This window comes from Streptomyces apocyni (assembly GCF_009739465.1).
Classification (GTDB): Bacteria; Actinomycetota; Actinomycetes; order Streptomycetales; family Streptomycetaceae; genus Streptomyces; species Streptomyces apocyni.
The window spans coordinates 228,133-662,149 of record NZ_WHOM01000078.1; the positions used below are offsets into that span (position 1 = coordinate 228,133).

At 69.4% G+C, this 434,017-nt stretch carries 399 protein-coding genes, 8 tRNA genes, 1 other RNA gene and 2 pseudogenes; 175 read left to right on the forward strand and 235 right to left on the reverse strand.

All coding sequences use genetic code 11. From position 1 onward, the window contains the following. Window positions 1–56 precede the first annotated feature (56 nt). From GCN81_RS29635 to GCN81_RS29655, 5 genes are read left to right on the forward strand one after another with little or no spacing between them, the layout of a single operon-like run. Entirely contained in the window at window positions 57–638 is a 582-nt protein-coding gene (locus GCN81_RS29635) for an NADPH-dependent FMN reductase (protein ID WP_156727625.1), read from the forward strand. A 37-nt stretch (window positions 639–675) separates the two neighbouring features. Continuing rightward, a complete protein-coding gene (locus tag GCN81_RS29640; protein ID WP_156727626.1) occupies window positions 676–1,692 on the forward strand; it encodes an ATP-binding cassette domain-containing protein in 1,017 nt (338 codons plus the stop codon). Next, complete coding sequence (locus tag GCN81_RS29645) at window positions 1,689–2,552, forward strand: ABC transporter permease (protein WP_156727627.1); 864 nt, start codon at window positions 1,689–1,691, stop codon at window positions 2,550–2,552. The genes GCN81_RS29640 and GCN81_RS29645 overlap by 4 nt, the downstream gene beginning before the upstream one ends. Before the next feature lie 55 nt (window positions 2,553–2,607). Continuing rightward, window positions 2,608–3,543 (forward strand): hypothetical protein, encoded by a 936-nt coding sequence (locus GCN81_RS29650; RefSeq protein ID WP_156727628.1) that lies wholly within the window; start codon window positions 2,608–2,610, stop codon window positions 3,541–3,543. Beyond that, the gene (locus GCN81_RS29655) at window positions 3,536–4,315 is read left to right on the forward strand and encodes an alpha/beta fold hydrolase (RefSeq protein WP_156727629.1); all 780 of its coding nucleotides are present in this window, start codon (window positions 3,536–3,538) and stop codon (window positions 4,313–4,315) included. Before GCN81_RS29650 ends, GCN81_RS29655 begins: the two co-directional genes overlap by 8 nt. Window positions 4,316–4,393: 78 nt before the next feature. Here the strand turns inward: GCN81_RS29655 and GCN81_RS29660 are convergent, their stop codons facing one another. Further along, on the reverse strand, window positions 4,394–5,059 hold the full coding sequence (locus GCN81_RS29660) for an alpha/beta fold hydrolase (RefSeq protein WP_156727630.1): 666 nt from the start codon (window positions 5,057–5,059) through the stop codon (window positions 4,394–4,396). 229 nt (window positions 5,060–5,288) lie between these two features. Here GCN81_RS29660 and GCN81_RS29665 point away from each other — a divergent pair, with 229 nt between their 5' ends. The 4 genes from GCN81_RS29665 to GCN81_RS29680 all read left to right on the forward strand — a co-directional run bounded on the left by GCN81_RS29665 (window position 5,289) and on the right by GCN81_RS29680 (window position 9,939). Then, window positions 5,289–5,822, forward strand: a complete 534-nt coding sequence (locus GCN81_RS29665; protein WP_156727631.1) for a hypothetical protein — start codon at window positions 5,289–5,291, stop codon at window positions 5,820–5,822. A 324-nt stretch (window positions 5,823–6,146) separates the two neighbouring features. After that, window positions 6,147–6,680 carry a lipoprotein gene (locus GCN81_RS29670; protein WP_231627066.1) on the forward strand — a complete coding sequence of 178 codons (534 nt, stop codon included), beginning with the start codon at window positions 6,147–6,149 and terminating at the stop codon, window positions 6,678–6,680. 119 nt (window positions 6,681–6,799) lie between these two features. Beyond that, entirely contained in the window at window positions 6,800–7,813 is a 1,014-nt protein-coding gene (locus GCN81_RS29675) for an endonuclease/exonuclease/phosphatase family protein (protein WP_407698032.1), read from the forward strand. Between the two features lie 89 nt (window positions 7,814–7,902). Beyond that, window positions 7,903–9,939, forward strand: coding sequence for an FUSC family protein (locus GCN81_RS29680; RefSeq protein WP_156727633.1), 2,037 nt, complete (start codon window positions 7,903–7,905; stop codon window positions 9,937–9,939). A 72-nt stretch (window positions 9,940–10,011) separates the two neighbouring features. Here GCN81_RS29680 and metG read toward each other — a convergent pair whose 3' ends face one another. Both metG and GCN81_RS29690 read right to left on the reverse strand, forming a co-directional pair. Continuing rightward, window positions 10,012–11,730 carry a methionine--tRNA ligase gene (gene metG, locus GCN81_RS29685; RefSeq protein ID WP_156727634.1) on the reverse strand — a complete coding sequence of 573 codons (1,719 nt, stop codon included), beginning with the start codon at window positions 11,728–11,730 and terminating at the stop codon, window positions 10,012–10,014. A gap of 162 nt (window positions 11,731–11,892) precedes the next feature. Beyond that, window positions 11,893–13,080: a VWA domain-containing protein gene (locus tag GCN81_RS29690; protein WP_325065139.1), complete on the reverse strand. Its 1,188-nt coding sequence runs from the start codon at window positions 13,078–13,080 to the stop codon at window positions 11,893–11,895. Between the two features lie 647 nt (window positions 13,081–13,727). Between GCN81_RS29690 and GCN81_RS29695 the strand changes: the two genes are divergently transcribed. Beyond that, the gene (locus tag GCN81_RS29695; RefSeq protein WP_156727636.1) at window positions 13,728–15,827 is read left to right on the forward strand and encodes a PhoX family protein; all 2,100 of its coding nucleotides are present in this window, start codon (window positions 13,728–13,730) and stop codon (window positions 15,825–15,827) included. Between the two features lie 100 nt (window positions 15,828–15,927). Here the strand turns inward: GCN81_RS29695 and GCN81_RS29700 are convergent, their stop codons facing one another. Both GCN81_RS29700 and GCN81_RS29705 read right to left on the reverse strand, forming a co-directional pair. Then, window positions 15,928–16,209 carry a hypothetical protein gene (locus GCN81_RS29700; RefSeq protein WP_197287838.1) on the reverse strand — a complete coding sequence of 94 codons (282 nt, stop codon included), beginning with the start codon at window positions 16,207–16,209 and terminating at the stop codon, window positions 15,928–15,930. 107 nt (window positions 16,210–16,316) lie between these two features. Next, window positions 16,317–17,258: a LysR family transcriptional regulator gene (locus tag GCN81_RS29705; protein ID WP_156727638.1), complete on the reverse strand. Its 942-nt coding sequence runs from the start codon at window positions 17,256–17,258 to the stop codon at window positions 16,317–16,319. A 178-nt stretch (window positions 17,259–17,436) separates the two neighbouring features. Here GCN81_RS29705 and snpA point away from each other — a divergent pair, with 178 nt between their 5' ends. Continuing rightward, on the forward strand, window positions 17,437–18,102 hold the full coding sequence (snpA, locus tag GCN81_RS29710; RefSeq protein ID WP_156727639.1) for a snapalysin: 666 nt from the start codon (window positions 17,437–17,439) through the stop codon (window positions 18,100–18,102). 79 nt (window positions 18,103–18,181) lie between these two features. Here snpA and GCN81_RS29715 read toward each other — a convergent pair whose 3' ends face one another. Next, window positions 18,182–18,784 carry a hypothetical protein gene (locus tag GCN81_RS29715; RefSeq protein WP_197287839.1) on the reverse strand — a complete coding sequence of 201 codons (603 nt, stop codon included), beginning with the start codon at window positions 18,782–18,784 and terminating at the stop codon, window positions 18,182–18,184. Between the two features lie 320 nt (window positions 18,785–19,104). On the opposite strand from GCN81_RS29715, the gene GCN81_RS29720 reads away from it, so the two are divergent. Continuing rightward, complete coding sequence (locus GCN81_RS29720) at window positions 19,105–19,749, forward strand: hypothetical protein (protein ID WP_156727640.1); 645 nt, start codon at window positions 19,105–19,107, stop codon at window positions 19,747–19,749. A 252-nt stretch (window positions 19,750–20,001) separates the two neighbouring features. Here GCN81_RS29720 and GCN81_RS29730 read toward each other — a convergent pair whose 3' ends face one another. Together GCN81_RS29730 and GCN81_RS29735 are read right to left on the reverse strand one after the other, a co-directional pair. Then, window positions 20,002–20,175 (reverse strand): DUF397 domain-containing protein, encoded by a 174-nt coding sequence (locus GCN81_RS29730; protein ID WP_156727641.1) that lies wholly within the window; start codon window positions 20,173–20,175, stop codon window positions 20,002–20,004. A 3-nt stretch (window positions 20,176–20,178) separates the two neighbouring features. After that, the gene (locus tag GCN81_RS29735; RefSeq protein ID WP_156727642.1) at window positions 20,179–21,030 is read right to left on the reverse strand and encodes a helix-turn-helix domain-containing protein; all 852 of its coding nucleotides are present in this window, start codon (window positions 21,028–21,030) and stop codon (window positions 20,179–20,181) included. Between the two features lie 259 nt (window positions 21,031–21,289). On the opposite strand from GCN81_RS29735, the gene GCN81_RS29740 reads away from it, so the two are divergent. From GCN81_RS29740 to GCN81_RS29750, 3 genes are all read left to right on the forward strand, one after another. Beyond that, entirely contained in the window at window positions 21,290–21,727 is a 438-nt protein-coding gene (locus tag GCN81_RS29740) for an ATP-binding protein (protein WP_407698041.1), read from the forward strand. Window positions 21,728–21,806: 79 nt separating this feature from the next. Beyond that, window positions 21,807–22,724 (forward strand): hypothetical protein, encoded by a 918-nt coding sequence (locus GCN81_RS29745; RefSeq protein ID WP_156727644.1) that lies wholly within the window; start codon window positions 21,807–21,809, stop codon window positions 22,722–22,724. A gap of 74 nt (window positions 22,725–22,798) precedes the next feature. Further along, window positions 22,799–23,191 (forward strand): hypothetical protein, encoded by a 393-nt coding sequence (locus tag GCN81_RS29750; protein ID WP_156727645.1) that lies wholly within the window; start codon window positions 22,799–22,801, stop codon window positions 23,189–23,191. 90 nt (window positions 23,192–23,281) lie between these two features. On the opposite strand, the gene aspS is transcribed toward GCN81_RS29750, so the two are convergent. Next, on the reverse strand, window positions 23,282–25,069 hold the full coding sequence (aspS, locus tag GCN81_RS29755) for an aspartate--tRNA ligase (protein ID WP_156727981.1): 1,788 nt from the start codon (window positions 25,067–25,069) through the stop codon (window positions 23,282–23,284). A gap of 199 nt (window positions 25,070–25,268) precedes the next feature. Between aspS and GCN81_RS29760 the strand changes: the two genes are divergently transcribed. Beyond that, window positions 25,269–27,503: an ATP-binding SpoIIE family protein phosphatase gene (locus tag GCN81_RS29760; protein ID WP_156727646.1), complete on the forward strand. Its 2,235-nt coding sequence runs from the start codon at window positions 25,269–25,271 to the stop codon at window positions 27,501–27,503. Window positions 27,504–27,560: 57 nt separating this feature from the next. On the opposite strand, the gene GCN81_RS29765 is transcribed toward GCN81_RS29760, so the two are convergent. Then, window positions 27,561–28,649 carry an AI-2E family transporter gene (locus GCN81_RS29765; protein ID WP_156727647.1) on the reverse strand — a complete coding sequence of 363 codons (1,089 nt, stop codon included), beginning with the start codon at window positions 28,647–28,649 and terminating at the stop codon, window positions 27,561–27,563. A 196-nt stretch (window positions 28,650–28,845) separates the two neighbouring features. Here GCN81_RS29765 and GCN81_RS29770 point away from each other — a divergent pair, with 196 nt between their 5' ends. The 4 genes from GCN81_RS29770 to GCN81_RS29785 all read left to right on the forward strand — a co-directional run bounded on the left by GCN81_RS29770 (window position 28,846) and on the right by GCN81_RS29785 (window position 34,049). Next, complete coding sequence (locus tag GCN81_RS29770) at window positions 28,846–29,331, forward strand: SseB family protein (protein WP_156727648.1); 486 nt, start codon at window positions 28,846–28,848, stop codon at window positions 29,329–29,331. Window positions 29,332–29,475: 144 nt separating this feature from the next. Further along, window positions 29,476–30,435: a pirin family protein gene (locus GCN81_RS29775; RefSeq protein WP_156727649.1), complete on the forward strand. Its 960-nt coding sequence runs from the start codon at window positions 29,476–29,478 to the stop codon at window positions 30,433–30,435. A 303-nt stretch (window positions 30,436–30,738) separates the two neighbouring features. Beyond that, a complete protein-coding gene (locus GCN81_RS29780) occupies window positions 30,739–32,565 on the forward strand; it encodes an acyl-CoA dehydrogenase (RefSeq protein WP_156727650.1) in 1,827 nt (608 codons plus the stop codon). A 173-nt stretch (window positions 32,566–32,738) separates the two neighbouring features. Then, window positions 32,739–34,049, forward strand: a complete 1,311-nt coding sequence (locus GCN81_RS29785) for a M18 family aminopeptidase (protein ID WP_156727651.1) — start codon at window positions 32,739–32,741, stop codon at window positions 34,047–34,049. 42 nt (window positions 34,050–34,091) lie between these two features. On the opposite strand, the gene GCN81_RS29790 is transcribed toward GCN81_RS29785, so the two are convergent. Then, window positions 34,092–35,009: a hypothetical protein gene (locus GCN81_RS29790; protein WP_156727652.1), complete on the reverse strand. Its 918-nt coding sequence runs from the start codon at window positions 35,007–35,009 to the stop codon at window positions 34,092–34,094. A gap of 33 nt (window positions 35,010–35,042) precedes the next feature. Beyond that, window positions 35,043–35,486 (reverse strand): ATP-binding protein, encoded by a 444-nt coding sequence (locus GCN81_RS29795; RefSeq protein WP_156727653.1) that lies wholly within the window; start codon window positions 35,484–35,486, stop codon window positions 35,043–35,045. Between the two features lie 233 nt (window positions 35,487–35,719). On the opposite strand from GCN81_RS29795, the gene GCN81_RS29800 reads away from it, so the two are divergent. Genes GCN81_RS29800 through GCN81_RS29810 form a run of 3 tightly spaced genes read left to right on the forward strand, consistent with a single transcriptional unit; the run spans window position 35,720 to window position 37,420 of the window. Further along, window positions 35,720–36,571: a helix-turn-helix domain-containing protein gene (locus GCN81_RS29800; protein WP_156727654.1), complete on the forward strand. Its 852-nt coding sequence runs from the start codon at window positions 35,720–35,722 to the stop codon at window positions 36,569–36,571. A 9-nt stretch (window positions 36,572–36,580) separates the two neighbouring features. After that, window positions 36,581–36,793, forward strand: a complete 213-nt coding sequence (locus tag GCN81_RS29805; protein ID WP_156727655.1) for a DUF397 domain-containing protein — start codon at window positions 36,581–36,583, stop codon at window positions 36,791–36,793. A gap of 54 nt (window positions 36,794–36,847) precedes the next feature. Beyond that, the gene (locus GCN81_RS29810) at window positions 36,848–37,420 is read left to right on the forward strand and encodes a GNAT family N-acetyltransferase (RefSeq protein ID WP_156727656.1); all 573 of its coding nucleotides are present in this window, start codon (window positions 36,848–36,850) and stop codon (window positions 37,418–37,420) included. Between the two features lie 798 nt (window positions 37,421–38,218). Here the strand turns inward: GCN81_RS29810 and GCN81_RS29815 are convergent. Continuing rightward, window positions 38,219–38,617 carry a YunG family protein gene (locus GCN81_RS29815; protein ID WP_156727657.1) on the reverse strand — a complete coding sequence of 133 codons (399 nt, stop codon included), beginning with the start codon at window positions 38,615–38,617 and terminating at the stop codon, window positions 38,219–38,221. Between the two features lie 1,083 nt (window positions 38,618–39,700). On the opposite strand from GCN81_RS29815, the gene GCN81_RS29820 reads away from it, so the two are divergent. Further along, on the forward strand, window positions 39,701–40,912 hold the full coding sequence (locus GCN81_RS29820; RefSeq protein ID WP_156727658.1) for a serine hydrolase domain-containing protein: 1,212 nt from the start codon (window positions 39,701–39,703) through the stop codon (window positions 40,910–40,912). Between the two features lie 42 nt (window positions 40,913–40,954). Here the strand turns inward: GCN81_RS29820 and GCN81_RS29825 are convergent, their stop codons facing one another. Then, on the reverse strand, window positions 40,955–42,754 hold the full coding sequence (locus GCN81_RS29825) for an NHL domain-containing thioredoxin family protein (protein ID WP_156727659.1): 1,800 nt from the start codon (window positions 42,752–42,754) through the stop codon (window positions 40,955–40,957). Window positions 42,755–42,795: 41 nt separating this feature from the next. Continuing rightward, window positions 42,796–43,731: a carbon-nitrogen family hydrolase gene (locus GCN81_RS29830; protein ID WP_156727660.1), complete on the reverse strand. Its 936-nt coding sequence runs from the start codon at window positions 43,729–43,731 to the stop codon at window positions 42,796–42,798. Between the two features lie 197 nt (window positions 43,732–43,928). Here GCN81_RS29830 and GCN81_RS29835 point away from each other — a divergent pair, with 197 nt between their 5' ends. Next, window positions 43,929–44,753 carry a maleylpyruvate isomerase family mycothiol-dependent enzyme gene (locus tag GCN81_RS29835; RefSeq protein ID WP_156727661.1) on the forward strand — a complete coding sequence of 275 codons (825 nt, stop codon included), beginning with the start codon at window positions 43,929–43,931 and terminating at the stop codon, window positions 44,751–44,753. A 115-nt stretch (window positions 44,754–44,868) separates the two neighbouring features. On the opposite strand, the gene GCN81_RS29840 is transcribed toward GCN81_RS29835, so the two are convergent. The 3 genes from GCN81_RS29840 to GCN81_RS29850 all read right to left on the reverse strand — a co-directional run bounded on the left by GCN81_RS29840 (window position 44,869) and on the right by GCN81_RS29850 (window position 48,682). Beyond that, a complete protein-coding gene (locus GCN81_RS29840) occupies window positions 44,869–46,203 on the reverse strand; it encodes an MFS transporter (RefSeq protein WP_156727662.1) in 1,335 nt (444 codons plus the stop codon). Then, entirely contained in the window at window positions 46,200–46,862 is a 663-nt protein-coding gene (locus GCN81_RS29845) for a GntR family transcriptional regulator (protein WP_197287840.1), read from the reverse strand. Before GCN81_RS29845 ends, GCN81_RS29840 begins: the two co-directional genes overlap by 4 nt. Window positions 46,863–46,987: 125 nt before the next feature. Next, entirely contained in the window at window positions 46,988–48,682 is a 1,695-nt protein-coding gene (locus GCN81_RS29850; RefSeq protein ID WP_156727664.1) for a protein kinase domain-containing protein, read from the reverse strand. Between the two features lie 380 nt (window positions 48,683–49,062). On the opposite strand from GCN81_RS29850, the gene GCN81_RS29855 reads away from it, so the two are divergent. Next, window positions 49,063–50,730, forward strand: coding sequence for a protein kinase domain-containing protein (locus GCN81_RS29855; RefSeq protein WP_231627067.1), 1,668 nt, complete (start codon window positions 49,063–49,065; stop codon window positions 50,728–50,730). A gap of 46 nt (window positions 50,731–50,776) precedes the next feature. On the opposite strand, the gene GCN81_RS29860 is transcribed toward GCN81_RS29855, so the two are convergent. Together GCN81_RS29860 and GCN81_RS29865 are read right to left on the reverse strand one after the other, a co-directional pair. Next, window positions 50,777–51,277, reverse strand: a complete 501-nt coding sequence (locus GCN81_RS29860; RefSeq protein WP_156727665.1) for a pyridoxamine 5'-phosphate oxidase family protein — start codon at window positions 51,275–51,277, stop codon at window positions 50,777–50,779. Between the two features lie 153 nt (window positions 51,278–51,430). Continuing rightward, window positions 51,431–52,090 carry a response regulator gene (locus tag GCN81_RS29865; RefSeq protein ID WP_156727666.1) on the reverse strand — a complete coding sequence of 220 codons (660 nt, stop codon included), beginning with the start codon at window positions 52,088–52,090 and terminating at the stop codon, window positions 51,431–51,433. A 325-nt stretch (window positions 52,091–52,415) separates the two neighbouring features. On the opposite strand from GCN81_RS29865, the gene pdhA (GCN81_RS29870) reads away from it, so the two are divergent. From pdhA (GCN81_RS29870) to GCN81_RS29880, 3 genes are read left to right on the forward strand one after another with little or no spacing between them, the layout of a single operon-like run. Next, window positions 52,416–53,594: a pyruvate dehydrogenase (acetyl-transferring) E1 component subunit alpha gene (pdhA, locus tag GCN81_RS29870; RefSeq protein WP_156727667.1), complete on the forward strand. Its 1,179-nt coding sequence runs from the start codon at window positions 52,416–52,418 to the stop codon at window positions 53,592–53,594. Window positions 53,595–53,596: 2 nt separating this feature from the next. Continuing rightward, the gene (locus GCN81_RS29875; RefSeq protein WP_156727668.1) at window positions 53,597–54,589 is read left to right on the forward strand and encodes an alpha-ketoacid dehydrogenase subunit beta; all 993 of its coding nucleotides are present in this window, start codon (window positions 53,597–53,599) and stop codon (window positions 54,587–54,589) included. Between the two features lie 14 nt (window positions 54,590–54,603). Continuing rightward, window positions 54,604–56,076, forward strand: coding sequence for a dihydrolipoamide acetyltransferase family protein (locus GCN81_RS29880; protein WP_156727669.1), 1,473 nt, complete (start codon window positions 54,604–54,606; stop codon window positions 56,074–56,076). 33 nt (window positions 56,077–56,109) lie between these two features. On the opposite strand, the gene GCN81_RS29885 is transcribed toward GCN81_RS29880, so the two are convergent. Continuing rightward, window positions 56,110–56,583: an ATP-binding protein gene (locus GCN81_RS29885; protein WP_231627069.1), complete on the reverse strand. Its 474-nt coding sequence runs from the start codon at window positions 56,581–56,583 to the stop codon at window positions 56,110–56,112. Window positions 56,584–56,816: 233 nt separating this feature from the next. Here GCN81_RS29885 and GCN81_RS29890 point away from each other — a divergent pair, with 233 nt between their 5' ends. Continuing rightward, complete coding sequence (locus GCN81_RS29890; protein WP_156727984.1) at window positions 56,817–57,695, forward strand: helix-turn-helix domain-containing protein; 879 nt, start codon at window positions 56,817–56,819, stop codon at window positions 57,693–57,695. Window positions 57,696–57,698: 3 nt separating this feature from the next. Continuing rightward, the gene (locus GCN81_RS29895; protein WP_156727670.1) at window positions 57,699–57,890 is read left to right on the forward strand and encodes a DUF397 domain-containing protein; all 192 of its coding nucleotides are present in this window, start codon (window positions 57,699–57,701) and stop codon (window positions 57,888–57,890) included. A gap of 49 nt (window positions 57,891–57,939) precedes the next feature. On the opposite strand, the gene GCN81_RS29900 is transcribed toward GCN81_RS29895, so the two are convergent. From GCN81_RS29900 to GCN81_RS29915, 4 genes are all read right to left on the reverse strand, one after another. Beyond that, a complete protein-coding gene (locus GCN81_RS29900) occupies window positions 57,940–58,503 on the reverse strand; it encodes a hypothetical protein (RefSeq protein ID WP_156727671.1) in 564 nt (187 codons plus the stop codon). Then, window positions 58,503–59,009 carry an RNA polymerase sigma factor gene (locus GCN81_RS29905; RefSeq protein ID WP_156727672.1) on the reverse strand — a complete coding sequence of 169 codons (507 nt, stop codon included), beginning with the start codon at window positions 59,007–59,009 and terminating at the stop codon, window positions 58,503–58,505. Before GCN81_RS29905 ends, GCN81_RS29900 begins: the two co-directional genes overlap by 1 nt. A gap of 80 nt (window positions 59,010–59,089) precedes the next feature. Then, window positions 59,090–59,872, reverse strand: a complete 783-nt coding sequence (locus GCN81_RS29910) for a hypothetical protein (protein WP_231627071.1) — start codon at window positions 59,870–59,872, stop codon at window positions 59,090–59,092. Beyond that, window positions 59,872–60,561: a hypothetical protein gene (locus GCN81_RS29915; protein ID WP_156727673.1), complete on the reverse strand. Its 690-nt coding sequence runs from the start codon at window positions 60,559–60,561 to the stop codon at window positions 59,872–59,874. The genes GCN81_RS29910 and GCN81_RS29915 overlap by 1 nt, the downstream gene beginning before the upstream one ends. A gap of 293 nt (window positions 60,562–60,854) precedes the next feature. Between GCN81_RS29915 and GCN81_RS29920 the strand changes: the two genes are divergently transcribed. Continuing rightward, complete coding sequence (locus tag GCN81_RS29920) at window positions 60,855–61,541, forward strand: class I SAM-dependent methyltransferase (protein ID WP_156727674.1); 687 nt, start codon at window positions 60,855–60,857, stop codon at window positions 61,539–61,541. Here the strand turns inward: GCN81_RS29920 and GCN81_RS29925 are convergent. Then, window positions 61,518–62,099 carry a TetR/AcrR family transcriptional regulator gene (locus tag GCN81_RS29925; RefSeq protein WP_156727675.1) on the reverse strand — a complete coding sequence of 194 codons (582 nt, stop codon included), beginning with the start codon at window positions 62,097–62,099 and terminating at the stop codon, window positions 61,518–61,520. The two genes, GCN81_RS29920 and GCN81_RS29925, sit on opposite strands and share 24 nt — an antisense overlap. A 114-nt stretch (window positions 62,100–62,213) precedes the next feature. On the opposite strand from GCN81_RS29925, the gene GCN81_RS29930 reads away from it, so the two are divergent. Beyond that, window positions 62,214–63,149, forward strand: coding sequence for an alpha/beta hydrolase family protein (locus GCN81_RS29930; RefSeq protein WP_156727676.1), 936 nt, complete (start codon window positions 62,214–62,216; stop codon window positions 63,147–63,149). A 97-nt stretch (window positions 63,150–63,246) separates the two neighbouring features. On the opposite strand, the gene GCN81_RS29935 is transcribed toward GCN81_RS29930, so the two are convergent. The 9 genes from GCN81_RS29935 to pdhA (GCN81_RS29975) form a co-directional block, all read right to left on the reverse strand. After that, the gene (locus GCN81_RS29935; protein ID WP_156727677.1) at window positions 63,247–63,804 is read right to left on the reverse strand and encodes a bacterial proteasome activator family protein; all 558 of its coding nucleotides are present in this window, start codon (window positions 63,802–63,804) and stop codon (window positions 63,247–63,249) included. A 132-nt stretch (window positions 63,805–63,936) separates the two neighbouring features. After that, the gene (locus GCN81_RS29940) at window positions 63,937–64,698 is read right to left on the reverse strand and encodes a hypothetical protein (RefSeq protein WP_156727678.1); all 762 of its coding nucleotides are present in this window, start codon (window positions 64,696–64,698) and stop codon (window positions 63,937–63,939) included. Between the two features lie 136 nt (window positions 64,699–64,834). Next, entirely contained in the window at window positions 64,835–65,812 is a 978-nt protein-coding gene (locus GCN81_RS29945) for an NAD(P)H-quinone oxidoreductase (RefSeq protein WP_156727679.1), read from the reverse strand. Window positions 65,813–65,866: 54 nt separating this feature from the next. Continuing rightward, on the reverse strand, window positions 65,867–66,967 hold the full coding sequence (locus tag GCN81_RS29950) for a potassium channel family protein (protein ID WP_156727680.1): 1,101 nt from the start codon (window positions 66,965–66,967) through the stop codon (window positions 65,867–65,869). Between the two features lie 64 nt (window positions 66,968–67,031). Further along, window positions 67,032–68,534 (reverse strand): molybdopterin molybdotransferase MoeA, encoded by a 1,503-nt coding sequence (locus GCN81_RS29955; protein WP_156727681.1) that lies wholly within the window; start codon window positions 68,532–68,534, stop codon window positions 67,032–67,034. Beyond that, window positions 68,531–69,454 carry an NTP transferase domain-containing protein gene (locus tag GCN81_RS29960; protein WP_156727682.1) on the reverse strand — a complete coding sequence of 308 codons (924 nt, stop codon included), beginning with the start codon at window positions 69,452–69,454 and terminating at the stop codon, window positions 68,531–68,533. The genes GCN81_RS29955 and GCN81_RS29960 overlap by 4 nt, the downstream gene beginning before the upstream one ends. Before the next feature lie 48 nt (window positions 69,455–69,502). Continuing rightward, complete coding sequence (locus GCN81_RS29965; RefSeq protein ID WP_156727683.1) at window positions 69,503–70,951, reverse strand: dihydrolipoamide acetyltransferase family protein; 1,449 nt, start codon at window positions 70,949–70,951, stop codon at window positions 69,503–69,505. Next, window positions 70,951–71,976, reverse strand: coding sequence for an alpha-ketoacid dehydrogenase subunit beta (locus tag GCN81_RS29970; RefSeq protein WP_156727684.1), 1,026 nt, complete (start codon window positions 71,974–71,976; stop codon window positions 70,951–70,953). The genes GCN81_RS29965 and GCN81_RS29970 overlap by 1 nt, the downstream gene beginning before the upstream one ends. Then, window positions 71,973–73,115, reverse strand: coding sequence for a pyruvate dehydrogenase (acetyl-transferring) E1 component subunit alpha (pdhA, locus tag GCN81_RS29975; RefSeq protein ID WP_231627072.1), 1,143 nt, complete (start codon window positions 73,113–73,115; stop codon window positions 71,973–71,975). Before pdhA (GCN81_RS29975) ends, GCN81_RS29970 begins: the two co-directional genes overlap by 4 nt. A gap of 175 nt (window positions 73,116–73,290) precedes the next feature. Between pdhA (GCN81_RS29975) and GCN81_RS29980 the strand changes: the two genes are divergently transcribed. Then, window positions 73,291–73,854 (forward strand): Lrp/AsnC family transcriptional regulator, encoded by a 564-nt coding sequence (locus GCN81_RS29980; RefSeq protein ID WP_156727685.1) that lies wholly within the window; start codon window positions 73,291–73,293, stop codon window positions 73,852–73,854. A 14-nt stretch (window positions 73,855–73,868) separates the two neighbouring features. Here GCN81_RS29980 and GCN81_RS29985 read toward each other — a convergent pair whose 3' ends face one another. Both GCN81_RS29985 and GCN81_RS29990 read right to left on the reverse strand, forming a co-directional pair. Further along, window positions 73,869–74,459 (reverse strand): TetR/AcrR family transcriptional regulator, encoded by a 591-nt coding sequence (locus GCN81_RS29985; protein ID WP_156727686.1) that lies wholly within the window; start codon window positions 74,457–74,459, stop codon window positions 73,869–73,871. Next, entirely contained in the window at window positions 74,456–76,009 is a 1,554-nt protein-coding gene (locus tag GCN81_RS29990) for a 3-hydroxyacyl-CoA dehydrogenase (protein ID WP_156727687.1), read from the reverse strand. Before GCN81_RS29990 ends, GCN81_RS29985 begins: the two co-directional genes overlap by 4 nt. A 147-nt stretch (window positions 76,010–76,156) precedes the next feature. Here GCN81_RS29990 and paaN point away from each other — a divergent pair, with 147 nt between their 5' ends. Beyond that, window positions 76,157–77,863, forward strand: a complete 1,707-nt coding sequence (gene paaN, locus GCN81_RS29995; protein ID WP_156727688.1) for a phenylacetic acid degradation protein PaaN — start codon at window positions 76,157–76,159, stop codon at window positions 77,861–77,863. A 61-nt stretch (window positions 77,864–77,924) separates the two neighbouring features. Here paaN and GCN81_RS30000 read toward each other — a convergent pair whose 3' ends face one another. From GCN81_RS30000 to GCN81_RS30010, 3 genes are read right to left on the reverse strand one after another with little or no spacing between them, the layout of a single operon-like run. Beyond that, on the reverse strand, window positions 77,925–78,731 hold the full coding sequence (locus GCN81_RS30000) for a TrmH family RNA methyltransferase (RefSeq protein WP_156727689.1): 807 nt from the start codon (window positions 78,729–78,731) through the stop codon (window positions 77,925–77,927). Continuing rightward, on the reverse strand, window positions 78,728–79,966 hold the full coding sequence (locus tag GCN81_RS30005) for an HTTM domain-containing protein (protein ID WP_156727690.1): 1,239 nt from the start codon (window positions 79,964–79,966) through the stop codon (window positions 78,728–78,730). The genes GCN81_RS30000 and GCN81_RS30005 overlap by 4 nt, the downstream gene beginning before the upstream one ends. Continuing rightward, entirely contained in the window at window positions 79,963–80,694 is a 732-nt protein-coding gene (locus GCN81_RS30010) for a DUF5819 family protein (protein WP_156727691.1), read from the reverse strand. Before GCN81_RS30010 ends, GCN81_RS30005 begins: the two co-directional genes overlap by 4 nt. 196 nt (window positions 80,695–80,890) lie before the next feature. Here GCN81_RS30010 and paaA point away from each other — a divergent pair, with 196 nt between their 5' ends. The 6 genes from paaA to GCN81_RS30040 all read left to right on the forward strand — a co-directional run bounded on the left by paaA (window position 80,891) and on the right by GCN81_RS30040 (window position 85,718). After that, the gene (gene paaA / locus GCN81_RS30015; protein WP_156727692.1) at window positions 80,891–81,874 is read left to right on the forward strand and encodes a 1,2-phenylacetyl-CoA epoxidase subunit PaaA; all 984 of its coding nucleotides are present in this window, start codon (window positions 80,891–80,893) and stop codon (window positions 81,872–81,874) included. Then, the gene (gene paaB, locus GCN81_RS30020) at window positions 81,871–82,161 is read left to right on the forward strand and encodes a 1,2-phenylacetyl-CoA epoxidase subunit PaaB (protein ID WP_156727693.1); all 291 of its coding nucleotides are present in this window, start codon (window positions 81,871–81,873) and stop codon (window positions 82,159–82,161) included. Before paaA ends, paaB begins: the two co-directional genes overlap by 4 nt. Further along, window positions 82,158–82,883, forward strand: a complete 726-nt coding sequence (gene paaC, locus GCN81_RS30025) for a 1,2-phenylacetyl-CoA epoxidase subunit PaaC (RefSeq protein WP_156727694.1) — start codon at window positions 82,158–82,160, stop codon at window positions 82,881–82,883. The genes paaB and paaC overlap by 4 nt, the downstream gene beginning before the upstream one ends. Continuing rightward, window positions 82,877–83,398, forward strand: coding sequence for a 1,2-phenylacetyl-CoA epoxidase subunit PaaD (gene paaD, locus GCN81_RS30030; protein ID WP_156727695.1), 522 nt, complete (start codon window positions 82,877–82,879; stop codon window positions 83,396–83,398). Before paaC ends, paaD begins: the two co-directional genes overlap by 7 nt. Beyond that, complete coding sequence (gene paaE, locus GCN81_RS30035; protein ID WP_156727696.1) at window positions 83,398–84,495, forward strand: 1,2-phenylacetyl-CoA epoxidase subunit PaaE; 1,098 nt, start codon at window positions 83,398–83,400, stop codon at window positions 84,493–84,495. Before paaD ends, paaE begins: the two co-directional genes overlap by 1 nt. Window positions 84,496–84,584: 89 nt before the next feature. Further along, the gene (locus GCN81_RS30040; protein ID WP_156727697.1) at window positions 84,585–85,718 is read left to right on the forward strand and encodes an acyl-CoA dehydrogenase family protein; all 1,134 of its coding nucleotides are present in this window, start codon (window positions 84,585–84,587) and stop codon (window positions 85,716–85,718) included. Window positions 85,719–85,750: 32 nt separating this feature from the next. Here the strand turns inward: GCN81_RS30040 and GCN81_RS30045 are convergent, their stop codons facing one another. Both GCN81_RS30045 and GCN81_RS30050 read right to left on the reverse strand, forming a co-directional pair. Continuing rightward, window positions 85,751–86,101 carry a rhodanese-like domain-containing protein gene (locus GCN81_RS30045; protein WP_197287843.1) on the reverse strand — a complete coding sequence of 117 codons (351 nt, stop codon included), beginning with the start codon at window positions 86,099–86,101 and terminating at the stop codon, window positions 85,751–85,753. A gap of 9 nt (window positions 86,102–86,110) precedes the next feature. Next, window positions 86,111–87,004: a hypothetical protein gene (locus tag GCN81_RS30050; RefSeq protein ID WP_156727698.1), complete on the reverse strand. Its 894-nt coding sequence runs from the start codon at window positions 87,002–87,004 to the stop codon at window positions 86,111–86,113. Between the two features lie 235 nt (window positions 87,005–87,239). On the opposite strand from GCN81_RS30050, the gene GCN81_RS30055 reads away from it, so the two are divergent. Both GCN81_RS30055 and GCN81_RS30060 read left to right on the forward strand, forming a co-directional pair. Further along, entirely contained in the window at window positions 87,240–89,009 is a 1,770-nt protein-coding gene (locus GCN81_RS30055) for a histidinol-phosphate aminotransferase family protein (RefSeq protein ID WP_156727699.1), read from the forward strand. After that, on the forward strand, window positions 89,006–89,809 hold the full coding sequence (locus GCN81_RS30060) for a phosphatidate cytidylyltransferase (protein ID WP_197287844.1): 804 nt from the start codon (window positions 89,006–89,008) through the stop codon (window positions 89,807–89,809). The genes GCN81_RS30055 and GCN81_RS30060 overlap by 4 nt, the downstream gene beginning before the upstream one ends. A 199-nt stretch (window positions 89,810–90,008) precedes the next feature. Here GCN81_RS30060 and GCN81_RS30065 read toward each other — a convergent pair whose 3' ends face one another. From GCN81_RS30065 to GCN81_RS30215, 31 genes are all read right to left on the reverse strand, one after another. After that, window positions 90,009–91,445 (reverse strand): MFS transporter, encoded by a 1,437-nt coding sequence (locus tag GCN81_RS30065; RefSeq protein WP_156727700.1) that lies wholly within the window; start codon window positions 91,443–91,445, stop codon window positions 90,009–90,011. Next, entirely contained in the window at window positions 91,435–92,655 is a 1,221-nt protein-coding gene (locus tag GCN81_RS30070) for an AMP-binding protein (protein WP_156727701.1), read from the reverse strand. The genes GCN81_RS30065 and GCN81_RS30070 overlap by 11 nt, the downstream gene beginning before the upstream one ends. Beyond that, window positions 92,652–93,683: an ATP-grasp domain-containing protein gene (locus GCN81_RS30075; protein ID WP_156727702.1), complete on the reverse strand. Its 1,032-nt coding sequence runs from the start codon at window positions 93,681–93,683 to the stop codon at window positions 92,652–92,654. The genes GCN81_RS30070 and GCN81_RS30075 overlap by 4 nt, the downstream gene beginning before the upstream one ends. Window positions 93,684–93,713: 30 nt before the next feature. Further along, window positions 93,714–94,523, reverse strand: a complete 810-nt coding sequence (locus tag GCN81_RS30080; protein ID WP_156727703.1) for an alpha/beta fold hydrolase — start codon at window positions 94,521–94,523, stop codon at window positions 93,714–93,716. Further along, window positions 94,520–96,013, reverse strand: a complete 1,494-nt coding sequence (locus tag GCN81_RS30085; RefSeq protein ID WP_156727704.1) for a class I adenylate-forming enzyme family protein — start codon at window positions 96,011–96,013, stop codon at window positions 94,520–94,522. Before GCN81_RS30085 ends, GCN81_RS30080 begins: the two co-directional genes overlap by 4 nt. Beyond that, on the reverse strand, window positions 96,010–96,675 hold the full coding sequence (locus GCN81_RS30090; RefSeq protein ID WP_197287846.1) for a class I SAM-dependent methyltransferase: 666 nt from the start codon (window positions 96,673–96,675) through the stop codon (window positions 96,010–96,012). The genes GCN81_RS30085 and GCN81_RS30090 overlap by 4 nt, the downstream gene beginning before the upstream one ends. Before the next feature lie 60 nt (window positions 96,676–96,735). Next, on the reverse strand, window positions 96,736–97,602 hold the full coding sequence (gene ddaH / locus GCN81_RS30095; protein ID WP_156727705.1) for a dimethylargininase: 867 nt from the start codon (window positions 97,600–97,602) through the stop codon (window positions 96,736–96,738). A gap of 11 nt (window positions 97,603–97,613) precedes the next feature. Next, window positions 97,614–98,357, reverse strand: coding sequence for a 4'-phosphopantetheinyl transferase family protein (locus GCN81_RS30100; RefSeq protein ID WP_231627073.1), 744 nt, complete (start codon window positions 98,355–98,357; stop codon window positions 97,614–97,616). Then, a complete protein-coding gene (asnB, locus tag GCN81_RS30105; RefSeq protein WP_156727706.1) occupies window positions 98,354–100,183 on the reverse strand; it encodes an asparagine synthase (glutamine-hydrolyzing) in 1,830 nt (609 codons plus the stop codon). Before asnB ends, GCN81_RS30100 begins: the two co-directional genes overlap by 4 nt. A gap of 2 nt (window positions 100,184–100,185) precedes the next feature. Next, on the reverse strand, window positions 100,186–101,013 hold the full coding sequence (locus tag GCN81_RS30110) for an alpha/beta hydrolase (protein WP_231627074.1): 828 nt from the start codon (window positions 101,011–101,013) through the stop codon (window positions 100,186–100,188). Between the two features lie 65 nt (window positions 101,014–101,078). Next, window positions 101,079–102,719, reverse strand: coding sequence for an amino acid adenylation domain-containing protein (locus GCN81_RS30115; RefSeq protein ID WP_197287847.1), 1,641 nt, complete (start codon window positions 102,717–102,719; stop codon window positions 101,079–101,081). A 37-nt stretch (window positions 102,720–102,756) separates the two neighbouring features. After that, complete coding sequence (locus tag GCN81_RS30120) at window positions 102,757–103,896, reverse strand: acyl-CoA dehydrogenase family protein (RefSeq protein ID WP_197287848.1); 1,140 nt, start codon at window positions 103,894–103,896, stop codon at window positions 102,757–102,759. Window positions 103,897–103,906: 10 nt separating this feature from the next. Further along, a complete protein-coding gene (locus tag GCN81_RS30125) occupies window positions 103,907–105,280 on the reverse strand; it encodes a TrpB-like pyridoxal phosphate-dependent enzyme (protein ID WP_231627075.1) in 1,374 nt (457 codons plus the stop codon). Beyond that, window positions 105,277–105,585: an acyl carrier protein gene (locus GCN81_RS30130; protein WP_156727709.1), complete on the reverse strand. Its 309-nt coding sequence runs from the start codon at window positions 105,583–105,585 to the stop codon at window positions 105,277–105,279. Before GCN81_RS30130 ends, GCN81_RS30125 begins: the two co-directional genes overlap by 4 nt. 71 nt (window positions 105,586–105,656) lie before the next feature. Continuing rightward, the gene (locus GCN81_RS30135; RefSeq protein ID WP_197287849.1) at window positions 105,657–107,102 is read right to left on the reverse strand and encodes an amino acid adenylation domain-containing protein; all 1,446 of its coding nucleotides are present in this window, start codon (window positions 107,100–107,102) and stop codon (window positions 105,657–105,659) included. Then, window positions 107,099–107,287 (reverse strand): MbtH family protein, encoded by a 189-nt coding sequence (locus GCN81_RS30140; RefSeq protein WP_156727711.1) that lies wholly within the window; start codon window positions 107,285–107,287, stop codon window positions 107,099–107,101. Before GCN81_RS30140 ends, GCN81_RS30135 begins: the two co-directional genes overlap by 4 nt. An 85-nt stretch (window positions 107,288–107,372) precedes the next feature. Continuing rightward, window positions 107,373–108,212 (reverse strand): methyltransferase domain-containing protein, encoded by an 840-nt coding sequence (locus GCN81_RS30145; protein WP_156727712.1) that lies wholly within the window; start codon window positions 108,210–108,212, stop codon window positions 107,373–107,375. Between the two features lie 55 nt (window positions 108,213–108,267). Continuing rightward, window positions 108,268–109,581 (reverse strand): MFS transporter, encoded by a 1,314-nt coding sequence (locus GCN81_RS30150; RefSeq protein WP_197287850.1) that lies wholly within the window; start codon window positions 109,579–109,581, stop codon window positions 108,268–108,270. Window positions 109,582–109,699: 118 nt separating this feature from the next. Continuing rightward, window positions 109,700–110,530: a pyrroline-5-carboxylate reductase family protein gene (locus GCN81_RS30155; protein ID WP_156727713.1), complete on the reverse strand. Its 831-nt coding sequence runs from the start codon at window positions 110,528–110,530 to the stop codon at window positions 109,700–109,702. Then, window positions 110,527–111,690 carry a pyridoxal phosphate-dependent aminotransferase gene (locus tag GCN81_RS30160; RefSeq protein WP_197287851.1) on the reverse strand — a complete coding sequence of 388 codons (1,164 nt, stop codon included), beginning with the start codon at window positions 111,688–111,690 and terminating at the stop codon, window positions 110,527–110,529. The genes GCN81_RS30155 and GCN81_RS30160 overlap by 4 nt, the downstream gene beginning before the upstream one ends. 52 nt (window positions 111,691–111,742) lie before the next feature. Next, window positions 111,743–112,993: a glutamate-5-semialdehyde dehydrogenase gene (locus tag GCN81_RS30165; RefSeq protein ID WP_156727715.1), complete on the reverse strand. Its 1,251-nt coding sequence runs from the start codon at window positions 112,991–112,993 to the stop codon at window positions 111,743–111,745. After that, the gene (proB, locus tag GCN81_RS30170; RefSeq protein ID WP_156727716.1) at window positions 112,993–114,081 is read right to left on the reverse strand and encodes a glutamate 5-kinase; all 1,089 of its coding nucleotides are present in this window, start codon (window positions 114,079–114,081) and stop codon (window positions 112,993–112,995) included. The genes GCN81_RS30165 and proB overlap by 1 nt, the downstream gene beginning before the upstream one ends. 38 nt (window positions 114,082–114,119) lie before the next feature. Next, window positions 114,120–120,155: a non-ribosomal peptide synthetase gene (locus GCN81_RS30175; RefSeq protein WP_156727717.1), complete on the reverse strand. Its 6,036-nt coding sequence runs from the start codon at window positions 120,153–120,155 to the stop codon at window positions 114,120–114,122. 126 nt (window positions 120,156–120,281) lie between these two features. Then, a complete protein-coding gene (locus GCN81_RS30180) occupies window positions 120,282–124,016 on the reverse strand; it encodes a non-ribosomal peptide synthetase (protein ID WP_197287852.1) in 3,735 nt (1,244 codons plus the stop codon). 84 nt (window positions 124,017–124,100) lie between these two features. Beyond that, window positions 124,101–125,378 carry a cytochrome P450 gene (locus GCN81_RS30185; RefSeq protein WP_156727719.1) on the reverse strand — a complete coding sequence of 426 codons (1,278 nt, stop codon included), beginning with the start codon at window positions 125,376–125,378 and terminating at the stop codon, window positions 124,101–124,103. Next, window positions 125,375–127,213: a non-ribosomal peptide synthetase gene (locus tag GCN81_RS30190; RefSeq protein WP_156727720.1), complete on the reverse strand. Its 1,839-nt coding sequence runs from the start codon at window positions 127,211–127,213 to the stop codon at window positions 125,375–125,377. The genes GCN81_RS30185 and GCN81_RS30190 overlap by 4 nt, the downstream gene beginning before the upstream one ends. Then, window positions 127,210–128,046, reverse strand: a complete 837-nt coding sequence (locus GCN81_RS30195) for a hypothetical protein (RefSeq protein WP_156727721.1) — start codon at window positions 128,044–128,046, stop codon at window positions 127,210–127,212. The genes GCN81_RS30190 and GCN81_RS30195 overlap by 4 nt, the downstream gene beginning before the upstream one ends. After that, window positions 128,043–128,810: a thioesterase II family protein gene (locus GCN81_RS30200; RefSeq protein WP_267904610.1), complete on the reverse strand. Its 768-nt coding sequence runs from the start codon at window positions 128,808–128,810 to the stop codon at window positions 128,043–128,045. The genes GCN81_RS30195 and GCN81_RS30200 overlap by 4 nt, the downstream gene beginning before the upstream one ends. Before the next feature lie 2 nt (window positions 128,811–128,812). Continuing rightward, entirely contained in the window at window positions 128,813–129,106 is a 294-nt protein-coding gene (locus GCN81_RS30205; protein ID WP_156727723.1) for a phosphopantetheine-binding protein, read from the reverse strand. Window positions 129,107–129,305: 199 nt separating this feature from the next. Continuing rightward, entirely contained in the window at window positions 129,306–130,301 is a 996-nt protein-coding gene (locus GCN81_RS30210) for a ParB/RepB/Spo0J family partition protein (protein ID WP_197287853.1), read from the reverse strand. 429 nt (window positions 130,302–130,730) lie between these two features. Further along, the gene (locus GCN81_RS30215; protein ID WP_156727725.1) at window positions 130,731–130,958 is read right to left on the reverse strand and encodes a hypothetical protein; all 228 of its coding nucleotides are present in this window, start codon (window positions 130,956–130,958) and stop codon (window positions 130,731–130,733) included. A gap of 273 nt (window positions 130,959–131,231) precedes the next feature. Here GCN81_RS30215 and GCN81_RS30220 point away from each other — a divergent pair, with 273 nt between their 5' ends. Beyond that, window positions 131,232–132,218: a helix-turn-helix transcriptional regulator gene (locus tag GCN81_RS30220; RefSeq protein ID WP_156727726.1), complete on the forward strand. Its 987-nt coding sequence runs from the start codon at window positions 131,232–131,234 to the stop codon at window positions 132,216–132,218. 671 nt (window positions 132,219–132,889) lie between these two features. Here the strand turns inward: GCN81_RS30220 and GCN81_RS32805 are convergent. Together GCN81_RS32805 and GCN81_RS30230 are read right to left on the reverse strand one after the other, a co-directional pair. Beyond that, window positions 132,890–133,012 (reverse strand): hypothetical protein, encoded by a 123-nt coding sequence (locus tag GCN81_RS32805; RefSeq protein WP_267904611.1) that lies wholly within the window; start codon window positions 133,010–133,012, stop codon window positions 132,890–132,892. Window positions 133,013–133,558: 546 nt separating this feature from the next. Continuing rightward, window positions 133,559–133,645: transfer RNA gene (locus GCN81_RS30230), tRNA-Leu, on the reverse strand. Between the two features lie 358 nt (window positions 133,646–134,003). Here GCN81_RS30230 and GCN81_RS30235 point away from each other — a divergent pair. The 6 genes from GCN81_RS30235 to pknB all read left to right on the forward strand — a co-directional run bounded on the left by GCN81_RS30235 (window position 134,004) and on the right by pknB (window position 142,178). After that, on the forward strand, window positions 134,004–134,852 hold the full coding sequence (locus tag GCN81_RS30235; RefSeq protein ID WP_156727727.1) for an FhaA domain-containing protein: 849 nt from the start codon (window positions 134,004–134,006) through the stop codon (window positions 134,850–134,852). A gap of 10 nt (window positions 134,853–134,862) precedes the next feature. Continuing rightward, a complete protein-coding gene (locus GCN81_RS30240) occupies window positions 134,863–135,381 on the forward strand; it encodes an FHA domain-containing protein FhaB/FipA (RefSeq protein WP_156727728.1) in 519 nt (172 codons plus the stop codon). A gap of 90 nt (window positions 135,382–135,471) precedes the next feature. Further along, on the forward strand, window positions 135,472–137,022 hold the full coding sequence (locus GCN81_RS30245) for a Stp1/IreP family PP2C-type Ser/Thr phosphatase (RefSeq protein ID WP_156727993.1): 1,551 nt from the start codon (window positions 135,472–135,474) through the stop codon (window positions 137,020–137,022). Between the two features lie 23 nt (window positions 137,023–137,045). After that, window positions 137,046–138,452 carry an FtsW/RodA/SpoVE family cell cycle protein gene (locus GCN81_RS30250; protein ID WP_156727729.1) on the forward strand — a complete coding sequence of 469 codons (1,407 nt, stop codon included), beginning with the start codon at window positions 137,046–137,048 and terminating at the stop codon, window positions 138,450–138,452. Continuing rightward, window positions 138,449–139,906: a peptidoglycan D,D-transpeptidase FtsI family protein gene (locus GCN81_RS30255; protein WP_156727730.1), complete on the forward strand. Its 1,458-nt coding sequence runs from the start codon at window positions 138,449–138,451 to the stop codon at window positions 139,904–139,906. Before GCN81_RS30250 ends, GCN81_RS30255 begins: the two co-directional genes overlap by 4 nt. Window positions 139,907–140,090: 184 nt before the next feature. Continuing rightward, window positions 140,091–142,178, forward strand: a complete 2,088-nt coding sequence (gene pknB, locus GCN81_RS30260; RefSeq protein ID WP_156727731.1) for a Stk1 family PASTA domain-containing Ser/Thr kinase — start codon at window positions 140,091–140,093, stop codon at window positions 142,176–142,178. Window positions 142,179–142,273: 95 nt separating this feature from the next. Here the strand turns inward: pknB and GCN81_RS30265 are convergent, their stop codons facing one another. The 6 genes from GCN81_RS30265 to GCN81_RS30290 all read right to left on the reverse strand — a co-directional run bounded on the left by GCN81_RS30265 (window position 142,274) and on the right by GCN81_RS30290 (window position 146,681). Continuing rightward, a complete protein-coding gene (locus GCN81_RS30265) occupies window positions 142,274–143,017 on the reverse strand; it encodes a class E sortase (protein WP_156727732.1) in 744 nt (247 codons plus the stop codon). A 61-nt stretch (window positions 143,018–143,078) separates the two neighbouring features. After that, on the reverse strand, window positions 143,079–144,260 hold the full coding sequence (locus GCN81_RS30270; protein WP_156727733.1) for a class E sortase: 1,182 nt from the start codon (window positions 144,258–144,260) through the stop codon (window positions 143,079–143,081). Continuing rightward, window positions 144,257–144,895 (reverse strand): aminodeoxychorismate/anthranilate synthase component II, encoded by a 639-nt coding sequence (locus GCN81_RS30275; RefSeq protein ID WP_156727734.1) that lies wholly within the window; start codon window positions 144,893–144,895, stop codon window positions 144,257–144,259. Before GCN81_RS30275 ends, GCN81_RS30270 begins: the two co-directional genes overlap by 4 nt. Then, complete coding sequence (locus tag GCN81_RS30280; RefSeq protein ID WP_156727735.1) at window positions 144,892–145,050, reverse strand: hypothetical protein; 159 nt, start codon at window positions 145,048–145,050, stop codon at window positions 144,892–144,894. The genes GCN81_RS30275 and GCN81_RS30280 overlap by 4 nt, the downstream gene beginning before the upstream one ends. Before the next feature lie 89 nt (window positions 145,051–145,139). Then, window positions 145,140–145,847, reverse strand: coding sequence for a class E sortase (locus GCN81_RS30285; RefSeq protein WP_156727994.1), 708 nt, complete (start codon window positions 145,845–145,847; stop codon window positions 145,140–145,142). A gap of 54 nt (window positions 145,848–145,901) precedes the next feature. Then, window positions 145,902–146,681 (reverse strand): DUF881 domain-containing protein, encoded by a 780-nt coding sequence (locus GCN81_RS30290; protein ID WP_156727736.1) that lies wholly within the window; start codon window positions 146,679–146,681, stop codon window positions 145,902–145,904. A 145-nt stretch (window positions 146,682–146,826) separates the two neighbouring features. Between GCN81_RS30290 and crgA the strand changes: the two genes are divergently transcribed. Further along, window positions 146,827–147,081 carry a cell division protein CrgA gene (crgA, locus tag GCN81_RS30295; RefSeq protein WP_156727737.1) on the forward strand — a complete coding sequence of 85 codons (255 nt, stop codon included), beginning with the start codon at window positions 146,827–146,829 and terminating at the stop codon, window positions 147,079–147,081. 224 nt (window positions 147,082–147,305) lie between these two features. On the opposite strand, the gene GCN81_RS30300 is transcribed toward crgA, so the two are convergent. Continuing rightward, entirely contained in the window at window positions 147,306–148,184 is an 879-nt protein-coding gene (locus GCN81_RS30300; RefSeq protein ID WP_156727738.1) for a rhomboid family intramembrane serine protease, read from the reverse strand. Window positions 148,185–148,303: 119 nt separating this feature from the next. Beyond that, window positions 148,304–148,837, reverse strand: coding sequence for a peptidylprolyl isomerase (locus tag GCN81_RS30305; protein WP_156727739.1), 534 nt, complete (start codon window positions 148,835–148,837; stop codon window positions 148,304–148,306). A 297-nt stretch (window positions 148,838–149,134) separates the two neighbouring features. Between GCN81_RS30305 and GCN81_RS30310 the strand changes: the two genes are divergently transcribed. Both GCN81_RS30310 and GCN81_RS30315 read left to right on the forward strand, forming a co-directional pair. Then, window positions 149,135–149,842, forward strand: coding sequence for a DUF5324 family protein (locus GCN81_RS30310; protein WP_156727740.1), 708 nt, complete (start codon window positions 149,135–149,137; stop codon window positions 149,840–149,842). A 169-nt stretch (window positions 149,843–150,011) separates the two neighbouring features. Beyond that, on the forward strand, window positions 150,012–150,290 hold the full coding sequence (locus tag GCN81_RS30315) for a chaplin (RefSeq protein ID WP_156727741.1): 279 nt from the start codon (window positions 150,012–150,014) through the stop codon (window positions 150,288–150,290). 76 nt (window positions 150,291–150,366) lie between these two features. On the opposite strand, the gene GCN81_RS30320 is transcribed toward GCN81_RS30315, so the two are convergent. From GCN81_RS30320 to GCN81_RS30355, 8 genes are all read right to left on the reverse strand, one after another. Next, window positions 150,367–151,236: a tyrosinase family protein gene (locus tag GCN81_RS30320; protein ID WP_156727742.1), complete on the reverse strand. Its 870-nt coding sequence runs from the start codon at window positions 151,234–151,236 to the stop codon at window positions 150,367–150,369. Between the two features lie 48 nt (window positions 151,237–151,284). Continuing rightward, window positions 151,285–151,704: a tyrosinase family oxidase copper chaperone gene (locus GCN81_RS30325; RefSeq protein WP_407698033.1), complete on the reverse strand. Its 420-nt coding sequence runs from the start codon at window positions 151,702–151,704 to the stop codon at window positions 151,285–151,287. A 101-nt stretch (window positions 151,705–151,805) separates the two neighbouring features. Next, entirely contained in the window at window positions 151,806–152,309 is a 504-nt protein-coding gene (locus GCN81_RS30330) for a hypothetical protein (RefSeq protein ID WP_156727744.1), read from the reverse strand. Between the two features lie 130 nt (window positions 152,310–152,439). After that, entirely contained in the window at window positions 152,440–152,943 is a 504-nt protein-coding gene (locus tag GCN81_RS30335) for a DUF5949 family protein (protein WP_156727745.1), read from the reverse strand. 146 nt (window positions 152,944–153,089) lie between these two features. Next, window positions 153,090–153,329, reverse strand: coding sequence for a chaplin (locus tag GCN81_RS30340; RefSeq protein ID WP_156727746.1), 240 nt, complete (start codon window positions 153,327–153,329; stop codon window positions 153,090–153,092). Between the two features lie 146 nt (window positions 153,330–153,475). Beyond that, window positions 153,476–153,763, reverse strand: a complete 288-nt coding sequence (locus GCN81_RS30345; protein ID WP_156727995.1) for a hypothetical protein — start codon at window positions 153,761–153,763, stop codon at window positions 153,476–153,478. Window positions 153,764–153,998: 235 nt separating this feature from the next. Further along, complete coding sequence (locus GCN81_RS30350) at window positions 153,999–154,688, reverse strand: hypothetical protein (protein ID WP_231627077.1); 690 nt, start codon at window positions 154,686–154,688, stop codon at window positions 153,999–154,001. Between the two features lie 148 nt (window positions 154,689–154,836). Further along, complete coding sequence (locus tag GCN81_RS30355; protein ID WP_156727747.1) at window positions 154,837–155,076, reverse strand: chaplin; 240 nt, start codon at window positions 155,074–155,076, stop codon at window positions 154,837–154,839. 299 nt (window positions 155,077–155,375) lie between these two features. On the opposite strand from GCN81_RS30355, the gene GCN81_RS30360 reads away from it, so the two are divergent. From GCN81_RS30360 to GCN81_RS30395, 8 genes are read left to right on the forward strand one after another with little or no spacing between them, the layout of a single operon-like run. Beyond that, entirely contained in the window at window positions 155,376–156,506 is a 1,131-nt protein-coding gene (locus tag GCN81_RS30360; RefSeq protein WP_156727748.1) for a glycosyltransferase, read from the forward strand. Then, entirely contained in the window at window positions 156,503–157,999 is a 1,497-nt protein-coding gene (locus GCN81_RS30365; RefSeq protein ID WP_156727749.1) for an exopolysaccharide biosynthesis polyprenyl glycosylphosphotransferase, read from the forward strand. Before GCN81_RS30360 ends, GCN81_RS30365 begins: the two co-directional genes overlap by 4 nt. A 5-nt stretch (window positions 158,000–158,004) precedes the next feature. Next, the gene (locus tag GCN81_RS30370) at window positions 158,005–159,408 is read left to right on the forward strand and encodes an O-antigen ligase family protein (protein ID WP_407698034.1); all 1,404 of its coding nucleotides are present in this window, start codon (window positions 158,005–158,007) and stop codon (window positions 159,406–159,408) included. Continuing rightward, window positions 159,405–161,216 carry a murein biosynthesis integral membrane protein MurJ gene (murJ, locus tag GCN81_RS30375; RefSeq protein WP_156727750.1) on the forward strand — a complete coding sequence of 604 codons (1,812 nt, stop codon included), beginning with the start codon at window positions 159,405–159,407 and terminating at the stop codon, window positions 161,214–161,216. The genes GCN81_RS30370 and murJ (GCN81_RS30375) overlap by 4 nt, the downstream gene beginning before the upstream one ends. After that, window positions 161,206–162,066, forward strand: coding sequence for a polysaccharide deacetylase family protein (locus tag GCN81_RS30380; RefSeq protein WP_407698035.1), 861 nt, complete (start codon window positions 161,206–161,208; stop codon window positions 162,064–162,066). The genes murJ (GCN81_RS30375) and GCN81_RS30380 overlap by 11 nt, the downstream gene beginning before the upstream one ends. A 17-nt stretch (window positions 162,067–162,083) precedes the next feature. Next, window positions 162,084–163,265, forward strand: coding sequence for a glycosyltransferase (locus GCN81_RS30385; RefSeq protein WP_156727999.1), 1,182 nt, complete (start codon window positions 162,084–162,086; stop codon window positions 163,263–163,265). Beyond that, on the forward strand, window positions 163,265–164,008 hold the full coding sequence (locus tag GCN81_RS30390; RefSeq protein ID WP_231627078.1) for a YveK family protein: 744 nt from the start codon (window positions 163,265–163,267) through the stop codon (window positions 164,006–164,008). Before GCN81_RS30385 ends, GCN81_RS30390 begins: the two co-directional genes overlap by 1 nt. Further along, window positions 164,008–165,177, forward strand: a complete 1,170-nt coding sequence (locus GCN81_RS30395) for a GNAT family N-acetyltransferase (protein WP_156727751.1) — start codon at window positions 164,008–164,010, stop codon at window positions 165,175–165,177. Before GCN81_RS30390 ends, GCN81_RS30395 begins: the two co-directional genes overlap by 1 nt. Before the next feature lie 53 nt (window positions 165,178–165,230). On the opposite strand, the gene GCN81_RS30400 is transcribed toward GCN81_RS30395, so the two are convergent. The 3 genes from GCN81_RS30400 to GCN81_RS30410 all read right to left on the reverse strand — a co-directional run bounded on the left by GCN81_RS30400 (window position 165,231) and on the right by GCN81_RS30410 (window position 167,708). Further along, window positions 165,231–166,574 carry a glycoside hydrolase family 26 protein gene (locus GCN81_RS30400; protein ID WP_156727752.1) on the reverse strand — a complete coding sequence of 448 codons (1,344 nt, stop codon included), beginning with the start codon at window positions 166,572–166,574 and terminating at the stop codon, window positions 165,231–165,233. 119 nt (window positions 166,575–166,693) lie between these two features. Continuing rightward, window positions 166,694–167,191, reverse strand: a complete 498-nt coding sequence (locus GCN81_RS32930) for a chaplin (protein WP_231627079.1) — start codon at window positions 167,189–167,191, stop codon at window positions 166,694–166,696. Window positions 167,192–167,297: 106 nt separating this feature from the next. Further along, window positions 167,298–167,708: a rodlin gene (locus GCN81_RS30410; protein WP_156727753.1), complete on the reverse strand. Its 411-nt coding sequence runs from the start codon at window positions 167,706–167,708 to the stop codon at window positions 167,298–167,300. A 197-nt stretch (window positions 167,709–167,905) separates the two neighbouring features. Between GCN81_RS30410 and GCN81_RS30415 the strand changes: the two genes are divergently transcribed. The 3 genes from GCN81_RS30415 (at window position 167,906) to GCN81_RS30425 (ending at window position 170,137) form a co-directional block, all read left to right on the forward strand. Beyond that, entirely contained in the window at window positions 167,906–168,316 is a 411-nt protein-coding gene (locus tag GCN81_RS30415; RefSeq protein ID WP_156727754.1) for a rodlin, read from the forward strand. Between the two features lie 271 nt (window positions 168,317–168,587). Next, window positions 168,588–169,625 (forward strand): LCP family protein, encoded by a 1,038-nt coding sequence (locus GCN81_RS30420; RefSeq protein WP_231627080.1) that lies wholly within the window; start codon window positions 168,588–168,590, stop codon window positions 169,623–169,625. A gap of 101 nt (window positions 169,626–169,726) precedes the next feature. Then, complete coding sequence (locus GCN81_RS30425) at window positions 169,727–170,137, forward strand: rodlin (protein WP_156727756.1); 411 nt, start codon at window positions 169,727–169,729, stop codon at window positions 170,135–170,137. A gap of 72 nt (window positions 170,138–170,209) precedes the next feature. Here the strand turns inward: GCN81_RS30425 and GCN81_RS30430 are convergent, their stop codons facing one another. The 3 genes from GCN81_RS30430 to GCN81_RS30440 all read right to left on the reverse strand — a co-directional run bounded on the left by GCN81_RS30430 (window position 170,210) and on the right by GCN81_RS30440 (window position 172,968). Then, entirely contained in the window at window positions 170,210–170,494 is a 285-nt protein-coding gene (locus GCN81_RS30430; RefSeq protein ID WP_156727757.1) for a hypothetical protein, read from the reverse strand. 72 nt (window positions 170,495–170,566) lie between these two features. Beyond that, on the reverse strand, window positions 170,567–171,781 hold the full coding sequence (locus tag GCN81_RS30435) for an FAD-dependent monooxygenase (protein ID WP_197287880.1): 1,215 nt from the start codon (window positions 171,779–171,781) through the stop codon (window positions 170,567–170,569). A gap of 143 nt (window positions 171,782–171,924) precedes the next feature. Further along, entirely contained in the window at window positions 171,925–172,968 is a 1,044-nt protein-coding gene (locus GCN81_RS30440; protein ID WP_197287855.1) for a polyprenyl synthetase family protein, read from the reverse strand. A gap of 231 nt (window positions 172,969–173,199) precedes the next feature. On the opposite strand from GCN81_RS30440, the gene GCN81_RS30445 reads away from it, so the two are divergent. Together GCN81_RS30445 and GCN81_RS30450 are read left to right on the forward strand one after the other, a co-directional pair. Then, a complete protein-coding gene (locus GCN81_RS30445) occupies window positions 173,200–174,507 on the forward strand; it encodes a cytochrome P450 (RefSeq protein ID WP_197287856.1) in 1,308 nt (435 codons plus the stop codon). Window positions 174,508–174,518: 11 nt separating this feature from the next. Beyond that, on the forward strand, window positions 174,519–175,490 hold the full coding sequence (locus GCN81_RS30450; protein WP_197287857.1) for a UbiA family prenyltransferase: 972 nt from the start codon (window positions 174,519–174,521) through the stop codon (window positions 175,488–175,490). Here GCN81_RS30450 and GCN81_RS30455 read toward each other — a convergent pair whose 3' ends face one another. The 4 genes from GCN81_RS30455 to GCN81_RS30470 form a co-directional block, all read right to left on the reverse strand. Beyond that, window positions 175,491–176,933, reverse strand: a complete 1,443-nt coding sequence (locus tag GCN81_RS30455) for a pyridoxal-dependent decarboxylase (RefSeq protein ID WP_197287858.1) — start codon at window positions 176,931–176,933, stop codon at window positions 175,491–175,493. It lies immediately after the preceding gene. Continuing rightward, window positions 176,930–178,273: a tryptophan 2,3-dioxygenase family protein gene (locus GCN81_RS30460; protein ID WP_156727762.1), complete on the reverse strand. Its 1,344-nt coding sequence runs from the start codon at window positions 178,271–178,273 to the stop codon at window positions 176,930–176,932. Before GCN81_RS30460 ends, GCN81_RS30455 begins: the two co-directional genes overlap by 4 nt. Before the next feature lie 75 nt (window positions 178,274–178,348). Continuing rightward, window positions 178,349–179,077 (reverse strand): tryptophan 2,3-dioxygenase family protein, encoded by a 729-nt coding sequence (locus tag GCN81_RS30465; protein WP_156727763.1) that lies wholly within the window; start codon window positions 179,075–179,077, stop codon window positions 178,349–178,351. A 408-nt stretch (window positions 179,078–179,485) separates the two neighbouring features. Next, a complete protein-coding gene (locus GCN81_RS30470) occupies window positions 179,486–179,743 on the reverse strand; it encodes a hypothetical protein (RefSeq protein ID WP_156727764.1) in 258 nt (85 codons plus the stop codon). Between the two features lie 177 nt (window positions 179,744–179,920). Here GCN81_RS30470 and GCN81_RS30475 point away from each other — a divergent pair, with 177 nt between their 5' ends. The 3 genes from GCN81_RS30475 to GCN81_RS30485 all read left to right on the forward strand — a co-directional run bounded on the left by GCN81_RS30475 (window position 179,921) and on the right by GCN81_RS30485 (window position 184,429). After that, window positions 179,921–182,023 carry an AAA family ATPase gene (locus GCN81_RS30475; RefSeq protein ID WP_156727765.1) on the forward strand — a complete coding sequence of 701 codons (2,103 nt, stop codon included), beginning with the start codon at window positions 179,921–179,923 and terminating at the stop codon, window positions 182,021–182,023. Continuing rightward, on the forward strand, window positions 182,016–183,272 hold the full coding sequence (locus GCN81_RS30480) for an McrC family protein (RefSeq protein WP_156727766.1): 1,257 nt from the start codon (window positions 182,016–182,018) through the stop codon (window positions 183,270–183,272). The genes GCN81_RS30475 and GCN81_RS30480 overlap by 8 nt, the downstream gene beginning before the upstream one ends. 572 nt (window positions 183,273–183,844) lie before the next feature. Further along, window positions 183,845–184,429, forward strand: coding sequence for a DUF4352 domain-containing protein (locus tag GCN81_RS30485; protein WP_156727767.1), 585 nt, complete (start codon window positions 183,845–183,847; stop codon window positions 184,427–184,429). A gap of 429 nt (window positions 184,430–184,858) precedes the next feature. Here GCN81_RS30485 and GCN81_RS30490 read toward each other — a convergent pair whose 3' ends face one another. Beyond that, complete coding sequence (locus GCN81_RS30490) at window positions 184,859–185,767, reverse strand: ScbA/BarX family gamma-butyrolactone biosynthesis protein (RefSeq protein ID WP_197287859.1); 909 nt, start codon at window positions 185,765–185,767, stop codon at window positions 184,859–184,861. A gap of 159 nt (window positions 185,768–185,926) precedes the next feature. Between GCN81_RS30490 and GCN81_RS30495 the strand changes: the two genes are divergently transcribed. From GCN81_RS30495 to GCN81_RS30525, 7 genes are all read left to right on the forward strand, one after another. Then, on the forward strand, window positions 185,927–186,565 hold the full coding sequence (locus tag GCN81_RS30495; protein ID WP_156727769.1) for a ScbR family autoregulator-binding transcription factor: 639 nt from the start codon (window positions 185,927–185,929) through the stop codon (window positions 186,563–186,565). Between the two features lie 59 nt (window positions 186,566–186,624). Continuing rightward, on the forward strand, window positions 186,625–187,347 hold the full coding sequence (locus GCN81_RS30500) for an HAD family phosphatase (protein WP_156727770.1): 723 nt from the start codon (window positions 186,625–186,627) through the stop codon (window positions 187,345–187,347). After that, on the forward strand, window positions 187,344–188,117 hold the full coding sequence (locus GCN81_RS30505) for an SDR family NAD(P)-dependent oxidoreductase (protein WP_156727771.1): 774 nt from the start codon (window positions 187,344–187,346) through the stop codon (window positions 188,115–188,117). Before GCN81_RS30500 ends, GCN81_RS30505 begins: the two co-directional genes overlap by 4 nt. 294 nt (window positions 188,118–188,411) lie before the next feature. Further along, the gene (gene gap / locus GCN81_RS30510; RefSeq protein WP_156727772.1) at window positions 188,412–189,425 is read left to right on the forward strand and encodes a type I glyceraldehyde-3-phosphate dehydrogenase; all 1,014 of its coding nucleotides are present in this window, start codon (window positions 188,412–188,414) and stop codon (window positions 189,423–189,425) included. 280 nt (window positions 189,426–189,705) lie between these two features. After that, a complete protein-coding gene (locus tag GCN81_RS30515; protein ID WP_156727773.1) occupies window positions 189,706–190,719 on the forward strand; it encodes a Fe(II)-2OG oxygenase family protein in 1,014 nt (337 codons plus the stop codon). 133 nt (window positions 190,720–190,852) lie between these two features. Next, entirely contained in the window at window positions 190,853–191,242 is a 390-nt protein-coding gene (locus GCN81_RS30520) for a cupin domain-containing protein (RefSeq protein ID WP_156727774.1), read from the forward strand. 101 nt (window positions 191,243–191,343) lie between these two features. Further along, on the forward strand, window positions 191,344–192,633 hold the full coding sequence (locus GCN81_RS30525; protein ID WP_197287860.1) for an MFS transporter: 1,290 nt from the start codon (window positions 191,344–191,346) through the stop codon (window positions 192,631–192,633). A 62-nt stretch (window positions 192,634–192,695) separates the two neighbouring features. On the opposite strand, the gene GCN81_RS30530 is transcribed toward GCN81_RS30525, so the two are convergent. From GCN81_RS30530 to GCN81_RS30550, 5 genes are all read right to left on the reverse strand, one after another. After that, the gene (locus GCN81_RS30530) at window positions 192,696–193,472 is read right to left on the reverse strand and encodes a response regulator transcription factor (RefSeq protein WP_197287861.1); all 777 of its coding nucleotides are present in this window, start codon (window positions 193,470–193,472) and stop codon (window positions 192,696–192,698) included. An 85-nt stretch (window positions 193,473–193,557) separates the two neighbouring features. Further along, window positions 193,558–194,226: an L-threonylcarbamoyladenylate synthase gene (locus GCN81_RS32110; RefSeq protein WP_197287862.1), complete on the reverse strand. Its 669-nt coding sequence runs from the start codon at window positions 194,224–194,226 to the stop codon at window positions 193,558–193,560. Window positions 194,227–194,643: 417 nt separating this feature from the next. Continuing rightward, window positions 194,644–195,825: a LeuA family protein gene (locus GCN81_RS30540; RefSeq protein WP_156727777.1), complete on the reverse strand. Its 1,182-nt coding sequence runs from the start codon at window positions 195,823–195,825 to the stop codon at window positions 194,644–194,646. A gap of 139 nt (window positions 195,826–195,964) precedes the next feature. Then, window positions 195,965–197,167 (reverse strand): pyridoxal phosphate-dependent aminotransferase, encoded by a 1,203-nt coding sequence (locus GCN81_RS30545; RefSeq protein ID WP_156727778.1) that lies wholly within the window; start codon window positions 197,165–197,167, stop codon window positions 195,965–195,967. Between the two features lie 37 nt (window positions 197,168–197,204). After that, a complete protein-coding gene (locus GCN81_RS30550; protein ID WP_156727779.1) occupies window positions 197,205–197,798 on the reverse strand; it encodes a cysteine hydrolase family protein in 594 nt (197 codons plus the stop codon). 358 nt (window positions 197,799–198,156) lie between these two features. On the opposite strand from GCN81_RS30550, the gene GCN81_RS30555 reads away from it, so the two are divergent. The 4 genes from GCN81_RS30555 to GCN81_RS30570 all read left to right on the forward strand — a co-directional run bounded on the left by GCN81_RS30555 (window position 198,157) and on the right by GCN81_RS30570 (window position 203,168). After that, complete coding sequence (locus GCN81_RS30555) at window positions 198,157–200,136, forward strand: FAD/NAD(P)-binding protein (RefSeq protein WP_156727780.1); 1,980 nt, start codon at window positions 198,157–198,159, stop codon at window positions 200,134–200,136. A gap of 2 nt (window positions 200,137–200,138) precedes the next feature. Beyond that, complete coding sequence (gene leuC, locus GCN81_RS30560) at window positions 200,139–201,539, forward strand: 3-isopropylmalate dehydratase large subunit (protein ID WP_156727781.1); 1,401 nt, start codon at window positions 200,139–200,141, stop codon at window positions 201,537–201,539. Window positions 201,540–201,593: 54 nt separating this feature from the next. Then, entirely contained in the window at window positions 201,594–202,181 is a 588-nt protein-coding gene (gene leuD / locus GCN81_RS30565; RefSeq protein ID WP_156727782.1) for a 3-isopropylmalate dehydratase small subunit, read from the forward strand. Between the two features lie 84 nt (window positions 202,182–202,265). Beyond that, on the forward strand, window positions 202,266–203,168 hold the full coding sequence (locus GCN81_RS30570) for a LysR family transcriptional regulator (RefSeq protein ID WP_156727783.1): 903 nt from the start codon (window positions 202,266–202,268) through the stop codon (window positions 203,166–203,168). 39 nt (window positions 203,169–203,207) lie between these two features. Here GCN81_RS30570 and GCN81_RS30575 read toward each other — a convergent pair whose 3' ends face one another. The 6 genes from GCN81_RS30575 to GCN81_RS30600 form a co-directional block, all read right to left on the reverse strand. Continuing rightward, window positions 203,208–204,185, reverse strand: coding sequence for an alpha-ketoacid dehydrogenase subunit beta (locus GCN81_RS30575; RefSeq protein ID WP_156728004.1), 978 nt, complete (start codon window positions 204,183–204,185; stop codon window positions 203,208–203,210). A gap of 14 nt (window positions 204,186–204,199) precedes the next feature. Continuing rightward, window positions 204,200–205,312: a pyruvate dehydrogenase (acetyl-transferring) E1 component subunit alpha gene (pdhA, locus tag GCN81_RS30580; protein ID WP_156727784.1), complete on the reverse strand. Its 1,113-nt coding sequence runs from the start codon at window positions 205,310–205,312 to the stop codon at window positions 204,200–204,202. After that, window positions 205,290–206,456, reverse strand: coding sequence for an IS701 family transposase (locus tag GCN81_RS30585; protein WP_197287863.1), 1,167 nt, complete (start codon window positions 206,454–206,456; stop codon window positions 205,290–205,292). Before GCN81_RS30585 ends, pdhA (GCN81_RS30580) begins: the two co-directional genes overlap by 23 nt. A gap of 2,423 nt (window positions 206,457–208,879) precedes the next feature. Continuing rightward, entirely contained in the window at window positions 208,880–209,293 is a 414-nt protein-coding gene (locus tag GCN81_RS30590; RefSeq protein WP_156727786.1) for a DNA-binding protein, read from the reverse strand. Next, complete coding sequence (locus GCN81_RS30595; RefSeq protein ID WP_156727787.1) at window positions 209,275–209,559, reverse strand: hypothetical protein; 285 nt, start codon at window positions 209,557–209,559, stop codon at window positions 209,275–209,277. Before GCN81_RS30595 ends, GCN81_RS30590 begins: the two co-directional genes overlap by 19 nt. Window positions 209,560–209,768: 209 nt before the next feature. After that, a tRNA-Ala gene (locus GCN81_RS30600) sits at window positions 209,769–209,841 on the reverse strand. Between the two features lie 160 nt (window positions 209,842–210,001). Between GCN81_RS30600 and GCN81_RS30605 the strand changes: the two genes are divergently transcribed. Together GCN81_RS30605 and GCN81_RS30610 are read left to right on the forward strand one after the other, a co-directional pair. Continuing rightward, window positions 210,002–210,550: a helix-turn-helix domain-containing protein gene (locus tag GCN81_RS30605; protein WP_156727788.1), complete on the forward strand. Its 549-nt coding sequence runs from the start codon at window positions 210,002–210,004 to the stop codon at window positions 210,548–210,550. Window positions 210,551–210,570: 20 nt separating this feature from the next. Next, window positions 210,571–212,046: a serine/threonine-protein kinase gene (locus GCN81_RS30610; RefSeq protein ID WP_156727789.1), complete on the forward strand. Its 1,476-nt coding sequence runs from the start codon at window positions 210,571–210,573 to the stop codon at window positions 212,044–212,046. Between the two features lie 63 nt (window positions 212,047–212,109). Here the strand turns inward: GCN81_RS30610 and GCN81_RS30615 are convergent, their stop codons facing one another. Continuing rightward, window positions 212,110–213,480 (reverse strand): hypothetical protein, encoded by a 1,371-nt coding sequence (locus tag GCN81_RS30615; protein WP_156727790.1) that lies wholly within the window; start codon window positions 213,478–213,480, stop codon window positions 212,110–212,112. A gap of 134 nt (window positions 213,481–213,614) precedes the next feature. After that, complete coding sequence (locus GCN81_RS32635) at window positions 213,615–213,743, reverse strand: DLW-39 family protein (protein ID WP_003999697.1); 129 nt, start codon at window positions 213,741–213,743, stop codon at window positions 213,615–213,617. A 525-nt stretch (window positions 213,744–214,268) separates the two neighbouring features. Here GCN81_RS32635 and GCN81_RS32935 point away from each other — a divergent pair. Continuing rightward, window positions 214,269–214,466 (forward strand): DUF6344 domain-containing protein, encoded by a 198-nt coding sequence (locus tag GCN81_RS32935; protein ID WP_325065143.1) that lies wholly within the window; start codon window positions 214,269–214,271, stop codon window positions 214,464–214,466. Here GCN81_RS32935 and GCN81_RS30625 read toward each other — a convergent pair. The 6 genes and pseudogenes from GCN81_RS30625 to GCN81_RS30650 form a co-directional block, all read right to left on the reverse strand. Then, window positions 214,375–215,166, reverse strand: coding sequence for a hypothetical protein (locus tag GCN81_RS30625; protein WP_156727791.1), 792 nt, complete (start codon window positions 215,164–215,166; stop codon window positions 214,375–214,377). The genes GCN81_RS32935 and GCN81_RS30625 overlap by 92 nt on opposite strands. A 38-nt stretch (window positions 215,167–215,204) precedes the next feature. Continuing rightward, window positions 215,205–215,828 carry a TOPRIM nucleotidyl transferase/hydrolase domain-containing protein gene (locus GCN81_RS30630; protein WP_156728005.1) on the reverse strand — a complete coding sequence of 208 codons (624 nt, stop codon included), beginning with the start codon at window positions 215,826–215,828 and terminating at the stop codon, window positions 215,205–215,207. 68 nt (window positions 215,829–215,896) lie between these two features. Then, window positions 215,897–216,442 (reverse strand): hypothetical protein, encoded by a 546-nt coding sequence (locus tag GCN81_RS30635; protein ID WP_231627084.1) that lies wholly within the window; start codon window positions 216,440–216,442, stop codon window positions 215,897–215,899. A 155-nt stretch (window positions 216,443–216,597) separates the two neighbouring features. Beyond that, complete coding sequence (locus GCN81_RS32115) at window positions 216,598–216,777, reverse strand: hypothetical protein (protein WP_197287864.1); 180 nt, start codon at window positions 216,775–216,777, stop codon at window positions 216,598–216,600. Window positions 216,778–217,151: 374 nt separating this feature from the next. Further along, window positions 217,152–217,469, reverse strand: a pseudogene (locus GCN81_RS32645) (transposase); the annotation flags it as partial. 418 nt (window positions 217,470–217,887) lie between these two features. After that, entirely contained in the window at window positions 217,888–218,817 is a 930-nt protein-coding gene (locus tag GCN81_RS30650) for a helix-turn-helix domain-containing protein (protein WP_231627085.1), read from the reverse strand. Window positions 218,818–219,045: 228 nt separating this feature from the next. On the opposite strand from GCN81_RS30650, the gene GCN81_RS30655 reads away from it, so the two are divergent. The 4 genes from GCN81_RS30655 (at window position 219,046) to GCN81_RS33045 (ending at window position 223,055) form a co-directional block, all read left to right on the forward strand. After that, window positions 219,046–221,262: a glycoside hydrolase domain-containing protein gene (locus tag GCN81_RS30655; RefSeq protein ID WP_156727794.1), complete on the forward strand. Its 2,217-nt coding sequence runs from the start codon at window positions 219,046–219,048 to the stop codon at window positions 221,260–221,262. A 25-nt stretch (window positions 221,263–221,287) separates the two neighbouring features. Beyond that, a complete protein-coding gene (locus GCN81_RS30660; RefSeq protein WP_231627086.1) occupies window positions 221,288–222,031 on the forward strand; it encodes a hypothetical protein in 744 nt (247 codons plus the stop codon). Window positions 222,032–222,198: 167 nt separating this feature from the next. Next, window positions 222,199–222,633, forward strand: coding sequence for a peptidoglycan-binding domain-containing protein (locus tag GCN81_RS30665; RefSeq protein WP_156727795.1), 435 nt, complete (start codon window positions 222,199–222,201; stop codon window positions 222,631–222,633). 230 nt (window positions 222,634–222,863) lie between these two features. After that, entirely contained in the window at window positions 222,864–223,055 is a 192-nt protein-coding gene (locus GCN81_RS33045) for a hypothetical protein (protein ID WP_407698037.1), read from the forward strand. A gap of 740 nt (window positions 223,056–223,795) precedes the next feature. Here the strand turns inward: GCN81_RS33045 and GCN81_RS30675 are convergent. The 9 genes from GCN81_RS30675 to dnaA all read right to left on the reverse strand — a co-directional run bounded on the left by GCN81_RS30675 (window position 223,796) and on the right by dnaA (window position 236,817). Next, window positions 223,796–223,869: transfer RNA gene (locus GCN81_RS30675), tRNA-Ile, on the reverse strand. A 70-nt stretch (window positions 223,870–223,939) separates the two neighbouring features. Next, window positions 223,940–224,698 carry a DUF3566 domain-containing protein gene (locus GCN81_RS30680; RefSeq protein WP_156727796.1) on the reverse strand — a complete coding sequence of 253 codons (759 nt, stop codon included), beginning with the start codon at window positions 224,696–224,698 and terminating at the stop codon, window positions 223,940–223,942. Window positions 224,699–224,716: 18 nt separating this feature from the next. After that, entirely contained in the window at window positions 224,717–227,374 is a 2,658-nt protein-coding gene (gene gyrA / locus GCN81_RS30685) for a DNA gyrase subunit A (RefSeq protein ID WP_156727797.1), read from the reverse strand. Window positions 227,375–227,416: 42 nt separating this feature from the next. After that, complete coding sequence (gene gyrB / locus GCN81_RS30690; protein ID WP_156727798.1) at window positions 227,417–229,480, reverse strand: DNA topoisomerase (ATP-hydrolyzing) subunit B; 2,064 nt, start codon at window positions 229,478–229,480, stop codon at window positions 227,417–227,419. Window positions 229,481–229,845: 365 nt separating this feature from the next. Beyond that, the gene (locus tag GCN81_RS30695) at window positions 229,846–230,484 is read right to left on the reverse strand and encodes a DUF721 domain-containing protein (protein ID WP_156727799.1); all 639 of its coding nucleotides are present in this window, start codon (window positions 230,482–230,484) and stop codon (window positions 229,846–229,848) included. Further along, on the reverse strand, window positions 230,481–231,602 hold the full coding sequence (gene recF / locus GCN81_RS30700; RefSeq protein WP_156727800.1) for a DNA replication/repair protein RecF: 1,122 nt from the start codon (window positions 231,600–231,602) through the stop codon (window positions 230,481–230,483). Before recF ends, GCN81_RS30695 begins: the two co-directional genes overlap by 4 nt. Before the next feature lie 70 nt (window positions 231,603–231,672). Further along, complete coding sequence (gene gnd / locus GCN81_RS30705; RefSeq protein ID WP_325065140.1) at window positions 231,673–232,686, reverse strand: phosphogluconate dehydrogenase (NAD(+)-dependent, decarboxylating); 1,014 nt, start codon at window positions 232,684–232,686, stop codon at window positions 231,673–231,675. A 58-nt stretch (window positions 232,687–232,744) separates the two neighbouring features. Beyond that, window positions 232,745–233,875, reverse strand: a complete 1,131-nt coding sequence (gene dnaN, locus GCN81_RS30710) for a DNA polymerase III subunit beta (RefSeq protein ID WP_156727802.1) — start codon at window positions 233,873–233,875, stop codon at window positions 232,745–232,747. A gap of 953 nt (window positions 233,876–234,828) precedes the next feature. Beyond that, on the reverse strand, window positions 234,829–236,817 hold the full coding sequence (gene dnaA / locus GCN81_RS30715; protein WP_156727803.1) for a chromosomal replication initiator protein DnaA: 1,989 nt from the start codon (window positions 236,815–236,817) through the stop codon (window positions 234,829–234,831). Between the two features lie 380 nt (window positions 236,818–237,197). Between dnaA and rpmH the strand changes: the two genes are divergently transcribed. The 9 genes from rpmH to GCN81_RS30760 all read left to right on the forward strand — a co-directional run bounded on the left by rpmH (window position 237,198) and on the right by GCN81_RS30760 (window position 244,116). Then, window positions 237,198–237,335, forward strand: a complete 138-nt coding sequence (rpmH, locus tag GCN81_RS30720; protein ID WP_010985740.1) for a 50S ribosomal protein L34 — start codon at window positions 237,198–237,200, stop codon at window positions 237,333–237,335. A 21-nt stretch (window positions 237,336–237,356) separates the two neighbouring features. Continuing rightward, entirely contained in the window at window positions 237,357–237,728 is a 372-nt protein-coding gene (gene rnpA / locus GCN81_RS30725; RefSeq protein WP_156727804.1) for a ribonuclease P protein component, read from the forward strand. Continuing rightward, on the forward strand, window positions 237,725–238,060 hold the full coding sequence (gene yidD / locus GCN81_RS30730; protein ID WP_156727805.1) for a membrane protein insertion efficiency factor YidD: 336 nt from the start codon (window positions 237,725–237,727) through the stop codon (window positions 238,058–238,060). Before rnpA ends, yidD begins: the two co-directional genes overlap by 4 nt. Before the next feature lie 3 nt (window positions 238,061–238,063). Beyond that, window positions 238,064–239,398, forward strand: coding sequence for a membrane protein insertase YidC (gene yidC / locus GCN81_RS30735; protein WP_156727806.1), 1,335 nt, complete (start codon window positions 238,064–238,066; stop codon window positions 239,396–239,398). A 15-nt stretch (window positions 239,399–239,413) separates the two neighbouring features. Continuing rightward, a complete protein-coding gene (locus tag GCN81_RS30740; RefSeq protein WP_156727807.1) occupies window positions 239,414–239,929 on the forward strand; it encodes a Jag family protein in 516 nt (171 codons plus the stop codon). 98 nt (window positions 239,930–240,027) lie between these two features. Further along, window positions 240,028–240,744, forward strand: coding sequence for a 16S rRNA (guanine(527)-N(7))-methyltransferase RsmG (gene rsmG, locus GCN81_RS30745; protein ID WP_156727808.1), 717 nt, complete (start codon window positions 240,028–240,030; stop codon window positions 240,742–240,744). A gap of 270 nt (window positions 240,745–241,014) precedes the next feature. Next, window positions 241,015–242,091, forward strand: coding sequence for a ParA family protein (locus GCN81_RS30750; RefSeq protein ID WP_156728008.1), 1,077 nt, complete (start codon window positions 241,015–241,017; stop codon window positions 242,089–242,091). Then, complete coding sequence (locus GCN81_RS30755) at window positions 242,088–243,194, forward strand: ParB/RepB/Spo0J family partition protein (protein ID WP_156727809.1); 1,107 nt, start codon at window positions 242,088–242,090, stop codon at window positions 243,192–243,194. The genes GCN81_RS30750 and GCN81_RS30755 overlap by 4 nt, the downstream gene beginning before the upstream one ends. A 304-nt stretch (window positions 243,195–243,498) precedes the next feature. After that, window positions 243,499–244,116, forward strand: a complete 618-nt coding sequence (locus GCN81_RS30760) for a GNAT family N-acetyltransferase (protein ID WP_156727810.1) — start codon at window positions 243,499–243,501, stop codon at window positions 244,114–244,116. Between the two features lie 79 nt (window positions 244,117–244,195). Here GCN81_RS30760 and trxA read toward each other — a convergent pair whose 3' ends face one another. From trxA to GCN81_RS30795, 7 genes are all read right to left on the reverse strand, one after another. Next, on the reverse strand, window positions 244,196–244,528 hold the full coding sequence (trxA, locus tag GCN81_RS30765) for a thioredoxin (protein ID WP_156727811.1): 333 nt from the start codon (window positions 244,526–244,528) through the stop codon (window positions 244,196–244,198). Window positions 244,529–244,588: 60 nt separating this feature from the next. Beyond that, window positions 244,589–245,551 (reverse strand): thioredoxin-disulfide reductase, encoded by a 963-nt coding sequence (gene trxB, locus GCN81_RS30770; RefSeq protein ID WP_156727812.1) that lies wholly within the window; start codon window positions 245,549–245,551, stop codon window positions 244,589–244,591. 106 nt (window positions 245,552–245,657) lie between these two features. Continuing rightward, the gene (locus tag GCN81_RS30775) at window positions 245,658–246,641 is read right to left on the reverse strand and encodes a hypothetical protein (protein ID WP_156727813.1); all 984 of its coding nucleotides are present in this window, start codon (window positions 246,639–246,641) and stop codon (window positions 245,658–245,660) included. Beyond that, window positions 246,638–247,378: an RNA polymerase sigma factor SigM gene (gene sigM, locus GCN81_RS30780; RefSeq protein WP_156727814.1), complete on the reverse strand. Its 741-nt coding sequence runs from the start codon at window positions 247,376–247,378 to the stop codon at window positions 246,638–246,640. Before sigM ends, GCN81_RS30775 begins: the two co-directional genes overlap by 4 nt. Window positions 247,379–247,405: 27 nt before the next feature. Beyond that, window positions 247,406–249,148: a protein kinase family protein gene (locus GCN81_RS30785; protein ID WP_156727815.1), complete on the reverse strand. Its 1,743-nt coding sequence runs from the start codon at window positions 249,146–249,148 to the stop codon at window positions 247,406–247,408. Between the two features lie 130 nt (window positions 249,149–249,278). Continuing rightward, entirely contained in the window at window positions 249,279–251,444 is a 2,166-nt protein-coding gene (gene murJ / locus GCN81_RS30790; protein WP_156727816.1) for a murein biosynthesis integral membrane protein MurJ, read from the reverse strand. A 48-nt stretch (window positions 251,445–251,492) separates the two neighbouring features. Continuing rightward, window positions 251,493–253,787, reverse strand: coding sequence for a DUF6049 family protein (locus GCN81_RS30795; protein ID WP_156727817.1), 2,295 nt, complete (start codon window positions 253,785–253,787; stop codon window positions 251,493–251,495). Between the two features lie 164 nt (window positions 253,788–253,951). Here GCN81_RS30795 and GCN81_RS30800 point away from each other — a divergent pair, with 164 nt between their 5' ends. Further along, a complete protein-coding gene (locus GCN81_RS30800) occupies window positions 253,952–255,394 on the forward strand; it encodes a CCA tRNA nucleotidyltransferase (protein WP_156727818.1) in 1,443 nt (480 codons plus the stop codon). 103 nt (window positions 255,395–255,497) lie between these two features. Here GCN81_RS30800 and GCN81_RS30805 read toward each other — a convergent pair whose 3' ends face one another. The 4 genes from GCN81_RS30805 to GCN81_RS30820 form a co-directional block, all read right to left on the reverse strand. Beyond that, window positions 255,498–255,917 carry an LppU/SCO3897 family protein gene (locus GCN81_RS30805; protein ID WP_156727819.1) on the reverse strand — a complete coding sequence of 140 codons (420 nt, stop codon included), beginning with the start codon at window positions 255,915–255,917 and terminating at the stop codon, window positions 255,498–255,500. Window positions 255,918–256,029: 112 nt separating this feature from the next. Beyond that, window positions 256,030–257,286, reverse strand: a complete 1,257-nt coding sequence (locus GCN81_RS30810; protein ID WP_156727820.1) for an MFS transporter — start codon at window positions 257,284–257,286, stop codon at window positions 256,030–256,032. A 75-nt stretch (window positions 257,287–257,361) separates the two neighbouring features. Beyond that, the gene (locus GCN81_RS30815) at window positions 257,362–258,444 is read right to left on the reverse strand and encodes an inositol-3-phosphate synthase (protein WP_156727821.1); all 1,083 of its coding nucleotides are present in this window, start codon (window positions 258,442–258,444) and stop codon (window positions 257,362–257,364) included. Between the two features lie 52 nt (window positions 258,445–258,496). Further along, on the reverse strand, window positions 258,497–259,177 hold the full coding sequence (locus tag GCN81_RS30820; RefSeq protein WP_156727822.1) for a PadR family transcriptional regulator: 681 nt from the start codon (window positions 259,175–259,177) through the stop codon (window positions 258,497–258,499). Between the two features lie 381 nt (window positions 259,178–259,558). Here GCN81_RS30820 and GCN81_RS30825 point away from each other — a divergent pair, with 381 nt between their 5' ends. Continuing rightward, window positions 259,559–262,354, forward strand: coding sequence for a transglycosylase domain-containing protein (locus GCN81_RS30825; RefSeq protein ID WP_156727823.1), 2,796 nt, complete (start codon window positions 259,559–259,561; stop codon window positions 262,352–262,354). 91 nt (window positions 262,355–262,445) lie between these two features. Next, on the forward strand, window positions 262,446–263,975 hold the full coding sequence (locus tag GCN81_RS30830; protein ID WP_156727824.1) for a glycosyltransferase family 87 protein: 1,530 nt from the start codon (window positions 262,446–262,448) through the stop codon (window positions 263,973–263,975). A 28-nt stretch (window positions 263,976–264,003) separates the two neighbouring features. Here GCN81_RS30830 and GCN81_RS30835 read toward each other — a convergent pair whose 3' ends face one another. The 3 genes from GCN81_RS30835 to GCN81_RS30845 form a co-directional block, all read right to left on the reverse strand. Then, entirely contained in the window at window positions 264,004–265,035 is a 1,032-nt protein-coding gene (locus tag GCN81_RS30835) for an alanine racemase (RefSeq protein WP_156727825.1), read from the reverse strand. Between the two features lie 62 nt (window positions 265,036–265,097). Then, window positions 265,098–266,216: a lipid II:glycine glycyltransferase FemX gene (locus tag GCN81_RS30840; protein ID WP_156727826.1), complete on the reverse strand. Its 1,119-nt coding sequence runs from the start codon at window positions 266,214–266,216 to the stop codon at window positions 265,098–265,100. 123 nt (window positions 266,217–266,339) lie between these two features. Beyond that, a complete protein-coding gene (locus tag GCN81_RS30845; protein ID WP_156727827.1) occupies window positions 266,340–266,657 on the reverse strand; it encodes a hypothetical protein in 318 nt (105 codons plus the stop codon). 263 nt (window positions 266,658–266,920) lie between these two features. Here GCN81_RS30845 and rpsF point away from each other — a divergent pair, with 263 nt between their 5' ends. From rpsF to rplI, 4 genes are all read left to right on the forward strand, one after another. Then, entirely contained in the window at window positions 266,921–267,211 is a 291-nt protein-coding gene (gene rpsF / locus GCN81_RS30850) for a 30S ribosomal protein S6 (protein WP_006604399.1), read from the forward strand. A gap of 74 nt (window positions 267,212–267,285) precedes the next feature. After that, window positions 267,286–267,882, forward strand: coding sequence for a single-stranded DNA-binding protein (locus GCN81_RS30855; protein WP_156727828.1), 597 nt, complete (start codon window positions 267,286–267,288; stop codon window positions 267,880–267,882). 61 nt (window positions 267,883–267,943) lie between these two features. After that, the gene (rpsR, locus tag GCN81_RS30860; RefSeq protein WP_003956534.1) at window positions 267,944–268,180 is read left to right on the forward strand and encodes a 30S ribosomal protein S18; all 237 of its coding nucleotides are present in this window, start codon (window positions 267,944–267,946) and stop codon (window positions 268,178–268,180) included. An 18-nt stretch (window positions 268,181–268,198) separates the two neighbouring features. Then, window positions 268,199–268,645 (forward strand): 50S ribosomal protein L9, encoded by a 447-nt coding sequence (gene rplI / locus GCN81_RS30865; RefSeq protein ID WP_156727829.1) that lies wholly within the window; start codon window positions 268,199–268,201, stop codon window positions 268,643–268,645. A 143-nt stretch (window positions 268,646–268,788) separates the two neighbouring features. Here rplI and GCN81_RS30870 read toward each other — a convergent pair whose 3' ends face one another. After that, on the reverse strand, window positions 268,789–270,126 hold the full coding sequence (locus tag GCN81_RS30870; protein WP_156727830.1) for an MATE family efflux transporter: 1,338 nt from the start codon (window positions 270,124–270,126) through the stop codon (window positions 268,789–268,791). A 461-nt stretch (window positions 270,127–270,587) separates the two neighbouring features. Between GCN81_RS30870 and dnaB the strand changes: the two genes are divergently transcribed. Further along, window positions 270,588–272,063 (forward strand): replicative DNA helicase, encoded by a 1,476-nt coding sequence (gene dnaB, locus GCN81_RS30875; protein ID WP_156727831.1) that lies wholly within the window; start codon window positions 270,588–270,590, stop codon window positions 272,061–272,063. A gap of 448 nt (window positions 272,064–272,511) precedes the next feature. On the opposite strand, the gene GCN81_RS30880 is transcribed toward dnaB, so the two are convergent. The 3 genes from GCN81_RS30880 to GCN81_RS30890 are packed head-to-tail and all read right to left on the reverse strand — an operon-like array spanning window position 272,512 to window position 275,967. Next, entirely contained in the window at window positions 272,512–272,712 is a 201-nt protein-coding gene (locus GCN81_RS30880) for a hypothetical protein (RefSeq protein ID WP_156727832.1), read from the reverse strand. Window positions 272,713–272,749: 37 nt separating this feature from the next. Continuing rightward, complete coding sequence (locus GCN81_RS30885) at window positions 272,750–274,390, reverse strand: thiamine pyrophosphate-binding protein (protein ID WP_156727833.1); 1,641 nt, start codon at window positions 274,388–274,390, stop codon at window positions 272,750–272,752. Further along, the gene (locus tag GCN81_RS30890; protein WP_197287865.1) at window positions 274,387–275,967 is read right to left on the reverse strand and encodes an AMP-binding protein; all 1,581 of its coding nucleotides are present in this window, start codon (window positions 275,965–275,967) and stop codon (window positions 274,387–274,389) included. The genes GCN81_RS30885 and GCN81_RS30890 overlap by 4 nt, the downstream gene beginning before the upstream one ends. 222 nt (window positions 275,968–276,189) lie before the next feature. Here GCN81_RS30890 and GCN81_RS32120 point away from each other — a divergent pair, with 222 nt between their 5' ends. Both GCN81_RS32120 and GCN81_RS32125 read left to right on the forward strand, forming a co-directional pair. Then, complete coding sequence (locus GCN81_RS32120) at window positions 276,190–276,450, forward strand: EF-hand domain-containing protein (protein ID WP_197287866.1); 261 nt, start codon at window positions 276,190–276,192, stop codon at window positions 276,448–276,450. A gap of 6 nt (window positions 276,451–276,456) precedes the next feature. Continuing rightward, a complete protein-coding gene (locus GCN81_RS32125) occupies window positions 276,457–276,702 on the forward strand; it encodes an EF-hand domain-containing protein (RefSeq protein ID WP_197287867.1) in 246 nt (81 codons plus the stop codon). A 240-nt stretch (window positions 276,703–276,942) separates the two neighbouring features. Here the strand turns inward: GCN81_RS32125 and GCN81_RS30895 are convergent, their stop codons facing one another. Continuing rightward, window positions 276,943–277,311: a DoxX family protein gene (locus GCN81_RS30895; RefSeq protein ID WP_156727835.1), complete on the reverse strand. Its 369-nt coding sequence runs from the start codon at window positions 277,309–277,311 to the stop codon at window positions 276,943–276,945. 84 nt (window positions 277,312–277,395) lie between these two features. Between GCN81_RS30895 and GCN81_RS30900 the strand changes: the two genes are divergently transcribed. Further along, complete coding sequence (locus GCN81_RS30900; RefSeq protein ID WP_231627087.1) at window positions 277,396–278,037, forward strand: helix-turn-helix domain-containing protein; 642 nt, start codon at window positions 277,396–277,398, stop codon at window positions 278,035–278,037. Window positions 278,038–278,054: 17 nt separating this feature from the next. Here GCN81_RS30900 and GCN81_RS30905 read toward each other — a convergent pair whose 3' ends face one another. The 6 genes from GCN81_RS30905 to GCN81_RS30930 all read right to left on the reverse strand — a co-directional run bounded on the left by GCN81_RS30905 (window position 278,055) and on the right by GCN81_RS30930 (window position 282,784). Further along, window positions 278,055–278,507 carry a GNAT family N-acetyltransferase gene (locus tag GCN81_RS30905; protein WP_156727836.1) on the reverse strand — a complete coding sequence of 151 codons (453 nt, stop codon included), beginning with the start codon at window positions 278,505–278,507 and terminating at the stop codon, window positions 278,055–278,057. Window positions 278,508–278,556: 49 nt separating this feature from the next. After that, a complete protein-coding gene (locus GCN81_RS30910) occupies window positions 278,557–279,426 on the reverse strand; it encodes a GNAT family N-acetyltransferase (RefSeq protein ID WP_197287868.1) in 870 nt (289 codons plus the stop codon). 149 nt (window positions 279,427–279,575) lie between these two features. Next, a complete protein-coding gene (locus GCN81_RS30915; RefSeq protein ID WP_156727837.1) occupies window positions 279,576–280,058 on the reverse strand; it encodes an NUDIX domain-containing protein in 483 nt (160 codons plus the stop codon). A gap of 58 nt (window positions 280,059–280,116) precedes the next feature. Next, window positions 280,117–281,040 (reverse strand): LysR family transcriptional regulator, encoded by a 924-nt coding sequence (locus GCN81_RS30920; protein ID WP_156727838.1) that lies wholly within the window; start codon window positions 281,038–281,040, stop codon window positions 280,117–280,119. 227 nt (window positions 281,041–281,267) lie between these two features. Continuing rightward, window positions 281,268–282,404 (reverse strand): cystathionine gamma-lyase, encoded by a 1,137-nt coding sequence (locus tag GCN81_RS30925; RefSeq protein ID WP_156727839.1) that lies wholly within the window; start codon window positions 282,402–282,404, stop codon window positions 281,268–281,270. Further along, window positions 282,404–282,784, reverse strand: a complete 381-nt coding sequence (locus GCN81_RS30930; protein ID WP_156727840.1) for a phage holin family protein — start codon at window positions 282,782–282,784, stop codon at window positions 282,404–282,406. The genes GCN81_RS30925 and GCN81_RS30930 overlap by 1 nt, the downstream gene beginning before the upstream one ends. 95 nt (window positions 282,785–282,879) lie before the next feature. On the opposite strand from GCN81_RS30930, the gene GCN81_RS30935 reads away from it, so the two are divergent. The 4 genes from GCN81_RS30935 (at window position 282,880) to GCN81_RS30950 (ending at window position 285,148) form a co-directional block, all read left to right on the forward strand. Continuing rightward, window positions 282,880–283,197: a cupin domain-containing protein gene (locus tag GCN81_RS30935; RefSeq protein ID WP_156727841.1), complete on the forward strand. Its 318-nt coding sequence runs from the start codon at window positions 282,880–282,882 to the stop codon at window positions 283,195–283,197. A 221-nt stretch (window positions 283,198–283,418) separates the two neighbouring features. Then, window positions 283,419–283,631, forward strand: coding sequence for a DUF5326 family protein (locus GCN81_RS30940; protein WP_156728011.1), 213 nt, complete (start codon window positions 283,419–283,421; stop codon window positions 283,629–283,631). Window positions 283,632–283,834: 203 nt separating this feature from the next. Beyond that, on the forward strand, window positions 283,835–284,605 hold the full coding sequence (locus GCN81_RS30945; protein ID WP_197287881.1) for an IclR family transcriptional regulator: 771 nt from the start codon (window positions 283,835–283,837) through the stop codon (window positions 284,603–284,605). Window positions 284,606–284,710: 105 nt separating this feature from the next. Next, window positions 284,711–285,148, forward strand: coding sequence for an SsgA family sporulation/cell division regulator (locus tag GCN81_RS30950; RefSeq protein ID WP_156727842.1), 438 nt, complete (start codon window positions 284,711–284,713; stop codon window positions 285,146–285,148). Window positions 285,149–285,169: 21 nt separating this feature from the next. On the opposite strand, the gene GCN81_RS30955 is transcribed toward GCN81_RS30950, so the two are convergent. Beyond that, complete coding sequence (locus GCN81_RS30955) at window positions 285,170–286,555, reverse strand: YibE/F family protein (RefSeq protein ID WP_156727843.1); 1,386 nt, start codon at window positions 286,553–286,555, stop codon at window positions 285,170–285,172. A gap of 200 nt (window positions 286,556–286,755) precedes the next feature. Here GCN81_RS30955 and thiC point away from each other — a divergent pair, with 200 nt between their 5' ends. After that, window positions 286,756–288,576 (forward strand): phosphomethylpyrimidine synthase ThiC, encoded by a 1,821-nt coding sequence (thiC, locus tag GCN81_RS30960; RefSeq protein ID WP_156727844.1) that lies wholly within the window; start codon window positions 286,756–286,758, stop codon window positions 288,574–288,576. Between the two features lie 117 nt (window positions 288,577–288,693). Here thiC and GCN81_RS30965 read toward each other — a convergent pair whose 3' ends face one another. From GCN81_RS30965 to GCN81_RS30975, 3 genes are all read right to left on the reverse strand, one after another. Further along, window positions 288,694–289,536 carry a hypothetical protein gene (locus tag GCN81_RS30965; protein ID WP_156727845.1) on the reverse strand — a complete coding sequence of 281 codons (843 nt, stop codon included), beginning with the start codon at window positions 289,534–289,536 and terminating at the stop codon, window positions 288,694–288,696. A gap of 194 nt (window positions 289,537–289,730) precedes the next feature. Continuing rightward, a complete protein-coding gene (locus GCN81_RS30970) occupies window positions 289,731–290,777 on the reverse strand; it encodes a metallophosphoesterase (protein WP_156727846.1) in 1,047 nt (348 codons plus the stop codon). A 214-nt stretch (window positions 290,778–290,991) separates the two neighbouring features. Continuing rightward, on the reverse strand, window positions 290,992–292,107 hold the full coding sequence (locus GCN81_RS30975; protein ID WP_156727847.1) for a LacI family DNA-binding transcriptional regulator: 1,116 nt from the start codon (window positions 292,105–292,107) through the stop codon (window positions 290,992–290,994). Window positions 292,108–292,562: 455 nt separating this feature from the next. Between GCN81_RS30975 and hisC the strand changes: the two genes are divergently transcribed. After that, window positions 292,563–293,642, forward strand: coding sequence for a histidinol-phosphate transaminase (gene hisC / locus GCN81_RS30980; protein WP_156727848.1), 1,080 nt, complete (start codon window positions 292,563–292,565; stop codon window positions 293,640–293,642). Window positions 293,643–293,690: 48 nt separating this feature from the next. On the opposite strand, the gene GCN81_RS30985 is transcribed toward hisC, so the two are convergent. Then, window positions 293,691–294,065 (reverse strand): cyclophilin-like fold protein, encoded by a 375-nt coding sequence (locus GCN81_RS30985; protein ID WP_156727849.1) that lies wholly within the window; start codon window positions 294,063–294,065, stop codon window positions 293,691–293,693. Window positions 294,066–294,296: 231 nt separating this feature from the next. On the opposite strand from GCN81_RS30985, the gene GCN81_RS30990 reads away from it, so the two are divergent. The 5 genes from GCN81_RS30990 (at window position 294,297) to GCN81_RS31010 (ending at window position 303,421) form a co-directional block, all read left to right on the forward strand. Beyond that, window positions 294,297–295,805, forward strand: a complete 1,509-nt coding sequence (locus GCN81_RS30990; protein ID WP_156727850.1) for a cytochrome ubiquinol oxidase subunit I — start codon at window positions 294,297–294,299, stop codon at window positions 295,803–295,805. Window positions 295,806–295,833: 28 nt separating this feature from the next. After that, window positions 295,834–296,838, forward strand: coding sequence for a cytochrome d ubiquinol oxidase subunit II (cydB, locus tag GCN81_RS30995; RefSeq protein ID WP_156727851.1), 1,005 nt, complete (start codon window positions 295,834–295,836; stop codon window positions 296,836–296,838). A 58-nt stretch (window positions 296,839–296,896) separates the two neighbouring features. Next, window positions 296,897–300,439 carry a thiol reductant ABC exporter subunit CydD gene (gene cydD / locus GCN81_RS31000; RefSeq protein ID WP_156727852.1) on the forward strand — a complete coding sequence of 1,181 codons (3,543 nt, stop codon included), beginning with the start codon at window positions 296,897–296,899 and terminating at the stop codon, window positions 300,437–300,439. A 136-nt stretch (window positions 300,440–300,575) separates the two neighbouring features. Beyond that, complete coding sequence (locus GCN81_RS31005) at window positions 300,576–302,195, forward strand: GAF domain-containing protein (protein WP_156728013.1); 1,620 nt, start codon at window positions 300,576–300,578, stop codon at window positions 302,193–302,195. A gap of 152 nt (window positions 302,196–302,347) precedes the next feature. After that, a complete protein-coding gene (locus GCN81_RS31010) occupies window positions 302,348–303,421 on the forward strand; it encodes a M23 family metallopeptidase (protein WP_156727853.1) in 1,074 nt (357 codons plus the stop codon). Between the two features lie 36 nt (window positions 303,422–303,457). Here the strand turns inward: GCN81_RS31010 and GCN81_RS31015 are convergent, their stop codons facing one another. Beyond that, window positions 303,458–304,363, reverse strand: coding sequence for a Cof-type HAD-IIB family hydrolase (locus GCN81_RS31015; RefSeq protein WP_156727854.1), 906 nt, complete (start codon window positions 304,361–304,363; stop codon window positions 303,458–303,460). Between the two features lie 58 nt (window positions 304,364–304,421). Continuing rightward, the gene (locus GCN81_RS31020) at window positions 304,422–305,957 is read right to left on the reverse strand and encodes a helix-turn-helix domain-containing protein (RefSeq protein ID WP_156727855.1); all 1,536 of its coding nucleotides are present in this window, start codon (window positions 305,955–305,957) and stop codon (window positions 304,422–304,424) included. 201 nt (window positions 305,958–306,158) lie between these two features. Between GCN81_RS31020 and GCN81_RS31025 the strand changes: the two genes are divergently transcribed. Next, the gene (locus GCN81_RS31025; RefSeq protein WP_156728014.1) at window positions 306,159–306,797 is read left to right on the forward strand and encodes a hypothetical protein; all 639 of its coding nucleotides are present in this window, start codon (window positions 306,159–306,161) and stop codon (window positions 306,795–306,797) included. Window positions 306,798–306,922: 125 nt separating this feature from the next. Then, window positions 306,923–307,357: a VOC family protein gene (locus GCN81_RS31030; RefSeq protein WP_156727856.1), complete on the forward strand. Its 435-nt coding sequence runs from the start codon at window positions 306,923–306,925 to the stop codon at window positions 307,355–307,357. A 25-nt stretch (window positions 307,358–307,382) separates the two neighbouring features. On the opposite strand, the gene GCN81_RS31035 is transcribed toward GCN81_RS31030, so the two are convergent. From GCN81_RS31035 to GCN81_RS31045, 3 genes are read right to left on the reverse strand one after another with little or no spacing between them, the layout of a single operon-like run. Beyond that, the gene (locus GCN81_RS31035; protein ID WP_156727857.1) at window positions 307,383–308,237 is read right to left on the reverse strand and encodes a helix-turn-helix domain-containing protein; all 855 of its coding nucleotides are present in this window, start codon (window positions 308,235–308,237) and stop codon (window positions 307,383–307,385) included. A gap of 24 nt (window positions 308,238–308,261) precedes the next feature. Continuing rightward, on the reverse strand, window positions 308,262–308,789 hold the full coding sequence (locus tag GCN81_RS31040; RefSeq protein ID WP_156727858.1) for a DUF6879 family protein: 528 nt from the start codon (window positions 308,787–308,789) through the stop codon (window positions 308,262–308,264). Further along, window positions 308,761–309,021 (reverse strand): hypothetical protein, encoded by a 261-nt coding sequence (locus GCN81_RS31045; protein WP_156727859.1) that lies wholly within the window; start codon window positions 309,019–309,021, stop codon window positions 308,761–308,763. Before GCN81_RS31045 ends, GCN81_RS31040 begins: the two co-directional genes overlap by 29 nt. A 243-nt stretch (window positions 309,022–309,264) precedes the next feature. Between GCN81_RS31045 and GCN81_RS31050 the strand changes: the two genes are divergently transcribed. Together GCN81_RS31050 and GCN81_RS31055 are read left to right on the forward strand one after the other, a co-directional pair. Then, a complete protein-coding gene (locus GCN81_RS31050) occupies window positions 309,265–309,456 on the forward strand; it encodes a hypothetical protein (protein WP_156727860.1) in 192 nt (63 codons plus the stop codon). Continuing rightward, window positions 309,453–309,647 carry a hypothetical protein gene (locus GCN81_RS31055; RefSeq protein ID WP_156727861.1) on the forward strand — a complete coding sequence of 65 codons (195 nt, stop codon included), beginning with the start codon at window positions 309,453–309,455 and terminating at the stop codon, window positions 309,645–309,647. The genes GCN81_RS31050 and GCN81_RS31055 overlap by 4 nt, the downstream gene beginning before the upstream one ends. A gap of 68 nt (window positions 309,648–309,715) precedes the next feature. Here the strand turns inward: GCN81_RS31055 and GCN81_RS31060 are convergent, their stop codons facing one another. Beyond that, entirely contained in the window at window positions 309,716–310,609 is an 894-nt protein-coding gene (locus GCN81_RS31060) for a helix-turn-helix domain-containing protein (RefSeq protein WP_156727862.1), read from the reverse strand. 618 nt (window positions 310,610–311,227) lie between these two features. On the opposite strand from GCN81_RS31060, the gene GCN81_RS31065 reads away from it, so the two are divergent. Then, window positions 311,228–311,698, forward strand: a complete 471-nt coding sequence (locus tag GCN81_RS31065; RefSeq protein WP_156727863.1) for an LLM class flavin-dependent oxidoreductase — start codon at window positions 311,228–311,230, stop codon at window positions 311,696–311,698. A 162-nt stretch (window positions 311,699–311,860) separates the two neighbouring features. Here the strand turns inward: GCN81_RS31065 and GCN81_RS31070 are convergent, their stop codons facing one another. The 4 genes from GCN81_RS31070 to GCN81_RS31085 all read right to left on the reverse strand — a co-directional run bounded on the left by GCN81_RS31070 (window position 311,861) and on the right by GCN81_RS31085 (window position 318,887). Continuing rightward, on the reverse strand, window positions 311,861–313,486 hold the full coding sequence (locus tag GCN81_RS31070) for a serine/threonine-protein kinase (protein WP_231627089.1): 1,626 nt from the start codon (window positions 313,484–313,486) through the stop codon (window positions 311,861–311,863). A gap of 183 nt (window positions 313,487–313,669) precedes the next feature. Then, window positions 313,670–314,071, reverse strand: a complete 402-nt coding sequence (locus tag GCN81_RS31075) for a hypothetical protein (protein WP_156727864.1) — start codon at window positions 314,069–314,071, stop codon at window positions 313,670–313,672. A gap of 719 nt (window positions 314,072–314,790) precedes the next feature. Further along, window positions 314,791–316,026: an SWIM zinc finger family protein gene (locus GCN81_RS31080; protein WP_156727865.1), complete on the reverse strand. Its 1,236-nt coding sequence runs from the start codon at window positions 316,024–316,026 to the stop codon at window positions 314,791–314,793. Then, entirely contained in the window at window positions 316,023–318,887 is a 2,865-nt protein-coding gene (locus GCN81_RS31085; RefSeq protein ID WP_156727866.1) for a DEAD/DEAH box helicase, read from the reverse strand. The genes GCN81_RS31080 and GCN81_RS31085 overlap by 4 nt, the downstream gene beginning before the upstream one ends. A gap of 452 nt (window positions 318,888–319,339) precedes the next feature. Here GCN81_RS31085 and GCN81_RS31090 point away from each other — a divergent pair, with 452 nt between their 5' ends. The 3 genes from GCN81_RS31090 (at window position 319,340) to GCN81_RS31100 (ending at window position 321,040) form a co-directional block, all read left to right on the forward strand. Beyond that, a complete protein-coding gene (locus GCN81_RS31090) occupies window positions 319,340–319,588 on the forward strand; it encodes a hypothetical protein (protein WP_156727867.1) in 249 nt (82 codons plus the stop codon). Next, window positions 319,585–319,986 carry a DNA-binding protein gene (locus GCN81_RS31095; protein WP_156727868.1) on the forward strand — a complete coding sequence of 134 codons (402 nt, stop codon included), beginning with the start codon at window positions 319,585–319,587 and terminating at the stop codon, window positions 319,984–319,986. Before GCN81_RS31090 ends, GCN81_RS31095 begins: the two co-directional genes overlap by 4 nt. Window positions 319,987–320,128: 142 nt before the next feature. After that, complete coding sequence (locus tag GCN81_RS31100) at window positions 320,129–321,040, forward strand: LLM class flavin-dependent oxidoreductase (protein WP_156727869.1); 912 nt, start codon at window positions 320,129–320,131, stop codon at window positions 321,038–321,040. Between the two features lie 43 nt (window positions 321,041–321,083). Here the strand turns inward: GCN81_RS31100 and GCN81_RS31105 are convergent, their stop codons facing one another. The 5 genes from GCN81_RS31105 to GCN81_RS31125 all read right to left on the reverse strand — a co-directional run bounded on the left by GCN81_RS31105 (window position 321,084) and on the right by GCN81_RS31125 (window position 326,024). Further along, window positions 321,084–321,530 carry a hypothetical protein gene (locus tag GCN81_RS31105; protein WP_156727870.1) on the reverse strand — a complete coding sequence of 149 codons (447 nt, stop codon included), beginning with the start codon at window positions 321,528–321,530 and terminating at the stop codon, window positions 321,084–321,086. A 31-nt stretch (window positions 321,531–321,561) separates the two neighbouring features. After that, on the reverse strand, window positions 321,562–322,131 hold the full coding sequence (locus GCN81_RS31110; protein ID WP_156727871.1) for an RNA 2'-phosphotransferase: 570 nt from the start codon (window positions 322,129–322,131) through the stop codon (window positions 321,562–321,564). Window positions 322,132–322,256: 125 nt separating this feature from the next. After that, entirely contained in the window at window positions 322,257–323,234 is a 978-nt protein-coding gene (locus GCN81_RS31115; RefSeq protein WP_156727872.1) for a MerR family transcriptional regulator, read from the reverse strand. 73 nt (window positions 323,235–323,307) lie between these two features. Then, window positions 323,308–325,182: an SDR family oxidoreductase gene (locus GCN81_RS31120; RefSeq protein ID WP_156727873.1), complete on the reverse strand. Its 1,875-nt coding sequence runs from the start codon at window positions 325,180–325,182 to the stop codon at window positions 323,308–323,310. Next, window positions 325,179–326,024, reverse strand: coding sequence for a M24 family metallopeptidase (locus tag GCN81_RS31125; protein WP_156727874.1), 846 nt, complete (start codon window positions 326,022–326,024; stop codon window positions 325,179–325,181). The genes GCN81_RS31120 and GCN81_RS31125 overlap by 4 nt, the downstream gene beginning before the upstream one ends. A gap of 283 nt (window positions 326,025–326,307) precedes the next feature. Between GCN81_RS31125 and GCN81_RS31130 the strand changes: the two genes are divergently transcribed. The 4 genes from GCN81_RS31130 to GCN81_RS31145 are packed head-to-tail and all read left to right on the forward strand — an operon-like array spanning window position 326,308 to window position 329,852. After that, entirely contained in the window at window positions 326,308–327,321 is a 1,014-nt protein-coding gene (locus GCN81_RS31130; RefSeq protein ID WP_156728016.1) for an ABC transporter ATP-binding protein, read from the forward strand. Beyond that, window positions 327,318–328,199: an ABC transporter permease gene (locus GCN81_RS31135; RefSeq protein WP_156727875.1), complete on the forward strand. Its 882-nt coding sequence runs from the start codon at window positions 327,318–327,320 to the stop codon at window positions 328,197–328,199. Before GCN81_RS31130 ends, GCN81_RS31135 begins: the two co-directional genes overlap by 4 nt. Further along, on the forward strand, window positions 328,196–329,107 hold the full coding sequence (locus GCN81_RS31140; protein ID WP_156727876.1) for an ABC transporter ATP-binding protein: 912 nt from the start codon (window positions 328,196–328,198) through the stop codon (window positions 329,105–329,107). The genes GCN81_RS31135 and GCN81_RS31140 overlap by 4 nt, the downstream gene beginning before the upstream one ends. 16 nt (window positions 329,108–329,123) lie before the next feature. Next, a complete protein-coding gene (locus GCN81_RS31145; protein WP_156727877.1) occupies window positions 329,124–329,852 on the forward strand; it encodes an ABC transporter permease in 729 nt (242 codons plus the stop codon). 99 nt (window positions 329,853–329,951) lie between these two features. Here the strand turns inward: GCN81_RS31145 and GCN81_RS31150 are convergent, their stop codons facing one another. From GCN81_RS31150 to GCN81_RS31190, 9 genes are all read right to left on the reverse strand, one after another. Beyond that, window positions 329,952–330,785 (reverse strand): HAD family hydrolase, encoded by an 834-nt coding sequence (locus tag GCN81_RS31150; protein ID WP_156727878.1) that lies wholly within the window; start codon window positions 330,783–330,785, stop codon window positions 329,952–329,954. Further along, entirely contained in the window at window positions 330,782–332,059 is a 1,278-nt protein-coding gene (gene serS / locus GCN81_RS31155; RefSeq protein ID WP_156727879.1) for a serine--tRNA ligase, read from the reverse strand. The genes GCN81_RS31150 and serS overlap by 4 nt, the downstream gene beginning before the upstream one ends. Before the next feature lie 627 nt (window positions 332,060–332,686). After that, window positions 332,687–333,622: a prephenate dehydratase gene (gene pheA, locus GCN81_RS31160; protein WP_156727880.1), complete on the reverse strand. Its 936-nt coding sequence runs from the start codon at window positions 333,620–333,622 to the stop codon at window positions 332,687–332,689. A 74-nt stretch (window positions 333,623–333,696) separates the two neighbouring features. Further along, window positions 333,697–335,046, reverse strand: coding sequence for an iron uptake transporter deferrochelatase/peroxidase subunit (efeB, locus tag GCN81_RS31165; RefSeq protein ID WP_156727881.1), 1,350 nt, complete (start codon window positions 335,044–335,046; stop codon window positions 333,697–333,699). A gap of 6 nt (window positions 335,047–335,052) precedes the next feature. Continuing rightward, window positions 335,053–337,011 (reverse strand): copper resistance CopC/CopD family protein, encoded by a 1,959-nt coding sequence (locus tag GCN81_RS31170; RefSeq protein ID WP_156727882.1) that lies wholly within the window; start codon window positions 337,009–337,011, stop codon window positions 335,053–335,055. A 14-nt stretch (window positions 337,012–337,025) separates the two neighbouring features. Further along, window positions 337,026–337,544, reverse strand: coding sequence for a copper chaperone PCu(A)C (locus GCN81_RS31175; protein WP_156727883.1), 519 nt, complete (start codon window positions 337,542–337,544; stop codon window positions 337,026–337,028). Further along, on the reverse strand, window positions 337,541–338,206 hold the full coding sequence (locus GCN81_RS31180; RefSeq protein WP_156727884.1) for an SCO family protein: 666 nt from the start codon (window positions 338,204–338,206) through the stop codon (window positions 337,541–337,543). Before GCN81_RS31180 ends, GCN81_RS31175 begins: the two co-directional genes overlap by 4 nt. 85 nt (window positions 338,207–338,291) lie before the next feature. Continuing rightward, on the reverse strand, window positions 338,292–339,116 hold the full coding sequence (locus GCN81_RS31185; protein WP_156727885.1) for a YcnI family copper-binding membrane protein: 825 nt from the start codon (window positions 339,114–339,116) through the stop codon (window positions 338,292–338,294). A 177-nt stretch (window positions 339,117–339,293) separates the two neighbouring features. Continuing rightward, a complete protein-coding gene (locus GCN81_RS31190) occupies window positions 339,294–340,130 on the reverse strand; it encodes a hypothetical protein (protein WP_156727886.1) in 837 nt (278 codons plus the stop codon). Between the two features lie 312 nt (window positions 340,131–340,442). On the opposite strand from GCN81_RS31190, the gene GCN81_RS31195 reads away from it, so the two are divergent. Further along, window positions 340,443–340,925: an ATP-binding protein gene (locus GCN81_RS31195; RefSeq protein ID WP_156727887.1), complete on the forward strand. Its 483-nt coding sequence runs from the start codon at window positions 340,443–340,445 to the stop codon at window positions 340,923–340,925. Here GCN81_RS31195 and GCN81_RS31200 read toward each other — a convergent pair. The 4 genes from GCN81_RS31200 to GCN81_RS31215 form a co-directional block, all read right to left on the reverse strand. Then, entirely contained in the window at window positions 340,888–341,682 is a 795-nt protein-coding gene (locus tag GCN81_RS31200; RefSeq protein WP_231627090.1) for a lysophospholipid acyltransferase family protein, read from the reverse strand. The genes GCN81_RS31195 and GCN81_RS31200 overlap by 38 nt on opposite strands. A 38-nt stretch (window positions 341,683–341,720) precedes the next feature. After that, complete coding sequence (locus GCN81_RS31205; RefSeq protein ID WP_156727889.1) at window positions 341,721–342,569, reverse strand: GNAT family N-acetyltransferase; 849 nt, start codon at window positions 342,567–342,569, stop codon at window positions 341,721–341,723. Window positions 342,570–342,788: 219 nt separating this feature from the next. Then, entirely contained in the window at window positions 342,789–344,258 is a 1,470-nt protein-coding gene (locus tag GCN81_RS31210) for an aminopeptidase P family protein (protein WP_156727890.1), read from the reverse strand. A gap of 115 nt (window positions 344,259–344,373) precedes the next feature. Continuing rightward, on the reverse strand, window positions 344,374–345,786 hold the full coding sequence (locus GCN81_RS31215) for a PP2C family protein-serine/threonine phosphatase (protein ID WP_407698038.1): 1,413 nt from the start codon (window positions 345,784–345,786) through the stop codon (window positions 344,374–344,376). A gap of 725 nt (window positions 345,787–346,511) precedes the next feature. Here GCN81_RS31215 and GCN81_RS31220 point away from each other — a divergent pair. Both GCN81_RS31220 and GCN81_RS31225 read left to right on the forward strand, forming a co-directional pair. Beyond that, window positions 346,512–347,177 (forward strand): bifunctional DNA primase/polymerase, encoded by a 666-nt coding sequence (locus GCN81_RS31220; RefSeq protein WP_156727892.1) that lies wholly within the window; start codon window positions 346,512–346,514, stop codon window positions 347,175–347,177. A gap of 111 nt (window positions 347,178–347,288) precedes the next feature. Further along, window positions 347,289–347,891 (forward strand): hypothetical protein, encoded by a 603-nt coding sequence (locus GCN81_RS31225; RefSeq protein WP_156727893.1) that lies wholly within the window; start codon window positions 347,289–347,291, stop codon window positions 347,889–347,891. A 326-nt stretch (window positions 347,892–348,217) separates the two neighbouring features. On the opposite strand, the gene GCN81_RS31230 is transcribed toward GCN81_RS31225, so the two are convergent. From GCN81_RS31230 to GCN81_RS31240, 3 genes are all read right to left on the reverse strand, one after another. Continuing rightward, window positions 348,218–349,198 carry a DUF5926 family protein gene (locus GCN81_RS31230; protein WP_156727894.1) on the reverse strand — a complete coding sequence of 327 codons (981 nt, stop codon included), beginning with the start codon at window positions 349,196–349,198 and terminating at the stop codon, window positions 348,218–348,220. 198 nt (window positions 349,199–349,396) lie between these two features. After that, window positions 349,397–350,089 (reverse strand): ATP-binding protein, encoded by a 693-nt coding sequence (locus tag GCN81_RS31235; RefSeq protein ID WP_156727895.1) that lies wholly within the window; start codon window positions 350,087–350,089, stop codon window positions 349,397–349,399. Between the two features lie 106 nt (window positions 350,090–350,195). After that, a complete protein-coding gene (locus tag GCN81_RS31240) occupies window positions 350,196–350,984 on the reverse strand; it encodes a glycerophosphodiester phosphodiesterase (RefSeq protein WP_156727896.1) in 789 nt (262 codons plus the stop codon). Between the two features lie 154 nt (window positions 350,985–351,138). Here GCN81_RS31240 and GCN81_RS31245 point away from each other — a divergent pair, with 154 nt between their 5' ends. From GCN81_RS31245 to GCN81_RS31260, 4 genes are all read left to right on the forward strand, one after another. After that, window positions 351,139–352,650 (forward strand): S1C family serine protease, encoded by a 1,512-nt coding sequence (locus GCN81_RS31245; RefSeq protein ID WP_156727897.1) that lies wholly within the window; start codon window positions 351,139–351,141, stop codon window positions 352,648–352,650. A 111-nt stretch (window positions 352,651–352,761) separates the two neighbouring features. After that, a complete protein-coding gene (locus GCN81_RS31250) occupies window positions 352,762–353,154 on the forward strand; it encodes a carboxymuconolactone decarboxylase family protein (RefSeq protein WP_156727898.1) in 393 nt (130 codons plus the stop codon). A 3-nt stretch (window positions 353,155–353,157) separates the two neighbouring features. Then, window positions 353,158–353,364: a hypothetical protein gene (locus GCN81_RS31255; protein ID WP_156727899.1), complete on the forward strand. Its 207-nt coding sequence runs from the start codon at window positions 353,158–353,160 to the stop codon at window positions 353,362–353,364. A 64-nt stretch (window positions 353,365–353,428) separates the two neighbouring features. Beyond that, a tRNA-Ser gene (locus GCN81_RS31260) sits at window positions 353,429–353,513 on the forward strand. A 136-nt stretch (window positions 353,514–353,649) separates the two neighbouring features. On the opposite strand, the gene GCN81_RS31265 is transcribed toward GCN81_RS31260, so the two are convergent. The 11 genes from GCN81_RS31265 to GCN81_RS31315 all read right to left on the reverse strand — a co-directional run bounded on the left by GCN81_RS31265 (window position 353,650) and on the right by GCN81_RS31315 (window position 363,555). Beyond that, window positions 353,650–355,065 carry a tyrosine-type recombinase/integrase gene (locus GCN81_RS31265; RefSeq protein WP_156727900.1) on the reverse strand — a complete coding sequence of 472 codons (1,416 nt, stop codon included), beginning with the start codon at window positions 355,063–355,065 and terminating at the stop codon, window positions 353,650–353,652. A gap of 60 nt (window positions 355,066–355,125) precedes the next feature. Next, window positions 355,126–355,314: a helix-turn-helix transcriptional regulator gene (locus GCN81_RS31270; protein WP_156728017.1), complete on the reverse strand. Its 189-nt coding sequence runs from the start codon at window positions 355,312–355,314 to the stop codon at window positions 355,126–355,128. Between the two features lie 477 nt (window positions 355,315–355,791). Beyond that, a complete protein-coding gene (locus GCN81_RS31275; protein WP_156727901.1) occupies window positions 355,792–357,267 on the reverse strand; it encodes an ATP-binding protein in 1,476 nt (491 codons plus the stop codon). A gap of 1 nt (window position 357,268) precedes the next feature. Further along, window positions 357,269–358,162, reverse strand: coding sequence for a bifunctional DNA primase/polymerase (locus GCN81_RS31280; protein WP_156727902.1), 894 nt, complete (start codon window positions 358,160–358,162; stop codon window positions 357,269–357,271). Window positions 358,163–358,248: 86 nt separating this feature from the next. After that, entirely contained in the window at window positions 358,249–358,704 is a 456-nt protein-coding gene (locus GCN81_RS31285) for a hypothetical protein (RefSeq protein ID WP_156727903.1), read from the reverse strand. Between the two features lie 14 nt (window positions 358,705–358,718). Continuing rightward, window positions 358,719–359,186, reverse strand: a complete 468-nt coding sequence (locus GCN81_RS31290; protein WP_156727904.1) for a hypothetical protein — start codon at window positions 359,184–359,186, stop codon at window positions 358,719–358,721. A 204-nt stretch (window positions 359,187–359,390) separates the two neighbouring features. Next, window positions 359,391–361,505 (reverse strand): FtsK/SpoIIIE domain-containing protein, encoded by a 2,115-nt coding sequence (locus tag GCN81_RS31295; RefSeq protein ID WP_156727905.1) that lies wholly within the window; start codon window positions 361,503–361,505, stop codon window positions 359,391–359,393. Window positions 361,506–361,648: 143 nt separating this feature from the next. Next, window positions 361,649–361,966: a hypothetical protein gene (locus GCN81_RS31300; protein WP_156728018.1), complete on the reverse strand. Its 318-nt coding sequence runs from the start codon at window positions 361,964–361,966 to the stop codon at window positions 361,649–361,651. Next, window positions 361,953–362,390, reverse strand: coding sequence for an RRQRL motif-containing zinc-binding protein (locus GCN81_RS31305; protein WP_231627091.1), 438 nt, complete (start codon window positions 362,388–362,390; stop codon window positions 361,953–361,955). The genes GCN81_RS31300 and GCN81_RS31305 overlap by 14 nt, the downstream gene beginning before the upstream one ends. Next, window positions 362,390–363,289 carry a DUF2637 domain-containing protein gene (locus GCN81_RS31310; RefSeq protein ID WP_156727906.1) on the reverse strand — a complete coding sequence of 300 codons (900 nt, stop codon included), beginning with the start codon at window positions 363,287–363,289 and terminating at the stop codon, window positions 362,390–362,392. Before GCN81_RS31310 ends, GCN81_RS31305 begins: the two co-directional genes overlap by 1 nt. Next, window positions 363,286–363,555, reverse strand: coding sequence for a DUF6284 family protein (locus GCN81_RS31315; protein ID WP_156727907.1), 270 nt, complete (start codon window positions 363,553–363,555; stop codon window positions 363,286–363,288). The genes GCN81_RS31310 and GCN81_RS31315 overlap by 4 nt, the downstream gene beginning before the upstream one ends. Window positions 363,556–364,167: 612 nt before the next feature. On the opposite strand from GCN81_RS31315, the gene GCN81_RS31320 reads away from it, so the two are divergent. The 4 genes from GCN81_RS31320 (at window position 364,168) to GCN81_RS31335 (ending at window position 369,526) form a co-directional block, all read left to right on the forward strand. Continuing rightward, a complete protein-coding gene (locus tag GCN81_RS31320; RefSeq protein ID WP_156727908.1) occupies window positions 364,168–364,974 on the forward strand; it encodes a GntR family transcriptional regulator in 807 nt (268 codons plus the stop codon). Then, entirely contained in the window at window positions 364,971–365,642 is a 672-nt protein-coding gene (locus GCN81_RS31325; RefSeq protein WP_156727909.1) for a YdcF family protein, read from the forward strand. The genes GCN81_RS31320 and GCN81_RS31325 overlap by 4 nt, the downstream gene beginning before the upstream one ends. Window positions 365,643–367,882: 2,240 nt before the next feature. Next, entirely contained in the window at window positions 367,883–368,647 is a 765-nt protein-coding gene (locus tag GCN81_RS31330) for a hypothetical protein (RefSeq protein WP_156727910.1), read from the forward strand. Window positions 368,648–369,331: 684 nt separating this feature from the next. Next, window positions 369,332–369,526 (forward strand): antitoxin, encoded by a 195-nt coding sequence (locus tag GCN81_RS31335; protein ID WP_156727911.1) that lies wholly within the window; start codon window positions 369,332–369,334, stop codon window positions 369,524–369,526. Window positions 369,527–369,638: 112 nt separating this feature from the next. Here GCN81_RS31335 and GCN81_RS31340 read toward each other — a convergent pair whose 3' ends face one another. Then, the gene (locus GCN81_RS31340) at window positions 369,639–370,559 is read right to left on the reverse strand and encodes a bifunctional DNA primase/polymerase (RefSeq protein ID WP_156727912.1); all 921 of its coding nucleotides are present in this window, start codon (window positions 370,557–370,559) and stop codon (window positions 369,639–369,641) included. A gap of 367 nt (window positions 370,560–370,926) precedes the next feature. On the opposite strand from GCN81_RS31340, the gene GCN81_RS31345 reads away from it, so the two are divergent. The 8 genes from GCN81_RS31345 (at window position 370,927) to GCN81_RS31380 (ending at window position 378,910) form a co-directional block, all read left to right on the forward strand. Continuing rightward, window positions 370,927–371,238: a hypothetical protein gene (locus GCN81_RS31345; protein ID WP_156727913.1), complete on the forward strand. Its 312-nt coding sequence runs from the start codon at window positions 370,927–370,929 to the stop codon at window positions 371,236–371,238. A 224-nt stretch (window positions 371,239–371,462) separates the two neighbouring features. Continuing rightward, window positions 371,463–372,632, forward strand: coding sequence for an acyl-CoA dehydrogenase family protein (locus tag GCN81_RS31350; RefSeq protein WP_156728019.1), 1,170 nt, complete (start codon window positions 371,463–371,465; stop codon window positions 372,630–372,632). After that, window positions 372,629–373,636, forward strand: coding sequence for a bifunctional MaoC family dehydratase N-terminal/OB-fold nucleic acid binding domain-containing protein (locus tag GCN81_RS31355; protein WP_156727914.1), 1,008 nt, complete (start codon window positions 372,629–372,631; stop codon window positions 373,634–373,636). Before GCN81_RS31350 ends, GCN81_RS31355 begins: the two co-directional genes overlap by 4 nt. A gap of 1 nt (window position 373,637) precedes the next feature. Further along, window positions 373,638–374,753 (forward strand): acyl-CoA dehydrogenase family protein, encoded by a 1,116-nt coding sequence (locus tag GCN81_RS31360; RefSeq protein ID WP_156727915.1) that lies wholly within the window; start codon window positions 373,638–373,640, stop codon window positions 374,751–374,753. Then, window positions 374,750–375,193 carry a MaoC family dehydratase gene (locus GCN81_RS31365; protein WP_156727916.1) on the forward strand — a complete coding sequence of 148 codons (444 nt, stop codon included), beginning with the start codon at window positions 374,750–374,752 and terminating at the stop codon, window positions 375,191–375,193. The genes GCN81_RS31360 and GCN81_RS31365 overlap by 4 nt, the downstream gene beginning before the upstream one ends. Beyond that, window positions 375,190–376,356 (forward strand): lipid-transfer protein, encoded by a 1,167-nt coding sequence (locus tag GCN81_RS31370; RefSeq protein WP_156727917.1) that lies wholly within the window; start codon window positions 375,190–375,192, stop codon window positions 376,354–376,356. Before GCN81_RS31365 ends, GCN81_RS31370 begins: the two co-directional genes overlap by 4 nt. Window positions 376,357–376,559: 203 nt before the next feature. Continuing rightward, complete coding sequence (locus tag GCN81_RS31375; RefSeq protein WP_156727918.1) at window positions 376,560–377,102, forward strand: SigE family RNA polymerase sigma factor; 543 nt, start codon at window positions 376,560–376,562, stop codon at window positions 377,100–377,102. A 143-nt stretch (window positions 377,103–377,245) separates the two neighbouring features. After that, the gene (locus GCN81_RS31380) at window positions 377,246–378,910 is read left to right on the forward strand and encodes a long-chain fatty acid--CoA ligase (RefSeq protein ID WP_156727919.1); all 1,665 of its coding nucleotides are present in this window, start codon (window positions 377,246–377,248) and stop codon (window positions 378,908–378,910) included. On the opposite strand, the gene GCN81_RS31385 is transcribed toward GCN81_RS31380, so the two are convergent. The 3 genes from GCN81_RS31385 to GCN81_RS31395 form a co-directional block, all read right to left on the reverse strand. Next, a complete protein-coding gene (locus tag GCN81_RS31385) occupies window positions 378,894–379,481 on the reverse strand; it encodes an antibiotic biosynthesis monooxygenase (protein ID WP_231627092.1) in 588 nt (195 codons plus the stop codon). The genes GCN81_RS31380 and GCN81_RS31385 overlap by 17 nt on opposite strands. A 63-nt stretch (window positions 379,482–379,544) precedes the next feature. Further along, the gene (locus GCN81_RS31390) at window positions 379,545–383,744 is read right to left on the reverse strand and encodes a hybrid sensor histidine kinase/response regulator (protein ID WP_156727920.1); all 4,200 of its coding nucleotides are present in this window, start codon (window positions 383,742–383,744) and stop codon (window positions 379,545–379,547) included. A 152-nt stretch (window positions 383,745–383,896) separates the two neighbouring features. Continuing rightward, window positions 383,897–384,343: an SSI family serine proteinase inhibitor gene (locus GCN81_RS31395; protein WP_156727921.1), complete on the reverse strand. Its 447-nt coding sequence runs from the start codon at window positions 384,341–384,343 to the stop codon at window positions 383,897–383,899. Window positions 384,344–384,544: 201 nt separating this feature from the next. Between GCN81_RS31395 and GCN81_RS31400 the strand changes: the two genes are divergently transcribed. Next, window positions 384,545–384,635 (forward strand) — tRNA-Ser (locus tag GCN81_RS31400). A gap of 151 nt (window positions 384,636–384,786) precedes the next feature. Beyond that, window positions 384,787–384,859: transfer RNA gene (locus GCN81_RS31405), tRNA-Arg, on the forward strand. A gap of 89 nt (window positions 384,860–384,948) precedes the next feature. Here GCN81_RS31405 and GCN81_RS33065 read toward each other — a convergent pair. The 4 genes and pseudogenes from GCN81_RS33065 to GCN81_RS31425 form a co-directional block, all read right to left on the reverse strand. Then, window positions 384,949–385,207 (reverse strand): annotated as a pseudogene (locus tag GCN81_RS33065) (site-specific integrase); the annotation flags it as partial. Window positions 385,208–385,583: 376 nt separating this feature from the next. After that, on the reverse strand, window positions 385,584–386,258 hold the full coding sequence (locus GCN81_RS31415; protein WP_231627093.1) for a hypothetical protein: 675 nt from the start codon (window positions 386,256–386,258) through the stop codon (window positions 385,584–385,586). 283 nt (window positions 386,259–386,541) lie between these two features. Then, entirely contained in the window at window positions 386,542–387,225 is a 684-nt protein-coding gene (locus GCN81_RS31420; RefSeq protein WP_156727922.1) for a response regulator, read from the reverse strand. Beyond that, complete coding sequence (locus GCN81_RS31425; protein WP_231627094.1) at window positions 387,222–388,445, reverse strand: sensor histidine kinase; 1,224 nt, start codon at window positions 388,443–388,445, stop codon at window positions 387,222–387,224. The genes GCN81_RS31420 and GCN81_RS31425 overlap by 4 nt, the downstream gene beginning before the upstream one ends. Before the next feature lie 267 nt (window positions 388,446–388,712). Here GCN81_RS31425 and GCN81_RS31430 point away from each other — a divergent pair, with 267 nt between their 5' ends. Further along, complete coding sequence (locus GCN81_RS31430; RefSeq protein ID WP_407698042.1) at window positions 388,713–389,258, forward strand: hypothetical protein; 546 nt, start codon at window positions 388,713–388,715, stop codon at window positions 389,256–389,258. A 32-nt stretch (window positions 389,259–389,290) separates the two neighbouring features. Here the strand turns inward: GCN81_RS31430 and GCN81_RS31435 are convergent, their stop codons facing one another. After that, the gene (locus GCN81_RS31435; protein WP_156727923.1) at window positions 389,291–390,088 is read right to left on the reverse strand and encodes a GNAT family N-acetyltransferase; all 798 of its coding nucleotides are present in this window, start codon (window positions 390,086–390,088) and stop codon (window positions 389,291–389,293) included. A 33-nt stretch (window positions 390,089–390,121) separates the two neighbouring features. Continuing rightward, window positions 390,122–390,745: a putative glycolipid-binding domain-containing protein gene (locus GCN81_RS31440; protein WP_156727924.1), complete on the reverse strand. Its 624-nt coding sequence runs from the start codon at window positions 390,743–390,745 to the stop codon at window positions 390,122–390,124. 159 nt (window positions 390,746–390,904) lie between these two features. Here GCN81_RS31440 and GCN81_RS31445 point away from each other — a divergent pair, with 159 nt between their 5' ends. Further along, window positions 390,905–391,666 (forward strand): response regulator transcription factor, encoded by a 762-nt coding sequence (locus tag GCN81_RS31445; RefSeq protein ID WP_156727925.1) that lies wholly within the window; start codon window positions 390,905–390,907, stop codon window positions 391,664–391,666. 51 nt (window positions 391,667–391,717) lie between these two features. Here the strand turns inward: GCN81_RS31445 and GCN81_RS31450 are convergent, their stop codons facing one another. Both GCN81_RS31450 and GCN81_RS31455 read right to left on the reverse strand, forming a co-directional pair. Then, window positions 391,718–393,403, reverse strand: a complete 1,686-nt coding sequence (locus tag GCN81_RS31450) for an MDR family MFS transporter (protein ID WP_156727926.1) — start codon at window positions 393,401–393,403, stop codon at window positions 391,718–391,720. 29 nt (window positions 393,404–393,432) lie between these two features. Beyond that, entirely contained in the window at window positions 393,433–393,888 is a 456-nt protein-coding gene (locus GCN81_RS31455) for a MarR family winged helix-turn-helix transcriptional regulator (protein ID WP_156727927.1), read from the reverse strand. Window positions 393,889–394,075: 187 nt separating this feature from the next. On the opposite strand from GCN81_RS31455, the gene GCN81_RS31460 reads away from it, so the two are divergent. Next, window positions 394,076–394,285: a hypothetical protein gene (locus tag GCN81_RS31460; RefSeq protein ID WP_156727928.1), complete on the forward strand. Its 210-nt coding sequence runs from the start codon at window positions 394,076–394,078 to the stop codon at window positions 394,283–394,285. 7 nt (window positions 394,286–394,292) lie between these two features. Here GCN81_RS31460 and GCN81_RS31465 read toward each other — a convergent pair whose 3' ends face one another. From GCN81_RS31465 to GCN81_RS31495, 8 genes are all read right to left on the reverse strand, one after another. Then, window positions 394,293–395,150, reverse strand: a complete 858-nt coding sequence (locus GCN81_RS31465; RefSeq protein ID WP_325065142.1) for a hypothetical protein — start codon at window positions 395,148–395,150, stop codon at window positions 394,293–394,295. A gap of 145 nt (window positions 395,151–395,295) precedes the next feature. Then, window positions 395,296–396,135, reverse strand: a complete 840-nt coding sequence (locus GCN81_RS31470; RefSeq protein ID WP_156727929.1) for an RNA polymerase sigma factor SigF — start codon at window positions 396,133–396,135, stop codon at window positions 395,296–395,298. Window positions 396,136–396,368: 233 nt separating this feature from the next. Continuing rightward, the gene (locus GCN81_RS31475; protein ID WP_407698040.1) at window positions 396,369–397,184 is read right to left on the reverse strand and encodes an RNA polymerase sigma factor SigF; all 816 of its coding nucleotides are present in this window, start codon (window positions 397,182–397,184) and stop codon (window positions 396,369–396,371) included. A gap of 183 nt (window positions 397,185–397,367) precedes the next feature. Further along, window positions 397,368–397,523, reverse strand: a complete 156-nt coding sequence (locus GCN81_RS32135) for a hypothetical protein (RefSeq protein WP_197287884.1) — start codon at window positions 397,521–397,523, stop codon at window positions 397,368–397,370. A gap of 128 nt (window positions 397,524–397,651) precedes the next feature. Beyond that, window positions 397,652–397,736: transfer RNA gene (locus tag GCN81_RS31480), tRNA-Ser, on the reverse strand. A 119-nt stretch (window positions 397,737–397,855) separates the two neighbouring features. Beyond that, window positions 397,856–398,284, reverse strand: coding sequence for a tRNA adenosine(34) deaminase TadA (tadA, locus tag GCN81_RS31485; protein WP_156727931.1), 429 nt, complete (start codon window positions 398,282–398,284; stop codon window positions 397,856–397,858). Window positions 398,285–398,358: 74 nt separating this feature from the next. Then, a complete protein-coding gene (locus tag GCN81_RS31490; RefSeq protein ID WP_156727932.1) occupies window positions 398,359–398,910 on the reverse strand; it encodes a tRNA adenosine deaminase-associated protein in 552 nt (183 codons plus the stop codon). 205 nt (window positions 398,911–399,115) lie between these two features. Further along, a complete protein-coding gene (locus GCN81_RS31495; protein ID WP_156727933.1) occupies window positions 399,116–399,352 on the reverse strand; it encodes a hypothetical protein in 237 nt (78 codons plus the stop codon). A 131-nt stretch (window positions 399,353–399,483) separates the two neighbouring features. On the opposite strand from GCN81_RS31495, the gene upp reads away from it, so the two are divergent. Then, window positions 399,484–400,119, forward strand: a complete 636-nt coding sequence (gene upp, locus GCN81_RS31500; RefSeq protein WP_156727934.1) for a uracil phosphoribosyltransferase — start codon at window positions 399,484–399,486, stop codon at window positions 400,117–400,119. Between the two features lie 40 nt (window positions 400,120–400,159). Here the strand turns inward: upp and GCN81_RS31505 are convergent, their stop codons facing one another. The 4 genes from GCN81_RS31505 to GCN81_RS31520 form a co-directional block, all read right to left on the reverse strand. Beyond that, window positions 400,160–400,807, reverse strand: coding sequence for a LytR C-terminal domain-containing protein (locus tag GCN81_RS31505; RefSeq protein WP_156727935.1), 648 nt, complete (start codon window positions 400,805–400,807; stop codon window positions 400,160–400,162). A 185-nt stretch (window positions 400,808–400,992) separates the two neighbouring features. Continuing rightward, entirely contained in the window at window positions 400,993–401,289 is a 297-nt protein-coding gene (locus GCN81_RS31510; RefSeq protein WP_156727936.1) for a type II toxin-antitoxin system VapB family antitoxin, read from the reverse strand. A 272-nt stretch (window positions 401,290–401,561) separates the two neighbouring features. Continuing rightward, a complete protein-coding gene (locus GCN81_RS31515) occupies window positions 401,562–403,157 on the reverse strand; it encodes a M28 family metallopeptidase (protein ID WP_156728025.1) in 1,596 nt (531 codons plus the stop codon). 251 nt (window positions 403,158–403,408) lie between these two features. Beyond that, a complete protein-coding gene (locus tag GCN81_RS31520) occupies window positions 403,409–403,993 on the reverse strand; it encodes a TetR/AcrR family transcriptional regulator (protein WP_156727937.1) in 585 nt (194 codons plus the stop codon). A gap of 99 nt (window positions 403,994–404,092) precedes the next feature. Between GCN81_RS31520 and GCN81_RS31525 the strand changes: the two genes are divergently transcribed. Further along, window positions 404,093–404,812: an NADPH-dependent F420 reductase gene (locus GCN81_RS31525; RefSeq protein WP_156727938.1), complete on the forward strand. Its 720-nt coding sequence runs from the start codon at window positions 404,093–404,095 to the stop codon at window positions 404,810–404,812. On the opposite strand, the gene GCN81_RS31530 is transcribed toward GCN81_RS31525, so the two are convergent. Further along, a complete protein-coding gene (locus tag GCN81_RS31530) occupies window positions 404,793–405,041 on the reverse strand; it encodes a DUF397 domain-containing protein (protein WP_156727939.1) in 249 nt (82 codons plus the stop codon). The two genes, GCN81_RS31525 and GCN81_RS31530, sit on opposite strands and share 20 nt — an antisense overlap. Then, window positions 405,038–405,862 (reverse strand): helix-turn-helix domain-containing protein, encoded by an 825-nt coding sequence (locus tag GCN81_RS31535; protein WP_156727940.1) that lies wholly within the window; start codon window positions 405,860–405,862, stop codon window positions 405,038–405,040. The genes GCN81_RS31530 and GCN81_RS31535 overlap by 4 nt, the downstream gene beginning before the upstream one ends. Before the next feature lie 158 nt (window positions 405,863–406,020). Here GCN81_RS31535 and GCN81_RS31540 point away from each other — a divergent pair, with 158 nt between their 5' ends. After that, window positions 406,021–406,482: an ATP-binding protein gene (locus GCN81_RS31540; protein WP_156727941.1), complete on the forward strand. Its 462-nt coding sequence runs from the start codon at window positions 406,021–406,023 to the stop codon at window positions 406,480–406,482. On the opposite strand, the gene GCN81_RS31545 is transcribed toward GCN81_RS31540, so the two are convergent. Then, window positions 406,483–407,091, reverse strand: coding sequence for an HhH-GPD-type base excision DNA repair protein (locus GCN81_RS31545; RefSeq protein WP_156727942.1), 609 nt, complete (start codon window positions 407,089–407,091; stop codon window positions 406,483–406,485). Window positions 407,092–407,249: 158 nt separating this feature from the next. Between GCN81_RS31545 and GCN81_RS31550 the strand changes: the two genes are divergently transcribed. From GCN81_RS31550 to GCN81_RS31560, 3 genes are all read left to right on the forward strand, one after another. Next, a complete protein-coding gene (locus GCN81_RS31550; RefSeq protein ID WP_156727943.1) occupies window positions 407,250–408,545 on the forward strand; it encodes a sensor histidine kinase in 1,296 nt (431 codons plus the stop codon). Continuing rightward, window positions 408,517–409,203, forward strand: a complete 687-nt coding sequence (locus GCN81_RS31555; protein WP_156727944.1) for a response regulator — start codon at window positions 408,517–408,519, stop codon at window positions 409,201–409,203. Before GCN81_RS31550 ends, GCN81_RS31555 begins: the two co-directional genes overlap by 29 nt. Before the next feature lie 144 nt (window positions 409,204–409,347). Further along, entirely contained in the window at window positions 409,348–411,468 is a 2,121-nt protein-coding gene (locus tag GCN81_RS31560) for an MMPL family transporter (protein WP_156727945.1), read from the forward strand. Between the two features lie 29 nt (window positions 411,469–411,497). On the opposite strand, the gene GCN81_RS31565 is transcribed toward GCN81_RS31560, so the two are convergent. Continuing rightward, window positions 411,498–412,463: a CHRD domain-containing protein gene (locus GCN81_RS31565; RefSeq protein WP_156727946.1), complete on the reverse strand. Its 966-nt coding sequence runs from the start codon at window positions 412,461–412,463 to the stop codon at window positions 411,498–411,500. Between the two features lie 229 nt (window positions 412,464–412,692). Between GCN81_RS31565 and GCN81_RS31570 the strand changes: the two genes are divergently transcribed. After that, window positions 412,693–413,331 (forward strand): COG4315 family predicted lipoprotein, encoded by a 639-nt coding sequence (locus GCN81_RS31570; protein WP_156727947.1) that lies wholly within the window; start codon window positions 412,693–412,695, stop codon window positions 413,329–413,331. Here GCN81_RS31570 and GCN81_RS31575 read toward each other — a convergent pair. Together GCN81_RS31575 and GCN81_RS31580 are read right to left on the reverse strand one after the other, a co-directional pair. After that, complete coding sequence (locus GCN81_RS31575) at window positions 413,324–413,917, reverse strand: phosphotransferase-like protein (protein ID WP_156727948.1); 594 nt, start codon at window positions 413,915–413,917, stop codon at window positions 413,324–413,326. The two genes, GCN81_RS31570 and GCN81_RS31575, sit on opposite strands and share 8 nt — an antisense overlap. A gap of 53 nt (window positions 413,918–413,970) precedes the next feature. Then, complete coding sequence (locus GCN81_RS31580) at window positions 413,971–414,729, reverse strand: PE-PGRS family protein (RefSeq protein WP_231627096.1); 759 nt, start codon at window positions 414,727–414,729, stop codon at window positions 413,971–413,973. 84 nt (window positions 414,730–414,813) lie between these two features. Between GCN81_RS31580 and GCN81_RS31585 the strand changes: the two genes are divergently transcribed. Beyond that, on the forward strand, window positions 414,814–416,373 hold the full coding sequence (locus GCN81_RS31585) for a fused MFS/spermidine synthase (protein WP_156727949.1): 1,560 nt from the start codon (window positions 414,814–414,816) through the stop codon (window positions 416,371–416,373). Between the two features lie 30 nt (window positions 416,374–416,403). Here GCN81_RS31585 and GCN81_RS31590 read toward each other — a convergent pair whose 3' ends face one another. Then, the gene (locus tag GCN81_RS31590) at window positions 416,404–417,030 is read right to left on the reverse strand and encodes a VOC family protein (RefSeq protein ID WP_156727950.1); all 627 of its coding nucleotides are present in this window, start codon (window positions 417,028–417,030) and stop codon (window positions 416,404–416,406) included. 176 nt (window positions 417,031–417,206) lie between these two features. On the opposite strand from GCN81_RS31590, the gene GCN81_RS31595 reads away from it, so the two are divergent. Beyond that, complete coding sequence (locus GCN81_RS31595; RefSeq protein WP_156727951.1) at window positions 417,207–417,506, forward strand: hypothetical protein; 300 nt, start codon at window positions 417,207–417,209, stop codon at window positions 417,504–417,506. 37 nt (window positions 417,507–417,543) lie between these two features. Here the strand turns inward: GCN81_RS31595 and GCN81_RS31600 are convergent, their stop codons facing one another. Further along, window positions 417,544–418,674 (reverse strand): HD domain-containing protein, encoded by a 1,131-nt coding sequence (locus GCN81_RS31600; RefSeq protein WP_197287871.1) that lies wholly within the window; start codon window positions 418,672–418,674, stop codon window positions 417,544–417,546. 127 nt (window positions 418,675–418,801) lie between these two features. Here GCN81_RS31600 and GCN81_RS31605 point away from each other — a divergent pair, with 127 nt between their 5' ends. From GCN81_RS31605 to GCN81_RS31650, 10 genes are all read left to right on the forward strand, one after another. Continuing rightward, entirely contained in the window at window positions 418,802–419,782 is a 981-nt protein-coding gene (locus tag GCN81_RS31605; protein ID WP_156727952.1) for a GlxA family transcriptional regulator, read from the forward strand. 27 nt (window positions 419,783–419,809) lie between these two features. Continuing rightward, on the forward strand, window positions 419,810–420,517 hold the full coding sequence (locus GCN81_RS31610; protein WP_156727953.1) for a Crp/Fnr family transcriptional regulator: 708 nt from the start codon (window positions 419,810–419,812) through the stop codon (window positions 420,515–420,517). A 31-nt stretch (window positions 420,518–420,548) separates the two neighbouring features. Continuing rightward, on the forward strand, window positions 420,549–421,946 hold the full coding sequence (locus tag GCN81_RS31615; protein WP_156727954.1) for an FAD-binding oxidoreductase: 1,398 nt from the start codon (window positions 420,549–420,551) through the stop codon (window positions 421,944–421,946). Between the two features lie 968 nt (window positions 421,947–422,914). After that, window positions 422,915–423,280, forward strand: a complete 366-nt coding sequence (locus tag GCN81_RS31620) for a response regulator transcription factor (RefSeq protein WP_156727955.1) — start codon at window positions 422,915–422,917, stop codon at window positions 423,278–423,280. A 55-nt stretch (window positions 423,281–423,335) separates the two neighbouring features. Next, a complete protein-coding gene (locus tag GCN81_RS31625) occupies window positions 423,336–423,518 on the forward strand; it encodes an FDLD family class I lanthipeptide (protein ID WP_156727956.1) in 183 nt (60 codons plus the stop codon). Window positions 423,519–423,647: 129 nt separating this feature from the next. After that, on the forward strand, window positions 423,648–424,985 hold the full coding sequence (locus tag GCN81_RS31630; protein WP_156727957.1) for a lanthionine synthetase C family protein: 1,338 nt from the start codon (window positions 423,648–423,650) through the stop codon (window positions 424,983–424,985). Between the two features lie 3 nt (window positions 424,986–424,988). After that, complete coding sequence (locus tag GCN81_RS31635) at window positions 424,989–428,030, forward strand: lantibiotic dehydratase (RefSeq protein WP_156727958.1); 3,042 nt, start codon at window positions 424,989–424,991, stop codon at window positions 428,028–428,030. Further along, window positions 428,027–429,874 carry an ABC transporter ATP-binding protein gene (locus GCN81_RS31640; RefSeq protein WP_156727959.1) on the forward strand — a complete coding sequence of 616 codons (1,848 nt, stop codon included), beginning with the start codon at window positions 428,027–428,029 and terminating at the stop codon, window positions 429,872–429,874. Before GCN81_RS31635 ends, GCN81_RS31640 begins: the two co-directional genes overlap by 4 nt. 4 nt (window positions 429,875–429,878) lie before the next feature. Next, the gene (locus tag GCN81_RS31645) at window positions 429,879–430,847 is read left to right on the forward strand and encodes an LLM class flavin-dependent oxidoreductase (RefSeq protein ID WP_156727960.1); all 969 of its coding nucleotides are present in this window, start codon (window positions 429,879–429,881) and stop codon (window positions 430,845–430,847) included. A 59-nt stretch (window positions 430,848–430,906) separates the two neighbouring features. Continuing rightward, window positions 430,907–432,151 carry an erythromycin esterase family protein gene (locus tag GCN81_RS31650; protein ID WP_231627097.1) on the forward strand — a complete coding sequence of 415 codons (1,245 nt, stop codon included), beginning with the start codon at window positions 430,907–430,909 and terminating at the stop codon, window positions 432,149–432,151. 97 nt (window positions 432,152–432,248) lie between these two features. Here the strand turns inward: GCN81_RS31650 and GCN81_RS31655 are convergent. After that, window positions 432,249–432,336 (reverse strand) — tRNA-Ser (locus GCN81_RS31655). A 72-nt stretch (window positions 432,337–432,408) separates the two neighbouring features. Between GCN81_RS31655 and ffs the strand changes: the two genes are divergently transcribed. Both ffs and GCN81_RS31665 read left to right on the forward strand, forming a co-directional pair. After that, window positions 432,409–432,507, forward strand: an RNA gene (gene ffs / locus GCN81_RS31660) — signal recognition particle sRNA small type. 100 nt (window positions 432,508–432,607) lie between these two features. Continuing rightward, window positions 432,608–434,017, forward strand: a 1,410-nt coding sequence (locus GCN81_RS31665) for a DNA polymerase III subunit gamma and tau (RefSeq protein WP_156727962.1), incomplete at its 3' end; no start/stop codon positions are given.

The following is a 434,017-nucleotide window of genomic DNA, read 5'->3' on the forward strand; positions in this document are numbered from 1 at the left end:
CCGATCTGGCGGCCGCGCACCGCGTTCTGGCGCCCAAGGAGTGAGAGGAGGCACCGATGACGAACGCAAGCGGCCCCCCGCTCCAGGTCGCCGTGATCGTCGGCTCCACCCGCGAGGGCAGGGTCGGTGACGCCATAGCGCACTGGTTCACCGAGCGCGCGGCCAAGCGCGGCGACCTGGACGTGGAGGTGATCGACCTCATCGACTACACCGACTTCCCGGCGCGCTACCCGCACCTGGCGACCACCGCGATGACCCGCTTCACCCACCGCGTCGACCGCGCGGAGGCCTTCGTCGTCGTCACGCCCGAGTACAACCGCAGCTTCCCGGCCTCCCTCAAACAGGCCATCGACTACGCCTACGACGAGTGGCACGCCAAGCCCGTCGGCTTCGTCAGCTACGGCCACGGCAGCCGCGGACTGTACGCGGTCGAGGCACTGCGCTGCGTGTTCACCGAGCTGCACGCGATGAGTTTGCGTGACGTCGTCGGTCTCAACCTCGCCGAGGAGTTCACAGCCGCGCCCGAAGCGGTCCCCGGCAGCGCGGCCGACCAGGCGGCCGACACCCTGCTCGATCAGCTCCTGTGGTGGGGCCTGGCCCTCCGCGAGGCCCGCGCCACCCGCCCGTACACCTCCTGACCACCCAAGCGAACACCCCGGAAGGGACCGGACCACGATGAGTAAGCAGACGACCGGCCTGGCGATCGAGACCGCAGGCCTGGTGAAGACCTTCGGCGCCACCCGCGCCGTGGACGGCGTGGACCTGTCCGTCCCCGCGGGCACGGTCTACGGCGTACTGGGCCCGAACGGCGCGGGCAAGACGACCGCCGTGAAGATGCTGGCGACCCTGCTCCGCCCGGACGCGGGCGAGGCGCACATCTTCGGCCACGACGTCGTACGGGAGGCGGACGCCGTACGCGGCATGGTCAGCCTCACCGGCCAGTACGCCTCGGTCGACGAGGACCTCACCGGCATCGAGAACCTGATCCTGCTGGGCCGACTGACGGGCCACTCCAAGCAGGCGGCACGCATCCGGTCCGAGCAGCTGCTGGAGGCCTTCGGCCTCTCCGAGGCCGCAGGCCGCCAGGTGAAGAACTACTCCGGCGGTATGCGCCGCCGTATCGACATCGCCGCGTCCATCCTGAACACCCCGGACCTGCTCTTCCTGGACGAGCCGACGACCGGCCTCGACCCGCGCAGCCGTAACCAGGTCTGGGACATCGTGCGGGCCGTGGTCGCCCAGGGCACCACCGTGCTGCTCACCACCCAGTATCTGGACGAGGCCGACCAGCTGGCCGCCCGGATCGCCGTCATCGACAAGGGCCGGGTCATCGCCGAGGGCACCAAGGGCGAGCTGAAGGCCTCCGTCGGCGCCGGGTCCGTACATCTGCGGCTGCGCGACGCCCATCAGCGGGCCGAGGCGGAGAAGTTGCTGAGCGCGGTGATGGGCGCGCAGGTCCAGCTGGAGCCCGACCCGGTGGCACTCACCGCACGGGTGGGCACCGGCGACAACGGCCAGGGCGCTGCCGAGCAGGCCGCCCGCGCGCTGTCGGAGCTCGCCCGCGCCGGCATTACCGTCGACAACTTCTCGCTGGGCCAGCCCAGCCTGGACGAGGTCTTCCTGGCCCTGACCGACCGCACCACCGACACCGCCAACACCACTGACACCACTGACCAGGGGGCAGCAGCATGAGCACCGCGACAACCACCACCGGCGCTACCACCACGGAGTCCGAAGAACTGGCCCCGGTCAAGGGCGAGTCGCTGGCCGCGTTGCTGATCGCCAAGGACCGGCCGCCGCGTCCGAGTGCGTGGTCCGCCTCCGTGACCTTCGGCTGGCGGACCATACTCAAGATCAAGCACGTCCCTGAGCAGCTCTTCGACGTGACGATGTTCCCGATCATGATGGTCGTGATGTACACGTACCTCTTCGGAGGCGCGATCGAGGGCTCACCTCGGGAGTACATCCAGTACCTGCTGCCCGGCATCCTCGTCATGAGCGTCACGATGATCACGATGTACACGGGCGTCGCCGTCAACACGGACATCGAGAAGGGCGTCTTCGACCGCTTCCGTACCCTGCCGATCTGGCGCCCGGCGCCGATGGTCGGCTATCTCCTCGGCGACGTCATGCGCTACACGGTCGCCTCGGCCGTGATGCTGACCGTCGGGATCATCATCGGCTACCGCCCGGACAGCGCCCTGGGCGTACTCGCCGGAGTCGCCCTGCTGCTGGTCTTCGCCTTCGCCTTCTCCTGGGTGTGGACGATGTTCGGCCTGCTGCTGCGCAGCGAGAAGTCGGTGATGGGCGTCAGCATGATGGTGCTCTTCCCCCTGACGTTCCTGAGCGACATCTTCGTCAAGCCGGAGACGATGCCGGGCTGGCTGCAGGCCTTCGTGAACAACAGCCCGGTCACCCACGTCTCCAGGGCGGTGCGCGAGCTGATGCAGGGCGGCTGGCCGACGGCGGACATAGCGTGGGCGCTGGGGTGGGCGGGCCTGCTCGTCCTGATCTTCGGCCCGATCACCATGCGGCTCTACAACCGCAAGTAGCCCGTCCGGGGCACCAGCGCTGGCGGGGGGCCGCCCGGGGGCCTTGGCTGAGAGCGTGCGAGGTGTCAGGGGAGTGGCGGCGGCGGTGCTTCTGCTGCTGGCCTGTGTCCTGACACCACTCGGCGCGCTGTCCAGCTGGGCGAAGTACGAGATCGGCGACACCGACGCCTACGTCGCCACCACGGCGCCCCTCGCCTCGGACCCGGCGGTACGGGACGCCGTGACCGAGGCCGTCAGCGCCGAGATCCTGAAGGTGATCGACCTGGGCCCGCTACAGCCCGCCGTCGAGACGTTCGTCCCCAGCGCCGTGGCGTCCTTCACCGAGACCCGGGCCTACCGGTCCGCCTGGACCACGGCGGTCCTCGCCACCCACGAGGCCCTCCAGAACTCCCTGGACAACGGCGGCGACGGCGCCATCACCATCGACCTCGCGCCGATCACCGAGCGGGTCCGCCAGGTACTCGTCGACGACGGCGTACCGTTCGCTCACCGCATCCCGGTCCAGCACACCGAGGTCACCCTGATGGAGACCACGGACCTCGGCGCCCCTCGCAAGGCGCTCCACACTCTCCAGGTCGCGGGCCTCTGGCTGCCGATCGCCGCCGTGCTCTGCGCGACGGTCGGCGTCCTGCTGGCCCGGCACCGCCGCCGCGCCGTCACCGTCACCGCGCTCGGCACGGCCCTGGCGGCGGGCCTGCTCGCCGCGGGCATAGCCCTCGCCCGCCGCGTCGCCCTCGCCGACCTGCCGCCCGAGGTCCCCCGGGACGCGGCGGCCACGGTGTACGACGCGCTCACGGCGTCGCTGCGAACGGCGGCTTGGGCGATCTTCGCGACGGGTCTCGCCGTGGCCCTCGTGGTGGCCCTCACCGCCTGGCTCACTGGCCGCCGCCTCGGTCACCGTCTCGGTCGCCGCCTCGATCACCGCCCTCGCCGCGGAACTCCGACTCAGGAGAGTGTCAGTGCGGGACGTTCGCCTCCTGGGTATGGCTGAGGCACGGGTTAACGGGATCACGATCAGTTACGGCGACCAGGGCACGGGGAGTGCGCTGGTTCTGGTGCACGGGCATCCCTTTGACCGGAGCATGTGGGAGCCGCAAGTCGCGGAGTTCGCCGCCGACTTCCGGGTCATCACGCCCGATCTGCGGGGATACGGCGGCTCCGATGTGGTGCCCGGCAGCACCGACCTCTCGGTCTTCGCCGAGGACATCGCGGCGCTCCTGGACCACTTGGGGATCGAGACCTTCGCGCTCGGCGGGCTCTCCATGGGCGGGCAGATCGTCATGGAGTGCTATCGGCTGTTCGGGGAGCGGATACGTGGGCTGGTGCTGGCTGACACCTTTCCCGCCGCCGAGACCGACGCGGGCAAGCGGGGGCGGCGGGAGCTGGCCGAGAGGCTGGTACGGGAGGGGATGAAGCCGTACGCCGACGAGGTGCTGTACAAGATGGTGGCCCCGTACGCCGACGCCGAGGTCGCCGCCCATGTGCGGCACATGATGACCTCCACCTCACCCGAGGGGGCCGCGGCGGCACTGCGAGGGCGCGCGGAGCGGCCCGACTACCGGGAGATGCTGACCCAGGTCTCGGTTCCGGCGCTGGTCGTGGTCGGCCGGGACGACGCGTACACGCCGGTCGCCGATGCCGAGGCGATGCATGCCGCGCTGCCCGACTCCACGCTGTGTGTGATCGAGCGGGCGGCCCATATGCCGGGGCTGGAACGGCCGGTGGAGTTCAACGCCGCGCTCCGGGCCTTCCTGGCGTCGTGATGGCCGTGACGCCGTGTTGGCTGTCCCGTCTCCGATGATCTGGTCCCACGTTCGAACGTCTCCCGCATCGCGCGGCGGTCACCCCTGGAGGTATCTCACCAGCAGGTCCGCCAACTCCTTCGGCCTGCTGAGCGCGACACAGTGACTGCCGCCGATCTCGTCGGGCACGATACCGAGGCGCGCTCGCGCAAGGCCGCGGAAGAACTCGGGCGGGAAGAAGCGGTCGTCCTCGCACACGATGAACTTCGTGGGCACGTCCGGCCAAACCGTCAGCGGCCAGGGCTCGCTGCCGGCCCGGGAGGATTCCTCCCGCTCCCTGCGCATCGCTTCCTCGGCCAAGTCGCGTGGAACATCATGGTAGAAGCTCTCGAAGGGGTCCTCAACGGCGGACAGGCCAGCGGCGTCCCTGGCCCGGTTGCAGCCGGTCGTCTCCCACCAGTCGTCCGGCCGCTCGCCCGGGGCCGGGATCATCCCGGCCAGCAGAACGAGCACACTGGCCGGGAGCCGATCGGCCACCAGCGGTGCGGTAAAGGCACCATAGGAGTGACCGACGACCACGAGATGCCGCCGATCGCCGATGGCCTCGACGACGGCATCGGCGTAATCGCCGAGCCCCGCGGAAGGCTGGTCCGACGGCAAGTCCGGGGCGACGGTCTCGTGCCCCCTCGAGCGCAACTCGGCTGCCAGAAGATGCCAGGCCCAGCCGCTGTCGCCGCCGCCGTGGATCAGTACGAAGGTTGCCATTCCCCATGTATATCTGGGAGGTGATGCCCTCACGCGAGGTTTCTGCCAGGTTCGAAGCAGCGGAGCAGGACGGGGACGGAATCAACTTCGCGCCGAACGGCCGACTGATCATGAGCTGCCGGATAGAGGCTCCGCTCCCAGAGTCGGTGAAGCCGAGTGACCAGTCTCAGCCCACCTGTTGCGTCTACGGAAGCGGCCGGTGGCGGACACCCCTCGTAGCCTGGCAGCCATGCACGATGACCAGCGCATACTTGAACTTCTTCACACCCTGGACCGCCTGCCCGGACCAGATCATCTTGAGTTCCCCGAGGGGTTCGACTACACGCTTGCCAAGTCGCGTGCCACGCAGCTGGAGGGCCGGCTGAGCGAGGATTTCGGGCAGCCGTGCTTCTTGAACGACGGGGTGCAGGACGCCAGCTACTACTTCAGTGTGGGTATCCCGCAGACGGCAACAGAAGCGTGTGTGGCGGTTGGGGTGCGGCTGAGCAACTACGGGAACCTTGCCGTGATCACCACGCCGATGCCGGACAGCTATGGGGACTTGGATCAAGCGGTGGCGGACGGCGCACTCTCCGAGGGAGACCGCCTGCGGATCGAGGCCACGCTGTCCGACCTGGGCTACGAACTTGTCCCCTTGCGACTGCTCCACCGCGTTTACGACGGGGTGACCTGGCTCGCGAACGATGTTCCTGGTGCGGTAGTGGCGAGCTACGGTCACCCGGGGCAGGCAACTTGGTGGACCAGGTTCTTTGAGTACCTGTGATCAGGGCGCCATTGCCACTGGTCACCGCAGATCGCAGCTCCAGCCTCGGACCAGATCATCAGAGACGGGACACTGGCGTGATGCCGTGACGTAGTGACGTCATGATCGGATGCTCGGCTCGTATACCGTTCGGTCGAGCAAGGCATCAGGGCATCAGACATACGGCGACTCAGGGTGGGCTTAGCGATGCGAGCAGTGCGGAGGCGGAGACGGAGCAGGGTCTCGGCGGGCGTGGTCGCGCTGGCGGTGGCGGGGCTGCTGGCCGGCTGTTCCTCGGATTCGGGTGACTCCGGGTCGGGTGCGAAGGCGTCACCAGGGAGCTCCGTGAGCACGGACGGTACGGGGGACTCCGCCCCGGCCACCGTCGTCAAGGGCGGCACGGTCGGCGCCGCGGACTCCGCCTGCCCGCTGCCGGTCACCTTCGACTTCGCGGAGAAGTGGAAGCCGAAGGCCGTCGACCTCGACGGGAGTGCGCCCGACGCGCTGGGTAAGCAGGGGACCGTAAAGCTGGCCTGTGAGATCGACGCGAAGCCCGCGGGGAACATCGGCTTCCTCAGGGTCTGGACGTCGGACGCCACTGACGACACCCCGCGCGAGGTGCTGGACGCGTTCGTGGCGGACAAGAGCAGCACCAAGCAGGTCAAGTACCGCGACACCAAGGCGGGCGAGATCCCGGCGGTCGAGGTCACGTACCTCTACACCAGCAAGGCCCTGGACGAGACGAAGAAGGAACGCGCCCTCGCCGTCTCCACACCGTCCGGCCCGGTCGTCCTCGACCTCGGCGGTCTGGACACCCAGGAACACGACGAGATGCTCCCGGCGTACCGGCTGGCCAAGGAGACCATGCGCCTCAGCTGACCCTCCCGCCCCGCCGTGCGCACGGAGGCCCGTGCCCACCGACACCGTGGGCACCGACACCGTGCCCACAGGCACTGGGCACCCGTGACCGGCCGCGACCGACCAACGAAGGGGGCGCCTTGGAGGCCACCACCATCGAGCGGCCCGACCGCGCGGTCGCCCAGCCCGCCAAGCGCCCAGCCGCCCCGTCCAGGCTCTGGCGGCGCGGCGCGGCCTGGCTCGCCGCGATCGCCCTGGCAGGCGTCAGCGTCGTACTCGGCTGCCGCGCGCTGGACATGGACGGCGTCACGCCCGTGCCGCAGCTCCTGGCCTTCCTGCCCTGGCTGCTGGTCCCCGCGGGCACCGGCCTGCTGCTCGCCGCGCTGGCCCGCTGGCGGATCGGGCTGGCCTGGGGCGCGGTGGCGGTGGCGGTCACCGCCTGGTTCACCCAGCCGTACGGCGGCGCCGCCGCGCCGTCCGGTCCCCCCGTCGCCCACCTCCGCGTGCTGACCTCCAACGTCGAATTCGGCCAGGCCACCGAGGAGTTGCTGGCGGCCATCAGCCGCGAGCGGCCCGACCTCGTCTTCGTCCAGGAGTGCGACCTGAGCTGCGGCCAGGCGCTCAGGGACCGTACCGACTACCCCCATCACCGCATCGCCGCGGCCACCGGCGCCGAGGGTTCGGCCATCCTCAGCCGCTATCCGTTGAAGGACGCCGAAGGCGTCCCCGGCACCCTGTCGATGCCGGGCGCCGTGGCCGAGGTCGAGGGCCACCGGGTGCGGCTGCTGTCCGCGCACCCGATGCCGCCGATGCCCGGTGAGCTGGGCGTCTGGCGCTCCGAGCTGGGGGCGCTGCGGGACTACGCGGCGCGCGACGGCCGTACGCCGACCATCGTCGCGGGTGACTTCAACGCCACCCAGGACCACGCCGCGTTCCGCCGCATCCTGGACACGGGTCTGCGCGACAGCACCCGGCTGGCGGGCGGGTCCCGTACCCCGAGCTGGCCGTCGGACACCGCGCCGCCGCTCGGGGCGCAGATCGACCATGTGCTGGTGAGCGCGGACTTCTCGGCGCGCTCCACCCGCTTCATCGACCTGGCCAACACCGACCACCGGTCGCTGCTGGCCGACCTCACGCTGCACGCGAAGAACTGACAGCGCGACAAGGCGGTGAGGTGGTAAGGCGGTAAGGCGGTAGGAGGCAGGCGGTAAGGCAAAGCGCGCAACCTGCCCATAATGGGCGCATGTCCCGAGCGTTCTCCTCCCCCATCGCGCCGCCCGAGTGGCTGGTCAGAACCCTCAAACCGGCACCGGCGACCGGCATCCCCTGGCCCGCCGTCACCCGCGCGGCCATCGCCATGTCGCTGCCGCTGGCCGTGGGACTGGCCACCGGCTATCCGAGTTACGGGGCGATCGCCTCGATGGGCGCGCTCTCCGGCGTCATCGGCGACACCGCGACCGCGTACCGGATGCGGGTCTACAACATCGCCGTACCGCAGCTCTTCGGCGCCATCGGGATCACGCTCGGGTCGCTGGTGTACGGGCACGGGTGGCTGGCCGTCGTCGTGGTGACCGCCGTCGCGCTCGCCTCCGGGATGATCTCGACGGTCGGGGCGGTGGCATCGGTCTCCGGGCTGCTGCTCCTGCTGAACTCGGTGATCGGCGCGGGGCTGCCGATGCCCGGGGCGTGGTGGGCGCCCCCACTGCTGATCAGCGGTGGCGGGCTGCTCGTTCTGGCCCTGGCGCTGCTCGCCTGGCCGATACGGTCCGGGGTGCCGGAACGCCTCGCGGTCGCGGACACCTACCGCGCGGTGGCCGCGCTCCTGGAGGCCGCGGGCAAGGACGCGGCGACGTACGCGACCGCGCGCCAGACCGTCACCCAGTCACTCAACCAGGCATACGACCTGACGCTCGCGCGGCGGGCCCGCGACCACGGCCGCAACCAGGAACTGGCCCGGCTCGTCGGCCAGCTCAACGCGCTGATCCCGCTCGTCGAGGCGGCCCCCGCCGCCCAGCTGGCCGGGCGCCCACTGCCGGACGCGCTGCCCGCCGCCGTACGGGCACTCGCGCACGCCGTCGAGACGGGCTCGACCGGCCCCGTCGACCCACGCCTACCCGACCCCGAGCCCTCAGGGCCCGCCGCACCCGCCACACTCGCCGATTCCGCAGAACCCGCCGATCCCGCCACCCGCGCCGTCACCCAAGCCATCCGCTGCGCCGCCGAAGCCCTGACCGACACCGACCCCGCCACCATCGACGACCGCCTCGGCCGCCCCGCCGCACTCCGCGAACGCGCCCGCCGCGTCGCCCGTACCGTTCTCCTCTCGGCGGCCTCCTGGCGCTACGGCCTGCGCCTCGCCCTGTGCATCGGCCTGGCCCAGTCCCTGGTGTCACTCGTCGAGGTGGAGCGCTCGTACTGGGTGGCGCTGACCATCACCTTCGTCATGAAGCCCGACTTCGGCTCGGTGTTCTCACGGGCCGTCCTCCGCGCGCTCGGCACGGCGGCCGGTCTGGTGCTGGCGGCGGCGCTGCTGGCGGAGGTGCCGCGCGGCTGGTGGGACGTACTCGTGCTGTTCGTCCTCGCCCCGCTGATCCCGGCGCTCACCCCACGCGGCTACGGCTACCAGACGGCCGCCATCACTCCCGTCATCCTGATCCTGTCCGACGTACTCAACAAGGCAGGCGTCGGCCTGGTCCTGCCCCGCCTGTACGACAGCCTCATCGGCTGCGCCATCGCCCTGGTCGCGGGCTACCTGCTCTGGCCGGAAAGCTGGCACACCCGCATCGGCGACCGGCTCGCCGACGCCGTCACCGACACCGCGCGCTACGTCGAGTGCGCCTTCCTGGACCCGGCCGCCCCCGGCACCCCGGACGTCGCCGCGCGGGCAAGAATGCGACGCCGCCTCTACCGAGACCTCTCGGACCTGCGTACGGAGTTCCAGCGCGCCCTCACCGAGCCGCCCCCGACCGGGACCCGGGCCGCGGCCTGGTGGCCCCTGGTGATCGCCGTCGAACGGGTCGTGGACGCCACCACCGCGGCCCGCATCCAGATCCGCCACGGCGCCCCACGCCCAACCCCCGCCGAATCAGCGGAAATCTGCCGCACCCTGGAGCAACTGGCGTCCGCCCTACGCGAGTCAGCCTCCCCGACCCACCACACCACCACCGACGCCCCACCTGTCCCAGCCGACGCCATCCCGAACAGCGTCCTCGCCCCCCTCCGCCACGAGGTACGCGCCGCCCACGCCATCGCCAGCCCTCAGCCGGACCTGGGCTCCTAGAAGCTCAGGGTGCAAAAACGCATCGTCCCCCGTAGCCCGAAGGCCACGGGGGACGACGACATCAAGCGGACGTCACTCCTCGCCGCCGAAGCGCTCCTTGTACGACTCCAGGTCCTCATCCGTGATCTTCGCGAAGAGCACCGGGGGAACCGTGAAGGCGGTACCCGCGGGAACCGCGGACAGGGACCTGGCCTCGGCGGGCGTGATCCAGGTCGCCGTGTCGTCGGTGAGGGCGAAGGCCGAGCGCATCGCGGCGGCCGAGGCAGGGATGAAGGGCTCGGAGACCACCGCGTACAGGTGGATGAGGTTCATCGCCGTGCGCAGCGTGAGGGCCGCGGCCTCGGGGTCGGTCTTGATCTCCAGCCAGGGTGCCTTCTCCTCCAGGTACGAGTTGCCCGCGGACCACAGCGCGCGCAGCGCCGCCGCGGCCTTGCGGAACTGGAGGGCGTCCATGTGGGACTCGTACTCGGCGAGGAGCGTGGCGATGTCCTCGCCCAGCTTCTGCTCGGCCTCTCCGGCCTCCTTGCCCGCGGGCACGTCATCACCGAAGCGCTTGCGCGAGAAGGACAGGACGCGGTTGACGAAATTGCCGAGGGTGTCGGCGAGGTCCTTGTTGACGGTGGCGGAGAAGTGCTCCCAGGAGAAGGACGAGTCGTCCGACTCGGGGGCGTTGGCCACCAGGAAGTAGCGCCAGTAGTCGGCGGGCAGCAGCTCCAGGGCCGCGTCCGTGAAGACACCGCGCTTCTGGGACGTGGAGAACTTACCGCCGTAGTACGTCAGCCAGTTGAAGGCCTTGAGGTAGTCGACCTTCTTCCACGGCTCACGGGTGCCGAGCTGGGTGGCCGGGAACATCACCGAGTGGAACGGGACGTTGTCCTTGGCCATGAACTCGGTGTACCGGACGTTCTCGGCGCCCTCGCCCTCGTACCACCAGGACTTCCAGTCGCGGCTGGCCGGGTCCAGGTCGGACCATTCCTTGGTCGCGCCGATGTACTCGATCGGGGCGTCGAACCAGACGTAGAAGACCTTGCCGTCGGCGGCCAGGTCCGGCCATACGTCGGACGGGACGGGCACGCCCCAGTCCAGGTCACGGGTGATCGCGCGGTCGTGCAGGCCCTCGGTCAGCCACTTGCGGGCGATCGAGGACGCGAGCTGCGGCCACTCGTCGCCAGTCGCGTCGATGAACGCCTCGACCTCGTGCTGGAGCTTGGACTGGAGGAGGAAGAGGTGCTTGGTCTCGCGGACCTCCAGGTCACTGCTGCCGCTGATCGCCGAGCGGGCGTCGATCAGGTCGGTCGGGTCCAGGACCCGCGTGCAGTTCTCGCACTGGTCGCCGCGGGCCTTGTCGTAGCCGCAGTGCGGACACGTACCGACGATGTAGCGGTCCGGCAGGAAGCGGCCGTCGGCGTTCGAGTAGACCTGGCGGATCGCCCGCTCCTCGATGAAGCCGTTCTCGTGCAGCTTGCGGGCGAAGTGCTGGGTCAGCTCCACGTTCTGCGGGGACGAGCTGCGGCCGAAATAGTCGAAGCGCAGTCCGAAGCCGTCGTAGACCGCCTTCTGCGCGTCGTGCTGCTCGGCGCAGAACGCGTCGACCGGCAGGCCGGACTCCTTGGCGGCCAGCTCGGCGGGGGTGCCATGCTCGTCCGTCGCGCAGATGTAGAGCACGTCGTGGTCGCGCTGGCGGAGGTACCTGGCGTACACATCCGCAGGGAGCATGGACCCCACCATGTTGCCCAGGTGCTTGATTCCGTTGATGTACGGAAGGGCGCTGGTGATGAGGTGTCGAGCCATTGCAGGCTGCTCCCAAGTCGCTACGTGGAGTGATCATTTGGTCTACGGAACGTCAATATCGTATCCGACTGACCGGGGGAGCCTGTTCGGCATTTCGGTGGGCGGACGGTGGACGGTGGGCGGACGGTGGGCGGCGCGAAGGGCGCCGCCCACCGGAAGGTCCTACGGGCGCCAGGTCGCGAGCAGGCCCTCGTACAGCTCGGCGTCGGTGAGCTCACCGGGCACCGGGCCCGCGTGGAAGAACGCGGCGTTGGTGACCTTGTCGTCCGCGTCCAGCTTGCGGAGGTAGTCGAAGGCCTTCGCGTCGTGCTCGCCGAAGGCCACGAACTGCCAGAAGATCTTGCTGTGCTTGGCCGCGGCGGTCAGAGCCTGTGTCGCGGCGGTCTTGGACTCCGGGGCGCCGTCCGTCTGGAAGACGACCAGGGCGGGGCGCTTCGGGTCGGCCGACTTCTTGTGCAGCGCGATGACCTCGGTGACGGCGCGGTCGTAGTTGGTCCGGCCCATCCGGCCGAGCCCGGCGTGCAGCTTGTCGATACGGCCCTCGTGCTCGACGAGCGTGAGGGTGCCGGTGCCGTCGATCTCCGTGGAGAAGAAGACGACGTTGACGGTCGCGTCCTCGTCCGTGTGCGCGGCGAGCGCGAGTACCTGCTCGCCCAGGTTCTGCGCACTGCCGTCCTTGTAGTACGGGCGCATCGACCCGGAGCGGTCGAGCACCAGGTAGACGGCGGCACGGGTACCGGCCAGGCCGTGCTTCTCGAGTGCGGCCCCGGCCGCGTTGTACGCGGAGACCAGTCCGGGAGCACCGCTCTGGAGGCTGTCGAGGGAGTGCGCGGGGGTGGCGCCGAGGGCGGGCTCCGGCTCGGATACGGCGACGGGCTCGGGCTGCGGCTCCGGCTGGGGCTCCGGCTCAGCGGCGGGCTCTGTGGCGGCTGCCACCGGCTCCGGCTCGGGCTCGGGCTCCGTGGCCGTCGGCGTCGGCGTCGGCGTCGGGGCCGTGGGCTCGGAGGCCGGGGCCGACCCTGGCTCCGATACGGCGACGGGCTCGGGCTCCGGCGCGGCTGCGACCGGCTCGGGCTTCGGCTCGGGCTCGGGGGAGACCTCCGGCTCAGCTACGGCAACCGGCTCCGGCTCGGACACGGGAGCGACGGGCTCGGGGGTCGGCTCGGGCTCCGGCTCGGTTACGGCGACGGGCTCGGGCGTCGGCTCGGAGGCGGCAGCGACCGGCTCCGGCTCGGGCTCCGGGTCGACCGGTGTGGCCGGACGCGGGACCGTGGAGGAGGAGCTCGACGAGGTACTCAGCGACGGGTTGTCGAACGCGGCGGAGACCAGCTCGTCGACCGGGTTCGACACGGACCCGGACGCTGGCGTCAGCTCCGACGACGGACCCGGCACACTCGCGGCACCCGTCACAGCGGCGTCGCCCCGTGACTCCTTGGCGGGCCCCGGTACGGAGACGGACTCCGCAGGTACGGAAGCCGACTCGGACGCAGACCCAGAGACAGACCCAGACGCAGACGCAGACTGCGACGCCGTCGCCTCCTCCTGCCGAGCCTCCGGCACGGCCCCGGCCGAGGTCGCTTCGTCGCGCCCCTTGCGGGACCGCCCAAACGCGTTCCGCAGGAGATCCAGAATGCCCATGTGCGCAACCCTTCGCGTGAGTTGATTCCGTAATCCCTGGCCAGGGCGGACACGTAAGGTTAGCCGCAGCTCTTTGCGATCTTGGGGAGGGTCGGCCCGTCACGCCGACCCGTCACCCCAGCGGCCCGCCCCGAACGTCAACCCAGCGTGGACCCGACGTGGACCCGGCGCACACCGCGCACGCCCCCAGCGCCAACTTACCTCCGTGCGCCTGTGGTTCACCTGCCGTTCAACCACCCGCCGCCAACCGGCTCTCGTACACCCCTAACGTCACCGCCGGAACATTCCGACACGGTGTCGGCGCAGGGTGCGCCGAAGAATGCTCAACAGGGCCCAAAAAGGCCCATATGGGGAGAATCATGCGCAAACTGCTGCCGCTCATCGGCTCGCACCCGGGTGGACGCTCCGCCCTCACCTGCCGCTACCGCTGTGGAGACGCCTGCTTCCAGGAAGTGCCGAACACCAGCGACAACGAATACGTCGGCGATGTCATGGCCGGTGCCCTGTCCCGCAGGTCGATGATGCGTGCCGCCGCCGTGGTGACCGTAGCCACCGCCGCTGGCACCGCCGCACTCGCCTCCCCCGGCATGGCCACCCAGGCCGCCGCGGCCACAGCGGACCGCCACTACCCCGGCCACCCCGGTCGCCCTGGCCACCCCGGCCACCCTGGTCGCCCCACCCACAAGGCCGCCCGCGGCCTGCGCTTCGACGCCGTCGCCCCCAACACCGCCGACCAGGTCACCATCCCCACCGGCTACGAGCAGAACGTCGTGATCCGCTGGGGCGAACCGATCCTGCGCGGCGCCCCCGCCTTCGACCCGGACAACCAGACCGCCAAGGCCCAGGCCGGTCAGTTCGGCTACAACAACGACTTCCTGGCGCTGCTGCCGTACGGCCACGGCCGCCAGCTGCTCGTGGCCAACCACGAGTACACGGACGAGCAGCTGATGTTCGCCGGGTACGACTCGGACAACCCGACCCGCGAGCAGGTCGAGATCGCCTGGGCCGCGCACGGCCTGTCGGTCGTCGCCGTCCAGGAGGAGCGCAGGTCCGGCAAGCTCACGCCCGTACAGCGCCACCACGTCAACCGCCGCCTCACCGTCACCAGCGAGTTCCGCCTCGCGGGCCCGGCCGCGGGCAGCGATCTGCTGAAGACCTCCGCCGACCCGACCGGCACCAAGGTGCTGGGCACCCTCAACAACTGCGCGGGCGGCACCACGCCGTGGGGCACCACGCTGCACGGCGAGGAGAACTTCAACCAGTACTTCGCCAATGGCTCCAGCGCCACGGACAAGCGCTACGGCCTGCCCACCGGCTCCTCCGGCCGTAAGTGGGAGCGGTTCGACGACCGCTTCGACGTCTCCAAGGAGCCGAACGAGCCGCACCGCCACGGCTACGTCGTCGAGCTCGACCCGTACGACCCCGATTCCACCCCCGTCAAGCACACCGCGCTCGGCCGCTTCAAGCACGAGGGCGCGACCGCGACCCTCACCCGCGACGGCCGCCCGGTCCTCTACAGCGGCGACGACGAACGCTTTGACTACTTCTACAAGTTCGTCTCCTCGAAGCGGATGAAGCGCGGCCGGAGCCGTCACGCCCGCGCGCACAACCTCACGCTCCTCGAAGAGGGCACGCTCTACGTCGCCAAGTTGACCGGCGACTCCCCCGCCGGGCAGATCGACGGCTCCGGCGCGCTGCCCAGCGACGGCGAGTTCGACGGCAGCGGCGTCTGGATTCCGCTGGCCACCGCGGGCCCGAGGGGTGCCGTGTCGCACGTCGAGGGCATGACCGCCGAGGAGGTGTTCGTCTTCACCCGGCTCGCCGGTGACAAGGCGGGCGCCACCAAGATGGACCGCCCCGAGGACGTCGAGCCCTCGCCGCGCACCGGCAAGGTGTACGTCGCGCTGACCAACAACACCAAGCGTGGCCTGGAGGGCCAGGCGCCCGCCGACGAGGCCAACCCGCGCAACGCGAACAAGCACGGCCACGTCCTGGAGCTCACCGAGCACTGGCACAACCCGGCCAGCACCAGGTTCGCCTGGTCGCTGTTCCTGGTCGCGGGCGACCCGGAGGACCCGTCGTCGTACTTCGCGGGCTTCCCGAAGGACAAGGTCAGCCCGATCTCCTGCCCGGACAACGTGGCGTTCGACCCGTACGGCAACCTGTGGATCTCCACGGACGGCAACAAGCTCGGCAGCCACGACGGCCTGTTCGGTGTCGCCACGCACGGGCCACGGCGCGGTGAGCTGAAGCAGTTCCTGACCGTACCGACCGGTGCCGAGACCTGCGGCCCGATCATCCAGGACCGTCGCGTGCTGGTCGCGGTGCAGCACCCGGGCGAGGTCAGCGGCGCGTCGGTGGAGAACCCGGCGTCGCAGTGGCCGGACGGACCCGGGAAGATCGTCCGCCCGTCGGTGGTCGCGGTCTGGCGCGAGGACGGCCGGAACATCGGCTGCTGAGCGCGGCATGACTGAGGGCGGCACCCCGGGACTGGGGTGCCGCCCACTCGTCGTCCCACGCCCAAGCCCACGCCCGCGGGTGCGTCAGCCCGTGAGCCCGTCAGCCCTCGCCATCCGTACGACGGCGGCGCAGCATCGCGAAGCCAAGGCCCGCCGCACCGGCAGCCGCCATGCCTCCGCCAGCGGCCATCATCACGGTGTCGGGCTGCTTGCCGCCCTCGGCACCGGCCTTGACGCCGACCGGCAGAGCGAGCGTGGCGGCTATGACGCCGGTCGCGATGGCGGCGGAGCGGACGGTACGGCGAATGGCACGCATGGTGATGACCTTCTCGTAGCGGGTCTTTCCCTGTCTGCGCCCCTTTGCGGCGGCGACGTCCATCAAGCTACGAGGGTCGTGTTGGCGTCATACGTAGGCGAGGTAACGGCTCCCGGACGACTCCAGCACAGCCACGTAAAGGGATAAAGAGGGGCTAAATCCCTCTCCCCCGGTCAGGCAGCCCTATCGCCCCGCGTTCGCAGCAGCCAATCTCCGTACGCCGTCGACTGCCGGGCCGCCTCCCAGTAAGCCGCCTCCAGATCCGCGTACACCCCGTCCAGCTCCACGTCCGTACGCGCCGCCAGCAGCAGCCGTACGCCCAGCGGGTCCCCCTCCAGCGGCCGGACCGCCATATCAGGGCGCTCGCGCGAGGTCGGCTGGCAGACGGTGACCACCTCGCCGGTGGCGACCAGCGTCGCCGCGGTGAGGTAATCCCCGTGCAGCAAACGGGGGTTGAGCCCAGCGGCGCGCAGCACCCGCAGCAGCCCGTCCCGCTCCCCGTCCACCGTCGGGTCGACCATCCACTGCTCGCCCGCCAGCTCCGGGAGCCGTACGGCAGGCCGCCGGGCGGCCGGATGGTCCACGGGCAGCGAGACGAACTGCGGCTCCCGGTCCAGCAGGACCCGTAGCCGTAGCCCCTCCGGCATCCGCAGCGGACAGCCCTCCACCTGGTGAACGAAGGCGACGTCCAGCTGTCCTTCGGCGACCTGCCTAAGCAGGACGTTCGCCGACACGTTCATCTGGAGGGACACCCCGGCGTCCGCCAGCCGGATACGCAGCCGCCGCAGCCACCCCGGCAGCGCCCGGCTGGCCGTCGAGCCGACCCGCAGCTGCGGCCCACCGGCCCTGGCGGCCACCGCCCTGGCCTCGGTCACCAGCTCCCGCATCTCCGCGACAAGCGGCCGGGCCCGGCTCAGCAGCACCAGGCCGAGCGGCGTCGGTCGGCACCCCGTGCGCTCACGGGCGAACAGACTGCCGCCGATGGCGCCCTCGATACGACGGAGCTGGGTCGTCAACGCGGGCTGGCTCACACCCAGTTGACGCGCGGCACGGTGCAGGCTACCGGTGTCGGCGATCGCGCACACCGCGCGGAGGTGTCTCACCTCAAGCTCCATGAACCTTGAGCGTAGAACGACCCCCGCGATCACACCAGACGCCTAATTCCCGCCACACACACGGAAGTTAGGGCGGTGATAACCCACCGCTATCGGCACTTGCCATCATCCGTACGGGCTCCCGCTCCCCGACACTCTCGGATAACCACTCGCCCCCCACCGAGTAGGAGCCCCCCACATGCGACACATGAAACTTCCGAGACTTCCCCGAGCGCTGCTCTCGACCACGCTCGGCCTCGGCCTGGCCATCGGCGCACTGAGCGCGGCCCCAGCCGCCGCGGCGTCGTCACCCTCAGGAACCGGCGGCGCGTACGCGCAGTACGCGGGGTCCGCCGAGGACGCCGCCGCCAACAAGGCCTTCTTCGAAGCCGTAGTGAAGTCCGTGGCTGAGAAGCGCGCCGCGAACCCCGGCGCCCAGCAGATCACGGTCACCTACAGCGCGGCCAACGCGCCGACCTTCCGGCAGCAGATAGCCGCCAGCACCCAGATCTGGAACAGCTCCGTCTCCAACGTCAGGCTCCAGGAGGGCTCGAACCCGGACTTCCGCTACTACGAGGGCAATGACCGGCGCGGCTCCTACGCCTACACGGACGGACGCGGCCGCGGATACATCTTCCTGGACTACCGCCAGAACCAGATCTACAACTCGACCCGGGTCACCTCGCACGAGACCGGCCACGTCCTCGGCCTGCCCGACCGCTACCAGGGCCCGTGCAGCGAGCTGATGTCCGGCGGCGGCCCCGGCCCGTCCTGCACGAACGCCTATCCGAACTCCACCGAGCGCGCCCGCGTCAACCAGATCTGGGCCAGGGGTCTGGCGACAGCGATGAAGAACGCGGCCTAGAAGGCTAGAAGGCTGCCCAGTTGGGGCCCGGGGACGGCGGTCCCCGGGCCCCTGCTCCGTCATCCGTCTTCCGTCTCCGTCAGAGGGCGCGGAGCGTGTACAGGTTGCTGCGGTGCCCGTTGATGTTGCAGCTGTACGTGGCACGCGTACTGGTGTACGTGAAGCCAGCCGGAACGGTGCACGCCCGCAGCCCGTCCCTGGGCGTCGCCAACGCGTACTCCGTACCGCGATACCCGTTGATATTGCAGCTGTACGTCGTACGCGTACCCGTGTACGTGAAACCGGCCGGGACCGTACACGTCCGCAGACCGTCCCTCGGCGTCGCCAACGCGTACTCCGTACCGCGATACCCGTTGATATTGCAGCTGTACGTCGTACGCGTACCCGTGTACGTGAAGCCAGCCGGAACCGTACACGCCCGCATACCGTCCGCGGGCGGCTGAACGTAGTAGTGGGTGCTGCGGTAGCCGCTGGAGTTGCAGCTGTACGTGGCACGCGTGCCGGTGTACGTGTACCCAGCCGGGACGGTGCAGGACCAGAAGCCCGCCGAGGCGGACGCCGTACGGCTGTCGGCTGCCGGGGCGGCGGTCGCGGCCGTCGCGGTGGGCGCGAGCGCGGTGGCCGTCATGAGGGCGGCGGTACCGGCGCCGAGCAGCAGGGCACGCAGCTTCGATCGCAGCATGGGTGAGGCACTCCTTGGGTCGGTCGTTCCTCAGGCGTCGGCCAGAACCAACGGGTGGAGGGACCGGCCGGAGGTCTGACCCGTACTTCGGCCGCCGCAGAGCGCGCCCGAATCCTGGCAGCGGCCCGCCACACCCGACAAGACGCCCCGCGCCACCACCGGCCCACTTTCGGCCAACTCCTCTTGCGGGTCTCGAAGTCAACCCCCGCGGACTTGTTGAGAGCTTCGCGCCCGTGCGCTGTTCGTAGCATTCTGTAACAGTTGCGGCATACGCGGCCCTGCCTGCAGCCGGAAATCGGGGCGATCGGCACCATCACCACATGCGCAGCCATGCCATCACAGCACTCCTCAGCACCCTGACTCTTCTCTCGCTCACCGCGTGCGGGGACGGCGGTTCCGAGGGCGTCCCGCCGAGGAGTGAAACCACGGTGCCAACGACGCCAGCCACCACCGAGGGAGCGACGCCAGCGACCACCGAGGAGGCGAAGACGGCGGAGCTTCCCAACCTTGTCGGCAAGGGGTTGCAAAGCGCCCAGGATGCCGCGCAAGCCGCTGGCTTCTATGGACTCACGTCGCATGACTCCCTCGGCCGCGGCCGGAATCAGGTACTCGACCGCAATTGGAAGGTCTGCTTCCAGACCCCGAAGCCAGGCCGACACTCGACAGACACCGAAGTTGATCTCGGCGCTGTCAAGCTTGAGGAGAGTTGCCCGGAGAAGGACCGAAAGGAGCCAGCTAAGGCAGGCGAAAGAATGCCGGATCTTCGGGGCAAGTCGGTGAAGGTTGCGCGGGACGTCCTGGACCCCTCTACGAGTATCGACGTCACAGACGTCTCTGGCCAGGATCGTGCAGTCTTGGTGGACTCGAACTGGAAGGTGTGCAGCCAGGATCCCCAGGTAGGAGCCGAACTGACGGGGCAGCCGGTGTTCTTGAGGGCTGTGAAGTTCGAGGAGTCCTGCCCGTAGCGACGAACTCCAGGTAGTCGTCCACCAAGGTGTGTCCGAGCGATGCCGCGGGGTTGCCCGCGGCATCGACGCGTCGTATCAACTGTGGCTGCCAGGCCATGCGAGCTCCTCGACGGGAGCGACCATCCTGGCCGGGAACACGCGATCGTGGAGGAGTCGTCACCCACATAACCGCCACACGCATCGGAGATGCCTGCGTGACCCACCGAAGCGCGCGTCGCCCTTGGCGCATGCGCCAAGAAGATACCTACCTCACGCCGCTCGTACGTACCGCATGAGCGCGACCAGCCCGGACCGGGTGGGTGCGAGGACCTGGTCCGGGTTCTCACTTTCACGGAGGAGCAACACACTGCATTTTTGGGCGACTTCAACGCATTCGTTGCCGTCGCCACCGCCAGAGAATGAGGACTTCTGCCACTGAGTCACGTGTTAGAGCTCCTTCACCAGACGGTGGATGTAATCCCGCGACTTGGCGGGCTCCAGTGATGCTGACTCCACCTTACGGAAGAGTGTTCGCATGGCCAGGAGCTCAGCAGATGCATCTAGAAGGGCCGTGCCATAGGGAGCGTCCCGCTGGACCGTGTCCAGGGCCGCCACCTGTCCGCCCGCGTAGAGCATCATGGCCCAGGCCCCGGCGAACCCATCGACATCGAACGGGATCACTCTCACCGTGACGTTCGACCGTTCCGACTGGACGAGCAGCTCCACGAGTTGCTCTCTGGCCACACGCCGATCGGCAACGCGGGTGCGTAGCACGGACTCGTGCACCACCGCCTCGTATGGGACGGCGTCAGGCCGGGAGAGTTCCGCCTTGCGACGCATACGGTGCGTCACCCTTGGCTCCAGTTCACTCTCCGGAAGTTCCGGGACCCGGTACGCGAACACTGCGCGCGAGTAGTCCTCGGTCTGGAGCAACCCCGGTATGTGCGCGGTACCGACGACGCGCATGAAGGTCGCGTAATGCTCCAGCTCGGCCAGATCCAGGAACGCGGACGGCAGTACGCCTCGGTACTCCTCCCACCACCCACGCGCACGATCCGTCGCCATCGCGACCAGGGCATCAATCAACTCCACGTCCGCGCACTGGTAGTGCACAGCGATACGCCGAATTCGCTCCTCACTGAGCCCCGCGCGCCCCGACTCGATCTGGCTCACTTGGATCGCGTTGACGCCGAGCAGTTCGGCAGTCTCGCGGCCTGTCATCCCGGCAGCCTCACGCATCTTGCGCAGCTCGGCACCCAACCTCCTCTGGCGAGCGGTTGGCTGACTCCTTGGCGGCATGCGACATCCTTTCCGATCACCCAAAGCCTGCCTTGCAACGGCGAGTTGGCGCATTCGAACTTACGTCGAATGCGCGGCTTAGGGTTGCGACGGATTAACCATATCCCCTACCTTCGGTGACGCGACGCACACGCTGCGGAACACCGGGGTACCGGAAGCGCACCGCCCCGCCCTGCCACGGCGGCGGCGACATGCCACCACCCGACGACACCGCAGCTCACCCCAACTCCCCCTCCCTGACCAGGAGTCACGCATGCTCATGTCCGAAACCGGAGACCCCACCGAACCCTGGACGTACACCCTCTCCATCCCCAACGACCCCCGCGCGGTCACGATCGCCCGCCGCACCCTCCGCCTGACCCTCGCCCTCCACGGCTTGCCGCAGCTCACAGAAGCCGCCGAGCTCGTCGCAACAGAGCTGGTCACGAACGCCGTGCGGCACACCAAGGGCCCGGCGACCCTCGCCCTCCGTTGGTCCGCGCCGATTCTGCGCATCGCGGTCTGGGACAACGACCCCAGACCCCCGACCCCGGCGCCACCCCTGGCCGCCGCCGCGCCGATCCCCACCCCCACCACGGGCCGAGGCCTCGCCCTCGTAGAGGAGTGCACGGACAACTGGGGCTGGTACGCCCCGGGCAGTCAACTCAAGCCCAGCGTCGGCAAGTTCGTCTGGTGCGAGCTGACCCAGGTCGCCTGAACGGTTCTTCGCCCCTCGAACGGGTGATCCCACTCGAACATCCGGGCTTTCAGCCCGCCGACCTGCATAGGTTCCCCACATGGTCACATCAGCCCACGAGGGCTCGCACCGCATCTTTCAGGAGCGGCCCGAGATCCTCGCGCCTGTCTTCGCGACGCTCAACATCCCGTTCCCCGGGAAAGCAACCGTGGACGCGCTCACCCCCGACGTGACGGAGACCAGGCCACTGGAGCGTCGCATCGACACGCTATTACTCGTCGGCCCATCCGATGGGAACGACTTCCTCCTCGCCGTCGAGGCACAGGGGCGGCGGGACACGAAGAAGGAGCTGAGCTGGGCGTACTACGTCGCCTATCTCCAGTCCAAGTACACCCTGCCGGTGCTCCTCCTGGTGGTCTGCCAGAACCGAGCTACAGCCAAGTGGGCGACCGGGCCCTTCAGCTGCGGAACCCAGGACTGGACCACCCAGCGCACGTATCCCCTCGTCGTCGGCCCGGACAATCTGCCAGTGATCACCGACGAGCGGACCGCGAGGGCCAAGCCCGCGCTGGCCGCGATCGCTGCCCTGGCACACGCCAATCACGCGCAAATCGGCGCCATACTGGAGGCGCTGGGCCGCGCCCTCCAGTCGATGGACAGGGAAGCGGCCACCTACTTCTACGAGTTCCTGGACATCAACCTGGGAGACACCCCAGCCAGAGCCACATGGAGGCAAGTCATGAGCGTCGCCAGCTACTTTCCCGGCAGGGGCACGGACCGCGAGACGGCCTACCTCGAAGGCGAGGCCAAGGGCGAGGCCAAGTTCGTCCTCCTCGCCCTGGAAGAGCGGGGCATCTCTGTCACCGACGCTGTCCGGGAACGCATCCTGGCCTGCACCGAACCGGACGTCCTCACACGCTGGTTCCGTCGGTCTCTCACGGCCACCGCTGCCGAGGATCTGTTCGCCGAAGCCACCGAAGCCACCGAAGCCCCGGTGGCCCACCCGGACCGGACGTAATGGCGCCTCACCGGTCGGACACCAAGCAGGCTGACAGCGTGTTTGCGTACATGGGCGAAGACCTGGAGAGGGAAGTGTCAGCGCGGATACAGCTCACGGCGCTGAGTCTGGGGCTGGGGGTGCCGCCTGCCAAGTGCCTGGCGGTCTTCGTCGCTGGTCTGAAGCAACTGGGCCATGACAGCGGGCTGTCGCCTCGCGACCTCAGTCGCGTGCGCGCCAAGTTGGAGTGCTGGTCCGACAACTATGCGGACGGCTGGGCCAAGGGATACACCGAAGGCTGGGCAGAGGCTGTGCTGCGGGCCCTGGACGAGCGCGACATCTCCTGCTCCGACGAGATCGCGGCGTACATCACCGCCTGCTCCGACCTGCGCACTCTCGCGCGCTGGCTAGATCTCGCGGCGACCGTCACCGATGTACGGGACCTGTTCGCCAAGCCTCCCGAAGGCGTACCACCCTCCGGGGCATAACGGACCCATCGCCTCCCAGCACGACAACGTCGGCCCCCAGGACCACCAGGTCCCAAGGGCCGACGTCACACGCCGCGCGGTGCGTACCGCCTACTTCTCGGACTTGTCCTTGTCCTTGTCCGCCACCGGCTTGCGCAGCGCGATGTTCAGCTCGCGCAGTCGCGACTCGTCCAGCTGCGTCGGCGCGCCCATCATCAGGTCCTGCGCGTTCTGGTTGAGCGGGAAGGCGATCGTCTCGCGGATGTTCGGCTCGTCGGCCAGCAGCATCACGATGCGGTCCACGCCCGGGGCGATCCCGCCGTGCGGCGGGGCACCGAAGCGGAAGGCGCGGAGCATGCCCGCGAACTCGTGCTCGACGGTGTCCCGGTCGTAGCCCGCGATCTCGAAGGCCTTGAGCATGACCTCGGGCTCGTGGTTCCGGATCGCGCCGGACGACAGCTCGATGCCGTTGCAGACGATGTCGTACTGCCAGGCCAGGATGTCGAGTGGGTCCTTCTCCTCCAGGTCGGCCATGCCGCCCTGGGGCATCGAGAAGGGGTTGTGCGAGAAGTCGATCTTGCCGGTCTCCTCGTCCCGCTCGTACATCGGGAAGTCCACGATCCAGCAGAAGCGGAAGACGCCTTCCTCGAAGTGCCCAGAGCGCTTGGCGGCCTCGACGCGAACCGCGCCCATGATCTTGGAGACCTCGTCGAAGTCGCCCGCGCCGAAGAAGACGGCGTGACCGGCGGCGAGGCCGAGGCGCTTGGTGAGGACCTTGACGTTCTCATCCGTCAGGAACTTGGCGATCGGGCCGGTCAGCGAACCGTCCTCGGCGACGCGCACCCAGGCCAGACCCTTCGCGCCCTGCTCGACCGCGTAGTCGCCGAGCCCGTCGAAGAACTTCCGGGACTGCCCAGCCACATCCGGCACCGGCAGCGCACGCACGTGCTTGCCCGCGAACGCCTTGAACTCCGAGCCCTCGAAGACGTCGGTGATGTCGACCAGTTCGAGCTGCGCGCGCAGGTCCGGCTTGTCGTTGCCGTACTTCAGCATCGACTCGCGGAACGGGATGCGCGGGAAGGGTGACGTGACGTGGCGGCCGCCGCCGAACTCCTCGAAGAGCTCGGTCATCAGCTGCTCGATGGGCTGGAAGACGTCCTCCTGCTCGACGAAGCTCATCTCGACGTCAAGCTGGTAGAACTCGCCGGGCGAGCGGTCCGCGCGGGCGTCCTCGTCGCGGAAGCAGGGCGCGATCTGGAAGTACCGGTCGAAGCCCGAGATCATCAGCAGCTGCTTGAACTGCTGCGGGGCCTGCGGCAGGGCGTAGAACTTGCCCGGGTTCAGGCGGGACGGCACCACGAAGTCGCGGGCGCCCTCGGGGGACGTCGCGGTCAGGATCGGGGTCGCCATCTCGTTGAAGCCGAGTGCGGTCATCTTGTGCCGGATGGCCGAGATCACGGCCGTACGCAGCATGATGTTGCGGTGCATGCGCTCGCGGCGCAGGTCCAGGAAGCGGTACTCCAGGCGGCGCTCCTCGCCGACCCCGTCGTCCTGGTTGATCTGGAACGGCAGCTGCTGGGCCGCGCCGAGCACCTCGACCTCCGAGACCTCGACCTCGATCTCGCCGGTGGCGAGCTCGGCGTTGACGTTCTCGGCGCCGCGGGAGATCACCTTGCCGTCGACGCGGACGACGGTCTCCTTGGAGAGCTTGTCGAGGGCGTCGAACGCGGCGGTGTCCGGGCGGGCGACCAGCTGGACCAGACCATGGTGGTCACGGAGATCGATGAAGAGGATGCCGCCCAGGTCTCGGCGATTGTGCAGCCAACCGCTCAGCCGGACCTCGGCGCCGACGGCGGAGGCGCGGAGTTCGCCGCAGGTATGGGACCTGTACCGGTGCATCATTCATCCAATTCTTCGCGTCATTCATCGCGAGACAGGCGGGAATCAACCACCCCAGGCTACCGGCAGCCCCCCACCCCTCCCTTGACATAAACATGTCACCACGGTGTCGTGGTCGCCGTCGCCGCTGACATCCTCGCTGGCACCTCGCCGACAACCTCAGTGGCGCTAATCCGACGAATCTTCCTAAAGTGAAGCAATGCGCACCGACGATCAGGGTCCCCTGCCCCCCGTGGGCGAGATCCTGGCCGCCATCGCGACGGGCCTGTGGCGCTGGGACAGCGACACCGGGATCGCCACCCTCGACGCGGAGGCGGCCAGGCTGCTGGGCATCCCCCAGGCCCCGGGCGCCCCGCCCGACGCCCTCGTCATCACCACCGAGGCGGCCGTCCGCGCCCGCTTCCACGCCGTCGACTGGAACGAGGTCTACCCCGTCGTCCAGCTGGCCCTGGCCGAAGGCACCCTCGCCGAGGCGCGGCTGCGCGTGATGGACGAGCGGGGCCGCGTGGTGCGTACCGTCCGCAGCCGCACCAAGCCGGTCCTCCACGGCGACCGCCACTACGAGCTGATCGGCACGCTGCAAGAGGTCAGCGAGATCCCCGGCAGCGCGGCCCGCACCCCGGTCACCGGCGACTGGCGGCGCTCCCGCGAGGCGTTCCTGCTCGACGCGGGGCGGGCGCTCGCCGAGGCGCGGTCGACGGCCGAGGTGCTGCGCGTCGCCAGCGGCCTGTCGATGCCGGGCTTCTCACCCGACGGGCTGGGCGTCTTCGGGGTCGCGGGCGACCGGCTCACCGTCATCGGGCACCACGGCCACTCGCCGGGCGACGAGGAACCGTTCTCGGACATGCCGCTGGACACGGACTATCCGGCGGCCGACGTGGTCCGCACCGGACGCGCCGTCTATCTGAGCACCCCCGAGGCGTACAAGGAGCGCTACCCCACCATCTGGCCGCTCGTCGAGCGGTTCGGCCGCCAGTCCTGGGCCTTTCTGCCACTGATCGTCGCGGGCCGCACCATCGGCGCCTGGATGGCGGCGTTCACCTATCCGGTCTCCTTCACCCCGGACGAGCGCTCGGTGCTGTCCACGGTGGCCCGGATGCTGGCACAGGCCCTGTCACGGGCCGGGGTCGCCGAGTCCGAGCGCGAGCTGACCGAGGGGCTCCAGCGCGCGATGATGCCCGCACTCGGCCCCGAGATCCCGGGGATGGCGGTTGCCGCGCGGTACGTACCGACCGGTGGCGGGCTCCAGGTCGGCGGCGACTGGTACGACATGATCCCGCTGCCCTTCGGCCGGTACGCCTTCGTCATCGGCGACGTCCAGGGGCATGACGTACGGGCCGCCGGGCTGATGGGCCAGCTGCGGATAGCCCTGCGCGCGTACGCCTCCGAAGGCCACCGCCCCGACGCCGTACTCTCCCGCGCCACCCGCTTCCTCACCGGCATCACCGACTCCGTCACCTACGGCTCCACCGGCGGCCCCGCCGCATCCGCTGACACCGCCGACCCGCGCTTCGCGACCTGCCTGTACGTGGAGGCCGACCCGGAGTCCGGCGTCCTGGAGATCGCCCGCGCGGGCCACCCGGACCCGGTGATCCGGCTCGGCGACGGCACGGTGGTGACCCCGTCCACGGCGGGCGGGCTGCCGCTGGGCATCGACCCGGACGCGGACTACCCGACGACGCGGCTGGTCCTGGCCCCCGGCGAGACGATGATGATCTGCACCGACGGCCTGATCGAGACCGGCGGCCACGACCTGGACACCGGATGGACCAGACTCCGCGAGATTCTTGAGACGCACGGGCAGGGGGACGAGCAGGGGTACGAGTTCGGACAGGAGTACGAGTACGGGCATGAGTACGGCGATGACCTGGAGCAGCTCGCCGACGAACTGGTCCAGGCGGTGCACGGCCCGACCTCGCACTACTCGACCGGCCCCCTGGCCGACCGCCGCGAGGACGACATCGCGCTGCTCCTGCTGCACCGGAACCCCGTCGGCCCTGGCCCACGCGGCACCGTCCCGGTCGCCCCACCCCGGCGCACCGTACTGACCGTGGCGCAGGCCGAGCCGGAGCGGATCGCGGGCGCCCGGCAGCATCTGCGGGAGCTACTGCACGACTGGGCCGACCCGGACCAGGTCGACGCGGCGGTCCTGATGGTCTCCGAGATGGCCACCAACGTCCTGGTGCACACCGACGGCGACGCCCTGATCGTGGCCACGGCGCGCGGCGAGCGGGGCTCCCGGCGCCTGCGCGTGGAGGTCTCCGACGCCAGCGACGAGCTCCCGCACAAGCGGCACCCCGGTGAGCTGGCCTCGTCCGGGCGGGGACTGGTCCTGATGGAACTACTGGCGGACACGTGGGGCGTCGACCCGCGCGGCGGCCAGGGCAAGTCGATCTGGTTCGAGCTGTACGAGTCAGGTCCGGGGGACGCGTAGGGACGAACGCCTTACGGAGGCCTTACGGACGTCTTACAGCGTCTTACGGACGTGTCGTCATACGTCCCCCTCCGGGGGCGGCGGCTCCCCCGCCCCGCCCACCCCGTACCGCGCCCGAAGCTCAAAGAACACCCCGAACGCCGCCGCGGTGACCGGGACCGCGAGCAGCATCCCCAGCACCCCCGCGACCGAGGCACCCGCCGTGATCGCCAGCAGCACGACGGCCGGGTGCATCTGCACCGTACGGCTCTGGATCATGGGCTGGAGCAGATTGCCCTCCAGCATCTGTACGGCGAGCACCACCCCAAGCGCCCACAGCGCGATCACGAACCCACGGTCCGCGAGCGCCACCAGGACCGCGACCGCCCCCGAGATGAACGCACCGAGGTACGGGATGTAGGCGCCGACGAACACCAGCGCGCCGAGCCCGAACGCGCCGGGCACCCCCAGGATCAGCAGGCCGATGGTGATGCAGACCGCGTCGATCAGGGCGATGAAGGTCGTCCCGCGCATAAAGCCCGCGACCGCCTCGAAGGCGCGCCGCGCCATCGCTTCCAGGATGTCGCCGGTGTCCCCCGGGGCGAGGGACCGCAGGGACGCGACGGCGCGGTCGGAGTCGCGGAGGAAGAAGAAGATCAGCAGCAGCGCGAGCACGGCCGCCGCGATCATCTGACCGACCACGCTGATCCCGCTGATCACCCCGGAGGCCGCGGTGCCGCCGAACTCGGCGAGCAGGTCCCTGGCGTTCGAGGCCAGATCGTCGAGCGAGGTCCCGGCGGCGCCGAAGTGGTCGGCGAGGGTGAGCGCCGCCTCCTGTAGTGAGGCGATGATCTCGTCGCCGGTGTCGATCAGCGCGCTGACCACGATGTAGACGGCGCCGCCGACGAAGACGAGCACGGCGGTGCAGGTCAGCCCGGCGGCGACCGAGGGGTTCACGTGGAGGGCGAGGAGCCTGCGGTAGAGCGGCCCGAGCAGCCCGGCTCCGAGGACCGCGATCAGTACGGGCGTGACCACCGCGCGGAGCTCGACGCACAGCCAGATCCCGACCGCGGCCACCCCCGTGACCAGCAGGGCGACCGCGCACCATGCGGCGACGCGGCGAGCGCCGCGCGGAAGGAGCGGCGGCTGGGTCAGGGGCGAGGCCATAGCCCCACCCGACCACGCCCCCCGCGCCACGTCCCTCCCATCGCGCCCGCCCGGGTGATCACGGGACCACCGGGTGATCACGGCGGTGGCCGCCCGTACGCGAGCATCCGTATACGAGCATCCGTATACGAGCATCCGTACGCGATCACCGGGGGATCGCCCACGAGGGGGCGCCACACTCAGTACTCTTGCGGTCATGTACGGATACGGCCAGCACGCGACTGGCGGTGACGCCTCGCAGCAGTACGCGCCACCACAGCCACCGCCGCAGCAGCAGATGCCCGGCGGCTACGGCCATCAGGCACCCGCCTACCCCGAACCGTCACCTCCCTCACTCGCCGACGCCGTACGCGCCTTCACCACCGGGTCGCTGGCGCCCGAGGACTTCCAGCAGACCTTCGCCACCTCGAAGGTCTACTGCCCACGCGGCGACAACCCGGGCTTCCTCGCGCTGCACAACACCCAGCAGCCGGTGATCCCGATGTTCACCTCACTCAAGGAGCTGCGCCGGTACGCGGGCAAGGACTCCAAGTATTTCGTGATCACCGGCGCCGAGGTGATCGACCTGCTGCCCACCGGGTACGGCTTCGTCCTGGACATGGAGGGCGAGCACCGGATGGTCTTCGACGCGAAGGCCGTGGAGCAGATGGTCGACTTCGCGATGCGCCGTATGTACGGGTAGCGGCTAGCCGCAAGCAGCCGAGACTCAGCCAGTCGCGAGAACTCAGCCCCTGAAGCCCGGGAGGGAATGCCTCCCGGGCTTTTCGCGTTCCCTTGGCAAGAAGTTCGAGATTCAACTAACCTCTAGCCAGAAGGAGGTCCGACCATGCCTGCAGTGACCGTCGAGAACCCGCTGAGCCTGCCCCGAGTGGCCGCGCCCGCTGACCCCGCCGTCGCGCGCCCCGTACTCGCCGTGACCACGGCCCCGAGCGGTTTCGAGGGCGAGGGCTTTCCGGTGCGCCGCGCGTTCGCGGGCATCAACTACCAGTACCTCGACCCGTTCATCATGATGGACCAGATGGGCGAGGTGGATTACGCGCCCGGCGAGCCGAAGGGGACCCCCTGGCACCCGCACCGCGGCTTCGAGACCGTCACATACCTGATCGACGGCACCTTCGTGCACCAGGACTCCAACGGCGGCGGCGGCACCATCCAGAACGGCGACACCCAGTGGATGACCGCGGGCTCGGGCCTGCTGCACATCGAGGCGCCGCCCGAGGCGCTCGTGACGTCCGGCGGGCGCTTCCACGGACTCCAGCTCTGGGTGAACCTGCCCGCGTCGGACAAGATGATGGCCCCCCGCTACCAGGACATCCGCGGCGGCCAGGTGCAGCTGCTGACCTCGCCTGACGGCGGCGCGCTGCTGCGGGTGATCGCGGGCGAGCTGGACGGCCACGAAGGCCCCGGCATCACCCACACCCCGATCACGATGGTGCACGCCACGCTCCGTCCCGGCGCCGAGGTCACGCTGCCCTGGCGCGAGGACTTCAACGGCCTGGCGTACGTGCTGGCGGGTCGCGGCGCGGTAGGCACCGACCGCCGCCCGCTGCACTCCGGCCAGACGGCGGTCTTCGGCACCGGCTCCTCACTGACCGTACGGGCGGATGAGAAGCAGGACTCGCACACCCCGGACCTGGAGGTCATCCTCCTCGGCGGCCGCCCGATCCGGGAGCCGATGGCGCACTACGGGCCGTTCGTGATGAACACGCGCGAGGAGCTACAGAAGGCGATGGACGACTTCCAGGCGGGCCGCCTGGGCCGCATCCCCGCGGTCCACGGCATGTGAAGCGCCGCACGCGCCCCCACCGGGCGCCCCACCCACCGGGCGCCCCACCCCGCCACTCGACCGGCATTCAACCGCCCCTAGCCAGCCTCATCGAAAGCCCCGTCTCGCCCCCGCGCCGGACCCCGCCCGGCCCCTGCCCGACCCCGCCCGACCCCGGCCGAGGGCGAGACTGGTCACAGATGGCCGGTTAGGGGTTGATTCTTATTACCGACGGGTAGCATCATCGTAGCTACTTGCTGGTAAGCATGGGCAAGCAGCATTGACGAGGACCCTGCCTCCCGATACTCATACGGAGCCGTTGCCATGGGGCACTACAAGTCGAATCTCCGGGACATCGAGTTCAACCTCTTCGAGGTGCTCGGGCGCGACAAGCTGTACGGCACCGGCCCGTTCGCGGAGATGGACGTCGAGACCGCCAAGACCATTCTCGAAGAACTCTGCAAGCTGGCTGAGAACGACCTTGCCGAGTCCTTCGCCGACGCCGACCGCAACCCGCCGGTGTTCGACCCCGAGACCAACACCGCGCCCGTACCGGCGTCCTTCAAGAAGAGCTACAAGGCCTTCATGGACTCCGAGTACTGGCGCCTGGGCCTGCCCGAGGAGATCGGCGGCACCACCGCCCCGCCGTCCCTCATCTGGTCCTACGCCGAGCTGATCCTGGGTGCCAACCCGGCGGTCTGGATGTACTCCTCCGGCCCCGCGTTCGCGGGCATCCTCTTCGAAGAGGGCAACGAGCAGCAGAAGCACATCGCGAAGATCGCGGTCGACAAGCAGTGGGGCTCCACCATGGTCCTCACCGAGCCCGACGCGGGCTCGGACGTCGGCGCGGGCCGCGCGAAGGCCGTACAGCAGGACGACGGCTCCTGGCACATCGAGGGCGTGAAGCGCTTCATCACCTCCGGTGAGCACGACATGGAGGAGAACATCCTCCACTACGTCCTCGCCCGCCCCGAGGGCCACGGCCCCGGCACCAAGGGCCTGTCCCTCTTCCTGGTCCCGAAGTTCCACTTCGACTTCGAGACCGGCGAGCTGGGCGAGCGCAACGGCGTCTACGCCACCAACGTCGAGCACAAGATGGGCCTCAAGGCCTCCAACACCTGCGAGATGACCTTCGGCGACAAGCACCCCGCCAAGGGCTGGCTGATCGGCGACAAGCACGACGGCATCCGCCAGATGTTCCGCATCATCGAGTTCGCTCGCATGATGGTCGGCACGAAGGCCATCTCGACCCTGTCGACCGGCTACCTGAACGCCCTTGAGTACGCCAAGGAGCGCGTCCAGGGCCCCGACCTGGCGCAGTTCATGGACAAGACCGCGCCCAAGGTCACCATCACGCACCACCCGGACGTGCGCCGCTCGCTGATGACGCAGAAGGCGTACGCCGAGGGCATGCGCTCCCTCGTCATGTACACCGCCTCCGTCCAGGACGAGATCGCCGTCAAGGAGGCCGCGGGCGAGGACGCCAAGGCGCTGGAGGCCCTCAACGACCTCCTGCTCCCGATCGTCAAGGGCTACGGCTCCGAGAAGGCCTACGAGCAGCTCGCCCAGTCGCTCCAGACCTTCGGCGGCTCCGGCTACCTGCAGGAGTACCCGGTCGAGCAGTACATCCGGGACGCCAAGATCGACACCCTCTACGAGGGCACCACCGCCATCCAGGGCCAGGACTACTTCTTCCGGAAGATCGTCCGTAACCAGGGCGCGGCGCTGAACCAGCTCGCCGAGGAGATCAAGAAGTTCCTCGCGGTCAACACCGGCGGCGAGGACCTGGCCGGCGCCCGCGAGGAGCTCGCCAAGGCGGCCGTCGACCTGGAGGCGATCGTCGGCACGATGCTGACCGACCTCGCGGCCACCGAGAAGGACGTCAAGTCCATCTACAAGGTCGGCCTCAACTCCACCCGCCTGCTGCTGGCCTCGGGTGACGTGGTCGTGGGCTACCTGCTGCTGCGTGGTGCGGCTGTCGCCGCCGAGAAGCTGGAGACGGCTTCGTCGAAGGACAAGGCGTTCTACGCGGGCAAGATCGCCGCGGCGAAGTTCTTCGCCGCGAACATCCTGCCGGGCGTCGCGGTGCAGCGCTCGCTGGCCGAGGGCGTGGACCTGGACCTGATGGAGCTGGACGAGGCGGCCTTCTAAGCCTCGAACCGCACCTGCCGACGGCGCCCGCTCCCGGAACATCACCGGGAGCGGGCCGTCGTGCTGTGGCGCCCCAGCACAACGCCCCGGGCGCGCGGCTCTGCACCGAGGCGTGCGCCACTCGCTGGAGCATCGCCGTGAACCAGGCGCACCCCCCTCGTTAGGGTGACCCCATGAGCACTCCAGCCCACCCCTCGTCACGCTTCGACCGCGGTCACACCGACGACCTCATCCCCTTCCTGGCGGCGAGCCCGTCCCCGTACCACGCCGTGGCCAACGCCGCCGAGCGGCTGGAGAAGGTGGGCTTCCAGCAGGTCGAGGAGACCTCCGCGTGGGACGCCACCAGCGGCGGCAAGTACGTACTGCGCGGCGGCGCGATCATCGCCTGGTACGTCCCCGAGGGCGCCGCCCCGCACACCCCCTTCCGCATCGTCGGCGCCCACACCGACTCCCCGAACCTACGCGTCAAGCCGCTCCCCGACACGGGCAGCGCGGGCTGGCGGCAGGTGGCCGTCGAGATCTACGGCGGCCCGCTGCTGAACTCCTGGCTGGACCGCGACCTGGGCCTCGCGGGCCGCCTGACCCTGCGCGACGGCTCAACCCGCCTGATCAACGTCGACCGCCCGCTCCTGCGCGTCCCCCAGCTCGCCATCCACCTGGACCGCAGCGTCAGCAGCGACGGCCTCAAGCTGGACAAGCAGCGCCACCTCCAGCCCGTCTGGGGCCTCGGCGACTCCCGCGAGGGCGACCTGATCCGCTTCCTGGAGGAGGAGTGCGGCCTGGCGGCGGGCGAGGTGACCGGCTGGGACCTGATGACCCACTCCATCGAGCCCCCCGCCTACCTGGGCCGCGACCGCGAACTCCTGGCGGGCCCGCGCATGGACAACCTGCTCTCGGTACACGCGGCGACGGCCGCGCTGGCGGCGGTGTCGACCGACCGGGGCGACGACCTCCCGTACATCCCGGTGTTCGCCGCCTTCGACCACGAGGAGAACGGCTCCCAGTCCGACACCGGCGCGGACGGCCCGCTGCTCGGGTCGGTCCTGGAGCGCTCGGTGTTCGCGCGCGGCGGCTCGTACGAGGACAAGGCCCGCGCCTTCGCCGGTACGGCCTGCCTCTCCTCCGACACCGGCCACGCCGTGCACCCCAACTACGCGGAGCGCCACGACCCGACCCACCACCCCCGCGCGGGCGGCGGCCCCATCCTCAAGGTCAACGTCAACAACCGTTACGCGACGGACGGTTCGGGCCGCGCGATGTTCGCGGCGGCCTGCGAGAAGGCGGACGTCCCCTTCCAGTCCTTCGTCTCCAACAACACCATGCCCTGCGGCACGACGATCGGCCCGATCACGGCGGCCCGGCACGGCATCAAGACGGTCGACATCGGCGTAGCGATCCTGTCGATGCACAGCGCCCGCGAACTGTGCGCTACGGCGGACCCGTATCTGCTGGCGAACGCGCTGGTGGCGTTCCTGGAGGGCTGATCTGGACGAGAAGGTGAGGGCCCTGGACTCGGCCCCGGGCCCTCACCCCTCGACGAACAGCTCAGCCGCGTCGGCGACCTGGTACGACCGGTCCACCCAGACCGCCAGCTGCTCCAGATCCGTGGCGGAGACCACGCGCTGCCGCACGGCTTCCGGCACCTCAACCCCGCGCCACTTCAGCGTGCGCAGGATCGTCGTGGCCCGCTCCTCGGCGAGTGTGGCCCGTGCCTCCAACCGGCCTTCCTCACGGCCTTCCTCACGGCCTTCCTCACGCACCTTCTGGGCGACCTCGTGGCGGAAGAAATAGTTGATCGTCGACATCTTGTCCCTCCAGATCTCCTTCGCCTGGGGGTCGACCAGGCCTGACTCGACGAGCTGAGCGAACACCGCCGCGCTCTCGACGTCGATGGTTTCCAGTGCGGCAGCCAGCGACTCCAGTATGGCCGTGACTGCGGGCCCCCGACCATGCGTCAGGGCCGAGAGCACGGCGAGCGGAACATCCCGCACGGCCTCACTCTCCTCCGCGATCACCGGAACGTTGTCCGGACCCAGGACCAGCGGCCGTAACGTGAGCGTGGGCCAGCCCGGCAGCCCCAACCGGATGGGCTGTGCGGCCCATCGGGCGGTCGAAGCACTCTGAGTGACGACCACCAGCACCGGTTGGCAGCGGAACTTCGCGTAGAGGTACGAGAGGTAGTACGCCCAACTTCCGCGCTTGTCCTCGTCCTTCTTCCCCTGCGCCTCGATGACGAGCAGGTAGTCCCCCTCGTCCGTATCCACCCGCACCAGTGTGTCCACTCGCCGCTCGATCGGTTCGATCTCCGTGAGATCAGCGTTGAGCACCGCCATGTCACGCGGCTCGGGAAACGGGACGTGGAGCAGGTGTTGGATGGCGCGGATCAGCAGCGCCGTGTCCTTCTGAAAGATCCGGTGCAGCGCCTCGTGTGACGAGCTGACCATCAGCTCTCCTTTCTGTCTGGCATGGTCAACGAGCTACGCGGCGCCAAGTTCGCACCACACGTACTTCCCCTTCCTGGTGTCCCGACCCGAGGCCAGCGGGTGCCACCCCCAGCCATCCGCCCAGGTACGCACCAGGGCCAGCCCCCGCCCCTGTTCGGCGTCCACGTCCGGGGCGAGGGCCAGGGCGAGCGCGGGCGGAGGCGGGGCCGGAGGGGTCGGGTCGGCGTCCCACGCGCAGATCCGCAGCGTGCCGCCGGACCTGTGCACGCTGAGCGCGGCCGGGCCCTTGGTGTGCCGTACGGCGTTGCCGATCAGCTCGGTGGCAAGGAGTTCGGCCAGCTCGGTGAGGTGGGCCAGGCCGTGGGCGGCGAGGACCAGCCGCAGAGTCTGGCGGCAGACCGTCACGGCGATCGGATCGTGCGGGATGTGGAGGGTGTACTCCCAGGATTCGTCGTACACGTCGTCGATTTTCGGCATGGCGGAACTCCGAGTGGTGGAAGGGTAGAGGGAGTTCGCGGCGGTCAGCGGGCGGTGGCAGTTTCACGGCCGTCACGGCATGACGGCGTGGTGCGCTTCCGGAGCCCCGGTCTCGCAGCGTTTGCGACGTGTCACTGACGGTAGACCTCTACATTTAGGTCCCGCAAGCGGTCCCCGTAATCTGACACCCGAACGGGTCGCCCATCCAAGCAAGTTGGACCAAGGAGCTAGACATGGCCACCAGAAGCCATCCCACAGCTCGACAGCTTCGCCTCGGCGTTGAGCTGCGCAAGCTACGCGAGGCCGCAGGCTTGACGGCGCGGGAGACGGCTGCCCTGCTCGGCGTGAACTCGACCCAGATGACACACATCGAGACCGGCTTGTCCGGCGTAAGCGAGGTCCGCCTACGCCGCCTCGCAGCGCACTACGCCTGCACAGACGAGGCGCTCATCAATGCCCTGGTCGCCCTGGCAACCGACCGTACGCGCGGCTGGTGGGAGGAGTACCGAGGAGTTCTCCCCGCACCCTTCCTCGACCTCTCCGAGCTCGATCACCACGCGACCTTCCGGCACGACGTAGCCGTAATCCATGTACCGGGGCTCCTACAGACCGAGCCTTACGCCCGAGCTCTCTTCTCTTACATGGCGCCCGAACTCCCTCCGAGCGAACTGGAGCCACGCGTGGAGCATCGGATGCGGCGGCGCGGGGTCATCGGGCAGCCCAATCCGATCGAGTACAAGGCTGTGATCCACGAGGCAGCCCTCCGCATCAGAGTGAGCAGTCGTTCGGAGTGCAGGACCCAACTCGCCCGAATCCTGGAGCTGTCCGAGATGGACCACATGACCGTGCGGGTCATCCCCTTCAACCTGGACAACTTCGCGGGAGCCGGAAGCGCGATGGCCTACGTGGGCGGACCGGTGCCTCAACTGGACACCGTTGTGCGCGACGCCCCACACGGAACGGGCTTCATTGACGCCGAGGCCCAACTGAACCACTTTCGAACACTGTTCCGTAAGGTGGAGGCAGCGTCGCTAGACCCTGAGCAGTCTCGCGACATCATCCAACGGATGGCAAAGGAACTGTGAGGCACAGGCATGACCACCCCGGCCACATGGCAGAAGTCGTCCTTCTCCGGCGGCGGCGAAGGCAATGACTGTGTAGAGCTAGCCACCGCCGAAGGCGGGATCCGCCTTCGGGAAAGCGATGCCCCGGCCACGATGCTGGCCACCACCCCGGCCCCCCTCACCCACCTCCTCCACACCCTCAAGTCCAGGCAGCATCAGGCAGCGCCCTGCGGCCGCCGCTAGCGCGCTGTGATCGGCTGAGCAGCATCGTTGTGCAGGTCGTGACACCGTGGTGGCATGACCATCGAAGTTCGCCCGGCGTCGGTCTTCGAGGACGTCCGTGACGTTGTCGGCCCAAAGTCACCTGACGCCAACGTGTGCTGGTGCCTGAGCTACCGCATCCCGTCCAAGCTCAACAACGAGCTCCGTGGGCCAGCGCGCGGCGAGTACGTAGCCAAGCTGTGCCGAAACCAGCCCCCGCCGGGGGTGCTCGCGTACGACGGCGACACGCCAGTCGGCTGGGCCGCTGTGGCACCCCGCTCGGACACGGCCTTCGCCCACAGCCGCAAGATCCCGCACGTCGACGACCTGCCGGTCTGGTCACTGTGGTGCATCCGGGTACGCCCCGGCCACCGCAAGCAGGGGATCACGCACGCTCTCATCGCCGGAGCGGTCGAGTTCGCCCGCTCCCAAGGCGCACCGGCGATCGAGGCGTACCCCCTCGACAACGGCGACGCCAAGGTGGACACGACGATGGCGTACGCCGGACTCCGCAAGAACTTCGAGCGCGCCGGCTTCACCCACGCCGCCGACACCACCTCGGTACTGGCCGGCCACCCCCGCATCCTGATGCGACGCACCCTGCACTAACCAACCCAGCTCCGGGCTCCCCGGACGCGGGCGCGGCTAGACGGGGCAACGTCGCGGCCACCTGGGGCGCCGGGGTGGGTCGGGTCGGTGTCGTGGTGGGCCAGTACCGCGTTGGGCACCGGTGGCCGCCCGGTCCGTCCGATGATGGCAGGTCCGGCCCGGGTATCAAGGGCGCTCCCTACGGTCGCGTCGGCTGCGCCGATTCCGCTGTCGCTCCACCCTTGACACCCGACCCGGACCCGCGAACGCGAGGTACACCGGGCGGCCCAAAAGACGGGGCAGCGGGACGGGTAGGGGGTGGTGAGCGTTTGCATGCCGGGTGCGGACTGGTTGTTGGGGCGCACAAGCGGGGTGGGCGGCCCGACACCGGCTCAGCGTCTGCGAGCGGTGAGGGCCGGGGGTGCGCACGAGAGGGGTGGGGTGGTGCGACACCGGATCGGCGACTGCGGCGGGTGGAGGGAACGGGTGCGCGCTATGGCTGAGCGGACGGGGCTGCCCCGGCTCGGTGCTTGCGGGTCGTGGGGGCGGGTGTTGCCGCCCCGGCTCAGCGACAGCGGGCGGATGGGGTGACCACCGGGCACGCGAGCCACGCGTGGGAGTGGCGCCCGGCCTGGCGACCGCCACGGGTGGGACGGGAAGGGACGTCTGGGGCTGGTGGGGTCAGGTCGGGAGGGAAGTGCGACTTTGGGACACCAAAACCCGGGCAAAAGGGGCGGCTTGCTGTACCAAAGTCTCCTCTTACTTCCGACTGGGGCGAGAGGGGATCGCCAAGCGCCCGGCCCGGTGACCTCTGTCTCCTCAGACGGGCTCCGGAAGCGGGCCAAGGTGCTTGATCACACGCTCACGCAGCAGGAGGTACTCCTCCCGGCGGCGAGGTAGCGGGCCCGGCGGCCGCACGACGACACGAGCAGCCGTGACCGTCTGCCCGCGCTGGAACTGCTCACGGGTCAAGTCGAGTTCCACACCGCTCGGCAGCCGGTTCCACCAGTGGAAACCGTGCTGGGTCCCGCCAAGATGCACCTCGCCGACCATGAGATCACCGCCGAAGACGTCGTTGACGATCAAAGCCGTGATGTCGCAGTGACCCCAGGCCGGGTTGCCCGGCTGCCAGTCGGCCTGGTCGTCGGGCGAGCAGGTGTCGGCAGCCCAGCCGGCACGCAGGGCCTTGTCGAGATCAAGCAGGTTCCAAGAGGTCATGCCGCAGCATCGCAGCCACCACTGACATCACAGTTGGCCCAGGCGCCCAGGGCCCGGCTGTCCCGAACATGCACAGATGCAGCTGAGCAGAGGACGAATAGTCGAACCGGACAGGGAGATCAACTGTCCGTGAGCAAGGACTTAAAATGTCCGCTCACCCGGATGTCCCACCGTCCGTGGACATGTGGCACCGCCCACTCGCCCCTCGTGCGCACCGGCCACCCTCATGATCCGCAGGCGCTGAGCCGGGGCGGCACCACCCTGCCCCTCTCGTGCGCACCGGTCATCCCCACGACCCGCAGCCGCTGAGCCGGTGTCGCACCACCCACCCCCCTCGTGTGCACCCGCAACCCCCACCGCCCGCAGCCGCTGAGCCGGTGTCGCACCACCCACCCCCCTCGTGCGCCCCAACAACCAGTCCGCACCCGGCATTCAAACGCTCACCACCCTCCACCCGTCCCGCTGCCCTGTTTTTGGGCCGCCCGGTGTACCTCAGCCTCGCGGGTCCGGGACGGGTGTCAAGGGTGGAGCGACAGCGGAATCGGCGCAGCCGACGCGACCAAAGGGAGCGCCCTTTACACCCGGCCCGGACCCGCCACCATCCGACGAACCGGGCGGCCACCGGTGCCCAACGCGGTACTGGCCCACCACGACACCGACCCGCCCCGCCCCGTCCCGCCCCACACTCCAGGCAGCCACAACGCAGCCCCGTTGGCGCCCAACTCCTCGGCTAGCGTCGCGCGCTGGTGCGGCCGACAGCAGGGTGCGGCCCCGGTCGGCTTGTCGGCCCGGACCGTAGGCACCGAAGCGGCCAGGCCACCACTCGTGCGCTCCGCGACCGCGACCGCGACCGCAACCGAACCGTCCGGCAGCGAAACACGCCCCTCCCGCGTTTGCCCGCCGCGCCCGGCGGAGGCCACCCCTGAGGGTGGACCCTGACAACACCCCTTGCGTGCCGCCCTGTTGGGCCTAGGGGGTCACCAGGGTCTGCCTCCACCCCATCGGTGATCCGTCGCCCCGGCGCGCTGGCCAGGATGGGACCTGACCTCAACAGCCCACCCAGCAGCCCACCCTGGAGCCCAGATGCACACCCGTAGCAGCAGCCGCACCCGTAGCAGCAGCCGTAGCCGTGCCCGTACCCACACCACCCTCAGCGCCCTCGCCGCCGCTCTCGTGCTCGGCCTGGCGGCGGCGCCCCTCACGGCCCCGGCGTTCGCCGCGTCGTCCCCCACCGGTGCCTCCACCGGCGCCTCCACCGGTGCCTCCGCCGTGAAGCCGGGACCAGCTGCCGACGCGTTGCGCGGCGCCATCGCCGGGCTGCCGGACGGCGTCGCCACGGCGGCGCTCGTGCGGCTCGGGGGCGACGAACGCTGGTGCGGCAGCGCGGGCGTGCGGAGCCTGAGGACGGGGCAGAAGGCCGTAGGGCACGCCCGCTTCCGCGCCGGGTCCACGACCAAGGTAGTCACGGCGGCGGTCGTGCTGCAGCTCGCCGCCGAGGGGAAGCTCGACCTGGACGGGAAGGTGCAGGACTACCTTCCCGGGCTCCTCACGGACGACTTCGCGCCCATCACCGTACGGCAGTTGCTCAACTACACCAGCGGGCTCAAGCCAGGCGCCTCCCTGGGCGACACTCGCGGCGAGGGCTACGAACGGCGCTTCGAGACGCTCACGCCCGAGGAGGTCGTGGCCGAGTCCGTCGCCAAGGGGCCGGAATCCGCGCCGGGCACGCGGCAGAGTTACGGCAACATCCACTACACGGTGCTCGGCATGCTGATCGAGAAGGTCACCGGCGACAGCTACGAACACCAGGCTGCCCAACGGGTGTTCAGGCCGGTTGGCATGCGCCATACCTCCTTCCCCAGCGGAGCCGATCCGCGCATCCACGGCCCCCACAACCGCGGCTACCAGGTCATGGAGGACGGCAAGGTCGTGGACGTCACGGAGTGGAACATGTCGGACCGCTGGGCTGCTGGCGACATGATCTCCACGACCGCCGACCTGGAGAAGTTCCTGTACGCCCTGTTCCGCGGCGAGGTCGTGCCCGAGCCACAGCTCGGGGAGATGTTCACGGTGCCCGACCTGCCCGGTGCGACGTACAGCGCGGGCCTCCAACGCGTAGAGGTGAACGGCAAGGTGATCTGGGCCAAGACAGGCGCGCGCCCTGGCTATCACACGGTCATCGCCGCCACGAGAGACCTGTCGCGGACCTTGGTCTACTCGGTCAACGCCCTGAACGCACACGGCGCGGGGCGAAGCCTCGCGGAACGGTTCGCCATCCCGGCGTTCCAGAACTGATCCCCACGCGGCGGAACTCAGGAACTCAGGAACGCACGCTGACTAGCCCTCGTCCAGCCCCGCCAGCACCAGCGCCAAGCGCCCCGCCCCGCCCTCACTAAGCCGAAGCGGAACGCCCCAGTCCTGTTGGTGGACGTGGCAGGCCGGGTACTCATTCGAGGGGTCGTCGTCACAGGACGCCGCCATCGCCGAGACGTGCAGGACGCCCTCCTGCACGGCGGGGTTCAACTCCAGGGGGCGCGCGAGGTCCGTCCCCGCGCCGTCTCCCGAAAGCAGCAGCTCCGGTGGCGTCGCCGACACCAGGAGGCGGGTGGACGGGCCGTACCGGGTGTCCAGCTTCTGTCCGGCGGGCGCCTGGAAGACCACGTCCAACTCCAGTGGTCCCGGCGCGACCTCGGTGGCGGCGCGCTGCGTACGGTGGGCCACCGCCTCGACCCGTACCGCCTCCTCCGGCAGCCGCAGCCGGGTCAGCCGGTGCCGGGCGGACTCGACGACCACGATGTCACCATCGACCAGTACCGCGTCCGACGGCTCCCGCAGGTCCGTCGCCAGCGTGCTGACCTCGCCGCTCGCCGGGTCGTAGCGGCGCAGCGCGTGGTTGTACGTGTCGCTCACCGCGACCGAGCCGTCCGGCAGTGCCGTGACGCCCAACGGGTGTTGGAGCAGCGCCTGCTGAGCCTCACCGTCGCGGTGGCCGAAGTCGAAGAGGCCGGTACCGACAGCGGTGTGCACCACCCGGTCGCGGTCGATCCAGCGCAGGGCGGACGTCTCCGAGTCGGCGATCCACAGCCGCTCCCCGTCGGCCGCGGCGGCGAGCCCGGACGGCTGGGCGAACCACGCCTCGGCGGCGGGCCCGTCGACGAGGCCCTCGTTCGTCGTACCGGCCGCGACCGCCACCACCCCCGCTTCGGGGTCGTACGTCCACAGCTGGTGGACCCCGGCCATCGCGATCCACACCTGACCGTCGAAGTAGGCCACATCCCAGGGCGAGGACAGGTCGACCTCCAGGGCGGGCCCGGACGTCGGCGAACCCTGCCACCACTGTCGCCCGGTCCCCGCGACCGTCTCCACCACACCGCTGACCGGGTCATACGTCCGCAGCGCGTGGTTCACCGTGTCCGCGACGATCACCCGGCCGTCCGGGAGGAGGGCCAGCCCCTGCGGCTCGCTGAAGGAGTCGGGGCCGAAGCCGCGCTCGCCGCTGCCCACCCGGCGCAGCACGCTCTCGCCGTCCGCCGCGAGCTCCACCAGCTGATGCCGGGTCGAGTCCGACACCAGGAAGTTGCCGGACGGCAGCAGGAGCGCCTTGCCGGGGAAGCGCAGATCGGTCGCCTCCGGCTCCGGCGGTACGTACGGGCCGTCGCCGCGTCGCAGCGTGCCCTTCGCGGCGTGCTCGGCCTCCAGCTCCTCGACCAGCTTCCAGATGGCGTGGGCATGCCCCTCCCCCGCGTGCTGGGCGACGACATACCCCTCGGGGTCGATGACGACCAGCGTGGGCCAGGCGCGTACGGCGTACTGCTTCCAGGTGGCCAGCTCGGGGTCGTCGAGCACGGGGTGGTGGACCTCGTACCGCTCGACGGCGTCGACGACTGCCTGATGCTCGGCCTCGTGCACGAACTTCGGCGAATGGACGCCGATGATCACGACGGTGTCGCGGTGCTTCTCCTCCAGCTCGCGCAGCTCGTCGAGGACATGCAGGCAGTTGACGCAGCAAAATGTCCAGAAGTCGACAATGACGCACTTTCCGCGTAGATCCGCGAGGGTGAGGTCCTTGCCACCGGTGTTGAGCCATCCGCCCTTGCCGACCAGCTCAGGGGCCCTGACACGTGCACGCTTAGCCATGGCCCCAGCCAATCACACCGGCGGCGGGGCTCAGGCGGGGCTCAGTGGCGTGGCGGGTCCAGGCCCAGCACCCGGTCCCTGAGCACCGGGAACCGCTTCCGCGTCGTCGCGACCTTCCCCGGGTCGATCTCGACGCTGAGCACCTCCTCGCCCGGCCCCGCCTCGGCCAGCACCTCACCCCACGGGTCCACGACGATGCTGTGCCCCGCCTGCTCGACACCCGCGTGCGTCCCGGCGGTGCCGCACGCCAGCACGTACGCCTGGTTCTCGACGGCACGCGCCTGGGCGAGCAGCGTCCAGTGGCCACGGCGGCGCTCGGGCCAGCCCGCGGGCACCACGAGCAGCTCGGCGCCCGCGTCGACGAGCGCGCGGAAGAGTTCGGGGAAGCGCAGGTCGTAGCAGGTGGCCAGGCCGAGCGTCGTGGCTGGGCCGAGCGTGGTGGCCGGGCCGAGCGTGGTGGCCGGGCCGAGCGTGGTGGCCGGGCCGAGCGTGGTGGCCGGGAGCGGGACGGTGACCGGTGTGGTCCCCGCGCCCATCATCGCGGCCTCGCCCTCGTCGAAGCCGAAGCGGTGGATCTTGCGGTAGGAGGCGGCGAGCTCGCCGTCCGGAGCGAAGACGAGTGAGGTGTTGTAGAGGGTGCCGCCGCCTGGCTCGCGGGTTCCGTCCGGATCGCCAGTTCCGTTCCCGCCCGGCTCGCCGGTTCTGTCCGGGTCGTCGTCCCGCTCCACGAACGACCCCGCGTGCAGCCAGACCCCCGCGTCCCGCGCGGCCTTGCTCATGATCTCGTACGTGGGCCCCCGCAGCGGCTCCGCCTCCGCGGCGAACGCCTCGTACGCCCAGGCGCCCGTGGTCCACAGCTCGGGCAGTACGACGAGATCGGCCGCCGCCTGCTCGCGGACGAGCGAAGCGACACGGTCACGCCGCGAATTGACCGGTTCGTCGGGGCTTACGTCGATCTGGATGAGCGAGGCGCGCACACTACCACCGTCCTGGCATTCGAGCTGTCGTCACGGCCTACGATCGTCACACGAAAGCACTGCCGACGGACCGCGGGGCAGCGTAACTTAGGCCTCGAGCCTCCCACGCCGCCTGGTTGTCCGGCCGCTGATCCGCCAGCGGCCGCCAGTGTCAACGAACCGCCCGCGTCAACGAACCGCCCGAGGGGTCCCGTCCTGTGAGTCTCCATCCCAGCCTGCAAACCTACGCCGATGCCTGGACCCATTCCGTAGAGGCGATATCCGAGCTGGTGAAGCCCCTCGCCGAAAGCGAGTGGAACTGGGCGACCCCCTGTCCCGGCTGGTCCGTACGCGACATCGTCTCCCATGTCATCGGCCTCGACTGCGAGATGCTGGGCGACCCGCGCCCCATCCACACCCTGCCGCGCGACCTCTACCACGTCACCAACGAGATCCAGCGGTACATGGAGGTCCAGGTCGACGTACGCCGCCACCACACCGCCCCGGAGATGACCGCGGAGCTGGAGTACACGGTGATCCGGCGCTCGCGGCAGCTGCGGAACGAGTCCCGCGACCCGTCGGTGAAGGTGCGCGGCCCGCTGGGCACGGAGGAGTCGCTCGAAGAGGCCACCCGGAAGCGGGCGTTCGACGTGTGGGTGCACGAGCAGGACCTGCGTACGGCCCTCGGCAAGCCGGGGAACCTGGACTCGCCGGGCGCCCTCGTCACCCGGGACGTCCTGATCCAGGCCCTGCCGATAGTGGTCGCCAAGCGCGCCGGGGCCCCCGTCAACTCGGCCGTGGTCTTCGACGTCAACGGCCCGGTGGAGTTCCTCCGTACGGTGCGGGTGGACGCGGAGGGGCGCGGCTCGGTCGACGGCTCGCCCTCGCTGGGGCCCGCGGTGACGCTGAGCCTGGACTGGGACACGTACTTCCGGCTGGCCTGCGGCCGCGTGAAGCCCACCGCGGTCGCGGACCGCGTCAAGGCGGAAGGCGACTCGGCCCTGGCGGAGGCCATCATCCGCAGCTTCGCCGTCTCGCCGTAGGCGAGGCGCTAAACGGAAGCACTAAGGGGAGGGTTTGGGACAGGCGTAGGGCCCGAAATGGAGGGTGTGGGTGTCCCAAACCCTCCCCTTACCCCCGGGGCCCCTGGGTCTCCGGCTACGCCGGGGCGTGGGCCGTCTCGACGCGGCTTGCCACCAGGCGGTCCCGCTCCCGGTGTGCCGCCAGCCGCCGCAGCCGCAGGATCTGGGTGAGGCCGAGCGCCTGGAGGACGAAGACCGAGGAGAAGGCGATCCGGTAGTTGTCGCCGGTCGCGTCCAGGAGCAGCCCGATGGCGAGGAGGATCGTCATCGACGCGGTGAAACCGCCCATGTTGACGATTCCCGAGGCCGTACCCTGCCGTTCCGGTGGGTTGGCGGGGCGCGCGAAGTCGAAGCCGATCATCGAGGCCGGGCCGCACGTCCCGAGGGTCACGCACAGCGTGATCAGCAGCCACATCGGGGCGGTCTCCGCCGGATAGCCGATCGCGCCCGCCCACACCGCCGCCGTCACCGCGACCGTGCCGACCGCGAGGGGCGTGCGTGCCGCATGGTGCCGGGCGATGATCTGCCCGTACACGAGACCGATGGTCATACTGGACAGCACGGTGAGCGTGAGCAGTTCACCGGCGGTGGTACGGGACAGCCCCTGGGCCTGCACCAGGAACGGCATCCCCCACAGCAACGTGAACACCATCATCGGGAACTGCGTCGTGAAATGCACCCACAGCCCCACCCGGGTGCCGGGCTCCCGCCACGCGTCCGCGATCTGACCGAGTACGGAACCCACCCCGCGCCCGCGCCCCCGCTCCGACGCGGAGAGCGGGAGCGTGGGCGGGAGCGGCACGTGCCGCCCGCCCGGGTGATCCCTGAGAAACAGCAGCGTCAGTACGAGCACAAGCAGCCCCGCCGCCGAACTCCCGACGAACGCCGCCGTCCACCCCACCTCGTGCAACAGCCGGGACAGCACCAGGGTCGAGACGAGGTTGCCGCCCATCCCGATCAGCCCGGCCAACTGGGCGACCAGCGGGCCGCGTCGAGCCGGGAACCAGCGGTTGCCGAGCCGCAGCACGCTGATGAACGTCATCGCGTCGCCGCAGCCCAGCAGCGCGCGGGCGGCCAGGGCCATGCCGTACGAGGGGGAGAGCGCGAACGCGAGCTGCCCGGCCGTGAACAGGACGATGCCGATGGTCAGCACCCGCTTGGTGCCGAGCCGGTCGACCAGCAGGCCGACGGGTATCTGCATGCCCGCGTAGACGAGCAGCTGGAGTATGGAGAAGGTGGACAGGGCCGAGGCGTTGACCTGGAAGCGGTCAGCGGCGTCCAGGCCCGCGACACCGAGCGAGGTACGGAAGATGACGGCGACGAAGTAGACCGAGACGCCGATCGACCAGACGGCGATGGCGCGCCGACCGCCAGGTGGTTCGCCTGGCCCCGTGACGGCCGGTGCGCTCACCTGGCCTCACCCCGGACCAGCACCTTGACCCAGCTCAGGTGGTCCCGGACCCGGGCGGCCGCGAGTTCCACGTCGCCCGCTCTGATCGCTTCCAGGATCTCGGTGTGCTCCACGATGTTCTTGGCGACCCGGTCCGGGTGCGCGTGCATCACGGCGACGCCCATCCGGAGCTGCCGGTCGCGCATCTGGTCGTACAGGCGGGACAGGATCTCGTTGCCGCTGTGACGCACGATCTCCGCGTGGAAGCAGCGGTCGGTCACGGCGACCGCCGCCAGGTCGCCGGTCTCGGCGTGCCGCCGCTGCTCCGCGACGAGCTCCTCGAGCCGGGTGAGCAGGACGGCCGGGGCGGGGATGGCCTTACGGGCCGCGAACTCCTCGACCAGCAGCCGGGTTTCCACCACGTCGGCGATCTCCTGCGCGGAGACGGCGAGGACGAGGGCACCCTTCTTCGGGTACAGCTTGAGCAGCCCCTCGACCTCCAACTTGAGCAGCGCCTCACGCACGGGGGTACGGGAAACTCCCACGGCGTCGGCCAACTCCCCCTCGGTCAGCAGCGTGCCGCCCTCGTAACGGCGGTCCAGAACGCCCTGCTTGACGTGCTGGTAGACGCGGACGGCGGCGGGGGGTTGCTTCAGCGGTGCGGCGGCGGGGGAAGGCATGCGCACAGCTTAGATACAAGATGGGTGCGACAGAGGGGACGTCCGGGATACGGACAACAACGCAAGTGGGGCCCGGGAGCGATGTGCTCCCGAGCCCCGGCCGTTACGTCGTCGGCGCCTCTGAACTACGCGGGCTCGCCGGTCGAGACGGTGAGGGTGATCCGAAGCCCCTTGGGGTCCACCTCGGTTCCGGCGGCCGGGTACTGCAGCATCACCGTGCCCTGCCCGTACGTGTTCTCGTCGATGTCCTTCTCGTTGTAGTTCCAGGTCTCCGTGGCCGCTTGCATGCACTCCTTCACGGACTCGATGTTCTTGAGCCGGAAGTCGGGCATCTCGATCTTGTCAGCGTCGTTGCGCGCCACCTTGGGCTCTTCGCACTTGACCTTCTCGATCGTGCGGGTCAGGTCCGGCCCCTTGTGCCCCGTCCCCTGCTTCGGCGGCGCCTCCACCTCGCTGCCGCCTCCGGCGGTGTCGGTGCCACCACCGCCGCCACCGTCACCGTCATCGCCGCCCAGCGTGGCCACGAAGATTCCGCCGCCGACCAGCAGGACTGCCGCCACGATCGCACCCACGATCAGCGGCATCCTGCTCTTCCCGCCGCCCGAGCCACCCCCGTGCCCCGCAGGCGTGGTCATGTACGGCGGCGGCGTGTGCGACCCCTGCACGCCCGCGTACGGCGCCTGGGCCATGGCCCCCGTCGGGCCGGTGGCCCCGGTGGGCGCGGGCGTCGGGTAGCCGCCCTGCTGCGGGTAGCCGTACCCCTGGGCCGGGGACGGTGCCGGGGTGGGCGCCCCGTACGCCTGCGGCTGGTACGGGGTCTGGACGCTGCCCGGGTTCGCGGGCTGGCCCGTCGTCTGGTCGAGCGGGGGGAAGACGGTCGAGCCGACCCCCGCGCCGCTGGAGCCCTGCGCGCCCGGCACGATGCTCGGCGCGGCCGCCTGGAAGGACTGGGCGACGCGCAGGCATTCGTCGCGCATGGCCTCGGCGGTCGGGAAACGCTCGTTCGGGTTCTTCTTGAGCGCGCGGGCGACGATCGCGTCGATCGCGTGCGGGAGCGAGCGGTTGATGGAGGACGGGGCGACCGGCTCCTCCTGGACATGCGCGTACGCGATCGCGAGCGGCGAGTCCGCCTCGAACGGCAGCCGCCCGGTGACCAGCTGGAACAGCATGATGCCGACGGAGTAGAGGTCGGAGCGCGCGTCCACACCCCGCCCCAGAGCCTGCTCGGGCGAGAGGTACTGCGGGGTGCCGACCACCATGCCGGTCTGGGTCATGGACGTGACGCCGGACTGCATGGCGCGCGCGATGCCGAAGTCCATGACCTTGACGACATTGCGCTTGGTCATCATGACGTTGCCGGGCTTGATGTCCCGGTGGACCAGGCCCATCTCGTGGCTGATCTCCAGCGCCGCCAGCACATCCGCGGTGATCTTCAGCGCCTTGTCGGTGGGCATCGCGCCGTACTGCCGCACATCCTGATCCAGGGCGGACCCGAGCGGCTGGCCCTCCACGTACTCCATGACGATGTACGGCATGGTCGCGCCGTCGAGCGCTTCCTCGCCGGTGTCGAACACCGACACGATGTTGGTGTGCGTGAGCTTGGCCACGGACTGCGCCTCACGCCGGAAGCGCTCCCGGAAGGACTGCTCACGGCCGAGCTCGGAATGCAGGGTCTTGATGGCGACCTGCCGGTCGAGCACCGAGTCGTACGCCAGGTGGACGGAGGCCATACCGCCCTCGCCCAGGAGATCCCGCAGCTGGTAGCGGCCACCGGCAAGAGACTGCCCCGTGTAGCGGCCCTGTGCGCCGTCCTGGCTCATGTCTGTGCGTCCCCCATCGGCGCGATGATCCCGTGCGTAGATCCAAGTACCTAGACGAGTACCTAGACGAGTACGTAGACCCGAGTGCGTGCACCCGAGTGCGTGCACCCGAGTAGTGCGTGCACCCGAGTAGGCAGGCCCGGGTATTCCCGTTTTCCCGGCCAAGTCTGCCCCAGGGCGAGGGCACGTCAAGCCAGGTGCCCGTTCCGTGACCGTACGCGCAACAAGCGTCTCGGAAGCGTTACGTCATGCGGACGCGATTTGCCCGTTACCGGCGGTAGGAGGTTTGATGGCCGGTCCACCTCGAACCGGCCGACCCCTCGGAGCCTGTAGCGTGGCCGGACGCTAGCAGTTACGACAGGAAACGACGGCGAGGACCGATGGACCAGCAGCGCGCCCAGGGCCCATCCGACCCAGAGGCGACTGGCGGCGGGATGTCCGACGCGCCCGAGCTCTGGGGCAACGGCGGGCTGGTCGGCGACGGCCGCTACCGGCTGACCCACCGGCTCGGCCGGGGCGGTATGGCCGAGGTCTTCGCCGCCGAGGACGTCCGGCTCGGTCGTACGGTCGCGGTGAAGCTGCTGCGTACCGACCTCGCCGAGGACCCGATCTCCAAGGCCAGGTTCACCCGGGAGGCCCAGTCGGTCGCGGGTCTGAACCACCACGCGGTGGTCGCGGTCTACGACTCCGGCGAGGACGTCATCGGGGCCAACACCATCCCGTACATCGTGATGGAGCTGGTCGAGGGCCACACGATCCGCGATCTGCTGATCAACGCGGAGGCCCCGGGCCCCGAGCAGGCGCTGATCATCGTCTCCGGTGTCCTGGAGGCGCTCGCCTACTCGCACCAGCACGGCATCGTGCACCGCGACATCAAGCCCGCGAACGTGATCATCACGCACGGCGGCGCGGTCAAGGTGATGGACTTCGGCATCGCCCGCGCGCTGCACGGCGCGTCCAACACCATGACGCAGACCGGCATGGTCATGGGCACCCCGCAGTACCTGTCCCCCGAGCAGGCGCTCGGCAAGGCCGTCGACCACCGCTCCGACCTGTACGCGACCGGCTGCCTGCTGTACGAGCTGCTCGCGCTGCGTCCGCCGTTCACCGGCGAGACCCCGCTGTCGGTCGTGTACCAGCACGTCCAGGACATTCCGGTACCTCCGTCCGAAATGTCGGACGCGGCGCCGCCCGAGCTGGACGGTCTGGCCATGCGCGCGCTGGCCAAGGACCCGGACGACCGGTTCCAGAGCGCCGAGGAGATGCGCGGGCTCGTCCAGTACGGCCTGCAGATGCTCCAGGAGCAGGGCGGCCACACGGGCACCTGGAACACCGGCCCGGTGGATATGCACGAGAGCGGCAGCACCCCGACGACGGGTCTCGGCGGCGCCGCGCTGGGGCACCCGGACGGCGGCACCGCACAGCAGCCGATGCTCCGCACGCCGGGCGACGACGGCGGCTTTGACGGTGGGTACCAGAACGGCGGTGGCCGCCGTGGTGGGCGCGGCAAGATGTGGATCGTCGCGGCCCTCGCGGTGGTCGCGATCGGCTCCGGGATCGCCTTGGCGCTGAACAACACTGACGAGGGCGGCGGCGGTAAGAACGTCGACAACTCGCCGTCGACCAGCGTCTCGCCGAGCGAGGACGCCAAGGACGAGAAGGACAAGGAGTCCAAGGAGCCGAAGGACGACGACCCGACCACGCGGAGCCCGGCCAATCCGGGCGGCGTGACGGGCGGCGGTGGCGGCGGCTGGACCCCACCCAAGACGACAGACCCGACCGAGGATCCGACGGACGACCCGACCGAGGACCCGACCGAGGACCCGACGGACGACCCGACGGACGACCCGACGGGCGGTACGGACACGGGCGGGACGACCGAAGGCGGAGACACCACCGGCGGGACGACCGAAGGCGGTGACACCACCGGCGGCGACGACGCTGCTGGCGGGACGACCACAGGTGACACCACCGGCGGCGGCGACGACGCTGCTGGCGGGACGACCACAGGCGAGACCACCGGCGGCGACGGCGGCGGCGGCGTCTGAGGAGAGGGCTGGGCCGCCGCCCGCCTAACGCAGGCGCTGGCGCGGCCTACCGCACGCGCTGGCGCGGCTCCGGCCGCCGGGTAGTACGCCGGGCCAGGCCGCCCTCCAGCTCGTGCACCGTGCTGAGCTGCGGCTCGATGCGCAGATAGACCGGGTCGAAGGCCTCGCCGTCCGCGAAGCGCGGCGCGGGTCCGAAGAGCTCCAGCTCCTCGGTGGTCGGCTCGAAGGCCTCACAGACCCCGACGCACTGCACCGACCAGAGTCCGGCCTCCCCACCAGACGCCAGGTGCGCCAGATTGTCCGCGCCATAGGCGACGACGCCGCCCAGGCAGGCCCGGTGGTAGCCGAAGCCCCGGTGCATACGGAGCAGGACCTGACCCTCCCGCACGATGTGCCGGGCGACGGCCAGGAACGGGAGCGCCCGCATGCTCGTCGCCACCCGGCCGTAGTCGGTACGGCCGAGCAGCTCGATCGCGCGGGCGTCATCAGCCGTACGAGCGTCGTCAACCGCACGAGGGGCGTCAACCGCACGGGCGTCGCCAGCCATGCGAGGGTCGTTTGCGGGCGGCACGTCGGGCGACACGTCAGTGGGCATAGGTCCCACGGTCGGCCATCAGTACGGCCGCTAGGAAGGGCCGCTCGCCCTCAGAACCCGGGACGTAAGTCCCGCATAAATAAGCTCAGCTAAATAAGCTCAGCGTCAGTGCTTCTCCGCCTGCAGCCGAGCCACATACGCCGCCGCCTGCGACCGCCGCTCCATCCCCAGCTTGGAGAGCAGGCTGGAGACGTAGTTCTTGATCGTCTTCTCGGCGAGGTGCAGCCGCTCGCCGATCGCGCGGTTCGTCAGCCCCTCGCCGATCAGGTCCAGGATTCTGCGCTCCTGCTCGGTGAGTTTGGCCAGCCGGTCGTCCCCCTTGGGGCGATTGCCGTCCCGCAGCCGCTCCAGGACCCGCGCGGTGGCTACCGGGTCGAGCAGCGACTTACCGGCCGCCACATCCCGTACCGCCGACAGCAGCTCGTTCCCCCGGATGTCCTTGAGTACATATCCGGAGGCACCGGCCATGATCGCGTCAAAGAGGGCCTCGTCGTCAGCGAAGGAGGTGAGCATCAGGCAATTGATCTCCTCGTTCCGCGAGCGGATCTCACGGCACACCTCGACCCCGCTGCCGTCCGGCAGCCGTACGTCGAGCACCGCCACATCGGGGCGGGTGGCCGGGATTCTGGCCAGGGCGTCCGCGGCCGTACCGGCCTCGCCGACGATCTCGATATCGGGCTCGCCGGAGAGCAGCTCGTAGACGCCTCGGCGGACGACTTCATGGTCATCCACCAGGAATACGGTGATATTTCCCTCTTCACGCACCATGTCAGTCTCACACATTGGCTCTTCCCGTGCCGTAGGTCACCGGGATAACGTGCCGGTGTTCCGGCCCCCTGCAAGGCTGTGACCAGTACCTGTTCACGACTTTCTCGATTTACTTGGAAATCCAAGCAAAATCGCAGGTCAAATGGGGTTTCGCAGATATGTGATGCACTGGGTAACGTGCTTTTTGCAGGGCGCTCGCCGGGACACCTGTCACGCCTGTTCCCGTTCGACGCGCACCCACCCCCGTGCGCGGGCACGGATTCAGGCGAGCCGCACTGGTCTTCCGGTCGATCCCGGGGGCCGGACCGACGGAGGAGCAATCGTGACCGTGGAGAGCACCGCCCCGCGTAAACCGCGCCGCACCAGTGGCAGCAGCGGTACCAAGCGCGCGACCGCCAAGAAGACGGCGGCGAAGACGGCGGAAACCAGCGCACAGCCCGAGCTCGTACAGCTGCTGACCCCCGAGGGGCAGCGCGTCGAGCACCCTGACTACTCCATTGACCTGACCCCGGACGAGCTGCGTGGCCTGTACCGGGACATGGTCCTGACCCGCCGCTTCGACGCCGAGGCGACCTCGCTGCAGCGTCAGGGCGAGCTGGGCCTGTGGGCCTCGCTGCTCGGCCAGGAGGCCGCCCAGATCGGCTCCGGGCGGGCCACCCGCGAGGACGACTACGTCTTCCCGACCTACCGTGAGCACGGCGTCGCCTGGTGTCGCGGGGTCGACCCGGCCAACCTGCTGGGCATGTTCCGCGGCGTGAACCACGGCGGCTGGGACCCCAACAGCAACAACTTCCACCTCTACACGATCGTGATCGGCTCGCAGACGCTGCACGCGACCGGCTACGCGATGGGGGTCGCCAAGGACGGCGCGGACTCCGCGGTCATCGCCTATTTCGGTGATGGTGCGTCCAGTCAGGGTGACGTCGCCGAGGCGTTCACGTTCTCCGCGGTCTACAACGCCCCGGTGGTGTTCTTCTGCCAGAACAACCAGTGGGCGATCTCCGAGCCCACCGAGCGCCAGACCCGAGTGCCGCTCTACCAGCGTGCGCAAGGGTTCGGTTTCCCGGGCGTACGGGTGGACGGCAATGACGTACTGGCCTGTCTGGCCGTGACCAAGGACGCCCTGGAGCGCGCCCGGCGCGGCGAGGGCCCGACGCTGGTCGAGGCGTTCACGTACCGGATGGGCGCGCACACGACGTCCGACGACCCGACGAAGTACCGCGCGGACGAGGAGCGGGAGGCCTGGGAGGCCAAGGACCCGATTCTTCGGCTGCGTACATATCTGGAGGCGGAGGGGGCCGCTGACGAGGCCTTCTTCACGGACCTGGACGCCGAGAGCGAGGCGCTGGGCAAGCGGGTGCGGGAGGCGGTGCGGTCGATGCCGGACCCGGACCTGATGGCGATCTTCGAGAATGTCTACGCCGATGGAAGCGCGCTGGTCGACGAGGAGCGCGCACAGTTCGCCGCTTACCAGGCGTCCTTCGCCGAGGAGGCCAAGTAACCATGGCTGCTGAGAAGACTGTTGAGAAGATGGCGCTCGCGAAGGCGCTGAACGAATCCCTCCGCAAGGCCCTGGAAACCGACCCCAAGACCCTGATCATGGGCGAGGACGTCGGCAAGCTGGGCGGCGTCTTCCGCGTCACGGACGGGCTGCAGAAGGACTTCGGCGAGGGCCGGGTCATCGACACCCCGCTGGCCGAGTCGGGCATCGTCGGTACGGCGATCGGCCTGGCCCTGCGCGGGTACCGCCCCATCGTGGAGATCCAGTTCGACGGTTTCGTCTTCCCTGCGTACGACCAGATCGTCACGCAGCTCGCGAAGATGCACGCCCGTTCGCTCGGCAAGGTCAAGATGCCGATCGTCATCCGGATTCCGTACGGCGGCGGCATCGGCGCGGTGGAGCACCACTCGGAGTCGCCGGAGGCGCTGTTCGCGCATGTGGCGGGCCTCAAGTGTGTGTCCCCGTCGAACCCGTCGGACGCGTACTGGATGATGCAGCAGGCGATCCAGAGCGACGACCCGGTGATCTTCTTCGAGCCGAAGCGGCGCTACTGGGACAAGGGCGAGGTCGACACGGACGCCATCCCGCTCCCGCTGCACCAGGCCCGCACGGTCCGCGAGGGCTCCGACATCACGTTGGTGGCGTACGGGCCGATGGTGAAGGTGTGCGTGGAGGCGGCCGCGGCCGCCGCCGAGGAGGGCAAGTCGGTCGAGGTCGTCGACATCCGCTCGATGTCGCCGATCGACTTCGACGCCATCCAGGCCTCGGTCGAGAAGACCGGCCGCCTGGTCGTCGTGCACGAGGCGCCCGTCTTCTACGGCAGCGGTGCCGAGATCGCCGCTCGCATCACGGAGCGGTGCTTCTACCACCTGGAGGCGCCCGTGCTGCGGGTCGGCGGGTTCCACGCGCCGTATCCGCCCGCGCGCCTGGAGGAGGAGTACCTGCCGGGACTTGACCGGGTGCTCGACGCCGTCGACCGCGCGCTGGCGTACTGAGGAGCAGGAACGACATGACTGACACTTCTGCGCGTTTCCGTGAGTTCAAGATGCCCGACGTGGGCGAGGGTCTGACGGAAGCCGAGATCCTCAAGTGGTACGTCCAGCCGGGCGACACGGTGACCGACGGCCAGGTGGTGTGCGAGGTCGAGACGGCCAAGGCGGCGGTGGAGCTGCCGATTCCGTTCGACGGCGTCGTGCACGAGCTGCGCTTTCCCGAGGGGACGACGGTCGACGTCGGCCAGGTGATTATTTCGGTGGATGTGGCGCCGGGGTCGGGCGAGGCTGAGGCTGCTCCGGCCGCGCCTGCCCCGGCTCCGGCTCCGGAGGCCGAACCGGAGGCTGAGGCCGAGGCCGAGCCGGAGGGCCGCCAGCCGGTTCTGGTCGGCTACGGCGTGTCGGCGAGCTCGACCAAGCGCCGGGCGCGCAAGCCGGAGGGAGCGCAGGCGGCCACCGCCGCGGTCCAGGCCGAGCTGAACGGCAGCGCTCCGGTTGCTCCCGCTCCGTCGGGCCCCGCGGCCGGGTCGGCGGCGGCACAGGGCGTACGTCCCCTGGCCAAGCCCCCCGTACGCAAGCTGGCGAAGGACCTCGGCGTCGACCTGGCACTGGTCGTCCCGACGGGCCGCGAGGGCGTCATCACGCGCGAGGATGTCCACGCGGCAGCGGAGGCGGCCGCACCGGCACCGGCTCAGGCCCCGGCCGCCCCGGTGGAGCCCGCCCCGGCGGCGCCCGTGCAGCCCGCTGCCGAGCCCGCCCCGGCGGCCGCGAGCGTCGTCGACACCGGGACCCGCGAGACCCGCATCCCCATCAAGGGCGTACGGAAGGCCACGGCCGCGGCGATGGTCGGCTCGGCCTTCACCGCGCCGCACGTCACGGAGTTCGTGACGGTCGACGTCACCCGCACGATGAAGCTGGTCGAAGAGCTCAAGCAGGACAAGGAGATGGCAGGAGTACGGGTCAACCCGCTCCTCCTGATCGCCAAGGCCCTGCTGGTAGCGATCAAGCGGAACCCGGAGGTCAACGCCGCCTGGGACGAGACGAACCAAGAGATCGTCCAGAAGCACTACGTGAACCTGGGCATCGCCGCGGCCACCCCCCGAGGCCTGATCGTCCCGAATATCAAGGACGCCCAAGCCAAGACCCTGCCCCAACTGGCAGCGTCACTCGGCGAACTGGTGAGCACCGCCCGCGAGGGCAAAACGACCCCCGCCGCGATGCAGCACGGCACGGTCACGATCACCAACGTCGGAGTCTTCGGCGTAGACACCGGCACGCCGATCCTCAACCCCGGTGAGTCGGCGATCCTGGCGGTCGGCGCGATCAAGCTCCAGCCGTGGGTCCACAAGGGCAAGGTGAAGCCCCGCCAGGTGACGACCCTGGCCCTGTCGTTCGACCACCGCCTGGTGGACGGCGAGCTGGGCTCGAAGGTCCTCGCAGACGTAGCGGCGATCCTGGAACAGCCAAAACGCCTGATGACCTGGGCGTAACGCTCTACACCTCAAGAGCCCCGCTGTCCGTGCTCAGGCACGCACGGCGGGGCTCTTGAGCTCCAACTCCGCGAACACGGTCTTCCCGACGACTCTCGACACGCACCCCCACCGGCTGGCCACCTGCGCCACAATCCACAGCCCCCGCCCGTACGTGTCCTCACCACCATCAGCCGTACGAGCCTCCGGCTCCCGCTCCCCACGCGGATCACTCACCTCAATCCGCAACGCGGAGCCGACGACCACCACCCGCACCCGGAACAACCGGCCCCGCAGACTCCCATGCAGCAGCGCGTTGGTAGCCAACTCACTGGCCAACAACGCCGCGTCCCCCGCGACTTCCGGATACCCCCACTCACCAACGAGCCGCGCGACGCGCCGCCGCACGAGGGGCACGCTGCGCGTGGTCGGCGTGTAGTCGAGACAGTCCTCCCGAACCACCGGACCAGGGTCGAGGCCGGGGTCAGGGCCAGGGCTGGAGTCGGGACCTTCTTGAGCAGCGGTCATCGAACACGCACCTCCTTGTGCGGTCAGCTCGCTCGTACGACGCCGGGTCACCGGTGGCGCTGTCGCGTGCGCAGGGCAGCGCGGTGCACTTCCGCCAACTGACGCCGCTGTGCGAGCGGTTGAGCACCGACAGTAAGGAGAGAATTGCCTAGGGCGCAAGAGACTCGGAGACACTTGTCCCCAATGAGTGAATGCTGTCGACGCAGCTGCGGCTGAGGGACGACACTTGGGCCGTGAACAGATCAGCTCAGCTCGGCAATCGAGCGTCAACTGTCCTGGGACGCAGGCTCGGCAGCGAACTACTACGCCTCCGTGACGCAGCTGGAAAGACACAGCAGCAGGCCGCGACGGTGATCAGCGCGACCAACTCAAAGATCGTGAAGATGGAGCGCGGCTGGGTGCCGATGCGCGACCCGGATGTCCGGGTCTTGTGCGAGTTCTACGGCTTGGAGGACTCCAAAGCCGTCGGTCGACTGCTGGAGTTGGCCCGGCTGGACCGGGAGCGCCGAAAGGCCAAGGGGTGGTGGCAGCACTCACCGCAGGCAGGGGCCCTAGCCGAGTACATCGCCATGGAAGATATGGCGAGCCAGGTTCGCACTTGGCAGATGTCACTGATCCCCGGCCTCTTCCAGACCGCCGAGTACGCCCGATCCCTCGCGGTCAGCGACGCAGTCTGGGAAGACCCGGACGAGATCGAGCGCATCGTCGAAGTCAGGATGAAGCGGCAAGCTCGCCTTCACGGGGACAGGCCCCTCCAAGTGTACGCCGTGGTGTGGGAAGCAGCGCTTCGCCAGTTGATCGGCGGTCAGGAAGTCATGCGCGCCCAGCTCGACCGTGTGCTTGAAGTCGCCCAGTTGCCGAACGTACGGCTTCAGGTTCTCCCGTTCCGCGCTGGTGGCCACCCTTGTGTAGCGGGCCCGTTCAACATCATTTCCTTCGCTGAGGCCGAGGCAGTAGACGTGGTCCACGTCGATACCATTGCCTCTACTGTATGGGTGGAGAACGAGGCTGAAAGCGACGTCTACAGCACGTACTTCGACCGCACGGCCAGGCTTAGCCTGGCCCAGCACGACTCTGCCGTGCTCATTGACAGCCTTCGCAAGGGGATGTGACACGTGACCGAGTTCCAGTTCGTGAAGTCCAGCCACAGCACTTCCGGTGGGGAGTGTGTAGAGGTCGCCCGCAACATCCCCGGCACCGTGGCCGTCCGCGACTCCAAGAACCCCGACGGCCCGGTCCTGCACCTCACCCCCACCACCTGGGCCGCCTTCACCACACTCCTGCCCGCGCCCGCCCACCGCCAGTGACGGGATAGCACTCCACCAGTTCGGCGGCCTGCGGCATACGGAGCTGAGGTCACCGAGCCCCCTCGCAGGTCCTTCCCTCGGCTTCGGGCAGCGCCCTTTCGATGCTGGTGCGGGCTCCTTCGATCTGGCGGCTGTCGGTGTAGTAGCTGACCCAGCCGCCTGGTCGGTTCTCGATGACGAGGAGGACATGCTGACCGGGCTTGCTCGCCTCGTATCCGAGCTTCGCCGGGTCGGTGATGGTGAACTCGGCAAGCTCGTCGCCGGTAGCGGGCTTGAGCCATTTGCTGACGTTGAGGGTCAGGATGACGCGGTCATTCTGGGGGGCATCGCGTACGGAGTCGACGGTGCCTTCGGCCATGACCTTGGAACAGGCGATCCAGGTCGCGGGGTGGGTCTTGCCGCCTGTGTCGTCCCTGTCCTCGCCCGGTCCCTGGCCGAGGCCGTTCATGATGAATATGAAGACGCCCGCGAACGCTGCGGCGACGACCAGGGCCCTGATGAGATTGCGTCGTCTGCTTGCCGGTACGAAGCGATGGTCGGGCTCCCCGGCCTCGTCGCTGATCATGGCGAAGGCACGGCGTAGCCTGGCCTCGTCGGGCTCGGTGTGGTCCATCAGATGACCTCGGTTTCTTGCAGGCGCGTGCTCAACGCTGCGACAGCGGTGTGGAGTCGGCTCTTGACCGTGCCTTCGGGTATCCGCAGAGCCCGCGCGATGTCCTTCACCGTCAGGTCGGTATGGAAGCGCAGGGTGAGGAGTTGGCGCTGGGCTGGGGACAGATCTTCCATGCCAGTGGCGATGGCCAGGGCCAAGACGCGGTCTTCCTCGGTGTAGCCGTCCGGTAGCTGCCTGGCCCAGCGGGCGGCCAGGCGTTCACGCAGACCCCTGTCGCGGGCCTGCCCACGATGCCAGTCGGCCGCGACGCGTGAGGCGACCACGGTGAGCCACGCTGAGAGATTGTGGATCTCCGGTTCGGCTTCGAGGAGCTTGAGGTGGACTTGCTGTACGCCGTCGTCAAGGTCCTGCCAGGGCACCCCGCCTAATGCCAGGACACCGCGTACCCGTCTGACGTGAGCCGCCTCCATTTCCGTTGGCGGAGTCGTGCCGACCGATCTGGCCATCCGTCGCGTCCCCTCTCGTCCTGTGTCTTCTTCTAGGTCGCGGGAGCCGTGGGGAACGTTCAAAAGGACGGCACAGCCGGTCAGTCGCAGGCACTCTTAGCTTGGTACCGGGCCACGTCCGCCTTCTGGCCGGGTGTTGCCGCGTTCAGGGCCTTCACGAGGGCCTTTCCGTTCTGGCCTGCGAGTTTGTCCTCCAGGGACATGCCCGGTTCGTCTGCGGCGAGGGCTTGCCGGGCCTGTTCGGCGCTCTGGATACGGCCTTCCATCTCGCCTTCACCGATGGTTCCGTTGTCGTAAGGCACGACAGCGCCCTCGCCGAGGCTGTGCCACTGGGCAGGTTCGGGCTCATCACCTGGGGAGCACCTGGCTTCCTCCCAATCGATGGCCATCAGATAGCGGTGGCCCTTCTCGACCCGTGGCTGGCCCTCCATGGCCATCTTTCGATAGTTCTCACCGCCTTTGAACTGCCACCCCATCGAGGCACGCTTCCAGTGCGTGGGTGCAGGTTTGGAGGCCCCGTCCCGGGACCAAAGCACCTCGTCGATCCGCAAGGTCACCTCACGACCGGTCAGCCCTTCGCCCCGTTCGATCTCGATGGGCGCGGGCGGAGTGACGCGTTCGGCAACAGCCGTGACAGCCACGACATGGTCGGCGTAGGTCACCCACTCCTCGGCGGTCTGGCTGGGGCGCCGGTCCTTGCCGTGAGCGATCATCACGTGCTCTTGGCCGGTTGACGACTGTGCCTGCGTGTTGTCGGGACTGTCCTGGGTGACGACGAGCACGGTCGCGGCAGTGGCGGCAGCGACCATACCGACGGCAGCCATGCCCATGCATCGGTTCACCGAACGTCCTCCCGTGCTCATCAGTACGTCCTGTTGATATGGGCGGTGTTGTTGGCTCCGAGGTCGTAGTCGTAGCCCTTCCTGATCATGCAGCCGAGCTTGGGGTCCTCCGGGTTCTTCCTGGGGATCGCCTCATCACCGTGGACCAAGCCGACCGCGTGCCCGGTCTCATGGCAAGCGATACTGATGTCGTAGACCCCGTTGCCCCGGATGCGGATGTACTGCTGGTCGCACTCCCACTTGCCCAGATTGCTGTCGCCGCCGTCGTCGCACCAGGTCATGCCCGCAGCATTCTCGCTCAGGTTGTCAGACCCCTCCTGGTAGATAATGTCGGTCTCGCCGTGCCCCTTGAACACAGGTGTGGAGTCATACTTGATGACCAAATCCGTCGGGGCGAACTCGTCCCTCATCGTCTCTTTCACCGCTGCCCGGTCCGGGGCCTCCAGTTTGTACTTTTTGTAACTGTCCATGTAGTAGTACACCTTGGCGTTGTCGGTGCGGCAGATATTGCCCCCATACTTCGCGGAGGTGCTGTAACAGCCCCACCGGCCGGGCCCGTCGGGGCCGACCGGCACCATGTTGTCCGTGTAGACCGCTGCTGCGTCTGCGGTTGCGTCGCTGTTGGCGGCGGACGCCTGGGGCATGACGGCGAGGGCCGCTAATGAGGCTGCGGCGGCGCCTATACGTAAGGCGTGTCTGGCGGTGGGCATGTGGTTCCTTCCCGGCCGGCTGTGCGCGGTGTGACGAGAGCTGCGGGGACGGGCTGTATGGCGTGCGGTTCCGCGACGTTCTCGTACGCAACCACTGGGGCGGGAGTGGAGTAAGGAGAGAACCGGCCAGGCACGTCGGCGGACGCACCGGCAACGCACTCCCAGACCGGCCGTCTGTCACCTGGCATACATCACGGATGAAATCGCGGCATTCAGCGGTGACCATGCGAGAGCGGTGGCTACGGTGTCCAGCCAGGCGGACGCCCCGCCTCCGCACCCTCCCGAGGAGCCGCATGCCCCGCTCGTCGCAGAACCTCCCCGAGTGCTGGGACACGTACAAGCCTCACAAGGGAGACGGCGAGCCGCCTGCCCCGGACGTCGATACCTTCGAGTGGACGCAGCACCCCGGCCACGGCCCCGCTGACGACTTCCTCGGCGGGCCGCGTACCGCGCTGGAGCTCGGCTCGGCGGAGGGCAGGGAAGCGGTTTTCCTCGCTCGCAAGGGCGTTGACGTGACCGCGCTGGATTTCTCCTCCGCCCAGGTGGAACGAGCACGTAGGTGGTGGGGCGGCGTCGATCACCTGCGGTTCGTGCACGCCGAGGCGTGTGACTTCCTGGCCAGCACTGATGCGACGTACGACACGGTCTTCTCGATCTGGGGTGCCGTCTGGTTCACCGACCCGGGCAATCTCATTCCACTCGTCGCCAAGCGGCTCAACCCTGGCGGCGTCTTCGCCTTCAGCCAGGCGGAGCCCATCGAGGGCTACTACGGGCCGCAAGCGATGTACGGCAACGGGCTGTCGGGGCGCAAACTCACCGTCCTGCGGTGGAACTACGCTCCGGAGACGTGGGCCGACATCCTCAAGCGCGACGGCTTCACGGACGTCGACGCCCAGGTCCTGGCAGCCCCGGACCCGGCCGACGTGGGCACGCTGCTCGTGCGCGCCGTGTACCCGCTAGGTGAGTCCCCGGAGGAGTAGTTCGACCAGTCGGCGCGGGTCGTAGCGGGGGTCGCTGTCGCGGCCGATGCAGAGGTTGCCGATGCCGCGCATCAACTCGTAGGCGTGCGTACCAGGCCTGATTTCGCCCGCGTTGGCCGCAGCCTCGAGCAACTGCGCGCAGACAGGAACCAATCGGTCCAGGAAGTAGGCGTGCAGCGCGTCGAAGCCGCTGCTGTCCGATTGCATCGCGTTGGCGAGTCCGTGCTTGGTGACCAGGAAGTCGACGAAGAGGTCGATCCACTGCCGGAGCGCTGAGAGCGGGGAGTTGGCACTGGCCAGCAGGCTCGGGCCAGCCTCGGCGCAGGCCTCGACCTGGTGCCGGTAGACGGCGACGACGAGGTCCGCCCGGTTCGGGAAGTGGCGGTAGATCGTCCCTAGACCGACGCCTGCCTTGGCCGCGATCTCGCGGATCGGCGCGTCGACGCCGGAGGTGACGAACACCGCGGCGGCTGCGGCGAGCAGCGTCTCCTGGTTGCGCTGCGCGTCGGCGCGTTTGCCTCGGGCGGGCACTTCGCCGGGCTGGCCTGTAGTGGGCACCGCACTCTGTCCTTCCTGCCGTTGACTAAACGGAACACTGTTCCGTATGTTAACCGGAACAGCGTTCCGGTTTCAGGATAGCTGAGCCAAAAGGCCATTGAAGGGGAACAGCACATGAGTGAAACTGTCTTCTCGGTCAGTCCGGTGGTGCTCTCCGCTCCCGGCAGAGCCGTGGCCCTGGAGTTACGCGTCTCCGCGCCCGTGAGCGGGAGTGACCTGCCGGTCATCCTCCTCTCGCACGGTCAGGGGCACTCCAACAACCTCTCCTCGCTGAACGGCTACGCGCCCCTCGCCAACTTCTGGGCAGCGCACGGCTTCGTCGTCATCCAGCCCACCCACCTCAGCTCGACGACGCTGAGCCTCGACCCCAACACTCCCGGGGCGCCGATGTACTGGCGATCGCGCGCCGAGGACATGACGCGCATCCTCGACCAGCTCGACGTGATCGAGGCCGCCGTCCCAGAACTCCTCGGGCGACTGGACCGAAACAGGGTCGCCGTAGCCGGGCACTCGATGGGCGGGCACACCGCGAGCCTGCTGCTGGGCGCCCGGCTCACCGATCCGCACGACGGTACGGAGGTGAACCTGGCCGAGCCCCGGATCAAGGCGGGTGTACTGCTTGCCGCGCCCGGCAAGGGTGGTGATGCCCTCACCGAATTCGTGGCCGAGAGCTACCCCTTCCTCCTGACCACGGACTTCTCCGAGATGACGACACCCGCGCTCGTGGTCGTTGGCGACAAGGACGTCTCTGGTCACCTGACGGTTCGGGGCCCGGGCTGGCACGCCGATCCGTACTTCCTCTCCCCGGGCCCCAAGGCCCTGCTCACCCTGTTTGACGCGGAGCACGGGCTCGGCGGGATCTCTGGGTACGACGTCGCCGAGACCACGGACGAGAGCCCCGAGCGAGTGTCCGCGGTCCAACGGCTCACCTGGGCCTACCTCCGCAGCACGCTCTACCCCAGTTCCGACTACCCCAGTTCCGACTGGCAGGCGGCGTGTGACGCGCTGACGGGCGGTTCCGACCCGCTCGGACGGGTCGAGACCAAGTAAGCCCGTAGCGGCGGGCGGAGGAAACGCAGAAGGGGTTCGGCACGCGTACCGCGCGCCGAACCCCTTCTTTCGTGTGTCTGTATCTGTATCTGTCGGCTTAGAGGTACGGGCCGCCCGTGCGGCCTGCCGCGTGGCCGTGTCCGTGTCCGTGGTCCTCGTCGTCGTCACCGACGCTGACGCCGGGCGGCAGGGCTCGGCGCATCTGCTCAAGCTGGGCGCGGGCCGCCATCTGCTGGGCGAAGAGGGTGGTTTGGATGCCATGGAAGAGGCCTTCGAGCCAGCCGACCAGCTGGGCCTGGGCGATGCGCAGCTCGGCATCGCTGGGGGTGGCCTCCTCCGTGAAGGGGAGGGAGAGGCGTTCCAGTTCCTCGACCAGTTCGGGGGCCAGCCCGTCCTCCAGCTCCCTGACCGAGCTGTGGTGGATCTCCTTGAGGCGGACCCTGCTGGCCTCGTCCAGAGGAGCCGCGCGTACTTCCTCAAGCAGCTGCTTGATCATGCTGCCGATCCGCATGACCTTGGCCGGTTGCTCGACCATGTCCGTCACCGGAACTTCGCGGGACTCGTCGTCTCCGCCGCCACCGAGGGCCATTCCGTCCTGGCCCACGACCAAGACCTGCGGATTCTCCTGCGACCTGTCGTTCCTCGGCATCTCCATGCCGCCATTCTCTCGCACGTCTGCATCACATCACGGTGGTGCCCCCGTTCGCCGGTGATCCACCCTCCGTTGGGCGCAGGGGGAGCTCATATCGGCCGCTCACAGCCGCGCCCAGCCGCACCCAGCCACGCCTTACCCACGGCGAATCCGCAGGGCGAGGAAGGCCAGACCCAGGCCGATCAGGATCAGGCCGGTACCGAGCGGTAGCGCGTGTGGGTCGGGTTCCGCTGACTCGGCGGTGGCCTGTCGGGAGGCGTCGGCCACGACGTCGGCGCCGGGGTCGGAGGAGGCGCGGGAGTCGAGGTCGGGGGCCGCGGAGCGGGTGACGGTGGTGGCGGTGATCTCGTCGTGCGGGGTACGGGGATGGGCCGCCGATTCCGAGGGGCGGGCGGCGTCGGGGGTGCCGTCTCGCCCCGTCGTGGAGGGGCTCGGCGTCGGCCGCGCGGGGGAGGCGCTGGTGGTGCCGGTGGTGCCGGTGGTGCTGTTCGGCGGGGGCGGCTCGGGTGGGCCGGACGGGACGGGGGCGCTGTCCGCCGAGCTCGGCGTCGTATCGGCGGCGCCTGATTCCGGCGGGTCGGCCCGGCCCGGGGGCAGCGAGCCCGGGGGCAGCGGGGGCGTACGGGCGCCCAGCGAGGGCGACGGCGGGCTCGGGGGCACCCGGTCGGGGCGGCCCGGGGGCTCGCGCCCGGTACCGGGGCGGCTGCCCGCCCGCGACGGGTCCGTCGCGGGTGCGTCGGCCACCGGGGACGCCCCCGGCTCAGCGACCACCGGAGACGCCCCGCGCTCCGCGTACGCCGTCGGCGCTGGTCCGAGGGCCAGCAGCGCGCCGAGGCACAGCCAGCCCCCCGCCGTACGAAGCGAGCGGAGCGAGGGAGTGCGGAGTTGTGGAGCCACGCCGGTACCCCCTCCCGGTGCCGAGCTGCCAAGATCTGTCCAGCCAGCGTCACACGACGGGGTAGGTCCGGCATCTCGGACAGCTCGCAGTGCTGGCCAACGACCGGACAGCCCACAGTGCCGGGCGGCGGCGCCGCTAACGGGTGAGCAGCACCTTGCCTACGTGCCCGCTCGCCTCCAGTACGCGATGCGCCTCGGCCGCCTCGCTCATGGGCACCGTACGGTCGATGACCGGGCGGACCCGGCCCGCGCCGATCAGCGGCCAGACGTGCTCACGTACCGCCGCGACGATCGCGGCCTTCTCCTCCTGCGGCCGACCGCGCAATGACGTCGCGGTGATCGCGGCCCGCTTGCCCAGCAGCGCGGCGAGGTTCAGTTCGCCCTTGACGCCGCCCTGGAGACCGATGATCGCGAGCCTGCCGTTGACCGCGAGGGCCTTCACGTTCCGGTCCAGGTACTTGGCGCCCATGATGTCGAGGATGACGTCCGCGCCCGCGCCGTCCGTGGCCTGGCGGATCTCCTCGACGAAGTCCTGCTCGCGGTAGTCGATGAGAATGTCCGCGCCCAGTTCCGCGCAGCGCCGCAGCTTCTCCTTGCCGCCCGCCGTAACCGCGACCGTGGCACCGACGGCCTTCGCGAGCTGGATCGCCATGGTGCCGATACCGCTGGCTCCGCCGTGCACCAGCAGCGTCTCGCCGGGGCGCAGGTGGGAAATCATGAAAATGTTCGACCAGATTGTCGAAGTGACCTCGGGGAGCGCGGCCGCCGTCACCAGGTCGACGTTCTCGGGCAGCGGCAGCAGCTGTCCGGCCGGTACGGCGACCTTCTCGGCGTAGCCGCCGCCGACCAGCAGGGCACACACCTCATCGCCGACCTGCCAGCCGCTTACACCGGGGCCGATTTCGGCGATGCGGCCCGAGCACTCGAGCCCGGGGTAGGGCGACGAGCCGGGCGGCGGGTCGTAGAAGCCCTGTCGCTGGAGCAAGTCGGCGCGGTTGACGGCGCTGGCGGCCACGTCGACCAGCACCTCGCCCTCGCCGGGTACGGGGTCGGGGACCTCCGCCCAGACAAGGGCCTCGGGGCCGCCGGGTTCCGGGATCGTGATCGCATACATGGCGGCGAGGCTACTACCCGGTACCCGGTACCCGGCCCGAAGCGGACTAGCGGACTAGAGGTCCTTCGGCGGGCGGATCGGGGCCACGGGGGGCTTGGGGGTGACCCGTACGATCGTGATCAGACGGTCCGTCAACTGCAGCGGGCTGGCCAGCGGATCGTCGTATCCGAGCAGTCGGTGGCCGCGCACCACGCTCACCACGAGGTCCTTGGTCTCCCGGACACTCAGCCCCACCTCGGCCTTTATCACCGGCCGTTCGACGAGATCGAGCCCGCTGCCGTGCTGGATGAGGTCTTCCAGTACGTTCCCCGCGCGCGGACTCAGCACGGACAGGCCGAGCAGCCGTCCGGCCGCGCTGGCGCTGGTGATGACGGCGTCCGCGCCGGACTGACGCAGCAGCGGCGCGTTCTCCTCCTCACGTACCGCGGCCACGATGTTCGCGGGGCGGTTCATCTGGCGTGCGGTGAGGGCCACCAGGACGGCGGTGTCATCGCGTTGGGTGGCGATGACGATCTGACGGGCCTTCTGCGCCTCGGCGCGGAGCAGGACATCGCTGCGGGTCGCGTCGCCCACGACACCCGCGTAGCCCTCCGCCGTGGCGGCGTCGACGACCTTGGCGCTGGGGTCGACCACGACGATCTTCTCTTTGGACAGCCCGGTCGCCAGGAGGGTCTGGGCGGCGGAACGGCCCTTGGTGCCGAAGCCGACGACGACAGTGTGGTCGCGCAACTGGGACCTCCAGCGTTTGAGTCGGAACTCCTCCCGAGTGCGCTCGGTGAGCACCTCAAGGGTCGTTCCGACCAGGATGATCAGGAAGATCACACGCAGCGGAGTGATCACAAGCACATTGACCAGGCGAGCGGTATCGCTGACCGGGACGACGTCGCCGTAGCCGGTGGTGGAGAGGCTGACGGTGATGTAGTAGGCGATGGCGAGGGGGCCGGGCGGGGTGCCGCCACGGTTTTGGTCCGCATAGCCGTCACGGTCGAGAAAGACGATCAGCATCGCGAGCAACAGCACCGCGATCGCCATCGCCAGCCGGGTGAGGACCTGACGCAGCGGGTGCGCCACCATGGTGCGCGGCAGCCTCACCTTGTAGGTCGTCAGGCGTTCATCGGCTTGGCGCGCGATCGCGTCATGGCCGGGAAGTTTCACGTGAAACGCTCCTCGTTCACAGCCCTGCCTCGACGTTCTCGGCCGTGTCCTCGGCCTTGTTCGTTCACCACGTTCCCCACGGAAGGTCCAGAATCTCCAGCTCCCGCCCCCGCGATGCCCCGCCGGGCGGAACCACCGCGAGGCCGTCGGCCACCGCGATCCCCCGCAGCATCGCCGGTCCGTTGAAGCGCAGAGGTACGGCCTCATCGGCCCCGCTGGCCCCAGCCCCAGCGCCCCCAGCAGCCCCAGCGGCCCCGACGACCCCGTTGGCGCGGAGGGTGACGGGCACCAGCCGCGTATCGTACGGGTGTCCCTGGACGTCGTCGCTGGCGGGGGCGCGCAGCGGCTCCGGCGCGAGGCCGCCTGACAGGGTACGGATCAGGGGTTCGGCCAGGGTCAACAGCCCCGAGACGGCGGCGAGGGGGTTGCCCGGCAGGCCTACCAGGTGCTGGTTCTCCGACAGTTGGGCCAGCAGCATGGGGTGCCCTGGGCGTACCTGGACCCCGTCCACCAGCAGTTCGGCGCCGAGTGCGCGCAGGGTCGGGTGGACATGGTCGACGGGGCCCGCGGCGGTGCCGCCCGTCGTGATCACCAGGTCAGCGTCGGACTTCGCGATCGCCTGACGCAGTGCCTGGGCGTCGTCCCCGAGCCGGTGGACGTCGGTGACCTCGGCGCCCAGCGCGCGCAGCCAGGACGGCAGCATGGGGCCGAGCGCGTCCCGGATCAGGCCGTCGCGCGGGAGGCCATCGGTCAGCAGCTCGTCGCCGAGTACGAGGATGTCCACCCGGGGCCGGGGGAAGACCGGCAGCGCGTCGTAACCCGCGGCCGCGGCGAGGCCGAGTACGGCAGGGGTGACCGGCGTGCGCGGGGGCAGCAGCAGGTCACCGCTGCGGCACTCCTGGCCGCGCGGGCGGATGTCCTGCCCGTGCACGACCTCACGCCGCGCGTGCAGTCGGCTCCTGGCGTCGATGCGGCCGTGTTCGCTGCGCAGGACGGCGGTGGCTTCCTGGGGGACGCGCGCGCCGGTGGCGATACGCACGGCTTCGCCGTCGGCGAGCGGGTCGGGAAGCGCGTGGCCTGCTAGGACGCCCTCTGCTCGTACGGTCCAGGGGCCTGGGCCCGCGACGGCCCAGCCGTCCATCGCCGAGGTGTCGAAGGACGGCAGGTCGGTGAGCGCGACCAGGGGCGCGGCCAGCACCAGGCCGAGCGCCTGGTCCAGCGCTACTGCGGTGGGGGCGGCGTGGGGGGCGTGCGGGGCGTGGGCAGCGGGCGCGGCAGCGTTCCGGGGGGCCTTCGCGGCTGCCCGCCCGGCGGCTCGTCCGGCTGCTTCGGCGCGGCTGCGGGCCTCCGGCCAGGGGGTGCCATGCGGGCGGTCTCCCTGCTGGCCGGGAGTGGAGGCAGGGGCGGGCACGGTGGCTGGCCCGCTCAGGCCGGGTGCCGGGTGCGCCTCCCTGACCAGCGCGAGGGCGTCGTCGACGCCCAGGTCCTGGTCGTCGACGTCCACGGCCTCACCCATGTCCCGGGCGCCCCGGCCGTTCCGGCCGTCCGCCGCGTCGTACCCGGTCATCCGGCGTCCGGCTGAACAGCGGGAGCGGTCCGTTCGCCGCGCGTGTCGCCCGCGTCGCCCGCGTCGCTCGCATCGCCCGTGCGGCCCTCGTCCGCCCAGCGGGCCGCGAGCGCCACGGCCTTACGGGTCGCCTCGGCGACGGCCTCAGGTCCGCCGTCCTTGGCCTGGGCGGCCGCGTAGCCCACCAGGAACGTGGTCAGCGGCGCGGCGGGCCGGGCCACGCCGTGTGCCGCGTCGCGCGCCAGGTCGAGCAGCCCGGCGGTGTCCACGTCGAGGTCGATGTCCAGTTCGTTCTTGACTGCGGCAACCCATTCATTCAGCACGTGCCCATGCTCCCTGATCCGTGCGCGGGCTTCGGCGATGTCCTCCCAGGTGTCGCAGTCGAATGCGGCACGGGAGTCATCGGGTCCGGTGACCCTGGCGAGCGCGAGCTCGGCGGTGAGCAGGCGCAGCGGCAGCCCGGTCAGGCCATTGTGCCTGGCGGCGAGCGACGCGATCTCGCGGCGCAGCGGCTCGCTCCGGTAGGCGGCGACGAGCGGCTGGTCCCGGCCGCCCCGGTCGACGAGCAGCGCGCCCTCCACCGGTTCCGCGGCGAGCGCGTCCACCAGGCCTCGTACGGTCGCCTCGCCCAGGAACGGCAGATCGGCGGAGAGGACGACCACGGTCTCCGCGCCCGTCCTCCGCAGCCCCGCGTCGAGCGCGGCGAGCGGCCCGCCGCCCGGCGGGTCCTCGCGTACCCACAGCACGGGTCGGGCGGTGGGCCGGTGGTCCGCCACCACGACCGTGGTGGCGGCACCTGAGCAGGCCTCCAGCACCCGGTCGAGCAGCGACCGGGCGCCCACCCGCACCCCGGCCTTGTCCACGCCGCCCAGCCGCTTGGCGGCACCCCCTGCCAGCACTACGGCGTCATACGAGGTCATGCTCCGAGTATGCGTCCACGGAGGACCCCGGAGGAGCCGCCGCCTCGGCTACAGCGTGCGCAGCAGCACCGCGGGCTGTTCGACGCAGTCCGCCACGTACCGCAGGAACCCGCCCGCCGTCCCGCCGTCGCACACCCGGTGATCGAAGGTGAGCGAGAGCTGTACGACCTGGCGGACCGCCAACTCGCCTTGGTGCACCCAGGGCTTGGGGACGATCCGGCCGACCCCGAGCATGGCCGCCTCGGGGTGGTTGATGATCGGCGTGGAGCCGTCGACGCCGAACACGCCGTAGTTGTTCAGCGTGAACGTTCCCCCGGTCAGGTCAGCCGGGGTGAGCCGCCCCGCCCTGCCCGCCTCGGTCAGGCGGCCGAACTCGGCGCTGAGGGACTCCGCGTCCCGTGCCTGGGCGTCGCGCACGACGGGGACGACCAAGCCCCGCTCGGTCTGCGCGGCGAAGCCGAGGTGGACCTCGCTGAGGCGTACGACCTCCCGGGCGGCCAGGTCGACCGTCGCGTTGAGCTCCGGATACCGGGCCAGAGCCGCGACGCAGATCCGGGCCAGCAGCGCGAGGACGGATATCTTGGGGCCGCCCGAGGCGTTCATGGCCGCGCGGGCGTTCATGAGTTCGGTGGCGTCGGCGTCCACCCAACAGGTCGCGTCGGGGATCTCGCTGCGGCTGCGCGACAGCTTGTCGGCGACGGCACCTCGCACGCCACGGAGCGGAATCCGCTCCTCGACCCCGGCGACCGCCGACACGGCGGCCCCGGTCCCGGCTCCCGCCCCCGTAGACACAGGCGTGGCAGGCCGCATCTCAGGGCTCCGCGCGGCCTGGGCCGCCTGCGACACCTGTGACGCCTGGGCCGCGCGCAGCGCGGACTCGACGTCGGCGCGCAGGATCAGTCCGTCGGGCCCCGAGCCCGCCAGCTCCCGCAGATCGAGCCCGTTCTCCCGGGCCAGTCGGCGTACCAGCGGCGAGATCACCGGCACGGGGCCGTCCTGGTCCACCGGCTCAGGCTCCGACACCGATGCCGACTCAGACACCACCGATGCCGACTCCGGCTCCGGCTCCGGCAAGGTGTCCGGCCGCGCCGGTCCGGCCGACGCCCGCACCGCGCTAGCGGGCCGTACCCGCCGCCTGCGCGCCGGTGCCGCGCCCGTGCCGTAGCCCACCAGCACGTTCCCGGACCCCTCGGCCTCAGCCTCAGCCTCGGCTTCGCCCCCGGCCCCCGTCGCGGAGTCCACCTCGGCGGACGCTCCCACGGCAACCGTCAACAGGGGCGCGCCCACGGGAAGTTCCGTACCCTCCGCGCCGAACCGCGCGGTGACCACACCCGCGTAGGGGCAGGGCACCTCGACCATCGCCTTGGCCGTCTCGACCTCGACCACCGGCTGGTCGACCGCCACCACGTCGCCCACGGCCACCAGCCAGCGGACGATCTCCGCCTCGGTGAGCCCCTCACCGAGATCCGGCAGCTTGAACTCCAACACCTGGGCCATCAGCTCTCCGCCTCCCATTGCAACCGGGCCACCGCGTCCAGGATGCGGTCGACTCCCGGCAGATGGTGCCGCTCCAGCATCGGCGGCGGGTAGGGAATGTCGAACCCGGCCACCCTCAGCACCGGCGCCTCCAGGTGGTGGAAGCAGCGCTCGGTGACGCGAGCCGCGATCTCGCCACCCGGGCCACCGAAGCCACCCGACTCATGCACCACGACCGCACGCCCGGTCCTGCGCACCGAGGCACAGACCGTCTCGTCATCGAAGGGCACCAGCGAGCGCAGATCGACGACTTCCAGATCCCACCCCTCCGCCTGAGCGGCCTCGGCCGCTTCCATACAGACAGGAACAGACGGGCCGTACGTGATGAGCGTCGCGCTGCGTCCAGCGCGCCGCACCGCGGCCCGGCCTATGGGGTCAACGGACGGCGGGGCGTCCGGGTTCCAGGAATCCTTGGACCAGTACAGGCGCTTCGGTTCCAGGAAGACGACCGGGTCGTCCGAGGCGATGGCGGCGCGCAGCAGCCCGTACGCGTCGCCGACGGTGGCGGGCGTGACGACATGGAGCCCCGGAGTCGCCATGTAGTACGCCTCGGAGGAGTCGCTGTGGTGCTCGACGCCGCCGATCCCGCCGCCGTACGGCACCCGGATCGTGATCGGCAGCGGCATCGCGCCCTTGGTGCGGTTCCGCATCCGCGACACATGCGAGATCAGCTGCTCGAAGGCGGGGTAGGCGAAGGCGTCGAACTGCATTTCCACGACCGGCCGCAGCCCGTACATGGCCATGCCGACCGCGGTGCCCAGGATGCCCGCCTCGGCGAGCGGGGTGTCCGTGCAGCGGTCTTCGCCGAACTCCTTGGTCAGTCCGTCGGTGATTCTGAAGACCCCGCCGAGCGTGCCCACGTCCTCGCCCATCACATGGACGGTGGGATCGTCGGCCATGGCGTCGCGCAGCGCGCGCTGCAACGCCTGTGCCATGGTGGCGGGTTTGGTGGCGGACTTGCCGCCGCTTTCGGCCACGGTGGTCATCGCCCGGCCTCCGCGTCCAGTTCGGCGCGCAGCTGGGCGGCCTGCTCGCGCAGTTGGGTGGTCTGCTCGGCGTATACGTGGGTGAACAGGTCCATCGGGTCCAAGGGGGCATCCTCGTTCATCCGGGCGCGCAGTCCGGCGGCGAGCTCCTCAGCGGCGTCTCTGGCGCTCCGCGCCCGGTCGTCGTCAAGCAGGCCGCGGCCGGTCAGCTCCCCTTCCAGCAGCGTGATCGGGTCGTGCGCCCGCCAGGCGTCGACCTCGCCGTCGCCTCGGTAGCGGGTGGCGTCGTCGGCGTTCGTATGGGCTTCGACGCGGTAGGTGACGGCTTCGACGAGGGTCGGACCGCCGCCCGAGCGCGCGCGGCGCGTGGCTTCGCTCAGCACCTGGTGGACCGCCGCCGCGTCGTTGCCGTCGACCAGGCGGCCGGGCATGCCGTATCCGACGGCCTTGTGGGCGAGGGACGGCGCGGCGGTCTGCTTGGCGAGCGGTACGGAGATCGCGAAGCCGTTGTTCTGCACCAGGAAGACCACCGGTACCTGCCACACCGCGGCGAAGTTCAGCGCCTCGTGGAAGTCGCCTTCGCTCGTACCGCCGTCGCCCACCAGGGCGAGCGCGACCACGTCGTCGCCCTTGAGACGGGCGGCGTGCGCGAGCCCCACCGCGTGCGGGAGCTGGGTGGCGAGCGGGGTGCACAGCGGCGCTATGCGGTGCTCGCGCGGGTCGTACCCGGTGTGCCAGTCGCCGCGCAGCAGCGAGAGGGCCTGTACGGGGTCCAGGCCCCGGACGACGGCGGCGAGGGTGTCGCGGTAGCTGGGGAACAGCCAGTCGCGCTCTTCGAGCACCAGCGCGGCGGCGACCTGGCAGGCCTCCTGGCCCGTGCTCGACGGGTAGACGGCGAGGCGGCCCTGCTTGGTGAGGGCGGTCGCCTGCGCGTTGTACCTGCGGCCGCGCACCAGCTCCCGGTGCAGCCTGAGCAGCAGCTCGGGGTCGGCCTCGGCCGCTGCGGGTGTTCCCAGGACGCGGTAGGGCTCAGCGTCCGGCAGCAGCGGCGCGGGGTCGGTGCGGGGTTTCCAGGCGGGAGGCGGGGTGGGCCGGTAGGCCCCTCGCTCCGCCACGGCCGTCGTGCTGTGCTTCTTCACCGCGTGCACCTCCTCGTAGGAGCGATCGGGGAGAGGCGCGGTGTGTGATGCGCCTCACCTACCGATTGTTCGGTCGTCAGCACATTTTGGCTACAGGCACCTCCAGGCTGTGGACAAACGGTTCTCCACAGCCTGGGATAGAGGCAGTACGTCCATGGTAGAGAGGCGGGGGGACATGGCATCTGAACGAATGGCCGGTGACGACGGCACGACCACCGGCTCCGCACCGGGCTCGGCACCGGGTTCCGCGGCCGGTACGCCCGGCAACCCCGGCGGGGAGACCCCGCCCCGTCCGCTGGACTCCATCGACCGCGACATCCTGCGGATGCTCCAGACGGATGGCCGCGCCTCGATACGTTCCGTGGCCGAGCGGGTCCATGTGTCGCGCGCCAACGCCTACGCCCGCATCAATCGCCTCATCGAGGACGGCGTGATCCGCGGATTCGGCGCTCGCGTCAACCACGAACGCGCCGGTCAGGGCGCCTCCGCCTACATCACGTTGAAGATCGTGCAGAACTCCTGGCGCACGGTGCGCGAGCAGTTGCGGGCGCTCCCGGGAGCGGCCCATATCGCGCTGGTCAGCGGCGATTTCGACGTACTGCTGCTGGTGCACACGCCGGACAACCGGACCCTGCGGGAGCTGGTGCTCACCCAGCTGCAGGCGATCCCTGAGGTGCTCAGCACCCGCACGCTGCTGGTCTTCGAGGAGACGGACCTGGGCCCAGACACTAAGGGGTAACCGGCCCGCCCGGCTCAGGAAGCCGTACGCAGCCCGCCGAAGGCCAACTGGACCACGGCGTCGGCCACTTCCCCGCCATCGGCACCCTGGTGCTCAGGGCGGTACCACTCCGCGATCGAGTTGACCATGCCGAAAAGCAGCCTGGTGGCCAGCCTGACCTCGATGTCCGAACGCAGGTCGCCCTCCACGACGGCGGCCTTGAACAGCTCGGCGACCTGGTGGTCGAACTCCCGGCGCCGCTCCATGGCCCACTGCTCGGTGGCGGTGTTACCCCGTACCCGCAGCAGCAGCGTGACGTACGGGAGCTCGTCCGTCAGCACCTCGACCATGCGCCGCGTGACGTACTCAAGCCGGTCCACGGCACGCCCTACGCGCGCGTGGTTCTCGTCGAGGATGCCGAACAACCCGTCGAGCGCGCGGCTCACCGCGCGGCGCAGCAGCTCCTCCTTGCCCGCGACATGGTGGTAGATCGACGACTTGGAGATACCGGCGGCCTTGGAGAGGTGCTCCATGGAGGTGCCGTCGTAGCCGCGCTCGTTGAAGATCGCCACGGCGACGGTGAGGAGCGTCTCGGGGGTGTAGGTATCACGCTTGGGGGTGGTCACGGCCGACTCGCCTTCTGTGTTTCGGAGCGGCGGATCAGCGCCTGGGAGGGTGCGTAGCGGGCGCTGGGGTACTCCAGGTGGAGGGCTTCGAGCAACGCGCGGACCCAGCTGGCCGAGAGGCTCTCGCCCCAGGCGATCGGCCCCACAGGGTAGTTCACGCCCAGCCGCATCGCCGTGTCGATGTCGTCGGCGCTCGCCACCCCACGGCTCACCGCGTCGGCGGCGAAGTCGACCAGCATGGCGGCGGTACGGGCCACGATCAGCCCCGGTACGTCCCTGACCACGCTGACCTTCTTGCCCAGCGCCTGGAACAGCCCCACCGCGGCGGCGAGGCCGTCGTGCGGAGCCAGGCCAGACGGGGCGAGGGCGATCCGCCCGGCCTCGCGGTAGTCGAGGGCCAGGTCGAAGTGGATCAGGCTCGGCCGGAGCGCGGAGGTCGCCGCGAGGCCCTCGGTGAGCTGGAGCCAGGTGCCGTCGGGCAGCTCCAGGTAGCCGGACCTGGCCGAGACGTGCGGCGTGGTCTCCCGGACCTCGATGCCCGCCTCACGGATCAGCTCCACCAGCGCGGCGGCCGGTCCCAGGTCGCCCGCGACGGCCACAGCGACGGGGGCTCGTTCCGGCGCGGCCGTGTGCGGCTCGGGGCGCTCGTCCCCGTCGCCGTACGCGTACCAGCCCTGCCCCGCCTTGCGTCCCAGCCGCCCCGACTCCACCAGCCGCCGCTGCGCCAGCGACGGGGTGAACTTGGGGTCCTGGAAGAAGGACTCCCACACCGAGCGGGTGACGGCTTCGTTCACGTCCTGGCCGATCAGGTCGGTCAGCTCGAAGGGGCCCATCCGGAAGCCGCCGCACTCACGCAGCACGGCGTCGATGGTGGCGGGGTCCGCGGCCCGCTCCTCGTACACCCGCAGCGCCTCGGCGTAGAAGGGGCGGGCGATGCGGTTGACGATGAAGCCGGGGGTGTCGGCGCAGCGCACCGGGGTCTTGCCCCAGGCTCGCGCCGTGTCGTACGCGCGCGTGGCGGCGGATTCGTCCGTGGCGAAGCCGCTGACGACCTCGACCAGCGGGAGCAGTGGCGCGGGATTGAAGAAGTGCAGCCCGACGAAGCGGCCGGGCACCCTGAGGGCTCCGCCGATCGCTGTGACGGACAGCGAGGAGGTGTTGGTGGCCAGCAGGCACGCGTCGGACACAACGTCTTCGAGTTCGCGGAAGAGCCGCTGCTTGACGTCGAGTTGTTCCAGGACCGCCTCGATGACGAGGTCTGAACCGGCGAGATCGGCGAGGGTTTCGGCGGGGGCGAGGCGGGCCGTCGCGGCCTCGCGGTCACCGGCGCTGAGCCTGCCCTTCTCGACGAGTCGGTCGAGGCGGGCGGTGATCGCGTCAGCGGCCGTTTTCGCGCGGCCGGGCGCGGTGTCGTAGAGCCGCACGGGGTGACCGGCGACCAGCGCGACCTGGGCGATGCCCTGGCCCATCGTGCCCGTGCCCACCACGGCGACAGGGCTGCTGCGATCGATGGCGCGATCGGTGGCCTGATCGGTGGCGGTCGCTGTCATGGTCACGATCCTCCCGCATGAGTTATCCACAGGTTCGCCCGGCCCCCTTGTCCCGACCGATCGTTCGGTTACTCTAGCGGTGTCCTCCTGTTCCTGCCCAGCTCGCCGACTCAGCGAGGAGTCGGCGCTACGAGGAGTTGGTCCTCCATGGCCGTCGAACTCACCGCGCAACAGCTGATCGAGAAGCACCGGCCCACTCTCGACCAGGCGCTCGAAACGATCCGCACCCGCGCGTACTGGTCCCCGCACCCCGAGCACCCGAAGGCCTACGGCGAGAACGGCAGCCTGAGCGCGGCGGACGGCAAGGCCGCCTTCGACGCCCTGCTCGGCACCCGCTTCGACCTGGACCAGCCGGGCACAGACGGCTGGACAGGCAGCGAAGTATCGCCGTACGGCATCGAGTTGGGCGTCCAGTACCCGCACGCGGACATCGACACCCTGCTGCCCGCCATGCGAGCGGCGATGCCCGCCTGGCGCGACGCGGGCGCGGAAGTGCGCGCGGTGACGTGTCTGGAGATCCTCGCGCGGATCAGCGCGCGCACCCACGAGTTCGCGCACACCGTCATGCACACCAGCGGCCAGGCCTTCATGATGGCCTTCCAGGCCGGCGGCCCGCACGCCCAGGACCGCGGCCTGGAAGCGGTGACGTACGCCTACGTCGAGCAGGTGCGCACCCCGGACGCGGCGGACTGGAGCAAGCCGCAGGGCAAGCGCGACCCGCTCACCCTCCGCAAGGAGTTCACCCCGGTCCCCCGCGGCATCGCCCTCCTGATCGGCTGCAACACCTTCCCGACGTGGAACGGCTACCCGGGCCTCTTCGCCTCCCTGGCCACGGGTAACCCGGTCCTGGTCAAGCCGCACCCGCGCGCCGTACTGCCGCTGGCGCTGACCGTCCAGGTCGCCCGCGAGGTGCTCGCCGAAGCGGGCTTCGATCCGAACCTGGTCGCGCTCGCCGCCGAGCAGCCCGGCGAGGGCATCGCCAAGACGCTGGCCGTACGCCCCGAGATCAAGGTCATCGACTACACGGGCTCCACCGCCTTCGGCGACTGGCTGGAGACCCACGCCCGCCAGGCGCAGGTCTACACGGAGAAGGCCGGTGTCAACACCGTCGTCATCGACTCCACCGACAACTACGACGGCATGCTGGCCAACCTCGCCTTCTCGCTCTCCCTCTACAGCGGCCAGATGTGCACCACCCCGCAGAACCTCCTGATCCCCCGGGACGGCATCACCACGGACGCCGGGCCCAAGACGTACGACGCGGTGGTCTCCGACCTCGCGGGCGCGGTCTCCGCACTCCTGGGCGACGACGCGCGGGCCAACGCCCTGCTCGGCGCCCTGGTCAACCCCGATGTGCGCGGCCGCCTCGACGCGGCTCCTGGATTCGGCGAGGTCGCCCTGCCCTCACGCACGGTCGCCAACGCGGAGTTCCCGGACGCCGTGGTGCGTACGCCGGTCATCGTCAAGCTGGACGGCGCACGCAAGTTCTGGGAGTCGGCCGACGCCGAAGCGGCCTATCTGAGCGAGTGCTTCGGCCCGGTGTCGTTCGCGGTGGCCGTCGACTCGGCCGCGGACGCGGTGGAACTGCTGCGGCGCACGGTGCGCGACAAGGGCGCGATGACGGTCGGCGCGTACACGACCTCCGAGGAGACCGAGCGCGCGGTGGAGGAGGTCTGCTTCGACGAGTGCGCCCAGCTCTCGCTGAACCTCACCGGCGGGGTGTACGTCAACCAGACGGCGGCCTTCTCCGACTTCCACGGCTCGGGCGGCAACCCCGCCGCGAACGCGGCGCTGTGCGACGGCGCGTTCGTGGCGAACCGCTTCCGGGTGGTGGAGGTACGCCGGGAGGCCTAGGGGACGGGCCCCTCAGGCCACAAGTCGGTCGTGGGTCGCGCCTTTGGCAGCGGGGCAGCTGTCAGAGGCGGGCCCCGGCCGACCAGTGGAAGAGGGTCATCCCTACGCTCGTCGCCAGGTTGTAGCTGGACACCTGCGGCCGCATCGGGAGGGAGACCAGTTCATCGGCACGGGCGCGCAGCTCGTCGGAGATCCCGCTGCGCTCCGAGCCGAACGCCAGCAGCGCGTCGTCCGGCAGGCGGCGGGTGCGGATGTCCTCGCCCTCCGGGTCCAGGGCGTACACCGGCCCGTCCGGCAGTTCGTCGACCGTCAGCCCCTCCACCGCCGTCGCGAAGTGCAGCCCGGCCGCTCCCCGTACGACGTTGGGGTGCCAGGGGTCCAGCGTGCCCGTGGTGATGACCCCGGTGGCGCCGAAGCCCGCCGCGAGGCGGATCACGGCGCCCGCGTTGCCGAGGTTGCGCGGGTTGTCGAGGACGACGACGGGCGCTGGGCGTGGCGTACGGGCCAGGGCGGCCAGGTTGGCGGCGCGCTCGGGGCGTACGGCCAGGGCGGCGACCCCGGTCGGGTGCACCCGCGGGAGCAGTTCGCGCAGGATCTCGCGGGGGATCTCGACGGCGAGCGCCGCCAGCCCTTCGCGGACATCGGGAGCCAGCTGGGCGGCCAGGTCCAGGGCGGCCGCCTTGTCGCTGGTGACGACGAGCGGGATACGGGCGCCGAAGCGCAGGGCGTGCTTGACGGCGTGGAAGCCGTCGAGCAGGACGCAGGCGGTGCTGAGCTCGCCCCAGCGCCGTACCGCGCCGTCCGCCGTCGCGGCCTGCCCCGCCGCGTCCGACGTCGTCGCGGTCTGCCCCGCCTCGTCCGAGGTCATGGCGTGAACCCTACGCGCGCGTGCTCGGCTGGCTCCGCCTGCTGCTCGGGCTGTTCGTCGCCGCCGCGCTGCCTCGGCAGCCGGGTGCGGGCGAGCAACCGCTCGCGTACCCGCGAGAGCCGTTCGCCCGCCTTCTTCAGGAAGGAGGTCGGCAGGAAGACGGCGTCGGCGGCGATCATCGCGAGGGAGAAGAACGGCAGCCCCAGCACGACGGCGATCACCGCGTGCTCCATCATCATCACCGCTAGGAGCACGTTCTTGACCCGGCGGTTGAAGAGGGTGAAGGGGAAGGCGACCTGGGTGATGACCGTGATGTAGGTGACCAGGAGCAGCAGCGTGCCATTGGCCACGAGCAGCTCGGAGAGGAACGGCCAGGGGGAGAAGTAGTCGAGGTGGAGCGGATAGTAGACCGCGGTGCCGTCCTGCCAGCGGCTGCCCTGGATCTTGTACCAGCCCGCGGTCGCGTAGATCAGACAGGCCTCAGCCATGATCACGAACAGCGCGCCGTTGTGGACGAGGTTGGCGATGACGTCGAGCAGGATGCGCAGCTGACCGTGCGGCCGATAGCGGCAGACCGCCCACCACAGGCCCTGCGCGATCCACAGGCCCCAGAAGAGCAGGGCCATCCAGAGCTTCCCGCCCAGCCGGTCGGTGACGGTGACCGCGAGGAGGATCACTCCGAGCACCGACCACAGGCTGGGGCCCACCCAGTCGCGTGGCGGCGCCTGCGGCCCGGCCTTGGTCGTCGTACGGCGGGCCGCCCGGCGGGCGTCCAGCGACCAGACCTGTCCGCAGCGCGTCAGCACCAGATAGATCGCCATGAGGTGGATGACGTTGTCGCCGCCGTCCCCCATGAACACGCTGCGGTTCTGCAGCGAGAGCACGCCGATCATGAACAGGACGGACATGGTCCTGGTCCGCCAGCCCAGCAGCAGCAGCGCGCTGGAAACGATCGCCAGGGCGTACACGGCCTCGAACCAGCCGCGGCTGTCGGACCACATGAGGGCCGTGAAGGCGTGGTTGTTCGCGATCAGTTGCTCGGCCATGTCCCAGCTCCACGGCCCCCTGGGCCCGTAGAGCTCATAGCGGTGCGGGATCTCGCGCAGCAGGAAGAACAGCCAGGTGGCGGCGAAGCCGATACGGACGATGGCGCTCTGGTACGGGCCGAGCGCGGCGCTGGTGACACGGGTGAGGCCGCGCGCGGCCGGGGCGCTGGCGTGGTCGAGGTGGCTCATCGGGCGCGTACCTCCAGGTCGCGGGAGGTGACCGGCCACCACTCAAGCTCGCGGTAGACGGGCTTGCGGTCGAACCTCTCGCCGCTCCAGGGCGGCGGCTGTACCCGGGTGGTCTTGGAGCGCACCTGGACCCGCTGGACGGTGCCTTCGGGCTCTTCGTCCGCCAGACGTAGCAGCACGATGCGGCGGATGTAGCGCTCGGAGAGTTCGCCGCGTAGGCCATTGGGGCGGTTCTCGTTGTCGTGCGAGCCGGTGTAGAAGTCCCACGCGCGGCGCAGTTCGTTCTGCTGGGTGTGGCTGGGCAGCAGATTGCTGTCGATCGCCTTGGCGTCCTGGGCGGAGAGGTCGTACCAGCCGGTCTGGCGGGTGGAGCCGTCGGTGGTACGGATCTGGGCGCGAGCCTGTACCGCGATGTTCTGTTGCAGCGGGTTGGGGGCGAACAGTTTCCAGTTCTGCTCGAACTCGGGGTAGATCCAGCTGTCGACCGCCTGGCCGTGCTGCTTGGTGACGGTGTTCGCGGGCGCGACGTGCAGGAAGACCATCGCGATGTGGACGCAGGCGAAGACGGCGACCAGGGCCAGTGCGAGGGCGGCCACGACTTGGTACGGGGCGCTGAGCGCGACGATGCCGGTGCGGGCGTCCGGACCGTCTGGAGCATCCGGAGCAGGGGCTGGCGGCCCCACCGGGCCGTCAAGCCCGGAGCACGCGTCCTTGTCGTACGAGTCCATTCCGCCCCGTTTCCGTTCCGCCTGCTGTTTCGCACCGGAACGGTACTCAGGCGCGGCCTTCTCGCACAGCGTCCGTGAGGTTATCCACAGGGTTGACAGCTTAAGGCCGCCGGACCCACCATTGAAATCCACGAACCGAACGATCGGTCGGTAGACCGTTTCGCTCGGCCACGATCTCGAACTCAGGGGGCCGTGCATGTCAACGGTGACTGCGGACCACGCGGCGGCGTTCGACGCCGCCGTGGCTGCCGATGAGCGCGTCGAACCGCGCGACTGGATGCCCGACGCCTATCGCGCGACGCTCGTGCGGCAGATAGCGCAGCACGCCCACTCCGAGATCATCGGCATGCAGCCAGAGGCGAACTGGATCACCCGCGCGCCCTCGCTGCGCCGCAAGGCGATCCTGATGGCCAAGGTCCAGGACGAAGCGGGGCACGGGCTCTACCTGTACAGCGCCGCCGAAACGCTCGGCACCAGCCGGGACGAGCTGCTCGACAAGCTCCACAGCGGCCGCCAGAAGTATTCGTCGATCTTCAACTACCCGACGCTGACCTGGGCGGACGTCGGCGCGATCGGCTGGCTGGTGGACGGCGCCGCGATCACCAACCAAGTGCCGCTGTGCCGCTGCTCCTATGGCCCCTACGCCCGGGCCATGGTCCGGATCTGCAAGGAGGAGTCCTTCCACCAGCGCCAGGGGTACGAGGCGCTGCTCGCTCTGAGCCGTGGCACACCCGCCCAGCACGAGATGGCTCAGGACGCGGTGAACCGCTGGTGGTGGCCGTCCCTGATGATGTTCGGCCCGCCGGACGACGAGTCCTCGCACTCCGAGCAGTCCATGGCCTGGAAGATCAAGCGCCACTCGAACGACGAACTGCGCCAGCGCTTCGTGGATATCTGCGTCCCCCAGGCCGAGTCGCTCGGCCTCACGCTCCCCGACGCCGACCTGGTGTGGAACGACGAGCGGGGCCACTACGACTTCGGCCCGATCGACTGGACCGAGTTCTGGGCCGTCCTGAAGGGCAACGGCCCCTGCAACGACCAGCGGATCACCCAGCGCAGGCAGGCCCACGACGAAGGCGCCTGGGTACGGGACGCGGCAGCCGCGTACGCCGCGAAGCACACCCCGCAGGCACAGCAAGCACAGCGGGCACAGCAGGTAAGGGAAGAGGCGACGGCATGAGCAGCTCGACCGAGTGGCCCCTGTGGGAGGTGTTCGTACGCTCGCGCCGCGGGCTCTCGCACACCCACGCCGGGAGCCTGCACGCACCGGACGCGGAGCTGGCCCTGCGCAACGCCCGTGACCTCTACACGCGGCGCGGCGAAGGCGTCTCCATCTGGGTGGTGCCGTCCACCTCGATCACCGCCTCCTCACCGGACGAGAAGGACCCGTTCTTCGAGCCCGCCGCCGACAAGCCGTACCGCCATCCGACCTTCTACGAGATCCCGGAAGGGGTGAAGCACCTGTGACCCAGGCACCCACGGTGACTGCCCCCGCCGCGCTCTGCCTCGGCGACGACGCGCTGGTGCTCGCCCAGCGACTGGGCGAGTGGGCCGGGCACGCCCCGGTCCTGGAGGAAGACGTCGCCCTGGCGAACATCGCCCTCGACCTGCTGGGCCAGGCGCGGGTGCTGCTGTCCCTCGTCGGTGACGAGGACGAGCTCGCCTACCTGCGCGAGGAGCGTGCCTTCCGCAATCTCCAACTGGTCGAGCAGCCGAACGGCGACTTCGCCCACACCATCGCCCGCCAGCTGTACTTCTCCACCTACCAGCGGCTGCTGTACCAGCAGTTGGCGAACTCCTCCGGGCCCTTCGCCCCGCTGGCAGCCAAGGCCGTCAAGGAAGTGACGTACCACCAGGACCACGCCGAGCAGTGGACGCTGCGCCTCGGGGACGGAACGGACGAGAGCCACGGCAGGGCGCAGCGTTCGCTGGACGCACTGTGGCGCTTCACCGGCGAGCTGTTCTGGCCAGTCGACGGCCTCGACATCGACTGGCAGGCACTGGAAGAGGGGTGGCGCGCATCGGTGACCGAGGTCATCGGGCGGGCGACCCTGACCGTGCCGGAAGGGCCACAGAGCGGAGCCTGGTCGGCTGGAGCGGGCCGTCAGGGGCTGCACACGGAGTCGTTCGGCCGGATGCTCGCCGAGATGCAGCATCTGCACCGCAGCCACCCGGGGGCGACATGGTGACCTCAGCCTCGCCCACGGCCCCACTCTCGCCCTCTCCCCTGGAGGAGCGGCTGAGGGTGCTGGCTGGCGCGGTGCCCGACCCCGAGCTGCCGGTGGTGTCCCTTGAGGAGCTGGGCGTGCTGCGCGGCGTGCGGGTGCTGGGCCCGAGCAGCGTGGAGGTCGAGCTGACCCCCACCTACACCGGCTGCCCCGCCGTCGAGACGATGTCCGCCGACATCGAGCGGGTGCTGCACCAGGACGGCATCGAGCGGGTCGCCGTGCGGACGGTGCTCTCGCCGCCCTGGACGACGGACGACATCTCACCCGAGGGCCGCCGCAAGCTGGCCGAGGCCGGGATCGCACCACCCCGCCCCCATGCCGCCCAAGGTCCGATACCCCTGACGCTGTCGGTGCGCTGCCCGCACTGCGGTTCCAACGACACCGAACTGCTGAGCCGCTTCTCGTCGACCGCCTGCAAGGCACTGCGTCGCTGCGTCAGCTGCCGTGAACCCTTCGACCACTTCAAGGAGTTGTGATGGCCGCCGGAACCCGGGCCCGCTTCCACTCGCTCCGGGTCACGGCCCTCGACCGGCTCACGGACGACTCCATCGCCCTGACCCTCGAGGTCCCCGCGGACCTGCGCGAGGAGTACCGCTACACGCCGGGCCAGCACCTCGCCGTACGCCGCACGGTCGACGGCGGCGAGATCCGGCGCACGTACTCGGTCTGCTCCCCCGCCCTGGCCCCTGAAGGGCCGAGCACGCTGCGGGTGGGAGTACGGGTCGTGGAGGGCGGCGAGTTCTCGACGTACGCCCACAAGGAGATCGCCGTCGGCGACGAGCTGGAGGTGATGACGCCCGCCGGACGATTCACCCTGGAGCCCCGGCCAGGACGCTACGCCGCGGTGGTCGGGGGCAGTGGCATCACGCCCGTGCTGTCGATCGTCTCGACGCTGCTGGCGCGGGAGCCCGACGCGAGTTTCTGCCTGATACGCAGCGACCGCACCACGGCGTCGACGATGTTCCTGGAGGAGGTGGCGGACCTCAAGGACCGCTACCCGGACCGGTTCCAGCTGGTGACGGTGCTCTCCCGGGAGGAGCAGCAGGCGGGCCTGCCATCCGGGCGCCTCGACGAGGGGCGGCTCACGGCGCTGCTGCCCGAGCTGTTGCCCGTCGCGGAGATATCCGGGTGGTTTCTGTGCGGGCCCTTCGGCCTGGTGCAGGGGGCCGAGCGGGCGCTGCGGGCGCTCGGGGTGCGGCGGGCCGTGATCCACGAGGAGATATTCCATGTGGACGACGGTGTCGCCCAGGCACCCACGGCTGGGGCCGGGGCTGCGGCTGCCGCTTCCGCCCCGGCGCACAGCACGGTGACCGCCACGCTGGACGGGCGCTCGGGCAGCTGGCCCGTGCAGGACGGCGAGTCGTTGCTGGAGACGGTGCTGCGCAACCGCTCCGACGCTCCGTACGCGTGCAAGGGCGGGGTGTGCGGGACCTGCCGGGCCTTCCTGGTCGACGGCGAGGTGCGGATGGACCGTAACTTCGCGCTGGAGCCTGAGGAGACCGACGCCGGTTATGTGCTGGCCTGCCAGTCCCATCCGACCACCGAGAGAGTGGAGCTCGACTTCGACCGCTGACGCCATTCCCTTCCCCTAGAACCTGTTCTATCTTGACGGTCCGTCAGGCGCGGACAGCGGTAACGGGCGTGGGAGCGGGAGGACGTGCAGTGGACTTCACCTTCACGGAGGAGCAACAGGCAGCCGTCGAGGCGGCCAAGGCGGTCTTCGCCCCGGTCGCGCCGGATGGCGTCCCCAGTCCGGCGCTCTCCCCGGGGGCCGTGGCCGAGGACTTCGACCGCGCGCTGTGGAAGCGGCTCGCCGAGGCGGACCTGCTGAGCCTGCTGCTGGGAAGCGAGTACGACGGGGCGGGGCTCGACGCCATCGCGCTGTGCCTGGTGCTGCGGGAGTCCGCGAGGGTCCTGGCCCGCGTTCCGCTGCTGGAGAGCAGCGCGGCCGCGTATGCCGTACAGACCTTCGGCGGCGAGGAGTTGAAGCGGCGCGTCCTGCCGGGCGCCGCCCGCGGCACGCTCGTGCTCACCGTCGCCGCGAACGGCCGCACCGGACACGACCCGGCCGAGCGCGCTGTCGCCGCGCGGCAGGACGGTCCGCAGTGGGTGCTGGACGGCGTCCAGACGGCCGTGCCCTGGGCCCCGAACGCCGATCTGGTGGTCGTCCCCGCGCACACCGCCGACGGCCGTACCGTCCTCGCCCTGGTCCCCACCGGGCAGGAAGGGCTGCGGATCGCGGAGCAGACCTCCACCAGCGGCGAGCGTCTCGGCGAGCTCCACCTCGCCGCCGTACGCCTTCCGGCCAGCGAGCTGATCGACGTGGACGGCGCCTGGGAGCGGCTGCACCAGTTGCTGGCCACCGGCACCTGCGCGCTCGCTCTCGGGCTCGGCGAGGCCGTGCTGGCCATGACGAGTGAGTACACGGGCAAGCGAGAGCAGTTCGGCTTCCCGATCGCCACCTTCCAGGCGGTGGCCGTGCAGGCCGCCGACCGCTATATCGACCTGCGGGCGATGGAGGTGACCCTCTGGCAGGCGGCCTGGCGGATCTCCACCGGCGCGGACGGCGCGCTGCCCGCCGCGGGGGACATCGCCGTGGCCAAGATCTGGGCGTCGGACGGCGTACGGCGCGTGGTGCAGACCGCTCAGCATCTGCACGGCGGCTTCGGCTCCGACGTCGACTACCCGCTACACCGCTACCACGCCTGGGCCAAGCAACTCGAGCTCTCACTCGGCCCGGCCGCGGCCCACGAGGAGGCACTCGGCGAGCTGCTCGGAGCCCACCCCCTCGCCTGACCCTCCCTGGGGCCGGTCAGGCCGGTCAGGCCCTAGACCACAGCGCCGGGCTGTCCCTTGTCATCCACGACCGGGCGGCCCGATGCCTCCCAGGCCTGCATACCGCCGTCGACGTTCACCGCGTCCACACCCTGCTGGAGGAGGTACTGCGCGACCTGCGCCGAGCGGCCGCCGACCCGGCACAGGACATAGACCTGGCCGCCGTCCTGCGGCGCCGCCTCGGTCAGCTCGCCGTACCGGGCCACGAACTCACTCATCGGAAGGTGCAGCGCCCCCGCGGCATGACCCGCCTGCCACTCGTCGTCTTCGCGTACGTCCAGCAGGAAGTCACCGTCCGACAGAGCGTCGACGCCGACCGTGGGCACTCCAGATCCAAAAGCCATACCCCGACGCTACCCGACGCCAGGCCCCGTCTCGGCGGCAAGCTCCGCCAGCTCCCGCTCACGCTCGGCGACCTGGGCGAGCAGCTGGTCGCCGATCTCCTCCAGGAACCGGTCCGGGTCGTCGGGCGCCATCCGCAGCATCGACCCGATCGCGCTCTCCTCCAGCTCCCGTGCGACCAGCGTGATCAGTTCCTTGCGCTTGGCCAGCCACTCCAGCCGGACGTACAGCTCCTCGGTCTTGCTCGGCCGCAGCTCATCGGGAACCGGCCCCGCGGCCCACTCCTCAGCCAGCTCGCGCAGCCGCACCTCGTCGCCCAGCGAGTAGGCGGCGTTGACCCGCACGATGAACGCGTCCCGCCGCTCCCGCTCCCGGTCGTCCTGCGCCAGGTCCGGGTGGGCCTTGCGCACCAGGTCACGGAAGAGCCGCCGCGCCTCGTCGCTGGGCCGCACCCGCTGCGGAGCACGTACCGGCCTGTCGGTCAGCATCGCCGCGGCCTCCGGCGACAGACCGTCCGAGTCCATCCAGTCCTGGAAGAGCTCGGCGACGTCCGGCATCGGCAGCACCCTGGCCCGCAGCTCCCGCGCCACCCGCAGGTCCTCCGCGTCACCGGTACGGGCCGCCCGGGCCTCCGCGATCTGCGCGTCCAGCTCCTCCAGGCGTGCGTACATCGGCCCGAGCCGCTGATGGTGCAGCCGGGAGAAGTTGTCCACCTCGACCCGGAAGGTCTCCATCGCGATCTCGTACTCGATCAGCGCCTGCTCAGCAGCCCGCACGGCCCGCTCCAGCCGCTCCTCGGGCCGCGGGGCCGCACCCTCACCAGCCCGCTCAGAGGCGGCGGCGGGGGCGTCAGCGTCGGCACGCGGCCCATCCGAGGCGGGTTCATCGGCTTGCGGAGTCGTCACCCACCCAGCCTAGGCCACCCCGCCGCCACCCCCACCGACCCCAGCCGCCCCCACCCTCCACACCCGCCGGACCGGGCAGCCGCAGAGCCGACACGGTCGCGGCCGTCGTCACGGAGCACTCGGGGAATCGCCGTGCCTGAGTACGTGTACTCAGGCCGCGTGCGTCGCTTGGCTCTGACGCGGACGTTGCCCGCGCCCGACGATGAGGCCTCTCCCGTAGTTCAGAGAGGTTCCCATGAGCCGTAACCTGCAGCTGCGCGCTGCTACCCCAGAGGATCTCGAGTGGATCCACGAACTGCGACACCGGGTATACGCACAGGAGTTGGGCCAGCACGCGCCCGTGCCCGCAGGTCAGCTCCGCGACGGCCTGGACGGCGACAACGTCTATCTGGTCGCGGCGCGTGGCGCGCTCCGTATCGGGTTCGTCAGTGTGACACCGCCATGGCTGGGGCGGTACGCGCTGGACAAGTACCTGACCCGTGACGCGCTGCCGCTGCTGGACGAGGGCGATGTGTTCGAGGTGCGCATCCTCACCGTCGAGCCACGCTGGCGGTCCACCGCGGTGGCATCGCTCCTGATGTACGCGGCGCTGCGCTGGATCGCCGCCCGAGGCGGTCGCCAGGTGGTGGCGATGGGGCGCAGCGACCTGCTCGACATGTACGTGGCCGTCGGCCTGCGCCCGGTCGGCCGTACGGTCCACAGCGGCGCCGTGACGTTCGAGGTGCTGACGGGCAGCGTGGCCGAGCTGGCGAAGGTCACGACGGGCCGGTACGGCGCCCTGCTGGAGCGTCTACGGTCCGAGGTGGACTGGCGGCTGGACATGCCGTTCGCGCCCCGGCCGGACGGCTGCGAACACGGCGGCGCCTCGTTCACCGCCATCGGTACGGACTTCCGTAGCCTGCACCGCCGCCACCAGGTAGTCGCCGCCGATGTGCTGGACGCCTGGTTCGCACCGGCTCCCGGGGTGCGGGCGGCGCTCGCCGACGATCCGGCCTGGGCCGCCCGGACCTCGCCGCCCGCCGACGCCGGGGGCCTGCTGGCGGAAATCGCCACGGCCCGAGGGCTCTCCGCGGACACCCTCGCGGTGGGTGCCGGTTCATCCGACTTGATCTTCAGGGCATTTGGCCAGTGGCTGACCCCGCAGAGCAGGGTGCTGCTGATGGACCCGGGCTACGGCGAGTACGCCCATGTCACCGAGCGGGTGATCGGATGCCGGGTGGACCGGTTCCGGTTGCGGAGTGAGGACGACTGGCGGATCGATCCGGCCCGGCTGGCCGCCACCGTCAGCGCGGGCGACTACGACCTCGTCGTAGTCGTCAACCCGAACAATCCGACCGGACGCCACGCACCAGCCGCGGAGTTGCGCTCGGTGATCGCCGACGCACCGGCCCGGACCCGCTGGTGGATCGACGAGGCGTACCTGGGCTATGTCGACCTGGCCGAGTCCCTCGCCGATCTCGCCGCGACGGACCCGCGGGTCGTGGTGTGCAGCTCACTGTCCAAGATGTACGCGCTGTCCGGCGTGCGGGCCGCGTACCTGGTGGCCGAGCCGGACACCGCGGCGCGGCTGCGCCGTTGGACACCGCCCTGGCCCGTCAGCCTCCCCGCGCAGCTGGCCGCGGTGGCGGCCCTGCGCGACCCGGCGTACTACAGCGACTGCTGGCGTCGCACCCATGAGCTGCGCCGCCAGCTCGCCACCGACCTGGCCGGGGTCGACGATCGCGTGGTGGTCGAGGAAGGCGTGGCGAACTTCCTCAACCTGACGCTGCCGTCCGGCGGGCCGAGTGCCGCGCGACTGGTGGGCGAGTGCCGTCGGAGCGACGTATATCTGCGGGACCTGTCACCGTTGTCACCGCGGTACCAGGGGCGCACGGTGCGCGTCGCGGTCAAGGACACCACCGAGAACGCGCGCATCGTGACCGCGTACCGAGCCGCTCTGGACGTCCTGCTTCCCGCGCTTTCGGGGCTGCCCGCGCTTCCCGTCGCCGGGGGCTCCGCGCGGTGATCACCGTGGCTTCCCTGGCGCCCTACCTCGGTGGGGCGCTGGGCCTCGCGGGCATCGCGGTGGCGGCATCCCGGCGCCGTGAGCTGCTGACCCGGTGGTGCGCCTGGGCGGTCGGAGTGCCCCTGGTCACCGGGGCCTTCTGGCTGGGCCGCCCTGGTGCCGCCGCCCTCGCCCTCGTGGTCGCGGTGATCGCCGTACTGGAGTTCGGCAGGCTGATGTCACTGGGCTGGGCGGACCAGGGCGTACTGGCCTCAGCGGTGGCGGGCGTGGTGCTGGCCACCTGGCTGGCACCCGGCCAGGAACTCCGGGTGGCCGCGCTCGGGGCACTCGCGGTCGCCGCGGTGCCGCTCCTGTCCGGCGACACCGAACACGGCGGGCGCCGACTCGGCTCCGGCCTGCTCGGGCTGGCCTGGCTCGGCGTGCTGGCCGCGCTGGTGCCGCTCGGGGCGAGCGCGCTGGCCCTGTTCATGGCGGTCTCGGTCGCCGACATCGTGGCGTACTTCGCCGGTCCCCGGCTGGGCGGTCCTCGCCTGTCGCCCCTGTCACCGGCCAAACGCTGGAGCGGGACGCTGGCCGGGGCGGCGGCGGGCCTCGGCGTGCTCGCCGTACTGTCCGCGCTGACCTGGCCGATGGCGATCGCGGTGGCGGTCGGCGGGCCGGCCGGCGACCTCGTCGAATCCATGATCAAAAGAGGCGCCCAGGCAAAGGACACCGGCCACTGGCTCCCCGGCTCCGGCGGCCTCCTGGACCGGATCGACTCGCTACTCATCGCGCTGGCCGTCCTGCTCGTCCTGCGCTGACCGGCACGATCCCCGGCACCTGAGAGACACCTCACACCAGCCCCCAAGAACACCTAAGACACCCACACCAGCACAAAGCGAAACGGCCGCCATCGTGATCACGATGACGACCGTTTCGTCGTGGTGGCAGAGTCCTCGGCAGCAGAATCCGTCACTGCCAGTGGTCAGGTTCCCCGGACGGTGAAGGCCAGCTAGGCGCTCACTCCCGGGACTCCGCAGGAGTGTCACGAGGGGCCGCCAGGGGAAGATTCTTACGCGCAGCGAGACAGAGCGCGGCAGCGAGTGCGCCGGTCAGCGCGAATACGGCCATCAGCAGCCTGCTGGAATCCAGTACTGGCGCCCCGCTGACGCTTCCCAGCAGTCCCCCCACCACCGCCGCGCCGATCATGGCACCGACTTGCATGCTGGTAACCAGCACGCCGGAGGCGGCTCCAGCTGTCTCCGGCGTGACGCGGTACAGGGCCACCGCTGACAACGGGGTGAGCAGGAAGGCATTGCCCGCGCCGATAACGCACATAGCCACCACAAAATCCTGCCAGTGCGCGCTCTGCCGCATGCCATACAGCATCCAGAGCATTCCGGCCGTGGTCAAAGCGCCGCCGACGAGCAGCAGGTACCGCCCTTCCACCTTGTCACTGAGCTTCCCAGCCAACGGACTCAGTGCCATGGAGAACAACGAAGCAGGCATGAGAATGAGCCCGGTTCGCAAGGCACTGAACCCCAGGACTGTCTGGAAGTAGACGGACATGACCAGGACCAGGCCGATCATCGTGACCGAAGTGAGCACGGCATAGAAGTTCATGACGGTGTAGTTCCGGTCCCGGAAGATCCCGAACGGCACCAGCGGCTCACGCTCCTGCCAGCGCCACTGTTGTCCGACGAACACGACGGCGAGCAGAAAGGCCCCGCCCATGGTCCACCAGATCCAGGCATCCCACCCCGTGCTCTCTCCCTGGTTGAGGCTGACCGCCAAGGCCAGCAGCGCGCCGGAGGAGAGTGCGACGCCGAAAGGGTCCAGCCGACGCGACCGCTGCGTCGCGGCGGGGAGGGCCAGCCAGGCGAGGACCAGAATGGCTATGCCAAGGGGGAGGTTGAGGAAAAAGATCCACCTCCAGTCCGCCAGGGACACCAGCAGTCCGCCGACCACCGGTCCGGCCACTGCGGCGGCACCTCCGGCGCCGCCCCGGATGCCCAGGGCGGTGCCGCGCCGTTCTGCGGGGTAGGTCTCCACGAGCAGCGCCATGCTCTGCGGGATGATCAGCGCCGCGCCCAGCCCCTGCAGAGCTCGCGCGGTGATGAGTTGCTCCGGGTTCTGCGCGAGCCCCCCACCGAGACTGCACAGAGTGAACACAGCGACGCCGGTCAAGAAGACCCGCCGCTTTCCGTAGAGGTCACCGAGGCGCCCAGCCGTGATCAGCGTGACGGCCAGAGTGAAGATGTAGGCGCTCATCACCCAGACGGTCTGCTGGAACGAGGCGTTCAGGTCAGCCGTGATACTGGGCAGCGCCACCGGCAGGACTACCCCGTCCAGCTGCGCCTTGAAATACGCCAGGCACAACACGGTCAGGACCAGCCAGGGGCGCCCACGAACTGAGCTTTCTGACCGAACGGGGTCCTGGACCTGGTCAGTGCTCATGCCCGGCCTCCTTCCACACCATGGGGGGAACCTTGTTCGTCCGGGCCACCCGCTCCAGCCGCTCGACCCGGCGCACGGCCAGCAGCTCGGGATTCTGCTGGGCGACAAGTGCCAGGCTGTAGAACTGGCGGAGCAGGACCGCGCGGATGTGTTCGGGGGCGGCCTTTCCGATCAGCTGAACGGTGAGTTGGTCGACCACGTGCCGGGCGCCCGGCGTGCGGGTGAGTACCAGTTGGGCTTCGGTCACACCGGCCTCGGCCGTGACGGCTGCCAGCACTTCACTGATGCTCAGCAAAGTGCCGTGCAGCTTCACCGAGTCGTCCGCCCGCCCTTCGACCCGAAGGGCCCGGGGGCGTCCACACCGGCAGCTGGCGGGCGCAATCCGGTCGCCGAGGCGATAGCGGACCACGGGCACCGTCCAGCCGTCTCCCGCCCGGGTGAGAAGGGCGCCGTCGGAGTCGAGTTCCAGCACTTGGTCCTGCATGAGGTGCAGAGTCCGAAGATCGCAGGCCGGGGTGTTGGTGGCGATCACATACGTTTCCACCGAGCCGTAGTTGCCCCAGAACCCAGCACCGGGGAACGCCCTGCGTACGATCTCTTCCTTCGCGGGAGTCCAGGGCTCGGCCATCCAGATGACGGTGTCGACCGCCAACTCCTCGCCGGTGGCCAGCACTCCTGCGGCCAAGTCCGCGAGTCCCGTCGGTGTCCCGGCCAGGGCACTGACCTTCATCCGTCGAAACAGTTCGAGCCACGCGGCCACGTCCTGGGGCGGATAGGGACCCGCAGGCAGGACATGGCACTGGCTACGCTCGGCGAGGGCCTGCAGGTAGTAGTGGGAGGCCCACAACCGGCCGGGGGTGAAGAGGTTGAGTAGGGTCGCGCCGTGGCTCAGCGGTGCCCATTCCGTCAGCAGGCGTTCCAGCGCTTGGTGGTAGGGCACGTAGGTGGGTTTGGGGGAGCCCGTTGTGCCCCCACTCGCCATGATCACCGAACCGGTGTCCGCTGCGCGGGCCCTCGTCGCGGTGAAGAGGTAATCCGGGCCGGTCACCTGGAGCTCGGCAAGACTCAAGGCACCGCGGGGCACCGAGGGTCCCCCCAGTTGCTTGACTACCCGCGCTTGCTGGTAAATCGACTCCCAGGGGAGAGAACCGATGGTCCCTCCCGTCGACTCCTTTGGTTCTGCTCCTGTGAGGCTGCGAGAAGCGGTCATCGGCTCCCGGTCACCCCGTCCGACGCCGCACGCTGGGACAGGAACGCAGCATGCCCCCGGAGGTAGGAGCGGAAGCGTGCTTCCACGATCCGGTGTGCTGCCAGATCCTGTTCTGGTATGCCGTTGAAACCCACCGCACCGTCCATCTCGATTTCCGAGAGCCAGAACTGATCGCCGTCCTGGAGGAAGTCCACACACAGGTACGGTGCCGGTATCCGCTCACACACATAGCGCACCGTCTCCGCGAGTTGTTCGGGGAGACCGGTATAGCCGCGCTCACGCCGGCCTCCCACGGAGTCGGTGGTCATCAGGCAGTAGCCGTCCTTCTTCCCGGTCAGTGCGGTGTGCGGCTCTCCGTCCACCGTGTAGATCCGGTACTCGCTGACCCCTGGGACGTAGGGCTGGACCACGAGCGGTGTGTCGGATCCGCCCGCGAGGCCGATCACCCCGCGCAGGTCGTAGATGTTGTTGACAACGGAGATGCCCAGCCCCATGCCCCAGTTGGCGGGCTTGACGATCAGCGGGTAGTCGAGTTCGGCCAGCGCCTGGTCGTAGTGGCCCGTCATCGCCTCACGCCCGCTGCTGATGCGTACGGTCGGCAGAAGAGGCACCGGGCTGTCCTTCAAGTGCACCGCGGTGGCCGCCTTGTCACCTCCGATATAGGACAGGGCGGGTGGCACCGGCAGAAAGAATCCAAGGCGTTCGAGCAGCGTGAAGGTGAACAGCTGAGCGGCGACATCCACAGTCTGGTGGGGCAGCGAGTAGAGGGATGTCACGAAGAGAGTGTCCTCGGGGGTGACTCGCTCACCCTTGAGGAACACCTTCGGGTGCCGGGCGTCCACGGCGTCCACGGCGAGTTCCTCCGGCTTGTTCACCGTCATTGAGAGGCCCAGCTCGGCGGCGATCTTCTGGTACGGAGTCCAGACAGCGTTCTCCTCGTACTCGCGCTGCCATGGAGTTCGACGCTCCGGGTAAATCCAGGCAATGCGCTGCAGGGGCGTTGGGGAATCTTGGGCTTCCGCGTGCACGTGTGCTCTCCTGCTCTCCTCGGTGGGCGCTCAGAGCGCCACGTTGAGTGGATGGACGACGGTCGAGGCGAAATCGATGACCGTGCTGACGAACCGTTGCGGCTCCTCGATGAAGGGGAGGTGCCCGCTCTCCGCGAAGAGTTCGAAGCGGGATCCGGGCAACGCGCGTGCCAACCAGGACCCAACGTCTGTGGGGTACACCTGGCTTCGCGCTCCATGGATGATCAGCGAGGGGACCGTAACGGCGTCCGTCAGCCGCTGCCGCCAGTCCTGGCCCGCGGCGTCGGTCAGCAAGGCCGCCATCGCCGTGGGATCACACGTCAGGCTCTCGGCCACGAGGCGGTCCACCATGTGCGGGTCCGGTTCGGTGCCCGCGGCGAAGGAACTTCCCACCAGGGTCCCGGCAAAGGCGGCGGGGTCGGCCGTGATACTCCCGGCCAGATCGCCGATTCCCTCAGGGGCCAGGCCGCCGAATGCCGCATGGGGCCAGTTCTCGCCCAGAGTCAGCCGCGGCGTCTGCTCCACGGAGACAAGCGCGTTGATCCGTGCCGCCGAGTCCTGGGCCAGACACGCGTAGGCGACCGTGGCCCCCAGCGACCATCCCAGCAGCGTCACTTCCCGTAGAGATCTCTCGTCGCAGACGCGCAGCACCCGGCGGGCCGCCTCTTGGACAGTGGCCTCGCCGCCCGGGGCCGCACCATGGCCAGGCAGCTCAACGACCACCACCCGATGGCGCCGCGCCAGGCGCTGAGCGGCGTCGTCGAAGAAGGCAGCCGTTGCGCCAAGCCCCAGCACGACGACGATCGGGGGTCCTTCACCCTGGTCGTAGCAGGGGATCAACGGGGGCCTCCCACAGTGAGATACAGCTGTCGGAGCCGGGGTTTGTCCGTCTTGCCGACCGGCGTCCTGGGCAGCGAGTCAGCGAGGTGCACCGTGCCGCGAAGACCGTGTCTGGCCAGAACCTTTGCCACGACTTCACGTGCCTGCGCCCCGGAGGACCCCTGAGACGGGACCGCCACCACGCTCACCGCAGCGCCATAGCCGCCAGGCGTCATCGGCAGCGAAGCCACTTCGGCGACGGTCCCGTCCGCCGTGATTTCCTCGTCCAGCACCGGCGCGAGAAGGGGGCCGTCGAGGGAGCGGAGCGCCTCGGTCACCCGCCCCAGGATGCGGTAGGCACCGCCCGGCAGGCGCTCTGCGGCGTCCCCCGTCCAGAACTCCGGGTGACGGAACGTCTTCTCGTGTGCCACCTGGTCGAACAGGTACCCCTCACTGGTGCAGTCGGATCGCAGGACGAGTTCGCCGATCACCGAAGTCCCATGCACATCGGTGCCGTCGGACAGTGCGACGAGGCGGGTACTCACCCCTTCGACCGGGACCATCGACCCCTCGGGGCCATGGGGTTCGTTGATCGCTCCCATGGCGAGGCCGAACTCGGTGGACCCGTAGATCTGCCGGATCCCTATCCCGAGGATCCGTTCAGCATCGCGTATGAGGAGAGGGCTGAGATAGGCGCCTCCGCACAGCGGCAGCCTGAGTCTGGACAGGTCTACCGTCGTGCTGTTCACGGGTATGGGGCGCTGCCGCGCACGCACCAGATCCTCGTAGTGACTGGGGAGAGCACTCATCACGGTGACCCGGTACTCGGTCAGCTGCTGCAGGAGCTGCTCCGCGTCGGCGTCGGCACCGGGATCCGCGAGAACAAGCTCTCCGCCAGACAGCAGAGCCGCGAACATATGCAGGTCTGTGGCATGCGCAACGTCGAGCGGGTGACGGCAGAAGAAGACATCTCCGCGGGAGATTCCGGAGTCGGCCAACCAGCGCAGCCGCTCTGTCAGGAACTTGTCCTGCCGCCAGGCCACCGCCTTGGGGAATCCCGTGGACCCGGACGTCCACAGCATACGGAACACGCCGGCGTGAACGGTGTCTCCTGCCCTGTTCCGCCGCGTGCCAGAACGAGCCAGGGCACTGACGTGCACCGTGGTCAGGGATTCCAGGGCAAGTTCACGGCTGCCGTCAGTCACGACGAGTACCGGTTCCGTCCGCTCCAACGCCCTGCTGACGTCGTCGGCGCTGAAGTTCGAGAGCAGCGGGACATACCGCGCCCCGACCTCCGCCACGGCCAGAATGCAGGCCACGTACTCGACGCTGTTACGCAGGGCAAAGGCCACGGTCTGCCCAGCCTGGACACCGTGCTCGGTCAGACCGGCGGCCATGGTGTCGACCAAGTCGAGTAGTTGCGCGTAGCTGGCCGCGACGCCATCGACGGTACGCACGGCGCAGTCGCTGGACCGGTGTTGCCGCACCGCCTCTACCAGCACGGACGTCATGAGCGTCGCCAGGCCGCGTAGCAGGCGAAGCGCCAGTCCTTGACCAGGCAGTCGACCACGGCGAAGCCTGCCTCCCGCAGCCAGGTGAGCTGCGAATCAAGGTCAGCGCAGATGTCGTGCTTCATCCGTTCACGACCCGCCGCCCATTCCTCCGGCGGGGTCTGTGAGTTCTGCACGTGGTCCTCGTGCCGCTGGTCGTACATGACCTCGACTGCCGCGTCCGGCCCCCGGATCTGCTCCACGTTCACGAAGACACCGCCGTCCTCCAGGGCATCGTGGACACGGCGGAACAGGTCGCGCTTGCCCTCATGTGGCAGATGGTGAATCGCGAGCCCTGACATGATGGCGTCAAACGGTTGCGACGGGATCGGTGACTCAAGATCAGCTATCTGAAATCCTACCGACTCATCACCGGAAAACCGCTCGCGTGCCCTTTCCAGCATACGCTCCGAGCCGTCCGTCAAGAGAAGTTCGGCCTTGGGGAGAACATTCCGGACGGCAGCCGAAAGCAACCCCGTCCCAGCTGCGAGGTCAAGAATCCTTCCCTCCTCGGGAACCGACATCCTGAGGGCAGCCGCAGCACTCTCGTACAGCAGGTCAAAGGAGGGGATGAGCTGACGTCTGAGGCCGTCGTATCTCTGTGGATCCCATATTTCCAGCACCAATTCAACCATCCTTGATTCGAGGCCAACCGGCCTAGTTGATTCAGCTGAGTCCAAAAGTCAGCAGGAAGCCCCGTCAAGGTGCACGGCTGGGTGCAGTTCGAGGGTGCAGCACTTGGCTCCGCCACCCGCCTTGAGGAGTTCCGGCAAATCCATCCCGAGAGGGTTGAATCCGCGCTCCCGCAACCGCGCGGCGAGAGAAAGCGCGGCCTCGGGCAATATGACATTCCGGCCGTCGCTGAAGGCGTTGAGGCCGAACACCGCCGCATCCTCCGCGCCGGCCAGGATCGCGTCTGGGAACATCTCCCGGAGCACGGCGCGGCTGCCCGGCGAGAACGCGGCCGGGTTGTACATGACCTCGCCGGGCGCAAGCACGCACAGCGCCGTGTCCAGGTGGTAGTAGCGGGGGTCGACCAGCGTCAGTCCGACGACCGGAACCCCGAAGAATTCCTGTGCCTCGGCGTGCGAGCGCGGGTCGGTACGGAATCCGGTGCCGGCCAGCAGCGTGCGGCCCGCCAGCAGGTAGTCGCCCGCGCCTTCGTTGACGTACTCCGGCCACAGCACGTCCGGGAAGCCGTTGTCGGTGAACCACCGCAGATAGGCAGGGCCCTCCGCGGTCCGCTCCAGATGCCGGAAGCGGGAGCCCAGGACCTTGCCGTCCACCACGGTGGCGCCGTTGGCGGCGAAGACCATGTCCGGTAGGTCCTCATCAGGCTCGATCAGTTCAACGGTGTGACCCAGCGACACATACAGGTCCCGCAGCTGCTCCCACTGCAGGCGTGCCGCGCCGGCGTCGACCGGCTTCGCCGGGTCCATCCAGGGATTGATGCTGTAAGTCACGTCGAAGTACCGGGGCGAACACATCAGCAGGCGCCGGGACACCGCTTCGCGGGCCGTATCCACAGTAGGGGCAGAGGTGTCGGACATGGCTGGTCCCTTCATGAGCGGCAGATGGCCGAGTGGGGCGGAGCGGCTGTGGTGGCGGCGCCGTGCGGAAGCGCGGTCACCGGTGCGTCGACAGCCACCGAGGTACCGATCAGGCTGCCCTCGACGGTCCAGCGTCCGGTCATGGCCATGAGGGGCCGACCATCGAGCACGCACCCGGCCGCGTACAGGCGGGCGTGGAAGGTGCGCCGCAGCGGGTGGATGATGAGGGCGGCGTCGTGGAACCCCAGCCAGCTTTGGGCCAGCGGGGACCAGGCCTTGTAGACGGACTCCTTGGCGCTGAAGGTCAGTCGGTCCCAGTGCACTGTGGGGTAGCGGGCCGTCAGCTGCGCGAGCCGTACCAGTTCCTCGGGCCGGGCGACCTTGGGCAACAGGCCAGCGGGCAGCGGTAGGTGAGGCTCCGCGTCGATGCCGAGCGCGGCGAAGTCATGACACCGGGCAACCGCGGCGGCCCGGTATCCCTCGCAGTGCGTCAAGCTGCCGACGATTCCGGAGGGCCATCGGGGCTCCCGCCGAGGACCGGGCAGGATCGCTGCGGGAGGTACTCCGAGCTTCTCCAGGGCCTGTCGCGAGCAGCGGCGGACGGTCCGGAACTCGCTGACACGCTGCGGCGCCGCGCCTCGCGTCACCGCTTCCTCCTCTGGGAACAGCTCGCTGGCAGCCGAGTCGTCGAACGCCTCCTCCCAGACCGCCGATGGCGGCAGGATCCGGCCGATCACAGAGCGTGGACTGGTCACAGCGTGACGCGCACCTGGTAGGACCGCAGCCACTGGTTCATTTCCAGCAGATAGGACAGGCTGATGGCCGGTGTCACGGCGGTGATGGGTCCGGGCAGGCCCTCCAGTCGTGAGGTGACGACCGCGCGGACCTTCTCCCGGTCGAGCAGCTCGAAGACGGGGGCGTTCGGCTCGGCCAGCAGGTCCAGGACGAGTTCCCTCATGCGCGCCACATACTGCGCATTGCGGCTCGCCGGATACGCGCTCTTGGGCCGGTTCACCACCTCGTCGGGAAGCAGCCCGGCCGCCGCCCCTCGCAGCAGGGCCTTCGCCGTCCCGCCGTACGCCTTGAGTTCCGGAGGCACGTCGAACAGGTACTGGGCCAGCCGGTGGTCGGCGAACGGGACCCGGACCTCCAGGCCGAGCGCCATGCTCAGCCGGTCCTGCCGGTCGAGCAGGCCTGGCAGCCAATGCGTCAGCCCCAGGTGGAACACCTCGCGCTGCCTGCGCCGCACCGGGTCCTCGCCCGGCAGCGACGGAACCGCGCCGAGCGCCTCGTGGTAGCGGTCCGCCTCGTAACGCCCCGGTTCGACGGCACGGCGCACGTCCTCGTGCAGCAGGAACTCGGGCTGGCGCCTGCCGTGCATCCAGGGGAACGAGGAGTGCCCGACGAAGTCCTCCTCCAGCTGCCACAGATAGCCGCCGAACATCTCGTCGGCGGCCTCTCCGGAGAGCGCGACCGTGCAGTGTTCACGGATGGTCCGGAACAGGAGGTACATCGAGGTGTCGAGGTCGCCCCAGCCCGGCAGGTCGCGGGCGCCGACACCGACGTCGAACCGCTGGACGAGATCGTCGACACTGATGTCGGTGACCAGGTGGTCGATGCCGAGGGAGCGGGCCACCAGCTCTGCGTACGGGCCGTCCGGGCTGGGCCGCCAGGCGTCGGACCCGGGCCTGCCCGCGGCCGGTGGGTTGACGGAGAACCCGGCGAGACGACCGTCAAGTTCCCGGGCCGCCAGCGCGGTGACCACGCTGGAGTCGATGCCGCCCGACAGCAGAGTGCCCACGGGGACATCCGCCACCACCTGATGCCGGACGATGTCGGTCAGCAGCTCGCGCACCCGCGAGGTGGTGGCGGCGAAGTCCTCGGTGTGCGGTCCGGCCTCCAGCTGCCAGTACGGGATCTCGCGCGACCCCGACCGGCTGACGACGACCATCCGTCCAGGTCTGACCTCTTTCATCCCGCGGAAGGTGCCGTGTCCCGGTGTCCTGGCGCGGGGCACGGACATCAGCTCCGCCACGCCCTCCCGGTCGAGTTCGGCCGTGAGGTCAGGGTGGGCGAGCAGTGCCTTGGGCTCGGAACCGAACACGATCCCGTCGCCGGCCTTGGCGTAATACAGCGGCTTGATGCCGAAACGGTCCCGGACCAGGAGCAGTTTCTCGGTACGTCGGTCCCAGATCGCGAACGCGTACATGCCGTCGAGTCGTTCGGCGAAGCCGGTGCCCCACTGCAGATAGGCGGTCAGCAGGACCTCGGTGTCCGAGCGGGTGGTGAACGTCCAGCCGTGGGCGGCGAGTTCGGCACGCAGCTCGCGGAAGTTGTATATCTCGCCGCTGAAGGTGAGCACGGCCAGGCCACCGTCCCGCCCCGTGCGGGCCATCGGCTGCTCGCCGCCCTCGATGTCGATGACGGCGAGTCGGCTGTGGCCGAGGGCGGCGTGCCCGCGGACCCACACGTCCTGTGCGTCGGGACCGCGCGGGGCCAGTGTCTTGGTCATGCCGCGGACAACCGGCTCGGACCGGGTCAGGTCCTGTTCCCAGTCGACCCAGCCTGCGATGCCACACATCGTCAGTTCCTCCTCAGTTGATCGTCGACGAATTGCAGGGAGCGGGGCAGAGCGTGGTCCAGGAAAGTGAGGTCATGGGCGCCCGGGCGTTCGTGGTACTCCGTGACGACGCCCGCCCGCCGCAGCGCCCCGGCCATCCGGCGGTTCATGGCGGTGATCCTCGGGTAGTCCTCCGTACCCACGTCCACGTACACGACGGGGCGTGGGCCGGCCGGGAGCGCGGCCAGCAGCGCATGCGGGTCGTACCGCCGCCGCACCACGCTGCCGACCGGACCCCATACCCGTTCATGCGCCTCGACGGACGGGATCGCGAGATCGCGGGCTCCGCGAAGCTGCCGGTAGGGGTCGCCTTCCCGCAGCGGGGCCTCGAAGGCTCCCGCATGGCTCACCACCACCCCGTACGTCCCGGGATGGCGCAGCGCCTGCATCAGCGCCGCCGCGCCACCCATCGAGAATCCACCGATGGCCCGCCGCCCGGGACCTACGTGCACGGCGTAGGTGTCCTCGACGAAGGGCAGGAGCTCGCCCTGGAGGTAGTCCTCGTAACGAAAGCCCCGGTGATCGTTGATGAACCAGCGACGGCCGCTCTCCGGCAGTACCACCATCAGACCGGTCCCGTCGAGGTGTTCAAGGAGCCGGGTGCGGCTGAGCCACGTCTCCCTGCTGCCGCCGAAGCCGTGCAGCAGGTACAGCACCGGCACTCCGGTCGCGCAGCCGCCCGGCACCAGCACACTGACGCGCTTGTCGACGCCCAGCGTGGTGCTCGGCCATTCCCATGTCTCCACGCTGTACGAGCCCGCCCGGTACTTGCTCACCAGCTTCCGCGGCACGCCGTATCCCCCTTGGCTGCCCACTGATCCCCCGCTCTTCCCCCGTCCGGTAGCGGCGCGGCTCGTCATAGCGCGGCGAGGCGGGCCATGGACCGCCGGTCGACCTTGCCCGTGGACGTGTAGCTCAGTGCCGGGACGGTCTCGATGCGTTCCGGGACCATGTAGCCGGGCAGGCTTTCGCGGCAGTGACGCCGCAGGCCACGCTCCTCGGGCCGGGTCCCACTCGCCGCCGTCACGAAGGCCACAAGCCGGGGCTGGCCGTCCGGCCCCGGGGCCACGAGACAGACGGCCTCGCGCACTTCCGGCCTGCTGTCCAGGGCGGCCTCGATCTCACCCAGCTCGATCCGGTGTCCCTTGACCTTGACCATGCCGTCGTCGCGGCCCACGAAGGTGTACTGGCCGTCGGTGCCGCGACGGACGATGTCCCCGGTCCGGTAGTAGTGCACACCGTCGGACTCGAAGGTGCTGTGCGCGGTCTTCGCGACGTCATTCCAGTAGCCCCGCATCACCGAGCCTCCCGCGACGCAGAGTTCACCAGTGGCCTCGACGGTCGCCTCGCCAGTGGCCGACAGCACCAGTCCGGTGCGGTCCAGCAGTACGGACGTCGCGTACGGGCACATCCGGCCGATCGGAGGTGCCTGGACGGCCCCTTCCACCAGGTCTTCGGAACCGACGCGGTGATACGTGCAGACGTTGGTCTCGGTCGGGCCGTACAGGTTGTAGAGCGCTGCGTCCTTCGGCAGAACCGCGGCGAGCTGCCGCAGGTGCCGCACCGGGTACTCCTCCCCGGCGAACGCCACGACCCGCAGCCGAGACCCGGACAACAGGGCGCTGTCAGCCGCCTCGGCCATCCGCCGGAGCGCGGTGGGAACCGAGTACCAGACGGTGACGCGCTGGTCGGCGACGAACCGCAGCAGCGCGGTACCCAGACCCTGCCAGTGGTCGGGAACCAGCGACACACAGGCCGCGTTCGAGCTCGCGCCGAACAGGTCCAGGACCGACAGATCGAAGTGCAGCGGCGCGTGGCTCGCCAGTACGTCCTCGTGGCTCAGGGAGAACTCGTCGGCGGCCCAGTCGACGAACGCACGGGCGTTGCCGTGGGTGAGCACGACCCCCTTGGGTGCCCCGGTCGACCCGGACGTGTAGAGGATGTACGCCACGTCGTCCGGACCGTCCGGTACGCGGACCCGGGGGGCGCCCGCGTACCGGACGAGGGTGTCCTCCCACGACGCGGCGGCCCGGTCCCCGGAGCTTTCCGGGCTGTCGCCGACGAGCAGCAGTGCCGGCGATTCCCGGGCCCCGCGGTCCGCTCCTCCCGTACGCACCAACTCCCGCAGGCTGGCGGCACGTTCGGGCGTGGTGATCAGCCAGGCCGCGTCGCTGTCAGCGAGCACGCGGGCTACGCGCCGGGGCGGCGCCGTCGGGTCGAGCGGCACATACGCGGCCCCAGCGCGCAGCACCGCGTGGATGGCGGCCACCGCCTCGACGGATTTGTTGAGCCAGACTCCGATCCGCGCGCCGGGCCTAAGCCCACGCCGGAGGAAGAGGCTGGCCACGCTGTTGCTGATCTCGTCGAGTTCGGCGTAACTGACCTGTCGGCGCGGATCGCGAACGGCGGGCCGCCCCGGGTGCTCCCGCACCGACCTGGCCAGGCCGACCGTCAGCGTGCCGTCGTCACCGGCGCCGCCACTGGCACTGTCGGTCAAGAGCTCCACCGTGCCCCCCGAACGCTCCATCGCTTCCTCACCTCAATCCGAGCTTTGCCGCCACGACATCCCGCTGCATGTCGGACGTCCCCGACGAGATCCGGGTACCGAGCGCGTCCGACAACCGCCGCGCGATCCCGGCGCCCTCGGTGTAGCCGTAGCCGCCGAACACCTGCATCGCGTCCTCGAAGGTGGCCACGGCTGACTCGCTGACGTGCAGCTTCGCCAGTTCCGGGAGGGCGGACCCGCGCTCTTTGCCCCCGGCGGCCCGGTCCAGTTCCCAAGCGGCCGCGCGGACCAGTCCGCGGCTGGTCTCCAGCCGCAGCTGCATGTCCACGATCCGGTTCGACACCGACTGGAACGAGCCGATACGCCGTCCGAACTGGCGCCGTGTACGGGCCCGTCGGACGCAGTCGTCGATCTGCCGATCCATCGCTCCCAGCAACGGAGCGAGTAGCAGAGTCCGTTCCCAGGCCATCACCGTGGCGAAGATCTGCGACCCCTGCTTCTCCGCGCCCAGCCGCATGCTCGCGTCGACCACGCAGTCGTCCAGTACCACCTGGCCCCATGAACACGAGACCAGTCCCGCCTTCTCGTGCTCCGGCTCCACGCGCAGCCCCGGGTGTCCGCGCTCGACGAGGAACGCGGTGACGCCGGTGAAGCCGAACTGCGTGCCCAGCGTGGCGTAGACGAGGAAGACGTCAGCGTCGGGGGCGTTGGTGACGAAGCGCTTGCGTCCGTTGAGGACATAGCCGCCGCCCTTCGGTCGGGCGGTGGCCTCCATGGCGAGGGCGTCCGACCCGGAGCCGGTCTCGGTGATGGCGTGGGCGCCGACCGAGCGGCCGCTCGCGAGGGCGGGCAGGTAGGCGCGCCGCTGCTCGTCGGTCCCGTATGTGAGCAGCGGGATCTCCACGGCCCAGGTGTGCGCGCCTGCCGAGACGAGTAGCCCGGTGTCGGCGCAGCCGTATCCGAGGCCCTCCAAACCGACCGCGCAGGTGAGCGCCGAGTGGCCAAGACCGCCGTACTCCTCGGGGATGGGCAGGGCCATGACGCCCGCCTGGGCGAGGACCGCCCAGTCCGGGTCGGCTCCGCTCGTCTCGTCTGTCTCCCGTTCCGCGGTCAGCCGACGGAGCCGGTCGTACAAATCGCGCTGGTCTGGTGTCCAGTCGAGGTCCACAGCCAGCTCCTCACTCGCCTGCGGGCCGGGAAAGCGAGGCCAGTGCCCGCTCGACCTCGGCGTCGGCGACGGAGTCTTCCTCCAGGAGGCCCTGCATCCACTTCTCGTAGGACCCGAGGTCCATGAGCCCGTGGCCGCTGAGGTTGAACAGGATCGTCTCCGGGGTGTTGGTCTCCCGCGCCCGCTCTGCCCGGTCGATAACGTGCCGGATGGCGTGCGCCGACTCCGGGGCCGGGATGACCTGTTCGGCGCGGGCGAAGGCCGCGCCCGCCTCGAAGACGGCGCGCTGCCCGTAAGCGACCGCGTCGACGAGACCCTCGTGGTACATCCAACTGATCACCGGCGCCGCACCGTGGTAGCGCAGTCCGCCCGCGTGGATCGGCGAGGGGATGAACCTGTGCCCCAGCGTGTACATCTTGGACATGGGTGTGTTGCCCAGCGCGTCGTGGTGATCCCAGGTGTAGACGCCCCGGGTCAGTTTGGGGCAGGACTTGGGCTCGACGGCGACCAGCCGGGCCCTGCGTCCCGTGGTCACCGAGTCCCGGTAGAAGGGCATGGTGAGGCCGGCGAAGTTACTGCCCGCGCCCAGCGCGGCGACCACCGTGTCCGGATAATCCCCGAGCGCCTCCAGTTGGGCGAGCGCTTCCTGCCCGATCACCGTCTGGTGCAGCAGTACGTGGTTGTCGCCGCTGCCTGCCGAGTACCGGACCCCGTCGCCTTCGTTGGCGTACTCATGGGCCTCGGAGCTGGCCACGGACAGGCTGCCGGCGCATTCGGGATCGTCCGCGACGATCGACGTGCCCGCCTTGGTGGTGACGCTCGGACTGGGGATGACGCGGGCACCGTTCAGCTCCATCAGCAGGCGCCGCTGCGGCTTCTGGTCGTAGCTGCACCGCACCATGAAGACGGTGCACGCCATGTCGTACGCGGTGCACGCCATAGCCAGCGCGGTGCCCCACTGGCCCGCCCCGGTGCCGGTGACCAGCTCGCGCACGCCGGCCTTCTTGTAGTAGTACGCCTGCGCGATGGCCGAGTTCAGCTTGTGGCTGCCGGACGGACTGGCCCCCTCGTACTTGTAGTAGATCCGCGCGGGGGTACGGAGCATCCGTTCCAGGCGGTGGGCCCGCACCAGCGGGGTGGGGCGCCACCGTTCGTACTCGGCTCGGACCTCGGCTGGGATGTCGATGAACGGCTCGTTGCTGACGCTCTGCCGGTAGATCGACAGAGGGAGCTGCGGGCGCAGTGCGTGACTCCCGGCCCGCTGTGCGGGCCTGCGCTCCTGCGGCACGTATCCCGCCAGGTCGGCGACGACGTTGTACCAGTGGGTCGGGACCCCGCCTGGTGTGTGGTGCACGGGGTGCGGCATGCCGGTGCTCACCGTCACTGGGGTACTCCTTGTCCTGCCGGGTCGGCCTGGGCCATGGCCACGCCTGCCACGTCCAACTGGCCGAGCACGAGTTCGACCAGGCTGCCCACGTCGACGAGATCAGCCGACATCACGGCCTCATCGTCGATCTCGCAGCCGAACACCCGCTCCAGCTCGGTGATGAGCCGGAGCAGGGTCAGTGAATCCAGACTGATGGTCGTCGAGTAGAGCGAGAGACGGTCGTCGATGTCCCCGGGACGGAAATCGACGTCGAGTGTGTCGACGAGGACCTGTTTGACCTGTGCGGAGATGGAATCTGTCATGGTGTTTCGCTCCCAGGGCAGGACGGGGCCGTGCCGGTGAGTGGTGGCGGGGAGTCTGCTGATCAGTGTGCTCAGCGCGCGGCGAGGGGTGCGGGGTCCGCGGCGGCACGGCGAACGACGAACGCGATCAACTGGCCGTGGTTCTCGGTCACCACGGCTTGCGCGATGTCGGGGTGGGTCTGCAGGACGGCCTCGATCTCGCCCGGTTCGACGCGATGGCCGCGGATCTTGAGCTGGTGATCGGTGCGGCCGACCACGACCAGTCGGCCGTCTGGCAGCAGCCGCCCAAGGTCACCGGTGCGATAGCGGCGCCCGTCGGGGTGGTCGAGGAAACGTTGCGAGGTCAGATGCGGGTCCTGGAGGTAGCCGGTCGCGAGCCCGGCGCCAGTGACGTACACCTCGCCCCGCCCACCCGGCGAGACCGGTTGCCCCGCCTCGTCTAGCACCAGGATCCCGGTGCCTTCGATCGCCGTGCCGGCGGTGATCTCCTCGCCCGTACGCAGCTCCGTGCCGGTACACCATACGGCTGCCTCGGTTGGCCCGTACTCGTTGTACAGACGGGTCATCGGCTGGAGCCTGGCGTGTTCGGTGACCAATTGCGGCGGGCACGGTTCACCGGCCACGAGGATGGCCGCGGGCCCGGCGGAGGGACCCGGCAGCCTGCGCAGCGCGGTGCGATAGTGCGACGGGGTCATCGCGGTGTGCGAGATCCGTTTGTCGCCGGTCAGCATGGCGTCGACGGCGGCCATGATCCCGTCGAGGGAGGCCGGCGCCAGTTCGGCCGTGCCGCCGGACGCCAGAGCCCACCAAACGCAGCCGATGGCGGCGTCGAACGTCATCTGCCAGATCATCAGGAACCGGGTCACTGGCTCCGGGTAGTGGCGGAACCGGGCGAGGGTGGTGCTCACGATCGCCCGGTGGGACACCACGACACCCTTGGGCTCCCCGGTCGAGCCGGAGGTGAAGATGATGTACGCCGTTTCCTCGGGGTCCACCTGGATGTCTGGGCGGCGGGCGCTGCGCTGATCGAGACCCACGGTGCTGTACAGCGGGGTGAGCTCGGCCAGGACATCACGGCCGACTGTGGAATCCGTACGTACTCCGTTGCCCGCCCCGGTGCCTGCGGCCACGTCCCACGCAGTGCCGGTCTCTGGACCTCCGTCGTCCGTGAGGACGGCCGCGGCCCGAGTCCGTTCGGCCAGGTACCGCAGCCGCGCCGCCGGAGCGGCGGGGTCGACAGGCACATGTACCGCACCGGCCTTGTAGACGGCGAGCTGGGCCACGACGGCCCGGCTGCCACGCGGGAAGGCGCACAGCACCGCCTGCCCTGGCCGCAGCCCGCCTCCCGTCAGCTCGTGGGCCACGTGGTTGGCGGCCTCGTCGAGTTCGCGGTAGGTCAGGCTGCCGTCCTCGCCCACGACGGCGACGGCGTCCGGAATCCGGTCGGCCTGCCGCTCGAAGATCTCGGTGAGGGTCCGGCCGCGCGCGACGGCCGGTCCGTCCGCCGCATCCTTCACCGGGCCGGCACCTCTTCCCGGATACTCCGCGGGCGCATGTCCGTCCACACCTCGGCGATGTGCGCCAGACAGGCCGCCTTGTCACCGGTGAAGCCTTCGCGGCGCCAGCCGCCGGGGACGGCGAGCCGAGCGGGCCAGATCGAGTACTGCTCCTCGCCGTTCACGACGACCATCTGCATGTCCATGGGTTCTCCTCGGGACGGAAAGCGGGAAAGGCCGGAGGGCCGGGCCGCACCGGCGTCCGGTGCGGCCCGTGCTCACTACGGGGCGTCAGCGACGGGGCTTCACGGCCTCGACGAGGATGTGGTAGCCCAGGTGGTTGAACGGCGGGACGTCACCCAGGTTCTTCTCCAGGGCACGCACCACACCGGCGACGCCGTTGTCCTGCAGCACCTCGTCGGCGAGCCAGGCGGAGATCGTGGAGTTGCCCCGCAGATGCGTCACGGTCATGCCGGAAGCGGCACACAGCGCGTTCAGGTCCTGGGGGGTGAAGCTGTACCACGGCGCGGTGAGGTCCTTGCCGCCGCGCGTCTTGGTGAACAGCAGCTGCTTCGCCTCGACATCCGTGATGTCCACGGCGGCGAAGCGGTCGCCCTTGAAGAACTGCTCGAACAGGCCGTTCTTGACGCCGATGACCAGGCGGCCGCCGGGACGGAGCACACGGGCCACCTCTGCGAAGACCGCCTCGCGGTCCTCGAGCGGGATGTGCATCAGCGCCAGCATGCTGGTCACCACGTCGAATGAGTTGTCCTCGAAGGGAAGGTGCGCCATGTCCCCCTCGTACAGGTCCCCGGACAGACCCCGAGCGGACAGCTTGGCCTCGGTGACGTCCAGCATGGCCCGGGAGATGTCGAGGCCGGTGACCTGGACGCCGGCCTCGGCCATGGGAACGGTGAACCGTCCCGTACCGCACCCCATGTCCAGCACCTTCTGACCGGCGCGCACCTTGCTGAGCACGAAGTCACGCTCGGCCTGGGTGAAGCCCTCGTCGGTGGGCCCGCTACCCGGGATGCGCTCGTCGTACTCGGCGGCCACCTCCTGATAGACCGAGCGGACAGCTACCTTCTGCTCCTCGGCGAGACCGGTCGGCGCGTTCTCCAGGATGGTCACAGCATTCCCCAATCAGCTTTTGCGAGTGAATTTAGGATTCCCAGGACTTCGGGCCTTATTTCGAATTCAAGCTAGCAGGTCCTGGTGAATCCGCAAGCTCTTTCTTTGAACTCATTTTCTGCCAGCAGACACGAAGGGCGACAAGGGCAGCCGGAAGGAAAATGACCACACCGGCAAGCACAAAACATGCCGCCACCGAGAATGGGGCCAGAAGCAGCCCGAAACCTGCGGAACCAGCGGCGTTCCCGGTATTGAAGGCGCTGCCCACCCAGGTGTTTGCCTCGGTCGAATTCCCCTCTGGATTCACCTCACCGGCTCGGAGATAAGCGGTCGTGAGGGCAGGCGATATAAGGAATCCCGCACCGGCGATGACAATAGCGAGCATAACCATTCCACCGGCCAGTCCCGCAAGTGCGCAGAAGAAACTCAGTAGAACGGCGAGCAACGGCAGGCGTATCTGGTTGGAAAGACGCCAGCTCACTGCCCCGTAAAGGAGACCGCCCAGGACGCTGCTCACCGAAAGCGCCGCCTGGATCCAGGACACCGAGGCCACACTGCCGTGTTCGTCGGCGAACGCCACCGTCAGCAGACTCAGCGCACCGAGTCCGGCGCCGAGGCCCGCCGTGATGACGACCGGTTCGAGCAGGCCGCCTCCCGGCCAGAAACGGCGCGACGGCCCGGCTGGTGCCGCTCTCGGCCCGCTCTGCCGGTCTCCGGGCACGGCCCGGTCCTCCCGCTCCGTGGGCGGGCCGAGGTGCAGGTCCGCCACGACCGGCGAGGCCACCAGCGCCGCGGTGCCGATCAGCAGCAGTGCGGCGCTGAACGCGACGCCCAGGGCCGGGTCCGCGAAGGCGGTGAAGGCTCCGGCGAGCAACGGGCCCACGACGTAGATCAGTTCCTCCGTCACGGTGTCCAGGGCGTAGGCCCGCTGGAGGAGTTCACGGTCGGACGGGATCACAGCCGCCCACAGGGAGCGCATGAACGGGCCGACCGGCGGTGCGGTAGCTCCGCTCGCGCCACCGAGGATCCACAGCATCGCTCGGGGGGCCCCCGGTTCCCAGGCCACGACGGCGATGCTGCCCAGCAGCACCGCGCAGACGCAGGCCATCGGCAGCAGCGCCCGACGCGCGCCGTACCGGTCGACGAGCCGGGCCCGGAAGGGTGCCAGAACGGAACTGGTCAGACCGAAGAGGGCGAGTACCCCGCCAGCCATGGTGTACGAGCCGGTCGCGGCACTGACGGTCAGGACCAGCGCCAGGAAGACGGTGCCGTAGGCCAGCCGAGCGACCAGCGCGGCCAGGAAGGTGCGTGGCGCATGGGGGATCTTGAGAATGTCCAGATAGGACACGGTCTTTGCGGACGAGGACACAACGATGCTCCTGTGACGGACGGGAGTCGGGCCGATGACAGGTCTGGCGGTACGCTCCGGGGCCGTAGCGGGGCACTTGCCTACCGGCCGCGAAGAGGCGCGGGCAGCCGCGGATTCGTCACATGGGCGCGCTCTCCTCCCGCGCGGGCATCCGCGCCAGTGACAGGTTCACCGCCGCCGTCAGCGCGTCCGCGACCCGCTTCGGCAGATCGGATCGCTCCAGGGTCTCCAGCGCCTGCCGGGTCATCCCGCCAGGTGAGGCAACGGAGTCGATCACGTCCTCGGTGCTGTGCCCGGTCCCCGCCAACAGCTCACCGGTCCCCCGTAGGGCGTGCGCGGTCAGCTGTTCGGCTAGGCGGGCCGGCAGCCCCTGTCCCGCCGCCGCGTCGGCCAGTGTCCGCGCGTACTGGGCCAGCAGCGCGGGGCCGGCTCCGGACAGCGCGCTGACCGTCTCCATGTGTTTCTCGTCCACCAGGAACGACCCCCCAGTCCGACCGAACAGGCGCTGAACAGCAGCGAGATGACCGGGGCCGGCTCCCGGTCCGGCACACAGCACCGTGGCCCCCGCGCACGCGGCCACCGCCACGTTGGGGACGGCACGCACCACCGGGGCGCCGTGCCCAACCGCCTCGGCCACCCGGTCGGCCGGCCAGGAGGCCACCAGGGACAGCAGCAGCTGGCGGCCCCCGAGGCTGGCTCGGATCTCCCGCAGCACCTCGGCTGCCGCGGGCGGGTCCACGGCGAGCACAACCAGGTCGGCCCGCTCCACCGCCTCGGCCACAGTCGCCGTCGCGACCGTCCCGAAACCCTCCGCGAGGGCGCGCGCGCTTTTGCCGCCCCGGGAGACCCCGCGCAGGTTCTGCGCCGGCCAGCCCGATGTGACCAGGCCCTCGACCATGGCCCGGGTGATCCGGCCGCAGCCGATGAAGGACACGGTGGTGATGGTCATCGGACCGCTCCGGTGCTGGTTTCGTCGATCAGATCGCAAATGGCGCGCACTCCGCGCAGCAGCCGATCCTCGGGTTCCGCGCCGATCGAGACGCGGATGAACCCCTCACACGAGGCGCCGTAGGCGGCGCCCGCGACGACACTCACCCGGTACCGGCTGAGCAGTTCCTCGGCGAACTCCGTCGAACCGAGCGAGGACCGGCCCAGCGAGGCGAAGAGATAGAACGTGGAGTCGCCGGGCAGACACTCCACACCGCGCGCGGCGAGGGCCGCGGCGACCCGCCCACGCCGTTCCACCATGGCGTGGATCTGCGGCCTGGTGGAGGCGAGCACCGCTTCGAAGTTCTCCGCAAGGTACTGGCACAGGATCGTCGGTGCGCAGGTCACCAGGTGCTGCTGGAGTTTGGTCACCTGCTCGATGAGCCCCTCGCCCGCGATGAGATAGCCGACACGCCAACCCGAGATGCCGAAGTTCTTCGACATCGAGTTGCAGATGACGGTGTGCTCCCTGTCCGGGTCAAACGCCCCCGTGGAGACGAACGGTTCGTGGTCCGGCACGAACTCGCTGTAGACCTCGTCGGCGATGAGCGCCAGGCCGTGCTCATCGGCCAGCTCGTGCAGCCGGCGCAGCTCCGCCGCCGTCAACCGCCGACCGGTGGGGTTGTGCGGGTTGTTGATGACAACGGCCCGGGTACGCGGGGTGACTCGGGCGGCGATGTCTTCCACGGTGCCGCCCCACGGCACGGTGACCGGTATGCCCCGGCAGAGACGGACCTGGTCGGGGTAGCTCACCCACAAAGGTTCCGGGACGATCACCTCGTCACCGGGCTCGACGAGCGCGGTAAGGGCCATGAAGACCGCGGCCTTGGACCCAGCGGTGATCATGATCTCCCGGTCGGGGTCAACGGGAGTGCCCGACCCCTCCTCGTGGTACTTGGCCAGCTTCTGCCGCAGCAGAGGTACGCCTCGCGAGTGCGAGTAGTGGTGAGCGGCGGGCCCGAGTTCGTCGAAGGACGGGGTGGGGATATCGAAGAAGGCCTCGCCGAGGGAGAGTGTGATCACATCCGCTCCGTCGGCTCGCAAGTCGTAGACCCGGTTGTTCTGCTTGATCGAAGCCGCCTCCGAAAGGCTGTCCACCAGGGTCGAATGACGTAGTGCCACTGTGTCTCCTCTCATGGCACGGTGACGCGGGCGTGCGTCGCCCGGTGCGCAGTCACAGAACGCGAATCTGGCCTTCGCCCCAGACCACGTTCTTGACACAGGTCAGCGACTCCAGCCCCATGGGGCCGCGGGCATGCAGCTTCTGCGTGGAGACACCGATCTCCACGCCGTAGCCGAACTCGCCACCGTCGGAGAACCGCGTCGAGGTGTTGACGAAGACGCTGCCGGAGTCGGTACGGCGGGCGAACCGGCGGGCCACCGAGATGTCCTGGGCCACGATCGCCTCGGCGTTGCGGGTCCCGTAGCGGTCGATGTGGTCCAGTGCCTCGTCGAGGTCAACGACGACCTTTACGGCGAGAACCAGGTCCAGGTACTCGGTCGACCAGTCGCTCTCCTCTGCGGTCTCCGCCTTCGGCCAAAGCTCGCGGGTGCGCTCGTCACCGCGCACGCTCACCCCGAGGGCGGCGAGTTCGTCGAGACAGCCCGGCAGCCACTGGCCGGCGACGGACTCGTGGACCAGCAGGGTCTCCACGGCGTTGCACACACTGGGCCGCGAGGTCTTGCCGTTGACCACGATGCCGGTGGCACGGGACAGGTCCGCGGAGGCGTCCACGTACACGTGGCAGTTGCCGTCGCCGTCGATCACGGTGGGGACCCTGGCGTGCTCCTTGACGGTCTGGATCAGGCTGGGGCCGCCGCGCGGGACGACGAGGTCCACATACTCCTCGGCCCGCAGCAGTTCGAGAACGGACTCACGGGAGGTGTCAGGGATAAGGCGTACGGCATCGACGGGAATGTCGCTCTGTCCGGCGAGCACCTCCTCGATCACCGCTGCGATGGCGGTGTTGCTGTGCTGCGCGATGGACGAACCGCGCAGCACAGCCGCGTTGCCGGACTTCAGGCACAGGGCAGCTACATCGGCGGTGACGTTGGGCCGGGCCTCGTAGACCACCGCCACCACCCCGAGCGGTTCCCGCACCTGCTCGATGACCAGACCGTTCGGCCGGGTGATGCCACCGGTCACCGCTCCCACCGGATCCGGGAGCGCGGCGATGGTGCGGATGGCCGCGGCCATGCCGTCGATGCGCTTGTCCGTGAGGGTGAGCCGGTCGACGAGGGTGGCGGAGGTTCCCGCCAGGCGCGCGGCGTCGGTGTCGAGGGCGTTGGCCGCCTTCAGTTCCTCCCGGTGCGAGCTGAGGGCCACGGCGATCCGCTCCAGCACGCGGTCCTTGACTTCGGTGGGGATATCTCTCAACTCGCGGGACGCGGCGGCCGCGGCGCGGCAGATCTCGGTGACGGACATCAGCAGACCTCCTGAAGTGTGACGTACTCGGTGTGGTGCAGAACGGTCATGTCGTGGCTACGGCGCTCGGTCACGTCCTCGCTCGCGCACAGCTCGGCCAGCCGACGGGAGCTGGCACGGGTGCGGCCCCTGGCTACCGGCCGGCCGTCCCGCGCCACGATGTCGACGATGTCGCCGACGGCGAAGGTGCCCTCGGTCCGCGCGACGGAGCTGAGCGGCACTGCTCCGCCGTCGTGGGCGACGCGGCCCAGGACGGTGACGGTGCCGCGCGGCGGGCCCGCGAACGCGCGCCACAACTGACCGAGGTCGTACCCGCGCGGGGCGGGACACGGGTGCACGACGGTTCCCACGGGTTCCCCACGCAACGCCCTGGCCAGGACGTCCGACTCCCCCGCGGCGGCGATCACGGTCGTGACCCCGGCCAGGCTGGTGATCCACGCGGCGCCCAGCTTGCTGACCATGCCGCCGGATCCCGGCCCGGTGCCCGACGCCCCGGCCAGGCGCTCCAGTTCCACCGTCATCCCCTTGACCTCGGGGACGAGCCGGGCATCCGGATCCGTCCGCGGATCGCTTCCGTACAGCCCCGGCACGTCGGTGAGCAGCATGAGCCGGTGCGCTTGGAGCAGCACGCTCAAGAGCGCCGCGAGAATGTCGTTGTTGCGCACCTGGACGGCGTCGTTCTCATTGACCACCGGAATGACACCTCGGTCCAAGGCGTGCCCGAGCACGGACTTGATTCCGTCGCGATGCCGGTCGTCGAGCAGGTCCACCGGCGTGAACAGGAACTGGGCCGCCGTCAGCCCGTGGTCGGCCAGGCGGGACCGGAACGCCTCGAACAGCGCGCCCTGCCCTACGGCTGCCGCGAGTTGCCGCGTCGTGGCTGCTTCGGTGCGGGCGCCGCCAAGGCTGGCGGCTCCCAGCGCGATGGCTCCCGAGGTCACCAGGACTGGGCGCAGACCGTCACGGACCAGGCCGGCCACGGACGCGGCGAGGGAATCCGCCTTGGCCGGGTCCAGGTTTCCGTCGGTGACCAGAGACGAGGTACCGATCTTGATGACGACGCGGTCCGGATGCGGGGAGTCAGACATGGGCGGAATCAGTCCTTCCTGTGTGGTTCGGTCGCTGGTCACACGGACCACGCCGCACAGTCCAAGGGGCCAGCGTGAAAAACGAACTGACGGGGAATCACCTTGTCCTCCAGCCCACACGCGATCAGGTCCCGCCGCAGGGACTCGGTCAGCGCGTGTTCCAGTCGCGGCGCCAGGACGCCACGCGGCGGTGTCCCACCGCGCACCCGCTGGCCCGTGGGCCGGGCGGTCAGCGGTTCGCTGAGCGTGTAGTGACCAGACCGGTCCACAGCCCGGCACACGACGTCGATGGTGCCGTGTGCTCCGGACCGCGCCCAGCCGACGCGGACGGCCCTGCCGTGCAGCTCGCCGAGCCGCCACAGCTCCTCTGGGTCGACTGCCTCGTGGTCCTGCGCGCTCGCCGGACCTGGGTCGTCGGTCGAGGTCAACCCGTAGAAGTCGCGTAGGGACAGTGCCTCAGTGAGCCGGGCGTTGGCGACCTGCCGGTAGGCGAACGCCTCGGGTTCGGCGGCGAGCCGCCGTGCGATCGCTTCGGCGCCGACCGGGCCGTCGGTGTCCCACTGCGTCGGGTCATCCTCGGGGGGACAGCCCACATGCAGCACCACGTCGTACCGGAACAGCGCCATCTCGTTGGCCCCGGTCCCGCGTCGCGGCGCGATCTCGACCGCTGTGATGCGGTCGTGGTCGTCCACCAGCTCCTGGAAGAAGCATGGGTCCACACTGAGCTCACTGTCGGCCTGCAGCCCTCGCTCAACGGCGTCGCGCACAGTCTCGCGGTCCGTCCCGACAGCAGCGCGCCGATGTTCCCGGAGCACGAGGAACGCTTCCCGCAGCGCGCTGTTGCGCAGGTCGCCCAGGAACACGTGGCCGCCGTTATCGACCTCCGCCACCGCGTGGTCGATAACCTGCTTCAGGTGGACCAGGGAGGGGAAGTACTGGGCGACCGAGTTGACCACCACCGTGTCGTAGGGGCCGGCCACGGCACGGCCTGCCGTCAGCGCGTCGGCCTTCCGCACCAGGATCTCGGTACCGGTTCCTTCCCGGGCCGCCACCTCGGCCACCTGGTGCAGCATGTCCACGGCGGAGTCGGCGTAGTCGGTCGCCACGTACCGTTCAGGGCGGGCCTGTGCGCACAGCGGGCGTACTAGGAGGCCCGTTCCCGCGCCGATCTCCAGCAGTCTGCGCGGGGCGAGCGCGCTGACGCGGTTCACGGTGTTCGCCACCCACTCGTCCATCTGGCAGGCCGGAATGGCCTCGCCCGTGAAGCTGTCGGTCCAACCGAGCAGAGAGGCCTCACCGCCCGCCTCGCCCGCGGCATCCGGAGGCTCCTGGGCCGGTGTGTACGTACTCTCGAAGACGAAGCGCCAGGTCTCCATGAACGCCTCTACGTCGTCCGCTGCGGTGCCGCTCGCCGGCACCAGGTGCGCGACGACCCGGGAGCCGCCGTCCGGTTCGCGGTGGGCCACCACCGCGGCCTCCGCTATCTGCGGATGGCCGAGCAGTACCTTCTCCACGGCGCCGAGCCGGGACGCAAGCGGTTCCGCGTCGCAACCGGGCGGCAACGGTACGTCCCTCACGCGTCGGCACGGATCGGTGCGGACCTCGCGCAGGAAGGTGGCGAACGCCGCGGCGAGCCGGGACATCGTCTCGCGCCCGAACAGATCGGTGTCGTAGCAGAGTTCACCGGCAAGACCACCATCCTGGCGCGTCAGGTCGAGGGAGATGTCGAAGCGGCTGCTGGGAATGTCCAGCCGCTGGCTTTCGGCTACCACACCGTCGATGCGCAGTTCTCCGGCGCCACTGTCCTCAAATAGCTGGCAGGTGGCCTGGACCAGCGGGTTGCGCCCCAGATCCCGTTCTGGGTTGACGAGTTCGACGAGCCGCTCGAACGGTGCCGCCTGATGGGCATAGCCGGACAGCGCGGTGTCGCGGACCTGGTCCAGGAAGTCCGTGAAGGTCGGGTCGTCGTCCAGTCGGCCCCGGATGGGCAGGATGTTGACGAAGAGGCCGATGAGGTCTTCCAGTTCCGGTCGGGTGCGCCCGGCGACCGGTACGCCCACCAACAGGTCCTGCTGCCCGGTCCAGCGCGCCAGCACCGCCTGGAAGGCGGCGAGCAGCACGCTGAACAGTGTGGTGCGGTGCGCGTGTGCCAGTTCGGTGAGTTCGGCGGTGACATCGGGCGGCACTTCGAAGTGGACGGTCTCGCCCCGCCCGGAGTGCACGGGCGGCCGAAGCCGGTCGGGCCGCAGGGCCAGTTCGGCCGGGGCCCCGGCCAGCTCGGCGCGCCAGTACGCGAGATCCCCGTCGAGCCGCGCCTCGTGGGCTGGCTCTCGCTCCCATGCTGCGAAGTCCTGGTACTGAAGGAGGGGTTCGGGCAGCGTGGTGGCACGCCCGGAAGCGATGTCCCGGTAGTGGGCCGACACCTCGGCGAGCAGCACCCGAACCGACCAGCCGTCGCAGACGATGTGGTGAACCCCGAAGACCAGCACATGCTCGTCGGGAGCCAGGGCGAGCACGGACGCCTCGAACAGAGGACCGGTGGCCAGGTCGTAGACCCGCCGTCCCACCTCCTGGACGTGCGCGGCGGCACGGGCCTTCGCCTTCCGGAGAGGCAGATCCGTCAGGTCCAGGACAGTGACGTCCTGGCCCCAGTGGGGCTCGACGGTCTGCCGGAGGCAGTGGTCACCTAGTTCGAAGCGGCTACGCAACACATCATGCCGGGCCACCGTCCTACGGATGGCGGCGGCCAGTACCGGGATGCTGAGCCGGCCTCGCAGCGTCAGCGCCTCGACCATGTTGTAGCCGAAGCCGCCGGGCGCGACCTGCTGGAGGAACCACAGCCGCTGCTGTGCGGTGGACGCGACGGCCATGTCCCGGCCGCGGAAAACGGGGAGGGTCTGCTGTTGCCCGGTCCCGCGGTCCAGGGTCGCGGCCAGCCCCGCCACGGTCGGGGTCTCGAAGAGGGTCCGCAGCGGTACCTCGACGCCGAGACGGCCCCGGATCCGCGTGAGGAGCTGGACCGCCGACAGCGAGTGACCGCCGAGCCGGAAGAAGTCATCGAACCGGCCGACGTCCGCGATCCCGAGCACTTCACTGAAGATCTCCGCCAGTTCAGTCTCGGTGCCGACGACAGGCGCAGCGAACTCGGCCGCGCGCAGTGCGGACTCGGCGGGGGCGGGCAGCAGCGCCGTGGCGATCTTTCCGCTGACGTTGCGGGGCACCTCGGCCACCCGGACGATCGCGGCCGGAACCATGTAGTCGGGCAGCCGGGCGGCCAGGTGCTCGCGCAGCGTCCTGGTCCCCAGGCCCTCGTCCGCGACGACGTACCCGGCGAGCCGAGGCCGTCCGTGGGCATCCGGGGGCGCCACCACGGCCGCATCCCGCACCAGGGCATGCGACAGCAGCGCGGACTCCACCTCCCCGGGGTCGATGCGATATCCCCTGACCTTCAACTGTCCGTCGGCGCGACCCAGGTACTCGACCTGGCCGTCCGGACGGAACCGCCCCAGGTCGCCGGTGCGGTACATCCGCTGGCCCGGTTCGACGGCGTAGGGATCGGGCACGAAACTCTCGGCGGTGCGCACGGGGTCATTCAGATAGCCCACGGCCAGCTGCGGGCCGGACAGACAGATCTCGCCGCTCACGCCGGGGGGTACCGGCCGCCCGGTCCCGTCGAGGATCATCGCCCGGCAGTTGGCCAGCGGAGTGCCGACCACCGGCCCGGACCCGCTCGTCACTGCCGCACCCAGCGCGTCCACGGTGAACTCGGTCGGCCCATACAGGTTGACCGCCAGTACTCCGGGTTCGGACGCGAGCCGTGCCCACAGCGACGGACGCATCGCCTCCCCGCCCAGTACGAACAGCCACGGACCACTTCGGCCGGGTCCATCGAACAGGCCTAGGCCGACAAGCTGTTCGAGGAACGAGGGCGTCGCCTCCAGGACGTCGACCTCACGCTCACGCAGCGTGGTCAGCAGGCTCCGCGCGTCCCGGGCGGTGTCGTCGTCCACCACGTGCAGCAGGTGTCCGTCGACCATCCACAGCAGCTGGTCCCAGCTCGCGTCGAAGGCCACCGACAAGGTGAAAGCGACCCGCAGTCTGCCCTCGGGGCAGGCCGCCGCCATCCGCGCATAGTGCGACCCCCGGTGCGAGTGCAGCAGGTTGGCCAGCGCGCCGTGCCGAACGACCACGCCCTTGGGGGTCGAGGTCGACCCAGAGGTGAAGACGATGTAAGCGGGGTCGTCGGGGCGTGGCGCCGTCCCGCCCGGCCCGGGCCCGTCGTGGGGACCTGCGGCGGCATCCGCCAGATCCAACAGCGGCAGCCCGAGCGCCGCGGCCCGGGTTCGGTGGTCTGCGTCGGTGAGCAGCATCCGGACCGAGGCCTCGCTGGTGATGGCACGCAACCGGTCCGCCGGATTGGCGGGGTCCAGCGGCACCAGTACGGCCCCGGCACGCAGGACGCCGAACATGGCCGCGGGCAGCAGCCCACTGCGCCCGGCCAGCAGGCCCACCCGGTCCCCCGGGCCGACGCCCGCGGCGCGCAGCGCCCGGGCTACCGAGGCGATCGTGTCGCCGAACTCCTGATAGGTCCACTCGTGGCGGGCGTCGCTGACGGCGACGTCCCCGGGACGCTCGGCGATCTGGGCGTCCAGGGCAGTCAGCACCGTCTCACCCGCCGGGACCTGGACGCCCGGCCCCCAGCCGTAGGAGCGCAGCGTCTCGGCCTCGGCCTCGGCGGACAGCAAGGGCAGGCGTGACACCGTGGTGCCAGGTGCCTCCACGGCGGCGGCGAGCAGAACCAGGAAGCACTCGGCGAGCCGTGCGGCGGTCTGCTCGTCGAACAGTTCGCGGCTGTAGTTGAACGAGGCACGCAGCCGCTCCCCGTCCGCGTACATGTCCAGCGCGAGGTCAACGAACGTCGTCGGCTGGGCGGTCCGCACCTGCGAGGTACGGGTGCCGGCCAGTGGGAGATGCCCGCCGAAGTCGCCTTCGAGAAGCTGGAACATCACCTGGAACAGCGGGTTGACACCCTGGACCCGCTCCGGGTTCAGCTCCTCGACGATGCGTTCGAAGGGCAGCTCCCCGTACTCCTGGCCGTCGAGGACGCTGGAGCGCGCCCGGCCCACCAGTTCGGTGAAGGCCGGGTCGTCGCTCAGATCGGCACGCAGCGGCAGCGTGTTGACCAGCACCCCGAACAGTGACTCGGTACCGGCGCGGCCCCGTCCGCTCACCGGGCAGCCGACGACTATGTCCTGTTCGCCGCTGACCTTGGCGAGGAATGCCTGGAAGGCTGCGAGCAGCACGGTGTGCCGGGTCGACCGCGTGCCGCGCGCCAACTCCCCGATGCACCGGGTCAGCTCCGCGGGCAGCGTGAACTCGTGCACCCCCGCCTCAGGGAAGTGGCTGGCGCCGCGAGGCCGGTCGGCCGGCAGGGACAGGGAGGCGGGCGCTCCGGCCAGATGGCTCCGCCAGTGGCGCAGGCACTCCTCGGTGCGCCCTTCGTCAAGCCACTCCCGCTCCCAGGCCGCGTAGTCCGCGTACTGGAGTTCCGGGTCGGACAGGTTGGACGGCTCGCCGCAGGCGAACTGCCGGTACAGCACGGACAGTTCACGAAGGAGTAGACCCATTGACCAGCCGTCACAGACGATGTGGTGCGCGGTGACGACCACGACGTGTTCGTCAGCGCCGAGTTCACCGACGTGCAGACGCAGCAGCGGTCCCGACGCCAGGCTGAAAGGCCTCCGCATCTCGGAGCGGTGGAAATCGCGCACCGCCTCGCTGGCGGACCGGCCCGCCACCCGCAGCCGGGTCAGTTCGAACCCCGGACGCGCCTGGGCCGAGCCCGGGTCGGCGATCACTTGGACGATCACGCCGTCGGTCTGCTCGAACCGGGTCCTCAGCACCTCGTGCCGGGTGCACAGTTCGTTCGCCGCCCGGGACAGCGCGTTGACGTCCAGCGGTCCGGTGACCGTGAACGCCTCGGTCACGTGGTACGCGGTTCCCTGCGGATCCAGTTCCTGCAGCAGCCACAGCCGCTGCTGGGCGAACGCTGCCGCGCACCGCTGCTCTGCCATGTCGTAACCCTTCGCTGCCGTGATGACGTCTGCGCTTCCGCGTCTTCGGTGCTTCTCTGCCTGATGAACTTCTGGTGGTGACTTCCGCGGGGAACTCGCCGCCGTGCCCTGCCGTCGGGCACCCGGTCAGGACGCCGCCGGGCGATCACGTCGTGGGCGCAGAGCCGGGCGCGGACTGCTCACCGGAACCAGGCGCCGCACCATTCCCTCGACGGTCGGCTCGTCGAAGAAGGCCCGCACCGGCATCTCGAGTTCCAGCTCAGCACTGACCATGTCGATGAGCCGGGTGACCAGCAGGGAGTGGCCGCCACGGACGAAGAAGTCGTCGCTGACCCCCACCGCCCGCACCCCGAGCACCCGCGCCACCAGCGCACACAGCTGCTTCTCCAGATCGGTGCTCGGCTCCCCGGTCACCGGCTCGTCCGACGCGGCGGGCGCCGGCAGGGCCAGCCGGTCCACCTTGCCGTTCGGAGTCATCGGCAGGCTGGCCAGCACCATGACGGCCGAGGGGATCATGTAGCCGGGCAGCCTCAGCCCGACGGCCGCCTTCACCTCCGCGGGGTCGACCGCCGCACCCTCGGCGGGCACCACGTAGGCCGCCAGCCGCGGGCCGGCGCCCTCGCCGGACCGCACGGTGACCACGGCCCGCGCCACGCCGTGCAGGTCCCGCAGCGCCGCCTCGACCTCCCCCAGTTCGATCCGGAAGCCCCGGATCTTCACCTGGAAGTCGTCGCGGCCGAGGAACTCCAGTTCGCCCTCGGCGTTCCAGCGGGCAAGATCGCCGGTGCGGTACATCCGGCTGCCCGGCTCGCCGAACGGATCGGGGAGGAACCGGCGGGCCGTCTCGTCCGGCCGGTCGAGATAGCCCCGCGCCAGGCACGCACCCGCGATATACGCCTCGCCCGCCACGCCCCGGGGCACTGGTCGCAGGTTCGGGTCAAGGAGGTGCACCCGGGTGTTCCAGACCGGCCGCCCGATAGGGACGTCTCCAGGTTGCGCGGAGAACGGCCCGGGAACGGTGCGCCCAGTGGCCGCGTGGGTCTCGGTCGGACCGTAGTAATTGTGCAGCCGTCGGCCGGGGACAGCGTCGAAGAACTCCCGCACCGGCCCGGTGAGCACCAGCGCCTCACCGCCCTGGGCCACATGGCGCAACCGGGGCAAGGACAGCCCGAGGCGTAGCGCCTGGACGCACAGCATCTCGATCAGCGCGGTCGGCGCGAACAGTTCGGTCACCTGCTCCCGCTCCAGCCAGCGCGCCAGATCGGCCGGGCTGCGCCGCACCGCGTCGGTCGGGACGGCGAGTGTCTTGCCCGACGTACCCGCGGAGAGGATTTCCTGAGCCGCCGGGTCGAAGCTCGTTGAGGCGAACTGGGCCGTCACGGAGTCGTCTTCCGCAGGCATGTAGGTGGCGTGCCAGGCAAGCAGGTTGACCAGCGGCGCGCCCGGCATGACCACACCCTTGGGGCGGCCAGTGGAGCCAGAGGTGTAGATGACGTAGAGGGGGTGCTCCGGGTGCAGCGGCGCCAGCCGCTCAGGGTCCGTCAGGTTCTCGTCGCTCTCGGCGGCCAGCCGGGTGACCAGCTCCTCCTCGTCCACCCGCACCCGCACCGAGCCCAGGGGCAGCCGTCCGGAGACGGCCGTAGTGGTCAGTACCAGGGGCGGCCGGGCGTCGTCGAGCATCGCCTCGATCCGGGCCTCCGGATAGTCCAGATCGACCGGCAGATAAGCGGCACCGGACTTCAGCACCGCCCAGAAGGCCACGATCATCTCCAGCGAGCGCGGCAGGGCCAATGCCACGACCCGCTCCGGTCCGGCACCACAGCGCACCAGGTAGCGTGCGAACCGGTTAGCCCGCGAGTTCAGCTCGCGGAAGGTGAGCGACTCGCCCTCGTGAACCACGGCACACCGATCGGGAGTGCGCGCCACCTGCTCCTCGAACAGGGCGGGCAGGGTGGCCAGCCGGACGTCGTGCCCGGTGGCGTTCCAGCCGTCCACGGCCTGTCGTTCCGCGTCGGAGCGTATCTCGGCTGCCGAGACGGGCGCGTCGGGATCAGCGGTCACCTGCTCCAGCATGGTGACCAGGTATCCGGCGATGCGCTCGGCGCTCGCCCGGTCGAACAGATCACTCGCGTACTCGACGAAGCACTCCATGCCCTGGCCGTTACCCCTGTCGGCCGACGGGGGCGTGACGCTGACCACCAGGTCGAATCGGGACACGCCGAGCTGTGACGGCTGCGGAGTCACGTCGAGTCCGGGCAGCCGCAGCCGGGCAGCGGCGTTGTTCTCGAACACCAGCATCACCTGGAACAGGGAGTGCCGGGCCGTGGAGCGGTGCGGGTTCAGCGCTTCGACCAGCACGTCGAAGGGAAGCTCCTGATGCGCCAGCGCCTGAAACGTGAACTCCCTTACACGCCCGAGGAGTTCGGTGAAACTCACATCACCCGAGGTGTCGGTGCGCAGGACGAGGGTGTTCGCGAAGAACCCGACGACGTCGTCGAGTGCTTCGTCGGACCGCCCAGCTGCGGGCGTGCCGATGGGAATGTCGTCTCCGGCACCGAGCCGATTCAGCACAGCCGCGAGGGCCGCCTGCACGACCATGAAGGTGCTCGCACCCGACTCGGCGGCCAGCCGCTCGATCGCGCGGGTCAGATCCGGTGGGATGGTGAAGTCCACAGTCGCGCCGCGATTGCTCTCCCGGGCGGGCCGCGGCCGGTCCAGCGGGAGCTCCAGCTGGTCCGGAAGGCCGCTGAGGGCCTCGGTCCAGAAGGCGAGCTGGCGGGACATGACGCTGTCCGGGTCTTCGGCGGTGCCCAGCACCTCGTGCTGCCAGCGCGCGAAGTCGGTGTAGTGGACGGCAAGCGGCGGAAGTCCTACGTCACGGCCTTCGTGGTGCGCCGCGTAGGCGGCGGCCAGGTCATTTGCGAGCGGCTCCATCGACCAGCCGTCGCACGCGATGTGGTGCACCACGAGCAGCAGCAAGTGTTCCTCGTCGCCCAATGCGAACAACCGGGCCCGCAGCGGCGGGTCGGTACGCAGATCGAACCCCTGGCGCTCGAACGCAGCCTGTGAGACGGCGAGTTCGTCTCTGGCGATCTCGATCACGTCGGGGCGTGGGCACGCCTGGGCGGTGTCCAGGACCACCTGGTGGGGTTCGCCGTCCGTCTCGGGGAATATCGTGCGCAGACTCTCGTGGCGTTCCACCAACGTCTCCAGTGCCGCCCACAGCGCCGCACGGTCCAGCGGGCCGCGCAGCCGCAGCGGTATCGGGATGTTGTATGTCGCTCCCCCGCCCTCAAGCCTGTTGACGAACCACAGGCGGCGCTGGACCGGCGCTAGTGGCACCGGCCCGGCCGTCGGGCGCCGGGTGAGCGCGGGCCCGGGGGCACTGCGCACGCTGAGCAGAGCGGCGAGCCGCTCGGCCGTCGACGCGTCGAACACATCGCGCACCGTGATCTGGTAGCCCATGCGGGCGCGTACTCGGGACACCAGCCGCATGGCGAGCAGGGAGTTGCCGCCGCACTCGAAGAAGTCGCTGGTGGCGCTGGTCTGCGGTACCCGGAGCACCTCCGCGAACAGGGCGCACAGCTCGGTCTCGGTCACGGTCTGCGGAGCCCGGCCAGCCGCTTGGCCGGACAGCACGGCAGTCGGCAGGGCGGCCCGGTCGGCTTTCCCGTTCGCCGTCATTGGCAGGCTGTCCAACGAGACCACCACATCGGGCACCAGATAGCCGGGCAGCCGCTCCGCCGCGTACCGCTTCACCTCCGCCGCCCAGCCGGCGACCGATGCGGAGACATCCGGTTCCGGGGCCGGCCGTTCGGCTTCCCGGCCCAGATCCGGGCGGGCAGCCCCTTGTTCTGACACGTGCTCCCCTGACCTGGTGCCCTCGGTGTACTGGGGGCTCGCGCCGTGACCGGCGTCCCCCTCCGGCGACTTCGGTGACATGCGTCAGTCACCCACTTCGACGGGCAGCGATGTGAAGCCGAGAATGAAGTTGGAGTGCAACCGGACCGGCTCACCGGCGAGGCGCAGACCGAGGCCGCCGTCGAGCAGCGCGCCGAACGCCTCGGCGATCTCGGCGTTGCCCGTCGGGGCACCGATGCACCGGTGGATGCCACTGCCGAAGGACAGGTGTCGGTTGGGCGCCCTGGTGATGTCGAACCGCTCGGGTGCGTCGAACTGGTCGGGGTCACGGTTCGCGGAGACGTTCCACAGCGTGACCACGTCGCCTGCGGCGATCCGCGTCTGCCTCACAACGACGTCCCGTACCGCGACCCGCTGCACGTAGGCGTTGGTGGAACTCCACCGCAGGATCTCCTCGATGGCGGAGGACAACAGCTCACGCCCGGCGGCCAGCCGCCGCCACTCGCCGGGGTTCTCCAGGAACGCCAGAATCCCCGAGCAGGTGGTGTACGAGGACGTCTCGTTGCCGCCGACGGCGATGTTCATGCAGTTGTAGAGGATCTGCGTGTCGTCCAGTGGCTCGCCGTTGATCTCGGAGCGCAGCAGCATGCCGATGACGTCGTCGCCGGCGGCATCGCGCCGTTCCTCCAGCAGGTCGGCGAAGTACTCGAAGATCGCGCTCTGCGCGTGGGCGAGACGGGTGCGCTCGTCGCCCACCAGATCGGACAGCGTGGCGTCTCGGTAGCCGACCATCTCACGGGTAAGTCCAACAATGTGCCGGGCGTCGTCCCGACCGACGCCGAACATTGCCATCAGCGCGCCCACTGGCAGCAGCGGGGCGAAGTCGAGCGCGATGTCGCAACCGCCGTCACGGTGCATGGCGTCCACAGCGTCGCGTACCAGAGTGCGTACTTGGGCGGTGACGCGGTCCACCATCGCGGAGTTGAACGGCGGGTGCATCACCTTGCGCAACATGCGGTGGCGCGGCGGATCGGACGCCACGAGCATGTCACCGGACGCGGTGTCCCCGCCGCCCGCACGGAACGATCCTCCGAGAATGGCGCCGTGCGCGGAACTGAAGGCGTCGTGGTCACGATAGGCGGCCAGGACATCCTCGTAGCGGGTCAGCGCCCAGAACGGGGTTCCGTCCGCCGACGGGTTGAGATAGACAGGCGATTCCTCGCGCAGCCGCCGGAACGCCTCGTGATGCCGGTTCGCGGCGAACATCTCCACGTCGGTCAGGTCGATGACGCCGCCGGACGCGGGACCTGCCGCAGCCGGGAGCACGGGGTCGGCGGCGGACGTGACAGGGCTACGGTTCATCGCGGCACCCCCGCCGTCCCAGCCGTCCTGGCGGTCCCGGCCGTATCCGTCAGGTCGTCCAGTACCTTCGCGAGGTCGCGCAGCACGGGATGGTGCAGAATCTCTGGGAGGTCGACCCGCACTCCCGTCTCGCGCCTGACACGCTGGCGGATGCGGAAGGCGAGCATGGAGTTGCCGCCCAGCGCGAAGAAGTCGTCACCCGCGCCAACGTTCTCCACGGCCAGGAGCTCCGCCCAAATGCCGGCGAGCAGCAGTTCGCTCCTGCCGGACGGCGGTTCGTAACCGACCGCCCTGGCACGCTCGGATTCCAGCATCTCGAGCAGGGCCGCGCGGTCACGCTTGCCGTTGTCGGTGGCCGGGATCTTCCCGACGAACAGGATCTGGCTGGGCACCATGTGATCCGGCAGCGTCTCCTCGGCGAAGGTACGCAGGTCGCTGTGGTGCATGGTCCCGCGTCGCACCACAAACGCGGCGAGCGTGCGGTCCTGATCATTCCCATGAGCGAGTACAGCCACCTCGCGCACCGCCGGATGGCGGCCGAGCAGCCGCTCCACCTCTCCCGGCTCTACCCGGTATCCCCGGATCTTCACCTGATGATCGGCGCGACCGACAAAGCCCAGGACGCCGTCGGCGTGCGGCCTCACCAGGTCGCCGGTCGCGTACATGCGCGAGCCGTCGGCACTGAACGGGTCGGGCAGAAAGCGGTCGGCGGTCAGAGCGGGGTCGTCGAGATAGCCCCGGGCCACCCCGTAACCGCCCACGTAGAGCTGGCCCACGGCGCCCGGTGCGACAGGCCGCAGCGCGTCGTCGAGCACATGGAGCCGAGCCCCGTCCAGGGCCCTGCCGATGGGCACACCGTCCGCGTCCGGCGCGAGGTCGGCCACTTCGTGGGAGCTGCACGCGGTCGTCGCCTCAGTCGGACCGTAGAGATTGAACAGCCGCCCGGAGAACTCCCCGGCGAGCAGGTCACGGCAGGTGCCAGCCAGGAGCGTGTCGCCGCCGGTGTGGAGTATCCGCAGCGCCGAGAACGCGTCCCGGTCCTCCCGTACGACATGGTTGACGGCCATGGTGGGAACGAGCATCGCGGTGATCCGCAGCCGTCGCAGGGTGCGCTGCATGTCGGAGGCGAGCAGATCGGGGAGCGCGGGCAGCACCACGATCTCCGCGCCGTGCGCCAGCGCGCACCACGTCTCGAAGTGGAAGGCGTCGAAGGAGAGGCTGGAGATCTGGCCGACTCGGTCCTGCGAGGTCAGCTCGGGCAATGCCTTGTTCGTGGCGAAACCAACGACGCTGCGGTGCTCCAGCACCGTCGCCTTGGGCTTGCCGGACGAGCCGGAAGTGAACAGGACACAGGCCGCGCTGCCCGGCCGCGCGACAACGGCGGACGGCCCGGCAGCGGACGGCTCCACGGCCAGTACGGCGTCCGGGTCCACCAGGGGCAGTGCGGTCACGCCGGTGAGACCGGCGAACTCGTCCGTCCGGCCCGCGTCACAGATCACCGTGCCAGCCCCGCTGCCCTCGATCATCAGGTCGCGGCGGGCCACCGGGTACCGAGGGTCGATGGCGACGTAGGCGGCGCCCGCCTTGAGGACACCGAGGATGGCGGCGAAGACACCCACACCACGCCGGAGGCACAGCGCGACCCGTTCTTCCGGCCGCACCCCGGCCGCCAGCAGGTCCCGGGCCACGGCGTCGGAGAACGCGTCGAGCTCGGCATAGGTGAGTACGGTCTCGTCGGCACGGACCGCCGGCGCTCCCGGCTGCCGCGCGACCGCCCGGGCCCAGAGCCCGGTGAGGGTATGGGACGTCGGCAGATCCGACGGATTGCTGGTCATCGCGCTCCTCGATCACACGTGCCGCGCCCGGCACGGCTGGGTTCGGCCAGCGCCTCAAGGGCGAGGCGCCGGGTGGTGGGGTCGGCCAGCAGGTCGTCGCGCGGCGCGCCGGTGCGGACCGAGCGCGTAGCGGCGGCGCCGGGCCAGGACGGGACGGGGGGCTGGTCGCGGGAGAGGATGTTGACGACCGCGCCGTCCCAGGAGGGGTCGTCCGTCCGGTACGCGGCGACGAGGTAGGCCATCCAGTCCAGGAAGCCATCCAGCAGCGGCGCCATGGCCTCGGCCATTTCCGCCATGGCCTCCGCGTCATCGGAAGCCGCGCCAAACTCGCCGCCCATCGCCCGCCGTACGGTGTCGGCCAGGTGCTCGCGGCACAGCTGCAAGAACCGGTCGGACCGCTCGTCCAGCAGTCCCCGCTCCCACCAGGACGGCAGTGCGTCGGAATCGGCGCCAATGGTCCGGAGCAGGTTGCGGTACTCGGCCGCGACCGCCACGGGAGTGGACGGCTCGCCGTCGAAGAGCAGCACCTTCGCGCAACCGGTCCGTACGGCGACGTCCAGCGCCAGCGGGGCGGCCATGCAGTACGCGAGAACGGCATACGGCCGGGCCGGATCCCCGGTGGCCGGATCCCCGGTGGCCGGAACGTCGGTGGCCGGAACGTCGGTGGTCGCCAGCACGTCCGCGGCGTACTCGGCCGACGAACCCGAACGCGGCAGCGGGGTTCGCATCAGGTGGCGCACGTCGTACCCGGCCTCTTCGAGACACAGGTCGGAGACCCGCGCCTCGGAGCGGCGGCCTGGATAGTCGAGGACCAACAGCATCGGGGCGGTCACGACGCACTCCCGGTGAGCTTCGCGACACAGCGGCGCAGTTCCGTCACGGCCCGGGCCGGATCCTCCTGTACGAAGAAGTGGGAGCCGGGCAGCACCGACATCCCGGACGAGGCCGTCGTCTGCGCCGACCACGAGGCCGGATCGATGGCATCCTGCTGCCCGTACAACGCCCAGATGCCGCAGCCGACAGGCTCCTGGGGGGCGCGGAACGTCGACATGAGCCGGATGTCGGCCGCGACGACGGGCATCGCGAAGTCGGCCAACTCGTCCAGCGCGTCCAGGACATCGCTTTCCATCCCGGGAGCGGAGGTGATCATGGCGGCAACCTCAGTGCGCAGTCTGGCCTCATCGAGGGGAACATCGGCAGCGTGCGAGGCCGCCGCACCCGGCTCCAGCGCGGACGGTGCTGGGCAGGCGGCCACGACGAGCGCGTCCGTTCGCACCCGGTCCGCCACCAGCAAGGCGAGCAGACCGCCCATGCTGTGCCCGAACAGGACCAGGGGCGGGGAGTCGGGTCCGCTCCGGCGGCAACTCAGTGCGGCGGCGAGGTCATCAGCGAGCTGTGCCATGTCCGTGGCGAAGGGCTGTCCGTAGCTTCCGTCACGCCCGGGCGGGACGGCCACGGTGAAGCGCCAGTCATGGGGGAGGTTTTCCCGCCACCCGCGGAAACCGGCTGCTCCGGATCCCATGCCGGGAAAGGCGACGAGATCCAGAGCAGGCGTCCCGGCAACGGAGTGCGGAACCGAAAGAAGTAGATCTGACACGGTCAGGAGACTTCCTGCTTCTGATTTATCTGTTCGGCCAGCGCCCTTGGCGTCTTGGCTACGAACAGATCCTGAATAGCCACGGAAATTCCCAGCTTACGCAAATCAGAGGAACACAGCGCGGCAAGGAACGAGGTGCCACCACTGGCAAAGAAATCATCATCCGGACCGTATTCCGGAAGATCAAGACGTCGCCCGAGAACGGAGACTACCTGCGACAACAGAGTCTTCAACGAGTCACCCGCATCCGTTGGCACCTCCGCACCAGCAGGCGTAATTCCTTGGGAATAATTCATGAGATCGCCCTCAATCCCGGAACCATAATTTCCGTCACAGCAACCCCGCAGACGGGGAGGATTCTGACCGACGCCAAAATTTAACCAGCCCCGAGCTTATTACGCCATCCCGTCGTTCAACCGCTCAACCGTTTATGGCGAGCAGTTGAACAATTACGTGGTGGCGCGGGGCCGAATTTCTCGACAAGTCAGCACACGACTAACGCGGTGTGCGCCCTGCCGGGCCCTCGGCGGACCGCCGCTTGAGCCTGTCGGCGACGCCCTCGCAGACTCGGGCGTAGTCGTGCAGCAGCTCGGCGAGCCGGGGATAGCAGTGCCACGGCAGCGCCGCCGTGATGCGCTCGGGCTCCCGCGCGAGCGCCGTGCCGAACATGAGCATCCGCAGCAGGGCACGCCCGGCCTCGTTCTGACGCAGCGCGGGATCCTGCTTCAACTCCTCTATGGCACGAGTCAGCTCCTCGGGGTCCCGCTGCGGTCGCGAAGGACCGTCGACCGCCAGGCGCGGCACGGTGACGGACACCTGCCGGGACCGCTCCGGAGGACTGCGGCGAGCCGGAACGGCACTCTCGCCACGGCGCATCCGATCGCGCACATCGGCAGCTGTGGCCGCCGAGATGCCCGCGGTTCGGGCGATCTGCCGCATGGACGTACCGGGGTTCTCCTCCAGCAGTCGGCGCGCGTGCTCCCGCCCGGCGGAAGCGTCCACCGGACGCGCCCGGCCGTCCCGACCGATCCGGACGTTGGATGGAGCCGTACCGCTGTCGCGCCGCAACGCGGCGACCTTGGCCGCCGACAACCCCGCCAGCACGGCCACGGACCGGTCCGACCAGTGCGGGTGCGAGCGGAAGATGCGCAGGGCGGCAGCCATCCGGTCCTCCAGGCTCAGCGGCCTACCGTGACTGATGTTCAGGGTCACCGAGAGCAGTGCTGCCTCCTGAGAGGTGCCCTCGAAGTACCGGACAGCCACCGTGCGGCGGCCGAGGCTTACGGCCGCCTGCAACCGGTGGATCCCGTCGATGACTCGCATGGTCCCCCGGTGGACGATCAGCGGCGGCAGCGGGGACTCAACTTCCGCTAAGGACTGAACGTAAGCGTCGTCCTCACCCCCCAAGCGGGGGCTGCCCGCGACGACCAGAGTGGCGACCGACACGTCCTCGACGACGGTGGTCGCGAGCACCATGTCGCGGAGCCGCATCAAGTCCTGAGCGTCGGTGACTGACTGGCTCTGGGCACCGCCAACGTCAGCTTCCCCCTGGCGCATCGCCGATCTACTCGAGTTGGCGGTCTCGGTCACTGCCAGCCCGAGTCATCCAGCGGGCCCGCAGACGCGGCGGGGACAGGCACCGTGGCTCCGGAGGCATCGAGTGCGACCTGGGACGGAGCCACAGCGACGAGGCTGAGCAGAACGGCGGCCGCGGTAGTGGCAATGCCGACGGCGAGAGGCTTCACGAAGCACATAAGAAATCCCCCTTGGCTGTTCGTGGATCTTCGTTAGAGATTCTGTTCGCGGCCGGGGGCGGCCTGAAGGGGCGAGCTGAGGGGCAAAGTGGCCTTGGCCAAAGTGGCCACATCTGACGCTCACGTGTGCATCGCCTCACTCACGTTTGCGCCCTCGTCTCGCATGTCACCCCGCCCAGTCCCCATGCCCCTCTGCCTTAGCCTCGGCGCCGATCCGAATCGCACGCACCCGCACCACACGCCATCCGTCGAACTCGGGCTGAGCCCTGGCCTCCCGCCACGCGTCGACGGCGACAGCGACAGCGGCCAGATGCGACCGTGCCCGGGTATAGAGAGCCAGCACCGGATACGGCTGGGTGTCGGAGTGGACGCTCACATGCTCCACCTGGTCCACGCGGGCCACTGTCTCCACCGCCCCGGACGGCAGAGTGCCCCCATCGGGACGGTGGAGTTCTGCTTGCACCAAGAACATGGGCATCCCTGAAGATACGTAGTTAAACCTGGATCTCAGCATCCGCGCACATCGGCCATCTCCTGGCATTAGCCCAGCCCAGAGGCGTTTCAGGCATGGTTAGACTTGCCAAGGGTGTGCGAGGTGAAGACCCCTCAGGGACCACTATGGGTCGAACCGACGCAAGGCGAAATGCTCAACGGGGAGGGGACCTCGATGCCGGGACAACTGGGGTTGGGCCCTGTTGCGGAGGCCGTCTACCGAGCGATGCTGGCGCGGCCTGACGACAGTGTGAAGGAGATGGCCGACCGGCTCGGACTCCCAGACGCGGACGTCCGGGCGGCGCTGGATTCCCTGACCCAGCTCACCCTCGTACGCAGCAGCCCGGACACCAGCCTCGGCGCCCGGGCCGTGAGCCCGCCGCTGGGCATGCAGATCCTGCTGTCCTCCCAGGAGGCCGAGGTCGCAGCGCAGCAACAGCGACTTGAGAAGACCCGGATCGCCGCCGCCCAGCTGATCGCGGACTACGCGCATGTGCAGAGTGCCATCCCAGGACTCGAACTCCAATACGTGGAAGGCGTACAGGCCATCCGCGACTACCTGGAGCTGTTCAACAGCGAGGTGCAAGAGGAGTTCCTGACCTTCGCGCCCGGGGGCCCGCAGACCGTCGAGAACATGGAGGCGTCGAAGCCCCTCAACCTCCAGTTGCTAGGCCGGGGGGTGCGCATGCGCACGATCTACGTGGACAGCATCCGCAGGGACGGCCCTACGCTCGCCCACGCGAACTGGCTCCAAGAGCAGGGCGCCAGCGTACGCACCGTACCCGCACTTCCGAACCGCATGATCCTGATAGACCAGCGCATGGCCCTGGTAGCCGCCGACGCGAACGACACCAGCGCTGGTGCCTACATCGTCAGCGGACCGGGCCTGCTCGCCATGCTCAGCACCCTGTTCGACTACATATGGCAGGAGGCCACCCCACTCAGCGAGCCCCCTCCGCCCGCCCCCAGTGGGTTGCCCCGGGCGCAGGAAGAGGCGATGCGGCTGATGGCACAAGGCCGGACGGACGAAAGCATCGCCCGCAGCCTGGGAGTCTCGGTACGCACCGCCCGGCGCCTGACCAACGGCGTGATCACCAGCCTGGACGCCCGCAACCGATTTCAGGCGGGTGTGCACGCGGTCCAGCGGGGATATCTCGCGTAGAGCCCCTCGTGAGCCCGTATCCGCACGGATCGTCCCCGAAAGGCGCTTCGTTCCATCGCGCGCCCCGCTCAACAGCATATGCCGGGCAGTTGGCCGCTGAGCCAGGTACAAAGACTCAGCGAAGAATCCGATAGACCCACGCTGTCCATCACGGCCGGAGCTGCCGCGCGGTGAGGAGTGCGGTACCGGCGGCACCGACGAGGCTCTGGGGATCACGTAGGACGCCCAGCCACGAGCACGACTGCGAGATGGAGTCGGTCGCTCCGCGGCCGAGCCGAACGGCGTCACGGGCCGCCTGCGCGCCGAGGTCGCCAGTGCGTCGGGCGGGGAAGACCGGGTCCTCTTCGCGAAGAAGACCGCGGGCCGTTTGAGGATGCCGACGTCCTCCCGCAACGGACGGTTCTCCCGCCGCAGCCCGTGCAGCTACTCGCGTTGACCGCTAATCAAGCCGTGACTCTCACTTGTATCGGCCCTGGCCTGGCTGGTCCGAACATCCCGCGGTCTCGGTTAGATCGAAGTCCATGGCTAGCTGCCTCGTCTGATCGCTCCCGAGTGCAGGCAGAACCCAGGAAGGCCATGCGTGCCAGGAGGCCGCTCACTTCGTCTGCGAGCATTTGCCGGACGGCAGCCGAGCTCTCAGGACGGCGTCGTGTGCGGTGCGGCATCTCCAGCTACTCCTCAACCGCCGTCAGGGCCTCCGCGAGGGTCTTCGCCCGGCGCTCCCTTCTCGCGGCGCGCTGCTTCAGGGCGTACGCCAGGAAGGCAGATGACCTCCACGCACGACTCTCAGGCATGCCGTGCGGCGCATCCTCCACCAGCCACTGGCCGCCCCGTTCCCCGCCGGTGAGGCGCCAGTAGTGCCCTCAAGCCGCACACTTGCGCACCATCACTATCAGTCCCGAAGCGGGCGCCAAGCACTGGCAGGCGCTGGAGTATGGCAGAAGGTCTACTTCCGGCTCCGCAACAGCGTCGAGGGCTACAACGGTTACGCCAACCCACTGGCCGAGGGCATCAAGGCTGCGGGCTCGCGCCGCATCCGCGGCATCGAAGGCCCAGACGAACCTCCTGGCGACCCCGCCGCCGCACCTTCCACCGGCGTAAGGCCAAGGACCCCGGGACCTGGACGCCCACCGGCCATCTGATGCCAGCCGCCTAACATCGGCCCAACGCCATCCCAGCACCAACCGAAGAACAATCAGCGGCACAAAAAGCAAGGCGGTGAGGTACCTCACGATCAGGGCCTGACGTGTCAGTAGCCGGACGCAGCCAGCTACAACGCCGAGAAACGGGCCCCACCAGGACTTTCGTCACTGGTGAAGACCCGTTTCGTCGGTTCTTCGTGGTGCGCGAGGGGGGAGTTGAACCCCCACGCCCTTTCGGGCACTGGAACCTGAATCCAGCGCGTCTGCCTATTCCGCCACCCGCGCATTGGGTGTTGCCGTTCGGTCCCGCGCTGTGTGGGGCGCGGTGCCTCTCGACATCCAGAAGATTAGCACGCTGGTGGGGGTGGATTCACATCCGTATCCGCGGGCGGCAAGGCACCCGCGGAGGCACCTGCGAAGCCGCGCGCGAACGCGGCCCGAAGGCACCTGCCCGCGAACGGAGTGCCCCGGGTGCGGGACACTGGCTTGAGGCCGCCTCTACGATCCGCATGAAACCCCCTCGCGGGAGGCATGTGAGAGGCAACACCTGTCCACAGGACAGCCAAGGGGAACCAGCCGTTTTCCCCACGCGTGGATACGATCAGTAAGCAGTACCAGGATGACAGCGACGGAGGAGGTGCCCATGGGAGTCCTGAAGAAGTTCGAGCAGCGACTCGAAGGTCTGGTCAACGGCACCTTCGCCAAGGTGTTCAAGTCCGAAGTCCAGCCGGTCGAGATCGCGGGCGCCCTGCAGCGCGAGTGCGACAACAACGCGACGATCTGGAACCGCGAGCGGACCGTCGTCCCCAACGACTTCATCGTCGAGCTGAGCGCACCCGACTACGAGCGCCTCAGCCCGTACTCAGGACAGCTCGGCGACGAGCTCTCCGCCATGGTGCGCGAGTACGCCAAGCAGCAGCGCTACACGTTCATGGGCCCCATCAAGGTCCACCTGGAGAAGGCCGACGACCTCGACACCGGCCTGTACCGGGTACGCAGCCGGACCCTCGCCTCCAGCACCTCCCAGTCCCCGGCATCGCAGGCCCACCCCCCGGCGTCACCCGCCATCCACGCGCCCGCCGCGGGCCACGGTGGACCGCAGCCGCCCGCGGGGGCGCCTCCGATGCCTCCGACCCCGCCCCCAGGCGGCCGGGCAGCGCCCCGGCCCCCGCAGGCGGGCCCGCCCGGAGCGAGCCCCCTGCCAGGCGCCCAGACGCGGCGCTGGATCGAGATCAACGGCACCCGCCATCAGATCTCCCGCCCGACGCTGGTGCTGGGCCGCAGCACCGAAGCCGACGTGCGGATCGACGACCCCGGCGTATCCCGCCGGCACTGCGAGATCCGGACCGGAACGCCCTCGACGATCCAGGATCTCGGGTCCACCAACGGCATCGTGGTGGACGGGCAGCACACCACCCGCGCTACGCTCCGCGACGGCTCGCGGATCGTCGTGGGCAACACCACCATCGTTTATCGGCAAGCCGAAGGGTGAAGCGGGGGCAATGTCAGAGCTGACCCTGACGGTCATGCGGCTGGGCTTCCTAGCCCTCCTGTGGCTGTTCGTGATCGTGGCCGTACAGGTCATCCGCAGCGACCTGTTCGGTACGCGTGTCACCCAGCGTGCAGGACGTCGTAACACAGAGGCACGACAGGCCCCGGACCGCCAGTCCAGCGGCCAGGGCGCCCCACCGCGCCAGCAGGGCGGAGGCGGCCGGCAGCGCCGCGGCGCCCCCACCAAGCTGGTCGTCTCCGAGGGCACCCTCACCGGGACGACGGTCGCGCTACAGGGCCAGACCATCTCCCTGGGCCGGGCCCACGATTCAACAATCGTGCTGGACGACGACTACGCGTCCAGCAGGCATGCCAGGATCTACCCGGACCGTGACGGCCAGTGGATCGTCGAGGATCTCGGGTCCACCAACGGCACATATCTCGACCGGACCCGACTCACCACCCCGACGCCTGTTCCGCTGGGCGCGCCGATCCGCATCGGCAAGACCGTCATCGAGCTGCGGAAGTAGTACGAAAATGAGCGAGCGGAGCGAGCGAGCCAGCGCGGCCCACACAATGGGCCCCGGCGCGCTCCCGACCGGAGGGTGGGCACCGTGCGGATGTACCCGGAGCCGACGGGCGAGGTGCGCATGAGTCTCTCACTGCGCTTCGCCGCCGGATCGCACAAAGGCATGATCCGCGAGGGCAACGAGGACTCCGGCTACGCCGGTCCCCGGCTGCTCGCCATCGCCGACGGTATGGGCGGCCAGGCTGCGGGCGAGGTCGCCAGTTCCGAGGTGATCTCCACCCTCGTACAGCTCGACGACGACGTCCCGGGCTCCGACATCCTGACCTCGCTCGGCGAGGCCGTGCAGCGCGCCAACGACCAGTTGCGCGTGATGGTCGAGGAGGACCCGCAGCTGGAGGGCATGGGCACCACGCTCACCGCCCTGCTGTGGACCGGCCAGCGCCTCGGCCTCGTCCATGTCGGCGACTCCCGGGCGTACCTGCTGCGGGACGGCGTACTGACCCAGATCACCCAGGACCACACCTGGGTGCAGCGGCTCGTCGACGAGGGCCGGATCACCGAAGAGGAAGCCACCACGCACCCGCAGCGGTCGCTGCTGATGCGCGCGCTGGGCAGCGCCGACCATGTGGAGGCGGACCTCTCAGTACGGGAGGTCCGCGCCGGTGACCGGTACCTGATCTGCTCCGACGGCCTCTCCGGCGTGGTCTCGCACCAGACGATGGAAGAGACCCTCGCCAGCTACCAGGGCCCGCAGGAGACCGTGCAGGAGCTGATCCAGCTCGCGCTGCGCGGCGGCGGTCCGGACAACATCACCGTGATCGTCGCCGATGTCCTGGACATCGACAGCGGCGACACCCTCGCCGGGCAGCTCGTCGACACCCCGGTCGTGGTCGGCGCGGTCGCCGAGAACCAGCTCCAGTCGCACGACAACGGCGCCATGCAGACCCCGGCGGGCCGCGCCGCCGGACTCGGCCGCCCGGTCCCGCACCAGCCCAGCGGCGCCTTCGGCCCGCCGGACAGCGGTGACCCCGACGCCTACACCCCTGAGGGTGAGTTCGGCGCGTACGCCGACGACGACTACCGCAAGTCCGGTGGCCGCAAGTGGCTGAAGCGATCGCTCTACACGCTGCTCGCGCTCGCCGTGATCGGCGGCGGGCTCTACGGCGGCTACCGCTGGACCCAGACCCAGTACTACGTGAGCGCCAACGGCGACCACATCGCGCTGTACCGCGGCATCAGTCAGGACCTGGCCTGGGTCTCGCTCTCCGACGTCGAGAAGGACCGCCCGGACATCGAGCTCACCTACCTCCCGCAGTACCAGCAGAAGCTGGTCAAGGGCGGCGCGATCGCCGAGGGCAGCCGCGCCGGCGCGGAGGCGAAGATCAAGGAGCTGAGCCTGCAGGCCTCGGCCTGCAAGAAGCACGAGGCGAACGAGAAGGCCGACCGCGAGAACAACGCGGGCACCGGCGAGGGGGAGGCGGGCGGCTCCTCGGGGCTCACCGCCAGCGGTGACGACGCCAAGAACGACAAGACCGCCAAGAACGACGAGTCCGCCGCCAACGCTCCGTCGCCGACACCGGTACCGAGCGCCACCTTCACGGAGGAAGAGCAGCCGCTCGTCGACAACTGCGGTAAGCGGTAGGCGCGGGGGGTCTGTCCAACACCATGAGCAGTTCTACGCACACGTCCACCATCGGCGCGATCGGCGCGCCGAGCCGACGCAACACCGAGCTCGCGCTCCTGGTGTTCGCCGTGCTCATCCCGATCTTCGCGTACGCCAACGTGGGCCTCGCCATCAACGACGAGGTGCCGACGGGCATGCTCGGGTACGGTCTTGGGCTCGGCCTGCTCGCGGGTGTCGCGCACCTGATCGTGCGCAGATTCGCCCCGTACGCCGATCCGCTGCTGCTGCCGCTCGCGACGCTGCTCAACGGCCTCGGGATCGTCCTGATCTGGCGCCTGGACCAGTCCGAACGGCTCCAGCAGGCCTCGACGTTCACCGCGGGCGCTCCCAACCAGCTGATGTACTCGGCACTGGGCATCGCGCTCTTCGTCGGCGTACTGCTGCTGCTGAAGGACCACCGCGTCCTGCAGCGGTACACGTACATCTCGATGGTGGCGGCGCTCGTCCTGCTGCTCCTGCCGCTCGTGCCCGGCCTCGGCCGGAACGTCTTCGGCGCCAAGATCTGGATCAGCGTCGCCGGATTCTCCATCCAGCCCGGCGAGTTCGCGAAGATCGCCCTCGCGGTCTTCTTCTCGGGCTACCTCATGGTCAAGCGCGACGCGCTGGCCCTGGCCAGCCGCCGCTTCATGGGGCTCTACCTGCCGCGCGGCCGCGACCTCGGACCGATCATCACGATCTGGGCCGTCAGCCTGCTGATCCTGATCTTCGAGACCGACCTGGGCACCTCGCTGCTGTTCTTCGGCCTCTTCGTGATCATGCTGTACGTGGCCACCGAGCGGACCAGCTGGATCATCATCGGCCTCGGCATGTCGGTGGCCGGTGCGGTCGGCGTCGCCTCGTTCTCCAGCCACGTCGAGGCCCGGGTGAACGCCTGGCTCGACCCCTTCGGCTGCTACGCGGACTCGGGTGCCTGCGAGCAGATCGGCCAGTCGATCATGGCGTTCGGTTCCGGTGGTGTGCTGGGCACCGGCTGGGGGCAGGGCAACTCCGACCTCATCGGCTTCGCCGCCAACTCCGACTTCATCTTCTCCACGGTCGGCGAGGAACTCGGTCTGGCCGGAGTGATGGCCTTCCTGCTGATCTACGGGCTGATCATCGAGCGGGGTGTGCGCACCTCGCTGGCCGCCCGTGACCCGTTCGGCAAGCTGTTCGCCATCGGCCTCACCGGCGCCTTCGCCCTACAGATCTTCATCGTCGCGGGCGGCGTCATGGGACTCATCCCGCTCACCGGCATGACGATGCCGTTCCTCGCGTACGGCGGCTCATCCGTGATCGCCAACTGGGCGCTGATCGGCATCCTGATCCGGATCAGCGACACCGCGCGCCGTCCCGCACCGTCCCCCGCCCCGTCCCCCGACGCCGAGATGACCCAGGTGGTACGGCCGTGAACAAGCCCCTGCGCCGCATCGCCATCTTCTGCGGTGTCCTTATCCTCGCCCTGCTGGTCCGCACCAACTGGATCCAGTACGTCCAGGCCGACGACCTGAGCAGCCGCAAGGAGAACAAGCGCGTCGACATCGAGCGCTACAGCATCAAGCGCGGCGACATCATCGTCGACGGCAAGGCCATCACCGGTTCGAAGGACACCGACGACTCCTTCTTCCAGTACAAGCGCACCTGGAAGAACGGGCCCATGTGGGCGCCCGTCACCGGGTACGCCTCGCAGGTCTTCGGTACCAGCCAGATCGAGAACCTCGAGGACGGCATCCTCACCGGAACCGACGACCGCCTCTTCTTCAGCCGCACGCTCGACATGCTCACCGGCAAGAAGAAGGGCGGCGGCAACGTCGTCACGACCCTCAACGGCGCCGCCCAGAAGGCCGCCTTCGAGGGCCTCGGCGACAGCAAGGGCGCCGTCGCCGCCATCGACCCGGAGACCGGCGCGATCCTCGCCCTCGCCTCCACACCGTCGTACGACCCGTCCACGTTCGCCGGCCGGTCCAACAAGGACGGCGACGCCTGGAACGATCTGACCAACAACCCCGACAAGCCCATGCTCAACCGCGCACTGCGCGAGACCTACGCCCCCGGCTCCACCTTCAAGGTGGTGACCGCCGCCGCGGCCCTGGAGCACGGGCTGTACGACGACGTGGACGAGAAGACCAAGACGCCCGAGCCGTGGACCATGCCGGGCACCAGGACCGAGCTGCCCAACCACGGCGGCAACAACTGCGAGAAGGCCTCCCTGCGCGAGGCCATGCGGGTGTCCTGCAACACCGTGTTCGGCAAGATCGGCTCGGATCTCGGCAAGGAGAAGATGATCGAGACCGCGGAGAAGTTCGGCTTCAACGAGGAGCAGTTCGTCCCGGTCCGCTCCAACGCCTCCGTCTTCCCCACCGAGCTGGACCCCTCGCAGACCGCGCTGTCCTCGATCGGCCAGTTCAACACCAGCGCCACCCCGCTCCAGATGGCCATGGTCACCGCCGCGATCGCCAACGACGGCACGCTGATGGAGCCGTACATGGTCAGCGAGCTCAAGGCGCCCAACCTGGACACGGTCGAGAAGCACGCGCCGAAGACCCTGAGCGAGCCGCTCTCCAAGCCGAACGCCCAGAAGATCCAGCAGACGATGGAGACCGTCGTCAACGAGGGCACCGGCACCAACGCCAAGATCGACGGCGTCACCGTCGGCGGTAAGACCGGTACGGCCGAGACCGGCGAGAACAACGAAGGCACACCGTTCGCCTGGTTCATCTCGTACGCCAAGACCGACAGCGGCTCCCCGGTCGCCGTCGCCGTGGTTATCGAGGACAGCAACGCCGACGAGGCCGTCTCGGGCGGTGGCCTCGCCGCCCCGATCGCCAAGGATGTGATGAAGGCGGTCATCGACAGCAAGGGCTGACGCGGACCCGGACACGGCACTACCGACCGTCAAGTGACGTCGGTCACGGCGGTACCGGTCCTGTATCAGGTATCGGTTGCGGCCGGATCATGGTGAAGCAGCCCGGTACGGTATGCCGAGGCAGCACACCGCCGGACCTCACATGGGTGCGGTCGGGACCGACGGAGAGGGCTGGTAGGTAGCTATGGAAGAGCCGCGTCGCCTCGGCGGCCGGTACGAGCTGGGCCAGGTGCTCGGCCGCGGCGGCATGGCGGAGGTCTACCTCGCCCATGACACCCGCCTTGGCCGCACCGTCGCCGTGAAGACACTGCGGGTCGACCTGGCCCGTGACGAGTCGTTCCAGGCCCGGTTCCGCCGGGAGGCCCAGTCCGCCGCCTCGCTCAACCATCCGGCGATCGTCGCTGTCTACGACACCGGCGAGGACATGGTGTACGACAGCGCGTCCGGTGCGGGCGCGGGGATCTCCATCCCGTACATCGTGATGGAGTACGTCGACGGGTCCACGCTGCGGGAGCTGCTGCACTCGGGGCGCAAGCTGCTCCCCGAGCGCGCGATGGAGATGACCATCGGCATCCTCCAGGCGCTGGAGTACTCGCACCGGGCCGGAATCGTCCACCGCGACATCAAGCCCGCGAACGTCATGCTGACGCGCAACGGCCAGGTCAAGGTCATGGACTTCGGCATCGCCCGCGCCATGGGTGACTCCGGTATGACGATGACCCAGACCTCGGCCGTCATCGGCACCGCGCAGTACCTGTCGCCCGAGCAGGCCAAGGGCGAGCAGGTGGACGCCCGGTCCGACCTGTACTCGACGGGCTGTCTGCTGTACGAGCTGCTGACCGTGCGTCCCCCGTTCGTCGGGGACTCGCCGGTCGCGGTGGCGTATCAGCACGTACGGGAAGAGGCCCAGCCGCCGAGCACCTTCGACCCCGAGATCACGCCCGACATGGACGCCATCGTCCTAAAGGCCCTGGTCAAGGAGCCGGAGTACCGCTATCAGTCGGCGGACGAGATGCGCGCCGACATCGAGGCAAGCCTGGACGGTCAGCCGGTCGCGGCCACCGCCGCGATAGGCGCCGTCGGGTACGGCGGCCACCCCGACAGCCAACAGACGGCGATGCTGCCCCCGCAGCACGCCCACGCGCAGCAGGCCACCTCGATGCTGCCCCCGGTCAACCCGGACGACGGCGGTTACGGCTACGACGACCAGCCCGGCCGCCGCCAGCCGAAGAAGAGCGGCGGCGCCTCCACGGCACTGCTGATCGCGGCGGCCGTGCTGGTGCTGGCCGGTGCGGTCGCGATCGGCATGTACGTGTTCGGCGGCGACGGCAACAAGGGCGACGGCAAGGTCACGGTGCCGAACTTCGTGGGTGAGGAGTTCGACGCGGCCCAGCGTCAGGCCGTGAACGCCGACGTCAAGCTCGTTCGTACGGACAAGCCCTGCGAGAAGCAGGACGAGGGGAACGTCTGTAGCCAGAGCCCGGAGAGCGGCGCCGAGATCGAGAAGGGCGGCCCGGTCGAGGTCGTCGTCTCCACCGGGTTGCCGCAGGTCGCGGTGCCGAGCGTGGTCGGGGAGACCCAGGAAGACGCCAAGGCGAAGCTCGAAGGCGACGAGTACGGGTTCACGGTCACGATCGAGAAGGAAGAGAGCACCACCGTCACGGCTGGCGAGGTGCTGCGGCAGGACCCGGAGTCCGGGACGAAGCTGGAGAAGGGCTCCGAGATCACCCTGACCGTCGCCACGGCGAAGCCGGTGGTCACCGTCCCCGCCCTGCTGGGCCTGACCCCGGAGCAGGCCAAGGCGAAGCTGGACGAAAAGGGCTTGGTCATGGGCAGCCAGACCGAGGAAGAGTCCGAGGCGCAGCCCGAGGGCAAGGTCTTCGAGCAGCTGCCCGCTGGCGGCACGGACGTCGACCCTGGCTCGACGATCACCATCAAGATCGCCAAGGCTCCGGAAGAGGAAGAGGAAGAGCCCGACGACGGGAAGTTCCCGATGCCCAAGATCACCGGCATGACCCTCGGTCAGGCCAAGCAGGTGCTCGCGCAGAACAACCTGCAGGTGGGCGGCATCAACGGCTCGCAGGACGACGCCTCCTTCGTGCTGCGGAGCAACCCGAAGGAAGGCGACGAGGTGAAGCCCGGCCAGCGGATCAACCTCCGCACGATCGGCGGACAGCAGGACGGTGGTCAACAGGACGGCGGCCAGAGCGGCGGCCAGCAGGACGGCGGCCAGGATGGCGGCGGCGGCTTCATCGGCGGCGTGGGCGGCTGACCCGCCTGGCGCGTTGGTACGGCACGACGGAGCCCCGGTCCCTCAGCGAGAGGGGACCGGGGCTCCGCCCGTGAATCAGCGATCAGCGTCGTGAATCAGCCCAGCTCGGCCGGTGGCGTCCGCTCGCTGTCGACCTTCTCGACGCGCTCCAGCTCGCCCCACACGATGTAGCGGTGCTTGGAGGTGTAGATCGGGGTGCAGGTGGTCAGCGTGATGTACCGGCCCGCCTTCTTCTTGCCCGACTCCTTGGGGACGGCGCTCAGCACGCTCACGTTGTACTTGCTGGTCTCCGGCAGCTTCGCGTAGACCTTGTACACGTACCACTTGTCCTTGGACTCGAAGACGATCGAGTCGCCGTTCTTGAGCTTGTGGATGTTGTGGAACTTCGCGCCGTGCCCGTCGCGGTGCGCGGCCAGCGAGAAGTTGCCCTTGTCGTCCTGCGGCAGCGCGGACTTGACCGGCTCGGTGTAGTAACCGGCGGTGCCGTCGTTGAGGTCCTTGGTGCTGGTGCCCTTCTTGACGAGGATGTCGCGCTCGCCCATGGCCGGTACGTGCAGGAAGCCGACGCCGCCCTTGGTGTCCAGCTCGCCTGGCCCGGACCCGGACTCCTCCCAGGTTTCGCGCACCTCGTTGCCCTGCTTCTTCGCCTCGCGGTCCGCCAGGACGTTGGTCCACCACAGGGAGTAGACGACGAACAGACCGAGCACCAGACCCCCGGTGATCAGCAGCTCGCCGAAGACGCTGATCGCCGTCAGAACGCGCCCGCGGCGCGAGCGCCGTCTCGGTGCGGGCGCCGGACTGTCGTCGGCCCGCTCCTCCTGGTCGGTGCTCGCTACCACTGCTTGTCGCCCCGTTCTCGTACTGCCGCTGACCTGGTTTGTCGTCGTGCGCCGACGCCGCTCAGCGTACGAGTGCCTTCGGCTTGCCCTCGCTGCGGGGCCGTTCGTCGACCATCTTGCCCCAGACGATCATCCGGTACGTACTGGTGAACTCCGGTGTGCAGGTCGTCAGAGTGATGTAGCGGCCCGGACCGGTGAAGCCGGACTGTTTGGGCACCGGGGCGATGACGTCGATGTTGCTGGGGCTCGTCTGCGGAAGGATGTTCGCCATCTCGTAGACGTAGTAGGTGTCCTGGGTCTCGACGATGATCGGGTCACCCGGCTTGAGCCGGTTGATGTAGCGGAACGGCTCGCCGTGGGTGTTGCGGTGCCCGGCGACCGCGAAGTTGCCCTTCTTGGCCTCGGGCATCGCAGACTTCAGCCCGTCCTCGGCGTAGTGGCCGACCATGCCGCGGTCCAGCACCTTCTTCTTGTCGATGCCCTCGGCCACGGGGACGACGACGTCCAGTGTGGGGATGTGCAGCATCGCGAAGCCCTGACCGGGTTCAAAGGCGTCGGGCTTGCCCTCGCCGTTCGCCCAGTTCTGCTGGATGCGGCTGGCCTCCTTGTCGGCCTCGATTCCGGCCGCGATGTTCGTCCACCACAGCTGGTACGTGACGAACAGGAGCATCAGTACGCCGAAGGTGATGAAGACCTCCCCGAGCACGCGGCTGGCGACCACGGCGGGGCCCGGCCGCCTGGCCCGCTCGGCACGGCGGGCCTCCAGGCGGGAGCCGGGGGCGCGGCGGATGGGCTCGGGGGTGGGCTCCTGATCCAGCTCCTGGACTTGAGGGCGCAGGCCGACGGTCTCGTCGTCGCGGTGGGGGGCTTCCGCGTACGCGTACGCGGGCTCGGGCTGGGGCTCGGGCTCGTAGGAGTACGGGGCGCTGTCGTAGTACGAGGTGCTCTCGTCGTACGAGGTGCTCTCGTCGTACGGCGCGCTGGCGTACTGCCGCGGCTCCTGGTACGCCTGCTGAGGCTGCTGCCGCTCCGGCTGCTGGTCGTACCCGTACCACTCCTGCTGATAGCCCTGCGGGTCGTACCACTCCTGCTGCGGCTGAGGCGGGGGCGGCTGCTGCCCGGGGAGCGGGTCGTTCAGCGGGTCGGCCAGTTGTTCGACGGCCGCCTCGAAAGTGCCGGGGTCCTCGTACGCACGGTGCTCGTACGGGAAGTCGGGGTCACTCTCAGGGCGGCCGGGCGTCACGCCGAGGCCCTGCCGACCACCGGGGCAAGCCCCGACGAGCGCGCCACCGCGCCCGTGTCGCCGCATTCCACCAGCCAGTTGGCGAGCATCCGGTGGCCATGCTCGGTCAGTACCGACTCGGGGTGGAACTGCACGCCCTCGACCGGCAGCTCACGGTGGCGCAGCCCCATGATGATGCCGTCCTCGGTACGGGCGGTGACCCTGAGCTCGGCGGGCACGGTGCCCGGCTCGGCGGCCAGCGAGTGGTAGCGCGTCGCCGTGAACGGTGAGGGCAGCCCCGCGAAGACACCGGTGCCGTCGTGCGTGACGGGGGAGGTCTTGCCGTGCAGCAGCTCGGGCGCGCGGTCCACCACACCGCCGTACGCCACCGCCATCGACTGCATGCCGAGACAGACGCCGAAGACCGGCACCCCGGTCGCGGCGCAGTGCCTGACCATCTCGATGCAGACCCCGGCCTGCTCGGGAGCGCCGGGGCCGGGCGAGAGCAGCACGCCGTCGAAACCGTCCTGGGCGTGGGCCGTGGAGACCTCGTCGTTGCGGACGACCTCGCACTCGGCGCCCAGCTGGTACAGGTACTGGACCAGGTTGAAGACGAAGCTGTCGTAGTTGTCCACCACGAGGATGCGCGCGCTCACTGGTCCACCGTCACATCGTTGAAGGGGAGGAGCGGCTCCGCCCACGGGAAGACGTATTGGAAGAGGGCGTAGACCACGCCGAGGATCAGCAGCAGCGAAATGGCCGCCTTGATCGCCGCGTTGCCCGGCAGCTTCCGCCAGATCCAGCCGTACATGCTGTCCGTAGCCCCTTCCCTTGGCTTCCCGCGGCCCCTGACCTGTTGGCCGGTCACCAGAGTACGGGGCAGCGGCTGGTACGCGTGGGTCAGCGGCCTAAAGCTGCGGGCTTACCGCGCTCGACCGGCTGGGTCGCGTCGAGGTGCGCCCACACGATCAGCCGGTGGCTGCTGCCCCACTCGGGCTCGCAGGTGGTCAGGGTGAGGTAGCGCCCGGGCCCGTCGAAGCCCGCCTTCTCGGGCACCGGGTCGACCACCGCGACATCGGTCGGCAGCGTCTTGTACGGCTTGTTCGCGATGCGGTACGTGAACCAGGTGGCGCCGTCGGTGAGCACCACGGCGTCGCCCCGGCGCAGCCGGGGGAAGTCCTTGAACGGGTCGCCGTAGGTGCGGCGGTGGCCCGCCACCGCGAAGTTGCCGCGCTCGCCGAGTGGCGCGGTGCGGTCGTAGTGGCCCAGGCCTTTCTTCAGCGTTCCGGCCTTGGTCCCTTCCAGGACCGGCTTGCTCCAGCCGGAGCCGAAGCGCGGGATGTACATGACGGCGAAGGGCTTGCCGTCCTGGTAGGCGGGCTGCGGGGGCGGACCAGCGGAACCCTCGGGAGGCGCTTCGGCATCCGGGTCCTCTGGGGCTGTCGGGACGCTGCCCTTCGCCCACTGGTCCTGGAGCTGGTCGATCTGGCCGTCCATGGCGTGGTCGGCCCGCACGCCGGTCCAGACGACGACGTAGACGACGAACAGCACGATCACCATGCCGACGGTGACGCACAGCTCGCTGAAGGTCCTGACGATCACTCGCACCGAAACCGACACCGACTGGCCCCTCCCCAGGCGACGGATTACCGCGCGGGGCCGCTACTCCACGGGCTCCGCGTGGTGGAGATCCACTGTGCCCGAGTAGCCGGGAAGAGTCATCGCCCCGTGGTCGTCGACTTTCCAGCCGAGCCCATAGGCATTGACGTACTGCATGTAGTTCTGGATCTCCGGGGACGCCGTGAGCGCCTTCTTCAGCTTGCCGGGGTCGCCGACCGCGGTGACCTTGTACGGCGGTGAGTAGACGCGGCCCTGGAGGATCAGGGTGTTGCCGACGCAGCGCACAGCGCTGGTGGAGATCAGCCGCTGGTCCATGACCCTGATGCCTTTGGCGCCGCCCAGCCAGAGGGCGTTCACCACGGCCTGGAGGTCCTGCTGGTGGATGACCAGGTCGTTGGCCTGCGGCTCGGGGTAGCCGGGGATCTTGGCGGTGGCGTCCGGTGGGGCGTCGGTGAGCGTCACGGTGAGGGCCTCGCCCTTGACGCGCTGGGTGCCCGCGGCCTTCTCCAGCGCATCGAGCCTGGCCTGCTCCGCTTTGGACCTGCCCTGATCGCGCCCGGTGAGTGCGTCGACATCGTCGCGCAGTGCGCCGTTGGACTTCTCCAGGTCGCCGTTCTTACGGCTGCGTTCCTGGATGAGATCGGAAAGTCGGAGCATGGAGGCGTCTGTCCGGATATTAGTACCCTTGGCAGTATTGAAACTGGTGGCGAAGATGAGACCGGCGAGTGCGAAAACAGCAGCCGTGAGCAGCCGGACCGGGCGCCAGCGAAAGGGCCGGGCACGCCTGGTGTCCTGGTCGGGGGAGTCGGCAGAATTGCTCAACGTACCCTTACTCCTTACGGCGCCGCGAAAGTACTACGCTAACGGACGCCCGGGGGGAGTACGCATCCCCCATCGCGCCCTGACCGGCGCCAGCCGACACCCGTTCCCGCGCGGCCATGCAGCGCATCGACAGGAGAGCCCCCTCGTGCCGAAGTCACGTATCCGCAAGAAGAAGGACGACTACACGCCGCCGTCCCGGCAGGCGACGAGCGTCAAGCTGACCAATCGCAGCTGGGTGGCTCCGATCATGCTGGCGCTCTTCCTGGTGGGGCTGGCCTGGATCGTCGTCTTCTACGTCACGGACACCACCCTGCCCATCGAGGCGATCGGCAACTGGAACATCGTGGTCGGTTTCGGCTTTATCGCGGCGGGGTTCGGCGTCTCCACCCAGTGGAAGTAGCTATCCACAGGCAGAGTGTGGATAACTTACTAAGATCTGTGGATAACCCATCTGCCGTTGACGCCGGTATGACGGACTGCCCGCACCGCCGATAGCCGTACGCCCCTTGTCCTTCCTGCACAAACCCAGGTCAGGGACAAGGGGCACTGCTGTTCCCCAGCTCATGCACAGGTTCGGGCGGAGGCTGTGGACAACTCACTCCCAGACGGTGGACAAGCGTCTCGTCAGGTGAGCTGGGCGGTCCGCAGCACGATCATCACCAGCGCCACGAGCAGCACCAGCGCACACGTCCCGGCCTGCACCAGCGTCCGGCGCTCACGCGGGGCGTGCACCATGGCGTACGCGATGGCGAGGCCCGCCACAAGACCTCCGACGTGTGCCTGCCACGCGATGTTGGCCATGGTGAACGTGAAGACCAGGTTGATCGCCAGGAGCGCGATGACCGGGCGCATGTCGTAGTTGAGGCGGCGCATCAGGACGGCGGTCGCGCCGAACAGACCGTAGACGGCGCCGGAGGCGCCGAGCGAGAACTGGGTCGGGGACGCGATCAGATAGGTGAGCGCGCTGCCCGCAAGCCCGGACACCAGATAGAGCGCCAGAAAGCGGGCCCGGCCCAGCGCGGCCTCCAGCGGGCCGCCGAGCCACCACAGCGCGAGCATGTTGAAGCCGATGTGCCAGATCTCCTGGTGCGCGAACATCGACGTGACCAGGCGGTACCACTGACCGTGGGCGACGCCTTCCGGGATGAACCCCGGAGGCGTGGCGCCCAGCAGCGTCAGTTCCCGCACCAGCTGGTCGTTCGCCAGGATCGCGATGAACACCGCCACATTGATCCCGAGCAGGATCTTCGTGACCAGCCGGGGGTCCGCCACCACCGAGCCGCCCGCGAGCGTGCGCGGCTGACTCGCGGCCGGTGCGTGCCCGGTGCCCGACCCCTCGCGTACGCAGGTGGGGCACTGGAAGCCGACGGACGCGTCCACCATGCACTCAGGGCAGATCGGCCGCTCACAGCGGTTGCAGCGGATGCCCGTCTCACGGTCCGGATGCCTGTAGCAGCCGGGCAGGCTCTGCGCACCCTGCGGACTACCTGGCGCCTGCTCCATCACGGTCCCCTCAGAATCTCCGGCCGGTCGCGGCGTCTCGTACAACACAACACACCGCCCCGCCCATCTTTACGGATGAGCGGGGCGAAAAGGTTCCCTGGGGCGAACCCGTTATGTGATCACTTCTCGCGGGTCTCGACCACGACCGACTCGATGACGACGTCCTTGAGCGGGGCGTCGGTGCGCGGATTGGTCTGGACGCCGCCGATGGCGTCCACGACCTTCTTGCTCGCGTCGTTCGCGACCTCGCCGAAGATGCTGTGCTTACGCGTCAGCCAGGCCGTCGGGGCGAGCGTGATGAAGAACTGCGAGCCGTTGGTGTTCGGGCCCGCGTTCGCCATGGCCAGCAGGTACGGCTTGTCAAAGGACAGCTCGGGGTGGAACTCGTCGGCGAACTCGTAGCCGGGGCCACCCGTGCCGTTACCCAGCGGATCACCGCCCTGGATCATGAAGCCGCTGATCACCCGGTGGAAGGCCGTGCCGTCGTAGAGCTTGTCCGTGGACCTCTTCCCGGTCGACGGGCTGGTCCACTCGCGCTCACCCTTGGCGAGCTCGACGAAGTTCCGGACCGTTTTGGGCGCGTGGTTCGGCAGCAGCCTTACCTCGATATCACCCAGGCTGGTCTTCAGGGTGGCGTAAAGCTCCTCAGCCACGATCTGCCTTCCGTTGTCCTCACTGACCTCGCAAATCCTCCCACGGATCGTGACAGGTCGAGAGCAAGGAGCGAGCCGGACCCGCCGCCGCCGAAGAGGCGCGTACCGAGCGGTTCCGTGGCATTGTCGTCCACAAGCTCCTCTTGCACCGCATTGCCCGCTGATGAACCGCCCAGAGGCCTCTGGCGCGCATGATCCAGAAAAGGGTGGAAAGGTGAATCGTGGTTCTCCCGTGGACCGCCAGCCCCCGCGCGGCCCACGTCCCCCGTGTACGCCACCGACCAGGAAGGTGATCCCGTGACCCGCATCGACAGCGCACGCGCCGCGGCCAGTTCGGCGAAGGACAGCGCGCGCCACGCCGCCGAGGCGGTGGCGCCCTACGCAGACACGGCCAGGGACACCGCGGCGCACTACGCGCACGAGGCCCGGCTGCGCCTCGCGCCCAAGGTGAGCAGCGCCGCGCACCAGGCCGCCGACCAGGCACGCCTCCAGTACGACGCCCATCTCGCGCATCGCCTGGAGCAGGCGCGCACCCACGTACCACCCCGGGTGGATCACGCCGCCACCCGCGCCCGCGAAGCCGCCCGCCACGCGGCCGCCGCGACCCGGCCGCGGGTCGAGCAGGCCGTGGCCGCGGCCCAGCCCGCCGCCAGCGAAGCCGCGGCCCGCAGCGCCGCCGCTCTGGCCGCGCTGCGCGGCGAGGTCTCACCCAAGGAGATCCAGCGGCTGGTCAAGCGGCACGAGCGCCGGTCCAGGGCCGGATGGGTGGCCAAGCGGCTCGTCGTGCTCGGCGCGGTGGGCGCCGCCGCGGTCGCCGCCTGGCGCTGGTGGGACAAGCAGGCCAACCCGGACTGGCTGGTCGAGCCGCCCGCCGCCACGGAGGTGTCCGACGACGCCCGGTTCTCCTCGGTGGACGGCAGCGGCCAGACCGCACTGGACCCCGAGGTCCAGGCCAAGCAGGCGGAGGCCGAGGCGTCGGGGTCCTCCGAGCAGGACGACCGCTAGCTCACGGACGCGTGACCGCTCGCGTGGCCGATGCTGCTGTTGGAGGTAAATCTGACCGCTTTGCGGCATGCGTACCCATCAGAGCCGTTACCCACAGCATCCGGTGCCGTTTAACAGCCCGGCGGCCGCGACCACGCAGCCGCCACCTGCCAAGCAAAAGGAGAACGTGATGTCACGCATCGCGAAGGCAGCCGCTGTCACTCTCGGCACGGGTGCTGTGATGCTCAGCGGCGCTGGTATGGCTGTGGCCGACGCCGGCGCCAAGGGCGAAGCCGCTCACTCGCCGGGCGTTCTGTCGGGCAACCTGCTGCAGATCCCGGTCCACGTCCCGATCAACCTGTGCGGGAACACGGTCAACGGCATCGCGGGCCTCAACCCGGCCTTCGGCAACAGCTGCTCCAACATCAGCGACGGCATCGACATGGGCGACGGCGGCTACGGCGGCTGATCACGCGGAACGAAGGCCCCCGGCGCCGACGCGCCGGGGGCCTTCGTATGTCAGGCGTACCTGTTCAGCTACCTGTTCAGCCGTACCTGTACAGCTGCTTGTGCTCGATGAGGTCGACGGGACGTACGTCCCACGGCGGCATCCGCTCCTCGGCCGCGATGATCCGCCGGAATTGGGGCTGACCCGGCCGCGGGGGCTCGGCTGGCAGATAAGGAGCGGCGTCGCCGTGCCGCTCGTACCAGCGTGACCAGCACAGATCGACGAACGCGTGGTTCAGCCAGAACACCGGGTCGTTGACCGAGGAGGCGCCGAGCATATGGCCGCCCACCCAGCGGTGTACCTGGTTGTGGTTGCGCCACCGGTCGTTGCCCCGGCCGGATGTCCAGCCTTCGAGCCTGTTACGGAAGCCGGTCTCCGTCAGCGAGTTCCACGGCTCGGCGTCGTACCGCGGGTCCCGCATCGCCACGGCCAGATCCTCCGGCTTCGGCAGGTCCATGGGGTCGTGCGGGCGGCCGAAGTCACGGGTGAGGTACTCGGCCTCGGACTCCGATTCGGTGATCTTCCAGTTGCCGTTCTGGTAGGCGAAGGGCCCGGTCATCACCTGCCGGTCCGAGCGGCGGCCGTTGCCTCCGAGGAAGTCGTCGGCCCACAGGGAAGCGGCGGGCGACCGGTCCGCCGTCCAGTCCCAGTAGGGCACCGAGACCCCCGAGTCCACCCGTTGCAGCGCCTGCTCGAAGTCGAGCAGGAACTTACGGTGCCAGGGCAGGAAGGACGGCGTCATATGGGCCACGCGCAGCCCGCCGTCGCCGTCGCTCACGTAGAACTCGATGTGGGTCCGCACGAAATCGTCGTACTGACCCTTGCGCTTGAGTGCGAGCACGGCGGCCACGAACCGCTTCTTCTGCGCGGCGGTGAGCGTGCTCTGGTTCTGCCGTATGTACGCCATGGCCGCTCGCGCTCCTTCGTGTCTCAGGCGTCGTGTCTCAGGCGTGTCTCAGGTGGTGTGCAGGCGCAGGGGCTGACCGTGCAGTTCGTCGACGGCTCCGCGGGCCGCCTCCAGCGGGGTGGGGTAGGCCGCGTAGTGGTCGACCATGCTCAGGTACGTGTTGTCGGCGCGCCGCATGAGGTGCAGGGGACGGCCGTCGACGGTGACCTCCAGGGATCCCTGACGGCCGGGTGCCGCGCGATCTGCGCCCGGTACGCCGCGAATGCGCCGCCCTCGGTACATCTCGTCGAAACCGTCGGGCGCGGGGCCCGGGGCACCGTCCGCGGTGACCTCGCCGGAATCGGGGCCGGTCGACCGCGAGCGCCGGGCCGTCACAGCGATAGCGATGGCGGTCGGTACGGCGCCGAGCGCGACGAGCAGCGCGCTGCGGCGGGTGACAACGCCCCGGACGGGCCGGTCGGTCTTCACTCTCTTCGCCCTCCTCACCCTCTTCGCCCCCTTGACCCCCGTCACCCCCGCCTACGGTCGTGGAGCCGGACGGCTGAGTCTCCGTCCGGCTCCACGGATCGCTAGTTGAGCCCCAGATCGGCTCCCGGCTCGGACTGCAACATCGGGGTCTCCAGCGCCGCCTGCGGGAGTGTCACGTCCGGCAGGCCGAAGCGGTTGGCGAGCGGTCCGGTGAGCGGCGGGTTCACCGAGGCACCGGGCGTGCTGGCCTCCACACCGGAGCCGGGCGTGGAGAGACCGAGACGGTCCACCTTCTCGTTCGGCAGGAGCTGGGGCACCGGGGACGTGAGCTCCGTCTTCGGCAGCTCGGTGCTGAGCGGCACCTGGGGCAGGATTCCGTCGGGAAGCAGTTGCCCCTCCACATACCGCGGGCCCTCGGGGGCGCCAGGGAGCGGAAGGGGCACCCCGGTGCTGAGCTTCGGAGCCTCCATATGCAGGGCGTGCTCCACTCCGGACAGCGGAACGGAGACGGGGACCTGCTCCGCCGCGACGGCGGTGGAGGCTCCGGTGGCAGCGGCGACGGAGCTCACCAGTGCGGCGAGCGCCCCTTTGGCTTTCTTGTTCATCTCGGGCACGGACCCTTTCGGCTTTGCGTGGTGTGGCCGTACCTGGGCTAACGACCTTGAGTACGACATCAGTGCAGAATTGCCCCGACATTCCCCCGACGGCACTAATGCGCGGTCGTCTGATAATCGGTCAGCCGCGCAGTTCCCGTACGGGGAGGAGGCAGTGGGCGGCGGCGATAAGTGTCTCCTCGTCGCCCGCGAACTGTGCGAGGTCCTCTTCGGTGACCGGCTGGCCCGGCGTCGCGGAGGGCCAGGGGCGGGTGGTGAACACGAAGTAGGCGTATCCCCGGGCCTCGGCCGCGCTGAGCCATTCCGGCGGAACCACGCACTGGGCGTTCAGGTACGGCATGTTGATGACGGCCTGGCCCGCCTGGACCAGCAGCGACACCGGGAAGCTGGGCTTGTCAGCACCGTTCTGGACGTTTCCGCCGACCGGCAGGCCGGTCTGGTCCAGCAGCCCCCGCACGGCGTTCGACGACGCTTCGGGGCCTCCCGGGCCGTCGCCCAGGGAGTAGGCGAGGAGAAAGGGCATGTCCTTTTCCTCTTCGGGGTGTTCGCCACTCCAGGAGATAACGGCGAGAGTTCCCAGATCGGCGGGGTCAAAGGCGGTGTCTACGCTTGGCGTTGAAGTCACGTCGGCAGCCTAGCGAGGCGGCCCGGCCCGCCCGCCACATTGTCACCCGGTTGGCCCACACGTCGAAGGCTGGTTCGGCAGAACGGGTACGCCAAACCAGCCTTCGTTTACGCGACCTACAGGCGCGCGAGCATCGCGCGGCAGCGTCAGTCGTTGACGCAGGTGTTACCGAAGGTCGGGTTGAGGCCCGCGATGCCGTTGACGGTGTTACCGCACACGTTGACCGGGATGTGGATCGGGACCTGGAGCAGGTTGCCGGAGCCGACGCCCGGGGAGTGCGAGGCGTGACCGCGCGCGTCGGCGTCGGCGAAGGCGGTGCCAGAGGCCGCGCCCGCCGCGAGACCGGCAACAGCCACGACCATGGCGGCCTTCTTGGAGGAATTCATTTTCAAACCTTCCTTAGGGGTTTCCATACCGGCATTCTCATACCGGGATTTTCGTACCTTACGGGTCCGTGCCGTGCTCCGAGCCCGGAAACACGACCGGAGGATTTCTTCGCTCACTCGGCCCAGTTAGCCGAGATGAGGGAAAGTCAGCTGGAGAGGGGCAGGCCGCCGAGGAGGCTGGTGGGCGAGTTGGGACCGCCGACTTCCAGGTCTCCCGTGGCACCCGTGACGGTGTTCAGCACGGAGTTGGAGTTGCTCGGGTCGAGCGCGTCGGTGTGCACCGGGCCCTGGACGTCCTTGAGTCCCTGGCTGGTGACAGTGTTCAGTGCGCCGTTCAGGCTCGACGGCGTAAGGTCCGAGGCGAAGGCGGGCGCGGCGGCACCGGAAATGACCAGGGAACCCGCAACGACGGCAGCGGCCTTCAGAGCCTTCATCATTTTCCTTTCTTCGGCGACAATGCGTCACCCGTGTGGAATGACCGTTCGGGGCATTTCGCATGCCCGCTGTCTCCTTCTTCCTGCTCAACGAGCGTGGACCGCTACGGAAACCCTGAGGCGCGGAATTTCTCGGTTGTGCTGACGCGTAGGCTGCATGCCGGAAATCCGGACGTTCATATAAAAGCCCGCCGCGCGGGCCGTACGGCCGACGCGGCGGGCAGGGGCACAGCGCCTACGGGAGGCCGGGCAGCGCCGGGGTCTCCGGGAGGGCGGGGGTCTCGGGAAGTCCGGCGTCCACCGGGAGCTCGGGGACCTCAGGGGCTCCCGGGACCTCCACCGGCAGCTCCGGCAGCGTCGGCAGCTCGGGCAGGCCCGGCAGGTCCGGTACCGGCAGCCCGCCGCCGAGCAGCGTGGCCACGACGAAGTTGACCAGGCCCGTCACCACGACCGTGGACTGGGTGATGACCCCGGTCGCATCGCCCGCCGTCGCCGCCTTGACCAGGGCGTCGACCGCGGCCTGCAGCGACGCCAGCGCCTCCGCTGGCAGGTCGACCGGAGCCTTCGCCCGCGCTTTCGCCCCGTCGGAGCTCGTGGCGTCCGGCGCCTGCTCCTGGGCCGCGGCGATGGCCTCCTTGACCGCGTCCGTGTGCTTGGTGGCTTCCGCCGCGTCCAGCTCGCCGGTGGCGGCCTCGAGGGACGCCTCCACGAGGTCGGTGACCGGCTTGAGCACCCCGGCGACGTCCCCGAGCGCCTTGGTCTGGCTGAGCAGTTTGTCCGCGCCGGGGACCGGGACGGATGACACTTCCGTGCGGCGGGAGCGGTCCGCGCCGTCCTCCGCCGCGATCGCTGGCGCCGCGGTGCCAAAGAGGAGTGTCGCGCAGAGCGCCGAAGTCGCTAGGCGCCGTACGGGTACAGCGGGCATGGGATCTCCCTTTCGGTAGTTTGTCCGATCTTGAGATCACCGTGCGAGCAAGAGTGGGGGCCCGCAACCGGCCCTCGCCCATTTGGGGGCAGACAAAAGCAGCCGCCCCTGGATGGGGCGGCTGCGGAAAAGACAGGCTGCGTCGAGATCAGTCGTTGACGCAGGTGTTGCCGAACGCCGGGTTCAGCAGGCCGATCACGTTGACGGTGTTACCGCAGACGTTCACGGGGACGTGGACGGGCACCTGGACGACGTTGCCCGAGAGCACGCCGGGGGAGTTGTGGGCGGCACCCTTCGCGCCGGCGTCGGCGACGGCGACACCCGCACTGCCGGCCAGGGCGGCGGCGGCCACGGCGGAAAAGGCGATGGCCCTCACGGTACGCGACATGAAAGTACTCCTCGGGGTTGTGGTGTTGTGCCAGGGCATCACCCCGGCCTTTGGAGCAACGGTCCAGCTGGCGAGGAGTTGCGCACCCGTTCGGGTGACAGGCCATCAGAACGCCCCGAAGGTCACACATTTCATTAATCCGACACACGTCTCGCTGGGGGTCCCGATGATCCCGAGTGGCTATTGTTGCTTCCCCCTCACGCAGGCGATATGGGGCACCAAAGACCAGCCAATAAATATGACTTTCGCGTTCTCGTCATTCGTTCATATGTCTCCTTATCCTGGAGAGGAAGCCGGTCATGCGGGTCCTTCATGTGGCGCAACCCGTCGAAGGGGGCGTGGCCCGGGTACTCGGGGACCTGACGCACGCTCAACTCGCCGCCGGTATGGAGGTGTCCGTGGCCTGCCCACCCGGTGGGCCACTGGCCGTCGCACTGGCCGACCTGGGCTGTGCCGTACTCCCCTGGCAGGCCACCCGGTCCCCCGGCCCGAGCCTGGTGGGCGAGGTGCGCCGCCTCGCGGCCGTGGTCAGCGCCACCCGTCCGGACGTCATCCACGCGCACAGCGCCAAGGCCGGTCTCGCCGCGCGGCTCGCCGTACGGAACCGCGTGCCCACCGTCTTCCAGCCGCACGCCTGGTCCTTCGAGGCCGTCGATGGCGCCGCCGCCCGACTGGCGCTTGGCTGGGAGCGGTTCGCGGCCCGCTGGACCGCCCGCGTCATCTGCGTCAGCGCGGCGGAGCGGGAGACAGGACGGCGCGCCGGGATCAATGCTCGCTGGACGGTCATCCCCAACGGCGTCGACCTCGAACGCTTCCGCCCGGCGACGCGTCCCGGCCCTGGCGCCGCTGACAGCGCGGAGACCGGCGCGGGGCCCCTGGTCGTGTGTGTGGGCCGCCTCTGCCGCCAGAAGGGACAGGACGTCCTGCTCGCGGCCTGGCCCGCGGTACTGCGGGAGCTGCCCGGCGCCCGGCTGGCCCTGGTCGGGGACGGGCCCGACGCCCCGCGGCTACGGGAGGGCGCCCCCGATTCCGTACGGTTCGCCGGAGCCGTCGATGACCCACTCGGGTGGTACCAGGCGGCCGACCTCGTCGTCCTGCCCTCCCGGTGGGAGGGCATGGCGCTGGCCCCGCTGGAGGCGATGGCCTGCGGGCGGCCGGTGCTCGTGACGGATGTGGACGGCGCGCGGGAGAGCGTGCCGCCCTCTCTGGCGCCGCACTGCCTGGTGCCGCCCGACGACCCGGACGCGCTGGCGCGCGCGCTGGTGGAACTGCTGCGTGACCCGCGACGCCGCAGCGCGTTGGGTGACCAGGCCCACCTTCACGCCCGCGCCCGGCACGACATTCGGCGCACCACTGCCGCGGTGGCGGACGTGTATCGCGAACTCGCGGGTGTGGAGCCCCCTGAGCACAAGGAGTCGATCGCGCCGTGAGCCCGGAACGTACCGCTACCTCCCAGCCGCTCACCGCGACCTGGGCGACCCCGTTCGCCCCGGTCGTCTCGCCCCGTACGGCGGTGGGTCGCACCCGTGGCCGTACCCACAGGCGCCCGGCCGCACCCCGCGTGGCACGGACGGCCCTGCTGCTCGTGGACGGCGCGGCCGCGCTGACCGGCGGTGCGCTGGCGCTGGCCGCCGAGCAGCGCCACCCGCTGCTGATCGCCGCCTTCGTCGCCGCGCTCGCCGTACTGAACGGGCAGGCCGGTCTCTACCGGAGCGCCGAACCGCGGCTGCTGCTGGACGACTGCCCGGCCATCGCGGCCCGGATCGCCGTCCTCTGGTGCGCCCTGGCCGCCCTGCTCGCGGGCCTGCCGCAGCTGGCGCCGGTGCCGGTGAAGGCGCTGGCGGCGGGCTGCGCCCTGCACGGTCTGCTGACCATCGCCGGGCGTGGGCTGGTGTACGGGCGTCACCGGGCCGCCGTGGCACGCCACCCGGCCGCCGCCCTGCTGATCGGGCCCCAGATGACGGCGCCCCGGGTGGCCGCCGCCCTGCTCCGCCAACCCGCCAGCGGTGTACGCCCGGTGGGCATCGTCGCCCCGGCCGCCCCCGGCGCGCGGCAGCAGGCGGCCACCAGCACGGCCGTGTACACGCGAGGGCCCCAGCTCCCCGTACTGACCACGGTGGACGACGTACGCCGCGCGGTCATCCAGAACGGTGTCCGGCGCGCCCTGCTCATGGGCAGCCCGAGCGCGCCCGAGCACCAGCCTTGGCTGCGCGCCCTCGGTGAACTCCACTGCGAGGTCTGGCAGCTCGACACCCCGCCCTCTCCGTACGTCCTCCACCCCGACCGGGGCGCGCCCCGGCATCTGGCGGGCTTCCCGTCCCGCCCGGTGGCCGTCATGCCGCGCCGGTACCACCCGGGCAAGCGCGCGCTCGACCTGCTGGTCTCGGGAGCCCTGCTGGTGCTGACCAGCCCGGTGCTGCTGGTGTGCGCGCTGTGGCTGCGGCTCAGCGAAGGGCCGGGGGTGGTGTTCCGGCAGGAGCGCATCGGCAAGGACGGGCGGCCGTTCACACTGCTGAAGTTCCGCACCCACCGCCCGGCCGACCCCATGGAGTCGGCGACACGCTGGAGCGTCGCGGACGAGCGGCAGATGGCGTGGTTCTGCCGCTTTCTGCGCCGCAGCTCACTGGACGAGCTACTCCAGCTGTGGAACGTCTTCCGTGGCGATATGAGCCTGGTCGGCCCGCGCCCGGAACGCCCGTACTTCGTCGCCAAGTTCAGCGAGAGCCACCCCGGCTACGCCGCCCGGCACCGGATGCCGACCGGGATCACCGGCCTCGCCCAGATCAACGGACTGCGCGGTGACACCTCCATCGAGGACCGCTGCCGCTTCGACAACGCCTACATCGACAGCTGGTCGCTCTGGCGGGACATCAGCATCCTGCTGCGTACGGCCGCCTCGCTCATCCGGCCGACGGGGAGCTGACGCGGGTGAGCGCCCCCGCCTCGGCCTCTACGCCCGTCGGCCGCCCCTTGCCTACCGGCTACCGCTTCGCCGTGCCGCGGGCCCTGCGCGAGGCGGCTCCGGTGCTGCCGCTCCTGCTGCTGATCTGCACCCTGGGGCTGCCCATGGCGCCCGGCGCCGAGGAGTCGGGCGGCGGGACGCTGGCCGACGCGGTCTCCGCGGGCGTGGTGGTCTACTGCGTCCTGCGGGTGGTGCGGCGCCGCGAGCGGCCGCTGACCCGTACCGCCGCCCTGGTGCTCGGGCTGCCCGTCGTCGGGATCGCCGTGGCGGCGCTCGGCGCGGACTCGCTGCCCACGGCGCTGACCGGCATGGGGCGCTACTTCCAGGTCTTCGTCCTCGTACCGGTGGCCGTGGTGCTGCTGGTCCGCGACCGGCGCGATTTCCGGCTGGTGGCCTGGACGCTGGTCGGTCTCGCGGTGTGGCAGGGGGCGGTCGGCGTCCATCAGTACCTGACCGGGACCGGCGCCTCGTACATGGGCGAGAACATCCGCGCCGTCGGCACCTTCGGCCCCTCCGATGTGATGGGCATGTCGACGGTGGTGGCGTACGGGCTGATCTGCGCGGTGGCGCTCGCGCTCGGGAGCGATCAGGCCCGCCAGCGCGCCGTGGCGGTCGGCTGCGCGCTGCTGCTCGTCCTGCCGCTGGCGCTCTCCTTCAGCCGCGGCGCGTGGATCGCCACCGCCGTGGCCTGCGCCGCGCAGGTGGTGCTCGCGGGTCTGCGCCGGGCCGTGCGGCTGTTCGCGGCGGTCGCGGCGGTCGGGGTGATCCTGGTGGGCGGACTCGGGATCGGTACCGCGCTGCTTCAGGAACGCCTCACCAGCATCACCCAGGTCACTGACGCCCCCGACCAGTCCGTCACCGACCGGTACACGATGTGGGCCGCGGCCGTCGACATGTGGCACGAGCGCCCGGTCACCGGCGTCGGCCTCAAGAACTTCCCCGCCCACCGCGACAGCCACGCCTCGCTCGCCCTCTCGTCGGGCAGCGACACCGCTGGGGCCGGCGCCGACTTCCGCCGCCAGCCGCTGCTGTCCCCGCACAACATGTACCTGCTCATCCTGAGTGAGCAGGGCCTGCTCGGTCTGTGCGCCATGGCCGGGAGCTGGGCGGCGCTGCTGGTGTGCGGCCTCCGTCGGCTCCGCGCCAGTCGCGCCAGTCGCGCGGCCCGCGCCGGTCCGTACGGGGTGGACTGCGCGCTCGTGGCCTGCGGGCTGCTCCTGTGGCAGTTGGTCGACTTCGCGTACGCCGATATCGGTGGCCCCTCCACCGTGCTGACCGCTCTCGTCTTCGGCCTGGCCGCCTGGTGGGCCCTGGCGCCGACGGCACAGGCGGCGTCGGCGGCACACCTGAAGGAAGTGCCCAGGCCATGAGACCGCTCACTCCCGTCACTCCCGCCGTCGACGGCGAGCCACGGAGGGCGCTGCGCGTTCCCGCCGTTCCCCCGCAGCCGCACCGCTTCGCCAGGCCCTCGCCTCCGACACCCCCGACACCTCCGAGCCGGTCCCGGGCCCACCCGGGATCCGGGGATGGGCCCGGGGCCGGTCACGAGCCCTCGCGCTCGTCGAACCGGTTCCTCGCCCGGGCGGCCCTGCTCACCGCCGTGCTCGCGGCGGCCGGGGCGCTGCTCGGACTCGGCCGCGACCAGGCGCTCGCCCATCTCTTCGGCGCGGGCCACGAGACGGACGCGTTCCTGATCGCCTGGACCGTGCCCGAGGTGGCCTCCACGCTGCTCATCGAGGACGGGCTCGCGTTCGTCCTGGTGCCCGCGTTCAGCGCGGCGCTCGCCCGACGGGCCGCCACCACCGGCTCCGCCGCCCCCGACCCCGTACGCGCCCTGGTGGCGACGTCGCTGCCACGCCTCACCCTCGCCTGCCTGGCCGCCGCTCTGCTGCTGATGCTCGGCGCGCCCCACCTGGTGGCGCTGCTCGCTCCCGGTCTGCCGGACCCCGGGCTCGCCATCGACTGCACCCGGCTGACCGCTACCTGCGTCCTGACCTTCGGCCTGACCGGATACTGCAGCGCCGCGCTGCGCGCGCACAGCAGCTATCTGGCGCCCGCCGCCATCTACCTGGCCTACAACGTCGGCATCATCACCACGATGCTGGTCTTCGCCGACCGCTGGGGGGTACGGTCGGCCGCGGTCGGGGTCGCGGTGGGTGGCGCGCTGATGGTGGCGATCCAGGCGCCCTCGCTCCGGCGCAGGCTGGTCGCCGTGCCGCGCTTCCAGCCGGTCACGGACGGCGCTGCCCCGGACGGTGCGCAGGAAGCGCCCGCGTCGGCGGCCGCGTCAGCGTCGGCGCCCGCGCCGGCCGAGGGCCGCTCGATGAAGCTGATGCTGATCGCCGCGGTGCTGCTGTTCGCCCTCTGCCGCCAGTCGCAGGTCCTCATTGAGCGCTTCCTGGCGTCCTCGCTGCCCGCGGGCGCCATCTCCCACCTGAACTACGCCCAGAAGGTGGCCCAGCTGCCGATGGTGCTCTCGCTGATGCTGGCCACCGTCACCTTTCCGGTCGTCGCCCAGGCCATGGCCCGCGGCGACCTGGAACGGGCCAGGGAGCGCGTCGAGCGGGACCTCGCCGCGGCGGCCAGCATCGTCCTGGCGGGCGCGGCGGTCGTGTTCGCCTGCGCGCCGCAGATCATCGAGGTGCTGTTCCAGCGGGGCGCGTTCACCGCCCAGGACACCGCCGCGACGGCCGCCGTGATGCGGGTCTACGCACTGGGCCTGCTGGGCCACTGCCTGGTGGGCGTGCTGGTCCGCTCCTACTTCTCGGCGGGGCGCCCCACTTGGTACCCGGTACTCGCCATGGCGGTGGGCATGGTGGCCACCGCGGGCGGCGGGGCCTACGCGGTCGGCCTGTGGGGGGTGCAGGGCATCGCCGCCGCGAACGCCCTGGGCATCACGCTGACCGCCGTCCTGCTGCTGGCCGCGATGGGCAGCCGGGGCATCCCCGTACGCCTCCCCAAGGTGCTCCTCGAACTGGCCAAGCCGCTGCTGGCCGCGGTGTGCGCGACGGTCGTCGGGCTGGTGTGCGCCGCGCGCGTGCCGCACCCGCTGGCCGGTGCGGCCCTCGGCAGCGCGGCGATCGGCTGCACCTTCCTGGTGCTGCTGTGGGCCCTGAGAGCACAGGCACTTCTTCCTGCCGTCCAGACCGCGACCAGAAAGCTGCGCCATGCCCGTTGAGACAGCCCCTCCCGACACCGGGACCAGTCATCGCGCACTCCGCGCCCAGCGGTGGCTGCCCGGCGAGTCCCCGTGGGTGGCGATGTACCACTCGGTGGACGACTGCTCCGACGACCCGTACAAGGTCACCGTCTCGCCCGAGCGCCTCCAGCAGCAGCTGCTCTGGCTGCGCGAGCGAGGTCTGCGCGGCGTCAGCGTCGCGCAGTTGCTCGACGCCCTCGCGCGTGGCACCGGGCGCGGTCTGGTCGGCCTCACCTTCGACGACGGATACAGCGACTTCGTCGACAACGCGCTGCCGCTGCTGCGCCACTACGGCTGCCACGCCACCGTCTTCGTCCTGCCGGGCCGACTCGGCGGCGAGAACGCGTGGGACCCGCTGGGCCCGCGCAAGCCGCTGCTGACCGCCCAGGGCGTCCGGGCCGCCGCGGCCGCCGGGATGGAGATCGGCTCGCACGGCCTGACGCACATCAGCCTCACCGAGGCCGACACCCCTCAGCTGCGGGCCGAGATCCGCGAGAGCAAGGCACTGCTGGAGGAGCTCACCGGGGGCACCACGCAGGGGTTCTGCTATCCGTACGGAGATGTCAGCCGCCCTCTGATGAACGCCGTACGTGAGGCTGGCTACCGGTACGGCTGCGCCATCTCGCCCCGGCAGCTCACCGGCGTGTACGCGCTGCCGCGCGTCCACATCGGCGAGAGTGACACCCCGCGCCGACTGGAGCTCAAGCGGCGGCTCTACCACTTCCGCCGCCGCTCGTGGACCGCTGCGCCGAGCCAGGCGGAGAACGCGGCGGAGAACGCGGCGGAGAACGCGGCGGGGCGGCGCACGGCCCCGGGTGGCACGAGATGAGGGCGACGGGCCACGACATTAGGGCGCTGCACATCATCACCGGCCTCGGCGTGGGCGGCGCCGAGCAGCAACTCCGTACCCTGTTACGGCATCTGCCCGCCGACTGCGACGTGGTCACGCTGACCAACCCCGGCCCGGTCGCCGACGGACTGACCCGCGACGGCGTACGCGTCACCCACCTGGGGATGGCGGGCAACCGCGACCCGCGCGCACTCCCCCGCCTGGTCCGGCTGATCCGGCGGGGCCGCTACGACCTGGTCCACACCCACCTGTACCGCGCCTGCCTGTACGGCCGGATCGCCGCCCGGCTGGCCGGGGTCCGGGCCGTGGTCGCCACCGAGCACTCGCTGGGCGAGACACAGATCGAGGGGCGCCGACTGTCCCCCGGCGTGCGCTCGCTGTATCTGGCGGGCGAGCGGCTCGGCCGCGCCACGATCGCCGTCTCCGACTCCGTCGCGGACCGGCTCGGCCGCTGGGGCGTACCGCCGCAGCGCGTCCACGTCGTGCCGAACGGCGTCGACATCGCGCACTTCGCCTACGACGCCGGGGCACGCGCGGCGTCCCGCCGCCAACTCGGGCTGCCGTCGGACGCGTTCGTCGTCGGTGGCGTTGGCCGCCTGGTGCCGGGCAAGCGCTTCGACGTGCTGGTCCAGGCGTTGACCGTACTGCCGGATGATGTGCGGCTGCTGCTGGTGGGGGCCGGGCCGGAGGAGGCGCGGCTGCGGGACGCGGCCCGGCGGAGCGGCGTACTCGACCGGGTCGTCTTCGCGGGGGAGCGGCCCTACGCGGCGACCGGGACGCCGGGCTCCGAGCCTGGCGGTAGCGCCCTGTCCGCCCTGCCCGCGTTGCCCGCCCTGATGTCCGCGATGGACATCCTGGCGGCCCCGTCCGCCGACGAGGCGTTCGGCCTCGCCGTCGTCGAGGCCCTGGCCGCGGGGCTCCCCGTCCTGTACGTGACCTGCCCGGCCGTCGACGACCTGCCACCCGGTACGGACACGCTGGCCACCCGGCTCCCCGACGACCCGGTGTCCTTCGCCCACGCGACCCTGCGCGCCCGCGAGGCGCCCCCCGGGTCCCGCGCGCCGTCGCGGACCGCACTGCACTACAGCATCACCAACAGCGCCGCGGCGCACATGCGGGTGTACGCGGCGGCCATGGGCGGTTCGACCCCGAGTTCGACCCCGAGAGCGAGTATCTGATGACGACCGATGTGACCGCTGCGCCCGATGCGACTGCTGCGGCCGATGTGACCGCTGCGGCCGATGTTCCCGATGGGCGGTCCCGCCCCAGAGCCCTGCTGGCCCGGCGGACCGCTCTGGCGAAGCGAGTGCCCCGCTGGTGGCCGCTACCCACCTGCGTCCTGCTCGGCGCCCTTGCCGGTGGCCTGTACGGAGTGGCCAGCACGCCCGAGTACACGGCGACCAGCTATGTCATCGCCGTCCCCACCGAGAAGTCCGACCCGTCCGCCGCACTCGGCTTCGCCACGGCCTACGGCCGGGTCGCGACCCAGCTCGCGGTGCTCGGCGACGCCCAGGTCGCGGCGGGGGTGCCGCTGCGGACGCTGCGCTCCAGCGTGCGGGCCGAGACCTCGCCGGACGCGCCCATGGTCGCCGTGTCGGCCTCGGCCGACGAGCCGGGCAAGGCGGTACGGATCGCCAACGCCGTCTCCCAGGCGCTGATCCTCAACGCCAAGCAAACCAAGAACGACACCCATGTGGAGCTCCAGCGGCTCTCCCGCGCCGTCCAGCCGACCGGCCCGTCATCGGCCTCGCCGACCGTCACCACGCTGGTGGGCGCCAGCGCCGGGGGGCTGCTCGGCGGTCTGGCGCTGCTGGTCCGGCCGCGACGCGGCTCCGACGAGGCAACCGCGGAAGCCATCGACGAGGCCAACGCGACCGTCCCGGCACCGGCCGCCGCCACTGGGGCGCGAGGCGGCGCCTGATGCCCGAGCCCGGCCGCGCCGCGTTGACCGTCGGGGTGTGCACCGACGCCACGGAGTTCGGGGACCTCGGCGAGCAGTGGAACCGGCTGCACCGGCGCTCCCGGTCGGCGACTCCGTTCCAGAGCCATGCCTGGCTGCACTCGTGGTGGCTCTCGTACGGCAGCCGGGGGCGCCTGCGCGTCGTCCTCGTACGCGACGGTGAGCGGCTCGTCGCGGCGGCTCCGCTGATGCGTGGACCGGGGCCGCTGGCGCGGCTGGTCCCACTGGGCGGCCCGCTCTCCGACTTCCACGACGTACTGATTGACGACACGTCCGACGACACGTCACCGGACCCGGGCCCGGACCTGGCCGAACAGGCGGCGGACGCGCTGGTCGAGGGATTCCGGGAGCTGGCCCGCGCCGCCGTGATCGACTTCCGGGAAGCGCGTCCGGGCAGCGCGGTCGAACGCGTCCACGCCCGTTGGCGCGGACCCCGGCACCGTCTCGGCGACTCGCTCTGCCTTGAGCTGCCCGCCGTCCCGATGGACGAGCTGGTCCGCCGCCTGCCGACGCCGCGTGCCCAGCGCGCGCGGGCCAAGATGCGCAAGCTGGACGCGCTGGGCATCGAGCCGCGCGTCGTCCCCGCGCCCGAGGTCGGGACGTCCGTCCACCGCCTCCTGGAACTGCACCAACTCCAGTGGCAGGGCCGTAAGGTGACGGCCGAACACCTCACACCGCGCTTCGCCGAGCACCTCACCCGGTCGGTCTCACTGATGGTCCAGGCGGGCGACGCGGTGGTCACGGAGTTCCGCCTGGACGACGCGGTGGTGGCCGCCGACCTGACGCTCCGCTCCCCACGGCTCGCGGGCGGCTATCTCTACGGCGCCGATCCGGGCTTGCGGGAGCGCAAGGCCGACGTCGCCACCCTGCTGCTGCGCTCCTGCGCCGACCAGCTCTGCGCCGAACCCTTCGGAGGCGGCTACACCGAGCCCGGCGTACTGAGCCTGCTGCGCGGCAACGAGCCCTACAAGCGCCACTGGCGGCCGCACACCGTCGTCAACCAGCGCCTGCTGTTCGCCCGCCGCCGCACCGCACCCCTGCTGGGCGCGGTACTGGCCAGCGCGGGGGCCCGCGCCACGGCGAAGCGGGCGCTGGGCGCCTGGCGGGAGCGCGGTGGCGGCCCGCCGTAAGAGCCAGGCTCTCAACGACGGGCCGCCACCTTCGTACCCCATCAGCCTCGGGGTCAGGGGCGCCGCTCCCACCAGTCGAAGCGGATGCACAGCTTGCCGCCGAGCCAGTACTCCACCCAGTCACCCAGGTCCAGGTAGCTACAGCGCGGCGGACGCACCGGCTGGGTGGGCTCGGGCGTGGGCTCCACCGGCGTCGGGACCACCGGCGTCGGCACCGGCGAGGTCGGCACCGGCGTCGGGTCGACCCGGCCCGAGAGCATGGACTGGTAGACGCGCGAAGCCCGCGGGTTCTCGCCGCACAGCCACACACCGTGCGGGCAGTAGTCGGTGATCGTGTTGTACAGCGGCTTGTGCTCGTCGATCCACGCGAGCATCCGCCGCATGTACTCCGGGTTGTCGCCGTTACGGAACAGGCCCCACTCGGGGTAGGAGATGGGCTTGCCGCGCTCCCGCGCGAAGTCGACATGCGCCTGGAGCCCGTACGGCTCGGAGACCTGCTCGTCGAAGCTCAGGCCCGTCGGCTGGTCGTAGGAGTCCATGCCGATGATGTCGACCACGTCGTCACCCGGGTAGCACTGGGTCCAGGGGACCGCGTCCCGGCCGCGGTTGGGCGCGAAGTCGAACTGGAACTCCTGGCCCGGCACCGCGCGCATCGCGGTCACGATCCGTTTCCAGTACGTCTTCCAGGACTTCGGGTCAGGGCCGCAGCGGTGGGTGTACGTGACGCCGTTCATCTCCCAGCCGAGCACGATGACCGTGTCCGGCACCCCGAGGTCGACCAGCCGCTCGGCCAGCGTACGGAAGTGCCGGTCGAACTCGCCCGTGGCGGCGCGGCGCAGCAGCGTACGTACTTCGGCGTCGGTGACCCGGCCCTCGTTGCGCTCCATCATCGGGACGTTGAGGACGAAGAGCCGGTCGTCGCGCTCGCGCCGCCACTCGGCCCAGGTCTCCAGGAAACGGGGCGCTCCCGCGATGTTGCTCCACCGGTCGCCGGGGAGATAGGTGTGGCCGACCCGCAGGTCGGCCTTGCCCAGCCACTTGGACAGCTCCGCCATCCTGGTGACGCCACGCGGCCCGTAGTCCAGATAGGCCCCGAACGCGGGGAACGTCTTGTCCTTGACCTTGTCCGGCCCGGTCCCGCTCGGGCTCGGGCTCGCGGACGTACTCGGGCTCGGGGACGTACTCGTACTCGCGCTCGGAGGCGGAGGCGGAGATACGGACAGCGAGGAAGACGGAGACGGGGACGCGGACAGGGACGGAGACGGGTCGGCACGGGAGACGGCGCCTGCCTGCCCGACATAGATGGCGCCGGACGCCAGCACCGCCGCGGCGAGCATCCCGGCTGTCGCTACCAGCGGAGGCCGCCAGCTTCTCGTCCTTTGACGTGGTGGGGCCATACCCGCTACTCCTCTGCTCCGCTGTGCCGCGCACTCTCCATTCTTGACACTTAGTCACATAACCGGGTGAGTCGCCATCCCGGAGGGGGACAGCCTGACCGAACGGGTGATCTGACGGCTTATCGAGCCGCCGAACGAGAAGACCTGCGGTAAAGGACACCGCCACCGGCCAGCAGCGCCACACCGGCCGCCGCGGCGCCGACGACACGCGGGTCGGTGCCCGTCGCTGCCAGCTCGGTCTCCTCGGGCGCCTTGGGCGCGGGCACCGCCTTCTCGGGCACCGCCTTCTCGGGAGCGGCCGGCGGGGGCGACTGCGGCTTGGGCTCCGTCGGCGGGACCGGGGGCTGGTCGTCCCCGTAGCCACGCTCCGTTTCCTCGGATGTCGAGGTGTTGGCACAGGTGTTCCCGAAAGCTGGGTTCAGCGCGGCGGCGCCGTCGGCGGTGTTGCCGCAGGCGTTGACCGGCACGTCGACGGGAGCCTCCAGGCTGTTGCCTGACAGGATGCCCGGCGAGTCGGAGGCCCCGCCCTCGACATGGGAGTCAGCGAAGGCCTGGGCTCCCATGCCCAAGCCCATGACCACACCGGCGACCAGCGTCGCACTCTTCTTCAGAGCCACTTTCCGTCTCCTTCAAGTCCTTCAAGAACGGGCGAGTAACGAAAAAGCTCGGGCTGCCAGCGCTGAAGCAGGCGGGCAGCCCGAGCCGTTGGTGTCCCAGCTGGTATCAGCTGTTGCCGGCGCCGTTGCCGGACAGGATCGCGAGGTCGTCCAGGATGTGCGACAGCGGCTCGTCACCCTTGGCCTGGGTGGAGTTCTCGACACACTGCTGGTTCTGCGGCGACGACAGGACGTTGATGTCCTGCACGGTGACCGGCACGACGCCGACGATCGAACCGGCGTTGCCCTTGATCGGCAGGCCGATGCAGGGCTTGTTCAGGGAGCCCTGGACGAGGCCGAGCTGCGGGCTCATGTCGCCGTACGTTTCCTGGTTGCCGAACGCCTGCTTGGCGCCGTTGCCACTGGCGGACGTCGTGCCACCGTCATCGCTGATGGCCAGCGCGGGCGCGGCGGCCGCGGCCGAAACGCCAACGACGGACGCGGCTACTGCCGCCGCTGCCATTGCCTTCTTGAGCATTCTGATTCCTTTTCTGACTCTGACGCACGCCGGTTGCTGCCCACTGCCAACTGGCCACGGGAGAAATAGTTCTGGCCCTTCACCCGGACGCAGCAATCCGAAACGCCCCGTCTGGGTGAACCCCGACAACCAACTCGCCGATGCGGAGTTGTGCAGGGAGCTCCCACGGCGGGAGTCCAACGAAAGGGAAATCTCTCATGATGAAGAAGGTCCTGGCGGCTGCCGCTGTCACCGCGTCCGTTGCCGGTATGACGGCTGCCGCCGCGGTGCCCGCGATGGCTATCAGCAACGACGGCGGCACGACCTCCCACAGCGGGAACGGTGCCATGCAGGCGTACGGCAACCAGGCCACCTACGGCGACATGAGCCCGCAGATGGCACTGATCCAGGGCTCCCTCAACAAGCCCTGCGTCGGGCTGCCCGCCAAGCTCAACGTCGGTTCGATCGTCGGCGTCGTGCCGGTCACCGTGCAGGACATCAACGTCCTGTCGTCGCCGCAGAACCAGCAGTGTGTCGAGAACTCCACCCAGGCCAAGGGTGACGAGCCGCTGTCGCACATCCTGGACGACATCGCGCTCCTGTCCGGCAACGGAGCCGGCAACAGCTGAGTCGTCTGCCCACATGTGGCGTCCGCCCCAGCGAGCCGGTGTCGCGCGCTCGGCTGGGGCGATGACGCCGATCTGATTCCCTCTTTATGGCGAAAGAGTTGTTCTCGCGCGCCATGCCATTGACGGCCTGACCGGGCAAATAGGCGGGTCTATCTTCTCGGCACCAACGTCCCTGGGCAGTGGAGCGCGCCACATGAAGAAGAAGACCCCTTCGCCCCGAACGCGTCACCAGAGAAAAGCCGCCGCATTCTCCGCGGCCGCACTCGGCGTGGTGCTGACAGCCACCGCGGCGGCCGTCGGACCCGGTGCCGTGGCGCTGCCGTACGACGTCCAACGCGTCGATGTCTTCAGCTCCTTCGACACCAGGGACGACCGCCCGGACGACGGGCCGGGGACGAACGTCCTCCTGATGGGTACGGACGGCCGGGACACCATCACCCGCGAGGAGAAGCAGAAGTTCTACGCGGGCGGCATCGCCTGCGACTGCTCCGACACACTGATGCTGATCCATGTGTCCGAGAGCCAGGACCACGTCAGTGTCGTCAGCCTTCCCCGCGACTCCTACGCGGACATCCCGGCCCACCGCGACAAGCACACCGGCGAACCGCGCGCCGCACACCCCGCCAAGATCAACGCGGCGTACGCGGAGGGCGGGCCCGCGCTGGCCGTCCGTACGGTGGAGGAGATGACCGGCGTACGGATCGACCGCTATCTGCAGATCGACTTCCGGCGCTTCATGGACAGCGTCGACGCCGTCGACGGAGTGGACGTCTGCACCCCGCGGCAGCTGAACGACCCCGCCACGAAGCTGGACCTGAGCCCCGGTACGCACCGGCTCGGCGGCGGGCCCGCGCTCCAGTACGTACGGTCGCGCAAGGTCGACACCGCCGCTGACCTGGGGCGGGTTCAGCGGCAGCAGCAGTTCCTGGTCGGCGTACTGGACCGGCTGAGCGGCAGCCAGATCATGGCTGATCCGTTCACAGCGGACGAGCTGGCGCGGACGGTGCTCGGCTCGACCCAGGTCGACCAGGGGTTCACGGTCTCCGAGCTGGTGTCGCTGACCTGGAGCCTGAGTCAGCTCCCCGCCTCGCGGACCGAGTTCGCCACCGTGCCGATCGGCGGGTTCAACCCGCCGCTGGAGGGGGTGGGGTCCACGCTGCGCTGGGACCAGGACCGGGCCCGGGACCTCTTCGGCAAGCTCAACGCGGACCTGCCGCTGACGCCCCGGAACTCCACGGCACGGCCGCTTGATCCGCCGCTGATCGACGTCCAGTACCCGGTGCGCGGCGACACGTTCACCTGCTCATAGGCCTGTTAGGCCGAACGGGTTGCGGTCCGCAACTCGCCGCGCCCCACCCAGTTGACCAGTCGCGGCTCCTGATCGGAGCCTGCTCATTGAAGGGAACTCGAATGAAGAAGCTGTGGGCAACCGCAACGATCGCCGCATCCGTCGCTGGCATGGCCGCGGTGACCGCCCCTCAGGCCCTGGCCATCAGCGATGACGGTGGTACGACGTCCGCCAGCGGCAACAAGGCCAAGCAGGCGTTCGGCAACCAGGCCACGCACGGCGACATGAGCCCGCAGCTCGGAGCCGTCCAGGGGTCCCTGAACAAGCTCTGCGTCGGTCTGCCCGCCAAGGCCAACGCCGGTTCGATCGTCGGCATCCTCGTTCCGGTCACCGTCCAGGACATCAACGTCCTGTCGTCGCCGCAGAACCAGCAGTGTGCCGAGAACTCCACCCAGGCCAAGGGTGACGAGCCGCTGTCGCACATCCTGAGCGACATCGCGGCGCTCTCCGGCAACGGCGTCGCCAACGGCTGACAGCCGCGGCCAGGACGACGAAGACGAAGGGGCAGCCGCTCGACGCGGCTGCCCCTTCGTCGTGCGCGTCGCCTACTCGATGGCGGGGACGAAGCCCATCACCGGCGCGGCGAGGTCGGTCACCTGGTGCAGCTTGTCCAGCTGGCTCAGACCGCCGAGCTGGCTCATCGCCGGCGGCACCGCGTCCTTGTGCTCCTCCGGGAGCGCCGCGGTGGACAGGGTGTCGAGGGTGGACGTCGCGGACAGCTTGTCGGCCTCGTCCATGGCCAGCGGGGAGGCGCTCGCCGCGGGCATGGCGAGGGCGGACGCTCCGGCGGTGAGCGCTACTGCGGCGAGTACACGTCGTGTGGAGATCATGTCCTCAGCAACGGTCCCCGGGGGCCTGGGGATACGGGTAGCCGGGGCCGCCCACCCGGGAGGGCTAGCCGCTCAAGGCCGGGAACGCCTTTGGACCGTTCGGGCGAGCCGGGGGCCCAGCCACTGCTTCAGGCCCCGCAGGACGGTCAGCTGGTTGGCGGCCTGGTCGATCCGGTAGTACAGCTGCGGTGGGACGTAGGGGAGCAGCGGTGAGTGGCGCTGGCCGAGCAGCGCGAACATCCGGGGCGGCGCCAGGCCGATGTACCGGGTCAGGTTCTCGTACCACTGGGCGCTGTGCCGGGCCGCGCTCTGGACGGAGAGCAGGGCCGACTTGCGCTCCGTCTCGTACTGGGCGAGTGCGCGCTCAAGGCCCGCCGTCCCGGGTGCCTCGTGGAGTACGCGGGCCAGGGTCATGGCGTCCTGCATGGCGAGGGTGGTTCCGGCGCCGATGGAGTAGTGGGTGGTGTGCGCGGCGTCGCCCATGAGGACCAGATCGCCGTGCGACCAGGTCTGGTTGGTGAGGGTACGGAAGGTCACCCAGGGGGCCGGGCCGGTGACATCGCCACGGCCGATCAGCGGGTGGCCGTCGAGCAACGCGCCGAAGATCTTCTCGAGTTGGCGCAAGGCGTCGTCCTGGCTCATCTCGTGCAGGCCGAGGCCGGAGTACGTGGCGGGGGAGCACTCGACGACGCAGGTGCTCCGCTCGTCGCTGAACCCGTACGCGTAGCACCAGATCCAGCCGTGGGCGGTCTCGACGAAGGCGAAGGTGAACGACGTGAACACCTTGGTCGTGCCGAGCCAGACATAGTGGTTGCGCCCGCTGACGGTGTGGGTGCCGAAGTGCTGGGCGGCGCTCTCGCGCAAGCGGCTGCCCGCGCCGTCCGCGGCCACGACGAGGTCGTTGCCTGGCAGCTGGTCTCTGTCGGTGATCTCCTGCCCGTACCGGATGTCCACGCCCAGCGAGGTGGCGCGCTCGGCGAGGATGGCCAGGAGCCGGTGCCGCCCGATGGCGAAGCCCTCGTCGCCGTGGTGCACCGTGGTCTGGTCGCCCACCAGCGCCACGCCGTCGTGCCAGCGCACCGAGTTCTCCCTGATGGTGGCCGCGGACTCGGGGTCGTGCTCGTGCAGCTTGTCCAGCATGTCGGGCCAGTACGTCACCCCCCAGCCGTAGGTGGCCCCGGCCGGGTTCCGCTCGTAGACGGTGATGTCGTGCGACGAGGCGTGTCGCTTGAGCAGGATGGAAAAGTACAGCGCGGCGGGGCCTCCGCCGACGCAGGCGACCTTCACACTCACTCCCGCGGTCTTGGGTGTCGCTGGGCGTCGATGACCGGTCGGGACATGGCCGACGGCCACTCAAGCAACGACGGCGGGGCTGATTGGTAGCGCGGGACTAGCCCGGGACCAGCCCGGGGCCAGCCCGGGGCCAGCCTCTACGCGACCGTCGTGCTGCCCAGTGGAGCCTCGGCGGGGGTGAGCAGCTGCGTCTGGCGCAGCACCTCGCCGGAGAGGGCCCGCAGGCCCGCGAGCACGCCCGGGTCGCACGGGCCGCTGTCCGGCAGGTCATCCAGGACGTCGGTGGCTTCGGCGATATACGTTCCCGCCACCGCGTACGCGCGGTCCACCGCCCCACAGGCACGGACGCGCTCCGACACCTGCGCGGAAAGCCGCGGGTCCATCTGCTCGGTGAGGAGTTCCGCCAGGGACGGGTCTTTCTCCAGCGCGTAGATCAAGGGAAGGGAATAGGTTCCCTCCAGTACGTCACTACCGGTCGACTTTCCGAGAAGGACCGGATCGGCGACAAAGTCGAGAATGTCGTCGCAGATCTGGAACGCCATTCCCAGAGACTCGCCGAATTGCGCGAATCGGTCCACGAAGTGGGCGTCGTAATCGCTGAGCTGGGCGCCCAGGCGGCAGGCCAGGCTGATGAGTGAGGCGGTTTTCCCGTGGCTCGCCTGGAGATAGTTGTCCGTGGCCCGGGTGGTGTCGAAACGGAACCGGATCTCCAGGGACTGGCCCGCGCACATCCGCTCGTACGTCCGCAGTGTGGCGGTGTGGGCCCGCTCGCCCAGGGTCGCGCTCTGCGCGAAGGCCCGCATGGTCAGGATGTTGCCCGCCAGGATGGCCTGGCTGTCGCCCCACTTGGCGTTGGCGCTCGGCTGGCCGCGGCGTACCAGGGCACCGTCCATGACGTCGTCGTGGTAGAGCGAGCCGGTGTGCAGGAGTTCGACCACCGCGCCCGCGCCGGCGACCGAGACGGGGATCTCGGTGCCGGGGTGGCGCAGATACCACGGCGCGAACGCGAGAATCGGCCGCAGCTGTTTCCCGCGCACCTTTATGTAATACCCCTGAATCTCGTCCAGGTGGGGGTGTTCATTTCCCGATTCGGCGGTGAGGATGTGCCCCATGCGTCCCATGTCGATATCGAGCGGCTGCCCCGCGAAGAAGCCTGTGATGTCGATGATGCACCTCCGCACAGCCGTGAAGTTCCCCGTTGCGGCCGCAGGATTTCCATGGTTCATTGGACTGCGTTGTGGGGGGTTTGAATTCCAGGACCTGCGCCGAAGGGGATATTAGGCATGCGGGAGCAAGAGCAGACAGCTCTTTGTCCGGAAAATGTAATGGCGAGCGGGCCCGGGCGGGAGGAATGTCAGCAAGAGGACAGCGGCGGCGGAGTCGTGGAGCCGCGCCGCGCGGTGCTCCCTGGCGTGCTCGAGCCGGTCCGGCTGATCCGGCGTGAGGGGCTGCTGGGCCTGGTGGACCGGCTGCGGGGCGAGGGCGATCTGGTGCGGTTCCGCCTCGGCCAGCTGCCGTGCCACGCCCTGTTCCACCCCGAGGCCGCCCAGCACGTACTGCGCCACCACGCGGACCGCTACACCAAGGCCGGGCACCCCGCGTACAAGCCCTTCCTCCGGATGGCACCGGCCGGCCTGCTCACCTCGACCGGAGCGGACTGGCGGCGCCGCCGCCGTGCCGTGCAGCCCGCCTTCCACGACTCCACGCTGGGCGCCCTCGCCGACGAGGTGGCCGAGGTCGCCGAGGAGACGGCGGAGCGCTGGGACCGGATGGCGGACCGCCGGGAGCCGTTCGACGTGATGGAGGAGATGATCCGGGTCACCCTCGCCGTCATCACCCGTTCCGTCATCGGCCGCCAGACCCCGCAGCGGCTGGTCGACGCCATCAGCGGCGACTTCCGGCTGTTGCAGTACGAAGTGATCCGCCGCGCGTCGCGGATGCGTCTGCTGCCGCCCGTACTGCCCTGGGGCAAGGACCGCGCCTTCCAGCGAGCCTCGGCCCGGCTGCGCCTGAACTCCCAGGACATCCTGCGGAGTTACGGCGCGGACCCGGAAGCACCGCCCCTGCTCGACCTGTTGCGCCGGGCCATGGCCGACGAAGCGGGTCTGAGCGCCGAGGAGGCGGGGGACCAGATCCTGACGATGCTGTTCGGCGGGCACGAGACGACGGCCTCGGTGCTCGCGTGGCTGTGGCTGCTCCTGGACGAACACCCGGACGCCGAGCGGCGGATGCACCAGGAACTCGACGCGTGGACCGGAGACCCGCGCGCCACGGACGGACTGGCCTGGACCGGGAACGTGATCGACGAGGCGCTCCGGCTCTACCCGCCGGTCTTCATCCTGCCCCGGATGGCCGCCCAGGACGACGTGGTGCTCGGCCACGAGATACGGGCCGGGTCCTCGGTGTGGGTGGTGCCGTACGGCATCCACCGCAACCCCGCTGTCTGGTCCGACCCCGACGCCTTCCGGCCCGAGCGCTTCCAGGAGGGCATGTCGGCCGCTCACCGTAACGCCCTCTATCTGCCGTTCTCGCTTGGCAGCCGCCAGTGCATCGGCACCGCCTTCGCCGTCACCGAGATGAAGATCCTGGTGGCCGCTCTGGCGAGCAGGTTCCGTATCCGGCGGCTGCCTGACACGCGGGTCGGCGTGGACGCCACCGTCACGCTGCGGCCGCGCGGGGCCCGCTGCGTCATCGAGCGCCGCGGTGAGCAGACGCGATGAGGAGAGCTGAGATGACGACTGCCATCGGCTCGAAGTCGGGCAAAACCCGCGGAAACGTCCGGGGCAAGGTCCGGAACAAGGTCCGGGTCTTCATGGAGCTGGGCAAGCTCCGCGTCGTGGAGATGTGGCTGGGCGCCCCTCTCGCGTGGTCCCTGTGGGACCGCGACTTCGCCTTCTCCGGCCGTGGCCTGGCGCTCCTCGTCCTGGCCGTGGTCACCGCCATCGGCATCTCGGCGGCCGCCCTCGCGCTCGACGACGTGACGGGCGCGACCGACGGTCTGGACGAGAACAACCACGGCGGCGGGCACCGCGCGGCGGTACGCAAACCCCTGCTCGACGGCACCATCAGCCTCCGCGAGGCCCGCGTCTTCGCTGGCGTCTGCGCCACGGTGGGCCTGGCCGCGCTGGTCACCGCCGTACTGATCGCGCCGCATCGGCCCTGGTGGATGATCGCGCTCACCCTCGGCGGGGTGTTCCTCGCGCTCAACTACTCGTACTTCCTCAAGCTGAGCTACGTCGGTGGCGGTGAGGTCGTCACGCTGGTCGCCACCGCGCTGGTGATGCTCTTCCCGTATGGGCTCGCCACGGGTGAGCTGACCTTGGTGGTGGTCGCCCAGGCGCTGCTGATCGGGGTGTGGGAGCTCCAGACCGCGACGTACGCCAACTGCCTGGACAGGGTGGGGGACGCCAGGTTCGGACGGCTGACCTGGCCCGCCCGGCTCCCCTGGAAGGGCATCGCCCGGATGCACATCGGGCTGTACGCGGTCGCCACGGTGCTGCTCGTGCTGGCCGTGGTGGGGACCGAGCGGGCCTGGTTGCTCGGCTTGCTCGCGCTGCCGCTGCTGGTCACGCAGGTTCAGCAGGCCCGCAAGGGGCTCGGGGAGCGGGACTTCGGTTCGGCGCGCGCCCTCGGTTTCCGGGTCTTCCGGTTCGGATTCGGGGCGCTGATGGTGAACAACCTGGCGATGATGGCGGTGGGGTGATCAGACGGACGGGGATGGGGGGCAGGTCGCCAGCTCACGGATGATCGTCCAGGCGGACGCGATGTGCTCCCTGTCGATGGTGGTCGCTCCGATGGCGAAGCGGATCGCCAGCCGCCCGCTGACCCGGGTCTGGGAGACGAAGATCCGGCCGTCCGCGGTGAGCGACTCCAGAAGCCGCTCGGTGCGCTCGTCGTCGCCGCGCACGCGGAAGCAGACCAGCGACAGCGGGTGCGGCGCCATGACCTCGAAGCGTTCGTCGGCCCGTACCCACGCGGCGAACTCCTGGGCCAGCGCGACGTGATGACGTACGTGGGCCCGCACGCCCTCGGCCCCGTACCAGCGCAGCACGGCCCACAGCTTGAGCGCCCGGAAGGTGCGCCCCAGGGGTACCTGCCAGTCGCGGTAGTCCACGACCTGCCCTGACTCGGTGGCCTTGTTCCGCAGGAAGGCGGGCAGGATCGACAGCGCCTCGATGACCGCGGCACGGTCCGCCACCCACAGGGTGCTGGAACCGACCGTGGTCAGCATCCACTTGTGCGGGTTGGTGCAGTACGAGTCCGCGTACTCCGCCACGCCCTCGTGGATCCAGCGGAACTCGGGGCAGACGGCGGCGACCCCGGCGAACGCCGCGTCGATATGCAGCCAGATGCCGAACTCGCGGCACAGGGCGCCGATGTCGAGCACCGGGTCGATGGCGGTCGTCGAGGTCGAGCCCACGGTCGCCATCACCATCACGGGGACCACGCCCTCGCGGACGTCCGCCTCGATCAGCTCCCGTAGGTGCGCCGGGTCCATCGCGAGGGTCTTCGGGTCGGTGCGCACCGAGCGCATGGCGGACTCTCCGAGCCCGGCCACCCGGACGTTCTTCTCCAGGGCGGAGTGCGCCTGGTCGGAGCCGTACACGGCGAACCGGCCCGACACTCCCTCGGCGCGCGCCCTGCCGCCCGTCACCCGGTTCAGGGCGGCGAGCAGGGCGACGAGGACGGCGCTGGACGCGGTGTCCTGGATGACTCCGCCGCCCGGGCCGCCGGAGCGGAACCGCTCGGGCAGGTCGAGGAGTTCGGCCATCCAGTCCAGTACGTGCTCTTCCAGCTCGGTGGCCGCCGGGCTGGCCCACCACATCATGCCGACGACGTTGAGGCCACCGGTCAGCAGGTCGCCGAGTATGGCGGGGCCGGACGCGTTGGCGGGGAAGAATCCGAAGAAGCCGGGGTGCTGCCAGTGCGTGATGCCCGGCAGGATGACGTCGTTGAGGTCGCTGAGGAGGTTCTCGAACGGCTCGCCCTGCTCGGGCGGGTGCGCTGGGAGCGCGGCGCGGAACTCGCCGGGTTCTGCCTGGGACACCACCGGCCGGTCGGCGACGTTCGCGAGGTAGTCGGCGATCCAGTCGACGGCGGCGTAGCCGTGCGCGCGGAACTCGTCGGGTGTCATATGGGCGTTCACGACGGCTCCTTGGGATCCTTGAGGTCCTTGAGGCCCTTGAGGTCCTTGGGGAAGACCTTGTTGTCCATGACCGAGCGCAGATAGGCCACGCCGTCGGTGTTCCCGCTGCCGGGCTCGTCGCCGATCATGCGGGTGGCGATCCTCAGATGGGTCCGCTTCCACTGTTGGTGCGTCTCGTCGACCTCGACGAGGGCGGCGCGCAGCTCTGGGTCTGCCGCGGCCTCGGCCTCGGCCGACACGACGTCATCGACCAGCCCGGTGCCACGGTGTGCCACCAGCTCCCTGACCCGTGGCACGGAGGCGTACGCCAACGAGCCCATGCGGTCCTCGTCAGGCCGGGCGAACAGTGCCTCGAAGGCCTTGTAACCCTCAGACTGGATCGCGCTCGAACCCAGCGTGTAGCCACGGAACTTGAGGAACGCCTCGGCCCGCATGGTCGCCTGCAGCGAGAACAGCTGCCGGTTCTCGCGCAGCGTCGAGGCGCACCCGCGCATCAGCTCCGTAGCCTCGGGTATCCGACCGCGCCGGACGGCGTCCCCGGCTTCGGCGGTGGCCGCCGCGAGCTCCATGAAGACCAGCTCGTACGCCTGCAGGGTACGGATGAACAGGTACTCGTCGTCGACGACGTAGACCGGCAACAGGCTCATGTCGACGCGCTGGCGCCGCTCTTCGGGAAAGATCCGCCAGATCTCCTCAGCCAGGGCGCGGGCTCCCGGCAGGTCATCGGTGCGGTCATCCACCAACGCCTGCGCCCGCTTGCTGAGTTCGGCGGCTTCTGGCAGTGAGGCGGAGACGGCCACCCGGTTCAGGGCCGGGCACAGCAGGCGCAGGGCGAGGCGTGCGCGCTTGGCCGAGAGGCCGACCGGCGGAACCATCAGACGGGGCGGCTCAGCGCCCTCTCGTGGTCGGCACTCATGGCGTACGAGATCGGCCATGAGCAAGATCAACAGCTCGTCACAGCCCGACCCGGGACCAGACCCGGGCCGCGTCACGCGCTGCGGCGGTCGGGCGTCGGTGAGCAGCGGCAGACCCAGGTAGCTGCGATACGAGTAGGTGTCGTCCAGCTTGTCGAGGGCGCAGTCGAGGAACCGCGGCAGCGGCGAGTCCGCGTCCTGGGCGACGCTGGCCGCGCGGGCGGCGTCCAGGGCCTGGAGCAGCGACAGCGGAACGAAGTGCTTCCCGAAGGAGTGGAAGCAGCCGAGCACCTCCGCCACCGGAAACGGTCCCTCCGGGAGCTTCGCCCAGTCCAGCAGCCGGTCGTGCAGCTCGGCCACTGCTTCGGAGAGAATGCCTGGCAGAACACGGACCTGGGCACTGTCCTGAGCTGCGCCGTCACGCACGGCGTACATGGTTGCCTCTCATCGTCAGATTCACAGGCGTCTCAGCCATCACAGCCATCACAGGCGTCACGGGCGTCACAGATAGGCGCGGATTTCCCACAGCTCCGGGAAGAACCGCTTCTCGGTAGTGCCCCTGAGGTAGTCGACCCCGCTCGAGCCGCCCGTGCCGTGCTTGCGACCGATGATGCGTTCCACCACCACCGCGTGGGCACTGCGCCAGCGGGCGAACCTGCTGTCATGGTCGAGGAGTTGGTCGATGAGCCGGAGGACCACCGGGTCGGTGGACTCGTCGCTCGTGGTGGCGACCAGGTCCGTCGTGCCCCGGCGCTCGCAGAAGTCGTTGAAGGCATCCCGCAGCGACGGCTCGTCCAGGCGGCGGCGCAGTCGTTCGCGGTCGCGCGGGTCGAAGCGGATGTTCTCCAGGTACGAGGGGTCCTTGAGGCCGGACAGAAACTCGATCTCGCGGAACTGGACCGACTCCAGACCGCTGGAGCTCCCCAGACCGTCGCGTACGCGCTTGAACCGCGCGGGGCTCAAGGTCTCGAGCGCGGGCAACTGCGCGAGCAGCACGTCCTCGGCAGCTCCGACCCGCCGCAGCCAGTACGCGGCACTGTCGGCGTCGTCCGCCGCCAGCGCGTCTCGGGTGCTCTCCAGCGCCTGAACGATGACCTTGAACCAGATTTCGTACGACTGATGAATCGCGACGAAGAAGAGGGCGTCAGGCTCCCCACCGATGTCGTCCTGCAAGCCGAGCAGTTCCCGCAGTCGGAGAAAGTCGCTGTACGTCACCTTCGCCGCGCTCACGCATGTCCCCTTCGCTGTCCCCCGTGGACTGACACACGAGTCTTCCCCGAGGTCAGTGCGGTGAACAACGCATCATGGACACCACGGCAGGAAGCTGCTGACAGCGTGCGCACCCGCACCCCAGAACACGAACGACCGACACCTTCCTGTCGGCAGCTCGCCCCGCTTGTGCACGTCCTCACACGAGATTGCGAGCGCCCGACAGCGCCTGGCGTGAGGGACGGCGCCACCTCGGCCTCCAGGTCGTACTCCTCGAACTCCCACAGCACGATGTTCGCGTCCTTGGGTACGCGGTACACGAACTTCATCTCGTCCTTGAAGCCGGGCTGCAACTGCGCGTTGCACTCGGGGTTCCCCGGGACGTAGTCCAGGTCCTCGATCACGTCGAAACGCCGTTCCTGTCATCGATCAGCGCGTGACGCTGTTGGCCTCTCGGACCTTCTTAATCGTGACGACCGTGCCCCGGTTGCGTGCCTCCTCCCCGACCTTGAACTGGACTTCGGCGGGCGCCTCGGTGTCGGCACCGCCGCCTGTCGCTCCTCCTGCCGCGAGGACCTTGTCGCCTCCCTCGTCAACGGCTTGCGACCACTGCTCGTCCGTGAGGTCCGCGCATGCGTCTCCAGTTGCTACGGCGGTGGAGCGGATCGAGTGGATGACGGCCACCATGAGTCCGACGACGGCCGAACTGCTCCGGAACCGCCACCTGTTCCCGGAGCGCTCCGCGAACTCCCCGTCCTCGCGGAGTCCAAAACCATTGCCAGGGGCCCGGCTTGGACATGTCCCAGCCGGGCCCCTGTCTTGGTGCAGCACTTGAAATCCAGGTGATCCGGCATGATGACCGCCATGACGGACGAGATGGACCTGGGGGCGGCAGCGGCGGAATTCGACCGGACCACCGCGGCGGAGGCCGAGAAAGCCGCAGAGGACGAACGCAAGCAGGTGCTCTCGCAGTTTCCCCTGGAGCAGTGGGTGACGCTGCCGCTGTCTCGGTATGCCCTGGGACAGACCGCGCAGTCCGGGAGCGGGCCAACGTACTGTCGGCTGATCGAGTTCGGTACACCGAACCTCGGCAGCATCAAGGGCGGCAGCGCGGCGAAGCACATCATGTACCACCACAACTCCGGCGAGTGGCGGATAGCCGCACCGCTGCGTGGGATGGAGCCGCAGGAGTCGTGGGAGGAACTGCGCGGACAGTTCGTGCGGGCCTTCGAAGCCGTGGCCGCGGGGGACTTCGAGGCCGTGAACGATCTGGAAGCGCTGCGCTACGGGCAGACCCTGGTGACCAAGTCGCTGGCCACTTACTTCCCCGAGCACTTCCTGCCTATCTACGCCGGCGAGCACCTGCGCAAGTTCGTCACGCTGCTGGACGGCGCCGCTGAGAGCGACGCACCCGCCTGGGACAGTAACCGCAGACTGCTGGAACTCGTACGATCCCGTGCGGAGTTCGACGGCTGGAGCGGGCAGGAAGTCATGCACTTCCTGTACGAGAGGTTCGATCCGCGCCCGCAGCAGCGCACCATCTGGAAAATCGCCCCCGGTGAACGAGGACGGCTGTGGGACGCGTGCCGTGACGGCGGGGTAATCCGCGTGGGGTGGGACGAGCTCGGCGACTTCGGCCAGTACCAGAGCGACACCGAGCTGAAGCAGGCCCTCGACGCACACTGGCCGCGCAGCAGCGGCGGCAGCCTGACGCTCGCCCGACGGCTGCTGGCCTTCCGGGACCTGGAGGCGGGAGACCGGATCGTCGCTAACCGCGGGATGGACGAGGTCCTGGCCACGGGCACCGTCAACGGGAGCTACCGCTTCGACGCCGACCACTCCGAGTACCGGCATGTCGTCCCGGTGTCCTGGGACGTCTCCCACGCGCGGAAACTGTCGAAGCCCCAGCACGGCTGGCGGTCCACGTTCGCCAAGGTGCAGCCAGCGCTCATGGCTTGGATCACCGCGGGCCTCGCCGAGTCGGATACAGAGCCGGCGGGAACGCACGCCGGTAGCCCCGGCACGCTGCCCGAGGATGTCGCGGGCGTGCTGGAGGCACTGGAGCGCAAGGGGCAGGTGATCCTGCACGGGCCGCCCGGTACGGGCAAGACCCGGCTGGCACTCGGTACCGCCCTCGCCCTCGCCGGTCGTGCGGACGCGCTCAACTCCACGTCGGCCCGGCGGTCTACGGCCCAGGCCGAGATGCTGCGGAACGGCCGCATCCGCATGGTGACCTTCCACCCGTCCTACGGCTACGAGGACTTCGTGGAAGGCTTCAAGCCGGACCTGAGCGCCACGGGCCCCGGGCTGACCCTGGCGCTCACCGACGGCGTGTTCCACACCCTGTGCGCCCAGGCCGCCGCTCGTCCGGACGAGACCTTCCTACTGATCATCGACGAGATCAACCGGGGCGATCTGCCGCGGATCTTCGGCGAGTTGGTCACCCTTCTCGAACTCGACAAGCGCGGCCTGCCCCTCGCCCTGTCCGTCAGCAGGCGCACCTTCTCCGTGCCGTCGAACGTGCGGATCATCGGCACCATGAACACGGCGGACCGCAGCATCAGCCATCTGGACGCCGCCGTACGCCGCCGCTTCGCCTTCCTCCCGCTCGGCCCTGACCCGGACGCCGTGTCCGGCACCGTCGGCCCCCTGGAACTGGCAGAGTTCTTCGAGTCCCTGAACACCCGCATCGCCCGGCATCTCGACGCCGACCACCAGATAGGGCACGCCTACCTGCTACGCAACGGCGAGCCGATCGCCACCGAGGACGACCTGGCCGCCGCCTTCCACCACGAAGTGATCCCGCTCCTGGAGGACTACTGCCTCGGCCGCGCCGACCTGCTGCACCGCATCCTCGGCGGGCTGGTCGACGCGGACACCGGGCGTCCCGCGCTGATGTCACCGCAGGACCTCGCCGCCGCACTCGCGACCGAGTTCACCAGCGGCACGCCGGGACCCGATGCCTGACCGCACCGAGGTCAGGCTCGCAGAGTACGGTTCCGCTCTGCTCGGGGCGGAGCAGCTCACGCCCCGGGACGTCGAGCGGCTGCGCGGCCTCCATACACGCGGCCGCCTCAGCCTGGACCAGGCCCGGTCCGGGTGGCGGCTCAGGGCCGACGCGACCGTGGGCATCCTGGTGCTCGACCGCATCCGTCTGGTCATCGAGCCCAAGTTCGCCATCCCGGGCGAGCAGCTCATGCGCTGGCTCGCCTACGCCCTGGGCGCGCCGGCACCGCTCCCGGCGACGGCGCGGCGCTGGGCCACCGGCCCGGATGGCTACGCCGACCTCGTGGCCGCGGCCCTGCTGGAGCAGTGCGAGCAACTGGTCCGGGAGGGGCTGCGCCGAGACTACGTACGCCGTCAGAGCCTGGAACCCGTCCTGCGAGGACGCCTCGACGTCGCGGCCCAGGTCTCCCGGCGCTACGGGCAACTCGATCAACTGCATGTCCGCGCCTTCGACCAGGAGGCGGACATCTGGGACAACCGCGTCCTGGGGACCGCGCTGCGGGTGGCCCGCGCCCTGGCCACACGTCCCGACCTGGTCCGCGACCTCCACGCCATCGCCGACGCGTTCCCCCAGGCCCCCACCCCCGACGCGGCGCTCCGCACCCTGGACCGCACCCGGTACACACGCCTGAACGCCCGCTACCGCACAGCGCACACCTGGGCCCGCCTGCTGCTAAGCGGCGGAGGCGTGACCGACCTCCTCACCGACGACGGCATGACGGCGGACGGCCTCCTGCTGGCCATGCCCGCCCTCTGGGAGGCCGTCGTCCGGCGTCTGGCCACCGAGGCCGCCGCCCCACACGGCGGGCACACCGTCCCCAGCAGCGGCGCGACGGGCATCACCGTCCGGGGCGATCTCGGCAGCACCTCGACCTTCCGGCCCGACGTGCTGCTCAGCCTTCCGGGGCGTGCCCCGTCCGCGCGCACACTGCTGCCGGTGGACGCCAAGTACAAGCGCTACGACCGTTACGGCGTCGGTGCCGGCGATGTCCACCAGCTCCTCACCTACAGCGCCGGCTACACCCCGAATACCGACTTGCGGGCAGTGATCGTCCACCCATGTCCCGGCGGGCACTCCCACCGAGTCCTCCAGGTCAGTGGGCCGCGGGGCTCGCTCGGAAGCATCCACGTCCTGGGCGTCGACACCCTCGCGGCCCCGGAGCAGGCAGCCGTGTGGATCAGGTCGGTAGCGCCCTGGGGCGACTGGTGATCGTGCGACAGTCCGTGACCGGGCCACGAGCATGCGAGCAGTGAACTACTCAAGACAACCACGCGTGAACGCCCTGAGCGCTCATCGCCGATGCCGTCTTTCCACTTGCCCTCGGCACTTGCGCGGCCATCGTCAGCATCGACAAGGTCCAGGAACTTCAGCCAGCTGTGGCATGAAAGCGCATGCCGCTGGACTCGTTCGACAGCTCCGTCGCCTCATCGAGATCGCTTACGTCACCCAAGTCCGCAACCAGCCGCTCCATCGTTCGTCGAGGCCAGGGCCTCCGGAGTCGGCCCGGCAGAACAGTTCGGCGCACGGCGGCGGTTCGCGTTTCTCGAGTTCCGGTGCCGTCAGGGATGTCGTCGAGAACCGGCTCGTCGGCCCCGGGTGCACAGGCACGGGAAGGGCGGACACGACCTCTGGCCGTTCCTCACAGCCCTCAGCGCAGCCGGCCTCTACGCCGTCGCCGCATTCGCCACGATCGGGTGAATCTTCCCCACCTGAGGCAACCACACAACCTTTGCACCAGTCGCAAACACGCAAGCCACCATCCACGCACCCCTGGGGGGAACATGCGTCACACCCGCACCAGCGCCATCGCCGCCGCCGGACTGCTGGCCCTGACCGCATGCGGCACCGGCGAAGAAACCGTCAACACCACACCGAAGAAGACCGTAACCAAGACCGTCGAGGGAGCCGCCGACAGCACCGCCAGCAGCACCCCGGAGGCCGAGAAGAAGGCAGCCGCCGTCGGCGACACCCTTACCCTCCGCGGCTTCGAGGACGGCGAGCAACTCGACGTCAACCTGAAGCGGTGGCTCCCCACTGCCAAGCCTGCCGACGAGTACGCCGTCCCGCAGGACGGCAAGCGTTGGGCCGCCGCGCAGTTTGAGCTGGTCAATACGGGCAGCAAGGTGTACTCGGACAGCCCGTCAAACGGTGCGAAGGCGGCCGACGCGCAGGGGCAGCGTTTCGACTCCTGGTTCGGGGAGATCACAGCGGGTCCGGAGATGGCGTCTCAGGTGACGCTACCGAGGGGGGAGAAGGCATTGGGCTGGGTGGTGTTCGAGGTACCGAAGGGGTCGAAGATCGTGAGTGTCCAGTTCGGTATGAACTCGGGGTTCTCGGACGAGTCGGGGCAGTGGTCCGTGAGCTAGTCCGCCGACAGGCACGTCGGCCGGTTGCCCTCTCTCCGGCGCGCCCGAACCGGAGCCCCCAGAGCCCACCAGGCCCTTGGGGCTCCACATCCACCCAGACGTCCGCGCAGGACCACCCGATCGCTCACAGTGCCGGAATGGCTGGCCGCTCGATGCGGGCCGCGCCGTGGCTCGCAGTCGACGCGCGCCTCACCCACCCTGACGCGCCGTGGCAGCAGGGTGGCTGATCACGATGGATGCCTGCTGGGGATCCAAGGCCACCCCACCCCACCGCCCCCGGCGGGCACCGATGGGCCCACCGATGGGCACGAGAAAGCCCCCTGAAACCGCGCTTCCGCAGTTCAGGGGGCACTATGACGTGGAGCCTAGGAGAGTCGAACCTCCAATGCCCTTGAGGGTGGTAACCGCAGGTTCGGCCCTCCAGCTCGATCATGTGCGCAGCTTGAGGGATGCGGTGAACACCGACGTGCCGTTCTGTTCCGCACGCACCCTGACACCGAGGGCGCCCGTGGTGTCGTCGGGACGGACGCAGGCCTCGACCGAGCAGGCGCTGTCGAACTCGACGTAGCGAACGAAGGTGGCGTCCATGGCTGTGAGGACGGTGCGCCGGGGGTGGGCCACGGCGTTGGCAGCCTGGCGGGCGGCCTCCAGGAGGAGCATGCCAGGTACGTGGTCGACCGGATGGTCGAAGAGGGTCGGGTGCCCGAGGTCGACGCGGAGCAGGAAGCGGCCCTCGGAATCCGTGGAGGTGAGCACCACGTCGCGCTGACGCGTGCGTCCAACCAGCTCGGGGACCACCGGCTCGCCCGGCGACAGCGCCGTGCGGGCTGTCCCCGCAGGATCGGCGCGGCCGGCGCGCATGCGGCGGTAGAGCGCGAACGGGTGGTTGGTGAAGCCCACGTGGGCCGTACCGAGGAGCAGTCCGTCGCCGGTCAGGTCGATGCCCATCGTCATGGCAGACAGCCGGGCCCGTCTGCGCTCGATGTTCCCGCACGCTATCCGGAGCTGAAGGTCGGCCGGGCGGCCCTGGTCGGCAACTGCCTCCTGGCCGAGGCGGAACCGGAAGTGCTGCCAGATCTGGCGGTGGCCGAAGGGGACGTCGTACGCGCTGTGACAGAGCATGGGAATCGCCTGGCGTACGGATTCGGCAAGGAGCAGCGGGTCATGGAGACCGTGGGCGGAACGGTAGAAGGGGTGGTCGTGCGGCCAGGCCGCGGTGAGCGCATGGGTGTCGGGTCCGGTGGGCTGCCAGCCAGTGAGGAGGACTTCGGCCTCGTTGAACTTGTGTACGTACTGCTGCGGTATGCAGGTCGGGCTGGGACCTGTGGAGGGCGACATTCTGTGCGTCCTTGTGCAAGTGGTGCTGAACATGGGAAAGCGCCAGGTAGGGGGCTACATGATCGTAAAGGTCTCTATCCAGGAGCAATCACGACCCCGCAGAGGCTTGGCCATGGGCCGATTGATGTAATGTGAACCCTTTGTTCTTCGTCTGCGAGGATGCGCACGGTGGCTGAGTCGAAGCAGGAGCGGGCAGTGCGGACCCGGCGGCAGGTGCTGGTGTCGGCAGCCGAGTTGTTCGACGCGTACGGCTTCGCGGGCACCAGCATTTCGCGGATCTGCGAGCGTGCCGAGACCACCGCGGGGGCGCTCTACCATCACTTCGGTTCCAAGGAGGGTCTGGCCAAGGCGATCATGAACGCCCAGCCGGACACGATCCTTCCGTGGCTGGAGTCCGAGGGACTGCAGCGGCTGGTGGACATCACGCTGATCTGGGCCCATCAATTGCAGACAGATCCGCTTCTGCGCGCCGGTGTGCGGTTGACGGGGGAGCAGGCCACCTTCGGGGTGCAGGACGCGTCCCCGTATGAGGACTGGACCAGGATCATGGAAGAATGCCTGGGCGTCGCCGCCGAGAAGGGCGAGTTGCAGGCGGACGTCACACCACGGAACGTGGCCGAGTTCGTCGTGGAGGCGTGCACAGGTGTGCAGACCGTGGCAGCCGTGCTGACCGGCCGTTCCGATCTGGCGGCCCGTGCCGTGCGTATGTGGCAGTTCCTACTCCCCGGCATCGCGGCTAAGGACGTGGTCGTACGCATCGACCTCGATCCGGCGCGAGTCCAGGTCGAGCCTGTCTGACCGGGCCGGCGACTCCCGCACTGGGCGCCCCCGCATCGTTCCGCTATCCATGAGGACTTATGACGTACCAGCTCCGCCGGCTCTCACTGGCGGCTGTCAACATTGACGGTGTCCTGCTGAACGACACCTTCAGCCCGGTCATCCACAGCTTTCTCACCCGGCGCGGTGCCGTCTACACGCCCGACGTCGAGCGGGCGGTCCTCTCCCAGCCACGCCGGATCGCGGGCGAACAGATGGCGCGGCTGACCGGCTCCGACGCCACGAGCGAGGACATGCTCAGCGCCTATTTCGAGGAGCGGGACTCCTATCTGCGGGAACACCCCGTACAGCTGACAGAAGGTGCGGTCGGCCTGTTGCGGCGGCTGCGCGGGCTGGGGCTGCGCACGGTCTGCTACGGGGGGCTGAGCAAGGAGCACTTCGACCGCTACCTGGGCGAGTACGCGGAACTCTTCGACGGTCCGGGCTACGTGTGCACCAATGACTTCCGCCCCGGTATCCGGGAGATCACAGGCGAGGTGTTCGGGCTGACGCCCGGCGAGGCCCTGTTCATCGACGACGTGGCGCGTGTCGCCGAGGCGGCGCGAGAGCTGGGGGTGCCGTTCATCGGCCACCCCAGCAGCTTCGAGCACAGCTTCCAGCACCGGTTGATGGCCGAGGCCGGGGTACGCCACCTGGTGTCGTCACTGGACGCCATCGACGAGGAGCTGGTGCGTGTGCTGGACGCGGAGGCCGTCAGCGAAACGGTTTGGCGTACGCACGAGGGCGAAGGAGCGCCGCGATGACCGGGCAAGGTCTGCTGGCAGGCAAGGTCGCCATGATCACGGGGGCGTCGAGCGGGATCGGCGCGGCGGCCGCACGGCTGTTCGCGGCGGAGGGCGCGGCCGTGGTGCTGATGGCGCGCAGGAAGGACCGGCTGGAGGCGCTGGCCGGGGAGATATCGGCGGCGGGCGGCCGGGCGCTGGCCGTACCGGGCGATGTGACATCGGGCGGCGACGTGCGGCGCACGGTGGAGGCCGCCGTCGAGCGGTTCGGCGGATTGGACGCGGCGTTCAACAACGCCGGGTACGCGACGGTGGAGCAGTCACTGCACCAGACGGACGACGAGGTCTTCGACCGCACGATCGACGTCAATGTGCGGGGAGTGTGGAACTGCCTGCGACACCAGGTTCCCGCCATGCTGGACAGCGGCAGGGGAGGCTCGGTGGTGAACACCTCCAGTGTCGCGGGACGTTACGCGACGGGCGCGTCGGCACCGTATGTGGCAGCCAAGCACGCGGTGCTGGGTCTGACACGAGCCGCGGCGGCCGACTACGGGCAAAAGGGCATCCGGGTCAACGCACTGGTGGTCGGGAGCACCCGCACCGAAATGATGGAGCAGGTGCTGGAGGGTTCCGCCGCACTGGAAGAGGTCTTCGTGGCAAGCCAGATCCAGAAGCGGATGGCGGCGCCCCGGGAGGTCGCCGAGGCAGCTGTGTGGCTGTGCAGCGAGCGCTCCTCGTTCGTCACCGGTGTGGCGATGCCCGTGGACGGCGGCTGCGGTGCGCAGGCCTGACTCCCTGCCCCGCAGGACGTGAATTGCCCGCCGACTTGCCGAAGTCGGCGGGCAATTCGCTTCTCAGGGATACCGTGGCCGGTAAATGTAGTGGCCATGCGTAGACTCCGTAATCGAGTCCGGCCCGCCCCGGCCCTTTCCGGCACTCGTCGGAATGTCAACGGAACCACGATGAAGTCTTCCGGTCGACCTTCACCGGACTCCTGCCAGTCATTTCCAGAACACACGATCCGGCCTTCCGTTACGGGGCACCCAGGAGCTGGATTCGTGTGCGGAGAAGGGAAACCGGAGTAGATGACTCTGCGCATTGCCATCAACGGGTTCGGCCGCATCGGCCGCACCGTGGCACGGGCCGCGCTGGCCCGGACGGACGTCGACATCGTCGCGGTCAACGACCTCGCCGAACCGGAGCTGCTGGCGCACCTCTTCCAGTACGACTCCGTCCACGGCCGCCTGCCGGACGCGGTGGGCGTCGACGACGGGCATCTGGTGGTCGCGGGCCGTCGGATACGGGTGCTCCAGAGGCGCGACCCGGCGGAACTGCCGTGGGCCGAAATGCGGGTGGACGTGGTGGTCGAGTCGACCGGCGTCTTCACCGACGCGGCCGACGCCCGCCGTCATCTTGACGCGGGTGCACGGCGGGTACTGATCTCGGCGCCGGCCAAGAACGAGGACCTCACGGTCGTGATGGGCGTCAACTCCGATTCCGTCGAGGCCCGCCACACGGTGCTGTCGAACGCGTCGTGCACCACCAACTGCGCGGCGCTGCTGGCCAAGGTCCTCGACGACGAGTACGGCGTGCTGCGCGGCCTGATGAACACCGTCCACGCGTATACCAGTGACCAGCGGCTCCAGGACGTGCCGCACAAGGACTACCGGCGGGCCCGGGCCGCCGCGGCGAACATCGTGCCCACGAGCACGGGCGCGGCCAGGGCCATCGGGAAGGTGCTGCCCCGTCTGGAGGGCAAGCTGGACGGGCTCTCGATGCGTGTGCCAGTGATCGACGGTTCCGTGGTCGACCTGACGGTGGAGCTGGACGCGGTGGTGACGGCCGCGCAGGTGAACGCAGCGTTCCGTCAGGCCGCCGAGGGTGGCCTCGCCGGGTTCCTGGAGTACACCGAGGCACCGATCGTGTCCACGGACATCGTGGGCTCGCCTGCCTCGTGCACCTTCGACAGCGGGCTGACGATGGTCAGCGACCGCCCGGGAGGCGGCTCGGTCGTCAAGGTCGTGGGCTGGTACGACAACGAGGTGGGCTTCTCGCACCGCACGCTGGATCTGGCGCTGCTGGTGGGCGACACACGCTGAGACGTACCTGCCGCCAGGACGACGGCCGCCTTCCCGCACAGGGGAGGCGGCCGTCGTCGCTTTCTGCCCGCTTTTCCACCGCCGCCATTTCCGTGTCTGCCCTTCGCCTTTTCACTGTCCACCTTTGGTGGAGTCCTCTCGGCGCAGGCTCCACCTTCCGACGATCCACCCTTCCGAAGATCCACCCCCGGACGATGCCGATGGGTATTTCACTGGGCGAGAATCCATAGGACCGGAACACAGACGCATTTTTGTGTCACGCGCAGAGAATTGGTTACCGATGGAACCCATCTACGTATTTTCCGATGCCGAGCGCGGGGAGCTCTTCTCGGTCCTCCAGGGCATCGGCAAGAGCCCGTACGAGGACTATCTGACGTTCAGCCGCGCGGTGACCGATGTCATCGACCGGGGTGAGGTTCCCGCTTTCTTCGCGCAGGCGTGCGAGCAGATCCGTGCGGACCGGCACAGCGGGGCCGGCCAGGCGCATGTGCTGCGCAACGTGCCGCTGGACGCCGAGATCCCGGTGCTCGACCTGGACGACCCGGTCGCCGACAAGCACCTGAAGAAGAAGACGTACATCGGTGAGGCCCTGCTGGAGCTGTTCAACCAGCTGCTGGGCACCCCGCTGCTGTCGTACGGCACCCGTTTCAACGGTGACTTCTTCATCGACGTCATCGCCATCAACAAGTACAGCGGCATGCAGACCGGGTTCAGCGACAGCGAGCTCGTCTACCACAACGACCGCACCGCGCACCCGGTGCGTGCCGACCACATCTCGCTGCTGGGTATGCGCACCCCGGACACCGACTACATCTACACGGGCTTCGTGGACGGCCGCGCCCTGCTGGCCGAGCTGACCGGGGAACAGCAGGAGGTGCTGCGTCAGCCGTACTTCCACACCCCGTACGACGTGTTCTCACAGGACAACAACGGTGCCCTGTCGGTCTCAGAGGATCACGCCATCCTGGAGAACGAGCACAGCTTCCGCTACCTGGACACCACCACCACGGTGACCCAGCAGGCGCCTGAGGCGGCGAAGGACGCACTGCTCGCGCTGAAGAACGCGCTCGTTCGCGCGCAGAAGCAGAGGCACCGCATCCTGACCGGCGACCTGTTCACGTTCGCCAACCAGGACGGGCTGCACAGCCGGGACAAGATGGAGATCAACGACCCGGAGCAGGCGCGGCAGCGGTGGCTGCTGAAGACCTACGCCTTCCGGGACCGGGCGGCCATGGACCGGCATGCCGACAAGTGGCTCGACGGGGTGGCCGGCCGCGTCGGCGACGGCACCTGAGCCGCACCCCGCCCCATGACCGGCGGCTGGTACGTCCGACCGGCTTCCCCCGCCGGGGTGTACCGGCCGCCTTCTGGGCCTTTCCGGCCCGCGTCTTCGTCCCGTGTTCCGCGCGTCCCCCTGAGGAATCGTCATGTCCACCAGCACCCTTGCCGAGCAGCTGCCGCGGCTGTTCGCGTCCCTCCCGTCCGGTGAGTTCGGCCCGGACACCCTGAAGTTCGAGCCGCTGATCAGCGACGGCCGGGTCGGCGCCGAGATCCACCGGCTGTACTCCACCGCGCAGACCGGGCCGCAGGGTCCCGCGGCCGCAGTGGTGCGCTATCTGCCCGGGGCGACGGCCGAGCCGCATCTGCACCCTGGCTACGAGCTGATCTACGTGCTGAGCGGTGAGCTGGAGACGGAGGGAGGCGTGCACCCCACCGGCAGCCTCCTGCTGCTGGAGCCGGGCAGTGTGCACGCCCCGCGGAGCCCCAAGGGCTGCCTCGCCCTCGTGGTGTGGGAACAGCCCGTGCAGCCTGCCTGATCCCCCATGAACGCCGGGCGGGGTGTGTCCTGCCCGGCAGTCCTCCCCCTTCTTCTCTTGCGCGCTCGCGAAGCGCGTCCCAGGCTCCGGAAGGAGTGAGTGTGTCAGTCTCCCCGCCCACCGCATCCGAGGCGCCGGGCGCCGGGCCGGCGGTGAAGTCCGCCGGCCGGTTCGGTCCGAACCACCGGTGGACCGTCCTTGGCATCGGTGTCGCGGCGCAGGCGAGTTTCTCCGCCGCGTTCGCGGGAATCCCCGTCACCGGCACAGTGATGCGCTCCGAGTACCACCTGTCCACCAGTCAGCTCGGCATCGTCTTGGGCGGCATCCTGCTGGGAGTCGCGGTCTCCGAGATCCTGTGGGGGATGCTGACCGATCGTTACGGCGACCGCCGGGTGCTGATGACGGGACTGGCATCGACCGGCGCCGTACTGGCTCTGATGGCGGTGTTCGCCGTGCCTTCGGGCGGTGCCGTGCCGGGTGTGGCACTGCTGACCGTCTGCATGCTGCTGGTCGGACTACTCGGCGGCAGTGTCAACGGCTCGTCCGGCCGGGCCGTGATGATCTGGTTCCACGAGGGACAGCGCGGCTTCGCCATGAGCATCCGGCAGACCGCGATCCCGGCGGGTGGTGCCATCGGTGCGGCGCTGCTGCCGTGGCTCGCGAACAGCCATGGCTTCCGGCCGGTGTTCGCGGTGCTTTCGGTGTTCTGCTTCGTCACGCTGGCCGCCACCTGGCGGTGGCTGCACGAGCCGGAGGAGACGGGGGCGGCAGCAGCCCCCGCGGCCGCGGGCGGGCAGGCGGACACCCGTTCGCCGCTGCGCCGCTGGGACTGCTGGCGGCTGGCGCTGGCCAGTGCGCTGCTGACGATGCCGCAGATCGCGGTGCTGTCCTTCGCCGGCATCTTCCTGCACGACGCGAAGGGCGCGGGTCTGGTCATCGGCAGCGTCACCATCCTGGTGGTGCAGATCGGCGGTGCGGTGGTCCGGGTGTGGAGCGGGCGCTACACCGACCGGAAGAAGAACCGGCGCTCGTACGTCCGGTTCATCGGGGTGGCGACGGGTGTCGCGATGGCGGGCGCGGCAGTGCTCAGCTCCGGGCCGGTTCCCCTGGTCGCGGCGGCGCTCGCGGTGGGCGGCATGCTTGCCAACGCCTGGCACGGGGTCGCCTACACGGAGATCGCGGCGATGGCCGGGGCACAGCGGGCGGGTACGGCGCTGGGTTTGGAGAACACGACGGCGTTCACCGGCGCGTTTCTGACGCCCCTGCTGATTCCGCTGCTGCTGGCCGGTACGTCATGGACGGTGGTGTGGGCCCTGCTTGCGGTGGCCGCGCTGGTGGCGGTGCCGCTGGCACCGGGCAGGACGAGCGCTCCGGTGCGGTCCGGAGCCTGACGGACCGCGTGTGCGCGTCCGCGCCCGTGCCCCTTTCGCGGGGTGCGGGCGCGGTCATGTGTTCAGACGGCGTCGCGCCGCGCGAGCTCCGTGTCGGCGCCGGTGTACCGGGTCCGCTGGACGAGCAGCACGGCCTCCACGCGGTTGCGGGTGTTCAGTTTGGTGAGCGCGTGGGAGACATGGCTCTTCACCGTCGCCGGGGACAGGGTGAGAGAACGGGCGACCTCGGCGGTGGACAGGCCGTCCGCGAGGAGGTCGAGGACCTCGCGCTCACGGTGGGTGAGAGAGGCGAGCAGCCGTTCGGAGGCAAGCCGGCGTCCGCCGCGGGCGGGCCGGGGCCGGGCGCGGGCCTGCGAGGCGTCGAGCGGGGGACCGGGGTCGGCCGTGAGGAGGGCCATGAGGGCGGGTGAGAGCACGAGGTGCCCATCAGCGACGGCGTGTGTGGCCGTGGCGAGGCGACCGATCTCGGTGTCCTTGACGAGGAAGCCGGTGGCGCCCGTGTGAAGTCCGGCTTCCAGCCGGGGGCCGGTCCAGCCCGTGCCGACTACGAGAACCCTCCGGCCGTCGTCGGCGAGCCCGCGGGCGGCAGCGGTGAACTCGTCCTGGGCACCCACTGCGATGACCACCACGTCGGCGTGAGCCACGGGCCATTCGGCGACGGGCCGGTGACTGTCGACACAGCGGATGTAGTTGAGCTGGGGTGCGTCGCGCAGCACGGTGCCCAGCACCCGGCGGGAGATCGGGTCGTGTTCGGCGAGGACGACGCCGGGTCTGTGTTCTTCCACGAGGGGAACACCCTCACCGGACGGCCAGTGGTCGCGCAGTGACCGTATGAGCATGTTTGCTCCCTCTTCGTACCTCGTCGCAGGGACTGGGGACCGTTGTCCGGAACGGGCCGGGCGCACGGTGTGCCGGCTGGGCGGGTCACACCGAGGCGGGGGACTCCAGGCCGGGCAGGTGCTGGCGCAGCACATCGGTGCCGACGGCACCTTCGCGGACGACACGGGCGCGGGGCCCGGCGACGGAGACGACCGTGCTGCTGGAGGCCGGGCGGATGCCACGTACCTCGTCCTCGGCGTCTTCAACAATGAGGTCGGCGGCGGCACCGAGTGCGGTACGGATGACGGCCAGGTCCGTGGACTTGGTGCCGTCAGAGGTGCCCACATTGGCGGAGGCGGCAGCGAGCGGCAGTCCGCTGTAGAGGGAGAGCAGGTTCAGGGTGCGGCAGCTGTTGTGGATGACCGCCACGGTGCCTTCGTCGGAGACCAGACAGGCGGGCAGGACCGGGCGGGCGAGGGCAACGATGTTCAGCGGGCCGGGCCAGGTCTCGTCGAGCAGCCCTTGCAGCCCGGGGTGGTCGGGGGCGTAGGCCCAGCGCCGCCATTCGGTGGGCGCGGACACCAGCAGGGACAGCGGGGTGTCGGTGGGTCGCGGCCGGGCCGCCCGCAGCCGCCCGGTCGCGACGTCGTTGAACGGGTCGCAGAACAGTCCGTAGCCGAGGTCGGTCGGGGCGATGACGAGTGCGCCTCGCCTCAGCCGGTCCGCGGCCGAGACCAGGCTCTGGGTGTCGTCGAATCGCACGATGCGGGTCAAGGAGGTTCCCCCTGTACTGAAAAAGTTCGCTGGACCCTCCGGCCGTCGCCCGGGCCGGCACGGCCGCCGGGTGGTTCCCGGTTGGGATGGTACGGCCCGTTCTGGGGCGGGTTTTGCGAGCGGTGCGCATGGCGGATCGTGTCCGGGCGGGCCGCGCGGAGCCCGGCGCGGGCCAGCCTGACCGTCCCCGGCGGCAGGACTGGGCGGGCCGGCCCGGGGGCGGGAGCCAGGTGGACTCCGCGTGTCGCACAGCCGCGCGGGGCGGGGCCCCGGTCGACCGCTCGGACGGCCCGCTGTCGCTTGCCTCCGGGCCCCGTCACGGTGCCGCCCGGTGGACGGGCCCGCCCTGCCCCCCAGCGCCACCGACGCTCCGGGCGGCCATCCGAACCGGACCCACACCCCTATGCTGACCATCCGTCACATAGCTTCCAGGACACACCCCTTGAGACCACGCTCCAAGCGCGCCTGGAGGACGTTGAGGTCTTCGCAGTCGCCGCCTTCGCGCTCCTCGATGTGGGTGCGGTAGAGGAGGTCGAGCTGCGCGTCGTCGACCGCGTGGCCGATCCGGTCGAGCAGATGGCGCAGCACGGAGCGGCCGGAGTGGCGGCCGATCAGGAGGGAGCGCTCGCGGCCGAAGCGGGTGGGCTCGACGTACTCGTAGGTCGCCGGGTTGCGCAGCATGCCCTGCTGGTGGATACCCGCCGCGGTGCCGAAGGCATAGGTGCCGAAGATCGCCTTGTTGCGGGGCTCCTCCAGCTTGATGATGCGGCGGAGCGCGCCGTAAGCCTCATACATCTTCGGCATGTCGATGTCGCAGTGCAGTCCGGTGACGTCCTGCTTGTACGCGAGCAGCGCGGCAACCTCCTCCAGCGCGGTGTTGCCCGCGCGCTCGCCGATGCCGCCGAGCGTGGCCTGGACCTCGTCGGCACCCGCGACGAGCCCGGCGAGGGCGTTGGCGGTGGACAGCCCGAAGTCCTCGTGGCAATGGGTGGCGATGCGAATGGGGGAGGGCGCCCAGCCGCGGAACTTGCGGATGAGGTCGGCGTACTGCTCAGGGGTCATGGAACCCGAGGTGTCGGCGACCACGAAGCCGGTGGCACCGGCCTCGATGGCACGTTCCGTCATCGGCCGCAGCAGGTCGTCCTCGCCCCTGCTGGCGTCCTCGATACCGACGGAGATGGACTCCACGCCGAAGGAGTGGGCGAGCGAGACCGCTTCGACGACCTCGTCGACGGCGCGCTGCGGGGTGATACGCCGCTTGTGCTCGCAGTGCATCTTGCTGCCGGTGGCGGCGATCTGGATCTGGTGGTTGGCACTGCCGCCCGCCTCGACGGCGGTGACGATGTCGGTACTGACGGCCCGGCAGAAAGTGGTGAAGCGGGCGCGGGTGAGGTGTTTGGCGATGAGGCGGGTGGCCTCGAAGTCGCTCGGGGAAGAAGCGGGGAAGCCGGTTTCGATGTAGTCGACGCCGAGATCCTCGATGCGCAGGGCAAGGTCGAGCTTGTCCTTGGGGCCCATGGCATTGGCGGGGGCCTGCTCGCCGTCGCGAAGGGTGGTGTCGAAGAAGGAGACGCGACGCGTCCGGGACTGATCTGCCATGACGTACTCGTTTCTCCCACCGGCCCGGTGTGCGAGCCGGGGGGCGGATGTGAATCGCTGCGGATGCGCGTACCTGCCGCACCGGCGGACCCGACGTGAGCGGTGCCGCCGACGGCGCGTACGGAGGGGACGGGGCCCGTCAGAGGTGCGGGGCGGCGGCGAGGGCGGTCGCCATGCGGTCGAGGGCTTCCTCGACGACCGTCTCGGAGGTGGCGAAGGAGAGCCGGACGTGGCCCTCGCCGCCGGGGCCGAAGGCGGTACCGGGCATCACCGCGACGTACGCCTCACGCAGCAGCCAGGTGGCGAAGTCGGCCGAGGAGGCGAATCCGGTGCCCCGGATGTCGGGGAAGGCGTAGAACCCGCCGCGCGGCTTGGCACAGCTGATGCCGGGCAGGGCGTTCAACCCGTCCGTGATCAGGCGCATCCGCCGGGTGTAGGCGTCCGCCATGTCCTGGACGGGCTGCTGGGTACCGGTGAGCGCGGCGAGTCCGCCGCGCTGGACGAAGGAGCCCGCGCAGCCGACGCTGTGCTGTTGGACCTTGAGCATCTCGGTCATGACGGGGGCCGGGCCCGCCGCGTAGCCGAGCCGCCAGCCGGTCATGGCGTAGCCCTTGGAGAACCCGTTGACGGTCACGGTGCGCTCGGCGCAGCCGGGCACGGCGGCCGGGCTGAGGTGCGGGGCGTCTCCGTAACGGATCTTCTCGTAGATCTCGTCGGAGATGACGAACAGCTCGTGGGCCTCGGCGAAGTCCGCGACGGCACGGACCTCCTCGGGGCTGAGAGTACGGCCGGTGGGGTTGTTGGGGCTGTTGACGAGCAGTGCCTTGGTGCGGTCGGTCACCTGCCGCTCCAGCACCTCACGAGTGATACGGAAGTCGTCGTCGCCGCGGAGTTCGGCAGCCACCGGCCGGGCTCCCACCAGGCGGGCCATCGACTGATAGCTGACCCAGCTCGGGGTGGGGACGATCACTTCGTCGCCCGGGTCGAGCAGTGTCATCAGGGTGATGAACAGGGCGTGCTTGGCGGAGGGGGTGACGATGATGTCGCTCGCGGGGTCGGCGTGAATGCCGTTGTCCTTGGCGAGTTTGTCCGAGATCGCGTGCAGCAGGGCGGGCAGGCCCCGGCTGGGCGAATAGTGGGTGAAGCCCTCCTCCAAGGCGAGCGCCGCCTCGGCGACGATGTGCTCGGGGGTGTCGAAGTCCGGTTCGCCACCCCCGAGGTCGAGGACCGGCACGCCCTGGGCGCGCAGTTCGTGGACGAGTTCGAGGACGGCGTACGTGGCGGACTTCTCGATGTCCGCGAAGCGAGCCGCTACCCGGCTCTTCACGACGTGGTGGTTCATGAACGGTCCTTCATGCGTGTCGGCGCCGGCACGCCGGCTACTGGGCGTGGCGACTCAGGGCCCGCTCCACGGTGGTGATCGTGGCGGTGCGGGCGATCACCTTGAGGGCGGCCTGGTGGATCTCCTGGTTGTCGGCGGCCGTGGCGTCCTCCAGCACCTCGACGACGTAGTCGCGGTCGTGGGCGTCGCGGGCCGTGGCGAGGATGACCATGTCCGTGGAGACACCGGTGACAAGCAGGGTGTCGACACCCTGCGTGCGCAGCAGCACGTCGAGGCCGGTGCCGTAGAAGGGGCTGATCCGGCTCTTGGAGATGACGGGTTCGCCGACGGCCGGTGTGAGGGCCGGGTGGACCTGGGTGGCCCAGGTGCCGAAGACCAGCCGGTCGTCGGCCTTGGCGGCGGCGAAGACGGGCGAGGTGGCGGGCCATTCGGGGTGGCCCGGGGAGAAGCCGACGACCACGTGGATCACCGGGATGCCTGCCGTGCGGGCCCCTTCGACGGCCTTCGCGGCGTTCTCCAGGACCTTCCGGTCGGCGATCTGCTGCGCGAATCCTTCTGCTCCGTATTTTCCGGCCGGGTCCGCGATCTCGTTTATCAGGTCAAGAACAAGAAGTGCGGGACGATTACCCATGACCCCTCCCGGGAAAGCAGGACTGACTCCTTGCCAGTTCACCAGGCGGATTACATAGGACCGCCGAACCGGCCGTCAAACCATCGCGGCAGCACCGCACAATTACGGCAGGTAGATAGGTCTGAAAGTCTCGCGTATCACCTGTCAAACAGCATCTGACCTGCCCATTTGATGAGATCAACGAGGGCGTGGATACATGAGAACAGCTCATGTAAAGCATGAAGAGAAGCCCGTTGATAGTCACACCAAAGAGCAGTTAGGGTCATTCACTGCGGGCCCTTAGGCCCCTTGACCAACGGTCTGAAGAAGCGACGACTTCGCTACTTCTACGGCATGGCTTTTCCGAGAGGTTGTCAGGGTGAAGGATGAGGAATTCCACCGGATCGCGGTGGTCGGCGGCGGGCCGCGCGGCCTGAGCGTCGTAGAACGCCTGGCGGCCCGCCTCACCGCGGCCCCGCCGGCGCACGGCGTGGAGATCTGGCTGATCGACCCGGTCCAGGTCGGCAGCGGCCGGGTGTGGCGCACCGACCAGCCCGACTGGTTTCTCATGAACACCGTGGCGGACGAAGTGTCCTCCTTCTCCGGGCAGCCCGACGGCGGCCCGTCCAGGCCCGGCGCCGGCCCCTCCCTGGCGCAGTGGTGGCAACACGTCGACGCGGATTACCCCGGCCCCAACAGCTACGCCCCACGCGCGCTGCACGGCCGCTACATGCAGTTCGTGCTGGAGTCCGTCGAGAACCACCTGCCCGACGGGGTGCTGCTGCACCGGGTGGCGGCCGAGGTACTGGACCTGACACGCACCCCGGCCGGCCGGTACGAGCTGCACTGCGCCGACGGTCACGTGCTGGACGCTGACCGAGTGGTGCTGACCACCGGGCACGCCGTGCCGGAGCCTGCGGGCTCGCAGCGTGAGCTCGCCGACTTCGCGGCCGGGCACCCCTCACTCACGTACATCCAGGGCGATTCGGCGGCGGACATGCCGCTGGACCACATCGCGCCCGGGACCCGGGTCGGGGTCCTGGGGCTGGGGCTGTCCTTCTACGACGTGATGGCCTCGCTCACCGTCGGCCGGGGTGGAACCTTCGCACCGGATGCGGACGGCAGTCTGGTCTACCGGCCCAGCGGCGCCGAGCCGGTCATCGTGGCCGGCTCCCGCAGCGGCATGCCGCTGCCCGCGCGCGGACGCAACGAGAAGCATCACGACTACCGTTACACCACCCTGCTGTTCACTGAGGCACGGGTGCGCGCGGGCCGGACCGGTGAGCAACTGGACTTCGTCACCGACGTCCTGCCGTGGCTGCTCGCCGAGGTCGACCTGGCCTACTACGCCACCGAGCTGACCCGCCGGGGCGGTGACGGGGCCGCAGCGTTCGTCCAGGAGGCGCTGGCCGCCGCGGGCCCGGAGACACCGGACGGCGGGGAGCTGCGGAGCCCCGCCTCCGCCAGGGTCCCCGACGTGCGCGCGATCGCCCTGCGGCACGGCGTGGGCAGCCTGCCACCGCTGGTCCTCGAAAACCTCGCGCGGCCCTTCGCGCACCGCAGGTACACCAGCCCCGGCGCCTTCGCCACCGACCTCTTGGACGCGCTGCGCACGGACCTGGCCCACGCCGAACAGGGAAACGTCGGCTCGCCCGTCAAGGCCGCACTGGACGTGCTGCGCGACACCCGCAGCGTCGTACGGGCACTGGTCGACTTCTCCGGACTGACCCCGGCCTCGCACCGCACCGATTTCCTCGGCTGGTACGTGCCGCGCAGCTCGTTCCTCGCCGCCGGACCGCCACGCGAGCGCCTCCAGCAGGTGCGGGCCCTCCTCAATGCCGGCTGCCTGCGGATCGTCGGCCCGGCCGCCCGCTACGAAACCGACCCGGCCGGCGGCCGGTTCCGGGTGTCCTCGCCCCAGGTCAAGGACTCCGAGGTCCTGGTGGAGACCATGATCGATGCCCGGATCCCGACACCCAGCCTGCACCACGACCCGTCGGCGCTGACCCGCAGCCTGGTCGAGCAGGGCATCCTGACCAGTTACGTCAACGGCAAGGGGCCGGATGCCTTCGACACCGGCGGCGTCCATGTCACGGGCAGTCCCTTCCACCCGGTGGGCCGCGACGGCCTCGCCGACACCGGGCTGTACGTGCTGGGAATCCCCACGGAACACACCCGCTGGTTCATGCAGGGCGGCAGCAGTCGTCCCGGCTTCTGGACCGATTTCGTACAGGACGCGGACGCCATCGCCGCCGACGCACTCCTGCGGGACCCGGTCCCCGACGCCCCGGGCCTTCCGGCTCGCGAGGCCGGAACCGGCCCGGAAACATTCGTCACCGAACAGAAAGCACAGCGCTGACCATGGGCTCGACACTCGCGCAGAAGGTCTGGGCGTCCCACGTCGTACGACAGGGCGACGCCGGAGACGACCTCCTCTACATCGACCTCCAGCTGCTGCACGAGGTGAACACCCCGCAGGCGTTCGACCGGCTGCGCGCCTCCGGCCGCACCGTACGCCGCCCCGACCTCACCCTGGGCACCGAGGACCACAACACCCCCACCATCGACATCCGGCGCCGGATCGAGGACCCCGAGGGCCGTCGGCAGTCCGAGCTGATGCGTTCCAACTGCGCCGAGTTCGGCATCCCGCTGCACCGCCTGGGCGACTCCGGCCAGGGCATCGTGCACGTCATCGCGCCGGAGCAGGGCCTGACCCGGCCCGGCATGACCATCGTGTGCTGCGACTCGCACACCACCACGCTCGGTGCGTTCGGTGCCCTGGCCTTCGGTATCGGCGCCAGCCAGGTGGAGCACGTACTGGCCACCCAGACGCTGCCGATGCGCCCCCTGAAGAACCTCTCCGTCACCGTCGACGGGCGGCTGCCCGAAGGCGTCACCGCCAAGGACCTGATCCTCGCGCTGATCGCCGAGATCGGCACGGCCGGCGGTCAGGGCCACATCATCGAATACCGGGGCGCGGCCGTCACCGCGCTGTCGATGGAGGCACGGATGACGCTGTGCAACATGTCCGTCGAAGCCGGTTCGCGCGCCGGTCTGATCGCCCCTGACCAGTGCACCTTCGACTACCTCGCATCGCGTCCTAACATGCCGACCTCCGCCGCCTGGGAGGCGGAACTCGCCCACTGGCGCACCCTGCGCACCGACGACGACGCCGTTTTCGACAAGGAGGTCGTGCTGAACGCGGCCGACCTCAGCCCCTACGTCTCCTGGGGAACGAACCCCGGCCAGAGCATCCCACTCACCGCCAAGGTCCCCGCTCCCGACGACTTCGCCGACGAGGAGGCACGCACGGCGGCCGAACGGGCCCTCGCCTACATGGACCTGCGGCCCGGCACCGAGATGCGGGACGTCACCGTCGACGCCGTCTTCCTCGGCTCCTGCACCAACGGCAGGATCGAGGATCTGCGGGCCGCAGCCGACGTCCTCAGGGGCCGCAAGGTCACCGACGGCCTCCACATGATGATCGTGCCAGGGTCGGTGCAGGTGCGGCGGCAGGCCGAAGAGGAAGGCCTAGACCGGGTGTTCGCCGAGGCGGGTGCCGATTTCCGGGCCGGCGCGGGCTGCTCGATGTGCGCGGCTCTCAATGAGGACCGGCTGGCCCCAGGCCAGCGCGCCGCCTCCACGAACAACCGCAACTTCGAGGGCCGCCAGGGCAAGGGGTCGCGCACCCACATCGTCTCGCCGCAGGTGGCCGCCGCGACCGCCGTGACCGGCCGGCTGACGTCACCCTCCGACCTCTGACCTCCCCGTGGGGCCTCGCCCCGGAACCCCTACCGCGAGCAACGGAACACATCCATGAAGAAGTTCACCGTGCACCGGGGCACCGCCGCCCCGCTGCGACGCACCAACGTCGACACCGACCAGATCATTCCGGTCCGCTTCTGTGCCAGTACCACCCGCGACGGCCACGCGGACGCGCTGTTCGCCGACTGGCGTGCCGACCCCGGGTTCGTACTGAACAAGCCGGAGCACCGCGACGCCACCGTGCTGATCGCGGGCAACGACTTCGGCACCGGCTCGTCGCGCGAGTACGCCGTGTGGGCCCTGCAGGACTACGGATTCCGCGCCGTCCTCGCCCCCCGCTACGGCGACATCTTCCGTGCCAACTCACTGATGAACGGCCTGGTCACCGTCGTGCTGCCCGCGCCCGACATCGAGTGGCTGTGGGAGCTCGTCGAGGCCGGTCCGGCCACGTGCGTCACGGTCGATCTCGAAGGACTCGAGGTACGGGCGGGTGGGCGGGCCTTCCCCTTCTCGCTGGACCCCGAGAGCCGCCACCGGATCCTGGGCGGCATCGACCCGATCGGATCGACCCTCCAGCACGAGGACGACATCGCGCGCTACGAGGCCGGGCGCCGCCCGGCGTTGCCCATCACGGTCTGAAGGTGCCCAAGTAGCAGGCGGTCCTGTGGCCGCCCTCACGTGTCCGGGACCGCGCCCCGGGCCGGTGGTTAGGCTGCCCCGGTCATGAAGCTCTCCCAGTGCGCGGCGTTCGTCGCGATTGCCGACACAGGCAGTTTCACCGCTGCCGCCCGCGTCCTCGGCGTCAGCCAGTCCGCCGTCAGCCATGCCATCTCCACCCTGGAGGCGGAGCTGGGGGTGGACCTGATGAAGCGGGACCGCAGCGGCGTTCGGCTCACTGACGTGGGCCACCGGGTGCTGGGGCACGCGCGGGGGGCCATCCAGCACACCGAGAGCATGCGCAATACGGCTGTCGACTTCCATGATGGTCTGCGGGGCACGGTCCGGCTCGGCACCAGCCAGAGCTTCGCCTGCCGACTGCTGCCCGCACTGATGACCGAGCTGCGCCATCGCTTCCCGGCGCTGGAGATCGAGCTGCGTGACGGTACGGACATGCAGATCGCCGCATGGCTGCGGGAGTACGAGGTCGACATCGGCATCGTCGTGCTGCCGAAGCCGGAGCTGACCACCATCCCGCTGCTGCACGACCGGATGTACGTGGTGCTTTCGGCGTCCCACCCGCTGCTGTCGGGGACGACGGTGAGCGTGCGTCAGCTGGCACGGGAGGAGATCCTGCTGCCCGTCGGGGCGGTGGAGGCCATGGTCACGCCGCTCTTCGAGGCCGAGGGGATAACACCGCGGGTCTCACACCGGGTGCACGACCTCAACGCGCTGCTGGCGATGGTGGCGGCGGGGCACGGGCTCACCCTGGTGCCCTCACTGGCAATGCCCGTCCTCTCGCCCGAGCTGCGGGCGCTGCCGCTCACCCCGTTCGTCACCCGTGAACTGGCCATCGCGGTCGGCGCCCGGGTCCGCGACCAGCGGGCCAGCAAGGCATTCGTCGCCACCGCACGGGCGCTCGCCGCGCAGCAGGACTGGATGCTGCCGCCGTTGCCCGTACCCGTCTGAGACGGAGTACGGGCAACGGCGCTCCCACCACGGGTTCGTTCAGCTGGCGAAGGCCTGGTCAACCGCGTGCATGACACGGTCCAGGCCCGGCAGATACTCCTCCTCCAGACGGGACGGCGGGTAGGGGGCATGGAATCCACCGACCCGCAGCACGGGAGCCTCCAGGTGGTAGAAGCAGCGCTCCTGCACTCGGGCGGCGATCTCGGCCCCCGCGCCTACGAACACCGGCGCCTCGTGCACCACGACCATCCGCCGGGTACGCCGCACCGACCACTCCACGGTGTCCGTGTCGAGAGGGGAGAGCGAGCGCAGGTCGAGGACCTCGAGGGAACGCCCCTCGGCCGCACCGGCTTCCGCGGCCGCCAGACACAACTTCACCGAGGGCCCGTACGCCGCCAGGGTGAGGTCGCGGCCGGGGCGCACCACCCGGGCCTTGTGCAGGGGCGCGGGCTCAGTGGTCAGGTTCACCTCGCACTTGTCCCAGTAGCGACGCTTGGGTTCGAGGAAGATCACCGGATCGTCGGAGGCGATCGCCTGGCGCAGCATCCAGTAAGCGTCATCGGCGGTCGCCGGCGATGCCACCCGCAGGCCCGCCGTGTGCATGAAGTAGGCCTCGGGCGACTCGCTGTGGTGCTCGATGGCGCCGATTCCGCCGCCGTAGGGGATGCGCACCACGACGGGCAGTCTGACCTTGCCCAGTGAGCGGGCGTGCATCTTCGCCAACTGGGTGACGATCTGGTTGAAGGCGGGGAAGACGAAACCGTCGAACTGAATCTCCACGACGGGCCGGAAGCCGCGCAGGGCCAGTCCTATCGCGGTACCGACAATGCCTGACTCGGCGAGCGGGGAGTCGACGACCCGGTCCTTGCCGAAACGGTGCTGGAGCCCGTCGGTCACCCGGAACACCCCGCCGAGTCTGCCGATGTCCTCGCCTTGGACGACGACCTTCGGATCCTCGTCGAGTGCGTCGCGCAGGGCCCCGTTCAACGCCCCGACCATGGTCATCTTCTCGAACACCTGCCGGCTCTCCCTCACTGCGGGCCCTCCTGCACGAACGTCGCCTGGAACGCTTCGTACTCCCGCTGCTCCTCGCTGACTTGCGCGTGCTCGTCCACGTACACATGGCGGAACATCGCCGCGGGGTCCGGGTCGGGCATGGCACGGACGCCTTCGCGGACCCGTAGCGCCAGTTGCTCCGCCTCCTGGGCAAGATCCTCGAAGTACGCGGCGTCCGTGTGGCCGTGCTTCTCCAAGTGGGCCCGCAGCCGCAGCAGCGGGTCCTTGGCCTCCCACGTCTGGCGCTCGGAGTCGTCGCGGTAACGGCGCGGTTCGTCGGACGTCGCATGCGGGCCCATCCGATACGTGTGCGCCTCGATCAGGGTGGGGCCCTCGCCCCGGCGGGCGCGCTCCAGCGCGGAGCGGGTCACGGCGAGGCAGGCCAGCACGTCGTTGCCGTCGACGTGGATGCCGGGGAAACCCCAGCCCGCGGAGCGCCGGTGGATCGGCGCGCGGGTTTGGTGCGAGGTGGGGGTGGAGATGGCCCACTGGTTGTTCTGGCAGAAGAAGACGACGGGTGCGGCGTTGACGGTGGCGAAGGTGAATGCCTCTGCCACATCGCCCTGGCTGGAGGCGCCATCGCCGAAGTACGCCAGCACAGCGCTGTCGGCGCCCTCCCTGGCCATGCCCATCGCGTAGCCGACAGCATGCAGCAGCGGCGGGCCGATGACGATCGTGTAGAGGTGGAAGTTGTTCGCGTCGGGGTCCCAGCCTCCGTGGTTGACGCCCCGGTACATGCCGAGGAGGTTCAGCGGGTCGACGCCGCGCGTCCAGGCCACGCCGTGCTCCCGGTAGCAGGGAAAGACGTAGTCGTCGGGGCAGGTGGCCCTGCCGGAGCCGATCTGCGCCGCCTCCTGGCCCAGCAGCGAGGCCCACAGGCCCAGCTCGCCCTGACGTTGGAGGGTAACCGCCTCAGCGTCGAAGCGCCGGGTGAGCAGCATGTCCCGGTACAGGCCACGCAGCTCCTCCGGGGTGGTCTCCAGAGGGTGATCAGGATGCTCGAAGCGTTCCCCTTCCGGGGTCAGCAGCTGGACAAGTTCCACGGGGCGCTCCTTGGCGTGGGTCTCAGGCGGGCAGTAGCCAGTCAGCCGTGTGCTCGGGCCTGGGGCTGTCGAGCCTGCTGTAGGCGTAAGCGGCGGACATCAGCGTCATGTGGTGGTGCCATCCCGGATAGGAGCGGCCTTCGTAGTCGGTCAGGCCGAAGCCGGACTCCAGGTCCTGTAGCGTCCGGCGGTTGGTGTCGGCGAGCGCGGTCAGCCGCAGCAGCTCGCCGGAGGGCCGGTCCAGCAGATTGGTCAGCCAGGTCCGGGAGCGGCCGCCCGGGGCCCGACCCTCGGCGAACAGGCGCAGCGGGTAGCGGGCTGCCGGGGCGTCCGGTCCGCCGGCGGGCCGGACCAGGCGTGTCCGGCTGCGGTTGCCCCGGACCGCCTCGGCGGGCCGCCCGTACGTGCTGACACCTCGGCCCTGCTGGAGGACGGCGGGGGCGGGAAAGTCCCGTGCCGCGACCGGAGCAGCCGGGGCGTGGTTCCCGGCGGCGGCCAGTAGGGGTACGACGTGCTGGGTGTCGGGCACGGCGATGAGGAACTCATGTCCCCGGCAGGCAAGTTCGCGCAGCAGTGGGTCCACGTCGTCAAGATCACGCAGATCAGCGATCAGGGGCGGCGGCGCGGAGGCCGAGCGGGCAGTCTGGGTGTCCACCAGGTCGAGTACCTGGGCCCACGGCGGCTGGTAGCGAGCCTCCTCGGGGACCCGCGCGCGGGTACGCAGGGCAATCTCCGCACACCAGGCGCGCGGCAGGAACAGCCGCCAGTCCATGGGTATCTGGATGTCGGCCGCCCCGCCCAGGGCGTGGAAAAGACCGAGGCTCAGCTGACAATTGACGGTACGTCCAGCCATCGGGACGAAGCGGCGGTGCGCCCCGGCGGAGTACTGGCCCCGTTTGGGCTGGATGACAACCCCCACGGTCCACGCCTCGGGGGCGGCTCGGCGCTCGGTCCAGCGGAGTATCTGTTCCACGACGGGTTCCCAGGCCCAAGGGCTGGCATTCAGGAACTGCTGGAGCGAAAGGACCGCGGACTCCTCGGTCGCACCCCCGGCGGCCGCCAGCCGCCGTACTGACTTCTTGCCCTGTGAAGTCAGCAGCCCCTCCAGGTAGACGCCAGCCCAGCGCCGCTGATCCACCCGTGGCAGCCCCTCGAAGATCGTCTCCAGGAATGATGCTTCCACTCGCATTGCCGCGTCCCCTTCGTGCTTCCTCATGCGGTGCCAGCGAGACGATACCGAACGCTCGTTATGGAAAGTTCACGCCAGAGAAGCCCCCGTCGCCCCTGAGTGAGCAGCGCGAAGTCACCTAAGATCAGGGGCAGTTGATGGAGAGTGCCTGACCGAAAAATGACCTTATGGTCGTTTTGTGACTGCGTTTACTTCGACTTCTCCACCTAGCAAAGCTTCCACAAAGAGCCGCACGAGTAGGTGCAAAGAAGCTTCTGGGAGCACGCGGGAACGACCCGCCTCACCCGCCGAATGCAGCTGCGGCACGACCGCGACGCGCACCTGAGGCTGATCGAAGGGAGGGTTGCCGGGGCTGGCGGCCGCCGATACGCAGGGCGCCTGCCACCGAGGGCCCGGGAGATCCGCAGGAGATCTACCGAACAAGGAAGGCCCCGAGACCCCTATCCGCATGCGCGGGCCCTGCTCGTCGGCGCCCATGCGTACCGGATCAGGGTGCCGTCCGAGCTATCTCCCGAGGAGCGGGACCGGTGGCGGAAGCTTGCCGAGCACGACGGGGACAATCGCTTGGAGTACGCCGAACGGGCCGGCGCGCTGGACGGGCGCATAGTGCAGCATCTCAGCGGCGGCCCGGAACTACTTGATGCCTATCTGAGCGGCCCCAACGACCACTTCACACGCCATGAGCACGCGTTGATCACAGCAGCGCTCGACGCCCGTCGGTTCGGCCACACCCCGCCGCTGCCCGCGGCCCTCTTGGCGGAGGCCGCCGACGGCGCGCTCGCCCCGCACCACCGGGCAGCCCGCGAGGGCTGGGCGTCACCCACCCTTGACGCGCTGACCGGCGGCGAACGCCCCGATGGCACACGCACCGACATCCGCTGCACTCTGACGCCACTGAGGGCCCGACGGGGCGCCGCTGGGAGCCTGCCCCTATACGAACCCACGGATACCTCCGCCAGCACATCCCAAGCATCCGCGCCGACCAGGCTGGTTCGACGGCGCTATGGGAAGCCCTCTGCCGCCACACAACAGACAGCACGGCACGGCTCTCGAAGGGCTCCAGAAATCCGCTTGTGAGCGCGGGCTTTTCCGGTGCGCCATCGACCTGGATCGCAAGGCGGCCCTCGCGGGCAGCGACAATGCCCTGATTCGGATCGTCGAACGCACCGCAATGCAGCCGGACGCCAGCAAGTTCGCCCGCTGGACAGCGGAACAGGCCGAATTGTCCAAGCAAGAGCAAGTACACCGGCTCTTCAGAGCGTTGAGCGCGGCAGGAGCTCAAGGAGCCATCGACACGCGCGCCCACAGGCTGGTCGATCAGACCGACCGACGGATGCGTGGGCCGTCGGGTTCCTGGCCGCGCACCTGTCGGACCAGGGAGCTTCTCCCGAGGTCATCCACACACTGGTGGACGCGCGGATGCTCCAGGCCGATCAGCTCGCCCCTCGTGCGCTCGCCCTCGCGCTACCCAACCTCGGGAGAGTCGCCACGGACCATGCCTTGCGGTCACTGGCCCAGCACGCTGTCGACACCCTCCACAGCGACCCAGAGGACACATGCACTGCCATCGCCCTGATCCGGGCGCTGAAAGCAGCCGACGCGTTCGATCTCTTGACGTTCTTCGTAACCCGAGTGGCCATCGCGGCCCCGATCCTGGATCCAGACGAACTGCCTTTCTTGATAGCCGAGTTGTGGCGTGCCGATGCCAAGTGCACTGCACACTCATTGGTTTCCCTCGCGCCTGAATCCCGGATCAGGCTGACTGATGCCCGCCTTGTGCTGAACTTGCTGGAAGCCCTACGCGCGGCCGGGGCCGACGAAGCCGCTCAGACACTGCTGAACCGTGGGCCGGCCCGGCAAGTGAGACTCGTGTCAGACCCAGACAATCAGAGGTCGAGAGCGCCATCTGTGACTTGCTCGGCGCCCTCCAGGAGGGCGGCGCAATAGGAGCGTTCGCCGTCTTGGCCGATCGTGCCGCAGCCGAGATCAGTCTGGAGGCCCCGGGCGTCATCACGGCGCTCCTAGAACTGCTGCACTCGACCGGTCACGAGCAAGCCCTGCCGAAGCTGCTGGAGCGGAACCTACCCAGTCAAGTCTGGTACGACGATCCGCAGGAAATCCAACCGCTGCTCACCGCTCTACGGAGCATCGAAGCCACCGAGGTGTTCGAGGCCCTGGCGGAGAGGCTTGTCGACGATGCCGACCGGCACGTATCAGAGTTCTTGCAGGGAGTCGTCGAAGTCCTGGTGGCGATCGGCGCCGAGCGCGCCATCGACACGTTCGTGACCCGCGCCAAGGCGGAAGTGGGCACGGGACACGGACTTCCCTCGGTGCTCGCCGAAATTTCGATGAGGGGAGCAGTACGAGGGGCTGGCTACCGCCTGCATCGCGGTGCGTGCGGGGTCCTCGCCGCTCTAGAGGCGTCATACAGCAACGAGCCGGACCCGGTCGCCACACAGCTTGACCATGTCGTCGATGTCAGACGTCAGCATCACGACGGGACGCCGCTGTCGCAGAGCTGCCTCGGCGACAGCGGCGTCGATGGCGTACTTATGACCGTGCAGCCCAGCCTCCATCAACAGCGCCGAGGCCGCCTTTGCCTCCTCGTCGCCCACCGGAACGGCACGCAGGCCGGACAGCACCCAACCCAGCCGGGCCCTGTTCGTGCGCGCGTGAACGGCCTCAATGATGGTGAGCGCACAGATCACCACTTCCATGCCACGGGAACGCGCCTCCGCGACCAGCGCCACCACCGCCTCGTCATCACCCAGCAGCTTGGAAAGCCCCTCGCTGTCCAGAACCAGCGTCCCCCCGTGGCTCAGCTTGCGGCGGGCCACTGCCCCTCCTCGGCGAACACCTCGTCGAAGACCTGCCTCGCCCGCTGCCGCGCCTGCTCCGAGACCGGCCCCTTACGGCTCTCATAGTCCGCCAGGTACTCATCCAGCACCTGCCCGCGCAACTCCCGCTCGACGGCCTCCGTGATGAACGCGGAGAACTCCCGCTTGCCGACACGGGCACGGATCGCCTCCGCGGTCCCCTCGGGCAGGGAGAGGCTGACCCGCGTCGCCGGCCCCTCACCGATGCTGTACGTCGTCTCGGACATGGGCACAGTGTGTCAAACAAGTAGGAAACCGAAAACCCCTTGCAGCATCCCCCGCCCTCGACCTGCGAGGCCTAGGAGACCAGCAGGAGAGACCAAAGTCCTGCTCGAAGCCTGGAAACTCGGGCCTCCGGCGCCACTCGTCAGCACGGGAAATCGGGACAAAAAAGCCCCTCTGCCTGCATTCATGCAGGCAGAGGGGCTTTGCACTGTGGAGCCTAGGAGAGTCGAACTCCTGACATCTGCCATGCAAAGACAGCGCTCTACCAACTGAGCTAAGGCCCCGGAATCGGCGGATCACCGGTCTCACACATCATGCCGGATGACCGCCGCAGACCAGAGTACCGGGTCACCCCCTGGTTCTCACAAAAGGATTGGGGGTCCCGGTTCACCAGCACTCTCCGTAAGATGCTCGAGAGGTTCGCACCAGCGAAGGGGAGACGCCATGGATGCAGCACAGCAGGAAGCCACCGCGAGAGCCAGGGAGCTGCAGCGCAGCTGGTACGGGGAGCCGCTGGGGGCGCTCTTTCGGCGACTGATCGACGACCTGGGGCTGAACCAGGCGCGGCTGGCCGCGGTGCTTGGGCTGTCGGCGCCCATGTTGTCCCAGCTCATGAGCGGCCAGCGCGCCAAGATCGGCAACCCGGCCGTGGTGCAGCGCGTCCAGCACCTGCAGGAGCTGGCGGGCCAGGTCGCGGACGGCAGTGTGAGCGCCGCTGAGGCGACCGAGCGCATGGAGGAGATCAAGAAGTCCCAGGGTGGCTCGGTCCTCACCAGCGCCACCCAGACGCCGAACACCTCCGGGGCGCCGACCGTCAAGCGCGTGGTGCGCGAGATCCAGTCCCTGCTGCGGTCGGTGTCCGCCGCGGGCGACATCATCGAAGCCGCGGACAAGCTCGCCCCGACCCACCCCGAGCTGGCAGAGTTCCTCAAGGTGTACGGCGCCGGGCGCACCTCGGACGCCGTCGCCCACTACGAGGCGCATCAGAGCTGACTCCGCCGGGGGGCCGGGCCATGGGTGAGGTGTTCGCCGGTCGGTACGAACTGGTCGACCCGATCGGACGCGGCGGCGCCGGTGCCGTATGGCGGGTGTGGGACCGGCGACGGCGCCGCTACGTCGCCGCCAAGGTGCTGCGGCAGCGCGACGCGCACTCCCTTCTGCGTTTCGTACGCGAGCAGGCGATGCGGATCGACCATCCGCATCTGCTGGCTCCGGCCAGCTGGGCCGCGGACGACGATCAGGTCCTGTTCACCATGGACCTGGTCGCCGGTGGCTCGCTCGCCCACTTGGTCGGGGACTACGGTCCGCTGCCCGCGCGGTATGTGTGCACGCTGCTCGACCAGCTGCTGTCCGGGCTCAGCGCGGTGCACGCGGAGGGTGTCGTACACCGCGATATCAAACCGGCCAACATCCTGCTCGAGGCCACCGGGACCGGGCGGCCCCATCTGCGGTTGTCCGACTTCGGTATCGCGATGCGGCGCGGTGAGCCACGGCTCACCGAGACCGATTATGTGATGGGTACGCCGGGGTACTTCGCCCCCGAGCAGCTGCTGGGCGCGGAGCCGCACGCCGCGGCTGACCTGTTCGCCACGGGGCTGGTCACTCTCTATCTCCTGGAGGGCGCCAAGCCGGACGCCGAGGCGCTGGTCGATCTCTTCACCGAACGCGGCACGCCGGACGCCCCCGAGGGCATCCCGGAGCCGCTGTGGCAGGTCGTCGCCACGCTGTTGCAGCCGGACCCGGACGCCCGGTTCCGCACGGCTACGGGCGCCCGCAAGGCTCTGGCCGAGGCGGTCGAGCTCCTCCCCGAGGCCAGCCCTACCGACGAGCCGGTGGAGGTCTTCGACCAGCTCGGGCCGCTTCCCCCGGGCTTCGACGCGGACGGTCCCCACCGCCAGACGAGCCCCGCGGCCCCCTCCGTACCGCCGCACGCCCCGCCCGGGGGCACGGGCGGCGGCCTCCCCGTGCCTCCGCCGCCGATCACTCCGGCTCCGGGGCCGGGGGCGGGGGCGGGGGCGGGGGCGAGGTCGGGCCTGGCCCCGGTGGACTCCGACGGCTCCCGTACGAATACTCCGTTGCCCCCCGCCCCCGTAGAGGCGCCCGGCAGCCAGCCCCCGGCAGACGGCTTGCCTCCCACCCCGCCGCCCCAGCGGCCGGCAGCGGCGCCGCAACCGCGCCCTCAGCTTCAGCCCCAACCGCCCAGCACCCCTGCTCCGCCACAAGCCTGGCAGCCCCAGCCTTCACCGACCCACGCCGCCGTCCCCCCGCATCAGGCCCCCACCGCCCCTGCACGTCAACACACCGCTCAGCTCACGCAGCTGCCCACGCAGCTGCCCGCTGCCGCGCCGGTGATCGCGAAGCCCCCCGCCCCGCGCGCCGCACACGCCCGGCGCAAGCGGCCGGGACCGCCCCCGCAGGTGACGGTCCCGGTGTTGCTGCTCGCTCTCGTCTGTTTCGCGGTGGGGTTCTGGGCGCTGGCCCAGACCTGACCGCCGCCGGACCCGGCGCGTCCACCGAACCCGGCGCGTCCACCGAACCCGCTCTCGAACCCGCTAGCTGACGCTCGCCCTCCGCCGCGCCACCAGCGTCCACGCCCCGAGCGCGAGCACTAGCACGCTCCCCGTACCGATCCCCGCGACCGCGACGACCCGCAGAGTGCCGCTGTCGTACGCACCATCCCCGGCCGATCCGCCCTGGCTCCCGGCCGCGCCGACCTGGAAGACCCCCGGGTCACCCGCGTACTCGACACCGCTCTTCGTCTCGCCCCCGACACCCACCCGCAGGGTGACGCCCAGCTCCCGGTCGCCGTAGCGCTCCCGCAGGGCCGGGTTCAGGGTCACCTGCAGGTAGTACCAGCCAGGCGAACGCATCTCCCGGACCTTGCCGACCCTGCCGTATCGGTTCTCGTACGCCACGGGGAGCAGCGGGTCCAGCGCCGCGGACACGGGATCGCCCCGGAACGACGTGCCCTGCTCGTCCACCTCACGCCTCGCCGGACTGTGCAGGGTCATATGCAGCGCACTGGCGACCGAGCCGCTGCCACCGCCGGGCACGCTGCCCAGGGTCGCCTCGGCTGACAGCCGTTGTCCCCAGTTGAGCGGAACGCGGTAGAAGCGCGTCTGGCCGGGCCTGAAGCGGTCCTTCCACACACCGTTCCCCAGCTCCGCGGCGGTGTGGAAGCTGGTGCCGCCCGCCCGCTCACGCGCGTTGCCGACCGGCGGCTCCAACGCGCCGGAGCCTGTGCCCGAGCCAGATCCAGAGCCAGAGCCAGAGTCCAAGGTCGGTGGCGCCTGGGTCGTCGCCCCGCCGCCGCCCTTCAGCCCCGGCTCCTCGGCGACGGTCAGTTCCAGGTCCCAGGATTCAGCGCCGGAACCGGAACCAGAGCCGGAACCAGCGCCAGAGCTGACCGCACGCTTGCGCTCAACGACGAAGTGGTACATCCCGGCCTCCTGGCAGACCCGGCCCCCCGGCTGCACCAACCGCTCGGCAGACGCCACGATCGGCCGCGGATAGGCGGCAGCGCTGAACCGCGCCGTACCAGAGCCCCGGCCGAGGCAGGTGCGCCCCGTAGCGTCCAGCAGCCGCGCGGAGAGCCCGTCACCGTACGCGACCCGGGTCCCGAGCCGAGGAATCGCGACGGCCGATACGTACGCGGCGGACTCCGCGTCGAGCGAGACGCGGTAGTAAAGCTCGCCGTCGTCCGGACCGATCGAGCTGCGGTACGTGGCACCGGGCTCGAGCAGCGCCGCGTCGGTGCTGCTCGGCACGCCCTTGACCTGCCGCGTATCCTCGGCGAACTCATAGGGGTTCGGCTCGGCCGCCACCGACACCCACGTACCAGGCGAGGCCGCCATCGCGCATATCGCCGCGAGGGCTGCCGCCATGACCGCCGCCACCCGGGCTCCGCCGCGCCGCCGCACCATCACCGCGCCTCCTGACCACCCGTAAACCACCCGTAAACCATTTGCTCGTGCAAGCCAACAATTCACATACGCGAAAGGCAGCACAAAGCCCCGGCCGCTTCAAGCGACCGGGGCCAGTGAAGGACTGTCGATGCTCACGAACCTGTGGGCACGGAGTCAGTCGCCTCCGTCCACAGATCCTGCTCGGCGCGATCCGCCTGGATCTGGCGGTACACGAGGAGCCCGCCGATGGCGGCCAGTGCGACCAGGAGAAGCTTCTTCACCGCGCTACCTCGTCTTTCCTTGACGTAGGGGACCTTCTGGCGCCCGACTATACACACCGTTCGAAACCGAACGGTGACCTGCCTCCGAGCCAACTCCCGCCTGGAGCAACCCAATCGGTTCGCCGCCCGGCCGCCACGGCTCACCTGCGCGAACTGTGATCTCCACCGCCCTCGACCCCTGCCGCCATCCGAGTGGTGTTCATCTGAAGATCCGCGAATCGCGGACACGGCTCCCGCACTTCCCGGCCCCCGTACACATCATGAGGAAAGTACGCAAATCGTCCGACCCGAAAGTGAGGGATCGTGGCTGACAACAAGGTCACCCGCATGTGGTCCGTCCTCGTCACCGCCCTGTTGGCGCTCTTCACCACCCTGGGCCTCATCACCACCGCCGCTGCCACCACCGCCGCCCCGGCCGTACCCCACCAGGACACCACCCGCAACCAGACGGCCCCGAGGACACTCCCGGCCCTCACCTCCGCCACACCCGCCCTGCGCCCGTACGAGCCATCCAGGCCCCCGACGATGAAGCAGCGCATCCACGCCGAGGCCCACGGCTCCTCACCCAGCGCCACCCGACTGAACCTGGACGCCAGCGAGAGCATGCCGGCCCCCGCTCTCCCTCCGGCCTTCAGCCCCGGACGAACCTCGTCTGACGCTCACGGTCAAAGGCATAGCGGAACTGCGGAAACCGCTCGGCTTTCGGGTCCAGCAAGTCAATGAGAGCGATCAGCCGCCGCTGCACACCTTCGAGCCGAACGTGCTCAGGTCCCGTGCTCGCGGCCAGGCGATCAACGTCCGTGAGCAGTGGCTGAAACCAACGGCGAAACGCGTCGTCCGTATCGAGCTTCGCGGAGAACTCCGTGTACCCGAGACACCGCCGCCGACCCGGCTCTCCCTCTGGATGGATCATCAGCTCGCCGATCGCCCGCTGGTGGGCGCGGAACAGGCGCAGTTCGTTGCCGTCCTCCAAGCTGTCTCCCGCGCCGTCTACCGACGTGTGGTTGAGAGCCGAACCGATCTCGGAGATCTTGACCATGACCGCCCGGTTGGTACGAGACCGCCCAAGGTCCAGGAACTGGACGTCCCGGCGCAGAATCTCCACCCACCCCAGGTATTCGGCGAGCACGAACACCGTGCTGCGCTGCGCGTACTCACGCTCCTCAGCGGTGCCCTGAACCAGACACGCGGTCAGGAACCCCCTGCCCTGCCCAGGCAGCTGATCGATGACGAATCCATCCAACACATTGAAGAGCCTGCTCTGCAGATCGAAGGCGGCCCAGGCGAGTGAGGCCCCGTAGGCGTCCATGAGGTTGCGCTGCTCCATGGTGCGCAGCCGCCGCTGCTGCCAGTAGCCCAGTACGGCCGCCACCGAGGCACTGGCCACGGCCACCACCGCCGACACCAAAGTCACGGCATCCACAAACACATCCCCCTCATCCCCCGCATCGCCGCATCTCCTCATCTCCTCCCCAGGCTTACGAGGAGACCATCGAGCGGCGCCGGAACCTGTCCAGGCTCAAGAGCCTCGACGAGGAGGCGCCCATAGCGGAACTTGCGACCCTTCTTCGTGCCCAGAAACCGCCGCAGCTGCTGCTGCCGCGGTCTGCCGTGCTGTGCGGGCTGACGCACAAAGGTCTGCCAGGCCCGGAAATCACCTTCACCCCGGACGGCCTCCTCGACTCTCTCCGCACCCAGCGCGCGAACGAGCTCATCCTCCAGGTCCGCCACGCACACGAAGAAACCTTCCCGCGTCGCCCGCGCCCGCGCCCGCTCCAGCCCGCGCGCGAAAAAGCCCTGCTCCCCCTCATCGCACAACCCGGCCAAGCGCAGCCCAAGCCCAGGCGGCCCAAGCATCCCGGCGTAACGCCCCACATTCATCGCCCCACCCATCGGCACGACGCACACCCCCTCGGCGCCCAGGTCCCGCCCACGCCGCACGGCCAGCCCCTCCACCGCCGCGAGGTCACTCAACCCTTCCACCAACACCGCCGTCCGCACCCCCACCCGCCCAGCCAACTCCCTCACCACCCCACCGGAACCCCCGCTCGCCCAGCCACCAACAGCGTCCCGAAACGCCCGCATGCCCACCGTGCGGCGAATCTGCACGCCCACCGCCTTCCCGGCCCGGCATATTCACCGGCCCCCGGCACTCACCCAGAGAGGTCGGTCCTCCACTGCCGTGGCCACTGGCCCGACGGAGGCGGGGCTCCTTCGATTCCGAGGTCACGCCGCGCGCTCGCGTAGAAGGCATCACGCGCCGCGCTCGCCTCTCTGTGGGCTTTGGTCCACGTCTCGGCATCGACCAGCCCCTCTCGTACGAGCAGCTCGATGGTCCAGACCGCCTCGTGCCAGCGCCGCGCCGCCGCGATCGTCACCGCGTCCCCGACGAGCAGGACAGACTCCCACTCCGTCGCACGGTGAGATTCCGCGTCGGCGAGCAGCGGCAGACCGTCGACCGGCTGCAGCGGATCGGCCACGTCTGCGAATCCAAGGGCGGCGCCGATGCGCTGGGCGACACGAAGCTGCGCTTTGAGGGCATTGGCGTAACGGCCGTACGTCTCAAATCGCTTCTCGTCCCACCGCTCCTCCCGCTGCCGCTTCCACCGTCGGCGCTCGGTCAAGCTCTGCACGGCGTAGGAGCCGAGTGAACCGACCGCGACGCCTATCAGAGCGGGCAGTTGATCCAATAACGCCACAGTTCCCCCCCGACCAGTACCCTGATGCCGCACGCTCGTCGCTCTGCGGCCGACAGCCCCTTACCCACCTTCGGCAGGGAGCGCCTCTGCTTGGTGAGTGTGCCTGGAATGGCACCCAGCAGGCGCGCTTACTCGTCGGAATACCGCCCCCGGATTCAGGCGTGGCGTTCGGACTTGAGGAACGTCGTGTACTGGTGCACCGAGTAGGGCTTGACGTTGAGCTTGCCCGGATCGTCGAGGATCTGCTCCTCGGTGGCCAGCAGGGTGCCGGTGGCCTTGTCGAACACCAGGGTCTGCTTCACGGGCAGGTCGTCACCCGTGAGCCTGACCGTCACCGAGAACGCTTCTCCCGCACGGCCTGCCCGATCCTTCACCATCCCCTCATGGACAACACCCTTGATGTCCGGCTCGTCCTCGGCCAGGCCGTCCGATGACCACTCCTGGGGCGCACGACCTACGGCCCGGGCCTGCTCCCAGACCTTCCGCTGTTCGTCGTTCTGGAACTCGGGCGGCAGGGTGCGCGCCTTCCAGTCACACTTCCCGTTCGGCTTGCACCAGGTCTCCCGCCGCTCCGGAATGAGCGCGGAGGTGACCTGAACGCCGCCGACGCGGGTGGCGAGCGACCAGGAATCCGCCATCGTCGTACGCCTCCTGGGAGTGCCGAAAGGCACGGCTCGCCATGTCCTCCGGGGCGACGCGGGGAAGTCCGTCGACCCCTGGTGTACTGGCGCTGGACCCCCGACGGTGCGGCTGCCCTTCTTCACGTCGCCGGTCTCGTCCACGACCAGCACCGCCGCCTCGTCATGGAGATGTTCGACGACGTACTCGCGGACGTCATCGCGCACGGCGTCGGCGTCCCAGGACGCTCGGCACAACAGGTGCTGCATGCCATGCGGGATCTTCTCCCCCGGCCACTCCGCGATTGTCCAGCAGTTCTTGCGCGGCAGGTCCGGCATCAAGCCCAGTACCAACCGCCCGGCCCGCAACCGGGGCTCACCCTGGCGAACCGGCCCGCGATACGGCCCATGACCACCTCGAACGTCTCCCGCCAACGGCCGGGATCTATGCTGTGACCTGCGGCCGCCGTCTCTTCGCAAGTCCACACAACTCACGCTGATCAACGGTGGCCGCCCCCATTCCCGGACCGCCCCCACCAGCAAGATCGCGATCCACAGCTGGAGTACTACAACGTCGGCATTGCCACGGGCATCGTGTTCGGGGGACTGGTTCTGCCGCTGTCCGGCGTGCGAGACATCTTCCTCGGCTGCGGGCTGCTGACGTCGGGGCATACCCGGTGCTACTGGGCGAGCGGCGGCTGCGTCACGGACGGAGCCCACCAAGTCGTAGTCGAGAGCCCTACACGCGAGCGGTGATCGCTTGCCGCCACGGGGGAACGAAGGGGCCGGTCACCAAGGCGCCGGGTGCAGAGCGTGAGCGGTCGGTGACTACGGTTTGCGCTCGTCGGTGACCGCGGCGGGCAGGGGTGACGCGCCACCGCGCGGGGTGCAGACCTCCGTGCCCCCGTCCTCCAGGACGGCGCAGGCCCGTACGGCCGCGGGGTAGGGGGCTTCAATCATGGGGGAGTAGGTGTCCTGGTCGTAGGAGATCGAGCGTGCGGCCGAGAGGTCCCGCTTTCCCTCGACCCTGGCCGTGTCCCCGATCTGACCCTCGGTTATCCGTGCCCACGCGGCTCCGCAGCTGGGGCTGTAACGCAGCTCCAGATAGACCTCCTGGACCTTCTCGGCCGCAGCGGTCCATACGCCGATGTGGCATTCCATGCGCTGGGCGTCCTTGTTCCGGCACTCGAACCCGGCACACTTGACGGCGCTGCGCTCCGGCATGGACTCTCCCAGGCTCGTCCGGGCGGTGATGAGCATTCCCCCGAGCAGTCCCGCGGCCATCCCCAAAGCGATGGCGCTCCCGAGCAGGACGCCCCAGCGCCGGGGCCGACGGGACACGGCACGGGGCGCGGACTCCTCCGACGGCTGGTCCCGGTACACGTCCATGCCCGGAACAAGTCCGGGCTCGGGGTCAGGGGCGGCCGGGGCGGCTTCGGAGGCGGGGCGATCAGCGGGATCGGTGTGCTCCGGGGCATTTCCGTCCGGCTGCCCGCGCTTAGCGACATCCAGCAGGAGGAGTAGCCGGTCAGGCTTGACCGACACCGCTTGGGCGAATTCCCGTATGGCCTGCCGGGAGGGAAGTGCCTTGCCGTTGAGGTAGCGCTCCCAGGACGACTTGCTGTAGCTCGTACGACCCGCGAGCGTGGCCAGGGTCAGACCGCTGCGCTGCCGCAGCAGCCGCAGGTGCTCGACGAGGGGACCAGCTTTCCGGCGTGAACTCTCGTCCCGGCCTCTCCCGTCCCGTCCCGTCCCCACTCGTCCCCTCCTTTGGTCCAGGGCACGTTGGCGCGTCCCGCGTCCCATCATGTCCCATCCAGTCCCGCAGCTCTACCGATGTCTTCGTCAGAGCGTCAGCATGTGATCCCGCCCCCAACACGACAAACCGTGCTGACACCTGCCGTGGTGGTCCGCTCGATCCACCGCGACGCCAGAACGGCGTACACACATGGTCAACAGCCGGTCCGACCATACGAATGGGTACCTATGGCAGACGAACTCGTCCTGCGGGCACAGAAGTTCATCAACACCTACAACGTCGATGGCATACCCACCGTCATAGAGGATGGCGTCACCGGCTGGGGCACCATGTACGCCCTCACCCGCTGCCTCCAGCACGAGCTCGGTCTCACCTCCCTGTCGAACAACTTCGGGCCCGGCACTCTGGCCGCGCTGGAGACCAAGTACCCCAAGCTCAACGCCAACACCGTGCCCTCAGCCAACTTCTGTCGCATCATCCAGTCCGCCCTGTACTGCAAGGGCTATGACGGCGGTGAGATCGACGGCAAGTACAACGAGCGTGTCTCCACGGCCGTCAGCAAGCTCAAGGCGGACATGAGCGTCACGAACGCCTACCCTGACGACTACATCACGCCCAAGGTGTTCAAGGGTCTGCTCAACATGGACGCTTACACCACAGTTGATGGCGGCAGCTCCAGAGTCAGAATCGTTCAGCAACTGCTAAACCGCCGTTACGTCACCCGCAAGGACTTCTACGTCATCCCCTGCGACGGCCGGCACTCCCGTGATGTGGCCAAGTCCATGCTGCTGGCCATCCAGTACGAACTCGGCATGCCCGACGGTGTCGCCAATGGTGTGTTCGGCCCCGGCACGCAAGGTGGGCTGAAGGAGCACCCCGTATCCCTCGGTTCAACGGGCGTGTGGGTACAGCTGTTCACCGCGGGAATGATCCTCAACCACCGAAACATTCCGCTCACGTCGACCTTCACCGACGAGGTACGGAACGCGGTGAGCGCCTTCCAGGAGTTCACCATGCTTACCCCCACGGGGCAGGGGGACTTCCAGACATGGGCCTCGTTGCTGGTCTCCACCGGGGACCCCAGCCGTAAGGGGGCCGCGTCGGACTGTGTCACCACCATCACACCGGCGCGCGCCAAGACCCTGCGCGACAACGGCTACCGGTACGTCGGTCGCTATCTGAGCAACGTACCCGGCTCAAGTCTGGACAAGGAGATCAAACCGGGGGAACTCGACACCATCGCCGCGTACGGGCTGCGCTGCTTCCCCATCTACCAAACCTACGGCGCGTCGGCCGGATACTTCCACGACACACAGGGCACCGTGGACGCGTACGCGGCCATCCACCGGGCCGCCCACTACGGCTTCAAGCCGGGAACGCGCATCTTCTTCGCCGTCGATTTCGACGCTCTCGACCACGAGGTCACCAGCAACATCATTCCTCACTTCGAGGCGATCCGCCGGGTCCTGGCCGCTGACGGCCGTTACAGGGTCGGCATCTACGGGGCACGCAACGTGTGCACCCGCGTCCACCGCGAGGGGCTGTCCAAGGCAAGCTTCGTCTCCGACATGTCGACAGGTTTCTCCGGAAACCTGGGCTACGCCCTTCCCTCCGACTGGGCCTATGACCAGATCGCCACCATCACCATCGGCTCTGGTGATGGTGCCATCGAAATCGACAAGAACATCGCCTCGGGCCGCGACGAGGGACAGAACAGCTTCGACCCTCCGTTGTCAACAGAGCCCGACGGTCAGTTCGACGCGTCCAGAAGGCCGGCGCTCCTGGAGGACATTCAGGTCTATCTGGAGTCGGAGGGTCTTCCCGAAAGGGGCGGCGGCATCGAAGGGATGGTACAGATCTACTCCACCACCGAGGCCTTCAATCTCCTCATGGAGCATGATTACATCATCACCGCCGTGGCGAAGAAGATGCGGATACGCAAAGCCATGGTCATGTGCCCACTGCTGTGGGAGATCCGCAAGCTGCAAACCCTTGACTTCACTTTCGACAACGGCGTGGTCACCTACCACACCTTTGCGGACTACGACCCCACAGACAAATATATCAAGCGGGACTCCAGTACCGGCCTCGGCCAGGTATTCGCAGGCACCGCGATCAAGGCACGCAACCACCTCATCGACAAGGGCAGGATCACTGCCTCCGTCAAGAACCCGGACAACGACGACGACATCTGGGAAATCTGGCAGAAGCTCAACGGCGAGCAATACACCAGAAACACATACAACATTCATCATGTGGCTTATGCCCTGATGCACGCAGGAGCCATGATGGGACGCGGCCTGCCCACTCTTGATTACTCATACGAAAGTACCCGCCTGTGCTTTCAGCGCTACCGCGGGGAGGACGACGTCGCAGTGCGCGACGGTCACACCCAACTCGGCCTCTACCACGTGATCGAGAAGCATTTCGCCCCCCTGCGGTAATTCCCGTCCCCCGAGGAGCCAACCCGTGACATCGATACCCCGGCGCAGCGCCATGAAGCAGGCGCTCGGCCTGGCAGGAACCGGAGCGCTTCTCGCCGTAGGCGGGACCACGCTTCTCACCACGCCCGCCACGGCGGCTGACAAAGATCGCTACCGGAAGAAGGCGGAAGCACTCCGTGCGGAGCAGAAGGACATCCACAGTCGCCAGGCCAGCACCAACGGATGGGAGATGCAACGGTCCGTCAACAGCGGCGGGCACATCTGGACGCGCCCAGTTCCCGGCACCAGGGCGGAGATCGACGTACGCATCGGCACCGTGGAGTTCATTCTCGTCCACCTCGTCCAGCGCTTCCACTACGAGATCCGCGAACTCGGCGCTGACGACGTGACAGGCTGGCGCTCCCCCGGAGAAGTCCGCAAGGGCCTACCGGAGAGCAACCGAGCCTCGGGCACCGCCGTCACCATTCTGCCGGACCATTACCCGCCCGGCGCCACGGGCGGGTTCCACCCGCATGAGACCGCTGTCCTCCGCGACATACTCGCCGAACTCGACGGCGTCGTCCGCTGGGGCGGCGACGACAGGAAGCCCGACGAATCGCTGTTCTACCTGGACGCCAAGCCGACGGACGACGCCCGCCTAAAGCGCGTCGAGAGCCAGCTCAGGGGCTGGCGCAAGACACCTGGGACCGGTCCGGGATCGGCTGTCGACATACAGTCTTCCGGCCGCCGCGCGAAGGCGGAAAAACTCAAGGCCCGGCAGGCCGCATAGCGCGGTTCACCGCGTATGCCGTGTAACGACCGTGCGGACCATGCGAGGCGAGCAAACCGAGGATTCCCCTCGCCCGCCTCACTGACCAGCCCCCCCGCCCCATCAGGCCCGTGGCAGGGTACGTGAATGTGCTCCCACGTTTCCATCACAGCAAAAGGAGAAATCACATGCGTATGCGCGCGCTCATCGCTGCCGCCGCCGTCACCGTATCCACGATCGGAGTCATAGGCATCACCGCGCCGACGGCCTCTGCGGCTACGACGTGTTCCGGCTATACCGATGCCTACGACGGCAACTTCCGCCACTACTACATTCCCACCACATACAACAACTCCGCAGACCGCAACTGCGTTCTGTCCCAGGGGAACCAGGGCACCGGTGTGAAGTGGCTTCAGCACAGCCTGAACCAGTGTTACGACCAGAAGCTCGTCGCCGACGGTATCTACGGTCCCGCAACAAGGAACGCCGTGAAGAACGTGCAGTCGTACCTGAAGCGGACCAGGAGCTCCAGTATCGTCGTGGACGGGGTGTTCGGCCCGCAGACCTCGGGGTACATGAGCTGGGGCTACTACACCGACAACGGAGGCTGGTTCCACTGCTGACCCCAACACGGTGCGGCCTCTGACCCCCTTCCGAGGTTCACAGGAGTATGCGGCAGGCGGGCTTTTCTCCTGCACTCGAAAGTGCTTGGCCTAAGGCCTGTCCCGCACTTCTGGACCTTGTCCCGTCAGAACCCAAGGTGTTGTGGACTGCTCCAGCGCCGTCGCGGCGGACTCGCCGCCTGGTGTACCTGCGGGCTCTCACGACAAGCGACTGGCCGTTGTGGCGGGAGTTGCGCCTCACTGCGCTGGGCGAGGCGCCGCACGCCTTCACGTCTCGGCGCGCGGACTGGCGCAGCGGCGAGGAGGAGCGGTGGCGTGCAGGGCTGGGAGACGAAGGCGTCGTGGAGGTCGGTGCGGCGTTCCCAGCGGACGGCGAGGCGTTTGAACTGATGGAGGAGGGCGAGGTCTGGTCGACGACGTAGCGGAGCTTACCCAGGCCCTCGGTGTTCGAGGCGCCCCTGCGGGAGATCACCGGGGGGATCCGGCGCTTGCGCAGTTCGCGGCGGTTGGGGTCGGAGTCGTCGCCCTTGTCGCCGAGCAGGGCCTGGGGGCGGCGGCGTGACCGGCCCGGGTGTCCGGCGACGGGCGGGATGCAGCGAAGCCCGAGGGCGCGGCACCGGTGGAGAGCCCCGTCCTGAAGGCTGACCAGGCCGTCAACATGGCTGCTCAAACGGTGGCGGGACTCTCTAAGGACGTCCCGGCCCCCGCCGCAGATGCCCGCTGCGCGCGAAATCCCTCCGCCGCTGCCACGCTCGCCGCCCAGGCCGCGCAGCTCCACGACGGTTCCGGCGACCTCTCTACGGCCGCTCACCGTGCCGCCCTCCAGGCATCTCAGGCCGCTGGAGCCGCCGCTGCGGCGGGCAGCACGGGCAGGAACGCGGTGCTAAACGCCAAAGCGGACACAGCCGAAGCCGCGGCGGTCGCCGCCTCTGTGGAGGCGCCGATGTCATGCATCTGGAGCACTAACCTCTGCGCTGGCGAACCGAGCAGAACGCCTGGCAGCCTCGGGAGAGGCTGGGAGAAATCGGGGAGACGATCAAGCTAGGTCGCCCCCAGGCTGACCACGTCAGACCAACGCGGACCAACACCCCAGCAGAGTCCAAACATGCCGAGAGGGCGCCTCCCGGCTGGGGAGACGCCCTCTCGACGTGTACTTCAAACGTGGGGCTAACAGGATTTGAACCTGTGGCCTCATCCTTATCAGGGATGCGCTCTAACCAACTGAGCTATAGCCCCTCGCGCTCGCGCGCTGACCACTGAAGATTAGCGCACGACGCGGCCAGTCCCAAAATCGATAGGTCCCGGCTCACTCGTCCTCGGCGAGTGTGAGCTCGACGCCGCCCACGAATCCAGCCGAGAGGTTGTAGATGAAGGCCCCGAGCGTCGCCAGGGCTGTGGCCAGGACCACGTCGATCACGGCGATGATCGACGTGAAGGTCAGGACCCGCGGCAGCGAGAGGAAGGACTGGAGGTCGAAGCCGTTGGTCTCGTTTGAGCCGGTCGCTTCGGAGATCGTGCCGCCGACCGTGGAGAAGACGCCCATGGCGTCCATGACCATCCACAGCACCGCGGCCGCCACGATCGTGCAGATGCCCAGGGCGATGGAGAGCAGGAAGCTGACCTTCATCACCGACCACGGGTCGGCCTTCGCCACCCGCAGTCGCGCCTTGCGGGTACGTGGTGCCGTACGCGCTCCCGTACGGGGCCTGCGGGCCGCGTCGCCCTGGGACGAGGCGGAGGGGTCCGGATACGCGTGCGGCGGGTGGTACGGCTGGTTCGACGCCGCCGAGGCGGAAGCCGACGCCGAAGCCGGAGCCGAAGCAGCCACCGACGCCGCCGGGTCGGCCGGGCGGCGCTCGCCCGGCAGGGGACCGGACGGGTACGTGTCCCCGTCACCGTTCGGGTGGGTGTTGTCCTGCGTCTGCGGACCTCGGGTGTCCGTCACCGTTCCCCCTTGCGCCTTCTGTTCCCTCTGTTCCCCTTGTGCCCCCTGTGGTTCCCCCGCAGGGCCACGGCCGCCGTTCGCTCCGGTCTTGCTTGCTCCGGCGCCCGTGGCTCCACTCACGACCTACACTCCTCGCGCTTACTCGGGCGCGGGCTGTGTGCCCTCGTCCGTGCCGACCACCGTCTCGCCCTCGGCCGATGCGTCGATGTCCGCGGCATCCGCGGTGTCCGCGATATCCGCTTCTCCGTCGACTTCTTCGGCTTCGCGACCGGCCTCGGCGTTACGAGCGATACCGACCACGGCATCGCGCTTGCCCAGGTTGATCAGTTGAACGCCCATGGTGTCACGGCCTGTCTCCCGGACTCCGCTGACGCGCGTACGAATCACACCGCCCCCGAGCGTGATGGCGAGGATCTCGTCGTCCTCCTCGACCACCAACGCACCGACCAGCGAGCCCCGATCCTCCACGATCTTGGCGGCCTTGATACCGAGGCCACCGCGACCCTGGACGCGGTACTCGTCGACGGGGGTCCGCTTCGCGTACCCGCCATCGGTTGCGGTGAACACGAACGTACCCGGTCGTACGACATTCATCGAGAGCAGCTCGTCGCCTTCGCGGAAGCTCATGCCCTTGACGCCGGAGGTCGCGCGGCCCATCGGGCGCAGCGCCTCGTCCGTCGCGGTGAAGCGGATCGACTGCGCCTTCTTGCTGATCAGGAGCAGGTCGTCCTCGGACGAGACCAGTTCCGCGCCGATCAGCTCGTCGTCTGAACCATCCGCCGTCTCACGGAGGTTGATGGCGATGACACCACCGGAGCGCGGCGAGTCGTAGTCCTTCAGCGCCGTCTTCTTGACCAGCCCGGCCTTCGTAGCGAGCACCAGATACGGCACCGCCTCGTAGTCGCGGATGGCGAGGATCTCGGCGATCTTCTCGTCCGGCTGGAAGGCCAGCAGGTTCGCCACATGCTGACCGCGGGCGTCGCGTCCGGCGTCGGGCAGTTCGTACGCCTTCGCGCGGTACACCCGGCCCTTGTTGGTGAAGAACAGCAGCCAGTGGTGCGTCGTCGACACGAAGAAGTGGTCGACGATGTCGTCTTCCTTGAGCTTCGTGCCCCGTACGCCCTTGCCGCCGCGCTTCTGCGAGCGGTAGTCGTCCGTCTTGGTGCGCTTGACGTAGCCGCCACGAGTGATCGTGACGACGATGTCCTCCTCGGCGATGAGGTCCTCGATGGACATGTCACCGTCGAAGGGCACCAGCTTGGAGCGCCGGTCGTCGCCGAACTTCTCGACGATCGCCGCGAGCTCCTCGCTGATGATGGAGCGCTGGCGCTCCGGCGAGGCCAGGATCGACTGGTACTCGGTGATCTTCGCCTGGAGTTCGTCGTGCTCGGCGGTGATCTTCTGGTGCTCCAGGGCGGCCAGTCGGCGCAGCTGCATCTCAAGGATGGCGTTGGCCTGGATCTCGTCGATCTCCAGGAGGCCCATCAGGCCCTCGCGCGCGATCTCGACGGTCTGGCTGGCCCGGATGAGCGCGATGACCTCGTCGATCGCGTTCAGCGCCTTGAGCAGGCCGCGCAGGATGTGCGCCCGCTCCTCGGCCTTGCGCAGCCGGAACTTCGTACGCCGGACGATGACCTCGACCTGGTGCGCCACCCAGTGGCGGATGAAGGCGTCCAGGGAGAGGGTGCGCGGCACACCGTCGACGAGCGCCAGCATGTTGGCGCCGAAGTTCGTCTGCAGGTCGGTGTGCTTGTAGAGGTTGTTGAGGACGACCTTGGCGACCGCGTCCCGCTTCAGGACGATGACCAGGCGCTGGCCGGTACGCGAGGAGGTCTCGTCGCGGACGTCGGCGATGCCGCCGACCTTGCCGTCCTTCACCAGGTCGGCGATCTTCTGCGCGAGATTGTCCGGGTTGACCTGGTACGGGAGTTCGGTGACCACCAGGCACTGGCGGTTCTGGATCTCCTCGACCTCGACGACCGCGCGCATCGTGATGGAGCCGCGCCCGGTGCGGTACGCCTCCTCGATGCCCTTGCGGCCGACCACCAGGGCGCCGGTCGGGAAGTCCGGGCCCTTGATGCGCTCGATCAGCGCGTCCAGCAGCTCCTCGTGCGAGGCCTCGGGGTTCTCCAGGTACCACTGGGCGCCCGAAGCGACCTCGCGCAGGTTGTGCGGCGGGATGTTGGTGGCCATGCCGACCGCGATCCCGGCGGAGCCGTTGATCAGCAGGTTCGGGAAGCGGGCCGGCAGGACGGTCGGCTCCTGGGAGCGTCCGTCGTAGTTGTCCGTGAAGTCGACGGTCTCCTCGTCGATGTCACGGACCATCTCCATCGACAGCGGCGCCATCTTGCACTCGGTGTAGCGCATGGCGGCGGCCGGGTCGTTGCCCGGGGAGCCGAAGTTGCCATTGGAGTCCACCAGCGGCATCCGCATCGACCACGGCTGCGCCAGGCGGACCAGCGCGTCGTAGATCGAGGAGTCGCCGTGCGGGTGGTAGTTACCCATGACGTCACCGACGACGCGGGCGCACTTGTAGAAGCCCTTCTCCGGGCGGTAGCCGCCGTCGTACATCGCGTACAGGACGCGGCGGTGTACGGGCTTGAGGCCGTCCCGTACGTCCGGCAGCGCGCGCGACACGATGACGGACATCGCGTAGTCGAGGTACGAGCGCTGCATCTCCGTCTCAAGCCCGACGGGCTCGATCCGCAGCGTCTGGTCCTGGGCCGCCTCGACCTCTTCGGGCGTGAGGGGCGGGATGGGGGAAGTGTCGGGAGTGGGGGTGATCTCGTCGGCCATTGCTGGTCTTCAATCCTTTCGGTGCGGTCAGCTGAGACCGACTCAGATGTCGAGGAAGCGAACGTCCTTGGCGTTGCGCTGGATGAACGAGCGGCGCGCCTCGACGTCCTCGCCCATCAGCACCGAGAAGAGATCGTCGGCCTGGGCGGCGTCGTCCAGGGTGACCTGGCCGAGCACCCGGTGCTCGATGTCCATCGTGGTGATACGCAGCTCCTCGGCGTTCATCTCGCCGAGACCCTTGAAGCGCTGGACGGAGTCGTCGCGGATGCGCTTGCCGTTCTGCTTGCCCAGCTCGATCAGGGCGTCGCGCTCACGGTCCGAGTACGCGTACTCGAAGTCCTCCCGACCCCACTTGATCTTGTACAGCGGCGGCCGGGACAGGAAGACGTGTCCGGCCTCGACCAGCGGGCGCATGAATCGGAACAGGAACGTCAACAGCAGGGTGTTGATGTGCTGTCCGTCGACGTCGGCGTCCGCCATCAGGATGATCTTGTGATAGCGGAGCTTCTCGATGTCGAAGTCCTCGTGGACTCCGGTGCCGAAGGCCGAGATCAGTGCCTGGACCTCGGTGTTCTGCAGGATCTTGTCGATCCTGGCCTTCTCGACGTTCAGGATCTTGCCGCGGATGGGCAGGATCGCCTGGTACTGCGGGTTACGGCCGGACTTGGCCGAGCCACCGGCGGAGTCACCCTCGACGATGAAGATCTCGCACTTCGTCGGGTCGTTGGACTGGCAGTCGCTCAGCTTGCCGGGCAGCGAGGCCGACTCCAGCAGGCCCTTGCGACGGGTCAGGTCGCGCGCCTTGCGGGCCGCCACGCGCGCGGTGGCCGCCTGGATCGACTTGCGGATGATGTCCGCGGCCTCGTTGGGGTTGCGGTCCAGCCAGTCGGTGAGGTGCTCGTGCACGACCTTCTGGACGAAGGTCTTCGCCTCGGTGTTGCCCAGCTTGGTCTTCGTCTGGCCCTCGAACTGCGGCTCGCCCAGCTTGATCGAGATGATCGCGGTCAGACCCTCGCGGACGTCGTCACCCGTGAGGTTGTCGTCCTTTTCGCGCAGCAGCTTCTTGTCGCGCGCGTAGCGGTTGATCAGACCCGTCAGCGCGGCCCGGAAGCCCTCTTCGTGGGTACCGCCCTCATGGGTGTGGATGCCGTTGGCGAACGAGTACACGCCCTCGGTGTACTGCGTGTTCCACTGCATCGCGACCTCGACCGACAGCAGCCGCTCCCGGTCCTCGCTCTCGATGTCGATCACCGTGGGGTGAATGACCTCGCCCTTGCGGGAGTTGAGGTACTTCACGAAGTCGACGATGCCGTCTTCGTAGTGGTACGTGACGGTCCTGACCTCGGGGGTCTCGTCCGCCCCTGCCTCGTCCGCTCCCGCCGTGGCCTTGGCCGACTCGCGCTCGTCCGTGAGCTTGATCGTCAGGCCCTTGTTGAGGAAGGCCATCTCCTGGAAGCGCCGTGACAGCGTCTCGAAGGAGTACTCGGTGGTCTCGAAGATCTCGGCGTCGGCCCAGAAGGTGACCGCCGTACCGGTCTCGTCGGTGGCCTCGTGCCGCTCGAGGGGAGCGGTCGGCGCACCCGCCTTGTAGTCCTGCGTCCAGCGATAGCCGTCGGTCCTGATGTCGACGGAGAGCTTGGTGGACAGCGCGTTCACGACGGACACACCGACGCCGTGCAGACCGCCGGAGACGGCGTAACCGCCGCCGCCGAACTTGCCGCCCGCGTGCAGCACGGTCAGGACGACCTCGACGGCCGGCTTCTTCTCGACGGGGTGGATGCCCACCGGGATGCCACGGCCGTTGTCCACGACGCGTACGCCGCCGTCGGCCAGGATCGTCACGTCGATGGTGTCGGCGTGACCGGCCATGGCCTCGTCGACGGAGTTGTCGACGACCTCTTGGACGAGGTGATGCAGTCCACGCTCACCGGTCGAGCCGATGTACATGCCCGGGCGCTTGCGGACCGCGTCCAGACCCTCAAGGACAGTGATCGCGCTGGCGTCGTACGAGGCGGTGGCCTCGCCGGACGCGCCAGCGGCGGTGGACGGGATGGTCTCGTTGGGGTTGCCGGAATCGGCCACGAAGCGCCCTTTCTGGCACAGCACAGGCCTTGCTCCGGCGGGCCCGGAGCGGCTGCGTCGTTCAGTGTTGGTCGACGATCGATCAGCGCGTCCCACGAATGGGGCGAGATTAGCTTCCAGTCTACCGGTAGCACTGACAGTGATGGGGGTTTGCCGGTACCTGAGTCCGCATGTGCCGCCCTGAACCGGACTCGCCCGAGTCCCGATATGCAGACCCGGGCCCCAAAGGGCTCACAGCGGCACTCAGAGCTTCGGGCTGTCAACCACGCGCTACGGTGCGGGACGCACTCCGTGGGGCGGGTTTGTCCGTACGGTGCCCGTGGGCTCTCCGTACGGTGCCCGTGGGTCCCACTACCTGGCCCGTGGGGGTCTCGCTACCTGGCCGTGGGCTATCCGTACGTGTCACCTGGGCCGGTGCTGCCGGGCGCGCGCAGCGGGCCGAAGCGGCGCGGGGGCCCGCCGGGGCCGTGGACCTTGATGAGGCGCACGGTGCCGTGGCCGAGGTCCTGGTTGAGCCGTCCGACCAGCTGGGGCGCGAGCAGGCGCAGCTGCGTCGCCCAGGCCGTGGAGTCACACTGCACGGTCAGCACCCGGTCGTCCTCGTCGTACTTCTGCGGCACACAGTGCTTGGCCAGGTCGTCGCCAACGATCTGGGGCCAGCGGCCCATGACGCCGCCCACCGCGGCCGGAGTCTCCCAGCCGCGCTCGGTGATCAGACGGTTGATCGCCGCGCCGAGCGGCAGCGGGTCGCGGCCGTCGGCACGGGCGCCGGAGCGCAGGCCGCCGCGCTTGGCCTGCTTCTTCTGCTGCGCGGCGTCGCCACGCGCGCGTGCCTGCTCCTTCGCGGCACGCAGGGCTACCCGGGCGAGGTCTACGCCGGTGGGCTCGGGGGCAGAGGGCTTCTGCTCGGGCTGACCCGACTGAGGCTTGGGCGACTGGGGCGCGGAGGCGGTGCCGGGGTCTGGGCGGGGGCCGGAGCCGGAGCCGGGCCAAGAGCCGGGCACAGACCCCGGGGCGGGCTCGGTCATGTCCGGGTCACCTCGCCCTCAGCCACCGTGTACCGCGTGCCGTGCAGCACCTCCGGCACGTCGTCCTCGACCGCCGCGGTCACCAGCACCTGCTCGCCCCCGGCCACCAGCTCCGCGAGGCGCTCCCGGCGCCGGGTGTCCAGCTCGGCGAAGACGTCGTCGAGCACCAGGACCGGCTCATTGCCCTCGGCCTTCAGCAGGTCGTACGAGGCCAGCCGCAGCGCCAGCGCGTACGACCAGGACTCGCCATGGCTGGCGTACCCCTTCGCGGGGAGCTCGCCCAGCAGCAGCCGCAGGTCGTCGCGGTGCGGGCCGACCAGGGTCACGCCCCGCTCGATCTCCTGCTTCCGGGCGTCGGCGAGCGCCGCCAGCACCTGCTCGTACAGCTCCTCGCGGGTCTGTCCGGGGCCGGGCGCCGAAGGCCGGTACTCCAGCGCCAGCGGGCCGCCGCCAGGGGCGAGCTGCTCGTACGCCTTGTCGGCCAGCGGCCACAGCGTCGCGATCAGGTCGAGGCGCTGGGCGAGCAGCTCGGCGCCCACGCGGGCCAGATGCTGATCCCAGACGTCGAGCGTGGACATGTCCATCGACCGGCCACCGTGCCTGCGGGCCATCGCGGCGGACTTCAGCAGGGTGTTGCGCTGCTTGAGTACGCGGTCGTAGTCGGAGCGGACGCCCGCCATCCGCGGCGAGCGCGCGGTGATCAGCTCGTCGAGGAAGCGGCGGCGCTCACCGGGGTCGCCCTTGACCAGCGCGAGGTCCTCCGGCGCGAACAGGACCGTCCGCACGATGCCGAGCACGTCCCGCGGCTTGACCTGCGAGGAGCGGTTGATCCGGGCGCGGTTGGCGCGGCCCGGGTTGAGTTCCAGCTCGATCAGCTGCTGCCGCTCGCCCTGCCGGACGGCCGCCCTGATGATCGCGCGGTCGGCGCCCATCCGGACCAGTGGGGCGTCGGATGAGACCCGGTGGCTGCCGAGGGTGGCGAGGTAGCCGACGGCCTCGACGAGATTGGTCTTGCCCTGGCCGTTGGGCCCCACGAACGCGGTGACGCCCGGGTCGAGCGGGACCTCGACCCGGGCGTAGGAGCGGAAGTCGGCCAGCGACAGATGCGTGACATGCATGGATGACGCCGACCTCCCCCGGCTGCTGTGTGCTCGTACTGCCTGCTGCTTCTTACGTCTTCCCGACCGCTTACTTCTTCTCGACCGCGTGGCCGCCGAACTGGTTACGGAGCGCCGCGATCATCTTCATCTGCGGCGAGTCGTCCTGGCGGGACGCGAAGCGCGCGAAGAGCGAGGCGGTGATCGCGGGCAGCGGCACCGCGTGGTCGATGGCGGCCTCGACCGTCCACCGGCCCTCGCCGGAGTCCTGTGCGAAGCCGCGGAGCTGGTCCAGGTGCTCGTCGTCGTCCAGGGCGTTGACCGCCAGGTCGAGCAGCCAGGAGCGGATGACCGTGCCCTCCTGCCAGCTACGGAAGACCTCGCGGACGTCGGTGACGGAGTCGGCCGCCTCCAGCAGCTCCCAGCCCTCGGCGTAGGCCTGCATCATGGCGTACTCGATGCCGTTGTGGACCATCTTGGCGAAGTGCCCGGCGCCGACCTTGCCCGCGTGTACGGAGCCGAAGTCGCCCGCCGGCTTCAGGGCGTCGAACGCCGGCTGTACCCGGGCGACGTGCTCCTTGTCACCGCCGTACATCAGCGCGTAGCCGTTCTCCAGGCCCCAGACGCCGCCGGAGACACCGCAGTCGACGAAGCCGATGCCCTTGGCCGCGAGCTCGGCGGCGTGCTTCTCGTCGTCCGTCCAGCGGGAGTTCCCGCCGTCCACGACGACGTCGCCAGGCTCCAGGAGACCGGCCAGCTCGTCGATGGTGGACTGCGTCGCGGCACCGGCCGGGACCATCACCCAGACGACGCGCGGGCCCTTCAGCTTGCCCACAAGCTCGCGCAGGCTGTGGACATCCGCGAGGTCGGGGTTGCGGTCGTATCCGATGACGGTGTGGCCTGCGCGGCGCATGCGCTCGCGCATGTTGCCGCCCATCTTGCCGAGGCCGACGAGACCGAGCTCCATCTGTGCTGTTCCTTCGTGCTTGGTGAGGCGTGAGGCGGTGAGGCCGGGTTGCTGCGGGCGGGCCCGCGAGGCAGCGGCGTCAGCCGGGACCTGCGCGGGGTCGCACCCGCGTCCGAGCCTACGCCGGGCCCCGTACACCGGCCTGTGGGCCTCCCTGGGCCCCCGTGCGGGGGCCCAGTGCCCGGTCTTCCTCGGGTCAGCCGCTGAGGCGGACCGGCATGATCAGGTACTTGTACGCGTCGTCCGCCTCGGCGTCCACGGCCGGCTTGCCACTGAGCAGCGCGGGCTTGGTGGAGGTCGTGAAGGAGAGCTGCGCGGCCGGGGAGTCGATCGCGCTCAGGCCGTCCAGCAGGAAGGTCGGGTTGAAGGCGATCGAGATGTCATCGCCCTCAAGCTGGGCGTCGACCCTTTCCACAGCCTGTGCGTCGTCGCTGGACCCAGCCTCCAGGATCAGCACGCCCTGCTCGAAGCTCAGCCGGACCGGGGTGTTCCGCTCCGCCACCAGGGCCACACGCTTCACAGCCTCGACGAACGGCGCGGTCTCGATCACGGCCACCGAGTTGAACTCGGTGGGGAAGAGCGTGCGGTACTTCGGCAGGTCGCCTTCGAGCAGGCGCGTGGTGGTACGCCGCCCGGCACCCTCGAAACCGATCAGGCCCTCGCCCGCACCCGAGCTGGACAGGGCGATCGTCACGCTGTCACCGCTGGTCAGCGACTTGGCGGTGTCCTGGAGGGTCTTCGCGGGGACCAGCGCCACCGCGGAGACATCCGGCACCTCGGGCTTCCACAGGAACTCACGCACCGCGAAGCGGTAGCGGTCGGTGGAGGCGAGCGTGACCGTGTCGCCCTCGATCTCGACCCGGACACCGGTGAGCACCGGCAGGGTGTCGTCGCGCCCGGCGGCGATGGCCACCTGGGCGGCCGCCGCGGCGAAGACCTCACCGGGGACCGTGCCGGTGGCGGTCGGCATCTGCGGCAGCGCCGGGTACTCCTCCACCGGCAGGGTGTGGAGGGTGAACCGCGAGGAGCCGCAGACCACAGTCGCTCGTACACCGTCTGTGGAAATCTCCACGGGGCGGTTGGGGAGGGCGCGGCAGATGTCCGCGAGCAGGCGGCCGGAGACCAGCACGCTGCCGTCCTCCTCGACCTCCGCCTCCACGGAGACCCTCGCCGACACCTCGTAGTCGAAGCCGGAAAGGCTCAGTACGCCGTCCTCCGCCTTCAGCAGCAGGCCCGCCAGGACCGGCGCCGGCGGGCGTGCCGGAAGGCTGCGAGCCGCCCAGGCCACTGCCTCCGCGAGTACATCGCGCTCCACCCGGATCTTCACCGTACGCCGCCTCCTGCTGTTGCTGGCTGCTCGCCCTGCTTGGTCTTCGTTTCGGGCTTGGTTGCTCCCCAGGCTGGGGAGAACGCCGGGGACCAGTCTGACGTACGGCACCGACACTCGGTGCGGCTCGGGGTCAAGTCGGGTCGGGCGCCAGGGTGACGCCGCACCGCGAGTTGTGCACAGCCCCGTCTTCGAAGCGAATCCCCTGGTCTCTCTACCTGGGAGTAGTAGTAGGGGCTGTGGAAACCGTGGATAACCGCGTATGTGCAGGTCAGGACCCGTTTTTTATCCACCGGGCCTGTGGGCGGAGCCGGTGGATAACCCCGGTCCTCTGTGGACAGCCAAAAGTTGTGCACAGTCCGTGCACAGGACAGGGTGACTTCTCCCCAGGTCTGTCCCCAGCTTTACCCAGGTTCCCCACAGGCCAACCGAGCCTCTTGGTGTGACGCCTTTCACTCGACTCGGTGAGCGGGCGCGTTGCGTTGCCGAACAGTGGACAGCGATGTGGAGAAGCTGGGTAAAGCTGGGGACAACAACCCTCAGCCTGTGGGTAGCCGGTGGACAACTCGGCAGGCGCCCTGTGGGCGATTTCTCTGTCCACAGGCTGTGGAGATCTTTTATCCACGAATCCACAGCCTTCTGAGCTGGTGTGATGGTTGGTCCCCAGGATGAACTGTGGACACAGTCTGGATAACTTTTCAGTCCCCAGGGTGTGGACGGCGAGTTGGCCACAGATCTGTGGAGAACCTCGGCCGACCAGGTGGTATTCGAACACCGGGTGGGGCCGCGGACGCGCGCCGAGGGCGGGGCGAGGGCCGAGTGAAGCCCGGATGAAGCCCGGATGAAGCCCGGTGGGGACGCGAAAGGCGCCCCCAGGGGCGTGCTGGGGGCGCCTTGGCGGCCTGCTGGTGACGCGTACGCGCTGGACGTACGTGGACGTACGGGTGCCGCTGTCAGCCGTTCTTGATGCGGTTGGTGAGCTCGGTGACCTGGTTGTAGATCGAGCGCCGCTCGGCCATCAGCGCGCGGATCTTGCGGTCGGCGTGCATCACCGTCGTATGGTCGCGGCCGCCGAACTGCGCGCCGATCTTGGGCAGCGAGAGGTCCGTCAGCTCCCGGCAGAGGTACATCGCGATCTGCCGGGCCGTCACCAGCACCCGGCTGCGCGAGGACCCGCACAGGTCGTCCACCGTGAGGCCGAAGTAGTCGGCGGTGGCGGCCATGATGGCGGGCGCGGTGATCTCCGGAGCCGCGTCCTCGCCGCCCGGGATCAGGTCCTTGAGGACGATCTCGGTGAGCCCCAGGTCTACTGGCTGCCGGTTGAGCGAGGCGAAGGCCGTCACCCGGATCAGCGCGCCCTCGAGCTCACGGATGTTGCGCGAGATCCGGGACGCGATGAACTCCAGTACCTCCGGAGGCGCGTTGAGCTGCTCCTGCACGGCCTTCTTGCGCAGGATCGCGATCCGCGTCTCCAGCTCGGGCGGCTGGACGTCAGTGGTCAGGCCCCACTCGAAACGGTTCCGCAGCCGGTCCTCCAGCGTGACCAACTGCCGGGGCGGCCGGTCCGAGGACAGCACGATCTGCTTGTTGGCGTTGTGGAGCGTGTTGAAGGTGTGGAAGAACTCCTCCTGCGTCGACTCCTTGTCCGCCAGGAACTGGATGTCGTCGACCAGCAGGATGTCCATCTCGCGGTACCGCTTGCGGAAGCTGTCGCCCTTGCCGTCGCGGATGGAGTTGATGAACTCGTTGGTGAACTCCTCGGAGCTCACATAGCGCACCCGGGTACCCGGGTAGAGGCTGCGCGCGTAGTGCCCGATCGCGTGCAGCAGGTGGGTCTTGCCGAGGCCCGACTCGCCGTAGATGAACAGCGGGTTGTACGCCTTCGCCGGTGCCTCGGCGACCGCGACCGCCGCAGCGTGCGCGAAGCGGTTCGAGGCGCCGATGACGAAGGTGTCGAAGAGGTACTTGGGGTTCAGTCGCGCGGTTGGCTCACCGGGGCCCGTCGCGGGCGCGGGCTGCGCGGCGAGCGGGCCGGGGGCGCCGCTGGCCGCAGGCAGCGAGGAGCCGCCGGGGCCGCCGCTGTGCACGCCGTAGTTGCCGGGGCCCGGGCGGCCGCCGGAGCCTGAGTGCCGGGACTGGCCGCCGGGGCCGCGGCCTGACTGCGGCTCGGGGCGCTCCCGGTGCTCGGGGCGCTGCTGCTCGTACTGCGGGCGGTCCGGCTGCTGTTGCCGGTAGTCGTGCTGCGGCTGCTGGGAGGGGGACGCGTACGGGTCGCGCTCGGGGAAGCCGAGGCGCTGCTGCTGCCAGCCGTAGTCGTCGTGTTGCGGGCGGGGCCAGGCGCCGCGCTCCCGCTGGTAGTCCGGGTAGGCGGGGCGGGCGGTCGGGAGCTGGTCGCCGCGTGGGTCCTGGCGCTGGTCGGGGTGCTGCTGGTCGTGCTGGTCGGGACGGCCGGGCTGGTGCTGCTCGGGGCGGTGGCCGGGCGCTTGGTCGTCGCGGCGGGCGTAGCCGTCGTACGGCTCGCGCGGCTCGCGGCCCTGACCGGCCGGGGGCTCGGCATCCTCGTACCGCTGCTGGTGCTCATCCTCGTAGCGCTGCTGCTGTGGGTCCTCGTACCGCTGGTCCTGGTACTGCTGCGAGGACTGCGGAGTGGGGGCCGGGGGCTCGGCGGCGGAGTCGTCGACGGTGATCGCGATGCGGATCGGGCGGCCGCACTCCCGGCTCAGCGTGTCGCTGACGATCGGCGCGAGGCGGCCCTCCAGGACGCCCTTGGCGAATTCGTTCGGGACGGCGAGCAGCGCGGTGTCGGCGACCAGGGCCAGTGGCTGGCAGCGCTTGATCCAGTGCTCGTCCTTCGCCTCGACACCTTGTCCGCGGCCTTCCCCGAGGAGTTGTTCCAGCACTCGTGGCCACACTGCGGCAAGATCGGCAGGTACGTCAGCCACAGGGCACGCTCTCTCATGGGTCCCACGAAGGTGTGGTTCTTGGGACGGGTAGGGACGGGGCGCAACGGAAATCGGGTGACGCTGCGGGAAGGGAACGAATCGGAGTTCAGCCACGGTAGTCAGGGCGACCGCTGCGGTTCAAGTTGTTGTCCACAGGCTGTGCACAGTGTCCCCCGGCGCAGGGCCGGTTTGACCGGATGGCGCAGCCGCGCGTACCGTGACCAGGTCGAGTTGTCGATGGCTGCTGCCGCCTGCCTCCGATGGGCATGGATCACACGATCGTGAAGCGGTGCAATCGGGCGTATGCGAGCTACTCGTGGGCGCACGGTGACAGCCAGGCGATGTCCCGCCTCCACCACATCATTTTCTGGAGCCCCCGAGTGAGCAAGCGCACCTTCCAGCCGAACAACCGTCGTCGCGCGAAGACCCACGGCTTCCGGCTGCGGATGCGCACCCGTGCCGGCCGCGCCATCCTGGCGTCCCGCCGTGGCAAGGGTCGCGCCAGCCTGTCTGCCTGACCGTAAACAGGTCATGACGTCGTGCTGCCTACCGAGAACCGGCTGAGGCGGCGCGAAGACTTCGCGACCGCGGTACGACGAGGACGTCGGGCTGGCCGCCCACTTCTCGTTGTCCATCTACGCAGCGGTGAAACGGACCCGCACGCGCCTGGGGAGAGCGTTCCCCCGACGCGTGCGGGTTTCGTCGTGAGCAAAGCCGTTGGCGTAGCGGTCGTACGCAACACGGTGAAGCGCAGACTTCGCCACCTCATGCGAGAACGGCTGGCCCTGCTGCCCCCCGGTAGCCTGGTAGTCGTACGAGCGCTGCCCGGTGCGGGCGACGCTGACCATGCACAGTTGGCCCGAGACCTGGATGCCGCCCTGCGGCGGCTGCTGGGAGGGGGCGCGCGATGAAGTACCCGCTGTTGGCTTTGATCAAGCTGTATCAGTGGACCATCAGCCCGTTGCTGGGGCCGGTGTGCAAGTACTACCCGTCGTGTTCCCACTACGGCTTCCAGGCCATCGACCGGCACGGTGCGATCAAGGGAACGGCGCTCACCGCCTGGCGCATTCTGCGGTGCAACCCGTGGTCGCACGGCGGTGTCGACCACGTACCGCCGCGTAAGCGTCCGCGGTGGCACGAAATGCTGCGCGACGCCTGGCGCAACAAGGGCGGGCACTCCGCTGCTGAGGACAAGCAGTCCAGCCCGGCCGCCGAGACCTCGCCCCATGCTCAAGGAGCCTGATTAGTGGACACGATTGCCAGTCTTTTCAGCTTTATCACCACACCCGTCTCCTGGATCATCGTCCAGTTCCACACGCTGTACGGTGCGATCTTCGGCCCCGATACGGGCTGGGCCTGGGGACTGTCCATCGTGTCGCTGGTGATCCTGATCCGGATCTGCCTGATCCCGCTCTTCGTGAAGCAGATCAAGGCGACCCGGGGTATGCAGACGCTGCAGCCTGAGATGAAGAAGATCCAGGAGCGCTACAAGAACGACAAGCAGCGTCAGTCCGAAGAGATGATGAAGCTGTACAAGGAGACGGGCACCAACCCGCTCTCCTCGTGCCTTCCCATCCTGGCGCAGTCACCGTTCTTCTTCGCCCTGTACCACGTACTGAACAGCATCGCGTCGAACAAGACGATCGGCTTCATCGACCAGCCGCTCCTCGACAGCGCCCGTCAGGCCCACATCTTCGGTGCCCCGCTGGCCGCGAAGTTCATGGACACCCAGGCCAAGCTGGACGGCCTCGACGCGTCCCTGCTCGATGTGCGCGTGGTCACCGCGGTCATGATCGCGCTGATGTCGTTCTCGCAGTTCTACACGCAGCGTCAGCTGATGATGAAGAACGTCGACACCACGGTGAAGACGCCGTTCATGCAGCAGCAGAAGATGCTGATGTACGTCTTCCCGGTCATCTTCGCCGTCTTCGGCATCAACTTCCCCGTCGGTGTCCTCGTCTACTGGCTGACCACCAACGTCTGGACCATGGGTCAGCAGATGTACGTCATCCGCCAGAACCCCACCCCGGGCAGCAAGGCACAGGGCGCGTTCCTGGAGCGGCTCGGCGAGAAGCTCGTCAAGAACGAGGGCGGCCGGGTGAGCCGTGGCACACGCAACAACATCAAGGCCATCGTCGCCAAGGGCCGCGACCGCAACGAGAACGAGCGGAAGTTCATCACCACGCTGACCAAGGCGGGGCTGGTGGCTCAGGCCGACGGCCTGGTGGTGAAGGGCGAGACCTCCGAGGTTGAGCCCGAGGGCGTCGGCGGCGCGGCCGGTGGCACGCCCAAGCGCCAGCAGCCCAAGCGCCAGAGCAAGTCCCGGCGTCACTCCGCCGCCGCCCAGCCGTCCGGTACCCAGCAAGCTGGTGCCAAGGGCGAGACGGGCAAGACCTCGCTGGAGAAGTCGGACGACACGTCCGGGGACTCGGAAGCCACGTCGCGGGACGACGCCAAGACGCAGGACGGCACGTCTCAGGGCAAGCCGACGGGCGGCAAGGCCGCCTCCGGTTCCGCACGCCAAGCCAAGTCCGGACAGCGCAAGGGCCAGCAGCGGCCCAAGCACCCGTCCAAGAAGTAAGAAGGAGTCCATCCCGTGACGGAAGGCACCACCACCCCGGCCGATGCCGAGGCCGGCGACACCCTGACCAGCCTTGAGCAGGAGGGTGAGATCGCGGCGGATTACCTTGAGGGCCTGCTGGACATCGCCGACCTGGACGGCGACATCGACATGGACGTCGAGGCTGACCGGGCGGCTGTCTCGATCATCAGCGACTCGAGCGGTCGTGGTCTGCAGAAGCTGGTCGGTCGCGACGGCGAGGTGCTCGAGGCGCTCCAGGAGCTCACGCGGCTCGCGGTGCACCGCGAGACCGGTGACCGCAGCAGGCTGATGCTGGACATCGGCGGCTACCGTGCCAAGAAGCGCCAGGAGCTCTCCGAGCTGGGTGCCAAGGCCGCGGCCGAGGTGAAGAGCTCCGGTGAGCCGATGAAGCTCCAGCCGATGACGCCCTTCGAGCGCAAGGTCGTACACGACGCGATCAAGAGCGCGGGTCTGCGGAGCGAGTCCGAGGGCGAGGAGCCGCAGCGCTTCGTCGTCGTGCTCCCCGCCTGATCGACAGGTAGTCTCCCCGGCCCCGTCTGTGCGCAGACGGGGCCGGTCTTTGTCAGCCTGATAGCCAGCACTCAGTGCGGTACGGAAGGACGGTCCCCGTGTCGGAGGCAGTAGAGCTCCCCCCAGCGCCGGAGCAGGCCCGAGCGGTATTCGGTGAGCGTTTCGCGGACGCCGTCCGGTACGCGGAGCTGCTGGCCGACGCGGGAGTCAGGCGTGGTCTCATTGGGCCCCGCGAGGTCCCTCGGCTCTGGGAGCGGCACCTGCTGAACTGCGCGGTGCTCTCCGAGGTCGTCCCCGAGGGCGTGACGGTCTGCGATGTCGGCTCCGGGGCTGGGCTGCCGGGCATTCCGCTGGCGCTGGTCCGCCCCGACCTGAAGATCACCCTCCTTGAGCCACTGCTCAGGCGCACCACGTTCCTGACCGAAGTGGTGGAGCTGCTCGGCCTGGACCATGTGACGGTCGTACGCGGCCGTGCCGAGGAGGTCCTTGGCACGCTGACGCCCGTTCATGTGGTCACCGCGCGTGCGGTGGCGCCGTTGGACCGGCTGGCGGGATGGGGCGTGCCACTGCTGCGCCCGTACGGCGAGATGCTGGCGCTCAAGGGCGACACGGCCGAGGAAGAGGTCAAGGCGGCCGCTGCCGCGCTGAGCAAGCTGGGAGCCGTGGAGACCTCCGTGCTTCACGTCGGTGCGGGACTGGTGGACCCGCTCTCGACCGTGGTGCGGGTCGAGGTCGGCGAGAGCCCTGGTGGTGTGCGCTTCGCGGCCAAGCGCGCCAAGGCGGCCCGAGCCGGACGAGTGCGCCGACGCCGTTGACCCGAGGTGGCGACTGATCCGTCCTGATGACCAGCGGTAGGCCAGACAAGCTGTCAAACGTATGCATGCCGGAGTGTCGTGCGGTTCTGACCGTGCCGGCTATGCATCGTGTTTCACGTGAAACGTCGCTCACTGCTGCAAGGGATCATCAGCCGCGGTCGCGCAGCGGCCCCGCGTGATCGTAGATCCCCCACGAGGGGGACAGAGTTGTCCACAGAGGCGGATTCCTCCACAGAAGACCGGGCCTCGCTGGTTCACGACCCCGAAGACATGGGAGGCTCTGCTCATTGCGAGCCTGAAGTCGAGGAGGGCGAACCCTTGCGGTCCGACGCCAACATCGCGGGGCCGATGACCGATCCGGTCCCCGGTCCCCGTACCGAATCGGCGGGGGAGGATGTTTCACGTGAAACACCGCCCCCGATGGATGACACCCCTATCGGTCGTGCCGCCCAACTGGCGGTGCAGGCGCTAGGCCGCGCCGGTGAAGGTCTGCCACGGCCCGAGCAGACCCGGATCATGGTGGTTGCCAACCAGAAGGGCGGGGTCGGCAAAACCACGACCACGGTCAACCTGGCAGCTTCCCTGGCACTGCACGGTGCGCGCGTCCTGGTGGTCGACCTTGATCCCCAGGGCAATGCCTCCACAGCGCTGGGGATCGACCACCACGCCGAGGTCCCGTCGATCTACGACGTGCTGGTGGAGAGCAAGCCACTCTCCGAGATCGTCCAGCCCGTGCCGGACGTCGAAGGGCTGTTCTGTGCGCCCGCCACCATCGATCTCGCCGGTGCGGAGATCGAGCTGGTGTCTCTCGTGGCGCGAGAGAGCAGGCTGCAGCGGGCCATCCAGGCCTACGAGCAGCCACTCGACTACATCCTGATCGACTGCCCGCCCTCCCTGGGGCTCCTGACCGTCAATGCTCTGGTCGCGGGCGCCGAGGTGCTGATCCCCATCCAGTGTGAGTACTACGCGCTGGAGGGGCTTGGGCAGTTGCTGCGCAATGTCGACCTGGTGCGCGGTCACCTCAACCCCTCGCTACATGTGTCGACCATCCTGCTCACCATGTACGACGGCCGGACCCGGCTGGCCTCACAGGTGGCGGACGAGGTGCGGAGCCACTTCGGCGAAGAGGTGCTGCGGACGAGCATCCCTCGCTCGGTACGTATCTCCGAGGCACCCAGCTATGGGCAGACCGTCCTGACCTACGATCCCGGGTCCAGCGGTGCGCTGTCGTACTTCGAGGCGGCGCGTGAAATGGCGCTGCGCGGGGTGGGTGTGCGCTACGACGCGCAGCACGCCCCGGCAGTGCCCCAGAACGATCAGCGCAACATGGCGGAGGGCATTCAGTGAGCGAGCGACGTAGAGGGCTGGGGCGTGGACTCGGTGCGCTGATTCCCGCGGCCCCGACCGGGGAGAAGTCGGCTCCCGCCGCGGTCGACGGTGCGACAACCTCGCCATCGGCGGTGCCGGTACTCACCGCGGAGCGCGGTGTGGCGGCAGCGAAGGTGGCCAACCTCGGGCCGGGCACCGTTTCACGTGAAACGGACGAGCTGCCAGAGCAGACCGCTGCGGCGGCCGCCGTTCCGGACAGCTCTGCCGGGGCCCATTTCGCCGAGTTGCCCCTGGACTTCATCACCCCCAACCCCCGGCAGCCGCGCGAGGTCTTCGACGAGGACGCGCTAGCCGAGCTGATCACCTCCATCAAGGAGGTGGGCCTTCTCCAGCCCGTCGTCGTACGGCAGCTAGGGCCTTCGCGGTATGAGCTGATCATGGGTGAGCGCCGCTGGCGGGCGTGCCGTGAGGCGGGCCTGGAGCGCATCCCCGCGATCGTGCGGGCCACGGACGACGACAAGCTCCTCCTGGACGCGCTGCTGGAGAACCTGCACCGGGCCCAGCTGAACCCTCTGGAAGAGGCAGCGGCATACGACCAGTTGCTGAGGGACTTCAGCTGCACCCACGACCAGCTGGCGGACCGGATCGGTCGGTCGCGCCCGCAGGTGTCCAACACCCTGCGGCTGCTCAAGCTCTCACCGGCGGTGCAGCGCAGGGTCGCCGCCGGCGTGCTGTCCGCCGGTCATGCGCGGGCTCTGCTTTCCGTGGAGGACACGGAGGAGCAGGAGCGACTCGCGCACCGCATCGTCGCTGAAGGGCTTTCGGTGCGGGCGGTCGAGGAGATCGTGACCTTGATGGGGTCGCGTTCAGGGAGCGCCCCCAAGGCCAAGGGGCCCCGTGCTGGAGCGCGGGTATCACCGGCTCTGAGCGATCTGGCCTCCCGGCTCTCGGACCGCTTTGAGACCCGGGTGAAGGTGGACTTGGGCCAGAAGAAGGGAAAGATCGTCGTCGAGTTTGCCTCGATGGACGATCTGGAGCGCATTCTGGGCAGCCTGGCACCGGGTGAAGGCCCGGTCCTGGAGAAGAGCCTCGCCGCGGACGACGCGGACAGCGAGAGCTGAGGCACGAACGGCACGGAGAGCGGGCTGTGTCCGGTGTGTGCCGGAAAACAGCCCGCTCTTTGCTTTCTGGCGGTATCGATGGAATCGCATGGTGGATACGATGCGTTTGGGTATGGCGCATTTACCTGACGGCACCTCAGGAGAGGAAGGCGAAGGTCATGCGATCGGTAAGCCGCACCGAGTTGTTGACTGCGGGTCTGGGACTGGGGGCGGTCGGCGGATTCGTCGGCGGGCTGATCAGGGAACGGGTCGCTCTGGCCGCTGCCCTTGGCGCGGCGGGCGAAGGAAGTGAGGAACCGCCTTCATGGGGCGTCGGCTCGTACCGCTCACGCTGGACAACCTCCCGGATCTCCCCCAGCGCTGCCGTGCGTGCGTCTTCTGGGAACTCGATCCGGTCAGTGGGCAAGCTGCGGTAAGAGCGGGGACACCGGGGCTGGAGAAGGAGGCCTGGATCTCCGCTGTGCTGCTGGACTGGGGATCGTGCGGCCGGGTGGTCTATGTCGACGAGGTGCCGGTGGGCTATGTGCTGTACGCGCCCCCGGCGTATGTGCCGCGCTCCCTCGCCTTTCCCACCAGCCCGGTGGCTCCCGACGCGGTGCAGCTGATGACTGCGTGGATCACTCCGGAGTACCAGGGGCAGGGTCTGGGACGGGTGATGGTGCAGACCGTCGCGAAGGATCTGCTGCGGAGAGGCTTCAAGGCGATGGAGGCCTTTGGCGACGCCCGGTGGAAAGAACCCGCGTGTGTCCTGCCCGCAGATCATCTGCTCGCGGTGGGCTTCAAGACGGTCCGCCCGCACCCGGTCTTTCCACGGCTGCGGCTTGAGTTGCGTACGACGCTCTCCTGGAAGGAGGACGTCGAACTGGCGATCGACCGGTTGCTGGGGGCGGTTCAGAAGGAACCCGTGCTGCGACCGCTCTAGCGAGAACGGGCCTGACCCCCTGCGGGGTCAGGCCCGTTTCACGTGAAACAACGTATCCGCGCCCTGCGGAGCGAGGTGCCTACTTGGCGGCGATGAAGCCGTCGAGGTCCTTGACGAGCGCGGCCTTCGGCTTGGCACCGACGATGGTCTTGGCGACCTCGCCACCCTGGTAGACGTTCAGCGTCGGGATGGACATGACGCCGTACTTGGCAGCGGTGCCCGGGTTCTCGTCGATGTTGAGCTTGGCGACGATGATTTCGTCGTGCTCGGCCGCGATCGCCTCCAACGAGGGGGCGATCTGGCGGCACGGTCCGCACCAGGCGGCCCAGAAGTCGACGAGCACGGGCTTGTCGCTCTTGAGAACCAGCTCGTCGAAGTTGGCGTCCGTCACGGTGATCGTGGCACCGGCCATGGCTTTCTCCTTCATGAATTAACGGGAACAGGGGCGGAGCGGGGTCAGACCGAGGCGCGGTCAGACAGTGGCGGCGGCAGCGGTCTCGCTGTCGGCCAGGGCGGCGAGGTAACGCTCGGCGTCCAGAGCGGCGGAGCAACCGGTACCTGCCGCGGTGATCGCCTGCCGGTAGGTGTGGTCGACGACGTCGCCGGCTCCGAAGACACCGGTCAGGTTGGTCCGGGTCGAGGGAGCGTCGACCTGGAGGTACCCCTCGTCGTCCAGCTCGAGCTGGCCCTTGAAGAGCTCCGTGCGCGGGTCGTGCCCGACGGCGATGAACAGGCCGGTGACCGGGAGTTCGGAGGTCTCGCCCGTCTTGGTGTTGCGGAGCGTCAGCCCGGTGAGCTTCTGCTCGCCGTGGATCACCGCGACCTCGCTGTCCCAGGCGAACGTGATCTTCGGGTCGGCGAAGGCGCGATCCTGCATGGCCTTGGACGCACGCAGGCTGTCCCGGCGGTGGACGACCGTCACGGACTTGGCGAAGCGCGAGAGGAAGGTGGCCTCCTCCATCGCGGTGTCACCGCCGCCGACGACGGCGATGTCCTGGTCCTTGAAGAAGAACCCGTCGCAGGTCGCGCACCAGGAGACGCCGCGTCCGGAAAGTGCGTCCTCGTTGGGCAGGCCCAGCTTGCGGTGCTGCGACCCGGTGGTGATGATCACGGACTTGGCGCGGTGGACGGTGCCCGCGGTGTCGGTGACGGTCTTGATCTCACCCGTGAGGTCGACCGAGACCACATCGTCAGGGATCAGCTCGGCGCCGAAGCGCTCGGCCTGGGCGCGCATGTTGTCCATGAGCTCGGGGCCCATCACGCCATCCTGGAAACCGGGGAAGTTCTCCACGTCGGTGGTGTTCATCAGCGCACCGCCAGCGGTCACGGCACCCTCGAACACCAGCGGCTTCAGCGATGCGCGTGCGGTGTACAGCGCCGCCGTGTAGCCGGCCGGCCCCGAGCCGATGATGATCACGTTACGGACGTCGCTCACGGGTTGATTCCTCGTCTCTGCGGACTGCCTATGCCTCGGGAGGAGCCCCGTCTCAGGACTCTCACACCACCCAACGGATACTACGGGGCCTGCATTCCCGGAGCTGTCAGCGGCGAGGGTAGGAGCGATTCAGCAGTACTTCCCCCTTGGACGTGGAGCCCTGGTTGGCGCAGGACGCGTCGACGACGTAGGCCGAGACATGTGAGGCGTCAGACACATGGGTCAGAACGACAAGGTACGCCTTGGTGCCCTCGTAGGTGCCTCGCTCGGCGGCGAGAGGAGTGTCCGCCCGGCCAATGCCCCGCTGGACGCACTCCGGCACCTCCGGTCCGGACTCTCGCATCGGTGAGTTTGGGGAACGACCTCCAGACTCGGTGGAGAAGCCCGATGCGGTGGAAGGAGCGGAGTCCATATCCAGCCCGCGCCCCTGGGCAAGCAGGGCGGCCACCTGATCGCCCAGATCGTTCCCGGAGAAGGATTCTTTCCCCGCTGCTGACTCCGCCTGGCCCGACGCCTGTGCGCCGACGTCCTGCCGTGTGTCACGGCCGCCGGGCTGGAGCAGCAGAGCCCCCAGACCGATGACCGCGACGGTGGCGACAGCGCTGAGTGCGGCGGTGGCTACCGTGCGGCGGTGTCGGCGCGGCCCGGGCCGCTGCCGCCCGGGGCCGTGGGCGGCTCGTGGGTGTCCCGTCGGCCGACTCGGCGCGCCGTCCGAGGACGAGGAAGCGCTGCCCGATGCGGCGCGAGGTGGCGCGGCTTGTGTTTCACGTGAAACACGAGGAGCGGTCCCCTGGGCGGTACGGGTGGCTTCCGGCGCCGTGGCCCCTGGTGCTGTCGCGTTCAGCAGCGCCTCAGCGGCCAGCGCCGCGTCGATGCGGCCCGAGATATCCGCGGGCATGCGCGGCGGGCCAGGCAGTGTGCCGAGCAGGCCACGGATCTCCTCCAGCGAGCCATGGACATCGGCGCACAGGGCACAGCCGTCGAGATGGTGCCGTACGTCGACGGCACGGGACGGGGAAAGCAGATCTTCGGTGAGGTCGGAGAGTTCCGATACCTCGGGGTGCTCGGCCGCGTCGGGCGTGGATGTCACGCTCGCCCACCTCCGCCCTTCACGGCAGTTGAATCGCCTGGTCCGGTGTCCTGCGGCCCGATGTCGCGTGGACCTGCTGCCGGTGGGACGGATGTCCCCTGCGTCCGGTTCCTTCCCGCGTCAGGTCTGGTTACGCCGACACTGCCCCGGTTGGTCTCTCCGTTGTCCGTGCGCAGATGGCTGAGGAGCGGCAGCAGCCGGGCTCTGCCGCGTGCGCAGCGGCTCTTCACCGTGCCGGTGGGGATGTCGAGCACCTGAGCGGCCTCGGCTACGGGATAGCCCTGCATGTCCACCAGTACCAGCGCGGCCCGCTGGTCGGCTGGCAGGGTATTCATCGCCTGAATCAGCTCACGGTGCAGATCGTGGCGTTCCGCCGGTGCGGAGGCCGACTCGTGCGGTTCGAGGAGCTGGTCCAGGCGCTCTGGGTCGTCCACCGGCGAGGTCTTACGGGAAGCGGCCTTACGGGCCCGGTCCAGGCAGGCGTTGACGGTGATCCGGTGCAGCCAGGTAGTGACGGCGGACTGTCCGCGGAAGGTATGGGCGGCCCGGTAGGCGGAGACGAGCGCGTCCTGTACCGCGTCCGCGGCCTCTTCCCGGTCTCCCAGGGTGCGCAGCGCCACCGCCCACAGGCGGTCGCGGTGGCGCCGTACCAGCTCACCGAAGGCATCCGGGTCTCCGGCGACATGGTCGGCCAGGAGGTCCTGGTCGCTTCTCTCGCCGCGTGTGGCGTCGTCCACCCCGCGCCCCTCCCCCCAGTGTGCCGATCAGCCCTTGAGCTTCACGTCCGTGATGGCCTGCTTGTATCCCGCACCGCTGTACCCGTCCTTGGGCGAATGAGGTACGTCGGTGAGCCAGACCAGAACATAGCGGGTGGTGACCGCTTCCTTGGCTTTGATCTTCAGTGTGGTCGAGGAGGTCGTAGCCGTCCCGATCGCCTTCATCGACGTCACCGACGCGGAAGGCGACAGCGAGTCCGGGGCGTAGAGCGAGGCGGTGGTGCGGTCCCCGCCGTACCGGAGCCCTATGGACGCGGCTGAGACGTCCTGTGCGGAGCCGAGGTCGTAGATGATCCCGACCCCGTCCTTGTACGGCGCGAGCTGGGGACCGTCCACATATCTCTTGGTTCGCCAATACGTATCGCTGCGGTCGTCGTAGGTCGCCCCGACGTTGGCGGCGTTCTGGGCGGGGCCGTCCGGGGAGTACTCCTGGGCACCCGTGATGGTGATCAGCTGTGGGCTGTCTTCCTTGTCCTTGTTCGTGCCCTCTTTGCCACCGGGCTTGTCGTTCTCGGCCTCGTTCGGCTGGGTACTGGTGCCTGGGTCGTTACCAGGCTTGTCGCGGTCCATCAGGGCGTCAGCCAGCTGCCAGCTGCCCAGGCCGAGTGCCGCGATGAGCAGCGCGGCCACGGCCCACTTCAGCGCCTTGCCGGTACGGCCCTGGAGCGGGGCGGGCGGCACCGGCTGGGTCAGCTCCTGCTGGGTCGGCTGACGCCGATAGGTGCCCTGCTGGTAGGTCGTGCGCTGGTACTCGGGCGGGGCCGTGAAGACGGGCTCCGGGCGGCGGATGCGGGGCATCTCCCCGACCGCCCTGGCGAGTTCCTCCGGGGTGGTGCAGGGGGGTTCCTGCCGGGAGGCCGTGGCGCCGTCGTTGACCAGCGCGCGCATGGCGAGTTCGGACAGGCCTCGGTGGACCCCCGCACGTACCTGGTCCGGGGCGATCAGCCCGATGTCCTTGGGGAGCCCGGCCATGCCGTAGGCGTCATCCTGATATGGCCAGCGCCGGGTCAGCGAGGCGTACAGCAGTGCGCCGATCGCCTCGGTGTCGGCGCGCTGCGGGGTGTCGGAACTGATGCCGCGCAGCGCGGCGTTCACGGCCAGGCCGCGGATGCGGTACTGGCCGGATGAGGTGCGCAGTACGGCGCTTGGGGTGAGCCGGAGATGGGCCAGCCCTTCGCGGTGCGCGGCCGCCATGGCCAACGAGACCTGGCTGACGAGCTGGTAGGCGTCGTGCGCCTCGAGCGGCCCCGAGGCGAGCACCGAGGTCAGCTCGGTGGCGTCGGGGAGCCACTCGTGCACCACGTAGACCAGGTCGTTCTCTTCGACGGCATCGAGGACCTGGACAAAGCGAGGGTCGCCGAGCAGCGCCGAGGATCGGGCCGCGGCGAGCACCGAGCGGGCGCGTGGATGGTCTGCGGGCAGCAGGTGCACCCCGACGGCGCGGCGGAGCTTCTCATCCACCGCGCGCCAGCTGCTGAATCCGTCCAGACGGGTGACGCATTCTTCGAGCCGGTAGCGCCTGGCCAGCTTGTGACCGCTGTGCAGCTCGGGTGGCTGGGCCTGTGGCCTGCTCGTTTCCGTACCGTCATCGGGCCGGTGATCCCCGCGGTCCGATGACGTGTCCTGTTTCTGGGGCGCCCCGTCGGCCGTGGGCTGGTCTGCTTTGGCGGTCGGTGACTCACCATTGCTCCCTGCTGCCACGTCGACGGCAGCCGTGCTCCGTTCCGCCACCGTCGTTCCTGCCTCCCCATCCGTTGCGCTCTGTACGACGCCAAGGCCAATTGTGCCCACACTCTGCCGTCATGCACGACACGCGGAGGCCGGTGATGGTTGTGCGGGCTCAGCCGGACTGCCGCCTCGTTCAGCGCCCGAGGCGTCCGCGGACCATCCCGACCAGCGCGTTCATTTCCTCGATCCGCAGTCGCCGCGCCGCGACGAAGAAGACGCCAAGCAGCACGATCCCGCCGCCGATCAGAGCGGCGATCGAGCCAAGAGCACCCTGGCCGAGTGCCTGGGTGATCGCGTACGCGGTGCCGCCGCCGAGGAGGGCGGCGGGGACCGAGGCGAGGCCGAGCCGTGCGTACGTACGCAGTACGTGTCCGCCGTCCAGGTTCCCGTCCAGCCGCTTGCTCAGCCGCCGCCAGGCGACTCCCACGCCGATCGCGTAGGCGAGGCCGTAGGACGCGGCCATACCGGCGACCGCCCACCGGGCCGGAAGCAGGTAGAAGCAGAGCACTGCGGCAGCGGCGTTGACGGCCGCGACGATGACCGTGTTGTAGAAGGGGGTGCGGGTGTCTTCATAAGCGTAGAAGGCACGCAGCACGACGTACTGCACGGAGTAGGGGATCAGGCCGAGGCTGAAGGCCATCAGCATGAAGCCCATGTTCGTGGCGCTGGCGGCGCCCGAGCCGCCGAAGATCAGAGTGCACATCGGGATGCCGAGTGCGACGAACCCGAAGGCGATCGGGACGATGGCGACCGCGGTGTTGCGCAGACCCTGGGAGATGTCGTCGCGGACGGCGCCGGTGTCGCCGTCGTGGGCCGAGCGCGACAGCCGGGGCAGCAGGGCGGCCATCAGTGAGACGGTGATGATGGCCTGGGGCAGCATCCAGATCAGCTGGGCGTTGGCGTAGGCGGCGAAGCCGGTGCCGTCGATGCCGGGAGGGGTGTTGTCGCCCGCGGCGGTGGCCAATTGGATGACGAAGATGGCGCCGGCCTGGTTGGCCAGGACGAAGAGCACGGTCCATTTGGCCAGCTTCGCGGCCTTGCCGAGGCCGTGGCCCTTCCAGTCGAAGCGCGGCCGGATCTTGAATCCGGTCTCCCGCAGGTAGGGGATCATCGCGAGGCCCTGCACGACAATGCCGAGGAGGATGCCGATACCGAGCAGGCGCTCGGCCTCCGGCGGGAGGGTCCCGGCGGTCATGTCCGTGCTCGCGTGGGTGCCGTACACCCAGATGAAGGTGCCGAGGGTGAAGATGATGACGATGTTGTTGAGGACGGGGGTCCACATCATCGGGCCGAACGAGCCGCGGGCGTTGAGGATCTGCCCCATCACCACATGGACGCCCATGAAGAAGATCGAGGGCAGGAAGTAGCGGACGAAGGTGATCGCGACGTCGTTGGCCGCCGGGTCGTTGGCGACCGACACGGAAAGCATGCGGACGAAGAGCGGCGCCGCGAACATCGCCGCCACGGTGAGCGCGCCCAGCACCACCATGACGACCGTCAGCAGCCGGTTGGCGTAGGCCTGGCCGCCGTCGCTGTCGTTCTTCATGGCGCGGACCAGCTGCGGTACGAAGACCGAGTTCAGACCGCCGCCGACGGTCAGGATGTAGATCATCGTCGGCAGCTGGTAGGCGACCTGGAAGGTGTCGCCGAGGAGGCCGACGCCCAGCGCCGCGACGATCAGCGCGGAGCGGATGAAGCCGGTGAGGCGGGAGACCATCGTGCCCGCGGCCATCACCGCGCTGGACTTCAGCAGGCTGGAGGCGCGGCCACCCGAGCTCTTCTTCGGGGCGGGCGGGGGCGGCGGAGTCGGCGCGGGGATGACGGGGGGTTCGCTGGGCGGACGGGTGCCGTTGCCCTGCTGGTCCCGGAAGAGGTGGGCGAAGGCGTCCGGCTCGTGCCGCTCCTCGCTGGCCTCGGTCACCAGGTCGTCCACACCGACGAACTGTGTCGTCCGGGCGTCGTCGCCGTACGGCAGGTGGCGGGACGGGCCGTCGGGTTCGGGCGGTGGGGTCTGGGCCCACAGGCGCGGGTCGGGCGCGTGCGGCGGTGCGGGCGGTTGCCCGTAGGTCGGCTGCGGCTCCGCGTAGGTGCCAGGGGGCGGCGGAGGGTGCGCGGCGCGGTCGTAGAGGGCCTCGGCTACCGGGTCCTGTGCGGCGAGGTCCTGCGCGCGGTACGGGTCCTGGTCGTAGGCGTCCTGGACGTACGCATCCGGGGTGGGCTGCTGCGGCGGGACCTGCTGACCCGCCGGATCGCCACCGGTACCGCCCTGGCCGCGGTCACCGTCGTACGGCGCGTTCATGCTTACCCCACCTCATCGGGTCCCACGGCCCACCGGCCACGTCGTCGCTCAACGGTCCACTCTCTCACCCGTGCCGGACGGGTCGGTGCTTTCCGGAGCGGTGTCCGGCGCCGTGTTCCCGCCATCCTCGTCGTCCCTGTCCGCATCGTCAGCGGCCTGGAGGGCTGCCGCGCGCTTGCGCTGGGTGTACATCCGGAATCCGGCGAGGACCAGCAGCAGAACCCCGCCCGCGATGACCAGCATGACCGCCGGGGGCACCTGGGTGACTCTCACGTCGAAGCGGATCTCCGGGCCGTAGGGCTCGCCGTCCGCGGTGTAGAGCTGGGCGACTACCGGGACCGGCCCGTTGGCGTTGGCCTGCGTGGTGAACTTCACCGACTGGCTGTGCTCGCCAGAGACCTTGATTGGCTGCTCGTCGTAGGGGCCATCACTGATCTTGAGCCGGGTCGGTTTCGTCGAGGTGAGGCGCAGCCGCAGATCCTCGACGCCCTGCACCAGGTTGTTCTGGACCGTCACCGGGATGGTCGCGCTGCGGCCGGAGAGCTTCGCCTCCGACTTCTCGATCAGCTTCACCTGCTGGGTGAGCCCGTCGAGGTACCCCTGCACGCCCGCGCGGTAACGCTCTGCTTCCTTGGCCTGGCCGCGCCAGGACGTCGACATCTCCCGGTCGATCGCCCGTCCGAAGGGGGTGACCACACGCTCCGGCCTGCTGAGGATGACCTTGAACTTGTCCAGGATCTTCTTGGTGCTCCGGATGGCGAGGAACGCGTCCTCAGGCAGCTCCTGCTTGCGCAGCGCGGACGGGTAGGAGCGGGTGCTCGGCACCTGGGTCGTGGCGTCCGGGTCAGGCTTGGCCTCGGCCGCCGAGACCAGGTCGTCCGCCTGTGACCATGCGCTGTCGTCGAGTGCGCGCAGGGCCTTGGCCATCGACTGGGCCTGGCTGACGGACGGCATGCGCTGCGGGGCGACGACGACGCTGCGCTGCTTCTTCGGGGCCTGCAGGTTGATCATGTGGCTCTGGGCCAGGAATCTCTGCACGGCGCGCGTGGAGTTCTGGGCCGTGGTCATATCGCCCTGAAACGCGGTCGACAGCCGGGCGTCGGCGACCACGGCCGTTGTGCCGCCGCCGATCGGCCGGGCCGCTGTCGGCGTATACCGCAGGCCGCGGGTCTCGCGCAGGCTGTCGCTGCGGGCGATCACTGTGCGGGCCCCCGCCGAGGTGGCGACATCGACGATGGAGGGGTCGACCGCACCCTCCGCCGGCCAGGAGAAATCCGTGCTCGGGTCGACGTGCAGCACCGTCTGGACGGTTTTCGCGGCCGCGTCGGTGGCGTCCTGGAGATGGCTGAGCGAGCCCGAGACGCGCTTGCCCTGATGAGCCAGCGAGGCGAGGTCGGGATCGGCGAAAGGCAGTGCCACGACCTCCTTGTCCTGCACGGCCTCTTCGAGGTTGTTCAGCCACTGCTTGGCGACGGCCTGGTTCTTGCCCGCGACCGGCGTGCCATCAGGGCCCATGACCTGGTAGCTCTCCCGCATCGCGTCGACGGAGGCGAGCAGGTCGGGATCGATCACCCAGGTCACGGGGAGATCGCGGCCCAGGGACAGCAGCTGCTCAAGGCGGCCGCCGGGGGAGATCTCCTTGGCCAGGGTGTCGTCCGAGAAGACCGGCGCCTGCTGTTCTCCAGGACCGGTCTCCGCCGTGAGATGCGTGCGGGAGATGAGTGGCCAGAGGAACGTCGTCTTGGTCTTCTCGCTCGCGTCAGACGGCTGCCAGGGCAGGACGGTGCGCTCGATCCCCAGAATCTGGTCGTACTGCTGACCGCCCGTCCGGCCGGAGAGCGTGACACCCAGCTGGTAGACACCGGCGGAGTTCAGGTCCAGTTCATCGACGGGGATCGAGAGCGAGAAGCGCTGGGAAACCCCGGGGACCAGCTTGTCGAACTCCTCGACGTACTTGCCGTCGACCTCGTTGCCGGTGATCTGCTGGAGGGAGTCGCTGTTCTTCATGGCCTGATCGATGGCCCTGCGGCCGGTCATCACCGGACCCACCCGCAGGGTGGCCTCGGCGGCGGTGACCGGCTGCTTACCCTCGTTGGTGATCTTGCCGGAGATGGTGAGGGTGTCGGCCTCGGTGGGGACGCTGGGGCTGAAGGAGTCCACGGAGACATCGACGGTGCCGTTGCTGGCCTTGGCGGTGACCGGCGCGGCCTGCGCGGAGGGGCCCGTCGGCAGCTGGAGCAGACCGGCCAGCAGCGGGGCTCCGACGAGCAGGATTGTGGCGCGCCGCAGCCGTTGGCGGGCAGCTGAGGGAGCCATCCCTGGGAAGTCTGGCGCCTCGGCCACGCGTTCGTCCGTCCCTTGCCGTCAGTGGTCGTCGTGAGTGGTCGCTATCTGTGCGTCCCCGCATGGTAACGACCCCGGCTGGGGCGAAGTGCCGCGGACTGCTCCACATGACCAGTCGAAAACGGGGAAGCTGGGGCGGCCGAGGGCACGTACCCTTTTCTGTTGTGCCGAACGCCAACGAAGACATCCCCAGCGCCCTGAGCCAGGTGCAGCGCCGAGCGGTGAGCGAACTGCTGCGTGTGTCCCCTGTCGCCGACGATCTTGCCCGCCACTTCCAGGAGGCCGGGTTCTCTCTTGCCCTGGTCGGTGGCTCCGTCAGGGACGCGCTACTCGGACGGCTCGGGAACGACCTGGACTTCACGACGGACGCCCGCCCCGAGGACGTACTGAAGATCGTCCGGCCCTGGGCGGACGCGGTGTGGGAGGTCGGGATCGCCTTCGGCACGGTGGGCTGCCAAAAGGATGGGTACCAGCTTGAAGTCACGACGTACCGTTCCGAGGCGTACGACCGGACCTCACGCAAGCCCGAGGTGTCCTACGGCGACTCCATCGAGGACGATCTCGTCCGCCGGGACTTCACCGTCAACGCCATGGCCGTAGCGCTGCCGGAGAAGCACTTCATTGACCCACACGGCGGGCTCGGGGACCTCGAGGCGGGGGCGCTGCGGACACCCAGCACTCCCGAGGAGTCCTTCTCGGACGACCCGCTGCGGATGATGCGGGCCGCGCGCTTCGCCGCCCAGCTCGACTTCCAGGTGGCCCCGGAGGTCGTCGCCGCGATGAAGGCGATGGCGGAGCGCATCGAGATCGTCTCGGCCGAGCGGGTCCGTGACGAACTGAACAAGCTGGTCCTCTCCGCCCACCCGCGCACGGGCCTCGCGCTGCTCGTCGACACGGGCCTCGCCGAGCGGGTGCTGCCGGAGCTTCCCGCGCTGCGTCTGACGAGCGACGAGCACCACCGGCACAAGGACGTCTACGAGCACTCGCTGACCGTTCTGGAGCAGGCGATCGCCCTGGAGGACGACGGCCCCGATCTGACGCTGCGGCTCGCCGCGCTGCTCCATGACATCGGCAAGCCCAGGACACGGCGCTTCGAGAAGGACGGCGGGGTCTCCTTCCATCACCACGAGGTGGTGGGTGCGAAGATGACCAAGAAGCGGATGACCGCGCTCAAGTACTCCAACGATCTCGTGAAGGACGTCTCACGCCTGGTCGAGCTGCATCTGCGCTTCCACGGCTACGGGACCGGTGAGTGGACGGACTCCGCGGTACGCCGCTACGTCCGTGACGCGGGGCCGATGCTGGACCGCCTGCACAAGCTCACCCGTTCTGACTGCACGACGCGCAACAAGCGGAAGGCCAGCGCGCTGTCCCGTGCCTATGACGGCCTGGAGGAGCGCATCGCACGACTCCAGGAGCAGGAGGAACTGGACTCCATCCGCCCCGACCTGGACGGCAACGAGATCATGAAGGTGCTGAACGTGGGCCCGGGACCGGTGATCGGCCAGGCGTACAAGTTCCTGCTGGAGCTGAGGCTGGAGAACGGGCCGATGGAGCGCGACGCGGCGGTCGCCGCGCTCAAGGAGTGGTGGGCGGCACAGAGCTGATCCCAGAGCGGCGGGGGCGTGTTTCACGTGAAACACACCCCCGCCGCGTCTACGCCGTGGGGCGGTGTTTCACGTGAAACACCGCCCCACTCGCGTGATCGCTTTACGCCTTGCCGAGGCACAGCACGAACGAGTCGCTGCCTTCCTTCCAGGTGATGGCAGCGACATTGCCCTCGATGGACTGGCAGGAGAGCGCGATGCCGCTGTCCTTCTTCTCCAGGACCTTGTACTCGGCATCGGAGCCGCCGCAGTCGACCTTCTTGATGTCGGGCTTCGTGTTGGAGCCCTCGTTCTTCAGGCAGTCCCCAGCGGCCAGTTTGGTGGTGTCGTCGCTGAGCAGCGTACGGACGCCGAACAGGAGCCCGACAGCGACGAGCGAGCCGACCACGAAGATGATGACCTTCTTGCCGACGCTCCGGCTCGGGGTCGGCTGCGCCGGCGGAGCGCCGGGGAAGGGCTGCTGAGGGTCACCCTGCGGGGCCTGGTTGAACGGGTTCTGGCCCTGGGGCTGCGGAGTAGTCACTGGGGGTCCCCTTGGAACGTGGGTTCGGTGGCGCGTAATTGACGCCCGTAAGCTACCGGTCCCCAGTGGCCACACTGAAGCCAGAAGAGGCTCTGTGGCACTGATGTGACACTTACTGCGTCTCAGAACGGGCTATAGCGGCAGCAATCGCTGCGTAGAGAACCGCGACGGCGATGACCAGCGGAGCCGAACGCCCGTCGGAGGGCAGCATCAGCGCGGCCACCCCGGCGGCAGCCACGAAGGCGACGTTGAACAGCACGTCGTAGAGGGAAAAAATCCGGCCACGGAAGCCGTCGTCGATCGAGGACTGCACCGTCGTGTCCGTGGCGATCTTCGCGCCTTGGGTGACCAGCCCCAGCACGAACGCGGCGATCAGTATCGGGACCAGGGCGAAGGACAGCCCGAGCGCCGGTTCCAGTACGGCCGCGGCGCCCGCGCACACGGCCATCCAGCCGCTGCGCCCAAACCTCTCCACAGCCCAGGGCGTCACCACGGCCGCCGCGAAGAACCCCGCTCCCGAGAACCCGACCGCGAGGCCGAGCAGGGCGAGCCCCTCGGCCTCGGTAGACGACCAGGCGTACCGGCACAGCATCAGCACCATGACCGTCAGCGCGCCGTAGCAGAAGCGCATCGCCGTCATGGCCGCCATCGCCCGGGCGGCGGGGCGCCGCTCCAGGAGATGCCGTATCCCGTCCGCCAGGCCCTGCGCCGTGGAGACGATCGCCGCCCAGAGCCGCGGCTGCACCAGCGCGGGGTCCGGGCCGAGCAGCCCACGCGGGATACGCAGCGCGGCGAGCGCCGAGCAGAGATAGAGCATCGCACCGAGCAGCATCACCACGGTGTTGGAACCCGAAGCCACCACCTGCACCGCGAAGGCGAGGCCACCGCCCGCCGTGGCGGCCAGGGTCCCGGCCGTCGGCGACAGGGAGTTGGCCATCACGAGCCGGTCCGGATCGACCACGCGCGGCAGTGCGGCGGAGAGACCGGCCAGGACGAACCGGTTGACCGCCGTGACGCACAGGGCCGAGGTGTAGAAGATCCAGTCCGGCACACCGCCCAGGATCAGCAGGGCGGTGCCGCTCGCGAGCAGAGCCCGCAGCAGGTTCCCGTACAGAAAGACCTCCCGCCGCGGCCAGCGGTCGAGGAGGACGCCCGCGAAGGGTCCGACGAAGGAGTAGGGGAGCAGCAGTACGGCCATGGCGGAGGCGATCTCCACCGGCGAGGTCTGCCTCTCCGGGGTGAAGACGACGTACGTCGCGAGCGCGACCTGGTAGACCCCGTCCGCCGACTGTGACAGCAGCCGTACCGCCAGCAGGCGCCTGAAGTCGCGAAACCGCAGCAGAACACGCAGATCACGAACGACAGGCATGAGGCGTAGCCTCACACAACGCACGGGCCCCCGGGTGCATTTACCCGGGGGCCCGCGTTCACGACGTGGCAGCGCTTAGCGCTCGACCTCGCCCTTGATGAACTTCTCGACGTTTTCGAAGGCCTCGTCGTCGAAGTACTGCACCGGCGGGGACTTCATGAAGTACGAGGACGCGGAGAGGATCGGGCCGCCGATGCCACGGTCCTTGGCGATCTTCGCGGCGCGCAGCGCGTCGATGATGACACCCGCGGAGTTCGGCGAGTCCCACACCTCGAGCTTGTACTCCAGGTTCAGCGGGACGTCACCGAAGGCGCGGCCCTCGAGGCGGACGTACGCCCACTTGCGGTCGTCCAGCCAGGCCACGTAGTCCGACGGACCGATGTGGACGTTCTTGTCGCCCATGTCGCGGTCGGGGATCTGCGAGGTGACGGCCTGCGTCTTGGAGATCTTCTTGGACTCGAGGCGGTCGCGCTCGAGCATGTTCTTGAAGTCCATGTTGCCGCCGACGTTGAGCTGCATGGTGCGCTCAAGACGGACGCCGCGGTCCTCGAACAGCTTCGCCATGACGCGGTGCGTGATGGTGGCGCCGACCTGGGACTTGATGTCGTCACCGACGATCGGGACGCCCGCCTCGGTGAACTTGTCCGCCCACTCCTTGGTGCCGGCGATGAAGACCGGGAGGGCGTTGACGAAGGCGACCTTGGCGTCGATCGCGCACTGCGCGTAGAACTTCGCCGCGTCCTCGGAGCCGACGGGCAGGTAGCAGACGAGAACGTCGACCTGCTTGTCCTTGAGGACCTGGACGATGTCCACCGGGGCCTCGGAGGACTCCTCGATGGTCTGGCGGTAGTACAGGCCCAGACCGTCGTGGGTGTGCCCACGCTGCACCTGCACGCCGGTGTTCGGCACGTCGCAGATCTTGATGGTGTTGTTCTCGCTGGCGCCGATGGCGTCCGCGAGGTCAAGACCGACCTTCTTCGCGTCCACATCGAAGGCGGCGACGAACTCGACGTCGCGTACGTGGTAGTCGCCGAACTGGACGTGCATAAGGCCCGGGACCTTGCCGTCCGGGTCGGCGTCCTTGTAGTACTCGACGCCCTGCACCAGCGAGGCGGCGCAGTTGCCCACGCCGACGATGGCTACACGAACCGAACCCATTCCGGTTGCTCCCTGTTTGTTCTCGACGAGGTCCAGCACTGATCGCTGCACCTCACTTGGTGGTGTCGTCGGACGGGTCCGGCCGGGTGCTGTCCCGGTGCCGGGGCAGGCCGCCCGTGTCTGTAGGTGTGTCCTGCTCAGCAGCGCCCGCGGCGGGGGACTGCCGCTGATCCCGCCCCGTGCGCTCGCTCTCGATGAGCTCGTTCAGCCAGCGCACTTCGCGCTCCACGGACTCCATCCCGTGCCGCTGTAGCTCAAGGGTGTAGTCGTCCAGCCGCTCCCGGGTCCTGGCCAGGGAGGCGCGCATTTTCTCCAGGCGCTCTTCGAGCCGACTCCTACGGCCCTCGAGCACCCGCATCCGTACGTCGCGCGAGGTCTGGCCGAAGAAGGCGAAGCGTGCGGCGAAGTGCTCGTCCTCGTAAGCGTCGGGGCCGGTCTGCGAGAGAAGCTCCTCGAAACGCTCCTTGCCTTCCGCCGTCAACCTGTAGACGATCTTGGCGCGGCGGCCGGTGAGGGGCGTGGCGTGGGCTTCGTCCGGTGTGTTGCTCGGTTCCTCGATCAACCAGCCGTTGGCGACCAGCGTCTTGAGGCACGGGTAGAGGGTCCCGTAGCTGAAGGCGCGGAACACTCCCAGAGATGTATTGAGACGTTTCCGCAGCTCATAGCCGTGCATCGGGGATTCACGCAGCAGGCCGAGGACAGCGAACTCAAGGATGCCGGAGCGTCTGCTCATCCTTCGCCACCTCTCTGCGTCGGTGTCCCGATGGCTGTTATGTCGTGCTGATGTATCGACTCGATACATCAGCACGATAGAGCGGTCACGAGGATGGGACAAGAGGGGGCACGGTGAACGGCGTCACATCACCGATTCATAGGGGGCGAGTTGCCTGTTTTGGGGTGACCTTCCGCCCTAGGTGCGTTTTGACCGTGCGTAGTCTGTGCTCCATGCAGACCATCGGGAGCCATGTGACGCCAGAGGGCGGCCGTGCGCTGACGTACCGGGATGCAGTACGGGTGAGCCCGGGGAGGGGCCCACACGTACATCGGGGGGACCGGAAAACACCTGCCGCTTCCAGGTGCGCGTCGCCGCACCTGCCCGAGGAGTAGTCGTTCGATGAGCGAGCACCGTCGCAAACCGTCGCCGCCGCAGGGCGGCGGGCGTGCCGCGGCCAGGCGCGGCGCCCCAGAGGCGCCATCCGGCCGACGTGCCGCGCCGCGGAGCGCTACAGGATCGCCCTCCGGTTCGTACGAGCCATCTGGCTCATACGGTTCGTCTGGCGATGACCGTCCGCACGGCGGCCGGGCCGAGGCCCGCCGCGCCGCGCAGCGCGGTGGCGGAGGCCGCCGCGGCGGCGGACCGCCCGGTCCGGGGCGTGGCAGGGGACGCGGGGGCGCTGAACCCCCGAAGAAGCGGTTCATCGACTACCCGCGCGCGGGTAAGTACGGATGGCGCAGGTTCGTCCCGTCGTGGAAGCAGGTGACGGGTACCTTCGTCGGCTTCATCGGGATGCTGGTCGCTGCCGCAGGTATCGGGTACGCGATCGTGGACGTGCCCAACGTGCAGAAGTCGGCCACCGCGCAGAACAACGTCTTCTACTGGGCCGATGGCAAGCAGATGGTCGCCACGGGCGGTGAGTTCAACCGTCAGATCATCCCCTACGCCAAGATCCCCGTAGAGATGCGGAACGCCGTCATCTCGGCCGAGAACAAGACGTTCGAGGACGACAAGGGCATCGACCCCATGGGAATCGGCCGTGCCCTCTTCAACATGGCGAAGGGTGGCAACACCCAGGGTGGTTCGACAATCACCCAGCAGTACGTCAAGAACTCGAGGCTGTCCCAGGAGCAGACGCTTAGCCGGAAGTTCGAGGAGCTCTTCATCTCCATCAAGGTCGGCGCGAAGCTGCCGAAGGAAGAGATCATGGCTGGGTACCTCAACACCGCGTACTACGGACGTGGTGCTTACGGTATTCAGGCAGCCGCCCGCGCTTACTTCGACAAGCCCGCCGACGAACTGAACGCGAGTCAGTGCGCCCTGCTCGCGGCGGTCCTCAAGGGCGCCACCTACTACGACCCCGCCGGTAACCCGGAGATCGATCCGGTCGGAGCCGCCCCGGAGAAGAACCGGGAGAGGGCCGAGAAGCGCTGGGCGTGGATTCTCGACGAAGAGGTCAAGGACGGCCGCCTCTCGGCCGCCGAGAGGGCGGAGTACAAGACGTTCCCCGAGGTGCGCAACGGCCGGAGTAACACCCAGCTGGGTGGGCAGATCGGGTACCTCGTCAACCTCGCCAAGGCCTACGTCATCAACAACACGGACCTCACCAGCGAGGATCTGACGAAGGGCGGCTACGAGATCCACACGACCTTCGATCGGAAGAAGGTCAACGAGCTCGAGAAGGCCGTCTCGAAGGTCATCAAGAAGAACATCGACGAAAAGGCCCGTCCGGACCTGGACACTCACGTCCAGTTCGGTGGTGCCTCCGTGGACCCGAAGACCGGTGCGATCCTCGCCACCTATGGCGGCGAGGACTACGGCACGCACTTCACCAACAACGCTGACACCACGGGTGCCCAGGTCGGATCGACGTTCAAGCCGTTCGTCCTGGCCGCCGCGATGCGGGACGGCGTCCGGGACCCGGACGGCCCTCCGGACCAGCCCGCGTCCGAGCGAACCCCGGTCTCACCGAAGAGCCTCTACAACGGCAAGAACGACCTGAAGATCAAGAACTACGACGGTTCGATCTGGCAGAACGAAGACGGCGAACAGTGGCGGCAGAGGAACGACGGCAGCCAGTCTTACGGTGAGCCGCCGGACTACGAGGTCGACCTTCGGGAAGCCATGCAGCACTCCGTGAACTCGCCGTTCGTGCAGCTCGGCATGGACGTCGGCATCAGCAAGGTGCGCAAGGCGGCGATCGACGCGGGGCTGCACGAGGACGGTCTCACCAAGGGTGAGGTGCCCTCGGTGGCGCTCGGCGTCGACTCCCCCAGCGCGATCCGGATGGCTGGTGCCTATGGCACCTTCGCCGCGAGCGGCAAGCAGAACGATCCGTACTCGGTCCAAGAGGTCAAGCACGAAGGCAAGCTGGTCTACAGGCACGAGCTTGAGACGGGAAGCGGCATCGAGCGGGCTGTGGCGGACAACGTCACCGACGTCCTGAAGAACGTCGTGGAGAACGGCACCGGCAAGAACGCCCGGCTACCTGGCCGCGATGTGGCGGGCAAGACCGGCACCACCGACGGCAACAAGTCGGCCTGGTTCGTCGGCTACACCCCGCAGCTGTCCACGGCCATCAGCATGTACCGGCTCAACGACGACGAGAAGGCCAAGAACCGGCAGTTCCTGGAGATGTTCGGCACGGGTGGTGAGAAGAAGATCCACGGCGCCTCATTCCCGTCCGTCATCTGGAAGGACTACATGACGCAGGCGCTTAAGGGTGAGAAGAAGCTGCGGTTCCCCGAGCCGGAGCCGATCGGCAAGAAGGTCTACGGCGGCGGGCTGGAGAGCCCCACGCCGACTCCGACCCCGACTGAGGAGCCGGAGGAGCCGGAGGAGACCGAGGAGCCCAGCCCGACACCGGACGAGCCGGAGCCCACGGAGACCGAACCGGAGGAGCCAGAACCCACCGAGACCTGCAAGCCGAACGACTGGAAGTGCCACGTAAGCGGAGGGACGACCGGGGGTGAGACGACGGACGGCGGGACCAGCGACGGCGGAACGACCGACGGTGGGACCACCGAAGGCGGCACCACGGACGGCGGGACCACGGAGAGCGGCGGCCTCACGGACGGCGGGACCTCGGACGGCACGACCTCGGACGGCGGGACCACCGAGGGCGGCGAGACGGACAGCGGAGGTAACGGAAACGGCGATGGAGGAGGAGGCTGGGTGGCCGGCAGAACCGGCTAGTCCGGCTCCGACGACGCGTTTCACGTGAAACAACGGCCGCCGCACCACACGGTGCGGCGGCCTGCGCTATCTCCCAGGTGTATGCGGCAGGATGAGCCCCATGACGACGAGCAGGACGAGCCCGGGCGCACCGCACTCAGACGTGGTGCTGCCGACGCGGCAGGACGAGGTCGCCGCGGCGGGCAGCGAGCTGATCGGCGGGCCGGCCGGGAAGCGGGCCCTGCACGGCCGGAGCTGGTGGACTCCCGTACGCGTCATCGCTCTGGTCGCCATCGGCATGTTCGCCCTGGGCATGGTGCAGAAGCTGCCCTGCTACAACGGCGCATGGTTCTTCGGCGCCGGGGCGCAGTACACCCACGCCTGCTACTCCGACATCCCGCACCTCTTCGTGGGACGCGGCTTCGCCGACGGGCTGGTGCCGTACTTCGAGGAGTTGTCCGGCAGCCACCAGTACCTCGAGTACCCGGTGCTGACCGGTCTGTTCATGGAGGTCGCGTCCTGGTTCGTCCCGGACGGCGGCACCCTCCAGTACCGCGAACAGATCTACTGGCTGGTCAACTCCGGGATGCTGATGGTCTGCGCGGTGGTCATCGCCGTCTGCGTCGCGCGTACCCACCGTCGCCGCCCCTGGGACGGCCTGCTCGTCGCTCTCGCACCCGCCTTCGCGCTCACCGCCACCATCAACTGGGACCTGCTCGCCCTCGCGCTCACGGCCGCCGCGATGCTCATGTGGTCGCGTGAGCGGCCCCTGGCCTTCGGTGTGCTGCTCGGACTGGCGACCGCGGCCAAGCTCTATCCCTTCCTGCTGCTCGGTCCCCTGTTCGTGCTGTGCTGGCGGGCCGGGAAGTGGCGGGAGTTCGGAATCGCCGCGGCCGGCGCGGTCAGCTCCTGGCTCGTGGTGAACCTGCCCGTGATGCTGCTCGCCCCGGACGGGTGGAAGGAGTTCTACACCTTCAGCCGGGAGCGGGGGACGGACTTCGGTTCGTTCTGGCTCATCCTCCAGCAGCGGATGGACAGCCCCCTCGCCACGGACACGGTGAACAACCTCGCTACCGCGCTGATGCTCCTGGTGTGTCTGGGCGTCGCCGCGCTCGCGCTGGCCGCGCCGCGCAGGCCGCGGTTCGCTCAGCTGGCGCTGTTGATCGTGGCGGCGTTCATCCTCACCAACAAGGTCTACTCACCGCAGTACGTACTGTGGCTGATCCCGCTCGCCGTACTGGCCAGGCCTCGATGGCGGGACTTCCTGATCTGGCAGGCCTGCGAGGGCATGTACTTCCTGGGCATCTGGATGTACCTCGCGTACACGACGAGCGGCGACAAGCACCAGGGCCTTCCGGAGGAGGGCTACCAGCTGGTGATCGCCATTCACCTGCTGGGCACGCTCTACCTGTGTGCTGTCGTCGTACGCGACATCCTGATGCCGGAGCGGGACGTCGTCAGACGGGACGGCTCCGACGACCCGTCGGGCGGTGTCCTGGACGGGGCGGCGGATGTCTTCGCTCTCGGCCAGCCGGGGCCCTCACCGCACCACGCCACGGCCGCTCAGGGTCCCCCCGGGGCCTCCGTCGCGTGGGGCACGGACGAGGTCCAGCGGAAGACGCCGGGCAACGCGGGACCCTGAGAGCCTGAGCGAGCGGGCGCCGCCGGGCTCAGCGGTCGACCATGCGGTCGAACTGCGTGGTGGTGTGCCGAAGATGGGCCACCAGCTCATCGCCGACCTTCGGCTCCGGCGCGTCCCCGGGCACGAAGAGGATCGACACCTGCATGTGCGGCGGCTCCGCGAACCAGCGCTGCTTGTCGGCCCAGACGAACGGCGCCAGATTGCGGTTGACGGTCGCCAGGCCCGCCCGGGCGACGCCCTTGGCCCGCGGCATCACGCCGTGCAGCGCCTTGGGCGCTTCCAGGCCGACGCCGTGCGACGTACCTCCCGCGACCACCACCAGGTAGCCGTCCGACGCGGCCTTCTGCTGGCGATAGCCGAAGCGCTCGCCCTTGGTCACCCGGGTGACGTCCAGGACCGAGCCGCGGTACTGGGTCGCGTCGTGGTCGCCGAGCCACAGCCGCGTACCGATACGCACCCGGAAGCGGGTCTGCGGGAACTGCTGCCGGAGACGGCCGAGCTCCTCGGCGGAGAGGTGGCTGACGAACATGGTGTGCAGCGGAAGCTGAGCCGCACGCAGGCGTTCCATCCAGGCGATGACCTCCTCGACCGCGTCCGAGCCGTCGGCCCGGTCCAGCGGCAGATGGATGCCGAAGCCCTCCAGGCGTACGTCCTCGATGGCCGACCGCAGTTCGGGCAGGTCCTGCTCGCTGACGCCGTGCCGCTTCATCGAGCTCATGACCTCGATGACCACGCGCGCGCCGACCAGACCGTGCACGCCGTCCACGGAGGACACCGAACGGATCACGCGGTCGGGCAGAGGAACCGGCTCCTCACCCCGCCGGAACGGGGTCAGGACCAGCAGGTCGCCGCCGAACCAGTCCTTGATGCGAGCGGCTTCGTAGGTGGTGCCGACGGCGAGCGTGTCGGCGCCCAGTTGGGTCGCCTCTTCGGCCAGCCGCTCATGCCCGAAGCCGTATCCGTTGCCCTTGCAGACGGGGATGATCCCCGGGAACTGTTCGAACACATGCTTGTGATGTGCTCGCCAGCGGGCGGTGTCGACATAAAGCGTGAGCGCCATGGCCGGTCCCGGAACCTTTCTCGTCTCTGCGGTGTATCGAAGTGAAGGGAAGCTGACGCGCGTCAGCGACGCGACATGTACATGTCGAGTGCCTTGTGTAGCACCTTGTTGAGCGGGAAGTCCCACTCCCCGACGTACTCGACGGCCTCGCCGCCGGTGCCGACCTTGAACTGAATCAAGCCAAAGAGGTGATCGGTCTCGTCCAGCGAGTCGGAGATGCCGCGCAGGTCGTACACGCTCGCGCCGAGTGCGTAGGCGTCGCGGAGCATGCGCCACTGCATGGCGTTGGAGGGCCGTACCTCGCGCTTGTGATTGACCGACGCGCCGTAGGAGTACCAGACATGGCTGCCGACGGTGATCATCGTGGCGGCAGCCAGCGGCTCGCCCTCGTGCTTGGCGATGTAGAGCCGCATCCGGTTGGGGTCTTCGGCGTTGAGCGCCGTCCACTGCCGCTGGAAGTAACTGAGCGGCCGTGGCCGGAACCTGTCGCGCTCAGCGGTGACCTCGTACAGCTCCTGCCACACCGGAAGGTCGTTGTAGCCGCCCTGGACGACCTCGACACCGGACTTCTCCGCCTTCTTGATGTTGCGGCGCCACAATTGGTTGAAGCCCTTTTGGACGTCGTCGAGCGCGCGGCCCGCGAGGGGCACCTGGAACACGTAGCGCGGCTGTACGTCACCGAAGCCAGCCCCGCCGTCCTCGCCCTGCTGCCAGCCCATCTTGCGGAGCCGGTCGGCCACCTCGAAGGCGCGCGGCTCGATGACATCCGCCTCGATGTCCCGCAGTCGCTTGACCTCCGGGTCCTGGATGCCCTTCTTGATCGTCGGCGCCTGCCAGCGGCGGATGACGACCGGCGGGCCCATCTTCACGGAGAAGGCGCCCTGCTGCTTCAGATGCGCCAGCATCGGCTTCAGCCAGTCATCGAGGTTCGGGGCGTGCCAGTTGATGACCGGGCCCTCGGGGAGATAGGCGAGGTACCGCTTGATCTTGGGCAACTGGCGATAGAGCACCAGCCCGGCCCCGACCAGCTCGCCGTTCTTGTCGAACCAGCCAAGGCTCTCGGAACGCCATTCGTTCTTGACGTTCGCCCACGCCGGGACCTGGCAGTGGCTCGCCGAGGGCAGGCTCTGGATGTACGCCAGATGCTGCTCTTGGCTGATGGTCCTCAGGGTCAGGCTCATGCGGGGCGCTCCTCGGCAGGTGTGTCCCCATGGGGCAGGGGCTCCGGCTCTCGCGCCGAAGCCTACTGCGCCTGGGGAGCGCCCCGACTGGCCACCCGGAGGTAGGCCCGGACGCCGCCTCCGCTAGAAGCCGATCACGCCGCCGAAGAGGCCGCCATGCGCCATGCCGAGGTAGAAGCCGACAGCGGAGGCTCCCAGTCCGAGGATCAGCCCGAAGCGCTCCCGGGTTGTCTCGGAGATGAACTGCCCGTAGCCGCCCGCGAGGATGCCGATGAGGCCCGTCCAGGACGTGAGCAGGTGCAGGGAGTGGAACATCGACGTGATCAACGCCGTAGCACCCAGCACCAGCGTGATGGCCAGCAGCGTGTCCTGCAGGCGATGGGGTTTGCCGTCCGTGGCGAGCAGCGAACCGGTGATGTTGGGTCGTATTGCCTGTGCCATGAGTGGCACCTCCTGGCGAAAGAGCGCATCGTAGCGCCGTCGACACCCGATGTGTCCAGATTGCCCCTCCTGACCACCGGATTTCAACCGGAAGCGCCCGGCGGGTAGTCTGTACCGTCTGCACCGGTGTCTGCCCAGGCCACAAGGTCACCTTCGCTCGCGAGGGTCGACTGTCAGTGGTGGCCGATACCGTTGCGTACGCATAACAACCCTCCTGCCACGGAACGACCGTGGCCGCTGAGTCCAAAGGAGGTGGGTTCCACATGCGTCACTACGAGGTGATGGTCATCCTCGACCCCGATCTCGAAGAGCGTGCTGTCTCTCCGCTGATCGAGAACTTCCTCTCCGTCGTCCGTGAGGGCAACGGAAAGGTCGAGAAGGTCGACACCTGGGGCCGTCGTCGGCTCTCGTACGAGATCAAGAAGAAGCCCGAGGGCATCTACTCGGTCATCGACCTGCAGGCCGAGCCTGCGGTCGTCAAGGAGCTCGACCGCCAGATGAACCTGAACGAGTCGGTCCTCCGGACCAAGGTCCTCCGTCCCGAGACTCACTGAGCTTTCCCGCTCAGCGGAGTCCGGGAATCGAGTAGCAGCAAGCAGCCAGCAGCAACCCGCCGAGAGGTTCCCCCATGGCAGGCGAGACCGTCATCACGATCGTCGGCAACCTTGTCGATGATCCCGAGCTGCGCTTCACCCCCTCCGGTGCGGCGGTCGCGAAGTTCCGTGTCGCGTCCACTCCCCGCATCTTCGACAAGCAGACCAATGAGTGGAAGGACGGCGAAGGCCTGTTCCTCACCTGCTCGGTCTGGCGTCAGGCGGCGGAGAACGTCGCGGAGTCGCTTCAGCGAGGCATGCGCGTCATCGTGCAGGGCCGTCTGAAGCAGCGGTCCTACGAGGACCGTGAGGGCGTCAAGCGCACGGTCTACGAGCTGGACGTCGAGGAAGTCGGCGCCAGCCTCAAGACCGCCACGGCCAAGGTCACCAAGACCACGGGCCGAGGCGGCCAGGGTGGTTACGGCGGCGGTGGCGGCGGCCAGCAGGGCGGCGGCAACTGGGGCGGAGGCTCTGGTGGCGGTCAGCAGCAGGGTGGCGGGGCAGCTCCCGCCAGTGACCCCTGGGGACCCGGTACGCCGGCCGGTGGCGGCCAGCAGGGCGGCGGCGGTGGCGGCTGGGGCGGAAGCTCCGGTGGCTCCGGCGGCGGCTACTCGGACGAGCCCCCCTTCTAGCTCCGGCTGGTTCCAGGGCTGGGCTCGCACCCACACTTCTTGATCACACAGGAGAAACACCATGGCGAAGCCGCCTGTGCGCAAGCCTAAGAAGAAGGTCTGCGCATTCTGCAAGGACAAGACCGTCTACGTGGACTACAAGGACACGAACATGCTGCGGAAGTTCATTTCCGACCGTGGCAAGATCCGTGCCCGCCGCGTGACCGGCAACTGCACGCAGCACCAGCGTGACGTCGCCACGGCCGTCAAGAACAGCCGTGAGATGGCGCTGCTGCCCTACACGTCCACCGCGCGATAAGGGAAGGGTGACCGAATCATGAAGATCATCCTCACCCACGAGGTCTCTGGCCTCGGTGCCGCCGGCGACGTCGTCGACGTCAAGGACGGCTACGCTCGCAACTACCTGGTCCCGCGTGGTTTCGCGATCCGCTGGACCAAGGGTGGCGAGAAGGACGTCGAGCAGATCCGTCGTGCTCGCAAGATCCACGAGATCCAGACCATCGAGCAGGCCAACCAGATCAAGGGCCAGCTCGAGGCCGTCAAGGTGCGTCTGGCGACCCGCTCCGGCGAGGCCGGCCGTCTCTTCGGTGCTGTGACCGCTGCTGACATCGCTTCCGCGATCAAGGTTGCCGGTGGCCCCGAGGTCGACAAGCGCCGCATCGAGCTGGGCGCGCCGATCAAGTCGCTGGGCGCCCACGAGGCGTCCGTGCGTCTGCACCCCGAGGTGGCCGCCAAGGTCAACATCGAGGTCGTCGCCGCGTAAGCGCAGCGCTCGGTTGAGCGTGAGAAGGGCCGCACCCCTGGGGTGCGGCCCTTCTTGCTCTGTCTGCGGTGTGCTGGGTGCTGGGTGTTTCACGTGAAACCGTTCGTTTCACGTGAAACGGGGCGCTCGGCGAGGAGCCCGGGTCAGCGGGTGGCGCCGGTGACGATCCAGCGGCCCGATCGGGTCCGCAGCCAGAGTGTCAGCATGCGCGCCGTCATCATCAGGGCCATCGCGCCCCAGAGCGCTGTCAGGCCGCCGCCGAGAGCCGGTACCAGCAGGGCGGCAGGGGTGAAGGCGGCAAGGGTGACGAGCATGGCCCAGGCGAGGTAGCGGCCGTCCCCGGCGCCCATCAGCACGCCGTCGAGAATGAAGACGATGCCGGCGATCGGCTGGCAGACCGCGACCACCAGCAGGGCGAGGAACGCGGTGTCCTGGACGCTGGGGTCGCTGGTGAACAGCGGAAGGAAGACCGGTCGGGCCGCGACGACCAGCAGCCCCAGAACGACCCCGGCGGCGATGCCCCACTGGACCATCCGGCGACAGGCGTCGCGCGCTCCCTGGGTGTCTCCCGCCCCCAGATAGCGGCCGATGATGGCCTGCCCGGCGATAGCGATGGCGTCGAGAGCGAAGCTCAGCAGGCTCCACAGCGTCAGGATGATCTGGTGGGCGGCCACCTCGGCATCGCCCAGCCGGGCGGCGACAGCGGTGGCGAGCATCAGAATCGCGCGCAGCGAGAGGGTACGGACAAGCAGGGGAGCTCCGGCCTGGGCGCAGGCCCGGATACCGGCTGGGTCTGGCCGCAGTGAGGCACCGTGCCGTCGTGCCCCACGGGCGACGACGACGAGGTAGGCGGCGGCCATGCCCATCTGGGCGATCACCGTGCCCCAGGCGGACCCGGCGATCCCGAAGCCGGCGCCGTACACCAGCACGACGTTCAGTGCGACGTTGGCGGTGAAGCCCGCGAGGGCCACGTAGAGCGGTGTCCTGGTGTCCTGTAGGCCGCGTAGGACTCCGGTGGCGGCCAGCACGATGAGCATCGCGGGGACGCCCAGGATGGAGATCCGCAGATAGGTGATGGCGTAGGGTGCGGCGGTGTCCGAGGCTCCGATGAGGTTGACCACGGCAGGGACAGCGGGCAGGGCGACGGCGACGACGAGGGCGCCGAGCAGCGCGGCGAGCCAGATGCCATCCATGCCCTGGCGGATAGCGGACGGCAGGTCTCCCGCGCCGACACGGCGCGCGACCGCGGCCGTGGTGGCGTAGGCGAGAAAGACGAAGACGCTGACGGCGGTCATCAGGACAGCCGATGCCACGCCGAGGCCGGCCAGCTGGGCGGTGCCCAGGTGGCCGACGATGGCGGTGTCGGCCATCACGAAGAGCGGCTCGGCGACGAGTGCCCCGAAGGCCGGGACGGCGAGCGCGACGATCTCTCGGTCGTGCTGGCGGCGGACCGACTTGGGGGTCGGGGGAGCCTGGGTCATGGGGGCCAATCTAATCTTCCACAGGTAAGAGACGCAATGGCATCGTGACCATTACCTCGTGGCCAGGTGGGCGCTCCGCGCCGCGCAGTTTGCCGAGAACTTGGTCCGACTGGGGAAGTTTTTCTTATGCACAGCGTGAGCCCAGGGAAAGTCCTGGTCAGAGCTGGTTTTCTGGAGCGGCTGAGGGCTTGTTCACAGAACTGTCCACCGGGCTGTGCACAGGATAGGCCGAGTTCTCCACAGCATAGGGTCCGTCGTCCACAGGGCCTGTGGATAACCAGATTGGCTGACGGTGCCCGCGGGCCTACCGTGGTCCGGCGCCCACCCCCGTTTCCCCGGTCTCAGAACCCGGAAGAACCGATGCGTCAGAAACGGAGTTGGGCTACTCGCTTTGTCAGTGCCGTGCCGTAGGAATGTGGTGCACGGTGAGGTCCGCGTGGCGGACGGGAGGAGGTGGCCCGGTGAGTATTTCCGAGCCCTTGGACGAGCCCTGGGCCGACGGCGGTCCCAGTGACCGTCTGCCCGTCTCCCGACAGCGCCGCGATGGTGGGCGGGGCCGTGACGACCAGCACGACCGAGGCCGGGACAGCGGTGGATGGGACGGCGGCTCCACCTTCGAGCGCGTACCGCCCCAGGACTTGGACGCCGAGCAGTCGGTACTGGGCGGCATGCTCCTGTCCAAGGACGCGATCGCTGACGTCGTAGAAGTACTCAAGGGCAACGACTTCTACCGCCCCGCTCACGAGACCATCTACCAGGCCGTCCTCGACCTCTACGCCAAGGGTGAGCCAGCCGACCCGATCACGGTCGCCGCCGAGCTGACCAAGCGCGGCGAGATCACCAAGGTGGGCGGCGCATCATATCTGCACACCCTGGTCCAGTCGGTTCCGACCGCTGCCAACGCCGAGTACTACGCGGAGATCGTCCATGAGCGGGCGGTGCTGCGCCGCCTGGTCGAGGCCGGTACCCGCATCACCCAGATGGGATACGCGGCCGACGGCGACGTGGATGAGATCGTCAACAGCGCCCAGGCCGAGATCTACGCCGTCACCGAGCAGCGCACCAGCGAGGACTATCTGCCGCTCGGCGACATCATGGAGGGCGCGCTCGACGAGATCGAGGCGATCGGCTCCCGCAGTGGTGAGATGACCGGCGTGCCGACGGGCTTCACCGACTTCGACTCGCTGACTAACGGCCTGCACCCCGGCCAGATGGTCATCATCGCCGCCCGACCCGCCATGGGTAAGTCGACGCTGGCGCTGGATTTCGCGCGCGCCGCCTCCATCAAGAACAACCTCCCCAGCGTGATCTTCTCCCTGGAGATGGGGCGCAACGAGATCGCGATGCGCCTGCTGTCCGCGGAGGCCCGCGTCGCGCTGCACCACATGCGCTCCGGCACGATGACGGACGAGGACTGGACGCGCCTCGCGCGCCGGATGCCGGACGTCTCGGCGGCCCCGCTGTACATCGACGACTCCCCGAACCTGTCGATGATGGAGATCCGCGCCAAGTGCCGCCGCCTCAAGCAGCGCAACGACCTGCGGCTTGTGGTCATCGACTATCTGCAGCTGATGCAGTCCGGCGGCTCCAAGCGGGCCGAGAGCCGTCAGCAGGAGGTCTCGGACATGTCCCGAAACCTCAAGTTGCTGGCCAAGGAACTGGAACTCCCGGTCATCGCGCTCTCCCAGCTGAACCGTGGTCCCGAGCAGCGTACGGACAAGAAGCCGATGGTCTCCGACCTGCGTGAGTCGGGGTCGATCGAGCAGGACGCGGACATGGTGATCCTGCTGCACCGCGAGGACGCGTACGAGAAGGAGTCACCCCGTGCGGGCGAGGCCGACATGATCGTGGCCAAGCACCGAAACGGCCCGACGGCCACGATCACCGTCGCCTTCCAGGGCCACTACTCCCGCTTCGTGGACATGGCCCAGACCTGACATCACCGCGGCTGTAGGCTCGCATTCCCGATGTCCCTTTCTCATTGACCGTGGCCTTTTTCTGGCCCAAGGGACAAGGCAGCGAGACGAACTCTTACCTGATCGTTCGCCCGTCGTAGTGCTGATCCCGGTCTCGATCTATGGAGCGGCGTTCCCCGACCCGATCGTGGAAATGTCTCAGCTGGTCGAGACGGGGGGCTTCACTCCCCGTTCTTGCTGCTCGGGGGTGGGGCATGTCGTGTGTGCTTGGCGAGGTTTCGATGACAGCGCGGGCGCTGCCGCCGTCCCCGTGCGGGCAATCCCGGCCGCGCTCGACGCGACCGTCACGATCGCGCCTCGCCCCCGCTCCACCAGGCCGGTCGGCCCACTGTGCAGGACCCCGGCCGCGTTGACGAGGAAACCTAGCGGCCATGCCTCCGCCTCGGCCCGCTGCACGAGCCGCCTCACGTCATCCGGCCGTGTCACGTCCGCCTCCAGGTGTACGACCGATCCGGCGGCCTGCACTGCCGTCCCGCGCGGCACGCGGCGTCCGGTCGACGGCGATCACCGAGGCGCCCAGTGCGGCAAGCCGCGCGACGACTGCCGAACCGATCATGTCCCGGGCGCTGGTGACCACAGCTGTTCTCCCGGTGAACTCCCCGGCTGTCACTCTCTGCTGCTCCTGTTCATGGCGGTGTCCGGAAGGGTCACATCGTCGCGAGGGCTTGGGCGATGTTGGTGGAGGCCGGGTTCCGGTAGCCGGGGGTGGTCCGGATGTCGACGAGGACCAGGCCGTGGGGGTGCTGCATGGCCTGCTTGAGATGGTGGAGGTCGCTCGGTCCGTCGATCCGGTAGCTGGCCGCGTTGAGCGCGTGCTTGGCCAGGGCTGCCAGGTCGGGGGAAGGATGATCGGCGAGTCCGCGTTGGATGCTCTCGCCGAGCTGATGGCGCTCCTGCCCGAAGCCCTGGTCGTTGAGGACGATCACAGTGAGCGGGAGGTGGTAGCGGACCGCGGTGTGGAGTTCGCCGAGCGCCATCATCAGGTCCCCGTCGCCGGTGATGTGGACGATGCGGCGGGAAGGGGCGGAGAAGCATGCGCCGAGCGCAACGGCGAGTGACTGGCCGATGGCTCCGAAGTCGGTGCTGGGGCAGGTCCAGGAACGAATGCCGGGCGCGGGGACCATCTGGCACGCCGTCACGGACGCGTGGCCCCCTCCGATGACGATGCCGGCGGTCGGCGGCAGCAGCGGGAGGAGTTCCGCCAGGGCGTGCCGGGGGTCCACGGTGGTGAGGGTGTCCTGGTACGGGCGTGGGTCCGTTGCCCGCCGGCCGGGTGGCCGATGGGGTGGCGTGGGAATGCCGTGCGTTTCCGGCGCCCGTCCGCGCAGGAGAGCGAGAAGTCGGCGGACGACCGCGGTGGCATCCCCGCGCACGAAGACGTCCGTATCGGCCGCGAGGTCACGGTCGGGTTCGGCCGTGTCGACGCGGATGACGGTGGTGGTGCCACCTGGTGAGGGCAGAGTCAGGGGGTGGAGGCTGGTCCCGACAGCGAGCAGGACGTCACAGGCGGCGAGTTCGGATCCTGCGCGGCCGTCTCCCAGCGCGCCCGTCATGCCGGCATCGCAAGGATGACCGGTGAACAGTCCGTTGGCCCCCAGCGTGGTCGCCAGGACCGCGGGCACGCTGTCTGCCAGATGGCGCAGCAGCAACCCTGTGTGGGCGTCCGCAGCGCCGCGTCCGGCCAGGATGCCGACTCGTCGGGCCCGGACGAGGTGTTCCGCAGCGACGTTCAGCTGGCCGTCGAGGGGTGTCGCCGCAGGGGGCAGCGGGGCGGTCCAAGCATGCGGGTCCGGCCGTGGGACATCGGTTTCCTGCGTGTCCAGGGGCAGGTTCAGCACGAAGGGCTCGCCGCCCGCTAGCGCCGCGTGAGCGGAGCGCAGTGCGGGCAACAGGTCCCCGGCGTGGCGCGCGGTCGCTGTCCGGCATCCCAGGCTCCGGGCGAGCGCGGCCTGGTCGAGGCGTTGCGGATGGCGGACAGCCTGCGCCGGGACGTCGCCGGCGAGCAGCAGTACCGGTGAGCGGTGGCTGCGGGCGACGGCGAGGGCGGTGGCGGTGTTGGTCAGCCCAGGGCCGGCCGTGACGGTGGCCACGGCGGGTCGGCCGGTGAATCGGGCGAGGCCGTCGGCCATGCTGACGACTGCCGCTTCGTGGCGGCCGTGCACGATCCGGATGCCCAGGCGTGCTGCCAGATCGTTCAGGAGGGCGAGGTTGGCGGCGCCCGCCAACGCGAAGACGGTGTCGACTCCCAGCACGGCCAGTGCATCGCCGATTGCTTCACGGACCTTCATGCGGTAGCGGTCCGCGCCGGCGAGTACCGCTGTCGCAGCGCCGCTTTGTCGATCTTCCCCATGGCGGTCAGCGGGAGAGCATCGACCACGTGGAAATGCGCGGGCACCATGAGTTCCTGGCCCAGGACCGCCAAGGCATGGGCGCGAAGGGCGTGCGCATCGATCACAGCGCCCGGGGCGGCCACCACCACCGCATGGACCCATTCGCCGTTGGCCTCCGCCGGAATCCCGATGACCGCGGCTGCGTGCACCGCGGGGTGGCCCAGCAGGACCTCCTCGACCTCCCGCGACCACACCCGCAACCCGGTGCCGGCGTGCAGGATCACGTCCTTCAGCCGTTCGACGACGAACAGTCGGCCGTCGGCATCGACGTGGCCGAGGTCCCCAGTGTGCAGCCAGCCCTCCCTCACGGTCGGCGTGACCGTCCGGTCGAGATAGCCTTCCATCACGCCCCTGCTGTGGACCAGTACCTCGCCCGTCTCACCAGGAAGGGCCTCGCGGCCGCTGTCATGGCGGATCTTCACCCGCACCCCCGGCACCGGGTAGCCGGCGGACCCCAGACGGTGGGGGTCGGCGGGATGATGGTCGGCCGGCTGGAGCAGGCTCACCGGCCCAGCCTCGGTCATGCCGTAAACCTGCTGCAGAATGGGCCCGAACCGCTTCAGGGCCACGCGCACCCTCGGGGGACTCGGGCGAGAGGCGCCGTATTGGATACGCCGCAGCGTCGACAGATCGGCTTCGGCGAGCCCCGGGTGATCCGCGAGCTGGTCGAGCATCACGGTGGGCAGGAGGATCACGTTGATGCGCTCTGCCGCGATCGTCTCCAGTACCTCCCCGGCGTCGAATCCCTCGTGCAGGACAAGCGTGCCCCCGGACATCAGGGTCGGGAGAAAGAAGTGACTGCCGATGAAGGTGAGCGGCGTACATACCAGCCGCCGTTCGCCCGCGGCGACCAGCCCGCCTTCCCCCACGAGCGAGGAAATCAGCGCGTAGAGGCCGTGGCCGTGCACCACCGGCTTCGGGTACCCGGTCGTTCCCGAGGTCAAGAACACCGTCTTCACCGCGTCGGCGCCTGCCCACGCCCTTGCGGCCTCCAGCCGGTTCTCCGGCCTTGCCAGCAGATCCACTCCGGTCTCGCAGGGGCCGAGCGACAGCAGATGGCGAGGCTGGACAACCGCGTTCAGCCGCTCGGCGCGTGCTGTGTGACGCAGCGGATCGAAGACGAGCGCCGCGGGACGGATGCTCCGCAGGTTCTGCTCCATGGCCTGGTCACTGATCGCGGGCGACACCGCCACCAGCCGACACCCCAGCAGGTGCACGGCGAGCTGTACGGCGACGTACTCGGGCCGATTGCCCGACAACACGGCGACGTCCTCGCCCGGTGCCACCAGACTGCCCAGCGTTGCAGCCACGCTGCGCACACTGCTCGCCAGGTCCGCATACGACCACCGGACCCCCCGGCCGACCAGCGCCTCCCGGCCCGGCCACCGATCGACCGCATCGTCCAGAAGTTCGATGGCGTAGTGCCGAGCCTCTGCGCAGGAGCCCGGCTGCGGAGTTTCTCCGGGTGTGTGCATCCCAGTCGTCATACCCATACGGGACTTTATTACTGGGCACGGCCACCACAAAGCGACCTTTTGGCAGCGGGCCCACCCGACCGGACTAACACCTTCATTGCAGAAACGATCAGGCTCACTTCGGCGTGCTGGGGTGTGGTTCCCTGCGACCGCGACACGATCTGCCGCACCATCACCCCCGGAAGGACCCCACACACGGCAGAGAGCCACTACACCCACAAGATGTCCTTCCGATGCGATGCCCTCGACCATGATGGGGACGGGACCATCAGCCAGTCCGATTTCGACCAAGCGGCCCGCACTCTCATCACCGCGTTCGACCAGATCCCCGCCAGCCCGAAGGGCAAGGCACTCATCGACGGCGCCCAGCACTACTGGACACGGCTGGCGGAACTGGCCGACGCCGACCAGGACGGCCGGATCACGCAGCCCGAGTTCGTCGCCGCGGCCGCTCGGCACCTGCGGGACAATCAGCAGGAGTAGACCCGGATGGTGCGGCCTTGGGTCACCGCCGTCCTCGCTGTTGCCGACGTCGACGACAGCCAGGAGGTGAGCACGGACGAATGGGAGCGGATGCTCGCCGTCATGGGCATGGCACCGGAGGCGGCGCACGCCAGGGCCTCGGGCATCGACACCGACAACGACGGCGTGATCTCCCTGGACGAAGCCCTGCCATCGGTCCTCCGGTTCTACACGACCGACGAGCCCCTGACCCCGAGCGCTGCCGCGCGCTGAAGCCGGACCGCGAGAGGACCCGGGCCTTGTCGCCGGGGTCTCCAGTCTGGCCGCTACGGCGTTCAGGAGAGGTAATTGACGGCCGGGCATTCAGAGACTTCGACATCCGACGCTACCGGTCCATGGGGATGCCGACTCCGACGAAGCGCGCAACGCCGACTTCGCCGCGCGCGACCTAGCCACGTACCTCTGTGGCGTCGGCGTATGCAGCGAGCGGCGAGACCCTACAAACCGCAGCGCCTATCCATGCTGGGCGACCAGGACTGCCCAGGCGAGGTAGGCGATGTTGACCAGGAGCCGGGCCGCTACTCCTGTGGGGCGGTCCAGGAAGCGAAGCTGGGAGGGGTGGGCCTGGTGGAGGGCGTTGACGTGGGATGTCAGATAGGTGGCGATGAGCGCGGTGGCGAGCCAGCCGCCAGCGGGGCGGGAGCCGGGGGCCAGAAGCAGGGTCCCCGCCACGATGTTCGCCAGGCCGGTGGCGACGACCAGCGCGCCGGGGGCCGGTAGCCAGGCGGGCACGAGGGTGCGGAAGTAGGCGGGTAGCGCGAAGTGGGCGATGCCGGAGGCGGTCATGAGAACGGCGAGGGTGAAGGCTCCGAGAGTAGACATGCGGCGATGATGGAGTCGCGCCGGGCCTGGAGTATTGAACAGAACGGTCGTCGGCTTTCTTTCGCCCAGGGCGGTGAGGTCACGTTGTTCGCCGAGACCTCGGCCGCCACCGTGGCCCGGCACCGGCACCCGGCGTGGAAGGTGGTGCTGCCGGTGGGCGGCCACGTGACCGTCGGGGAGATGGCCGCGGCTGGAGTGCTGGTGCCCCCGCAGCTCGACCACGCGTGTGCGACGTCGTCGGCGTTTGTCGCTGTCTTCCTTGAGCCCTGGTGTGTGCGGCCGGGGCTTGGCCTGAGTCGGCTGGAGTCCTCGACCGTACGGCGGTTGCTCGATGCACTGGGCGAGGACATGGACCTCGCGGCACTGCACCGGGAAGTGAGCACCGTGACCGGCGAAGCTCCAGTGATCGATCCCCGTGTCGCGCACGCGGTCCGGGTGTGCGGACAGGCCAAGCAACTGGACGCTGTGGCCACGGAGGTGGGGCTCTCGCCCCCGAGGCTGCGCGCCCTGGTCCGTTCGACGGTGGGTGTTCCTCTGGCCAGGCTGCGCCAGTGGCGGCGGCTGCGCACCGCGGTGGCCGCGCTGCCCGGCAGCACCCCGGCATCGGCCGCCGCGGTGGCGGGCTTCGCCGACCAAGCACACCTCACCCGTGTCACCCGGGAACTGTCGGGCCGTACACCGGGTTCCCTCAAGGTCCACGCTGCCTCCGGAACCCTTCGGCCGTAGCCCCGAGGGGAAAGGGGTCAGAGCTGGAGTTTGAAGCCCAGGTGCGAGGCTGTGAAGCCGAGGCGTTCGTAGAAGCGGTGGGCGTCGGTGCGGGTGGCGTCGGAGGTTAGTTGGACCAGCTGGCAGTCGTGGTGCCTGGAGGTGTCGACCGCCCATTGGATGAGCTGGGTGCCCAGGCCGCTGCCCCGCTCGTCGCCGTGGACGCGTACGCCTTCGATGAGCGAACGGGTCGCGCCGCGTCGGGACAGGCCGGGAATGATCGTGAGCTGCAGGGTGCCGACGACGCGGCTCGCGCGGACGGCGACCACCAGGTGCTGGTTCGGGTCCTGGGCAAGCCGCTCGAAGGCGATGCGGTACGGGGTGAGGTCATCGGGTGACTCCCGCTGGGCGCCGAGTGGATCGTCGGCGAGCATGGCCACGAGGTCCGGGATGTCCGCAGAGGTCGCGGGGCGTATCTCAAGATCGCTCATGGCACGCAGGGTACGTCGACTGCCTCAGACTCCAGGATCGCCCGTGGCCTCAGCCTGCCGCCACCGTGAGGGGGGCGAAGCGGCGGGACCAGTCGCCGGGCAGTTCCGGGATGCCGTGGACCATCACCGCGTTGAGGCCCCGGTGCTCCAGGCCCCGCGCCTTGATCCAGGCCAGCAGTTCCTCATGGCGTACATCGATGTCGGTGCGCAGCTCACGGTCCGTGCCTTGGGCCAGCGAGGCGACCAGGGCCTTGGCCGTATCGGTGTCCCGGGCGATCAGCGGGCCGATGACATGGGTGTCCATGTTGGGCCAGGCGGCGGCGTAGCCGATGATCTCTCCGTCGGCCTCGGCGACCTGGAGCTGATCGGCGAAGGCCGGGAGCCGCGTGAGCATATGGGTCCGGTCGGGGCCGAACACCTCGGCGTCCAGACGCAGGATCGTCGGCAGGTCTTCGGCGGTCGCTCGGCGGGTGTGTACGCCGGGTGCCGCGGCCTCTGTGGGCCGGAAATGACCGCGGACCATCTCGACGTGGCCGACGGTCTTGAAACCGAGCTCTTCGTACAGCGGTCGGCCGTTGGATGTGGCGTGCAGGGTGAGCGGGGTGGGGCCGGCTTCGGCCAGCACCTGCCGCATCAGTCGGCGGCCGACACCCTGCCGGGCGTAGTGCTCGGCGACCAGCACCATGCCGATCGCGGTGAGTTCGGGACGCCCGGGCGGGCCGTAGTCGGTAGTCACACAGGCGGCGAGGAGGCCGCCGTCCGCGGCGCTAATGCCGTAGCCCGTTCCGGCCGACAGCAGCAGCCCCCATTTGTGTTCCTCCCGAGGCCATCCGCGGTCCTCGGAGAGGTCCGCGCAGGCGGTGAGGTCGCGAAGTGTGAGCCGGCGCATGGGCAGCGCGGAGAGGGGAGGTGTCGACACGCTGGTCAGGCTGGCCGATGAGCGCCCCTGCCGTCCACCGCTTTACGCGAGGACGCACCGTGCTTTCGGCCACGTTTGGTCAGGCCCCACGGTGGTGTTTCACGTGAAACACGCTGCCGCGGCGTACGCCATCGCCTGATTCGTACGGATCACCCCAGGTCGGGGGCGTGCATGGCGCGTACGCCCTCGATGTTCCCGTCCAGATAGTGGCGTAGTGACAGCGGTACGAGGTGCACCGAGGCGATCCCGACTCGGGTGAAGGGGATGCGGACGATCTCGTACTCGCCCGCCGGTTCCTCGACCTCAGGGCCGTGCCGCAGAGTCGGGTCCATGGACGCCAGGCGGCAGACGAAGAAATGCTGGACCTTCACACCGGTGGCCCCGCCGTCCGCGCCGATGTGCTCCACGGTGTCCACGAAGCACGGCACCACGTCAGTGATCTTCGCTCCGAGCTCCTCGTACACCTCACGGTGCAGGGCGTCGACGACGGTCGTGTCCTCCGCTTCGACTCCCCCGCCGGGGGTGACCCAGTACGGGTCCACACCGGGTTTGGTGCGCTTGATCAGGATCAGGTCATCGCCGTCGAGGAGGACGGCTCGTGCGGTGCGCTTGACCACGGGTCGGACGGTCATGGAAGGAATGTGGCCCGTCCTGTTCCCCGCGAAACCCGCCGAGGCCTTCGCGCCCAGGTCAGCTCCACTCGACGGCGGCACGGAGCAGCCACTCATGCGCCCGCGCGATATGCGGCATGGCGAGCGTTCCGGTGCGTACGACCAGGAAATACGTCCGCAGCGGTGGCACCGCGGGCTCCAGCAGTGCCACCACCTCCCCGCGCGACAGTGCCCCCGCGCAGAGATAGCGCGGCAGGACCGCGAGCCCGGCGCCCGCCACCACACAGGCCAGCACGGCCCGCAGATCGGGGACGACGACGGTCCCCGTCGCGGCGGGGCGGGAGTCGAAGACGGCGGCCCAGTAGCGGGAGACGAACGGCAGCGACTCATGGACCTCCACCACCGGCACATGCTCCAACGACGGCAGGACCTCTGGGAGAGGCGTCACGGGGTGTCGTACGTTGCCGGGATCGACCTTGGTAGCCCAGCCGGGGGCCGCCACCAGAGCGTGTTCCTCGTCGCACAGCGGAGCCGCGGTGAGCAGCCCGCCGCGCGGCTGCGCCGTGGCGATGGCCAGATCGTGGTGTCCGGCTGACAGTCCTTCCAGGGTCTCCTCGGCGTTGCCGAACGAGGCGCGCAGCGCGAACCCCTGGCCGTCCTCACCGGTGAGGGCGGTCAACGCGGGGACGGCGCGCTCCGCTGTGAACTCCGGAGGGCCCGCCAGGTGCAGGGTGCGCAGGGACGCGTCCTCGTCGGGGCCGCTCTCCACGATCTCCACCAGCGCGTCCAGATGCGGGGCAGCCTTGTGCGCGAGTTCGTCGCCGATAGTCGTGGGGGTCACTCCGCGAGCCTGGCGCAGGAAGAGGGGGCGGCCCAGCTGCCGCTCCAACGTGCGGATCTGCGCGGTGACAGCGGGCTGTGACAGGCCAAGGAGCGCGGCGGCCCGGGTGAAGGAGCCGGCCCGGTGCACCGTGACAAATGTGCGCAGCAGGGCCAGGTCCATCGGAAGCGCCTCCCCTTCCCTGCGACCCCGTGACCCCGCCTGTATCCGGCCTCGCCGGAACCCTGCTCGCGCCCAACTATAAATAAGTCGATAGGCCTCTGTCGCTACCGTGATTGGACACTGACACAGAGTCAACTAGCCTTGTTCGCGCGGTTCTTCGCATGGGGAACCGGGGCGGTCCGAGCCACGAGGGGGGAGGCTCGGACCGTCCGTTGTACGTAGCCGCGCTACCGCACTGACGACTCGTCCAGCGCGCGCAGCACATCCGCCACCAGATCCCGGGTGTCCTCCACTCCGGCCGAGAGTCGGATGAAGCCCTCCGGAACGGCGTCCCCGCCCCAGCGGCCGCGCCGCTCGGCGGTGGAGCGTACGCCCCCGAAGCTCGTCGCCTCCTCGACCAGCCGCAGCGCCGCCAGGAAACGCTCGGCGCGCTCACGGGTCGGCAGCGTGAAGGAGACCACGCACCCATAGCGCCGCATCTGCCGGGCGGCCAGCTCATGGGACGCGTCGTCGGGCAGGCCGGGATAGCGCAGTCCCGACACCTCATCGCGGCCGCGCAGGGCTTCGGCGACGGCCAGGGCGTTCGCGCAGCCCCGGTCGGCCCGTAGCTGGAGCGTGGCCAGCGAACGGTGGGCCAGCCAGGCTTCCATCGGCCCCGGGATCGCCCCGACGATCTTCCGCCAGCGCCGTACGCCCGCGGCCAGCTCGCTGTCCGCGCAGGTGACATAGCCCAGCAGGAGGTCACCGTGCCCGGTCAGCTGCTTGGTGGCACTGGCCACGGAGAAGTCAGCGCCCAGCTCCAGCGGCCGCTGCCCGAGCGGCGTCGCCAGGGTGTTGTCGACCGCTACCAGGGCGCCACGTGTGTGCGCCGCAGCGGCGAGGCGACGTATGTCGCAGACGTCGAGCCCCGGATTCGACGGCGTCTCGAGCCACAGCAGCCGGGCGCCGTCCAGCACGTCGAGCTGGGCGTCGTGAGCGGTGGGCGCGGTGCGTACCTCGACGCCGTACGCCGTCAACTGCTCGCGCACCAGCGGCAGCGCCTGGTATCCGTCGTCCGGCAGGACCACCACGTCGCCGGTGCGCAGCTGAGAGAAGAGCACCGCGGAGATCGCGGCCATGCCGGAGGCGAAGGCCAGCGTCTCCACCTCCGCGCCGGGCGCCTCCAGTTCGCCGATGGCGCGCTCGAGATGGGTCCAGGTCGGGTTCTCGTCACGACCGTAGGTGTACGGACCTGTGGGGTCACCCGGCAGGTGGAAGTGGGCGGCGAACGTCGGCCCGGGGAGCGTCGGCTCGTTCTTGACAGCCTCGGGCAGCCCGGCCCGCACCGCGCGGGTGCCGTCGCCGAGCTCGGAGCGGCTGTCCATCAGCTCTTGTCGTCGGGCAGGACCACGTTCATCGCCCAGGAGACGATGCTGATGATCAGGCCACCGAGTACCGCCGTCCAGAAGCCCTCGACGTGGAAGCTCAGGTCCAGCTTGTCGGCGAGCCACGAAGTGAGCAGCAGCATCAGGGCGTTGACCACCAGTGTGATCAGACCGAGGGTCAGGACGAACAGCGGGAAGGTCAGCACCCTCACGATCGGCTTGACGAGGAAGTTCACCACGCCGAAGACGAGGGCGACCAGGATCAGGGTGACGACCTTGCGTGGGGTGCTGTCCCCGGTAAGGGTGATTTTGTCCAGCAGCCAGATGGCGACGGCGAGGGCGGCCGAGTTGGCGATCGTCTTGACTACGAAATTCTTCATGTGTCTGATCGTGGCAGACATGATCTGCGGCAGGCACCGGTGTGTGACACGAGCCGGTTTCCGGGTGCCGTGTGAGGAACGAGGCGGGCAGGGCGATGAAGGTATTCCGGCTGGACGAGCTCGAGGCGGAACGCGTCGCGAACAACGGGGCGTACTTGCAGTTTCTTCGCGAACGGCACATGTCGGTCGGGCTGTACGCCCTGGACGCGGGGCAGACCGACCCGCAGCAGCCGCACCAGCAGGACGAGGTGTACTTCATCGCCAGCGGCCGCGCCTCGGTGACCGTGGGGACGGAGACCACGACCGTGGGCCGGGGCAGCGTCGTCTATGTACCCGCAGGGGAGCCGCACAAGTTCCACCACATCAGCGAGGACCTGAAGGTGCTGGTGGTCTTCTCGCCGCCCGAGGGCTGATCCGCCGTCCGAGGGCTGATCCGCTGTGTAGCCCCTAACCCTGATCCGCCGTGCAGCCCCTAACCCCGAGGGTCCCTAAGGGATGGGTCAGGGAAGGACAAGGGATGGCAGGCACCATCTGCCGTGCCGTGCGCTCTACCATCGAAGCAGAGACTCAGAGAAGGACTCAAAGAGCTCAGGTATCCGGAGAGATCTGGAGAAAGAGGTGTAGGGCGATGGCCGTGCAGCAGATATTCGCGGGGATGCCGTGGTGGGTGAAGTGGGTCGCCGTGCCGGTCATCGCCCTGGTCGTCTTCGGCGGCGTGATCGGATGGCTGATCGGCGTCATCGTCAGCCTGCTGTTCAAGGTGCTGGTCTTCGCCGCGCTCGTCGCCGGACTCATCTTCGTCGTACGGAAGTTCACCTCCTCCTCGTCCTCACGTAGCGACTGGTGACCGATGCGGTGGCGATGACCGGGTAAGCCGGAAACCGAGGTTCGCCCGGGCGGGGGAAAGATTCGGCCATCGCCTCCATCGGCCCAGGGGGGCGGCTAAAGTCCGGAATCCGACGCGGGGTGGCCCCCGCGGGCGGGCGCATCGCTCACCCCCGTGGCACCGTACGGGGATTCCCCCACGCGCCTCGGGAGTGCACCTTGGCCATGGCAGACAGCGGCACCACCACCGCTCCGACCCTCATCGGGTCCGTGCAGCGGGCGATGCGCTTGTTGGAAGCCGTGGCCGCCCACGAGGGCGGGGCGCCCGCGAAGCAGCTCGCGCGTGAGGCCGGGCTCGCGCTGCCCACCGCGTACCACCTGCTCCGCACCCTCGCGCATGAGGGCTATCTGCGCCGTGAGAAGGGCGTGTTCGCACTCGGCCCCGCAGCCGAGCTGCTGGCCGCCAGTGGGGCGCAGCAGAAACGTCGCGGCATGATCGGCGATGTGCTTGAGCACTGGCGCGATGCCATCGGCGTACCCGTCTACTTCGCCCTCTACCGCGAGGGTGAGGTCGAGGTGGTGGCCGTCGCGGACACCCCGGGCAGCCCCGCCGTCGAGGAGTGGGCGGACTTCCGGCAGACCGCGCACGCCCACGCGATCGGCCAGTGCCTGCTCTCCCAGCTGGACGACGACGCCAGACGGGACCACCTCGCCCGCTACCCCGTGCAGTCCATCACCCCGTACACCGTTCGCGACGGCCGGGTGCTGCTGGGCAGACTCCAGGCCGTGAACCGCATGGCGCCCGTCATCGAGCAGCAGGAGTACGCCCTGGGGACCGTCTGCGCGGCCGTCCCGATCACGGCAGGCGCCACCGCCGCCACGCTGGCCATCTCCCTGCCCGTCCACCAGGCCGACCGGCTGCTGCCCGCCGTGCGCGAACTACAGAGTGACGTGGGGAGGAAGCTGGCGACGCTGGCGTTCTCTATCAGCATCTGAAAACTCACTGCTTGTGATCCACTGGACACGTTGAGCAAGATGCCGTGAGTCAGGAAGACAGTCCACGTCCCAGTCTCCATCGACGGCACGACAACGGGGTAGGCGATGCGCGAGTCCGTACAGGCACAGGTCATGATGAGCTTCCTCGTCTCCGAGGAGCTCTCCTTCCGCATCCCCGTGGAAATGCGGTACGAGACAGCTGACCCCTACGCCGTACGACTGACCTTCCACTTGCCCGGCGACGCGCCTGTGACCTGGGCGTTCAGTCGGGAGCTGCTCGTCGACGGGATCAACGAGCCGTGTGGAGACGGCGATGTGCACATCGCGCCGGACGGCTCCGAGCCGCTGACCGACGCCGTCATCCGGCTGCAGGTAGGAGCGGACCAGGCGCTGTTCCGCTCCGGCATCGCCCCGCTCATCGCGTTCCTGGACCGGACCGACAAGGTCGTGCCGCTGGGCCAGGAACGCCTGCTCGCCGACTTTGAACGCCACCTCGACGACGCACTCGACCGCATCCTGGCGAAGGAGCAGAACGCGGGCTGAACCCGTGTGCGCTCCAGCCCGTCAGCGCTTACGCCGCCGACCTCGCCCACCGCGCGACTGACCCCGTCCCGCGACGGCGGGCGCCGCGCTACCGGGCTTGTCGGCCGACACCACCAGCGCCGCGAGCGCGGTCGTCACCGGCACCGACGCCACCAGGCCGATCGAACCCACCAGCGTGCGCACGATCTCCTCGGCGATCAGCTCACTGCCCGCGACCGTGCCCACGCTGCTCTGTGCGATCGAGAAGAGCAGCAGCAGCGGCAGCGCGGCGCCCGCGTACGCGAGAACCAGGGTGTTCACCACCGAGGCGATGTGGTCGCGCCCGATCCGCAGACCCGCGAGATACAGCTTGCGCGCCCCCATCGCCGGATCGGCGGCGTGCAGCTCCCAGACCGCCGACGTCTGGGTGACCGTCACATCGTCGAGAACGCCGAGCGAGCCGATGATGACACCGGCCAGCAGCAGACCGCTCATATCGATGTTCGGGTACAGACCGTGGATCAGTCCGGTGTTGTCGTCGGTGTTGCCGGAGAGCATCGCCCAGTCGATGAACAGCGAGCCGAGCAGCCCGATCAGCAGCAGCGAGATCAGTGTGCCGAGCACAGCCACCGAGGTACGGGCCGTCAGCCCGTGGCAGAGATACAGGGCCGCCAGCATGATCGCGCTCGCCCCGATGACCGCCACCAGCAGTGGATTCGACCCTTGCAGGATCGCGGGCAGGATGAACAGGGTCAGCACCGCGAAGCTGATGACCAGCGAGATCAGCGCCATCAGACCGCGCATCCGCCCCACCAGCACCACCACCACCGCGAAGATCGCGGCAAGCAGGACCATCGGAACCTTCCGGTCCACATCGGTCACCGAGTACTGCAGCTCTCTGGGCGCGTCAGGGGCAAACGCCACCACCACCCCCTGGCCCTCCTCCAGCTTCCGGGTCTGGTCGGGCTGGACGATCTCGGTGAAGCGGTGGCCCTTGTCCTCGCCGGTGGTCACCTCGATCGTCGCCCGGTCACAGTCACCCGTCGCCCGCTGCTGCGCGGACGACCCCTCCGGGGTGGAGGTGTCGCCGGTGGGCGGCACCTGGGAGGCGTTGACGTCCTCGCAATCGACCTTCTCGACCCGCACGACCTTGCCCTGCTGGGTCTGCCGGTCAAACCCGACCCCGGTGCGCTCATGGTCGGGTGCGCCGCCCGGCCAGAGCACGGCCAGGCCGACGAAGACGGCTACCGCGAAGGGGATCAGCACCGCGGCGATCACCTTGCGCAGATGCTGGGAGACCGGGGCGGCCGGGCCATGGCTGTGCGCATGGCTGTGCACATGGCCGGGCGCCTGTCCGGGTGGGTGTCCCGAAGGCTGCTGATGGGGCGGTTCGGAGGGCTCAGGCGGTGGCTGCTGCGAGGAGGTCACCGACCGATCATCGCAAGAACGGCAGGGGCCCTCTGTTCAGCGTGGCCGACGGGGCGCTAGCGTGGGGACGCACCTTTGCAATCGCGGGAGCTCGGAGCACCGGGCTGAGAGGGCGCTGACCTCCGTAGGAGACCTACGGATATCGCTGCGTCGACCGCCGAACCTGTTACCGGGTAATGCCGGCGTAGGGAGTAGGTCACATGACCACATCGGACATTCGCACGCCTGCCTCGAACCAGAACGCGGACGCGAACAGCGCCGCGGACAACGGCGAGGCCGGGACGTCCATCGGCTGGCACAAGGCATACGTCACGGGCTCGCGCCCCGACCTGCAGGTGCCGGTCCGCCAAGTGCACCTCACCAACGGCAAGGCCGTGACCCTGTACGACACCTCGGGGCCGTACACCGATCCGAACGTGGATACCGACGTCCGCCGCGGCCTACCGCCGCTGCGGGAGAACTGGATCATCGCCAGGGGCGACACCGAGGAGTACGCGGGCCGCCCCGCCCGCCCCGAGGACGACGGCCTCAAGCACACCTCGCCGCGCGGCGGCCTGAAGAACCTGGACGCGGTCTTCCCCGGCCGCCCCCGCCAGCCGCGCCGGGGCCGGGACGGCAAGGCGGTGACCCAGCTCGCGTACGCCCGCCGCGGTGAGATCACGCCCGAGATGGAGTTCATCGGCATCCGCGAGAACATCGACCCGGAGATCGTGCGCGAGGAGGTCGCCCAGGGCCGGGCGGTCATCCCGGCGAACGTCAACCACCCGGAGATCGAGCCGATGATCATCGGCAAGCGGTTCCTGGTGAAGGTCAACGCCAACATCGGCAACTCCGCCGTCACCTCCTCCATCGAGGAGGAGGTGGACAAGATGACCTGGGCCACCAAGTGGGGCGCCGACACGGTCATGGACCTGTCCACCGGCCGCAACATCCACACCACCCGCGAGTGGGTGCTGCGCAACTCCCCCGTCCCGATCGGCACCGTCCCGCTCTACCAGGCGCTGGAGAAGGTCGACGGCCGCGCCGAGGACCTGACCTGGGAGATCTACAAGGACACGGTCATCGAGCAGGCCGAGCAGGGCGTCGACTACATGACCGTGCACGCGGGTGTGCGGCTGCCGTACGTCCCGCTCACCGCCAACCGGAAGACCGGCATCGTCTCGCGCGGCGGCTCGATCATGGCGGCCTGGTGCCTGGCGCACCACAAGGAGAGCTTCCTCTACGAGCACTTCGAGGAGCTCTGCGAGATCCTCGCGGCCTACGACGTGACGTACTCGCTCGGCGACGGCCTGCGGCCCGGCTGTATCGCGGACGCCAACGACGAGGCGCAGTTCGCCGAGCTGCGCACGCTGGGCGAGCTCAACACCATCGCCAAGCGGCACAACGTCCAGACCATGATCGAGGGCCCGGGCCACGTCCCGATGCACAAGATCAAGGAGAACATCGACCTCCAGCAGGAGATCTGTGAGGAGGCGCCGTTCTACACGCTCGGCCCGCTGACCACCGACATCGCGCCCGCCTACGACCACATCACCTCGGGCATCGGCGCCGCGATGATCGGCTGGTGGGGCACCGCGATGCTCTGCTACGTCACGCCCAAGGAGCACCTGGGCCTGCCCAACCGCGACGACGTGAAGACCGGCGTCATCACGTACAAGATCGCGGCCCATGCGGCGGACCTGGCCAAGGGCCACCCGGGCGCGCAGGACTGGGATGACGCGCTCTCCGACGCGCGCTTCGAGTTCCGCTGGGAGGACCAGTTCAACCTGGCCCTGGACCCGGACACGGCACGGGAGTTCCACGACGAGACCCTCCCGGCCGAGCCTGCCAAGACCGCGCACTTCTGCTCCATGTGCGGGCCGAAGTTCTGCTCGATGAAGATCAGCCGAAGCATCAACGAGCAGTTCGGCGGTACCGAGGCAGCGAACGCGACGGCTGACGAGATCGCTGAGGGGATGCTCCAGAAGTCCAAGGAGTTCGCGGCGAGCGGGAACCGGGTGTACCTGCCGATGGCGGACTGATCCATCACCTCAGAGGATGGCCCGCGGCCTCTTGGGGGGAGTCGCGGGCCGTCCCGCTCCGCCGAGGAGCGTAGCGTAATGATGACGCTGGGTGGTGCTGGTCGCATCGGACGGGCGCTAGTCGGGCTGGTGGTCCGGGCCGCCGTAGTCCGGGCTGGAGAAGTCCGGTCTGCTGTACGTCGGTCGGTGCCCGGCGTCGGGACCGCCGTCGGGGCTGCTGAATCCTGGGCGGTGGTAACCGAGGTGCGGCATGCGGCCGTTGGGCGGCTCGGGGCGGGCCTCCGGGATGCCCGGCGTGGCGAGGGCCTCGCGGAGGAAGGGCAGTATGCCGCGCTCGAGCAGGGCGGTAAGCCAGGCGTCCCTGGCCCGGGCCACTTCCTCAGTCAGCTCGTTCCGGGCACTCGCCTGGACCGAGGTGGAGCCGTTGCGTAGCGCCGTGAGGAGAAGGCCGATCGCGGCCACCAGGATGCCGACCGCCGTCAGCGCGCCGAACACCCAGCCGGTGGTCAGCAGCGTGTCAGCGAAGGCGGGTTCGGGGCTGAGCAGCTTCAGGATGTAGCCGACCAGCAGGAATATCGCCGCGGCGGCGCCTGCCAGGACGGGGGCGAGTACCGCGAGCACCGCGAACAGGCCTGCCCCGGCGGTCTGGACGACCTCACCCGCTGCAAGCCCCGCCGTGCCCGACTCCGACTCGCCGGTGGCCCTTTCGCGGGTCGAGGACGAGGCCGGCGCGCGCAGGTGCTCACGGGCCTTCACATAGTGCTGGTACTCGGTTGCCGCGGCGGTGGTGATCAGGACAGTCGCGTTCAACGCCATCGTGCGCAACTGCTCGGGATTGAGGCGCTCGCCGACAGCAGCGAGATCTGGACGCTGTGGTGCGGAGCGCAGCGCGTCATCGAGGAGCCGCTCAAAGTCCTGGCGGTCCTCGTTCAGCAGGTGTGGAGCGCTGTTCATGTGCATCCCCCGATGCTCCGTAGGGCCTGGATACTCGCGTGGGTGCGGGCAGTCGGGCGGAAACGGAGGAGAGCCTGCTACGGATAAGCCGATGGTAGAGCGGTTACGGCACGGCGTGACAGGGTGTTTCCGGAAATTGGGTCCCCGGTGGGGCGCTGGTCAGCGAGGTACTGGTTGTCCTACGCCTGCCCGTGTCACGCTCAGTTATCCAACGGGAGCGCGCAGACCAGCAGCTTTCCGGCCATGGTCACGCCGCCGTCCATGGCGATGGCCAGCCCGTCGGCGTACACATGCGGTCCTTCCACCCGAGGGTCGGTGCTGCCCTCGCTGTCCCCTGAGTGTTCGTTGCCGACCTCGCCGAGGAGGTACGGGATGGGGCTGTGGCCGTGCACGATGCGGGTGCCGCCATAGGTCCCGAGGAGTTCGCGTACGGCCTCCGCACCGCCCTCGTCGCGGAAGGCGAAGCGTTTGGTGAACTTCCTGAAGAGGTCCCAGTACTCGTCGGCGTCGTTGCGGGTGAGCGCCTCGCGGATGGAGTCGTTCACCTCCTCGATCGAGTCGCCGTAGTCGAGGTAGGCCGTGGTGTCGGAGTGCACCAGCAGGTGATCGTCCTCCAGCTCGATCGCGTCGAGCCGGGACATCCACTGCAGATGGACGTCCTGGAGCCGGTCCATGTCGGTCTTCTGCCCGCCGTTGAGCAGCCAGGCCGCCTGGAAGGTGGCGGTGCCCGCGCCGGAGTTGACCGGGGTGTCGCCAAACCGCTTGGCGCCGAGCAGCAGCAGTTCGTGGTTGCCCATGAGGGCCTTGCAGTAGCCGCCGGAGGCGGCGGCCTGGGCGGAGAGCCGCATGACGAGGTCGATCACCCCGATACCGTCGGGTCCCCGGTCGGTGAAGTCGCCCAGGAACCACAGCCGGGTGTTGCCCGCGGCCCAGTTGCCCTCGTCGTCGATCAGGTGCTTCTCGCGCAGGGCGGCGACCAGTTCGTCCAGATAGCCGTGTACGTCGCCGACCACGTACAGCGGGCCGAGGCCGCTGGGGACCGGTGCGGGGGCCTCGGCGGGCTCTACCCGCACCTGAACCGTGTCACCGCGGTTGATGACGGGCAGGTCGCGCTGCGTCGGCGTGTAGCCCACAGGCTCCTCGCCCTGTACGGGCTCCTGGCCGGTCTGGTGCACATACGCGGGTACGCGGAAATCGCGGACCGTGTCCGTACGCACCGTGGGTCCCTGACCGGCCCCCTGAGTCATCGACCCCTCCACCACCGTCGCGCCGCATTCCTCCACCGGATCGGACCGCCTGGTCGCAGTGGTCCGCAGTGTCGTGCGCCCATCATAGGAATGCCGCTCGCACTGTGTGATGCACCAGGGGTGGTGAATCGATGTCAGACCCGCAGTTCGCTGGGGATTTCGCCCGAATTAGGTGGTACGCCGGTCCGTTCGTCCGATCCGGCATCTCGATCCGTCAGCCCGGCCCGGGTGTACGCGGAGGGCTGACGGTGGTGCGGTGAGGTCGGCGCTGTGAGGAGGTGCGCACGATCAGCTCGGTCGGTATCACCTGCTCGACGCGACGGCCCGCGTCCACGCCCTCGATCGCGTCGATCAGGAGCTGCACGACGGCGGTGCCGATCCGGCGCGGCTTGAGCGAGAGCGTGGTGATGGGCGGCTCGGTCGTCGCGTACACCATGGATTCGCTACAGCACACCAGAAGGAGATCGTCGGGGACCCGCAGTCCGTAGCGCCGGGCGGCCGCGAGCAAGTCGGTGCCGTTCGGGTCGAAGAGACCGTAGACGGCGTCCGGCCGGTCGGGCCGGGCCAGCAGCCGGTCGGCGGCCACGGCCCCGGCGCACGGGTCGTGGGCGGGGTAGGACTCGTACACCGGGTCCTGCCCGATCCGCTGGCACCAGCGCAGGTAGGCCTGGGTCGACAGTCGGGTGTAGGTGTCCGTGGTGGTGCCGGTGAGCAGGCCGATGCGGCGGGCGCCGGCCGCGGCGAAGTGGTCGAGGATGCCGAGGACCGCGGCCTCGTGGTCGTTGTCGACCCAGGCGGTGACGGGCAGCGAGCCGGCCGGTCGGCCGTCCGATACGACGGGCAGGCCGTGGCGGATCAGTTCGCTGACGACGGGGTCATGGTCGGAGGGATCGACGACGACGGTGCCGTCGAGGGCGACGTTCGACCAGACGTCGACGGAGCTGTGGCGTGAGGTCGCGGGGAGGATGACCAGGGCGTAGCCGCGGTCGAGCGCGGCGGATGTCGCGGCTCTCGCCATCTCGGCGAAGTACGCGAACTCGGTGAAGGTGAAAGGTTCATCCCCGTACGTCGTCACCGTCAGGCCGATGAGGCCTGACTTTCCGGTACGGAGGGTCCGGGCCGCTGCGGACGGGCGATAGCCCAGCCGCTCCGCGACCTCGCGGACATGTCTACGGGTGGCATCGGGGAGTCGGCCCTTGCCGTTGAGCGCGTCGGAGACGGTCGTGATCGAGACCCCGGCTGCGGCGGCCACGTCCCGGATACCCGCTCGACCCTGCCGACTTCCCCGAGTCTGTGCCCGGCTCACCTGGTGCTTCCCTGCTGCTGTCATGGCGAGCCGATAGTAGGGCTCTTTAGGGTGTCCGGCGTGCGCGCATATTCACTCGTTGACAGGCACGTTTCTGCATGGTGTGCCTGCCTCAATGACCTTGGAAGCCAAGGGGGTTGCGCGGTTTAAGGCTAGCCTCATGGTTGTCTTTCCGGAGACACCTCTCGGCTGCCCTAGGTCTCGAAGTGGTCTCAACTCACCTTCACGGGTGATGCGCGCCACGGCGCAAGCCACCGGCGCACGCTGTGGGGCGGGCGCGCCCCCTCCGCTCCGCGCGGAGGTGGTGGTTTTCCCCAGGTCGTCCCAGGTAGTCCCGGGTAAGCCCCGGGTGAGCCCCGGGCATCCCTCGGTGTCCCCCGGTGTCCCCCGGAAGATGCGGCCCAGGACCATTCGCAGCGGCGCCGAATCCTCATAGGGTGAGCAGTATTCGAACTTGGGTGGCACGAGGAGGACCTGCGGTGAGCGAGACGAACCCGAAGCTGCGCGCCGAGCTGGACGGCATCCCGACCTACAAGCCGGGCAAGCCAGCGGCGGCCGGAGGGCCGGTGGCGTACAAGCTGTCCTCCAACGAGAACCCCTACCCGCCGCTGCCCGGTGTGATGGAGCAGGTGACCGCGGCCGCCGGGTCCTTCAACCGCTACCCCGACATGGCGTGCACCGGGCTGATGAACGAACTGTCGGAGCGCTTCGGGGTGCCCGTCTCGCACCTGGCGACCGGCACCGGCTCGGTCGGTGTCGCCCAGCAGCTGCTCCAGGCCACCGCGGGCCCGGGTGACGAGGTGATCTACGCCTGGCGCTCCTTCGAGGCGTACCCGATCATCACGCAGGTCAGCGGCGCGACGTCGGTACGGGTGCCGCTGACACCGGGGGAGGTGCACGACCTCGACGCGATGGCGGCGGCGATCACCGACCGGACCCGGCTGATCTTCGTCTGCAACCCGAACAACCCGACCGGCACGGTGGTGCGCAGGGCTGAGCTTGAGCGGTTCCTGGACCAGGTGCCGAGCGATGTGCTGGTGGTGCTGGACGAGGCATACCGCGAGTTCATCCGGGATACCGACGTGCCGGACGGCGTCGAGCTGTACCGCGACCGGCCGAATGTCTGCGTGCTGCGTACCTTCTCCAAGGCGTACGGGCTGGCCGGGCTGCGGGTCGGCTTCGCGATCGCCCATGAGCCGGTCGCGGCCGCGCTGCGCAAGACCGCGGTCCCGTTCGGCGTCAGCCAGCTCGCGCAGGACGCGGCCGTCGCGAGCCTGCGGGCCGAGGATGAGCTGCTCGGCCGGGTCGGCACGCTGGTCGGCGAGCGGGCCCGGGTGGTCGAGACGCTGCGGAGCCAGGGCTGGACGGTGCCGGAGACCCAGGCCAACTTCGTCTGGCTGCGCCTGGGGGAGCGCACGGCCGAGTTCGCGGCCGCCTGTGAGCGGGCCGGTGTGATGGTGCGGCCGTTCCCGGGTGAGGGCATGCGGGCCACGATCGGTGAGCAGGAGGCCAACGACCTGTTCCTGCACGCGGCCGCGGCCTTCCGTAAGGAGCTCTAACGAGCGCTCTAACGAGCCTCTAAGGGGCACCTCGGAGCTGGTCGGCGCTTACGCGTCGACCAGCTCCACGCGTATCGGGTCGCCGTTGCGGACGGTGGCCAGCAGGCGCGGGTCCCCGTCGAGTGCGCCGAGGAGGTTGCACGGGCTGGCCAGGCGGCATTCGTCCCCGCGCGAGATCGGGGTGGGCCCGTACGGCAGCGCGAGAGCGTCACCGTCGGTCCAGAAGGCGACCGTGCCGGGGTCCACGACCTGCTGGGCGTCGGGCTCGAGGGCGACGCTGACGCCCGTGTCGAAGTAGACCTCTTCCCCCCAGGTGTGGGCGCTGGCGGCCAGCGGCAGCACCTTGCGCAGTGCCTGGGTGGTCGGAGTGTCATCGAGGGTCGCGGTGAGGTGGCCCGCGGGCCAGGAGATTCGGATCTGCATGCCGCGGATTCAACAATATGTTGAAGTTTTTGGGAAGGGTCAGGCCGCTTGAGGCCGAAGTCAGGCCCTGGAGAGGGAGCGGGGGACCCCCCCTGAAAGGTCCGGAAACCGGTACGACATAATGCTTGTGAATGTGAACGCGTTCACAAGCGTGTCTGCTTGATCCCGAGATGCCGGGGTTGGCGGGGCAGACTGCCGCAGTGACCGCGCCGACGTAAGGAGACTGACGACGTGGACTTGGCTCTGGCGCCAGAGACCCTGGCGCGCTGGCAGTTCGGTATCACCACCGTCTACCACTTCCTCTTCGTCCCCCTGACGATCTCGCTGGCCGCACTCGTCGCTGGCCTGCAGACCGCCTGGGTGCGGACCGAGAAGGAGAAGTACCTCAAGGCGACCAAGTTCTGGGGCAAGCTCTTCCTGATCAACATCGCGATGGGTGTCGTCACCGGCATCCTCCAGGAGTTCCAGTTCGGGATGAACTGGTCTGACTACTCCCGGTTCGTCGGGGATGTCTTCGGTGCCCCGCTCGCCTTCGAGGCCTTGATCGCCTTCTTCTTCGAATCCACCTTCATCGGACTGTGGATCTTCGGCTGGGACAAGCTGCCGAAGAAGATCCACCTCGCCACGATCTGGATGGTGTCGATCGGCACGGTCCTGTCCGCGTACTTCATCCTGGCCGCCAACTCCTGGATGCAGCACCCGGTCGGCTACCGGATCAACGAGGAGAGGGGCCGGGCCGAACTCACCGATTTCCTGGCGGTGCTGACCCAGAACACCGCCCTGGCCCAGTTCTTCCACACCATCACCGCCGCGTTCCTCGTCGGTGGGGCGTTCATGGTCGGCATCGCCGCGTACCACCTGGCCCGCAAGAAGCATGTGCCGGTGATGAAGACCTCGCTGCGGCTCGGTCTGGTCACGGTCGCGGTCAGCGGTCTGCTCGTCGCCATCAGCGGCGACATCCTCGGCAAGATCATGTTCGAGCAGCAGCCGATGAAGATGGCCGCCGCTGAGGCCCTGTGGGACGGGCAGGACAACGCACCCTTCTCGCTCTTCGCGTACGGCGACGTGGACAAGGGCCACAACAAGGTCGCGGTCGAGATTCCGGGACTGCTGTCCTTCCTCGCCCACGACGACTTCAACGAGCATGTCCCCGGCATCAACGATCTCAACGAGCAGATGCAGGAGGAGTACGGCCCGGGCGACTACCGGCCGATAATCCCGGTCGCCTACTGGGGCTTCCGCTGGATGATCGGCTTCGGGATGGCGTCCCTCGCCATCGGCGTGCTCGGACTGTGGCTCACCCGCAAGAAGTTCATGCTGCCGCAGTCGATGCGAGTTGGTGAGGACGACGTACCGCATCTGGTGCTCTTCAGGAACAAGGCCCTCAGCCCGAAGCTCACCAACCTGTACTGGATGGTGGCGCTGTGGACGCTGCTCTTCCCGCTGATCGCCAACTCCTGGGGCTGGATCTTCACCGAGACGGCCCGTCAGCCCTGGGTCGTGTTCGGCGTGATGAAGACCGCCGCCGCCGTCTCCCCCAACGTCTCGCAGGGCGAGGTCATCACCTCGATGGTCGTCTACACCCTGCTCTACGCGGTTCTCGCCTTCATCGAGGTCAAGTTGATCATCAAGTACGTCAAGGCCGGGCCGCCGGAACTCACCGAGGCCGACCTCAACCCGCCCACCAAGATCGGCGGCGATGATCCAGACGCCGACCGGCCGATGGCCTTCTCGTACTGAGGACTGAGGACTGAGGAGCTGACGACGTATGCAACTCCATGACGTGTGGTTCGTCCTGATCGCCGTTCTGTGGATCGGCTACTTCTTCCTGGAGGGCTTTGACTTCGGGATCGGGGTCCTGACCAAGGTGCTGGCTCGCGACCGCAAGGAGCGGCGCGTGCTGATCAACACCATCGGTCCCGTCTGGGACGGCAACGAGGTGTGGCTGCTCACCGCAGGCGGCGCGACCTTCGCCGCCTTCCCCGAGTGGTACGCGACGCTGTTCTCCGGCTTCTATCTGCCGCTGCTGCTCATCCTGATCTGCCTGATCATCCGCGGAGTCGCGTTCGAGTACCGGCACAAGCGCGACGAGGAGCGCTGGCAGACCAACTGGGAGCACGCGATCTTCTGGACCTCGCTGCTGCCCGCGGTGATGTGGGGTGTGGCCTTCGGCAACATCGTGCGCGGGGTGAAGATCGATCAGAATATGGAGTACGTCGGCACCTTCTGGGATCTGCTCAATCCGTACGCGATCCTGGGTGGCCTGGTCACCCTCTTCCTGTTCACCTTCCATGGCGCGGTGTTCGCGTCGCTCAAGACGGACGGTGAGATCCGGGTACGGGCGCGGAAGCTGGCGCTCGGCCTGGGGCAGGTGACGGCGGTGCTCGCCGTGGTCTTCCTGCTGTGGACGCAGGCCGACACGGGCAACACCAAGAGCCTCGTCGCGATGGTGCTCGCCGCGGTGGCGCTGATCGGGGCCATCGTGGCGATCAGGATGGGGCGCGAGGGCTGGTCGTTCGCGCTCTCCGGCGTCACGATCGCGGCCGCGGTGGCGATGCTGTTCCTGACGCTCTTCCCGAACGTCATGCCGTCCTCGCTGAACGAGGAGTGGAACCTCACGGTCACCAACGCCTCGTCCAGCCCGTACACCCTGAAGATCATGACCTGGTGCGCGGCTGTCGCGACTCCGCTCGTACTGCTCTATCAGAGCTGGACCTACTGGGTGTTCCGCAAGCGGATCGGTACGCAGCACATCGCGGCCGACGTGCACTGAGCGACGTGCGCTGACTGACGTGTACTGACTGACGTGCACTGACTAGGGGCTGTTTCACGTGAAACCGATCGATCCGCGCCTGCTCCGGTACGCCCGAGCCACCCGCCTCTTCCTGATCGCGGTGGTGCTTCTCGGTCTGGCCGGGGCGGGCCTGGTCGTCGCCCAGGCGATGCTGATCGCCGAGGTGGTGGTCGGCGGATTCCAGCAGGGGCTCGATGCCGCGTCGCTGCGTACGCCCTTGCTGCTGCTGGCCGCCGTGGCGATGGGCCGTGGGGTCGTCGGCTGGCTCACCGAACTGGCCGCGCACCGGGCTAGCGCGGCGGTGAAATCGGAGCTGCGGGGGCGGCTGCTTGAGCGGGCCGCCGCGCTCGGTCCTGGGTGGCTGAGCGGACAGCGCACCGGATCTCTGGTCGCGCTGGCCACCCGGGGCGTCGACGCGCTGGACGACTACTTCGCGCGCTATCTGCCGCAGTTGGGCCTGGCCGTCGTGGTGCCGGTCGCGGTGCTCGCGCGGATCGTGACCGAGGACTGGGTCTCCGCGGCGATCATCGTGGGGACGTTGCCGCTGATCCCGGTCTTCATGGTGCTGATCGGCTGGGCGACGCAGGCCCGGATGGACCGGCAGTGGCGGCTGCTGTCCCGGCTGTCCGGGCACTTCCTCGATGTGGTCGCCGGACTGCCGACGCTGAAGGTGTTCGGACGGGCCAAGGCACAGGCCGAGTCGATCCGGAAGATCACCGGTGAGTACCGCCGGGCGACCCTGCGGACGCTGCGGATCGCCTTCCTGTCGTCGTTCGCGCTGGAGCTTCTCGCCACGCTGTCGGTCGCGCTGGTCGCGGTGACCATCGGCATGCGGCTGGTGCACGGCGAGATGGACCTGTACATCGGTCTGGTGGTGCTGATCCTGGCGCCTGAGGCGTATCTGCCGCTGCGGCAGGTCGGCGCGCAGTTCCACGCGGCGGCGGAGGGGCTCGCGGCGGCCGAGGAGATCTTCGCCGTGCTGGAGACGCCGGTCCCGGTGGGCGGGGCCGGGGCGGTGCCCGCGGGGGCGCTGAGCGTGGAGGGGGTGACGGTCCGGTATCCCGGGCGGGATACGGCGGCCGTCTCTGCGGCGTCGTTCAGGGTCGAGCCCGGGGAGACGGTGGCGCTCGTCGGGCCGAGTGGGGCGGGCAAGTCGACGCTGCTGAGCGCGGTGCTCGGGTTTGTCCGGCCGGACGAGGGGCGGGTGTGTGTGGGAGGGGCCGATCTCGCCGCGCTGTCCCTGGCGGCCTGGCGGGAGCGGATCGCGTGGGTGCCGCAGCGGCCGCAGCTGTTCGCCGGGTCGATCGCGGAGAACGTACGCCTCGCGCGGCCGGACGCCGGGGCGCCGGCGGTGCGGGAGGCGCTGCGCGACGCGGGGGCGCTGGCGTTCGTGGACGCCCTGCCCGACGGGGCCGACACCGTACTCGGTGAGGACGGGGCCGGGCTGTCGGCGGGGCAGCGGCAGCGGCTGGCGCTGGCCCGGGCGTTCCTCGCTGACCGGCCGGTGCTGCTCCTGGACGAGCCGACGGCCGCGCTGGACGGGGAGACCGAGGCGGAGGTGGTGGACGCGGTCCGGCGCCTTGCCGTCGGGCGGACGGTGCTGCTGGTGGTGCACCGGCCCGCGCTGCTCGCGGTCGCTGACCGGGTGGTACGGGTGGAGGGGGAGCCGCCCAGCCTGAGGAGTTCGCGGCCGGGTCTCGGCGAGGGCGAGGGGGCGGCCCGGCAGGAACCGGTGGTCCCGGCCTCAGCCGCCGCCGCTGACGGGCCCTCGGCTGACGGTCGGGCGGGCGGGGCCGCCGACTCGGCTGGGCAGGCCGGGGGTTCGGGGCGCGGAGTGCTGGCGCGGGTGCGGCGGATGGCCCGGGAGCGGTGGGGGCGGCTGGGCCTCGGTCTGCTGCTCGGGAGTCTCGCGCTCGGGAGCGCGGTCGGGCTGATGGCCACCTCCGGCTGGCTGATCTCGCGCGCCTCCGAGCAGCCACCGGTGCTCTATCTGATGGTCGCGGTCACCGCGACACGGGCGTTCGGCATCGGACGCGCCGTCTTCCGGTACACCGAACGCCTGGTCACGCACGATGCCGTACTGCGGATGCTGGCCGACACCAGGGTCGCGGTGTACCGCAGGCTGGAGCGGCTCGCGCCCGCTGGGCTGCGCACCACGCGGCGCGGCGATCTGCTGTCCCGGCTGGTCGGGGATGTGGACGCGCTCCAGGACTACTGGCTGCGCTGGCTGTTGCCGGTGGGCGCGGCCGCCGTCGTCGGTGTCGGCGCGGCCGGGTTCACCGCCTGGCTGCTGCCGGAGGCTGGTGTCCTGCTCGCGGTGGGGCTGTTGGTCGCCGGGGTCGGGGTGCCGCTGCTGAGCGGCGCGCTGGCCCGTCGTACGGAGCGCCGCCTGGCGCCCGCCCGCGGGGTGCTGGCCACCCGGGTGGCCGACCTGCTCACGGGTACGGCCGAACTGACCGTCGCCGGGGCGCTGCCCGCACGGTCCCGGCAGACCCGGCGGGCGGATGCCGAGCTGACCTCGCTCGCGTCCCGGGCCGCGACCGCCACCGCGCTCGGCGCCGGGCTCTCCGCGCTGGTCTGTGGGCTCACCGTCGCGGCGGTCGCGCTGGTCGGGGTGCAGGGCGTACGCGAGGGGCGGCTGGACGGGGTGGCGCTGGCCGTCGTCGTCCTCACGCCGCTCGCCGCGTTCGAGGCGGTGACCGGGCTGCCGCTGGCCGTGCAGTACCGGCAGCGGGTGAAGAAGAGCGCGGAGCGGATCTACGACGTACTCGACGCACCGGAGCCCGTACGGGAGCCCGCGTGTCCGGCGAGCGCACCGGCCGATCCCTTCCCGCTGCGGGTGCGGGGGCTGGTCGCCCGGCACCCGGGCCAGGACCGGGCCGCGCTGGCCGGAGTCAATCTGACCCTCACCGCGGGCAAGCGCGTCGCGGTCGTCGGGCTCAGCGGCTCCGGCAAGACCACGCTCGCCCAGGTGCTGCTGCGCTTCCTGGACGCCGAGCACGGCGGTTACACGCTCGGCGGGGTTCCGGCCGCGGAGCTGGACGGGGACGACGTACGGCGCCTGGTCGGCCTGTGCGCCCAGGACGCGCACCTGTTCGACAGCTCCGTACGCGAGAATCTGCGGCTCGCCCGCACCGACGCCACCGACGACGAACTGCGCGACGCGTTGCGCCGGGCCAGACTCCTGGACTGGGCGGAGTCGCTGCCCGCAGGTCTTGACACCCTGGTGGGCGAGCACGGCGCCAGGCTGTCGGGTGGCCAGCGGCAGCGGCTGGCGCTGGCCCGCGCGCTGCTCGCGGACTTCCCCGTACTGGTCCTGGACGAACCGGCCGAGCACCTGGACCTGGCGACGGCCGACGCGCTGACCGCCGATCTGCTGGCCGCGACCGAGGGGCGGACGACGCTGCTGATCACCCACCGGCTCGCCGGAGTGGAGGCGGTGGACGAGGTGCTCGTCCTGGACGAGGGCCGGGTGGTGCAGCGCGGGCGGTACGAGGAACTGGCCGAGGTGGACGGGCCGCTGCGGCGGATGCGGGAGCGCGAGCGGGAGACGGAGCTGCTCGCGGTACGGAGTGCGTGAGTGGGTGAGTGGGTGAGTGGGTGAGTGGGTGAGTGGGTGAGTGGGTGAGTGGGTCGTGAGCCGACTTTCCGCAGGTATCCCGCCTCATTAGGCTCAGATCATGTCAGGCATCGCAGACATCTCGGGCATCTCACGTATGGCGGACTCCGGCTCGCAGGCCGCCGAGCAGGCGGCCCGGAGTCTGCGGACCCTCCCCGACGACCTCGCCGCGCGGCTGCCGCAGTTGCTGGAGGCGATGGTCTCGGTGGGCAACGGGCTGCGGCTGCACTCCGTCCTGGACCGCATCGTCGAGACCGCGGCCTCGCTCACGGGCGCCCGCCACGCCGAGATCGGGGTGGTCAGCGACGCGGGTGACGGGCTCTCCGACTCCGTCACGTACGGCGTCCGCGCGAAGGAGCGTGAGCGGCTCAGCGTTCCGATCCGCGTCGGGGACGAGGTGTTCGGCAACCTCCAGCTGACCGAGAAGCGGGAACCCGGGGGCTTCACGGCGCACGACCTGCGGCTGGTCAAGGTGCTCGCGACCGAGGCCGGAATCCAGATCGGCAATGCCCGGCTGTACGAGACCACCCGGCAGAGCGAGCGCTGGATCGACGGCTCGGTGGCCGTGACCACGGCGCTGCTGGCGGGCGCCGACGCCGAGGAATCCCTCTCCGTGGTCGCCGAACACGCCCGCGGACTGGCCGACTCGGCGGTGGGTCTGGTGCTGCTGCCCGCGGCCGAGGGGGGCTTGGAGATCGCCGCGGTCGCCACGGATGAAGGGGGCACTGGGGGTGTGGCCGCTGGTGTGCTGGGGGCGGTGATTTCGCCGGAATCGTCCGTGGTGGAGCGGCTGCTCGCGGGGGAGGCGGTCTTCGTGGAGGACTCGGCTGACGGTGTCCGACTGGTCGGCGCCGCGGCCGAGCGGTTCGGGCCGTGCATGATGCTGCCGCTACGGAGCGATGACCGGGTGCTGGGCGTGCTCGCCACACCGCGGCTGCCCGGCGCGCAGCCGTTCACCGAGGCCGAGCGGACCCTCGCCACCCAGTTCGCCACGCAGGCCGCGCTCGCGCTGATGATGGCCGAGGCACAGCGCGACCGGGAGCGCCTCGCGGTCTTCGAGGACCGCGACCGTATCGCCCGCGACCTCCATGACCTGGTCATCCAGCGGCTGTTCAGCACCGGGATGATGCTGGAGAGCGCGCAGCGAGGTGCGGTTGTCCCTGAGGTACGGGAGGGCGTCAGCAAGGCGGTCGACGAGCTGGATGTGACGATCCAGGAGATCCGTACCGCGATCTTCGCCCTTCAGCAGGGCCCCACCGAGGTGCCGTCCGGGCTGTGTACCCGAGTGCTGCGGGAGATCAACATGGCGGCCGTGCCATTGGGTTTCACGCCAGCGCACCGTTTTGTCGGCCCGGTGGACAGCCTGGTGGGCGAGCTGACCGGCAAGAACCTCATCGCGGCCCTGCGCGAGGCGCTGTCCAACGCCTTCCGGCACGCTCAGGCCACCCGGATCGAGGTCGTCGTCGAGGCGGGCGTGGAACTCGCGGACGGGAGCCAGGGGGTACGCCTCACGGTCGCCGACGACGGCGTCGGCATCCCGGAGGGCGGTCGGCGCAGTGGCCTGCGGAACCTCAGGCGGCGGGCCGAGGAGCTCGGCGGGGAGAGCTGGTACGGGCCGGGGATCGGCGACGGAGGCGGAGGCGAGGGCGGCGACGGGGGCGGAGACGAAGACGGGGGCCGGGGCGGTACGACGCTGGTGTGGCAAGCGCCGTTCTGACCCCCAGGCGCCGTTCCTTTGACCGTGAGGCTCCGTACGTCCGGGTGGCTGGCGGCTGTTCGGCGCAGTGTGGCTGGCCCGTACGGGGCACGGGTCACCCCGTTGCGGGCTTCGTACGGGCGTCGTCGGCCCGGCCGGGTGACGATCCGTAAATGCGTCACCGACTCGCCCCGACTCTCCGCCCGTTCGCCCCGCTGATGACCACGCTCGCCGTGCTCAGCGCGCTCGTAGCGCTCGTAGCGCCCGCCGTGGCCTCCGAAGCGCCGGACCGCTCCGCCGAAGAGGCCGGAACCAGCGCCAAGGTGGCGCGGCTGTACGAGGAGGCGGCGACCGCGACCCAGGCGTACGAGAAGGGCCGCCGGGCCGCCGACCGCCAGCGCGCCGAGGCCAAGCGGCTGGGGCGACTGCTGGAGGACCAGCGGCGGGAGGTACGGATGCTGCGGGCCGACCTCGGCCGCATCGCCCGCGCCCAGTACCGCACCGGTGGCGGCATTCCGTACACCGCCCAGCTGCTCCTGGCCCAGAACCCCGATGAGCTGATGCGCGGTCAGCGGGCCGTCTGGCAGGCCGACCTGGCCGTCGACAACGCCATCGCCAAGACCCGGCGGGCCGCGCTCCGCCTGGACGCCGACGAGCAGAAGGCGAAGGCGGCCTGGCACGCCCTGGAGAAACGCACGGCGGGTCTTGCCGGGCTGAAGCGGGGCATCGAGAAGAAGCTGGACGAGGCGCGGTGGACGCTGCAGAGCGAGGCGGACCGTCAGGTCACGGCGGGCCGCTGCCGTGGTGCCGTACGCCTGGAAGAGCCGCCGCCCATCACCGGCCGGAAGTGGGTGGCGCCGGTGGAGACGTACGAGCTGTCGGCGGGATTCGGCGGAACGGGCGCGCGCTGGGCGAACCGGCACACCGGGCAGGACTTCGCGGTCGGCATCGGGGCGCCGGTGCGGGCGGTGGGTGCGGGGAAGGTGGTGCGGGTGAAGTGCGGGGCGGGGTTCGGCATGGAGATCCTCGTGCGGCACAAGGGCGGCTACTACTCGCAGTACGCGCATCTGGCGGCGGTCACCGTCGACCAGGGGGAGCGGGTGCGTCCCGGCCAGTGGATCGGGCAGGCGGGCACGACGGGCAACTCGACTGGGCCGCACCTGCACTTCGAGGTGCGGCTCACTCCACAGCTGGGGTCGGGGGTCGATCCGGTGCGGTGGCTGGCCGAGCGGGGCGTCAAGCTCTAGCGCTGGGCGCAGAGCTCTAGCGCTCTGCGCAGAGCGCTAGCGGGCCTGCTGCCGGAGGATCTGCTCGATGATCACCGCGACACCGTCCTCGTTGTTGGCGACGGTTCTGCCCGAGGCCGCGGCGATCACGTCCTCGTGCGCGTTGCCCATGGCGTACGAGGTGCCCGCCCAGGTCAGCATCTCCACGTCGTTCGGCATATCGCCGAAGGCCACGACCTCCTCCGCGGAGATGCCGCGCTCGGCGCAGCACAGCGCGAGGGTGCTCGCCTTGGAGACACCCGGCGCGCTGATCTCCAGGAGCGCGGTCGGGCTGGAGCGGGTGACCGACGCGCGGTCGCCGACGGCGATACGGGCCAGCGTGAGGAAGGCGTCCGGGGACAGCTCGGCGTGGTGGGCGAGGATCTTGAGTATCGGCTGGTCGGCGACGTCGGAGTGCTCCGCGAGCAGCTTCTCTGCCGGGGCGATGGTCACGGCGGGGTCGAGGAACATCGGCGGGTAGCCGAGCTCGTGGTGAATGCCGCCGGTGCGTTCCACGGCGAACGAGGAGCCGGGGGCGGCGGTGCGCAGGACGTCGATGACGCCGAGCGCGGTCGCGCGCTCCAGGGGGCGGAGCTTGACGAAGCGGTGGGTGCCGGGGCCGCCGTGCAGATCGACCACGGCGGCGCCGTTGCCGCAGATCGCCAGGCCGTGGCCGTGTACGTGGTCGCTGACGACGTCCATCCAGCGGGCCGGGCGGCCGGTGACGAAGAAGACCTCGATTCCGGCCTCTTCGGCGGCGCCGAGTGCGGCGATCGTCCGCTCGGACACCGATTTGTCGTCGCGCAGCAGGGTGCCGTCCAGGTCCGTGGCGATCAGTCGCGTCGGGGAGGGCGAGGGGGTGGGGACCTGGTGGGGGTGTCCGGGGCGGCCGGTTTGCTCAGTCACTTCCTTATCGTGCCGCATATGCCTCTCGTGCGTGCGGGAGGGCGCACATTTGATGCGGCGGCGTGGGCGGTGACGCTCAGCCTTGCTCCTGGGCGAGCCAGCGGCCGGTGGCGTCGTCGTACCCGAAGAACGGGCGGTCCTTGATGCCACTGGTGCGGAACGGCTGGCCGTTCTCGTCGGTGATCTCGACCGTGCCCGACCGGCCTTCGGCGCTCCACTCCAGTTCCAGGCTCCAACGGCAGTCGCAGGTGGCCGTACTCGCCTGCACCAGCAGCACTTCGGGGTCATCGGAGGTCACCGTGTACGGGAACGACACCGCGGGGATCTCCCGCTGGGCCTCGCCGTCGAAGCCCGCGACCGGGCGGGCGCGAGGGCGGGGCTTGTCGAGGTTCACGTCGAAGCGGCGGGGCGTGAGCGCGCCGCCGCAGCCGCCGGTCGTCGTGTAGACGTTCCACTCGAGGGGCGCGGCGCGCTGCGTGACCCGTACGCGCAGAGCTTCGAGCACCACCGCACGGTCCGGCGACGCGCCTTGGACCGTGACACGCAGCTGGGTGAACGCGCCCTGCACCGCGCTCTGGGAGCTCACCCAGCGCGCGGGGGCCTGCGTCGGGGGCGCGGGGACGTCGGCTGGATCGCGGTCGGCCAGGAAGGTGTGGCCGCATCCGTCCGGCCTGAGGTCGGGCTTCGCGGTCCAGGTGAACGGCACTTCGGGGGTGGCGACGTCTGTGGGGGATCCCTGGTTTCTGGTCGGCGGGGTCTCCGCCCCGCCTTTGGTCCCTGCCTCAGCTCCAGGCTCGGGCCCAGCCTCGGTCCCTGTTCTGCCCCCTGCCTCGGTACCTGTCTCGGTCCCAGGCCCAGCCCCGGGCTCGGTCTCTGCCTCTGCCTCTGCCTCAGTTCCTTCCCCTGCCGCTGCCTTTGACCCGGGACCTGCCCCTGGTGCGGTGCTGGACCCGGACCTGGACCCGGACTCGGACCCGGGATTGGAGGCGGCCAGGGTGCCCAGCCCGATGCCGATGCCGACCGCGGCGGTGACGACGGCGGCGGCGAGTGCGGCCCAGCGGCGGCGCGCGCGGAAGGGGGTGGGCGTCCGCTGTCGGCCGGCGGACGGCTCTGGCGCGTACGGGGCGGGAGGGGCGGGCAGGGCGTATGGGGCAGGCGATGTCTGCTCGGCGTGCTCCGTCGGTGCCGCGGAGTCCTGGTCCGGGGTGTCGGGGGCCTCGGGGAACTCAGGGGTCTCCGCGGTCTCGACGGTCTCCGGTGCCTCCGGTGTCTCCGACGCCGACGCCGACGCCGACGCCGACGCGGGTGCGGGTGCGGGTGCCGTGTGCGCACCGCGCGTCGCCGTGGACGAGGGGCGGCGGACCGCGTCCGCGAGAATCCACAGCCGCTGGAGGCGCACCCGTTCATCGGCCGAGACGCCACACAGCCGGGCCAGCCGCTCGACCGGCGTGAACTCCGCCGGTACCGCCTCCCCCGACGCGTAGCGGTACAGCGTCGACGCGCTGATGTTCAGCCGTCGCGCGAGTGCTCCGTAACTGCGGCCGGAACGGTCTTTGAGCGCGCGCACCCGCTCCGCGAACTCCTCGACCTCGGGTTCGCGTGCTCTGGCCATCCGTCCCGCCCCCTGTCACTGCCCCGGACCTGTTCCACCCCGCTCACGTACGTCCACGTCAGTGGGGGTGGAATCGTTCCACCCCGGCCCACGCTTCCCGATCGCTTGCGCTCCCCCGGTCAACTCCCGAGTCTGGTCGGTGTCTTCAACGTCCTCAACATCCTCAACGTCTCCAACGACCACGTATCGAGGGATATCGCCATGATCGCATTCCGCACCTCGCTCACGGCCTCCGGCGCCGCACTCTGCCTCGCCCTGGCCGTCGCCGTACCGCTGAGCACGGCCCACGCGACCCCGGCCACGACCACGACCACCACCACCCCGGAGCCCGCGTTCCTCTCCGCGCACGAGATGCCGCCGTCGTCCACCCCGTGGACGGCCGACCCGGTCACCGACGGGCTGCCGGAGTACGGGGTCCTCTGCGCCGAGGGTGTCATCCCGGCCCAGGGCACCCGGCACCGCGAATTCCGTACGGAGCTGGACACGGGCGGCCAGCAGGTCACCACCGTCACGGCGAGCAGGGCCGAGGCTTTCGCGCTCGTCACCAAGCTGCGCCGCGCGCTGCTCAGCTGCGGTGAGCGTATTGAGCAGGAGTCCCCGGAGTGGGACGCGACCAGCCGCACGCACGGAAAGGTCCGGGTGAAGGCCGGAGCGTACGTGTACAGCCTGGACACCAACCACCGCGAAGTCGGTACGAAGGACATCCACCTGTTCTCCGTGGGGAGCACCGGACGGACCGTGACCTTCATCGAATGGGGGCAGATGGGCTGGCTCAAGGACGCCCCGATCAAGGACTTCAAGGGCACCACCCGCACCGCGCTGAACAAGCTCTACGGCTGATCCCCGTTCCCGTACGGGCAGCGAGGCACGTTGGTCAGGAACGGGCCGGTCCGGGCTGGGGCGCCAGCCCGGCGCCCACACACCACTCATGGGCCCCACTTCCCGCACATGAGTATGGTGAAGCGATGGCGTCGATCAAGCAGTTCCAGGTCACCTTCGACTGTGCGGACCCCGAGCGTCTGGCTCGCTTCTGGTGTGAGGTGTTGGGGTACGTCGTACCGCCGCCGCCGGAGGGGTTTGCCAGCTGGGGCGATTTCGACCGCTCGCTGCCGCCCGAGCAACAGGGCTCAGCGTTCGCTTGCGTTGATCCCTCGGGTGTCGGCCCGCGACTGTTCTTCCAGCGCGTCCCCGAGGGCAAGGTCGCCAAGAATCGGGTCCACCTGGACGTGCGGGCCGGGGCCGGGCTCGTGGGCGAAGAGCGGCTCGCCACGCTCGAGGCCGAATGCGCACGTCTGGTCGCGCTGGGCGCGGTGTGCGTGCTGGTCCAGCGTGCCGATGGCTTCAATGAGTCCTGCATCACGATGCAGGACATTGAGGGCAACGAGTTCTGTCTCGACTGAGGCGCCGCGAACGAGCGGCCTGGGGTCAGCGCAGCGCGTCGATCGCCTTGACGATCAGGGCCCGCGCGTCGGCCCCGTACACCGCCATGCCGCGCAGCTGCTCAAACGCCTTCAGGTACAGGGCAATCTCCGACGGCTGCGTTACCTTCACCTCCGCGGAGACCAGCTCGACCGAGACGAGCTTGTCGTCGTACACGCTGAACGTCTCCTCCGGCCAATGTGTCCGCTCGCGCGTCGCCGCCGGGATGATGCCGAGCGACACCGCTGGCAATGCGCCCGCGCTGAGCAGATTGCCGAGCTGGGCAGCCATCGCATCCACATCAGCCATCTGGTAGTGCAGCACGGATTCCTCAATCACGAACACGAAGCGATGCCCCGGCTCATGGACCACCCGAGACCGTTCGATCCGGGCCCTGGCCGCCTCCAGGCTGTCGTCGACCGGGAGCTCTCGGAAACGTGCGGCTGTGCGCAGCACGGCCGCCGCATACCCCTCGGTCTGCAGCAGTCCTGGCACAAGCATGGAGGAGTACACGCGGAGGAGTTCGGTCTCGCGGTAAAGCCGCACGAGGCTGTGCTGCAACTGCTTGAGGCCGTTGCGTACCTGGTGGCGCCATTCCCGGTACATCGACTCGGCGTTGAGGGACTGAACGATCAGATCCCGCGCCTGGTCCCCGGCGCCTGCGGCCGCGCACCACTTCCGGATGTCCGTCGCCGTGGGGCCAGTGAGGGCATTCTCGACACGGGAGGTTTTCGAGTAATGCCAGCCGCACTGGCGGGCAAGCTCCTTGATTGTCAGCCCGGCTTCCTTGCGCAGGTCACGCAGCCGATGGGCGACGGATTCACGCGCCGCCTGGGCAGATGATGACGGAGAGACGGACATGAGCTGGCTGCCGGTGCTTCCTGGTCAGTGGATCTCGTACTGGCTGTGCGGGACGGCACGGGCCCAGACTGTGTCGAAGGCCTCTGTGCACAGCTTCGCGGCTGCGGGGTCTTCGGAGACTTCGTGGCCGACGAGGGCGCCGTCGCCGGAGAAGTAGCCCCACCGGATGGTCCGGTCGTCGAACAGCCAGAAGTCGTTGCCCGGCAGCGCGATGCCGGACGCTCGCCTACGGGGCAGCCATCGCACCTCTTCACCGGCGTTCACATTGACGACGGTGGAGGCATGCTCGTAGTGGATGTAGTCGGAAACGGGCTCGGACACGATGCGGGCGCGCCGCACCGCGACGCCGCGCGCCACCGTGCGAGAGACGAGGGCGACCCAGGGCGCCCAGCCCGGCGAGTCTGGATCGGTGTCGAGGCGGCCCGTCTCTAGCCACGCCCGGAAGTCAGCCGCCTCTGCTGCAACTCCGTAGTGGTCGCGCATCTCAAGGTGCACGGCGGACCGGGTGCAGCCGTCCATAAGTTCAGCGAGCGTCGGTACGCTCAAGGACATCGCACGCCTCCCTGATCATGTGCACCATCCTGGCGGGGATTCGGATGACGGCCTCGTCGTCCGGGATGCCGACGGCGTGACCCGGCGCCTCGAACGCGGCGCATTCAGCTTCGAGTTGTGGGCCCGGCTTCCATCCTTGGACGACGAGTTCTTGTTTGTCCTGGTCGACCCATACGGTCGGGGAGTCGCCTGTCTTCGTGTCGGGGTCGATCCCGATGAACCGTAGTGGCATGTCAGCCTCCATCGACCACGGGTTGCAGTTCTTTGCGTCACCGTCCCGCGCCAGAAGGGCTCGGTCAAGGGTGCAAAGCCGTCAACTCTCGGGACGAGAAGCGGCTTCGCAAACTTCCGCACATCGCTGGCTGCGTCGCACATCACCTCCCTAGCGTCGTGACCAGCGGCAGTCCCATGCCTCCGCCCGCGCGATGCCGCACATCCAGACCAGGCGGGCTACCTCACCGGAAGGTGTGTCCGGATGGCGACCATGGATCAGCCCATCACGCTTGACCTCCCACTCGACTGGCCCGAGCCCGAACCTGGTTGTGACGTCTGCACCGCCCTGGCCGAGCAGCGTGCCAACGCTGATGGGCGCGGTGACCGCTCGGCGGTGACGGACTGCAATGTCGAGATCCGCAACCACACCCGACGGCACCGGAGGCGGCGGTGAACAGCGGGAGCGGGCCCGGCCAGATCCAGCGCATCGCCGCCACGGCCGCGCACACCCGTGCGCAGACCGCCTACCGGGTCTACCTCGACCACTCCGTGGAGTGCACGGCATGCCGTACCGAGCCGCTGCCGTGTGCGGAGGGTCGTCGACTGGCAGAGGTGTGGAAGACCGCCCGGCGCGAGGCTCGGTAGGGGCGCACCAGGGGCCTTGGGGGCCTTGGGGTGGGCGGTCGCCGTTGCCAGGGCGGTGGGTCGGCCGCTCAGGCTTGGCCCATGGCGGCCGTCGGTCGGGCACGCAGCACTGCGCGGAGTGCCGCCACGCGTTCGGCTACCGCGTCCACGGCCGGTGCCGCCTGGCTGGCAGGGGGTGCTGACGCTCCGGCGCGGACGGCGCAGGCCGCGCAGATGCCGGTCTGCTGGCCGCCTGGCAAGGGGGCGCGGCATTCTGCGCACTCTGCCGGTGGTGCTGCTGGTGCGGCAGAGTCCCGCTGGGTACGTGGTGCTGGCAGCTTGCGTACCAGGCGGTTGGCGAGGAGTGCGCGTGCGCTGTGCACTACCGGGGGCAGTCCGGCGGTGAGGAGTGCGCGGGCTTCCAGCTCGGACACCCCCGCCCGCAGCCATGGCGTGGCCAGCGGGGCCAGGGCGAGCGCGTCGGCGGCGCTCAGTGTCAGCTTCGGTTCGGCCCTGCCCAGGCGGGCCAGCAGCGCGGCGCCGCGCCCTGTGGCTTCCGGTACGGGCGCGGGGTGGGTGGGTTCTTTCTCCGGGTTCTTTTCCTCCTGGGGGGACGCTCCCGTCTTCCCGGAACCCGCCTCGCCGGTTCCCGCCGATGCGGGAAGCGGTGCCGCGCCTGCGGCGGTGTGCGGGGTGTCGAAGACGTGGGTTTCGGTGCGGACCTGGCCGCTGTCCTGGTCTCTCGCCGTACGGCGGACGTAGTAGCCGTACTCGATCAGCTCGTCGAGCGCCTTGGCGATGCCCCGGCGGCCGAGGCCGGGGTTCTTGTCGGCGAGGGTACGGACGTCCTCTCGGGCGCCGTCCGGAAGGGACAGCATGTACGCGAGGAGGCCACGGGCGGTGAAGCTGAGGCGGCGGTCCCGTAGGACTTCGTTGCCCAGGACGGTGAAGCAGCGCGTGCGCGCGCTACGATTGATGCGCATTGAAGGGTCTCTTCCTTCGGTGTCAGGCCCCGGGGTGTTGGTAGCACCGCCGGGGTCATCTGTGTTTGTTTGTGGGGTTGTGCGTGCGTGAGCGTAGCTTGGGCTTGGCGGCAACTGCCAGCTTTGGCCAGACGATTGACGCGCTGTTCGCCGCCCCTTGGCGAGCGTCACCGGGTGGTGGAAGTTGTGTGACGTGAACTTGTGCCCTCTTCGAGACTGTCTGTGTCATTCCCCGTTCTGCCGCCAGACTGCGGTGAGCGCAACGCGCGATGGCCGGGTCGATGTCGGCCTGTGTAGCGGGCCGCCATGCGCCGTCGCTGTCCTGGAGAGGGGGGCACCCGCGGGCGTCGGGCCAGGCGCGGCTCGGATCGCCGCAGCTTGGGAAGCCCTCGTCGGGCGGTGAGACCATCACGCTCCAGAGCGCGAGGGTGGCCGCGCCAAGTGGCATAGGGCCGAGGAGCTCGGTCTCCACGCCGCGTACGCCTACGACCGCCTGTCCTGGCGCAGCTTCCGAGACGGCCCTTGATTCGGTGCCCTGCCGACCGTCACTTCTGCAGCCACGGCCACGAACCGCCTCCGACTGGGCACTCACGTCACGTCGCCTAGTTTCAGGCACTCGTGACGTTGGCCAAGGAGCTGATCTCGCTCTACGACATCCCCGGCGGCCGGATCACGCTTGGCATCGGCGCCGACGGCAACGGCTTCGACGCCACCGAACTCGGCCAGGAGGTGCGGACGCCGAACGAGCGGGCGGACCGATTCGCCGAGTTCGTGCCGCTGCTGGACCGGCTGCTCACCGAGGGCGCGGTGACCGAGCGGGGGAACCTTCTACTCGGCCGAGGAGTCCCGGAACCTCCCGGGCTGCTTGTAGCGGCCCCGGCTACCGTTCGCGGTGGCGGCGACCGGGCCGCGCGGGCTGAAGCTGGCCGCCAGGTACGGGCAGGCATCGGTGACGACGAGCGGCCCGAGCTGTATGAGGCGGGGACGCTGGAGCAGTCGGTGGAGGCCCTGCGCGGGCAGATCGAGAAGCTCGGCAAGGCGTGCGCGGAGACCGGCCGGGACGCGACGGAGCTCGCCAAGACCTGCTGACCGGCTTCACCTCAGCACAACACGATCCTCGGCTCCCTGGACACATTCGTCGACTTCGCCGGCCGCCACCAGGAGATGGGCTTCACGAAGTTCGTGATCCCACTGGCGGCAGCAGAGCCAGAGCCGCGTTTCGTCCAGCGGGCCGGGATCACGGGGACGTGGTCAGTTGGCCCAGTTGGCCCAGGCGTCGCTGCAGTCCGCACTTGTGGCGCTGTCCCAATAGAACATGGTTTCGCCGAGGTGGCCATCATCGTCGAGTACGCCCACCGCATACTGGGAGTACCTCCATCCGGGGTTTGCAGCTTTCTCGTCTTGCAGGACTTGGCAGGTGGCTTCAATGGCCGTCAGGGCCCAGGTTCTTCCTGCCTCCTGATCCCACTCGGGCTTGTCCGCCCATACCCACATCAGCCTCCGGTCGCGGTCGAACCCTGCGGAGATCCACCTGCTGCTCTCATAATCGGGGTGCTGGACGCGGGCGTTGCCCCTGTACTCACGGAACACCTCATGGACGGCCGTGCCAGCAACGCGGATCTCCGCCTTGTCCGTACTGGGAACCATGGCTCGCTTGAGACTGTTCGGGGTCGGCTCTCCGGTTTCGTGCTCGTAGAAGGTGTCGCTATCTGGGCTGTCGATGGGCGACTCAGGAGCAACGGGCTCGGGAGAGGGCGTCACGTCGAACTCCGGCACTTCCCCGACGCTCTCGCTCTGGCTCGGCTCCGCAGTGGGGGTAGGCGTGACGGAGGTGCGGGCACTCTGAGCGGTCTTGTCGCCGTCTGCGAGTGCGATGCTCACGCCGATAGCGATGGCGGCGAGCAGGACCCCGCTGATCGTGACGATCGCCAACCGCTCACGGAAGTTCGACGGGTGGTCCCACGACAGGCCCTCCACGGCAGGCATGTCCCACACCGCCGTCATGGCATCGGGAACTCGGGTCGGCTCCAGCCCGTCTCCGGCAATGACCTGCGTTGCCTGGGAGCCCAGTAGTGTGGCGCCAGCCTTCGCGAGCAGCGCTGCGCTTGGCCGGGCGGCGACGTCCTTGCGCATCGCCATCTGCACAAGACCCCGCAGATCCTCTGGCATCCCTCCGAGGTCCGGCGGATCGCTCATGATGCGAAGCGCAATAACGTCGGGGGCTCCGGTGCCGAATGGCGGGCGGCCGGTGGCGGCATAGGCGACCAGCGCACCCCAGGTGAACACGTCCGCCTCGTAGCCTGCCGGGGCGCCCTGGTATTGCTCGGGGCTGATCCAGCCCGGGGTGCCGATCATCACCCCTGTACGCGTCACCGAGGTCCCCTCGAAGGCATGGGCGATGCCGAAGTCCAACACGCGCGGCCCTGCGGGGGCGAGGATGACGTTCGCTGGCTTGATGTCCCGGTGCACCACACCCTCGTCGTGGATCGCCGCGAGCGCCTGAGCGGTGCCGGCCGCCAGGGCATACAGGTTGACGCCCTGCAGCGGGCCATGGGCGGCGATGTGGGCGCCGAGGGTAGGCCCGGGAGCGTATTCGGTCGCCAGCCACGGCTGGGCCGCGTGCGGGTCCGCGCCGACCAGCCGCAGCAGAGACGGGCCCTGGACGCGGGCCGACAGCTCCACTTCGCGGAGGAACCGGGCCCGGAACTCCGGGTCCTGCGCGTACTCGGGGTGGATCACCTTCAGGGCGACACGGGCGCCACCTTTGGCGAGTCCGGCGTAGACGGTACCCATGCCACCGGTGCCGAGACGGCCAACGATCCGATACGGGCCCATCCGGCTGGGGTCACCTGGGCGGCACGGGCTGAGGGTGCTCAACGGGTTCTCCTCGATGGTCAGTGCAGGTAGCGGGACCGGCACGTGAGGCCCAGGAAGGGAGCCAGGGGGTCTACCTACACGTCGGGGCCAATGACTTCGGTGGCCGGGCGAGGTGAAGGCGCATCAGGATGGGCCCTTGGTGGTGGGGTGCGCCCCCGCACGGACTCGCGGGGGCGGGCTGGACTAGCGCAGCCTGACCAGCGTGCTCTGGTCGTCGAACGTCTCACTGTTGGAGAACGACCACATCGCGGGCTTGGCGCTATCCGGAACCCGGTACACGTACAGAACCTTTCGCGTGAACCCCGGCTGCAGCTCCTCACCACTGCAGATGCCCTCGTTGCCCCGCACCGAGTACAGAGCGTCGATCTCGTCGAACCTACGGCCCTGCGCGTCAATCAGGCCGTCCGCGATACCGCCAGCGCAAGCAGGATCGAACGGCTCGTTCCCGTCGTTGTAGACCGTCGTGTACGAAGCAGTAGGGGATGGGCTCGCACTCGCACTCGGCTTCTCAGCGGCCGGGACCGCGTCGGGGTACGCGTCCTGGGCACCTTCCTTGGAGGCCGCTCGGACCTCCTCGCTTCGCACACTGTCCTTTTGCTGCAGCTGATAAGCGAGATACCCAGCACCTCCAAGAGTGACGGCGTTGATGACTGTCAACGCGATAGCCACGGACCGCCAACGGCTCACCCGGGAAGCGCTGGGAACGCTCGGAGGAGTACCGGGCATCGCAGGCATGGGTGGCATGGTGCTGGTGGTCTCTTCGCTCAATGCCGGCTCCTTGGTGGTGATGGTTGCGGTCTATTCAGCAGCTTCGACTTCGTGCGCGGAACCGCCGCCTGTTGTCTGGTACCGGGCCGGCGCCCACACGGCGGTGCCGATTCTCGACCCGGCACAGCAAAGGAAAGCAGCCCACGTCGTCCAGATCGTGTCGCTCCGCCTCGGCTGCCGCCACGTTGAGAGGGCAAGACAGCCGGGCGTAGCAAGTCACACGGGAGGGCCCAGGAACGCCCAGTAGTCCGCTGCTCGCCGGACGGGGCCCTCGGCGAACAGCGGGTAGTCGGGCTGTGGCGGCTCAGCCCTTCGCGTCCCCAGGCCGACTCGGCTGCCTCCGCGCGCATACAGTTCTCGCCCCCTCCGTCGACCGCTGAAGATACGGGCCAGCGATCGGCGGGCCCATGCATGTGGGGATTCCGGCACGCAACCGAGACGGTATTTTCGACGGATCAGGCTGCGATAGGTGAAAAAAGCTTGACCGACGTGAACTTGTCGGCTGAGGGAGCTGGTTGACGGGGCCCGCGTACGCGTTACTCCCCGTTCTGCTGCCAGACGGAGGTGAGCGCGGCGACCGGGTCGGTGTCGGCCGGTGCGGCGGGCCACCATTCGCCGTCGTCCTCCCTGCGGTAGGGGTACCAGCGGGTGTCGGGGCCCAGGCGCAGTTGGATGCCGTGGCTGGTGAGGGTGAGGCGGTTGCGCCAGGCCCGGAGAGGGGCGGGGGCGGCGGTCATATCGGCGAGGGCCTCGGCCAGGGCGGTACGGGCGGCCGTCATCATCGTCGGGTCGGGGGTGTGGGCCTGCTCGGCGACGGTGATGCCGGTGGGGCCGCCGTGGCGCCAGGCACGGGTGAGACGGGCGAACGCGGTCGGTTTGGTACCGCTGTTCTGGATCAGGTGGTGGAACCACTCGGGTCCGGGACTGCTCGCGGCGATGCGGACCGCGTCCTGGTGCTGGGACAGGTGCAGGCTGGTGGTGTCGCCCCCGAGAATCCGCGCGGCGCGGGTCGCGACGTCGGCCATGAGGTGCTCCAGGTCCGGGGTGGCCACGCCGGTGCCGGGTGGTGGGGCCACGGGCAGCGCGGCTGTGTGGGCGGCTGGTTCCGGGAGTTCGGGCAGCACAGGGGCGTGCTCGGCCCAGCGGGAGTACGCGGCGGCTGCCGGAATGCCGGTCGGGGCGGGTGGAGCGGCGGTCTGCCGGGGTGCCGTACGGCGGCCGCGCAGCTGGGCGAAGACCTCCTCGCGGCCGCGCCCGCGTAGTGCGAAGAGTACGAACGGGTCGGCGTCGATGGTGGCGGCGATGGCGTAGCAGAGCGCGGCGGCATGCTTGCAGGGGTATCCCCAGTCGGGGCAGGAGCAGTCCGGGTCGAGTTCGGTGGGCTGCGGGAGGAGGGGGACGCCTGCCTGGCGGGCGTCGTCGACGAGTTCGGCGGGCATCTCGTCGTCGAGGAGTGCGGCGAGGTGCCCGGCTCGGGCCGCGATCGTGTCGAGGAGGACGTCCCACTGGGTGTCGGTGAGGACGGGCAGGTGCACCGATGAGCGGTACGGGCGTGGGCGGCTGCCCTGGACGGTGGCTTTGACCTGGCCCGGGGAGACGAAGGTGGGGCCGACCAGGCCTTTGCGGGCGTAGGTGCGTCCGCGGGACAGCCGCCCAGCGTCAAGGGTGGAGTCCTCCAGGGCTGCCACCCATGCCTGGCCCCACCAGGTGGCGGCGAAGGAGCGCTTGCCGCGGGCGGGCATACGGCGCTGGCCGGGGAGCGAGGGGCTCATGACCGCCTTCCCAGGGCGACGAGTTCGGCGAGGTCCGCGTCGGACAGTTCGGTCAGGGCGGCCTCACCGGAGCCGACGACGGCGTCGGCGAGCGCACGCTTGGCCGCGAGCATCTGCGCCACCTTGTCCTCGACCGTTCCCTCCGCGAGGAGTCTGTGCACCTGGACGGGCTTGTCCTGGCCGATGCGGTAGGCGCGGTCGGTGGCCTGGTCCTCGACGGCCGGGTTCCACCAGCGGTCGTAGTGCACGACGTGAGTTGCGCGGGTGAGGTTGAGTCCGGTGCCCGCTGCCTTCAACGACAGCAGGAACACCGGCACTTCACCGCGCTGAAAGCGCTCCACCATGTCCTCGCGCCGCGCGACGGGAGTGCCGCCATGCAGGAAGAGAGCCGGGGTGCCGCGCTCGGCGAGGTGCTTCTCCAAGAGGGTCGCCATCTGCTTGTACTGGGTGAAGACCAGCACCGACTCGCCCTCGGCGGTGATGGTGTCGATGAGTTCGTCAAGCAGGTCGAGCTTGCCGGAGCGGCCGCGCAGCGGCGTGGACTGGCGCGGGCTGTGCTCTTTCAGGAACTGGGCCGGGTGGTTGCAGATCTGTTTGAGGGAGGTGAGCAGCTTCAGGACCAGACCGCGCCGGGCGATTCCCTCGGATTCCGCGATCTTCGCCATCGTTTCGCGGACCACCGCTTCGTACAGGCTGGTCTGCTCGGCGGTCAGTGAGACGACGTGGTCGGTCTCGGTCTTGGCCGGCAGTTCGGGCGCGATGCCCGGGTCGGACTTCTTGCGGCGCAGCAGGAAGGGACGTACGAGCCGGGACAGGCGCTCGGCGGCCACTGTGGCCTCCACGTCCTCACCCGACTCGATGACGCGGGCGTGCCGGTCGCGGAAGGCGGTGAGCGGGCCGAGAAGCCTGGGCGTGGTCCAATCCAGGAGCGCCCACAGTTCGGAGAGGTTGTTCTCCACGGGGGTGCCGGTCAGCGCGACGCGGGCGCGGGCGGGCAGGGCCCGCAGTTCGCGGGCGGTGACGGCGTAGGGGTTCTTGACGTGCTGGGCCTCGTCGGCGGCCACGAGCGACCAGGCGGTACCGGCGAGCACTTCGCGGTCGCGGCGCAGCACGCCGTAGGTAACCAGGACGATCTCGTCGTCGGCCAGGTCCTTGAGGTGGCGGTCGCCGCCGTGGTAGCGGCGTACGGGGATGTGCGGCGCGAACCTTTCGGTTTCGCGCTGCCAGTTGCCGAGCAGCGAGGCGGGGCAGACCACGAGGGTGGGGCCCGCGGTGGCGGGGGCGGCCTGGCGGTGCAGGTGCAGGGCGATCAGGGTGATGGTCTTGCCCAGGCCCATGTCGTCGGCGAGGCAGCCGCCGAGGCCGAGCTCGCACATCTCGGCCAGCCAGGCGAGGCCCCGCTTCTGGTAATCGCGGAGCGTGGCCTGGAGCGCGGCGGGCTGCGCTAGGGGAGAGCGGGCTTCAGGATCACGAATCCGGGCGACCAGGTCGCCGAGCGCGCCGACCGCCTCGCAGGGCACCGTCCCGCCGTCCTGCTCCACCTCGCCGGTCAGCGCGGCGCTCAGCGCCTCCATCGGGGTGAGCGGTTCCATCCGTCGGCGCTTCGCGCGGGCCACCAGCTTCGGGTCGGCGACCACCCATTGGTCGCGCAGCCGGACTAGGGGGCGGCGGGCTTCGGCGAGGGCGTCCAGCTCGGCCTCGGTGAGCGGCTCACCGCCGAGTGAGATCCGCCAGCGGAAGTCGAGCAGGGCATCGGTGTCGAGGAGCCCTCCCACCGCGGACCCGGGGGCGGTGCGCTGCTCGATCTGAGCGGTCGCGGTGAGCGCCTTGACCAGTTCGCGCGGCCAGTGCACGTCGATACCGGCCGCGCGCAGTGTGTCGGTGGCGTCCCCCAGCAGGTCGAAGGCTTCGTCGTCGGTCAGCCGGAGCTGACCGGGCGTGGCGTCCCTAAGGAGACGCTCAAGAGGGGGCCAGGCGCGGGCACCGCGGCGCAGTGCGAGCAGCGTCTCGGTCTCGGCCCGCGGGCCGAGCAGCCGCGTCATCTCGGTCGGCTCGCTCCACAGTCGGCTGGCCTCGATGACGAGCGCAGGGTCCGCCGCGGTGTGCAGCTGCAGGCTGGCCCGGAACTGCCGGCGCCGCCCCTCGGGTGCGTCGACGCGTAGCGAGACGCCAACCTCGGTGGTGAACGCGGCGGCGGTCTCCTCGGCCCACTCACGCAGCACGGGTACCGCCCGCGCCTCCCGCCAGGCGTACGGCAGCACACCCATGGCGAGCGGAGCGGCCGGGGTACGGACCAGGTCGTCCGCGACTGCGTCGCAGAACCGGCCTATCAGCGCGGCCGGTTCGGCGATCCGCAGCGGGGGTGGTCCGGGCTCGGGCAGGCAGTGGGCGTGGGGCGGAAAAGCCGCGGCGAGGGCGTCCAGCGTCTGGCGCTGAGCGGCGGTGAAGGGGCCCGCCTGCCAACTGTCGTAGCCGACGGGGGTGAGGCCCGGGTGGAGACGGCCGTCGGCGAGTAGCCGCAGCGCGAAGCGGGCGGCGGTCTGCCACGCGGCGGCGGAGGGATGCGGCGCCTTGGCCCCGGCGAGAGCGGCAACGGCCACGGCGACAGGGAGCGCGTAACCCTCCACCCTGCGCCGCCTGACCGAGCGGCCGTGCGGCAGCACCAACTCCACTGACTCGGTTCCGATGCCTGTAGGTGCCACGCCGTTCCCGGCGGCCGCTCCGGCGGGTTTCCACAGCAGCATCCGCCCGAGGCGGGCGGGCGCGCCGGGCAGGAACACTGCCGCCCAGGCGCCTTCGAGCAGCCCTCTCGAGAAGGCGGCCCCCTCCTGTGTGGCCAGCGGCGGCGCGCTCCTGCCCATACCCGGCTCTCGTGCAACGACCCGTGCCACTCCCGACCGCCTTACCGCTTTCGGAGGGCCTCCTCCGTGGCCCGCCCATCACTGAACTCCACCAAGCACTGTCACCCACTGGCAAGTTCGGGCCTAGCCTTCACTGCCGGAAATGGGCCCAGAACGCAGAGGCGGGGAGCAGCTCACCGGCACTTCACGATGACCGAGGAGAACCTGGCCGTACCGTTCACCACCACTGTTCCCGGCGTCGAGGTGGATGTGATCGGTATCGATCTGACCAGGGACGGGCGCGTGGTCGCCCGCTGTACTCGGGGAGCGGTCCGGCAGAACATCGGCGTTCTGGACCTGCCGCTGCCCGACCCCGCCCCAGAGGCTTCGCACTGGATCGAGGCATACCGCCACTGGGCCCGGCGAAACGAACAGAGAGCACGCAACGCGCATACCGCGATATGCTTGCTCTCATGGCTGACACCACGCGCATCACGGTGACGCTCCCCACCGACCAGGTGGCGGAGCTGAAGAAGCTCACGGACAACGTCTCCGGCTACGTGGCCGACGCGGTCGCCCGACAGATCCGGCACCAGCTCCTCGGAGCCGACCTGCGCAGCCACACAGACGAGCACGGGGCGTTCACCGAGGAGGAGCTGAGCGAGGCCCGAGCGCGGATCTTCGGTACGACGCAGGCCGCGGGTGACGCGAGCGCCGCATGAGCGGGCACATCGAGACCGTCGTCCTGGACAGCGAGGGGCTGTCGGCCTGGGTCGCCCAGGACCGGAAGATTCTGGCGATGTTCCAGGTGTTCCACGAGATGGGATCCGATCTCGTCGTCAGCGCCAACACCATCGTGGAGGTGAGCCACTCCCGGGTGAACCTGCCCCGGCTGCGATGGGCCCTCTCTCGGGTCAAGGTGGAGCCGGTCACGGAGCAAGCGGCCAAGGCCGCGGCACACCTACTCAAGGACGCCGGACTGCGCGGGCACAAGTACGCGATCGACGCCACCGTCGCGGAAGCGGCCCTGCGCCAGCCAGGACCGGTCGCCATCCTCACCTCAGACGTCGACGACATGACCCGGCTGTGCGGCAACAAAGCCCAGATGATCGGGCTTTGACCGGCCCGCCGTCCCACCCCACCTGAGCTGTCTGGAGGGACGGGGGATGTCATGGGGCGCGGACGGGCGCACCGAGAGGCCGTCTTGCTGGATGCCCACCGTGTCAGCCTGGACGTCGGCGTATCGCCGTAAGCTCTGAGACATGAGTCTGCGCCTGAGCACCGTGATCCTTCCCGTACGTCGCTGGCACGAAGGTGGCCGTGACCAGTGGCAGCGTGCCGAGGAGCTGGGTTTCCACACGGCGTACACGTACGACCACCTGTCCTGGCGGACCTTCCGCGACGGGCCGTGGTTCGGCGCGGTGCCCACGCTGACCGCCGCCGCGGCGGCCACCGAGCGGCTCCGCCTGGGGACGCTCGTCACGTCACCCAACTTCCGGCACCCCGTGACGCTCGCCAAGGAACTCATCTCGCTCGACGACATCTCCGGCGGGCGGATCACGCTCGGCATTGGTGCGGGCGGCAACGGTTTCGATGCCGCGACGCTGCTCAAGGGAGACGAGGAGCCCTGGACGCCCCGTGAGCGTGCTGACCGGTTCGGGGAGTTCTTGCCGCTGCTCGACCGGCTGCTGACCGAGGACTCGGTGACGTACGAGGGGACCTTCTACTCGGCGACCGAGGCGCGGAACATCCCCGGGTGCGTACAGCGGCCGAGGCTGCCCTTCGCCGTCGCGGCCACCGGCCCGCGTGGTCTGAAGCTCGCGGCCCGGCACGGGCAGGCGTGGGTCACCACGGGCGACCCGAAGCTTTTCGAGGCAGGCACGCCCGAGCAGTCGCGCGCGGCGCTCCGGGGACAGATCGAGAAGCTCGCCGCGGCGTGTGCGGAGATCGGCCGGGACGTGGCTGAGCTGGACAAGGTCCTTCTGACGGGCTTCACGCCGGACCGCAACGGGCCCCTGGAATCCCTCGATGCCTTCGTGGACTTCGCGGGTAAGCACGCGGAGCTCGGCTTCACCGAGATCGCCCTGCACGCTCCGATCCCGGACTCGGACTTCGCCACCGACCAGGCCGCTTTCGAGAAGATCGCGACCGAGGCGCTCGCGCAGCTGCGCTGATCGACCATCGACCGAGTCACCCCGTCGCGGAGGCCGCCTCGCGTCAGCGCACCCGGCCGCTCAGCCAGGGGGTGAGGTACAGGCCGGGGATGTGCTCCTTGTACGTACGGTCGCCGGGCAGCGGCACGACCAGGCGCCAGCCGGGCGGGAAGAAGCGGCCCTTGACGTGGGCGAGGCCGCCGTACACCGCGTGCAGGAACGAGGGGACGTCGTCGCGCGGGACGTCCTGGAACTCGACCGCGTCGACGCTGATCGTGACGTCCTCCTCGGGGAAGACCCGTACCTCGACGGCCGGGGAGCCGCTGAGTTCCAGGTAGGCCTCGTGCGGGAGTGAGCCGTCCGGGTCGGTGGTGGCGCCGATGCCCGCGGTGGTACGGCGCGAGGTCTGGTCGGCGCCGATGTCATGGGTGACGAGGCACTCCCGGTCGTAGCCGTCGGCGATCTCGCGTATGGCGCGGACGACGGCCTCGGTGCTGGTCAGGTGTTCCATGGCGCACCATCCTGCCAAGGCGGCGGTCCGCTCAGTCCGGCAGGCGCAGATAGGCCGTGGGGACGGCGCTGGTGAGCCAGACGCCGTTGGCGCTGAGGCGGAACTCGTGGCCGTCGCGGTGCATTGCTCCGGCGTCCACGGACAGGACGACGGGGCGGCCGCGGCGGGCGCCGACGCGGGTCGCGGTGTCGCGGTCCGCGGAGAGGTGGACGTCGTGGCGGGCCATGGGGCGCAGGCCCTCGGCACGGATCGCGTCCAGGTTGCGGGCCACGGTGCCGTGGTAGAGGTACGCGGGCGGCTCGCTCGGCGGCAGGCCCAGCTCGACCGCGACGGTGTGGCCCTGGCTGGCACGGATGCGGTCGCCGTCGATCGCGAACCGCTGTTTGTCGTTCTCGGCCACCGCGCGGTCCAGTTCGGCGCGGGTGAACGGGAAGCCGTGCGCGGCCGCGGCCGCGACAAGGGTGTCGATGTCGACCCAGCCGCCGCTGTCGAGGGTCAGACCGATCCGCTCGGGGCGGTGCCGCAGGTGTTTGGAGAGGTACTTCGAGACCTTGACGGTCCGCCTTTCGTGAGCGGTTTCCTCGCTCTGGTTGGTGTTCATTACCTCAGGGTGCGCGGTCTGGCCGAAATTCCCCAGTTATTAACGGGGGGAGAGGCATGATCCACAGGAACCCTGAGTTATCCACAGGCTAGTTGGTGAAAACTGTGGACAACCGGCAGGGGGGATTAGGGTCTTTCACTGGCCAAGGCGTCCAAGGTCCTTGACTGCACCTCGCGTTCGGCCGCCGCGGCGATGAACGCCGGGGCGTTCTCCTGTCCGACGAGCTGGTGCACCGCCTGAATCGTTCGGGCCGGGAGGGGCACCAGAACCTCCCCGGATGGCTCGGGTGCGAGTGTCGTCGCGCCGAGGTGCTGCTGGAGGTGGCGGGTGGCGAACGTGCGCATGGCGCGGGCGAGTTCGGCGTCGACGGTCTGCTGGGCCAGCGGACGCAGACGGCGTACCAGTACGGCCGCTTCGGCGGCGTCCGCGTCAGTGGGCGGACTGTGCCCCAGGTAGCGGGCGAAAACGTGCTCGGTGGTGAACTCCAGGAAGCGGGAGGCGATGTGCTCGACCTGGCCCCGCAGCTCTCGGAGGTGGGCGGCGATCGCGCTGAGCGGCACACCCGCCGCGTACAACTCGACGGCCACCGCCAGTTCTTGAGGGCTCGGCACCAGGAACTCGTCGTCGCGGCCCGCCACCCGCTCCAGCACACCTAGGTCGATGGCCTCCTTGACCGCCGCGTCGTTCGGGTGGCCGCCGAACCTGGCGTCGAGCTCGGCCCGGCTGATCCGGTCGGCTTCCTCGTCGGTCCACGGGCCGTCGACCTCGGCGACCAGGCCGAGCACCCCGCCGAGCCCACGGCCCGCGTCCCAGGCCTCAAGGAGCTCCTTGATGGAGGCCAGGGTGTAGCCGCGGTCCAGCAGGTCGGCGATCTGCCGCAGCCGGGCCAGATGCGTGTCCCCGTACACGTTCGCCCGGCCGCGCCGCTCGGGACGGGGGAGCAGCCCGCGGTCCTGGTAGGCGCGGATCGTGCGGACCGTGGCACCACTGCGATGCGCCAGGTCTTCGATCCGGTACTCGGACGACCGGTACTCGGATGACTGGTGCTCGGACCGGTGACCGGCGGCGGACTGCTCGCCCTCCACGCTCCCCACCCCTTTCATGTCCTTGCCGTGCGCCTCACGCGAGGGCCCTCCTGCGAGGGATGGTACGACCGCCGCGGAGTGACGGGGTGGCTCATAGCCGCGGCTCCCATCGGGCGATGGCGCGCAGCGTCCTGGGCGCGAAGCGGGACATCAGATAGGCGCCGCGCGACTCCGGGGTGACCGGGACCACCGCTTGGTTCTTCACCACCGCGTCCAGGACCGCGTCGGCGACCCGCTCCGGTGGGAAGTTGCGCAGGCCGTACAGCCGGGACGACTTCTTCTGGCGGCGCTTCTCCTCGGCCGCGTCGACCCCGGCGAAGCGGGCGGTCGCGGTGATGTTCGTGTTGACGATGCCGGGGCAGATGGCCGAGACCCCGATGTCCTGGCCCGCCAGCTCGGCGCGCAGGCACTCGCTGAGCATCAGCACCGCCGCCTTCGACGTGGAATACGCGGGCAGGGCGCGGGAGGGCTGATACGCGGCCGCCGACGCGGTGTTGACGATATGGCCGCCCTGTCCTCGGTCGGCCATCTGCTGGCCGAATATCCGGCAGCCGTGGATAACGCCCCACAGATTGACGTCCAGGACCTTCTTCCAGTCCTCCGCCGTGGTGTCGAAGAAGGAGCCGGAGAGCCCGATCCCGGCGTTGTTCACCAGGACGTCCAGCACGCCGTACTCCGTGCTGACCTTCTCCGCCAGCTTCTCCATGGCCTGCTCGTCGCTGACGTCCACCGTCTCGGCCCAGGCGGCGGGGGCACCGATCAACCGGGACAGCTCCGCCGTACGGGCGGCGCCGTCGGCGTCCCGGTCGACGGCCACCACTCTGGCCCCGGCCTCGGCGAAGGCGAACGCGGTGGCCCGCCCGATGCCGCTGGCCGCGCCGGTGACCAGTACCAACTGGCCGCCGAACCGGTCCGCGTGCCGCCCGGCCGCTGCCTTGGGCCGCGCCACCGCCGCGCCCTGGGCCGAGGACAGCCCGAGGTCCTCGTGCGTCCGGACGAAATCGGCGATCCAGGCGGCCAGTTGCTCCGGGCGCGTACGCGGCACCCAGTGCTTGCCCGCCAGGGTCCTGCGGGTCAGCTGGGGTGCCCACAGCTCCAGCTCCTCGTACAGCTTCGGGGAGAGGAACAGGTCCCCGGTCGGGGTGATCAGCTGCACCGGCGCGTGGGCGTACGCGTCGGCCCGTGGCCTGCGTAGCCGGGCGCGGACGTTGTCCCGGTAGAGCCAGGCGCCGTGCGCGGCGTCGGTGCGGAGCGAGGGCGTCGGGTAGTCCCCCGCCGGTACCTTCTCCACGCGCCGCAGGATCTTCGGCCACTGGCTGCCGAGCGGGCCGCGCCAGGCCAGCTCGGGGAGCACCGGGGTATGCAGCAGGTACACGTACCAGGACTTGGCGCCCTGGCCGAGCAGCTGGCCGACCCGGCGCGGAGTCGGACGGGTCATCCGCTTCTTGATCCAGTGTCCGAAGTGGTCGAGGGACGGACCCGACATCGAGGTGAAGGAAGCGATCCGGCCCTCCGTACGCCGGACCGTCACGAACTCCCAGGACTGCACCGAGCCCCAGTCGTGCCCCACCAGGTGCACCGGACGGTCCGGGCTGACCGCGTCCGCGACCGCCAGGAAGTCATCGGTCAGCTTCTCCAGTGTGAAGCCGCCGCGCAGGGGGGTCGGCGCCGTCGACCTGCCGTGTCCACGGACGTCGTACAGCACCACATGGAAGCGCTCCGACAGGTGCGCGGCGACCTCGGACCAGACCTCCTTGGAGTCCGGGTAGCCGTGCACGAGCAGGACGGTCGGCTGCGAGGCGTCCCCCAGCTCGGCGACGCACAGCTCCACCCCGCCGGTACGGACCCAGCGCTCCCGCGCCCCTGCCAGAACCTGCCGCCCCTGTCCGCCCTGCCCGCTCAGCCCGCCCAGCCCACTCTGGCCGCCCAGCCCACTCTGGCCGCTCTGCCGACTCTGCCCGCTCATACCGCGTCCTCCGCCCAGCGCCGCACATGCGGCAGATCGTCATCCAGCCAGAACGCGCTCTGCTCCGGGTCCCTGGAGTCGGTGACCACCAGGAGCTCCTCGAACTTCGCGCCCGTACCCCGGAATCCGAGGTGGGGTTCGACCGCCCACAGGCCCGGCTGGGGCGGATGGTCGGAGAATCGGTACGGGCTCCACAGCGGTGACCAGCCGTCGCGGTGACCGTGGATGGCGTCCCCCGCCAGGCCCTTGAGCGCCTGCGTGCCGAACCCGAACACCGTCGGCGACCAGCGGCGCTCCCTGATCCGGCCGACCTTGTGCGCGATGACCCCGAACGGGTAGGCGCGGTGCCGGTTGGCGTAGCCCTGGCGGACCATCAGCCGGTCCACGCTCTCGTAGATCTCCCGTAGTGGTCGTCGTTCCCGGACTTCCCGCAGGATCAGCTCGCGGTGTGTCTGAAGATCCGCGAGCAGCCGGTCGTGCACGGGGTTGAGGCCCAGGCACCCCGAGTACCCGATGTCCGAGGTGTAGCCCTGGTGGACCGGGGCCATGTCGAGGATGAAGGGCATCCCCGGCTCCAGCTTCCGGTGGGTCGGGAAGAACTGGAGCGGCACCCGGAAGCCCACGAACGCCGTGCGGTCCCCGAACCAGGCGAAGGGCAGATGGAACCAGTCCCGCACCCCGCGCTCACGCAGCCACTCGCGCTGCATCCGCGCGGCCTCGCGCTCGGTCACCCCCGGCCTGAGTTGCGCCGCGACCGCCTCCGCGCACTCGTACGCCAGAGCCTGCACTTCCCTGAACCCTCGCAGCTCCGCGCTGAGTTCAGACATCACCGCTGAGGTCATGCCACCCGTCCGTCCCGTGTGCGGTACGTGCTCGTAACTTGACACTGATGAATGTGACAATGCTCAGCGGCTACGTCAAGAGGCCCGCGCCAGCCTGTGGATAACTCCGCCCCCGCCCCCGCCCTGGCTCCTGCCCGGCACTGCTCCTCCCCTCTGCCCCTGACACGCGAGCACGGGCCTCTGGGATGACCCCTACGGGCCCGTACGCCCCAAGTCGGAGGCCGAAGCAGCCGCCTGGTCTGACGTCTGGTGTGGTCCGCGCCACTACCGTCGAGGTGTGACTGTGATCGCGACCGAAAGCCTGAGCAAGCGGTTCCCCCGGGTGACCGCTCTTGACCGGCTCTCCGTGGATATCGGCCCCGGTGTGACCGGACTCGTCGGTGCCAACGGAGCCGGAAAGTCGACCCTGATCAAGATCTTGCTGGGTCTGTCCCCAGCGACCGAAGGCCGTGCCAGCGTGCTCGGCCTGGACGTCGCCACCCACGGCGGTGACATCCGCGAGCGGGTCGGCTACATGCCGGAGCACGACTGCCTGCCGCCCGATGTCTCGGCCACCGAGTTCGTCGTCCACATGGCCCGGATGTCCGGCCTGCCGCCCACCGCGGCACGCGAACGGACCGCCGACACCCTGCGCCATGTCGGCCTCTACGAAGAGCGGTACCGCCCCATCGGCGGCTACTCGACCGGCATGAAGCAGCGGGTCAAGCTGGCCCAGGCGCTCGTCCACGACCCCCAGCTGGTCTTCCTGGACGAACCCACCAACGGCCTCGACCCGGTCGGCCGGGACGACATGCTCGACCTGATCCGCCGCGTCCACACCGACTTCGGTATCTCCGTCCTGGTCACTTCGCACCTGCTCGGCGAGCTGGAGCGGACCTGCGACCACGTCGTCGTCATCGACGGCGGCGCCCTGCTGCGCTCCAGCTCCACCAGCGACTTCACCCAGACCATGGGCACCCTCGCGATCGAGGTCACCGACACCGACACCCACCCGGACGGCACCCGGGCCGTGCGCGACGCACTCGCCGCCGCGGGCGTCACGCTGCTCGGCACCCCCGAGAACGCCCCGCCAGGACTGCCCGGCGCCGGACACATCCTGCTGATCGAGGCCACCGGCGAGCAGACGTACGACACCGTCCGCGACACCGTCGCCGACCTCGGCCTCGGACTCGTCCGCATGGAACAGCGCCGCCACCACATCGCGGAGGTCTTCCACCCGGAGACGGCCGCGAGCACGGCCACCGCCGGAAGCACCGCAGCGGCCGCGTCGCAGGCACCGGAGGTACAGGTCCGATGAGCACCGACACCACCCAGATCCACAACATCGGCTACCGCGACTACGAGGGCCCACGCCTCGGCCGCGCGTACGCCCGCAGGTCCCTGTTCTCGCAGTCCCTACGCGGCGCGTACGGCCTCGGTCGCAGCGCCAAGTCCAAGGTGCTGCCGATGCTGCTCCTCGCGGTGATGTGCCTGCCCGCGTTGATCATCGTCGCGGTCGCCGTCGCCACCGACCTGAACGACCTGCCGCTGGACTACACGCGCTACGCGATCGTCACCCAGGCCGTCATCGCGCTCTACCTGGCCGCCCAGGCCCCCCAGTCGGTCTCCCGCGACCTGCGCTTCCAGTCCGTACCGCTGTACTTCTCGCGCCCGATCGAGCGGATCGACTACGTACTCGCCAAGTACGCGGCGATGACCTCGGCCCTCTTCGTCCTGACGGCCGCCCCCGTCGTCATCCTCTACATCGGATCGCTGCTCGCCAAGATGGACTTCACCGACCAGACGAAAGGCTTCGCACAGGGCCTGGTCTCCGTCGCGCTGCTCTCCGTGCTCTTCGCGGGCATCGGCCTGGTGCTGGCCGCGCTGACGCCGCGCCGTGGCTTCGGGGTCGCCGCCGTGATCGCCGTGCTCACCGTCTCCTACGGCGCGGTGTCCACGGTGCAGGCCATCGCCGGGGAACAGGGCTCCATCGACGCGGTCTCCTGGCTCGGCCTGTTCTCGCCCATGACGCTGATCGACGGTGTGCAGACGGCGTTCCTCGGCGCCTCGACCGCCTTCCCCTACGGGGAAGGCCCAAGCACCGGCATGGGCGTCATCTACCTGCTGGTCGTCCTCGCACTCGTCGCGGGCTCGTACGGAGCCCTGATGCGCCGCTACCGAAAGGTCGGGCTGTGACCACGCTCAACATCGACCACACCTCCCGCTGGTTCGGGAACGTGGTGGCCGTCAACGACATCACGATGACGATCGGCCCCGGCGTCACCGGACTGCTCGGCCCCAACGGCGCCGGCAAGTCCACCCTGATCAACATGATGGGCGGCTTCCTCGCCCCCTCCACGGGCACGGTCACCCTCGACGGCAAGACCATCTGGCGCAACGAACAGATCTACCGCGAGATCGGCATCGTCCCCGAACGCGAGGCGATGTACGACTTCCTCACCGGCAAGGAGTTCGTCGTCGCCAACGCCGAACTGCACGGCCTGGGCAAGAAGGCCGCCCAGCGGGCGCTCGCCACGGTCGAGATGGAGTACGCGGAGGACCGCAAGATCTCCACGTACAGCAAGGGCATGCGGCAGCGCGTGAAGATGGCGTCCGCGCTGGTACACGACCCGTCCGTACTGTTGCTCGACGAGCCCTTCAACGGCATGGACCCACGCCAGCGCATGCACCTGATGGACCTGCTGCGCCGGATGGGCGACGACGGCCGCACCGTGCTGTTCTCCTCGCACATCCTGGAGGAGGTCGAGCAACTCGCCGCGCACATCGAGGTGATCGTCGCAGGACGGCACGCCGCCAGCGGCGACTTCCGCCGGATCCGCCGCCTGATGACCGACCGCCCGCACCGCTATCTGGTGCGCTCCAGCGACGACCGCGCGCTGGCCGCCGCACTGATCGCCGACCCGTCCACGGCGGGCATCGAGGTGGACCTCGCCGAGGGCGCGCTGCGCGTCCAGGCCGTGGACTTCGCGCGGTTCACCGAACTGCTCCCGAAGGTCGCCCAGGAGCACCACATCCGACTCCTCACGGTCTCGCCGTCCGACGAGTCCCTTGAGTCGGTCTTCTCCTACCTCGTCGCGGCCTGAAGGGAGCCTTACGGCCATGTTCGATGTCTATAACCCCACTGTCGCCCGGCTCACCTACCGGGCCCTGCTCGGCCGCCGCCGGGCCCTCATCCTGTTCACGCTGCCCGCCCTGTTGCTGTTGATCGCTGGTGCGGTACGCGGCTTCAGCGGCGCCGACGACCAGATCGCCGCCGACGTGCTAGGCGGGTTCGCGCTCGCCACGATGGTGCCGCTGATCGGCGTCATCGCGGGCACCGGCGCGATCGGCCCGGAGATCGACGACGGCTCGGTGGTGTATCTGCTGGCCAAGCCCATCAAACGGCCGACGATCATCCTCACCAAGCTGACCGTCGCCATTGCCGTGACCATGGCCTTCTCGGCGATCCCCACCTTCGCCGCCGGACTGATCCTGAACGGCAACGGCCAGCAGATCGCGGTGGCCTACACCGTCGCCGCGCTGGTCGCCTCGATCGCGTACGCCGCGCTCTTCCTGCTGCTGGGCACGGTCAGCAGGCACGCCGTGGTCATCGGGCTGGTCTACGCCCTGGTCTGGGAGACGCTCTTCGGCTCGCTGATCGAGGGCGCCAAGACGCTCAGCGTCCAGCAGTGGTCCCTCGCCCTTGCGGAGGACGTCGCGGGCGGCGAGCTGGTCAGCTCCGCCGTCGGCCTCCCGGCCGCCGCGATTCTGCTGGCCGCCGTGACGGTCGGCGCCACCTGGTACGCCAGCCAGAAGCTGCGCACGCTCACGCTGGCGGGCGAGGAGTGAGCGGCGGGTGGGACCAGGCCCTGTGGCCTGGTCCCGCCCCGGCCTAGAGGCCTAGAGGCCTAGAGGCCTAGAGGCCTAGAGGACTAGTGGCCCGGGCACCTACAGCCAGCGCTCCAGGACCCGGGCGATCCCGTCGTCCTCGTTGGACGTCGTCACCTCGTCCGCCACCGCCGTCAGCTCGGCGTGGGCGTCGGCCATGGCCACCCCGTGGGCAGCCCAGGCGAACATCGGGATGTCGTTGGGCATGTCGCCGAAGGCGATCGTGTCCGCGGCCTTGAGCCCGAGCCGCCGCGCGGCCAGCGAGAGCCCGGTGGCCTTGGAGAGGCCGAGCGGCAGCAGCTCGACGATGCCCGCACCGGCCATGGTCACCCCCACCAGGTCTCCGGCGACCTGCCGCGCGACCTCCGCCAGCGCGTCGTCGGAGAGGCCGGGGTGCTGGAGGTAGACCTTGTTCAGCGGCGCCGTCCACAGTTCGTCGGTGCCGGTGAGCTCGACCACGGGCAGCGGGCCTTCCTGCACCCGGTAGCCGGGGCCGACCAGCACCTCGCCCGCCACCCCGTCCCGGCTCGCGGCCAGGGCCAGCGGGCCGACCTCCGCCTCGATCTTGGACACGGCGAGACCGGCCAGCTGGCGGTCGAGCGTCACCGAGGTGAGCAGCCGGTGCTCCCCCGCGTGGTAGAGCTGCGCGCCCTGGCCGCACACCGCCAGTCCCTCGTAGCCGAGGTCGTCGAGGATGTGCCGGGTCCAGGGCACCGCCCGGCCGGTGACGACGATATGTGCCGCGCCCCGCGCGCAGGCGGCCTTGAGCGCGTCACGCGTACGGAGGGAGACCGTCTCGTCGGAGCGCAGCAGCGTCCCGTCCAGGTCGGTCGCGATCAGCTGATACGGGAACGGGGCGGCCGCGGACCCGGCGTCCTCGGTGGAGAGGGTCACTTGGCGACCGGCTCAAGCAGCTCGCGCCCGCCCAGGTAGGGACGGAGCATCTCGGGCACCCGTACCGACCCGTCGGCCAGCTGGTGGTTCTCCAGGAGGGCCACGATCGTGCGCGGTACGGCGCACAGCGTGCCGTTCAGCGTGGCCAGCGGCTGGACCTTCTTGCCGTCGCGCATCCGCACGGACAGGCGGCGGGCCTGGAAGCCGTCGCAGTTGGAGGCCGAGGTCAGCTCGCGGTATTTACCCTGCGTCGGAATCCAGGCCTCGCAGTCGAACTTCCGCGAGGCGGACGACCCCAGGTCGCCGGTGGCCACGTCGATCACCTGGAAGGGCAGCTCAAGGCCGGTGAGCCACTGCTTCTCCCACTCCAGCAGGCGCCGGTGCTCGTTCTCGGCGTCCTCGGGAGCGACGTACGAGAACATCTCGACCTTGTCGAACTGGTGCACCCGGAAAATGCCGCGGGTGTCCTTGCCGTACGTCCCGGCCTCGCGGCGGAAGCACGGCGAGAAGCCCGCGTACCGCAGCGGCAGCTTGTCCGCGTCGAGGATCTCGTCCATGTGGTACGCGGCGAGCGGGACCTCGGAGGTGCCGACCAGGTAGTAGTCGTCCTTCTCCAGGTGGTAGACGTTCTCCGCGGCCTGGCCGAGGAAACCGGTGCCCTCCATGGCGCGCGGGCGCACCAGCGCGGGGGTCAGCATCGGGATGAACCCGGCCTCGGTGGCCTGCGCGATCGCGGCGTTGACCAGGGCCAGTTCCAGCAGGGCGCCGACACCCGTCAGGTAGTAGAAGCGCGAGCCCGACACCTTGGCGCCGCGCTCGACGTCGATGGCGCCGAGCGCCTCGCCGAGCTCCAGGTGGTCCTTGGGCGTGAAGCCCTCGGCACCGAAGTCGCGGATGGTGCCGTGCGTCTCCAGGACGGTGAAGTCCTCCTCGCCGCCGACCGGAACGTCCGGGTGGACGAGGTTGCCGAGCTGGCTCAGCAGCCGCTTGGTCTCCTCCTCGGCCTCGTCCTGGGTGGCGCTCGCGGCCTTGACGGCGGCGGAGAGTTCACCGGCCTTCTTCAGCAGCTCGGCCTTCTCGTCCCCGCTGGCCTTGGGGATGAGCTTGCCGAGCGCCTTCTGCTCGGCGCGGAGCTCGTCGAAGCGGATGCCGGACGACCTGCGCCGCTCGTCGGCGGAGAGCAGGGAGTCGACCAGGTCGACGTCCTCTCCACGGGCGCGCTGGGAGGCGCGGACACGGTCGGGGTCCTCACGAAGCTGGCGAAGGTCAATCACCCCTCAAGGCTACCGGTGTGTGGTTCCGGCCCTCGACTCGATATTCCCCTGCGTGGCACTATGTCCCAATTGGGAGGATTGGTGAGGTTATTGATTTCCTCGCGACATGATCATTCGGCATCATTCGACGAGGTCAAGGAAAAGGGGCGACATTCCCTGAATCGGGGCAGAGCGGATGCGCCCGCTTGACCGATCCTCCCTCTCCGTGGCGGGAGTTGGCGTCCCTTGTCCACAGAAACGCGCAGCCCAGGAGAGTTATCCACAGGCTGTGTTCAAGATCTGTGGATTCCCGAAGCCTGCCCTGGCAGGGGGGAATGCGAGTCGAAGGATTCCCGGCTCAAACCCGACTCACACCCACTTTCGAGTGGAAATCACCCACCCCAAAGAGTTGTTCAAGGGAATTAGGGTGACGAACGGCGACCTGCGTGACTGTGGACACACTCGCGGTCTCTAGGGCGATTTGTCGACTGTGCCCAACCCTGCTGTCGACTTATCCCCAGGTCGAGAACCGGGCCTGTGGATAACTTCCGACAGCTGTGGGAAACGTGGCGTACGGTCGCCAGAGGCGACCATGAGTGACCGCCAGCGACCGCCAGAAACGACCGCCAGTGACCGCCAGAACGACCGTCAGAAGCGACCGTCCTGGCAGCGCGTCAACCAGTCCGACGCCTCCAGGAACTCGCTGTCCGACGTCCCGGGCCGCAGCGGCCGTACGTCCCCGCGCGAGACCCCGGCTCGCGGATACGACCCCAGGAACCGCACCTGGGGACAGATCCGCTTGAGCCCCATCAGCGCCTCGCCGACCCTGCGGTCGGTGATGTGCCCCTCGGCGTCCACCGAGAAGCAGTACGTACCGATGCCCTCACCGGTGGGCCGCGACTCCAGGCGCACCAGGTTGACCCCCCGTACCGCGAACTCCTGTAGCAGTTCGAGCAGCGCGCCAGGGTGGTCGTCGCCCAGCCAGATGACCACCGACGTACGGTCGGCGCCGGTCGGCGCGGCGGGCCGGGCCGGGCGGCCGACCAGCACGAACCGGGTCGCCGCCTTCTGGGCGTCGTGGATGTCGGTGACCAGCGCCTCAAGGCCGTACGTCGCCGCCGCGAACTCACCCGCGAAGGCCGCGTCGTACTTCCCCTCCCGCACCAGCCGCGCACCGTCGGCGTTGGAGGCGGAGGACTCCCAGAGCGCGTCCGGCAGGTTCGCCGCCAGCCAGTTGCGCACCTGCGGCTGGGCGACCGGGTGGCCGGTGACCGTCTTGATGTCGGACAACGCGGTGCCGGGGCGCACCAGCAGCGCGAAGGCGATCGGCAGGACCACCTCGCGGTAGATCATCAGCGGCTCGCCGGTGGCGAGCTGGTCGAGGGTCGTGGTGACCCCGCCCTCCACCGAGTTCTCGATCGGTACGAGGGCGGCCGCGGCCTCGCCGTTACGCACCGCGTCCAGGGCCGCGGGCACGGACACCATCGGGACGAGCTCGCGGGTGGCCGCCTCCGGGAGCGTACGCAGGGCGGCTTCGGTGAAGGTGCCCTCAGGGCCGAGATAGGTGTAGCGCGTAGCCGACATACGGTCACCCTAATGGGCTCCGCGCACTCCCGGCCCTGGTCTCACATTTCGGGCAGCACGCTCACGACGCACGCTCACGATTCCAGCAACCGCTGCCCCACGTACTCCCCCTTACCGGCCCCGCCCGGCACCGCGAACAGGCCGCTCGACTCGTGCCGGATGAACGCCGAGAGCGCGTCCCCCCGATCCAGCTTGCGCTGCACCGGCACGAAGCCGCGCAGCGGATCGGCCTGCCAGCAGACGAAGAGCAGCCCCGCGTCCGGCACCCCGCCGGTGTCGTAGCCGTCGTGGAAGGAGAACGCGCGGCGGAGCATGGCGGCGCCGCCGTTCTGGTCAGGACGGGAGATCCGCGCGTGCGCGTTGGCCGCCACCAGCACCTTGCCGTCCTTGCCCGTCGCGTCGAGGTCCATCTCGGTGGTCTCGGTGCCGTCCGGGTCCGCCGACAGGGGAGCGCCGTCCTTCTTACGGCGGCCGATGACGTTCTCCTGGTCGGGCAGCGAGAGCCGATCCCAGTCGTCGAGCAGCATCCGGATGCGCCGGACGACCGCGTACGAGCCGCCCGCCATCCACGCCGGCCCCTCACCCTCGCGGGGGACGCGGGGGACGAAGATGCGCTGCTCGAAGTCGTCGTCGGACTCCTTGGGGTTGTTGGTGCCGTCGATCTGCCCCATCAGGTTGCGGGAGGTCATCGGCCGCGCGGTCGCGCCCGGCGAGCGGTTGAAGCCGTTCATCTGCCACCGCACCCGCGCCGCGTCACCGGCCTCGCGCTGGATCGCGCGCAGCGCTTCGAAGGCGACCAGGGCGTCGTTCGCGCCGATCTGCACCCAGAGGTCGCCGTTGCTCCGGGCCGGGTCAAGCTGGTCGGAGGAGAAGTCCGGCAGCGGGTCGAGGGCGCCGGGGCGCTGCTTCTCCAGCTTCGTACGGGAGAAGAAGCTGCGGCCGAAGCCGAAGGTGACGGTCAGCGAGGAGGGCCCCGCGTCCCGGGCGATCCCGAGATCGTCTCCGCCAGGCTCGCCGGTCGCGCCGTTCCCGCCGGTCTTGCCGTTCCCGCCGGTCGCGCCGTTCTTGCCGTCCATCAGCCGCCTGGCCGTCGTCGACCAGCGGCGCAGCAGGGCCGCCGCCTCCTTGCGGCCCGCGCCCGGCGCCAGGTCGAAGGCGATCAGATGGCCGCAGGACTGGGCGGGGGTGAGGATGCCCGGCTGGCGCTCGCCCTCGAAGCTGACGCCGGTCGAACCGACGGAGCTCAGCGGGGGGTTGTCCGACCCGGGCGAGCCGGGAGAGTCGGGCGAGGCGGCGGCGTGTCCTGCCGCGTACCCGGCCGCGGCTCCCGCGGTGCCGAGGGCGATACCGGTGGCGCCCGCGGTGCCGAGGAGTCGGCGCCGGGAGATGGGCGTGGCGTTCTTCGTACCAGAGGTGTCCGACATGGTGGTTCAGCCGATCTTCGCGTTCTTGTCCACGGTCACTTGGTCGATCTCGGAGGTCCGCACGGTGGCCTCGATCTGCCAGTCGCCCGCCATCGGGATCTGTACGCCGCTCGCGCTCCAGTGTCCGGTGGAGACCCGGTCGGGCGTGACCGGCAGCGGGCCGATGTCCTGCGACTCCAGCGTGAAGGCGATCTTGATCTCGGCCAGGTCGAGCGGTTTGTTCTTCGGGTCGGTGGCGTAGACGTGCACCTCGTTGGAGCCGACCCGGCCCGGCGCCAGCTCGATCTCCACGTTCCCCGCGCCGTTCTCGCCGCCCGTGTCGAACGGGATCGTCAGCTTGATGGGGCCCGTCGGCTGGCCAGCACTGGCTACGGCGCTCCCCGAGGCCGCCTCGACCTCGGTGCGGCCCGGCTCGGTGCTGGTCAGCATGGTGGTCACGGCCAGTACGGCGACGGCGATCGCGGCCTCGGCGAGTACGGAGCGGCGCAGTCCGGAGCGCTCCTGGTCGGCGTCCCGGTCGCGCTTGGCGCGGGTGGTGGCGACCGCGGCCTGCTGGCGGGCCAGCTGGGCGGCGCGCTGGGGGTCGGGGTCGGCGGTCCCCTCCAACTCCGCCGAATCGGTGTCCGTCGTGGCGGAGCCCGTCTCGGCCGATGCCACCGCCTTCGCCTCGGCAAGCCGCTCCGTCCAACGCCGCGAGATCGAGGCGACCCCGAGCAGCACCACGACCAGCCCGACCTTGATCAGCAGCAGCCGCCCGTACTCCGTACCGGTCAGCGCCGACCAGGAACCGACCTGCCGCCACGACTGGTACACGCCCGTCGCGGCCAGGACGACCACCGACCACAAGGCGACCCGCGAGAACCGGCGCACCGCCGTCCGCTCCACCACCGGCGTGCGGTACAGCGAGACCAGCAACGCCGCGAGACCACCCAGCCACGCCGCGACGGCCAGCATGTGCAGCACGTCGAGCGGCATCGCCAGCTGTGTCTGGATACCGGTCGACGCGTGCTCGGCCAGCGCCCAGGTCGCGGCGAGCCCACCCGCGACGACCGTCCCGCCGATGCCGAGACCGAAGGCGAGGTCCCTCTTCTCCTGACCACCGCTGTCGCTGTCGCCGTCTGCGCCTTTCGCGCCCTCCGCACGCCGCGCGTACGCACCGAAAAGTACGGCCACGAACAGCGCCGCCGCCGCGAGCAGCAGCAGCCGGGAGACCAGCGCGGCCCCCGTCTTGGTGTTCAGTACGTCGCCGATCGCGCCCAGGTCGAGCACGTCAGCCAGCTTCCCCGACCCGGTGTACGGACCCCGCAGCAGCAACATCGCCAGCGTCGCCCCCGTCAGCGCTAGCCAGCCCTGGACGACCAGGCGCTGCACCGGACGCTGCTCGGCCGCCCGCGGACTGCAGAGCAGCACAAAGGCCGCCCCGCCGACCAGCACGATGAACCCGGCGTACGACACGTAGCGCGCCAGCCCGTACAGGACGCCGACCGCGCCACCGCCCGCCGCCTGGTCAGGCAGCGCGACCGTGGTGGTGGACGGCGCCCCGATCGAGAAGGTGAAGGCCCCCGAGATCGGATGGCTGTCCGCCGACACCGCCTGCCAGGCCACCGTGAAGGTGCCGTCCGGCTGCCCAGGCCGCAGCTTCACGCCGTAGCTGACGACACCCCCGCCGCTCAGGTCGCTGACCTTGCCGGTGTCGGCCTGGTTGCCCTCAGGGTCGAGCACCCGGATGGCGTCGTCGGAGAGCGCGACCTTCTCCGAGAACGTGAGGGTCACCTCCGCCGGAGCCTTCTGGACGACGGAACCCTGCGCCGGGTCGCTCGCGGTCAGCGCGGCATGCGCGGACGCGGGCGCCGTGCTGACGATCAGCGAGCCGAGTACGGCACACAGCACGAGCAGCAGCTGCCCGACCAGACCAAGACGGGGCAGGCGGGGCAGACGAGGGAGACGGGGGACGGTGGCCTTCATCAGCGGTCAGTCCCTCACTCGGTATGGGTGTGGCTATGGGGCTGAGTCTCGGTCTTGTTCTTGGTCTGGGCCTCGGTCTTCGGGTTGTGGTTGGCCGCCTTGACGTCCAGCTCGGCCTTCACCGTGCCGGACTTGGCGAAGTGGAGCTCCACCGAGACCTTCTCGCCCAGCTTCGGCGTGCGCTTCAGCTTCTCCAGCATCAGGTGGTTGCCGCCGCGTTCCAGCTTCAGCTCACCGTTCGCCGGTACGTCGAAGGACGACACCGCCTTCATCGCCTGGTTCTTGGTGGTGTGCATGGTCACCTCACCGACGTCGCTGGTGACCGAGGTCAGCTCGTCCGCTTCCGCGCCGCTGTTGGTGACGGTGAAGAAACCGGACGCCATGTCGGGCATGGCGGGCTTGGGCACAAAGCCCCCGCTGACCTTCAGCTCGGGCTTGGTGGAGTCGTCCGAACATCCCGCGAGGGCGAGGCCGGAGGCGACGGCTATGGCGGCGATCAGAGCGCGGGCACCAGCACCGTGGCGGCGGCTCACGGCGTCTCCCCCTTGATGAGCTTCGGCAGGTCCTTGCTGAGGTCGGCGTCGCTGACCTCCTCGGCGTTGTAGAAGACGTACCCCTTGTCGGTCTTCGGCGAGAAGGCGAAGAGCTGCTTGCCGTGCGTCGAAGTAACCGTGCCGTCCTTCTCCTTCACCGGCTCCAGGATGGAGATGCCGAGAGACCTGGCGCTCGCCTGGATCGTCGGGAAGTCACCGGTCAGCCCGATGAAGGAGGGGTCCTGCCCCTTCAGCCACTTGCCGAGGTGCTCGGGGGTGTCGCGCTCCGGGTCGGTGGTGACCAGGATGACCTGGAGTTTGTCCTGCTCCGCCTTGCTCAGGGACTTCCGCGCGATGGCGAGGTTGCTCATGATCAGCGGACAGGCGTCGGGGCAGTTGGTGTAGCCGAAGTAGAGCAGCGTCGGCTTGCCCTTGGTCTCCTCACGGAGGTCAAACTTCTCGCCCTTGGTGTCCTTCAGGACCAGGTCCGGCTTGGTGAAGGGCTGGTCGAGAACGGTCGCGGCTTTGGTGTCGTCCTGCGAGGTGGAGATGTCGGCCAGCGGCTTGTCGGCGTCGTCTCCGTCCCCGCCGCTGCTGCAGGCGGAGAGGGTCAACGCGGCCGTCGCGAGCATCGCGGCGGCGATGAGGGTCTTCTTGCGCATGAGAGATGTTCCCAGGTAGAGGGTGTGGACCCGGCGCACACCGGGCCGGTGGTGGGACCGGCCCGGTGTGTGCGCCAGGCGGAGGTCAGTTGGTGGTGCGCCGACGTCCGGCCAGCACACCGAAGGCGACACCGGCGGCGCCTACGACGATGCCCGCGATGCCCAGACCACGGGCGAGGCCGTCACTGCTGCTGGCCGACGCGGTGTTCTGGGTGCTGTCCTTGGCGCCGTCATCGGCACCGGACTTGGCGTCGTCGGACCCGCCGTCAGAGTCCTTGGCGGCGTCCTTGTCGGTGTCCTTGGCCGGGGCGCCGTGGCCGTCCCCGCCGTCACCGAGCTGGAGTACGGGAGCGGGCGAGTCGGGTTCGTCGCCGCTCTCCTTCGGCTCCTCGATCCAGCGCACGACCTCGTCGTTCGAGTACGTCTGGATCGCCTTGAACACCACCTGGTCGGCGTCGTGCGGCAGCTGGCCCATGGAGAGCGGGAACTGCTGGAACGTACCCGGCTGGATGCCCGCGTCCTCGCTCTTGCCGGTGGCGGTCCAGGTGACCTTGGAGACGGCCTCGTCGATCTTCTTGCCGTGCATCTCCAGAGGCTTGTCCAGCTTGGACTTGGTGACCTCGACCTCCCAGCCGGGCACCGGCTGCGGCATCACCGAGGCGAGCGGGTGGTCCTTGAACGGGAAGGCGACCTCCAGCTTCATGGTCGAGGCGTTGTCGCGCTCGTTCGGCACCTTGAAGTTGACGGTGGCGTACGAGCCCTTGTTGGCCTCACCCTCCGGCTGGACGGTGACGTGCGCGGCGGCGGGTCCGGCCAGCAGGACTACGGCACCGGCGGCGGCGGCGCCGACGGCGGCCAGCCGCGAACGGGAGAGGGAGAGGGAGCGGAAGTTCGTCTTCGGAAGAGCCATGGCGGAAACACTCCACAGTGAGCGCTGACCAGCAGTGATCAGCGGCGGCGATGAGCGGTGTCGGGGCGCGCGGCCGCGAGGGCACGCGCGAGCGCGACGCGCCACCTGGCCGAACATCTCCGGACGTCTCTGCACTTCTACGTACAGCTGCGGAGTTGCGTTCGTACCAGGGCCGCGTCAGGCGGCGAGATCGAGCTCGGCGGGCGGCGGCCCGCGCCTGGTCACCGTGTGCTGGAGTGTGGTCGTACGGGGCCCCGGCGGCGCGAGCAGCACGGTGCGCGGGGTACGCGGACCGGGCTCGGGCACCCCGGGGAGCCCGGCCGTCAGCGCCCGTACGAGAGCCAGGGCGGCGCGCAGCGACCGTACGAGCGCCCCCTCCGCGACGCCGTACAAGGCGAGCTGGGACACCCGGAGCAGCGCCAGATCGCCCCGCCGCAGCAGCCAGCCAGCGGCGAGCGCCGCGAGCAGATGCCCGAGCAGCATGGGCAGATCGGGTAGATAGGCCAGGGGCCACGCGGAGGCTCCCGCATACGGTCCCGCGGCCGACGACGCCGGGTCGGCGGCGAGCGGGTGCGCGTGAGCTCCGCCGCTCGGTTCGAGCCGGGCGGTCACCAGGATCTGGTACGCCTGGGTGGGGCTGAGCGCCGCTGTCGACGCCCCGCACACCAGGCGCGCGGCGCGCTCGATCAGCGTGGCGTCCGCCGTGGCGGCGGCCTGTGTGGCGGTCTGCGCGGTGTGCTGCTGCCCGGCGCCGAACAGGGTGTGCAGCCCGAGCTGGCCGACCGCGAGCGCGGCGGCGATGCCCGGCAGCGCGCGGGCCCGCCCGGCGAGCGGCGCGGCCACCGCGAACACGGCGGCGAAGCCGACGCAGAACGTCCACATCGGCACGCGCGCGTGCGAGGCGAGGGTGTGTCCTCCCGCGGACAGCGCGACACAGACCGCGGCGAACACCGCGGCCCGTAGCAGCCGGAGTCCGAGTCCGGTACGCGTGTCGCGCGCGTGGGGGGCAGGCATGACCGGCTCATCATCGCACTGGCCTTACGGGCTCCATACGGCAGGTCCGCAAGGTCGGGAACGTCGCGTTCCGCTCGTTTTCCGCCTGCCTCCCGCCTGCCTCCCGCCTGCCTGCCGCCTGCCTGCCGCCTGCTTTCCGCTTGCTCTCGGCTGTCTTCCGGCTGTCTTCCGGCTCTCTTTCGCCGCCGATACACCGGTGAACCCGGTCGGCGCGTCCGCCGTATGGGCGGTATCACGTTCGCCCGGCGCTTACAACCGGCCGCTTGGGGCAATACGTATCGGTATGTCGAGCCACGGCCGGGAGGCTGCAGCATGAGCATCTGGTGGTCACTCCACTTGCGGTGCGAGGCCGCGAGCGTTCCGCTGGCCCGCCGCCTGCTGCTCGGCACGATGGAGACCGCGGGGGTCGATCCCGACATCTCCCACGACCTCTCGCTCGCCCTCAGCGAGGCGTGTGCGAACGCCGTGGAGCACGGCGGCGGACGGGGCGCGGCGGACGGTGCGGCCGACGCGTACCGCGTGACCGCCTATCTCGACGACCAGCGGTGCCACATCGAGGTCACCGACTCGGGGCCGGGCTTCCCCAGCCCGGACACCCTCACCGCTCCCGGCGTTCCCGGCGTTCCCGATGCTTGTGGTGCCGAGTGGACGGACGAGCACGGGCGGGGCCTGTTCCTGATCGAGGAGCTCGCCGACCACGTCTCCTTCGGGAACGCTCCGGGGCGGGGAGGCGCGGTGGTCAGCTTCGAGAAGGTCCTCAAGTGGACCCAGAGCGCACCGCTGGCGGCGGTGTAGCCGACGCGAACCCGCCGGACAGGCCCCATCCCCCGCTGGCCACGGCCCGCTGTGCGTGTGCGGCCAGCGTCCGCCGGTCCGCCCCGCCGCCCGGCAGCAGCGGGTCATGAGCCGTGATCCGTACGGTGAGGCCGTCCGCCCCCGCCACCCGTAGCAGCGAGGGCAGAAAGCCGTCGTCGCCCACGAACGCGGCCACCGTGCTCGGCACGCCGTGCTGCCGATAGCTGATCGTCACCGGTCTGACCGGGGCACCCGCGTCCAGCGCGGCCTGGAACATGGCCCGCCTGAAGACGCCGCCCGACTCGCGGCACCAGGTGGTGGCCTGCGGGAAGACCATGACCGAACGTCCGGCCAGCAGGTGGTCCCGTACCCCGGCGACGGCTTCCGGCAGGGCGCGCGGGCGCGCGCGGTCGATGAAGCAGGTGCCGACGCGGGTGGTCAGCCGACCGGCCACCGGCCAGCGCGCCACCTCGCTCTTGGCCAGCAGGATGGCCGGTTCGTGGGCGAGCAGCGCGATCGGGTCGAGCCAGGAGACGTGGTCGGCGACGATCAGCGTGCCGGGCGCGGTACGGCTCTCGTCTCCGTCCAGCTCAAGCCGTACGCCCAGCGCGTCGAGCAGCCCGCGCGCCCGCCGCCGTACCACCGTCGGATCGCCGAGCGTCCGGCCCGCCGCCAGCGCGCCGCCGAGGAGGGCGGCGACGTCCGCGTAGCGGCGCAGTCGTGTTGTGCGGCGTACGGGGGCGGTCGTGGACACCACACAGCGCGGGGTGCACGGAGAACTCGCGGCCCAGGTGTTCACCGTTCGTCTCCCTCCCCGAGGCCGAGGAAGTAGCGCCGGTACCGGTCGTTGACGCGGTCCATCGGGAGCAGGACGTAGAAGTCGGCCACGCCGAACTCCGGGTCGTGCGCGGGCGCCCCGCATATCCAGGCGCCGAGCCGCAGATAGCCGCGCAGCAACGGCGGCAGCTCCGCGTAGCTCGCCGCCCGGTCGTCCAGCGCCGCGGCCACCGCCGCGTCCGGCTGCCACGGCCGCAGCGGACGCACCCGCAGCTCGGGCGGGGCCGCGTGCCGGGTCTCGCCGAGCCGCCAGGCGCTGGTCGCGGCCCGCCCGCCGTCGTCCAGCGAGACCGAGGCACAGCCCGCCAGATAGCCGTGCCCGGACAGCAGGACATAGCGGGCCAGTGCCGACCACATCAGGTTGATCACCGACCCGTCGCGATGGTCAGGGTGCACACAGGAGCGGCCCGCCTCCACCAGGTGCGGGCGGATCGCGTCGAGCGACGACAGCGCGAACTCACCTTCCGAGTAGAGGTGCTCGCTGCGGCCGGGCGGCAGCAGCCGGTAGGTGCCGACCACCTCGCCGCTGCCGGTCTCGGTGGCGATCAGGTGGTCGGCGACGGCGTCGAACGCGTCGATGTCGAGCCCGTCGACCGGCGTGTGCAGACGGGCCCCCAGCTCCTCGCCGAACACCTGGAAGCGCAGCCGCTGTGCGGCACGTACCTGGTCGGCGTGGTCGGCATGGCTGGCGACCGAGACGGTGTAGCTACGCGACGGCGTAGGTGTGGGCCCGGACGTGGGCGCGGGCGCGGGCCTGAACGTGGATGTGGATGTGGATGTGAACGTGGACAGGGCTGGACTGGGCATCGACGGACCTGCTCTCCAACGCTGAAGGGCCGCCGGGCCGGGCACCCGACGGAGCGAGCCCCTTCACGGTGCGCGCAGGGAGTGAACGCACCGCGGACACCCGGCGGCACTTATCCGGCGCTTACACCAAGGGCCGGGCACCTACACCAAGGGCCGGGCGCCACCCGTAGGTGTCGCCCGGCCCTTTCGGTGCGTGCGCGGGAAGCGTCAGCCCTTGAGTCAGCCCTTGAGGTCCGCCATCCACGCCTCGACCTCGTCCGCCCGACGCGGCAGCGCGCCCGACAGATTGCGGTTGCCGTCCTCGGTCACCAGGATGTCGTCCTCGATCCGGATGCCGATGCCGCGGTACTCCTCCGGCACCGTCAGATCGTCCGCCTGGAAGTACAGCCCCGGCTCGACGGTCAGGCACATGCCCGGCTCCAGCGTGCCGTCCACGTACGCCTCGGTGCGCGCGGCCGCGCAGTCGTGGACGTCCAGGCCGAGCATGTGGCCGGTGCCGTGCAGGGTCCAGCGGCGCTGCAGACCCAGCTCCAGGACGCGCTCGACCGGGCCCTCGACGAGGCCCCACTCGACCAGCTTCGTGGCCAGTACCTGCTGCGCGGCCTCGTGGAAGTCGCGGTACTTCGCGCCCGGCTTGACCGCCGCGATACCGGCCTCCTGGGCCTCGTACACGGCGTCGTAGATCGTGCGCTGGAGCTCGCTGAAACGGCCGTTGATCGGCAGCGTACGGGTGACGTCCGCGGTGTAGAGGGAGTGCGTCTCCACGCCCGCGTCCAGGAGCAGCAGGTCACCGGAGCGGACCGGGCCGTCGTTACGTACCCAGTGCAGCGTCGTGGCGTGCGGGCCCGCGGCGCAGATCGAGCCGTACCCGACGTCGTTGCCCTCCACGCGAGCACGGAGGAAGAACGTGCCCTCGATGTAGCGCTCGCTGGTGGCCTCGGCCTTGTCCAGGACGCGTACGACGTCCTCGAAGCCGCGCACCGTGGAGTCGACGGCCTTCTGTAGCTCGCCGATCTCGAACGCGTCCTTGACCGCGCGGGCCTCGGAGAGGAAGACCCGCAGCTCTTCGTCGAGCTCGGCGGTCACCTTGTCGGTCAGCGCCGTCTGGATTCCGGCGTCGTAGCCCCGTACGACACGGACCGGGCCCGTGGCGTCGGTCAGCAGCTGCGGCAGCTCGCGTACGTCGGCGGTGGCGATACCGAGCAGCTGCTCGGCCTCGGCCAGCGAGTTGCGGCGGCCGACCCACAGCTCGCCGTCGCCCTTCAGCCAGAACTCGCCGTTCTCGCGGTTGGAGCGGGGCAGTCGGTAGACCGTGGCCTGGTGGCCGCCGGTGGTGGGCTCCAGGACCAGGACGCTGTCCTCCGTCTGGTCGCCGGTGAGGTACGTGTACTCGACCGAGGAGCGGAAGGGGTACTCGGTGTCGTTGGAGCGGGTCTTCAGGTTGCCCGCGGGGATCACCAGGCGGTCGCCGGGAAAGCGCGCGGAGAGCGCGGCGCGGCGGCGCGCGGTGTGCTCGGCCTGCGCGATCGGCTCTAGATCGCGGAGCTCGGTGTCGGCCCAACCAGACTGCATGTTCTCGGCAAGCTCATCGGAAACGCCTGGGTACAGGCCGTTCTTGCGCTGCTTGATCGGCTGCTCCGCAGAGCCTTCCGGGGTCTCCGGGGCCTCTGGGTTGAGCTCGTCCGACACGACTGCCTCCTCGATACGACACTGGACCGCCTTCCATCGTAATTCGGTGGGCAAGACAGCCCTGTGGCATCAGCTGTGACGTGCGAGGAAGCGGCTAGAAGTCAGGAGTGACGAGTCAGTCAAAGCGGGCGGCGAGCAGCACGATGTCCTCCTGGCTGTCGGTGGCGTCCCGCCCGTCCGGCAGCACGGTGCGCAGGACGTGGTCCGCGATCGAGCCTGGATCGCCCCTGATCGACGCCGGCACACTCGCGGCCGCCGCGTGCAGCCGCGCGAAGGCCCGGTCCATGGCGTCGCCGGTACGGTGCAGCAGCCCGTCCGTGTACAGCAGCACCGTTTCTCCAGGCTCAAGAGCGAACTCCACGCTCGGCGCCTCCCAGCAGGCAAGCATCCCCAGCGGCGCCGACAGCGAGGTCTCCACGAACTCGGTGCGCCGCTCACCGATCACCAGCGGCGGCGCGTGGCCCGCACCGGCCAGCACGATCTTGCGCGGCCCGGGTTCGCAGTACGCGAAGAGCGCGGTGGCGCTGCGCGCGGGCTCGGTCAGCCGCAGCAGCAGCTCCAGGTCGGACAGAACGGCGACCGGGTCCTCGCCCTCCATCACGGCGTACGCCCGCAGAGACGCCCGTAGCCGCCCCATCGCCGCCACCGCGCTCGGGCCGGAACCGGTGACCGAGCCGACCGCCAGGCCGAGGGCGGCCTCCGGCAGCGGCAGCGCGTCGTACCAGTCGCCGCCGCCGCGCGGTCCCGTGCGGTGCCGGGCGGCGAGCTGCACCCCGGCCACTCGGGGCAGCCTGCTGGGCAGCAACTCCTCGGTGATGGTGGCGACCTTGCGGCGGGCCCGGTCCAGTTCGGTGAGCCGGGCCAGGTGCTCGGCGGCGTAGCGCGTGTACAGGCCGATGAGATGGCGCTGCCGCTCGCTGGGCTCGGCGGGTTCGTCGTACAGCCAGACCGCGGCGCCGAGCCGTGCCGCCACGGAGCCGCCCGCTGCCACGGAGCCGCCCGCCGCCATGGATCGGTCCGCCGCCTCGGATCGGTCCGCCGCCTCGGACCGGCCCGTCACCTCGGACCGGCCCGCAGCGTCGGTGGTCAGCGCCGTGGCGTAGCTCGCGGCGTAGCCGAGGCGGGCGGCGACCTCGCGGTGGCGGGGGTCGAGGCCGTCCTCGGAGAGCAGGTCGGGGCTGGCGATCTCGGTGCCGGTGTCCGGGAGTCCGTCGAGGATGCGGCCGTAGGAGGTGGCGCTGCGCGGGACGGTCTCGATGTGCCCGAGGTCGGCGTGCGCGAGGCCGAGGCCGATCGTGGTGTCCGGGCCCTGTCCGTCGGCGGGTTCGAGGACGATCAGACCGCGGCGGGCGCCGACCAGGGCGGCTCCGGCGCGCAGGATCTCCCGGAGCGCGTCGTCCAGGTCCGAGGTGCGGGCGAGTCGTTCGGTCAGCTCGTGCAGCGTCGTGAGATCGGAGACCCAGCCAGCGAGCCGATCTTGGAGTACGGCGACCGCGGGAGCCACGGTACCGACGGGGATGGGTGGCACGGCGGCTTCCGGAGGCTCCGCCGTTGGCGCCACAGTGTGTGCGGGGGGTGGAACCGTGGAATCGATTCCAGCCACTTTCGGAAGGTGCGGGGCGCTCATGATGATCGGCTTTCCGACCGGTGCGTATTGCCTGTACTGCCCAAAAGCATCGCAAACCCCCATGTCTTCTGCGGCGCTAGCAATGGCTCCACATCTACACGGCCTGGAGAGGGGATGTCCAGCATTGTCCTGCGGGGATTCCTTGTGTCAAGAGGTGTGAAAGAAACCTGAGAGGGCAAAGAGCAGGAAACCCAAGTTGGCGGAAAATGGCTTACGCTGACTACGCCTTGCGGTCGACTGGGCCCGCTCGACAGCGCGTCACGACGGCCGTGCAGGGTACGTACTGGTTTACGTACTGGTTGATGGCCAGGGGCAGTTGACGCTGGCCCTGAACAAGCCTGAACCAGCCTGAACCAGATGGCGAACCCGAACGTCTTAGAAGGCGAGGCCGTGTCCCAGCGGGCATGGCGGGATTCCGTACGTGGGATGGCAAGCGCCAGGCGCACGCCACCCGACGCCATGCCGCAAGAGGTACCAAGCTCAAGCTCGTACCACCCAAGCTGGACGATATCGAGACTCTCCGCGCCTTAAGGCTGGAGTGTGATCCGCTGACTTGTACGCACAGTGAACTCATGCACACAGGGTGTGTTGTGGCCCTCGGCGTTCAACGGAAAGGACGAGCGCTCATGCGCGAGATCCCCGGAAGGCGACGCAGGCTCCTGTCGAAGCGAGGCAGCGGGAGGCCTGACCTGATCGGCGCGGCCCTGACCTTCGCGACCGCGTGGCAGTGGCCCGTACTTCCCGGCGTGGGCCCCCGGCGCACCGGTTCGCCCGGCTGCGCCTGCCCGGACGCCGAGTGCGCGGTCCCCGGCGGCCACCCCTTCGACCCCGGGCTACTGGCCGCGACGACCGACGCGCGGATGGTCCGCTGGTGGTGGACCAACCGCCCCACCGCCCCGATCGTCCTGGCGACCGGCGGCCGCGGCCCGTGCGCCATCAGTCTCCCGTCCGGCGCGGCGGCCCAGGCGCTGGCCGAACTGCACAGCGGCGGCGTCCGGCTCGGCCCCGTCATCGCGGCACCCGACCGCTGGATGCTGCTGGTGGCCCCGTACTCCATGGAGCGGCTCGGCGAGCTGCTGTACGCCAAGGACTGGGTGCCCAGCTCCCTGCGCTTCCACAGCGAGGGCGGCTATGTGGTGCTGCCACCGTCGGAGGTCGCGCCGGGCCAGGTCCGCTGGGAGCGCGCGCCGCTGCCCGGCTCCGCCACTCCCTGGCTGCCGGACGTGGAGGCTGTGCTCGACGTTCTGGTCGAGACCCTCACTCGTACGGGTGTGAGCGCGCCCGAGTTCTAGGGCGTATGGGCGCGGGGCGCGCTGTGGGGGTGTGGTCCGCCGATAGGTTCAGCCTCACCTTTCCGGCGTTGAGTGACGGTTGAGCAGGTGGGTCCCTTGGAGCGAGCTCGTATGGCGGTGCTGACGGCCGCCGTGGCTTTGGCCGCCCTGCTGCCGCTGGCCGGGGCGGTCGCGGGGCAGACGGCGGGTGACGCGGCGGAGTCCGTACGGGCTGAGGAGTCCGTACGGGCCGGGGAAGCCGTACGGGCCGAGGAGTCCGTGAGGGCCAGGGAGCCCGTACGTGATCAACCCAAGGAGCCTGCCGGTCCCTTGGGCGCAGATGCCCTGGACGCCGATCCCTTGGACGCCGAACGCTGCGGACCCGAACTCGCCTCGCCTGACGGCGTCGAGGCGCAGACCTGCGTCCTGTTCGAGGGTGAGCGGACCTGGGCGCGTACGTACTACCGCAACGCGACAGGTGACGCGCTGCGTGCCGTGCTGGTCCTCATGGGGCCCGGCGGACGCACTGTGCAGACGCACTGCGCGGTGGCGGCCGGAGAGGAGCCAGGGGCCTGCGACACGCCCCGGGAACGAGTCACCGGCGAGCGGTCGGCCTATACCGCTATCGCGGAATTCGCGGCGCCTGAACGCGAGGCTTTGGATTCCGGTGCCGAGGGGGCCGAGAGCGGCGGCCAGTCGGAGCTTCTGCTCCGGGTGGGAAGCAACCCCGCCTGAGCGAACGGCCGTTGAGGATCAAGAAGGATCAGGGCCGGATCAAGAACAAACAAGGGCCCGGTCGCTGGCGACGGGGGATGCACCAGCGACCGGGCTATCTGAACGGTAACAAGAGATCGGCGGTTCGCAAATTCGATCTCGGCTATTCGGACACGGATTTACCTGTCCGGGTGGGGAGTTGTGACCGGAGTCATACGTCCCGCTGTGTCTGAGGTGTGCCCCCTGCCGGTCTTGCCGGGTCTCGCCGGGCGTTCCCGACCTGTCCGGAACAACGAACAGGTCCGTCCCCCTGGACGGACCTGTTCGAACGGGCGTACCCGGCGTCGTCAGCTGAGCGTCACCTGACGGTTGGTGAGTCCGCCGCGCGCCCGCCGCTCGTCGGCGGTGAGCGGGGCCTCACTGGTCAGAGCCCCGGCCAGGCGCTCGGCGAAGGCGGCGGCGGGCGCCTCGACATCCGCGGCGCGCACCTCGCTCGGCAGGTCCCAGACCGGCACCATCAGCCCGTGCGCCCGGAAGGAGCCGACCAGCCGGGTGCCGTCGCCGAGGCTCGACTCGCCCGCCGCGTGCAGTCGGGCCAGCGCGTCGAGGAGCTGCTCCTCAGGGTGCGGCATAACCCAGCGCAAATGGTTCTTCTCCGGGGTCTCGCACCAGTAAGCGGCGTCGACACCAGACAATTTGACGGTCGGGATGGCCGCGGCGTTCGCCCGCTCCAAAGAGGCTGAAACCTCAGGGGTCGCGTTCTCCGAGTCGGGCACCCAGAACGCGAAACCGTCATGAACGACCGGCTCGAAAACGCCCGTCGGATCGAGCAGATCCTGCAACCGAGGACCGTCGGCCGGGACGCGGCGGGCCGCGACCGGAGTACCGGGCTCGGCATCCAGCGCGCGCTGGAGGGTGTCGGCGAGGTCGCGGCTGAGGTCGCCCGACGCGGTGTCGTTCTGCAAACCGATGAGCACCGAGCCGTCGTCACGACGCAGGGCGGGCCAGGCCATCGGCAGCACCGTGGCGAGGGTGACCGACGGGACGCCGTCCGGGAGCTTGTCCTTCAGCGGGAGTTCAACGGTGGCGGCCGGGACCAGCTCGCGCAGCGCGACCCAGTCGCACTCACCCGCCAGCCCCTCGAAGGGGCGGTGCACCAGCTCGGTCACCGCGTGCGCGGCGGCCCGGCCGTGGCAGGCCTTGTAGCGGCGGCCGGAGCCGCAGGGGCAGGGTTCGCGGGCGCCGACGACCGGGATCTCGCCGCTGCTGATCTGCGGCGCGCTCTGCGGCTTGCCCTTGCCCTTGGTCTGGGGGCGCTTCTTGGCCATGGTGGCTGTCTCCCGGTTACGGCTCACTGCGTACGGGCGCGAGCCTATCCGCTCGTACGGGAAGAGCAGCCATCGCCGGGGCGGCGCGGGCGGGGCGGTCCACCGGGGCGGTCCACGGGGACGCCACGGGGCCTCCGTCGAGGACGGACCGCAGCTCAGACGGTTCAGATGGCTCACCGTGAAGGACCGGGGCAGCCGTCAGCTGAGATCCTCGAAGGGATCCGCGAACTGCAGCTCGGCGGCGGCGATGGCCGAGGGACTCGCGACGCGCGTAGCGAAATCGTCATGGCGGTTCCCGGCAGCGATGACCACCCAGACGGTGACTTCGCCGGGGGCGTCGTCGCGTACGCCCCAGTCCTCGGCGAGCGCCTTGATGATGTTGAGCCCACGGCCGCCGCGCGCGGTGACCGAGGGCGTGGCCGGAACCGGTCGGGTGGGACCACCGCCGTCCGTCACTTCCACCGTCAGCCGACCCGCGTCGTCCACGCGCCAGGCGGCCCGCACATCGCCGTCATCGACGGTCGCGCCGCTGCCGTTGCGGTTGTCGCCGTTGTGGCTGCTGCCGTTATTGCTGCTGTTGCCGCTGTTGCCGCTGTTGCTGCTCCTGAGCGGCCTGCCATGCCGACAGGCGTTGCTGAGCAGCTCGGACAGAACGAGAACGGCGTCGTCGATCACCGAATCCGGCACCCTGCTGATACGCAACTCATCACGCATCCGGTGTCTTGCCTGCCCGACGCCCGCAGGGCCATGGAGTACGGCCATGCTCGAAGACGCGGGCACCTCCTGTGCCACCACCAACGCCACCCCCGAGACCTCCTTTGCCCCACGCCACGGTGTGAATGCCCCGATGAACTGGGCCGGAAACCGCCCCACGCATGCCTGGTGACGCACTCGTCACGATCGAACACGGACCGAACGCGCCGGGGCACTCTGCGTGAGTGACACGAGGTTGAATTGTGGCGCCGGTCACGCACCACGGCCCACACGACCTAGGCCCCTAGCGGCCGAGCTGGCGTAGCACCTCGCGCGGCCGGTTGGTGATGACCGCGTCGATGCCGAGCTGGGCGCAGAGCTCCACGTCCGCGGGATCGTCGACGGTCCACACATGGACCTGGTGACCGGCGCGCTGCAACCGCTCGATGAAGGCGGGGTGATTGCGTACGATCCGCATCCCAGGGCCCGCGATGCTGACCCCCTCCGGCAGTCGGCCGTCGCGCAGCCGCGGCGTCACGAACTGCATCAGGTAGACGACCGGGAGGGTGGGGGTCGCGGCACGGACGCGGTGCAGCGAACGCGCCGAGAAGCTCATGATCCGTACGGGAGACTCCGCGGGGGTCGCCGGGGCGTCCAGGCCGAAGCGCTTGAGCAGGTGCAGCAGCCGTTCCTCGACCTGCCCCGCCCAGCGGGTGGGGTGCTTGGTCTCGATGGCCAGCTCGACCCGGCGGCCCGCGTCGGCGACGAGCTCAAGCAGCCGCTCCAGGGTGAGGACAGAGGTGTCCTCCCAGTCCGGGCCGTCCTCACGGTTCTTCCAGGAACCGAAGTCCAGCGCGGCGAGATCGGCGAGCTCCAGGGCCGAGACGGCGCCGCGGCCGTTCGACGTGCGGTTGACGCGACGGTCGTGTACGCAGACGAGATGGCCGTCCGCGGTCAGCCGTACATCGCATTCGAGGGCGTCGGCGCCGTCCTCGATGGCCTTCTTGTACGCGGTGAGGGTGTGCTCGGGCGCGTCTTCGGACGCGCCCCGGTGAGCGATGACTTGCGGGAGGTTCTGTGGAGCGGAGGTCACGGCGTCATGGTGTCACCCTTGGGAGTGCGGGGTGGATGGGGCGGGTGGTAACCCGGGCGGCGGACGCACAGGCGCCGCTTATGGTGCTCTGACGCCCGGTGGGAAAAGCTGATGGAGTACTGGAGACAGCGTCGCGGACCGAGGAGAGAAAGCTGTGAGCACCGAACACGAGGACAAGGACAACGCGGTACCGCCCGCCCCGTCCGCACCTCCTGTGCCACCGGCCGCGGACACTCCCGAGCCCGAGCCTGAGCCCGAGGCGCCGAACGCGCCAGAGCCGCCGCGGGCCGCGCCCGAGGCCGCGCCCGCCGCGCACGCCGCGCCTGAGGCGGCGACCAACGCGGCCGGAGTCCCCCAGCCACCCAGCGCTATGGGACCCGCCGCTACGGGACCCAACGCAGCGGGAGCCGTTTGGCCACCCGCACCCCCCACCCTGCCCGCCTACGCCCACAGCGGCGTCGGCGGCGCCGGTGGCGGGGGAGGAGGCCACGAGTGGGGCGCCTCCTACCACCCGCCCCAGCCGTCCGGCCCGGGCCGGGGCAGGGGCGGCCTCGTCGCCGCAGTACTGGCCGCCGCCCTGATCGCGGGCGGAGTAGGCGGCGGCATCGGCTACTGGGCAGCCGAGCGCACCGACAGCTCCACCAGCACGTCCACGACCGTCTCCGCCTCGCAGACCCCGGCCGACCTCAAGCGCGAGCCGGGCTCGGTCGCGGACATCGTGGCCAAGGCGCTGCCCAGCGTCGTCACCATCGACGCCCAGGGCGGCGGTGGCGCGGGCGAAGCGGAAGGCGGCACAGGCACCGGCTTCGTCTACGACAAAGAGGGCCACATCCTCACCAACAACCACGTCGTGGCATCCGCGGCCGACGGCGGCAGGGTTTCGGTGACGTTCTCCGACGGCAAGAAGTACGACGCCGAGGTGGTCGGCCGAGCCCAGGGCTACGACGTCGCCGTACTCAAGCTGAAGAACGGCAGGGGTGACCTTGCCCCGCTCCCCCTCGGCGACTCCGACAAGGTGGCCGTAGGCGACGACTCCATCGCGATCGGCGCCCCCTTCGGCCTCTCCAACACCGTCACCACCGGCATCGTCAGCGCCAAGAACCGCCCGGTGTCCTCCAGCGACGGCACGGGCACCAGCAAGAACTCGTACATGAGCGCCCTGCAGACCGACGCCTCGATCAACCCGGGCAACTCCGGCGGCCCGCTCCTCGACTCCCGCGGCGCGGTCATCGGCGTCAACTCCGCCATCCAGTCCACCCGGGGCGGCATCGGCGGCGGCCCGGCGGGCTCGATCGGCCTGGGCTTCGCGATCCCGATCAACCAGGCGAAGAACGTCGCCCAGCAGCTGATCAAGACGGGCAAGGCCGTCTACCCGATGATCGGCGCCTCGGTCTCCACGCAGGAGAACGCCCGCGACGGCGCCCGCATCCCGGAACGGGGCGTCGACAACAGCGACCCGATCCTCAACGGCGGCCCCGCCGACAAGGCGGGCCTCGAGCCCGGCGACCTGATCACCAAGCTGGGCGACCGCCCGATCGACAGCGGCCCCACCCTGATCAGCGAGATCTGGACGTACCAGCCGGGAGACGAGGTCGAGCTCACGTACGAGCGCGACGGCAAGGAGCGCACGGTCGAGCTGGTCCTGGAAAGCAAGGACGAGAGCTGACCAGACCTGACCTGAGCTGATCCCGGACCGGACCCGGTCGCCTTCCAATGTGAGCTGCGTCACACTGGAAGGGTCTGAGAATCCGATCGAGGAGAGAGGAAGTGGTCAGCGATGCCTGGCCGCAGCCGCCCGGAAGTCGAGTCGGAGATCAAGGAAACCCTGGGTCTCGTACCGCACTTCTTCGCGGACATCCCCGACGATCTCCTGGACGCCGAGTGGGAGATCTTCAAGAAGCTGGAACTCGGCGAGACGCTGATCCCGAACAAGTACAAGGAACTGATCGGGATCGCCCTGCACTCCGAGACGAAGTGCCGCTACTGCACCCTCTTCCACACGGAGGCCGCAAAGCTGTTCGGGGCCACGGATGAGGAGATCCAGGAAGCCGTGCACTACGCGAAGAACAGCCTCGGCTGGAGCGCGTACCTCAACGGCATGCGTGAGGACTACGACGACTTCGCCCGTGAGCTGGAGCAGATCAAGTCCTACCTGGCGTCGCAGGGCTGACCGATGCAACTGGAGTGGGCCCGACCCGGGGTGCTTCGCGCGACCGCCCATGTCTACGAGTTCTCCGCCCTGGTGGCCGCCGCCCGCCATGTGGCCGAGTCCGCTCCCTCCGAGATCCCCCCAGAGGCCCTGGACCACCTGCGCGCCGTCCTGGCCGACTACGACACCGAGACGCAGCGCCTGAGGCCGCAACGCCCCAACCCCACCTGACCCACACGCCACCGCCCAAGGCCGGTACGCTGTACCCGCTCCGCCCTGAGTGGGCGGCGAGCGAGGTGGGTTGCCCGAGCGGCCTAAGGGAACGGTCTTGAAAACCGTCGTGGCGCGAGTCACCGTGGGTTCAAATCCCACACCCACCGCAGCAGGTCAGAGACCTTGCAGGTCAGAAGGGGTGCCCCTCAGCGAGGGGCACCCCTTCTTTGCTCACCCTGTCTCACCCTGACTCGCCGGTATCCCAGTTCTGACCAGTGCGTATGGGCCATCTGTGGGCCAGGATCAGGGCTTGTCCCCCTCGTCGAGCGCGCGAGAGATCAGGTCGTTGGAGTGCTCCTGACCGCCCTTGAGGATCTTCGCGTAGAAGCGGTACAGCACGGCGATGCTGTGGCCAGCGCGAGCAGCGACCTCCGCCGGGTCCACGCCCGACTTGATCCAGAGGGAAACGCCCGCGTGGCGCAGGGAGTACGGCACTGCCGCGAGCGCGGACTTGGCCTCGGCAGGAGAGAGCACAGCGCCTCGCGCCTTCTCCCAAAGGTCGCAGTACTCCGTGGAGGCCACCCGTCCTCCCCGCGCCGCCCGGAACAGTCGGCCGTCGTCGGCTGTACCGTACCGGGCGATGTGCTCTCGGAGCAGGTGCACGAGAACGGGCGGGATTGGCACGCTTCGCGTCGCGCCGCGCTTACGCCGCTTGAGACCCCGGGTCTCGTACGACGTTCCGTCATCTGTCCAGCCGCCACCTACTTCCGGGCGGCTCTCTCCGAGCAGCAGCTCGCCCCACTCCTTGACAGACTCCGGCGAGTTGGGCGGCAGGGTGCAGTCCGATTCCTTGAGTGCGACGATCTCGCCGGGCCGCATAGCCGCGTAGTAGAGGCACCCGAAGAATGCATGGAGGTGCTCGCCTCGAGGTCCAGAATCGCGGACAGCTCCGAGCAAGGCACGTGCCTTGCTCGGGCCCGGTACGTAGCGGAAATCGATCGCGTCGTCACTTTCGGGCGGTGTCCAATCCACGCGGGGCAGCGGGTTCGCCGTGAGTAGCCCCCTCTCCTCAACCGTGTAACGGAGCACGTTGCTCAGAACCATGCGCTTGCGCCTGACCGTGTTCTCAGCGGCCTTGCCCCCGTCCAGCCTGAGCGAGAGAGCTTCTAGGGCGGGACGTAGAAGCGTGGGGTCCTCCAAGGCCTTGACCTTGATGGAGTGGGCGGCGATCCACTCAAGGGCCGCGCGGATGTCCGAGGGCGGTTCTTCGGCGGTGTGACGCGCGACCCAGGTTCCTTCCGGGTCTCGCACCGCCCGGAACGCCCACTGGTAGAGGGCATCACGCAGCACGGTCGAGCGGGGTGCGCCCCGCTTGCTAGTGACGAGAGCAGGGGTCACGACCGCGAGCGACTCCGCGATGCTCGCCCGGTGCTTGGCGGCGGCTTGAGGCCACTTCATGAGGACGTACTCCGTGACGTGCTCGTACCAGGAAGGGGAATTGCGGGCCGTCAACTCGCCCTCAGGGAGCCCCGTTTCCTCGTCGAATTGCTGGCGGTCGCGAAGAGCGGCCATCAACTGCGACTGACGACCTTCCGCTTGGGTCTTGAGTTTGAAGCTGCGTGAGTGGGCCTGCTCGCCCACGCGCCAACGCAGTTCCCAAGGCTTCGGACGCCCCTTGCGCTTACGAATGGACCAGAAATCGACGTCGTACGTGAGCATGTCCCTCCAGACAGAACGAGGGGCCCGCGCTCGGCGCGGGCCCCGGTGAAGCGGAATGATCTACGCGGTGTTCTCTTCGCAGCGCGCCCACCAGGCGTCCAGGTCAGCTCGGCTGACGCGGAGTTCACCGTTCGGGAGCTTGTGGAGGCGGGGGGCTTGGCCGCGGGCACGCATCCGGTAGAAGGCGGCGCGGCTCATGTCGATCTCTTCGAGGACTTCGGCAAGTTTGAGCTTCTTGGGGCGTGCCACGGTCGACTCCTTCGAGGCTTCGGTCATGGCGGGGCTCTTGGCCCCGTTCGCAGGATGGCGAGCCCTTGCGGGCCTCGTATGTGTCCGAGGTGTGGATTTCTGCGTCACCGCGTCATCTGTGTCACCTGTGGGGTCTGACCTGGGGTTTTGAGTGACGCAGAGAGGTCAGGGCCGCGTCACCGGTGACGCGGGTGACGCGCGGTGACGCAGCTATCAGCCGTCTGCGTCACCGCTGTAGCAGCAGGTCAGGGGTTGTTTTCCGTCCCGTGGTGACGCAGGTGACGCAGGGTCTCTTCTCTTCGGACAAAAGAGAGGGTGGGTGTCTGCTTGTAGTGCGCGCTCTCAAGCGCGAAGAGCGAAGAAGGAGCCGCTTCGCGGCACGACCATCGCGCGGCGGCAAGCCGCCGAACAGCAAGAGGAGCACATCGCGCGCGGCGTGCTCTTCTTGCTTGTCCGGACGGCCCCTGACGCCGCAGGTCAGAACACCTGCTCTTGCTCGGGCGCGGGCGGGGCGGACGGTCGGCTCATTTCGATGTAGCGGGCCGTGTTGGTGCGTCCCCAGTCGATGAGGACGCCGCGGGCGGCGAGCGTCGGCTGGAGGCGCTTGAGACGGTCGGAGAGGACCTTGCCGGTGGTGGGCCAGCCCTTGGGCAGGGGACGGCAGTCTTCGCCGCTGTAGAGGCGGGTGAGGCCATGCAGCCACTCAGCAGAGGTCATCCGTTCCTCTGCGCACGCATTGAGGCTGGCGGCGTGCTGGAGCACGGTTTGCGCGAGGAGGTCGCCCTCGATGACGTCGTCGTTGAGGTCGTCCAGGCTGGCCCGGTACGCGGTGAGCGCACCCAGGCCGGTCGCCGCGTCGAACTGCGCGCACAGGTGCGCGAAGTCCGCCATGCGCAGGTCAGTGGGAATGTCGGCCTCGGCCGCGCGGACCTTGACCGTGAGGTCGAGGAGCGAGCCGAGGACGATGGGCAGGATCTCTTCGTACTCCGCCCACAGCTCCGCCTCGGTGCGCCGGACCTTGGGCCGTTCCAGGCGTAGCGGGAGGAGGCGCTCGGCGAGGTCGGGGCGGATGACGCCGACGTCGATGCCGGTCATGAGCAGGGGGCGGCGGTAGCGGGAGCGGACCACGTCGCCGTCGGTGTAGAGCGCGCGCTTGATGTTCTCGGCGCCGGTGACGATGCAGCACATGGCGTCGGAGAGGTCTGTGCCCAGGTGGGAGAGGTTGTCCAGGGCGGTGACCCATCCGGCGGCCACGGCCGCGATCAGGTTCTCCTCGTCCTTCGGTGGGCGGCGCAGGTCGCCGCTCATGCCCTCGATGATCCGCATGAGCATGCGCCCGCTCGTGGACTTGCCCGCGCCCTGGGGGCCGGTGAGGAAGGGGGCGGGTACGGGTGCGGACGGTCCGAGGCAGCCGATGAGCCAGACGAGGGCCAGGCATTCGGTCTCCGCGGTGGCGTAGTTGGACAGCCGTAGCAGGAGGTCGATGCCCTTGCCGTCGGTGTCCTTGGCGGGCAGGGGGAGTTCGCCGGTGAGCTGGGTGCGGCGCCAGCACACCTCTTGCGGGTCGGGGGTGCGGATGTCCCAGCCGGTGGGGTGGATGCGGACGGATTTCCCGTCGGTGCGGCCCAGGTCCAGCCAGGTCGCGCCGTCGAACCCGGGCGCGACACGGATGTGCACTTGCTGTACGTCCTGGTTCATCGCGAGGGCTTCGATCAAGTCCAACGCCTCCTTGAGCGCGGTGCCGTTGAACACGCCGTGTCCGTCGTGGAAGAGGCCGACCATGAGTTCTTGCCGGTGACTGCCTGAGGTGCCCTGGGAGCGGATCGGGCGGGCCACGGGGTGTCCGTTCTTCTGCGCGTACACGGTGCCGTCGGCGGTGCGGAAGTACCGGAAGTGCTGCTGTGCGTAGTCCGCGATGACCTCGCGGGCCGGGGTCTTTTCGTCCTCGGACATGTCACAGTCCCAACCTGGTCCGGGCGTTGGCCCACGCGTCGGTGCAGTGCCGCGGCGATTCGCCCTTGGCCTGCGAGGCGGTGAACAGGCGCGCAATGTGGGCCTCGGTGAGGCAGCCGCACCGGCCATGTGTGGACAGCACGGCGAGGAACGTGCGGTAGACGGTGGCGTGCACCGCGTCGCGGGCCTCGGCGATGCGCTGCTCGGCCATAGCGATGCCACGCTCCAGATAGGCGGGCGTGCGGTGACGGCACTCCCCGCCCCGGGCCGGGGTGGGCGCGGGGGTGGCGTGTGGCGCGGGCCGGGCCGCAGGGGGTTTCTTCGCGGCCAGCGCGCGCACGGCGTTGGGCAGCGCCGTCGTGGTGCCGGTGCCGGTGCCGGGACCGAGCCAGCGGGCGTAGGCCATCGTGGACTTGATATCCACGCCCGGCCGTACGGCGTTGGAGGACTGCATCGCACCGAGGTAGAGCCAGTGTTCGCCACGGGTGGTGGGGACGGTCTGTGTGGCGGGCAGGTTCTCGCGGGCCCAGGTGATGGCGTCGGCGTTGTCCAGGTCGACGACCGTCAGCCCCGCCCCGCCCGGGTGATAGGCGACCGCAGTGGCCTGTACCCACGCGCGGCGCCAGATGCCGGAGCTGATGATGTCCGGGTCGGTGGTGGCGGCGGCCCATGCGTGGCAGGGCGCCGGGCAGGTGCAGGGGCCGGGGGTCTTCATGTTCGGTCGGCCGCCGCACACGTTGTCGGCGCAGCGGCGGCAGTTGCCGAACGGCACCTTCCCGGCCCGCAACGGCAGTACCGGCACGCCGGACGCGGCGAGGTCCAGCGCGGTGCGCTGGCGTTCGTTCAGGCCTTCACCACCGGCGGGTACTCGCCGGGTGTCGGTGGGTTGGGTCATGCTGGAGACCTCCACAGGTCAGTTGATGGGCAGGTGGACAAGGGCGGCCCGAGGCTTTGGCGAGACGCGGGCCGCCCTTGGCGTAGCTACTGGCTGGCTGCCCAGGCGGCGTACTGCTGGCGGACGTAGGCGCGCGGGTCGCAGATGACGCCCGGTTGGTCGGTGTCGAGCAGGTACAGGGCCGCGGCGTCCGCGGCCTCGGTGGCGTCGCTGTCGTTCTCGTCCTGGAGGGCGATGCGGTCGAGCACGGCGGCTTTGCGCAGGTAGTAGTCCCGTTCCAGCTCGGTGAAGTACTCGGCGGAAGCGAGGATGTGCGTGGTCCAGCCGATTTCGCTGAGGATGCTAGGGGCGTGCGCGTACGCCTCTTCCGGTGTCGGCCACTGCTCGGGCTCGGGCCGGTGGTCGGCGGTGGCGTACAGCCGCAGCCGGGTGCGGTCGCGGGTGGGGTAGGCGCGTACAGACTTCAGGGAGAATGCCTGGTTCAGGGCGGTGGTGACGCGGCTTTCGTCGTCGGGGGCGCAGATGGCGCGGATCTCGAACACGGGCAGGATTCCTCTCATCCGTGGAAGTGGTTGTGTTTGAAGACGGCCTTGCGGATGTTGACCGTCGTCCTGCTCCCGCCCCTGCTGTGGCTGCTTGTGCCGAGGATCTGGAGGGCGATGTAGCCGCCGAAGAGGACGGCGGCCAGGATGATGAGCTGGGTGATGAGCGCGGTCAGGGCGGCGATGAACGCGGTGAGCAGGAACAGGCCGCCGCACAGGGCGCCGAACCCGATCCCGCCCAGGGCGATGTTCACCGCCGCGCGGGAGACGGGCGGCTTCACGGCGACGGGTTCAGGCTTGGCGGGTTCGATGGCGTAGCCGGTGACGATGCGCCCGTCGGACAGCACGATGCTCGCCACGGCCGGGACGGTGGTGGCCTGCACCGGCACGAGCGGCGCCGCTAGGAGGGGCGTCACGGGGGTGGGCTGGTGGACGGTCACGGCCCGTTCGTCGGGAGCGTGGCCAGGGTTCTCGGGGTGCATCCGGAATCCCTTCTCAGGAGGGTTCAGGGAGGCGGGACCACCCCCTGTCGGGGGTGTTGTGGAGGGGGTTTCGGGGGTGTTGACCTGCGGGCCTCCCTGCCTCCCTGATGGATCATTGATGCTGGTCAGGGGCAGGGAGGCGGGCCAGGGAGGGGTTCAGGGAGTTCTCCCTGCCTCCCTGGCCCGGACGGGTGTGGCTCCCTGTCATCCGTCGGCGGAAGCGGAACCGTCGCTGTCGCGGTTGGCGAGCGCGCGGGAGACGCGGTCGCGTCCGACGACCATGCGGCCGTCGGACTTGTACGGCTCGGCTCCGGTGCCGTCGAGTACGCGCTTGAGGTCGAGGAACGACCACTTGCCGTAGGCGTCCGCGTTCAGCGCGGCGAGCCGCTTGATGACGTCCTGGGTCAGCACCCGCGCCGTGTCCCCGATGACGTCGGCGATGTCGGCGAGCGGGTCGCGCTGCTCGCCGCGGTCGATGGTGTGCAGGGTGGTGACGCCGTCGCGCAGCGCCTTGGCGCGGTCGGTGAGGGCTTTGGCCGCGTCGTCGTCGATGTAGTGCGTGCGCACCGTGATGGACGACTGTCCGGCCGGGATGTCGATGCCTGAGGAGGCGAGGACCAGGGTGCCCTGGTCCAGGCCGGGGCGCAGCAGGTTCGGGGCGGCGCCGCCGTCGACGGCCTTGTCCCCGAGCGCCATGCGGGCCTGGGATTCGGTGCCCAGGGCGAGGGAGGCGCGGGTGTGGGCGCCCTCGCGGACGAGCTTGGGGAGGTTCTGGTCGGTGGGGTCCTGGGTGCCCTGCCACATCAGGACGTTGACCGCACGCCCTTGGTTGTGGATTTTGCGGACGGCCATGAAGTAACGGGAGTTGGACTTCGCGCCGCCGTAGGGGCGCTTGTCCGCGTCCTTGACCGGGCACATGAACGCCATCTGCGCCTCGTCGACCAGGACGATCAGAGGCGGGAAGGTCGTGCCGGGCGGGGCCTGGATACGGCGGTTCATCTCGTCCACCGCTCCCTCGACCATCTCGGTCACCTGGATTACGTGGTCGTCGGTCGGGCCCTGGATCAGGGTGGTGGCCAGCCCGTCGAACATCGCCCAGTCGCCCACGCCCTTGAGGTCCCCCATCAGGAACTGCACCGACTTATCCAGCGCCAGCCACAGGGCCAGCGAGCGCAGGGCCACGGTCTTGCCCTGGTTGGACAGACCGGTGATCAGCAAGTGCCGCTGATACAGGCTCAAGCTCGCGGCATCGCCGCGCAGGTCCTGGCCCCAGGGGGCGCGGCCCTTGGCGTAGTCGGCGGTCAGCGTGTCGTCGGTGACCAGTGGGGAGGGACCGATCGGCTCGTCCAGCGCACCCGAGTCGGCAACCCACAGACGCACCGTGCGGGCGGCCTGGGGGATGGTGATGAACACTTCGTGTTCGTGGCGGGTGAGGTTCTCCGCCAGCTTGCGGCGCCGGTTTTGCACCTCGATCGTGGAGACCCCCGAGGGCAGGGTGACGTCGACCTCCACGCCGCATCCGGCGATGGTGATCGGCCCGAGCATGGCCGCACCGACGTCGCCCATCTCCTTGATGGCGCTCCGCAGCGCCGGTACCCCCAGGTCACGCAGGGCCTTGACCACGATGGACGGCGTAATCGGCTCACCCTCGCCAGAGCGCGCCTTCGCCGGGAGCGCCCACTGTGGGGCGGCTTGCTGGCGCTGGCCGACGGCCCACAGGGCGAGCAGGGCCAGGATCGGGCCGAGTGTGAGCAGCGGGCCCCACACGATGCTCACGATCCAGATGAGCAGGCGGATGAACTCGATGACGGCCAGCAGGGGGGTGAGGACGTCGGCGGGGTCCTTGGTGGCCACGGCCAGCACCACCCCGAGCCCGACCAGGGCACCGATCCCCATGCCGGTGCCCACCGCCATGCCCTTGGCCGCATCGACCGGGGAGTGGAGCAGGTCCATGCGGCGCCGGTGGCGGGCATCGCGGTAGCGCTGTCCGCGCTCCTCCCACTCGGCGGCCACCTCGTAGTTCCCTGCGGCTTCGGCTGCGCGCAGCATGCGTTCGTAGCGGGCGGCGGTACGCCCGTCCCAGGTGCGGTGGGCCACGATCCGCGTACCGCCGACCACGTACATGCTGTGGCGGACCAGCGCCCGTCCAGTGGTGCGGGTGCGCTCGTGGGTGGCGCAGGTCTTCAGGGCGCGGCCGGAGCGCACCCATAGCGGCACCGGTGTGGGTGCGGCCGGTTCGGGGACCACCGTCAGGTCCGGTCGGGTGCCGCCGGTCGGCGGGTCGGGGTTCTTGTGCAGGTGAACGACGTTGTCACTCATGACGCAACGACTCCTGAACACCCCACTCGGGGGCGGGAAGGTGAGGGCATACCGGGGTGGCCGGTTCTGTGACAGGACGGCCACCCCGGCAGGGGAAGGTGCGGGTCAGCCCGACGACGGGGCAGGGCGCCGTCGGGCTGCGGTCACCACCACCCGGAGGACTTCTTGGCGGCCTTGGTGGTGGCGGCCTCGGTCACGAGCCGCGCTCGTTCGGTCTGCAACGCGGCGATCTCCGCGACCAGCCGGGTTTCAGCGGCGCTCCAGGCCGTGTCCAGCTTCTGTTCGGCGCGGTCGGTGCCGCGACCCCGCACGACCCGCACCGAGCCGCCGGTCAGGGCCGCCAGGACCGCGCGGCGCTCGCGGCCATCCAGCGGCCACAGCTCACGGTTGCGGACCGCGTCGAGCTTGCGGGTGGTCTGCTGGATCGCGCGGTCCAGGCGCCGCGTGTCAGCCTTGGCCATCATCAATCCCTCCTCGGGGACGCGTGGTTGCCGATGGGGGCGGAGCGGTGGAGCTGGTGGAGTCGTGGCACGGCAGGCACATGCCGAGGGAGGTCGGCAGGCAGTAGCCGTAGACCACCCGGCAGACGGGGCAGGTGCGGCGGGCCAGCATCGCCAGCGCCAGCGCCCCGCACCTGCGCGACGTCATCGGCCGGACCGGCTTGGCCAGGTCGGTGCGGTAGAGGTAGGCCACGGCCACCCCGCCCTTGCGGCGCCGGGAGCGCCGCATCACCTGCGCCGCGACCGGCTGACCACCAGGACGTAAGCCCTGGGCGCGCAGTTGGCGGCGGGTGGCGTAGCCGTCCGGAGCGTACTTCCACGGGAAGGTCGGTATCCCGTGCCGAGCGCCGCTCGGGTCGTAGCACTTACCGAACGCGGCCGACATCACGCGGCCTCAGACGCGGCGGGACTGGCGGACCGCTCGGCGCGCAGCGTGTCGCGCAGAGTGCGGGCGTTCTTCGGCGAGGTATGCACCGCCAGCCGGATGCCCTCAGCGGTCAGCTTCGCGTCCGGCCAATCGGCCGTCACCGTACGGGCCTCAGCGAGGAGTTGGCCCGCAGTGCGCCGGGGTCGCGCCGATCGGGCAACTTCGGGAACCCGACCGGTCGCCCGACGCGGGCGGGTCGACTCTGCCGCCACGGTGTGCCGCTCGATCGCCGCCACCGGGGTCGGGTCGGCCGTCGACACCGGCTTGAGCGCCAGAGTCGACTTCACGAACCCAACGGGCACCGGGATCGGCATCCGTACCGGGTTCGCGGGCCGCGGCACCGGGGTCGATTCCGGCAGGTCAGCCATAGACTGATTACTGATGGTCTCGGTCGATTCCTCCGGATTCGTGTCTGCGGCGGGGACCAGGGCGGGCCGGTGGTGCAGCACCTTGGCGACCAGGTCCGAGCCGAAGTAGATCGACCCGACCGGCAGTGAGGTGGCCAGCAGTACCAGCGCCCAGTTGGCGGGGTCCCAGTCGGCCAGTCGACCCCACTCGACCGATCGGCCATGCAGTTCCGGGACGAGGCCGTGCACGTAGTTGAGGACCAGGGAGGCGATCGTGTAGACGGCCAGCACCCGCAGCGCGAAGCGCCGGTCGCGACCGGCCAGCACCAGGGTGGCGACCAGGGCCAGGGCCATCAGGCCGTCGACCACGAACGGGTACAGCATCGCGGCCGTGGCGTCAGCGCCGATGGCCTTGGCCACGTCCCGCAGCGCGTTCCAGGAGACCCGGAACGCCATGGCGACCACCACGACCAGAGCCAGGACGAGCAGCGTCTTGCCCGTGCGGTTCATGCCGCACCCCCGGCCGCCGTCTGGCGGGCCGTGCGGTTGGCCAGCTCCCGCCGCGCGGCCAGCACCTTGCGGCGTGCCCGGCGGATACGCCGCGCGTCCAGCTCCGTCGGGGTCCGGTCCAGCGTGATGATCTGCGCGTCCAGCAGCTCGACCCCGGCCAGGATGACCGGCATCTCCCGCTCGATCGCGTCCAGCTCCGCAGCCGTCGGCTCACGGTCGAGAACGTCGGCGGTAACAACCGCCTGAACAGCACCGATGTACTTCATGGGTCGTAGGTCCCTTCACGAAGGAACGGCCCGAACAGCACCCCCGGAGCTGCAACTCCGGGGGCGCCCGCCGTTATGGAGCCAGCGGATTCCAGCTCCCTGCGACCCCGCCCGTACGGCACCACTAGGTACGCGGAACCGGACGGGCGGAGGAGGCAACCGGCGCGGCGCTAGCCGCCGCGAGTCCGTGGAAGGTGACCGGCTGGCCGCAGCACCGCGAGGTGCTCGCAGACCGGGAATGGAGCGGCGAGGCCGTGCCGGTCGATCACGGCCGTGCCCAACGCTTTCGTCGGCTCACTGCCACTCCTTCAACTCGCTGAACAGGGGATACGCACTGCAAAGGGGACCGTGTCCCCACCCTCCGGCCGTTGCTCGCGGTCACCGGGCCACCTCGCCAGTACGGGCCGAAACCCTGTTCCACCTGGCCTTTAGCGGGATTGCAGCGTCCCCGCCCTGCGCTTTTCGTGCGGCGTGAAGCAGCCCCAAGAAGGGCCCCTTCCACTCGCTGTCCCAGGACTGCGGGCACCTTGAGAAGACAATGCACCCGCAATCCTGGGACTGTCAACAGTCCTGGGACTGTGATTCACTGGGGCGTGTCGAGAGGAGTTCTGCGTGGCACCCAAGTGGCGGGAGCTGGCGGACCGGTTCGCCGAACAGATCAGGAACGGCGACTACGCGCCGGGCGACCAGTTGCCCCAGATCAGAGAGCTGGTGGAGGCGGGCGAAGGCTCTAAGTCCACCGTTCACGCGGCGTACAAGGCGCTGGAGGCGGAAGGGCTCGTGACGTCGTCGCGTGGTCACGGCACTGTCGTGCGCCTGCGGGCACCTCTCAAGCGGCTCGGCATCGCCCGGTACGACAAGGCGAAGTGGCGTGACGGCGACGAGGTGGCGTTCATCGCGGACCGCGTGGCATCGGGGCGGGCCTACAAGCGCAACGAGCAGACTCAGACCGTGAGCCGTACCGAGGCGACCACCCTTGTCGCCGAGGGGCTTGGAGTTCCTGTCGGCTCTGGCGTGTATGCCCGGGCCCGGCTCGTGAAGGAAGGCGCGCAGCCAACCCACACGCTGACGAGCTACTACCGGCCCGAGCACGTTGAGGGGACCCGCATCGTCGACCCCTCGCCCGGCCCTGCCGGGCGTGGCGGCGGGTACCGCGTCTTGTACGACGCCGGGTACGAGATCGATCACATGAAGGAAGCGGTGTTTGCTCGGGTGCCCACCGCAGACGAGGTACGCCTTCTCCAGCTCCCTGCCAGCGAACCCGTGGTCGAGCTTCACCGGACCACGTACACGGCAGATGGCACGGTGGTTGAGTTCGCCGTCGGAATCCACGCGGCCTCGCGCTTTGCGTGGGAGTACGAGTTCCAGGTGCCCGACTCCGCCCGTGACAGGGCCACAGAAGAGGAGAGCCAAGCGTGATCTCGGAACAGGACTGGGCAGATACCCGCCTCTTGTGGGACTACCAGCAGATGGGCCACGAGCCGCGCCCCTGTTCGGTTGGTATCGGCCTAGGCAGTCATGACCTCGGCGTCGCCGACACGACCGTCGACCTGTACCAGCGCGGGATGATGCCGCTGATCGTCTTCACGGGCGCCACGAGCCGCACAACCCGGGAACGCATGCCCCGCGGCGAGGCTGAGCACTACAGGGATCGCGCCCTTGAGCTGGGAGTGCCGACGAACGTCATCCTCGTGGAGCCCAACGCTCGGAACACCGGCCAGAACATCACCCTGTCGCGCGATCTGCTCGAAGAACACGGGGTCGATGTGTCGTCGGTGCTGCTCATCAGCAAGCCGTACGAGGAGCGACGGGCCCACGCCACCGCGCGCAAGCTCTGGCCCGAGGTCGAGTTCGTCAGCGCGTCCACCCCCATGACGCTCGCCGAGTATGTCGACGCGATCCAGGACGCACGCCGTGTGATTGACATGCTCGTTGGCTCCCTGCAACGGCTGCTGATCTACCCGGCTCAGGGGTTCATGGTTGCGCAGGACGTGCCCACTGACGTGGTCCGCGCGTACGAACGGCTCGCTTCCCGCGGGTTCACGAGCCGCCTCGCTCCCGAGGCTCCCCGGCGAGAATCGGCGTGACTTGAGCCGCCTTCGCCATCCCCCGGTCAGGATCGCCGCCTGTGCCCCCGCGCCACAGTAAGAGGGGGCTCATGCCTACACCGATGACGGCTTTCAGCGTCTCATGGGCTATGTGGGCCAGCAGCACCACGAGGAAGGGTTGAGGCGACGTTCCAGCAGGTCAACGTGGTGTAGGTGCGCACAGCGCAACGCCCTTGCGGACCGTCACTGTCCGAGCGCGGTCATACTTTCCTTTCTTCGTCAAGGCTCGCTTCGCTCGCGTGGCTGGCCTCCACCAGCCGCGCACGCCGACCAGCCTCCATCCACTGAGCACCTGCCCACGGTGTCGGCTCTCCCGCTCCCGTGGACGGTGCCCCGTGGCTGGGGTGGTCGGCTCCGCGACTTTAGCCAGCCACTTTGGCGCGAGCCTCGAAGATCATGGCCCCAACGTCGTGCTTTGCCGGGCAGGTCCACAGACTGCCCGACGCGCTGGAAGCTTACGGGGCCATGATCACTCGCGCCAAAGCAGCTCCCGGTCAAAGTCGCTCCGCCGACCTCCAGCGTCACCTTACGGCAGCTAAATGCGAGAAAGCCTCAATGGACCGCTTGACCTCCCGCGTGCCGAGTGGCGAACTATGCTCGAATTTTTCCGGACGCCTCCCTGCATCTGAGAGCGCCTGGACGAAGGGATCTACTGCACTTAAGAGCTCCCTAAGAGCCCGCTCAGTCCTGCGAAGCATGAAGCGAGTCCGGACATCAAGAGGGCTAATAGTTTCCCTCACTCCGGACATAGCGACAGCAATATCGACTTGCAAGTAATGCACAAAGTCACGAAGCGCGTCGCGCGCTAATGTCATCTGCTCCATGCAAACTTGCGGGTCGCTGGCCTTGGTCGCAGCTTCAAGGTACCCCTTCGCGTAGAGAGCTTTTTCAACGCCCTCAAGCAGGACTAATTTTAGTTCCTTGACACGCTTCGCAGCCGCGCTCTTGTTTTCAGCAATTTCACCGGGCGACGGTGGCGTATACCCAGGTCCACTGTGCGTCAGAGCGTGGAGAAACCGATCAACGCTGCCCCTAGACTCGACCCAGGTGTCAGCGTCGGATGCCTCGACCTCATAGCCAGGCCCCTTATGGGCTAACGCCTGGAAGAATTGAGTACGATTCATTCTTCACACACCACCTTCGCTAGCAGCCGAAGGGCTTGCAGCTATGTTTACCCCGTTCGAACCACTTCCGTCGTTAACCTGGCCAGGATTAGCCTGCTCTGCCTGGGCAGAAGCTGCCACCTGGGGCGCGGCTAGCTGCCACTTGTCGATGATCGCCGGAGCACCAGCACCCACCATGATTGCCCCAAGGGCGCCTAGCTGGCCCGTAGCCGCGAGACCCCAAGCAACTCCACCCCCCAGTACGATGCGGATCAGCTCAACCGTCACCCACATGGGTATCGTTGGGCCATCCTTGACTTTCCATGGCCACTGACTCTTGAGCTGCACATACCTATAGAGCGTCACTAATGACACCAAGGCTCCACCGGCAGCCCCGCATAAGAACATCTGCCAATGCAACGCATCCCCCCCGACCTAAAAGGCCACCATCCCGCATCAGCTCAGAGTACCGCCCAACCACACGTCTCGTCAGCATGACGTACCATCAACTCCCTTCAGCGCTAAGGCAGTAACGCAAAACAGCGCATCGAGCGAACACGTGTCCGAGTCGAGTTGGCAGGTCAGCAACTAGGAAGCGTCCAGCTAGACCGAAGCTAAACCCATACGTGTGATGAACCACCTCGCATGCGCAGGAGGTGACGGGAGCGGTGGTCACCGTGATCGACAATCGTTCACCGCCACCAGTACTCCGAACGCCTGTTGACGCCCCTCCAAGCTTCGCACCGCACTGGCATCGCTAGCTCGTGGACTATCCGTGGACAGCCCGTAGGCAACTGGACCGGCCAGGGTGCCTGGCCAGCACGTTGTCGACCAAACGAAGGGCCCTCCGAAGCCATCGCGCATACAGCAGCGGAGTACAGCAACCCTGGTGACTGGCTTCAGACGCCCATGTCTCTTGCGGACTACCTGACCTGTCCAGCAGACCTCAGCGACCTCCCCGCCCGTAGTTCGCATCGAGGGGAAAGATCTTCTGCCCGGCTGGAGGCGACGAGCAACCAATCAGCAATGTTCTAACCAACGACGCGTCGAGGCTGATCAGCACGAGATGCGTGGCGGCCTCTCCACAAATGCTAGGAGCGCTCCTACACTGCAGCCATGCCCGAACCCGCTGATCCCGATCCGCCCGACTCACCCGAGGAGCCCGAAGCAGAGGCTTTGCCTACATTGGCCCGAACGCTGGCCAGCATCGTAGGTGTTCCTTTGACCAGCGCCGGGGCAGTCGCTGTTTTCACGACAGACAATCAGGCCGGGAGCGTTGCCCTCGTCCTTGTGGGCGCTCTTTTTCTGGTCATGCTGGTCAGCGGAAACCCACTGCAAAGCCTCGGTCATGGCAACACGCAACTCCGCTTCGCATTGGCCAAGAGACGCAAAAAAGAGCTGGAGCGCATCGAGGAAACTCCGCCGGAAGCCGCTATCGAAAGGCTCGCTGCTCTCAGGGCTGTAGACCCAGGCGCAAGCAAAGATCCATGGTTTATTCAAATTAGTGCGCAGGTTTACGAGCGATTGATCGAGCGGCGTATCACCGATGCCCTACCGTCTGGCGGGAGCGCGCAGTTCGCCACCCTGGACGAAGGTTTTGATTTGCGTCTATCAATTCCCAGGGGGGACCATGTTAGCGTCACTATCAAATTCCGCCCCGCTACCTCTCTTGTCTCAGTCCGTGAAATCCAGAGATTCATCGGAATGACTTCAGCCGTCGGGAAAGCAATCATGGTGGCTAACGTCCGCCTTTCTCAGCCCGCAGCCAATGCATTGCTACAGGCTCGGGAGAATGGAATTCGCGCCCAGTTTATTTGTTGGCGTGATCAACAAGATGACTCAGAGCTACGATCCGTAGTGCAACAGATGACGAGCGGCTAACGGCAGGGCCCCTCAGCTATAACGGTGCCAGCGAGAGCTCCCATGCCAGCATCAGCCCACGTGGACTATTCGCGGACTGGGCATCTAAACTCAAGGATCTTGATCCCTCTGACCTGCACATATACGTAGGAGCGAAGGGCCCTCCGGAGCCGTGTGCGCCTGACATGCGGCGGCTGCGGCGGTTTGTCGGTGACATCCATGGCTGACATCAACAACCCCGGACGCGGGCGGATCGAGGCGGAGCACTGGGGAAGAAGACCGCCACCCGTGGCGTGACGGTCCAGCGGCTATGAGGTGCCTTGATCGAACTCCTAAAGCGGGTGCCGACCCACGCGGCGTGCTTCATTTCGTCTCGCCGTACAGACGGCTGTGGGCCATGTGTGGGCCAGTACGGGCAGTTGAGCCGCTTGGCCGCGTATCGAGGCAGGTCAGAGTGCTGCGGAGGCTCAGGGCGCGACGCTCTTGAAAACCGTCGTGGCGCGAGTCACCGTGGGTTCAAATCCCACACCCACCGCAGCAGGTCAGCGTATGCGCTGGTCAGTAGGGGCGCCTCAGTTCTGGGGTGCCCCTTCTTCATGTGCCTTGCCCCCGATCCTTCACAGGGGCCGCGTCGGCTCCGGATGCGGTCTGTGCGATGGGCCGTGACCCTGGAGGGGGAGCTGAAGCCATGGCAAGGAGGCCACGATGTCTGTGATGGACAAGCTCAAGCAGCTGCTGAAGGGTCATGAGGATCAGGCCGGGCAGGGCATCGACAAGGCCGGTGACTTCGTCGACGAGAAGACCCAAGGCAAGTACAGCAGCCAGGTCGACTCCGCCCAGGACAAGCTCAAGGAGCAACTGGGCGGGGACCAAGGTCAGGGCCAGCCGCCTCAGCAGTAGCGCGCGGGCGGTCCGCAGCATTCTCAAATGCCGTACGCACCGCAGCGGTTCAGCGCCTTCGCTGGTCAGAAGGGGTGCCCCGATTCCGGGGTGCCCCATCTGGCGTCGCTCCTCAGATGCTGGCCGGGCCCCGGCCGCGTATGAGGCGGGCGGCTGAGGCGATGGTGGCGCGGGCTTCGTGTTCGGGGAGGCCGGTGTGGCGGGCGGCGTGGGTGAGGGGTTCGGTGAGGGTGGGGCCCAGGCCGGTTTCGTAGGCGCGGCAGGCGGCCCAGAAGAGGCGGGTGTTGCGCTGGCCTTCTCGGGCGGCGAGGACGAACTGGATCAGGCCCTGGCCGCCGCTGTCGCTCCCGCTGCTCCGGCGGTTGCCTGCTTCACGGTCGTGGGGTGCGGGCGGGGGCGCGAGGAGGCGGAGTAGGGCGCGTGGGCAGGGGGCGGGCGCCAGGTGGGCGGTGCCGGGGGCGGTGCGGTAGGCGCCGTGGGCCGAACGGGAGCCGGGGCCGACCAGGTAGCCGCCCGCGCCGCGTACGTCGATTCCGGGGGCCAGGCGGCTCGCGGAGTTGGGGATGACGAGGTCGGGCGGGCCGGTGAGCCAGAGGTGGCGGCCGCCGCTGGGGGTGAGGACGACCACGGTGTCGGGGATCGTGAACAGGTGGCGCAGGGCGAGTTCGCGTAGGGCCGTGGAGGTGGATCGGTCGGGCTTGGTGTCGATGTCTATGCCTACGAGGTGGTGTGGGGGCAGACCGCAGGCGATGCCGTAACCCGTGGCCCAGGGGGCGGCGGCGAACAGGTGTCGGATGTGGGCGGGGTCGGTGGTCGCGTCGTACACGCCGTGGCCGGGTCGGCCGCACTCGCCGTGGCAGACGGGGCTCCCCGCCGGGTCGTCGTGGTGGGGCGAGCGGAGCGCGGGCAGCTTGGTGCGGGAGAGCGGGATCACGGCCAGTCCGCGCTCGGCGGCGGAGAGCGCGTGCGCGAGGGCCAGCGTGCTGGTGGGCCGGTCAGGGGGCTGGTCAGGGGGCCGGGCAGGGGTGGCCATGACTTTAGTTTCGCACTTGTGTTCGAAGTCGGGAAGAGGGGTCGGCGTGTCGGGTGCGTGTTGGGTGCGTGCGGGGCGGTTGGGGAGGTTGGCTGAAAATGTGCCGAAACGCTTCGCCTGTTGTGGGGGCGGGAGTTGGGGTGCGGTGCCGGGTCGGGTGGGGGCTGCGGGGTGGAGAAGGAGCTGTGAAGGGGTTTATCGGCTCATCGTCACGCTTGCGAGGGAAAGGTGCTGGGAAGGGTGGTTCGCCGGGGATTCGGTGGGCAACTCTGATCTCGCGACGTCGTGAACATCGCTGAGGCGGTCGGCCAACTGCCTTCGCAAAAGCCGCACTTACCGGCACCTGCCGGTTCTGGAAGGAATTGACATGGCAAGCATCCGTACCGCTCGCGTAATCGCCGTCGCCGCCGCGCTCCCGCTGACAATGGCGCTGTTCTCCGGCGTCGCCTCGGCCGACAACGGCGGCTTCGCGAACGACGGATCCAACGTCAGCGTGGCGACCATCACGGGGAGTGGCGTCGGCGGTAGCAACAGCGGCAACTCCGCGACCAACCAACTAGTGGCCACCGGCTCCGGCGCCTCGAACCAGAACAACAACGCCCAGGTGAACGGCTCCGCCTTCACGGCGATCGACCAGTCGAACGACCTCACCACGGTCAACTTCACGAACCTCTGGTGAGGCGGGGCCTTCGGGGAGCACCCGGAGGTCGCTCCAAAGGGGTGGTGTGAGGGCCTGCGCGGCGGCACGAACTGTGCCGCCGCGCAGGTGCGTTCGGGGGCATGCTCGGGGGCGTGATGTGGGGTGTGTTCGGGTCGGGGGATGTGCCTTGTGACCTTGACACCGCTGGGGATCTGACGGACAGTCAGAAACCCGTTCGTATGAGGTCCAGGGAGGCCGCCGCCGTGTACCTCGCCCCCACCGAGCGCCAGCGCCAGCTGCGCGCCGAACTCCGCGCGTACTTCCGCGAGGTGCTGCCGCGCGACCGCGCCGCCCCATACGCCGACGATCCAGCCGAACAGCGCCGACTGCTGCTGCGCATCGGCGCGGACGGCTGGCTCGGGCTCGGCTGGCCTGTCGCGTACGGGGGCCAGGGGCGCGGCCCCGACGAGCAGTTCGTCTTCTTCGACGAGGCCTACCGCGCGGGTGCGCCGGTCTCGATGGTGACCCTGAACACCGTGGGCCCGACCCTCATGAAGTACGGGAGTGAGCAGCAGAAGGCGTACTTCCTGCCGCGCATCCTCAGCGGCGAGATCGTCTTCGCGATCGGCTACAGCGAGCCGTCGGCGGGCACCGATCTGGCCTCGCTCCGTACCCGTGCCGTACGGGATCACCAGGACTGGCTGGTTGACGGGCAGAAGGTCTTCACCTCCAACGCGCAGAACGCCGACTGGATCTGGCTGGCCTGCCGCACCGACCCCGAGGCACCCAAGCACCAGGGCATCTCGATCATCCTGGTGCCGACCGACGCGTCCGGGTTCTCGTGGACACCGATCGAGACCGTGGGCGGCCAGCTGACGACGGCCACGTACTACGACTCCATCCGGGTGCCCGCCGCGAACCTGGTCGGTGCGGAACACGGCGGCTGGGAGCTCATCACCAACCAGCTCAACCACGAGCGGGTGGCCCTGGCGGCGATCGGTATGCAGGCCGAGGACGTGTACGCGAGCGCGCTGGCCTTCGCCCGTACGCCCGACCCGGTGACGGGGTGGCGGCCGGTTGACGCGCCGTGGGTGCGGGCCCGGCTGGCTGAGGTGCATGCCCGGCTGGCGGCGACCCGCCTGCTGAGCTGGCGCCTGGTGGGGGACGTGGGCGCCGGGACGCTGACGCCCGGCGACGCGAGCGGCGTGAAGTTCCTGAGCACCGAGTCGGCCGTCGAGGTGTACCGCATGTGCCAGGAGGTGGTCGGGGACGCGGGGTTGGTGCGGGCCGGGTCGCCGGGGGCTTTTGGGGACGGGGAGTTGGAGCGGATGAACAGGGCGGCGCAGATCAACACCTTCGGGGGCGGGGTGAGCGAGGTGCAGCGCGAGATCGTGGCGACGGCACGGCTCGGGATGAGGAGAGTGCGGCGGTGAGCGGGGAGCGGGCGTCCGAGGGAGGGCTGTATGAGCGGCTGAGGGCGTACGAGGGGCGGGTCGCGGTCGCGGCGGGGCGCGGCAAGGATCCGGTCAACGAGGCGATGATCCGGCACTGGTGTGAGGCGATGGGCGATGCGCACCCCGGCTATACGGGGCCGGACGCCGTCGCGCCGCCGACCATGCTGCAGGCCTGGACGATGGGCGGCCTCTCGGGGCATGCGGGCCAGCATGGACGTGCGGGGCAGCATGGACGTGCGGCGCAGCATGGACGTGCGGGGCAGGCGACGGGGTCGGCACGCTCAGCCGCGTACGAGGAGCTGACCGCGCTGCTGGACGGCGCTGGGTACACCTCGGTGGTCGCGACCGACTGTGAGCAGGAGTATCTGCGGCCGCTGCGCGTCGGAGACGAGATCACCTTCGACGCGGTGATCGAGTCGGTCTCGGAGCAGAAGACCACCAAGCTGGGGACGGGCCACTTCGTCACGACCCGGATGGATGTGCGCGCGGGCGGCGAGCTGGCGGGCACCCATCGCTTCCGGATTCTCAAGTACGCGCCCGCGCACAGGAAACTGAAGGACAAAAGGCCCCGGCCGGTGGTCAATCGGGACAACGAAGGGTTCTGGGACGGCGTGCGGCAGCACCAGCTGCTGATCCAGCGGTGCGCGGAGTGCTCGGTCCTGCGGTTCCCCTGGCTGCCGGGGTGCAACGCGTGTGGCGCGCAGGAGTGGGACACGGTCGAGGCGCGCGGCGAAGGAACCGTCTACTCGTATGTGGTGATGCACCATCCGCCGTTCGCGGGTTTCACGGCTTCTGATCATGCCGCTGGCGCGGCGGGTCCGTACGCGGTCGGGCTGATCGAGCTGGTGGAGGGCGTACGGATGGTCAGCAACGTCGTCGGCGTACCGGCCGACAAGGTGCGGATCGGGATGCCGGTGCGGCTGGAGTTCCTGCGGGTGGACGACGACGTGGAGCTTCCGGTCTTCCGAGGAGGTGAGGGCTGACATGGACTTCACCCCCACGCGGGAGCAGGCGGCGGCGCGGGACCTCGCGGCCCAGATCTTCGGCGACCTCTCGACGCCCGAGCGGCTGGCGGCGGCCGGGACGAGCACCGACCCCGAACTGTGGAAGGCGCTGTGCGAGGCCGGGCTCACGGCCGCCGTGGCGGAGGACGAGGTCGGGCTGCTCGGCCTGGTGCTGATGCTGGAGGAACAGGGGCGGACCACGGCGCAGGTGCCGTTCGCCGCGAGCTGTGTGTACGGCGTGCTCGCGGTCGGTGCGCAGGGTTCGGCTGAGCAGCGGGAGCGGCTGCTGCCGGGGTTCCTGGACGGTACGGCGGTCGCCACGGGAGCGATTCCGGCCCGTCGTGGCGGAGGCGGTGGTGGTGGCGGTGGCAGTGGCACCGTACGGGTTGACGACGGCGGGCTGTTGACCGGCGTGGTGGGCCCGGTGCCGTGGCTGCGGGATGCCACGCATGTGCTGGTGGCGGCGGCTGACCAGAGCCTGTGGATGGTACGGGTCGCCGACGCGGCGCCGGCGCCGGAGCCGGAGCCGGTGGAGCTGACGGCGCCCTGGTCGGGCGGGCGGCTGGTGCTGGCGGGCACCCCTGGTGAGCGGCTGGGCGGGGCGCTCGCCGAGCGGGAGGAGGCAGAGGCGGGCGCCGCGTACGAGGCGGTGCTCGCCGATGCCCGTACCGCCTTCGCCGGGCTGCAGGCCGGGGTGTGCGCGGGGTCGCTGGCCCGCGCGGTTGAACACACCTCGACCCGCGAGCAGTTCGGGAAGCCGCTCGCCGCGAGGCAGGCGGTCCTGCTGCGGGCCGCCGACGCCCATATGGACACCGAGGCGATACGTGTCACGGCGTACGAGGCCGCCTGGCGCAGGGACGAGGGCCTCAGGCACAGCGCCGCCGCGCTGACCGCGGCCTGGTGGGCGTCGGAGGCGGGCAAGCGCGTGGTGCACGCGGGCCAGCATCTGCACGGCGGTACGGGGGCCGACCTGGACCATCCCGTGCATCGGCACTTTCTGTGGGGGAGGCAGCTGGACGCGTACCTCGGGTGTGGGTCCGAAGTGCTGGAGGAGCTGGGTCAGTTGATCGCAACGAACGGGGAGGAGCCGGTATGAAGGGCGCGCCGCCGCCGGTACGTGTACCGGTACGTGCAGGGGACGAGCTGCCGCCGCTCACGATCGAGATCACCCGGCTGCTGATCGTCTCCGGAGCCATCGCCTCACGCGACTACCAGGATGTGCACCACGACGCCGCGGCAGCCGTCGAAAAGGGCTCCCCCGACATCTTCATGAACATCCTCACCACCAACGGCCTGGTCGGCCGGTACATCACCGACCACTTCGGCCCCCGCTCCGTCCTCCGGAAGGTGGCCATCCGCCTGGGAGCGCCGAACTACCCCGGAGACACCATGGTGTTGACGGGAACGGTCACCCACATCGAAGGGGACGCCGTCCAGGTGAAGGTCATCGGCGTCAATGCCATCGGGCGGCACGTCACCGGCACGGTCACCGTCATCGTCGACCAGGCAGCTGACCAGGGGACGGGGGCCGTATGAGCGTCCGCGGACGGGACTCACTCGGCGGCAAGGCCGCCATCGTCGGCATCGGGGCCACCGAGTTCTCCAAGGACTCGGGCCGCAGCGAGCTGAAGCTGGCGGTCGAGGCGGTACGGGCCGCCCTGGACGACGCGGGGCTCGTGCCGGGCGACGTAGACGGCATGGTGACCTTCACGATGGACACCAGCCCGGAGATCACCGTCGCCCAGGCGGCGGGGATGGGCGAGCTCTCCTTCTTCTCGCGGGTCCACTACGGCGGCGGCGCGGCCTGCGCCACCGTCCAGCAGGCGGCGCTCGCCGTCGCCTCCGGGATCGCCGAGGTCGTCGTCTGCTACCGGGCGTTCAACGAGCGCTCCGGACGTCGCTTCGGCTCCGGGGTGCGGCACCGCGAGCCGTCGGCCGAGGGCGCCGCGCTCGGCTGGATGCTGCCGTTCGGACTGCTGACCCCGGCGTCCTGGGTCGCCATGGCGGCGCAGCGCTACCTGCACACGTACGGGCTGACGCCGGAGGCGTTCGGGCAGGTCGCCGTCCTGGACCGGCGGTACGCGGCGACCAACCCGGCCGCGTACTTCCACGGCAGACCGATCACCCTCGCCGATCACGCGGCCTCCCGCTGGATCGCCGAGCCGCTGCGGCTGCTCGACTGCTGCCAGGAGACGGACGGCGGGCAGGCGCTGGTGGTCACCTCGCTGGAACGGGCCCGGGACCTGCCGCGCCGACCCGCTGTGATCACCGCCGCCGCGCAGGGCGCGGGCCGGGCCCAGGAGCAGATGACCAGCTTCTACCGGGACGACCTCAGTGGGCTGCCGGAGATGGGCGTGGTCGCGCGGCAGCTGTGGCGGACCTCCGGGCTGACGCCTGGCGAGATCGATGTCGGCATCCTCTATGACCACTTCACGCCTTTTGTGCTGATGCAGTTGGAGGAGTTCGGCTTCTGCGGCCCTGGCGAGGCCGCGGACTTCGTCGCGGCCGACGCGCTGCCGCTCAACACGCACGGGGGGCAGCTCGGCGAGGCGTATCTGCACGGGATGAACGGCATCGCGGAAGCCGTCCGGCAGGTGCGCGGGAGCGCGGTGAACCAGATTCCGGGCGCGTCCACCGTGCTGGTCACCGCGGGTACGGGGGTTCCCACGTCGGGCCTCATCCTGCGGGAGGACCGCTGAGGGCCGCTGGAGCGCCCGGTGGTGAACCGCCGGTGCCCGCACCCTGATCGCGGGTCGATATCAGGGGACACCCCTGAGGGCCGGGGGACGCCTCCTCCACCCTTGGGAGGTGGGGCTACCGCCCCTCGTACAACCTGAGGCGGACACCGCTTCAGGACCTGCGGCCGATCCGCTGAGGTAGGGGGCGCTTCTAGCGTAGAGCCATGACCACGCCTGTCTGCACCAGCGCATCCAAGGCCACGACGAGGCCCGCCTACCCCTCGTTCGCCTCGTATATGCGGGCCCGCCAGCCCGTGCTGCTGCGTACCGCGCGCTCGCTGACCGCCAACCCCAGCGATGCCGAGGACCTGTTGCAGACAGCCCTCACCAAGACCTACGTCGCATGGGAACGGATCGAGGACCACCGCGCCCTCGACGGCTATGTGCGCCGGGCCCTGCTCAACACGCGCACCTCACAGTGGCGCAAGCGCAAGGTGGACGAGTTCGCCTGTGACGAGCTGCCGGAGCCGGACCCGGTGCCGGTGGCCGACCCGGCTGAGCAGCAGGTTCTCCGGGACGCCATGTGGCGCGCGATCATGAGGCTGCCCGCCCGGCAGCGGGCGATGGTCGTCCTGCGGTACTACGAGGACCTGAGCGAGGCGCAGACCGCCGAGGTGCTCGGCGTCTCCGTCGGTACGGTCAAGAGCGCGGTCTCCCGGGCGCTCGGCAAGCTGCGCGAGGACCCGGAGCTGCGCCCCGTTCGCTAACTATCAGCGCCTTTGCCCCCATTTTCCGGGCGGGCAGATTTAACGAATCCCTTTCTCGTCCTCTCCTTCTAGTGACATACCAAGTGGTATGCGGTGAGAATCGGCGCAACCCTACTGCTCCGTAGCGCCCCCGGGAGGACGCCGTGCTGAGCACGATGCAGGACGTACCGCTGACCGTGACCCGCCTGCTCAGGCATGGGTCGACCATCCACGGCACGTCGCAGGTCACGACGTGGACCGGAGAAGGCGAGCCCCAGCGCCGCAGCTACGCCGAGATCGGCAGCCGCGCCGCGCAGCTCGCGCACGCCCTGCGCGACGACCTCGGAGTCGACGGCGACCAGCGCGTCGCGACCCTGATGTGGAACAACGCCGAACACGTCGAGGCGTACTTCGCGATTCCCGCCATGGGAGCCGTACTGCACACCCTGAACCTCCGGCTGCCCCCGGAACAGCTGGCCTGGGTCGTCAACCACGCCGCCGACCGCGTGGTCCTTGTCAACGGTTCGCTGCTGCCGCTCCTCGCGCCGCTGCTGCCGCATCTGGCCCCCGTCGAGCATGTGATCGTCAGCGGTCCCGGCGACCGCTCGCTCCTCGCGGGCGCGGGCGCGAGCGTCCAGGTGCATGAGTACGAGGAGCTGCTCGCCGGTAAGCCGGAGAGCTACGACTGGCCTGAGCTGGACGAACGCCAGGCCGCCGCCATGTGCTACACCTCCGGCACCACCGGCGACCCCAAGGGCGTCGTCTACTCACACCGCTCCATCTACCTGCACGCCATGCAGGTCAACATGGCCCAGTCGATGGGCCTCACCGACCACGACACCAGCCTCGTCGTCGTCCCCCAGTTCCACGTCAACGCCTGGGGGCTCCCGCACGCGGTCTTTATGACCGGCGTGAACATGCTGATGCCGGACCGCTTCCTGCAGCCCGCGCCGCTGGCCGAGATGATCGAGAGCGAGCGCCCCTCGCACGCCGCCGCCGTCCCCACCATCTGGCAGGGCCTGCTCGCCGAACTCACCGCCAAGCCGCGCGACATCAGCTCCATGAAGCAGGTGACCATCGGTGGCTCGGCCTGTCCGCCCGCGCTGATGGAGGCGTACGACAAGCTGGGCGTCCAGGTCTGCCACGCCTGGGGCATGACGGAGACCTCGCCACTCGGCACGATCGCCCGGGTCCCGGCCGGGGTGGGCGCGGACGAGGAGATGGGCTACCGCCTCACCCAGGGCCGCTTCCCGGCCGGTGTCGAGGCGCGGCTGGTCGGCCCCGGTGGCGAACATCTGCCCTGGGACGGCGAGTCGGCCGGAGAGCTGGAGGTACGCGGACCGTGGATCGCGGGCGCCTACTACGGTGGCGCGGCGGGCGAAGACTTCCGGCCTGCCGACAAGTTCAGCGAGGACGGCTGGCTGAAGACCGGTGACGTCGGCGTGATCACCGCCAACGGCTATCTCACCCTCACCGACCGCGCCAAGGACGTCATCAAGTCCGGTGGCGAGTGGATCTCCTCGGTTTCGCTGGAGAACGAGCTGATGGCTCATCCCGAGGTCGCCGAGGCGGCCGTGGTCGCCGTACCCGACGACAAGTGGGGCGAGCGGCCGCTGGCCACCGTCGTACTGAAGGAGGGCGCGAGCGCGGACTATGACGCGCTGCGGAGCTTCCTCGCCGAGCGGGTCGCCAAGTGGCAGCTGCCGGAGCGCTGGGCGATCATCCCGGCGGTGCCGAAGACGAGCGTCGGCAAGTTCGACAAGAAGGTCATCCGCAGGCAGTACGCGGACGGCGAGCTGGACGTCACCAACCTCAGCGACCAGGGGTGAGCCATCGGCGCAGGAGTTTGCTGATGGTCGGCATGGCCACATAGGTCATCAGGGTGCTGAACAGGACGGCGAACACCGCCGTCCGCAGCACCAGCGGAAGACCCGTGAGGTGCGGACCGAGCACCGCGTTGCCGAGCAGCGAGATCGGGAAGATGGCCAGTCCTGAGCTGATGGCCATCTTCCAGCGCGGCGGCGCGGGCCGGGCCGAGCCCGGCTTGGCGAACCACGTTTCCATGCCGGTCAGCTCACGCCGGGCTATCTCCGAGTGGAAGTGGCCCTCGCAGTTGGCGAACCACTCGGCCCGCTCAGGGGACTCCTGCCACCTTCGCAGCGCCTCCGCGTCCCGGAAACGATGGACGAGGAACCACGGCGCGCCCTCCGCCGACGGCCGGAACAGGCCGTGGCCGAGGTGCCCGGAGATCGCCGTGGCGGCGTCCAGAATGCCCCGGGCCCACTTCTCGAACGACTCCTCGTAGCCCGGCTCGACTCGACGGGCGATCAGCAGGGTGACCTCGCCGTTGTCGGCGGGGACGGTGGGGTGCTCGATGGGTTCTCTGGGTTCGGTGCTCACGGGGGGCCACTCCTTGTTTCACGTGAAACAGCGCCCGTGGGCGTCAGTTGCCGTCAGTTGCCGTCAGTTGGTGCCGATCTTTGCCAGCAGGTCGACGATGCGCCCCTGCACCTCGGCACTCGTGGAACGCTCAGCGAGGAACAGTACGGTCTCGCCCGAGGCCAGCTTTGGCAGCTCCGCCTGGTCGACGGCGGCCGTGTAGACGACCAGCGGGGTGCGGTTCAGCTGCCCGTTGGCACGCAGCCAGTCGACGATCCCGGCGCGTCGGCGACGTACCTGCATCAGGTCCATCACCACCAGGTTCGGCCGCATCTGGGTCGCCAGGGTCACCGCGTCCGTGTCGGCATTAGCCCGGGCGACCTGCATACCGCGGCGCTCCAGTGTCGCGGTGAGCGCCTGCGCGATCTCCTCGTGCTCCTCGATCAACAGGACGCGCGGCGGGTGCTGCTCGCTGTCGCGCGGCGCCAGCGCCTTCAGGAGTACGGCGGGATCGGCACCGTACGCCGCCTCGCGCGTGGCCTGCCCGAGTCCGGCCGTGACCAGTACGGGGACCTCGGCGGCGACGGCCGCGGTGCGCAGGGACTGGAGCGCGGTCCGGGTGATCGGGCCGGTCAGCGGGTCCACGAAGAGGGCGGCCGGGAACGCGGCGATCTGCGCGTCGACCTCGTCGCGGGAGTTCACGGTGACCGGGCGGTAGCCGCGGTCACAGAGCGCCTGCTGGGTGGAGACGTCGGGCGCGGGCCAGACGAGCAGGCGGCGTGGGTTGTCCAGCGGCTCGGGCGGCAGCTCGTCGTCCATCGGCTGCGGCTGCGGGCGGTTGGCCACCTCGACGGCGCCGTTCGGGCCGTCCAGGGGTTCGGGGCCCTCAGCGCCCTCGTCGGGGGCGCTTATGGCGTAGGCGCGGCCTGCGGGGCGCGGCGGCTGGGCGTCGGGCTCCGGCCGGGGCTCCGGCTGGGGCTGGGGGAGGGACAGCGGGGTGGTGGCGGGCTTGGGCTGCGCGGGTTCTGGGTCGGGTGCGGTTGTGGGTGCGGGTGCGGGTGCGGGTGCTTCAGGGTGGGCTGTGTCGGGCGGGGTGCCCAGCTTGCGGCGACGTCCGGACCCGGTGGTGGTGTTGGCGCGCTGCTGGTCGGTGGCCTGCTGTGCGAACGGGACGCCCTGGCCCAGGGTGCGCACGCTGATGGACCTGCCCTGGGTGGAGTCGCTCGCGTCCTCGGCCGGGGCCTCGGCGGACAGCGGATGCGCGAGGCGCTGCTGTGCGCCGATAGAGGCTGTGGTGGGGGTACCTGCGGCGGGGGTGCCCGCAGCCGGGGTGCCCGCAGCTGGGGTGCCCGCGCTGGGCGTTGGCCAGGTGGGAGCGGCGGCCGGGGCGCCCGGGGTGCTGTCCGCCTCGGGTGCGGGTGCGGGGGCGGGTGCGCCTGGCGCGGGCTGCGCCGGGGCGGCCGCCCGGCGACGGCCCGTCGGGCTGGGTACGGGGTGGGGCCCCGGTGGGGTGTGGTCGGCGGCGGGGTCGTGCGGGGCGGCATCGTGCCGGGTGGCGTGCGTCGGGTCGATCGCCTCGTGCGGGTGGCCCTCGACGGGCCCTGCTGCCGTGGTCGGCGCGGTCGGGGTGGTCGGCGTACTTGGGGTGCTCGGTGTGCTCGGGGTGGTGGCGTCCGTACGGTCGGCTGCGGCCGGGGGCAGCGCGAAGGCGCTACGGGACCCGGTGGGTTCCGTCACCTGCGCCGGGTTCCGCTCGGCGGTCGCCGTACCGAGCGCCCGCCGCGCCCGTCGCCCGCCCGAGGGCTGGCCGTCGGGAACGGCCCGCGCGCCCGGGGCCTCGGCGTTCGCCGCGACCGGGTGCCTGGCGCCGCTCGTGGCGCTGCGAGGGTCGGGCACGCTGGGCACGGGCGCTGCCGGAGCCTCGAGGGCTCGGGGCTGGTCCGGAACCGGGCTCGCGGCGGGCAGCGCGGTCTGCGCGCCATCGGCGTTCCGGCGGGCGCGGCGGCCCGTCGGCATGCCCTGCGGCGGAACGGTGTCGCCGAACCCCAAGGAGTCAACGGCTCCGGCGGCATGCTCGGCCGCGGTGACGACCGAGCCCTGCGCGGGCTCGCCAGCGGCCTCCTGCGCGAGGGCACGGCGCCGCCTGCGGCCCGTACCGCCCGAGCCAGAACCATCCGCTTCGCCCACGTTCTGCGCGGGCAGCCACTCGGCCTGCGCCCCACCCGAGTCCGACGGGGACTCGGAACCCGGCTCCGGCGCGGGAGCCGCCCGCCGCCGACGCCGCCCAGTGGGCGCCTCACCGGACCCGGCCCCGGACCCCGTAGCCGCCACATCAGCCCCGACAGCAGAGGCAGCATCTGCCCCCGAACCCGAACCCGAACCCGCGTCCGAACCCGCGTCCGAACCCGCCCCCGAATCGCCCGCCCCCGAATCGCCCGACTCCGCCTCGCCGCTCGTCAGGAACGCGTCCACCGAAGCCCGCCGAGCCCGCCGCCGCCCACCGCCCTCGGTCCGCTGCTGCTCCGGCACGGCCACCTCAGCCGACCCCGAAGTACCGTCACCGGAAGGAGCCGACGCCGAGTCCACCACAGGCGCGACAACAGCGGCAGGCGCGACAACAGCCGCGGCCCCGGCTCCCGCCCCGATCGGCACCTCAAGTACATAGGCGTTCCCGCCCATACCCGGCACATCGTGCGTCTGCAGCACCCCACCATGCGCCCGTACGATCCCGCGCACGATCGGCCCATGGACCGGGTCCCCACCCGCGTACGGCCCGCGCACCTCAATCCGTACGACATCACCGCGCTGCGCCGCCGCGACCACGATCGTCGAGTCGACGTACCCACCAGTGGCCCCGCCACCAGCCGCCGCCCCCGCAGGAACCCGCGCCTGCCCGGTTGAGTCGATCCCGGCGACATCCGCCACCAGGTGCGCCAACGCCGTAGCCAGCCGAGCCGCGTCGACCTCGGCCTCGATCGGCGGAGCGTGCACCGCGAACTGTGCCCGACCGGGCCCGATCAGCTCGACCGCGCCCTCGATCCCGGCGGCGATCACGCCGTCCAACAGTGCGGGTTCCCTGTGCAGTTCCTCCGCCCCGGTGTCCAGGCGCTGGTACGCCAGGACGTTGTCGACGAGCGTCGACATCCGCGCGTACCCCGCGGTCAGGTGATGCAGCACCTGGTTGGCCTCGGGCCAGAGCTGTCCAGCCGGGTCGGCGGCCAGCGTGCCCAGCTCGCGCCGCAGTTCGTCCAGCGGTCCGCGCAGCGACTCGCCCAGCACGGCGAGCAGCTGCGCGTGCCGCGCGGAAAGCGCCTCGTAGCGCTCGCTCTCCCGCTCCGCGAGCGCCTCGTACCGGTCCTTCTCGCGCTCGGCGAGCGCGGCGTGGCGCTCCTTCTCACGCTCGGCCAGCGCGGCGTACCGCTCCTCGGCCGCCGCGATCTCCTTCGCGTGCCGCGCCGCCTCCTCGGCCTGCTGCGTGACCACCTCGTCGTAGGCCCGCCGGTCGGTGAACGCGAGGACCGCGCCGACCAGCTGCTCCCCGTCCCGTACCGGCGCCGTCGTCAGATCGACCGGGACCGGAGCGCCGCTCTTCGTCCACAGCACCTGCCCGCGCACCCGGTGCTTGCGCCCCGACCTGAGCGTGTCCGAAAGGGCGCTCTCGTCGTACGGGAAGGGCGTGCCGTCCGCCCGCGAGTGCTGCACCAGAGGATGCAGCTCCTGGCCGCCCAGATCGCTGGCCCGGTAGCCGAGTATCTGCGCGGCGGCGGGGTTGACGAGCACCACGCGGCCCTCGGTGTCGGTGCCCACGACACCCTCCGCGGCCGCGCGCAGAATCATCTCGGTCTGCCGCTGCGAACGCGCGAGCTCGGCTTCGGTGTCCATGGTTCCGGACAGGTCCCGGACCACGAGCATCAGCAGTTCGTCGCCGAAGCCATGGCTCTCGTACGCGTCCCGGGCGTCGTCCAGATTCGCACTGGTGACCTCGACCGGGAACTCGGTGCCGTCCGTGCGCCGGGCCATCATCCGCCGGGGCCTGGTACGCCCGAGGTCGTCCGTGGCGTCCGGCCGCCGCATCGACCCGGGGATCAGCCGGGAGTCGAACTCGGGCAGCAGATCGAGCAGCCCCCGCCCCACCAGCGCCCACCCGGACGTCTCGAAGGCCTCGAGCGCGATGGTGTTGGCGTTGACGACCGTGCCGTTGGTGTTGACGAGCAACAGCGCGTCGGGAAGGGCGTCAAGTATGGCTGCGAGGCGAGCAGCGCCTCGGGATGGCCTGCTGCTCACGACGACCGGTCCTCCCTCTACCGCTTACCGCTTACCGTGCCTGCCGGACACCGGGCCATCTTGCCCCTAGGCCCCTGGCGTGTCACGGGTGGGAGTCTACGGGCACCGGTTGCGCCCGCGACGCCGGATGAGAGGGAGCCCTCACGCTCCGGTCACGCTCCGGCCGGGGGCAGCACCGCGCCAAGGCTGTCCCAGCGGCTGATCTCGCACCCGTCGGTCCGCTCGTACGTGGCGTCCACCGGGCGGCCTTGCCAGGTCCCGGTGACGCGGGCGGTCTCGGGGCCGCCGTAGATCATCATGCACATGGCGTCCTCCGGCACCGGAGCGAAAGGATCCCGCCCCTCGGCCGCGGCTCGCTCAAGCACCTCACACGCCTCACCGGCACTCGGATGCGTCCCCCCAACCGGCGCACACTCCAACTCGTACGCCGCCCCCTCACCCCCAGCGCCGGTCGCCGTCACGATGAGCCGATCCGGCTCCTGGACCCCTGGCTGCCCGGGAACCGGAGCCACGTCACCCAACGGGCACGCGTACGCGGCGGAACCCGCGGCCAGCGCGGCAAGCGAGACGGTGGCGGAGAGAACGAGGCGACGCAGCATGTCGGGCTCCACGGGTACGAGAACGAACCGATCCCCCTACCCAACGCGCCAACCCCCCGCACGTTGCGCCACCCACCCCACACCTCCCGGATTGCCCTTTGCTCACCCACCCACCTGCCTAGTACCGTGGGTCGCGATTGGTGGCCCGCCCGGTGGCTGTGCCATCATCTGCAACGCACCACGCGTTCGCGCGGGTGTGCTGGAGGCGTCGCCTAGTCCGGTCTATGGCGCCGCACTGCTAATGCGGTTTGGGTCTTAAAGCCCATCGAGGGTTCAAATCCCTCCGCCTCCGCACGTTGATCACCGAAGCCCCGGTCACCAAGACCGGGGCTTCGGTGTTTCCGCAGGTCAGGAGGGGTGCGGGTAATGGATTTCGCCTCTCGGCGCAGGTCATGTAATGTTGTTCCCGCAACGCCGACGGGGCAGAAAAGCCCAGGACGCAAGCACTCGTAGCTTAACGGATAGAGCATCTGACTACGGATCAGAAGGTTGCAGGTTCGAATCCTGCCGAGTGCACATAGACGAGAGGCCCCCGGAGATGATCCGGGGGCCTCTCGCGTTGGGGCGTACAGCAGCGAAGCACAGCAACGCTCTTGATCGTTGATTCAGCCGTCGTCCCGCATCGCGGCGGACAGCTTGACCACTGCGGCGCGTACCTGTTCCTTCGAGGCCTCGGCGTAGACCTCCATCGTCATGGCGATCTGCGAGTGCCGCAGGATGCCCTGAGCGACCTTGGGGTGCACCTTCAGGGCGAGCAGGAGCGAGCTGCATGCGTGCCGCGTTTCTCCGGAGCGGGATCACACGAATCCCGGCGCGGCGGGCGCGCAGGGCGAACATCCGGGTGAGGTTGCCTGGTCGATCCGGCCACGGGGCAGACGCGCAGCTGTAGTCGAGCTGGAGGCGACGGCAACCCTGACGGCAACGACGGCGCACGCATCGTGGCGACGGACACCCGCAGTCGCGCCCGCTACCTGGGCCGTTGCCCGAGGCTGGGCGGTCGGCTCCAAGGCTTCAGGCAGCCACCATGCAGCTCCCGCCCAAAGCCGTTTCCGTAAGTTGGTTGGCGGTCCGGAAGAGTGGGGTGTGGCTTTAAAGTCGCTTGCCCAAGTGGCTCCGGTGGAGTGGCCGCCCCGCTCTTCGGGACGCCCTGGCCGCTGATTGAGATCTGCGCATTGATCGCTATTTACGGAGCTGACGGCGGGTGTTCCTCGGGCCAAACGGCATGCTGCCTGAACCGCCTTCAGCCGACGCTGCTCATGTCCAGCACATCGGCCCGATCCGGGGCCTGCACGTCCAACGGCTCATCGAAGGAGCTGAACGACGTGGTGTTGTCGAACTGATCGTCCTTGGCGACGACCTTGAGGATGTACGGCTTGCCCTCCGTAGCGACATAGAAGGTGAAGGAGGTACCCGCCTCCTCCTTATCGGTCACCTTCAACGTGATCGCTGGGGCTTCATTGACCTTGGTCGGTTCGCCCTTGGTTACCTCACCGAACGAGGCGAATTCGTGGGTGCACTGTGATAGCCCGTCGCCCGGCGTTGACTCGCTGGCAGGGACCTTGATCCAGCGATCCTGTTCGCCCGCACCCGCCATGTTGTGGCCCGACACTTCGAGGTACTTCCGGTTCGGGCGGACGTAGTCTGTCCCGCCGATCCGCAGCTGTTCGAGACTGCCCCCCGTGGCCGAGGTCGCCTCGAACGCGCAATGGTCCTTGAGGTCGGTCGTCAGGCGACTGGTTCGGTCGTCGCCCCCGGATACCTTGGTGTCCGTATCGATGGTCACTGACTTGAGAGCGCGCATTGTTTTGTTCGCGTCGTCCATCATCTGGCCGGCGGAGACCTCCTCCGCGGCACTGTCGCCCGCGCAGCCAGTCATGGCACCACCCATGACCAAGCACGCCAGAGCTGCCGTCACCGCGGTCGGTATCGTTCGCACAAGAACCCCCCAGGTCTGAATCGAATCATGCTAGGGGAATCGGACCGCCCCACGACGGCCGGGCCCGCGTGCTGTACAGCAGCGGAGTAACACAACCCCACCAACCGACGCCGACCGTGACCGACGTCGGACACCCCTTACGCGGCCCCTTCGCCCGATAGCAGCCGATTTCTGTAGCTATGGATCAGAAGTTTGTAGGTTCGAATCCTGCCGAGTGCACATAGCTGAGAGGCCTCCGGAGATCATCCGGGGGCCTCTCGCGTTAGGCCTTGGTTAGGCCGGTTGCCCAGGCCCAGGCGGCGATGCCGACTCGGTTGCGGACGTTCAGTTTGGACTGGACGTTCGCTATGTGGGTCTTGGCTGTGCCGGGGGAGATGAAGAGTTCGGCGGCGATCTCGGCGTTGGTGTGGCCTTGGGCTACCAGGCTGGCGATTTGCTGTTCGCGGTCGGTGAGCGGGGAGGGGGGAGGGGAAGGGGGTGGGGTAGGTGGGGGTGTGTGGCTGGAGGGCTGGAGGAGGCGGATTGTGATCTGGGGGCTGATCAGGACGTCTCCGGCCATGGCCGCGCGGACGCCCTCGATGAGCAGGCCGGGGCCCGAGCGCTTGAGGAGAAAGCCGCAGGCGCCGTCGCGCAGGGCCGTACGGACGTAGTCGTCGTGGTCGAAGGTGGTGACCACGAGAACCCGAATGGGGTCGGTGGCGTCCGGGCCCGCCAGGCGGCGGGTCACCTCCAGGCCGTCCAAGCCCGGCATTCGGATGTCGGCGAGTACGAGGTCGGGGCGGAGGGAGCGGGCGAGTTCGACGGCGGTGGTGCCGTCTGATGCCTCGCCGACGATCGTCATGTCTGGTTGGGATTCCAGGATCAGGCGGAAGCCGCTGCGGATGTCGTCCTGGTCGTCGGCCAGGAGGATTCGGGTGGGCGTGGTGGGGGTTGGGGGAGGGGTCATTTGGGCTCCTGTACGGGGAGGGTTGCGCGGAGTTGCCAGCCGCCGTTGTGGGGGCCAGCCGACAGAGTTCCGTCCAGGGCCTGTACGCGTTCGGTGAGGCCGGGTAGGCCCAGGCCGCCGCGGGTGCCGCGCCGGGATGGCCGGGGGGCAGGGGCGTGACGGTCGTCCTGGGGGCGGTCGTTGGTGACGCGGAGCTCGACGCCCGTGCGTGAGCGGCGGAAGGTGACGTCGACGCGGGTCGCGGAGGGGGCGTGCCTGCGGACGTTTGTCAGCGCCTCGACCACGATCCGGTACGCGGTGGCCCCCGCCTCGCGGGAGAGGGGGAGGGAGAGGGCTTGGGCGGCCTCCGGTGGCAGGGTCAGGTGAGCCTCCGTGGTGCCTGCCGAGGTGAATGTCTCGATCAAGGCCGGGAGCTGGTCCGGGCCGGGAAGCGGGTCGGTGCTGCTGGCGGCGTCCGGGCCGTGTAGCGCCTGTACGGTCCGGTCCATCGCCGCCAGCGCGCTCAGCCCGGCCTTCTCGATGCGCTCCAGAGCCAGCACCGCCTGCCCCGGGTCGGTGGCGGCGACGAACCGCGCCGCCTGGGCCTGGACGACGATCCCGCTCACGTCATGGGCCACGAAGTCATGGAGGTCCCGGGCGATGTGGAGGCGCTGTACCCGACGGGTCTCGGCGATCAGATCGAGGCGGCGCAGTTCCGCGTGGCGCAACTGCCCGCCGACGGCGGCCGCGACGAGCACGGGCAGCAGCCAGAACGCGGCGGCGCCCGCCCTTTCCAGGAACGAGGTGCCGGACATCAGGGGGAGGGCCCAGACGGAGATCGGGAGTGCGGTGAGCGGGGCCACCAGACGGAGTTCCCGGATCGGCGACCACCGGACCACTGCCGCGAGCAACGGCAGGAGAAGGAGGGCCTGGACCAAGGCCCAGCTCCCCGGCGCGGCGATCAGGGCCAGGAGAGTCAGGGCCGCGCAGGCCGCCGTGGGGAGAGCCAGCCGTCCAAGGAGGGCCGGGCGATGGGTGGTTAGCGTGAGGGTCGCGGTCGCGGCCGCCCAGACCAGCGTGCTCACCGTCGCGGCGACGGGTATCGCGGCCCTCAGCGCGGTGGGGCCTACGGCTATACCGGCCGCCGCCAGGGCCGTACCGCCGACGAGGGCGCGGGTGCCGATGCGCGTGTCGGAGCCAGGGAGGTGGCCTCGCAGGGTAGTTGGGCTCCGCATCCGCATGAGATCAGCGTACGGGCGGGTGATCGAACTGACTCTCTACCAAAAGGCTTAGGGCCCGTTGCCTCGCGCCGGATCTTTGTGCCGATCGGCCGATGGAGGCCGGAGGTGCTCCCGGACGAAGCTGGTGGTGCTCGACAAGGAGCCTTCGCTACCAGGGAGTTCATGATGAGTGCCAGTGCCAGTGCCAGTGCCAGTGCCAGTGCCAGTGCCAGTGCTAGTGCCAGTGCTAGTGCCAGTGCTAGTGCCAGTGCGAGTTCGACTGAGGGGCTGACGGCGGCGACCGGACGGCTGGTCGGCGTACCCGGCGTCTCGCGTACGGCTCGGTGGGCGGCGCATGCGGCCGCGTTGACGCTGGTGCCGTCCGGGGTGTGGCGTATTGCCATCGCCTTTGGGTGGGACTCCGGGTTCACCGATGAATTCCTTGGTCCGGACAACTTCCCGGGCATGGGCTCGTGGTATCTCATCGGGCTCAGTCTGTTCGCCGAGGCGCTTGGGCTGCTCGCGTTGGGGCTCATCCACCGCTGGGGCGAGGTGATCCCGCGGTGGGTCCCGGGTCTTGGTGGGCGTGGGATTCCCGTACTGGCGGCGGTGATCCCCGCGTCGCTCGGCGCGCTGGCCGTCACGCTGATCACGTTCCTCAGCGCGGGCAACTGGAACTCCGTGGAGAACATGGGGGCGCCGACCTCCCCGCAGGGTGGCATGTACTGGGTGATGACCGCGTGCTACGTGCCATTGCTCGCGTGGGGGCCGCTCCTGGCCGTCGCCACGGTGGCGTACTACCGGCGGCGTCGAGGCAGCGGGGTGGTGAGGTAGTGGGGTCGTGGGGTAGTGCGGTAGTGGGGGTGTTAGGGCTCGTAGGTGTAGGGCGTGGTAGTCGTGAGGGTGTGGAAGCCGAGGCGTTGCAGGATGGGGCGGCTCTGGGGCGAGGCGTCTACCTGGAGGTAGCGGTAGCCGTGGGTGGCCGCGATGTGGGCGCGGTGGGCGATCAGGGCGCGGTAGATGCCCCTTCCGCGCCAGGCGGGGTGGGTGCCGCCGCCCCACAGGCTGGCGAAGTCGGTGCCGGGGTGGAATTCGACGCGGGCCGCGCAGACGGGCGTGTCCCCGGCCATCGCCACGGTCATGGTGGTGGTGTCCGGGCTCTGGGCCAGTTGGGCCAGGAGCTGTTCGCGGATGTGGCTGCCGTCGGTGCCGAAGGCCTGGTCGTGGACCCGCATGGTGAGGTCGACCCCGGCTTCGTCGGTGACCGGGACGAAGCGGACGCCGTCGGGGAGTTCGGGGTGCCTGGGGAGGTCGGATACCTGGGCGGCCATCACCGTCTCGAGGGGTTCGGCGGTGAAGCCCGCCGCGGTGAGGCGGGCGGCCAGGTCAGTGGGGTGGTCGTGGGCGTACAGCTTCCATTCGAACCGGCGGCCGAGGGTCGTGAAGTGCTGTACCTGCGCCGCGATCGCCGCGTCGGCGGTCGCCTCGGTGAGGTCCGACCAGATGACGGCGGTCCAGCCGCCGTCGTTGCCGAGTTGCCGTACGACCTCGCCGGACCGTTCGACGCGTACGCAGGGGCCGTCGGGTCGGGCGTCGCGGCGTAGCTGTTCGTCGAACAACGCGAGTGTGGGCGTGGGTGTGGAGGCGGAGGCGGCTTGCGTCATGGGGGCATTGGAGCACCGACCGGTGCGGGTGGGCTAAGGGTTTGTCGGAGCCGGGGAGAGTGCGGGGGAGACGCGGTAGGCGAGGCCCGGGTAGCTGACCACCAGACCGTCGCCGTCGAACTCCAGGTCGCTGTGGAAGTCGCCCGACGCGTAGCGCACCCGAGTGCCGTGCGGGGCAGGGCCGAGATGGGTGTACGTCTGCCGTGACGGGTGGACCCTCAGGTCGGGGACGGACACCCAGACCATCAGGAACGTGCGCTCGGCGGGCCCCGAACCAGGGATGTGGTGCAGCTCGTGGCGCAGCACCGGCATCGTGTTGGTGAGCGGCGAGAGACCGAGGTCGCAGTCGAGGGCGTCCGCGGCCCAGTCGAGCGGCGCGCCGTTCGCCGTCCAGGTGCCGTCGGCGGTGCGGTCCAGGGCGAGGTGGTGGGTGGCGTGCGGGGTCTCGGCGGTGGCGGTGAGGCGGCGGGTCGTGTAGTCCTCGCCGGTCTCGAGCTCGTACGAGATCCAGTACGGCTCGGGGAGCGCGCCGAAGACCCGGCCGCGGGCGCTGAGCGAACGGCCGTGGCGAGTGATCCAGGCGGACTCGAAGCCGCCGCTGGCGGTGACCTGCCAGGTGAGAGCGCGTGGGGGGTGCGCGGGGCGGGTGTCAGTCATGGGGACCATCCTGGGACGTGCGCCCCGGCACCGCACGTCAGCATTCCCGGGATCGTCCGGCTTCCCAGGCTTCCCAGGATTCTCGGGATCGTCGGGATTCTCAGGTGATTCACAGATGAGGGACAGGGGGATCTCAGAAAGCCCGCACAGCCTGACCGTATGACTCACACCCTGTCTTCGGGACGCGCCGCGGAACTGCTCAGGCCGGACGGGACCCCGGTTCGGGTGCTTGTCGTGGACGACGAGGCGGCGTTGTCCGAGCTGCTGTCCATGGCGCTGCGCTACGAGGGCTGGCAGGTGCGCACCGCGGCGGACGGCGCGGGGGCGGTGCGGGCCGGGCGGGAGTTCCGGCCCGATGCCGTCGTACTGGACGTGGTGCTGCCGGACATGCACGGGCTGGCCGTACTGGGGCGGCTGCGGCATGAGCTGCCGCAGGTGCCGGTGCTGTTCCTGACGGCCAAGGACGGCGTCGAGGACCGGATCGCCGGGCTCACAGCCGGTGGCGACGACTACGTCACCAAGCCGTTCAGCCTGGAGGAGGTGGTGGCCCGGCTGCGCGGGCTGCTGCGCCGGACCGGGGCCGCGGCCGCGGCCAAGCGCAGTGAGTCGGTGCTGGTGGTGGGGGACCTGACGCTGGACGAGGACAGCCGCGAGGTGAGCCGGGCCGGGCAGGACATCCATCTCACCGCCACCGAGTTCGAGTTGCTGCGGTATCTGATGCGCAATCCGCGGCGGGTGCTCAGCAAGGCGCAGATCCTGGACCGGGTGTGGAGTTACGACTTCGGGGGCCAGGCCAACGTCGTGGAGCTGTACATCTCCTATCTGCGGCGGAAGATCGACGCAGGGCGGGATCCGATGATCCATACGCGGCGGGGCGCCGGGTACCTGATCAAGGCGGCGGAGTCCGTCCCCCAGCCGTGAGCAGAGCCAGGCGGCCGACGACCGACCTCACCCAGCACGCAAGCTGAGTCGTCAGGAAGCGCGCGAGCGCGAGCTCGCAGCCGAAGCCGCGACAGGCTCCGCACCCGAAGCGGACGCCTTCGACGACTCCGCGTCTGAAGCGAGCGCCCCCGAAGCGGACGCCCCCGTCCCCGCCCTAGCCGTCCGCAGCGGCACCTCCTTGATGAATAGCGTCAGCACCCACGCCACCACTGCCAACGGCGCCGCATACAGGAACACATCCGCGATCCCCTGCCCGTACGCCCCCTCGATCACCGTCCGCAACGGTCCAGGCAGCGCGTCCAGATCCGGGATGCCGCCCCCGCCCGTACCGCCATGCCCCAAGGCCGCCCCCTCGGGCCCGAGTTCGGCGAGGCCGTCCTTGACGTAGCCCGTGACCCGCGTGCCCAGCACCGCGCCCAGCGCGGAGACGCCCATCGCGCCGCCGAGCGACCGGAAGAAGGTGACGACCGACGACGCGGCGCCCAGGTCCTCCGGGGAGACCTGGTTCTGGGTGCAGAGAACCAGGTTCTGCATCATCATGCCGATGCCGAGGCCCATCAGCGCCATGAACAGCGCGACCCGCCAGTAGTCGGTGTCGTACTGGATGGTGCCGAGCAGCCCCAGACCCGCCGTCAGCAGTGCGCCCCCGGCGACCAGCCACGCCTTCCAGCGGCCCGTCCTGGTGATGATCAGACCGGAGGCGGTGGAGGAGACGAACAGCCCGGCGATCATCGGGATGGTCAGCACCCCGGACATTGTCGGCGACTCGCCGCGCGCCAGCTGGAAGTACTGGCTGAAGAACACCGTGCCGCCGAACATCGCGACACCGACGAACAGCGAGGCGACCGACGACAGCGCGATCGTGGGGTTGCGGAAGAGGCGCAGCGGGATGATCGGCTCGCTCGCCCTGGACTCGACGGCCAGGAAGAGCGCGCCGAGTGCGACCGCGCCGCCGACCATGACCGCGGTCTGCCAGGAGATCCAGTCGTACTTGTCCCCCGCGAACGTCACCCACACCAGCAGCAGCGACACCGCCGCCGTGATGAAGAAGGCGCCGGTCCAGTCGACCTTGACCCCCTCGCGCCGCACGACCGGCAGCTTCAGCGTCTTCTGGAGCACGATCAGCGCGATCACCGCGAACGGCACGCCGACGTAGAAGCACCAGCGCCAGCCGAGCCAGTCGGTGTCGGTGATGACCCCGCCGAGCAGCGGTCCGCCGACGGTCGCGACGGCGAAGGTGGCGCCCAGATAGCCGCTGTACCGGCCGCGCTCACGCGGCGCGATCATGGCGGCCATCACGATCTGCGCGAGGGCGGAAAGTCCGCCGACGCCGATGCCCTGCACCACCCGGCAGGCGATCAGCATGCCCGAACTCTGCGCGAGTCCGGCGGCGGCCGAGCCCAGTACGTAGATGATCAGCGCGACCTGGACCAGCAGCTTCTTGCTGAAGAGGTCGGAGAGCTTGCCCCACAGCGGGGTGGTCGCCGTCATCGCCAGCAGCGACGCGGTCACCACCCAGGTGTACGCGGACTGGCCGCCGCCGAGGTCGGAGATGATCTGGGGCAGGGCGTTGGACACGATGGTCGACGACAGGATCGCGACGAACATCCCGAGCAGCAGCCCGGACAGTGCCTCCATGATCTGCCGGTGTGTCATCGGCGCGGTGGTGTCTTCGCGTTGGCTGACTCCGCTGCCTTCAGTGTCTGTGCCGCCCATGGGGTTCCTTTTCTTACGGGTCACGCGGGTCACGCGGGTGTACGAGTGGTGGTTGCCCGGCAGTCGCCGAAGTCGGCGCGCAGCCGGGCGAGCAGCGAGCTCAGCCGCTGTACGTCGTCGTCCGACCAGTCCCGTAGGTGGTCGGCCAGCGCCTGGGTGTAGCGGTCGCTGAGTTCGGCGATCAGCGCGCGGCCCGCGCGAGTCAGCCGCAGGATGCGGGAGCGTCCGTCGTCGGGGTCGGCGGACCGGTCGATCCAGCCGCGCTCCGCCCCATGTGCCACATGGCGGCTGGTCACCGACATGTCGATGGCCAGCAGTTCGGCGAGTCGGCCGATCCGCATCTCGCCGTGCTTGTCGAGCACGACCAGTACGGCCGCCGCGCCTGGCGGGCAGTCGACGGGCAGTACGCGGGCCAGATCCCGCTTCACTGCGCCGATTGCGCTCAGCTGGCGGGCGAGTTCCTCGTACTGGCGCTGCTCGGCCACGGCTCGACCCCTCCCTAATCGTTGCTTAGGGCAACCGTAGGGCTATTTAGTTGCTGCAGGCAAATGAAAACTGGGCAAAATGTGTAAAGGCCAGGCAATGTCGCTGGTCGGGGCTGGTCAGGCCGGGGTCCGCGGAACCTCAGGGCGGAGTTGGGCGGCCGTCGCGGGTTCGCTAGGGTCCTGGGGCATGGCACACAACCCCCACGCGCCCCAGGGCCCCGAGGGCCAGCAGGACCCCGCGGGCAGCACCCAGATGTTCCGCGCCTTCGTCGACGAGGGTGCTCCGCAGCGGCAGCCGCAGGTGGCGGCTCCGGCGGGGCCGCGTATCGGACTGATCGTCGGTGTGGTGCTCGCGATCGCCCTCGTGGCCGGGGTCGCCTGGCTGGCGCTCAGCTAGGGAGCCCTTAGTCCCACTTCACCGAGACGTCCTGCGTCTCGACGTGCATGCCCAGCGGTACGCGCCAGCTGTCGACGCACACGGTCCAGGATTTCGTCTTGGACGTACCGGGGGCGATCGGCGTCGGTAGCTGCTTGGTCGACTCGATCGTCGCCCAGTCGATGCCGAGTGCGCCGATGATGTGCGTCCCGAACGTGATCGTCCCTGAACGCACCGCCGTACCCCCGCTGTTGGTGAACTTCACGGTCACCTTCTCGCACCACCGCTTGTCCGCCGCTGCCAGGGCTGGCTCTCCGACCTTGAGTACGGCGGGCCCGGGGGGTGGTGGCGGTGGTGGTCGGGTGGAGCTGGGGGGCGCGGCGGATGGGCTGGGCGAACTCGACGGGCTGGATGAGTTGGACGGTGCGGACGTCGCCGATGGAGCAGGCGGCCCGGAACTCCCGCTGGAGCCTGGCGACTTCCCCTCCAAGCCACCGGAACCGGAACGGGAGCCTGGGCCGGAACCGGAACCGGATTCCGAGCCGGAGTCGGCAGAGGAGTCGGGGTCGGCGCTGTCGCCCGAGCCCGCACCGCCCGCGCCGTCCGCTCCGGCCAAGCCAGACGCCTCGCCCCTACCCCCGGAGCCCCTGCCCCGGTCGCCCCGGCCCTCGTCCCCGTCCAGCGGCACCAGCACCACATCACCCGTAGGCCCCACCGCGGAGCCCGCTCCCGCACCCGCCGCGCCGACCGGCACCCGGCCATCACCGCCACCCGAGCCGCCAGCGCAACCAACTAGCAGCCCCGCCAGCCCCGCCAGGCACACCGCGGCCGCCGAGGCTCGCGCTCCCGCGCCTCGGCGGCCGCGCGTCGAAGCTCTCTCCAACACACCCGAAACATTCAAGGCACCCAACACACCGCCCACGCCCAACACACCCATCACGCCAGTGTGTCTGACGGTCCGTCAACGAGGAACCCCCGCCGCGTCAACGAGCCCGCGATGAGCCCGCGATGAGTCCGCGGTCAGTCAGCGGTCAGTCCGCGATCAGGCCCTGCCTGAGCTGCGCCAGCGTCCGCGTCAGCAGTCGCGAGACATGCATCTGCGAGATGCCGACCTCCTCACCGATCTGCGACTGCGTCATGTTGGCGAAGAAGCGAAGCATGATGATCTGCCGTTCGCGCGGCGGCAGTTTGGCCAGCAGCGGCTTCAGCGACTCGCGGTACTCCACGCCTTCCAGCGCCGTGTCCTCGTACCCGAGGCGGTCAGCGAGCGAGCCCTCGCCGCCGTCGTCCTCAAGCGCGGGCGAGTCCAGCGAGGACGCGGTGTAGGCGTTCCCGACCGCCAGGCCGTCGACGACGTCCTCCTCGGACACGCCGAGTACGGCGGCGAGTTCGGGCACGGTCGGCGAGCGGTCCAGCTTCTGCGCCAGCTCGTCACTCGCCTTGGTCAGCGCGAGCCGCAGCTCCTGGAGGCGCCTGGGCACCCGCACGGACCAGGAGGTGTCCCGGAAGAAGCGTTTGATCTCGCCGACGACGGTCGGCATCGCGAACGTCGGGAACTCCACGCCCCGTTCGCAGTCGAACCGGTCGATCGCCTTGATCAGGCCGATCGTGCCGACCTGGACGATGTCCTCCATCGGTTCGTTGCGGCTGCGGAAGCGGGCCGCCGCATAGCGCACCAAGGGCAGGTTGAGTTCGATGAGCGTGTCTCGTACGTAAGCGCGCTCCGGGCTGTCCTTGTCCAGTGCGGCGAGCCGCAGGAACAGGGAGCGGGACAAGGTGCGGGTGTCGATGGCTTCCGAGCGGTTCCGCTCGGTTTTCGGTGCGCTCTTTGTGAGCGTGAGCACCTTCGAGCTGCCCTGTTCTGCGGACATGCCACCCCCTTGAGGTCGCGGACGGTCGCGGCGGGCGCTCCCGTCGGAGGAACGCAGCCTCCACCTGAATACCGGCTGTGGGGCCGCGCCAAACGCCGTTCCAGCAGAATGTCACATGTCGGCAACGCGCTGTAGTGACTTGTCGACATCTGAGGGGTGACTCTGCGCAGGAAAGAGGGGGTCTGGGGGTTTTTCTCAAGGCAACCTTCAGAACCGCACTTCACCCGATACGGTTACGCCTCGATCCGATTTGCGGACCGCAGCCGCGCGAAGCTCCTGGCCAGCAATCGCGACACATGCATCTGCGAAACACCCAGTTCCGCGCTGATCTGTGACTGCGTCAGATTGTTGTAGTAGCGCAGCAGCAGGATGCGCTGCTCCCGCTCGGGCAGCTGGACCAGCAGATGCCGTACGAGGTCGCGATGCTCCACGCCGTCCAGCGCCGGGTCCTCGTAGCCGAGCCGGTCGAGCAGCCCGGGCAGCCCGTCGCCCTCCTGGGCCGCTTCGAGTGAGGTGGCGTGGTACGAGCGTCCGGCCTCGATGCAGGACAGCACCTCGTCCTCGGTGATCCGCAGCCGTTCGGCGATCTCGGAGGTGGTGGGCTGGCGGCCGTACGCGGTGGTGAGGTCCTCCGTCGCGCCGGTCACCTGCACCCAGAGCTCATGCAGTCGCCTCGGTACGTGGACCGTGCGCACGTTGTCGCGGAAGTACCGCTTGATCTCGCCGACGACGGTCGGCATCGCGAAGGTCGGGAACTGCACCCCTCGCTCGGGGTCGAACCGGTCGATGGCGTTGATCAGGCCGATCGTGCCGACCTGGACCACGTCCTCCATGGGCTCGTTGCGGCTGCGGAAGCGGGCGGCCGCGTACCGCACCAGCGGCAGGTTGGCCTCGATCAGTGCCCCGCGCACCCGGGTGTGCTCGGGGGTCCCCGACTCGAGCCCCTTGAGCTGGCCGAACAGCACCTGGGTCAGAGCCCTGGCGTCGATACCGCGTTGCTTGGCGGGGGACACCGCGGGAGGCACTTGAGGTGCAGTACTGGCCGGCACGGTCAAAGCCACCCCTTTTCGAAAAGAACCGTTCAACTCATCCATCAAAAGCGGTCATAGCATCACAAGACATGTGCACTGTGTGCAAGCACCAGATAGCACCGTGTTGAGGGCAAAGTGGGTCATAAACCCAAAAAAGCCCCTCACTTGAACAGTGAGGGGCAAGCGAAGAAGCTGCTCCGGCTACCTGACGAGCTCGGTCATGAACTCGCCCACACCCTGAGCCGCGTCCGAGACGCCCTTGAAGCCGACCTCCACCAGATCGGCGGCCTCTGACGGCGAGGTGATGATCGTGTACAGCACGAAGACCACGAGTATGTAGACCACGACCTTCTTCACGTCCACTGTCTCGCTGCCCTCTCCCCGTCTGTCCCGGCGTGCGCGTAGGAACGTATGCCCGCATGCGCGCAGTCGGGTGAGTGTAGAACAGCAGAAGGGCCCCGACACCGTCGGGGCCCTTCCAGAAGCGGTAGCGGTGGGATTTGAACCCACGGTGACTTGCGCCACACTCGCTTTCGAGGCGAGCTCCTTCGGCCGCTCGGACACGCTACCGAGAGAGAGCTTAGCCCAAAGGTGCCCGTGCGCCGAAATCGGAATCGGAGGCAGTCCGGAAGCGGCGTGCAGCGGTCGCGGAAGATCAGCGGTCGCGGAAGATCAGCGGTCGCGGAAGATCAGCGGTCGCGGAAGAAGCGGGTGAGCTGTTCCGCGCACGCGTCGGCGAGGACGCCGTGGACGACCTCGGGGCGGTGGTTGAGGCGACGGTCGCGTACGACATCCCAGAGCGAGCCGACCGCTCCGGCCTTCTCGTCGCGGGCCCCGTAGACCACCCGGTCCACCCGGGACTGCACGATCGCGCCCGCGCACATCGTGCACGGCTCCAGCGTGACGACCAGGGTGCAGCCGGACAGCCGCCACTCGCCGAGCGCGGCGGCGGCCCTGCGGATCGCCAGCACCTCGGCGTGCGCGGTCGGGTCGCCGGTGGCCTCGCGTTCGTTGTGCCCGGTGGCGATGATCGCACCGGTTGGGGACAGCACCAGCGCGCCGACCGGCACATCACCGGCCGACGCGGCGCGCGCGGCCTCCTCCAGAGCGGTACGCATCGCTGCCGCCCAGGGGTCTCGTACGGGGTCCCCTACCTCCGCTGAACCGGGCAGGGGGTCGTGCTGCGTCGGCACTAGCGCACGGCCTCCAGGATCTCGGCGGCCCCGAGGGCGTCGGCGATCTCCGCCAGCGCGTCCGAGGTGAGCGACAGCAGCTCCTTCTCGGACAGGCCGAGGTCGGACAGTACCCCGACCTCACCGAGCGGCCCCGGCGGCGGTGCCGGGCGACCGCTGGCCGTCGCGGCGGACTCGGCGTCGAGTGCGTCCGGGCCGTCGTCCGGCTCGCCCTCCTCGGTGCCGTCCAGGTTCAGGGCGTCCAGGTCATCGGCCGGGTCGTCATCGTCCCCGCCGATCAGGGCGCTGGTCAGGATCTCCCCGTACGAGGAGCGTGCGGCGGCGGCCGCGTCGGAGACGTAGATACGAGGGTCGTCCTCGCCATCCACGCGGACGACACCGAACCAGGCGTCCTCCTGCTCAATGAACACCAGGACCGTCTCGTCATCGGCCCCGAGTGAGGCCTCCCGTGCCAGATCGGTCAGATCCGTCAGGGTCTCCACATCGTCGAGCTCTGTGTCGCTCGCTTCCCACCCGTCTTCGGTGCGCGCGAGCAGTGCGGCGAAGTACACCGTGACTCTCCCACTGGTCGTAGGCGTGCCGGTTGGGGTTCCCCCCGGCGGAGTTGGCTGGGCGGTACGCGCGAGCGAGCCGCCCACTCGGAATCGTGGCAGAAACAGGGCGTTCGCGAGAGGTCTTCGGCCGCTGTGTTTGTACGCGCCGTCCCGCGCTCCCTCCACTGCTCCTCCACCGCCCCCCTACCGCCTGCCCACCGCGCTACCAGCGGAAGGTGCGCATTCGCATGGCCTGGCGCATCCGGGCGGCCCGCACCCGGCGTGGCTGGACCCTGGCGCGTAGCTCCTTGGCCTCGTGCAGTTCGTGCAGGAACCGGGCGCGCCGCCGCCTGCGCTCGGCGTCACGCTCGCGCTGTTCGGCCGTGGGCTGGTCCGGCTGCTCGTCGTCTTCCTCGTAGCTGAGGTCGTCTGCCTCGTCGCTGAGGTCTGCGTCCGACATCGTCTTCACCGCCCGGCGGGGTTCGTCTCCACCACTTTCCCTCGGACGTCGCAGGTCATGCATCCCGGTAGCCTTGTGTGCTGGGTCGCTGCTGCGACCGTTGTCGCAGATCAGACCCTCTGGAGGAAACCGTGCGCCTGCACGTCGTCGACCACCCGCTGGTAGCGCACAAGCTGACCACCCTGCGCGACAAGCGCACCGACTCCCCGACGTTCAGGCGCCTCGCCGACGAGCTGGTCACGCTGCTCGCCTACGAGGCCACCAGGGACGTACGCACCGCACAGGTCGACATCGAGACGCCCGTCTCGCCCACCACGGGCGTCAAGCTGTCCCACCCGCGCCCGCTGGTGGTGCCGATCCTGCGCGCGGGCCTCGGCATGCTCGACGGCATGGTGCGGCTGCTGCCGACCGCCGAGGTCGGGTTCCTGGGCATGGTGCGCAACGAGGAGACGCTCCAGGCGTCCACGTACGCGACCCGGATGCCGGAGGACCTGTCCGGCCGCCAGGTGTACGTCGTCGACCCGATGCTGGCCACCGGCGGCACGCTGGTCGCCGCCGTGCAGGAGCTGATCAAGCGTGGCGCGGACGACGTGACGGCCGTCGTGCTGCTCGCCGCGCCGGAGGGCGTGGAGGTCATGGAGCGCGAGCTGGCCGGGACGCCGGTGACGGTGGTCACCGCGGCGGTCGACGAGCGGCTCAACGAGCACGGCTACATCGTGCCGGGCCTCGGTGACGCGGGCGACCGGATGTACGGCGCCGCCGAGTAGGCGACGCCCGTACGGCGTTAAGGCGTCCGGGACCAGGACGTCAGCAGGAAGGTTTCTGGGAGGGCGGCGGCGTCGGCTTGGTCAGCGTGACCAGGGCGGTGGCGGCGTCCTTCTTCGTTGCCAGCTTCTTGAAGCCGGAGCCGATGAGCAGGTCGACGTCCTTGCTCTTGCGGCCGTCCGTGCGCTGTTCGGCCCCGGCGAGCTGGGTGCCCAGGACGGGCAGCGCGCTGTCCTTCGCGGACTCGGCGCCGAGCAGCAGCCCGGTGCCCTTGACCTTCTTGTCGTACTTCGCGGGCGCGTTGTCCACCTTGCCGATGGCGAAGCCACGTTTCGCCAGTTCGTCGGCGGTCTCCTTGGCGAGGCCGCCGCGCGGCGTGGCGTTGAGGACGTTGACCGTGATCTGGTCCGGCTTTGGCAGGGCCTTCGGAGCCACCGCGGCGGTAGCGTCAGCGGTCGCCGTGGGCCCGCAGTCCGGCTTGTCGGCGGCGACCGTACGGCCCTGGTCGTCGTCGCCCGAGAACACGTCGATGAGCTGGAGTGTCCCCCAGCCCGCGACGCCGAGCGCGGCGACTGAGGCGACCAGCGCGAGCACGACCCTGCGCCGCCGACGGTTTCGGCGCATACGCGGGTATTTGTCCCCCGTGATGCGGTATTCGCCACCCATGCCGGGGGGAGTGAGCATGCTCATGGGCGCAGCGTAATCCGCGCCGGGGCCTATGCCTACTAAAGGATCATCGGACGGCGCACGACCCTACCCAAAAGGGTCAATGCCGACTCAACGCCGCCGTACTCACTGCCGTACGCAACGCAACGCAACGCAACGCAACGCCGTACTCAATGCCGTACGTATCGCCGTGCGTATCGCGACCCCGGTCAGCCCAGCTCCAGCACGCGGGCGTGCAGTACCTGGCGCTGCTGGAGCGCGGCGCGCACCGCGCGGTGCAGCCCGTCCTCCAGATACAGGTCGCCCTGCCACTTCACGACGTGGGCGAAGAGGTCGCCGTAGAAGGTCGAGTCCTCGGCGAGCAGCGTGTCGAGATCCAGCTGCTGCTTGGTCGTGACGAGCTGATCAAGGCGGACCGGGCGCGGTGCGACGTCCGCCCACTGGCGGGTGCTTTCCCGGCCATGGTCCGGGTACGGCCGGCCGTTTCCGATGCGCTTGAAGATCACACGGAAAGCCTACCGGGCAACGCCCTCCGGGCGCAGCCTCGGCGGCGCAGTGCGCGGCTGGGACATGACGTCGTGATTGGCCCTGATTGTGGGCAAACAGGGCTGCGGCGCTCTGTTCCGCCGTGGACGAAGGTCCGGCCCGTACGACGGATTCGCCCGAAAGGGGCCCCCGGCACTCCGACCGGCACCCCCACACGTCTGTTGCCCGGCCCTCTGGATGAGGGCCGGGCAACAAGCGTCTTCCGTATTACTGCACTACTTCACTGCCTCGTTTACTCCGTCACGGGCTCGTGGTCGTGGTCCTCGTGCAGACCGCCGCCGCTGCCCGCGTCACCCTCGGTGGGGATGAAGTCGACCGGCTTCGTGAGCGGGCGCAGGTCGTGGGCGTAGTTGCCGACCGCGTTGGCGATGACGTCGATGTTGGCGTCGAAGGCCTTCATGCTGATGTTCTTCAGGTCGTCGCACTCGGCGTGGTAGCAGGGGTCGTACGCGACACCCGCCTCGCCGCCGAACTTCGCGACCTGCGCCTCGGTCTTGACGCCCTCAGCGCCGGTGAACGTGCCGCCCGCGGGGATACCGGCCTCGATGAACGGCCCGTAGTCGGAACGCCCGGTGAAGTCCGTGCCCTCGTGCGCGTAGCCCTTCTTGTCCATGAAGTCGGTGATCCCGCGCTCCAGCTGGGCCGAGCCCTCCGGGCCTGGGCCCGCGCCGACGCCGTCGGAGTCGTCACCGTCGTACACGAACAGGCCGTAGTTCGGCGACGCGATCATGTCGAAATTCAGGTACGCCTTGATCTGCCCGAGCTGCTCTTCGGTGCGGTTGCCGACGTAGTGCTCGGCGCCCAGCAGGCCCAGCTCCTCGGCGCCCCACCAGGCGAAGCGGACCTTGTTGCGCGGCTGCTTCTTGTGGTGGTAGCCGTTCTTCTTGGCCTGCTTGGTCTCGTGCGCCAAGTTGAGCGCGACGTCCAGCAGACCGGCCGAGCCGGAGCCGTTGTCGTTGATGCCGGGGCCCGCGGTGACCGAGTCCAGGTGCGAGCCGAGCATCACGGTGTTGTCGGCGTTGCCGCCGGGCGTCTCCGCGATGACGTTCTTCGTCCGCCGCTCCTCCTGGAGCTGGCGGATCTCCACGTTGACCGTCGCCCCGCCCGCCTCGACGTCGGCGGCCAGCGCCTCGCCCTCGGCCAGCGTGATGCCACCGGTCGGGATCTTCCCGGCGTCGGGGCCGCCGAGGGTGCCGTTCAGCGTGCCCTCGCCGTTGTTGTAGATGACGGCGGCGACGGCGCCCGCGTCGGCGGCCGTCTCCTGCTTCTGGGCGAAGGTGCAGCCGCCGCGCTTGATGAGCGCGACCTTGCCGGTGTAGGTGCCACCCGCGTAGTCGTCGGCCTCACAGCCGGTCGTACCGTCCTCGTCGACCGGTACGGCCGCGACCTCGGCCTCGATCCCGCCCTCTGGCGTGGACTTGGTGTACGACATCGCGAGGATCTCGACGTCGCGCTGCTCCGGCGACACGACGGACATCGACTCGGCGAGCGTCTCGATGTAGGTGAAGTCGAAGGTGTCGTAGGACACCTTGTATCCAGCCTTCTTGAGCAGCTTGTAGACGTACTCGGCGGATGCGTCGTATCCGGGCGAACCGGCCGCGCGGTTGCCGCCGTTGGCGTCGGCTATCTGCTGGAACTTCTCCAGGTGCCGGTACGCGTCGTGGGCCGACGACTTCTTGACGAGCTTGTGCGCCAGCTTCCTGGCGTCCTTGGCGGCGCGATCGTGGTGGGTGGTGGCCTGGCTGTTGCCGCGATCGGCGGCGGAGACCGGGCCGGACGCGGCCAGCAGCAGCGGGGTGGCTAGCGCGGCGGCGGCCAGCGCCGCCACGGTTCTGCGCGAACGGGGTGATGCGCTCACAGAAGTCCTTCCCCAGAGGTTCATTCGGACGAGGTGGGAGGGACGGTAAGCGATGCCTGGGCCTCTCGAGAAGAGGTAGCCGCAACTCGTGTTCGATTTCGCCAGATTGGCGCATCATGTTCCTGCCATGTGGGTCTCCGGAGCGAGATCGTCCGGTTCGGGCGGCCCGGCAGGTCAGGCTGTCGAGGTATCGAGCTGACAGGTGTCGAGGTGTCGAGTTGTCAGGTGTCGAGGTGGCAGATGTCGGCGAGCGTCGCGTAGACCTCCGTACGCTCGGGCGGCTGGGTGGCCGCCAGGCCGTGCAGGATCATCCCGGAGAGCGCGGCTGACACGGCGCGTGCCCTGACCGGCGGGAGGAGTCGCTCCAGGGGCGCGCGGCCGAGAGTGACGGAGCGGTCGGCGATCGGCCGCAGGGCGGGCCGCCGCAGAGCCGCGAGAAAGAGCTCGAACTCGACTACGAAGGTGTCGCGTTGGCCGCCGCAGGCGACGACCACAGAATCGGTGAGGCGGTCGACGAGTTCCGCCACCGAGGTGGCGGGTCGCTCGGCCTCGAAGGCTTCCAGATAGGCGGCGAACTGGTCCACCGAGCGCTCGAAGGCCAGCTGGATCAGGTCGTCACGGGTGGCGAAGTGGTACGTGGTCGAGGCGACCGGCAGCTGACCTTCCTCCGCGACGGCCCGGTGCGTCAACCCCTCCACGCCCCGCTTGGCGATGACCCGCTCGGCGGCCTCGATGACCTCGCGCTTGCGGGCCTCGGGGTCGCGGCGGCGGCGCGGGCGCGGGGACGGAGTGTCGGATGTATCCATTTTCTACGCTTCCTGCATTGCGGCAAATCGGACATTGATGCTACGGTACAGAACAACAGTACCGTTACTTCGGTACGACACCCCCCACAGGAGTCCGCCATGAAGATCGCCCTGCTCGGCACCGGAGCCGGAGCCCGCGCTCACGTCGCGAAGCTGCTCGCCCTCGGCCACCAGGTCACCGTCGGCACCCGCGACCCCGAAGTCACCCTCGCCCGCACCGAACCGGACATGATGGGCACCCCGCCGTTCTCGACGTTCCTCGCCAAACACCCCGAACTGACCCTCGCCACCTTCGCGGACGCGGCCGCCGCCGGTGAACTGGTCATCAACGGCATCGACGGCATCAACGCCGTACGCGCGCTGTCCGCGATCCCCGCCGAGGCCCTGGCGGGCAAGGTCCTCATGGACTACGCCGTGCCGTACATCTACCAGCAGCCCGACGAGGTCGAGCACCCTTGGCCCACCCCCTGGGGCGTCATGCCGCGCATGAGCCCCGTCGACACCGACAGCCTCGCCGAGCAGATCCAGCGCGCTGTGCCGGACGCCAAGGTCGTCAAGGCGTGCGTCACGCAGGAGCAGGAGACCGTCGTCAACCCGAACGAGATCGGCGGCGGCGACCACACCATCTTCATCGCCGGTAACCACGCCGACGCCAAGCAGACCGTCGCCGACCTGCTCAACGCCTACGGCTGGCGCGACATCCTGGACCTCGGCGAACTGCCCGCCGCACGAGGCCTGGAGATGTACGCCCACTTCCACGCGGCGGTACACACGGCACTCGGCGGCGAGCGCTTCGGCGTCAAGATCGTGCGTAAGTGACGAACTCCTCCCAGGCAAGCGGGGTGAGGGCGAGCTGGGGGCCCTGCTTGTTCTTGGAGTCGCGGACGTGGATGGTGGTGGGGCAGGTGGCGACCTCTACGCAGTCCCCGTCGCCCCCGCTGCTGTAGCTGGACTTGCGCCAGGAGAGGGCGACTTCCACGCAGTCGCCGTCGCCGCTGCTGCTGTAGCTGCTCTTGAACCAGGCCAGTTCGGTGGTGGTGCCGCTCATAGCGCTCCTCGCATCCGCTGCAACAGGCTCACGGAGTCTTCGAGAGTGAGAGCCTGTGAGCGCATGGTGGCATACCGCATCTGGAGCACGCTGATTTCTTTCGGATCGGAGATCAACAGGCCGCTCCGCTGCCCCTCACAGTAGGCGTGCCACTTGTGCTCCGGGGTCTCCAGGAGCTGCATGGGGCCGTCCAGTCCGGCATGGTTCTCCCGCACCTGCGGCATCACCTGAATCCTCACGTTCCGGATGGTGGCGACGTCGAGGACGTGGTCGATCAGCTCCCGAGTCACCTCCACGCCACCCGTCCGCCGCAGGAACAGGTGCTCCTCGAGGATGAAGCTGTAGTCGGTGTTCTGCCGCTCTCGCAACAGCCGTTGCCGCTCCACCCTCGCCGCCAACTGCGCCTCGATCTGCTCGTCCCCGAGCGGCGGCAACTGGTTGGCGAACAGCGTCCGCGCGTAGGCCTGCGTCTGCAACAGGCCCGGGATCAGGCGGCATTCGTATGTGTAGAGGGCGAGCGCCCGCTGCTCCAGCTTCGCCCACAGCCGGAACCAGGCTGCCAGCCCCGGCTGCCGCGCCAGGTGTTTCGCCGCGTTGCGCAGCGCCCCCGTGTTCCCTGTGGCTTGTTCCGTCTCCTCCACGAACACCTCGTCCGGCATCCTCCGCCCCAGCTCGATCGAGGCGACGGTGTGCTTGGAGAACCCCACCAGGGCCCCCAACTCGGCGCGGCTCAGGCCCATGTGTTCGCGCAGGGCCTGTACCACCGCGCCGAAGGTCTTCATGCTGTCCGAGGAGTCAGGTTCCTCGTGGTCCCATCCCATACGCGGCCACCTCCAGGTGAGTTCGATCTCCCCGCGCTCAACTCACCCAGGGTTACGGCACCGCACCCGTACTGTCTACGGTCTGTGCGCGTACGGTGGCTCACCGTACGCGGTCCGTGGCTGGCGAGCCGCCCCACGGGACCGCGACCGTTGGCCCCATGCGCACCGAAAACCCCGCCGACGCCGCCCACACCACCGAACTCGTCTTCCGTCAGCGGCTCGCCGCGACCCGTCGCGGCGCCCGCCTCGCCCGGGTGCTCACGCTTGACCAGCTCAACCGCTGGGGCATCCCGTACGACAGTGAACTGTCCGACACGACCGCAGCCCTGGTCGCCGAACTCGCGTCGAACGCCGTGCTCCACGCGCGCGTTGCGGGCCGCGGCTTCGAGCTGAACCTGACGCTGAGTGACGACGCCATGGTGCGCATCGAGGTCACCGACACCCGAGGCGACCGTCCGCTGCGGACGCCCGACGACGAGGGGCCGACGCCGACGCTGACCCCGGAGGCCGAGTCAGGGCGCGGCCTGATCGTCGTCGCCGCGCTCGCGGACCGCTGGGGCGTCACGGACGGCCCGCCGCCGCGCAAGACGGTGTGGGCCGAGACGCACGCGCCCCAGTGACTACTTGGGCGTGGCCTTCGCCGCTTTCGCCGCCGCCTTCATCTCCTGCTTGTACGCGCGCACCTTGGCCAGCGTCTGCGGGCCGGTGATATCCGCCGCCGAGCGGTACGCGCCCTGCTCGCCGTACGCCCCGGCCGCCTCCCGCCAGCCCTTTGGCTGGACGCCGTACTGCTTCCCGAGGAGGGCGAGGAAGATCTTGGCCTTCTGGTCGCCATAGCCGGGCAGCGCCTTCAGGCGGGCCAGCAGCTCCTTGCCGGACTCGACGTCCCGCCAGAGCGCCTCCGGGTCGCCCTCGTACTCGTCGACCAGGTACTGGCAGAGCTGCTGGACGCGCTTGGCCATGGAGCCGGGGTAGCGGTGGACGGCCGGTTTGGTGGAGAGGAGCTCCGCGAAGGCCTCGGGGTCGTACGCCGCGATCTCCTCCGCGTCGAGATCATCCGTGCCGAGCCGCTGGGCGATGGTGTACGGGCCCGAGAACGCCCACTCCATCGGAACCTGCTGGTCAAGCAGCATCCCGACCAGCGCGGCCAGCGGGCTGCGGCCGAGCAGCTCGTCGGCTTCGGGCTGCTGGGCGAGGTGGATGGTGTGTTTGGGGCTGGATGTGCTCATGCTTCGATGATCGCGCCAGGTGCACCGGGTCGCACGCGTAGCCGCGCGTAGGGGAACCTTCCAACCCTCCGGTTCGGGGATATCCCTCGGCCTGGCGAGGTGGGTGGCGGTGGGTGGGCGGGATACTGGCACGGCCTCTGGCCCGAGGAGCCGCCCGCATGGTGTTGAACGTCCGCAACCTCCGCCGCTTCCGCAACCTCCGCCGCTTCCGCGACTTCCGCCGCGACCTGCGTAGGTCCCGGCTGGTCGCATGGCTCCGTACGGCCAATCCGTACGCCGTCGACATCCCGCTCGCCGCTCTGGCGCTGGTCGCCATGTCGCTCCAGTTCGTCCTCCCGCAGAGTCAGGAGGAGCGAGACTGGCTCGGCGCGCTGCTGGGCTTCGGGACGGTGTTGCCGCTGGTGTGGCGGCGGCGGGCGCCGTTCGCCGCCGCCTGCGCGGTGTCGTTCTTCACCACCGCTATGGGGATGCACAACAGCCCTGGCCCTGACGTCATTTACGGGGGCATGGTGATCCTGTACACGCTGGCGGCGCAGGCCCGACCGTGGCAGCGGCGGTGCATGGTGATCGGCTGGCTCGTCGGGACCAACTGGACCATGGTGGCCAAGGCGGAGGACCAGCCGTTCGAGTACGGCTTCCATGTGCTGATCATCCTCTTCGCGTACGGGCTCGGAATCCTCAGCCGGGTGCAGCGGGCCTACACCGCCGCCTTGGAGGACCGCGCCCGGCGTCTCGAACGGGAGCGGGAGAGCGAGACCGCGCGGGCCGTCGCCGAGGAGCGGGCCAGGATCGCCCGGGAGATGCACGACATCCTGGCGCACGGGGTGAGCCTGATGGTGGTCCAGGCGGAAGCCGGTCCCGTGGTCGTACGCAGCGATCCGGCGCGCGCCGAGGCCGCGTTCGACGCGATCGCCGGGGCCGGGCGGGACGCCATGGTGCAACTGCGGCGCATCCTGGGGGTGCTGCGCGAGACGGAGGTGGGGGCGGATTCGGGGGCGGGGGCGGGGGTGCCGGGTCAGCGGGTGCCGCAGCCCACCCTGGACGCCGTGCCGGAGCTGGTGCGGCAGGTCGAACGGGCCGGGCTGCGGGTGGAGGTGGACTCGTCCGGGACGCCTCGCGCGCTGCGCCCGGACACCGAGGTCTCGGCGTACCGCGTGATCCAGGAGGCACTCACGAACGTGGTGAAGCACGCGGACGGCGCGTCACGGGTACGGATCGGGCTTGGGTGGGGCGAAGGTGAGTTGACCGTTACCGTCGAGGACGACGGGCGGGCGGCCGAGGCGGGGCGCGGCTCGGCGCGGCCCGGGCACGGGCTGATCGGCATCCGGGAGCGGGCCACGGCCGGGGGCGGTACCGCGGCGGCCGGGCCCGGTCCAGATGGGGGGTTCCGCGTCGTCGTACGGCTTCCCACGGCATCCTTGGACCATGAGCATCCGGGTAGTGGTCGCCGATGACCAGGAGTTGGTACGCAGCGGGTTCTCCATGATCCTCGAAGCGCAGCCGGACATCGAGGTGGTCGCGGAGGCGGGTGACGGCGCGGAGGCAGTGGCCGCCGTACACCGGCACGCGCCGGACGTCCTGCTCCTGGACATCCGGATGCCGGGCATGGACGGCATCGAAGCGGCCCGCCTGGTGTGCGCGCGGTCGAGCTGCCGGGTCGTCATGCTCACCACCTTCGACCTGGACGAATACGTCTATGACGCGCTGTACGCCGGGGCCAGCGGATTCCTCCTCAAGGACGTCCGCAGGGACGACCTGGTGCACGCGGTACGCGTCGTCGCGGCCGGGGACTCGCTACTCGCGCCTTCGGTGACCCGGCGCCTGGTCGCCGACATCGTCTGCCGTCGCCGCAGCGGCAGCAGCACGCAGGCGGGTGCCGGGGTACCCGCGGCGGCCACCCGCCTCGCCGTCCTCACCGCCCGCGAGGAAGAGACGCTGCGGCTGCTCGCCCGCGGGCTCACCAACGCCGAGATCGCGGCATCCTTCACGGTGAGCGAGCACACCGTGAAGACCCATGTCAGCAACGTGCTCAGCAAGTTGGGGCTCCGGGACCGGATTCAGGCGGTGATCTGCGCGTATGAGGTGGGGTTGGTGACGCCGGGCGAGTCCTGACCTCGGGCGGTGGGCTGTCTCCCTCGTACGGGGGAGAGCTGGGCCGCGCGGGGGAGGTCCGTAGACCGCGCGGACCGGCGATGTCCCGGGCGCTTGGCGCCGCGAGGCTGAGTGGCGACAATCCACCAGCCCTGGGAGGGACTTGTGCTAGCCGCACTCGCCCGGACGGCGACCCGCCGCCCACTCACCGTGATCTCCGCCTGGCTCTTGCTGATCGCCCTCGGATTCGGCGTCGGTACGGGCGTGTTCGGCCGCCTCTCGGACTCGGTCGCCGAAGTCAGCTCCACCGAGTCCGACCGCGCCGCCGAGCGACTGGCCGAACTCGACCCCACCGGAGAGTCCATCTCCGCCGTCGTCGAGGGCCCCGTGGCCCGCGCCGACGTCGAACGCGCCGTGGCCGACGTACGCGGCATCCCCGGAGTCGCCGAAGTCCCGGACCCCTATACGACGCCAGGCCTCGCCGCCGAGAACGGCCGGGCCCTGCTGATCCCCGTCACCCTCGACAACGGCCTGAGCGACGACGCCACGTCCGACGCCGTCAACGCGGCCGCCGACCGCATCCGTACGATCGACGCCGACCAGGTCGCCGTCAGCGGCGGGCCCCTGCTCGGTGAGCAGATGGGCGAGCGGGCCCAGAAGGACGTCGTACAGGCCGAGTTGATCTCGATGCCGGTGGTGCTGCTCCTGCTGCTCGTCATCTTCGGCGGGTTGCGGGCCGCTGGGATGCCGCTGGTGATCGCGGTCACCGGCGTCGGTGGGGCGTTCGCGGCGCTCTTCGCCTTCAGCCTGGTGACCGACGTCTCGGTCTATGCCATCCAGATCACCACGATGCTGGGCCTTGGCCTCGCCGTCGACTACGCCCTGCTGATGGTGGTCCGCTTCCGTGAGGAGCGCGCCAGTACGGAGGACATCGCCGAGGCCGTGCACCGTACCGTCGCCCGCGCTGGGCGTACCGTGCTCTTCTCTGGTGTCACGGTGGCGGTGAGCCTGGCGGGGCTGTTGGTGTTCCCCAACACCTTCCTGCGCAGCATGGGCCTGGCCGTGGCTGCCGTGGTCGTGGTGGACATGCTCGCGGCGCTGACGTTGCTGCCCGCGCTGCTCGCGCGCTTCGGCGGGAAGATCACCGCGTCCCGTAAGCCTCGTGAGGGTCGTGAGCAGGGGGTGGAGTCCCCGCCCGCCGGGCAGGTCTTCGCCCGGATCGCCCGGTTCTCCGCCGCCCGGCCGATGGTCGTCACGGTGGCCGTCGTCGCGGGTCTCGCCGTACTCGCGCTGCCCGCGCTCGGCATGAAGGTCGCGGTGGGCGACGCGCGTTCGCTGCCCAGCGACACCCAGGCGCGCCAGCTCTACGACGCGATGGGCGAGCACTACCCGACCGGCACCGGCATCGACCCGGTGAACGTACTCATCGCCCAGGACGCCGACCCCGCCCTCGCGGACCGCTTCAGCGCGCTCCCGGGCGTGGCCGCCTCCGCCACCCGTACGCTCCCCGACGGCACCACCGTCCTCAGCCTCACCCCGACCGGCACGGTCGACGGAGCGGCGGCCACCGGGATCGTCGAGAAGGTCCGGGAGATCCGGGCCGACGAACCGGTCGAGGTCACGGGGACCGCCGCCCGGCTCGTCGACTTCCGGACCATGCTGGCCGACAACGCGCCCTGGGCCGCGGCGATCGTGCTGCTCGGCATCTTCGCCCTGCTCTTCGCCTTCACCGGCTCCGTGCTGATCCCGCTGCGGACGATCCTCACCACGTTGCTCAGCCTTGGCGCGGCGCTGGGCATCGTGACGTGGGTCTTCCAGGACGGGCATCTGGCGGGCTGGCTGGGCGCGGAGGGTCTGGGCGAACTGAGCATCACTGCCCCGCCGTTGATCATCGCGATCGCGTTCGGTCTGGCCATGGACTACGAACTGTTCATCCTGGCCCGGATGCGCGAGTCCTGGCTGGACTCCGGCGACGCGCGCGAGGCCGTGGTGGTGGGGGTGCAGCGGTCGGGCCGTGTCGTCACGTGTGCGGCGTTGCTGTTGGCGGTGGTCTTCGCCGCGTTCATGACGGGCGGCTTCTCGCCGATCCTTCAGATCGGGCTCGGGCTGACGATGGCGATCCTCATCGACGCGACGGTCGTCCGGATGTTCCTGGTCCCGGCGACGATGACGCTGCTGGGCGACCGGGCGTGGTGGGCGCCGTCTCCGTTGCGGCGGGTCCATGCCCGGTACGGACTCAAGGAGGACCCGGCCGAGCTGGCCCCGGCCGCCGCCGCGACTCGCTGAGCTCCCGGCGCGGGCCGGACCGGGCGGGGTCAGCGCAGCAGTTGGCCGCGGATGGCTCCGTCCGGGAACTCCTCGTTGTGCAGGTTGAAGTAGAAGTTCTGGGACTGGGCCGTGATGTGTTTCAGGCCCGCGGGGTCCAGCTTGGAGACGATGCCGGACAAGGCGAAGAGGTTCTTCGGCACGGGTTCGGTGAAGAGAGGGAAGCGGACCTTGCCGTTGACGCCGATCTTGCCCTCGTGGACGTGGGCGGCGGCGGGGGCGCCGATGTCCAGCCAGGCGAGGGAGTAGTAGACCTTGCCGTGCCGGGGCTCGACGAAGTTGATGCCGAAGCCGTCCAGGTCGCCTGTGAAGGGGCGCCCGTCGTCGCTGAACTCCTGGAAGCCGCTGGCCAGGGCGCGGAGTTTGCCGCCCTTGATGATGTTGAGCGGGTTGACGTGCTTCTTGGCGCGGTGGAGTTGGCCGCGTACGGCGCCGCCGGGGAACTTCTTGGTGTGCAGGTTGACGTAGAAGCTGCTGGGCTGGGCGCGCAGGGCCTTGGCCAGGGCGGCGTCCTCCACGGCGGTGTGGCCCGCGGCGGCGCGTGCCGTCTTGGGCATGGCGGTGGTGAAGAGGGGGACCTTGACCTCGCCGTTCTGGCCCTTGGCTCCGAGGTGGATGTGGCCAGCGGAGGGGGCGTCGATGCCCTTCCAGTGGAGCGAGAAGACGACGCGGTTGCCCTTGATCTTGACCTGGGCGATGGCCTTGCCGCCGTGCGCGCCGACGGCGGCGCCGTCATCGCCGGGAACCTCCTGGTCGCCGGTGAGGACGGCGACGAGCGAGGTCGCGGCCGAGGTCGGTTTGGTGGTGCTGGTGAGGGTGCTGGCACTGGTGTTGTGGCTGGTGTTGTGGCTGGTGCTGTGGCTTGGACCGGCGGCCAGAGCGGGGGTGGCCCCCGCGGTCCCCAGCAGCCCCAGGGAGGCTGCCACGGCCGAGAGGCCCAGAGAGTGCCTTCGCATGTGTGTCCGTCCTTTCGTGAGTCATGGGTGGGGATGCGCGACCGCTCCGGGCGGTCGGTACCGACATCCACATCCACATCCACGGAATCGGCGGACCGAATGACTCAGCGCGGCACGGACTTTCGTTCCTTCCCTCAAATCTCGCCAACGCTGAGTCAGAGAGCGTGAGTTGTACGTATCCCCCCGCGACAGGCAGCGATGGAGGACGAGGGGACGAGGGACGAACATCATGCGCGTACGGATCACTCTGCTCGCGGTACCGCTGGTGCTGGTACTGGCCGCCTGCGGCGGGGGCGGCTCGGACACCGCGGCCACCGGCAGCGGGGTGGACGCATCCCCGCCCGTGAGCGCGCCCCCGACCGCGCCGCCCGACTCCCCGCCCGCCACCGAGGCTCACGCGCCCGGGCACGAGTCGGAGCCCGATCCCGAGTCCGACTCTGACGCGACCGAGGAATCCGCCTCCACCGGCGCCAGCGGAGGCCAGGACACGACCCCCGCCACCCCGCCGTCCGCTCCCCCCACCATCGCGGTCAAGGCGGTGAACTCCGACCTCGGCCGCATCCTGACCGACCAGTCCGGCCGCACCCTCTACGGCTTCACCAAGGACAAGGCCGGGTCCAGCAACTGCGACGCCGACTGCATCGCCGTATGGCCCGCACTCGTCAGCCCCTCGAAGATCAGCGCGGGCCAGGGCGTACAGAACACCCTGCTCGACCAGACCGCCCAGGGCACCGGCCTCGTCCAAGCGGTATACGGCGACTGGCCGCTGTACTACTACGTCGGCGACACGGCCCCCGGAGACGTCAACGGACAGGGCCTCGACGAGGAGTGGTTCGCGGTATCCCCCAACGGCAAACTGATCAAGTAACCCGGCTGATCCTGCCGAGCGTTTCGAAGGCGGTGGGGCGTGGCCGGTGCGGCAGGAAGGCGGCGATGCGTTCGGCGCAGGCGCGTGGGGCGTGGCGGCTGGTGTCGACGTCGAGGTCGTGTCGCTCGTGGGAGTGGACGTGGTCGTACTGGAGGGCGGCCAGCCCTGGTTGCCGGTCCCCGCGCTCGATCTCGCGGCGTTCCAGTTCGGGCAGGGGGCAGCGGACGCCGACCAGGACGGTGTCTTCGGGCACGAGCACGTCGAGCAGGTCCAGGAGGCGCCAGCGGCGGCTGAGCGGATAGTCGACGACGAGGTTGTTGCCGCCCGCGGCCATTCCGGCGACCGCGCGGTGGAAGCCCTTGCAGGTCCGGTCGATCTCGGCCTGGAGGTCGTCGTCGGGCAGGCCGCGACCGCCGCGTAGGGCATGGAAGGCGTCCACCGGCAGGTGGAACCACGTCCCGTCCAGGATGCCGAGGAGTTCCCGGGCGATGCTGGACTTGCCCGAGCTGGACGTGCCGTTGAGCAGGATCACGGTGCCTGGGGCCGTGGTGTGCGGGATACGGGTGTGATCCGGGTCTGCCGCCATGCCCGTGTCCGTACCTGTGCGCGTACCTATGCCCGCACCTGTGCCCGTGCCTGTCATCGGAGCAGGTCCGTGACGGCCGGGGGCAGGATGTCGCACAGGTCGGTGACGCGTACGTGGTGGGCGTGGGTGGCGGTGAACTCGTGGACCGGGACGTCCAGTGAGCCGAACACGCTCTGGAAGGTGCGCCTCGCGCCAGGTGAACGGTCCAGGGCCCAGGCCGCGGTGGAGGCGCTGGAGCGAAGAAAGCGGGCGGGTTCGGGGCCGACGACGTAGAGGTCGGCTTGTCGGCCGGACTGGTCGGCGGCCAGCATCACCAGGTCCTTGAAGGTCTGGCGCTTACGGGCGGCGTCCGCCCCGCGCCACCGGGAGAGCTTGAACTCCGCTACCCGCTGGTCGGTTTCGAGGTCGTACGGGCGGCTCGGGTCGTTGCCCGCGCCCAATGACGGCCGATTGGTGACCTTTTCGCCCTCGTCGAGGATGAAGGGGAGGGCCAGCATGATTCCCGTGGCGTGGATGAGGTCGTTGAGTCGGCCCAGGTTTTCGCGGGTCGTGAGCGCGGAGACGAGGAGGTCGGCGTCGACGCCTCCGGCGGCGGCGGTGTCGGCCGCGTGCTGAGCGTCAGCGCCCTGAAGTTGGTGTTCCAGGGCGGCGATCGCTGCCGTCAGGGGCTGGCGGTCGAGGAACCGCGCGAGCGTGGCGACCGCCGTCCCCAGGTCGGCGGATATCGGGGTGCTCGGGGTGCTCGGGGCGCCGGGGATGTTCGGTGCGCCGGGGGCGGTGGAAGTGTCGTGGCTGTCCTCGGACTCGTTCACAGGGCCCATTGTGTCCCGTGTGCCGTGTCGGTGGGCTTCTCTCAACTCCCTTCTGTAGCTGAGCCGCATGCAAGGATGTCGCCTATGACCGGATCGCCTTCCTCGTCTGTCGGCGAGGACACACCTCGCAACCACGGTGTGGGCCCCCGAGTGGCCGCCGTGCTGGTGTTCGGCTCATCGGCCGCGGTCCTGGTGGTCGAGATCGTCGCTCTGCGGCTGCTGGCTCCCTATCTCGGCCTGACCCTTGAGACCAGCACGATGGTGATCGGCATCGCCCTGACCGCGATCGCCCTCGGCTCCTGGCTGGGTGGGCGGATGGCCGACCAGGTCGATCCCCGTAGGCTCATCGGCCCCTCGCTCGGGGTGTCGGGCGCGGTCGTGGCGCTCACCCCCGCTGCGCTGCGTACCACCGCGGAGTGGGCGCCGGGGATGCTCTTGCTGGTCGCGTCGTTGACGCTCCTCGTGCCGGGCGCGCTGCTCTCCGCGGTGACGCCGATCGTGACCAAGCTGCGCCTCACCAGCCTCGCCGAGACCGGAACGGTGGTCGGCCGACTGTCCGGCGTCGGCACGGTCGGCGCCATCGTCGGCACCGTCCTCACCGGCTTCGTCCTCGTCGCGCGGTTCCCGGTCAGCGGCATCCTGATCGGCCTCGGAACCCTGCTGGTGGTCGGCTCGGTGCTGGTGGAGTGGCGAACGCGCGGGCGGAGGAGCGGGGGCAGGAGCACCGGGAGGAGCACCCCTGCCCTGGCCGCGTTGATCGTTGTGGGCGGACTTACCGCCATGGTCGCGCCCGGTGGCTGCGACGCGGAGACCAGGTACCACTGCGCGAGGGTCGTCGCCGACCCCGACCGGGGCAGCGGCCGCACACTCGTCCTGGACGGCTTGCGGCACTCCTATGTCGACACCGACGACCCGACCTTCCTGAAGTTCGCGTACGTGCGCGCCATCGCGTCGGTGGTCGACGCCGCCTATCCCGAAGACGAGCCACTCGCCGCCTACCACCTGGGCGGCGGCGGGCTCACCTTTCCCCGTTACCTCTCGGCCACGCGGCCCGGGACGCGCAGCGTGGTATCCGAGATCGACAGCGGGGTCGTACGCGTCAACCGCGAGCAACTCGGTCTGAGACCACAGACGGGCATCGACGTACGCGCCGAGGACGGCAGGCTCGGTCTGCGGCGACTGGACGGCGACAGCCGGGACCTCGTCGTCGGCGACGCCTTCGGGGGTGTGAGTGTGCCGTGGCACCTCACGACGGTGGAAGCGATGACGGACGTACGGCGGGTACTCAAGGAGGACGGCCTGTACGTCGCCAACCTCATCGATCACGGCCCGCTGGCCTTCGCCCGCGCCAAGGTAGCCACCCTCAGCGGGACCTTCGAGCACGTTGCGCTGGTCGGCCAACCCGTCGATGTGGGCCCCGACCCGAACGCCACCCCGGCGGGCGGCAACATGGTGGTGCTCGCCTCCAACCGGCCCGTCGACCTGCGCGCGACCCAGGAAGCGCTGGACGCCCGGGACACCGATTGGAGGATCACCACCGGCGACGACCTCATCTCCTGGATCGGCGACGCCCAACGGCTCACCGACGACTACGCACCCGTCGACCAGCTACTCCAGCCCTACGGCTCACGGACCAGGCAGTGACACACCGACAAGACGCATGGGCCGGGCGCTTCATGCCGCGGGCTCCCACATGAACCCGTCCGGGTCGGTGAAGGTCCCGGTGTCGCCACAGATCGTGAGCCGGTGTGATCCGCTGCCCTCCGGCGGGACTCCGGCGACCTTGGCCAGGCTGCGACGTCCGTACAACGACAGCTTGATGGCACTCGACGAACCGTCGAACTCGACGTACTTGCTGCCGAAGCTCTTCGCGACCTTGAGGCCGTGATCGACGTAGAACCGCTTGGTCGTGGCCATGTCCGAGACGCCCAGCAGGAGGACGATCTCATCGATCTGTCGGCTGTCCGGTTGTCGGCTGTCCGGGCCGGTGTCCTTCTTCGACGAGCTTGCGAGCTGCCAGATCGTCCCGTCCGGGGCCTGTACGACGCCGCCGTAGCCCCACAGCGACTTCTTGGCGGGCTTCAGCTCGGTGGCGCCCGCGGCCAGGGCGGCGTCGAAGAGGCCGTTGACGATCGACGGCTGGGAGACCACGAGCGACACCGTGAACCCGCGGAAGCCGGACGTCGGCGCCTCCGAGGCCCGCAGTCGTACGTGTTTGTCCAGGCCGAAGGCATCCGCGTAGAAGCGCTCGGCGGCCGAGGGGTCGGCCACCTCGAGGGTGATGTGGTCGATGGAGGTCATGGCATTCACGCTAGCCACGGCTTGGTGACCGGCGCTTCTTGAATCCTGATCGGTGTTGGCGCTGGGCGTACCGGTGGCCTACCTCGCTTTGCGGGTGTGGAGCCGTGGGGCGACTCTGGAAGTGATCTGGTCGCCGCTTGGCGGCCAGGCCCGTTCGCCCGTGGAGGCTGGCTCGCATGGCTGTGCTGATGGAGATCGAATTCCCGGGAGTGACAACGCAGCAGTACGACGATGTGGACAGGCGCGTGGGCGCGCGATCAGGTCAGCCTCCTGAGGGGCTGCTGTTCCACACCGCGATGGTCACGGAGACGGGTTTGCGCGTGATCGATCTCTGGGAGTCGACCGACGCGTTCCAGGACTTTTTCGCGCGGCTTCAGCCGGTGGTGAAGGAGCTGGGCTATTCCGAGCCGTCCGCGCCGCCGAAGTTCACGGAAGTGCACTACCACTTCGAGCGGCCGCAGTCCGTCGGTACCTGAGGATTCGCTGGAGTGCCTCGTAACTGACCCGGTCGCCTCACGCCGCCAAATTGGGGGCGTTGATCGCGTAGAGCCAGCGGCCGTCCGGCTGGCGCCGCGCCACCTCGGTGGTCGTGGTCGTGGTCGTCGTCGCCGGTGCGCCGTCCGGTGCCGGGGTGGTGACCGTCGCGACGCTGGAGAGCAGGGCGAGATCACCCGCCGTATGGCTGTCGCGGGGCTGGAAGGTGACCTGTGTGCCGCGGGTGATGTACGAGCGCAGCCGCTCCTTGATGGCCTCGGTGCCCACGGCCTCGTCCTCGGCCACCCCTTCGCCCTCGGCCACCCCCTCGCCCACGGACTCCGGCTGGTCGGCGAACACGGCGCCCGCCTCGAACAGGGAGACCAAACCGTCCAGGTCGCCTGCGTCGAGGTAGCGGGTGAACAGCCCGCCCAACTCCTGAGGCGTCCTGGCGGCCACGGCCACGTCCACGGCCACGACGTCCGTACGGGCCGTGGCGGGCCGGTCGCCCCAGCCGTTCTGGTCGATGATGTCGTACCAGTCCGGCAGGGAACCGGCGGGCAGATGGCGGCGCAGCAGCTGACCGGTGAAGCTCAGCGGCCCGGCCTTGAGCGGGTTGGCCAGGGCCTGCTCCACGATCAGGTCGGTCATCGTATGAGCCAGGTCAGCGCGCGGGAAGGCGGCGTGCACCCGCTCGGCGAAGCCAGCCGGAAGCCGCTCCTTGTCCCGCCCGAAGACGTCCGCGCCGATGCCCGCCTGGGCCAGCGCGACGTCCGGGCCCTTACGAGCGGCGATGCCATCCGAGGTGTGCAGGGCCACGATGTCCCACACTGTCGCGATGCGGGCCTTCGCGACGCCGTGGTCGAGGAGGAAGCGCGCGGCCAGGTCGGCCCCGTCGACCTCGAACCGCTGATCGCCATTGCCCTCGTCGGACAGCCCCAGGTCATGCAGGACGCAGCCCAGGAACACCAGCTCGTCGTCGTAGTCGGTGCCCGGCGTCAGGCCGCGCTCGTCGGCGAGCGCCTTGGCGAACAGGTAACTGCGCACACTGTGCCGGAAGACGAAGTCCGGCTCGCGTTCCTCGGTGAACCGCAGGGCATGCGTGGCCAGTTCGGTATCGGGCCAGCTGAATCCGGCAAAGGCGCCGGACAGGGACGTGCTCGTGTTCACGGCCGTGACTCCTCACAAGGTCGGGACTCCTCGTCGGGGGACGCTCCGCCGAGGCACGCTCCGATCCTGCGGCCATGCCCCTCGCCCGACCAGCGGCCAGAATGCCGACATGCGCTAAGTTCCAGCCATGGCGGTGATAGCAGTCCTCGCGCTCGACGGTGTCGTCCCCTTCGAGCTGGCGGTGCCCGGCCAGGTTTTCGGCACGGCCAACCTGGCCCTCGGCACCCCGCACTACGACGTGCGTATCTGCGCCCCTACGGAGTACGTCACCACCTCCGCGGAGCACGGCGCCTTTCAACTGCGCGCCCCCTGGGACCTGGATACGCTCGCGCGGGCCGACACCATCGTCGTCCCCGGCAGCTCCGGCTTCCTCGACGAGCCACCTCCGGACGTACGGGAGGCGCTGCGCACGGCCGCCGGACGCGGGGCGCGCCTCGCGTCGCTGTGCATCGGTGCCTTCACCCTCGCCGCCACCGGCCTCCTGGACGGCCACCGGGCCACCACGCACTGGCAGTACGCCACCGAACTCGCCCGGCGCCATCCGCGCGTCGAGGTCGACGACAGCGTGCTGTTCATCGACAACGGCCCCCTGATCACCTCGGCCGGGGTCGCCGCCGGACTCGACCTCTGCCTGCATGTGGTCCGTACGGACCTGGGCGCGGCCCACGCCGCGGCCACCGCCCGCCGTATCGTGATGCCCCTGCAACGCGACGGCGGACAGGCCCAGTTCATCGAACACCCGCAGCCCGTCGGCAACGGCAACGGCAGCAGCAGCAACGGCAACGGCAGCACGCTCCAGCCCACGCTGCACTGGATGGAGTCCCAACTCCACCAGCCGCTCACTCTGGAGGACATCGCCCGCCACGCCGCCATGAGCGTCCGCAGCCTCAACCGACACTTCCGCGCGCAGACCGGCACCACCCCACTGCAATGGCTGCTCCGCGCCCGCATCCACCGCGCCCAGCAGCTACTGGAAACCACCGACCTGACCGTCGAACGCATCGCGGACCAGACCGGCTTCGGCGCACCAGCAACGCTCCGCCACCATTTCACCCGCCGAACGGGAGCCTCCCCCCAGGCCTACCGCACCGCGTTCCGCGCCCGCTGACAGCCCGAGAAGTCATAGTGTGCCCGCATGGATGCTGGTATCCGCGCCGCGGTACAGAGATCTCACCTGCGCGCCCTACCGGACGACGTGCTCGACGGCCTGATGGCGCGAGCGGTCAGGACGCGGATCCCCCGGGGCTCCGTGACCCATCGCGAGGGGGAGGACCCCCCGCATCTGGAGCTCGTCGTCTCCGGTGTGGTCCGGGTGTTTGTGACCGCGCAGGACGGGCGGACGATGACCATCAGGTACTGCCGGTCCGGGGCGCTCATAGGCGCCATCTCGCTGTTCGCGACCGGGTTCGCGATGCCCGCGTCGACGCAGGCGCTGGTGGACGCGGAACTGCTCCGCCTGTCCCCGCCGGCGGTCCAGCGTGCGGTGACACGCGATGTGCGCGTCGCTCATGCCCTGCTCGGTGAGCTGGCCGATCGGGCACTGGGCTTTGCCCGTGAGCTCCAGGGCAGCGCGTTCGCCACGGTGCGCGAGCGCGTCGCCCGGCATCTGCTCGACCTCGCGTCGGAGCGCGCGGCGCATCCAGAGGATCTGGCACGGCGGGAATTCGTCGTCTCGGTCAGCCAACGGGAGCTGGCGGAGGCTGTCGGAACGGTCCGCGAGGTCGTGGTGCGGGTCCTGCGCGAGCTGCGCGAGGACGGCGTGGTGCGGACCGGACGCGACCGGATCGTGATCGTCGACCCCCTGCGTCTGGTCCAGGAACAGGGGTGGAACTCACGTCACTGACACGCCCCGCCCAGCCACGCAGCATGTGCTCATGGGCACGGTAACGGCGGATGCCGAACTCAAGGAGCTCGCGGAACTCGCGACCACCTTCCGCGGAGAGCTGGTACGCCCGGACGACGGCGACTACGCGGCGTATCGGAGGCTGTGGAACGGGTCGATCGACAAACACCCGGCACTCATAGCCCGCTGCGCCGGGGTGGCGGACGTGCTCGCCGCGGTGCGCTACGCCAAGGCGCGCGGGCTCCTCGTCGCGGTACGCGGCGGCGGGCACAGCTTTCCCGGCCTGTCCGTGTGCGACGCCGGCCTGGTCATCGATCTGTCCCTGATGAAGGGCGTACGAGTCGACCCCGAGGCGCGCACCGTGCGGGTACAGGCCGGCACCCTGCTGGGAGAGCTCGACCGTGAGACCCAGGAGTTCGGCCTCGCCGTACCGGCGGGGATCGTGACCCACACCGGGGTCGCCGGACTCACGCTGGGCGGGGGCATGGGCTGGCTGATGCGCAAGTACGGTCTCGCGATCGACCAACTCCTGTCCGTGGACGTGATCACGGCCGACGGCCACTTCGTCAAGGCGAGCGCGGCGGAGAACGCCGACCTCTTCTGGGGCATGCGCGGCGGCGGAGGCAACTTCGGGATCGTCACCGAATTCGAGTTCCGGCTCAACCCCCTGGGGCCGATCGTCCTGGCAGGACCGATTCTCTGGCCCATGTCGCAGGCGCCCGAGCTGCTGCACTTCTACCGCGACTGGGTCGCCGAGGCCCCGGACGAGCTGATGACGATCGTGGTCCACCGGAAGGCGCCCGCGGTGTCCTACGTACCGACTGACCTGCATGGCCGCCCCATCGTCAGCGTCGTGTGCTGCTACGCGGGCCCGGTCGAGGACGGCGAGAGAGTCGTGCGGCCGCTGAAGGAGTTCGGCTCGCCGGTCCTCGATCTGTGCGTGCCGAAGCCGTTCGTCGCGCATCAGTCGATGTTCGACCCGAGCTTCCCGCACGGCTGGTGGTACTACAACCGTGCCTGCGACGTCGCCCAGCTCACCGACGAGATCATCGACATCACCGTCGACCACGCGACCCGCATCCGCTCCCCCCTGACGTCGTTCCCCATCTGGCACCTCGGCGGCGCGACGGCCCGGGTGGCGGACGACGAGACCGTCTACAGCGGCCGTACGAGCGGCTTCGCCTTCAACGTCACCGCCGCCACAGAGACCGCCGAGGGCTTCGAGGAGGAGAAACACTGGGTCCGCTCCTTCTCGTCGGCCCTCGCGCCCTTCCAGACCGGCGTGTACGTGAACTTCCTGATGGAGGAGGGCCAGGCACGCGTGCGCCAGGCGTACGGGGCTGAGAAGTACGACCGCCTGACGGCACTCAAGCGGAAATACGACCCGGACAATTTCTTCCGAATGAACCAGAACATCCCGCCCGCGTAGCCGGAGAACCCACGACGGCGCGGGCACGACGCGCTCCGGCCCGTGGGCGGAAGGAACGCAGAGGCGCGCGGCGCACGAGCCCACTGAAGGGGTGCGGCGCTGAGCCCGGTGGGTCGCCGCGTTGAAGGTGCCCTTGCCAGTCCGTAACGGCACCGGATTTTCGGCATGGACATGACTGCTATTGCTCGATACGGGTACGCCCGATCTCCACGTCTGGTGTGGTGGGCAATCCGGGTAACCATGTGGCGCGCCTGGCGCACATGCGAGCCGGACCGTACGAGTTTCAGCCTCACCCTTCTGGAATACCGGACTCCGGATCACCCCTCAACAGCTAATTCCTTGATCGTTCATTCCGCTTCGAGAATGAATCTCGGCCACTGCTTATGCGTGCCACTCGGGGCCTCCAAATTCACATTCCACCATGTGACGCATGTCACATCATAGTGGAGTTGATCTGGGTCTGCTGGTGATATCTATAGTGTGAAGCGGAACATGGAGAGCTGGCCGCGTGCTAGCAAGCGGGGAGCGCGAGGAAGTGGTGCAATAATTTCTGTGTTGCGTGGCGTGATGGCATTCTCAATTATCATTCCTTTTGCCTGCGCTGATTCATGGCATTCCGGAACCAGCCGCGCGGGACTTCCGGGTGGAATCCGCAAGTTAAGCGCGTCGGCTCCAATGAACCAGGGGTTCAACTCGCCTCAGCGTGGCGCCTCGGGCGCGCCACCTCTGCGGAGATCGCCAGGGACTCGGCCGACACCGCGACGCGGGGCACGACTCACCCCCAGATCGACGGCCAGCTTCTTGACCTGCGGTTTCGGGTGATCGATATTCCCCTCATGAGGACTATCTGACCCTCTGTAGCCATTCTCCTTGTCTCCGGAACTTCCGAACCGGGGCTACACCAGGACTGACCCTCCTGACCCTCAGCCCCAGTCACAGCACCTCGCATGTCAATCCAGGGGGGAAGTATGCGAGCAGATCAGGCCATACCCGGGCCGGCGGCCGTCGATGAGCCGCAGTGGAAGCATGCACTGAAGAAGGTCAACAGGCTGACCCTACGGGAACGCGAGGTGTTCACACTGTTGTCCGAGGGCTCGTCCAATCAATGGATGGCCGACCAGCTCAAAGTGACCGAGCGAACGGTCCGCGCGCATCTGACCGCCATCATGGGGAAACTCGAAATCGACTCCAGGATGGCGGCCTGCCTGGCAGCCTACTACTTCCACGCCGAACTGAGCACCGACCATTCGATTCCATCAGAGCAGCACCATGCATCGGCAGTCTCGGCAAATACTGTCGCAGACGACAATGGCGAGCCACTACCGAATGAATGAGCATTTCTTTCGAGCGTGGAGAACAACCTTCACGCAACGCTCGAAAGGAGTGAACATGTCGGACGCATTCGACCTCGACGCTCAGGTCAACACGCCGAAGGCCGGTGACTCGGAGCTCGGCCCGATGTCCATCTCGACCATCGCGACCCGGACCGTCTGCACCCGCGTCACCTGCAAGGTGACCTGCACCTGCAACTGCACCACCATCTGCACGTCCCTGTGCCGTGCCCCGGAGTAATCCGAGGTAATCCGCGGTAATCCGCGCCAGCCAGAGCGCGGAGCAACGCGACGGGTGCTGCCGTGATGCTGACACGGCAGCACCCGGCCGCCATGGCCTCCCAGCCCCGTCATGAGACAAGGAAGAAAGATGCCACGCGTCCCTGACACTACTGACAGCTGGATCGGGCTGGAAGACGGCCCACTGGCGGAACGAGTTCGGCGCACGGTCACCCACGTTTCGGAACGCACCTCGGACTCCACAAAGCTCACCGAACTCGCGCTGCGGAGCGCCGAGCAGTCTCCCCAGCCAACTGCCTGGTATCCACCCAGTGTCAGCAGTGGACAGGCCGGCGTCACCCTGCTGCACCTGTGCGCCGCTTCGGCCGGGCTGAGTAGCCTGGATACCGCGTTCGGCCACATCCGCGAGGCGGTGGCGGCCACCTCCATCGAACCGCTGAGCGGTCCGGGACTCTTCGCCGGCACCAGCGGTCTCGCGCTCACGGTGGCCGAATGCGTACGGCTGGAACCACGCTTCCGCCCCAGCCTCGACCGGCTGCACGAGCAACTGGCCAACCAGGTGCTCGACACCGACTATCCGAGAGTCGAGCGAGCGGTCAGCGACCTCGACTACGACCTCATCACCGGGGCGGCCGGGGTACTGGCCCATCTGAGCTCCGTCGAGGAGCCGACTGACCGGATGCGCGAGGCGGCCGAGCGGCTGCTCGACTACCTGATCTGGCTGACCGGCCCGGCCCGTACCCCTGCCACACCCCACCGCTGGCTGCTTACTCCGGAGGTCTATCCACCCCTGCCCAGCTACCGGGAGAAGTGGCCACACGGCTATCTGAACCTGGGGCTCTCGCACGGCATGCCCGGGGTCGCCGCGGCGCTAGCCGTGGCCTGGCGTGCGGGTCTGCGCAGGCCGGGACACCGGGATGCGATCGACACCCTGACCACCTGGATCGTCGCCCAGCCGCACTCCGACGAGCACGGCCCGGTCTGGTCGGACGGCACCGGCGTCAGCGCGGAGGGTGCGGAACTCGCACCCTCCTGCGCGGGTGACCAGCTCGCCTGGTGCTACGGCACCGCGGGGGTCGCCGGTGCCCTGCTGACTGTCGCCGAGAGCCTGGGCGACGACAGTCTGCGCAAGGTGGCCGTCGAGGCATTCGAGGCCGTGCTGGAGCGCACTGCCAAGACGCGCCCGCTGTCGCCCACCCTCTGCCACGGACACGCCGGACTCCTCATGCTGTGCCTGGAGTTGGCGCCATGGAGTGCCGCCGCCCGAGCGGCGCTGCCACGACTCACCGAGGAGTTGCTGGACTATGCCGACCCGCAGCGGCCCCTGCTCTTCGCCGACCAGGACGAACCGGGTGTCCTGGTGGACGATCCCACCCTGCTCACGGGTGCCCCCGGCGTGGCGCTGACGCTGCTAGCCACGCTGAGTGCCGAACGACCCGGCTGGTTCCGCCTCTTCCTCGCGAGGTGACGCATGACCACCTACACGCCCGCGGGCTTCTTCATGCTGCGCGCTCCCGCACTGCCGTTCGCCGAGTTCCTCGATCTGATGGCGGACCCGCACCAGACTGACGAGAAGGTGCTGCGACTCGCGCAGCGGCCGGACGTACGCCGTGCCCTGCTCGTGGCGAGCGAGGACCTGACCGCGACGCTGGACCGCGGCCTGGACGAACTCAGCCCGAAGCGAGCGGCCAAGGTGCGCTCGCGGCTGCTTCGCTATCTCATCAGGATGGCCACCAGGCCCACTCCGTTCGGCGCGTTCTCCGGTGTGGCGATCGGCACCTTCGGCCCCAGCAGCACGCTGCGCCTCGGCAGCCCGGCACTCGGACGTCTGCGGGTGCGTACCGACATGAGCTGGCTGCTGGCGTGGCTCAAGGAGGTCGAGGAGGACCCCGAACTGCTGCGGCACCTCCCGGTCCGCCTGAACCCGATGGCCCACCGGGCCGGTGACCGGTTCGTCCTGCCGCAGGCGGACAAGTACGGTCAGGGCGACAACAGGACGGTCCGTATCCGGGCGACCCCGGCTGTCGATGCGGTACGGGCCGCAGCGGTCAGCTCCGTCCCCTACCAGCGGATAGTCGACGAACTCGCCGCCGCCTTCCCACAGGAGGGCATAGACACCGTCGGGGGGCTGGTCCGCCAGCTTTGGGACCTCGGTTTCCTGGTCGGCGATCTACGACCGCCGCAGACCGCGGCTCGCCCAGAACAGGACGTCCTGAAAACCCTGGCCGGCGTACCGCACGCCACCGCGGCCGCGGAGCGGCTGCGCGGTGTCGCCGAACTGGCTGAGCACGTCGACGACGTCGCCTCGCTGCGCCAGCTCAAGGCCGCCCAGGACGCCCTACTGCCGGAGCACCGGAGCCAGCCCTATCAGGCCGACGCCTCGCTCGACCTGCGCGCCCCCCAGCTGAACGCGTCCGTCGGGGAGGCCGCCGCGGACGCCGTGGAGGTACTGATGCGGCTGTCCACGACGCTGGGGGGCGCGCACCATCTCACCCGCTACCGTGAGGAGTTCGACGAGACCTACGGGGCCGGTACGCGGGTGCCGGTGGTCGAACTTCTCAGCGCCGACCAGGGGCTCGACGCTCCGCCCACCTACACCATGCCCCGGCGCAGTATCGAGCTGCCGGCCGCGCCTCAGCCGGACGCCAGCCGCAGGGACCAGGCTCTGCTCGCCTTCGCCCAGGAGGCGTGGTGGCAGCGCGCGCAGGAGGTCGAGCTCACCGATTCCTGGCTCGACCGGATCGCGCCGCGCTCGGACACCGCGGTCTGGCCACCGGCCATGGACGCCTATCTGCAGATCGCCGCCGCTGGCCGGGAGGCGATCGACGCCGGGGAGTGGCGTGCGGTCCTGCGTTCCGACGGGCTTGCGTACGGAGGCCGGACCTTCGGCCGCTTCCACGATCTCATCGACGAACCCTCGCTACGGCTGGTGCACGACTTCGCGCGGCAGGAGGAGCGGCTGAGCCCCGAGGTGGCGTACGCGGAGCTCGCCTATCTCCCGTCGTACGGCAGGGCCGCGAACGTCGCGGTGCGGCCGAGCGTCCGGCCGTATGAGATTCCGATCAACACCGCTCCGTCCGTGGCCGAGGACCGGACGATCCCGCTCGACGACATTCTCGTCGGAGCCACGAACCGCCGCTTCTACCTGTGGTCCAAGCGGCTCGACCGGGAGATCGTGGTCGCGCAGCACCACATGCTGAGTCCGGCGCTGGCACCGAACGTGGCGCGGTTCCTGATCGAGGTGTCTCTGGACGGCTATGTGCTGCCGACCGGCTTCTACTGGGGAGCGCTCGAATCGTCCCCCTTCCTGCCCCGGGTCACGCGCGGCCGGATCGTGCTGCGTGGCGCCCAGTGGCAGATCACGCAGCAGGAACGCGACGACTTGGACGGCTGGTTCGCCCGCTGGCAGGTGCCGCGTCACGTCTTCCTTGTGGACGGGGACAACCGGCTGCTGCTCGACCTCGACAACCCCCGGTGTGTCGAGGAACTGCGCGCCGAACTCCGTACCAAGCCGGAGGCCGTGCTGCAGGAGATGCTGCCGGGCCCGGACCACACTTGGCTGAGCGACGAGGACGACAGAACCTACCTTGAGGAGCTCGTCGTTCCGGTCATCGCCAAGGACGCCGGGCGGGTGACGCGCGACGCCGTCTCCCACGCCCCCCAAGTGCCGGTCCAGCGCCACCTGCCAGGTGGTGAATGGACGTTCCTGAAGCTCTACGCCGCGCCCGAGCGCCATGATGAGATCATCACGGGTCCGCTGCGCGCAGTCATGGCCGAGCTGCGAGCACACGGCCTGCTGGACCGCTGGTTCTACCTGCGCTACGCCGACCCGTTCCCGCATCTGCGTATCCGCGCCCGGAGTTCGGCCGCGGCGGAGCTCCTCGCCACGCTCGCCGGTTGGGGCCGCGACGTCGTCGCGCAGGGCATTGCACGGGACCTCGTGGTGTCCAGCTACGCCCCCGAGGTGGCCCGATACGGCGGCGTGGAGACGTTCGACGCCGTGGAGCGGCTCTTCACCGCCAACAGTGAGGTGGCCACGGAGATCATCGCCGCGAAACTCGGCCTCGAACCGGAATTCCTCGGCGTCGCCGCACTGGACACGCTCCACGACCAGTGGGGTATGCCGCTCACGGAGCGCACCACCCGGCTCAGTCACGTCAAGGAGGACGAGGCCGCACGCAAGCAGTTCCGGGACAACCGCGATTACCTGTGTGAACTCCTCAGCCCCTGGGAGCGGTTCACCCACCCGGAGGGAGCACGGCACCGTACCCGGCTCGGCGAGCTCCTCGCCCCCCAAGCCACCGCCGTCACCGAAGTCGCCGACGCCGTACGCTCGGCAACCGCACGCGGCACCCTGGTCGGCACCGCGGACGAGGTGCTCGGCAGCCTGGCTCATGTGCAGATCAATCGGCTCTTCCCAGTGGATCTCGAGCGCGAGACACACTGCCACCGGCTCTGGGGCCAGACCCTTCGCGCCATCCGCGGCCGACTGGCGGCAGGGAGGCAGCGATGATCTGGCTCCGCGTGATGCGGCTCTTCTGGCAGCTGAGCCGGTTGCGGGTCACGGCGTACACCGTCGTGACGGCCCTGTCCGCCGCCGTGCCCGGCATCCAGATCGCGTTGACCGCGGCGGCCGTGCAGGCCGTCGCGGACGCGATCGGCGGTTCGGAGGCGGCACGGGACCAAGCGCTCCGGTACGCCGTGCTGCTGCTGGTGCTGTCGGTCACCAACCATCTGCTCGGCACCTGCATCCAATACTTGGACTCCCTGCTCAGGCTGGAGCTCACCACGAAGATCGGTGAGCGCGTGATGCGTAAGGGGACGCGCCTGGAGCTACAGCAGTACGAGAGCGCCGACTCCTACGACAAGCTTCAGCGCGCCTTCCAGGAGAGCAACGGAGGCCGGATCTACCAGCTGTTCTCCCAACTCCTGGACGCGGCACGCGACCTGATCACCATTGTCTCGGTGAGCGCGGTCCTCTTCGCCTGGAGCCCCTGGGTGGCGCTGCTCATCCTGCTCTCCCCCATACCCGCGGCCATCTCCCACATGGTCTACGCGCACAAGGCGTTCGAGATCGAGTTCGCCCGGGCGCCCGAGCGGCGGCGCCTCTTCTACTACCAGTACCTGACCACCACCGACCACTCCTTCAAGGAGGTCCGTCTCTTCCAGCTTGCGCCCATGCTCGTCGGCCGCTACCGCGAGCTCGTGCAGAAGTTCTTCCGGGTGGACAGGGGGCTGGCGCGCCGGCAGTCGCTGCTCTCCGGGCTGCTCGGCACCCTGAGCGTCGGCGCCTCCTCCGGGGCGATCATCTGGGCCATCCACAGCTCGATCAACTCCGGCCAGATCGGCCAACTCGCCGGCTACCTCCAGGCGATCGGCACGATCCAGGTGACCGCCCTCAGCATGTTGCTCGGCTTCTCCACGCTCTACAAGGACACCCTCTTCCTCGGCAATCTCTTTGACTTCTTCGACATGCCGGAGCATCACATCACCGGTGGCAGCCGGGACTTCCCCGCGAAGCTGACCCAGGGCATCGAGTTCCGCCACGTCAGCTTCGCCTATCCGGGTACGGACAAACTCGTCCTGGACGATGTGAGCTTCCGGCTGGCGGCAGGTGAGTGCATGGCGCTCGTCGGCCGGAACGGCGCCGGGAAGACGAGCATCGTCAAGCTGCTCACCCGTCTCTACGAGCCGACCAGCGGACAGATCCTGATCGACGGCGTACCCATCGAGGACTACGACGTCGAGCAGCTCCAGCGGAACATGGGCGTGATCTTCCAGGACTTCATCCGGTACGAGATGCCGGTCCGGGAGAACATCGGATTCGGCCGCGTCGACTCCCTGACGGACGACGCGCGCATCCACACCGCCGCGCAGGCCGGCGGCATCGCGCCCGCCGTCGACACTCTCCCCCACCACTACGACACCATGCTCGGCCGCCACTTCGAAGAAGGGCACCAACTCTCCGGCGGCCAGTGGCAGAAGATCGCGCTCAGCCGTGCGTTCATGCGCAAGGCTCCGATCGTGGTGCTCGACGAACCGACTGCCGCCATCGACGCGGCTGCCGAGGCCGAGATTTTCGGCCGGCTGCGCACCGTCGCGCAGGGAGCGACCTCGCTCCTCATCGCGCACCGCTTCTCGACCGTACGCATCGCAGACAAGATCATCGTCATTGAGAACGGCCACCTGATCGAGGAGGGCTCGCACGAGAAGCTCATGAAGCTCGGCGGTACCTACGCCTACCTCTTCAACCTCCAGGCCGCCGGCTACACCTCCGAGGATCAGCCCGGAGCCGGCGGAACTTCCGAGACCGAGCCGGCGACCTCCGAGGCCGGGCCTCGGGCAGGACAGGGATGACGACATGCGCTGCTCCATCATCTTCCCCACCATGGCGACGGACCCGTTGAGCCTCGTACCCTTCGCGGAGTTGATCAAGGAAGGGCACGCCGCGCGGCTGTGGCAGGGACAGTCGCTGAGTCTGGAAACGCACCAGATGTTCGCCTATCTGGCCGGTCGCGGCTTCGACATCCCGGTCGGGACGAGCGTCGTGCTGATGCCGATGCGGCACGCCTTCGAAGCCGCCGTACAGGCGCGATCGCTGTCGCGCCTCACCGGCCAGCGCACGGTGCTGGGCGTCGGGCCCGGAGCGCCGGACTTCACCGTCGAGCTGCGGGGCGAGCCCTACCCGAGCCCGCGTACCGCGTGTGTCGACTACCTGGACGCGATGCGGCGATTCCTCAGCGACACGGACGCCCACCCCGCAGGCACGCGACCGGGCTCCGCACCGCTGCTCCCTCGCCTCGAACACCCTGGCGTGGAGCTCGGCCTCGGCGTGCTGCGGCCGGTACTGGCGCGGGCCGCGGGGATGGCCGCCGACGCGGCGATCAGCTGGATGACGCCCCCGGCCTACGTAGGGGACATACTGCTGCCCGCCATGGCCAAGGGCGCGGCTCAGCGCGGCCGAGCGGTGCCCCGGATGGTCACCGTGGTGCACGCGGCTCTGGCGAGGCCCGGCCGGAACCCCTACCAGCTCGCGCTCTCCGCGGCGAAGGCGCACCTCAGCACCGCGCACTACACCGACATGCTGCGGCAGGCCGGCCTGCGGGTGCATCCTTCCCAGCCATATCTCGGCGCGCGTGCCCTGGTCGATTCGGGCACTTTTCTGCACGGTTCGGCCGAGGAGATCCGCGACGGACTCCGCGCGTACGAGGCGGCCGGAGTCGACGAAGTCGTCCTGAATCTCTCCGGTGTGGCCGCGACATACGGCTACGGTGCGGCGGCGGAAGATCTACGCTGCATCCTGACCGAGGTCGGGATCAAGAACCGCTGACCGGACGGAGCGACGGGGAGATGGGAAGTCGCCGTGGGAAGGCACCGACGCCGCAGGGCGTGACGGACTGGCTAGCGGAGCACGCCTGCCGGCTGGAGCGCCTCACCGCGGGCGGGCGGTGCCAGGACCTGGCACCCTTCGGTGCCGCCCTGGCCGAGGTGCGCATCGTCGGCCTCGGCGAAGCCACGCACGGAACCCGGGAGTTCTTCCAGCTCAAGCACCGGATCGTGGAGTTCCTCGTCATGGAAGCCGGTTTCACCACACTGGCGCTGGAGGCGAGCGAATCCGCCGCCCGGGCCGTGGACGGCTATATCCAGGGCCGTGACGGCGACCTTGCGGAGCTGATCGGGCGCCTCGGGTTCTGGACCTGGCACACCGAGGAAATGCTCGCGCTCCTGGCCTGGATGCGTACGCACAACCAGAGCGCCGCGCCCGGCCGTCGGGTGCGATTCGTCGGCATCGACCCACAGCGTTCCGGAGCCTCTGTCGCGTACGTCACCGACTTCCTCCGCCGGGTCGCGCCGGCGGAGGCGGCGGTAACACAGTCCGCGCTCGCACCGCTCAGCACCGCCCGGCCGGGGAGCCGACCCGACCCAGAGCAGGCGCTCCGCGCCTCGGCCGAGCGCCTGCTGGGCCTGTTGACCGACCGGCAGGCGGAGTTCGCCGCGCAGGCGGGCGCGGCGGAGACCGAGGCGGCGATCGACCACGCCCGCGTGCTGGTCAGGTCTGCGGACCTGGTCACGCTGCCCTTCGACGCGCGCCTGTTCACCGCCCGCGACCGGTATCTGGCCGATGCCGTGAGCGCCGTCGTCGACGGCGCCGAAGCGGCCGGTCCGGCCGATAGCAGCGAGGAGAAGGTCGTGGTCTGGGCGCACAACGGCCATGTCTCCCGGGGCCACTACATGCCCGGCGTGCCCGCCCTCGGCCACCACCTGCACGAGCGCTACGGCGACGCCTACTACTCCCTCGGCATGCTCTTCGGCGCGGGCGCGTTCCGGGCCCGCCGAGGCGGCAACATGCGCCGACCCGCCGTACCGCACCGGATCAGCAGGCTGGGAGCGGGCTCACTGGAGGCCGAACTCGCTCAGGCCGTGCCGGGCGACCATCTCGTCGACCTGCGCGCCGCGCGGACCGCCCCCGCCGAGGTACGAGACTGGCTGGGCAAGCAGCACCTGCATCGCAGCTTCGGCGCCAACGTGCCACGCTTCACCTATCGACTGCACCACGCCCCGATCGTGCCCGCCCAGGACTACGACGGCCTCGCGTACATCGACACTTCCACCTGCTCCCGCCCTCTGCCGTGAGCGGACACCGGGCCAGGGACCGGGCAACCGCGACCACCGACGTCGAAGGGCCCCACCGCAAGCGGTGGGGCCCTTCGAGTCGTGCCCGGTGAGGCACTGGCGGAGGATACGAGATTCGAACTCGTGAGGGGTTGCCCCCAACACGCTTTCCAAGCGTGCGCCCTAGGCCACTAGGCGAATCCTCCGCCGCAAACAATACAAGACGTTGAGGAGTGCTCGCGAACTCGTTCCCACCCCCGTGGATCAGCTAAGGTGGGCGCAGCCCCTCACGCGGCGCTATCTGACTGAACTCCCCCAGGGCCGGAAGGCAGCAAGGGTAGGTTGGCTCTGGCGGGTGCGTGGGGGGCGCTTGCGTTCCGGGGGGCTTGCGTTCCTGGGCGGGGGCTCGGGTGCTTGCCGGTGGGGATTGGGTGCGGGCGGGGTCGGGTGTCAGTGGGCACCGATAACCTCGTAGGTGTGTCGTCCCTTGCGCTGTACCGCCGCTACCGCCCGGAGTCCTTCGCCGAGGTCATCGGGCAGGAACATGTCACCGACCCGCTGCAGCAGGCCCTGCGGAACAACCGGGTCAATCACGCGTACCTGTTCAGTGGGCCGCGCGGCTGCGGCAAGACGACCAGTGCGCGGATTCTGGCCCGCTGCCTGAACTGTGAGCAAGGTCCTACGCCGACGCCCTGCGGGGAGTGCCAGTCATGCCGGGACCTCGCGCGGAACGGTCCGGGGTCCATTGATGTGATCGAGATCGACGCGGCGTCGCACGGTGGCGTGGACGACGCGCGTGACCTGCGCGAGAAGGCCTTCTTCGGGCCCGCCTCCAGCCGGTACAAGATCTACATCATCGACGAGGCGCACATGGTCACGCCAGCGGGGTTCAACGCCCTGCTGAAGGTGGTCGAGGAGCCGCCGGAGCACCTCAAGTTCATCTTCGCGACCACCGAGCCCGAGAAGGTCATCGGGACGATTCGGTCGCGTACGCATCACTACCCGTTCCGGCTGGTGCCGCCGGGGACGCTTCGGGACTACCTCGGCGAGGTCTGCGGGCGCGAGAGCATGGCCGTCGAGGACGGCGTGCTGCCGTTGGTCGTACGGGCTGGCGCGGGGTCCGTACGTGACTCGATGTCCGTCATGGACCAGCTGCTCGCGAGTGCGGGCGCCGATGGTGTGACGTACGCCATGGCCACCTCGCTGCTCGGGTACACGGACGGGTCGTTGCTCGACTCGGTGGTGGATTCGTTCGCCTCGGGGGACGGCGGCGCCGCGTTCGAGATCGTGGACCGGGTGGTTGAGGGCGGGCATGATCCTCGGCGGTTCGTCGCGGATCTGCTGGAGCGGCTGCGAGATCTGGTGATCCTTGCCGCGGTGCCGGACGCCGTCGAGAAGGGGCTGATCGACGCCCCTGTGGATGTCGTGGAGCGGATGCAGGCGCAGGCGGGGGTCTTTGGCTCCGCTGAGCTCAGCCGGGCGGCCGACCTGGTCAACGAGGGGCTGACGGAGATGCGTGGCGCTACCTCGCCGCGGCTTCAGCTCGAGCTGATCTGTGCGCGGGTGCTGTTGCCTGCCGCTTATGACGATGAGCGGTCGGTGCTGGCTCGGTTGGATCGGCTTGAGCGGGGGGCCGGTGGTGCTGCTGGTGCTGGTGCTGGTGCTGGTGGTGGTGCTGGTGGCGATGTGAGGTTTGTTGCGGGGGGTGGGCCTGGGGCTGCTGTGGGGTACGTGCCTGGGCCTGATGCGCATGCGGGCGCGAGCGCGGCTCCGTCCGGGGCGCCGGGTGGCGGCCCGGCGGCCGCTCGGGCGGCTGTACGAGGGGCGGGGCCCGGCGAGAGCGCGCCCGAGCCCGCCGCGGCTCGGCCCGCTGAGCCCATGGCGGCG

Bases quoted from the DNA above. Each gene is read 5' to 3' on its own strand.
- GCN81_RS31185 (WP_156727885.1), bottom strand. From the start codon at position 339,116: ATGGCTCTTCCGAAGACGAACTTCCGCTCCCTCTCCCTCTCCCGTTCG.
- GCN81_RS31050 (WP_156727860.1), top strand. From the start codon at position 309,265: ATGGCGACCATGGATCAGCCCATCACGCTTGACCTCCCACTCGACTGG.
- GCN81_RS30655 (WP_156727794.1), top strand. From the start codon at position 219,046: ATGGCAGACGAACTCGTCCTGCGGGCACAGAAGTTCATCAACACCTAC.
- GCN81_RS31605 (WP_156727952.1), top strand. From the start codon at position 418,802: ATGGCGGTGATAGCAGTCCTCGCGCTCGACGGTGTCGTCCCCTTCGAG.
- GCN81_RS30360 (WP_156727748.1), top strand. From the start codon at position 155,376: ATGCGGGTCCTTCATGTGGCGCAACCCGTCGAAGGGGGCGTGGCCCGG.
- GCN81_RS30185 (WP_156727719.1), bottom strand. From the start codon at position 125,378: ATGAACCGTAGCCCTGTCACGTCCGCCGCCGACCCCGTGCTCCCGGCT.
- rpsF (WP_006604399.1), top strand. From the start codon at position 266,921: ATGCGTCACTACGAGGTGATGGTCATCCTCGACCCCGATCTCGAAGAG.
- GCN81_RS30760 (WP_156727810.1), top strand. From the start codon at position 243,499: ATGGGGCGTCGGCTCGTACCGCTCACGCTGGACAACCTCCCGGATCTC.
- GCN81_RS29735 (WP_156727642.1), bottom strand. From the start codon at position 21,030: ATGCCGCCAAGGAGTCAGCCAACCGCTCGCCAGAGGAGGTTGGGTGCC.
- GCN81_RS31335 (WP_156727911.1), top strand. From the start codon at position 369,332: ATGTCTGTGATGGACAAGCTCAAGCAGCTGCTGAAGGGTCATGAGGAT.
- GCN81_RS31330 (WP_156727910.1), top strand. From the start codon at position 367,883: ATGCCCGAACCCGCTGATCCCGATCCGCCCGACTCACCCGAGGAGCCC.
- GCN81_RS31005 (WP_156728013.1), top strand. From the start codon at position 300,576: ATGGCGGACTCCGGCTCGCAGGCCGCCGAGCAGGCGGCCCGGAGTCTG.
- GCN81_RS30810 (WP_156727820.1), bottom strand. From the start codon at position 257,286: ATGCCTGTCGTTCGTGATCTGCGTGTTCTGCTGCGGTTTCGCGACTTC.
- GCN81_RS29955 (WP_156727681.1), bottom strand. From the start codon at position 68,534: ATGACCGGGTACGACGCGGCGGACGGCCGGAACGGCCGGGGCGCCCGG.
- GCN81_RS30615 (WP_156727790.1), bottom strand. From the start codon at position 213,480: ATGGTGCGGCGGCGCGGCGGAGCCCGGGTGGCGGCGGTCATGGCGGCA.
- GCN81_RS30520 (WP_156727774.1), top strand. From the start codon at position 190,853: ATGTCCACCAGCACCCTTGCCGAGCAGCTGCCGCGGCTGTTCGCGTCC.
- GCN81_RS31645 (WP_156727960.1), top strand. From the start codon at position 429,879: ATGCGCTGCTCCATCATCTTCCCCACCATGGCGACGGACCCGTTGAGC.
- GCN81_RS30570 (WP_156727783.1), top strand. From the start codon at position 202,266: ATGAAGCTCTCCCAGTGCGCGGCGTTCGTCGCGATTGCCGACACAGGC.
- GCN81_RS31295 (WP_156727905.1), bottom strand. From the start codon at position 361,505: ATGAGTGACAACGTCGTTCACCTGCACAAGAACCCCGACCCGCCGACC.
- GCN81_RS30545 (WP_156727778.1), bottom strand. From the start codon at position 197,167: ATGAACCACCACGTCGTGAAGAGCCGGGTAGCGGCTCGCTTCGCGGAC.
- GCN81_RS30085 (WP_156727704.1), bottom strand. From the start codon at position 96,013: ATGACGTCCGTGCTGGTAGAGGCGGTGCGGCAACACCGGTCCAGCGAC.
- GCN81_RS30165 (WP_156727715.1), bottom strand. From the start codon at position 112,993: ATGTCCGTCACCGAGATCTGCCGCGCCGCGGCCGCCGCGTCCCGCGAG.
- GCN81_RS31345 (WP_156727913.1), top strand. From the start codon at position 370,927: ATGGCAAGCATCCGTACCGCTCGCGTAATCGCCGTCGCCGCCGCGCTC.
- GCN81_RS30010 (WP_156727691.1), bottom strand. From the start codon at position 80,694: ATGGACTCGTACGACAAGGACGCGTGCTCCGGGCTTGACGGCCCGGTG.
- GCN81_RS30005 (WP_156727690.1), bottom strand. From the start codon at position 79,966: ATGAGCCACCTCGACCACGCCAGCGCCCCGGCCGCGCGCGGCCTCACC.
- GCN81_RS30610 (WP_156727789.1), top strand. From the start codon at position 210,571: ATGGGTGAGGTGTTCGCCGGTCGGTACGAACTGGTCGACCCGATCGGA.
- GCN81_RS29860 (WP_156727665.1), bottom strand. From the start codon at position 51,277: ATGGCTGGCGACGCCCGTGCGGTTGACGCCCCTCGTGCGGTTGACGAC.
- GCN81_RS30415 (WP_156727754.1), top strand. From the start codon at position 167,906: ATGATGAAGAAGGTCCTGGCGGCTGCCGCTGTCACCGCGTCCGTTGCC.
- GCN81_RS30065 (WP_156727700.1), bottom strand. From the start codon at position 91,445: ATGAGCACTGACCAGGTCCAGGACCCCGTTCGGTCAGAAAGCTCAGTT.
- leuC (WP_156727781.1), top strand. From the start codon at position 200,139: ATGGGCTCGACACTCGCGCAGAAGGTCTGGGCGTCCCACGTCGTACGA.
- GCN81_RS31205 (WP_156727889.1), bottom strand. From the start codon at position 342,569: ATGCCCAGTCCAGCCCTGTCCACGTTCACATCCACATCCACATCCACG.
- GCN81_RS29930 (WP_156727676.1), top strand. From the start codon at position 62,214: ATGAGTGAAACTGTCTTCTCGGTCAGTCCGGTGGTGCTCTCCGCTCCC.
- GCN81_RS30430 (WP_156727757.1), bottom strand. From the start codon at position 170,494: ATGATCTCCACACGACGTGTACTCGCCGCAGTAGCGCTCACCGCCGGA.
- GCN81_RS30500 (WP_156727770.1), top strand. From the start codon at position 186,625: ATGACGTACCAGCTCCGCCGGCTCTCACTGGCGGCTGTCAACATTGAC.
- GCN81_RS29745 (WP_156727644.1), top strand. From the start codon at position 21,807: ATGGTCACATCAGCCCACGAGGGCTCGCACCGCATCTTTCAGGAGCGG.
- GCN81_RS30300 (WP_156727738.1), bottom strand. From the start codon at position 148,184: ATGGAGCAGGCGCCAGGTAGTCCGCAGGGTGCGCAGAGCCTGCCCGGC.
- GCN81_RS30985 (WP_156727849.1), bottom strand. From the start codon at position 294,065: ATGCAGATCCGAATCTCCTGGCCCGCGGGCCACCTCACCGCGACCCTC.
- GCN81_RS29915 (WP_156727673.1), bottom strand. From the start codon at position 60,561: ATGCCCACCGCCAGACACGCCTTACGTATAGGCGCCGCCGCAGCCTCA.
- GCN81_RS30830 (WP_156727824.1), top strand. From the start codon at position 262,446: ATGAGCCCCATGACGACGAGCAGGACGAGCCCGGGCGCACCGCACTCA.
- GCN81_RS31620 (WP_156727955.1), top strand. From the start codon at position 422,915: ATGCGAGCAGATCAGGCCATACCCGGGCCGGCGGCCGTCGATGAGCCG.
- GCN81_RS31545 (WP_156727942.1), bottom strand. From the start codon at position 407,091: ATGAGCACATCCAGCCCCAAACACACCATCCACCTCGCCCAGCAGCCC.
- GCN81_RS30975 (WP_156727847.1), bottom strand. From the start codon at position 292,107: ATGACAGCAGCAGGGAAGCACCAGGTGAGCCGGGCACAGACTCGGGGA.
- paaN (WP_156727688.1), top strand. From the start codon at position 76,157: ATGGCCGTCGAACTCACCGCGCAACAGCTGATCGAGAAGCACCGGCCC.
- GCN81_RS30130 (WP_156727709.1), bottom strand. From the start codon at position 105,585: ATGACAGATTCCATCTCCGCACAGGTCAAACAGGTCCTCGTCGACACA.
- GCN81_RS31340 (WP_156727912.1), bottom strand. From the start codon at position 370,559: ATGGCCACCCCTGCCCGGCCCCCTGACCAGCCCCCTGACCGGCCCACC.
- GCN81_RS30945 (WP_197287881.1), top strand. From the start codon at position 283,835: ATGGCAGACAGCGGCACCACCACCGCTCCGACCCTCATCGGGTCCGTG.
- GCN81_RS30470 (WP_156727764.1), bottom strand. From the start codon at position 179,743: ATGGTGGCCGTCATCCACTCGATCCGCTCCACCGCCGTAGCAACTGGA.
- GCN81_RS30505 (WP_156727771.1), top strand. From the start codon at position 187,344: ATGACCGGGCAAGGTCTGCTGGCAGGCAAGGTCGCCATGATCACGGGG.
- GCN81_RS31395 (WP_156727921.1), bottom strand. From the start codon at position 384,343: ATGCTGCGTCGCCTCGTTCTCTCCGCCACCGTCTCGCTTGCCGCGCTG.
- GCN81_RS30630 (WP_156728005.1), bottom strand. From the start codon at position 215,828: ATGCGGGCGTTTCGGGACGCTGTTGGTGGCTGGGCGAGCGGGGGTTCC.
- GCN81_RS30550 (WP_156727779.1), bottom strand. From the start codon at position 197,798: ATGGGTAATCGTCCCGCACTTCTTGTTCTTGACCTGATAAACGAGATC.
- GCN81_RS31040 (WP_156727858.1), bottom strand. From the start codon at position 308,789: ATGTCCTTGAGCGTACCGACGCTCGCTGAACTTATGGACGGCTGCACC.
- GCN81_RS31145 (WP_156727877.1), top strand. From the start codon at position 329,124: ATGTTCGATGTCTATAACCCCACTGTCGCCCGGCTCACCTACCGGGCC.
- GCN81_RS29805 (WP_156727655.1), top strand. From the start codon at position 36,581: ATGACCACCCCGGCCACATGGCAGAAGTCGTCCTTCTCCGGCGGCGGC.
- aspS (WP_156727981.1), bottom strand. From the start codon at position 25,069: ATGCACCGGTACAGGTCCCATACCTGCGGCGAACTCCGCGCCTCCGCC.
- GCN81_RS29720 (WP_156727640.1), top strand. From the start codon at position 19,105: ATGCGCAGCCATGCCATCACAGCACTCCTCAGCACCCTGACTCTTCTC.
- GCN81_RS31255 (WP_156727899.1), top strand. From the start codon at position 353,158: ATGCAACTGGAGTGGGCCCGACCCGGGGTGCTTCGCGCGACCGCCCAT.
- GCN81_RS32120 (WP_197287866.1), top strand. From the start codon at position 276,190: ATGTCCTTCCGATGCGATGCCCTCGACCATGATGGGGACGGGACCATC.
- GCN81_RS31095 (WP_156727868.1), top strand. From the start codon at position 319,585: ATGAGCGGGCACATCGAGACCGTCGTCCTGGACAGCGAGGGGCTGTCG.
- GCN81_RS29810 (WP_156727656.1), top strand. From the start codon at position 36,848: ATGACCATCGAAGTTCGCCCGGCGTCGGTCTTCGAGGACGTCCGTGAC.
- GCN81_RS30815 (WP_156727821.1), bottom strand. From the start codon at position 258,444: ATGGGTTCGGTTCGTGTAGCCATCGTCGGCGTGGGCAACTGCGCCGCC.
- thiC (WP_156727844.1), top strand. From the start codon at position 286,756: ATGACCACATCGGACATTCGCACGCCTGCCTCGAACCAGAACGCGGAC.
- GCN81_RS30250 (WP_156727729.1), top strand. From the start codon at position 137,046: ATGAGCAGTTCTACGCACACGTCCACCATCGGCGCGATCGGCGCGCCG.
- GCN81_RS30190 (WP_156727720.1), bottom strand. From the start codon at position 127,213: ATGACCAGCAATCCGTCGGATCTGCCGACGTCCCATACCCTCACCGGG.
- GCN81_RS30220 (WP_156727726.1), top strand. From the start codon at position 131,232: ATGCCGGGACAACTGGGGTTGGGCCCTGTTGCGGAGGCCGTCTACCGA.
- GCN81_RS29900 (WP_156727671.1), bottom strand. From the start codon at position 58,503: ATGGACCACACCGAGCCCGACGAGGCCAGGCTACGCCGTGCCTTCGCC.
- GCN81_RS30885 (WP_156727833.1), bottom strand. From the start codon at position 274,390: ATGAAGGTCCGTGAAGCAATCGGCGATGCACTGGCCGTGCTGGGAGTC.
- GCN81_RS30515 (WP_156727773.1), top strand. From the start codon at position 189,706: ATGGAACCCATCTACGTATTTTCCGATGCCGAGCGCGGGGAGCTCTTC.
- GCN81_RS30330 (WP_156727744.1), bottom strand. From the start codon at position 152,309: ATGAACAAGAAAGCCAAAGGGGCGCTCGCCGCACTGGTGAGCTCCGTC.
- GCN81_RS31470 (WP_156727929.1), bottom strand. From the start codon at position 396,135: ATGTCCGCAGAACAGGGCAGCTCGAAGGTGCTCACGCTCACAAAGAGC.
- GCN81_RS31045 (WP_156727859.1), bottom strand. From the start codon at position 309,021: ATGCCACTACGGTTCATCGGGATCGACCCCGACACGAAGACAGGCGAC.
- GCN81_RS30240 (WP_156727728.1), top strand. From the start codon at position 134,863: ATGTCAGAGCTGACCCTGACGGTCATGCGGCTGGGCTTCCTAGCCCTC.
- GCN81_RS30855 (WP_156727828.1), top strand. From the start codon at position 267,286: ATGGCAGGCGAGACCGTCATCACGATCGTCGGCAACCTTGTCGATGAT.
- GCN81_RS29715 (WP_197287839.1), bottom strand. From the start codon at position 18,784: ATGCTGCGATCGAAGCTGCGTGCCCTGCTGCTCGGCGCCGGTACCGCC.
- metG (WP_156727634.1), bottom strand. From the start codon at position 11,730: ATGGCTCGACACCTCATCACCAGCGCCCTTCCGTACATCAACGGAATC.
- GCN81_RS31015 (WP_156727854.1), bottom strand. From the start codon at position 304,363: ATGCGGCACGATAAGGAAGTGACTGAGCAAACCGGCCGCCCCGGACAC.
- GCN81_RS31450 (WP_156727926.1), bottom strand. From the start codon at position 393,403: ATGGGCGGCACAGACACTGAAGGCAGCGGAGTCAGCCAACGCGAAGAC.
- GCN81_RS29785 (WP_156727651.1), top strand. From the start codon at position 32,739: ATGAGCACTCCAGCCCACCCCTCGTCACGCTTCGACCGCGGTCACACC.
- GCN81_RS29775 (WP_156727649.1), top strand. From the start codon at position 29,476: ATGCCTGCAGTGACCGTCGAGAACCCGCTGAGCCTGCCCCGAGTGGCC.
- GCN81_RS30475 (WP_156727765.1), top strand. From the start codon at position 179,921: ATGACGGACGAGATGGACCTGGGGGCGGCAGCGGCGGAATTCGACCGG.
- trxA (WP_156727811.1), bottom strand. From the start codon at position 244,528: ATGGCCGGTGCCACGATCACCGTGACGGACGCCAACTTCGACGAGCTG.
- GCN81_RS31425 (WP_231627094.1), bottom strand. From the start codon at position 388,445: ATGCGGATGCGGAGCCCAACTACCCTGCGAGGCCACCTCCCTGGCTCC.
- GCN81_RS31275 (WP_156727901.1), bottom strand. From the start codon at position 357,267: ATGTCCGAGGACGAAAAGACCCCGGCCCGCGAGGTCATCGCGGACTAC.
- GCN81_RS30820 (WP_156727822.1), bottom strand. From the start codon at position 259,177: ATGAGCAGACGCTCCGGCATCCTTGAGTTCGCTGTCCTCGGCCTGCTG.
- GCN81_RS31575 (WP_156727948.1), bottom strand. From the start codon at position 413,917: ATGGCGGCAGACCCGGATCACACCCGTATCCCGCACACCACGGCCCCA.
- GCN81_RS29765 (WP_156727647.1), bottom strand. From the start codon at position 28,649: ATGGCCTCGCCCCTGACCCAGCCGCCGCTCCTTCCGCGCGGCGCTCGC.
- GCN81_RS30605 (WP_156727788.1), top strand. From the start codon at position 210,002: ATGGATGCAGCACAGCAGGAAGCCACCGCGAGAGCCAGGGAGCTGCAG.
- GCN81_RS29825 (WP_156727659.1), bottom strand. From the start codon at position 42,754: ATGGCTAAGCGTGCACGTGTCAGGGCCCCTGAGCTGGTCGGCAAGGGC.
- GCN81_RS31360 (WP_156727915.1), top strand. From the start codon at position 373,638: ATGGACTTCACCCCCACGCGGGAGCAGGCGGCGGCGCGGGACCTCGCG.
- GCN81_RS30155 (WP_156727713.1), bottom strand. From the start codon at position 110,530: ATGACCATCACCACCGTGTCCTTCATCGGCTGCGGCCGGATCACCCGG.
- GCN81_RS31520 (WP_156727937.1), bottom strand. From the start codon at position 403,993: ATGGATACATCCGACACTCCGTCCCCGCGCCCGCGCCGCCGCCGCGAC.
- GCN81_RS30530 (WP_197287861.1), bottom strand. From the start codon at position 193,472: ATGCTCATACGGTCACTGCGCGACCACTGGCCGTCCGGTGAGGGTGTT.
- GCN81_RS29760 (WP_156727646.1), top strand. From the start codon at position 25,269: ATGCGCACCGACGATCAGGGTCCCCTGCCCCCCGTGGGCGAGATCCTG.
- GCN81_RS31630 (WP_156727957.1), top strand. From the start codon at position 423,648: ATGCCACGCGTCCCTGACACTACTGACAGCTGGATCGGGCTGGAAGAC.
- GCN81_RS30205 (WP_156727723.1), bottom strand. From the start codon at position 129,106: ATGAATTATTCCCAAGGAATTACGCCTGCTGGTGCGGAGGTGCCAACG.
- GCN81_RS30315 (WP_156727741.1), top strand. From the start codon at position 150,012: ATGTCACGCATCGCGAAGGCAGCCGCTGTCACTCTCGGCACGGGTGCT.
- murJ (WP_156727750.1), top strand. From the start codon at position 159,405: ATGAGACCGCTCACTCCCGTCACTCCCGCCGTCGACGGCGAGCCACGG.
- GCN81_RS29960 (WP_156727682.1), bottom strand. From the start codon at position 69,454: ATGACCTCGTATGACGCCGTAGTGCTGGCAGGGGGTGCCGCCAAGCGG.
- GCN81_RS30390 (WP_231627078.1), top strand. From the start codon at position 163,265: ATGACGACCGATGTGACCGCTGCGCCCGATGCGACTGCTGCGGCCGAT.
- GCN81_RS31080 (WP_156727865.1), bottom strand. From the start codon at position 316,026: ATGAGCCCCTCGCTCCCCGGCCAGCGCCGTATGCCCGCCCGCGGCAAG.
- GCN81_RS30000 (WP_156727689.1), bottom strand. From the start codon at position 78,731: ATGACCTCGGACGAGGCGGGGCAGACCGCGACGACGTCGGACGCGGCG.
- GCN81_RS30140 (WP_156727711.1), bottom strand. From the start codon at position 107,287: ATGGACATGCAGATGGTCGTCGTGAACGGCGAGGAGCAGTACTCGATC.
- GCN81_RS31110 (WP_156727871.1), bottom strand. From the start codon at position 322,131: ATGAACACCAACCAGAGCGAGGAAACCGCTCACGAAAGGCGGACCGTC.
- GCN81_RS31445 (WP_156727925.1), top strand. From the start codon at position 390,905: ATGACTCACACCCTGTCTTCGGGACGCGCCGCGGAACTGCTCAGGCCG.
- GCN81_RS30175 (WP_156727717.1), bottom strand. From the start codon at position 120,155: ATGGCAGAGCAGCGGTGCGCGGCAGCGTTCGCCCAGCAGCGGCTGTGG.
- rpsR (WP_003956534.1), top strand. From the start codon at position 267,944: ATGGCGAAGCCGCCTGTGCGCAAGCCTAAGAAGAAGGTCTGCGCATTC.
- GCN81_RS29815 (WP_156727657.1), bottom strand. From the start codon at position 38,617: ATGACCTCTTGGAACCTGCTTGATCTCGACAAGGCCCTGCGTGCCGGC.
- GCN81_RS31565 (WP_156727946.1), bottom strand. From the start codon at position 412,463: ATGCGAAGGCACTCTCTGGGCCTCTCGGCCGTGGCAGCCTCCCTGGGG.
- GCN81_RS31585 (WP_156727949.1), top strand. From the start codon at position 414,814: ATGACCGGATCGCCTTCCTCGTCTGTCGGCGAGGACACACCTCGCAAC.
- ddaH (WP_156727705.1), bottom strand. From the start codon at position 97,602: ATGTCCGACACCTCTGCCCCTACTGTGGATACGGCCCGCGAAGCGGTG.
- recF (WP_156727800.1), bottom strand. From the start codon at position 231,602: ATGCATGTCACGCATCTGTCGCTGGCCGACTTCCGCTCCTACGCCCGG.
- GCN81_RS31020 (WP_156727855.1), bottom strand. From the start codon at position 305,957: ATGGCCAGAGCACGCGAACCCGAGGTCGAGGAGTTCGCGGAGCGGGTG.
- GCN81_RS29855 (WP_231627067.1), top strand. From the start codon at position 49,063: ATGGACCAGCAGCGCGCCCAGGGCCCATCCGACCCAGAGGCGACTGGC.
- GCN81_RS31180 (WP_156727884.1), bottom strand. From the start codon at position 338,206: ATGCGCAAGAAGACCCTCATCGCCGCCGCGATGCTCGCGACGGCCGCG.
- GCN81_RS31170 (WP_156727882.1), bottom strand. From the start codon at position 337,011: ATGAAGGCCACCGTCCCCCGTCTCCCTCGTCTGCCCCGCCTGCCCCGT.
- GCN81_RS30595 (WP_156727787.1), bottom strand. From the start codon at position 209,559: ATGTCCGAGACGACGTACAGCATCGGTGAGGGGCCGGCGACGCGGGTC.
- GCN81_RS31525 (WP_156727938.1), top strand. From the start codon at position 404,093: ATGAAGATCGCCCTGCTCGGCACCGGAGCCGGAGCCCGCGCTCACGTC.
- GCN81_RS29935 (WP_156727677.1), bottom strand. From the start codon at position 63,804: ATGGAGATGCCGAGGAACGACAGGTCGCAGGAGAATCCGCAGGTCTTG.
- GCN81_RS29645 (WP_156727627.1), top strand. From the start codon at position 1,689: ATGAGCACCGCGACAACCACCACCGGCGCTACCACCACGGAGTCCGAA.
- GCN81_RS29680 (WP_156727633.1), top strand. From the start codon at position 7,903: ATGTCCCGAGCGTTCTCCTCCCCCATCGCGCCGCCCGAGTGGCTGGTC.
- GCN81_RS31370 (WP_156727917.1), top strand. From the start codon at position 375,190: ATGAGCGTCCGCGGACGGGACTCACTCGGCGGCAAGGCCGCCATCGTC.
- GCN81_RS31035 (WP_156727857.1), bottom strand. From the start codon at position 308,237: ATGTCCGTCTCTCCGTCATCATCTGCCCAGGCGGCGCGTGAATCCGTC.
- GCN81_RS31220 (WP_156727892.1), top strand. From the start codon at position 346,512: ATGCGCGAGATCCCCGGAAGGCGACGCAGGCTCCTGTCGAAGCGAGGC.
- GCN81_RS30425 (WP_156727756.1), top strand. From the start codon at position 169,727: ATGAAGAAGCTGTGGGCAACCGCAACGATCGCCGCATCCGTCGCTGGC.
- gyrA (WP_156727797.1), bottom strand. From the start codon at position 227,374: ATGGCCGACGAGATCACCCCCACTCCCGACACTTCCCCCATCCCGCCC.
- GCN81_RS32805 (WP_267904611.1), bottom strand. From the start codon at position 133,012: ATGCCTGAGAGTCGTGCGTGGAGGTCATCTGCCTTCCTGGCGTACGCC.
- GCN81_RS30480 (WP_156727766.1), top strand. From the start codon at position 182,016: ATGCCTGACCGCACCGAGGTCAGGCTCGCAGAGTACGGTTCCGCTCTG.
- GCN81_RS31085 (WP_156727866.1), bottom strand. From the start codon at position 318,887: ATGGGCAGGAGCGCGCCGCCGCTGGCCACACAGGAGGGGGCCGCCTTC.
- GCN81_RS29945 (WP_156727679.1), bottom strand. From the start codon at position 65,812: ATGTATGCGATCACGATCCCGGAACCCGGCGGCCCCGAGGCCCTTGTC.
- GCN81_RS29795 (WP_156727653.1), bottom strand. From the start codon at position 35,486: ATGCCGAAAATCGACGACGTGTACGACGAATCCTGGGAGTACACCCTC.
- GCN81_RS31505 (WP_156727935.1), bottom strand. From the start codon at position 400,807: ATGAGCATGCTCACTCCCCCCGGCATGGGTGGCGAATACCGCATCACG.
- cydB (WP_156727851.1), top strand. From the start codon at position 295,834: ATGCAACTCCATGACGTGTGGTTCGTCCTGATCGCCGTTCTGTGGATC.
- GCN81_RS31250 (WP_156727898.1), top strand. From the start codon at position 352,762: ATGCCTGGCCGCAGCCGCCCGGAAGTCGAGTCGGAGATCAAGGAAACC.
- GCN81_RS30340 (WP_156727746.1), bottom strand. From the start codon at position 153,329: ATGAATTCCTCCAAGAAGGCCGCCATGGTCGTGGCTGTTGCCGGTCTC.
- GCN81_RS30045 (WP_197287843.1), bottom strand. From the start codon at position 86,101: ATGGCTTTTGGATCTGGAGTGCCCACGGTCGGCGTCGACGCTCTGTCG.
- GCN81_RS30695 (WP_156727799.1), bottom strand. From the start codon at position 230,484: ATGACCGAGCCCGCCCCGGGGTCTGTGCCCGGCTCTTGGCCCGGCTCC.
- GCN81_RS30915 (WP_156727837.1), bottom strand. From the start codon at position 280,058: ATGACCGTCCGACCCGTGGTCAAGCGCACCGCACGAGCCGTCCTCCTC.
- GCN81_RS29695 (WP_156727636.1), top strand. From the start codon at position 13,728: ATGCGCAAACTGCTGCCGCTCATCGGCTCGCACCCGGGTGGACGCTCC.
- GCN81_RS30925 (WP_156727839.1), bottom strand. From the start codon at position 282,404: ATGGACAGCCGCTCCGAGCTCGGCGACGGCACCCGCGCGGTGCGGGCC.
- gap (WP_156727772.1), top strand. From the start codon at position 188,412: ATGACTCTGCGCATTGCCATCAACGGGTTCGGCCGCATCGGCCGCACC.
- GCN81_RS30845 (WP_156727827.1), bottom strand. From the start codon at position 266,657: ATGGCACAGGCAATACGACCCAACATCACCGGTTCGCTGCTCGCCACG.
- snpA (WP_156727639.1), top strand. From the start codon at position 17,437: ATGCGACACATGAAACTTCCGAGACTTCCCCGAGCGCTGCTCTCGACC.
- GCN81_RS31010 (WP_156727853.1), top strand. From the start codon at position 302,348: ATGCGTCACCGACTCGCCCCGACTCTCCGCCCGTTCGCCCCGCTGATG.
- GCN81_RS31375 (WP_156727918.1), top strand. From the start codon at position 376,560: ATGACCACGCCTGTCTGCACCAGCGCATCCAAGGCCACGACGAGGCCC.
- GCN81_RS31195 (WP_156727887.1), top strand. From the start codon at position 340,443: ATGAGCATCTGGTGGTCACTCCACTTGCGGTGCGAGGCCGCGAGCGTT.
- GCN81_RS31615 (WP_156727954.1), top strand. From the start codon at position 420,549: ATGGGCACGGTAACGGCGGATGCCGAACTCAAGGAGCTCGCGGAACTC.
- GCN81_RS29640 (WP_156727626.1), top strand. From the start codon at position 676: ATGAGTAAGCAGACGACCGGCCTGGCGATCGAGACCGCAGGCCTGGTG.
- GCN81_RS30825 (WP_156727823.1), top strand. From the start codon at position 259,559: ATGAGCGAGCACCGTCGCAAACCGTCGCCGCCGCAGGGCGGCGGGCGT.
- GCN81_RS29845 (WP_197287840.1), bottom strand. From the start codon at position 46,862: ATGCCTTCCCCCGCCGCCGCACCGCTGAAGCAACCCCCCGCCGCCGTC.
- GCN81_RS30890 (WP_197287865.1), bottom strand. From the start codon at position 275,967: ATGCACACACCCGGAGAAACTCCGCAGCCGGGCTCCTGCGCAGAGGCT.
- GCN81_RS30055 (WP_156727699.1), top strand. From the start codon at position 87,240: ATGAGCCGTAACCTGCAGCTGCGCGCTGCTACCCCAGAGGATCTCGAG.
- GCN81_RS31300 (WP_156728018.1), bottom strand. From the start codon at position 361,966: ATGGCCAAGGCTGACACGCGGCGCCTGGACCGCGCGATCCAGCAGACC.
- proB (WP_156727716.1), bottom strand. From the start codon at position 114,081: ATGTCTGACTCCCCGCATCCGGACCGCGTCGTCATCAAGATCGGTACC.
- yidD (WP_156727805.1), top strand. From the start codon at position 237,725: ATGAAGTACCCGCTGTTGGCTTTGATCAAGCTGTATCAGTGGACCATC.
- GCN81_RS31555 (WP_156727944.1), top strand. From the start codon at position 408,517: ATGAGCATCCGGGTAGTGGTCGCCGATGACCAGGAGTTGGTACGCAGC.
- asnB (WP_156727706.1), bottom strand. From the start codon at position 100,183: ATGTGTGGCATCGCAGGCTGGGTCGACTGGGAACAGGACCTGACCCGG.
- GCN81_RS29780 (WP_156727650.1), top strand. From the start codon at position 30,739: ATGGGGCACTACAAGTCGAATCTCCGGGACATCGAGTTCAACCTCTTC.
- GCN81_RS29740 (WP_407698041.1), top strand. From the start codon at position 21,290: ATGTCCGAAACCGGAGACCCCACCGAACCCTGGACGTACACCCTCTCC.
- rplI (WP_156727829.1), top strand. From the start codon at position 268,199: ATGAAGATCATCCTCACCCACGAGGTCTCTGGCCTCGGTGCCGCCGGC.
- leuD (WP_156727782.1), top strand. From the start codon at position 201,594: ATGAAGAAGTTCACCGTGCACCGGGGCACCGCCGCCCCGCTGCGACGC.
- GCN81_RS30395 (WP_156727751.1), top strand. From the start codon at position 164,008: ATGCCCGAGCCCGGCCGCGCCGCGTTGACCGTCGGGGTGTGCACCGAC.
- GCN81_RS31030 (WP_156727856.1), top strand. From the start codon at position 306,923: ATGGCGTCGATCAAGCAGTTCCAGGTCACCTTCGACTGTGCGGACCCC.
- GCN81_RS29965 (WP_156727683.1), bottom strand. From the start codon at position 70,951: ATGGCCCAGGTGTTGGAGTTCAAGCTGCCGGATCTCGGTGAGGGGCTC.
- GCN81_RS31315 (WP_156727907.1), bottom strand. From the start codon at position 363,555: ATGAAGTACATCGGTGCTGTTCAGGCGGTTGTTACCGCCGACGTTCTC.
- GCN81_RS30070 (WP_156727701.1), bottom strand. From the start codon at position 92,655: ATGACCGCTTCTCGCAGCCTCACAGGAGCAGAACCAAAGGAGTCGACG.
- GCN81_RS29875 (WP_156727668.1), top strand. From the start codon at position 53,597: ATGGCTGCTGAGAAGACTGTTGAGAAGATGGCGCTCGCGAAGGCGCTG.
- GCN81_RS31290 (WP_156727904.1), bottom strand. From the start codon at position 359,186: ATGCACCCCGAGAACCCTGGCCACGCTCCCGACGAACGGGCCGTGACC.
- GCN81_RS31125 (WP_156727874.1), bottom strand. From the start codon at position 326,024: ATGACCTCAGCGGTGATGTCTGAACTCAGCGCGGAGCTGCGAGGGTTC.
- GCN81_RS29820 (WP_156727658.1), top strand. From the start codon at position 39,701: ATGCACACCCGTAGCAGCAGCCGCACCCGTAGCAGCAGCCGTAGCCGT.
- GCN81_RS29790 (WP_156727652.1), bottom strand. From the start codon at position 35,009: ATGGTCAGCTCGTCACACGAGGCGCTGCACCGGATCTTTCAGAAGGAC.
- GCN81_RS31120 (WP_156727873.1), bottom strand. From the start codon at position 325,182: ATGAGCGGGCAGAGTCGGCAGAGCGGCCAGAGTGGGCTGGGCGGCCAG.
- GCN81_RS30930 (WP_156727840.1), bottom strand. From the start codon at position 282,784: ATGAAGAATTTCGTAGTCAAGACGATCGCCAACTCGGCCGCCCTCGCC.
- GCN81_RS30540 (WP_156727777.1), bottom strand. From the start codon at position 195,825: ATGGCAGATCAGTCCCGGACGCGTCGCGTCTCCTTCTTCGACACCACC.
- GCN81_RS32935 (WP_325065143.1), top strand. From the start codon at position 214,269: ATGAAGCAGCGCATCCACGCCGAGGCCCACGGCTCCTCACCCAGCGCC.
- GCN81_RS30840 (WP_156727826.1), bottom strand. From the start codon at position 266,216: ATGAGCCTGACCCTGAGGACCATCAGCCAAGAGCAGCATCTGGCGTAC.
- GCN81_RS31305 (WP_231627091.1), bottom strand. From the start codon at position 362,390: ATGTCGGCCGCGTTCGGTAAGTGCTACGACCCGAGCGGCGCTCGGCAC.
- paaE (WP_156727696.1), top strand. From the start codon at position 83,398: ATGGCCGCCGGAACCCGGGCCCGCTTCCACTCGCTCCGGGTCACGGCC.
- GCN81_RS30485 (WP_156727767.1), top strand. From the start codon at position 183,845: ATGCGTCACACCCGCACCAGCGCCATCGCCGCCGCCGGACTGCTGGCC.
- GCN81_RS29990 (WP_156727687.1), bottom strand. From the start codon at position 76,009: ATGACAGCGACCGCCACCGATCAGGCCACCGATCGCGCCATCGATCGC.
- GCN81_RS31115 (WP_156727872.1), bottom strand. From the start codon at position 323,234: ATGAAAGGGGTGGGGAGCGTGGAGGGCGAGCAGTCCGCCGCCGGTCAC.
- GCN81_RS30835 (WP_156727825.1), bottom strand. From the start codon at position 265,035: ATGGCGCTCACGCTTTATGTCGACACCGCCCGCTGGCGAGCACATCAC.
- GCN81_RS30665 (WP_156727795.1), top strand. From the start codon at position 222,199: ATGCGTATGCGCGCGCTCATCGCTGCCGCCGCCGTCACCGTATCCACG.
- GCN81_RS31535 (WP_156727940.1), bottom strand. From the start codon at position 405,862: ATGGGATGGGACCACGAGGAACCTGACTCCTCGGACAGCATGAAGACC.
- GCN81_RS30585 (WP_197287863.1), bottom strand. From the start codon at position 206,456: ATGCGAGTGGAAGCATCATTCCTGGAGACGATCTTCGAGGGGCTGCCA.
- GCN81_RS29885 (WP_231627069.1), bottom strand. From the start codon at position 56,583: ATGACCGCTGCTCAAGAAGGTCCCGACTCCAGCCCTGGCCCTGACCCC.
- GCN81_RS30950 (WP_156727842.1), top strand. From the start codon at position 284,711: ATGCGCGAGTCCGTACAGGCACAGGTCATGATGAGCTTCCTCGTCTCC.
- GCN81_RS29800 (WP_156727654.1), top strand. From the start codon at position 35,720: ATGGCCACCAGAAGCCATCCCACAGCTCGACAGCTTCGCCTCGGCGTT.
- GCN81_RS31060 (WP_156727862.1), bottom strand. From the start codon at position 310,609: ATGCGCATCAATCGTAGCGCGCGCACGCGCTGCTTCACCGTCCTGGGC.
- GCN81_RS29880 (WP_156727669.1), top strand. From the start codon at position 54,604: ATGACTGACACTTCTGCGCGTTTCCGTGAGTTCAAGATGCCCGACGTG.
- paaD (WP_156727695.1), top strand. From the start codon at position 82,877: ATGGTGACCTCAGCCTCGCCCACGGCCCCACTCTCGCCCTCTCCCCTG.
- GCN81_RS29970 (WP_156727684.1), bottom strand. From the start codon at position 71,976: ATGACCACCGTGGCCGAAAGCGGCGGCAAGTCCGCCACCAAACCCGCC.
- GCN81_RS31440 (WP_156727924.1), bottom strand. From the start codon at position 390,745: ATGACTGACACCCGCCCCGCGCACCCCCCACGCGCTCTCACCTGGCAG.
- GCN81_RS31640 (WP_156727959.1), top strand. From the start codon at position 428,027: ATGATCTGGCTCCGCGTGATGCGGCTCTTCTGGCAGCTGAGCCGGTTG.
- GCN81_RS30490 (WP_197287859.1), bottom strand. From the start codon at position 185,767: ATGTCGCCCTCCACAGGTCCCAGCCCGACCTGCATACCGCAGCAGTAC.
- GCN81_RS30495 (WP_156727769.1), top strand. From the start codon at position 185,927: ATGCGCACGGTGGCTGAGTCGAAGCAGGAGCGGGCAGTGCGGACCCGG.
- GCN81_RS31495 (WP_156727933.1), bottom strand. From the start codon at position 399,352: ATGTCGGACGCAGACCTCAGCGACGAGGCAGACGACCTCAGCTACGAG.
- GCN81_RS31100 (WP_156727869.1), top strand. From the start codon at position 320,129: ATGAGTCTGCGCCTGAGCACCGTGATCCTTCCCGTACGTCGCTGGCAC.
- GCN81_RS31530 (WP_156727939.1), bottom strand. From the start codon at position 405,041: ATGAGCGGCACCACCACCGAACTGGCCTGGTTCAAGAGCAGCTACAGC.
- GCN81_RS31025 (WP_156728014.1), top strand. From the start codon at position 306,159: ATGATCGCATTCCGCACCTCGCTCACGGCCTCCGGCGCCGCACTCTGC.
- GCN81_RS29770 (WP_156727648.1), top strand. From the start codon at position 28,846: ATGTACGGATACGGCCAGCACGCGACTGGCGGTGACGCCTCGCAGCAG.
- GCN81_RS31105 (WP_156727870.1), bottom strand. From the start codon at position 321,530: ATGGAACACCTGACCAGCACCGAGGCCGTCGTCCGCGCCATACGCGAG.
- GCN81_RS29635 (WP_156727625.1), top strand. From the start codon at position 57: ATGACGAACGCAAGCGGCCCCCCGCTCCAGGTCGCCGTGATCGTCGGC.
- GCN81_RS29665 (WP_156727631.1), top strand. From the start codon at position 5,289: ATGCACGATGACCAGCGCATACTTGAACTTCTTCACACCCTGGACCGC.
- GCN81_RS30320 (WP_156727742.1), bottom strand. From the start codon at position 151,236: ATGGCGTACATACGGCAGAACCAGAGCACGCTCACCGCCGCGCAGAAG.
- paaA (WP_156727692.1), top strand. From the start codon at position 80,891: ATGTCAACGGTGACTGCGGACCACGCGGCGGCGTTCGACGCCGCCGTG.
- GCN81_RS30970 (WP_156727846.1), bottom strand. From the start codon at position 290,777: ATGACTCAGGGGGCCGGTCAGGGACCCACGGTGCGTACGGACACGGTC.
- GCN81_RS29910 (WP_231627071.1), bottom strand. From the start codon at position 59,872: ATGAGCACGGGAGGACGTTCGGTGAACCGATGCATGGGCATGGCTGCC.
- GCN81_RS30410 (WP_156727753.1), bottom strand. From the start codon at position 167,708: ATGCTCAAGAAGGCAATGGCAGCGGCGGCAGTAGCCGCGTCCGTCGTT.
- GCN81_RS30450 (WP_197287857.1), top strand. From the start codon at position 174,519: ATGACGACTGCCATCGGCTCGAAGTCGGGCAAAACCCGCGGAAACGTC.
- GCN81_RS30245 (WP_156727993.1), top strand. From the start codon at position 135,472: ATGTACCCGGAGCCGACGGGCGAGGTGCGCATGAGTCTCTCACTGCGC.
- GCN81_RS31595 (WP_156727951.1), top strand. From the start codon at position 417,207: ATGGCTGTGCTGATGGAGATCGAATTCCCGGGAGTGACAACGCAGCAG.
- GCN81_RS29660 (WP_156727630.1), bottom strand. From the start codon at position 5,059: ATGGCAACCTTCGTACTGATCCACGGCGGCGGCGACAGCGGCTGGGCC.
- GCN81_RS30400 (WP_156727752.1), bottom strand. From the start codon at position 166,574: ATGGCCCCACCACGTCAAAGGACGAGAAGCTGGCGGCCTCCGCTGGTA.
- GCN81_RS29905 (WP_156727672.1), bottom strand. From the start codon at position 59,009: ATGGCCAGATCGGTCGGCACGACTCCGCCAACGGAAATGGAGGCGGCT.
- GCN81_RS30935 (WP_156727841.1), top strand. From the start codon at position 282,880: ATGAAGGTATTCCGGCTGGACGAGCTCGAGGCGGAACGCGTCGCGAAC.
- GCN81_RS31225 (WP_156727893.1), top strand. From the start codon at position 347,289: ATGGCGGTGCTGACGGCCGCCGTGGCTTTGGCCGCCCTGCTGCCGCTG.
- GCN81_RS31280 (WP_156727902.1), bottom strand. From the start codon at position 358,162: ATGACCCAACCCACCGACACCCGGCGAGTACCCGCCGGTGGTGAAGGC.
- GCN81_RS31420 (WP_156727922.1), bottom strand. From the start codon at position 387,225: ATGACCCCTCCCCCAACCCCCACCACGCCCACCCGAATCCTCCTGGCC.
- GCN81_RS31570 (WP_156727947.1), top strand. From the start codon at position 412,693: ATGCGCGTACGGATCACTCTGCTCGCGGTACCGCTGGTGCTGGTACTG.
- GCN81_RS29850 (WP_156727664.1), bottom strand. From the start codon at position 48,682: ATGAGCCAGGACGGCGCACAGGGCCGCTACACGGGGCAGTCTCTTGCC.
- GCN81_RS30345 (WP_156727995.1), bottom strand. From the start codon at position 153,763: ATGAAGGCTCTGAAGGCCGCTGCCGTCGTTGCGGGTTCCCTGGTCATT.
- pheA (WP_156727880.1), bottom strand. From the start codon at position 333,622: ATGTCGGCTACGCGCTACACCTATCTCGGCCCTGAGGGCACCTTCACC.
- GCN81_RS31635 (WP_156727958.1), top strand. From the start codon at position 424,989: ATGACCACCTACACGCCCGCGGGCTTCTTCATGCTGCGCGCTCCCGCA.
- GCN81_RS31135 (WP_156727875.1), top strand. From the start codon at position 327,318: ATGAGCACCGACACCACCCAGATCCACAACATCGGCTACCGCGACTAC.
- GCN81_RS30355 (WP_156727747.1), bottom strand. From the start codon at position 155,076: ATGTCGCGTACCGTGAGGGCCATCGCCTTTTCCGCCGTGGCCGCCGCC.
- GCN81_RS29655 (WP_156727629.1), top strand. From the start codon at position 3,536: ATGGCTGAGGCACGGGTTAACGGGATCACGATCAGTTACGGCGACCAG.
- efeB (WP_156727881.1), bottom strand. From the start codon at position 335,046: ATGTCGGACACCTCTGGTACGAAGAACGCCACGCCCATCTCCCGGCGC.
- GCN81_RS31625 (WP_156727956.1), top strand. From the start codon at position 423,336: ATGTCGGACGCATTCGACCTCGACGCTCAGGTCAACACGCCGAAGGCC.
- GCN81_RS31090 (WP_156727867.1), top strand. From the start codon at position 319,340: ATGGCTGACACCACGCGCATCACGGTGACGCTCCCCACCGACCAGGTG.
- paaB (WP_156727693.1), top strand. From the start codon at position 81,871: ATGAGCAGCTCGACCGAGTGGCCCCTGTGGGAGGTGTTCGTACGCTCG.
- GCN81_RS32125 (WP_197287867.1), top strand. From the start codon at position 276,457: ATGGTGCGGCCTTGGGTCACCGCCGTCCTCGCTGTTGCCGACGTCGAC.
- GCN81_RS31190 (WP_156727886.1), bottom strand. From the start codon at position 340,130: ATGCCTGCCCCCCACGCGCGCGACACGCGTACCGGACTCGGACTCCGG.
- GCN81_RS29980 (WP_156727685.1), top strand. From the start codon at position 73,291: ATGGCATCTGAACGAATGGCCGGTGACGACGGCACGACCACCGGCTCC.
- GCN81_RS31550 (WP_156727943.1), top strand. From the start codon at position 407,250: ATGGTGTTGAACGTCCGCAACCTCCGCCGCTTCCGCAACCTCCGCCGC.
- GCN81_RS30235 (WP_156727727.1), top strand. From the start codon at position 134,004: ATGGGAGTCCTGAAGAAGTTCGAGCAGCGACTCGAAGGTCTGGTCAAC.
- GCN81_RS31310 (WP_156727906.1), bottom strand. From the start codon at position 363,289: ATGAACCGCACGGGCAAGACGCTGCTCGTCCTGGCTCTGGTCGTGGTG.
- GCN81_RS31365 (WP_156727916.1), top strand. From the start codon at position 374,750: ATGAAGGGCGCGCCGCCGCCGGTACGTGTACCGGTACGTGCAGGGGAC.
- GCN81_RS31435 (WP_156727923.1), bottom strand. From the start codon at position 390,088: ATGACGCAAGCCGCCTCCGCCTCCACACCCACGCCCACACTCGCGTTG.
- GCN81_RS30965 (WP_156727845.1), bottom strand. From the start codon at position 289,536: ATGCACATGAACAGCGCTCCACACCTGCTGAACGAGGACCGCCAGGAC.
- GCN81_RS30905 (WP_156727836.1), bottom strand. From the start codon at position 278,507: ATGAGCGATCTTGAGATACGCCCCGCGACCTCTGCGGACATCCCGGAC.
- GCN81_RS31610 (WP_156727953.1), top strand. From the start codon at position 419,810: ATGGATGCTGGTATCCGCGCCGCGGTACAGAGATCTCACCTGCGCGCC.
- GCN81_RS29705 (WP_156727638.1), bottom strand. From the start codon at position 17,258: ATGGAGCTTGAGGTGAGACACCTCCGCGCGGTGTGCGCGATCGCCGAC.
- GCN81_RS30210 (WP_197287853.1), bottom strand. From the start codon at position 130,301: ATGCGGCTCCGCGACATGGTGCTCGCGACCACCGTCGTCGAGGACGTG.
- tadA (WP_156727931.1), bottom strand. From the start codon at position 398,284: ATGCGTACCGCTCTGGAGGAGGCCGCGCGCGCCGCGTCGGCCGGTGAT.
- pknB (WP_156727731.1), top strand. From the start codon at position 140,091: ATGGAAGAGCCGCGTCGCCTCGGCGGCCGGTACGAGCTGGGCCAGGTG.
- GCN81_RS31590 (WP_156727950.1), bottom strand. From the start codon at position 417,030: ATGACCTCCATCGACCACATCACCCTCGAGGTGGCCGACCCCTCGGCC.
- GCN81_RS31265 (WP_156727900.1), bottom strand. From the start codon at position 355,065: ATGCTCACGTACGACGTCGATTTCTGGTCCATTCGTAAGCGCAAGGGG.
- GCN81_RS31540 (WP_156727941.1), top strand. From the start codon at position 406,021: ATGCGCACCGAAAACCCCGCCGACGCCGCCCACACCACCGAACTCGTC.
- GCN81_RS31230 (WP_156727894.1), bottom strand. From the start codon at position 349,198: ATGGCCAAGAAGCGCCCCCAGACCAAGGGCAAGGGCAAGCCGCAGAGC.
- murJ (WP_156727816.1), bottom strand. From the start codon at position 251,444: ATGAACGCGCCGTACGACGGTGACCGCGGCCAGGGCGGTACCGGTGGC.
- GCN81_RS30895 (WP_156727835.1), bottom strand. From the start codon at position 277,311: ATGTCTACTCTCGGAGCCTTCACCCTCGCCGTTCTCATGACCGCCTCC.
- GCN81_RS30870 (WP_156727830.1), bottom strand. From the start codon at position 270,126: ATGACCCAGGCTCCCCCGACCCCCAAGTCGGTCCGCCGCCAGCACGAC.
- GCN81_RS30350 (WP_231627077.1), bottom strand. From the start codon at position 154,688: ATGCCCGCTGTACCCGTACGGCGCCTAGCGACTTCGGCGCTCTGCGCG.
- GCN81_RS30380 (WP_407698035.1), top strand. From the start codon at position 161,206: ATGCCCGTTGAGACAGCCCCTCCCGACACCGGGACCAGTCATCGCGCA.
- GCN81_RS31460 (WP_156727928.1), top strand. From the start codon at position 394,076: ATGGCACACAACCCCCACGCGCCCCAGGGCCCCGAGGGCCAGCAGGAC.
- GCN81_RS29920 (WP_156727674.1), top strand. From the start codon at position 60,855: ATGCCCCGCTCGTCGCAGAACCTCCCCGAGTGCTGGGACACGTACAAG.
- GCN81_RS30280 (WP_156727735.1), bottom strand. From the start codon at position 145,050: ATGTACGGCTGGATCTGGCGGAAGCTGCCGGGCAACGCGGCGATCAAG.
- GCN81_RS30920 (WP_156727838.1), bottom strand. From the start codon at position 281,040: ATGGACCTGGCCCTGCTGCGCACATTTGTCACGGTGCACCGGGCCGGC.
- GCN81_RS30750 (WP_156728008.1), top strand. From the start codon at position 241,015: ATGGGAGGCTCTGCTCATTGCGAGCCTGAAGTCGAGGAGGGCGAACCC.